The sequence below is a fragment of the uncultured Buchnera sp. genome, from assembly GCF_913776765.1.
Classification (GTDB): domain Bacteria; phylum Pseudomonadota; class Gammaproteobacteria; order Enterobacterales; family Enterobacteriaceae; genus Buchnera; species Buchnera aphidicola_AO.
The window spans coordinates 57,672-519,044 of record NZ_CAJYPO010000001.1; the positions used below are offsets into that span (position 1 = coordinate 57,672).

416 protein-coding genes, 23 tRNA genes, 3 rRNA genes, 2 other RNA genes and 11 pseudogenes (2 of these 455 running past the window's edge) are annotated in these 461,373 nt (G+C 25.2%); 230 read left to right on the forward strand and 225 right to left on the reverse strand.

Annotated features, from left to right (window positions below; all coding sequences use genetic code 11):
* The 5 genes in view from mnmE to rpmH are tightly spaced (at most 49 nt apart) and all read right to left on the reverse strand, a layout consistent with a single transcriptional unit that may run on beyond the window.
* Positions 1-929, reverse strand: the 5' portion of a protein-coding gene (gene mnmE / locus QZ401_RS00275) for a tRNA uridine-5-carboxymethylaminomethyl(34) synthesis GTPase MnmE (RefSeq protein ID WP_295163973.1). It extends 442 nt beyond the left edge of the window; only the first 929 of its 1,371 coding nucleotides appear in the window; the start codon lies at positions 927-929; its stop codon lies beyond the left edge, outside the window.
* Between the two features lie 49 nt (positions 930-978).
* The gene (gene yidC, locus QZ401_RS00280; RefSeq protein ID WP_295163975.1) at positions 979-2,574 is read right to left on the reverse strand and encodes a membrane protein insertase YidC; all 1,596 of its coding nucleotides are present in this window, start codon (positions 2,572-2,574) and stop codon (positions 979-981) included.
* Positions 2,575-2,576: 2 nt separating this feature from the next.
* Positions 2,577-2,834 (reverse strand): membrane protein insertion efficiency factor YidD, encoded by a 258-nt coding sequence (gene yidD / locus QZ401_RS00285; RefSeq protein WP_295163976.1) that lies wholly within the window; start codon positions 2,832-2,834, stop codon positions 2,577-2,579.
* Positions 2,813-3,157, reverse strand: coding sequence for a ribonuclease P protein component (rnpA, locus tag QZ401_RS00290; RefSeq protein ID WP_295163977.1), 345 nt, complete (start codon positions 3,155-3,157; stop codon positions 2,813-2,815). The genes yidD and rnpA overlap by 22 nt, the downstream gene beginning before the upstream one ends.
* A 13-nt stretch (positions 3,158-3,170) precedes the next feature.
* A complete protein-coding gene (rpmH, locus tag QZ401_RS00295; protein WP_295163978.1) occupies positions 3,171-3,314 on the reverse strand; it encodes a 50S ribosomal protein L34 in 144 nt (47 codons plus the stop codon).
* 435 nt (positions 3,315-3,749) lie between these two features.
* Between rpmH and dnaA the strand changes: the two genes are divergently transcribed.
* From dnaA to gyrB, 3 genes are all read left to right on the forward strand, one after another.
* On the forward strand, positions 3,750-5,114 hold the full coding sequence (gene dnaA / locus QZ401_RS00300; RefSeq protein ID WP_295163979.1) for a chromosomal replication initiator protein DnaA: 1,365 nt from the start codon (positions 3,750-3,752) through the stop codon (positions 5,112-5,114).
* Between the two features lie 4 nt (positions 5,115-5,118).
* Positions 5,119-6,219 (forward strand): DNA polymerase III subunit beta, encoded by a 1,101-nt coding sequence (gene dnaN, locus QZ401_RS00305; protein ID WP_295163980.1) that lies wholly within the window; start codon positions 5,119-5,121, stop codon positions 6,217-6,219.
* 118 nt (positions 6,220-6,337) lie between these two features.
* Positions 6,338-8,749, forward strand: a complete 2,412-nt coding sequence (gene gyrB, locus QZ401_RS00310; RefSeq protein WP_295163981.1) for a DNA topoisomerase (ATP-hydrolyzing) subunit B — start codon at positions 6,338-6,340, stop codon at positions 8,747-8,749.
* 107 nt (positions 8,750-8,856) lie between these two features.
* Here gyrB and QZ401_RS00315 read toward each other — a convergent pair whose 3' ends face one another.
* The 9 genes from QZ401_RS00315 to mnmG all read right to left on the reverse strand — a co-directional run bounded on the left by QZ401_RS00315 (position 8,857) and on the right by mnmG (position 17,635).
* Positions 8,857-9,279 (reverse strand): F0F1 ATP synthase subunit epsilon, encoded by a 423-nt coding sequence (locus tag QZ401_RS00315; RefSeq protein ID WP_295164841.1) that lies wholly within the window; start codon positions 9,277-9,279, stop codon positions 8,857-8,859.
* Positions 9,280-9,294: 15 nt separating this feature from the next.
* Positions 9,295-10,692: a F0F1 ATP synthase subunit beta gene (gene atpD / locus QZ401_RS00320; protein ID WP_295164842.1), complete on the reverse strand. Its 1,398-nt coding sequence runs from the start codon at positions 10,690-10,692 to the stop codon at positions 9,295-9,297.
* Positions 10,693-10,716: 24 nt separating this feature from the next.
* Positions 10,717-11,592, reverse strand: a complete 876-nt coding sequence (gene atpG, locus QZ401_RS00325; protein ID WP_295163982.1) for a F0F1 ATP synthase subunit gamma — start codon at positions 11,590-11,592, stop codon at positions 10,717-10,719.
* A 51-nt stretch (positions 11,593-11,643) separates the two neighbouring features.
* Positions 11,644-13,176: a F0F1 ATP synthase subunit alpha gene (gene atpA, locus QZ401_RS00330; RefSeq protein WP_295163985.1), complete on the reverse strand. Its 1,533-nt coding sequence runs from the start codon at positions 13,174-13,176 to the stop codon at positions 11,644-11,646.
* Positions 13,177-13,189: 13 nt separating this feature from the next.
* The gene (gene atpH / locus QZ401_RS00335) at positions 13,190-13,723 is read right to left on the reverse strand and encodes an ATP synthase F1 subunit delta (protein WP_295163988.1); all 534 of its coding nucleotides are present in this window, start codon (positions 13,721-13,723) and stop codon (positions 13,190-13,192) included.
* Positions 13,724-13,739: 16 nt separating this feature from the next.
* Positions 13,740-14,225, reverse strand: coding sequence for a F0F1 ATP synthase subunit B (locus tag QZ401_RS00340; RefSeq protein WP_295163990.1), 486 nt, complete (start codon positions 14,223-14,225; stop codon positions 13,740-13,742).
* A gap of 110 nt (positions 14,226-14,335) precedes the next feature.
* A complete protein-coding gene (gene atpE, locus QZ401_RS00345) occupies positions 14,336-14,575 on the reverse strand; it encodes a F0F1 ATP synthase subunit C (protein ID WP_158336799.1) in 240 nt (79 codons plus the stop codon).
* 42 nt (positions 14,576-14,617) lie between these two features.
* Positions 14,618-15,436 carry a F0F1 ATP synthase subunit A gene (gene atpB, locus QZ401_RS00350; RefSeq protein WP_295163993.1) on the reverse strand — a complete coding sequence of 273 codons (819 nt, stop codon included), beginning with the start codon at positions 15,434-15,436 and terminating at the stop codon, positions 14,618-14,620.
* A gap of 300 nt (positions 15,437-15,736) precedes the next feature.
* Positions 15,737-17,635, reverse strand: coding sequence for a tRNA uridine-5-carboxymethylaminomethyl(34) synthesis enzyme MnmG (gene mnmG, locus QZ401_RS00355; protein WP_295163994.1), 1,899 nt, complete (start codon positions 17,633-17,635; stop codon positions 15,737-15,739).
* A 465-nt stretch (positions 17,636-18,100) separates the two neighbouring features.
* On the opposite strand from mnmG, the gene QZ401_RS00360 reads away from it, so the two are divergent.
* A complete protein-coding gene (locus QZ401_RS00360; protein ID WP_295163995.1) occupies positions 18,101-18,694 on the forward strand; it encodes a tetratricopeptide repeat protein in 594 nt (197 codons plus the stop codon).
* A gap of 31 nt (positions 18,695-18,725) precedes the next feature.
* Positions 18,726-20,087 (forward strand): ribosome biogenesis GTPase Der, encoded by a 1,362-nt coding sequence (der, locus tag QZ401_RS00365; protein ID WP_295163997.1) that lies wholly within the window; start codon positions 18,726-18,728, stop codon positions 20,085-20,087.
* On the opposite strand, the gene fdx is transcribed toward der, so the two are convergent.
* From fdx to QZ401_RS00390, 5 genes are all read right to left on the reverse strand, one after another.
* A complete protein-coding gene (fdx, locus tag QZ401_RS00370) occupies positions 20,088-20,423 on the reverse strand; it encodes an ISC system 2Fe-2S type ferredoxin (RefSeq protein WP_295163998.1) in 336 nt (111 codons plus the stop codon).
* Positions 20,423-22,252 (reverse strand): Fe-S protein assembly chaperone HscA, encoded by a 1,830-nt coding sequence (gene hscA / locus QZ401_RS00375; RefSeq protein WP_295163999.1) that lies wholly within the window; start codon positions 22,250-22,252, stop codon positions 20,423-20,425. Before hscA ends, fdx begins: the two co-directional genes overlap by 1 nt.
* Before the next feature lie 39 nt (positions 22,253-22,291).
* Complete coding sequence (hscB, locus tag QZ401_RS00380; protein WP_295164000.1) at positions 22,292-22,786, reverse strand: Fe-S protein assembly co-chaperone HscB; 495 nt, start codon at positions 22,784-22,786, stop codon at positions 22,292-22,294.
* Between the two features lie 97 nt (positions 22,787-22,883).
* On the reverse strand, positions 22,884-23,270 hold the full coding sequence (gene iscU, locus QZ401_RS00385; protein WP_295164001.1) for a Fe-S cluster assembly scaffold IscU: 387 nt from the start codon (positions 23,268-23,270) through the stop codon (positions 22,884-22,886).
* Positions 23,271-23,308: 38 nt separating this feature from the next.
* Positions 23,309-24,523 (reverse strand): IscS subfamily cysteine desulfurase, encoded by a 1,215-nt coding sequence (locus tag QZ401_RS00390; RefSeq protein WP_295164003.1) that lies wholly within the window; start codon positions 24,521-24,523, stop codon positions 23,309-23,311.
* A gap of 177 nt (positions 24,524-24,700) precedes the next feature.
* Here QZ401_RS00390 and QZ401_RS00395 point away from each other — a divergent pair.
* The 9 genes from QZ401_RS00395 to QZ401_RS00435 all read left to right on the forward strand — a co-directional run bounded on the left by QZ401_RS00395 (position 24,701) and on the right by QZ401_RS00435 (position 32,783).
* Positions 24,701-24,777: transfer RNA gene (locus tag QZ401_RS00395), tRNA-Trp, on the forward strand.
* A 215-nt stretch (positions 24,778-24,992) separates the two neighbouring features.
* On the forward strand, positions 24,993-26,846 hold the full coding sequence (gene ilvD, locus QZ401_RS00400) for a dihydroxy-acid dehydratase (protein ID WP_295164004.1): 1,854 nt from the start codon (positions 24,993-24,995) through the stop codon (positions 26,844-26,846).
* 66 nt (positions 26,847-26,912) lie between these two features.
* Positions 26,913-28,388: a ketol-acid reductoisomerase gene (gene ilvC, locus QZ401_RS00405; RefSeq protein WP_295164007.1), complete on the forward strand. Its 1,476-nt coding sequence runs from the start codon at positions 26,913-26,915 to the stop codon at positions 28,386-28,388.
* Between the two features lie 78 nt (positions 28,389-28,466).
* Positions 28,467-30,497 (forward strand): DNA helicase Rep, encoded by a 2,031-nt coding sequence (rep, locus tag QZ401_RS00410; RefSeq protein ID WP_295164008.1) that lies wholly within the window; start codon positions 28,467-28,469, stop codon positions 30,495-30,497.
* Positions 30,498-30,606: 109 nt separating this feature from the next.
* Positions 30,607-30,933 carry a thioredoxin TrxA gene (trxA, locus tag QZ401_RS00415; protein ID WP_295164011.1) on the forward strand — a complete coding sequence of 109 codons (327 nt, stop codon included), beginning with the start codon at positions 30,607-30,609 and terminating at the stop codon, positions 30,931-30,933.
* A gap of 155 nt (positions 30,934-31,088) precedes the next feature.
* The gene (gene rho / locus QZ401_RS00420) at positions 31,089-32,348 is read left to right on the forward strand and encodes a transcription termination factor Rho (RefSeq protein ID WP_158337677.1); all 1,260 of its coding nucleotides are present in this window, start codon (positions 31,089-31,091) and stop codon (positions 32,346-32,348) included.
* Between the two features lie 115 nt (positions 32,349-32,463).
* A tRNA-Arg gene (locus QZ401_RS00425) sits at positions 32,464-32,538 on the forward strand.
* A gap of 64 nt (positions 32,539-32,602) precedes the next feature.
* Positions 32,603-32,678: transfer RNA gene (locus QZ401_RS00430), tRNA-His, on the forward strand.
* 28 nt (positions 32,679-32,706) lie between these two features.
* Positions 32,707-32,783, forward strand: a tRNA-Pro gene (locus QZ401_RS00435).
* Between the two features lie 5 nt (positions 32,784-32,788).
* Here QZ401_RS00435 and QZ401_RS03160 read toward each other — a convergent pair.
* The 3 genes and pseudogenes from QZ401_RS03160 to cyaY all read right to left on the reverse strand — a co-directional run bounded on the left by QZ401_RS03160 (position 32,789) and on the right by cyaY (position 34,935).
* A pseudogene (locus tag QZ401_RS03160) lies at positions 32,789-33,546 on the reverse strand (uroporphyrinogen-III synthase).
* On the reverse strand, positions 33,543-34,487 hold the full coding sequence (hemC, locus tag QZ401_RS00450; protein WP_295164016.1) for a hydroxymethylbilane synthase: 945 nt from the start codon (positions 34,485-34,487) through the stop codon (positions 33,543-33,545). Before hemC ends, QZ401_RS03160 begins: the two are co-directional and overlap by 4 nt.
* Positions 34,488-34,569: 82 nt before the next feature.
* Positions 34,570-34,935, reverse strand: a complete 366-nt coding sequence (cyaY, locus tag QZ401_RS00455) for an iron donor protein CyaY (protein ID WP_295164018.1) — start codon at positions 34,933-34,935, stop codon at positions 34,570-34,572.
* A 164-nt stretch (positions 34,936-35,099) separates the two neighbouring features.
* Here cyaY and dapF point away from each other — a divergent pair, with 164 nt between their 5' ends.
* From dapF to QZ401_RS00470, 3 genes are all read left to right on the forward strand, one after another.
* Complete coding sequence (gene dapF, locus QZ401_RS00460; RefSeq protein WP_295164843.1) at positions 35,100-35,924, forward strand: diaminopimelate epimerase; 825 nt, start codon at positions 35,100-35,102, stop codon at positions 35,922-35,924.
* Positions 35,925-35,975: 51 nt separating this feature from the next.
* Positions 35,976-37,148: an MFS transporter gene (locus QZ401_RS00465; RefSeq protein WP_295164019.1), complete on the forward strand. Its 1,173-nt coding sequence runs from the start codon at positions 35,976-35,978 to the stop codon at positions 37,146-37,148.
* A 98-nt stretch (positions 37,149-37,246) separates the two neighbouring features.
* Entirely contained in the window at positions 37,247-38,719 is a 1,473-nt protein-coding gene (locus tag QZ401_RS00470) for an inorganic phosphate transporter (RefSeq protein WP_295164021.1), read from the forward strand.
* Between the two features lie 62 nt (positions 38,720-38,781).
* On the opposite strand, the pseudogene QZ401_RS00475 reads toward QZ401_RS00470, so the two are convergent.
* Positions 38,782-39,530 (reverse strand): annotated as a pseudogene (locus QZ401_RS00475) (class I SAM-dependent methyltransferase).
* A 279-nt stretch (positions 39,531-39,809) separates the two neighbouring features.
* Between QZ401_RS00475 and QZ401_RS00480 the strand changes: the two are divergent.
* Both QZ401_RS00480 and QZ401_RS00485 read left to right on the forward strand, forming a co-directional pair.
* Complete coding sequence (locus QZ401_RS00480) at positions 39,810-40,154, forward strand: hypothetical protein (RefSeq protein WP_295164022.1); 345 nt, start codon at positions 39,810-39,812, stop codon at positions 40,152-40,154.
* A gap of 59 nt (positions 40,155-40,213) precedes the next feature.
* Positions 40,214-41,242 carry a hypothetical protein gene (locus tag QZ401_RS00485; protein ID WP_295164024.1) on the forward strand — a complete coding sequence of 343 codons (1,029 nt, stop codon included), beginning with the start codon at positions 40,214-40,216 and terminating at the stop codon, positions 41,240-41,242.
* Positions 41,243-41,311: 69 nt separating this feature from the next.
* Here the strand turns inward: QZ401_RS00485 and coaD are convergent, their stop codons facing one another.
* Entirely contained in the window at positions 41,312-41,815 is a 504-nt protein-coding gene (coaD, locus tag QZ401_RS00490) for a pantetheine-phosphate adenylyltransferase (protein WP_295164025.1), read from the reverse strand.
* A 107-nt stretch (positions 41,816-41,922) separates the two neighbouring features.
* Between coaD and epmA the strand changes: the two genes are divergently transcribed.
* Positions 41,923-42,897: an elongation factor P--(R)-beta-lysine ligase gene (epmA, locus tag QZ401_RS00495; RefSeq protein WP_295164028.1), complete on the forward strand. Its 975-nt coding sequence runs from the start codon at positions 41,923-41,925 to the stop codon at positions 42,895-42,897.
* Between the two features lie 4 nt (positions 42,898-42,901).
* On the opposite strand, the gene QZ401_RS00500 is transcribed toward epmA, so the two are convergent.
* The 4 genes from QZ401_RS00500 to hslV all read right to left on the reverse strand — a co-directional run bounded on the left by QZ401_RS00500 (position 42,902) and on the right by hslV (position 46,286).
* Positions 42,902-43,675, reverse strand: coding sequence for a ferredoxin--NADP(+) reductase (locus QZ401_RS00500; RefSeq protein ID WP_295164030.1), 774 nt, complete (start codon positions 43,673-43,675; stop codon positions 42,902-42,904).
* Positions 43,676-43,785: 110 nt separating this feature from the next.
* Positions 43,786-44,262, reverse strand: a complete 477-nt coding sequence (locus tag QZ401_RS00505) for an Hsp20 family protein (RefSeq protein ID WP_295164032.1) — start codon at positions 44,260-44,262, stop codon at positions 43,786-43,788.
* A 150-nt stretch (positions 44,263-44,412) separates the two neighbouring features.
* Complete coding sequence (hslU, locus tag QZ401_RS00510; RefSeq protein WP_295164034.1) at positions 44,413-45,744, reverse strand: HslU--HslV peptidase ATPase subunit; 1,332 nt, start codon at positions 45,742-45,744, stop codon at positions 44,413-44,415.
* Positions 45,745-45,755: 11 nt separating this feature from the next.
* Positions 45,756-46,286, reverse strand: coding sequence for an ATP-dependent protease subunit HslV (hslV, locus tag QZ401_RS00515; RefSeq protein ID WP_295164035.1), 531 nt, complete (start codon positions 46,284-46,286; stop codon positions 45,756-45,758).
* Between the two features lie 577 nt (positions 46,287-46,863).
* On the opposite strand from hslV, the gene rpmE reads away from it, so the two are divergent.
* The gene (rpmE, locus tag QZ401_RS00520) at positions 46,864-47,082 is read left to right on the forward strand and encodes a 50S ribosomal protein L31 (RefSeq protein WP_295164037.1); all 219 of its coding nucleotides are present in this window, start codon (positions 46,864-46,866) and stop codon (positions 47,080-47,082) included.
* A gap of 96 nt (positions 47,083-47,178) precedes the next feature.
* Here rpmE and QZ401_RS00525 read toward each other — a convergent pair whose 3' ends face one another.
* The 4 genes and pseudogenes from QZ401_RS00525 to orn all read right to left on the reverse strand — a co-directional run bounded on the left by QZ401_RS00525 (position 47,179) and on the right by orn (position 48,912).
* On the reverse strand, positions 47,179-47,913 hold the full coding sequence (locus QZ401_RS00525; RefSeq protein WP_295164844.1) for an N-acetylmuramoyl-L-alanine amidase: 735 nt from the start codon (positions 47,911-47,913) through the stop codon (positions 47,179-47,181).
* Between the two features lie 23 nt (positions 47,914-47,936).
* Positions 47,937-48,080: a hypothetical protein gene (locus QZ401_RS00530; RefSeq protein ID WP_295164038.1), complete on the reverse strand. Its 144-nt coding sequence runs from the start codon at positions 48,078-48,080 to the stop codon at positions 47,937-47,939.
* A gap of 56 nt (positions 48,081-48,136) precedes the next feature.
* A tRNA-Gly gene (locus QZ401_RS00535) sits at positions 48,137-48,212 on the reverse strand.
* Between the two features lie 155 nt (positions 48,213-48,367).
* Positions 48,368-48,912: pseudogene (gene orn / locus QZ401_RS00540) on the reverse strand (oligoribonuclease).
* A gap of 154 nt (positions 48,913-49,066) precedes the next feature.
* Here orn and pgi point away from each other — a divergent pair.
* From pgi to dut, 14 genes and pseudogenes are all read left to right on the forward strand, one after another.
* Positions 49,067-50,722, forward strand: a complete 1,656-nt coding sequence (pgi, locus tag QZ401_RS00545; RefSeq protein WP_295164040.1) for a glucose-6-phosphate isomerase — start codon at positions 49,067-49,069, stop codon at positions 50,720-50,722.
* Positions 50,723-50,914: 192 nt separating this feature from the next.
* Positions 50,915-52,864 carry a PTS mannitol transporter subunit IICBA gene (locus QZ401_RS00550; protein WP_295164043.1) on the forward strand — a complete coding sequence of 650 codons (1,950 nt, stop codon included), beginning with the start codon at positions 50,915-50,917 and terminating at the stop codon, positions 52,862-52,864.
* Between the two features lie 19 nt (positions 52,865-52,883).
* Positions 52,884-54,050, forward strand: coding sequence for a mannitol-1-phosphate 5-dehydrogenase (locus QZ401_RS00555; RefSeq protein WP_295164045.1), 1,167 nt, complete (start codon positions 52,884-52,886; stop codon positions 54,048-54,050).
* Positions 54,051-54,100: 50 nt separating this feature from the next.
* Positions 54,101-55,846 carry a DNA mismatch repair endonuclease MutL gene (gene mutL, locus QZ401_RS00560; protein WP_366664890.1) on the forward strand — a complete coding sequence of 582 codons (1,746 nt, stop codon included), beginning with the start codon at positions 54,101-54,103 and terminating at the stop codon, positions 55,844-55,846.
* Between the two features lie 38 nt (positions 55,847-55,884).
* A pseudogene (gene miaA, locus QZ401_RS00565) lies at positions 55,885-56,804 on the forward strand (tRNA (adenosine(37)-N6)-dimethylallyltransferase MiaA).
* Positions 56,805-57,010: 206 nt separating this feature from the next.
* Positions 57,011-58,246: an FtsH protease activity modulator HflK gene (gene hflK / locus QZ401_RS00570; RefSeq protein ID WP_295164049.1), complete on the forward strand. Its 1,236-nt coding sequence runs from the start codon at positions 57,011-57,013 to the stop codon at positions 58,244-58,246.
* Between the two features lie 4 nt (positions 58,247-58,250).
* Positions 58,251-59,174 carry a protease modulator HflC gene (hflC, locus tag QZ401_RS00575; protein WP_295164051.1) on the forward strand — a complete coding sequence of 308 codons (924 nt, stop codon included), beginning with the start codon at positions 58,251-58,253 and terminating at the stop codon, positions 59,172-59,174.
* 42 nt (positions 59,175-59,216) lie between these two features.
* Complete coding sequence (locus tag QZ401_RS00580; RefSeq protein ID WP_295164053.1) at positions 59,217-60,509, forward strand: adenylosuccinate synthase; 1,293 nt, start codon at positions 59,217-59,219, stop codon at positions 60,507-60,509.
* A 129-nt stretch (positions 60,510-60,638) separates the two neighbouring features.
* Positions 60,639-62,819, forward strand: a complete 2,181-nt coding sequence (gene rnr / locus QZ401_RS00585) for a ribonuclease R (protein WP_295164054.1) — start codon at positions 60,639-60,641, stop codon at positions 62,817-62,819.
* 174 nt (positions 62,820-62,993) lie between these two features.
* The gene (gene rpsF / locus QZ401_RS00590) at positions 62,994-63,335 is read left to right on the forward strand and encodes a 30S ribosomal protein S6 (RefSeq protein ID WP_295164056.1); all 342 of its coding nucleotides are present in this window, start codon (positions 62,994-62,996) and stop codon (positions 63,333-63,335) included.
* A gap of 101 nt (positions 63,336-63,436) precedes the next feature.
* A complete protein-coding gene (gene rpsR, locus QZ401_RS00595; RefSeq protein ID WP_158337628.1) occupies positions 63,437-63,664 on the forward strand; it encodes a 30S ribosomal protein S18 in 228 nt (75 codons plus the stop codon).
* A 56-nt stretch (positions 63,665-63,720) separates the two neighbouring features.
* On the forward strand, positions 63,721-64,173 hold the full coding sequence (gene rplI, locus QZ401_RS00600) for a 50S ribosomal protein L9 (RefSeq protein WP_295164059.1): 453 nt from the start codon (positions 63,721-63,723) through the stop codon (positions 64,171-64,173).
* 36 nt (positions 64,174-64,209) lie between these two features.
* The gene (cysQ, locus tag QZ401_RS00605) at positions 64,210-64,971 is read left to right on the forward strand and encodes a 3'(2'),5'-bisphosphate nucleotidase CysQ (protein ID WP_295164060.1); all 762 of its coding nucleotides are present in this window, start codon (positions 64,210-64,212) and stop codon (positions 64,969-64,971) included.
* Between the two features lie 57 nt (positions 64,972-65,028).
* On the forward strand, positions 65,029-65,490 hold the full coding sequence (gene dut / locus QZ401_RS00610) for a dUTP diphosphatase (protein WP_295164061.1): 462 nt from the start codon (positions 65,029-65,031) through the stop codon (positions 65,488-65,490).
* Positions 65,491-65,523: 33 nt separating this feature from the next.
* Here dut and pyrE read toward each other — a convergent pair.
* Together pyrE and QZ401_RS00620 are read right to left on the reverse strand one after the other, a co-directional pair.
* A pseudogene (pyrE, locus tag QZ401_RS00615) lies at positions 65,524-66,182 on the reverse strand (orotate phosphoribosyltransferase).
* Positions 66,183-66,242: 60 nt separating this feature from the next.
* A tRNA-Ile gene (locus QZ401_RS00620) sits at positions 66,243-66,315 on the reverse strand.
* A 129-nt stretch (positions 66,316-66,444) separates the two neighbouring features.
* Between QZ401_RS00620 and QZ401_RS00625 the strand changes: the two genes are divergently transcribed.
* A tRNA-Asn gene (locus QZ401_RS00625) sits at positions 66,445-66,517 on the forward strand.
* An 18-nt stretch (positions 66,518-66,535) separates the two neighbouring features.
* Here the strand turns inward: QZ401_RS00625 and QZ401_RS00630 are convergent.
* A complete protein-coding gene (locus QZ401_RS00630; RefSeq protein ID WP_295164845.1) occupies positions 66,536-66,844 on the reverse strand; it encodes a DUF496 family protein in 309 nt (102 codons plus the stop codon).
* Between the two features lie 96 nt (positions 66,845-66,940).
* On the opposite strand from QZ401_RS00630, the gene sbcB reads away from it, so the two are divergent.
* Entirely contained in the window at positions 66,941-68,392 is a 1,452-nt protein-coding gene (sbcB, locus tag QZ401_RS00635) for an exodeoxyribonuclease I (RefSeq protein WP_295164062.1), read from the forward strand.
* On the opposite strand, the gene murI is transcribed toward sbcB, so the two are convergent.
* From murI to mutY, 3 genes are read right to left on the reverse strand one after another with little or no spacing between them, the layout of a single operon-like run.
* On the reverse strand, positions 68,379-69,149 hold the full coding sequence (gene murI / locus QZ401_RS00640) for a glutamate racemase (RefSeq protein WP_295164063.1): 771 nt from the start codon (positions 69,147-69,149) through the stop codon (positions 68,379-68,381). The genes sbcB and murI overlap by 14 nt on opposite strands.
* Before the next feature lie 57 nt (positions 69,150-69,206).
* Positions 69,207-69,443 (reverse strand): oxidative damage protection protein, encoded by a 237-nt coding sequence (locus tag QZ401_RS00645; RefSeq protein WP_295164064.1) that lies wholly within the window; start codon positions 69,441-69,443, stop codon positions 69,207-69,209.
* Between the two features lie 26 nt (positions 69,444-69,469).
* Positions 69,470-70,513: an A/G-specific adenine glycosylase gene (gene mutY, locus QZ401_RS00650; protein ID WP_295164065.1), complete on the reverse strand. Its 1,044-nt coding sequence runs from the start codon at positions 70,511-70,513 to the stop codon at positions 69,470-69,472.
* 99 nt (positions 70,514-70,612) lie between these two features.
* Between mutY and trmB the strand changes: the two genes are divergently transcribed.
* On the forward strand, positions 70,613-71,332 hold the full coding sequence (gene trmB, locus QZ401_RS00655) for a tRNA (guanosine(46)-N7)-methyltransferase TrmB (protein ID WP_295164066.1): 720 nt from the start codon (positions 70,613-70,615) through the stop codon (positions 71,330-71,332).
* 9 nt (positions 71,333-71,341) lie between these two features.
* Here the strand turns inward: trmB and hemW are convergent, their stop codons facing one another.
* The 5 genes from hemW to dnaB all read right to left on the reverse strand — a co-directional run bounded on the left by hemW (position 71,342) and on the right by dnaB (position 76,183).
* Positions 71,342-72,472, reverse strand: a complete 1,131-nt coding sequence (gene hemW / locus QZ401_RS00660; protein WP_295164068.1) for a radical SAM family heme chaperone HemW — start codon at positions 72,470-72,472, stop codon at positions 71,342-71,344.
* A 37-nt stretch (positions 72,473-72,509) separates the two neighbouring features.
* Positions 72,510-73,199 (reverse strand): YggS family pyridoxal phosphate-dependent enzyme, encoded by a 690-nt coding sequence (locus QZ401_RS00665; RefSeq protein WP_295164070.1) that lies wholly within the window; start codon positions 73,197-73,199, stop codon positions 72,510-72,512.
* A gap of 29 nt (positions 73,200-73,228) precedes the next feature.
* Complete coding sequence (gene ruvX, locus QZ401_RS00670) at positions 73,229-73,642, reverse strand: Holliday junction resolvase RuvX (protein ID WP_295164071.1); 414 nt, start codon at positions 73,640-73,642, stop codon at positions 73,229-73,231.
* A 10-nt stretch (positions 73,643-73,652) separates the two neighbouring features.
* Positions 73,653-74,615 (reverse strand): glutathione synthase, encoded by a 963-nt coding sequence (gene gshB / locus QZ401_RS00675; protein ID WP_295164072.1) that lies wholly within the window; start codon positions 74,613-74,615, stop codon positions 73,653-73,655.
* A gap of 167 nt (positions 74,616-74,782) precedes the next feature.
* Positions 74,783-76,183, reverse strand: a complete 1,401-nt coding sequence (dnaB, locus tag QZ401_RS00680) for a replicative DNA helicase (protein WP_158337600.1) — start codon at positions 76,181-76,183, stop codon at positions 74,783-74,785.
* 841 nt (positions 76,184-77,024) lie between these two features.
* Here dnaB and QZ401_RS00685 point away from each other — a divergent pair.
* Positions 77,025-77,534: a single-stranded DNA-binding protein gene (locus QZ401_RS00685; RefSeq protein WP_295164074.1), complete on the forward strand. Its 510-nt coding sequence runs from the start codon at positions 77,025-77,027 to the stop codon at positions 77,532-77,534.
* A 410-nt stretch (positions 77,535-77,944) separates the two neighbouring features.
* Here the strand turns inward: QZ401_RS00685 and QZ401_RS00690 are convergent, their stop codons facing one another.
* Positions 77,945-78,355, reverse strand: a complete 411-nt coding sequence (locus tag QZ401_RS00690; protein ID WP_295164075.1) for an alpha/beta fold hydrolase — start codon at positions 78,353-78,355, stop codon at positions 77,945-77,947.
* A 128-nt stretch (positions 78,356-78,483) separates the two neighbouring features.
* Between QZ401_RS00690 and QZ401_RS00695 the strand changes: the two genes are divergently transcribed.
* A complete protein-coding gene (locus QZ401_RS00695) occupies positions 78,484-79,062 on the forward strand; it encodes an NfuA family Fe-S biogenesis protein (RefSeq protein WP_295164076.1) in 579 nt (192 codons plus the stop codon).
* Positions 79,063-79,132: 70 nt separating this feature from the next.
* Here QZ401_RS00695 and ansA read toward each other — a convergent pair whose 3' ends face one another.
* On the reverse strand, positions 79,133-80,146 hold the full coding sequence (ansA, locus tag QZ401_RS00700; protein ID WP_295164077.1) for an asparaginase: 1,014 nt from the start codon (positions 80,144-80,146) through the stop codon (positions 79,133-79,135).
* Positions 80,147-80,364: 218 nt separating this feature from the next.
* Here ansA and QZ401_RS00705 point away from each other — a divergent pair, with 218 nt between their 5' ends.
* From QZ401_RS00705 to deoD, 3 genes are read left to right on the forward strand one after another with little or no spacing between them, the layout of a single operon-like run.
* Complete coding sequence (locus tag QZ401_RS00705) at positions 80,365-81,963, forward strand: peptide chain release factor 3 (RefSeq protein ID WP_295164078.1); 1,599 nt, start codon at positions 80,365-80,367, stop codon at positions 81,961-81,963.
* Positions 81,964-81,992: 29 nt separating this feature from the next.
* Positions 81,993-83,222, forward strand: coding sequence for a phosphopentomutase (locus QZ401_RS00710; protein WP_295164080.1), 1,230 nt, complete (start codon positions 81,993-81,995; stop codon positions 83,220-83,222).
* Positions 83,223-83,254: 32 nt separating this feature from the next.
* Positions 83,255-83,965 carry a purine-nucleoside phosphorylase gene (gene deoD, locus QZ401_RS00715; protein ID WP_295164083.1) on the forward strand — a complete coding sequence of 237 codons (711 nt, stop codon included), beginning with the start codon at positions 83,255-83,257 and terminating at the stop codon, positions 83,963-83,965.
* A 93-nt stretch (positions 83,966-84,058) separates the two neighbouring features.
* Here the strand turns inward: deoD and QZ401_RS00720 are convergent.
* Positions 84,059-84,143: transfer RNA gene (locus QZ401_RS00720), tRNA-Ser, on the reverse strand.
* A gap of 519 nt (positions 84,144-84,662) precedes the next feature.
* On the opposite strand from QZ401_RS00720, the gene aroK reads away from it, so the two are divergent.
* The 4 genes from aroK to trpS all read left to right on the forward strand — a co-directional run bounded on the left by aroK (position 84,663) and on the right by trpS (position 88,660).
* Positions 84,663-85,184: a shikimate kinase AroK gene (aroK, locus tag QZ401_RS00725; RefSeq protein WP_295164084.1), complete on the forward strand. Its 522-nt coding sequence runs from the start codon at positions 84,663-84,665 to the stop codon at positions 85,182-85,184.
* Between the two features lie 41 nt (positions 85,185-85,225).
* Positions 85,226-86,308, forward strand: coding sequence for a 3-dehydroquinate synthase (gene aroB / locus QZ401_RS00730; RefSeq protein WP_295164086.1), 1,083 nt, complete (start codon positions 85,226-85,228; stop codon positions 86,306-86,308).
* Positions 86,309-86,933: 625 nt separating this feature from the next.
* Positions 86,934-87,620 (forward strand): ribulose-phosphate 3-epimerase, encoded by a 687-nt coding sequence (gene rpe / locus QZ401_RS00735; RefSeq protein ID WP_295164087.1) that lies wholly within the window; start codon positions 86,934-86,936, stop codon positions 87,618-87,620.
* Between the two features lie 29 nt (positions 87,621-87,649).
* Positions 87,650-88,660 (forward strand): tryptophan--tRNA ligase, encoded by a 1,011-nt coding sequence (gene trpS / locus QZ401_RS00740; RefSeq protein WP_295164088.1) that lies wholly within the window; start codon positions 87,650-87,652, stop codon positions 88,658-88,660.
* Positions 88,661-88,734: 74 nt separating this feature from the next.
* Here the strand turns inward: trpS and tsgA are convergent, their stop codons facing one another.
* Complete coding sequence (gene tsgA / locus QZ401_RS00745; RefSeq protein ID WP_295164090.1) at positions 88,735-89,898, reverse strand: MFS transporter TsgA; 1,164 nt, start codon at positions 89,896-89,898, stop codon at positions 88,735-88,737.
* Positions 89,899-90,163: 265 nt separating this feature from the next.
* On the opposite strand from tsgA, the gene QZ401_RS00750 reads away from it, so the two are divergent.
* The 37 genes from QZ401_RS00750 (at position 90,164) to rplQ (ending at position 112,101) form a co-directional block, all read left to right on the forward strand.
* Complete coding sequence (locus tag QZ401_RS00750) at positions 90,164-91,378, forward strand: aspartate aminotransferase family protein (protein WP_295164093.1); 1,215 nt, start codon at positions 90,164-90,166, stop codon at positions 91,376-91,378.
* Positions 91,379-91,774: 396 nt separating this feature from the next.
* A complete protein-coding gene (gene fkpA, locus QZ401_RS00755; RefSeq protein ID WP_295164095.1) occupies positions 91,775-92,533 on the forward strand; it encodes an FKBP-type peptidyl-prolyl cis-trans isomerase in 759 nt (252 codons plus the stop codon).
* 79 nt (positions 92,534-92,612) lie between these two features.
* A complete protein-coding gene (tusD, locus tag QZ401_RS00760; RefSeq protein WP_295164097.1) occupies positions 92,613-92,999 on the forward strand; it encodes a sulfurtransferase complex subunit TusD in 387 nt (128 codons plus the stop codon).
* An 18-nt stretch (positions 93,000-93,017) separates the two neighbouring features.
* Positions 93,018-93,377: a sulfurtransferase complex subunit TusC gene (tusC, locus tag QZ401_RS00765; protein ID WP_295164098.1), complete on the forward strand. Its 360-nt coding sequence runs from the start codon at positions 93,018-93,020 to the stop codon at positions 93,375-93,377.
* An 11-nt stretch (positions 93,378-93,388) separates the two neighbouring features.
* On the forward strand, positions 93,389-93,676 hold the full coding sequence (gene tusB / locus QZ401_RS00770; protein ID WP_295164100.1) for a sulfurtransferase complex subunit TusB: 288 nt from the start codon (positions 93,389-93,391) through the stop codon (positions 93,674-93,676).
* Positions 93,677-93,807: 131 nt separating this feature from the next.
* Positions 93,808-94,182, forward strand: coding sequence for a 30S ribosomal protein S12 (rpsL, locus tag QZ401_RS00775; RefSeq protein ID WP_295164846.1), 375 nt, complete (start codon positions 93,808-93,810; stop codon positions 94,180-94,182).
* A 57-nt stretch (positions 94,183-94,239) separates the two neighbouring features.
* Positions 94,240-94,710, forward strand: coding sequence for a 30S ribosomal protein S7 (gene rpsG / locus QZ401_RS00780; RefSeq protein WP_158337558.1), 471 nt, complete (start codon positions 94,240-94,242; stop codon positions 94,708-94,710).
* A gap of 101 nt (positions 94,711-94,811) precedes the next feature.
* Positions 94,812-96,920, forward strand: coding sequence for an elongation factor G (gene fusA / locus QZ401_RS00785; RefSeq protein WP_295164101.1), 2,109 nt, complete (start codon positions 94,812-94,814; stop codon positions 96,918-96,920).
* Positions 96,921-96,978: 58 nt separating this feature from the next.
* Positions 96,979-98,163 (forward strand): elongation factor Tu, encoded by a 1,185-nt coding sequence (gene tuf / locus QZ401_RS00790; RefSeq protein ID WP_295164102.1) that lies wholly within the window; start codon positions 96,979-96,981, stop codon positions 98,161-98,163.
* A gap of 282 nt (positions 98,164-98,445) precedes the next feature.
* Positions 98,446-98,757: a 30S ribosomal protein S10 gene (gene rpsJ / locus QZ401_RS00795; protein ID WP_011054015.1), complete on the forward strand. Its 312-nt coding sequence runs from the start codon at positions 98,446-98,448 to the stop codon at positions 98,755-98,757.
* Positions 98,758-98,794: 37 nt separating this feature from the next.
* Positions 98,795-99,424: a 50S ribosomal protein L3 gene (rplC, locus tag QZ401_RS00800; RefSeq protein WP_295164104.1), complete on the forward strand. Its 630-nt coding sequence runs from the start codon at positions 98,795-98,797 to the stop codon at positions 99,422-99,424.
* A gap of 17 nt (positions 99,425-99,441) precedes the next feature.
* Positions 99,442-100,047 carry a 50S ribosomal protein L4 gene (rplD, locus tag QZ401_RS00805; protein WP_295164105.1) on the forward strand — a complete coding sequence of 202 codons (606 nt, stop codon included), beginning with the start codon at positions 99,442-99,444 and terminating at the stop codon, positions 100,045-100,047.
* Complete coding sequence (gene rplW / locus QZ401_RS00810; protein ID WP_295164107.1) at positions 100,044-100,346, forward strand: 50S ribosomal protein L23; 303 nt, start codon at positions 100,044-100,046, stop codon at positions 100,344-100,346. Before rplD ends, rplW begins: the two co-directional genes overlap by 4 nt.
* A gap of 15 nt (positions 100,347-100,361) precedes the next feature.
* A complete protein-coding gene (gene rplB / locus QZ401_RS00815; RefSeq protein ID WP_295164108.1) occupies positions 100,362-101,183 on the forward strand; it encodes a 50S ribosomal protein L2 in 822 nt (273 codons plus the stop codon).
* Between the two features lie 16 nt (positions 101,184-101,199).
* Positions 101,200-101,478 carry a 30S ribosomal protein S19 gene (gene rpsS / locus QZ401_RS00820; RefSeq protein ID WP_011054010.1) on the forward strand — a complete coding sequence of 93 codons (279 nt, stop codon included), beginning with the start codon at positions 101,200-101,202 and terminating at the stop codon, positions 101,476-101,478.
* An 18-nt stretch (positions 101,479-101,496) separates the two neighbouring features.
* Positions 101,497-101,829: a 50S ribosomal protein L22 gene (gene rplV, locus QZ401_RS00825; protein ID WP_295164110.1), complete on the forward strand. Its 333-nt coding sequence runs from the start codon at positions 101,497-101,499 to the stop codon at positions 101,827-101,829.
* Positions 101,830-101,848: 19 nt separating this feature from the next.
* Positions 101,849-102,550 (forward strand): 30S ribosomal protein S3, encoded by a 702-nt coding sequence (gene rpsC / locus QZ401_RS00830; RefSeq protein ID WP_295164111.1) that lies wholly within the window; start codon positions 101,849-101,851, stop codon positions 102,548-102,550.
* Positions 102,551-102,562: 12 nt separating this feature from the next.
* Positions 102,563-102,973, forward strand: coding sequence for a 50S ribosomal protein L16 (gene rplP, locus QZ401_RS00835; protein WP_295164113.1), 411 nt, complete (start codon positions 102,563-102,565; stop codon positions 102,971-102,973).
* A complete protein-coding gene (gene rpmC, locus QZ401_RS00840) occupies positions 102,973-103,170 on the forward strand; it encodes a 50S ribosomal protein L29 (RefSeq protein WP_295164114.1) in 198 nt (65 codons plus the stop codon). The genes rplP and rpmC overlap by 1 nt, the downstream gene beginning before the upstream one ends.
* Positions 103,167-103,421, forward strand: coding sequence for a 30S ribosomal protein S17 (rpsQ, locus tag QZ401_RS00845; protein WP_295164115.1), 255 nt, complete (start codon positions 103,167-103,169; stop codon positions 103,419-103,421). Before rpmC ends, rpsQ begins: the two co-directional genes overlap by 4 nt.
* A 128-nt stretch (positions 103,422-103,549) precedes the next feature.
* Positions 103,550-103,918: a 50S ribosomal protein L14 gene (gene rplN / locus QZ401_RS00850; RefSeq protein ID WP_158337531.1), complete on the forward strand. Its 369-nt coding sequence runs from the start codon at positions 103,550-103,552 to the stop codon at positions 103,916-103,918.
* Positions 103,919-103,944: 26 nt separating this feature from the next.
* Positions 103,945-104,259: a 50S ribosomal protein L24 gene (gene rplX / locus QZ401_RS00855; RefSeq protein ID WP_295164118.1), complete on the forward strand. Its 315-nt coding sequence runs from the start codon at positions 103,945-103,947 to the stop codon at positions 104,257-104,259.
* A 15-nt stretch (positions 104,260-104,274) separates the two neighbouring features.
* Complete coding sequence (gene rplE, locus QZ401_RS00860) at positions 104,275-104,814, forward strand: 50S ribosomal protein L5 (RefSeq protein ID WP_295164120.1); 540 nt, start codon at positions 104,275-104,277, stop codon at positions 104,812-104,814.
* Between the two features lie 30 nt (positions 104,815-104,844).
* Positions 104,845-105,150: a 30S ribosomal protein S14 gene (gene rpsN / locus QZ401_RS00865; protein ID WP_295164121.1), complete on the forward strand. Its 306-nt coding sequence runs from the start codon at positions 104,845-104,847 to the stop codon at positions 105,148-105,150.
* Between the two features lie 30 nt (positions 105,151-105,180).
* Positions 105,181-105,573, forward strand: coding sequence for a 30S ribosomal protein S8 (gene rpsH / locus QZ401_RS00870; RefSeq protein WP_295164123.1), 393 nt, complete (start codon positions 105,181-105,183; stop codon positions 105,571-105,573).
* A gap of 10 nt (positions 105,574-105,583) precedes the next feature.
* Positions 105,584-106,120 (forward strand): 50S ribosomal protein L6, encoded by a 537-nt coding sequence (gene rplF / locus QZ401_RS00875; RefSeq protein ID WP_295164124.1) that lies wholly within the window; start codon positions 105,584-105,586, stop codon positions 106,118-106,120.
* 1 nt (position 106,121) lies between these two features.
* Entirely contained in the window at positions 106,122-106,487 is a 366-nt protein-coding gene (rplR, locus tag QZ401_RS00880; protein WP_295164125.1) for a 50S ribosomal protein L18, read from the forward strand.
* 15 nt (positions 106,488-106,502) lie between these two features.
* Positions 106,503-107,006, forward strand: coding sequence for a 30S ribosomal protein S5 (gene rpsE / locus QZ401_RS00885; protein WP_158337517.1), 504 nt, complete (start codon positions 106,503-106,505; stop codon positions 107,004-107,006).
* 8 nt (positions 107,007-107,014) lie between these two features.
* The gene (rpmD, locus tag QZ401_RS00890; RefSeq protein ID WP_158337515.1) at positions 107,015-107,194 is read left to right on the forward strand and encodes a 50S ribosomal protein L30; all 180 of its coding nucleotides are present in this window, start codon (positions 107,015-107,017) and stop codon (positions 107,192-107,194) included.
* Positions 107,195-107,198: 4 nt separating this feature from the next.
* Positions 107,199-107,633, forward strand: coding sequence for a 50S ribosomal protein L15 (gene rplO, locus QZ401_RS00895; RefSeq protein WP_295164128.1), 435 nt, complete (start codon positions 107,199-107,201; stop codon positions 107,631-107,633).
* Positions 107,634-107,643: 10 nt separating this feature from the next.
* A complete protein-coding gene (gene secY, locus QZ401_RS00900) occupies positions 107,644-108,963 on the forward strand; it encodes a preprotein translocase subunit SecY (protein ID WP_295164131.1) in 1,320 nt (439 codons plus the stop codon).
* Between the two features lie 33 nt (positions 108,964-108,996).
* Positions 108,997-109,113 (forward strand): 50S ribosomal protein L36, encoded by a 117-nt coding sequence (gene rpmJ, locus QZ401_RS00905; RefSeq protein ID WP_295164133.1) that lies wholly within the window; start codon positions 108,997-108,999, stop codon positions 109,111-109,113.
* Between the two features lie 85 nt (positions 109,114-109,198).
* Positions 109,199-109,555 carry a 30S ribosomal protein S13 gene (rpsM, locus tag QZ401_RS00910; protein WP_295164134.1) on the forward strand — a complete coding sequence of 119 codons (357 nt, stop codon included), beginning with the start codon at positions 109,199-109,201 and terminating at the stop codon, positions 109,553-109,555.
* Between the two features lie 17 nt (positions 109,556-109,572).
* Complete coding sequence (gene rpsK / locus QZ401_RS00915; RefSeq protein ID WP_295164135.1) at positions 109,573-109,965, forward strand: 30S ribosomal protein S11; 393 nt, start codon at positions 109,573-109,575, stop codon at positions 109,963-109,965.
* A 25-nt stretch (positions 109,966-109,990) separates the two neighbouring features.
* A complete protein-coding gene (gene rpsD / locus QZ401_RS00920; RefSeq protein ID WP_295164136.1) occupies positions 109,991-110,611 on the forward strand; it encodes a 30S ribosomal protein S4 in 621 nt (206 codons plus the stop codon).
* 28 nt (positions 110,612-110,639) lie between these two features.
* Positions 110,640-111,629, forward strand: coding sequence for a DNA-directed RNA polymerase subunit alpha (gene rpoA, locus QZ401_RS00925; protein ID WP_295164137.1), 990 nt, complete (start codon positions 110,640-110,642; stop codon positions 111,627-111,629).
* A 55-nt stretch (positions 111,630-111,684) separates the two neighbouring features.
* Complete coding sequence (gene rplQ, locus QZ401_RS00930; protein ID WP_295164139.1) at positions 111,685-112,101, forward strand: 50S ribosomal protein L17; 417 nt, start codon at positions 111,685-111,687, stop codon at positions 112,099-112,101.
* A 110-nt stretch (positions 112,102-112,211) separates the two neighbouring features.
* Here the strand turns inward: rplQ and fmt are convergent, their stop codons facing one another.
* Entirely contained in the window at positions 112,212-113,156 is a 945-nt protein-coding gene (gene fmt / locus QZ401_RS00935; RefSeq protein ID WP_295164140.1) for a methionyl-tRNA formyltransferase, read from the reverse strand.
* A gap of 32 nt (positions 113,157-113,188) precedes the next feature.
* Complete coding sequence (gene def, locus QZ401_RS00940) at positions 113,189-113,695, reverse strand: peptide deformylase (RefSeq protein ID WP_295164141.1); 507 nt, start codon at positions 113,693-113,695, stop codon at positions 113,189-113,191.
* Positions 113,696-113,930: 235 nt separating this feature from the next.
* On the opposite strand from def, the gene QZ401_RS00945 reads away from it, so the two are divergent.
* The 7 genes from QZ401_RS00945 (at position 113,931) to cspE (ending at position 119,854) form a co-directional block, all read left to right on the forward strand.
* A complete protein-coding gene (locus QZ401_RS00945) occupies positions 113,931-114,404 on the forward strand; it encodes a DUF494 family protein (RefSeq protein ID WP_295164142.1) in 474 nt (157 codons plus the stop codon).
* Positions 114,405-114,473: 69 nt separating this feature from the next.
* On the forward strand, positions 114,474-115,001 hold the full coding sequence (locus QZ401_RS00950) for a Sua5/YciO/YrdC/YwlC family protein (protein ID WP_295164849.1): 528 nt from the start codon (positions 114,474-114,476) through the stop codon (positions 114,999-115,001).
* A complete protein-coding gene (aroE, locus tag QZ401_RS00955) occupies positions 114,994-115,815 on the forward strand; it encodes a shikimate dehydrogenase (protein WP_295164145.1) in 822 nt (273 codons plus the stop codon). Before QZ401_RS00950 ends, aroE begins: the two co-directional genes overlap by 8 nt.
* 158 nt (positions 115,816-115,973) lie before the next feature.
* Positions 115,974-116,045: transfer RNA gene (locus QZ401_RS00960), tRNA-Glu, on the forward strand.
* Positions 116,046-116,212: 167 nt separating this feature from the next.
* A 23S ribosomal RNA gene (locus QZ401_RS00965) occupies positions 116,213-119,129 on the forward strand.
* 102 nt (positions 119,130-119,231) lie between these two features.
* Positions 119,232-119,347 (forward strand): 5S ribosomal RNA (gene rrf, locus QZ401_RS00970).
* A 297-nt stretch (positions 119,348-119,644) separates the two neighbouring features.
* Positions 119,645-119,854, forward strand: a complete 210-nt coding sequence (gene cspE, locus QZ401_RS00975) for a transcription antiterminator/RNA stability regulator CspE (protein ID WP_009874442.1) — start codon at positions 119,645-119,647, stop codon at positions 119,852-119,854.
* 88 nt (positions 119,855-119,942) lie between these two features.
* Here the strand turns inward: cspE and ybeD are convergent, their stop codons facing one another.
* Entirely contained in the window at positions 119,943-120,206 is a 264-nt protein-coding gene (gene ybeD / locus QZ401_RS00980; RefSeq protein ID WP_011053982.1) for a DUF493 family protein YbeD, read from the reverse strand.
* Positions 120,207-120,408: 202 nt separating this feature from the next.
* Between ybeD and cysS the strand changes: the two genes are divergently transcribed.
* The gene (gene cysS, locus QZ401_RS00985; RefSeq protein ID WP_295164154.1) at positions 120,409-121,800 is read left to right on the forward strand and encodes a cysteine--tRNA ligase; all 1,392 of its coding nucleotides are present in this window, start codon (positions 120,409-120,411) and stop codon (positions 121,798-121,800) included.
* Between the two features lie 13 nt (positions 121,801-121,813).
* Here cysS and folD read toward each other — a convergent pair whose 3' ends face one another.
* Positions 121,814-122,671 carry a bifunctional methylenetetrahydrofolate dehydrogenase/methenyltetrahydrofolate cyclohydrolase FolD gene (gene folD / locus QZ401_RS00990; RefSeq protein WP_295164155.1) on the reverse strand — a complete coding sequence of 286 codons (858 nt, stop codon included), beginning with the start codon at positions 122,669-122,671 and terminating at the stop codon, positions 121,814-121,816.
* A gap of 140 nt (positions 122,672-122,811) precedes the next feature.
* On the opposite strand from folD, the gene QZ401_RS00995 reads away from it, so the two are divergent.
* Positions 122,812-122,885, forward strand: a tRNA-Arg gene (locus QZ401_RS00995).
* An 11-nt stretch (positions 122,886-122,896) separates the two neighbouring features.
* Here QZ401_RS00995 and adk read toward each other — a convergent pair.
* The 4 genes from adk to dnaX form a co-directional block, all read right to left on the reverse strand.
* Positions 122,897-123,547 (reverse strand): adenylate kinase, encoded by a 651-nt coding sequence (adk, locus tag QZ401_RS01000; RefSeq protein ID WP_295164156.1) that lies wholly within the window; start codon positions 123,545-123,547, stop codon positions 122,897-122,899.
* A gap of 72 nt (positions 123,548-123,619) precedes the next feature.
* Positions 123,620-125,497, reverse strand: coding sequence for a molecular chaperone HtpG (gene htpG / locus QZ401_RS01005; protein ID WP_295164161.1), 1,878 nt, complete (start codon positions 125,495-125,497; stop codon positions 123,620-123,622).
* 213 nt (positions 125,498-125,710) lie between these two features.
* Positions 125,711-126,040 (reverse strand): YbaB/EbfC family nucleoid-associated protein, encoded by a 330-nt coding sequence (locus tag QZ401_RS01010; RefSeq protein ID WP_158337479.1) that lies wholly within the window; start codon positions 126,038-126,040, stop codon positions 125,711-125,713.
* Between the two features lie 66 nt (positions 126,041-126,106).
* Positions 126,107-127,198, reverse strand: coding sequence for a DNA polymerase III subunit gamma/tau (gene dnaX / locus QZ401_RS01015; protein ID WP_295164164.1), 1,092 nt, complete (start codon positions 127,196-127,198; stop codon positions 126,107-126,109).
* 200 nt (positions 127,199-127,398) lie between these two features.
* Here dnaX and ffs point away from each other — a divergent pair.
* An RNA gene (gene ffs / locus QZ401_RS01020) (signal recognition particle sRNA small type) lies at positions 127,399-127,493 on the forward strand.
* An 11-nt stretch (positions 127,494-127,504) separates the two neighbouring features.
* Here ffs and QZ401_RS01025 read toward each other — a convergent pair.
* Together QZ401_RS01025 and QZ401_RS01030 are read right to left on the reverse strand one after the other, a co-directional pair.
* Positions 127,505-129,250: a SmdB family multidrug efflux ABC transporter permease/ATP-binding protein gene (locus QZ401_RS01025; RefSeq protein WP_295164167.1), complete on the reverse strand. Its 1,746-nt coding sequence runs from the start codon at positions 129,248-129,250 to the stop codon at positions 127,505-127,507.
* 23 nt (positions 129,251-129,273) lie between these two features.
* On the reverse strand, positions 129,274-131,016 hold the full coding sequence (locus tag QZ401_RS01030; RefSeq protein ID WP_295164168.1) for a SmdA family multidrug ABC transporter permease/ATP-binding protein: 1,743 nt from the start codon (positions 131,014-131,016) through the stop codon (positions 129,274-129,276).
* 249 nt (positions 131,017-131,265) lie between these two features.
* Between QZ401_RS01030 and queC the strand changes: the two genes are divergently transcribed.
* Complete coding sequence (gene queC / locus QZ401_RS01035; protein ID WP_295164170.1) at positions 131,266-131,964, forward strand: 7-cyano-7-deazaguanine synthase QueC; 699 nt, start codon at positions 131,266-131,268, stop codon at positions 131,962-131,964.
* Between the two features lie 49 nt (positions 131,965-132,013).
* Here queC and ppiD read toward each other — a convergent pair whose 3' ends face one another.
* From ppiD to QZ401_RS01065, 6 genes are all read right to left on the reverse strand, one after another.
* Positions 132,014-133,879, reverse strand: coding sequence for a peptidylprolyl isomerase (ppiD, locus tag QZ401_RS01040; protein ID WP_295164171.1), 1,866 nt, complete (start codon positions 133,877-133,879; stop codon positions 132,014-132,016).
* Positions 133,880-133,983: 104 nt separating this feature from the next.
* On the reverse strand, positions 133,984-136,317 hold the full coding sequence (lon, locus tag QZ401_RS01045; protein ID WP_295164174.1) for an endopeptidase La: 2,334 nt from the start codon (positions 136,315-136,317) through the stop codon (positions 133,984-133,986).
* A 185-nt stretch (positions 136,318-136,502) separates the two neighbouring features.
* Positions 136,503-137,786: an ATP-dependent protease ATP-binding subunit ClpX gene (gene clpX / locus QZ401_RS01050; protein ID WP_295164177.1), complete on the reverse strand. Its 1,284-nt coding sequence runs from the start codon at positions 137,784-137,786 to the stop codon at positions 136,503-136,505.
* 83 nt (positions 137,787-137,869) lie between these two features.
* Positions 137,870-138,463, reverse strand: coding sequence for an ATP-dependent Clp endopeptidase proteolytic subunit ClpP (clpP, locus tag QZ401_RS01055; protein ID WP_295164179.1), 594 nt, complete (start codon positions 138,461-138,463; stop codon positions 137,870-137,872).
* 128 nt (positions 138,464-138,591) lie between these two features.
* Positions 138,592-139,917: a trigger factor gene (tig, locus tag QZ401_RS01060; protein ID WP_295164180.1), complete on the reverse strand. Its 1,326-nt coding sequence runs from the start codon at positions 139,915-139,917 to the stop codon at positions 138,592-138,594.
* Between the two features lie 266 nt (positions 139,918-140,183).
* On the reverse strand, positions 140,184-140,492 hold the full coding sequence (locus tag QZ401_RS01065; RefSeq protein ID WP_295164181.1) for a BolA/IbaG family iron-sulfur metabolism protein: 309 nt from the start codon (positions 140,490-140,492) through the stop codon (positions 140,184-140,186).
* A 328-nt stretch (positions 140,493-140,820) separates the two neighbouring features.
* Between QZ401_RS01065 and cyoA the strand changes: the two genes are divergently transcribed.
* From cyoA to cyoE, 5 genes are read left to right on the forward strand one after another with little or no spacing between them, the layout of a single operon-like run.
* A complete protein-coding gene (gene cyoA, locus QZ401_RS01070; RefSeq protein ID WP_295164182.1) occupies positions 140,821-141,693 on the forward strand; it encodes a ubiquinol oxidase subunit II in 873 nt (290 codons plus the stop codon).
* Positions 141,694-141,733: 40 nt separating this feature from the next.
* On the forward strand, positions 141,734-143,713 hold the full coding sequence (cyoB, locus tag QZ401_RS01075) for a cytochrome o ubiquinol oxidase subunit I (RefSeq protein WP_295164184.1): 1,980 nt from the start codon (positions 141,734-141,736) through the stop codon (positions 143,711-143,713).
* Positions 143,710-144,279 carry a cytochrome o ubiquinol oxidase subunit III gene (gene cyoC, locus QZ401_RS01080; protein WP_295164185.1) on the forward strand — a complete coding sequence of 190 codons (570 nt, stop codon included), beginning with the start codon at positions 143,710-143,712 and terminating at the stop codon, positions 144,277-144,279. Before cyoB ends, cyoC begins: the two co-directional genes overlap by 4 nt.
* Positions 144,279-144,605 carry a cytochrome o ubiquinol oxidase subunit IV gene (gene cyoD / locus QZ401_RS01085; RefSeq protein ID WP_295164187.1) on the forward strand — a complete coding sequence of 109 codons (327 nt, stop codon included), beginning with the start codon at positions 144,279-144,281 and terminating at the stop codon, positions 144,603-144,605. The genes cyoC and cyoD overlap by 1 nt, the downstream gene beginning before the upstream one ends.
* A 30-nt stretch (positions 144,606-144,635) precedes the next feature.
* Positions 144,636-145,490, forward strand: coding sequence for a heme o synthase (gene cyoE, locus QZ401_RS01090; RefSeq protein ID WP_295164188.1), 855 nt, complete (start codon positions 144,636-144,638; stop codon positions 145,488-145,490).
* A gap of 4 nt (positions 145,491-145,494) precedes the next feature.
* On the opposite strand, the gene QZ401_RS01095 is transcribed toward cyoE, so the two are convergent.
* Complete coding sequence (locus tag QZ401_RS01095; RefSeq protein WP_295164189.1) at positions 145,495-145,839, reverse strand: TusE/DsrC/DsvC family sulfur relay protein; 345 nt, start codon at positions 145,837-145,839, stop codon at positions 145,495-145,497.
* A 43-nt stretch (positions 145,840-145,882) separates the two neighbouring features.
* On the opposite strand from QZ401_RS01095, the gene QZ401_RS01100 reads away from it, so the two are divergent.
* The 3 genes from QZ401_RS01100 (at position 145,883) to dxs (ending at position 149,823) form a co-directional block, all read left to right on the forward strand.
* The gene (locus QZ401_RS01100) at positions 145,883-147,058 is read left to right on the forward strand and encodes an MFS transporter (protein WP_295164190.1); all 1,176 of its coding nucleotides are present in this window, start codon (positions 145,883-145,885) and stop codon (positions 147,056-147,058) included.
* Positions 147,059-147,161: 103 nt separating this feature from the next.
* A complete protein-coding gene (locus QZ401_RS01105) occupies positions 147,162-148,046 on the forward strand; it encodes a polyprenyl synthetase family protein (protein WP_295164192.1) in 885 nt (294 codons plus the stop codon).
* 19 nt (positions 148,047-148,065) lie between these two features.
* Positions 148,066-149,823 (forward strand): 1-deoxy-D-xylulose-5-phosphate synthase, encoded by a 1,758-nt coding sequence (gene dxs, locus QZ401_RS01110; RefSeq protein WP_295164194.1) that lies wholly within the window; start codon positions 148,066-148,068, stop codon positions 149,821-149,823.
* A 24-nt stretch (positions 149,824-149,847) separates the two neighbouring features.
* On the opposite strand, the gene nusB is transcribed toward dxs, so the two are convergent.
* From nusB to mltA, 5 genes and pseudogenes are all read right to left on the reverse strand, one after another.
* On the reverse strand, positions 149,848-150,258 hold the full coding sequence (nusB, locus tag QZ401_RS01115; RefSeq protein ID WP_295164851.1) for a transcription antitermination factor NusB: 411 nt from the start codon (positions 150,256-150,258) through the stop codon (positions 149,848-149,850).
* A 29-nt stretch (positions 150,259-150,287) separates the two neighbouring features.
* A pseudogene (ribD, locus tag QZ401_RS01120) lies at positions 150,288-151,403 on the reverse strand (bifunctional diaminohydroxyphosphoribosylaminopyrimidine deaminase/5-amino-6-(5-phosphoribosylamino)uracil reductase RibD).
* 28 nt (positions 151,404-151,431) lie between these two features.
* Positions 151,432-152,403: a thiamine-phosphate kinase gene (gene thiL, locus QZ401_RS01125; protein ID WP_295164196.1), complete on the reverse strand. Its 972-nt coding sequence runs from the start codon at positions 152,401-152,403 to the stop codon at positions 151,432-151,434.
* Between the two features lie 3 nt (positions 152,404-152,406).
* Positions 152,407-152,886: a 6,7-dimethyl-8-ribityllumazine synthase gene (gene ribE / locus QZ401_RS01130; RefSeq protein ID WP_295164198.1), complete on the reverse strand. Its 480-nt coding sequence runs from the start codon at positions 152,884-152,886 to the stop codon at positions 152,407-152,409.
* 30 nt (positions 152,887-152,916) lie between these two features.
* Complete coding sequence (gene mltA, locus QZ401_RS01135; RefSeq protein ID WP_295164200.1) at positions 152,917-154,020, reverse strand: murein transglycosylase A; 1,104 nt, start codon at positions 154,018-154,020, stop codon at positions 152,917-152,919.
* 123 nt (positions 154,021-154,143) lie between these two features.
* On the opposite strand from mltA, the gene QZ401_RS01140 reads away from it, so the two are divergent.
* Both QZ401_RS01140 and argA read left to right on the forward strand, forming a co-directional pair.
* Positions 154,144-154,220: transfer RNA gene (locus QZ401_RS01140), tRNA-Met, on the forward strand.
* Between the two features lie 192 nt (positions 154,221-154,412).
* Positions 154,413-155,741, forward strand: coding sequence for an amino-acid N-acetyltransferase (argA, locus tag QZ401_RS01145; RefSeq protein ID WP_295164202.1), 1,329 nt, complete (start codon positions 154,413-154,415; stop codon positions 155,739-155,741).
* Between the two features lie 6 nt (positions 155,742-155,747).
* On the opposite strand, the gene recD is transcribed toward argA, so the two are convergent.
* From recD to QZ401_RS01185, 8 genes are all read right to left on the reverse strand, one after another.
* On the reverse strand, positions 155,748-157,544 hold the full coding sequence (gene recD / locus QZ401_RS01150; protein WP_295164854.1) for an exodeoxyribonuclease V subunit alpha: 1,797 nt from the start codon (positions 157,542-157,544) through the stop codon (positions 155,748-155,750).
* Positions 157,545-157,564: 20 nt separating this feature from the next.
* The gene (recB, locus tag QZ401_RS01155) at positions 157,565-161,044 is read right to left on the reverse strand and encodes an exodeoxyribonuclease V subunit beta (RefSeq protein ID WP_295164204.1); all 3,480 of its coding nucleotides are present in this window, start codon (positions 161,042-161,044) and stop codon (positions 157,565-157,567) included.
* 21 nt (positions 161,045-161,065) lie between these two features.
* Entirely contained in the window at positions 161,066-162,217 is a 1,152-nt protein-coding gene (locus tag QZ401_RS01160) for a hypothetical protein (protein WP_366664885.1), read from the reverse strand.
* Positions 162,218-162,336: 119 nt separating this feature from the next.
* Positions 162,337-164,208 (reverse strand): exodeoxyribonuclease V subunit gamma, encoded by a 1,872-nt coding sequence (locus QZ401_RS01165; RefSeq protein WP_295164206.1) that lies wholly within the window; start codon positions 164,206-164,208, stop codon positions 162,337-162,339.
* 109 nt (positions 164,209-164,317) lie between these two features.
* The gene (gene mscS / locus QZ401_RS01170) at positions 164,318-165,169 is read right to left on the reverse strand and encodes a small-conductance mechanosensitive channel MscS (RefSeq protein ID WP_158337429.1); all 852 of its coding nucleotides are present in this window, start codon (positions 165,167-165,169) and stop codon (positions 164,318-164,320) included.
* A gap of 167 nt (positions 165,170-165,336) precedes the next feature.
* Positions 165,337-166,416, reverse strand: coding sequence for a class II fructose-bisphosphate aldolase (fbaA, locus tag QZ401_RS01175; protein WP_295164209.1), 1,080 nt, complete (start codon positions 166,414-166,416; stop codon positions 165,337-165,339).
* 48 nt (positions 166,417-166,464) lie between these two features.
* On the reverse strand, positions 166,465-167,631 hold the full coding sequence (locus QZ401_RS01180) for a phosphoglycerate kinase (RefSeq protein WP_295164211.1): 1,167 nt from the start codon (positions 167,629-167,631) through the stop codon (positions 166,465-166,467).
* A 24-nt stretch (positions 167,632-167,655) separates the two neighbouring features.
* Positions 167,656-168,246: a YhgN family NAAT transporter gene (locus tag QZ401_RS01185; RefSeq protein ID WP_295164213.1), complete on the reverse strand. Its 591-nt coding sequence runs from the start codon at positions 168,244-168,246 to the stop codon at positions 167,656-167,658.
* Positions 168,247-168,578: 332 nt separating this feature from the next.
* Between QZ401_RS01185 and asd the strand changes: the two genes are divergently transcribed.
* The gene (gene asd / locus QZ401_RS01190; RefSeq protein WP_295164859.1) at positions 168,579-169,691 is read left to right on the forward strand and encodes an aspartate-semialdehyde dehydrogenase; all 1,113 of its coding nucleotides are present in this window, start codon (positions 168,579-168,581) and stop codon (positions 169,689-169,691) included.
* A gap of 101 nt (positions 169,692-169,792) precedes the next feature.
* Here the strand turns inward: asd and tusA are convergent, their stop codons facing one another.
* From tusA to prfB, 12 genes and pseudogenes are all read right to left on the reverse strand, one after another.
* Positions 169,793-170,077 (reverse strand): sulfurtransferase TusA, encoded by a 285-nt coding sequence (tusA, locus tag QZ401_RS01195; RefSeq protein ID WP_295164861.1) that lies wholly within the window; start codon positions 170,075-170,077, stop codon positions 169,793-169,795.
* A gap of 5 nt (positions 170,078-170,082) precedes the next feature.
* Positions 170,083-170,724: a nicotinate-nucleotide adenylyltransferase gene (gene nadD, locus QZ401_RS01200; RefSeq protein WP_295164215.1), complete on the reverse strand. Its 642-nt coding sequence runs from the start codon at positions 170,722-170,724 to the stop codon at positions 170,083-170,085.
* A 13-nt stretch (positions 170,725-170,737) separates the two neighbouring features.
* Positions 170,738-171,754, reverse strand: a complete 1,017-nt coding sequence (holA, locus tag QZ401_RS01205) for a DNA polymerase III subunit delta (protein WP_295164217.1) — start codon at positions 171,752-171,754, stop codon at positions 170,738-170,740.
* A gap of 20 nt (positions 171,755-171,774) precedes the next feature.
* Positions 171,775-174,360, reverse strand: a complete 2,586-nt coding sequence (gene leuS / locus QZ401_RS01210) for a leucine--tRNA ligase (RefSeq protein ID WP_295164218.1) — start codon at positions 174,358-174,360, stop codon at positions 171,775-171,777.
* Positions 174,361-174,611: 251 nt separating this feature from the next.
* Positions 174,612-175,487, reverse strand: coding sequence for a CNNM family magnesium/cobalt transport protein CorC (gene corC, locus QZ401_RS01215; protein WP_295164221.1), 876 nt, complete (start codon positions 175,485-175,487; stop codon positions 174,612-174,614).
* A gap of 85 nt (positions 175,488-175,572) precedes the next feature.
* Entirely contained in the window at positions 175,573-175,929 is a 357-nt protein-coding gene (gene ybeY / locus QZ401_RS01220) for an rRNA maturation RNase YbeY (RefSeq protein WP_366664891.1), read from the reverse strand.
* A 119-nt stretch (positions 175,930-176,048) separates the two neighbouring features.
* Positions 176,049-177,374, reverse strand: coding sequence for a tRNA (N6-isopentenyl adenosine(37)-C2)-methylthiotransferase MiaB (gene miaB / locus QZ401_RS01225; RefSeq protein ID WP_295164223.1), 1,326 nt, complete (start codon positions 177,372-177,374; stop codon positions 176,049-176,051).
* A 62-nt stretch (positions 177,375-177,436) separates the two neighbouring features.
* Entirely contained in the window at positions 177,437-178,231 is a 795-nt protein-coding gene (gene thyA / locus QZ401_RS01230) for a thymidylate synthase (protein WP_295164224.1), read from the reverse strand.
* 18 nt (positions 178,232-178,249) lie between these two features.
* Positions 178,250-179,085 (reverse strand): annotated as a pseudogene (gene lgt, locus QZ401_RS01235) (prolipoprotein diacylglyceryl transferase).
* 71 nt (positions 179,086-179,156) lie between these two features.
* Positions 179,157-180,404, reverse strand: coding sequence for a diaminopimelate decarboxylase (gene lysA, locus QZ401_RS01240; RefSeq protein WP_295164227.1), 1,248 nt, complete (start codon positions 180,402-180,404; stop codon positions 179,157-179,159).
* 45 nt (positions 180,405-180,449) lie between these two features.
* Positions 180,450-181,961 carry a lysine--tRNA ligase gene (gene lysS, locus QZ401_RS01245; protein ID WP_295164229.1) on the reverse strand — a complete coding sequence of 504 codons (1,512 nt, stop codon included), beginning with the start codon at positions 181,959-181,961 and terminating at the stop codon, positions 180,450-180,452.
* Between the two features lie 8 nt (positions 181,962-181,969).
* Positions 181,970-183,068, reverse strand: a protein-coding gene (gene prfB / locus QZ401_RS01250) for a peptide chain release factor 2 (RefSeq protein ID WP_295164231.1) whose coding sequence is annotated in 2 segments (ribosomal slippage) — positions 181,970-182,992 and positions 182,994-183,068 — 1,098 coding nt in all. Because the reading frame shifts where the segments join, the coding sequence is not laid out codon by codon here.
* A 142-nt stretch (positions 183,069-183,210) separates the two neighbouring features.
* Between prfB and ygfZ the strand changes: the two genes are divergently transcribed.
* Positions 183,211-184,173 (forward strand): tRNA-modifying protein YgfZ, encoded by a 963-nt coding sequence (gene ygfZ, locus QZ401_RS01255; protein ID WP_295164233.1) that lies wholly within the window; start codon positions 183,211-183,213, stop codon positions 184,171-184,173.
* A gap of 78 nt (positions 184,174-184,251) precedes the next feature.
* Entirely contained in the window at positions 184,252-184,875 is a 624-nt protein-coding gene (gene gmk, locus QZ401_RS01260) for a guanylate kinase (RefSeq protein WP_295164236.1), read from the forward strand.
* 116 nt (positions 184,876-184,991) lie between these two features.
* Here gmk and typA read toward each other — a convergent pair whose 3' ends face one another.
* On the reverse strand, positions 184,992-186,821 hold the full coding sequence (typA, locus tag QZ401_RS01265) for a translational GTPase TypA (protein WP_295164239.1): 1,830 nt from the start codon (positions 186,819-186,821) through the stop codon (positions 184,992-184,994).
* A 215-nt stretch (positions 186,822-187,036) separates the two neighbouring features.
* Here typA and yihA point away from each other — a divergent pair, with 215 nt between their 5' ends.
* Complete coding sequence (yihA, locus tag QZ401_RS01270) at positions 187,037-187,648, forward strand: ribosome biogenesis GTP-binding protein YihA/YsxC (protein ID WP_295164241.1); 612 nt, start codon at positions 187,037-187,039, stop codon at positions 187,646-187,648.
* Positions 187,649-187,655: 7 nt separating this feature from the next.
* Here the strand turns inward: yihA and QZ401_RS01275 are convergent, their stop codons facing one another.
* Positions 187,656-188,519: a 5'-3' exonuclease gene (locus QZ401_RS01275; RefSeq protein WP_295164242.1), complete on the reverse strand. Its 864-nt coding sequence runs from the start codon at positions 188,517-188,519 to the stop codon at positions 187,656-187,658.
* A 295-nt stretch (positions 188,520-188,814) separates the two neighbouring features.
* A complete protein-coding gene (locus tag QZ401_RS01280) occupies positions 188,815-189,444 on the reverse strand; it encodes a DsbA family protein (RefSeq protein WP_295164243.1) in 630 nt (209 codons plus the stop codon).
* 166 nt (positions 189,445-189,610) lie between these two features.
* Here QZ401_RS01280 and mutS point away from each other — a divergent pair, with 166 nt between their 5' ends.
* The 12 genes from mutS to queD all read left to right on the forward strand — a co-directional run bounded on the left by mutS (position 189,611) and on the right by queD (position 203,985).
* Complete coding sequence (gene mutS, locus QZ401_RS01285; RefSeq protein ID WP_295164244.1) at positions 189,611-192,019, forward strand: DNA mismatch repair protein MutS; 2,409 nt, start codon at positions 189,611-189,613, stop codon at positions 192,017-192,019.
* Positions 192,020-192,148: 129 nt separating this feature from the next.
* Complete coding sequence (locus tag QZ401_RS01290; protein ID WP_295164245.1) at positions 192,149-193,960, forward strand: assimilatory sulfite reductase (NADPH) flavoprotein subunit; 1,812 nt, start codon at positions 192,149-192,151, stop codon at positions 193,958-193,960.
* Positions 193,960-195,663 carry an assimilatory sulfite reductase (NADPH) hemoprotein subunit gene (cysI, locus tag QZ401_RS01295; RefSeq protein ID WP_295164246.1) on the forward strand — a complete coding sequence of 568 codons (1,704 nt, stop codon included), beginning with the start codon at positions 193,960-193,962 and terminating at the stop codon, positions 195,661-195,663. The genes QZ401_RS01290 and cysI overlap by 1 nt, the downstream gene beginning before the upstream one ends.
* Before the next feature lie 11 nt (positions 195,664-195,674).
* Entirely contained in the window at positions 195,675-196,409 is a 735-nt protein-coding gene (locus QZ401_RS01300; protein WP_295164247.1) for a phosphoadenylyl-sulfate reductase, read from the forward strand.
* Positions 196,410-196,515: 106 nt separating this feature from the next.
* On the forward strand, positions 196,516-197,937 hold the full coding sequence (gene cysG, locus QZ401_RS01305) for a siroheme synthase CysG (RefSeq protein WP_295164248.1): 1,422 nt from the start codon (positions 196,516-196,518) through the stop codon (positions 197,935-197,937).
* Between the two features lie 9 nt (positions 197,938-197,946).
* The gene (gene cysD, locus QZ401_RS01310) at positions 197,947-198,855 is read left to right on the forward strand and encodes a sulfate adenylyltransferase subunit CysD (RefSeq protein ID WP_295164249.1); all 909 of its coding nucleotides are present in this window, start codon (positions 197,947-197,949) and stop codon (positions 198,853-198,855) included.
* An 18-nt stretch (positions 198,856-198,873) separates the two neighbouring features.
* A complete protein-coding gene (gene cysN, locus QZ401_RS01315) occupies positions 198,874-200,292 on the forward strand; it encodes a sulfate adenylyltransferase subunit CysN (RefSeq protein ID WP_295164251.1) in 1,419 nt (472 codons plus the stop codon).
* A 22-nt stretch (positions 200,293-200,314) separates the two neighbouring features.
* On the forward strand, positions 200,315-200,950 hold the full coding sequence (cysC, locus tag QZ401_RS01320; RefSeq protein WP_295164253.1) for an adenylyl-sulfate kinase: 636 nt from the start codon (positions 200,315-200,317) through the stop codon (positions 200,948-200,950).
* A 270-nt stretch (positions 200,951-201,220) separates the two neighbouring features.
* Positions 201,221-201,931, forward strand: a complete 711-nt coding sequence (ispD, locus tag QZ401_RS01325; protein WP_295164254.1) for a 2-C-methyl-D-erythritol 4-phosphate cytidylyltransferase — start codon at positions 201,221-201,223, stop codon at positions 201,929-201,931.
* 15 nt (positions 201,932-201,946) lie between these two features.
* The gene (ispF, locus tag QZ401_RS01330) at positions 201,947-202,441 is read left to right on the forward strand and encodes a 2-C-methyl-D-erythritol 2,4-cyclodiphosphate synthase (RefSeq protein ID WP_295164256.1); all 495 of its coding nucleotides are present in this window, start codon (positions 201,947-201,949) and stop codon (positions 202,439-202,441) included.
* Positions 202,442-203,091: 650 nt separating this feature from the next.
* Positions 203,092-203,574, forward strand: a complete 483-nt coding sequence (locus QZ401_RS01335; RefSeq protein WP_295164257.1) for a peptidoglycan DD-metalloendopeptidase family protein — start codon at positions 203,092-203,094, stop codon at positions 203,572-203,574.
* Between the two features lie 48 nt (positions 203,575-203,622).
* Entirely contained in the window at positions 203,623-203,985 is a 363-nt protein-coding gene (gene queD, locus QZ401_RS01340; RefSeq protein WP_295164259.1) for a 6-carboxytetrahydropterin synthase QueD, read from the forward strand.
* Positions 203,986-204,003: 18 nt separating this feature from the next.
* On the opposite strand, the gene queE is transcribed toward queD, so the two are convergent.
* From queE to glnS, 4 genes are all read right to left on the reverse strand, one after another.
* Positions 204,004-204,663 (reverse strand): 7-carboxy-7-deazaguanine synthase QueE, encoded by a 660-nt coding sequence (gene queE, locus QZ401_RS01345; RefSeq protein WP_295164262.1) that lies wholly within the window; start codon positions 204,661-204,663, stop codon positions 204,004-204,006.
* 103 nt (positions 204,664-204,766) lie between these two features.
* Complete coding sequence (gene eno / locus QZ401_RS01350; RefSeq protein WP_295164263.1) at positions 204,767-206,062, reverse strand: phosphopyruvate hydratase; 1,296 nt, start codon at positions 206,060-206,062, stop codon at positions 204,767-204,769.
* 9 nt (positions 206,063-206,071) lie between these two features.
* Positions 206,072-207,715 (reverse strand): CTP synthase, encoded by a 1,644-nt coding sequence (locus tag QZ401_RS01355; RefSeq protein WP_295164265.1) that lies wholly within the window; start codon positions 207,713-207,715, stop codon positions 206,072-206,074.
* A gap of 153 nt (positions 207,716-207,868) precedes the next feature.
* Positions 207,869-209,560: a glutamine--tRNA ligase gene (gene glnS, locus QZ401_RS01360; protein ID WP_295164267.1), complete on the reverse strand. Its 1,692-nt coding sequence runs from the start codon at positions 209,558-209,560 to the stop codon at positions 207,869-207,871.
* 148 nt (positions 209,561-209,708) lie between these two features.
* On the opposite strand from glnS, the gene QZ401_RS01365 reads away from it, so the two are divergent.
* From QZ401_RS01365 to QZ401_RS01385, 5 genes are all read left to right on the forward strand, one after another.
* A tRNA-Met gene (locus QZ401_RS01365) sits at positions 209,709-209,785 on the forward strand.
* A 6-nt stretch (positions 209,786-209,791) separates the two neighbouring features.
* Positions 209,792-209,873: transfer RNA gene (locus tag QZ401_RS01370), tRNA-Leu, on the forward strand.
* A gap of 38 nt (positions 209,874-209,911) precedes the next feature.
* Positions 209,912-209,986 (forward strand) — tRNA-Gln (locus QZ401_RS01375).
* Between the two features lie 175 nt (positions 209,987-210,161).
* On the forward strand, positions 210,162-210,821 hold the full coding sequence (gene rpiA, locus QZ401_RS01380; RefSeq protein WP_295164270.1) for a ribose-5-phosphate isomerase RpiA: 660 nt from the start codon (positions 210,162-210,164) through the stop codon (positions 210,819-210,821).
* Positions 210,822-210,864: 43 nt separating this feature from the next.
* Complete coding sequence (locus tag QZ401_RS01385; protein ID WP_295164272.1) at positions 210,865-211,458, forward strand: 5-formyltetrahydrofolate cyclo-ligase; 594 nt, start codon at positions 210,865-210,867, stop codon at positions 211,456-211,458.
* 2 nt (positions 211,459-211,460) lie between these two features.
* Here QZ401_RS01385 and QZ401_RS01390 read toward each other — a convergent pair whose 3' ends face one another.
* Together QZ401_RS01390 and QZ401_RS01395 are read right to left on the reverse strand one after the other, a co-directional pair.
* Positions 211,461-212,201, reverse strand: coding sequence for a 16S rRNA (uracil(1498)-N(3))-methyltransferase (locus QZ401_RS01390; protein ID WP_295164274.1), 741 nt, complete (start codon positions 212,199-212,201; stop codon positions 211,461-211,463).
* A 4-nt stretch (positions 212,202-212,205) separates the two neighbouring features.
* Positions 212,206-212,901 (reverse strand): endonuclease, encoded by a 696-nt coding sequence (locus QZ401_RS01395; RefSeq protein ID WP_295164866.1) that lies wholly within the window; start codon positions 212,899-212,901, stop codon positions 212,206-212,208.
* Positions 212,902-213,118: 217 nt separating this feature from the next.
* Between QZ401_RS01395 and metK the strand changes: the two genes are divergently transcribed.
* Positions 213,119-214,258, forward strand: coding sequence for a methionine adenosyltransferase (gene metK / locus QZ401_RS01400; protein WP_295164277.1), 1,140 nt, complete (start codon positions 213,119-213,121; stop codon positions 214,256-214,258).
* Between the two features lie 99 nt (positions 214,259-214,357).
* On the opposite strand, the gene gshA is transcribed toward metK, so the two are convergent.
* The 6 genes from gshA to QZ401_RS01430 form a co-directional block, all read right to left on the reverse strand.
* Entirely contained in the window at positions 214,358-215,920 is a 1,563-nt protein-coding gene (gene gshA, locus QZ401_RS01405) for a glutamate--cysteine ligase (RefSeq protein ID WP_295164279.1), read from the reverse strand.
* A 123-nt stretch (positions 215,921-216,043) separates the two neighbouring features.
* Positions 216,044-216,117: transfer RNA gene (locus QZ401_RS01410), tRNA-Arg, on the reverse strand.
* Positions 216,118-216,147: 30 nt separating this feature from the next.
* Positions 216,148-216,240, reverse strand: a tRNA-Ser gene (locus QZ401_RS01415).
* A 128-nt stretch (positions 216,241-216,368) separates the two neighbouring features.
* Positions 216,369-216,551, reverse strand: coding sequence for a carbon storage regulator CsrA (gene csrA, locus QZ401_RS01420; RefSeq protein ID WP_295164280.1), 183 nt, complete (start codon positions 216,549-216,551; stop codon positions 216,369-216,371).
* A gap of 201 nt (positions 216,552-216,752) precedes the next feature.
* Positions 216,753-219,404 carry an alanine--tRNA ligase gene (gene alaS, locus QZ401_RS01425; RefSeq protein ID WP_295164281.1) on the reverse strand — a complete coding sequence of 884 codons (2,652 nt, stop codon included), beginning with the start codon at positions 219,402-219,404 and terminating at the stop codon, positions 216,753-216,755.
* A gap of 50 nt (positions 219,405-219,454) precedes the next feature.
* A complete protein-coding gene (locus QZ401_RS01430; RefSeq protein WP_295164282.1) occupies positions 219,455-220,180 on the reverse strand; it encodes an outer membrane protein assembly factor BamD in 726 nt (241 codons plus the stop codon).
* Between the two features lie 202 nt (positions 220,181-220,382).
* Between QZ401_RS01430 and rluD the strand changes: the two genes are divergently transcribed.
* The gene (gene rluD / locus QZ401_RS01435) at positions 220,383-221,330 is read left to right on the forward strand and encodes a 23S rRNA pseudouridine(1911/1915/1917) synthase RluD (protein ID WP_295164283.1); all 948 of its coding nucleotides are present in this window, start codon (positions 220,383-220,385) and stop codon (positions 221,328-221,330) included.
* 145 nt (positions 221,331-221,475) lie between these two features.
* Positions 221,476-221,775, forward strand: coding sequence for a DNA-binding transcriptional regulator Fis (gene fis / locus QZ401_RS01440; protein ID WP_295164284.1), 300 nt, complete (start codon positions 221,476-221,478; stop codon positions 221,773-221,775).
* A 100-nt stretch (positions 221,776-221,875) separates the two neighbouring features.
* Here the strand turns inward: fis and aroQ are convergent, their stop codons facing one another.
* Positions 221,876-222,325: a type II 3-dehydroquinate dehydratase gene (gene aroQ / locus QZ401_RS01445; protein ID WP_295164286.1), complete on the reverse strand. Its 450-nt coding sequence runs from the start codon at positions 222,323-222,325 to the stop codon at positions 221,876-221,878.
* Between the two features lie 148 nt (positions 222,326-222,473).
* Between aroQ and tldD the strand changes: the two genes are divergently transcribed.
* On the forward strand, positions 222,474-223,925 hold the full coding sequence (gene tldD, locus QZ401_RS01450) for a metalloprotease TldD (protein ID WP_295164288.1): 1,452 nt from the start codon (positions 222,474-222,476) through the stop codon (positions 223,923-223,925).
* 97 nt (positions 223,926-224,022) lie between these two features.
* On the opposite strand, the gene rplS is transcribed toward tldD, so the two are convergent.
* From rplS to QZ401_RS01480, 6 genes are all read right to left on the reverse strand, one after another.
* On the reverse strand, positions 224,023-224,370 hold the full coding sequence (gene rplS, locus QZ401_RS01455; RefSeq protein WP_295164289.1) for a 50S ribosomal protein L19: 348 nt from the start codon (positions 224,368-224,370) through the stop codon (positions 224,023-224,025).
* Between the two features lie 23 nt (positions 224,371-224,393).
* The gene (trmD, locus tag QZ401_RS01460) at positions 224,394-225,200 is read right to left on the reverse strand and encodes a tRNA (guanosine(37)-N1)-methyltransferase TrmD (RefSeq protein ID WP_295164291.1); all 807 of its coding nucleotides are present in this window, start codon (positions 225,198-225,200) and stop codon (positions 224,394-224,396) included.
* Positions 225,191-225,724: a ribosome maturation factor RimM gene (rimM, locus tag QZ401_RS01465; protein WP_366664892.1), complete on the reverse strand. Its 534-nt coding sequence runs from the start codon at positions 225,722-225,724 to the stop codon at positions 225,191-225,193. The genes trmD and rimM overlap by 10 nt, the downstream gene beginning before the upstream one ends.
* Positions 225,718-225,975 (reverse strand): 30S ribosomal protein S16, encoded by a 258-nt coding sequence (rpsP, locus tag QZ401_RS01470; protein WP_295164295.1) that lies wholly within the window; start codon positions 225,973-225,975, stop codon positions 225,718-225,720. Before rpsP ends, rimM begins: the two co-directional genes overlap by 7 nt.
* 88 nt (positions 225,976-226,063) lie before the next feature.
* On the reverse strand, positions 226,064-227,416 hold the full coding sequence (gene ffh / locus QZ401_RS01475) for a signal recognition particle protein (protein ID WP_295164296.1): 1,353 nt from the start codon (positions 227,414-227,416) through the stop codon (positions 226,064-226,066).
* Between the two features lie 122 nt (positions 227,417-227,538).
* Positions 227,539-228,696 (reverse strand): chorismate mutase, encoded by a 1,158-nt coding sequence (locus tag QZ401_RS01480; RefSeq protein ID WP_295164298.1) that lies wholly within the window; start codon positions 228,694-228,696, stop codon positions 227,539-227,541.
* 363 nt (positions 228,697-229,059) lie between these two features.
* Here QZ401_RS01480 and rplM point away from each other — a divergent pair, with 363 nt between their 5' ends.
* Together rplM and rpsI are read left to right on the forward strand one after the other, a co-directional pair.
* Positions 229,060-229,488: a 50S ribosomal protein L13 gene (gene rplM / locus QZ401_RS01485; protein ID WP_295164300.1), complete on the forward strand. Its 429-nt coding sequence runs from the start codon at positions 229,060-229,062 to the stop codon at positions 229,486-229,488.
* A 17-nt stretch (positions 229,489-229,505) separates the two neighbouring features.
* Positions 229,506-229,898 carry a 30S ribosomal protein S9 gene (rpsI, locus tag QZ401_RS01490; protein WP_158337319.1) on the forward strand — a complete coding sequence of 131 codons (393 nt, stop codon included), beginning with the start codon at positions 229,506-229,508 and terminating at the stop codon, positions 229,896-229,898.
* A 132-nt stretch (positions 229,899-230,030) separates the two neighbouring features.
* On the opposite strand, the gene cgtA is transcribed toward rpsI, so the two are convergent.
* The 5 genes from cgtA to QZ401_RS01515 all read right to left on the reverse strand — a co-directional run bounded on the left by cgtA (position 230,031) and on the right by QZ401_RS01515 (position 233,405).
* The gene (gene cgtA / locus QZ401_RS01495) at positions 230,031-231,035 is read right to left on the reverse strand and encodes an Obg family GTPase CgtA (RefSeq protein WP_295164302.1); all 1,005 of its coding nucleotides are present in this window, start codon (positions 231,033-231,035) and stop codon (positions 230,031-230,033) included.
* A gap of 142 nt (positions 231,036-231,177) precedes the next feature.
* Positions 231,178-231,432 (reverse strand): 50S ribosomal protein L27, encoded by a 255-nt coding sequence (rpmA, locus tag QZ401_RS01500; RefSeq protein ID WP_295164304.1) that lies wholly within the window; start codon positions 231,430-231,432, stop codon positions 231,178-231,180.
* A gap of 6 nt (positions 231,433-231,438) precedes the next feature.
* On the reverse strand, positions 231,439-231,762 hold the full coding sequence (gene rplU / locus QZ401_RS01505) for a 50S ribosomal protein L21 (RefSeq protein ID WP_295164306.1): 324 nt from the start codon (positions 231,760-231,762) through the stop codon (positions 231,439-231,441).
* A gap of 109 nt (positions 231,763-231,871) precedes the next feature.
* The gene (gene murA / locus QZ401_RS01510) at positions 231,872-233,125 is read right to left on the reverse strand and encodes a UDP-N-acetylglucosamine 1-carboxyvinyltransferase (RefSeq protein ID WP_295164307.1); all 1,254 of its coding nucleotides are present in this window, start codon (positions 233,123-233,125) and stop codon (positions 231,872-231,874) included.
* Positions 233,126-233,144: 19 nt separating this feature from the next.
* The gene (locus QZ401_RS01515; RefSeq protein WP_295164308.1) at positions 233,145-233,405 is read right to left on the reverse strand and encodes a BolA/IbaG family iron-sulfur metabolism protein; all 261 of its coding nucleotides are present in this window, start codon (positions 233,403-233,405) and stop codon (positions 233,145-233,147) included.
* 390 nt (positions 233,406-233,795) lie between these two features.
* On the opposite strand from QZ401_RS01515, the gene greA reads away from it, so the two are divergent.
* From greA to QZ401_RS01580, 13 genes and pseudogenes are all read left to right on the forward strand, one after another.
* Positions 233,796-234,275, forward strand: coding sequence for a transcription elongation factor GreA (gene greA / locus QZ401_RS01520; protein ID WP_295164311.1), 480 nt, complete (start codon positions 233,796-233,798; stop codon positions 234,273-234,275).
* Positions 234,276-234,307: 32 nt separating this feature from the next.
* Positions 234,308-234,928 (forward strand): 23S rRNA (uridine(2552)-2'-O)-methyltransferase RlmE, encoded by a 621-nt coding sequence (gene rlmE / locus QZ401_RS01525; protein ID WP_295164313.1) that lies wholly within the window; start codon positions 234,308-234,310, stop codon positions 234,926-234,928.
* A gap of 65 nt (positions 234,929-234,993) precedes the next feature.
* Entirely contained in the window at positions 234,994-236,835 is a 1,842-nt protein-coding gene (gene ftsH / locus QZ401_RS01530) for an ATP-dependent zinc metalloprotease FtsH (protein WP_295164314.1), read from the forward strand.
* A gap of 255 nt (positions 236,836-237,090) precedes the next feature.
* Positions 237,091-238,429: pseudogene (glmM, locus tag QZ401_RS01535) on the forward strand (phosphoglucosamine mutase).
* 202 nt (positions 238,430-238,631) lie between these two features.
* A complete protein-coding gene (gene secG, locus QZ401_RS01540; protein ID WP_295164315.1) occupies positions 238,632-238,958 on the forward strand; it encodes a preprotein translocase subunit SecG in 327 nt (108 codons plus the stop codon).
* A 49-nt stretch (positions 238,959-239,007) separates the two neighbouring features.
* Positions 239,008-239,089: transfer RNA gene (locus QZ401_RS01545), tRNA-Leu, on the forward strand.
* Positions 239,090-239,240: 151 nt separating this feature from the next.
* Positions 239,241-240,728 (forward strand): transcription termination factor NusA, encoded by a 1,488-nt coding sequence (gene nusA, locus QZ401_RS01550; RefSeq protein WP_295164317.1) that lies wholly within the window; start codon positions 239,241-239,243, stop codon positions 240,726-240,728.
* Positions 240,729-240,745: 17 nt separating this feature from the next.
* Positions 240,746-243,358 carry a translation initiation factor IF-2 gene (infB, locus tag QZ401_RS01555; protein ID WP_295164319.1) on the forward strand — a complete coding sequence of 871 codons (2,613 nt, stop codon included), beginning with the start codon at positions 240,746-240,748 and terminating at the stop codon, positions 243,356-243,358.
* 59 nt (positions 243,359-243,417) lie between these two features.
* Positions 243,418-243,792: a 30S ribosome-binding factor RbfA gene (gene rbfA / locus QZ401_RS01560; RefSeq protein WP_295164320.1), complete on the forward strand. Its 375-nt coding sequence runs from the start codon at positions 243,418-243,420 to the stop codon at positions 243,790-243,792.
* A gap of 20 nt (positions 243,793-243,812) precedes the next feature.
* The gene (truB, locus tag QZ401_RS01565) at positions 243,813-244,751 is read left to right on the forward strand and encodes a tRNA pseudouridine(55) synthase TruB (RefSeq protein ID WP_295164321.1); all 939 of its coding nucleotides are present in this window, start codon (positions 243,813-243,815) and stop codon (positions 244,749-244,751) included.
* Between the two features lie 101 nt (positions 244,752-244,852).
* Entirely contained in the window at positions 244,853-245,122 is a 270-nt protein-coding gene (gene rpsO / locus QZ401_RS01570) for a 30S ribosomal protein S15 (RefSeq protein WP_295164322.1), read from the forward strand.
* Between the two features lie 292 nt (positions 245,123-245,414).
* Complete coding sequence (pnp, locus tag QZ401_RS01575; protein WP_295164324.1) at positions 245,415-247,493, forward strand: polyribonucleotide nucleotidyltransferase; 2,079 nt, start codon at positions 245,415-245,417, stop codon at positions 247,491-247,493.
* Between the two features lie 464 nt (positions 247,494-247,957).
* Positions 247,958-249,760, forward strand: a complete 1,803-nt coding sequence (locus QZ401_RS01580) for a DEAD/DEAH family ATP-dependent RNA helicase (RefSeq protein ID WP_295164327.1) — start codon at positions 247,958-247,960, stop codon at positions 249,758-249,760.
* 65 nt (positions 249,761-249,825) lie between these two features.
* On the opposite strand, the gene QZ401_RS01585 is transcribed toward QZ401_RS01580, so the two are convergent.
* From QZ401_RS01585 to argF, 4 genes are all read right to left on the reverse strand, one after another.
* A complete protein-coding gene (locus tag QZ401_RS01585) occupies positions 249,826-250,212 on the reverse strand; it encodes a Rid family detoxifying hydrolase (protein WP_295164328.1) in 387 nt (128 codons plus the stop codon).
* A 77-nt stretch (positions 250,213-250,289) separates the two neighbouring features.
* Complete coding sequence (gene pyrI / locus QZ401_RS01590) at positions 250,290-250,745, reverse strand: aspartate carbamoyltransferase regulatory subunit (protein WP_295164329.1); 456 nt, start codon at positions 250,743-250,745, stop codon at positions 250,290-250,292.
* A gap of 9 nt (positions 250,746-250,754) precedes the next feature.
* On the reverse strand, positions 250,755-251,687 hold the full coding sequence (gene pyrB, locus QZ401_RS01595) for an aspartate carbamoyltransferase (protein WP_295164331.1): 933 nt from the start codon (positions 251,685-251,687) through the stop codon (positions 250,755-250,757).
* A 138-nt stretch (positions 251,688-251,825) separates the two neighbouring features.
* Complete coding sequence (gene argF / locus QZ401_RS01600; RefSeq protein ID WP_295164333.1) at positions 251,826-252,842, reverse strand: ornithine carbamoyltransferase; 1,017 nt, start codon at positions 252,840-252,842, stop codon at positions 251,826-251,828.
* A gap of 176 nt (positions 252,843-253,018) precedes the next feature.
* Here argF and QZ401_RS01605 point away from each other — a divergent pair, with 176 nt between their 5' ends.
* From QZ401_RS01605 to QZ401_RS01615, 3 genes are all read left to right on the forward strand, one after another.
* Positions 253,019-254,521, forward strand: coding sequence for a leucyl aminopeptidase (locus QZ401_RS01605; protein ID WP_295164335.1), 1,503 nt, complete (start codon positions 253,019-253,021; stop codon positions 254,519-254,521).
* Positions 254,522-254,598: 77 nt separating this feature from the next.
* Complete coding sequence (locus tag QZ401_RS01610) at positions 254,599-257,469, forward strand: valine--tRNA ligase (RefSeq protein WP_295164337.1); 2,871 nt, start codon at positions 254,599-254,601, stop codon at positions 257,467-257,469.
* 26 nt (positions 257,470-257,495) lie between these two features.
* Positions 257,496-258,434 (forward strand): rhodanese-related sulfurtransferase, encoded by a 939-nt coding sequence (locus QZ401_RS01615; RefSeq protein WP_295164339.1) that lies wholly within the window; start codon positions 257,496-257,498, stop codon positions 258,432-258,434.
* Here the strand turns inward: QZ401_RS01615 and QZ401_RS01620 are convergent.
* The 3 genes from QZ401_RS01620 to pyrD form a co-directional block, all read right to left on the reverse strand.
* Positions 258,429-260,207 carry an ATP-binding cassette domain-containing protein gene (locus QZ401_RS01620; protein ID WP_295164341.1) on the reverse strand — a complete coding sequence of 593 codons (1,779 nt, stop codon included), beginning with the start codon at positions 260,205-260,207 and terminating at the stop codon, positions 258,429-258,431. The two genes, QZ401_RS01615 and QZ401_RS01620, sit on opposite strands and share 6 nt — an antisense overlap.
* Positions 260,208-260,230: 23 nt before the next feature.
* Positions 260,231-262,324 (reverse strand): bifunctional 23S rRNA (guanine(2069)-N(7))-methyltransferase RlmK/23S rRNA (guanine(2445)-N(2))-methyltransferase RlmL, encoded by a 2,094-nt coding sequence (gene rlmKL, locus QZ401_RS01625; protein WP_295164344.1) that lies wholly within the window; start codon positions 262,322-262,324, stop codon positions 260,231-260,233.
* Positions 262,325-262,458: 134 nt separating this feature from the next.
* Complete coding sequence (pyrD, locus tag QZ401_RS01630) at positions 262,459-263,469, reverse strand: quinone-dependent dihydroorotate dehydrogenase (RefSeq protein WP_295164346.1); 1,011 nt, start codon at positions 263,467-263,469, stop codon at positions 262,459-262,461.
* Between the two features lie 227 nt (positions 263,470-263,696).
* On the opposite strand from pyrD, the gene pncB reads away from it, so the two are divergent.
* The 3 genes from pncB (at position 263,697) to QZ401_RS01645 (ending at position 267,613) form a co-directional block, all read left to right on the forward strand.
* Entirely contained in the window at positions 263,697-264,893 is a 1,197-nt protein-coding gene (gene pncB / locus QZ401_RS01635) for a nicotinate phosphoribosyltransferase (RefSeq protein WP_295164349.1), read from the forward strand.
* Positions 264,894-264,966: 73 nt separating this feature from the next.
* Positions 264,967-266,367 carry an asparagine--tRNA ligase gene (gene asnS / locus QZ401_RS01640; protein WP_295164351.1) on the forward strand — a complete coding sequence of 467 codons (1,401 nt, stop codon included), beginning with the start codon at positions 264,967-264,969 and terminating at the stop codon, positions 266,365-266,367.
* A gap of 136 nt (positions 266,368-266,503) precedes the next feature.
* Positions 266,504-267,613, forward strand: a complete 1,110-nt coding sequence (locus tag QZ401_RS01645; protein ID WP_295164353.1) for a porin — start codon at positions 266,504-266,506, stop codon at positions 267,611-267,613.
* A gap of 186 nt (positions 267,614-267,799) precedes the next feature.
* Here the strand turns inward: QZ401_RS01645 and QZ401_RS01650 are convergent, their stop codons facing one another.
* The 11 genes and pseudogenes from QZ401_RS01650 to rluC form a co-directional block, all read right to left on the reverse strand.
* A complete protein-coding gene (locus QZ401_RS01650; protein WP_295164355.1) occupies positions 267,800-268,327 on the reverse strand; it encodes a hypothetical protein in 528 nt (175 codons plus the stop codon).
* A 38-nt stretch (positions 268,328-268,365) separates the two neighbouring features.
* Complete coding sequence (locus QZ401_RS01655) at positions 268,366-268,713, reverse strand: histidine triad nucleotide-binding protein (RefSeq protein WP_295164358.1); 348 nt, start codon at positions 268,711-268,713, stop codon at positions 268,366-268,368.
* A gap of 79 nt (positions 268,714-268,792) precedes the next feature.
* Complete coding sequence (gene ptsG / locus QZ401_RS01660) at positions 268,793-270,226, reverse strand: PTS glucose transporter subunit IIBC (protein WP_295164361.1); 1,434 nt, start codon at positions 270,224-270,226, stop codon at positions 268,793-268,795.
* 57 nt (positions 270,227-270,283) lie between these two features.
* Positions 270,284-271,063, reverse strand: coding sequence for a YchF/TatD family DNA exonuclease (locus QZ401_RS01665; protein WP_295164363.1), 780 nt, complete (start codon positions 271,061-271,063; stop codon positions 270,284-270,286).
* A 33-nt stretch (positions 271,064-271,096) separates the two neighbouring features.
* Positions 271,097-272,086 carry a DNA polymerase III subunit delta' C-terminal domain-containing protein gene (locus tag QZ401_RS01670; protein ID WP_295164366.1) on the reverse strand — a complete coding sequence of 330 codons (990 nt, stop codon included), beginning with the start codon at positions 272,084-272,086 and terminating at the stop codon, positions 271,097-271,099.
* Positions 272,083-272,721 carry a dTMP kinase gene (gene tmk / locus QZ401_RS01675; RefSeq protein ID WP_295164868.1) on the reverse strand — a complete coding sequence of 213 codons (639 nt, stop codon included), beginning with the start codon at positions 272,719-272,721 and terminating at the stop codon, positions 272,083-272,085. Before tmk ends, QZ401_RS01670 begins: the two co-directional genes overlap by 4 nt.
* Positions 272,722-272,797: 76 nt before the next feature.
* A complete protein-coding gene (gene acpP, locus QZ401_RS01680) occupies positions 272,798-273,037 on the reverse strand; it encodes an acyl carrier protein (protein ID WP_295164367.1) in 240 nt (79 codons plus the stop codon).
* Positions 273,038-273,108: 71 nt separating this feature from the next.
* Positions 273,109-273,828: pseudogene (fabG, locus tag QZ401_RS01685) on the reverse strand (3-oxoacyl-[acyl-carrier-protein] reductase); the annotation flags it as partial.
* 3 nt (positions 273,829-273,831) lie between these two features.
* Entirely contained in the window at positions 273,832-274,782 is a 951-nt protein-coding gene (fabD, locus tag QZ401_RS01690) for an ACP S-malonyltransferase (protein WP_295164368.1), read from the reverse strand.
* Between the two features lie 114 nt (positions 274,783-274,896).
* Entirely contained in the window at positions 274,897-275,061 is a 165-nt protein-coding gene (gene rpmF, locus QZ401_RS01695) for a 50S ribosomal protein L32 (RefSeq protein WP_295164370.1), read from the reverse strand.
* Positions 275,062-275,164: 103 nt separating this feature from the next.
* Positions 275,165-276,109, reverse strand: a complete 945-nt coding sequence (gene rluC / locus QZ401_RS01700; RefSeq protein WP_295164372.1) for a 23S rRNA pseudouridine(955/2504/2580) synthase RluC — start codon at positions 276,107-276,109, stop codon at positions 275,165-275,167.
* 309 nt (positions 276,110-276,418) lie between these two features.
* Between rluC and rne the strand changes: the two genes are divergently transcribed.
* A complete protein-coding gene (gene rne / locus QZ401_RS01705; RefSeq protein WP_295164375.1) occupies positions 276,419-279,328 on the forward strand; it encodes a ribonuclease E in 2,910 nt (969 codons plus the stop codon).
* Positions 279,329-279,480: 152 nt separating this feature from the next.
* Here the strand turns inward: rne and QZ401_RS01710 are convergent, their stop codons facing one another.
* The 10 genes from QZ401_RS01710 to flgB all read right to left on the reverse strand — a co-directional run bounded on the left by QZ401_RS01710 (position 279,481) and on the right by flgB (position 287,913).
* Entirely contained in the window at positions 279,481-281,115 is a 1,635-nt protein-coding gene (locus QZ401_RS01710; protein ID WP_295164376.1) for a flagellar hook protein, read from the reverse strand.
* Positions 281,116-281,143: 28 nt separating this feature from the next.
* Positions 281,144-281,458: a rod-binding protein gene (locus QZ401_RS01715; protein ID WP_295164377.1), complete on the reverse strand. Its 315-nt coding sequence runs from the start codon at positions 281,456-281,458 to the stop codon at positions 281,144-281,146.
* Complete coding sequence (locus QZ401_RS01720; RefSeq protein ID WP_295164380.1) at positions 281,458-282,570, reverse strand: flagellar basal body P-ring protein FlgI; 1,113 nt, start codon at positions 282,568-282,570, stop codon at positions 281,458-281,460. The genes QZ401_RS01715 and QZ401_RS01720 overlap by 1 nt, the downstream gene beginning before the upstream one ends.
* A 201-nt stretch (positions 282,571-282,771) precedes the next feature.
* Entirely contained in the window at positions 282,772-283,488 is a 717-nt protein-coding gene (locus QZ401_RS01725) for a flagellar basal body L-ring protein FlgH (protein WP_295164381.1), read from the reverse strand.
* Between the two features lie 76 nt (positions 283,489-283,564).
* On the reverse strand, positions 283,565-284,347 hold the full coding sequence (gene flgG / locus QZ401_RS01730) for a flagellar basal-body rod protein FlgG (RefSeq protein ID WP_295164383.1): 783 nt from the start codon (positions 284,345-284,347) through the stop codon (positions 283,565-283,567).
* Positions 284,348-284,364: 17 nt separating this feature from the next.
* Positions 284,365-285,114 (reverse strand): flagellar basal-body rod protein FlgF, encoded by a 750-nt coding sequence (gene flgF / locus QZ401_RS01735; RefSeq protein WP_295164385.1) that lies wholly within the window; start codon positions 285,112-285,114, stop codon positions 284,365-284,367.
* Positions 285,115-285,139: 25 nt separating this feature from the next.
* A complete protein-coding gene (locus tag QZ401_RS01740; protein ID WP_295164387.1) occupies positions 285,140-286,369 on the reverse strand; it encodes a flagellar hook protein FlgE in 1,230 nt (409 codons plus the stop codon).
* Between the two features lie 55 nt (positions 286,370-286,424).
* Positions 286,425-287,084 (reverse strand): flagellar hook assembly protein FlgD, encoded by a 660-nt coding sequence (locus QZ401_RS01745; protein ID WP_295164388.1) that lies wholly within the window; start codon positions 287,082-287,084, stop codon positions 286,425-286,427.
* A gap of 10 nt (positions 287,085-287,094) precedes the next feature.
* Complete coding sequence (gene flgC, locus QZ401_RS01750; protein ID WP_295164389.1) at positions 287,095-287,505, reverse strand: flagellar basal body rod protein FlgC; 411 nt, start codon at positions 287,503-287,505, stop codon at positions 287,095-287,097.
* Positions 287,506-287,511: 6 nt separating this feature from the next.
* Positions 287,512-287,913: a flagellar basal body rod protein FlgB gene (gene flgB / locus QZ401_RS01755; RefSeq protein WP_295164391.1), complete on the reverse strand. Its 402-nt coding sequence runs from the start codon at positions 287,911-287,913 to the stop codon at positions 287,512-287,514.
* A gap of 286 nt (positions 287,914-288,199) precedes the next feature.
* On the opposite strand from flgB, the gene flgA reads away from it, so the two are divergent.
* Both flgA and flgN read left to right on the forward strand, forming a co-directional pair.
* On the forward strand, positions 288,200-288,868 hold the full coding sequence (gene flgA / locus QZ401_RS01760; RefSeq protein WP_295164393.1) for a flagellar basal body P-ring formation chaperone FlgA: 669 nt from the start codon (positions 288,200-288,202) through the stop codon (positions 288,866-288,868).
* Between the two features lie 54 nt (positions 288,869-288,922).
* The gene (flgN, locus tag QZ401_RS01765; protein ID WP_295164394.1) at positions 288,923-289,339 is read left to right on the forward strand and encodes a flagellar export chaperone FlgN; all 417 of its coding nucleotides are present in this window, start codon (positions 288,923-288,925) and stop codon (positions 289,337-289,339) included.
* 10 nt (positions 289,340-289,349) lie between these two features.
* Here the strand turns inward: flgN and pyrC are convergent, their stop codons facing one another.
* A complete protein-coding gene (gene pyrC, locus QZ401_RS01770) occupies positions 289,350-290,399 on the reverse strand; it encodes a dihydroorotase (RefSeq protein ID WP_295164396.1) in 1,050 nt (349 codons plus the stop codon).
* A 145-nt stretch (positions 290,400-290,544) separates the two neighbouring features.
* Between pyrC and murJ the strand changes: the two genes are divergently transcribed.
* Both murJ and QZ401_RS01780 read left to right on the forward strand, forming a co-directional pair.
* The gene (gene murJ / locus QZ401_RS01775; protein ID WP_295164398.1) at positions 290,545-292,089 is read left to right on the forward strand and encodes a murein biosynthesis integral membrane protein MurJ; all 1,545 of its coding nucleotides are present in this window, start codon (positions 290,545-290,547) and stop codon (positions 292,087-292,089) included.
* A gap of 149 nt (positions 292,090-292,238) precedes the next feature.
* The gene (locus tag QZ401_RS01780) at positions 292,239-293,270 is read left to right on the forward strand and encodes an OmpA family protein (protein ID WP_295164400.1); all 1,032 of its coding nucleotides are present in this window, start codon (positions 292,239-292,241) and stop codon (positions 293,268-293,270) included.
* Between the two features lie 70 nt (positions 293,271-293,340).
* Here the strand turns inward: QZ401_RS01780 and QZ401_RS01785 are convergent.
* Positions 293,341-293,425: transfer RNA gene (locus tag QZ401_RS01785), tRNA-Ser, on the reverse strand.
* Positions 293,426-293,588: 163 nt separating this feature from the next.
* Between QZ401_RS01785 and QZ401_RS01790 the strand changes: the two genes are divergently transcribed.
* Both QZ401_RS01790 and QZ401_RS01795 read left to right on the forward strand, forming a co-directional pair.
* Positions 293,589-293,659, forward strand: a tRNA-Cys gene (locus QZ401_RS01790).
* A gap of 20 nt (positions 293,660-293,679) precedes the next feature.
* Positions 293,680-293,767 (forward strand) — tRNA-Leu (locus QZ401_RS01795).
* Between the two features lie 5 nt (positions 293,768-293,772).
* Here the strand turns inward: QZ401_RS01795 and rsmC are convergent.
* Positions 293,773-294,792 carry a 16S rRNA (guanine(1207)-N(2))-methyltransferase RsmC gene (rsmC, locus tag QZ401_RS01800; RefSeq protein WP_295164401.1) on the reverse strand — a complete coding sequence of 340 codons (1,020 nt, stop codon included), beginning with the start codon at positions 294,790-294,792 and terminating at the stop codon, positions 293,773-293,775.
* A gap of 266 nt (positions 294,793-295,058) precedes the next feature.
* Between rsmC and minC the strand changes: the two genes are divergently transcribed.
* The 3 genes from minC to minE are packed head-to-tail and all read left to right on the forward strand — an operon-like array spanning position 295,059 to position 296,879.
* Positions 295,059-295,787, forward strand: a complete 729-nt coding sequence (minC, locus tag QZ401_RS01805; RefSeq protein WP_295164402.1) for a septum site-determining protein MinC — start codon at positions 295,059-295,061, stop codon at positions 295,785-295,787.
* 25 nt (positions 295,788-295,812) lie between these two features.
* Positions 295,813-296,625, forward strand: coding sequence for a septum site-determining protein MinD (gene minD / locus QZ401_RS01810; RefSeq protein WP_295164404.1), 813 nt, complete (start codon positions 295,813-295,815; stop codon positions 296,623-296,625).
* A gap of 2 nt (positions 296,626-296,627) precedes the next feature.
* Positions 296,628-296,879: a cell division topological specificity factor MinE gene (minE, locus tag QZ401_RS01815; RefSeq protein ID WP_295164407.1), complete on the forward strand. Its 252-nt coding sequence runs from the start codon at positions 296,628-296,630 to the stop codon at positions 296,877-296,879.
* A 126-nt stretch (positions 296,880-297,005) separates the two neighbouring features.
* Here the strand turns inward: minE and tsaB are convergent, their stop codons facing one another.
* The 4 genes from tsaB to zwf form a co-directional block, all read right to left on the reverse strand.
* On the reverse strand, positions 297,006-297,671 hold the full coding sequence (gene tsaB, locus QZ401_RS01820; RefSeq protein ID WP_295164409.1) for a tRNA (adenosine(37)-N6)-threonylcarbamoyltransferase complex dimerization subunit type 1 TsaB: 666 nt from the start codon (positions 297,669-297,671) through the stop codon (positions 297,006-297,008).
* Between the two features lie 48 nt (positions 297,672-297,719).
* Positions 297,720-299,294 (reverse strand): TerC family protein, encoded by a 1,575-nt coding sequence (locus QZ401_RS01825; protein WP_295164413.1) that lies wholly within the window; start codon positions 299,292-299,294, stop codon positions 297,720-297,722.
* Between the two features lie 740 nt (positions 299,295-300,034).
* The gene (htpX, locus tag QZ401_RS01830; protein WP_295164415.1) at positions 300,035-300,913 is read right to left on the reverse strand and encodes a protease HtpX; all 879 of its coding nucleotides are present in this window, start codon (positions 300,911-300,913) and stop codon (positions 300,035-300,037) included.
* 197 nt (positions 300,914-301,110) lie between these two features.
* On the reverse strand, positions 301,111-302,580 hold the full coding sequence (gene zwf / locus QZ401_RS01835) for a glucose-6-phosphate dehydrogenase (protein ID WP_295164417.1): 1,470 nt from the start codon (positions 302,578-302,580) through the stop codon (positions 301,111-301,113).
* 294 nt (positions 302,581-302,874) lie between these two features.
* Between zwf and pyk the strand changes: the two genes are divergently transcribed.
* Positions 302,875-304,320, forward strand: coding sequence for a pyruvate kinase (pyk, locus tag QZ401_RS01840; RefSeq protein WP_295164419.1), 1,446 nt, complete (start codon positions 302,875-302,877; stop codon positions 304,318-304,320).
* A gap of 27 nt (positions 304,321-304,347) precedes the next feature.
* On the opposite strand, the gene mepM is transcribed toward pyk, so the two are convergent.
* Both mepM and znuA read right to left on the reverse strand, forming a co-directional pair.
* The gene (gene mepM, locus QZ401_RS01845) at positions 304,348-305,595 is read right to left on the reverse strand and encodes a murein DD-endopeptidase MepM (protein WP_295164420.1); all 1,248 of its coding nucleotides are present in this window, start codon (positions 305,593-305,595) and stop codon (positions 304,348-304,350) included.
* A 10-nt stretch (positions 305,596-305,605) separates the two neighbouring features.
* Positions 305,606-306,544, reverse strand: coding sequence for a zinc ABC transporter substrate-binding protein ZnuA (gene znuA, locus QZ401_RS01850; protein ID WP_295164421.1), 939 nt, complete (start codon positions 306,542-306,544; stop codon positions 305,606-305,608).
* Between the two features lie 77 nt (positions 306,545-306,621).
* Between znuA and znuC the strand changes: the two genes are divergently transcribed.
* Both znuC and znuB read left to right on the forward strand, forming a co-directional pair.
* Positions 306,622-307,338: a zinc ABC transporter ATP-binding protein ZnuC gene (gene znuC, locus QZ401_RS01855; protein WP_295164423.1), complete on the forward strand. Its 717-nt coding sequence runs from the start codon at positions 306,622-306,624 to the stop codon at positions 307,336-307,338.
* A 21-nt stretch (positions 307,339-307,359) separates the two neighbouring features.
* Positions 307,360-308,145: a zinc ABC transporter permease subunit ZnuB gene (znuB, locus tag QZ401_RS01860; RefSeq protein ID WP_295164424.1), complete on the forward strand. Its 786-nt coding sequence runs from the start codon at positions 307,360-307,362 to the stop codon at positions 308,143-308,145.
* A gap of 7 nt (positions 308,146-308,152) precedes the next feature.
* Here znuB and aspS read toward each other — a convergent pair whose 3' ends face one another.
* The 3 genes from aspS to trxB all read right to left on the reverse strand — a co-directional run bounded on the left by aspS (position 308,153) and on the right by trxB (position 311,449).
* Complete coding sequence (aspS, locus tag QZ401_RS01865) at positions 308,153-309,907, reverse strand: aspartate--tRNA ligase (RefSeq protein ID WP_295164426.1); 1,755 nt, start codon at positions 309,905-309,907, stop codon at positions 308,153-308,155.
* 230 nt (positions 309,908-310,137) lie between these two features.
* Positions 310,138-310,356, reverse strand: coding sequence for a translation initiation factor IF-1 (gene infA / locus QZ401_RS01870; protein ID WP_295164427.1), 219 nt, complete (start codon positions 310,354-310,356; stop codon positions 310,138-310,140).
* Positions 310,357-310,489: 133 nt separating this feature from the next.
* Positions 310,490-311,449 carry a thioredoxin-disulfide reductase gene (gene trxB, locus QZ401_RS01875; RefSeq protein WP_295164428.1) on the reverse strand — a complete coding sequence of 320 codons (960 nt, stop codon included), beginning with the start codon at positions 311,447-311,449 and terminating at the stop codon, positions 310,490-310,492.
* Between the two features lie 286 nt (positions 311,450-311,735).
* On the opposite strand from trxB, the gene serS reads away from it, so the two are divergent.
* The 6 genes from serS to tpiA all read left to right on the forward strand — a co-directional run bounded on the left by serS (position 311,736) and on the right by tpiA (position 318,988).
* Complete coding sequence (serS, locus tag QZ401_RS01880) at positions 311,736-313,019, forward strand: serine--tRNA ligase (RefSeq protein ID WP_295164429.1); 1,284 nt, start codon at positions 311,736-311,738, stop codon at positions 313,017-313,019.
* Between the two features lie 34 nt (positions 313,020-313,053).
* Positions 313,054-314,139, forward strand: coding sequence for a phosphoserine transaminase (gene serC / locus QZ401_RS01885; RefSeq protein ID WP_295164431.1), 1,086 nt, complete (start codon positions 313,054-313,056; stop codon positions 314,137-314,139).
* Between the two features lie 62 nt (positions 314,140-314,201).
* Positions 314,202-315,488: a 3-phosphoshikimate 1-carboxyvinyltransferase gene (aroA, locus tag QZ401_RS01890; protein ID WP_295164434.1), complete on the forward strand. Its 1,287-nt coding sequence runs from the start codon at positions 314,202-314,204 to the stop codon at positions 315,486-315,488.
* 592 nt (positions 315,489-316,080) lie between these two features.
* Positions 316,081-317,760: a 30S ribosomal protein S1 gene (gene rpsA / locus QZ401_RS01895; RefSeq protein ID WP_295164435.1), complete on the forward strand. Its 1,680-nt coding sequence runs from the start codon at positions 316,081-316,083 to the stop codon at positions 317,758-317,760.
* 80 nt (positions 317,761-317,840) lie between these two features.
* On the forward strand, positions 317,841-318,125 hold the full coding sequence (ihfB, locus tag QZ401_RS01900; RefSeq protein WP_295164437.1) for an integration host factor subunit beta: 285 nt from the start codon (positions 317,841-317,843) through the stop codon (positions 318,123-318,125).
* A gap of 98 nt (positions 318,126-318,223) precedes the next feature.
* A complete protein-coding gene (gene tpiA, locus QZ401_RS01905) occupies positions 318,224-318,988 on the forward strand; it encodes a triose-phosphate isomerase (protein ID WP_295164438.1) in 765 nt (254 codons plus the stop codon).
* Positions 318,989-318,995: 7 nt separating this feature from the next.
* On the opposite strand, the gene QZ401_RS01910 is transcribed toward tpiA, so the two are convergent.
* The 7 genes from QZ401_RS01910 to phrB form a co-directional block, all read right to left on the reverse strand.
* A complete protein-coding gene (locus QZ401_RS01910; RefSeq protein WP_366664893.1) occupies positions 318,996-319,775 on the reverse strand; it encodes an MIP/aquaporin family protein in 780 nt (259 codons plus the stop codon).
* An 89-nt stretch (positions 319,776-319,864) separates the two neighbouring features.
* Positions 319,865-320,827, reverse strand: a complete 963-nt coding sequence (pfkA, locus tag QZ401_RS01915) for a 6-phosphofructokinase (RefSeq protein ID WP_295164439.1) — start codon at positions 320,825-320,827, stop codon at positions 319,865-319,867.
* A 178-nt stretch (positions 320,828-321,005) separates the two neighbouring features.
* Positions 321,006-321,710 carry a 2,3-diphosphoglycerate-dependent phosphoglycerate mutase gene (gene gpmA / locus QZ401_RS01920; protein ID WP_295164441.1) on the reverse strand — a complete coding sequence of 235 codons (705 nt, stop codon included), beginning with the start codon at positions 321,708-321,710 and terminating at the stop codon, positions 321,006-321,008.
* A 172-nt stretch (positions 321,711-321,882) separates the two neighbouring features.
* Positions 321,883-323,061 (reverse strand): dihydrolipoyllysine-residue succinyltransferase, encoded by a 1,179-nt coding sequence (sucB, locus tag QZ401_RS01925; protein ID WP_295164443.1) that lies wholly within the window; start codon positions 323,059-323,061, stop codon positions 321,883-321,885.
* A gap of 16 nt (positions 323,062-323,077) precedes the next feature.
* Entirely contained in the window at positions 323,078-325,846 is a 2,769-nt protein-coding gene (locus QZ401_RS01930; protein WP_295164445.1) for a 2-oxoglutarate dehydrogenase E1 component, read from the reverse strand.
* A gap of 81 nt (positions 325,847-325,927) precedes the next feature.
* Positions 325,928-326,671 (reverse strand): Nif3-like dinuclear metal center hexameric protein, encoded by a 744-nt coding sequence (locus QZ401_RS01935; RefSeq protein ID WP_295164447.1) that lies wholly within the window; start codon positions 326,669-326,671, stop codon positions 325,928-325,930.
* A 4-nt stretch (positions 326,672-326,675) separates the two neighbouring features.
* Positions 326,676-328,118 (reverse strand): deoxyribodipyrimidine photo-lyase, encoded by a 1,443-nt coding sequence (gene phrB, locus QZ401_RS01940; RefSeq protein ID WP_295164449.1) that lies wholly within the window; start codon positions 328,116-328,118, stop codon positions 326,676-326,678.
* 353 nt (positions 328,119-328,471) lie between these two features.
* Here phrB and fldA point away from each other — a divergent pair, with 353 nt between their 5' ends.
* Positions 328,472-328,984, forward strand: a complete 513-nt coding sequence (fldA, locus tag QZ401_RS01945) for a flavodoxin FldA (protein ID WP_295164451.1) — start codon at positions 328,472-328,474, stop codon at positions 328,982-328,984.
* A gap of 89 nt (positions 328,985-329,073) precedes the next feature.
* Positions 329,074-329,862, forward strand: a complete 789-nt coding sequence (queF, locus tag QZ401_RS01950; protein ID WP_295164453.1) for an NADPH-dependent 7-cyano-7-deazaguanine reductase QueF — start codon at positions 329,074-329,076, stop codon at positions 329,860-329,862.
* 158 nt (positions 329,863-330,020) lie between these two features.
* Here the strand turns inward: queF and gap are convergent, their stop codons facing one another.
* The 4 genes from gap to QZ401_RS01970 all read right to left on the reverse strand — a co-directional run bounded on the left by gap (position 330,021) and on the right by QZ401_RS01970 (position 334,247).
* A complete protein-coding gene (gene gap / locus QZ401_RS01955; RefSeq protein WP_295164455.1) occupies positions 330,021-331,025 on the reverse strand; it encodes a type I glyceraldehyde-3-phosphate dehydrogenase in 1,005 nt (334 codons plus the stop codon).
* A gap of 80 nt (positions 331,026-331,105) precedes the next feature.
* On the reverse strand, positions 331,106-332,347 hold the full coding sequence (locus QZ401_RS01960; RefSeq protein ID WP_295164456.1) for an FtsX-like permease family protein: 1,242 nt from the start codon (positions 332,345-332,347) through the stop codon (positions 331,106-331,108).
* Between the two features lie 18 nt (positions 332,348-332,365).
* Complete coding sequence (lolD, locus tag QZ401_RS01965; RefSeq protein WP_295164457.1) at positions 332,366-333,055, reverse strand: lipoprotein-releasing ABC transporter ATP-binding protein LolD; 690 nt, start codon at positions 333,053-333,055, stop codon at positions 332,366-332,368.
* Positions 333,048-334,247: an ABC transporter permease gene (locus QZ401_RS01970; protein WP_295164459.1), complete on the reverse strand. Its 1,200-nt coding sequence runs from the start codon at positions 334,245-334,247 to the stop codon at positions 333,048-333,050. The genes lolD and QZ401_RS01970 overlap by 8 nt, the downstream gene beginning before the upstream one ends.
* 258 nt (positions 334,248-334,505) lie before the next feature.
* On the opposite strand from QZ401_RS01970, the gene mfd reads away from it, so the two are divergent.
* Both mfd and pgl read left to right on the forward strand, forming a co-directional pair.
* Positions 334,506-337,916, forward strand: coding sequence for a transcription-repair coupling factor (mfd, locus tag QZ401_RS01975; RefSeq protein ID WP_295164461.1), 3,411 nt, complete (start codon positions 334,506-334,508; stop codon positions 337,914-337,916).
* Positions 337,917-337,998: 82 nt separating this feature from the next.
* A complete protein-coding gene (gene pgl / locus QZ401_RS01980; RefSeq protein WP_295164463.1) occupies positions 337,999-339,000 on the forward strand; it encodes a 6-phosphogluconolactonase in 1,002 nt (333 codons plus the stop codon).
* A 32-nt stretch (positions 339,001-339,032) separates the two neighbouring features.
* Here the strand turns inward: pgl and bioA are convergent, their stop codons facing one another.
* Entirely contained in the window at positions 339,033-340,331 is a 1,299-nt protein-coding gene (gene bioA / locus QZ401_RS01985; protein WP_295164466.1) for an adenosylmethionine--8-amino-7-oxononanoate transaminase, read from the reverse strand.
* A 79-nt stretch (positions 340,332-340,410) separates the two neighbouring features.
* Between bioA and bioB the strand changes: the two genes are divergently transcribed.
* Both bioB and bioD read left to right on the forward strand, forming a co-directional pair.
* Positions 340,411-341,439, forward strand: a complete 1,029-nt coding sequence (bioB, locus tag QZ401_RS01990) for a biotin synthase BioB (RefSeq protein ID WP_295164469.1) — start codon at positions 340,411-340,413, stop codon at positions 341,437-341,439.
* Positions 341,440-341,667: 228 nt separating this feature from the next.
* Positions 341,668-342,372, forward strand: a complete 705-nt coding sequence (gene bioD / locus QZ401_RS01995; protein WP_295164471.1) for a dethiobiotin synthase — start codon at positions 341,668-341,670, stop codon at positions 342,370-342,372.
* Between the two features lie 88 nt (positions 342,373-342,460).
* Here bioD and glyA read toward each other — a convergent pair whose 3' ends face one another.
* The 4 genes from glyA to rlmN form a co-directional block, all read right to left on the reverse strand.
* Positions 342,461-343,714, reverse strand: a complete 1,254-nt coding sequence (glyA, locus tag QZ401_RS02000; protein ID WP_295164472.1) for a serine hydroxymethyltransferase — start codon at positions 343,712-343,714, stop codon at positions 342,461-342,463.
* Positions 343,715-343,790: 76 nt separating this feature from the next.
* Positions 343,791-345,071, reverse strand: coding sequence for a histidine--tRNA ligase (hisS, locus tag QZ401_RS02005; protein WP_295164474.1), 1,281 nt, complete (start codon positions 345,069-345,071; stop codon positions 343,791-343,793).
* 44 nt (positions 345,072-345,115) lie between these two features.
* The gene (ispG, locus tag QZ401_RS02010) at positions 345,116-346,222 is read right to left on the reverse strand and encodes a flavodoxin-dependent (E)-4-hydroxy-3-methylbut-2-enyl-diphosphate synthase (protein ID WP_295164476.1); all 1,107 of its coding nucleotides are present in this window, start codon (positions 346,220-346,222) and stop codon (positions 345,116-345,118) included.
* Positions 346,223-346,335: 113 nt separating this feature from the next.
* Complete coding sequence (gene rlmN, locus QZ401_RS02015; RefSeq protein ID WP_295164478.1) at positions 346,336-347,424, reverse strand: 23S rRNA (adenine(2503)-C(2))-methyltransferase RlmN; 1,089 nt, start codon at positions 347,422-347,424, stop codon at positions 346,336-346,338.
* Positions 347,425-347,571: 147 nt separating this feature from the next.
* Here rlmN and QZ401_RS02020 point away from each other — a divergent pair, with 147 nt between their 5' ends.
* Positions 347,572-348,366, forward strand: a complete 795-nt coding sequence (locus QZ401_RS02020; RefSeq protein ID WP_295164480.1) for an inositol monophosphatase family protein — start codon at positions 347,572-347,574, stop codon at positions 348,364-348,366.
* Between the two features lie 17 nt (positions 348,367-348,383).
* Here QZ401_RS02020 and topA read toward each other — a convergent pair whose 3' ends face one another.
* The 4 genes from topA to QZ401_RS02040 all read right to left on the reverse strand — a co-directional run bounded on the left by topA (position 348,384) and on the right by QZ401_RS02040 (position 353,846).
* Positions 348,384-350,951: a type I DNA topoisomerase gene (topA, locus tag QZ401_RS02025; protein WP_295164482.1), complete on the reverse strand. Its 2,568-nt coding sequence runs from the start codon at positions 350,949-350,951 to the stop codon at positions 348,384-348,386.
* A 173-nt stretch (positions 350,952-351,124) separates the two neighbouring features.
* Positions 351,125-352,141, reverse strand: coding sequence for a protease SohB (sohB, locus tag QZ401_RS02030; RefSeq protein WP_295164483.1), 1,017 nt, complete (start codon positions 352,139-352,141; stop codon positions 351,125-351,127).
* A 53-nt stretch (positions 352,142-352,194) separates the two neighbouring features.
* The gene (locus QZ401_RS02035; RefSeq protein WP_295164484.1) at positions 352,195-352,947 is read right to left on the reverse strand and encodes a pseudouridine synthase; all 753 of its coding nucleotides are present in this window, start codon (positions 352,945-352,947) and stop codon (positions 352,195-352,197) included.
* The gene (locus QZ401_RS02040; protein ID WP_295164487.1) at positions 352,944-353,846 is read right to left on the reverse strand and encodes a DMT family transporter; all 903 of its coding nucleotides are present in this window, start codon (positions 353,844-353,846) and stop codon (positions 352,944-352,946) included. Before QZ401_RS02040 ends, QZ401_RS02035 begins: the two co-directional genes overlap by 4 nt.
* A 225-nt stretch (positions 353,847-354,071) precedes the next feature.
* On the opposite strand from QZ401_RS02040, the gene trpD reads away from it, so the two are divergent.
* The 8 genes from trpD (at position 354,072) to cls (ending at position 362,176) form a co-directional block, all read left to right on the forward strand.
* Positions 354,072-355,079 carry an anthranilate phosphoribosyltransferase gene (gene trpD, locus QZ401_RS02045; protein ID WP_295164489.1) on the forward strand — a complete coding sequence of 336 codons (1,008 nt, stop codon included), beginning with the start codon at positions 354,072-354,074 and terminating at the stop codon, positions 355,077-355,079.
* A gap of 1 nt (position 355,080) precedes the next feature.
* Positions 355,081-356,436, forward strand: a complete 1,356-nt coding sequence (gene trpCF, locus QZ401_RS02050; RefSeq protein WP_295164492.1) for a bifunctional indole-3-glycerol-phosphate synthase TrpC/phosphoribosylanthranilate isomerase TrpF — start codon at positions 355,081-355,083, stop codon at positions 356,434-356,436.
* A 39-nt stretch (positions 356,437-356,475) separates the two neighbouring features.
* Entirely contained in the window at positions 356,476-357,657 is a 1,182-nt protein-coding gene (gene trpB, locus QZ401_RS02055; RefSeq protein WP_295164493.1) for a tryptophan synthase subunit beta, read from the forward strand.
* A gap of 4 nt (positions 357,658-357,661) precedes the next feature.
* Positions 357,662-358,477, forward strand: a complete 816-nt coding sequence (gene trpA / locus QZ401_RS02060) for a tryptophan synthase subunit alpha (RefSeq protein WP_295164495.1) — start codon at positions 357,662-357,664, stop codon at positions 358,475-358,477.
* Positions 358,478-358,596: 119 nt separating this feature from the next.
* On the forward strand, positions 358,597-359,340 hold the full coding sequence (locus tag QZ401_RS02065) for a YciC family protein (protein WP_295164497.1): 744 nt from the start codon (positions 358,597-358,599) through the stop codon (positions 359,338-359,340).
* Positions 359,341-359,368: 28 nt separating this feature from the next.
* A complete protein-coding gene (locus QZ401_RS02070) occupies positions 359,369-359,902 on the forward strand; it encodes a septation protein A (RefSeq protein WP_295164498.1) in 534 nt (177 codons plus the stop codon).
* Between the two features lie 41 nt (positions 359,903-359,943).
* Positions 359,944-360,351 carry an acyl-CoA thioester hydrolase YciA gene (gene yciA, locus QZ401_RS02075; protein ID WP_295164500.1) on the forward strand — a complete coding sequence of 136 codons (408 nt, stop codon included), beginning with the start codon at positions 359,944-359,946 and terminating at the stop codon, positions 360,349-360,351.
* A 364-nt stretch (positions 360,352-360,715) separates the two neighbouring features.
* A complete protein-coding gene (cls, locus tag QZ401_RS02080) occupies positions 360,716-362,176 on the forward strand; it encodes a cardiolipin synthase (protein WP_295164502.1) in 1,461 nt (486 codons plus the stop codon).
* Positions 362,177-362,368: 192 nt separating this feature from the next.
* Here the strand turns inward: cls and ribA are convergent, their stop codons facing one another.
* The 10 genes from ribA to mnmA all read right to left on the reverse strand — a co-directional run bounded on the left by ribA (position 362,369) and on the right by mnmA (position 372,819).
* The gene (gene ribA / locus QZ401_RS02085; RefSeq protein ID WP_295164503.1) at positions 362,369-362,959 is read right to left on the reverse strand and encodes a GTP cyclohydrolase II; all 591 of its coding nucleotides are present in this window, start codon (positions 362,957-362,959) and stop codon (positions 362,369-362,371) included.
* 131 nt (positions 362,960-363,090) lie between these two features.
* Positions 363,091-363,801: an orotidine-5'-phosphate decarboxylase gene (gene pyrF, locus QZ401_RS02090; protein WP_295164504.1), complete on the reverse strand. Its 711-nt coding sequence runs from the start codon at positions 363,799-363,801 to the stop codon at positions 363,091-363,093.
* 119 nt (positions 363,802-363,920) lie between these two features.
* Complete coding sequence (gene lipA / locus QZ401_RS02095) at positions 363,921-364,877, reverse strand: lipoyl synthase (RefSeq protein ID WP_295164506.1); 957 nt, start codon at positions 364,875-364,877, stop codon at positions 363,921-363,923.
* Between the two features lie 126 nt (positions 364,878-365,003).
* Positions 365,004-365,654, reverse strand: a complete 651-nt coding sequence (lipB, locus tag QZ401_RS02100) for a lipoyl(octanoyl) transferase LipB (protein ID WP_295164508.1) — start codon at positions 365,652-365,654, stop codon at positions 365,004-365,006.
* A gap of 70 nt (positions 365,655-365,724) precedes the next feature.
* Positions 365,725-366,360, reverse strand: coding sequence for a YchE family NAAT transporter (locus tag QZ401_RS02105; RefSeq protein WP_295164511.1), 636 nt, complete (start codon positions 366,358-366,360; stop codon positions 365,725-365,727).
* Positions 366,361-366,534: 174 nt separating this feature from the next.
* Positions 366,535-368,475, reverse strand: a complete 1,941-nt coding sequence (rnb, locus tag QZ401_RS02110) for an exoribonuclease II (RefSeq protein WP_295164513.1) — start codon at positions 368,473-368,475, stop codon at positions 366,535-366,537.
* A 188-nt stretch (positions 368,476-368,663) separates the two neighbouring features.
* A complete protein-coding gene (locus QZ401_RS02115) occupies positions 368,664-369,446 on the reverse strand; it encodes an enoyl-ACP reductase (protein ID WP_295164516.1) in 783 nt (260 codons plus the stop codon).
* Positions 369,447-369,517: 71 nt separating this feature from the next.
* Positions 369,518-370,144: a transglycosylase SLT domain-containing protein gene (locus QZ401_RS02120; RefSeq protein WP_295164520.1), complete on the reverse strand. Its 627-nt coding sequence runs from the start codon at positions 370,142-370,144 to the stop codon at positions 369,518-369,520.
* Positions 370,145-370,191: 47 nt separating this feature from the next.
* Complete coding sequence (gene purB / locus QZ401_RS02125; protein WP_295164522.1) at positions 370,192-371,562, reverse strand: adenylosuccinate lyase; 1,371 nt, start codon at positions 371,560-371,562, stop codon at positions 370,192-370,194.
* A 153-nt stretch (positions 371,563-371,715) separates the two neighbouring features.
* Positions 371,716-372,819, reverse strand: a complete 1,104-nt coding sequence (gene mnmA, locus QZ401_RS02130) for a tRNA 2-thiouridine(34) synthase MnmA (protein ID WP_295164524.1) — start codon at positions 372,817-372,819, stop codon at positions 371,716-371,718.
* Between the two features lie 264 nt (positions 372,820-373,083).
* Between mnmA and lepA the strand changes: the two genes are divergently transcribed.
* From lepA to acpS, 5 genes are all read left to right on the forward strand, one after another.
* Positions 373,084-374,877, forward strand: a complete 1,794-nt coding sequence (lepA, locus tag QZ401_RS02135) for a translation elongation factor 4 (RefSeq protein WP_295164526.1) — start codon at positions 373,084-373,086, stop codon at positions 374,875-374,877.
* Between the two features lie 16 nt (positions 374,878-374,893).
* Positions 374,894-375,832, forward strand: coding sequence for a signal peptidase I (gene lepB / locus QZ401_RS02140; protein WP_295164528.1), 939 nt, complete (start codon positions 374,894-374,896; stop codon positions 375,830-375,832).
* A gap of 137 nt (positions 375,833-375,969) precedes the next feature.
* Complete coding sequence (gene rnc, locus QZ401_RS02145) at positions 375,970-376,650, forward strand: ribonuclease III (RefSeq protein ID WP_295164530.1); 681 nt, start codon at positions 375,970-375,972, stop codon at positions 376,648-376,650.
* Positions 376,647-377,495 carry a GTPase Era gene (gene era / locus QZ401_RS02150; protein WP_295164532.1) on the forward strand — a complete coding sequence of 283 codons (849 nt, stop codon included), beginning with the start codon at positions 376,647-376,649 and terminating at the stop codon, positions 377,493-377,495. The genes rnc and era overlap by 4 nt, the downstream gene beginning before the upstream one ends.
* Before the next feature lie 95 nt (positions 377,496-377,590).
* Positions 377,591-377,971 (forward strand): holo-ACP synthase, encoded by a 381-nt coding sequence (gene acpS / locus QZ401_RS02155; RefSeq protein WP_295164534.1) that lies wholly within the window; start codon positions 377,591-377,593, stop codon positions 377,969-377,971.
* 28 nt (positions 377,972-377,999) lie between these two features.
* On the opposite strand, the gene tadA is transcribed toward acpS, so the two are convergent.
* Both tadA and smpB read right to left on the reverse strand, forming a co-directional pair.
* Positions 378,000-378,458 (reverse strand): tRNA adenosine(34) deaminase TadA, encoded by a 459-nt coding sequence (tadA, locus tag QZ401_RS02160; protein ID WP_295164536.1) that lies wholly within the window; start codon positions 378,456-378,458, stop codon positions 378,000-378,002.
* A gap of 10 nt (positions 378,459-378,468) precedes the next feature.
* A complete protein-coding gene (gene smpB, locus QZ401_RS02165; RefSeq protein ID WP_295164871.1) occupies positions 378,469-378,960 on the reverse strand; it encodes an SsrA-binding protein SmpB in 492 nt (163 codons plus the stop codon).
* 118 nt (positions 378,961-379,078) lie between these two features.
* Between smpB and QZ401_RS02170 the strand changes: the two genes are divergently transcribed.
* Positions 379,079-379,357, forward strand: coding sequence for an RnfH family protein (locus QZ401_RS02170; protein ID WP_295164539.1), 279 nt, complete (start codon positions 379,079-379,081; stop codon positions 379,355-379,357).
* Here the strand turns inward: QZ401_RS02170 and QZ401_RS02175 are convergent.
* The 5 genes from QZ401_RS02175 to dnaQ all read right to left on the reverse strand — a co-directional run bounded on the left by QZ401_RS02175 (position 379,354) and on the right by dnaQ (position 382,137).
* Complete coding sequence (locus QZ401_RS02175) at positions 379,354-379,938, reverse strand: nucleotide exchange factor GrpE (RefSeq protein WP_295164541.1); 585 nt, start codon at positions 379,936-379,938, stop codon at positions 379,354-379,356. The two genes, QZ401_RS02170 and QZ401_RS02175, sit on opposite strands and share 4 nt — an antisense overlap.
* Before the next feature lie 94 nt (positions 379,939-380,032).
* The gene (gene gpt / locus QZ401_RS02180) at positions 380,033-380,497 is read right to left on the reverse strand and encodes a xanthine phosphoribosyltransferase (protein WP_295164542.1); all 465 of its coding nucleotides are present in this window, start codon (positions 380,495-380,497) and stop codon (positions 380,033-380,035) included.
* 104 nt (positions 380,498-380,601) lie between these two features.
* The gene (gene lpcA, locus QZ401_RS02185; RefSeq protein WP_295164544.1) at positions 380,602-381,186 is read right to left on the reverse strand and encodes a D-sedoheptulose 7-phosphate isomerase; all 585 of its coding nucleotides are present in this window, start codon (positions 381,184-381,186) and stop codon (positions 380,602-380,604) included.
* An 87-nt stretch (positions 381,187-381,273) separates the two neighbouring features.
* A tRNA-Asp gene (locus QZ401_RS02190) sits at positions 381,274-381,347 on the reverse strand.
* Positions 381,348-381,420: 73 nt separating this feature from the next.
* Positions 381,421-382,137, reverse strand: coding sequence for a DNA polymerase III subunit epsilon (gene dnaQ / locus QZ401_RS02195; protein ID WP_295164547.1), 717 nt, complete (start codon positions 382,135-382,137; stop codon positions 381,421-381,423).
* A gap of 46 nt (positions 382,138-382,183) precedes the next feature.
* Here dnaQ and rnhA point away from each other — a divergent pair, with 46 nt between their 5' ends.
* On the forward strand, positions 382,184-382,666 hold the full coding sequence (rnhA, locus tag QZ401_RS02200) for a ribonuclease HI (RefSeq protein WP_295164549.1): 483 nt from the start codon (positions 382,184-382,186) through the stop codon (positions 382,664-382,666).
* A 32-nt stretch (positions 382,667-382,698) separates the two neighbouring features.
* On the forward strand, positions 382,699-383,460 hold the full coding sequence (gene gloB, locus QZ401_RS02205) for a hydroxyacylglutathione hydrolase (protein WP_295164551.1): 762 nt from the start codon (positions 382,699-382,701) through the stop codon (positions 383,458-383,460).
* Here the strand turns inward: gloB and QZ401_RS02210 are convergent.
* From QZ401_RS02210 to QZ401_RS02220, 3 genes are all read right to left on the reverse strand, one after another.
* Positions 383,452-383,524 (reverse strand) — tRNA-Ala (locus tag QZ401_RS02210). The genes gloB and QZ401_RS02210 overlap by 9 nt on opposite strands.
* Before the next feature lie 18 nt (positions 383,525-383,542).
* Positions 383,543-383,619, reverse strand: a tRNA-Ile gene (locus QZ401_RS02215).
* 61 nt (positions 383,620-383,680) lie between these two features.
* A 16S ribosomal RNA gene (locus QZ401_RS02220) occupies positions 383,681-385,227 on the reverse strand.
* 365 nt (positions 385,228-385,592) lie between these two features.
* Here QZ401_RS02220 and argS point away from each other — a divergent pair.
* A complete protein-coding gene (gene argS / locus QZ401_RS02225; protein WP_295164552.1) occupies positions 385,593-387,335 on the forward strand; it encodes an arginine--tRNA ligase in 1,743 nt (580 codons plus the stop codon).
* 100 nt (positions 387,336-387,435) lie between these two features.
* On the opposite strand, the gene flhA is transcribed toward argS, so the two are convergent.
* The gene (gene flhA, locus QZ401_RS02230; RefSeq protein WP_295164553.1) at positions 387,436-389,523 is read right to left on the reverse strand and encodes a flagellar biosynthesis protein FlhA; all 2,088 of its coding nucleotides are present in this window, start codon (positions 389,521-389,523) and stop codon (positions 387,436-387,438) included.
* Positions 389,516-390,667, reverse strand: coding sequence for a flagellar biosynthesis protein FlhB (gene flhB, locus QZ401_RS02235; RefSeq protein ID WP_295164554.1), 1,152 nt, complete (start codon positions 390,665-390,667; stop codon positions 389,516-389,518). Before flhB ends, flhA begins: the two co-directional genes overlap by 8 nt.
* 187 nt (positions 390,668-390,854) lie before the next feature.
* Here flhB and QZ401_RS02240 point away from each other — a divergent pair, with 187 nt between their 5' ends.
* Positions 390,855-392,570, forward strand: coding sequence for a proline--tRNA ligase (locus QZ401_RS02240; protein WP_295164555.1), 1,716 nt, complete (start codon positions 390,855-390,857; stop codon positions 392,568-392,570).
* A gap of 67 nt (positions 392,571-392,637) precedes the next feature.
* Here QZ401_RS02240 and dnaE read toward each other — a convergent pair whose 3' ends face one another.
* From dnaE to rpsB, 9 genes are all read right to left on the reverse strand, one after another.
* Positions 392,638-396,120, reverse strand: a complete 3,483-nt coding sequence (gene dnaE / locus QZ401_RS02245) for a DNA polymerase III subunit alpha (RefSeq protein WP_295164556.1) — start codon at positions 396,118-396,120, stop codon at positions 392,638-392,640.
* Positions 396,121-396,152: 32 nt separating this feature from the next.
* Positions 396,153-396,614, reverse strand: coding sequence for a 3-hydroxyacyl-ACP dehydratase FabZ (gene fabZ / locus QZ401_RS02250; protein ID WP_295164558.1), 462 nt, complete (start codon positions 396,612-396,614; stop codon positions 396,153-396,155).
* 74 nt (positions 396,615-396,688) lie between these two features.
* A complete protein-coding gene (gene bamA / locus QZ401_RS02255) occupies positions 396,689-399,088 on the reverse strand; it encodes an outer membrane protein assembly factor BamA (protein ID WP_295164559.1) in 2,400 nt (799 codons plus the stop codon).
* 183 nt (positions 399,089-399,271) lie between these two features.
* Positions 399,272-400,018, reverse strand: a complete 747-nt coding sequence (gene uppS / locus QZ401_RS02260; protein ID WP_295164561.1) for a polyprenyl diphosphate synthase — start codon at positions 400,016-400,018, stop codon at positions 399,272-399,274.
* Between the two features lie 55 nt (positions 400,019-400,073).
* Entirely contained in the window at positions 400,074-401,270 is a 1,197-nt protein-coding gene (ispC, locus tag QZ401_RS02265; protein ID WP_295164563.1) for a 1-deoxy-D-xylulose-5-phosphate reductoisomerase, read from the reverse strand.
* Positions 401,271-401,373: 103 nt separating this feature from the next.
* Positions 401,374-401,931: a ribosome recycling factor gene (gene frr, locus QZ401_RS02270; protein ID WP_295164566.1), complete on the reverse strand. Its 558-nt coding sequence runs from the start codon at positions 401,929-401,931 to the stop codon at positions 401,374-401,376.
* Positions 401,932-401,983: 52 nt separating this feature from the next.
* Positions 401,984-402,706, reverse strand: a complete 723-nt coding sequence (gene pyrH, locus QZ401_RS02275) for a UMP kinase (RefSeq protein ID WP_295164567.1) — start codon at positions 402,704-402,706, stop codon at positions 401,984-401,986.
* A gap of 94 nt (positions 402,707-402,800) precedes the next feature.
* Complete coding sequence (gene tsf, locus QZ401_RS02280; RefSeq protein WP_295164872.1) at positions 402,801-403,607, reverse strand: translation elongation factor Ts; 807 nt, start codon at positions 403,605-403,607, stop codon at positions 402,801-402,803.
* 39 nt (positions 403,608-403,646) lie between these two features.
* On the reverse strand, positions 403,647-404,384 hold the full coding sequence (gene rpsB, locus QZ401_RS02285) for a 30S ribosomal protein S2 (RefSeq protein ID WP_295164569.1): 738 nt from the start codon (positions 404,382-404,384) through the stop codon (positions 403,647-403,649).
* A 292-nt stretch (positions 404,385-404,676) separates the two neighbouring features.
* On the opposite strand from rpsB, the gene map reads away from it, so the two are divergent.
* Together map and dapD are read left to right on the forward strand one after the other, a co-directional pair.
* Entirely contained in the window at positions 404,677-405,462 is a 786-nt protein-coding gene (map, locus tag QZ401_RS02290; protein ID WP_295164571.1) for a type I methionyl aminopeptidase, read from the forward strand.
* A gap of 51 nt (positions 405,463-405,513) precedes the next feature.
* On the forward strand, positions 405,514-406,338 hold the full coding sequence (gene dapD / locus QZ401_RS02295) for a 2,3,4,5-tetrahydropyridine-2,6-dicarboxylate N-succinyltransferase (protein WP_295164573.1): 825 nt from the start codon (positions 405,514-405,516) through the stop codon (positions 406,336-406,338).
* Between the two features lie 47 nt (positions 406,339-406,385).
* On the opposite strand, the gene degP is transcribed toward dapD, so the two are convergent.
* The gene (degP, locus tag QZ401_RS02300) at positions 406,386-407,822 is read right to left on the reverse strand and encodes a serine endoprotease DegP (protein WP_295164574.1); all 1,437 of its coding nucleotides are present in this window, start codon (positions 407,820-407,822) and stop codon (positions 406,386-406,388) included.
* Positions 407,823-408,031: 209 nt separating this feature from the next.
* Here degP and QZ401_RS02305 point away from each other — a divergent pair, with 209 nt between their 5' ends.
* From QZ401_RS02305 to speD, 22 genes and pseudogenes are all read left to right on the forward strand, one after another.
* Positions 408,032-409,066, forward strand: coding sequence for an FAD:protein FMN transferase (locus QZ401_RS02305; protein WP_295164575.1), 1,035 nt, complete (start codon positions 408,032-408,034; stop codon positions 409,064-409,066).
* Between the two features lie 274 nt (positions 409,067-409,340).
* The gene (gene ilvI / locus QZ401_RS02310; RefSeq protein ID WP_295164577.1) at positions 409,341-411,056 is read left to right on the forward strand and encodes an acetolactate synthase 3 large subunit; all 1,716 of its coding nucleotides are present in this window, start codon (positions 409,341-409,343) and stop codon (positions 411,054-411,056) included.
* Between the two features lie 2 nt (positions 411,057-411,058).
* Positions 411,059-411,535, forward strand: coding sequence for an acetolactate synthase small subunit (gene ilvN / locus QZ401_RS02315; protein WP_295164579.1), 477 nt, complete (start codon positions 411,059-411,061; stop codon positions 411,533-411,535).
* A 178-nt stretch (positions 411,536-411,713) separates the two neighbouring features.
* A complete protein-coding gene (gene rsmH / locus QZ401_RS02320) occupies positions 411,714-412,652 on the forward strand; it encodes a 16S rRNA (cytosine(1402)-N(4))-methyltransferase RsmH (protein WP_295164581.1) in 939 nt (312 codons plus the stop codon).
* 2 nt (positions 412,653-412,654) lie between these two features.
* Positions 412,655-412,858 carry a cell division protein FtsL gene (locus QZ401_RS02325; protein WP_295164583.1) on the forward strand — a complete coding sequence of 68 codons (204 nt, stop codon included), beginning with the start codon at positions 412,655-412,657 and terminating at the stop codon, positions 412,856-412,858.
* A 98-nt stretch (positions 412,859-412,956) separates the two neighbouring features.
* On the forward strand, positions 412,957-414,675 hold the full coding sequence (gene ftsI, locus QZ401_RS02330) for a peptidoglycan glycosyltransferase FtsI (protein ID WP_295164585.1): 1,719 nt from the start codon (positions 412,957-412,959) through the stop codon (positions 414,673-414,675).
* A gap of 23 nt (positions 414,676-414,698) precedes the next feature.
* The gene (locus QZ401_RS02335; RefSeq protein WP_295164587.1) at positions 414,699-415,235 is read left to right on the forward strand and encodes a Mur ligase family protein; all 537 of its coding nucleotides are present in this window, start codon (positions 414,699-414,701) and stop codon (positions 415,233-415,235) included.
* Positions 415,236-415,264: 29 nt separating this feature from the next.
* Entirely contained in the window at positions 415,265-416,230 is a 966-nt protein-coding gene (locus tag QZ401_RS02340) for a UDP-N-acetylmuramoyl-L-alanyl-D-glutamate--2,6-diaminopimelate ligase (RefSeq protein WP_295164589.1), read from the forward strand.
* On the forward strand, positions 416,190-417,005 hold the full coding sequence (locus tag QZ401_RS02345) for a Mur ligase family protein (RefSeq protein WP_295164591.1): 816 nt from the start codon (positions 416,190-416,192) through the stop codon (positions 417,003-417,005). Before QZ401_RS02340 ends, QZ401_RS02345 begins: the two co-directional genes overlap by 41 nt.
* Positions 416,981-417,565: a cyanophycin synthetase gene (locus QZ401_RS02350; RefSeq protein ID WP_295164593.1), complete on the forward strand. Its 585-nt coding sequence runs from the start codon at positions 416,981-416,983 to the stop codon at positions 417,563-417,565. The genes QZ401_RS02345 and QZ401_RS02350 overlap by 25 nt, the downstream gene beginning before the upstream one ends.
* The gene (gene mraY / locus QZ401_RS02355; RefSeq protein WP_295164595.1) at positions 417,549-418,616 is read left to right on the forward strand and encodes a phospho-N-acetylmuramoyl-pentapeptide-transferase; all 1,068 of its coding nucleotides are present in this window, start codon (positions 417,549-417,551) and stop codon (positions 418,614-418,616) included. Before QZ401_RS02350 ends, mraY begins: the two co-directional genes overlap by 17 nt.
* Positions 418,616-419,938: a UDP-N-acetylmuramoyl-L-alanine--D-glutamate ligase gene (gene murD, locus QZ401_RS02360; protein ID WP_295164597.1), complete on the forward strand. Its 1,323-nt coding sequence runs from the start codon at positions 418,616-418,618 to the stop codon at positions 419,936-419,938. The genes mraY and murD overlap by 1 nt, the downstream gene beginning before the upstream one ends.
* Entirely contained in the window at positions 419,934-421,100 is a 1,167-nt protein-coding gene (gene ftsW / locus QZ401_RS02365; RefSeq protein ID WP_295164874.1) for a cell division protein FtsW, read from the forward strand. The genes murD and ftsW overlap by 5 nt, the downstream gene beginning before the upstream one ends.
* On the forward strand, positions 421,101-422,165 hold the full coding sequence (murG, locus tag QZ401_RS02370; protein ID WP_295164599.1) for an undecaprenyldiphospho-muramoylpentapeptide beta-N-acetylglucosaminyltransferase: 1,065 nt from the start codon (positions 421,101-421,103) through the stop codon (positions 422,163-422,165).
* A gap of 52 nt (positions 422,166-422,217) precedes the next feature.
* Positions 422,218-423,668: pseudogene (gene murC, locus QZ401_RS02375) on the forward strand (UDP-N-acetylmuramate--L-alanine ligase).
* Positions 423,665-424,582 carry a D-alanine--D-alanine ligase gene (locus tag QZ401_RS02380; protein WP_295164602.1) on the forward strand — a complete coding sequence of 306 codons (918 nt, stop codon included), beginning with the start codon at positions 423,665-423,667 and terminating at the stop codon, positions 424,580-424,582. Before murC ends, QZ401_RS02380 begins: the two are co-directional and overlap by 4 nt.
* 362 nt (positions 424,583-424,944) lie before the next feature.
* A complete protein-coding gene (gene ftsA / locus QZ401_RS02385) occupies positions 424,945-426,201 on the forward strand; it encodes a cell division protein FtsA (RefSeq protein WP_295164603.1) in 1,257 nt (418 codons plus the stop codon).
* A gap of 47 nt (positions 426,202-426,248) precedes the next feature.
* Complete coding sequence (gene ftsZ / locus QZ401_RS02390) at positions 426,249-427,403, forward strand: cell division protein FtsZ (RefSeq protein WP_295164604.1); 1,155 nt, start codon at positions 426,249-426,251, stop codon at positions 427,401-427,403.
* Positions 427,404-427,678: 275 nt separating this feature from the next.
* Positions 427,679-428,023: an iron-sulfur cluster insertion protein ErpA gene (erpA, locus tag QZ401_RS02395; protein ID WP_295164606.1), complete on the forward strand. Its 345-nt coding sequence runs from the start codon at positions 427,679-427,681 to the stop codon at positions 428,021-428,023.
* A gap of 78 nt (positions 428,024-428,101) precedes the next feature.
* Complete coding sequence (locus QZ401_RS02400; protein ID WP_295164608.1) at positions 428,102-428,809, forward strand: 5'-methylthioadenosine/adenosylhomocysteine nucleosidase; 708 nt, start codon at positions 428,102-428,104, stop codon at positions 428,807-428,809.
* Positions 428,810-429,034: 225 nt separating this feature from the next.
* Complete coding sequence (speE, locus tag QZ401_RS02405) at positions 429,035-429,895, forward strand: polyamine aminopropyltransferase (protein ID WP_295164610.1); 861 nt, start codon at positions 429,035-429,037, stop codon at positions 429,893-429,895.
* Positions 429,896-429,922: 27 nt separating this feature from the next.
* The gene (speD, locus tag QZ401_RS02410) at positions 429,923-430,729 is read left to right on the forward strand and encodes an adenosylmethionine decarboxylase (protein ID WP_295164611.1); all 807 of its coding nucleotides are present in this window, start codon (positions 429,923-429,925) and stop codon (positions 430,727-430,729) included.
* Between the two features lie 87 nt (positions 430,730-430,816).
* Here speD and lpdA read toward each other — a convergent pair whose 3' ends face one another.
* From lpdA to QZ401_RS02430, 4 genes are all read right to left on the reverse strand, one after another.
* The gene (gene lpdA, locus QZ401_RS02415; RefSeq protein WP_295164613.1) at positions 430,817-432,247 is read right to left on the reverse strand and encodes a dihydrolipoyl dehydrogenase; all 1,431 of its coding nucleotides are present in this window, start codon (positions 432,245-432,247) and stop codon (positions 430,817-430,819) included.
* 25 nt (positions 432,248-432,272) lie between these two features.
* Positions 432,273-433,499 carry a 2-oxo acid dehydrogenase subunit E2 gene (locus QZ401_RS02420; protein WP_295164615.1) on the reverse strand — a complete coding sequence of 409 codons (1,227 nt, stop codon included), beginning with the start codon at positions 433,497-433,499 and terminating at the stop codon, positions 432,273-432,275.
* 13 nt (positions 433,500-433,512) lie between these two features.
* Positions 433,513-436,179, reverse strand: a complete 2,667-nt coding sequence (gene aceE, locus QZ401_RS02425; protein WP_295164617.1) for a pyruvate dehydrogenase (acetyl-transferring), homodimeric type — start codon at positions 436,177-436,179, stop codon at positions 433,513-433,515.
* A 231-nt stretch (positions 436,180-436,410) separates the two neighbouring features.
* Positions 436,411-437,460 carry a GMP reductase gene (locus QZ401_RS02430; protein ID WP_295164621.1) on the reverse strand — a complete coding sequence of 350 codons (1,050 nt, stop codon included), beginning with the start codon at positions 437,458-437,460 and terminating at the stop codon, positions 436,411-436,413.
* Positions 437,461-437,593: 133 nt separating this feature from the next.
* On the opposite strand from QZ401_RS02430, the gene coaE reads away from it, so the two are divergent.
* On the forward strand, positions 437,594-438,241 hold the full coding sequence (gene coaE / locus QZ401_RS02435) for a dephospho-CoA kinase (RefSeq protein ID WP_295164624.1): 648 nt from the start codon (positions 437,594-437,596) through the stop codon (positions 438,239-438,241).
* An 18-nt stretch (positions 438,242-438,259) separates the two neighbouring features.
* Here coaE and QZ401_RS02440 read toward each other — a convergent pair whose 3' ends face one another.
* From QZ401_RS02440 to truA, 4 genes and pseudogenes are all read right to left on the reverse strand, one after another.
* On the reverse strand, positions 438,260-438,649 hold the full coding sequence (locus tag QZ401_RS02440; RefSeq protein ID WP_295164626.1) for an NUDIX domain-containing protein: 390 nt from the start codon (positions 438,647-438,649) through the stop codon (positions 438,260-438,262).
* Between the two features lie 35 nt (positions 438,650-438,684).
* Positions 438,685-441,309 (reverse strand): preprotein translocase subunit SecA, encoded by a 2,625-nt coding sequence (gene secA / locus QZ401_RS02445; RefSeq protein ID WP_295164629.1) that lies wholly within the window; start codon positions 441,307-441,309, stop codon positions 438,685-438,687.
* A 167-nt stretch (positions 441,310-441,476) separates the two neighbouring features.
* A pseudogene (mrcB, locus tag QZ401_RS02450) lies at positions 441,477-443,753 on the reverse strand (bifunctional glycosyl transferase/transpeptidase).
* Positions 443,754-443,884: 131 nt separating this feature from the next.
* Positions 443,885-444,676 (reverse strand): tRNA pseudouridine(38-40) synthase TruA, encoded by a 792-nt coding sequence (truA, locus tag QZ401_RS02455; protein WP_295164634.1) that lies wholly within the window; start codon positions 444,674-444,676, stop codon positions 443,885-443,887.
* A gap of 314 nt (positions 444,677-444,990) precedes the next feature.
* Here truA and dksA point away from each other — a divergent pair, with 314 nt between their 5' ends.
* From dksA to panC, 3 genes are all read left to right on the forward strand, one after another.
* Positions 444,991-445,446, forward strand: coding sequence for an RNA polymerase-binding protein DksA (dksA, locus tag QZ401_RS02460; protein WP_295164636.1), 456 nt, complete (start codon positions 444,991-444,993; stop codon positions 445,444-445,446).
* A gap of 120 nt (positions 445,447-445,566) precedes the next feature.
* The gene (gene panB / locus QZ401_RS02465; RefSeq protein ID WP_295164638.1) at positions 445,567-446,358 is read left to right on the forward strand and encodes a 3-methyl-2-oxobutanoate hydroxymethyltransferase; all 792 of its coding nucleotides are present in this window, start codon (positions 445,567-445,569) and stop codon (positions 446,356-446,358) included.
* Between the two features lie 15 nt (positions 446,359-446,373).
* Positions 446,374-447,231 carry a pantoate--beta-alanine ligase gene (panC, locus tag QZ401_RS02470; RefSeq protein ID WP_295164640.1) on the forward strand — a complete coding sequence of 286 codons (858 nt, stop codon included), beginning with the start codon at positions 446,374-446,376 and terminating at the stop codon, positions 447,229-447,231.
* Between the two features lie 8 nt (positions 447,232-447,239).
* On the opposite strand, the gene hpt is transcribed toward panC, so the two are convergent.
* The gene (gene hpt, locus QZ401_RS02475) at positions 447,240-447,773 is read right to left on the reverse strand and encodes a hypoxanthine phosphoribosyltransferase (RefSeq protein ID WP_295164642.1); all 534 of its coding nucleotides are present in this window, start codon (positions 447,771-447,773) and stop codon (positions 447,240-447,242) included.
* Positions 447,774-448,526: 753 nt separating this feature from the next.
* On the opposite strand from hpt, the gene thrA reads away from it, so the two are divergent.
* From thrA to thrC, 3 genes are read left to right on the forward strand one after another with little or no spacing between them, the layout of a single operon-like run.
* Entirely contained in the window at positions 448,527-450,974 is a 2,448-nt protein-coding gene (thrA, locus tag QZ401_RS02480; RefSeq protein ID WP_295164644.1) for a bifunctional aspartate kinase/homoserine dehydrogenase I, read from the forward strand.
* Positions 450,975-450,993: 19 nt separating this feature from the next.
* Complete coding sequence (thrB, locus tag QZ401_RS02485) at positions 450,994-451,923, forward strand: homoserine kinase (protein WP_295164646.1); 930 nt, start codon at positions 450,994-450,996, stop codon at positions 451,921-451,923.
* 3 nt (positions 451,924-451,926) lie between these two features.
* Entirely contained in the window at positions 451,927-453,216 is a 1,290-nt protein-coding gene (thrC, locus tag QZ401_RS02490; RefSeq protein WP_295164649.1) for a threonine synthase, read from the forward strand.
* Positions 453,217-453,283: 67 nt separating this feature from the next.
* Here the strand turns inward: thrC and ychF are convergent, their stop codons facing one another.
* From ychF to QZ401_RS02505, 3 genes are all read right to left on the reverse strand, one after another.
* Positions 453,284-454,372 carry a redox-regulated ATPase YchF gene (gene ychF / locus QZ401_RS02495; RefSeq protein WP_295164652.1) on the reverse strand — a complete coding sequence of 363 codons (1,089 nt, stop codon included), beginning with the start codon at positions 454,370-454,372 and terminating at the stop codon, positions 453,284-453,286.
* A gap of 65 nt (positions 454,373-454,437) precedes the next feature.
* Positions 454,438-454,968, reverse strand: a complete 531-nt coding sequence (gene pth / locus QZ401_RS02500) for an aminoacyl-tRNA hydrolase (RefSeq protein ID WP_295164876.1) — start codon at positions 454,966-454,968, stop codon at positions 454,438-454,440.
* A 160-nt stretch (positions 454,969-455,128) separates the two neighbouring features.
* Complete coding sequence (locus tag QZ401_RS02505; protein ID WP_295164653.1) at positions 455,129-455,740, reverse strand: Fe-Mn family superoxide dismutase; 612 nt, start codon at positions 455,738-455,740, stop codon at positions 455,129-455,131.
* Positions 455,741-456,092: 352 nt separating this feature from the next.
* Between QZ401_RS02505 and rnt the strand changes: the two genes are divergently transcribed.
* Positions 456,093-456,740, forward strand: a complete 648-nt coding sequence (gene rnt, locus QZ401_RS02510) for a ribonuclease T (protein ID WP_295164654.1) — start codon at positions 456,093-456,095, stop codon at positions 456,738-456,740.
* 117 nt (positions 456,741-456,857) lie between these two features.
* On the opposite strand, the gene grxD is transcribed toward rnt, so the two are convergent.
* Positions 456,858-457,184, reverse strand: a complete 327-nt coding sequence (grxD, locus tag QZ401_RS02515; protein ID WP_295164656.1) for a Grx4 family monothiol glutaredoxin — start codon at positions 457,182-457,184, stop codon at positions 456,858-456,860.
* 131 nt (positions 457,185-457,315) lie between these two features.
* Here grxD and ssrA point away from each other — a divergent pair.
* Positions 457,316-457,692, forward strand: a transfer-messenger RNA (tmRNA) gene (gene ssrA, locus QZ401_RS02520).
* Positions 457,693-457,716: 24 nt separating this feature from the next.
* On the opposite strand, the gene bamE is transcribed toward ssrA, so the two are convergent.
* Positions 457,717-458,031: an outer membrane protein assembly factor BamE gene (gene bamE, locus QZ401_RS02525; RefSeq protein WP_295164657.1), complete on the reverse strand. Its 315-nt coding sequence runs from the start codon at positions 458,029-458,031 to the stop codon at positions 457,717-457,719.
* A gap of 162 nt (positions 458,032-458,193) precedes the next feature.
* Positions 458,194-459,072 carry an NAD(+) kinase gene (gene nadK / locus QZ401_RS02530; protein ID WP_295164659.1) on the reverse strand — a complete coding sequence of 293 codons (879 nt, stop codon included), beginning with the start codon at positions 459,070-459,072 and terminating at the stop codon, positions 458,194-458,196.
* Positions 459,073-459,180: 108 nt separating this feature from the next.
* On the opposite strand from nadK, the gene grpE reads away from it, so the two are divergent.
* Positions 459,181-459,747: a nucleotide exchange factor GrpE gene (gene grpE / locus QZ401_RS02535; RefSeq protein WP_295164662.1), complete on the forward strand. Its 567-nt coding sequence runs from the start codon at positions 459,181-459,183 to the stop codon at positions 459,745-459,747.
* 103 nt (positions 459,748-459,850) lie between these two features.
* On the opposite strand, the gene ung is transcribed toward grpE, so the two are convergent.
* Entirely contained in the window at positions 459,851-460,516 is a 666-nt protein-coding gene (ung, locus tag QZ401_RS02540; RefSeq protein WP_295164664.1) for a uracil-DNA glycosylase, read from the reverse strand.
* Between the two features lie 117 nt (positions 460,517-460,633).
* Between ung and QZ401_RS02545 the strand changes: the two genes are divergently transcribed.
* A complete protein-coding gene (locus QZ401_RS02545) occupies positions 460,634-461,230 on the forward strand; it encodes a peroxiredoxin C (RefSeq protein ID WP_295164666.1) in 597 nt (198 codons plus the stop codon).
* A 102-nt stretch (positions 461,231-461,332) separates the two neighbouring features.
* Here QZ401_RS02545 and QZ401_RS02550 read toward each other — a convergent pair whose 3' ends face one another.
* Positions 461,333-461,373: the end of a DUF2076 domain-containing protein gene (locus tag QZ401_RS02550; protein ID WP_295164667.1), read on the reverse strand. 667 nt of this gene lie beyond the right edge of the window; the window shows 41 of its 708 coding nt (coding positions 668-708); the start codon falls outside the window, past its right edge; the stop codon is at positions 461,333-461,335.

Here is a 461,373-nt window from a genome sequence, read left to right on the forward strand (position 1 = left end):
CTGATTCTTTTATCCATTACGTAAAGAATATGATCAGAATTTTTAATAATCTGCCAAGAACGTTGAATTCCAATTTTTTCAATTTCATCTTGTGTATTACGTAAACCTGCAGTATCAATTATTTCGCATGAAACGCCATTAATATTTATATGTTCATAAAGAAAATCACGTGTTGTACCAGGAAAACTAGTAACTATCGCTCTATCATGACATGATAAAACATTTAATAAACTGGATTTCCCTGCGTTCGGTGGTCCAACAATTGCTATTTTTTTTGCTTCTCTTATCAAGCTACCTTCTGAAACTGTATTCTTTATTTTTAAAAATTTATTATTCAATTCTTTAAAATTTGATGTAACAAGATCATTAAAATCAAAATCAATATTTTCTTCTGAAAAATCTATACTTGTTTCTATATTAGTACGAAATTCAATTAGTTTTTTTATTAGTTCTTGAATGTGAAATGAAAAAGCTCCATGTAAAGAGTTTAAAGATGCTCGAACAACTGATTCTGTTTCAGAATTAATTAAATCGTCTATTGCTTCTGCTTGAATTAAATCTATTTTCCCATTTAAAAATGCACGTTGACAAAATTCACCTGGTTGAGCTATTCTTATTTTAATATTTTTTATACATAAAATTCTTTTCATTAATAAGTCCATAATAAATGGACTACCATGACATTGTAATTCTAGTACATTTTCACCTGTGAAAGAAAAAGGTGCCGGAAACCATAAAGATATACCTTCATCTAATACTTTTTTATTTTTATCAAAAAATTTTGAATAAGTAGCAAATCTTGGCTTAGGAACTTTACCTAATACTTTCATAGCAACCTGATCTGCATAAATTCCTGAAACTCTCAATATTCCAACAGAACTTTTTCCAGGACAAGTAACTTGAGCAATAATAGTTTCATTTTGAATCATAAAATATTTTCTTAATCTTTAAATAAAAAAAACAGGTAATTTTTATCTTTTATTTCTTTTTGAAATTAGATAAAACAAATTTTTGTTGTATAATAGTAACTAAATTACTTATTATATAATATAGAACTAATCCTGATGGGAACCATAAAAAAAACACTGTAAAAACAACAGGCATAAAGCTCATTACTTTTTGTTGAAATGGATCTGAAATACTATTAGATGATGTTTTTTGGATAAAAAACATGGTTAAACCCATAACTATGGGTAAAACATAATATGGATCCTGATCAGATAAATCTTTTATCCAAAATACAAAAGGAGCATGACGTAACTCAACAGAACCAATTAACATATAATAAAGAGATAAAAAAATAGGCATTTGAATAAAAATTGGCAAACAACCACCTAATGGATTTATTTTTTCCTTTTTATATAAAGCCATCATTTCTCTACTCATTCTTTGTTTATCATGTCCGAAATTTTTCTTTAACTCATTAATTTTTGGCTGCAATTCACGCATTTTTGCCATAGAAGTATATTGAGCTTTTGTTAAAGGATAGGTAATACCTTTCATCATAAAAGTAATTAAAACAATAGAAAAACCCCAATTTCCTATAAAATTATGTATAATACTTAACAGTTTAAACAAAGGCTGAGATAAAAACCAAAGCCAACCATAATCTACTGTTAAATCTAAATTTGGTGCTACTAACGCCATCTCTTGCTGTTTTTCAGGTCCTATCCATAATTTAGATTTTATGATATATCTAGAATTAGACGGAATGTTAATTGGAGAAGATTTATATCCAATTACAGCAATACTGTTGTCTAGATAAGATGTATACATTATATTAGAACTAATACTAGTTTCAGGTATCCAAGAAACAACAAAATACTGTTGTAGCATGGCAATCCAACCGTCGTAAGTCATAATATGTAAATGTTTATTATTAGCAATATTATCAAATTTATATTTTTCATATTTCGTATCTGAACTTGAATAAGCAGCACCACGAAAAGTCTGAAGAGCAAAATTGCCGCTATAAATATCACGGTTTTTAGGTAATTTAATAGTTTGTTTAAGTTGTCCAAAAATACTTAGTTCTAAGTTTTTCTTACTGGAATTATGAATATTATATTCTACCTGTACGTCATACCTTCCTGATTTAAGAATAAAGCTTTTTATATAAGTTACCCCATTTTTTCCAATAAAAGTTATCGGAACACGTAACTCTTGTTTATTGTTACGTAATTCAAAAAAATTTTTTTTTGCAGAATACAGTGGTCTAATACCATTTATTGAATTATCTGGACCATCTCTTCCAATGAGTCCGCTTTGTGCCTGATAGATAAAATCAGATGTTGTTTCTAATAATTTTAAACAATTAGGAGAATTTAATTTATCTTTATAATTAAGTAAACTTGCTTCTTCTACATCACCTCCATACATATTTATAACTAAACGTATTACGTCATTTTGAATAATTATTTGATTATTATCTTCTTTTTTATAATTTGAATTAAAAAGAGAATTAGTCGTTTCATTTGTTTTATTTTTTGTTAATGATTGACTCTGCCATGCTTGCCATAACAAAAAAGAAGCAAACAAAAAGGCAAAAATAAAAAAATTACGCTGTAATTCCATCATTAATATTCACTTTTATCTTTGATTTTCAAAGGCAATAAATCATCCCCGCCTGCATGAAATGGATGACATTTACATAAACGTAAAATTGTTAAAATAATGCCTTTAATAACTCCAAATTCACGTAAAGATAAAATCATATATGTTGAACAAGTAGGATAAAAACGACAATGTGGCTGCATAAAAAAACTAATAAAATTTTGATAAATTAAAACAAAAAAAGTTAGAAAAAATACAACTATCGTTGATAATTTGACCATATATTCTCCAATATGTTTGTTATTTTTTTATTATTTAAATGAATAATATTTTTCTTTGCTATAACAATAAAATCCATTGAAATTAATTTATGTTGTAATAAACGAAAAGTTTCTCGAATTAATCGTTTAATTTTATTACGCTTATGTGCATATTTGATATTTTTACGAGATATACTAAGACCTAATCTAGGATGTCCTAATAAATTAGAACGTCCTAATATGTTTATTTGAAAAGTGCTTTTAATACAAGGATTGCTAAAAACATGTTGAAAATTTGAAGATCTTAACAACCTTGATTTTTTTTTAAAAAAATAATTTAACACTATATTTAACCTATTATTTACTGGAAATAGTTAAACGTGTTCTCAACTTTGCACGTCTACGTGATAAAATATAACGACCATTTTTAGTGGCCATTCGAATTCTGAATCCATGTGAACGATTACGTTTTAATATCGATGGTTGAAAAGTTCGTTTCATTTTAGTATTTACCTGAATATACTTTATTAAATATAATTAATAAGATTCTCTAAAAAAAGAAGAGAAGAAAATTTTTTTTAAATGATAAAACTAAATTTAGTTTAGATATTGAATTAATATTTCATTATTCTTTGTAAAAAACAAAATCAAAAATAAAATTATTTAAAAAAATACTTTTTTAATATTTTATTTTGACATGACAAATGTGTTTTTATCTATAAAAATAAAATTACATCTCAACATCACTTCTTTAGATAAAAAAATATCTAAAAAATATATTACATCCTTTTCGTTATACTCACTAATCTTAAATTGTATAACTTTTAATGTAAAAAAATATATTTTTTTTTATATGAAATATATGTGTCAAAATAGAAAAAGAAAAAATAGTAACTTTTTCGAATTTTATTTAATTTTGTTCGCTTGGAGTCTACTGTGTCACTTTGTCTTTGGAAACAGTGTCTTGACCGGTTGCAGAACGAGTTACCATCTACAGAATTTAGTATGTGGATACGCTCTCTGAAAGCCAAACTAAACAATAATATTTTAGAAATATATACTCCAAATCAATTCATTTTAGATTGGATAAAAGACAAATATTTAATTCATTTTAAAAAAATATTACGAGATTTTTGTGGTTCTGATTCACCTTTAATTAAATTTAAAGTATACCAAACTTCTAAAGAAAAAAAATTTAAAAAAAATATTTTACAAAAAATACAAAATAAAGATGAAAAAATAATTTGGAATAAAATACCAATTTTTGAAAAGTCATCTTGTCGTTCTAATATTAACAAAAAACATAGTTTTGAAAATTTTATAGAAGGAAAATCAAATCAATTGGCACGAGCAGCTGCATCGCAAGTAGCTAATAACCCTGGGAATTCCTATAATCCACTTTTTTTGTATGGAGGTACAGGATTAGGAAAAACGCATTTATTACACGCTATAGGCAATAAAATATCAGCGTATAAATACAATGTTAAAATTATCTATATGCATTCTGAACGTTTTGTACAAGATATGGTGAAAGCTTTACAAAATAATGCTATTGAAAAATTTAAATTATACTATCGTTCTGTTGATGCATTATTAATTGATGATATTCAGTTTTTTGCACATAAAGAACGTTCTCAAGAAGAATTCTTTCACACATTTAACGCTCTCTTAGAAGGAAATCAACAAATTATTTTAACTTCCGATCGTTATCCTAAGGAAATTAATGGTGTTGAAGATCGTTTAAAATCAAGGTTTGGTTGGGGTCTTACCGTTGCCATTGATCCACCAGAATTAGAAACTAGAGTTGCTATATTAATAAAAAAAGCAGATGAAAACAATATTATATTACCTGACGAAGTAGCATTTTTTATAGCTAAACATTTACATTCTAATGTTCGTGAATTAGAAGGAGCTTTAAACAGAGTAATTGTTAACGCTAATTTTACTCATCGTTCGATTACTGTAGAATTTGTTCGTGAAGCACTTCAAGATATATTAGCTTTACAAGAAAAACTTGTTACTATTGATAATATTCAAAAAACAGTTGCAGAATATTACAAAATAAAAGTATCTGATTTATTATCTAGACGACGTTCTCGTTCAGTAGCTCGTCCGAGACAAATGGCAATGGCTATGGCAAAAGAATTAACTAATCATAGTTTACCTGAAATTGGAGATGCTTTCAGCGGAAGAGATCATACCACAGTATTACATGCTTGTCGAAAAATTGAACAATTACGTGAAGAAAGTAGCGATATTAAAGAAGATTTTTCAAATTTAATCAGAACTCTATCAGTGTGATATTATGAAATTTACTATTCAGAATGATATTTTAATTAAAAATTTAAAAAAAATAACTCGATTGCTAATCAAAAATGTTTCATTTCCTATTTTAGAAAATATATTAATTCAAATTGAAAATGGGATTTTATCTTTAACAACAACGAATTTAGAAATAGAACTCGTTTCAAAAATTAAAATTACAACAAAATATATCCCAGGGAAAATAACTATTTCAGGTAGAAAAATTCTAAATATTTGTCGAAATTTATCAGAAAATTCACAAATAAAAATGCAATTAAAAGAAAAAAAAATGCATATTTCTTGTGAAAATAGTAATTATATATTAAGTACTTTATCAGCTGATGATTTTCCAAACCATCAAAATTTTAATCATATTTCTAATTTTTATATATCTTCAAATATCTTAAAAGAAATGATAGAACAGACTGAATTTTCAATGGGCAAACAAGATGTAAGGTATTACTTAAATGGTATGTTATTAGAAAAAAAAGATAACTTTCTGCGTAGTGTTGCAACAGATGGATATAGATTGGCAATATCATATTCTAAATTGGAAAAAGACATCAATTTTTTTTCAATTATTATTCCAAGTAAAGCAATAATGGAATTATCAAGATTATTAAATACTCAAGTACAATTATTAAATATTTTAATTGGTACTAATAGTATAAGAATATATATAGAAGATTTAATTTTTACTACTCAATTAATTGAAGGTGAATATCCTGATTATGAAAGTGTTTTATTTAAAGAAAAAAAGAATCCTATTATTGCTAACTGTACTTTATTAAAAAAATCACTATTGCGCGCAGCTATTTTAGCTCATGAAAAATTCTGCGGAATTGAAATAAAAATTGAAAATAATAAATTTAAAGTACTATCTGATAATCAAGAAGAAGAAATTGCCGAAGATATGTTCGATATTAATTATCTTGGAGATAAAATAGAAATATCAATAAATGTTTATTATTTATTAGATGTAATCAATAATATAAAAAGTGAAAATATTATATTATTTTTAAATAAATCTAAATCTTCTATACAAATTGAGTCAGAAAATAATTCTTTAAATGCATATATTATAATGCTTTTAAAAAGATAAAACTAATTAATTTAAAGATGTTAAAAAAGTTTTTAGAACATAAATTTTTAAAAATTTAAAACATAAAATCATTAATTATAAAAACCATATCATTAATAAAAAAATAATAAGGGAAAACATGATAGACACGTATAATTCCTCTAAAATTAAAATATTAAGAGGATTAGATGCTGTTCGTAAAAGACCAGGAATGTATATTGGAGATACTGACGATGGAAGTGGACTACATCACATGGTTTTCGAAATTGTAGATAATTCTATTGATGAAGCACTAGCAGGATTTTGTAAAGAAATTAAAGTAGTCATTCATTCTGATAATTCAGTATCAATAAGAGATGATGGAAGAGGAATTCCAACTGACATACATCCTGAAGAAAAAATTTCAGCTGCAGAAGTTATTATGACAGTATTGCACTCAGGTGGAAAATTTGACAATACTTCTTATAAAATATCAGGTGGATTACATGGTGTAGGAATATCAGTTGTAAATGCTTTATCAGAAAAATTAGAGCTAATAATTTATAAAAATAAGAAAAAATATCAACAAATATATAAAAATGGAAATCCAGAGTCTCCTTTATGTATTGTAGGTACAACTAATACAACAGGTACATATATAAGATTTTGGCCTAGTTATAAAATTTTTACTAATAAAACAAAATTTAAATATGAAACTTTATCTAAACGTTTACGCGAATTATCTTTTCTTAATTCCAATATATCTATTTACTTAAAAGATAATCGAATAAATTTAGAAGATAAATATCATTATAAAGGAGGTATTAAAGCATTTATTAAATTTTTAAATAAAAATAAAATTCCAATTAATCCACATATATTTCATTTTCGATGTATTAAAAATCAAATAGAATTAGAAATTGCAATACAATGGAACAGTTCTCATCAAGAGAATATACTTTGTTTCACTAATAATATACCTCAAAAAGATGGTGGAACACATTTAGCTGGTTTTCGAGCAGGAATAACACGTACTTTAAATTTACATATAGAACGTGAAGGATATAACAAAAAAAATAAAACAATTATTACAGGAGAAGATACAAGAGAAGGATTGACAGCAATTATATCTATAAAAATACCTGATCCCAAATTTTCTTCTCAAACAAAAGATAAACTAGTTTCTTCTGAAGTAAAATCGGTTATAGAATCATTGATTAACGAAAATCTTATTGAATATCTTTTAGAAAATCCTATTGATGCAAAATCTATAATTCAAAAAATTATAAATTCAGCTAAAATAAGAGAAGCCGCGAGACGAGCTAGAGAAATAAATAAAAAGAAAGGAACGTTAGATTTAGGTACATTACCTGGAAAACTATCTGATTGTCAAGAAAATGATCCTAAATTATCAGAAATTTATTTAGTTGAAGGCGATTCTGCCGGTGGATCGGCCAAACAAGGTAGAAACCGAAAAAATCAAGCAATTCTTCCCTTAAAAGGAAAAATATTAAATGTACAAAAAACAAAATTTGATAAAATGATCTTATCTCAAGAAGTTGCATCACTTATAACAGCATTAGGATGCAGTATTTCCAACAATGAATATAGTTTAGATAAGTTAAGATATAATCATATTATTATAATGACTGATGCGGATGTAGATGGAGCACATATTCGCACACTATTATTAACATTTTTTTACCGTCAATTACCGGAACTAATTGAAAAAGGATATGTTTACATCGCTCAACCGCCTTTATATAAAGTCAAAAAAGGAAAAAAAGAGAAATATATTAAAAACGACGAAGAAATGAACAAATATCAAATTAAAATAGCTTTAAAAGAAGTGGTTGTAAAAAATAAAAAAAATAAAGATTTTGATTTAATTACCAAAGAATTTCAAAAAATAGTATCTGATTTTAATCAAATTCAAATTAAAATAAAAAATAATAAAAATTACTTTCCTGAACTAATATTAAATGAATTAATCTATCATCCTCGTTTACATAGTTTGAAAAATGAAAATATAGTTCAAAATTGGATAGAAAAATTAGTAAAAAAATTAAATACAAAAGATAAAAATAATACAGTGTACCAATCAATAATAAAAAGAAATAAAAACAAAAATATATTTGAACCTAGTATACAATCATTAAGATATGCAAATCACATGCAATATGATTTTAAACAAGATTTTTTAGAAAGTGAAGAATATCTATTAATTTCTAATTTAGGTGAAAAATTTAAAAAATTTCAAAAAAATGAAAATTTTGTAGAAAAAGGAGGCAAAAATTATAAAATAACTGATATAAAAAATACATTAGAATGGTTGATAAAAGAATCAAAACGCGGTTTGATGATACAACGTTATAAAGGACTAGGAGAAATGAATCCGGATCAATTATGGAATACTACAATGAATCCTGAAACACGGAATATGTTACAAGTAACTATCAAAGATGCTATTTCTGCTGATAATTTATTTAATACACTTATGGGAGATTTAGTTGAACCTAGAAGGAAATTTATACAAAAAAACGCCTTAAAGGCAGAAAACATAGATATTTAAAAAAACATAATTAAAAAAAAATATGAAATATATTTATATTTTTTTTATAATTCTAAAAACTGTTTAACTAATAATTGCGGCAGGAAAAAACCAGCCGCGAACAATCTTTACTTTTTAAATTTATCCATAATCTCAAGAACACGTAATTTTGCAATGGCTTTAGAAATTTCAAGTAAAACGTCATCTTTTTTTACAGTTATCGTTTCTTTTTTAAAATGCTCTTCAGCTTGTTGCTTTGCTTTTAAAACACGTTTTCGATCTAAATCAACACCGCGAATAGCAACATCTGCTAAAATAGAAACAAAAGAAGGTTGTATTTCTAAAATACCTCCAGATATATAAAGACATTCTTCTGTTTTATTTTTGTGAAATATGTATATTATACCTGGTTTAATTATACTCAACAATTGAGTATGTCCTGGATAAATTCCCATGTCCCCTTCACTTCCCGATACTTGTACTTTATCTACTAATCCAGAAAATATACGTTTTTTAACACTAACAATATCTAAATAAAAATCCATGGATATATCCGAAATATTTAATTATAATAGTTTTGCTTTTTCTATTACTTCTTCAATAGTACCTACCATATAAAAAGCTTGTTCTGGTAAGTCATCAAATTCACCTCCAACAATTCCTTTAAAAGCGCGAATATTGTCTTTTAAGGACACATATTTTCCTGGAAAACCAGTAAATACTTCTGCTACAAAAAATGGTTGAGATAAAAATCTCTGTATCTTACGAGCTCTAGAGACTAAGATTTTATCTTCTTGAGATAATTCGTCCATGCCTAAAATTGCGATGATATCTTTTAATTCTTGATATCTTTGTAAGATTGACTGTACCCCTCGTGCTGTTTCATAATGTTCGTCTCCTACAATATAAGGATCTAATTGACGACTAGTTGAATTTAAAGGATCAATAGCTGGATAAATACCTAATGCCGCTATTTGACGACTTAATGTTACTGTAGAATCCAAATGTGCAAATGTAGTAGCTGGAGAAGGATCAGTTAAATCATCTGCTGGAACATATACTGCTTGAACAGATGTAATCGAACCTTCTTTAGTCGAAGTAATCCTCTCTTGAAGCAAACCCATTTCTTCAGCTAAAGTTGGTTGATAACCGACAGCAGAAGGCATTCGACCAAGAAGCGCAGAAACTTCTGTTCCAGCTAAAGTATAACGATATATATTATCAATAAACAACAAAACATCTCTGCCTTCATCACGAAATTTTTCAGCAATAGTTAACCCTGTAAAAGCCACGCGTAATCGATTGCCAGGAGGTTCATTCATTTGACCATAAACAAGAGCAACTTTATCTAATACTTTAGAATCTTTCATTTCATGATAGAAATCGTTACCTTCACGAGTTCTTTCACCAACTCCAGTAAATACTGAATAACCAGAATGTTCTATAGCAATATTTCTAATTAATTCCATCATATTAACTGTTTTACCTACACCTGCTCCACCAAACAAACCAACTTTTCCACCTTTTGAAAAAGGACAAACTAAATCAATAACTTTTATACCTGTTTCTAGTATTTCTTGAGAAGCTGCTTGCTCTTGATAACTTGGAGGAGAACGATGAATTTCCCAATATTCTAACTTAGAATCATCTAAATTTTTTAATGGTCCTTTGTTATCTATTGTTTTACCTAATACATTAATTATTCGACCTAAAGTAGCTTGTCCTACCGGAACTTTAATATAGTGTCCAAGATCAATAACAGCTAATCCTCTTCTCAAACCATTAGTTGAACCCATAGCTATTGTTCGTACGATACCAGCACCTAATTGTTGTTGTACTTCTAAAATAAGTTGTATTTGTTTGTTTTTTACTTCTAGAGCGTTATATATATTTGGCACTGAATTTTGATTAAATTCTACATCTACTACGGCACCAATAATTTGGATAATTTTTCCAGTAGCCATCATCTTAAAACCTCTAACTAATTTTTAATCCACTGATACTGCTGATGCTCCTGCAACAATTTCAGTCAATTCTTGAGTAATGTTAGCTTGACGAACTTTGTTATAAATCAACTGTAATTCTTTGATACGATTACCACTATTATCTGTGGCAGTTTTCATGGCAACCATACGAGCTGCTTGTTCACTTGCAATATTTTCTAAAATACTTTGGTAAATCTGAGATTCAACATATCGATCAAACAATGTATCTAAAATTAATTTAGATTCTGGTTCATACAAATAATCCCATTTTACTTTCTTGTTATATAGAATATTATTTTCATTATAAAGTGGTAAAAGCTGACTAATTTTTGGATATTGTGACAGTTTGTTATGAAATTTATTATAAGCAATAAAAAGTGTATCAATTTGATTATTTTGATATTTTTCTAAAATAATTTTAATTGATCCAATTAGTTTTGACAAATCAGGATTTTCACCTAAATTAGTTACACTTGAAAGAACAGAACTACCGCATAATTTAAAAACAGATAAACTTTTTAAACCAAATAATATTAAATCACAAGGAATATTAATTTTAGCAAAATCTTGGATTTTAAATAGTACTTGTTTAAAAAGATTAGTATTTAAACTTCCACATAATCCACGATCAGTAGAAACTATGATTATGCCAACTCTTTTATTATTTCTTTTTTCCAAATAACTATGTTTATACTCTAAACTACCTTGTAAAACATGATCAATTACTTTTTTAATTATTTCAGAATACGGTCGACCTAAACGCATCCTCTCTTCTGTTTTTCTCATTTTAGAAACAGCAACCATTTCCATAGCTTTAGTAATTTTTTTAGTGTTTGTAACACTTATTATTTGATCTTTTATTTCTTTTTTACTTGCCACTATCTTCTCTCAATGAATTTTTTTATGCTATTAAAAATAAAATTTTAAAAATTAAACATTCTTAAAATTATTAATTAATTCTATAAATTTTTTCTTTATTATATCATTGAAATTTCCATCTTTGTTTATTTCTTGCATTAAATCTAAATGATAACTATAAGCATACATCAAGATTTCTTTTTCAAATTGAACAATATTTTCTACAGGAATATCATCAAGAAAATTATTTTCAGCAATAAAAAACATTAATCCTTGTTCTGCTATGGACATAGGACTATATTGTTTTTGTTTTAATAACTCAGTAATTTTTTGACCATGCATTAATTGTTTTCGAGTTGTTTGATCTAAATCAGACGCAAATTGAGAAAATGCAGCAAGTTCATGATATTGAGCCAATGCGGTACGAATTCCAGAAGATAATTTTTTAATGATTTTAGTTTGAGCTGCACTACCAACTCTAGATACAGATATACCTGCGTTAACAGCAGGTCGAATACCTGAATTAAACAAATTAGATTCTAAAAATATTTGTCCATCAGTAATAGAAATTACATTCGTAGGAACAAATGCAGAAACATCACCAGATTGTGTTTCAATAATAGGTAAGGCTGTAAGAGATCCAGTTTTATCGAGTATTTTACCTTTAGTAACATTCTTTACATGTTCTTTAGAAACACGAGCTGCTCTTTCTAACAAGCGTGAATGAAGATAAAAAACATCTCCCGGAAATGCTTCTCTTCCAGGAGGTCTACGTAATAGTAAAGAAATTTGACGATACGCCACTGCATGCTTTGAAAGATCATCATAAACAATTAAAGCATCTTCTCCTCGATCACGAAAATATTCCCCCATCGCACAACCTGAATAAGGTGCTAAATATTGTAAAGAAGCAGCTTCTGCAGCTGAAGCGACAACAACAATAGTATTTAATAAAGCATCGTGTTCATCTAATTTTTTTACAACATTAATAATAGTCGAAAGCTTTTGTCCTATAGCGACATAAATACATGGAATATTAAATGCTTTTTGATTAATAATAGTATCGATTGCAAGTGCTGTTTTTCCTGTTTGTCTATCTCCAATAATTAATTCACGTTGTCCACGACCAATAGGAACCATGGCATCAATTGCTTTATAACCAGTTTGTATTGGCTGATTAATTGATTGACGTTCAATAACACCAGGTGCATCTGCTTCTACTGGTAAGTAGATGTCATGTTTTATAGAACCTTTTCCATCAATAGGAAAACCCAATGCATTAACTATCCTACCTAAAAGTGCAATACCTGCTGGAACTTCTAAAATTTTTCCTGTACATCGAACCTTAGTACCTTCAGTAATATGAATATAAGGTCCCATAACTACAGCGCCAATTGTATCTCTTTCTATATTTAACGCAATTGCATATTCATTTTCAGGTAATAAAATCATTTCTCCTAACATAACATTAGAAAGACCATAAATTTTTATGATACCATCATTAACAGAAATAATAGTACCTTCATTATAAGATTGGTCAAACACTTCAAATTGAGCAATTCTTTCTTTAATCAATTGACTAATTTCTGTAGAATTTAATTGCATATATAATGCTCTCTTAAAAATTTAAAACTTCAGATAATTGTTTAAGACGACTGCGAATAGAAAAATCAAAAACTGTGTCATTTGTTTTTATAATGATACCATCAAGTATTTGATGATCAATTTTATATATAAATTTGATTTTATATAAAAATATTTTCTGTAATATATAACGTATATCAATAATTTCGTTTTCTTTCAAGGAATATGCTGAGGTCAATTCAACAATCATATTACCGCGATAAGATGTTTCTAATTTTAAAAACTTTTGTAATATATTATTGAATATTTTAAAACGTTGATTTTTAGCTAATAATTTTATTAAATTTCTTGCTTTTTCATCAATTTTATCACCAGCAACAAAAATAAAAAATGATGATAAATAACAAGGCGATAAAGATCCAGACAAAAATTTTTCAATTTTTTTTGAAGAAACAATTTCATCAATAAAAATTAACATTTTTTTCCATTTTTCTATTGATTTATTTTCTATAGCTAATGCGAAAATCGCTTTAGCATATGGTCTGGCAATAGTATCAAACACTGACATTAATATTTCACCTATATTAATTTTTTATCTGTGATAAAGAAACAATTAATTTTTTTATTAAGTCTTTATTTTGATCTTTTTGAATATTTGCTTTAATGATTTTTTCAGCCATAGAGATTGATAAATCTACAATTTCTTTATGTAAATTTTTACGTGCTTGCATAATTTTTATATCAATTTCTAATTGATTTTTTAAAAAAATCTTTTTACTTTCCTCGACAGCAATATTCTTCGCATTCTCTAAAATCATTGATTTTTGTTTATTTGCTTCATTCACAATGAATGATGCTTTTTCTTTAGAATCTTGAATTGTCTGATTCATTTTTTTTTGAATAATTAAAAATTCTTCTTCAGCTTTTTTTAAAGAAATTAAAGATTTTTCAATTGTTTTTTGTCTTTTCTCAATGGCAAAAATAATAGGAGGCCATATATATTTCATACAAAGCCAAACAAATAAAATAAACGAAACTGCTTGTCCAAGAATTGTTGCATTAAGATTCACGATAATGGACCTTATGTATTAAAATAAACATTAATCTTTACGCTATTTAAAAACGTAAAGATTTTACTGATAATTTAAAACAATAATTTTTTTTATAAAAAAATAAAAACTTAAGAAACAGCAAAAAGCATATACAAACCTAAACCAACAGCAATCATTGGAATTGCATCTACTAATCCCATTACAACAAAAAACTGTGTTCTTAATAAAGGAACTAAATCAGGTTGCCTTGCTGCCCCTTCTAAAAATTTACTACCTAAAATACCAATACCAATTGCCGCCCCAATTGCTGCTAATCCAATCATAATAGATACTGCTATATACAACATGTCAACATTTAAATTTTCCATTACAAACTCCAGTTTTCAATACAATTATGGTCAATTTTCATCTTAATGAGATTGAGAAGCCATTGACAAATAAACAATCGTCAATACCATAAAAATAAAAGCCTGTAGAGAAATTATTAAAATATGAAAAATAGCCCATGGAACATTTAAAAAAAATTGCGACCACCATGGGAGTAAACCGGCAATTAAAATAAAAATCATTTCACCAGAATACATATTTCCAAAAAGCCTTAATCCCAAAGAAATTGGTTTAGATAATAAAGAAACCAATTCTAATAAAAAATTAAAAATAAAAAATACAGGATGATTAAAAGGTTGTAAAGTAAGTTCTTTACAAAAACCGATTAATCCTTTCACCTTTATACTATAAAACAGAATCAAAACAAAAACACCTAACGACATCGATAATGTAATATTAATATCAGCAGATGGTACAACACGCATTGCTGGAAAATGAAAAAATTTTTCAGCAATAAATGGAAGAAAATCAATTGGAATCAAATCCATAAGATTCATTAAAAAAACCCAAATAAAAATTGTCAAAGATAAAGGTGCAATAAGAGGATTTCGACCTTGATACATACTCTTTACATTAGAACTAATAAAATCAAAAATTAATTCAATACAAGCTTGCAATTTATTTGGAATACCAGTCGTAATTTTTTTCGCCACTGTATAAAAGATACTTAAAAAAAAACATCCTAATACAAGAGAAAATATTATTGAATCAATATTTAAAACCCAAAAATGAGAAGTAATATTTCCTGGTTCAACAATTTTAAAATTACATAAATCTATTTGCAAATGATTTAAATGATGACTGATATATCTTTGAGGATTAGATATTTTCTCTAAAAACATACATTTTTCTCATTTATTTTATATAATTTAAATAAAAAACAGAATAAAGTAACTAATTTTAAAAATATTAAATAAAATCAAAAAAAATATTTTTAATAATTAACTATTTTTTAAACTTTATTTTTAATAATTAACTATTTTTTAAACTTGTTGAAAAAAATTATTTACTCTTTTTTATATAAAAAATTGTTATTTTTATTCAAAAATTAATCACTTAAAAATTAATTTTAATTTTTAATAAAAAAACAGTTTTAAAAAAAATTATTACATATTTTGAAATAAAAAAGTGAAAAAAATTCATTATGATACAGCATGATTTTTATAATATTCTTTTTTCAAATGTATTAACAAAATAGATATAGTAGCTGGTGTTATACCAGAAATACGCGATGCTTGACCAACAGAAACTGGTTTGTAATCATTTAACTTAGCCGCTGCTTCATGAGACAAACCTTTAATTTTATTATAATCATAAGTAGGTAACAAAGGAGTGTTCTCATTTTTTAAATGTCTATTAATTTCTTCTAATTGTCTTTTAATATAACCCTCATATTTGATTTCATTTTCTATTTGATCTGCTGCTTCTAAATCAGAAATACCTGTTTCAAATATTTTTAAAAACTTTAAATTTTTATATGTAATTTCAGGACGTTTTAATAAATTTAAAATATTTGTTTCTTTAGTCAAAACAATATTAAAAAACTGACTTAAAATATTAGAATCAGAAGATTTAGGATGTATATTTATTTTTTTTAAACGATTTATTTCATTACTAATATTTAATATTTTTTCATTATAACGAATCCATCGTGGATTATCTACTAATCCCAATTTATAAGCAATTTCAGTTAAACGTAAATCAGCATTATCTTCTCTTAAAGTTAATCGATATTCAGCTCTTGAAGTAAACATTCGATAAGGTTCATTTGCACCTTGAGTAGTTAAATCATCAATAAGAACACCTAAATAAGCTTGATCACGTCTAGGAAACCATTGTTCACAATCTTTTGCACTTAACGCTGCATTCAAACCTGCTAAGAGTCCTTGAGAAGCAGCTTCTTCATAACCAGTGGTACCGTTAATTTGACCAGCTAAAAAAAGACTTTTAATCCATTTACTTTCTAAAGTAAGATTTAAATCCTTAGGATCAAAAAAATCATATTCTACAGCATAACCAGGAGTAATGATTCTAGATTTTTCTAATCCTTTTATAGATCTTACTATTTCCTTTTGAACATCTAACGGTAAACTAGTTGAAATACCATTCGGATATATTTCAATACTGGTTAATCCTTCCGGTTCTAAAAAAATTTGATGTGATTTCCTATCAGGAAAACGAATAATTTTATCTTCAATAGAAGGACAATATCGAGGTCCTAAACCTTTAATTATACCTGTATATAAAGGACTCTTATCTAAATTATTGCGTATTATTTCATGCGTTTTTTCATTAGTATGTGTAAGAAAACATGGTATTTGAAGAGGATGATTAGAAATCTTTCCCATAAAGGAAAAAACAGGAGTAGGAACATCACCATGCTGGACAAATAAATTTTTAAAATTAATCGTACTAATATCAATCCGAGGTGGTGTTCCAGTTTTTAATCTATTCACACGAAGAGGTAATTCTCTTAAACGCATAGCTAAATCTATAGATGCTTTTTCTCCCTTTCTTCCAGAAGAATAACTTTTCAAACCTATATGTATTTTCCCACCTAAAAAAGTACCTGTAGATAATACAACTGATTTAGAATGATAACTTACATTACTTTGTGTTAAAACACCTACAACCTGATAATTTTTAACAATTAAATCTTTTACTTCTTCTTCTAGAATTAATAAATTAACTTCCTTGTTCAATAAATTTTTTATATTTTGACAATAAAGTATTCTATCAGCTTGAGCTCTAGTGGATCGTACAGCAGGACCTTTTTTCGAATTCAAAATTCTAAACTGAATTCCCGAATAATCAATCGCTCTGGCCATTAAACCACCTAAGGCATCTATTTCTTTTACCAAATGACTTTTTCCTATCCCTCCAATTGCTGGATTGCAAGATAATACACCTATATCAGCAATTTTTTGAGTTAATAATAATGTCTTACAACCTACTCTTGCAGAGGCTGCTGCAGCTTCAGTACCAGCATGCCCTCCACCAATCACAATAACATCAAAATTTTTTAAATACGACTTCGACATACAAAAGACCCTTTAAAATATTCAAATTATTTTATACAGTATTAATATTTTAATCAAGATAACACATAATAAATATTCAAAATAAAATAATTAAAAACAAAAATAATAAAAACAAAAATAATAAAAACAAAAATAATTAAAGATTATTTTTCTGTTTTTAAAAATAAAAAAAAAAAAATAATAATACTTATTATTAGTAAACACAAAATCTGTGGATAAGTAACGTGTAACATTGATAATAAAAGAAATTCTTGAACTAACTAACTGTGCACAATTAATGATTTTCATACGAATAACTTTTTTTATGTGTTATTATTTTAATCAAAATTAAATAAAAAAAGAATCTAAAAAAAATCAATATTGCATTCATCATAATTTTTTTTATAAATTAAAAAAATAGCCCATATAATTAAAGAATATTTTAAAAAATATATCGAAAAAAATTAACAATGAGGAATAGCAGAAATGCATTTAAATTCAACAAAAAAAAAATCTATATTAAATAAAAAAACATATTTAATAGTATTCATTCTGGTTTTTTCTATTCTATTTATATTTTGGTTTTCAAAAGGACAAGAAAAAAAATCAAAATTAAAAGAACTAAAATATGAAGAAATCATAAAAAAGATAAATGCAAATAAAAAACAAGATTTAAGCAGTGTTGAAAAATTTATTGTAGAAAACAAAAATATTTATGGAACTTTGTCTTCTCTTTTTTTAGCAAAAAAATATATTTTAGATAATAATTTAGATAAAGCTTTTATCCAATTAAACAATAGCCTAAAATATACAAAAGAAGAAAATTTAAAAAATATTCTAAAATTAAGAATTGCAAAAATAAAAATTCAACAAAACAAAAATCAAGATGCAATGAAAATTTTAGAAGATATCAAAGATAGTACTTGGACAAGTATAAAAGAAAACATGAAAGGTGATATTTTTATGAAAAACAAAGATATTAAAAAAGCAATATTAGCATGGGAAAAAAGTAAATATTTCGAACAATCTAATGCATCTAAAGAAATTATTAATATGAAAATTAATCAAATAAAAAAATAAATGCAAAATTCAAAAAAACTGGATATTTAAAATGTTACCTATTATTGTATTAATTGGACGTACCAATGTAGGAAAATCTACTTTATTTAATGTATTAAGCAAAACTAGAAACGCATTAGTTGCTAATCATCCAGGACTTACTAGAGACAGAAATTACGGATATTGTAGTTTAAAAGAAAATAAAAAAATAATTATAGTAGATACAGCAGGACTTAATTTTAAATCGAAAAAGATAGAAAAAAAAAGCCATGAACAAACTTTACACGCTATAAAAGAATGTGATGGAATTTTATTTTTAGTAGATGCTCGTGATGGAATCATGCCACAGGAATATGAAATTACTGAAAAGATAAGAAAATATCAAAAAAAAACAATCTTAGTAATTAATAAAATAGATGGAATTAAAGAAAATTCTAAAATTAACGAATTTTATTCTTTAGGTTTTAAAGAAAACATAAAAATTTCTGCAAGTCATAACCAAGGAATTAACAATCTTATTTCAAAATATTTAACTCCTTGGATTAATTTAAAATTTAAAGAAAGAAATCTAGAAAAAATAAGTCAAGAACATTCTAATAGAGAAAATATTTCAGTGAAAGTTGCATGTATAGGAAAACCAAACGTCGGAAAATCAACATTAATTAATTCACTAATAATGAAAAAAAGAATGATTACTTCTAAAACACCTGGCACAACATTAGATAGCATATCAGTACCTATTAAGTACAATTATAAAAATTATATTTTTATAGATACTGCAGGAAAATCCAAAAAAAAATCTAAAAAAAATAAAATAGAAAAATTTTCTACAATTAAAACTTTACAAACCATCGAAAATTCAAATTTAAATTTACTAATAATAGACGCAAAAAACCAAATATCTAATCAAGATTTATTATTAGCTAATTTTATTGAAGAATGTGGAAAACCATTAATTATTGTAATTAACAAATGTGATTTACTAAGTCTTTCAGAAAAAAAAAATCTACAAAATTTAATTAAATATCAATTAAAATGTTGTTTTTTCTCAAAAATACATTTTATATCTGCACTTCGTAATGAAGGAACATCTGAACTTTTTAAATCTATTGACACCTCATATAATTCTTCTAAAAGAAAAATACAAACTTCAGACCTTATTAAAATCATGAAAAGAGCTATAAAGAAACACCAACCTCCAATTATCAATGGACGACGAATAAAATTAAAATATGCTCATTTAGGAAGCTCTAATCCAGTTAAGATTATTATACATGGTAATCAAATAAAACATTTGTCTTTATCTTACAAAAGATATTTAAAAAATTTTTTTTACGAAACACTAAAAATGAATGGAACACCAATAAAAATAAAATTTAAAGAAACTCTTAATCCATATATTACAAAAAAATAATTAATTTTCTATTGCATGATTGGTATTATATAAAGGAATTTGTACTTCTATGTCAATGTTGCCAATAACAGCTTGACAACTCAATCGACTTGTAGGCTCTAAACCCCAAGCTTTATCTAATACATCTTCTTCTTTTTCAGACCAGCCTGAAAGAGAAAGAAAACCCTTTTTTATAATACAATGACATGTACTACAAGCACATGATTTTTCACAAGCATGTTCTAATCTAATATTGTTTTTTAGTGCAACATTTAAAATAGTTTCCCCTTCTTCACATTGAAAACACCCACCCTTAGGTAATAAAAATTTATGAGGTAAAAAAAATATTTTAGGCATTATGTAGTCTCATCTAATAAATGTTTAATTGGAGAAAAATTAATATTTTTTTTCAACCGTAGTGAAAAAAAATTTTTACTAGCTTCTTCTAATTTTTTTAAATTTAATTTCATAGAAAAGAAATCATCTTCATCTATAGATTTCTGCAATTTAATTTGTTTTAATCTTATTTTTTTTAATTCCTCTGAGGTAATTAAATTTTTATCCTCTTGTAAAGCATTATTTAAAACATCTAAAATATATTTAGATTCAATTTTTTTTTCTTTCTTAACTCTAAGATAATAATCTTCTTTAGCATATATAATCGATTCTTCAATTAAGTTATCAATTTTTTTATTTTTTAAAAAATTAGTATTTTCAATTTTAATTTTCTTTTGTTTATGACTAGATTTTTCTAAAGCTTTTACACTGATTAAACCATCAGTATCTATTTCAAAAGTAACTGAAATACGAACCATACCTGCTTTTTTAGAAGGAATATCTTTTAATACAAACCGTGAAAGAGAGATACAATCTTTTACTAATTCTCTTTCTCCTTGTAACACGTGGATAAGAATCACACTTTGATTGTCTTTAGCAGTTGTAAATTCTTTTGTCTTAGAAATAGGTATAGGAGTATTACGAAGAATAATTTTTTCCACAAATCCTCCCATTACTTCAATACCCAAAGAAAGAGGTATTACGTCTAGTAAAATTGTTCTTTTTTGAAAAGAATTTTGAACAAGCATACCTGATTGCACTGCAGCACCTATTGCAACAACCTGATCAGGATTTATGGAAATTAAAGGTGATCTTCGAAAAAATTTTTTTACTTCTTCATATACTAATGGAACTCTCGTTGATCCACCAACCATGATAATATCTTTAATATTTTCTACTTTCAGATCAATTTCTTTAAGAAGATTAGAACAAATTAATAAAGTTTTTTTAATTAAATCTTTAATAATTAAATTAAATTCATCACGATAAATAACACCGTTCCAATTAAAAAAATTGATTTTTACTTTTTTATATTGAGTAAGTTTTATCTTTATTTCTTTTGCTTTTTTAAGTAATAAAGATTGAAAAAAATTATTGCATTTATGTGATAAATTCGATTTTTTATAAATATAATTAGCCAAAAGAATATCAAAATCATCACCACCTAAATTGGAATCACCAGCCGTTGCTAAAACTTCAAATATTCCTTTATTTAACTTTAATACAGAAATATCAAAAGTACCACCTCCTAAATCATAAACAACAACAACACCTTCTTTATTGAATTGTAAACCATAAGCAACAGCAGCAGATGTTGGTTCATTTAACAACCTAATTAAATTAATTTTTGCTGATATAGCAGCTTTTTTTATAGATTCTCTTTGAATATTATTAAAATATGCAGGAACAGTAATTACAGTTGCGTCTAATTTTTGATTAAAAAATTTATAAGCTTTTTCTTTTAAAAATTTTAATATTTCACTAGCGACATCAACTGGAGTAACAAGTCCAAAATCTGTATGAAATAAAATACCTCCATCTTTATTTTCTTCAATAATATATGGTAAAATAGGAAATTCTTTTTTAATAAAATTAATAGAACGACCAATTAAACGTTTAACTGAAGTAATTGTGTTAATTGAATCTTCAACTATTTTTTTCTCTGCTTCCCAACCAATAAGAAGTTTGCTTTTATTGTAATTTACAATTGATGGTAATAAATAACGTTTTTTAGCATCTGTTAATAAAACAGTACGTTCATTTTGTATACTAGCTAAAAGAGAATAAGTGGTTCCAAAATCAATGCCTAAAATTAATTTTTTTTCAATTTTATTTTTCAAAAAAACCATGTAGAAAATCCTAATTTATCTAACTTAGATAAGTTGTTATTATTTTTTTAAACGCATTTGTATTTTTTTAAAAAATAGAAGTTCAGTTATTAACTTAATAACATCATCCCATTTTTTTTCATTGAATTTTATTTCAATTATTTGTTCATAATTTGCTATTTTCTTTTCTATTTTTTTAAAAAAAATATTAATTTGAACTTCATCACAATTATTTTCTGTTAAAAAATCTAACTCTTCATATAAAAAAAAATATTTTTTTAAAAAATTTTTATCTTCCGATAAGAATTTTTCCTTACTGACTTTCAAACCATTTAAAGAAAGTAAATACATACCTCTAGTTAATGAATCTTGTAAAATCTTATATCCTTTATTAATTTCAATTGATTTTTGTAAAACTGTTTTTTTTTCAAATTCAGAATGATTTATAAATAAATCCGGATGAAATTTTAATTGTAATTTATAAAAATTTTTAGAAAGTAAAGATTTATTAATTCTATATTTTTTTGGTAAATCAAATAATGTAAAATAATCCATAAATTACCCAAATAAAACTATAAAGATATTATGATTTATAATCAAATGTTGAAAGAAAAATATTCTTTCAACATTTCTAGTTAAAAAAAATTAAATTTTAGTTTTCATTTTTTTTACTTTTGTAATCTGCAATAGCAGCTTTAATAGCATCTTCTGCTAAAATAGAACAATGTATTTTTACTGGTGGTAGTTCTAATTCTTCAACTATACTCGTATTTTTAATTGCTTCTGCCTCTTTTATAGATTTACCCTTAATCCATTCTGTTACTAGAGAACTAGAAGCTATTGCAGAACCACAACCATATGTTTTAAAACAAGCATCTTCAATAATACCTTTTTCATTAACTTTAATCTGTAATTTCATTACATCACCACAAGCAGGAGCACCTACTAATCCACTTCCTACACTAGAATCAGAAGTAGAAAATGATCCAACATTACGTGGATTTTCATAATGATCCATAACTTTTTTGCTATAAGCCATTTTTAACTACCTTCTTATATATATTTAATTCTATTACTTTAACTATGATCCCATTCTATACTATTTAAATCAACTCCTGATTTAAACATTTCCCACAAAGGTGATAACGCTCTCAATCTATGAATAGATTTATGTACTGATTTTATTGTATATTGAATTTCTTCTTTTGTTGTAAATCTTCCAATTGAAAAACGAATAGAACTATGCGCCAATTCATCTTTAATTCCTAAAGCTCTTAAAACATAAGAAGGCTCTAAACTTGAAGAAGTACATGCAGAACCAGAAGAAATTGCTAAATCTTTAAGCGCCATAATAAGTGATTCACCTTCAATATAGTTAAAACTAACGTTTAAAATGTGAGGTGCACCTTGTTTTAAATCACTGTTCAAATAAACTTCTTCAATGTTTTTGATACCATTCCAAAGATCATTTCTTAAATTAGTTAAATGAATAAAATCATCATTTATTTTTTTCCTAGCTAACTTAAAAGATTCACCCATTCCAACAATTTGATGAACAGGCAAAGTTCCTGCACGCATACCTCTTTCATGTCCTCCTCCGTGTAATAACGCTAATAAACGCACACGTGGTTTTCGACGTACATATAAACCTCCAATACCCTTAGGTCCATATATCTTATGAGCTGAAAAAGACATCAGATCTACAAATAAATTTTTTAAATTAATATCTATTTTACCTACACTTTGAGTGGCATCGACATGAAAAAAAACATCATGAGATCTACACATTTTAGATATATTACTAATATCTTGTATAATTCCAGTTTCATTATTTACATGCATTATTGAAACTAATATAGTATTTTTATTTATACTTTTTTTTAAATCATTTAAATCAATAATACCATTATTTTTAGGTGTAAGATAAGTTACAGAAAAACCCACACTTTCTAAATATCTACACGCATCTAATACAGATTTATGCTCTGTTTTGCTCGTAATAATATGATTGCCTTTTTTTCTATGAAATAAAGCAATACCCTTTATAGCTAAATTATTTGCTTCAGTAGCACCAGAAGTAAATACAATTTCTCGAGAATCTGCATTAATTAACTCTGCTATCTCGTTACGAGCGATATCAATTACTTCTTCAGCTTTCCATCCAAATTTATGAGAACGAGAAGCAGGATTGCCAAATATTCCATCTATTGTCAAATAATTCATCATTTTTTTTGCAACTTTAAATTCTACTGGTGTAGTAGCTGCATAATCTAAATAAATTGGAGTTTTCACTAGGTTATTTACCTTATATTGTGACTATAAAAAACTAAAATAGAATTAATATGCTATCATTTTAACAAATATTTCGATCTAAAAGTAAATACAAATTAAAACTAAAAATATATAGTGTACAAACTAGACTTTTATCTTAATTAGGCATATAATTATTTTTAAAATTTAAATTTCACTAGGGGTGTAGTTCAATTTGGTAGAGCATCGGTCTCCAAAACCGAAAGTTGTAGGTTCAAGTCCTTCCACCCCTGCCAAATTTCACTCATTGTTTTTTCTGAATCTATTCTATGATTAAATCAATCTATGACTAAATCAAAAAAAATAATATCAACCAATTATCATATTTTACAATATATAATTCCTGCTATTAAAAAATAAAATAAAAAGTCTTTTAAAGTTAAAAAACATATACTTTATTTTTAAAAAATTTTAAAAATTATAAAAAATATTTCTTGGAGTAATTTCTAAAATGCCTAAATATCGTTCATTTACAACTACACATGGCAGAAATATGTCTGGAGCAAGATCCTTATGGCGTGCTACAGGTATGAAAGATGAAGACTTCAAAAAACCTATTATTGCAATAGTAAATTCATTTTCTCAATTTGTACCAGGACATATTCATTTACAAGAGGTTGGGAAAATAATTTCGAAAGAAATTAAAAAATGTGGTGGAGTTCCAAAAGAATTTAATACGATTGCAATAGATGATGGAATAGCAATGGGACATTCAGGAATGTTATATTCCCTACCATCTCGTGAATTAATTGCAGATTCTATAGAATACGTAATTAATGCTCACTGTGTTGATGCAATGATATGTGTTTCAAATTGCGATAAAATAACTCCAGCCATGTTTATGGCTTCGTTACGTTTAAATATACCATCAGTCTTTGTTTCAGGAGGACCGATGGAAGCAGGTAAAATAAGAACAGAGGATGAGATAAAAAAAATTGATTTAGTTGACGCTATAATACACGGGGGAGATCCCAATAAATCCGATGATTTTGTAAGAAAAATTGAACTTTCAGCTTGTCCTACTTGTGGTTCTTGTTCAGGTATGTTTACAGCAAACTCAATGAATTGTTTAATGGAAGCTATAGGTTTAGCTTTACCTGGAAATGGAACGCTATTAGCAACTCATATTGATCGTAAAAAATTATTTAAAAAATCAGCACAAACTATTGTTAAAATTACGCAAGATTATTACCTTAATAGTAATAAAAACGTTTTACCAAGAAATATAGCAAATAAAGAATCTTTTGAAAATGCTATGGCTGTAGATATTGCAATGGGAGGATCTACTAATACCATTCTACACTTATTAGCTGCAGCATATGAAGGAAATGTTGATTTTAAAATGTCAGATATTAATAATCTTTCAAAAAAAATTCCTCATATTTGTAAAGTTGCTCCGAGTACTACATTATATCATGTAGAAGATGTACATCGAGCAGGTGGTATAATGAGAATTTTAGGAGAATTAAATCGTTCTAATTTAATAAATAAAAAAACAAAAAACATATTAGGATTAAATTTAGAAAAAACATTAAAAAAATATGATATTTTATCTACAAAAAACAAAAACGTAATTAAAATTTTTCATGCAGGTCCAGGTGGTATTCGTACAGTTAAACCATTTTCTCAAAACTACAGATGGAAAGAACTAGACAATAATCGTGTGAATGGCTGTATTCGTTCATATGAAAATGCTTACAGTAAAAATGGTGGATTATCTGTTTTATATGGAAATTTAGCAAAAAATGGATGTATAATAAAAACAGCCAGTATAAATAAAGAAAATTATATTTTTTCTGGATTTGCTAAAGTATATGAAAGTCAAGAAGAAGCTGTTACTGCTATTTTATCAGGTCAAATTATTGCTGGTGATGTTGTAGTTATTCGTTATGAAGGTCCTAAAGGTGGGCCAGGAATGCAAGAAATGCTGTATCCAACAACATATTTAAAATCCATGAATTTAGATAAAGAATGTGCATTGATCACTGATGGGCGTTTTTCTGGTGGAACATCTGGTTTATCTATAGGTCATATCTCACCTGAAGCGGCAAATAAAGGTACTATAGCCTTAGTAGAAAATGGCGATAATATTCAAATTAATATTGAGAAAAAAACAATTCATTTAAATATTACAGAAAAAGAACTAAATCTTCGCATTATTAAAGAAAATTCAAAAGGTTCTAAAGCATACAAACCTCTAAATCGAAAAAGAAATATTTCTCTTGCACTTCGTGCCTATGCACATTTTGCTTCTAGTGCCGATAAAGGCGCAATAAGAAATAAAAAGAAACTATTCAATTTTTAAAAATAAGAATTTATTATTGATGATAATAAATATTATATAAATTTTAAAAAAGTAGGAATTACTTAAATGAATTATTTTAATAAATTATGTTTTCGTAAAAAAATTAACGAAATTAAGAAATGTCGTTTTATGAAAAGAAGCGAATTTAAAAATGAAAATACAATTTTAAAAAATAAAAAAATAGTTATTGTAGGTTGTGGATCACAAGGTTTGAACCAGGGTTTAAATATGAGAGATTCTGGATTAAATATTACCTTTGCACTTAAAAAAAGTAGTATTTTAAGAAAAAACAACTCTTGGTTAAATGCTACTAAAAACAATTTCGAAGTTAATGACTATGAATCATTAATACCAAATGCTGATTTAGTTATCAATTTAACACCTGATAAACAACATGGAAGTGTTGTAAAAGAATTACAAAAACTAATGAAAAAAGGTTCATGTTTAGGTTATTCACATGGTTTTAATATTGTAGAATGCGGTGAAATTATAAGAAAAGATATAACAGTAGTTATGGTAGCACCAAAATGTCCTGGAACAGAAGTAAGAGAAGAGTATAAAAGAGGATTTGGAGTACCTACATTAATTGCTGTACACAATGAAAATGATCCTAAAAAAATAGGATTAGAAATTGCAAAAGCATGGGCTTTTTCAACAGGTGGGCACCGTGCTGGAGTATTAGAATCTTCATTTATAGCTGAAGTAAAATCAGATTTGATGGGAGAACAAACAATTTTATGTGGCATGTTACAAACAGCTTCATTAATATGTTATGAAAAGTTAATCAAAGATAAAAACGATCCTTCTTACGCAGCAAAATTAATACAATATGGTTGGGAAACGATCACAGAATCTCTAAAACATGGTGGTATTACACTAATGATGGATAGACTTTCTAATCCATCAAAAATAAAAGCATTTCAACTATCTAATGAAATAAAAAAAATATTATCACCTTTATTTAAAAAACATATGGACAATATTATTTCAGGTGATTTTTCTAAAGAAATGATGATAGATTGGAATAACAGTGACAAAAAACTGTTAAATTGGCGCGAAAATACAAAAAAAACATCTTTTGAAAAAAATACTATTCCTTGTTCGAAAAAAATATCAGAACAAGATTATTATGATCATGGAACATTAATGGTTGCTATACTGAAATCAGGTATTGAATTAGCTTTTGAAACAATGATCAATACGGGTATCATAAGTGAATCAGCTTATTATGAATCTTTACACGAATTACCATTAATTGCGAATACAATTGCAAGAAAAAAATTATATGAAATGAATATAGTAATTTCAGATACAGCGGAATATGGAAGTTACCTTTTTTCAGAATCAGCATATCCTATTTTAAAAGATTTTATTATGAATCTTAAAGAAAGTAACTTAGGATATTCATTACCTAATATAAAAATAGATAATGTTGAATTATATAAAATTAATGAAGAAATTCGTAACCATCCAATTGAAATTATCGGAAAAAAATTAAGAAAATACATGAAAGAAATGAAATCAATTTGTGTCGCAAAATAAAAAAACTTGCTAGATATAGTCTTCATTTTTTAAAAAATTTAAAAATTAATTATTTAATCAATCTGAAATTATTATTTTATGCCTCTTAATTTTAATCAAAAAAATGCTATAGAACTTATTCATGGTCCCTGCTTGATATTAGCAGGGGCTGGTTCAGGGAAAACAAAAGTTATTATTAATAAAATTATTTATTTAATAAATTATTGTCAATATAAACCAGGAAATATTATCGCTGTTACTTTTACAAACAAAGCTGCGCATGAAATAAAAGTTCGTCTTTCAAAACATTTAAGTCTTTTACAGATAAGAAAAATAATTATTTCAACTTTTCATTCACTTGGATTAGAAATTATTAAAAAAGAAATTAATACATTAGAATTTAATGCTAATTTTTCGCTATTTGATGAAAAAGATCAAATGATGTTATTAAAAAAAATATGTAATAAAGATATAAAAAATGATACAAAATTGTTAAAAAAATTAATTTTTATGATTTCTTTTTGGAAGAATAAATTTCTTACCCCTTTACAGGTTCAATTATCAGCAAAATCAAATTTAGAAAAAGATTTTGCATCTTTTTACAAGCAATATAGTCTTTATTTACGTGAATATAACATATTAGATTTTGATGATTTAATCTGTATACCAACAATTTTATTAAAAGATAATCAAATTATACAAAATCGTTGGCAAAAAAAAATTTCTTATCTGTTAGTAGATGAATATCAAGATACAAATAACAGTCAATATGAACTAATAAAAATGCTTACTAATATCAATTCAAATTTCACTTTAGTAGGAGATGATGATCAATCGATATATTCATGGAGAGGAGCAAAACCTCAAAATATCTTTTTATTAAAAGAAGATTTTCCTAACTTAAAAGTCATAAAAATGGAACAAAATTATCGTTCTTATGGAAGAATAATTAAAGCTGCAAATAAATTAATCTCAAATAACTTACATCATTTTAAAAAGAATTTATTTTCTACTCTAGAATACGGTAATAAAATAAAAGTTATAATTGGAAAAAATGAAGAAAATGAAGCAGAAAAAATAGTAGATAAAATAATTAATCAATGCTCTGAAGATATAATACAATATAAAGATTACGCTATATTATATCGCGGCAATTATCAATCTCAAATTCTTGAAAAAACTTTATTAAAAAAAAATATTCCTTATAGTATTTCTACTAGTTCATCATTTTTTTCTCGTCCTGAAATAAAAGATTTATTAAGTTATCTTCGTTTAATTATTAATCCAGATGATAATTATGCATTTATGAGAATTCTAAATGTTCCTCATCGTAAAATAGGATTAATTACGTTAAATAAGTTAGAAGAATTGGCTATTAAAAAAAATAAAAGTCTTTTCCAAATAAGTAATGATATAGAAATAAAAAAAATTTTAAAAGAAAAAACTGTAGAAAAAATAAAAAATTTTATTTCTTGGATAAAAAAAACAATTGAATTATCAAATCTTAAACCACATAAAATATTAGACAATATTATTAATGATATTAAATATGAACTATGGTTAACTAAAATTTTAAAAGAACCCAAGAAAATTAAAAAAAGTATAAATAACATTTATACACTATCTAATTGGTTAAAAGATATGTTACAAGGAAATGAATTTGAAAAACCAATGAACTTATTACAAATTATTAAAAAAATGACATTACGAGATGTCTTAGAAAAAAAAACAAAAATAAATCAAATGCAAAAAAACCAAGTACAATTGATGACATTACATTCATCTAAAGGACTAGAGTTTTCTTCAGTATTTATAATTGGTATGAATGAAGGTATACTACCTAATATAAAAAGTATTAATAATGATAATATAGAAGAAGAAAGAAGATTAACTTATGTAGGTATGACAAGAGCAAAAAAACAATTATTTTTTACATATTGTCAAAGTAGAATTCAATATGGACAAAAATTACATACAGCTCCTAGTAGATTTTTATTTGAGCTTCCTCAAGAAGATTTACAATGGGATAAAGACACTTATTTACATAAATCTTGTAAAGAAGAAAAAAATATAAAAATAAAAAATTTAAAAAAGATATTAAAAAATAAAAAAATATCTAATTTGAGATAATTAAAATTATTTAATTTTAGTTTAAATCAATTCTTAAAAATGATATTATAATAGCGTTAATTAAATAAATTTAAATTTTTTTATTATAAAATATAGAGTAAAATAAAAAATGAAGAAAATAATCGAACTGACTGACCAAAATTTTGAAAAAGAAGTATTGCAATCAAAAAATTTTGTATTAGTTGATTTCTGGGCAGAATGGTGTAATCCATGTAAAATATTAGCTCCTATTTTAGAAGAAGTAGCACAAGAATACTTTCATAAAATCAAATTTGGTAAATTAAACATTGAAAAAAATCCAAATACTGCTCCTATTTATTCTATTCGAGGAATTCCAGCGTTACTGTTATTTCATGAAAGGGAAGTTCTTGCCACTAAAGTTGGAGCAATTTCTAAAATACAACTCAAAGAGTTTTTAGATGAAAATATTCAATAAATATTTATATATTTATAAATATAATTAATTAATTTTTAATTAAAAAATTGAATTTAATTTTATGAAAAATTTATTAATGAAAACAAAAAAATTTATAATTTATATTACAGTTATCATTTCGAGATTTACCCCGATTTTACTAAGAACCCACCATTATGAATCTTACCGCACTTAAAAATATGCCAGTTTCTGAATTAATTACTCTTGGTGAAAAAATGGGGTTGGAAAATTTAGCGCGTATGCGTAAACAAGATATTATTTTTGCCATCCTTAAACAACATGCAAAAAGTGGAGAAGATATATTTGGAGACGGTGTTTTAGAAATATTACAAGATGGATTTGGTTTTTTGCGTTCCGCTGATAGTTCTTATTTAGCTGGTCCTGACGATATATATGTTTCACCAAGTCAAATTCGTAGATTTAATTTACGTACTGGTGATACTATTTCTGGAAAAATAAGACCTCCAAAAGAAGGTGAAAGATATTTCGCTCTACTTAAAGTTAACGAAGTAAATTATGACAAACCTGAGAATGCTAGAAGCAAAATTTTATTTGAAAATTTAACACCTTTACATGCTAATTCTAGATTAAGAATGGAAAGAGGAAACGGTTCAACTGAAGATTTAACAGCAAGAGTTCTCGATTTAGCTTCACCTATTGGACGAGGTCAAAGAGGTTTAATCGTAGCACCACCAAAAGCAGGGAAAACAATACTTTTACAAAATATTGCACAAAGTATAGCTTATAATCATCCAGATTGTGTATTAATGGTTTTACTAATTGACGAAAGACCAGAAGAAGTTACTGAAATGCAAAGATTAGTAAAAGGAGAAGTAGTAGCATCTACCTTTGATGAACCTGCATCAAGACATGTTCAAGTTGCTGAAATGGTTATTGAAAAAGCAAAAAGATTAGTAGAACATAAAAAAGATGTTATTATATTACTTGATTCTATTACTCGTTTAGCTCGTGCTTATAATACAGTTGTTCCAGCATCAGGCAAAGTTTTAACAGGAGGAGTAGACGCCAATGCCTTACATAGGCCTAAAAGATTTTTTGGTGCTGCTCGCAATGTAGAAGAAGGAGGAAGCTTAACAATCATTGCAACAGCTTTAGTTGATACAGGATCAAAAATGGATGAAGTTATTTACGAAGAGTTTAAAGGAACAGGAAACATGGAACTTCCATTATCAAGGAAAATAGCAGAAAAACGTGTTTTTCCGGCTATTGATTACAATCGATCTGGAACTAGAAAAGAAGAACTATTAACTTTACCAGATGAATTACAAAAAATGTGGATTTTAAGAAAAATTATTCATCCTATGAGTGAAATAGATGCAATGGAATTTTTATTAAATAAATTATCTATGACAAAAACAAACGATGAATTTTTTGATATGATGAAACGTTCATAAACATTTAAAATATTTTTTTATTTTATATTGTTTTTGTTTTTTAAAATTTTAAAAAAAAAACTGGACAATAAAGATTATTAATCTTAAACTAATCTAGTTTAATTTTATTTTGAATGCGCTCGTAGCTCATTTTGGATAGAGCGCTATCTTCCGAAGGTAGAGGTATCAGGTTCAAATCCTGTCGAGCGCACTTTTTATAAAATAACAACAAATAACGATATTTAAAAAAATATTTAAAAAATAATGAAATTTTGGTGGCTATAGCTCAGTTGGTAGAGTTCTGGATTGTGATTCCAGTGGTCATGGGTTCAAATCCCATTAGCCACCCCAAAAAAAAGTAAACAAATAAATTATTTTACGGCGAATAGCGCAGCTTGGTAGCGCAACTGGTTTGGGACCAGTAGGTCAGAGGTTCAAATCCTCTTTCGCCGACCAAAAAATTAGTTCTTGTTATTTATTTTAGTAATTAATGTAAGTAAACTGTTGTTATTTGCATTATCAGAAACAACTATGTCATTCCAACCAATTTTTTTTGCTATTTTTGCTAATCTATTTCCAATAACGAATATTTTACATTCAAATAACCATTCATTTTTATCAAAAACCGAAATTTTTTTATTCAATTGATTTAATATTTCACTGCTTGTTACTACGAGTGTATTTATTTTCCAATAACGCCATTTTTTTACTTCTTCAAGAATATCTATAGCTTTAAAAATTCTTTTATAACATTCAACAACAGATATATTAAAACCGTTTTTTATTAAATATTTTTTTATTAATTTCCTTCCATTTTTTCCTTGCAATAAAACAATTTTTTTTTTAAAAGATCATTTTGACATAAAATACTTAATAAATTTTCACTATTTTCTTTATTTTTAGGAATTAGAATCTTTTTTTTAACATATTTTTGCAAAATAAGAGCAGTACTTTTACCAATAGCATAATATTTTGGATATATAGGCCATATTAAATTATTTTTTTTAAAATACATATTTATATAATAAATAGATTTTTTAGAAAAAATCAAAATTATATCTGATATATATAATTCATAAATTTTTTTCGATATACTATTTTTACCCTTACTTGGGTAAAAATCAAATAAAGAAAAATGCAAAGAAAATATTCCTATATTATTTAAATTATGCACTAATTCCTCTCCTTCTGGAGAAGGTCTCGTAACTAATATTTTCATATGTAATGTGATTTTTTTATATAAAAACTATCCAAAATTTTTTTTGCGCCATTATTAATTAACTCTTTTGCTAAAGAATAACCCATTTCTTCTGCAGTGTTATACCAACCAAATCTTTCACCTTTTAATATTATTTCACCATCTGGTGAACCTACTAATCCCCTGAGCCAAATTTTTTTCTTTTTTAAAATCGCATAAATTCCAATTGGAATTTGACATCCAGCTTCTAATTTCTTGCAAAATGCTCTTTCTGCATTTATTTCAATAAAAGTATTAAAATGATTTAAACGTGATAAAAAAAATAATATTTTTTTATCATGTAATCTAGATTGTATTCCAATAGCACCCTGTCCGCAAGGAGGAAGCGATAATTCAGCAGGTATAATTTGAGTAATTCTATGTTTTAAATTTAACCTATTTAAACCTTCAGTGGCTAAAATAATTGCATCATATTTACCTTCATCTAATTTAGCTATTCTTGTTTCTACATTACCTCTTAATGGAGATACAATTAAATCTGGTCGATAAGTAATTAATTGACATTGTCTTCTTAAACTAGATGTACCAACTACTGCACCTTTCGGTAAATGACTAATAGATTGATAATGATTGGAAATTAATGAATCTAATGCATTCCCTCTCTTACATATACTAATTAAACATAATTCTTTCGTAATATGAACAGGAAGATCTTTCATTGAATGTATAGCAATATCTGCTTTATTTTCAAGAAGAGCAAATTCTAATTCTTTTATAAATAAACCTTTTCCTCCAATTTTAGATAGAGATTTATTTAAAATGTTATCTCCATGAGTAACAATAGGTATTATTTTTGTATTTAAATCTGGATATAAGGATAATAATTTTTTTTGTACGTATTTAGTTTGTTCTAAGGCTAAGGGGCTTTTTCTGGTGGCAATTCTTAATATTTTTTTTCGCATATTACAATTCATATTAGTATAGAAATATTATTTAGTATTTTGAATACTTAAAAAGATCTATCAAAAATAAAAATTAAATTTTTTATTTTTGAATTCTTTTAACATAAGAAAAAACCAAATTTTTATTTGATTGCATAGAACATGACTCTTCAAATATTTCCCAAAAATTTTTATTACTGCGGTTACAAATCCATTTATCCATTTTGTAATTAAAATGATACGCATTTATTTTTGTAGCTAACCATATTTGTTGCAATGATTCTTGTTTATTAATTACGATTGTACTTTTATTTAAAAAAGTAATAGTCATAACATAATCTTGTATTTCATAGTCAATATCGATTGTATTATCATAAAAATTTAAATTATCTTCTATCTTTGAAAATAAATCATCTACTAATTTATAAAAATTATTATTTATTTCAGTAAAAATTATATTTTTTTTCATTTTTTATATCCTTGAATAATAAATTTTATTATATTAAGTTAAAAGATAATTTTTAATAAATTATATTTTCTTTATTTTATCTTTTTTTTAAAGAATTTATCTATAAGAAAAATATACAACTATTAGGAAAAAAAATGTTTTTAAATAATAAAAACAAGAAAAAAATTAGTTTTTCTAAGATGCATGGTTTAGGTAACGATTTTATGGTCATTGAATCAATTAAACAAGATTTTATTCTGAATAAATCAGTTATCAAAAAATTATCTGATCGAAATATTGGAATCGGTTTTGATCAATTATTATTAATTGAAAAATCAAATAATTCCAAATTTGATTTTCATTATCGTATTTTTAACTCTAATGGAAATGAAGTCGAACAATGTGGAAATGGTGCTCGATGTGTAGGTTTATTTCTTTTTCTAAAGGGCTTAATTAACAAAAAAAAGATTAGATTAAGTACTAATAAAAAATATATTTTTATTGAGTTTACATCTGATAATAACATTAAAGTAAACATGAATGAACCTAATTTTAAATCAGAAGAAATACCCATTGCAAAAAAAATTATATTAAAAAATTTTTCTACAAAAATTCTGAATAAAAATTTAACATGTAGTTTAGTGTCTATGGGAAATCCTCATTGTATCATTCAAGTAGAATCTATAAATAATGCCCCTGTAGAAAAAATTGGTAAACTTTTAGAAAAAGATTCAATATTTCCTAAAGGAGTAAATGTAGGTTTTATGAAAATTATAAACAAAAACCATATTCAATTAAGAGTTTATGAACGTGATGTAGGTGAAACTCAATCTTGTGGTAGTGGTGCATGTGCAGCAGTTGCAATTGGTATTGCTAAAAATCTTCTTTACGATACTGTTAAAGTAGATTTATTAGGTGGAAATTTAACAATCAAATGGAAAGGTTTTAACTATCCTCTCTATATGATAGGGCCAGCACATCATGTTTATGATGGATATATATACATATAAAAAATATTTTTTTATTTAAAAAATGTTTTTTATACTTTTGGAAAATAAAAAATGCTTTTAAAAAAAAAAAATACAAAAAAATTCAATCAAATTGTTTTATCTCTTTTTTTAGGCGGTTTTTCTAGTTTTTCTATTTTATACTGCGTACAATCAATTTTACCAGTATTTTCTAAACAATTTTCTTTAACTGCAACAGAAAGTAGTTTATCTTTGTCGGCAGCAACGGCAACAATGGCTATTGGAACATTATTTATTGGACCCTTATCAGATAGAATTGGTCGAAAATCAATTATGTCTTCTTCTTTGTTAATTGCAGCAATACTTACTATAATATGTTCTACTACAAACAATTGGATGATTATTGTTTTACTTCGTTCTTTAACTGGATTAGCATTAAGTGGAGTTGTTGCCGTTGCTATGACTTACATTATTGAAGAAATACATCCAGATTCTGTATCATTTTGTATGGGACTATATATTAGTGGAAATACTATAGGTGGATGTTCCGGAAGACTTTTAAGTAGTTTTTTGGCAGAGTATTTTTCTTGGAATATTGCACTTATAACAATTGGTTTTTTTTCTTTAATATCATCTTGTCTTTTTTTATATTTTTTACCATCATCAAAAAACTTTTATCCTATTTCTATAGATCTTCATAAATTTTTAAAAAATTTTTACTTGCATTTAAAAAATCCAACGTTATTTATTCTGTTTGCAATAGGATTTATTTTAATGGGTAGTTTTATTACAATTTTTAATTATATTAGCTATCGATTAATGTTATCACCGTTTTTTTTATCTTCTTCAACTACAGGATTTCTATCTATTATTTATTTAACTGGAGTCTATAGTTCTCCTAAAGCTGGTATTTTAATAAATCAATATCATCGAAGCAGTGTATTAAGAATAGCATTATTTCTAATGATTTTAGGTTTATTAATTACACAATATAATCAGATTTTCATGATTGTTTTAGGATTAGTAGTATTTTCAGGTGGATTTTTTGCATCTCATTCTATTGCAAGCACTTGGATTAGTTCCCACGCAAAAATTGCCAAAGTTCAAGCAACTTCTTTATATCTATTTTTCTATTATTTAGGATCAAGTATATTTGGTACGTTCGGGGGATTTTTTTGGTTTTATTCAAAATGGACAGGTATTTCATTTTTTATTATAATTATTTTAATTTTTGGAATCTTCTTGTCTTTAAAATTAGAAAAATAATTTAATTTTTTTAAATAAAATTTATATTTTACTTTCCTATAACATGGTTTCTCACAGATAATAAACTTAGTTCAATTCATCAAAATGGCTTAAAGATTATGCTATATTTATTTTCTTATTCTGATTTGAATCATAGTTTATTTGTTTTACTAGCTTTATTTTTTGTATTGTGTTACGAAGCTATTAACGGGTTTCACGATACAGCAAATGCTGTTTCAACATTAATTTATACACGTGCAACCTCAGCTCATTTTGCAGTTATGATGTCTGGTTTGTTTAATTTTCTTGGTGTTTTGCTTGGAGGTTTGACAGTTGCATATGCAATTGTTCATTTGTTACCTAATGATTTATTATTAAATACTAATTCAAAAAATGCTCTCGCCATGGTTTTTTCCATGCTATTGGCAGCTATATTATGGAATTTATCTACTTGGTATTTTTGTTTACCAGCCTCAAGTTCACATTCACTTATTGGAGCAATAATTGGAATTGGTTTGACTAATGCAATTACTACTGGTTCATCTTTAATAGATGCATTAAATATTCCTAAAATGACAAATGTTTTTTTATCTCTTGTTTTTTCTCCTATTGTAGGATTAATAATTTCTGGTGTTTTAATATTTTTGTTACGTTTTTTTTTAAAAAAGAAAAAAAATTTTTATCGTATTCATATGACTCCGTTAGAACGAGAAAAAAAAGATGGGAAAAAAAAACCACCATTTTTAATTAAAATTGCTTTGATTTTATCATCTATTGGAGTAAGTTATGCACATGGCGCAAATGACGGTCAAAAGGGAATTGGTTTATTAATGCTTGTTCTTATCGGAATCGCACCATATGGTTTCCTAGTAAATTTAAATGCATCTAAAAAAGAAATTATTTATACAAAGAATACAATTAATAATTTATATGAATATTTTTCAAAAAACAAAATTAAAATAATTAAAAATACTAATCATCAAAAAAAAATTAGTAATATAACAAAAAATTATAATTATTTTCACATTATAAAAGAAATAAAAAAAAGCAAATCTTTGTTAAAAGATATATATAATTATAATGAATTAAATATGCAAAAAAGATTTAAATTACGTCATTTTTTGCTTTCTCTTTCTGAGAATATTGATCAAACAATACATTTTTTAAATATTTCTAAAGAAGAAAAAAATTTTTTAAAAAAAAGTAAAGAAGATATACTTAAAACAATTGAATATGCACCAATGTGGATAATATTAATTATTGCACTTTCTTTATCTGTAGGTACAATGATTGGTTGGAAACGTATAGTAGTAACTATTGGTGAAAAAATAGGAAAAAAAAGAATGACATATGCACAAGCTATGTCAGCACAAATAACAGCTTCTTTATCAATTGGTATAGCAAGTTATACAGGAATACCAGTATCTACAACACATATTTTATCTTCATCTGTAGCTGGGGCAATGTTAAGTGATGGAGATGGAATTCAAATTAGTACAATAAAAAACATTGCCCTTGCTTGGATATTAACTCTACCTGTTTCGATTTTATTATCTAGTTTTTTTTATTGGATCGCTCTTCTGTTAATATAAAAAAAATTTAAAATATCGATATTATTCTAATATAGGAGTACATGTTACTATAAATAGTACTCCTATTTTTTTTGATAAGGGAGATATATATCAAAACGATGATGTTTATTACTGATAATAAAGTCTACCTTATCGTTGGATATAGGATGAGCATAAGATGGTCGTTTTACAACAATTCTCTTTTTTGCAAATTTTCTAGCGACGTGTAACAAATTTTTTGATTCATCATTTTTTTTTATTAATTTTCTTAAAAATTGCATATTTTTTTTAGGAAGAGATTTTTTTTTATTAATTGGATACATTGGATCTAAATAAATAACATCAGGTTGTAAAATTGACATATTCAGCATATTTAAACTATTGTTAAAAATTAAATGTAATCTTTTTTTTAACCAAAATCCAATTTTTTCATCTTTATAGCCCCTTTCTAAACCATCTTTTAATAAAGCAGCGATTACAGGATGATTTTCTATCATAACAACGTAACATCCTAAAAAAGAAAGAAAAAAAGCATCTTGTCCTAATCCTGCCGTTGCATCTATAACAAAAGGAAAATAATTTTTTTTTATTCCTATAGCTTTAGAAATAATTTCATTTTTTTTTTAAATTTTAAACATCTATAGTTGTTTTTCTTTGAGGTAAAATCAATTTTTATAGATTTTTTTTGAGGTGTTGAACGGTCATATAATTCTAAAGAATTTGAATTCATTATTAAAGCCATAGAACAGTCTTCATCGTGATTTAAAGAATATTCATTAATTAAATTTTGTATTCTCTTATTTTTATGATTGATTATTAAATATATATTCATAATATTTTTATTTTTTAGTATTAATTAATTGACTTTTTAAAAATGCAATTTATAATATAAATTAAATGTTTTTTATTTTTGCTTTTTTTATTAAAATGTTCACTTTAAAAAATTTAGTTTTAAAATTATAAAAATTAATTTTTTTCGTATATTTTTAAAAAATTTAAAATTGTAAAAAATTAATAATCCAGTTCTTTGTTTTTAAAAATTTAATTTACATTTTTGAAAAAAAATTCCCGCTAAAACTAAGATAGTAAATTAAAAAAAGGAAAAAAAATTATGTCATCTAATATTACTCTAGTTGATAAATTAAATCCAACACGTTTTGATCAAAATAAAAAATTAAAAGTTAAAATTGATGAATTATGCAATAAATCATTAAAAAATGTTGAAAATACTTCAAAAGGTTTAATAGAAGAAAAAAAATATCCTATTAGCAGTACTAAAGTTTCAATTAATCATATTGAAAATGAAAATAAAAGAAATTCAATTGATTTCGACGAATTTTATGAAGAATACTTATTAAAATTCAATGACTTTATAAATATGAAAAAAAAACTTCTTCTGAATCCACTTCTGAATCCCTTTCTGAAAGTACTTCCTATAATCCACTCGATATACTAAAAAAAATTCAAGAAAAAATTCAAGAAACTATTAAAGATATCAATTTAAAAAAACAAATCATGGAATCTCTGAATGCAGTAAAAAACACTGTACTTAGTGCCTATGAGACAATTAAAAATGAAACTATAAATCTTTTTAATGGTACAACTTTTTTAAAAATTTTTGATGCAGGATGTGCGTTATTCTCAGAACCAACAGAATCAACTAAAGAAACAAGTAAAAAAATTGACCACTTAATGGAACAAGTTGAAGAATTAAATAAAACAATTGAATCTTCAAAATTTTTTATACATACTATAATTGAAAAAGTTAAAGAACAAGGAAGATTAAAAATAGTTAATAAATTAAATAATAATCCTAATCATCCTGAATATGAAAGTTTTTTTCCAGATCTTCATGTTATGGTTCCTAAAAAAGAAAATTTAAATACATGGTATCCGTTTAATTTAGATGAAAGTTTTGATATAGAGGTCAGAGAAGGTACTTTAAAAGTCAATCAAAAATTTAAAGATAGAATGAATAGAACGATTGAAAAATCTCATTATAAATATTTTACAGATCATAATGTTTGGACAGTTTCAGATAAATTAGATTTATCACCTGAAAATGTTTTTTCTACTATGACACATTTTCAAAAAATATATGAAAAATTAAAATCTTCTTCTCAAGAATTAAATGAAGACTTCATGACAGATTTTCATTCATCTCTTTTTGTTATCGATGGAAATTTAATTCATTCTACGAATAAAGAAGATATGATAGAAAAATTTAAAAAAATAGTTCCAAATATTATGGATCAAAAATTGATTTCTGCATATGCACATCCGAAAATTTTAAAACAGTCTTATCTTCAATTACTTTCTGAACATCCAGAAATAAATCAATATCAAATTATAAATTCAAGAAATATTTATACAATTACACATATAGATAATAATCAAATAAAATTAGTAGCAACTAATTTGTCTAATTTACGTTCAAAAGATAAAAATTCTACTCAGCCATACTATTCTTTTGGAATACGCACAAGTATAATTCTTCCTTCTAAAAATTCACCAACAATAAAGTTTTCACATTTTATGCATTAATTTTTTAACATAAATATGCTTCGAAAAAATAAAATAGGGTATATAAAATATACCCTATTTTTTAAAAAATTAAATTTCTATACTAGAAATATCTTTAATTTTTTTTAATAAAGCACAGTGTATCTCTTTAGGAATATATGGTTTAACATTACCTTTATATTTTGCGATTTCTTTTACAAAAGATGAAGATATAAAAGAAACTTCTTTAGAAGAAAGAAAAAAAATACTATCCAAATCAGGATAAATTTGTTTATTTATAGCTGCTAATTTTATTTCGTAATCAAAATCGAATATTGTTCTTACTCCTCTAATTAAAATATTAGTTTTTTCTTTTTTTGCTAAATTAGCGAGTAAACCATCAAATCCAATTACTTTTTTTATATTTTTAAGATGCAATGTAGCTAATTTAGTTAATTTTATTCGTTCTTTCAAATTAAAAATAGTTTTTTTATTCAGATTATTTGAAATAGCAATAGTTATATTGTCAAAAATTTTTGTTGCACGTGTTATAACATCTAAATGTCCATATGTAATGGGATCAAATGTACCTGGGTATATTGCAATTTTTTTCATTTTTTATTTATTTTTTTTTATATACAAATTAATTATGTTTAAGTCATTTGTTAAATATATAATATTTTCTAATAATTAAGATTATTATTTTTTATAAAGGAAAACATATGAAAAAAAAATGGAAGCCTAGTGCTTCTATTAAAGATTTAATAAAAAGATCAAAAATTATTGCTAATATCCGTTCGTTCTTTTTAAAAAAAAACGTTATGGAAGTAGAAACTCCAACTTTATCTCAATCAGCAGTCACAGATATAAATTTGACGTCATTTGAAACTAATTACCTTTCTTGCAAAAATGATGTCAAAAAAATTAAATTATGGTTAATTACTAGTCCAGAATATCATATGAAACGTTTATTATCAGCAGGAAGTGGATCTATATATCAAATTTGTCATAGTTTTAGAAATCAAGAATTTGGTCAATATCATAATCCAGAATTTACTATGCTTGAATGGTATCAAGTTTCTTTTTCTATGGAAAAAATGATTGAAGAAATAGATTCTTTTTTTCAAAAAATATTAAATTTTGATAAATCAGATAAAATTTCTTATCAAAAAATATTTATAAAGTTTTTACAAATAGATCCTTTGTCTACTAATTTATCTGAATTGTTTAAATGTTACAAAAAATTTAAATTAGAACATTTAACTTATCTTGAAAATGATTTGAATAAATTAATAGAAATGTTATTTACATTGCAAATACAACCTTTTCTTGGAAAAGAAAAACCATTATTTGTTTATCATTTTCCTTTAGAACAAGCTTCTCTTTCTGCTGTAAACAAAGAAGATAATCGCGTTTCAGAAAGATTTGAAATTTTTTTTAAAGGAATTGAATTAGGAAATGGTTTTTACGAATTAACAGATTATTTTGAACAAAAAAATCGTTTTATAAAAGATAATAAAAAACGTTGTAATATGAATTTTCCTGAACAAAAAATAGATGAACACTTTTTAAATGCGATGAAAAATGGGTTACCTCCGTGTTCAGGAGTAGCTATAGGATTAGATCGTTTAATTATGATAGCACTAAATAAAAAAAGTATTGATCAAGTTATGTCTTTTTCATTTGATCGCTCTTGAAAAACTACCAATAGTTTTCCATCGTAATATGACCTTGTTTACGTCTTAAATGTTTTTGCATAAATCGATCTTCTTTTAAAAACAAATATGTATCTTTTACCATAGATGGATTTCCACATAACATAACATGAGAATCATTACAATTAATTTTTAGACCAATTTTTTTTTCTAAAATGTGATTTTTCAATAAAAAAGGGATTCTCCCATTTAAAGAATCATTCGTTTTTTCTCTACTCACTATTGTTTCAATTTTTAGTTTTCCATTATAATTTTTATACAATTTATTCATTAAAGGAAGATAAGTTAATTCATTTTTATATCGTACAGCATGTATTAATACGATATTTTTAAATCTATTAATATTTTTTCCTTCTTGTAATATGGAACAATAAGGACCTATTGCAGTACCAGTAGCAAACATCCATAGTGTTTTACAAGTAGGTATTTCATCTAAGGTAAAAAAACCAAATGAGTTTTTTTTAATAAATAAATTATCTCCGGATTTTAAATTATATAAAAGATTGCTTAATTTTCCATTAAGTATTCGAACAATATAAATTTCTAAATTTTTACTACTAGGAGGATTGACAAATGAATATGCTCTTTGAATTTTTTTCTGTTTAATGTTGTTTTGAAAACTTGTATTTTCTTCATTTAAAGCTAATTTTGTAAATTGTCCGGCTTGAAAAGGAGAAATTGATGCATTTAAAATAAGACTAAATAAATTTTTAGTCCATTTATGCACTTTTAAAACATTAGCGTTAATCCATGGATTCATTAATTTATTTCCCCTTCTGTTATTTTTATCTTTAAATCATTGTACTTATTTTAAAATAAGTACAATGATTGATTTAAAAAAATTTTCATTTTTTTTAAAAATTTTATGTTTTATTTTTTCTCAATTTCTGTAACTTGACTAGGAATATTTATAAATATTTTTTTAGGTTTTTCTTCATCTGGTACTTTACATTCAAAATCGATTTTTAATAGTCCTAAAGATAGTTCTGCTTTTTTTACTTGAATTTTATGATCAAAATTAAAATTTAAAGAAAAATCGTTCAATATAATACTTTTATGCAAATATTTTTTTGTTTTATTATTATTTTTTTCGTTTTGTTTTTTCCCTTGTACTATCAATTGACTGTTGTGTACAGAAATATCTAGTTCTTTTTCCTCATATCCAGGAATACTTAATGTTAATTCATACTTGTGTTCGTCAATTTGAAATAAATCATACATTGGTATATCTGATAAAGGTTTTTCTCCTGTTAATGTGCTGAAAATTTTATCAATTTTATTAAATCTATTTGAAAAAACACTATTTTGATTAATGTTTGGCAAAAAAGAAAAAGAACGATAAGACATAAAACCCCCTTCTATAATTATATATATTTATTTTAGTTTTATATTCTAATAATTAATGTTTAAACTAAAAAGAGTGTCTTAATTCATATAAGGTTTTATTTTTTTTTTTCAATGATTATTTATCATAAACAATGAAAATATTTCAAAAAATTACAAAATAAATCGGCTCAAATCTTCATTAGATATTAGTTGATTTAAATGTTTTCCAACATATTCTGCGTTAATTTCAATAGTTTTACCATTGTTATCACTAGCATTAAAAGAAATATCTTCCATAAGTTTTTCTAAAATTGTATGTAAACGACGAGCTCCTATATTTTCCATAGATTCATTAACTTTCCAAGCCGCTTCTGCAATGTTTCGAATTCCTTCTTTTGTGAAATTTATGCATACACCTTCTGTTTGCATAAGGGCTTTATATTGTGCAGTAATGGATGCAGTTGGTTCAGTTAAAATTTTTTCAAAGTCATTGATTGTCAATGCTTGTAATTCTACTTTAATTGGAAGACGTCCTTGTAATTCTGGAATTAAATCAGAAGGTGTTGACGTTTGAAATGCACCTGATGCAATAAATAAGATATGGTCTGTCTTAACCATTCCATATTTAGTCGATACAGTGCAACCTTCAATTAATGGGAGTAAATCTCTTTGTACGCCTTCTCGAGAAATATCTGGACCAGAAGAGTCACCTCTTTTACATATTTTATCAATTTCATCAACAAATACTATACCATTCTGTTCTACTGCATTAATTGCTTCTTTTTTAATTTCTTCTTGATTTATTAATTTAGCAGCTTCTTCTTCTTTTAATAATAAAATTGCATCTTTTATTTTTAGTCGTCTTGTATTTTTTTTATGACCCCCTAAATTCTGAAAAAGAGATTGTAATTGACTTGTTAATTCTTCCATACCAGGAGGTGCCATTATTTCTACACCCATAGTAGTGGCTAAAACATTAATTTCAATTTCTTTTTCATCAAGAACACCTTCTCTTAACTTTTTTCGAAACACTTGTAATGTGTTTAATAAACTTTCATTTTTTTCGTTCTCTGTCCAGTTGTTTTTCGGCCTTGGAACAAGAACGTCTAATATTCTTTCTTCAACTATTTCTTCAACTCGAAGTTTATTTTTTTCAATATTTTTTACTCGAATCATTTTAATAGCAGCGTCGGTTAAATCTCGAATAATAGAATCTACTTCTTTTCCAACATATCCAACTTCAGTAAATTTAGTCGCTTCTACTTTTATAAAAGGTGAATCAGCTAATTTAGCCAACCTTCTAGCAATTTCTGTTTTTCCTACTCCGGTAGGACCAATCATTAAGATGTTTTTGGGAGTAATTTCATGACGTAGTTCATTATTTAGTTGCATTCTACGCCAACGATTTCTTAGTGCAATAGAAACGGCTTTTTTTGCTTTTTCTTGACCGATAATAAATTTGTCAAGTTCATATACAATTTGAGGAGGGGTCATTTCAGACATATAAATAATCCTTATTTTTCTGAAAATAGTTCTTTTATAGTAAAACTATGATTAGTATAGATACAAATATTTGCTGCAATATTCAATGATTTTTCTACGATTTCATTAGCACTAAGTTTAGTGTTTTCAATTAATGCACGTGCTGCTGATTGCGCATAAGAACCACCAGAACCTATTGCGATTAAATCATCTTCAGGTTGTATTACGTCACCGTTTCCAGTAATAATTAATGAAGTATCTTTATCAGCTACTGCTAACAAGGCTTCTAATTTACGTAGCATTCTATCAGATCTCCAATCTTTTGCTAATTCAATAGCAGCACGTTGCAATTGACCTTGATACATAGCTAATTTTTTTTCAAACATTTCAAATAGAGTGAAAGCATCTGCAGTTCCGCCTGCAAAACCAGCAATTACCTTTTCATGATAAAGTGTTCTAATTTTTTTTACATTACTTTTCATAATAGTATTGCCCAAAGTTGCTTGTCCATCACCTCCGATTACTACTTTATTTTTTAATCTTACACTCAGTATTGTGGTCACAAGAAAAAACCTCTTAAAAATAATGTGTTAAATAATATGTTAGTATTTTTTTTAATTATATAAAAAATAAAGTTTATATTTAAAAAAAAATAATTTTAACTTTAATTTATACAAATTATTCAAGTAAAATTATTAATAAAATCAAATATTTTCATGTATAAATAAATTTAAGTTTAGTAAATTTTCAAAAAAAATTTTAAAAACTACAGATTTTCCAATTTGTGAATATATTTCCATTTTTCTTTAGGCTTAGGAGGTAATAAATCATCACTTATTTTTTTATCTATACAAATTTTTTTTTCTATATTTTTTGATTTTTTTAAGAAAATATTTAAAAAAGAAAAAAAAAGAACTATTGTTATGATAACAATGAGAATATGATATTTATTTAAATTTATTTTCTTTTTTTTCTTTTTTTTATTTTTTCTTTTTTTTTAAAATACGTCGAATTAATTTTGTTTTTATCGTTGTACATATGTTTTTATATTTTATATTTAAAGTGAAAAATATTAATTATTAATACATTAATAATCGTATAATAGAATAAATATCGTTAATATATTTTAGGAAAAATTTTATGAAAAAAAAAATACATCCAGCTTATTCTCAAATAACAGCTACTTGTTCGTGTGGAAATGTAATTGAAATTTTTTCAACCGTTAATCTAAATCTAAATTTAGATATATGTGCAAAATGTCATCCATTTTATACAGGAAAACAAAGAATTATTGATACCGGAGGACGAGTTGAAAGATTTAAAAAACGTTTTAAACTGATTAAGAAAGATACGATATAAATTGTATTTTAATTTATAACCTTTTAAATTTAAGCATCTTAAATAATATTTTAGATGCTTAAGATAATTTTTAAAATTTTTGTTTTAAAGTTTTATTTACGTATCTCTCAAATTAGAGAGAAATGCATCTTGAAAATAATTTTTTAAAGCAATGTAAATCGCGTTTGCAATTTTATTTTGATATTCGTTGGTTCTTAATTTTTTTTCTTCTGAAAAATTTGTGATAAATCCTGTTTCTATTAACATAGATGGTGTATTTATAGCGCTTAATATTCCTAAACTAGCATAATTTGGATATGTTTTGTCTATTTTTATAATTTTTTTAAATTGTTGAAATATGTACTTAGACAAGTTAATTTCCATTTTTTGAAAATTATTAAATTGTAAATCGAGAATAGTTTTTTTTAAAAAAAAATCATATTTTTTCTTTTGAATTATATTTTGAATGTTTTTCGGAAAATATATGTTTTCTTTTTTATTTTTTATAAAATCATTGATTTCACGATGCATTCTATCATTATTAGTAATCCAGATTGATGCACCTGATACATATTTTTTTTTAGAAGAATCTACATGGATAGATATTAAAAAACTTACATGATTTTTTTTTACAAAATCTTTTCTTTTTTTCAACGAAACGTACGAATCATCATTTCGTGTTAAAACTGGATAAAATAGATTACTATTTTTTAATAAATTCTTAAGTTTTATTGCAATTTTTAAAGTTATTTTTTTTTCTTGTAATCCTAGACTATTTATTGCCCCTGGATCTTGTCCTCCGTGTCCTGGATCAATGACTATAATAAATTTCTTCAATAGTTTTTTAAAAATTTTTTTATTTTTTTGGATTTTTTTTACATTTTTAAAAAAAAATAATTATTTTTATGTGAATTGTCTTTTTTATAATTAATTTTATTTAATTTATCTGCAGATTGTACTTGAAAGGTAATTAATAAAATAGAAAACATTATCCATTTATAAAAAGAACAAAAAATCATAAATTTTCCTTATCTATAATATTAATTTTTAGATTGATAATATGCAAAAATATAAATGGAGCGGGAAACGAGATTCGAACTCGCGACCCCAACCTTGGCAAGGTTGTGCTCTACCGACTGAGCTATTCCCGCAAAATTTTATAATTATAATTTTATGTTCATTGTATTTATTTATATTATATACATAAGGTATATTTATCAAGCTTTCTTTTAAAAAAATATTTTTTTATTTAACATTTTATTAAATAATTTTTTAATTAGAACAATTAAATATTATTTATTATTTTTTAAATATCAAAAAATTTTTTTTTATAAAAACTTAATTCTATTATAGATTCATAAATATCTTCTAATGCTGTATGATTTTTTTTTTTTTTATTTTTTTAGATATAAAAGGATGCCAACGATTTACTAATTCTTTAATAGTACTAACATCTATACATCGATAATGAAAATAATTTTCTAAATTTGGCATATATCGAGCTAAAAATTTTCTATCTTGATAAACACTATTACCACAGATCGGCGATGATTTAATAGGAACCCATTTTTTTAAAAAAAATATGGTTTCATATTCAGCTTGTGATTCATTATACATACTTTTCTGAACTCGTTTTATTAATCCATTCTTTTTGTGTATTTTAGTATTCCATTCATCCATTAGGACTATATGTTTTTCTTTTTGATTAATAGCAATAACTGGACCTTCTGAAATTATATTTAATTTCGTATCTGTAACTACAGTAGCAATTTCAATAATTCGATGTATTTCAGAGTTTAATCCAGTCATTTCTAAATCGATCCAAATAAGATTTTTACTATTAATTGTCATAATTTTTATAAATACATCTTCTTTAGTTTACTATAAAAAACAAAAATTTTTAATTGCATTTTTTTAGTCAAAATTTAATGAATATAGTATAATAGAAAATTAATAAAAAATATATATTTTGATATATACAAAAATTAAAGACAGGCAAAATGAGATGAAAAATATTAATCTTATTGACACTAAATCTTGGAAAGATTTAAAGAGTCATTTTGAAGAAATAAAAAATATTCATTTAAAAGATCTTTTCTTATCTGATTTGAATAGATTTAAAAAATTTTCAATTTTATTCAAAAATGAAATATTAATTGATTTTTCAAAAAATAGAATTACTGACAAAACTTTAACACTTTTATTGAATTTAGCGAAAGAGATGAATGTTAAGTCTGCTATTAAGTTAATGTTTTCTGGATCTAAAATCAATCAAACAGAAAATCGACCCGTATTACATATTGCTTTACGAAATAGAAGTAATTTTCCGATTTTATTAAATGGTTCTAATATTATGTTAGAAGTTAATAACGTACTTAAAAAAATGAAAAATTTTTCAGAATTAGTTATTAATGGAACTTGGAAAGGTTACACTGGAAAATCTATTTCCGATATTGTTAATATAGGTATTGGTGGATCAGATTTAGGACCTTATATGGTTACAGAAGCATTGCGTCCATATAAAAATCATTTAAATATACATTATGTTTCTAACATAGATGGTACTCATCTTTCTGAAGTTTTAAAAAAAATAAATCCTGAAACAACACTTTTTTTAATAGCTTCAAAAACATTTACTACAGATGAAACGATAACTAATGCTAATAGTGCAAAATCTTGGTTTTTGAAACATTCAAAAACGAAGGATACTCTAGATAAACATTTTTTTGCATTATCAGCTAATATAAAAAATGTTTTAAATTTTGGAATTAATGCTAAAAATATTTTTCTATTTTGGGATTGGGTAGGTGGTCGTTTTTCATTATGGTCTTCTGTTGGACTATCTATTATTTTATCTATTGGATTTGATAATTTTGAAAAATTTTTACAAGGAGCCCATGTTATGGATAATCATTTTTATAACACTGAATACAATAAAAATATTCCTATATTACTAGCTCTTATTAGTATCTGGTATACTAACTTTTTTAATGCTGAAACAGAAGCTATATTTCCATATGATCAATATATGCATCGTTTTTCTGCATATTTTCAACAATCTAATATGGAATCTAATGGTAAATCGATTGATAAAAATGGAAATAAAGTATGTTATCAAACTGGACCTATTATCTGGGGTGAACCAGGTACCAATGGTCAACATGCATTTTTTCAGCTTATTCATCAAGGTACTAAATTAATTCCAAGTGATTTTATCATACCTGTTATCTCTCATAATGATTTAGATAATCACCATCTTAAATTAATATCTAATTTTTTAGCTCAAACTCAAGTACTTGCTTTTGGAAAATCTAGAAGTTCTTTTTTAAAAGAATCTGTTTTTTGCAAAACAGACAAAGATAAGTTGAACAAGATTTTATCCTTTAAGATATGTGAAGGAAATAAACCAACTAATTCTATTTTACTAAGAAAAATAACACCTTATAATTTAGGAATATTGATTGCATTATATGAACATAAAATTTTTGTTCAAGGTCATATATTAAATATTTTTAGTTTTGATCAATGGGGTGTTGAAATAGGAAAAAAAGCAGCTAAAAGTATTTATAAAAATATTAATGAAAAAACAAAAAATAGTAAATCTTATGATTCATCAACACAAGGACTTATTGATTTTTATAATTTTTTTACAAATAAATAAAATTATTTTTCTTAGTTTTGAAATTGTCTTTAGTTAAAAATTAAAAATAATTTTTCCTGATTTTTTTTAAATACAAACTTTTAATCTTCTAGAATTAGAATATTATTTTTTGCTAACTTAGATAAGTTTTGTTCAGTTATAGAATTAAAAAAAATCTTTTTGATTCTATTTTTTAAATTTGAGTAAATATTTATGCTTAGATTAATAAGATTACAAATACAAAATTTTGGTCAATTTTTAAGTAATATGATTATGCCTAATATAAGTATATTTATTACATGGGGGATTATGAATGCTTTATTTGTTCCCTTAGGTTGGCAGCCTAATAAAATACTAGCTCAACTAATACCACCTATAATTTTTTATCTTTTACCTATTCTTATTGGATATACTGGAGGCCGATTAATTGCTGGTGAAAGAGGAGGTTTAGTAGGAAGTATTTCTACTATAGGAATGATAACAAGTACAGATATACCTATGTTCCTCGGTGGAATGATTTGTGGTCCATTAGGAGCATGGATAATAAAAGTTTTTGATCAGATAGTTAAAAATCGAATAAAAAGTGGTTTTGAAATGTTAGTTAATAACTTTTCGATTGCAATTATTGGAATGTTTTTAACAATTATTTCGTTTTTTTTAATTGGTCCTTTGATTGAATGGACATCTAATTCTTTAGGATCTATTCTAAAAATAATAATAAATTTTAATTTATTACCTCTTATTGCATTTATAATTGAACCAGCTAAAGTGTTTTTTTTAAACAATGCTATCAACCATGGTATATTTTCTCCCTTGGGAATTCAAGAAATATCAGAAAACAAAAGTTCTTTATTTTTTTTAATAGAATCAAATCCTGGACCGGGACTAGGTGTACTAATAGCTTGCTTTTTTTTTGGAAAAGAAAAATTATATAAATCTTCAGGAGGAGCGGCAATTATTCAATTTCTAGGAGGAATTCATGAAATTTATTTTCCTTATGTATTAATGAAACCAATATTAATGATTTCTTTAATTTTAGGTAGTATGACAAGTATTTTTATGCTTGTTTTTTTTAAAGGAGGATTAATTTCCGCTGTATCACCAGGTTCTATTTTATCTATTTTAGCAATGACAAAAAAAGGTTTATATTTCGCAAACTGTATTTCTGTATTCTCTTCTTTTCTCATTTCTTTTCTTAGTGCAGCTCTATTTTTTAAAATTAATTTAGGTAGAAAAAAAGAACATAATAAAATATCTACAGAATCATTTAAAAAAAATTTATATCCTATGAAGAAAAAAGGTGATCAAAAATACGATTTTATAAAAAAAATTAAAAATATTCAAAAAATTAAAAATATTATAATTGCTTGTGATGCTGGTATGGGATCTAGTGCGATGGGTGCAAGTATTCTTCGTAAAAAAATAGAAAATAAAAATTTAACACATATTTCTATATCAAATATTGCTCTGAATTTATTACCTAAAAACGCAGATTTAGTTATTACACATGAAAAATTAACTTGCCGTGCTAAAAAATATGCTCCTAATTCTCAGCATATATCATTAAAAAATTTTCTCGATAATGATTTTTATACTACTTTAGTAACACAATTAGATGAAAAAAAAGATTTTTATAAAAAAAATAATATTCAAGATAAAAAAGATAATTTTTTCGAAAAAAATATTAATTCTAATAAAGAAATTCAATCAAAAAATTTTTTTCAAATAAGTAAAAAAAATATTTTTCTTAATCAACATGCTAAAAATAAACAAGAAGCCATCAAAATTGTTGGTAAATATTTAGTAGAACAAGGATATGTTAAAACAGATTATATTGACGCAATGCTTGATCGAGAAAAAATTGCCTCAACTTGGTTAGGCCAATCTGTAGCGTTACCACATGGTACTATAGAAGCTAAAGATTCTATTTTAAAAACTGGAGTAATTTTTTGTCAATTCCCTGAAGGTGTTCATTTTGGAGAAAATATTGATGATATTGCATATCTTGTTATCGGTATTGCTGCAAAAAATAATGAACATATTATAGTAGTCAGTAATATTACTAATGCATTAGATGATCAAGATATTATCACTAGACTATCAAAAACGAAAAGTGTAAACGAAGTTTTGTCATATTTAAACTCAAACGTTAAAAAAAATTAATTTTAATTGGAATAATTTCATGCAAGCTTTACATTTTGGAGCAGGAAATATTGGACGAGGTTTTGTTGCAAGGGCATTGTCAAAGTCTGGTTTTAATTTAATATTTTCGGATGTAAATCAGAATATAATCGATTCTATTAATAACTATAAAAAATATAAAATTAAATTAGTAAGTAATAGTGTTGAAAAAATTGTAGATATAAATAACATTAGTGCTATAAATTTTTATGATCCAAATATTTTAAATATTATTTCTAATACTGATCTTATTACAACAGCAGTTGGAGTTAACGCACTTCATAAAATTGCTTCTATTCTTATAAAAGGAATTGTTTTAAGAATTAATTCAAAGTGTAATAAACCATTAAATATAATTGCTTGTGAAAATAAAATTAAAGCAACTTCTTTTTTAAGAGATATTATTTTTGATAAAATTCCTATTAAATATTATGATTATTTTAATGAATATATTGGTTTTGTAGATTGTAGTATTGATACAATTATACCAACATTTTCTTTTTCTAAACAAGAAAATCCTTTATTTTTAATTGCTGAAAATTTTAAAGAATGGATTGTTGACGTAAATCAATTTAAAGGCATAATACCTAAAATTGTTGATATGACATTAAGTGATAATTTGATATCTTTTATAGATAGAAAAATTTTAACTCTTAATACAGGTCATGCTATAGCTGCATACTTAGGTTTAATGAAGAATTATAGAACTATATCTGAAGCAATCTCAGATTGTAATATAGAAAAAATTGTAAAAAATGCTATGAACGAAAGTGGATCAGTATTAATTAAGCGTTATAACTTTAATAAAAAAGATCATCTGTCTTACATTGATAAAATTTTTATTCGTTTTAAAAATCCTTTTTTATTGGATAAACTGGAACGTATTGCACGAAATCCACTACAAAAATTAAGTAAAAATGAACGATTAATACGTCCTTTTTTAGGAGCGATAAAATATCAGTTGCCATATTCTAATTTAGTTCAAGGTATTGTGGCAGCATTACATTATCGAAATATAAATGATTTAGAATCAATTAAATTATCTTCTTTTATCAAAGAATACGGACTTGAAGAAACTTTAGTTAAAGTATGTAACTTGGATATAAAAAGAAAGGAAATTAGTATAATTATTTCAGCATATTATTCTATATTAAAAAACTTTTTGTAAATTTATGCTAAAAATTATTTTTTTATAATTTTAGAGAATCAGGTCAAATGTTGCCTATTCGTATATTACCAACTAATTTATCTAGTCAAATTTCAGCTGGAGAAGTAATTGAAAGACCATCATCTGTCATTAAAGAACTTTTAGAAAACAGTATTGATGCTAAAGCAAAAAATATTGATATTAGTATCAAAAAGAGTGGTCTTCAATCTATAATAGTGAAAGATGATGGTTTTGGTATTGAAAAAGACCAATTATTACTTGCAATTTCACGTCATGCTACTAGTAAAATCAATACTCTTTTGGATTTAGATCATATTAACACGTTTGGTTTTAGAGGAGAAGCTTTAGCTAGTATTCGCGCAGTTTCAAGGCTTAAATTAATTTCATGTTCTAAAAATAGTAACATAGCATGGAGTATATATTCAGAAGGATTTTCTAATCACACTTTATTACAGCCAATTGCTCATCCATTTGGAACTAGTGTAGTAGTAGAGAATTTATTCTATAATATTCCTGTTCGTCTTAAATTTATAAAAAATGAAAGATTGGAATTTCTAAAAATTTGTGAAACAATAAAAAAAATAGCTTTATCTCATTTTGATATCAATATTTGTTTTAAAAAAAATAGAAAGCTGTATTTATCGTATAACGCAGTAAAAAAAAGTGATGATAAAATTTTTCGATTAAAAACAATATTTAATCAAATTGACATAAATTATGTTTTAGAAATTAAAGAAAAAATACATCATATTACATTGTTTGGATGGTTAATTTTTCCTCCATTACTTTCAAGTTCTTTTAAAAAAATACAATATTGCTATGTTAATAATCGATTTGTTTGTAATGATCTTGTAAACAATGCTATTTTTAATGCTTTGTATGAAACGATAGGAAATAAAAAAAGTGTATCATTTGTTTTATACATTACTTTACCTTCTCATGAAATAGACGTTAACATTCATCCTACTAAAAATGAAATTAAATTTCATAAAGCTAATATTATTTATCTTTTTTTATATAAATCTGTTTTATCTAATTTAAAAAAATCAAAAATTAAATATTTTTCAAGTAACTTTTTTCCAAAAATTAATTTTGAAAAATGCAAAAAGAATAATTCTTGTTCATTAATTATTAATTCAGTATCTAAAAATAGTCTTGAATACGAAAAAAAAATTTTATACAAAAATATAATGTCAAATTATTTTTTTAACATCAATGCTAAAAGATTTTTAAAAGAACATTGTTTTTCTTTTGGAAAATTATTAATCGTTTTTAAAAAATATTATGGATTAATATATTTTTTTGATACTTTCTCATTAATTTCTTTTCCTTTAGCAAAAAAAATAGTTGAACAATATAAATTACGTAATGCTATTAAAAATAATGTTATACCTGAAAATTTTTTATATAATTTTTCCTTTTTTACTACTCTTGAACAGAGTAAAATATTAGCTAACAATTCAAAATTGTTGTTAAAATTTGGATTTAATTTTGTTTTTCAAGAAACACATTTTTTTTTAAAAACTATTCCTAACTTTTTAAAAAATCAAAATCTTGATATATTTTTATCTGATTTTTTTACATTTATTTTTTTTAAAAAAAAACTGTGTGTTAAAGATGTAATTAAATGGCTTGATATTAATATATTAGTAGAAAAAAATCCTTGGAATTATGAGGATGGAATTTCAATTTTGTTAGAGATAGAATATTTTTATCCCTCTATATTTAAAAAACCTCCATTTAAACTATTACAAAAAATAAATATTAATGAAGCATTATGCATATTAAAAGTATAAATTCTAATAAAGAACAAAAACCTATTGTTTTTTTTTTAATGGGTCCTACTGGATGCGGCAAAAGTAAATTTACTATTTATCTTAGAAAATATTTACCAATAGAAATAATTAGTGTAGATTCTGCGTTAATTTATCGATATATGGATATTGGTACAGATAAGCCACATCCTATAGATTTAAAAAATCATCCTCATCGCTTGTTAAATATTAAAGATCCTAGTGAAATTTATTCTGCTGCAGAATTTAGAACAGATGTTTTAAAAGAAATTTCCAATATTTTAAACATAGGTAAAATACCCTTTCTTGTTGGAGGTACAATGTTTTATTATAAAACATTGTTATATGGAATATCTAATTTACCAGCATCTAATATTAAAATTCGTCAATATTTATTAAGTAAAAAAAAAACAACAGAAATTTTTTATACGAAAAATTAAATTTGATAGATCCTATATCTGCCAATCGCATTCATAAAAATGATTTTCAAAGATTATTAAGAGCGTTAGAAGTTTTTTATATATCTGGAAAAACTTTGACCTCTTTAAAAGAAAAAAAAATTTCTCATTTACTGCCGTATAATATTATTCAATTTTCTATAATGCCGAAAAATCAAAAATGGTTACATGAAAAAATTGAATCACGTGTACATAAGATGTTGAAATTAGGTTTTCAAAAAGAAGTAGAAAGCTTGTTTTTTAGAAAAGATATACATAAAAATTTACCATCTATGAGATGTATAGGATATCGTCAAATGTGGGAATATCTTGAATATCAAATTAGCTATGAAGAAATGTTTAATAAAATTGTTTTTGCAACAAGAAAATTAGCTAAAAATCAAATAACATGGTTAAAAAAATGGAAAAACGTGTATTATTTACATACTAATGATCCAAATTCACTTTTTATTCAGATGTTAGATATTCTTGAAAAAAATTTAAATTTAATATTTCATTGTTAAATTTTGATAAAAAATTATATTTTTAAAAAATTTTCTCAATATTTTTGAAAAAAATTTTTTATTTTTTAATTAATTTTGTTCAATTATTTTTTTAAAAATTTATAAAAAAAATACAGTTTTCATACTGTAAAATATAGGATATATTATTTCTATTTGTGTTTTTTTAAAAATTGATAAGTATTAAAACTAATAATATGAGGCACAAAATGGCCTGGAATAAACCTAATGATAATGAGCCAGAGCTTGATCCGTGGGGGAAAAAGAATAGTCAAGAAAAAAATGGTTCAAAAAATCAAGATGAACGAAAAAATCATAATAAAAAAACTATATTAGATTTTAAGAAATTTTTATATAATATTAATAATATAGTTAATAAAACAGCTAATTCTTCAAATTCACCAAAAAATAAAATTAATCCATTTTTAATAATAGTTTTTGTATCTTTTTTTATTTGGTGTTTTAGTGGATTTTATACAATTAAAGAAGCTGAGCGTGGAGTTGTTACTACTTTTGGTAAATTTAATCATTTAGTTGAGCCAGGATTAAATTGGAGACCGGTTTTTATTAATGAAGTCAAAGCGGTAAATGTTGAAACTGTTCGTGAATTAGCAACATCAGGTGTTATGTTAACTGCAGACGAAAATGTAGTACGTGTAGAAATGAATGTACAGTATAAAATTACTAATCCTGCTAATTATCTTTTTTCTGTTGCTTATCCAGATGATAGCTTACGTCAAGCTACTGATAGTGCACTGCGTGGAGTTATTGGACATTCGACTATGGATCGAGTTTTAACCGAAGGACGTACTCTGGTCCGAAGTGATACTCAGAAAGAAATTGAAGAAACAATTAAACCTTATAAGTTAGGAATAACCATATTAGATGTAAATTTTCAAACAGCCAGACCTCCAGAAGAAGTTAAAGCTGCTTTTGATGATGCTATTGCAGCTCGAGAAAATCGTGAACAATATGTACGTGAAGCTGAGGCCTATGCAAATGAAGTTCAACCAAAAGCTCATGGAAAAGCACAGAGAATTTTAGAAGAAGCGAAAGCATATTCTTCACGAATTATATTAGAAGCTCAAGGAGAGGTGGTTCGTTTTTTAAAAATTCTTCCCGAATATAGAAAGAATAAAGAAATGACATTAAAACGTTTTTATATAGAATCAATGGAAAGATTATTAAGTAAAACTAAGAAAATTTATATAGATGAAAAAAATCATTCAAAATTATTTTTATCTTTAAATAATTTTTTTAATCAACAAGAATTCAACAAAAAAGATTTTTTTAATAATCAAATTAATTTAAGTAAAAACCATCCCTATTCTTTTCAAAAAGATAAAGAAATTAATAATCTTCCTTCATCGTCTCCTAATAGTTTTTTTAAAAAACGTCGTATAGAGTCTATACGCAGTAATATCAAAAATATAGAAAGAGAATGAAAATATGAATAAAATAGTTATTTGTATATTAAGTTTTTTTCTTCTTATTTTTTCATCTTCTTTTTTTATTATTAAAGAAGGAGAACGTGGAATTATACTTCAGTTCGGAAAAGTTTTAAGAAATAATCAACAAAAAACTTTAGTTTATACACCTGGACTGCATTTTAAGATCCCTTTTTTAGAAAAGGTTAAAATATTAGATTCGCGTATTCATACTATGGACAATCAAGCAGATCGTTTCGTGACGAAAGAAAAAAAAGATCTTATTGTTGATTCCTATATTAAATGGCGTATTAGTGATTTTAATCGTTATTATTTGGCTACTGGAGGAGGAGATGTTTTTCAAGCTGAAGTTTTATTAAAAAGAAAATTTAGCGATCGATTACGTTCTGAAATAGGATGTCTTAACGTCAAAGAAATCGTAACTGATTCAAGAGGTAGATTAACGACAGATGTTCTTTATGCCTTAAATAAAGGAACAACAAATTTAGATAATACGTCACTGATTAATGTAAATAGTATGAAAGCTTTAGGTATTGAAGTCGTTGATGTTCGTATTAAACAAATTAATTTACCTATAGAAGTATCTGATGCTATATATAATAGGATGAGAGCAGAAAGAGAAGCGGTAGCTAGAAGTCAACGTTCTCAAGGACAAGAAAAAGCAGAAAAATTACGTGCAACAGCAGATTATAAAGTTTCTATGATATTAGCAGAAGCACAAAAAAAAGCTTTAATAATAAAAGGTCAAGGAGAAGCTGAAGTGACAAAATTATTTTCAGAAAATTTTGGTCAAGAATCTTCTTTTTATTTTTTTATTCGTAGTTTACATGCTTATGAGAATAGTTTTAAAAATAGTGATAATATAATGTTAATTAATTCAGACAACGAATTTTTTAAATATATGAATAAAATAATAAAATATTAAAAGTGTATTTTAAAAAACTAATAAAATAGGTGTTTTAAAAATATGAATAAAAACATTGTAATATTAGGTACTCAATGGGGCGATGAAGGTAAAGGAAAAATAGTTGATTTTTTATCTTCAAATAGTTCTTATGTAGTAAGATATCATGGAGGACACAATGCAGGTCATACCTTGGTAGTAAATGGAAAAAAAATTATTCTTCATTTAATTCCATCAGGATTGTTATATCCTAATGTGATTGGAATTATTTCAAACGGAGTAGTGATTTCTCCATTTGAATTAGTTAAAGAAATAGAAATGTTAGAAAAAAATAACTATTCTATCAAAGAACGTCTTTTTATTTCTGAATCAGCTCCTTTAATATTACCCTATCATATTGCAATGGACTTAGCCCGTGAGAAAAAATTAGGAATTAATGCAATTGGTACAACAGGACGTGGCATTGGTCCTGCATATGAAGATAAAATAGCACGTCGCGCTTTACGAATAGGAGATTTAAAAAATATAAAAAAATTATCTGTGAAATTAGAAGTAATAGTTGATTATTATAATAATCAATTAGTATCATTTTATAAACAAAAATCAATTTCTTATAAAGAAATTTTAAAGGATTTATTAAAAGTAAAAGATCTAATCTTTAATATGATTAAAGACACTTCTACTATTTTACATAAAGCAATTAAAAATAAAAAAAGAATTATTTTTGAAGGTGCTCAAGGTACTCTTTTAGATATTGATCATGGTACATATCCATATGTTACTTCTTCTAATAGTACCACAGGTGGTGTAATTACTGGTACAGGAATTGGACCTAAAAATTTAGGTTATATATTAGGAATTACTAAAGCATATACAACAAGAGTTGGAAAAGGACCATTTCCCACTGAATTATTTGATGATATAGATGATTATCTTTCTAAAAAAGGAAAAGAGTTCGGATCTACAACTGGTCGTAAAAGACGTACTGGATGGCTTGATGGTGTTGCTTTACGCTACGCTGTTAAAATTAATTCTTTATCTGCGTTATGTGTAACAAAATTAGATGTTTTAGACGATTTAGAAGAAATAAAAATTTGTATATCTTACAAAAACATTAATACTTCAAAAATTTATAAGGATTTTTCTATTTTTAATTTAGAAAACATAACTCCGGTATATGAAACACATCCAGGATGGAAAGAAAAAACATCAGGTATAAAAAGAATAGAAGATCTGCCTGAAGCAGCTCGTAATTATATAAAACGCATTGAAGAAATAGCACAAATTCCTGTTGATATAATTTCTACAGGACCAGATCGTTCTGATACTATTTTAGTAAAAACTTTGTTCTTTTAAAAGACAATTTTAATAATCATTTTCATATTTTTTTATAAAAAAATGTTAAAAAATTAATGGTTATTAATTAATAACAAATTAATTTAATAAAAACATATATTATAAAATAATATAACTGGAGAAGTAAATATGGTAGTAGATTCCTACCAAAAAAAAGAAACTAAGAAATATAAAAATTTTATCCCGAGTCGAGAACAAATTTTATTTTTATTAAAAAAAGCTAAAGATTTAATAAGTCAAAAAAATTTGGAAAAAAAATTTAGTGTTAATAATCAAGAAGAAAAAAAAGCGTTGCGTCGAAGATTAAGAGCAATGGAACGAGACGGTCAAATTATATACACTCGCAATCGTTGTTACATTACTCCAGAAAATTTAAAAATAGTTACAGGTAAAGTTATAGGTCATAGAGATGGTTACGGTTTTCTTAGAACAGAAACATTTAAAGATGATCTATGGCTCTCAATAGAACAAATGAAATTGTGTATTCATGGTGATATTATTCTAGCACATATTGTAAAATCTGATAGAAAAGGAAGAAATTCAGCGAAAGTATTAAAAATATTACAACCAAATAATGTATTAATTGTAGGTAGATATTGCATTGATAATAAAAAAAAATTTGTCATTCCAAATGATAGTCGATTTAATTTTAAAATATTTATTTTTGATTCACTTGTTTCTAATGAAAATATTTCTATAGGAACAATTGTAGTAGTTAAATTAAAAGAAAATTCTACAAAAAAAAGTAAAATAAAAGGAACTATAGTAGAAATTCTTGGAAAAGAAATGGGAACAGATTTAGCTATAAATATAGCATTACGAACACATTGTATTCCTCATTTATGGTCAAAAGAAGTTGAACGTCAATTACGTGAAATAAACGATAAGATCAATCAAAAAGATTTTAAAAATCGTGTAGATTTAAGACACATTCCATTTTTTACAATTGATGAAGAAGATGCTCGTGATTTTGACGATGCTGTTTTTTGTAAAAAAAAAACTAATGGAACAAAAGGGTGGAAATTGTGGGTAGCTATTTCTGATGTTAGTTACTATGTTAAACCTGATACGGCTTTAGATAAAGCTGCCTCAAAAAGAGGTACTTCCGTTTATTTTCCTTCCTTAGTTATACCTATGCTACCAGAAAAAATATCTGTAGATGTCTGCTCTTTAAATCCTCATGTAGAACGTTTATCTTTAATATGTGAAATGAATTTATCTAATAAGGGAGAATTAATTGAATATAAACATTATGAAGCTGTCATATGTTCTCACGGACGTTTTACATATAATGAAATATTTAAAATTTGGAATGGCGATATTGAACTTCGTTTTAAATATAAAAAATTATTAAAATATATTCAGAATTTATCATCCTTACAAAAAATTTTAAAAAAATATAATATTTCTAAAAGAGGTATCTATTTTGAAAATATAGAAGCTAAATTTACATTAGATTTTAATTTTAGAATCAAAAATATTTATCAAAATATTCGAAATGATGCACATAAATTTATTGAATCATGTATGATTTTAGCAAATATAGCTTCAGCTGAATTTGTTAAAAAATATAAACATCCAGTTTTATTTCGAAATCATGATCGTCCTACTAAAGATAGTATTGTTAATTTTCGATCAGTTTTAAAAAAATTAGGATTATCTTTGTTAGGAGGAGAAATACCAGAATCTATGCATTATTCAGATTTATTAAAAAATATTTCAAACCGTCCTGATTACGAAATGATTCAAACTATATTGTTACGTTCTATGAAACAAGCTGTATATTCGCCTGATAATCGTGGTCACTTTGGTTTATCTTTATCTAGCTATGTCCATTTTACTTCTCCTATTAGGCGATATCCTGATCTTTTAGTTCATAGAGTTATTAAACACTTATTACTAAAAGAAAAAAATTTATCTGAATATGATTTATATAATCTTAATGAAGTAAAAAAAATAGGTCTTCATTGTTCGATGACAGAAAGACGTGCAGATGAAGCTACTAGAGATGTTGTAGACTGGTTAAAATGTGATTTTATGCAAAAAAAAATTGGATATACACTTACAGGAGTTATTTCTAATGTCACTTCATTTGGTTTCTTTGTACGTTTAAATCAATTTTTTATTGATGGATTAGTTCATATAGCAACTTTAATTGATGATTATTATTATTTTGATTCTATTGGATTAAAACTTATCGGTAAGTCAAGTAAAAACACCTATTGTCTTGGCGACACTCTGAAAGTAAAAGTTATTGCTGTTAATTTAAATGAACGTAAGATAGAATTATCTTTATGCATGTCTTGTTAGTTTTTATTTAAAAAGAATAATTGTTTAAAAAACGAAATTTTATTGATTTTTTTTTAAAATTAAAATACCATATATATAAAATTAGCTATAATTTTTTTATAAAAGTTCCTTGCTTCCTTGGAAAATAGCTATAAACAATAAGGAAGCTAAAAAATCCACAAGGAGCATTTTTAAATGCGTCATTATGAAATAATTTTTATGATTCATCCAGACTACAGTGAAAAAGTTTCTACAATAATTGAAAAATATAAAAAAATTATCCATGATAACTTTGGAGTTATACATCGTTTAGAAGATTGGGGTAGACGACAATTATCTTATCCCATTAACAAATTACATAAAGCACATTATATTCTGCTAAACATAGAAACCTCTCCTAATACTATTAGTTTATTAGAGACAGACTTTCGTTTTAATAATGCAGTTATTAGAAATATTATTATATCTGTAAAAAAAGCAATAAATGAAGTATCACCAGTCATGAAGTTAAAAGAAGAAAAAAAAGATAAAAAATAATAGTGATTTAGTCATAATTTTTATTTAATTTTTTATAAAAAGGTTTTAGTAAATTTTAATAAAGAGTAAAATATTTTTTTATTTTAGAGGATATCTAAATAATGGCACGTTACTTTCGTCGTCGAAAATTTTGTCGTTTTACTGCAGAAGGAATTCAAGAAATAGATTACAAAGATATTGCAATGTTAAAAAATTATATTACAGAAAATGGTAAGATTGTTCCTAGTCGTATTACTGGTACTAGAGCTAAATATCAGCGTCAATTATCCAGAGCTATTAAAAAAGCACGCTATCTTGCTCTACTTCCATATACTGATCAACATCATTAAAAGATAAATTTTATCAAATTATCAAAGAGAGAAAACATAAGAGAGAAAAATAAATAATGGAAGTAATTCTTTTATTAAAAATGAAAAAACTAGGTGATTCTGGTGCAGTTGTCCATGTAAAATCCGGCTATGCTAGAAATTTTTTAATTCCTAAAGGAAAAGCAATTTTAGCTAATAAAAAAAATATTGAATCTTTTGAAGCTCAGCGTATTGCATTAGAAAAAGAAAATATTAGTAAATTACTTATTGCTCAATCTCGTGCTGAAAAAATAAAGCAAATAAAATCTATAGTAATTTCATCTAAAGTCGGAAAAGAAGGTAAGATATTTGGTTCTATAGGAATTAGAAATATTATAAAAGAAATGACTTTGTTAGGTATCAAAGTTAACAAAAAAGAAATTAAATTACCAAATGGAGTATTGCGCCAAGTAGGAGAACATAAAATTATTTTTCAACCACACAATGAAGTACATGAATATTTTATAGTGAATATTGTTGCAAAAAAATAATTTTTTTTTAAATATAATATGTAGATGCGGTGTTAAATGCTAGAAAAAATTTGTGAACTAGCACAAATTGCTGGTTCTGCTATAATGCATTGTTATCTTTCTAAGAAATCAGTAGATATTTTTTATAAATCAGATAACACTCCTATAACCAATGCTGATCATGAAGCAAACAATCTTATTAAGAAAGGACTTCTTTCTATCTTTCCAAAATTTCCCATTTTATCTGAAGAAGGATCTTATGATTTTAAAGATCATAAAAATTGGGATACCTATTGGTTAGTTGATCCATTAGATGGAACTAAAGAATTTTTAAAAAAAAATGGGGAATTTACAGTAAATATTAGTTTGATTAAAAAAGGTATACCTGTTTTAGGTGTAATATATGCTCCTTTTTTTAAAATTTTGTATTCTTCTTTTAACAAAGAAGCTTGGAAAGAAGATAAAAAAAAAGGGTATAAAAAAAAAATATTTGTTGCACAGTCAAAAAAACCATTATTAGTAACGAGTCGTTCACATCCTGATAAAGAATTAGATAATTTTTTAAATCAAATGAATAGCAATTATAAGGTAAAAAAGTTAGGTTCTTCATTAAAATTCTGTTATATTGCAGAAGGAAAAGCTCAAATTTATCCAAGATTTGGCAATACGTTTATTTGGGACACGGCCGCCGGTCATGCTATTATTACTGCAGCAGGTGGAAAAATTAAAACATGGAATGGAGAAGAATTGAATTATTCTTTATCTTCTTCTCATAATCGTTCGTGTTTAATAAATCCAGGTTTTTTAGCTTCATCATAAAATTTTTATAATAAGAAAAAATACAATGACATTAATAATTTTTACGAAAAAAAGTTTATGAACAATATTAAAATTAGAATTTTAGATTCTAATATAAAAAAAAATAATTATTCATTATTACCTCGATATGCAACACCTGGATCTTCTGCTTTAGATCTTAGAGCAAGTATAAAGGAAAAAATAATTTTACCTTCTAAAGAAGTAACTTTAATTTCAACTGGAATAGCAATATATATTGATAATCCTTACGTTACAGCTTTAATTTTACCTCGTTCTGGATTAGGTCACAAAAATGGAATTGTCTTGGGTAATTTGACTGGTTTAATTGATTCAGATTATCAAGGTGAGCTCATGATATCTATTTGGAACCGCAGTAAAAATAATTTTTTTATTAATCCCTATGATAGGATTGCTCAAATAATATTTGTTCCAATTATTAGACCTACATTTTCTATTGTTGATAATTTTGAAAAAACTTCGCGTTGTGAGAAAGGATTTGGTCATTCAGGTCTTTATTAACGGGTTTTTTTGTTTAGAGAAATATTGTATTTTTTATTTGTATTCCTGTAAAGAAGAGGTGTATTCCTTACGATATTTAATTAATTGATGTGCGTATTTTTTTAATTTTTTTTGCTCTGAAAGATAAAATATAAAATCATCAATCGTAATTATTGAATTAATTTTATAAATTTTTTTGTTTTGAGAGTTATTTGTTGTACATAAGTTATTATCTCTTTTTTCTTTTCGATCTAACAAAACAAAAATTGAAGATATTTCAGCTTTTTCTTTTTCAACTATTTTAATTGCGTGATTAATTGACATTCCGGATGTAATAACATCATCTAAAATAATAATTTTTCTATTTTTTATATTTACTCCTACAAAACATCCTTTTTCTCCATATTTTTTTTCTTCTTTTCTATTAAAAGAATATGGGATGTCTAAATTATATTGATTTTTTAATGCTATAGAAGTGGCAACTACAATTGGAATACCTTTATAAGCAGTACCGAATAGTACATCAAACTTAAGATTTAAATTAATTATAGCTTGTGCATAAAAAAAACCAATTTTAGCAATGTCTTCTCCTCTAGACAATAAGCCTGAATTAAAGAAATAAGGACTCTTTCGTCCAGACTTTAATATAAATTTTCCAAAATTTAAGACTTTTTTTTTAAAAGAAATTCAATGAATTCTTTTTTCCATTCCATAAATTTTAATCCTTATTATTAATGAAAAATTTTAATTAAGATTAAAGGTTTTTATTTTAATGGCCCTTGCTGGATTTGAACCAGCGACCAAGCGATTATGAGTCGCCTGCTCTGACCACTGAGCTAAAGGGCCATAATATTTATTATACTATAAAACAATTTCTTCTAATAATCTATAGTTCTTTTCATTTTTTTAAAGTTATTTTTTTATTTTATATCTATTTGACATATGTATTATTTTTTGGTATATATATATTTGTATTCCTCTGTAGTTCAGTTGGTAGAACGGCGGACTGTTAATCCGTATGTCACTGGTTCGAGTCCAGTCAGGGGAGAAAAAAGACTTGAATTTTTTAATCAACAATTAATTTTAATTCTTTTGATAAACTCCTTTTTTCTTTTGAAAGTTCAGCATTCTTTACAACGTAGTCATCTATTCTATCTTCATAATCATTTTTCATCATAAAAATTATTTTTTTAATTTCTTCATAGTTCATATCTGGTGTAATATATTGATTTAGATTATCAAGTAATAATATTCTTTTTTGATTATCTCTAATTTTTTTTTCAATATCAGATATTTCTCTTTTTATTTTGTTTTTTCTTCTAAATTTATGTACAAATTCTAATACACTTTTAAATGTTTTTTTTGTATTCATTATTTTTAAAAACCTTTTATAGTTATACTTAATGTTTTTAGCCTCATTTTTAGAAATTTAACAGTTTTTTATTTATTAAAATTAAAAATGAAAAAAAATATGAAAAATTTTTTAAAAAGAAATAAAATTAATTTTTTATTTTATGATTATGAAACTTTTGGAATACACCCATCTTTAGATAAACCAGCTCAATTTTCTTCAATTAGAACAGATGAAAATTTAAATATTATTGAAAAACCGAAATGTTTTTATTGTTTTTCATCAGATGATTATTTTCCTAATCCTCTTTCAATTTTAATCACAGGAATCACCCCTGAATATACAGAGAAAAATGGTGTTAATGAATACGAATTTGCTAAAAAAATACATAATATTTTTCTTAAACCTAATACTTGTATAATAGGTTATAATAATATTTTTTTTGATGATGAAATTACAAGAAACATATTTTATCGTAATTTTTTAGATCCTTATGAGTGGAGTTGGAAAGATAATAATTCTCGCTGGGATTTGCTAAATGTTGTTAGAGCATGTTATTCTTTGAGGCCAAATGGTATAAAATGGCCTAAAAATGAACTTGGCTTACCTGTTTTCAAACTTTCAGATTTAACAAAAGCAAATAATATATCCCATTCTAATGCTCATGATGCTACGTCAGATGTATATGCTACTATTGAATTAGCAAAATTAATAAAAAGAAAACAACCAAAATTATTTGATTTTTTTTTCAAATACAGAAAAAAAAGTGAATTATATAAGCTAATTGATTTAAAAAATTTTACTCCAATTATATATGTTTCTAGTTGTTTTGGATCTTTACGTAATAATATAAGTTGTATATTACCTTTATCATGGGATTTAAATAATAAAAATATATTAATTTCAATTGATTTATTTAAAGATATTGAAAAACTAATTTTTTTTTGTAAAACAGTGTCTTTTTATAATATTTCAATTAAAAATTTGTTTGATTTAGGAGTAACATTGGTGTATTTTAATCGTTGTCCTATTTTAGCACCTATGAATTCAATTAGAGAAGAAGATACGAATCGATTAAATTTTAAAGAAAGCTGTTTTTATAATAAAAAAATAGATCTAATAAAAAAAAATTATTTTATAATAAATGTAATTAAGAATTTTTTATTAAAAAAAAATGAAAATAAAAGTTCTTTAAATGTAGATTTACAAATTTATAATTCTTTTTTTAATTTTCATGATAAAAATTTAATAAAAAAAATAAGTCTAACTGAACCAAATTATTTAAAAAATATTAAATTAAATTTTAAAGATAAGCGTTTAAAAGAATTATTTTTTCGATATAAGGCACGAAATTTTTTCAATGTATTAAATAAAAAAGAAAAAAAAGAATGGCTTAATTATTGTTTAAAAACTTTAAATTCACTTTTCTTAACAGGATATATAGAAAATATTGAATCTCTTTTAAAGATTTATTCTCATGATATGAAAAAAGTCAATTTATTATCTGATTTATTAAAATATATTTTTAAAAAATATAAAAAGTTATTTTATAAAAATATTAATTTAAATTAATTTCTTGAATTTTTTTAAATTTATACTTTTTCAAAAAAAATAATAGTTGTTTCATTTTTTCATTATATTTAGAACATAGAAAAATATTTTTTTTTATATTTTCTTGATAAAAATATTTTTTTATCTTCTTTGCAATTGTATCCCCTGAATCTATAAAATTAATGGGTTTATAAAAAATTTCCTGAATTTCTTGTTTTAGAAAAGCAAAATGAGTGCATCCAAGTATGATGGTATCAGGTTGAATTGAAAGAGCAATCCACGATTGAAAAATTTTTTTTAGTTTTGTATTTGAAATAGATAATTTTCTAACTTTTCTTTCAGCTATTGTTGCTAATTCGTTTGTAGCTATTATGTTTATAGTGTTTTGAAGCGAATATTTATATATTATTTTTTTTATATACGTACTATTAATTGTAGCTTGAGTTGCTATTAAACCAACAATTTTATTTTTTTTTATTTTAATCGCTGATTTTAGTATAGGCAATACTCCAATAATAGGAATATTGAAATTTTTTCTTAAAATAGGCAAAGATATTGTGCTTACTGTATTACAAGCTATTATTACTTTCTTAATTGAATGAATTTTTTTTATTGTATTAATTATTTTTATACTTCTTTCTACAATGAATTTTTCTTTTTTTTCCCCATAAGGAAAAGCCTCATTATCCAGCATATAAACATAATTTATATTAGGAAAATTTTTTTTTATATTATCTAATATAGATAGTCCACCTATACCAGAATCAATTATAAGCATTTTTTTATACGCTAATAAAAAAAATATAAGAGTTTGAATTTATGCAAAAAAATATATTTATTCATTTTTAAATAAAAATAACTTCATATAATCTTCTATTTTTTTTCTATCATTTCGATTAAACATATTTAGTTTTTCTTCGTTAATTAATTTAGTTTGTTGTAATTTCCATTCTTTCCAAGCTACTTTAGATATTTGATTATATATTTTTTTTCCCAATTCTCCTGGATAAGGAGGATAATCCTGACCTTCAGATTTTTTCTGTAAAAAAGTACAAAAAATTATGCGACTCATTTTATTTATAACCTTTTTTTTTAAAGCTATTTAAACATTTTTAAAATTTTTTGAACTGGTTTAGGAATACCTATATTATAAGGGTTTTTTAAATCATACCAAACTCCTATTTTTTCAGTATCATCGAAATTTTTATAAAACGATAATTTTACTAAAATTGGAATAATATGCAATGTAAAATGACTAAATTTGTGATAAAAAGATTTGATCTTTTTATTTTTTTGATCTGTATTAATTTTATTTTTTTTTAACCATTCTATAGTTTTAATTTCAGTATCAAAATTTGGAAAACAAAACAAGTTATTCCAAATTTTTTTTTTGGTATTTTTTTCTATCCAGAATTTATTTTTATATTTAATAACGATAAACCAAGATTTTTTTTCTAATTTTATTTTTTTATTTTTTTTTAAAGGATATTTAATCCAATTTTTTTCTTTGTAAGCTATACATTTTTTTTGTAATGGACATAAATTGCATTTTGGATTTTTAGGAGTACAAAGTAATGCACCTATATCCATTATACCTTGATTAAAATTACCAGTATTATGAATTGGAGTAATTAATTCAATTAAATTCCATAACTTTTTTTCTATTTTTTTTTCTGTTAAATATCCTATGATACCATAGTATCTCATTAAAATTCTTTTTACATTTCCTTCTAAAATAGGAAAAAAATAATTTAATGACAAAGATAAAATAGCTCCTGCTGTAGATTTTCCAATACCTGGTAGCTTAAGTAATTCTAAAAATTGTGTTGGAAATTTTTCTTGATATTCTTGTTTAATAATTTTTGCTGTTTTATAAATGTTTTCTGCTCTTTTATAATATCCTAATCCACTCCATAGGCATAAGATATCATCTAATGTACTATTGTTTAAAGATTGTATATTTGGAAATCTTAATATAAATTTTTTAAAATATGGAATTACTGTTTTTACAGTTGTTTGTTGTAACATTATTTCTGATATCCAAATTTTATATAAATTTTTATCTTTTTTCCACGGAAGATTTTTTCTTCCATTTATATGATACCAATTAAGAATTAATTGCGAAAAAACATATATTGTCATTTTATAAAATTTTTTTAATTTTTAAAAATTAATTTTCATGTACTTAAAAAAAATAAGATATAATTATTTTAATATTTTTTAAAAAAAGTATAATTAAATATGAAAAGTAATATTATCACACCTCAATATAATTGCAATGGTACTTTTTTGCGTCAAAACCGTAGTTTTGTTTGTCGAAAAGGTCGAATTACTAAGTCGCAATCAGAGGCAATTAAAAAATATTGGTCATCAATTGGTATTGATTTTAGATTAAAACCATTAAATTTTACATCTATTTTTAAAAATAGTGCGCCCATTATTTTAGAAATTGGTTTTGGATCAGGTCACTCTTTAGTTGAAACAGCTATTAATTTTCCAGATAAAAATTTTTTAGGAATAGAAGTGTATAAACCAGGAATAGGTTCTTGTCTACGTTTAGCTCATTTTTCTGGAATCAGTAATATAAAAATTATCTATCATGATGCAATTGAAGTAATTGATAAAATGATTTTAGACTATACTTTATTAAAAGTACAAATTTTTTTTCCAGATCCATGGAATAAAAAACGACATCATAAAAGAAGAATTATACAAGATTTTTTTCTAAGAAAAGTTTTAAAAAAATTAACTGTTGGGGGTATCTTACATATTGTTACTGATTCAAAAGAATACAGTTTTTTTATATTAAATTTAATAAAAAATATTGATAACTATATAAATGTGTCAAAAACAAGAATGTTTATTGAACGATCTAAATTTCGTTTAATAACAAAATTTGAAAAAAAAGCAAAATTTTTAGGAAATGAAGTATTTGATTTAATGTTTCAATCTAAAAAGTAGATATTTTTTTTAATCTAAAAAAATTTTTAATAATGAATTAAGGAATATTTTTCCTTTTTTGGTGGTATTCCAAGAGTCAATCTTATCTTTTATGTATCCTTTTTTTATTGCTTTTTCTATTTTTTCTTTTATATAAATTGGATCAATATTAGTTCTTTCTTGGAATTGTTTTTTTAAAACAGGTTTGTACAGTCTAAAAGTATTCATAAAATATTCAAAAGGTTTTTCTTTTTTTAAAATGATGTTTTTGCATTTCAAATATTTTCCATTTATGAAATCATTTAGATTTTTATTCTTTATAGTTCTAATAATATCTCCATTTTTTTGAGTTATTTTACCATGAGCACTACAACCTATTCCGATATAATCCCCAAAATTCCAATAATTAAGATTATGTTGACATTCATAGTTTATTTTTGCATACGAAGATATTTCATATTTTTTATATCCTGATTTTTTTAAGAACTTATCTCCTTGTATTAGCATTTTAAAAATCATGTTTTCATTAGGTAAATTTAATTTTTTCATATAAAAGGGAGTATTAGGTTCTATAGTTAATTGATACCATGATATATGTTTTGGATTATGTTTAACGGCATATTTTAAATCTGATAATACATCGTTTAAAGATTGATTTGGTAATCCATACATAATATCTAGATTAAAATTTTTATTTATTTTATTTATTTCTTCTATTGCTAAGATTGCCTCTTCTTTATTATACGTACGTTCTATTTTTTTTAATAAATCTGAGTTAAATGTTTGAATTCCTATGGAAAAACGATTGATACCTGATTTTTTATAATTTAAAAAACGTTTGTATTCTAGTGTTGTTGGATTTGATTCTATAGTAATTTCTGTTGTATTAGAAATATTTATTCTTTTTTTTATTTCTTTTATTAAATTTTCTATTGAACTGCTTTTTAGTAAACTAGGTGTTCCACCACCAATAAAAATACTATTTATTTTTCTTCCATTGATTAAATTTAGATCTTTTTCTAAATCTTTTAATAAATGCTCAATATATTTTTTTTCTGGAATCGTACTTTTACTAACATACGAATAAAAGTCACAATATCCACATTTTTTTAAACACCAAGGAATGTGGATATATAAACTAATAGATGGAAGTTTAAACATAGTAGTGTTTTTAATATTTCAATAAATTTTTAATGTATTAGCTAATTTTGTTTGTAAAGATAAAACGCCCAATTCTTATCATATTACTTTGAAAAAATAAAGCTTTTTCTATATCAAAACTTGTTCCTAATGATAAAGTATCAATTGATTGATATTTTTTTTTTAATTCATCAAAAATAACACTTCCGTTTCTATAACTATCATTTTTTTTTATGATTTCTTCTTTTATTGAAGGCATAATCATAATTCCTCGAAAGTTCAAATTAGGCATTAAAGAAATAATTTTTGCTAATTTTTTATAATTTTTTATGCATATACCATTTTTGTTTATTTCATCAGAAATATTTATTTGCATTAAAACGTTCATTGGAAATAAATTTTTTGCTCTGTGCTTATTGAGTAAAATTGCTATCTTTTCACGGTCTACAGTTTGACACCAATCGAAATTTTCTGCAATAATTTTTGTTTTATTTGATTGTACCTTTCCAATAAAATGCCAAATAATGTTTTTATATTTTTTTAATTTTTGAATTTTTTTGATTCCTTCTTGAACATAATTTTCTCCGAATTCATATATTCCAGATGATATTACTAGTTTTATTTTATCAATGTCTTGATTTTTGCTTACTGCTATTATTTTTACTTTTTTTAAAGGATTGTTGTTTTTCTTTAAAAAAGTGCTAATTTTTTTTTTAATAATTTCAATGTTAATATTAATTTTTTTCATATTTTTTTTATTTTTCATGCATTAAAGAATTAATACAAATTTTGATTAAACCAACTTTCTAATATAATTACAGCAGCAACAGAATGTATTTTTTCTTTTTTTAATCCCTTAAATCCATTTTTTTTAAATATTAATGACCTAGCTTCTTTAGTACTTAAACGTTCATCGTGTAAATCAACAAAAACATTAAATTTATATCTTAATGAATAAGCAAATTTTTCTGCTTTTTTCGTCATATCTTGTCTGGTACCATCTATATTTAATGGTAGTCCTACAACTAAAAATTTAGGTTGCCAGGTTTGTAATAAATTTTTTACACTATTCCAATTTGGAGATCCATTTTGTGCAGATAATTTGCTTAAAGCTCTTCCTTTTTTAAGAACATTTTCTCCAACTGCTACTCCAATATTTTTTAAACCGAAATCAAAAGCTATTACTATCATTTTACAATCTCTATTTGAATACTTTGTATTCAATATAATCAATTAAAATACTTGTAATAGAAATATTTTTCTTTTCTTCAATTTCACAAATACATGTTGGGCTTGTAACATTAATTTCTGTCAAGTTATTACCTATGACATCTAATCCAACAAGAATCAATCCTCTTTTTTTTAAAATTGGAGCTAAATAGTTAGCTATTTTCCAATCCTTATCACTAAGTTTTTGTACTTTTCCTTCTCCTCCAACGGCTAAGTTTGCTCTTGTTTCTCCATATTTTGGGATACGTGTTAAAGACCAAGGTATAATCTTCCCGTTTACAATTAAAATTCTTTTATCACCAAATTTTACTTCTGGTAAATACGTTTGAATCATACAATATTTTTTTTCGTAATTTGTAAGTGTTTCTACAATAACTGAAAAATTAGGATCATTTTTTTTAACACGAAAAATATTTTTTCCACCCATTGAATCTAAAGGTTTTAATATTATATCGTTTTTTTCTTTCCAAAAATCATATATTTTAGACAATTTTCTTGTGACTAACGTATCTGTAGTAAATTTAGAAAACCATGATATAAAGATTTTTTCGTTACAGTCTCGTAAACTATTTGGTTTATTGATTACTAATACCCCTTGTTCTTCTGCACGTTCAAGAATATATGTTGCATAAATAAATTCAGTATTAAATGGAGGATCTTTTCGCATTAGAATAGCGTCTAATTCATTTAATGCAATGTCTTTTTTTTGAATAAACTTAAAATGATTTTCTTTATTTTTTTGCACTTCCATTAATTTTGTTGTTGCATATGATTTACCTTTTCTTAAATAAAGATCATTCATTTCCATATAATAAATTTCATGTTTTCTTTTTTGAGCTTCCAGTAATATAGCAAAACTTGAGTCTTTTTTAATGTTAATTGATTTAATTGGATCCATTACTATTCCAATTTTTAAATTCTTTTTTTTCTGCATATTTTAAAACTCATTGTTTAACAAAAAAATATTTATAAATATAATACGAATTTATTTTTTTGAAAATTAAATTTTTTCTTAAATAAAATTAATTATTAAACATCTAAACTTAAAAATTTATTTATATAAATAAGTTTTATATGTTTAATCTAAAATCATTATGTGGTCTAATCATATTTAGGGCCGCAATAATTATCAAATCTAGACCAATGTCCGTTGAATGTTAAGCATATTGTTCCAATTGGTCCATTTCTCTGTTTTCCTATTATAATTTCAGCAATACCTTTAAAATCACTGTTTTCGTGATATATTTCGTCACGATATATAAACATTATTAAATCTGCATCTTGTTCTAAAGAACCAGACTCGCGTAAATCTGAATTTACTGGTCTTTTATCTGATCTTTGTTCTAGAGAACGGTTTAATTGTGACAATGCTATAACTGGTACTTGTAGTTCCTTTGCCAATGCTTTTAAAGTTCTAGAAATTTCAGCAATTTCAAGAGTTCGATTATCAGAAAGAGATGGAACTCTCATCAATTGTAAATAATCAACCATTATTAAAGTTAATCCGTTATTTTCACGATAAATACGACGTGCTCTAGAACGAACTTCACTGGGGGTAAGAGCCGAAGAATCGTCTATGTAAATATTCTTTTTTTTGAGCAAAACATTAATTGTACCAGACATACGAGACCAATCTTCATCATTTAATTGTCCAGTTCGAATACGTGCCTGATTCACTCTAGATAAAGATGCTAGCATACGCATCATGATTTGCTCTCCAGGCATTTCTAAACTAAAAATCAATACTGGCTTGTCATATAACATAGCAGCATTTTCACATAAGTTCATCGCAAAAGTTGTTTTACCCATTGAAGGTCTTGCTGCAATGATAATAAGTTCTGAAGGTTGTAACCCTGATGTTTTTTTATTTAAATCTTGATATCCTGTATTTATTCCTGTTACGCCGTCATTAGGAGATAAAAATAATTTCTCAATACTAGTAACAGTTTCATCAAGAATTTGTTCAATATTTTTCGGACCCGAATCTTTTTTAAAACGTTTTTCAGCAATTTTAAAAACACTAGATTCTGCATAATCTAATAATTCTTCGCTTTTACGTCCTTGAGTATCATATCCAGCGTTTGCTATTTTGTTAGCTACTAGTATCATTTCTCTTACTATTGCTCTTTCTCGTATTATATCAGCGTATGCAGTAATATTCGCTGTACTAGGAGTATTTTTTGATAATTCAGCTAAATAAGAGAATCTGCCTACACTTTCTAATTTTCCTTTTTGTTCTAAAGATTCTGATAATGTAATCAAATCAATAGGATGTCCTAAATTTAACAATTGTTGCATTTCTTGAAATATTAAGCGATGGGGTTTGCTAAAAAAATCGTCAGCTACTACATGTTCTGAAACAGAATCCCACTGTTCGTTATCTAACATTAATCCACCTAGTACTGATTGTTCTGCTTCTAATGAATGTGGTGGAATTTTTAATCTATTAATTTGTTGATGTAAATATGATTTATTTTTTGCCATATATATTGGAAGTACCATTATTTAGTAAATCATTGTAAAATTATATTATAGTATTCTAAATAATAGATTATTTATTCACTAATTTAATCCAATTTTTTTTTGTCTTATTTTTAATAAATTGATTATTTAAAAAAAATTTTATATTTTTATCTTTAAGTGTTTAATTAATTTTTTAAAAAAAACATATAAGATATTTTTTTAATTTTTTTTAAAAATTATATAATAATTTTATTAGGGGAATATATTTTTGGAGGAATATTTTTTTTGATATACTGAATAATGTTAAAATTAATTTGTTTTAGTGTATTTTTTTCACTTTCACACAAGAATATATTATCATAATTTTATATATTTTTATTTTTTAGATTATTTATAAAAAACTACAAAAAATAAAATTTAATTTTTTATTATTTTTTTTTAATCATAAATTCATTATAGAAGTTTTTTATTTCAGACAGAATTTATATTTTTAAAATTTATTTAAAAAGAAAATTATTTTAGTACTTAAAAAATTTAATTATAACTTTATAAAAATTTATATTTTTTTAAAATAAAATATTATTTATTTCTTTTAAAGAAATATAAATTATAGTTTATAATTTTGTTTTTTAATAGTTATAGTGTAATTTAAATATATAAACTTTTATTTTTTTACTGTTTTAAATACAATTTTTTAAAAAAAACAATTATTGCAAGATTTTTATTATTTCTAATATCTTAATTACTATTAATATATCGTTTTTTATAAGTTTAATTATATTAAATTACGTATTTATGATGTATTTTTATTACAAGTAATTAAAAATTCTATTTAAAAATGTATTCAATTTTTTTAAATTTAGAAAATGGAGTTTTTATTATGGCAAGTAGAGGTGTAAATAAAGTAATATTAATTGGTCATTTGGGCCAAGATCCTGAAGTTCGTTATATGCCAAATGGTAATGCAGTAGTAAATATGACACTAGCAACTTCAGAGAATTGGAAAGATAAAAATACTGGTGAAAATAAAGAGAAAACAGAATGGCATAGAATAGTATTGTTTGGAAAATTAGCTGAAATTGCTGGAGAATATTTGAGAAAAGGTTCTCAAGTATATATTGAGGGATCTCTTCAAACTAGAAAATGGCAAGACCAAAATGGTCTAGAACGTTATACAACAGAAGTTATAGTTAACATTGGCGGTACAATGCAAATGTTAGGAAATCGTAATTCAAATTCTCATAACGTTACATTAAACGAAAATAATAATATTTTAAAAACAAAAAAACTAGAAATAAATCATACATCAAAAAATATAGAAAAAAATAAATCAAATAAAGAACAAATTGATTCTTCAGAAATAGATTTCGATGATGAAATTCCTTTTTAGAAATATAAAAATTTATAGCCCTCATTTTTTTTAGGGGCTATATGTTTTTTGATTAAAGATTTTTTATAAATTTCAATAAAATAGAACAAAATTGTTTTTTATGTGAAATAAATGGAGTATGCGCAGCTTTTTCTATAATAGTAGAAATACTTTCAGGCCATTTTTCATCAAGTATTTTTGATATTTCTTTTGGGACTAAACGATCTAATGAACCGTATATGCGTAATAAAGGAATTTTAAGAATATTTTTTTCTAATCGTAAATCAGTTGAAAGAAGTATTTCCAGTCCATTTTTTAAAATTTTTTTATTTGGTTTATCTTTATAAGATATTATCTTTTTTAACTTTTTTAAATCTTGTAAATTTTCTTTTGATCCTATGATTTGTAAAGATAAAAAATTATTTATTGTTTCATGATAATTTTTTTTTAAATTGCTGTAAAAACAGTATATTTTTTTTTCTTCTATTCCAGGCCATTTTTTTTTTTATAAAACAAGGAGAAGAAGCTACATTTATTATTCCTAAAATATTTTTTGGATATAATGATGCAAATCGATTAGTAATTAATCCACCTATAGACCATCCTAACCAAATAGAATTTTTAGGCATATAATAGTATAAAATTTCAGTTATTTCATCAATTTTAAGAGGAAGTAAATGTTTATTTATTCCAATTCCTGGTAAGTCAATTAGATGAAATTTAAATATACTATTAAGTTTATTTACAATAAAAAACCATATTTTTAAATCAAATCCCCACCCATTTAATATAATGAGATTAATATTGCCATTACCTATAGTTTTCCAGTAAAAATTTTTCATTTTTTTTTTCCTTAAATAAAATTTTTTTATTATCTCAAATAAAGTTTTTTTAAAATAGAATATTCTTGTATTTGTTTTAATAAATTAGTAGAATTAATTATAATTAAAATTTTACTAAATTAACATTTATGATTAATATTTCTAATAAAGCACAAAATCATTTTATATCACTTTTATCAAAAGAACCTGTCGGTACTCAAATACGTGTATTTATTATAAATCCAGGTACACAAAATGCAGAATGTGGAGTAGCGTACTGTGCTAAAGATGAAGTAGAAAAAAATGATATTAAATTAAATTATAATAATTTTTTTGTTTATGTTGATCGATCTATTGTTTCTTTTTTAAAAAATTCTGAAATTGATCTTATAGTTGACAATTTAGGTTCACAATTAACTTTTAAAACACCATATGCTAAAAAAAATATTTCAAAAAAAACTGTATCTTCTTTACAAGAAAGGATAGAAGAATTTTTAAACACAAATGTAAATCCCCAATTATCAATGCATGGAGGAAAAGTTAATTTAATTAAAATTTCCGAAAATAAAATAGCTTTTATACAATTTAGTGGAGGATGTAATGGATGTTCAATGATTGGCACTACTTTAAAAGAAACAGTTGAGAAAAAAATACTATCTTTTTTTCCTGAAATAAAACAGGTAATTGATCAGACTAATCATCTTCATGGTAATCATTCTTTTTATTAAAATTTTAAATAAATTTTTTCAGATAAAAATTTTTAAAAAAATAAATTCTTTAAAAATATATCAAAATTACTCAATCTAGAGTTAATTCGCCGCGTAAGTTATTCTGCATTTGAATACGAATTTTTTCAGTTGAAAAATTTTGACTTAATAGAAAATGTAATTTAGTTAAAGCTGCTTCTACAGTTAAATCATACCCGCTAATAACACCAACTTTTATAAGTGAATTACCGGTTGCATAACCATTCATATTAACGCGTCCGGATGTACATTGTGTTAAATTTATTACGATAATATTTTTTTTTTGGGCAAGGTCTAATTCTTTTAAAAATTCTCTATTCTGAGGAGCGTTTCCTATTCCATAAGTACATAAAATTAATGCTTTTACCGGATTTAATAAAAAATTTCGTATTACTTCTTTAGATATTCCTGGATATATTGTAAGTATACTGATAGGTTGTGGTGTTATTTTATATACTTTTAGTTTTTTTGTTTTTTTTTTAAATTTTTTTTTATAAAAAGATCGAATATTGATTCCTACTTCTAACAAAGGTCCTAAATTAGGTGAAGAAAAAGCATCAAAGCCATCAGCATGTGATTTAGTTGTTCTGTTTCCTCTATATAATCTATGATTAAAAAAAAGAGTAACTTCATTAATGGGATAATTTGCAGCCATTAATAGTGAATTTAATAAATTTTGTCGTCCATCTGATCGGATTTCTGAAAGAGGAATTTGAGATCCTGTTATTATTACTGGTTTTTCTAAATTTTCTAATATAAATGACAAAGCTGACGCAGTATAAGCCATGGTATCTGTTCCATGAAGAATAATAAATCCATCATATTGATGATAATTGTTTTTAATATCATCTGCAATTTTTTGCCATTCTATTGGAGTCATGTTAGATGAATCAATTAATGGATTATATTCTTTAATAGTAAAATTTGGAATTTCTGTACTATGAAATTCTGGCATGTTGACTAATTGTTTTTGAAGATGTCCAGAAATAGGAATATATCCATATTTTGATTTTTGCATCCCAATAGTACCACCTGTGTATGCAATATATATAAATTTTTTTTTCATTGCAGAAACTCTTTTTCATTTATAATGCAATTATAAATATTTTTATTACTGCATACAGTTCAGTTCGTTTTTAATATATCCAGTATAATATTACTATTTTTTTTAAATAAATCAAGACAACTAATATAGAGTTTTAAAAAAATAGAATGTTTATATTTTAATAAATAATTTTTATATCTAAAATTTTCCATAATAAAAAATAATTTAAATGAGTATATATGTTTGATATGAATCATCAATTGGAATTAAGTAAAAGACGTACTTTTGCTATTATTTCTCATCCTGATGCAGGTAAAACAACTGTTACAGAAAAAATGTTATTACTTGGAAAAGTAATTCGTACTTCTGGCACTATTAAAGCTAGAGGAAATGGAAAATATGCTAAATCAGACTGGATGAATATTGAAAAACAGCGCGGAATTTCTGTTACTACATCAGTTATGCAGTTTACATATAAAAATATTTTAATGAATTTGCTAGATACCCCTGGTCATGAAGATTTTTCAGAAGATACATATCGAATTCTTACTGCAGTTGACTGTTGTTTATTGGTTATTGATGCTGCAAAAGGAATAGAAGATCGAACAAAAAAATTAATGAACATCAGTCGTTTGCATAATACTCCTGTTATTACTTTTATTAACAAATTAGATCGTGATAGTCGTGAAGCAATAGAAATCCTAGATGAAATAGAAAAAGAGTTAAATTTAAGCTGCATTCCAGTAACTTGGCCTATCAGTTGTGGTAAAAATTTTAAAGGTGTTTATCATATTTATGATAAAATATTTTGTTTATATAAAAAAAATATTATTAAAAAAGTTAATTTTTTTGCTTCTAACTCTTTTACTGATTTTCTTAATGAATCTTCTTTAAAAGAACATATTGGTACAGATTTATATATACAATGGCATGAAGAATTAAAATTAATTACTCATATATATCCAGAACTTAATAAAAAAAAATTTTTAGAAGGTAGTGTAACTCCTATTTTTTTTGGTAGTGCATTAAATAATTTTGGTATTAATCATATACTAGAAAGTTTAATAAAATGGGCTCCTTCTCCTGTTTATCGTTCTACTAATATACGAAAAGTTGAACCTGAAGAAAAAAAATTTACAGGTTTTATATTTAAAATCCAAGCAAATATGGATCTAAAACATCGTGATCGAATTGCTTTTATGAGAATTGTTTCTGGACAGTATAGAAAAGGTATAAAATTAAGACATATACGAATAAAAAAAGATATTATTATTTCTGATGCATTTTCTTTTTTAGCTGGAGATAGATTTTCTATAGAAAAAGCGTATCCTGGCGATGTAATAGGAATACATAATCACGGTACAATAAAAATTGGAGATACTTTTACAGAAGGAGAAGAAATTAAATTTCTTGGGATTCCAAGTTTTGCTCCAGAAGTATTTCGTCGTATTTTTTTAAAAAATCCATTACAACAAAAGAAGTTGAAAAAAGGTTTATTTCAATTATCAGAAGAAGGTGCAATACAAGTTTTTTGTCCTATAACAAATAATAGTCTCATTTTAGGTGCTATTGGAATATTACAATTTGATGTTGTAATCGAACGTTTAAAGGTTGAATATCAAATAGATGCAATTTATGAAACAGTAAATATTGTTCTTGCACGTTGGATTAGATCAAAAAAAGAAAAATCTATTTCTGATTTTATAAACAAAAACAAATCTTATTTAGCGTTAGATGGTTCTAATCAACTAATATATCTGGCACCAAATAAAGCTAATTTAGATATAATAAAAAATATTTATAAGAATATTTTTTTTGACAAAACAAGAGAACAGTAAACATATTTTATTAATTTTAGGTATTTATAATGAAACGCGTTTTTTTGATGATTTTAGATTCTTTTGGAATAGGTTCAAGTTTTGATGCTTATAAATTTAATGATGTTGGCGCAGATACTTTTGGACATATAGCAGAAAAATGTTTTTTGAATGAAGCCAATATAGGAAGAAAAGGTTCTTTACATATTCCTAATTTGACTAAGTTGGGAATACTTAAATCATATCAATCTTCTACAGGAAAATATCCATTAGGATTTCATCAGAAAGAAGATGTTAACATTATTGCTAGTTATGGTTATGCTAGCGAAGTTTCTTCTGGAAAAGATACTACTTCTGGACACTGGGAAATTGCTGGAGCTCCTTTTTTAAAAGATTGGCATTACTTTATAGAAAAAAATAATTCTTTTCCCTTATCATTAATTAACGAAATAATAAAAAAATTAAAATTACCTGGTATTCTTGGTAACTGTCATGCATCAGGTACAGAAATAATAAAAAATTTAGGTGAAGAACACATTAAAACAGGAAAACCTATTTTTTACACTTCATCAGATTCTGTCTTTCAAATAGCATGTCATGAAATTAAATTTGGTTTATCAAATCTTTATAAAATATGTGAAACTGTTCGTACGATACTTGATGAAAATAAATATAAAATAGCACGTGTTATAGCTAGACCTTTTATTGGAACTAATAAATTAAACTTTAATAGGACTGGAAATAGACGAGATCTTTCAATGCAACCTCCTTCTATTACTTTTATGGAAAAATTAATACAAGAGAAAAAAGGTACAGTCATTGCGATAGGGAAAATTTCAGACATTTATGCAGGAATCGGAATAAGTAAAAATATTAAATCTACTGGTTTATATGAATTATGTAATAATACTATTGATCAGATGAAATTAGCGAAGAATAATACTGTTATATTCACTAATTTTGTAGACTTTGATTCTGTTTGGGGCCATCGTCGTGATGTTTCAGGATACGCTAAAGGGTTAGAATTTTTTGATACTAAATTATCTGAAATGATTAATTTAGTTAAAGAGAAGGATTTGTTTATTTTAACTGCAGATCATGGATGTGATCCTACGTGGAAAGGAACAGATCATACAAGAGAAAATATTCCTATATTAATATATTCTCCAGGTAAAAAAATAAATTTTTTAGGTTATCGAGATACATTTTCTGATATAGGACAAACTATTGCAAAACATTTTTCATTATCTGATATGAAATATGGTAAAAGCATGTTTTAAAAAAATTATTTATTAAAATAAGGAAAAAAATAGTGCCTACACTGCATATTAAAAGTGAAAAAAATGCTTTTTCAGACATAGTTTTGATGCCTGGTGATCCAATAAGAGCTAAATATATTGCTAAAAATTATTTAAAAGATGCAATTCAAATTAATGATACTAGATTAATGCTGGCGTATACAGGATACTATAAAAATAAAAAAATTTCTATTATGAGTCACGGTATGGGAATACCGTCTGCATCTCTCTACGTAAGAGAGTTGATATCAGAATATAACGTAAAAAAAATTATTCGTGTAGGAACTTGTGGTACTCTTCAGAATAATATAAAATTGCGTGATATCGTTATTAGTATGGGTGCTTCTACAGATTCAAAAGTTAACAGAATACGTTTTAATAATCATGATTATGCTGCAATTGCAGATTTCGAAATGATTTTTCATGCTTTTTCAATAGCTAAAAAAATGAATTTCAAAGTTCATATTGGTAATTTCTTTACGACAGATTCATTTTATAATGAAAATGAAGATATGTTAAAAATTTTAAAAAAATATAACATTATTGGAATAGATATGGAGACTGCTGGCATATATGCGGTTGCCTCTGAATTAAAAGCTCAAGCATTATCAATTTGTACTGTTTCTGATCATATCACTAAAAAAGAAGCAGTATCATCAAAAGATAGAGAATCTAGTTTTCATAATATGATTACTCTTTCTTTAGAAACTACCTTGCTTCTTTAAAAAATAAAAACACAGATTTGATTATATAAAAGAATATATAGTTTTTAAAATTGAAGTTTTTATTTATAATTATATATTTTTTTATATTTTTTTTGGTGAGAAAGGGATTCGAACCCTTGATACGTTTCCATATACACGCTTTCCAGGCGTGTTCCTTAAGCCTCTCGGACATCTCACCCTTTAAAATTGAAAGAATTTTTAAAAATTTTTTTATATGAAAATCCATTTAAACTTAAAAAATAAATTACGTCAAGTTTTTTAATTTATAAAGTTATTTTTCAATTAAAGTGTTAAGTTTATTGAAAATTTTCAAAAATAATATTTGTATTAAAATAATAAATAAATTATGGAAAAAATAAGGTTTACTCTGATAGAATGATGTTGCTACTTTAAAAAAATTTTATCATACAAAAATTTTAAAAATAAGTTTTGAAATATATATTTCAATTTTTCTGATAAAAGTATTATAAGAAATTATTTAAAACAATAGAAAATTTTTTAAACAATTCTTTTTGCATACAAGGATCATATTTTTTAATGAAAAACCAATAAGATTCCTAATTTTTAAATATTTAATTGTCGTTAATTTAGAATATTTATATAAAATTTAGTTTATTCTATTTTTAGCGTTTTATCTCTTGCTAGCAAAATTTGCTAAGCATTACTGTTATTAACGAATTATCTTAGTAATAAAAATATGGCAGAAAAACGAAATATTTTTTTAATCGGACCTATGGGAGCTGGTAAAAGTACTATTGGTCGTCAGTTATCTCAACAACTTAATATGGAGTTTTTTGATTCTGATCAAGAAATTGAGAAGCGTACTGGAGCTAATATAAGTTGGGTCTTCGACGTTGAAGGCGAAAATGGTTTTCGTCAAAGAGAAGTAAAAATTATTGATGAACTTACAAAAAAACAAGGTATTGTTCTTGCTACCGGTGGAGGTTCAGTAAAATTCAAAGAAAATCGTAATATTTTATCTGCTCGTGGAATTGTTATATATTTAGAAACTACTATTGAAAAACAGTTATCGCGTACAAAAAGAGATAAAAAAAGACCATTATTACAATCTAATATTTCAAATCGTGTTGTATTGGAAAATTTAGCTCATGAAAGAAATCCATTATATGAAGAAATAGCAGATTTTAAAATTCAAACTGATAATCAAAGTGCCAAATCTGTTGCATATAGTATTATTCATTTATTAGAAAAAATATAGTGAGATTATTTAAATAAAATATTTATAGAGTATAAAAAATTATGGAACAATTAAAAGTTGTTTTAGGAAAACGTAGCTATCCGATTAATATCGGATCTGGTATTATTCAAGAAGATAATATCTTTTGGCCTTTAAAGCCTGGAAATCAAGCTATGTTAATCACAAATAAAACATTAGCTAATCTTTTTAAAGATAAAGTATTTTTTCATTTAAGAAAATCCGGCATAAAAATAGATCAAGTTATTCTTTCGGATGGAGAACAATTTAAGACATTAAATGAAATGGAAGTAATAATTTCTGCTCTGTTAGAAAAAAAACATTCTCGTGATACGACTTTAATTGCATTAGGTGGAGGAGTAATAGGTGACCTAACTGGATTTTCGGCATCTATTTACCAGAGAGGTGTACGATTTATTCAAATTCCGACCACTCTTTTGTCTCAAGTAGATGCTTCTGTTGGCGGAAAAACTGGAGTCAATCATTTGCTTGGAAAAAACATGATAGGCTCATTTTGGCAGCCTTCTTCTGTTATTATTGACATCGATTTTTTAAAAACTCTTCCGTACAATGAATTGGTTTCTGGTATGGCAGAAGTTATTAAATACGCTGTTATTTTTGATGCAAATTTTTTTAATTGGTTAGAAGAAAATATTGAAAATTTATTATTATTGAATCATGAATTAATGTCTTATTGCATTAAAAAGTGTTGTGAATTAAAAGCAAAAATAATTTCTCTTGACGAAAGAGAAAATAATTTTAGAGCATTATTAAATTTTGGACATACATATGGTCATGCTATTGAAGCTCACGCAGGTTATGGTAATTGGTTACATGGTGAAGCAATTTCAGTAGGAATGGTCATGGCTTCTCGTACATCAGAATTAATAGGATGTTTAAAAAAAATAGATTATAAAAGAATATTATCTTTATTAAAAAAAACAGGATTACCTATTAAAGGACCTAAAAATATGTCTGCTGCTTCATATTTACCATATATGATAAGAGATAAAAAAGTTATGTCTGGAGAAATGAGATTAGTTCTTCCGGTTTCTATTGGAAAAGCTGAAATTTATTCTGGAATAGATAAAAATATTATTTTGAGTGCAATTAAAGATTCTCAATAACATTTTTAATATTTAAGATAAAAATTATTCATTATAATTATGATTTTATAATTTTTTTTATTAAAATCAACATTTAAGTTTTTCATTTTATATAGTTTTGAAGTTCAATTAAATATTAAAATTTTTCTTCTAAACTATATTTTTTTTAAAAATATCTTATTTCGTATAGATTAAATTTAATTTTTTAGTTTTTTATTAATATTTAAAAAAAATTAAGTATTGATAGATGAAAATATTTTTTTTAAAAGTTTTTTTGCTTGATTAAGTTTGATATACATTTTTTTAAAAGTTTTTTTGATAACAATCAGAGTATCATTTTTTATATTAAACTGACTTTTAATATTAAAAAGAATTTTACAAAATATTATATTAATAACTTTACTTCTTACTAAATGTAAAAATTTAGTATGTCTTAAAAATATATTCCCTGTTTAATATTTAATTAAAATATTATCAATCAATGCGTTTTTCATGTAAAAAAAATGTCGATAATATTATTAGATTTTTTTGATTTTTATTGTAAAGAAACAAAGAAATATTAAAATTAATTAATAGTATTTTTTATTTGAAGTTTGTTTTATTTGTTTTTTTTAAAATTATTGTAATTAAATGTAGGATGATTAATATGAAAAAGTTTTTTTTAGCACCTTCGATTTTATCTGCTGATTTTGCTCGTTTAGGAGAAGATGCAAAAAAAGTTATAGATGCAGGTAGTGATTGGATACATTTTGATGTAATGGATAATCATTACGTTCCAAATTTAACAATGGGTCCCATGATTTTAAGAGCGTTACGAAATTATAATATTACTGTACCTATCGATGTGCACTTGATGGTAAAACCAGTAGATAATTTAATCCCTCAATTTGCTGAAGCTGGAGCAGATTTTATTACTTTTCATCCAGAAGCAACAGATCATATTGATCGTACTTTAAATTTAATTAAGGAGTGCGGATGCAAAGCAGGTTTAGCTTTCAATCCAGCGACTTCTCTTAATTTTCTTGATTATGTAATGGAAAAATTAGATTTAATTTTATTAATGTCAGTAAATCCTGGTTTTGGTAATCAATCATTTTTACCATCTTCATTCAAAAAATTACGTGAAGTTCGCAAAAAAATTGAGTTAAATGCATCTAATATTCTTTTAGAAGTTGATGGAGGAGTTAAATTAGAAAATATTTCTGAAATAGCTTTTTCAGGAGCTAATGTTTTCGTGATTGGTTCAGGACTTTTTGGATATACTAATTATGATGTTATCATAAAAAAGATACGTGAAGAATTAAAACATGTTTATTCAACTTCTATTCATTGATATTTTTATATATTTTAGGATTATTTAATATGATTAACTCTAAACCAATATTATTTAGTGCTGTACAGCCTTCAGGTAATTTAAGCATTGGAAACTACATAGGAACAATGCGTAATTGGTCTTCATTTCAAGATAATTATGAATGTTTATACTGTATTGCTGACTTACATTCTTTAACTACATTAAATAAAAATTTTTCTTTAAAAAAATCGGTATTAGATACATTGGCATTATATTTAGCCTGTGGAGTTAATCCGAAAAAAAGTATTATTTTTATTCAGTCACATGTTTATCAACATAGTCAATTACATTGGATTCTAAGTTGTTTTAGCCAATTTGGCGAATTATCTAGAATGACACAATTTAAAAATAAAAGAAAAATAGAAGAAAATTGTGTTGAAAATATAAATATTGGATTGTTTAATTATCCTCTATTAATGTCATCAGATATTTTATTATATCAAACGAATTTAGTACCGGTAGGAAAAGATCAGAAACAGCATTTAGAATTAACTCGTAATATTGCTAATCGTTTTAATCTTTTGTATGGAGACATATTTACTGTACCTGATTTATTAATTACTAAAAATGGATCTAAAATTATGTCTTTATTAGATCCTACAAAAAAAATGTCTAAATCAGATACTAATAAAAATAATGTAATTTTTTTATTAGAAGACATCTCATCAGTTTTTTTAAAAATAAAAAATTCTGTTACAGATTCAGAAATACCACCTAAAATATACTATGATATAAAAAAAAAATCAGGTATTTCAAATTTATTAGAAATTCTTGCTGCTATTACAAAAAAAGAGATTTCTATTTTAGAAAAAGAATTAGACGGTATGATGTACAGTGAATTTAAAAACATTGTTTTTGATAACGTATCTAGATTTTTATATAATTTGCAAAAATCTTACTTAGTTTATCGAAACGATGAATCTTATTTAAAAAAAATAGCTAAAGAAGGAGCAATTAAAGCGAGATTAAAATCTGAAAAATTTTTAAAACGTGTATCTTCTGTTATAGGTCTAGATTAGTTATTTAAATAAACCAGAAGTCATTGTTTATTCTAGTTTATTTAAAAAATATAACTATTTAATGATAATAGTTTTTAAAAATAATATTTGTTTTTACTATTGCTCAAAATTACGAAAGATAGCAAAAAAACTATTCCATATAATATATTTGAAAAAATTAAAGTTGCATATAATCCCTTTTTTGCAACGATCGGACTAGTTATAACAAATGTTAATAATGTTCCAACAGTTCCAAAAAATAAAATTAAATTAATTAATTTTGAAGATGGTTTTTTAGTTTCTAATGATGCTAATGTTATAATAATAGTATAAATTGCACTAGAAAAAAATCCTAAACTAATAATGGTATATTTTAGTGCTGAGTAACTTTTGCTATAAATAAAAAAATACATAAGTATTGAAGAAATACCTGTTAAAAAAATAAACATGCGTTGTAAATTAAAAAATCTAATTATAAAACTAAAGCACCACATTCCAATCATATACGCCATCCAAAAATTACTTACCAAAGTACCAGTTTTTTTGATATTGATATTTATGATTTCAGTAACATATTGTGGAACCCAAGAAATGAAACTTAATTGTCCTAAAATATATAATAAAGCTGAAATAGATAATAAAACTATATTTATATTAAATTGTTTGATGTTATCGTGATTTTTTGTTTTTTCTTCTAATGTTGGAAATTGTGATTTTATTGTTAAAATAAAAATAAGGAAATAAATAATTCCTATAAATACATAAATCCAATACCATAAAAAATTTTTTTCTAATAGATATGCAGAAATAATTGGAAATATCATTCCGGACATGCTGAAAAAAGAATCAGTAATTAACAATTGCGATCCTCTTTTTTCACCTGAATATAAATAAGTAATAATAAAAGTGCCAAGTGACATAGTTATTCCACTAACCAAACCAAGTATAAATATGTTTATCGAAAACACAAGTATATTACTTGAGTATACTATACCTAATATGGCTAGTATTGAAAGTAAAAAACCAAATATTAATTGTTTTTTTATTGATATAATATCCATTAGCCAAGAATTTAAAAAAATTGATATTAAAATACCTGCATTTAAAAAAGTGAAAATATTACTCATCTGTGATACAGATAAACTAAAATAATTGGCAATATCCCCCATTATCATTCCAGTAACAACAATTAACGCACCTGTGAAAGCGTATGAAAAAAAACTAATCCATGTAAGTTTTATTTGGTTGATATTTTTCATTTTTTTACCTTTTTCATTATAAAAATTAAAATTTTAAGATATTTTTATTAAAATATCTTATTGGTAATTATTAAAATTATTATATCAAGATGTTAAAATGTAAAATAGCTTTTTACTTTAATAAAATTTGTTTAGATGTTTTTAAGTTTGTTAATAAAATAAGTTTAAATTTAATAAAATATAATGTATATTTTAATTTTATCAGTTTATCTATTTTAGCTGTAAAACATTTTATTATTTTAGCAAATATATTTTAGGAAAATTAATGATAGAAAAAATAAAATTAATTACGCGAGATAGTTTTAACAAATTAATTTTACCTGTTTACAATCCAGCATTTTTTATTCCAGTTAAAGGAAAAGGTAGTCGTGTTTGGGATCAAAAAGGAAAGGAATATATTGATTTTTCAGGTGGAATTGCGGTGACATCATTGGGTCATTGTCATCCCGTATTAAACAAAGTTTTAAATCAACAAAGTAAAAAATTATGGCATACTAGTAATATTTTTACAAATGAACCAGCTTTACGTTTAGCCGATAAATTAATTTCATCAAGTTTTGCGTCTCGTGTTTTTTTTGCGAATTCAGGTGCTGAAGCAAATGAAGCGGCGTTTAAATTAGCTCGTTATTATTCATCTAAAATATATAATTTAAAAAAAAATAAAATTATATCTTTTTATAATTCATTTCATGGACGAACTTTTTTTACTGTTTCTGTAGGTGGACAAGCAAAATATTCTGATTTTTTTGGACCAAAACCTTCAGCGATTATGCATGCTAAATTTAATGAAATTGATACTGTTAAAGATATAATTGATGAAAATACTTCAGCTGTAGTTATGGAACTTATTCAGGGAGAAGGGGGAATTATACCAGCAGATATTTCTTTTGTTAAAGAAGTTAGAGATCTTTGTTATAAATATAATGCACTCTTAATTTTTGATGAAATCCAAACTGGAATAGGTAGAACCGGTAAGTTATATTCATATGAACATTATGAAGTGCAACCTGATATTTTAACTATTGCAAAATCTTTAGGTGGTGGTTTTCCAATAAGTGCAATGTTAACAACAAATAAAATTGCATCTGTAATGAAACCTGGTATTCATGGTACTACATATGGAGGAAACCCCCTTGCTTGTTCTGTTGCAGAATCTGTTATTAACATTGTTAATACGAAAAAAATTTTATTAGGTGTAGAAAAAAAATTAAAAAAAATTATTTCTGAATTAAATTTGATTAATAAACGTTTTAAATTCTTTACAGAAATACGAGGAAAAGGGTTGCTTATTGGTATTGTGTTGAGACCAGAGTTTGCTGAAAAAATATATGATATTTTAAATTCTTTATTTTTAGAAGGTGTCATTGTTTTAACTGCAGGTAAAAATGTTATTCGATTAGCTCCTTCATTAATTATTAGTAAACGTGATATTGTTGAAGGTATGAAGCGTTTTTATCGCGCTTTAGAAAAATGTTTATAGAAAATACAGTTTTATAAAACTATATTTTTTAAAATTCATGAAATAGTGGAAAAATGTTTATATTTAATAATGTAGTAGTTAAGTTTTAGATAAACAATTAATATATAGTGTTATATAATGTAATTTCCTTGATAGTTCTTGTATTTTTTTTGAATATTTATTATTTCCATTTGATATAACAATATAGCTTCTTTAATTTCATTAATATCTTTTTTTTGAGTATCTAAAATTTTTTGTAAAATATGTTTTTTTATTCATTGTTAAAATTTTTTTAATTTTTAATATGTAAAAATATAATAATTAAATAATTTTATATTAAAAAGTATGAATTTAATATAAAATTTTTTAAATATAAAATAAATTTATTATTTTTTGCATTTTTTTTTGGAGTAATAAATGATTTTTTTTCTATTAAAAAGAATTTTATTTTTATACTTAATTTTTTTTATTCCAAAATCATTTTCAGAAAACCTACCTTTTTTTAAAATTCAATCTTATTCAGAGAAGAAAGAATTTTTTAAAAATGATAATGAGAAAATAGGATACTCTTTAGGAGTTTCTTTAGGTAATTATGTAAATGAATCTTTTGAAAAACAAAAGAAAATGGGAATAAAATTAGACAAGTATAGTATTTTATTGGGAGTTCAAGATGCTATTTCAGGAAATTTAAAACTATCACATGAAGAAATTTCTATTATTCTTCAAAAATTACAAGAACATTTGAAAAATCTAGTAAAAACTCAACTTGAAAAAAATGAAAAAGAAAATTTAATGCAAGGAAAATTATATATGAAAAATTTTTCTGAAATAAAAGGAGTAAACAAAACACCAAGTGGTCTTTTATATGTTGTTGAAAAATTAGGTGAAGGTGAAGAAATAAAAACAAAAAATACAGAAATTACGGTTCATTATAAAGGATCGTTGATTAATGGTATGGAATTTGATAGTTCTTATAAACGAGGAAAGCCCATAACACTAATGTTAAAAGATGTTATATTAGGTTGGCAAGAAGGTTTAAAGTATATTAAAAAAAGTGGTAAAATTAAATTAATCATACCTCCAGATTTAGGATATGGAAGTAATACAATTAACGGAATTCCAGCAAATTCTATTTTAGTTTTTGAGATAGAATTATTAGATATAAAAAACATCTAATTTTATTTTTTCTTTACCATCTAATAGATGTTGAATTTAATATACGAATAATATTTATTTTGAAACAAGATATTTTAACATGAATTATACAGTTTTAGTTACAGGTTCTGCTTATGGAACACAGAATGCCAGTACAGCCTTCCTATTTTGCCAATCATTAATAAAGATGTCTCATACATTAAATAGTGTTTTTTTTTACTGTGATGGAGTTCTTAATGCTAATAGTTTGAACAAACCAGCTAGCGATGAATTTAATTTACTTTCAGCATGGCAAGAATTGAGTCAAAAAAACAAGGTAAAATTATATGTTTGTGTTAGTGCTGCTTTAAGACGAGGAATAATAGAAGATCAAAAAACATCGAATATAAAAATTAAAAAAGGTAATTTTTCTTCTTTTTTTGAGTCGAGCGGATTATTAGAATTAGCACATTCTATAAAAATTTCTGATCGTATAATACAATTTTAATATAATATGTTTATTTCAATGAAAAAGATTGCTTTTGTTTTTTCTCATGCACCACATGGGACTAGTTTTGGTAGAGAAGGATTAGATGCTGTTTTAGGTGTTTCTTTAATTATAGAAAAAATTAGTTTGTTTTTTATTGGAGATGGAGTTTTACAGATTTTAAAAAGTTATAAATCAGAAAATATTTTAGCACGTAATTATACATCTGCTTTTCGTGTATTACCTATATATGGTATTAAAAACTTTTATTGTTGCAAATCTTCATTAATTGATAGAGGATTGAATTTTTCTAATAAATTTATATTAAAAGTAAATATATTGAATTCATATTTCTTTCGTCTAAAATTAGATGATCATGATGCAATTATTAATTTTTAAGGTACATAAATATGCTGCATACTTTAATGAAATCTCCTTTTGAAACTAATGTTTCTCTTTTTTCAAGTATGTTAAAAAAAACAGATGATTTTTTAGCTTTACAAGATGGAGTTTTAATTGCATTAATTGATAATATTTTTTTAAAAAATATCATTTTTTCTTCAGCAAATTTATATGCTATAAAAGAAGATGTTTACGCTAGAGGAATTCATAAAAATATTTCTAGTGATTTCATATTAATTAGTTATGTACACTTTGTCACTTTAACACTTAAAAACAAAAAACAAATGAGTTGGTAAAATATACTTGTTTATTCTTTTGTTTATATATCCAATCCTAAAATTCTACATGATATAATATGACCTCAACTTTTTTATATTATCTTAATATTGCTCGTAGTATTAATTATCAACAAGGAGTTTTTTTATATATGGCCACGGTAAATCAATTGGTCCGTAAACCTCGTTTACGAAAAATAGTTAAAACCAACGTTCCTGCTTTAGAAAGTAGTCCTCAAAAAAGAGGTGTTTGCACTCGAGTTTATACGACTACTCCTAAAAAACCTAATTCAGCATTACGAAAAGTTTGTCGTGTAAGACTAACAAATGGTTTTGAAGTTACTGCTTATATTGGTGGAGAAGGACATAATCTACAAGAACATTCTGTAATTTTAATACGTGGTGGTCGAGTAAAAGATTTGCCTGGAGTTCGATATCATATCGTTAGAGGTTCTCTAGATTGTGCTGGTGTTAAAGAACGAAAAAAGGGACGTTCTAAATATGGTGTAAAAAAAGCAAAAGTTTAATTATATTTAATTTAGAGAATAAATAAATTTTGTATTTAATTTAATGGAGTATTTTTTATGCCTCGTCGTCGTATTATTAGCACTCGTAAAATTTTACCGGATCCAAAGTTTTCCTCAGAATTATTAGCTAAATTTATTAATATTTTAATGGTAGACGGTAAAAAATCTATTGCAGAAGTAATTGTTTATACTGCATTAAAAAATTTATCTAAACGAACAGATAAAAAAGAATTGGAAGCATTTGAAATTGCTTTAGAAAATGTACGTCCAACAGTAGAAGTAAAATCTCGTCGTGTTGGTGGTTCAACATATCAAGTACCTGTCGAAGTTCGACCAGTTCGTCGTAATGCATTAGCAATGAGATGGATTGTAGATTCTGCTCGGAAAAGAGGGGATAAATCTATGGCGTTACGTTTGTCTAATGAACTTTATGATGCCGTTGAAAATAAAGGGACATCTGTTAAAAAAAGAGAAGAAGTACATCGTATGGCTGAAGCAAATAAAGCTTTTGCTCATTATCGTTGGTAATTATTTTTAGAACATTCTCTAATTCATATAACATTGGGGCAATTGTTTTATTTTGCTCATACGGTGATAACTTTTAAAAACCTAAATATGAGAAAACAATTATGTCTCGTACAACACCTATTTCTCAATATCGTAATATTGGTATCAGTGCTCATATAGATGCAGGGAAAACTACTACCACTGAAAGAATTTTATTTTATACTGGCATTAATCACAAAATTGGTGAAGTTCATGATGGTGCTGCCACTATGGACTGGATGGAGCAAGAACAAGAAAGAGGAATTACTATAACATCTGCTGCTACTACTGCTTTTTGGAGTGGTATGGCTAAACAATTTAAATCTCACAGAATTAATATTATTGATACACCTGGACACGTTGATTTTACTATAGAAGTTGAACGTTCAATGCGTGTGTTAGACGGTGCTGTAATGGTTTATTGTGCAGTAGGAGGTGTACAACCTCAATCAGAAACTGTATGGCGACAAGCAAATAAATACAATGTTCCTCGTATAGCTTTCATAAATAAAATGGATCGTATGGGGGCCAATTTTTTAAGAACAGTAAAACAAATTAAAACACGATTAGGAGGTAATCCTGTACCACTTCAATTGGCTATTGGATCAGAAGAAAATTTTACAGGAGTTATAGATTTAATAAAAATGAAAGCCATTAAATGGAAAGATATCGATCAAGGAATAACTTTTACTTATGATGAAATTCCATCTGATATGGTTGAATTATCTGAAAAGTGGCATCAAAATTTAATTGAGTCAGCTGTTGAATCTAACGAAGACTTAATGGAAAAATATTTGAACGGGATCACATTATCTGAACAAGAAATAAAATCAGAATTACGAAAACGATCTTTAAATAATGAAATTACATTGATTACTTGTGGTTCTGCTTTCAAAAACAAGGGAGTACAAGCCTTATTAGATGCGATAATTGAATATTTGCCTGCTCCTAACGACATTCAAGATATTAAGGGTATTTTAAACGATCAAGTCAATACTGTTGCTGTAAGATCATCAAATGATGAAGCTCCATTTTCAGCGTTAGCATTTAAAATTGCTAGTGATCCGTTTGTAGGAAACTTAACGTTTTTTCGTGTATATTCAGGAATAGTAAAATCTGGAGATACTGTTTTTAATTCTGTCAAATCTCAACGTGAAAGGTTCGGTAGGATTGTGCAAATGCATGCAAATAAAAGAGAAGAAATAAAAGAAGTGTATGCAGGAGACATAGCAGCAGCTATTGGTTTAAAAGATGTAACTACTGGTGATACATTATGTGATTTAAACGAACCTATTATTTTAGAACGAATGGAATTTCCAGAACCTGTGATATCTATTTCTGTAGAACCTAAAACAAAAGCTGATCAAGAAAAAATGGGTTTATCATTAGCTAGATTGGCAAAAGAAGATCCTTCTTTTAGAGTTCGAACAGATCAAGAATCTAATCAAACAATCATTTCTGGAATGGGAGAATTACATTTAGAAATAATTGTTGATCGAATGAAACGAGAATTTAGTGTTGATGCTAATGTTGGAAAGCCACAAGTTGCATATCGTGAAACTATTCTTAATAAAGTCACAGATATTGAGGGAAAACATATCAAACAATCTGGTGGACGAGGTCAGTATGGTCATGTTGTTATAGAATTATTTCCATTAGAACCAGGAGGTAAGGGATATTTATTTGTTAATGACATAAAAGGAGGTGTAATACCCAGTGAATATATTTCAGCAATTGATAAAGGGATTCAAGAACAATTAAAATACGGACCTTTAGCTGGATATCCTGTTGTAGATATAGGAGTACGACTTTATTTTGGTTCATATCATGATGTTGATTCTTCAGAATTGGCCTTTAAATTAGCAGCTTCTTTGGCATTTAAAAATGGATTTAAACAAGCAAAACCAATTTTATTAGAACCTATTATGAAAGTAGAAGTAGAAACACCAGATGATTATATGGGAGATGTAATTGGTGATTTAAATCGTCGAAGAGGAATTATTGAAGGAATGAAAGATTTAGAAATAGGTAAAATTATTAATGCATGTGTTCCTTTGTCTGAAATGTTTGGGTATGCTACTGATTTACGTTCTCAAACTCAAGGTAGAGCTTCTTATTCCATGGAATTTTTAAAATATGTAGAAGCACCATCTGTTATTTCTGAATTAATAATTAAAAAAAGAGAAAGATAGAAAAATTTTTTTATAAAATAGTTTTTGATAAAAACTTTAAATTTAAAAGGGTATAATAATGTCAAAAGAAAAATTTCAACGTTTAAAACCTCATATAAACGTAGGAACTATAGGTCACGTTGATCATGGAAAAACAACGTTAACTGCAGCAATTACTACTGTTTTATCAAAAAAATATGGAGGTTCTGCTCGTGCTTTTGATCAAATAGACAATGCTCCGGAAGAAAAAGCAAGAGGTATTACTATTAATACTTCTCATGTAGAATATGACACCGAATTTAGGCATTATGCACATGTAGATTGTCCTGGTCATGCTGATTATATAAAAAACATGATTACTGGTGCAGCTCAAATGGATGGTGCTATTTTGGTTGTAGCAGCTACTGATGGACCAATGCCTCAAACTCGAGAACATATTTTACTTGGTAGACAAGTTGGAGTTCCTTATATTATTGTTTTTTTAAATAAATGTGATATGGTAGACGATGAAGAATTATTAGAATTAGTAGAAATGGAAGTTCGCGATTTGTTAACACAGTATGATTTTCCTGGAGATGATACTCCTATTATTCGTGGTTCTGCTCTTAAAGCTTTAGAAGGTGATTCAAAATGGGAATCAAAAATACTTGATTTATCTAAATTTTTAGATACTTATATTCCAGAACCAAAAAGAGCAATTGATCAACCATTTCTATTGCCTATAGAAGATGTTTTTTCTATATCAGGAAGAGGAACTGTTGTTACTGGAAGAGTTGAAAAAGGTATTATTAAAGTTGGAGAAGAAGTAGAAATCGTAGGCATTAAAAAAACAACTAAAACGACTTGTACAGGCGTTGAAATGTTTAGAAAATTATTAGATGAAGGTCGTGCTGGAGAAAATGTAGGTGTTCTGCTTCGTGGTACAAAACGAGATGAAATTGAAAGAGGTCAAGTTTTAGCAAAACCAGGTAGTATTCATCCACATACAACATTTGAGTCTGAAGTCTATGTTTTATCCAAAGAAGAAGGTGGGCGTCATACTCCATTTTTTAAGGGATATCGTCCTCAGTTTTATTTTCGAACTACTGATGTAACAGGTTCTATTGAGTTACCTGAAGGAGTAGAGATGGTCATGCCAGGAGATAATATTAAAATGACTGTTACCTTAATTCATCCAATCGCTATGACAGATGGGTTACGATTCGCTATACGAGAAGGTGGTCGTACTGTTGGAGCCGGTGTTGTTTCTAAAGTTTTAGTTTAATTTTTTATACTGTACTTAGTTGAATTTGTTAAGAAAAGAGTATAAAATGCTCTTTTCTTGATTAATTATAGTTAAATATATCATAAATTTTTTGGATGGATAATTGTGAAATAAAATGTTTTTAAAAAAATAAATTTTTTGTATATTTATATTCTAAAAACCCTACAATACTCCTAACATAGGAGTTATATAAGAGCAACTAATTTCATCTAATCTCTAAAAAATACATATAGAGATAGGATAAAATTTTTATTTTTAAAATAAAATTGGAGTTCTGGTCTAATGCAGAACCAAAGAATTCGTATTCGTTTAAAAGCTTTTGATCATAGATTGATTGATCAATCAACTGCGGAAATTGTTGAAACAGCTAAAAGAACTGGTGCGCAAGTTCGCGGACCAATTCCCTTACCAACTCGTAAAGAACGCTTTACTATTTTAATTTCTCCACATGTAAATAAGGATGCACGTGATCAATATGAAATTCGTACACACAAGCGATTAATCGATATAGTAGAACCTACTGAAAAAACTGTTGATGCACTTATGCGTCTGGATCTTGCTGCTGGTGTAGATGTTCAAATCAGTCTGGGTTAATCAAATATATATATATGATTAAAAAGGGTTTTGAAAAATGATTGGTTTAATTGGTAAAAAACTTGGTATGACTCGTATTTTTACTAAGGAAGGAAGTTCAATTCCCGTTACAGTAATTGAAATACAAGAGAATCGAATAACACAAGTAAAGAATATCAAAACTGACAAATACTGTGCGATTCAAGTGACAACTGGTCTAAAAAAATTAAATAGGCTTAAAAAGCCAGAGTCAGGTCACTTTTTAAAATCAGGTGTAATTCCTGGTCGTGGTTTATGGGAATTCAGAACTAATAGTAACGAAAATTTTCAAATAGGTCAAAGTATAAAAATTAATATTTTTAATAATATCAAGAAAGTAGATATTACAGGTATTTCTAAAGGAAAAGGCTTTTCTGGTACTGTAAAACGTTGGAATTTTCGGACTCAAGATGCAAGTCATGGAAATTCTTTATCTCATAGAGTACCAGGTTCTATCGGTCAAAATCAAACTCCAGGTAGAGTATTTAAAGGAAAAAAAATGGCAGGGCACTTAGGTAATAATCGTGTTACAGTGCAAAATTTAAACATAGTAAATATTGACCAAAATCGTAACTTACTTTTAGTAAAAGGTGCTGTTCCAGGACCTACCGGTAGTGATCTTATCGTTAAACCAGCTGTTAAGATTTGAGGAATAAGGAGTTAAGCATGGAATTAGTGATTAAAGACGTGCCAAGACTTCTTAGTGTTTCTGAAATTATTTTTGGTCGAGATTTTAATGAAGCTCTAATTCATCAAGTAGTTGTTGCCTATTCAGCTTCTACTCGTCAAGGTACACGAGCTCAAAAAAGTCGTGCTGATGTTTCTGGATCAGGTAGAAAACCATGGCGTCAAAAGGGGACTGGTCGTGCACGTGCAGGTTCTTTTAGAAGTCCTATCTGGCGGTCAGGAGGAGTAACATTTGCTTCAAAACCACAAGAACATTCTCAGAAAATTAATAAAAAAATGTATCGTGGTGCGCTAAAAAGTATTTTTTCTGAATTAATACGTCAAAAAAGATTAATTATATTTGAAAAATTTTCATTAAATTTACCTAAAACAAATCTTTTAGTAAAAAAATTGAAAGAAATAAATTTGAACAACGTTCTTATTTTAACTAAAGAGATAGAAAATAATTTATTTCTTGCATCGAGAAATTTATATTCAGTTGATGTAAAAGATGTATGTTCTATGGATCCAGTCAGTTTAATTGCTTTTGATCATATTATAATCACTGTTGAAGCATTAAAGAAGGTAGAGGAAATACTTTCATGATTTCTGAAGAACGTTTACTTAAGATATTACTTTCTCCACATATATCTGAAAAATCATCTATATCTATGGAAAAATTTAATACTGTTGTTTTAAAAGTTTCTAGAAATGCAACTAAAAATGAAATTAAATCTGCAGTACAAAATTTATTTAATATAGAAGTTGATAGTGTAAAAACAATATGTGTTAAAGGCAAAAAAAAACGTCAATCTAATCGTGTTGTTTATCGAAGTGATTGGAAAAAAGCGTACATTAAAGTCAAAAAAGGTCAAAACTTAGATTTTATGGGTCACATAGAGTAGTCGGAGGAGAAAACAATGGCAATTGTTAAATGCAAACCGACATCTCCCGGTCGTCGTCACGTTATTAAAGTTGTAAATAAAGAACTGTATAAAGGAAAACCATATTCCTCTCTTTTATCAAAAAAAAGTAAAACTGGAGGACGAAATAATAACGGTAGAATTACAACTCGTCATATTGGTGGAGGACACAAGAGAGCATATCGAATAATAGATTTTAAAAGAAATAAAGATAATATAGAAGCGTCTGTAGAACGATTTGAATATGATCCCAATCGTTCATCTAATATTGCATTAATATTATATAAAGATGGAAAAAGAGATTATATTTTGGCACCTAAAAATTTAAAAGTAGGTGATACTATTCTATCTGGTATAAATGTTCCTATTAAAATAGGAAATGCTTTACCCATAAAAAATATTCCAGTTGGTTCATTTATTCATAATGTAGAAATGAAACCAGGAAAGGGAGGTCAAATAGCTCGCTCTGCTGGAAGTTATGTACAATTAGTTGCATGTGATAAAGATTATGCTACCTTAAGATTAAGATCAGGTGAAATGAGAAAAACAGAATCTAATTGCAGAGCTACAATCGGCGAAGTTGGAAATTCTGAACATATGTTAAAAGTTTTAGGAAAAGCAGGTGCTTCACGTTGGATGGGAATTCGACCAACTGTTCGAGGTACAGCTATGAATCCAGTTGATCACCCTCATGGAGGTGGTGAAGGAAGAAATTTTGGAAAACATCCAGTAACACCATGGGGACTTCAAACTAAAGGTAAGAAAACCCGAAAAAATAAGCGTACTGAAAAATTTATTTTGCGTCATCGTCATAAATAACTTTAGAGGATCATTTATGCCACGTTCTCTTAAAAAAGGTCCTTTCATTGATGTTAGTTTGTTAAAAAAAGTAGAAAAAGCAGTCAAGATAAATGACAAGAAACCTTTAAAAACTTGGTCTAGACGTTCAACAGTTTTTCCGAATATGGTAGGTCTAACAATATCCGTTCATAATGGACGTCATCATATTCCAATTTTTATTACTGAAGAAATGGTTGGTCATAAATTAGGTGAATTTTCTTTAACCCGAACTTATAGAGGACACACTGCCGATAAAAAAGTAAAAAAACGTTAGATAAAAAATGAGGAACAAATGGAAACTTTAGCTCAACATCGTCAAGCCCGTTGTTCTGCTCAAAAAGTTCGTTTAATAGCAGATTTGATTCGTGGTAAAAAAGTCCCAAAAGCATTAAATATTTTGAATTTTAATAACAAAAAAGCTGCTGTTTTAGTAAAAAAAGTTTTGGAATCGGCTATAGCAAATGCTGAGCATAATAACGGTTTAGATGTAGATCAATTACGAATAAAAAATATATTTGTTGACGAAGGTTCAACTATGAAAAGAATGATGCCACGTGCTAAAGGACGTGCAGATCGTATTTTAAAACGCACTAGTCATATTACTATAATTGTGTCTAATCGTTAACATTGTGGAGAAGAGGTAAATGGGTCAAAAAGTACATCCTAATGGTATGCGACTAGGTATAATAAAAAAATGGAATTCTGTATGGTTTGCGAATACTAAAGATTTTGCTGATCATTTAGACAGTGATTATAAAGTTCGTCAATTTTTAATGAAAAAATTAATAAAAGCATCAGTTTCTCGAATTATTATTGAAAGACCAGCTAAAAGTATTCGTGTTACTATTTATACAGCTAGACCAGGTATTGTAATAGGAAAAAAAGGGGAAGATGTAGAAAAACTCAGGATTAAAATCGCAAAAATTACCGGTGTTCCAGCGCAGATAAATATTTCAGAAGTTCGTAAACCAGAGTTAGACGCTAAACTTGTTTCCGAGAGTATTACCTCTCAATTAGAAAGACGAGTCATGTTTCGACGTGCTATGAAAAGATCTGTTCAAAATGCTATGAGACAAGGTGCAAAAGGAATTAAAGTTGAGGTTAGTGGTCGATTAGGAGGTGCTGAAATCGCTCGTAGAGAATGGTATAGAGAAGGACGAGTACCATTACATACTCTTCGTGCAGACATTGATTACAGCATTTCAGAAGCACATACAACATATGGTGTGATAGGTGTCAAAGTATGGATTTTTAAAGGAGAAATATTGGGCGGAATGTCAACTGTTGAAAAATTAGAAAAACCTTCTGTTCAAATAAAAAAGCAACATCGCAAAAATCGTAAGTAGGAGAACATATTAATGTTGCAACCAAAACGTACTAAATTTCGTAAAATGCATAAAGGTCGAAATCGTGGACTTGCTATTGGTTCTGATGTTAGTTTTGGTATGTTTGGATTAAAAGCAATTGATCGAGGACGTTTAACAGCTCGACAAATTGAATCTGCACGTAGAGCTATAACTCGCTGTATCAAAAGGCAAGGTAAAATTTGGATACGTGTTTTTCCTGATAAACCTATAACTCAAAAACCCTTAGAAGTAAGAATGGGTAAAGGAAAAGGTAATGTTGAATATTGGGTTGCTTTAATTCAACCGGGTAAAATTCTTTATGAAATGGATGGAGTTTCTGAAGAAGAATCACGTGAAGCATTCAAATTAGCGGCAGCAAAATTACCTATTAAAACTACTTTTGTAACTAAAATGGTGATGTAATGAAGGAAATACTAAAATTGCGCAAAAAAAATCACCAAGATCTTAATGTAGAACTCTTACAATTATTAAGAGAACAATTTAATCTTCGCATGCAATCTGCATCTGGAAAATTAAAGCAACCACATTTATTGCGTAAAGTTAGAAGAAACATTGCACAGGTAAAGATGTTATTAACAGAAAAGGAACGTGCAAAATGAAGGAAAAAATTCGTACTTTACAAGGTCGCGTTACCAGCAACAAGATGAATAAATCTGCTGTTGTTGCAATTGAACGTTTTGTAAAACATCCAATTTACGGAAAATTTGTTAAAAGAACAACAAAATTACATATCCACGATGAAAAAAATGAATGTTCTCTTGGTGATTTAATAGAAATTCGTGAATCTAGACCCATTTCTAAAACTAAGTCTTGGATTTTAGTTAGAATTATTGAAAAAAATATTTTTTAAAAATTATTTTTAAAAACATGAACAAACTTAGGTCTGCTCATGTTTTCTATTCATTCAAGATAACTAATGTTATAATATTTTAAATTTTTTTTAATCAAATTACTATAATTATTCGGAATTTTACAAAAATGATTCAAGAACAAACTATTTTAAACGTAGCCGACAATTCTGGTGCTCGTTCGGCCATGTGCATTAAAGTACTCGGTGGTTCCCGTCGTCGATATGCTCGTGTTGGTGATATAATTAAAATTACAATTAAAGAAGCAATACCTCGTGGAAAAGTGAAAAAAGGAGAAGTCTTAAAAGCTGTGGTTGTCAGAACAAAAAAAGGAGTAAGACGACCTGACGGTTCAATTATTCGTTTTGACAATAATGCTTGTGTTGTTTTAAACAATAATGAACAACCTGTTGGTACTCGTATTTTTGGACCAGTTACTCGTGAACTTAGAACCGAAAAATTTATGAAAATTATTTCGTTAGCTCCTGAAGTTTTATAACATAAAAATTTTTTAAGGAACAAAAAATGGCATTAAAATTACGTCGCAATGATGAAATTATTGTTTTAACAGGAAAAGATAAAGGAAAAAAAGGTACTATTAAAAATATTTTATCTTCGAATAAAGCTATTATTAATGGTATAAATTTAATTAAAAAACATCAAAAACCACTTCCTTCTCAAAATAAAAATGGTGGTATTCTTGAAAAAGAAGCACCTATTCACATATCAAATATTGCTATTTTCAATCCCGAATTAAGCAAAGCTGATCGAATTGGTTTTAGATTTGAAGAAGGAAAAAAAGTTCGTTTTTTTAAATCTAATAGAAAAACGATTAAATAGTTTTGGAGTAATTTAATGGCTACATTTTATGATTATTATAAATCAAAAATAGTTAAAAAACTTATGATGGAATTAAACTATAGTTCTGTTATGCAAGTTCCTAAAATTGACAAAATTACTTTAAATATGGGAGTAGGTGGTGCTTCTTCTGATAAAAAAGTACTAGATAATGCTGTTTTAGATTTGACTGCAATTTCTGGACAGAAACCTCTTATCACTAAAGCTCGAAAATCTGTAGCTGGTTTTAAAATTCGTCAGGGTTATCCTATTGGATGTAAGGTAACTTTACGTAAAAAAAGAAAATGGGATTTTTTTGAGCGTTTAATTGTTATTGCCATTCCGCGCATTCGAGATTTTAGAGGTTTATCGACAAATGCTTTTGATGGAAATGGAAATTATAGTTTAGGGATACGAGAACAAATTATTTTTCCTGAAATTGATTACGATAAAATTGATCGTGTTCGTGGTTTAGATATAACTATCACGACTACTGCAAAATCTAATCATGAAGCTCGTTTGTTATTATCTTCTTTTAACTTCCCTTTTCGTAAGTAAATTAATTAAGTAAATTAATAGGGTTATTCAATGGCTAAACAATCAATGAAAGCACGTGAAATTAAACGTGTAAAATTAGCTAATAAATTTTACGCACAGCGTGTTGCATTAAAAAATATCATTACTAATGTTAAATTGTCAGAAGAAGAGCGTTGGGATGCAGTTCTTAAATTACAAATGTTTCCACGAGATTCAAGTCCATCTCGTCAAAGAAATAGATGTCGTCAAACTGGTCGTCCACATGCTTTTCTTCGAAAATTTGGACTTAGTCGTATTAAAGTTAGAGAAGCAGCTATGAAAGGTGAAATTCCTGGTTTAAAAAAAGCTAGTTGGTAATTTTTTTATAAAATTTGGAGTAGTTTAAAAATGAGTATGCAAGATCCAGTCGCAGATATGCTCACTCGAATTCGAAATGGTCAATCAGCGAATAAGTATTCTGTTAAAATGCCTTGTTCCAAATTAAAAAGTTCTATCGTTGAACTATTAAAACAAGAAGGTTATATTAAAAATTTTAACATTCAAGGTAATAATAAATTAGAGATAGAAGTTGTTTTAAAGTATTTTAAAGGAAAGTCTGTAATAGAGACAATTCAGCGTGTAAGTAGACCTAGTTTAAGAATATATAAAAAAAAGAATAATTTGCCTAAAGTAATGGCAGGTTTAGGAATAGCAATAATTTCTACTTCTAAGGGAATTATGACAGATCGTACAGCACGTCGACTTGGTCTTGGTGGCGAAATTATATGTTATGTGGCTTAATGGAGGGAAAATGTCTCGTGTTGCTAAACGTCCAATCTTAATTCCTGAAGATATAAAAATTGAATTAAATTTACAATCAATCTCTATTAAAGGAAAATATGGTTGTCTATTACGTACTATTCATGATTCAGTTAAGGTGGAATACCTAAATGATAAAATAACTTTTTCAGTACGTTCAGGTTTTTCTGATGCTTGGGCACAAGCAGGAACTTCAAGAGCTCTGGTAAACTCAATGATTATAGGAGTTTCAAAGAAATTTAGCAAAAAATTGCAATTTTCTGGAGTAGGATATCGTGTTTCAATAACAAAAGGCAATATTATTAATATGTCATTAGGTTATTCTCATCCTATTGTTTATTCTTTGCCTCCTTATATTGAAGCAGAAAACCCATCTCCAACAGAGATTATCATCAAAGGAGTAGATAAGCAATTAGTTGGTCAAATAGCTGCTAATTTAAGATCTTATCGTAGACCTGAACCTTATAAAGGAAAAGGAATTAAATATTCAAATGAAATTGTTCGTATAAAAGAGGCGAAGAAAAAATAAAATGATATTTCATAGGAATAAAAAAATCATTTCTCGTATACGTCGATCTGTTAAAGCACGTTGTAAAATGAAATCATTAGGTGCGATGCGTTTAGTTGTACATCGAACTTCTCGTCATATGTATGCTCAAATAATTTCTTCTAAATCAGAAGTTTTAGCTTTTGCTTCGACTTTAGAAAAAAACATTAAATTAGATTTAAAATATACTGGGAATAAAAAAGCTGCAGAAATTATTGGTAAAATTATTGCTGAAAGAGCTTTATCAAAAGGGATATCAAACGTTTCTTTTGATCGATCTGGATTTAAATATCACGGACGCGTAAAAAAATTAGCAGATTCTGCACGCAATTTTGGATTAAAGTTTTAAGGTGAAAAATATAGAATGGCTAATATCGAAAAAAAAAATAATAGTGAATTACAAGAAAAGTTAATTACTGTAAATCGTGTTTCAAAAACAGTCAAAGGCGGTCGTATATTTTCATTTACTGCTTTAACAGTTGTTGGAAACGGAGAAGGGCGCGTTGGTTTTGGTTATGGAAAAGCCCGTGAAGTTCCAGCTGCAATTCAAAAAGCTATGGAAAAAGCTAGACGAAATATGATTACTATACCATTAGTGAATAAAACTTTACAGCATTCATTAAAGGGTTCACATACTGGATCTAATGTTTTCATGAAACCAGCTTCAGATGGAACGGGAATAATTGCAGGTGGAGCTATGCGTGCAGTATTAGAAGTAGCTGGCGTACATAATGTATTAGCTAAAACTTACGGTTCAACGAATCCTATTAATGTAGTTCGTGCTACTATGAATGGTTTAACTAATATGAAATCTCCAGAAATGATAGCTGCTAAAAGAAATAAATCTATTGAAGATATAATAGGATAAATTTTTTAATGAAAACAATTAAAATAACTCAAACTAAAAGTTCAATAGGACGAATACCTAAGCATAAAAAAACATTATTGGGACTTGGTTTGCGTCATATTGGGCATAGTGTAATACGTCAAGATACTCCTGCTATTAGAGGTATGATAAAAAAAATATCTTATATTTTAAAAATAAAAGAGGAATAATAAGATGCGTTTGAATACTCTTTCTCCGGCTTTAGGAGCTCGAAAAAACCACAAAAGATTAGGTCGTGGTATTGGTTGTGGTTTTGGAAAAACTGCAGGTCGAGGTCATAAAGGTCAAAAATCTAGATCTGGAGGTCATGTAAATCGTGGTTTTGAAGGAGGTCAAATGCCCCTTTATAGAAGACTTCCTAAATTTGGATTCAATTCTCGTAAAAAGAATATTACAACAGAAGTTCGTTTGTCAGATATATCTAACTTATCTACTAATATCATTGATTTAAAAGTTTTAAAAAAAGAAAATATTATTAATAAAAATATCAAATATGTAAAAATCATTCTTTCAGGAAAGTTAGAAGTTCCTTTGACCTTACACGGTTTACGTGTAACTCGAGGTGCTCGTCTTGCAATTGAAAACTATGGCGGTAAAATTGAAGGATAAGCGGTAAATAATGATCAAAAAATTAGGATTAAATTTTAAAAATACTCAGAAAGGCACAAATGAACTTAAGCAAAGAATTATTTCTGTAATTATTGCATTAATTATTTTTCGTATTGGTTCTTTTATTCCTATTCCTGGAATTGACACTACAATTTTATCTAGAATATTAAATGATCAGAAAGGCACTATTATTGAAATGTTTAATATGTTTTCTGGTGGTGCTTTAAGTCGTGCTTCTATATTTGCATTAGGAATTATGCCGTATATATCATCTTCTATTATTATTCAGTTGTTAACATTAGTTATTCCTTCTTTATCTGAAATTAAAAAAGAAGGAGAAGTTGGACGCAACAAAATCAACCAATATACAAGGTGTACTACTTTAGCATTAGCATTATTTCAATCAATTGGTATTGTTACAAGTCTACCTAAAATATCAGGTATGCATCAAATTGTAATTCATCCTGATTTTTATTTTTATTTTACTGCTATTATTATTTTAGTTACTGGTACAATGTTTTTAATGTGGTTAGGAGAATTAATTACAGAATGTGGTATTGGTAACGGAATTTCTATTATAATTTTTATAGGTATAATAGCAGGTTTACCATCAGCTATTGTTCATACAATCGAACAAACTAGACAAGGAAATTTACATATATTATTATTTTTATGTATTTTGATATTGATTTTTTGTGTTGTTTTCTTCGTCGTTTTTATTGAACGTAGTCAAAGAAAAATTATTATTCATTATGCTCAACGTCAAAAAGGTCGTCGTATTTATTCCACTCAAAGTACTCATTTACCTTTAAAAATAAATATGGCAGGTGTTATACCAGCTATTTTTGCTTCTAGTGTTGTCTTATTTCCTGTAACAATTATATCTTGGTTTGGAATAGATCGAAAATGGCCTTTACTAAAAACTATTTCTTTTTATTTTCAACCTAATCAACCTTTATATTTAGTATTATATATTTTTTCTATAATATTTTTTTGTTTTTTTTATACTGGATTAGCTTTTAATCCTCGTGAAACTGCAGATAATTTAAAGAAGTCAGGTGGTTTTATTTCAGGAATTCGACCAGGTGAACAAACGGCTAAATATATTAATAAGATTATGATTCGATTAACACTTTTTGGTTCTTTATATATGACGTTTATCTGTTTAATACCTGAATTTATGAGAAGTGCTATGAGTGTTCCATTTTATTTTGGTGGAACATCGTTATTGATTGTTGTTGTTGTGATTATGGATTTTATTTCTCAAATTCAAACTTTAGTTATGTCTAGTCAGTATGAATCTGTATTAAAAAAAGCTAATTTAAATTAAATAATTTCTCGTTAAAAACGAAAGGAAAATAGAGTGAAAGTTAAAGCATCTGTAAAAGTTCTTTGTCGAAATTGTAAAATAGTACGAAGAAACAATGTTATTCGAGTTATTTGTAGTAATGATCCTAAGCACAAGCAGCGTCAGGGTTAAAGTTATCTTTTTCAATAAAATATTTTAATAAGATACTTTATTAAAATTTATTAATAATTTCCATCAATTTAAAAGGTTTTATAAAATGGCTCGTATTGCAGGTATTAATATTCCTGAACATAAGCATACTTTAATTGCATTGACCTCAATATATGGAATCGGAAAAAAACGTTCTAAAATAATTTGTTTTAATTCAAATATTCCTGAAAACTCTAAAATTTCTGATTTGAAAGAAGAAGAAATTGAATTATTAAGAGAAAACGTTGCTAAATATGTTGTTGAGGGTGATTTAAGAAGAGAAAAAACTTTAAATATTAAACGTTTAATTGATTTAAATTGTTATCGTGGCTTACGTCATCGAAGAGGTTTGCCAGTCCGTGGACAAAGAACAAAAACTAATGCTCGAACTTGTAAAGGTCCTCGAAAAGCAATAAAAAAATAATTTAGGTGATGTTAATTATGGTAAAAAATTCAACTGTTCGAACACGAAAACGTGTAAAAAAACAAATTACAGATGGTATAGCTCATATTCATGCTTCATTTAACAATACTATTGTTACAATTACTGATAGACAAGGTAATGCTTTAGGTTGGGCGACTTCTGGAGGATCAGGTTTCAGAGGTTCTCGGAAATCAACTCCTTTTGCAGCACAGATTGCTGCTGAACGATGTGCTGAAATAGTCAAAGATTATGGCATAAAAAATTTAGAAGTTATGGTTAAGGGACCTGGACCAGGTAGAGAATCTACTATTCGAGCTTTGAATGCCGCTGGTTTTCGTATTACAAATATTACTGACGTAACACCTATTCCTCATAATGGCTGTCGTCCTCCTAAAAAACGTCGTGTTTAAATTTTAGGAAATATTGGAGAATAAAATGGCAAAATATTTAGGTCCTAAATTAAAGTTAAGTCGACGTGAAGGTACTGATTTATTTTTAAAATCAGGATTTCGTTCAATAGATTCTAAATGTAAATTAGAACATCCACCTGGACAGCATGGAATTAGAAAACCAAGATTATCAGATTATGCTATTCAATTACGTGAAAAGCAAAAGGTTCGTCGTCTTTATGGTGTTTTAGAACGTCAATTTAAAACATATTATAAAAAAGCATCTCGTTTAAAAGGCAATACTGGAGAAAATTTATTACAATTGTTAGAAAGAAGACTTGACAATGTAGTTTATAGAATGGGATTTGGTTGTACTCGTTCTGAATCCAGACAATTAATCAATCATAAATCAATTAAAGTGAATAATAATATTGTCAATATTGCTTCGTATCAAATATCTCCTAATGATCGTATTTCTGTACGCGATAAATCTAAAAATCAATCTAGAATAAAAGCCGCTTTAGAACTTACTGAACAAAGAGAAAAATCAATATGGATTGAAGTTAATGCAACTAAAATGGAAGGAATATTTAAGCGATTTCCTGAACGTTCTGATTTATCTGCAGAAATTAATGAACATTTAATTGTTGAACTTTATTCTAAATAAAAAGTTCACTCTTAATAGAGAGGATATCATGCAGAATTCTATCATTGGTTTTTTAAAACCACGTTTAGTCGAAATTGAACAAATTACTGCAACTCATACTAAAGTTACTTTAGAACCATTAGAAAGAGGTTTTGGTCATACACTTGGTAACGCACTTCGTAGAATTCTTCTTTCTTCTATGCCAGGATATGCTGTAACTGAAGTTGAAATCGATGGAGTATTACATGAATATAGTACTAAAGAAGGTGTACAAGAAGATATTCTAGAAATTTTATTAAATTTAAAAGGATTAGCAGTAAGAGTACACGGAAAAGATGAAGTTTTTATTTCTTTAAAGAAATCTGGCATTGGTTCTGTAACTGCAGCTGACATAATTCATGATGGTGACGTAGAAATTATTAAACCAGATCATTTAATTTGTCATTTGACTGATGAAAATGCTTCTATTCAAATGAGAATTAAGGTACAACGTGGAAGAGGATATATTCCTGCTTCTTCTAGAATTCATATGGAAGATGACTTAAGACCAATAGGTTGTTTATTAGTAGATGCATGTTATAGTCCAATAAATCGTATTTCTTATAATGTAGAAGCTGCACGTGTAGAACAAAGAACAGATTTAGATAAATTAATTATCGAAATGAAGACTAACGGTACAATAGATCCTGAAGAAGCAATTCGACGTGCGGCTACTATTTTGTCAGAACAATTAGAAGCATTTGTTGATTTAAGAGATGTGAGAGAACCTGAAATAAAAGAAGAAAAACCTGAATTTGAACCTATTTTATTACGTCCTGTAGACGATTTAGAATTAACTGTTCGTTCTGCAAACTGTCTTAAAGCTGAATCAATACATTATATTGGTGACTTGGTTCAAAGAACAGAGGTCGAACTTTTAAAAACTCCTAATTTAGGTAAGAAATCGTTAACTGAAATTAAGGATATATTAGCAGCTCGAAATTTATCTCTTGGAATGAAATTAGAAAAATGGCCTCCATTAAGTATTTTAGAAGAATAATATTAAATATTAATTTAAAATTATTTCTCTTCTTTTTTTTTAAAAGGATAAATTCATGCGACATCGAAAAATTGGTCGTAAATTAAACTGTAAGAGTAATCATCGCAATGCGATATTCAAAAATATGGCTTGTTCGTTAATTCTTAATGAAATTATTAAAACTACATTAGCAAAAGCAAAGGAATTACGTAGAATTGTTGAACCTATGATTACTTTATCTAAAATAGATACTGTAGCGCATAGAAGATTGCTGTTTTCTCGTATTCGTAATAATGAAGTAGTCGCAAAACTATTTAAAAAAATAGGTCCTGTTTTTTATAATAGATCAGGTGGTTATACTCGTATTTTAAAGTGTGGATTCCGATCTGGAGATAAGGCACCTATGGCTTATATTGAGTTAGTTGATCGTGTTAGAAATAGTGAAGAAAAAAAGAAATTGTTAAGTAATAAAACTCCTATAAAAAACAATTAAAATTTTTAAGAAAAGTATATTGACAGTTTTGATAATTAAAAGCAAACGGAAGCTTACCGTTTGCTCATCTTTTAATAAATATTAAGATAGTATATATTTTTATATATAGTTTAGATAATTTTTCCCACATGAAACCAATCTTTCTTAGAAAGAACTATTTTTTCTATATTTATAATTTTTTTTCCAGGAAATTGTATTTTTTGAAGGTTTAATATTTGATGAGCTGTATTTATTTGAATTCCATATTTGTCAAAAGAAATAATTTCTCCTATATTAGCATTTTTTTTAATATTTTGTATGACGTTTGCTTTCCATACTCTTATTCGTGTTTGATTTATTATAAAGTAACAGATTGGCCAAGGATTGAAAGCACGTATTAATCTTTCTAAAAGATACGCTTTAGTATTCCAATTTAGTAAAGCATCTTTTTTACATATTTTTTTTGAAAATGTTGCATTTTTTTCATTTTGTTCTTTTTCAAAAATAATATTTATATTTATAAAATATAAAGTTTCTAATAATGCTTGAATTCCAATTTCAATTAATTTCAATGTTAATGTTTCAGTTGTATCTTCAGATGAAATGTTACATTTAACTGAATTTATTATGGTTCCACTATCTATTTTTTCATTCATTTTGATAATACTTATACCTGTTTCTTTATCTCCAAATAAAATTGCTGATTGAATGGGAGTTGCACCTCTCCATCTAGGCAATAATGAAGTATGAACATTAATGCAACCTTTTGGAAACATATTTAGTATTTTTTTTGGTATTAGTTTTGCGTAAGAAACGACTATCATAATATCTGCATTAAGATTCAATATTTCACTTTGTATTTTTTCATTATTTAATTCTAATGGTTGAAAAAAAGGAATATTTTTTTTTATAGATAATGTTTTTACAGGAGAAAAAGTTATTTTTTGACCTCTTCCTGAAGGACGATCAGGTTGAGTAATTACAGCTATTACTTCGTGTTGAGATTCTATTAATTCATTTAAAAATTTCATAGAAAAATATGATGTTCCGGCAAAAATAATTTTTAGTTTTTTCAAGTTTATTTTCTCTTTTTTACTTTTTTTAAAAATTATTGCTTTATTCTTTTTTTAATTTTGTTAATTCTTTTTAAAATTCTTTCTTTTTTAAGTTCAGAAAGATAGTCTATAAATAGTTTTCCATTTAAATGATCTATTTCATGTTGTATACAAATTGAAAGAATTGAATCTGCTTCTATTTCTTTTTTATCTCCATTTAAATTTAAAGCTTGGATTTTTATATAATTAAAACGTGGTACGAAAGCACGATATTCTGGAATTGATAAACATCCTTCTTCAATACTTACAGTACCTTTTCTTTCAATGATTTTTGGATTTATAAGAATTAAATGATCTTCTTTTTGATTTATTTTATTAATTACAATTATTTGTAGTTGAATATTTACTTGTGTTGCTGCCAAACCAATTCCTTCTTCTTGATACATGGTATCTATCATATTATTTGCAATTTTATGTATTTCTTTAGTTATTTTTTTAATAGGTTTGGCAATTAGTCTTAATCTTTGATCAGGATATTGTAGTATTTTTAAAACAGACATATTTTTAGATATAAAATAATTTAATTTTATATTAGTATAAACTTTTTTATTATAATTAAAAGTTAACTTTTAATTCTTTTTAAAATTTTTAGAAAAAAATATAATTATTTTTAATAAAAATTTATATCTATTAAACATTACATGTTATGTATGTAACAATATTGATGAAAAAGTAATATAATATATAAAATATTTTATAAAAATTTAAATTTTTTAATATGTAATTGAGGATGTAATGTTTGAAATATTAATATATTTATTTGAAACTTATGTTCATAGTGAATCAGAAATTTCTATTGATTATGAAAGTTTAACTAATGATTTGTCAGATGTAGGTTTTCAATCAAAAGATATTTATAAAGCCTTACATTGGTTGAAAAATTTATCCTGCTGTAAAAAAAATATAATTTCATCAATTAACTTATCTTCAAATCATACTACAACTCGAATTTATACTAAAGAAGAAGAATTTAAATTAAATTCTGATTGTCGTGGTTTTCTGCTTTTTTTAGAACAATTGGAAATATTAACATTAGATACACGTGAGATAATTATTGAAAGAATTATGGCTTTAGATATTGGTTACTTAAATCTTGAAGATTTAAAATGGATTGTTTTAATTATATTGTTTAACATTCCAGGATGTGAAATTGTTTATAGAAAACTTGAAAATTTATTATTTAATTTTAAAACAGAAATTGTTCATTAAATTTTTATTACGAGAAATTTTTTAATGAGTAAAGACTATACTTTAAGTTCGTTAATTAAATGTGTACGTATGTTATATGATAAAAAAGTTATTGCATATCCTACGGAAGCAATGTTTGGATTAGGATGTGATCCTACTAGCGAAAAAGCTGTTAAAAGATTATTAGATTTAAAAAAGAGAAGCATAAAAAAAGGATTAATATTAGTTGCTTCAAATTATAATCAGATCAAAATGTATATTAATGAAAACAAATTATCGGTACAACAAAAAAAAATGATGTTTTTTCATTGGCCTGGACCTTATACATTTTTAGTTCCTGCAAATTCTTTAGTTCCTCATTGGTTGACCGGTCAATTTAACACAATAGCTGTTCGTATAAGTGCTCATTTGAGCATAATTAAGTTATGTAATGTTTTTGGAAAAGCATTAATATCTACAAGTGCTAATTTTTCAAACATGTCTCCATGTCTTACTCAAGAGGATGTTTTTAAGAATTTTGGAAAAGATTTTCCAGTATTGCATGGTCATATTGGAAATGAAAATCATCCTTCTAAAATAATTAATGTTATTAATGGAAAATTAATTCGTTATGTGTAAACTTGAAAAATTTAATTATGCTTTATTTGGAAATCCTATTGATCATAGTCAATCTCCTAAAATTCACAATTTTTTTTCTGTACAGACAGGTATTTTACATACTTATAAAGCGATTAATATTCCATTAGATCAGTTTTCTTTAGTCGTTTCTGACTTTTTTAAAAAAAATCTCAAGGGTGCTAATGTTACAGCGCCTTTTAAAAAAGAAGCATATTTTTTTTCTAATAAGTTAACTAAAAGAGCAAAGATTGCTCAATCTGTAAATACCTTAAAGAAAATCAATGATAAATGTATTTTAGGAGATAATACTGATGGTATAGGATTGTTGTCTGATTTAGTTAGATTAAAGTTTATAAAAAAAAATTTTTCTATATTAATACTTGGTGCAGGAGGTGCTGTTAAAGGAGTTCTTTTACCACTTTTATCGCTAGGATGTTCAATTTATATTTTGAATCGAACTGTTTTAAATGCTAATAATTTAGTTCAACAATTTTATAAGTATGGAAAAATTTTTGTTTTTGAAGAAAAAGTTTTTAAAAAACAAAATTTTGATTTAGTTATTAATGCTATGTCAAGAAATACTAAGAAAAAAAATTTTGCACCGTTATCTTTAATTTCTTCTAAAACTTTTTTTTATGATATGAATTATAGTACAGAAAATACACCTTTTATTGATTGGTGTTCTAAAATAGGAGCAGATTTTGTTTCTAATGGAATAGGAATGTTGGTTTTTCAAGCAGCTCATTCTTTTTTAGAATGGCATAACATATTTCCAGAAACAAATTATATTATCAACGCTTTAAACATAAATTAATTTTTTGTATTTATTTTCTAAGGACTATTTAAAATTTATTTTTTATATATTCTCTTATATATTAAAGAAAATACTTGACTCTTTTTTTTCGATCTGTATTATTTAAAGTAATACTTTTTAAAATAAAAAATTAAAAATTTGTTTTATATTTAAAAAAAGTCCCCTTCGTCTAGAGGTTAGGACATCGCCCTTTCACGGCGGCAACAGGGGTTCAAATCCCCTAGGGGACGAAAAATAAAAATATTTTAAAAAATATTGTATACTATTTTAAATTGTTGTGTTATGATTAAAAAAATATTGAAAGATATTTTAATTTTTTCAAAAAGCTCTTTAAAAATTCGGAAAACAAGCATATAAATTTTATATTTTATTGCAAAAAAACACCTGTGGGTTGTAAGGTTAAGCAAATAAGCGTACATGGTGAATGCCTTGGCAGTCAGAGGCGAAGAAGGACGTGCTAATCTGCGAAAAGCGACGGCAAGCTGATATGAAGCGCTATAACCGTCGATTTCCGAATGGGGAAACCCGATGCATTTTTATGCATCATTATTAGTTGAATTAAATAGGCTAATAAAGCAAACCAAGGGAACTGAAACATCTAAGTACCTTGAGGAAAAGAAATCAACCGAGATTCCCTTAGTAGTGGCGAGCGAAAAGGGAAAAGCCCAGAACTATAATCAATTCTATATTATAGCAGAATGATTTGGAAAATTCAGCGATACAAGGTGATAGCCCCGTATGCGAAATAATTTTTATTGTGAGTTCGAAAAGTAGAGCGGGACACGAGAAATCCTGTTTGAATATGGGGGGACCATCCTCTAAGGCTAAATACTCCTGACTGACCGATAGTGAACTAGTACCGTAAGGGAAAGGCGAAAAGAACCCCGGCGAGGGGAGTGAAATAGAACCTGAAACCGTGTACGTACAAGCAGTGGAAGCATTAAGAATTTTAGAAATGTGACTGCGTACCTTTTGTATAATGGGTCAGCGACTTGTACTCTGTAGCAAGGTTAACCGAATAGGGGAGCCGAAGGGAAACCGAGTCCTAAATAGGCGTTAAGTTTCAGGGTACAGACCCGAAACCCGGTGATCTAGCCATGGGCAGGTTGAAGGTTGGGTAAAACCAACTGGAGGACCGAACCGACTGATGTTGAAAAATCAGCGGATGACCTGTGGCTAGGGGTGAAAGGCCAATCAAACCGGGAGATAGCTGGTTCTCCCCGAAAGCTATTTAGGTAGCGCCTCGTGAATTCATCTGCGGGGGTAGAGCACTGTTTCGGTTAGGGGGCCATCCCGGCTTACCAATCCGATACAAACTCCGAATACCGTAGAATGTTATCACGGGAGACACACAGCGGGTGCTAACGTTCGTTGTGGAAAGGGAAACAACCCAGACCGCCAGCTAAGGTCCCAAAGTCATAATTAAGTGGGAAACGATGTGGGAAGGCATAAACAGCCAGGATGTTGGCTTAGAAGCAGCCATCATTTAAAGAAAGCGTAATAGCTCACTGGTCAAGTCGGCCTGCGCGGAAGATGTAACGGGGCTCAAATTATGCACCGAAGCTGCGGCAGTAAAAAATTATTTTTATTGGGTAGGGGAGCGTTCTGTAAGCCGATGAAGATATATTGTAAAATATGTTGGAGGTATCAGAAGTGCGAATGCTGACATGAGTAACGATAAAGCAGGTGAAAAACCTGCTCGCCGAAAAACTAAGGTTTCCTGTCCAACGTTAATCGGGGCAGGGTAAGCCGACCCCTAAGGCGAGGCTGTAAAGCGTAGTCGATGGAAAACAGGTTAATATTCCTGTGCTTGATTTTACTGCGAAGGGGGGACGAAGAAGGTTAGGTTATCCAGGTGACGGTAATCCTGGTTTAAATGTGTAGGTATGATAATTAGGCAAATCCGATTATCTTTAATCTGAGGCATGATGACGAGTCATTAAGGTGATGAAGTAACTGATACCACGCTTCCAAGAAAATTCTCTAAGCATCAGGTAAAATTAAATCGTACCCTAAACCGACACAGGTAGTTAGGTAGAGAATACTAAGGCGCTTGAGAGAACCCAGGTGAAGGAACTAGGCAAAATAGTGCCGTAACTTCGGGAGAAGGCACGCTAGTTTTAAGTGAAAGGATTTTACTCCTAGAGCTGAAGCTAGTCGAAGATACCAGCTGGCTGCAACTGTTTATTAAAAACACAGCACTGTGCAAACACGAAAGTGGAAGTATACGGTGTGACGCCTGCCCGGTGCCGGAAGGTTAATCGAAGGGGTTAAAGGAAACTTGAAGCTCCAGACTGAAGCCCCGGTAAACGGCGGCCGTAACTATAACGGTCCTAAGGTAGCGAAATTCCTTGTCGGGTAAGTTCCGACCTGCACGAATGGCGTAATGATGGCCAGGCTGTCTCCACCTGGGACTCAGTGAAATTGAAATTGCTGTGAAGATGCAGTATATCCGCGGCAAGACGGAAAGACCCCGTGAACCTTTACTATAGCTTGACACTGAATTCTGAATTTTAATGTGTAGGATAGGTGGGAGGCTAAGAAGTTGAAACGCCAGTTTTAATGGAGCCAAACTTGAAATACCACCCTTTACAATTCGGTGTTCTAACCTAGCGCCGTAATCCGGTGCAGAGACAGTGTCTGGTGGGTAGTTTGACTGGGGCGGTCTCCTCCCAAAGAGTAACGGAGGAGTACGAAGATTGGCTAATCACGGTCGGACATCGTGAGGTTAGTGCAAAGGCATAAGCCAGTTTGACTGTGAGCGTGATGACGCGAGCAGGTGCGAAAGCAGGTCTTAGTGATCCGGTGGTTCTGTATGGAAGGGCCATCGCTCAACGGATAAAAGGTACTCCGGGGATAACAGGCTGATACCGCCCAAGAGTTCATATCGACGGCGGTGTTTGGCACCTCGATGTCGGCTCATCACATCCTGGGGCTGAAGCAGGTCCCAAGGGTATGGCTGTTCGCCATTTAAAGTGGTACGCGAGCTGGGTTTAGAACGTCGTGAGACAGTTCGGTCCCTATCTGCCGTGGGCGTTGGAAGATTGAGGGGGGCTGCTTCTAGTACGAGAGGACCGAAGTGGACGCATCACTGGTGTTCGGGTTGTCATGCCAATGGCATTGCCCGGTAGCTACATGCGGAAAAGATAAGTGCTGAACGCATATAAGCACGAAACTTGCCCCAAGATTAATCTTCCCTGAAACAGAAATGTTTACTGTAGGGACGTTGAAGACTACAACGTTAATAGGCTAGATGTGTAAGCATAGTAATATGTTGAGCTAACTAGTACTAATGACCCAAGAGGCTTAACCTTACAACACCAGAGGTGTTTTTTATAAAAAATGTAAAAAAAGCTTGTTTTACTGAATTTATTGTTGTATTAATATATATATATTATAATAGCATTAAAAAAATGCCTGGTAAAAATAGTGTAGTGGTACCACCTGAATCCATTCCGAACTCAGAAGTGAAACGCTATAACGCCAATGGTAGTACGGGGTCTCCCCGTGTGAGAGTAGGTATTAGCCAGGCAAATACAAAAAAACCCGAAAATTTTCGGGTTTTTTTGTATTTGAAACAAAATCATATTAAATATTTATTTAAATAAATAATGTTAATATGTAAAAAAAACAATATAATATTTTTTGAATGAATGTAAATATTTTTTTTAAAATAAATTACTTTCTAGCTAACAATAGATTTACATGTTAATCTATTAAAAAATTTCTATTATTTTTGATTTTTATTTTTTTTATAAAAAAATCATTTATAATTGTTTTAATGCGTTTTTTCAATTTAGTATATTTTTTTCATGTGAAGGTAATATAGATGTCCAAGATTAAAGGTAATGTTAAGTGGTTTAATGAATCTAAAGGGTTTGGTTTTATTACTCCGGAAGATGGAAGTAAAGATGTATTTGTTCACTTCTCAGCTATACAAAGTAATGGATTTAAAACTCTAGCAGAAGGTCAAAGTGTTGAATTTGAAATTACTGAGGGAGCAAAGGGGCCATCTGCTGCTAATGTTATTAGTTTATAGATTTTATTTTATTTTTTTTACTAAAAAATAAAAATCTTTTTTAGTACGGCTCTTTATCGAGCTGTACTATGTAAGATCTTATATATCTTTATAAAACCATTCTAACCATATTTATTTTACTAATATCATGATATAACGTTTCAATTTGTTCAAAATTTTTTGCACATATTGTAATGGAAACAGAAAGATAATTACCTCTATTACTTGATTTTACTTGAGGTGTGTAATCTCCAGGAATCTGAATTTGAATGACTTTTATTATTTGATCAACAAGTTCGGGTTGTGCCAAACCAATGATCTTATAAGTAAAAAAACAAGGGAATTTTAACATTTCTCGTAATTTTGTCTTCATTAATTAATCCTGGTTTTATTTTTAATGAATTTTTTTAATTTTAAAAAAATTAATTAATCTGTTATATTTTTATATAAACATATCATTTTAAAAATTTTTATAAAAAAATCGATATTAATATATATAATTATTTTAGCATATTGATTATGTAGAAAATAACATATTTTATATTATTTTTTTTTAAATATTTCATGAGAAATTTATGTTAAAAATTTTTAATACAGCAACGTCTAAAAAAGAAATTTTTAAACCTATTAAAAACAAAAAAATCAATTTATATGTTTGTGGAGTTACTGTATATGATTTTTGTCATATCGGTCACGCACGTACTTTTGTTGTTTTTGATATGATAGTAAGTTATTTGCGCTTAATAGGATTTCAAGTAAAATACGTTCGTAATATTACAGATATTGATGATAAAATTATTTCAAAATCATTAAAAGAAAAAATAGATATTAATGCTTTTACAAATACTATGATAAGGGAAATGCATAAAGATTTTTCTTTATTAGGTATTTCTCCTCCTGATATAGAACCTCGTGTTACCAATCATATTGATGATATAATCACGGTTATTAAAAAACTAATTAAAAGTAAAAACGCGTATATTAGTGATCAGGGTGATGTAGTTTTCTCAATAAGTAGTGATGAGTTGTATGGGACGTTGTCTGGTCAATTCTTAGATAAATTAATATCCGGAACACGTATTGCCACAAACAAAACAAAAAAAAATTCGTTAGATTTTATACTTTGGAAAAAATATAAAAAAGAAGAAAAATTTTTCTGGGATTCGCCTTGGGGTAAAGGACGTCCTGGTTGGCATATTGAATGTACAGCTATCACTAATGTTCTTTTTAAAGATTATATAGATATTCATGGAGGAGGTTCAGATCTTCTTTTTCCCCATCATGAAAATGAAATATCTCAGTCAAGATGTTTTAATAAAAAATTTCAAGTCAAACTCTGGATGCATTCAGGATTGGTAATAATTAAAAATCAAAAAATGTCTAAATCTTTAGGTAATTCATTTTTTTTAAAAGATGTTTTAATAAAATATGAAGCTGAAGTTTTGCGTTTTTTCTTTTTATCTACTCATTATCGACATCCTATTTATTATACCGAAGAAAATTTAAAAAAATCTCAAATATCATTAGAATATTTATACATGACATTATATGGTACAAAACCTATATTTGATCCTGTAGAAGGTTTAAATTTTGAAATAGATTTTTATAAAGCTTTGAATGATGATTTTAATACTCCTCAAGCTTTTTCTATTTTATTTAAATTGGCTCGAAAAATTAATTATTTAAAAAAAATAGATTTCTCTAAATCAAATTTTTTTGCTTTTAGATTACAAAAATTAGCTGGTTGTTTAGGTTTTTTATCAAATGAATCACGATTTTTCTTAAAAAAAGTATCGTTTCTTGATAAGACCACTATAGAAAAAATCGAATTTTTAATTGAAAAAAGAAATTTTGCCAGAAAATCAAAGTTATGGAAAGAAGCTGATAAATTACGTGATGAATTAAAAAAATTAAATATTTTTTTAGAAGACCTTCCTGAAAAAACCTTATGGCGTTTTAAAAAATAATATATTTTTGAAATTAAAAATCATGATATTTTTCACAAGCTTCTAAAGTATTTTCAAGTAATGAAATAACTGTCATAGGACCAACTCCGCCTGGAACTGGAGTAATATAAGAAGCTTTCAGACATGCTGATTTAAAATCTACATCACCTACTATAGATCCATTTTCTAATCTATTAATACCTACATCGATCACTATAGCACCTTCTTTTATCCAATCTCCATGTAAAAAATTTGGTTTTCCAATTGCTACAACTAATAAATCAGCGTTTTCGATGTGATTTTTTAAATTTTTAGTAAATCTATGTGTAACTGTAGTTGTACACCCAGCTAATAATAGTTCCATACTCATAGGTCTTCCTACTATATTAGAAGCTCCAATTACGACTGCATTTAATCCGTGAGTTTTAATTTTTTTATAGTTTAACATTGTAATTATTCCCTTAGGTGTGCAAGCTCTTAAAGTAGGATTTCTTTGACATAAAGAGCCTGTATTGTAGGGATGAAAACCATCTACATCTTTGTCAGCCCTTATACTACTGAATATTTTATAATAATTTATTTTTTTAGGTATAGGTAATTGTACTAAAATACCATCTATGCTGACATCGTTATTTAATTTTTCAATAAGATTCAATATTTCTTTTTCACTAATACTTATAGGAAAACTCCAATATTTAGAAATAAATCCAATATTTTTACATGCTGATATTTTTCTTTTTACATAAATCTCGGAAGCAGGATTTTTTCCTATTAAAATTACTGCTAATCCTGGTATTCTTTTTTTATTTTTTTTTCTTTTTTCTATTTTTTTTAAAATATCTATTTCTATTTTTTTTGCAATTTTATTGCCATTTATGATTATTGCAGACATTGTCTCGTAGCTCAGTTAATTTTTTATTTTAATCAAAAATTGTTTAAATTTTTTTATATTAATATGTTACATATTAATGTTAATTTAGTTGCATATATATTATTTTAATGTTAAATTTTACTTTAATCAATTTTTTATGTGCGTTCTTAGCTCAGCTGGATAGAGCAACGGCCTTCTAAGCCGTAGGTCACAGGTTCGAATCCTGTAGAACGCAAAAATAAACATTTATCTTTTTTTTAAAATCATTTCTATTTTTTTTTGAATATCCCAAATGTTTTCTTTTCCATCAATTTTAAAATAGTTTAATTTTTTTAATTCTTTTTGTTTTAAATAATATTGATTCAATAAATAAGCATTTTCTTCGTAATTTTTTAATCTTTTTTTAACGATTTCAATCTTATCGTCTTCTCTTATAGTTAATTTTTCCTGAGTTAAATCATCTTTTTCTTCTTCTTTGGGAGGATTAAAATTTATATTATAAATTCTTCCAGATGCAGTATGGACTCTTCTTCCGCATATTCTTTTTAATATTAATTCATATGGAACTATTAATTCTAAAACGTAATCAATCTTTATTTTAAGATTTGATATATATTCAGCTTGTTCCTGTGTTCTTGGAAAACCATCTAATAAAAAACCATTAATGCAATCTTTTTTTTGAATTTTTTCTCCTATTAAAGTACATACAATTTTATTGGGAACTAATTCTCCATTTTTTAAAAGATCATGTATTTTTTTACCGATTATATTTTTTTTTTGAATATTTTCTCTTAAAATATCTCCTGTTGATATTTTAGGGATATTATAATTTTCTGCAATCAATTTTGCTTGCGTTCCTTTTCCTGTACCAGGAGCACCTAATAAAATAATACGCATAGTTATCTTGTCATATTTAAAAAGTTATTTTGAGAGTAAGATTACTACTATAAAAAAGTAGTAATCATATTTTTATTGTTCTAAAATCAATTTGTTCATTCTAGCAATAAATTTATGTGGATTTTCTAAACTTCCTTTTTCAGCAAATAGTGCTTGATCTAACAATAATTTAATCCATTCATCAAATTTATCATTTTCTTTTATTTTGCATATTTTTTTTATTAATTTATGTTCTGCATTAATTTCAAATATATACTTTAATTCTGGAACAGTTTGTCCTGCTGCACTAAAAAGTTTTGCCATTTGAGTACTCATTGCATTTGAGTCACTTAATACAATGCACGGAGTTTCTGTTAACCGATATGTTAATCGTACTGATTTAACTTTATCACCTAAAGTTTTTTTTACTTTTTTTAAAAATTCTATCATTTCTGTTGATGTTTCTTTTTTGTTTTCATTATCTTTTGTTAATTTATTTAATGATAAATCTTCTTTGCTGATTGATTGAAATTTTTTTCCTTCAAATTCAGTAAGATAATTCATCATCCATTCATCGATTCTATCTGATAGTAATAAAACATCAATATTTTCTTTATTAAACAATTCTAAATGAGGACTATTTTTTGCCGACATATAGCTATCTGCAGTAATATAATATATTTTTTCTTGTTTCTCATGCATATTAGATATATAATTTTCTAGCGAAATAGTTTGTTCAGAACTGTTGTTTTTAATAGATGTAAAACGTAAAAGACTAGCAATTAAATTTAAATTTTTGCTATCTTCTGCAGGTCCTTCTTTTAAAACTAATCCGAATTGATTCCAAAATGTTTGATATTTTTTATTATCTTTTTTTGATAACGTTTGAAGCATTTTTAATGATCTTTTTATTAATGCTTTTTTTAGATTCCTTGTAATAGAGTTATCTTGTAATATTTCTCGTGAAACATTTAAAGGTAAATTGTTTGAATCTATTAATCCTCTAATGAATCTTAAGTAGTTTGGAAGAAACTCTTGGGAGTTATCCATAATGTAAACACGTTTTACATACAATTTTAAACCAGATTTATTATCTCTATTCCAAATATCCCAGGCTGCCTTTTCAGGAACAAATAATAAACTAATATATTCATTAGTTCCTTCTACATGATTATGAGTCCAAAAAAGTGGATTATTTTGATCATTTGTAAGATGTTTATAAAAATCTTGATATTCCTTTTCACTTATAGAGGATTTATTTTGTGTCCATAATGCTTTAGCTTTATTAATTTTTTCCCAAAAATATATTTTATTTTTTTCGTCGTATTTTTGTATTTGTACTGGTACAGTAATATGATCAGAATATTTACTAACTATATTTTGAATTCTCCATAATTCTAAAAATTCTTCTTCTTCTTTTTTTAAAAATAAAGTAATTTCAGTACCTCTTGTTTTTTTCTTTACGTTAGTAACGTTATATTCTCCTTCTCCAGATGATTCCCATAATATACCTAGATCAGATTTGTTTCCTGCGAATCTAGTTCTTACTGATACTTTTTTTGATACTATAAAAGATGAATAAAAACCAACTCCAAATTCTCCAATTAGTTCGTTTTTTACATTTTTTTCTTTTTTTTCTAAAGATTTTATAAACGACTTAGTTCCTGATTTAGCAATTGTTCCTAAATTTTCAATTACGTCCTGACGTGTCATTCCAATACCATTGTCACTAATAATTAAAGTTTTTTGCGATTTGTTAATAGAAATTTGAATTTTAACGTCACTATCATTTTCATATAAATCTGGATTTGATATAGATTGAAATCTTAATTTATCTATTGCATCTGATGCATTAGATATTAGTTCTCTTAAAAATATTTCTTTATTTGAATATAAAGAATGAATCATTAAATGTAATAGTTGTTTTACTTCCGATTGAAAACTATATACTTCTTTTTTTTGTACATTCATATAAAATATCTCTTTTTAAAAAATAAAATGTATAATTCTTTTTAAAAATTTTTTTATCAAAAATTCAAAGGAACTTTTAACAGATTCAAATCTTTTAAGTTTATTAAACAGAAAAATATGAAGTATAATATTAATTATAAATTTTAAAAAAATTACGTATTAAAAAATTATAATCTAATTAATAATATTTTTTTATTTTCTTGTATAATATATTTATATTGGCAAGTTAAATCCTGTAGGTAATTGCATTCCTGTAGATATAGCAGACATTTTTTTCTTTTGAACTTCAGATATTCTTCTAGTTGCATCATTAAAAGCAGCTGCAGCTAAATCTTCTAGCATATCTTTATCATCTTTTAGTAAACTGGGATCTACTTCTACACGTCTGCAATTATGTGCTCCATTAATAGTTACTTTTACTAATCCTGCACCTGCTTCTCCTGTAACTTCCATTTTAGCTATTTCTTCTTGTATCTTAGCCATTTTTTCTTGCATTTGTTGAGCTTGTTTCATAAGATTTCCTAATCCACCTTTAGTAAACATATTTATTCTCTCTTTTTAAAATGTGATAATAATCAGTATTATAGACAACTTTTATAGAATATATTTTTATTTTTCTATTTCTGTAATAGCTCGGAGTAAAGTCATTTCTACTCCTATTTTATGATTAGGTGAAAAAAATAATTCTTTTCTGCCATTTAATAGAATTTTATAGCATAATTGAATATTATATTTGCTATTATTTTCTGCAATTTTTTTAATTTCATTTTCGTTGTTTTTTATAAAAATTTGATTCCATGTCTTTGGACAAAATTTCACCATAGCAATATGGTGTAAAAAACGTAACATTTCTGTTAAAACATTTTGCCATTCTAAACCTATCTTACTTATTTTATTTAATAAACACATCATTTTTTTTGAATCTTTTTCTAATAGAAATTTTGTTAACAAAAAAGCATTTTTTTTGTTTGGTATACCTAGCATTTCAGTTGTATTTTTTAAATTAATATTATTTTTACTTAAATGTATCGCATGTTCTAACAAGTTTAGTGCATCTCTCATACTTCCATTAGCGTAATAAGCTATTATTTTTAATGCTTCTTCGTCAAAATTACAATTTTCTTTTTCTAAAACATATTTTATAAAATTAAAAATATCTTCTTCAGACAAGATATTTAATTTAAAATATAAGCAACGAGATCTAATGGTTTTAGGTATTTTTTCTACATCTGTTGTAGCTAAAATAAATTTTATGTGTTCAGGGGGTTCTTCAAGAGTTTTAAGAAGTGCATTAAAACTATGTCTAGATAGCATGTGAACTTCGTCAATTAAATATATTTTGAAACGACTTTTAGAAGGAGAATAATAAATATTATCCAAAATTTCTCGCATTTCTTCTACTTTTGTACGTGAAGCAGCATCTATTTCAATAAAATCTAGACAAATACCTTTTTCTATTTCTTGACAAATAGTACATTTTCTACATGGAAAAGGTGTGATGCCTATTTCACAATTTAAGCTTTTAGCAATTAGACGAGCAATTGTAGTTTTTCCTACACCTCTTGTTCCAGACAATAACCATGCATGATGAATTTTTCTAAGAGAAAATCCATTGGATATGGCTTTAATAATATATTTTTGACCTATTATTTCTTTAAAAGATTGAGGACGCCATTTTCTTGCTAATATTTGATAAATCATATGTTATTTCTTTTTATAGAAATACTATTATGCTATCAATATTTTTTAGAATATGAAAGTATTCTCTTTTTTTTATAAAAATTTTATTTAATTTTTATAATATTAAAAATATTAGTTGTCAAATATATATTTGGTCTATAAAATATAGAGTTATATTCTATTTTATAGAACTTAAAAATTAATTACAAACTGGAGTTTTCTGTTAGTCCTAAACACTGTTAAATTGAAAAATTGGTCAGATCTGGAAAGAAGCAGCCACATCAATCGATACAGGTGTTTTGTACAACTAACAGAATCTCCTGTATTTTAGCACTTCTTAGATAATTGAAAGTTGTACATTTTCCAATAAAAACCCTTTTTTTCTAATAGTTGATTATGTGTTCCAAATTCAATAATTTTTCCTTTATTCATAACTACAATAGTATCTGCTTCAATAATTGTTGAAAGTCTATGAGCTATAACGATTAACGTGGTTTTTTTTCGTATAGAAGATAAAGTTTTTTGAATTAATTGTTCAGTTCCTGAATCAATGTTGGCAGTTGCTTCGTCTAATATGAGTATTTTAGGATTTCGTACTAGTATTCTCGCAAGAGCTAATAATTGCTTTTGTCCAAGAGATAAATTATTTCCTTCTTCTCCTAATATAGAGTAAATACCTTGTGGCATTGATTTTACTAAAGAAGAAAGATGAACAGTTTTTAATACATTCCATATTTTTTTTTCAGATATTTCTTTTCCTAGTGAAATATTAGAAAAAAAAGTATCTGCTAGAACTATTGGATCTTGTTGTACCATTAATATATTTTTTCGTAAAATGTCATGAGATATGCAATCAATAGATATATTATCTAAATATATTTTACCATTTTTTATAGGATAATATCCCATTAATAAATTAGCTAAAGTGCTTTTTCCACTTCCAGTTTGACCTACAAATGCGACAAAACTTTTAGACGGAATATATATATTAATATCATTAAGTATATTTTTTTCATTTTTTTTGTATTTAAAGTTGAGATTTTTAATATTTATTTTACCACTTTTTAGTTCTTCTTTATTATTTCCATATTTTTGTTTTGGTGAATCTATAAGAGAAAATATTCTCTCTCCTGCTACTATAGCCTGTTGTAATATAGATTGTTGAATAGTAATTGAAATCAAAGGTTCATTGAGACGACCAAGATATGTAATAAAAGCGTATAGCACACCTACTTCAAAAACTCCAATAGAAAAGTAACTAAATAAAAACATAAAACTACAAAGTACTAAAGCTGATAATAAACTTAATAACGGTCTTAATAAAAAACCATCTAATTTTAATATTTTCATTCTAGCTAAATAATGCAATTCGCTGCTTTCTTTTATATTTTTTTCAAATCTCATTTGTTGTCTAAATTGTTGAATAACGTTCATTCCATTGATAGTTTCATTAAATTTATTATTAATATTAGCTACATAATAACGTACATTTCTTAATAATGGAGTACTATAATGTTGATATAGTGACATTAACATAATTACCAAAGGGATAATTAATATAGCTATTATTGCCATGTGCCATTCAAGAGTAAACATTGCAAATAATATAATTATAATTAAAGTGATACTTCGAAAGAAAGTAGGACCAACAGTATCATATAATTCTTTAATGACTTCAGTGTCATTAGTAACTTTTGAAATCATTTGTCCAATAGGTTGAGAATCAAATTGTTTTATAGGTTGATTTAGCGCTGCATTCATGACATCATTGCGGAGTTTATTAATAATTCCTACAGCTATTTTATTAAAAAAAATACTTTGAAAATAATTAAAAAAAACCGCTAATATTTGTAATGCAATAAATACTATTATAATAATAAGTATTAACTTTAAATTTAATTCATGTTTAGATAAAATATTATTAATAAAATAACTTATTAAAATTGGTCCTAAAACTTCAGAAGTTGCACCACTGAAAAGTAAAAAAAATGCTAATATTATTTTTTTTTTCCAAGGTATTGCATAAATTATTAAACGTTTTAAAATTGGCCAAAATTGTATTAAATGATCCATATTATAAATTTCTCACCTACTTTTTAAATATCCTCAATTTCTGTTTCTAACTTTTGATAGTGATACATAGACTTATACCAATTTTCTTCTTTTATTAGTTTTTCATGATTTCCTCTTTGAACAATAGTACCTTTTTTTATTACTATAATTTCATCTGAATTAATTAATGCAGATAATCGATGTGCTACAATTATTAAAGAATATCCGTTATCTTTCCATTTTTTCAAATTTTTTAAAATATTATTTTCTGTTTTACCGTCTACAGCAGATAAAGCATCATCTAAGATTAATATTTCTGTATTTAATAATAGTGCACGTGCTATAGCAATTCGTTGTTTTTGACCACCAGATAGCATTACACCACGTTCTCCTACTTGAGTGTTATATCCTTGAGGTAAAGAGATAATATCTTTATGTATATCAGCTAATTTAGCTGCTTTTTCAATTTCTTTTTTTGAAGCATTAGGCTTACCTAAAGAAATATTGTTTGATACACTATCTGAAAATAAAAATGAAGTTTGATTTACAACTGCTATCTTACTTCTCCAAGAATCAATTTTTAATTCTAATAATGATAAAGAATTATAAAATATTTCTCCTTTGTTAATTTTAAATTGTCGTTGTATTAGTTTTAATAAAGTACTTTTTCCAGATCCTGTAGGACCACAAATTCCTAAAGTTTTTCCTGGATTAAGATTTAAATAAATATTTTTTAAAGATGGTATTTTGCTTTTAGGATAAAAAAATATATCAATATTAATACTTAATTTTCCATTTATTGTTAATGTTTTTTTTCCATCTTCTATATACAAATTTTTATTAATAATAGAATGAATTCTATCCCATGCTGCACTACCTCTTTCAACAATATTAAACATCCATGCTAAAGCTAACATCGGCCAAATCATTAGACCTAAATACATAATGAAACTAGTTAATTGTCCGATCGTAATAGTATTATTCCAAACTAACCATCCTCCTGCCGTAATCGCTAATAAATTAGAAAATGCAACTGATAAGTAAATTACTGGATCAAAACGAGCATCTATTTCTGCAACTTGCATGTTTTTTTTTCCAGTTTCATTTACAATTTTATTAAATTTTTTTAATTGATTTTTTTCTAATCCAAATGCTCTAATCATTCGAATACTAGTTAATATTTCTTGTGTTTGATTGTTTAACAGAGAAAATGCACTTTGAGCATTTCGAAAAGTATTATGTAGTTCCCTCCCATATTTTTTTATTAAAATTGCCATAATTGGCATCGGTATTAATGAAATTATCGTTAATAACCAACTGATTTGAGTCACCATGACTATTAATACTGAAAAACCCATTACAGATGAATCTACTAATGTTAAAACTCCTTCTCCTGCTGCAAATACAACGCGATCAACATCATTAGTAGCTCTAGCTATTAGATCTCCAGTACGATTTTTTAAAAAAAATATTTCACTTTGTTTACTAAGGTAAGAATAAAATTTTACTCGCAATTCTGTGGCTAATTGGTATGAGGCACCAAACAAAAGAATTCTCCATAGATAACGCAGAATATAAACTACAAGGGCAATTAAAAGAATAATTGAAATCCAAGGTAGTATTTTAAAACCGCTCATTTTTTCTTTTATAATTAAATCTATTAAAATTCCAATTATCTTAGGTGGTAACAATTGTAAAAAAGCTATTATTATCAATAATAAAATTGATCCTAAATAGCGTTTCCATTCTTTTATAAAATACCATTTTAGTTGATTGAATAATTTCACAAAAAAATCCTAAAATTTAAACATTTAAAATATATATTTTTAATATTACATGTTTTTTTTCTTTATTTTTAATTTTTTGTAAATTAAAGAAAAATTATATTTGAATTACTTTTATAAAATTAGAAATTTAAATTTTTGTTAAAAAATGAATTCATATTTAAATATATTTTTATAAATGAATCATATACAATATTAATTTCCAAATCATTTTAATAAATTTTCTATAAATAGTTTAATGACTAAAAAATCATGAAAAAAGTACTAATTATTTTTAGCGGTGGACAAGATTCAACTACTTGTTTAATACATTACACTAACATATATAAAGAAGTTCACTGTATTACATTTAATTATAATCAATTACATAAATCTGAAATCGATTCTGCTCGTTTTATATCAAATTATTTTAATGTTAAAAAACATATATTCGTAGATATTAAGTGTTTAAAAAATCTTTCAATAAGTAGTTTAACAGATGAAAAAATTTCTATTCTTGATAACCATCCGTTAAATTGTTTATTACCAAGTACTTTTGTTCCAGGTCGTAATATTTTATTTTTAACTTTATCTTCTATATATGCTTTCAATAATCAAATTGATTCAGTTGTTTTAGGGGTAAATGAAATTGATTTTTCTGGTTATCCAGATTGTAGAAACGAATTTTTAAAAAAAATGAATGATGTTGTTCAAATTGGTATGAATTGTAAGATTAACTTTCAATCTCCTTTAATTAATTTAAGTAAAGCAGAAATATGGGCTTTATCAGATTACTGGAATTCTACTCAATTTATTCTTGATAACACAGTAACTTGTTATAAAGGTATTCAAGGAAAAGGATGTGGTCAATGTCAATCATGTATTCTTCGGAACGATGGATTTAATAAGTGGAAATCTAATCCTTCTTACTATATGAAAAAATTAAAAGAAAAATTTAATTTCTATAATTAATTTAAAAAAAATATATATTTAATGATTAAAAATTATACTTAACAAGTTTTTAAAAATTGTCTATTTTATTATATAAAATTGTTGATTTTCTATGTAAATTTTGGAGAATACACTGAAATATTGTATCTATATTATTTTTTTCTAAATATTTTATGATAATTTTTTCTTCTTCTTTTGAAAATTTTTCGTTATAAACTCTATCTAATAATGCGATAACAAAGTTTTTATTTTTATTTTGATAAACAGTATAAATTTTTTTTCCTTTTACTGGATATGGCATTGAAAAAATTACAGATAAATTTGGATTCGTATCATATCGAGATATAGTTTCATATTCTTTAAAAATAATATTTTCTTTTTTTAAAATATTTTCATTTCCATTTTTTAACTGAAATAAAATTTGTTTTGATTTATTTTTTATTTTTTCTATAGCTTTCATATATTTGAGTTTACTTATAATATTTCTTTTAACATCTTTCAGTTCTTTATTTTTTTTCTTTTGAAAATTTTTTATACTTAATAAAAAAGATTGACGATTATTTAATATAATTAGACCGGAATGTGATTTTAGTTTTTTTTGTCGATCTAATAGACCTTTTTTAAAAATAAATCTTTTTAATATAGGATTTTGCAATTCTTTAGGAACAGTATTTTTATCAAACCAATTAGTTTCTGAAGGAATGATATTAGTTTCTTTAAGAATTAAATCAAATCTGTTAATATTTTTTTTTGCAATGAGAAAAATTTTATTTTGTAATTTTTTATATATATTTAAAGATTTTTCATATTTTATCTCATTTTCAATGAGATCTGATACTTCAGATATTTTCTTATATTTTTTTGGTAATATTTTATTTAATTTAATTATTAAAAAATTGTTATTAAATTTAATAATATTAGAAATCTGATCTATTTTTTCTAAGTGAGAAATTTTTATTTCATTTGGTATCGAGTTTTTTTCTATCCATCCAATATTCCCTCCTTTTTTAGAAGAAATAGGATCTATTGATTTTTCTTTAGCTATTTTTGAAAAATCTGCTCCTTTTTTTAATTTTGATAAAATTGATAATGCTTCGTTCTGATTACTAATTTGAATAATACTGTATTGTCTTTTTTCTTGATTTGCATATTTATTTATGTTTTTTTTATACCAATTTTTTATTTCTTTATTATTGCATTTTATTTTAAATTGATTAGGTGTAAGTTGAATGTAACTAATTTTAAATTTTTCTGGAATATAAAATTTATTTTTATGTTGATTGAAATAATCATGTACTTCTGATTCACTTACTTTTTGACTATTCACAATAGGATTAATGTTCAGAATTGCTTTTTTTATAACTCTTTTTTCAGACAATAATTCTATTATTTTTCTTTTTTCATTATCTAATATAAAATTTGTATTAGAAATAGCATTTATTAAATATGTAGTGTTAAGTTTCTTTCTAATTAAATTGATATATTCATAATGTGTTAAATTTTTTGATGAAAGATAATTTAAATATTTCTTTTTATTAAATTCATTATTTTCTTGAAACGTCGACATATTTAATATTATTTTTTTTATTTCATCATCTTTTATGTTAAAATGAATTTTTTCTGTATATTGTTCTAAAAGAATATTATTTATTAGTTGAGATAATATATAGTTATATGTTTCTTCTTTAAATTTTTTATTTTTTTTAATTTTAAAAAAATTTTTTCCTAGTATTTTTTCTTGTTTTTCTCTTTCATCAACATACATATTTTGTAATGTTGTAAAACTAATTTCTTCTCCATTTACCTTGGCAATATATTTTTCTGTATCTCTATTAAAATAATTATTTATAGTACCAAAAACTAATGATAAAATAATTATTCCCAAAATACATTTGATTATAACAACATTGAATCGGGATTTTAAATATTTAAACATAATATAACTATCCTAGATAGTTTCAATTTTATATTGAAATCGTTAATTTTTTTTATTTAAATTATAAAGGCTGACGGTTTTTTGTCAGCCAGATTTAGATTTTTTTATACGTAAGGTGTATTTTCTAACGATATTGTTAAAACTTCTTCAATATTTTTTACCGGATGAATTATTAGTCCTTCAATAATATTTTTTGGGATTTCTTCTAAATTACGTTTATTTTCATATGGTATTAATACAGTTTTGACACCTCCACGATGTGCTGCAAGCAATTTTTCTTTTAGTCCTCCAATTGTTAATACCTTTCCTCGTAATGTAATTTCTCCTGTCATGGCAATATTAGACTTGACGGGGTTTTTTGTTAAAGAAGATACTATAGCTGTACACATTGCAATACCTGCACTCGGTCCGTCTTTTGGTGTAGCACCTTCAGGAACGTGGACATGAATGTCATGTTTTTCATGAAAATCTTTTTTAATTCCTAATTTTTTAGCTTGAGAACGAACTACAGTTAATGCGGCTTGAATTGATTCTTGCATTACTTCACCTAAAGAACCTGTATAAGTAAGTTTACCTTTTCCTGAAACACATGCCGTTTCAATTGTTAACAATTCTCCGCCTACTTCTGTCCATGCTAATCCAACTACTTGTCCAATTTGATTAGAACTATTTGTTTTTCCATAATCAAATCGTTTTATTCCTAAAAATTTTTTTAAATTTTTACTATTTATTTCTATATTTTTTAAAGATTTATTTAAAATTAATAGTTTTACTACTTTTCTACATATTTTAGAAATTTCACGTTCTAAACTTCTAACACCTGCTTCACGAGTATAATATTGAATTATACTAATTATAGCGCAATCGGTAATTGTAATTTCATTCTTCTTTAATGCGTTTCTTTCTATTTGTTTTGGATATAAATAGCACTTTGCTATATTTAATTTTTCGTTTTCTGTATAACCTGAAAGACGAATTATTTCCATTCGATCAAGTAATGGTGCAGGTATATTCATAGAATTAGAAGTTGCTACAAACATAACATCTGAAAGATCATAGTCTACTTCCAAATAATGATCGTTAAAATTTACGTTTTGTTCAGGATCTAGTACTTCTAATAATGCAGATGCTGGATCAACTCTTATATCGCAAGACATTTTATCAATTTCATCAAGTAAAAATAAAGGATTTTTTACCTTTGCTTTTACCATTTTTTGGATTAATTTTCCAGGCATTGATCCAATATATGTACGACGATGACCTCTAATTTCAGCTTCGTCTCGTATCCCACCTAAAGCCATTCTTACATATTTTCTACCTGTTGACCTTGCAATAGATTTTCCTAACGATGTTTTACCAACACCAGGAGGACCTATTAAACATAAAATAGGACCTTTAACTTTACTTGTTCTACTTTGTACAGCTAAGTATTCTAATATTCGCTCCTTTACCTTTTCTAAACCGAAATGATCTATGTCAAGAATTTTTTTAGCTTCTTCAATATCTTTCTTTATTTTTGTTTTTACACTCCAAGGAACTTGGATCATCCAATCAATATAACTTCGTACTACTGTTGCCTCTGCTGACATTGGTGACATCATTTTTAATTTTTGTAATTCTGACTCTGTTTTTTCTTTTGCTTCTTTTGGCATTTTTGAGTTTTTAATTTTACGTTTTAAAACTTTGTTTTCATCTGGAGTTTCGTCCATATCGCCAAGTTCTTTTTGAATGGCTTTTATTTGTTCATTTAAATAGTATTCTCTTTGACTCTTTTCCATTTGTTTCTTAACACGATTTCTGATTCTTTTTTCAACTTTTAATAAATCTATTTCTGTTTCCATTATAGCCATTAAGAATTCTAATCTTTCATTTACGTTGTATATTTCTAGTACTGATTGTTTATCAGCTAACTTCAATGGCATATGAGCAGCAATTGTATCTGCGAGTTTTTCTGCATTTTTTGTATTGCTAAGGGTATTAAGTATTTCTGATGGAATTTTTTTGTTCAGTTTAATATAAGATTCAAATTGATTAATCGTTGTTCGAATTAATACTTCTTGTTCTTTATCTATAATAGCAGGAGAAACAATTAGTTCTACTTCTGCAAAGAAATATTCACCATTATTTTCTATATCTTTAATACAAGCACGTTGCAAACCTTCTACAAGTACTTTCATTGTGCCATCAGGCAGTTTTAACATTTGTAAAATAGAGCTAATGGTTCCTATATTAAATAAATCGTTTGTGCTAGGTTCATCTTTTGATGCTTCTTTTTGCGCAATTAACATGATTTTTTTATCATTATTCATAGATGTTTCAATACACTGGATTGATTTTTTACGACCTACAAATAATGGAATAACCATATGAGGATACACAACTACATCTCTTAATGGTAAAACGGGAATTTTAATGCGTTCAGAACGCTCAGAATTCATAGAGCTCTCTCTTAGTTGAATTTCCGCTATTTATATTTATTAAAAACTGCAATATATTGAAATATGCAGCTATATTTATAATTAAGCCAAGTATATTGGAATGGTCGCTTGACATTTTAATTTGAAGCGTTTGGCAAAATAAAGGGAGAATGCCCTTTTTTGAGATTATCTGATGTCTTTATTTTTTATTCACCGGATGCTTTTTTGGATTTGTTTTTTTCTTCATATATTATTTTCGGTAACGAATGGGAATTTACAACTAATTCATTGATTAATACTTTTTCTACGTTTTTCATAGACGGCAACTCATACATAATATCTAATAAGATGTTTTCAATAATAGATCTTAATCCTCTAGCTCCTGTTTTTTTAGACAATGCTTTTTTTGCAATTGATATAACAGCTTCTTTTGTAAATTCTAATTTTACTTTCTCTAGATTAAACAATGTTTGGTATTGTTTAATTAAAGCATTTTTAGGTTTACATAATATCTTAACAAGAGCATCTTCATTTAATTCGTTTAAAATAGTAACTATAGGTAAACGACCAATAAATTCAGGAATTAATCCAAATTTTATTAAGTCTTTTGATTCCACTTGTTGTAACAAATATTGCTCTGATTCTTTCTTTTTTATCTTTTTAAAACTAGTATTAAAACCAATTGTATTACCAGTATCAATTCTTTTAGAAATAATTTTAGAAAGTTCTGAAAATGCTCCTGCACATATAAATAGAATATTTGAAGTATTAACTTGTAAAAATTCTTGTTGTGGATGTTTTCTTCCACCTTGTGGTGGAATTGATGCTAAGGTACCTTCAATTAATTTTAATAAAGCTTGTTGTACTCCTTCTCCAGAAACATCTCTAGTAATAGAAGGATTATCAGATTTTCTTGAAATTTTATCTATTTCATCTATATAAACAATCCCTAACTCTGCTTTTTTGACATTGTATTTGCATTTTTGTAACAGTTTTTGTATGACATTTTCTACGTCTTCTCCGACGTATCCTGCTTCAGTTAAAGTAGTTGCGTCAGCAATGCTAAACGGTACATTTAATAATTTTGCCAGTGTTTCTGCTAATAAAGTTTTTCCACTACCAGTTGGTCCGATTAATAAAATATTACTTTTACCCAGTTCAACATTATCTGAATTTTTAGAAATGTTACGGATACGTTGATAATGATTGTAAACAGCTACAGATAAAACTTTTTTTGTATGATTTTGACCTACTACATAATTGTCAAGATGTTCTTTAATTTCACGTGGTGTAGGTAAGTAACTTAATTCATCATCTTCTACTTCTTTTGTAGTTTTTGTTTCTTTAACAATATTATTACATAGTCTTATGCATTCATCGCATATATATACTGCTGGACCAGCTATTAATTTTTCTACTTCTTTTTGACTTTTTCCACAAAAAGAGCATTGAAGTAGTTTTTTAGAATTGTCTTTACTCTTATCTGTCATATTTTTTTAACCTTTTTATTAATATATTTATTGATTTTTTGAGTAAATAGATTCTATTTTATTCTCTTTAATAAAAATTTTTGTTAACGTTGAGTTAAAATTAAATCAATTAATCCATATTTTATAGACTCTTTTGCTGATAAAAAACAATCTCGTTCTGTATCTTTATTTATTTTTTTAATAGATTGACCGGTATGAAAAGACATTAATTGATTTAATTTCTTTTTCATTTTTATAATTTCTTGTGCATGAATTTCAATATCTGATGCTTGTCCTTGATATCCACCTAATGGTTGATGAATCATAATTCTTGAATTTGGTAAACAAGATCGTTTACCCTTAGTTCCAGATGAAAGTAAAAAAGCTGCCATTGAACATGCTTGTCCTATACAAATAGTATTAACATCAGGTTTTATAAATTGCATAGTATCGTAAATAGACATTCCTGATGTAATAATTCCACCTGGTGAATTTATATATAGAAATATGTCTTTTTCTGAATCTTCTGCTTCTAGAAATAGCATTTGTGCTACAATCGTGCTTGCCATGTTATCTTCAATGGTACTTGTTATAAAAATTATCCGTTCTTTTAATAATCTAGAATATATATCATATGAACGTTCCCCTCTTGAATGGTGTTCAACTACCATAGGAATTAATACTGAGTTAGATATCATTTAATTTTCTCTATAAAATATTTTAGTATATATTTCGATTAAAATTATTTAAAATTTAATTTTTTTAATACAAAATATATTTTTTAAAAATTATTTTCTTAATATATTAAAATTTAAAAAAAATAATATTAGGTAAAAATTTCTTCATTATGTCTCCAGTTATAATTCATAATTTCATCTAGAGTCCACTGTTTTTTAATAATTTTAACGTTTTTTGTTAAGAATTCCATAACTTGCATTTCTAATTCTATATCTTTTATTGTTTGTTTTAATCTTGCGTTGTTTTTATATATATTAATAATTTCTAATGGTTTTTTATAATTTAAAGATATTTTTTTTATTAATAGTTCTACTCTTTTTTCATTTACTGACATTTGATTATTATTGATAATTTTTTCTATAATTAATTTTATTTGTAATCTTTTTTTAGCTTTTAATTCAAGATCAGTATGATATTTTTTTTCTAAAATATTATCTTTTTTTTCTTTATATTCTTTTATAGATTGATTATATAAAAAATTTATTTCTTCTTTTAATAAAATTGAAGGTATATTTATAGGATTTTCTATTGTTAATTTTTTTATGATTTGATTTTGTAAATAAATTTGAGTTAAATTTTTTATTTGATCAATAATATTTTTTTTTATAGTCTGATAGTTTAATTTAGTCAGTTTATTTTTTTTAATTTTTTTTATATTTTTTTGTATTTCAATATTTTCTTGTTTTTCTTCAATATTTAATATTTTAATTTTAAATGTAATGTCTTTATTATGTAATTCTTCTTCTGGATGAAATTTACAAAAATTTATTTTTAAAAAAATAACATCATTGATAAAATGATTTATTATTTTATTATTTAATTCAGGTATAAAACTATTTTGAGAAACGATAAATTTAAGTTCTTCTGTATCGAATTTTTCTCTTCTTTTGTTATTTTCATAAATACAATAATTAATTGTTACTAGATCGTTAATTTTAACTGCTCTATTAACTTTATTCCACTTGTCTTCTTTGTATTTTTGTTGATCTATGTTTTTTTTTATGTCTTCATCTGTAATATTTACTATTATTTTTTCTGCTTTAATAAGTTTTATATCTTTTATTTCAAATTCTGGATAAACTTCATAGTTTACAGAATATTTAAAATATTCTTTTTCATCTTCATTTTCGTGCATAAAATATTTTGGAAAACCAACAATTTTTATTTTTTCTTTTTCTATAAATTCATAAAAAAATTTTTGCATTAGTTTATTAAATACATCATAATAAACTTTATTACCATATTTTTCTTGTATAATTTTAATAGGAGTTTTTCCTTTTCTAAAACCATTTATTTTTGTTGTTTTGTTAATTTGAACAAATTCTTGTATAAGATTGTTATTAACTATCTTTTTTGGAATCTTAATTGTGACATGATCACCACTTTTTTTGTTGTTTTCCATAAAAAATTTCATTTTTTGCCTCAAATTGTTTTAGATATTCTATAATTTTAAAAAATATTCTACATTTTTAATATTTCATATTAAGATTTTTTTAAACAAAAAATCAATTTTTTTCAAATCTATAAAAATTTCTAGTATATTTTTAATTTAATTAATTATTTTTAGATATTTTTTTAAAAATAATTTAAAGTTTATCTTGCTAGATAATTTTTTTAAACATTTGTTTTCACGATTTGAAAAATATATTAAATAGTTGGCTTCTCAAAACAAAATTTTTTTTATTTTTTAACACATTTTATAGAATTAAATTCTTTATATTTTTTATCTTTCCATTCGTTTAGAGTATAAGTATATAATGTAATTGAATATATACTTTCCTTTTCTATTTCTTTTAAAGATTTAAAAATTATACGGTGTCTAAAAACTAAATTTTTATTAACAAAATCATCACTAACGATAACAATTTTTATATGACTAATTATGTTTGTATTCGTAGAATAGTTATGCAGTTTGCTGTCATCGTAAATACTAATAGAACTTACATTAATTTTAGATTCTAAGTGTTTTTTTATTTTTTTTAGATACATGGAATTATTGTTATATCCTAATTGATTTTAGATAAAAGATGGAAATTGTGATAAAAAATATTTTATATTTATTTATCATATTTTTTTAAAAAAATTTTTTTTGAACAAAAATTCAATGAAGAATTGATTTTATTGATAAAAATATATTTTTTTTATTTTAAATGTTATCAATTTTTAAAAAATAATTCAATTATTTCACAAATTATTGATTTTATAAGAATAATAGTATTCTTTAATTTAATTTTTATTAAATAAAAAATTTAGTTAAAAATAATATTTTGCAAGATAAAAATTTTTAATAATAAATATTATATTTTGAGGTTTTTTGATGATATCTATAAATTTTAATAATTTTTTTAAGACATTATTATTAATTTCTATTATTTTTATATTACACGGTTGCAATAGTGTTTTATTAAATCCTCATGGAACAATCGCTATTCAAGAATGTTCAATATTATTGATATCATTTTTAATGATGCTATTTGTAATAATTCCTGTAATTTTTATGACTATATATTTTTCAGTTAAATATCATGCGTCTAATATAAATGAAAAATATAAACCAAATTGGTCTGATTCTAAAAAAATAGAAGTAGTAGTATGGACAGTTCCAATTGTAATAATTTCTTTTTTAGCTTTTTTAACATGGAATTATAGTCGTATATTAGATCCTCAAAAATCTATATTTTCTAAATATAAACCTATAAAAATAGATGTTATATCATTAGATTGGAGATGGTTATTTATCTATCCTGAATATCGCATAGCAACTATCAACGAAATTATGTTTCCTGTAAATAGACCTATAATTTTTCATATTACTTCTAGTTCTGTTATGAATTCTTTTTTTATTCCATCTCTTGGTGGTCAGATATATGCTATGCCTGGAATGATGACTAAATTGAATTTAATTTCCAATTCTCCCGGAAAATATAAAGGAATATCATCTAATTACAGTGGTAGAGGTTTTTCTAATATGAAATTTACTGCAATATCTGTATCAGATATTAAAAGTTTTGAAAATTGGATTAAAAAAGCACAAAAATCTCCTAAAAAATTAAATCAAATTAATATTTTTAATACAATTTCTTTACCTAACGAAAATCATTTCATAGAATATTTTTCTGATGTTAAGAAAAATTTATTTAATGAGATAGTTAATCAAAATTATTTAAAGAACAAAGTATTCAAACATTAGAAAACTTTAATATAAAATATTGATTGTAGAGGAAATAAAAATGTTTGGAAAATTGACATTAAATGCTATACCTTTTGATGAACCAATTATAATGGTTACATATATTTCCATTATTTTAATTGCATTATGTGTTTCTTTGAGTATTACTTATTTTAAAAAATGGAAATATTTATGGTTTGAATGGTTTACTACGGTAGATCATAAAAAAATATCTATTATGTATGGAATACTTGCATTTATTATGTTGTTTCGTGGTTTTGTTGATGCGATATTAATGCGAACTCAACAGGTAATTGCATCTTCAGGGAGTACAGGTTTTTTGCCACCTCATCATTATGATCAAATATTTACAGCTCATGGTGTTATAATGATTTTTTTCGTAGCCATGCCTCTTGTAATTGGATTAATGAATTTAGTAATTCCATTACAAATTGGAGCTCGTGATGTAGCGTTCCCCTTTCTTAATAATTTAAGTTTTTGGTTGAATGTAAGTGGTGCTGTTTTGCTTACTCTTTCTTTAGGAATAGGTGAATTTGCACAAACAGGATGGTTAGCATATCCTCCATTGTCTGAAGTTAAATATAGCCCAGGAGTAGGAGTAGATTATTGGATTTGGAGTCTTCAAATTTCCGGGATTGGAACTACTTTGACAGGTATTAATTTTTTAGTAACAATTTTAAAAATGAGAGCACCAGGAATGTGTTTTTTTAAAATGCCAGTTTTTACTTGGGCTTCTTTATGTACTAATATTCTCATTGTAATTTCTTTCCCAGTGTTAACTATAACTCTTTTCTTATTAACTTTAGATCGTTGTTTTTCTTTTCATTTTTTTACTAATGATTTTGGTGGAAATGCAATGATGTATGTTAATTTAATATGGATTTGGGGTCATCCAGAAGTTTACATTTTAGTTCTTCCAGTATTTGGTGTTTTTTCAGAAGTAGTTGCTACTTTTTCAAAAAAACGTTTATTTGGATACGTATCTTTAGTTTGGGCCACTTTAGCTATTACTATTTTATCTTTTATTGTTTGGCTTCATCATTTTTTCACTATGGGTGCTGGTTCAAACGTTAATGCTTTTTTTGGAATTACTACTATGATTATAGCAATTCCTACTGGAGTAAAAATTTTTAATTGGTTGTTTACAATGTATCAAGGTCGAGTTTATATGCATTCTTCCATGTTATGGACTATTGGATTTTTGATTACTTTTTCTATTGGTGGAATGACAGGTGTATTGTTATCTATTCCTCCTGTTGATTTCATGTTACATAATAGCTTGTTTTTAGTTGCTCATTTTCATAATGTTATAATTGGTGGTGTTGTTTTTGGTTGTTTTGCTGGAATCAACTATTGGTTTCCTAAATTATTTGGTTTTATTTTAAATGAAGTTTGGGGTAAACGTGCCTTTTGGTTTTGGATAATAGGTTTTTTTACTGCTTTTATGCCATTGTATTTTTTAGGTTTTATGGGAATGACTCGTCGTTTAAGTCAAAATATTGATATTGAATTTCATTTTTTATTATCTATTGCAGCTATTGGTGCTGTTATTATTGGTATAGGTATACTATGTCAAATAATTCAATTTTGGGTTTCAGTACGAAATCGTCATCTTAATTTAGATATTACCGGTGATCCATGGGATGGAAGAACTTTAGAATGGTCTACTTCTTCTCCTGCTCCATTATATAATTTTGCTATTATTCCAAATATTAAAAACAAAGATGATTTTTGGGAAAGAAAACAGAAAAAGAATCAATTTCAAGAAAATCAATATAACGAAATTCATATGCCTAAAAATACAGGACTAGGTGTATTTATTAGCTTTTTTTCTTTACTTTTTGGTTTTTCTGCAGTATGGAATATCATCTGGTTGTGTTGTTTATCTTTGTTTATTGTTATTATAAGTTTAATTTTTAAAAGTTTAGATGAAAATGTTGAGTATACTATATCAGTAAAAGAAATCAGAAATATTGAAAATCGACACTTAGAAAATATTCAAAAAGCAGGTTTAAAATGATACAAGAAAAAATAAAAAATAATAAGTTATTTGGATTATGGATATATTTGATGAGCGATTGTATAATGTTTGCTGTTTTATTTGCTGTATATGCAATTATTTCTTCAAATTTTTCTACAAATTTTATTAATCATAAAATTTTTAATTTATCTTATGTTTTTCTAGAAACATTTATTTTATTATTAAGTTCGTTGTCATGTGGCATGCTGACTATACAAAAAAATAAAAAAAATATTAAAATGATATATTTTTATCTATTTTTAACATTTTTTTTAGGTTTATCTTTTTTATTAATGGAAATAAATGAATTTCATCAACTTGTTCTAGAAAACTGTAGTCCTAGTCGACATGCTTTTTTTTCTATTTTTTTCACTATTATTGGTATTCATGGTATTCACATTTTTTTTGGTTTAATTTTTATATTATCTATTTTTTATCAACTATTTAATTTAGGAATAACTGACACTATTCGTATTCGAATATTGTGTTTTAGTTTATTTTGGCATTTTTTAGATATTATATGGATCTGTGTTTTTACTTTTGTTTATTTAAATGGAGTTATTTAATGAATAAATATGAAAAAATAAAAAATAATTTTAATAAAGAAATAAAGTCTTATATAGTAGGTTTTTTATTTTCTTTATTTTTAACTATTATTCCATTTTTTTGTACTTTAAATCATTTATTTTCTAGAAAAGTGAATTTTTTTATAATTTTACTATGTGCTTTTAGTCAAATTATAGTTCATTTTATGTTTTTTTTACATTTAAGTTTTTCTAAAAAAAATTCATGGAATATTATATCTTTATTATTTGTATTGATTATTATTTTTATTATTGTGTTTGGTTCTTTATGGATTATGTATAATTTAAATCATCATCTTATGTTTTAACTACTACTTACTTGAAAGTATTTTATCTATATGTTAAAAGATTATTTAGAAATAACAAAACCTCGCATTATTATTGGAAATGTTTTTTTAATAATAGGTAGTTTTTTGTTTTCATCTTTTCCTGATTTTAATTTTTTTTTATTTTTCTTTACTGTTTTTGGAACTTCTCTAGTTATTGCTTCAAGCTGTATTTTTAATAATATAATTGATATCGATATAGATAATAAAATGAATAGGACTAAAAACAGAGTTTTAGTAAGAAACTTAATAAGCCCCACATCAGCATTAATTTTTGCTTGTTTTATTGGAATTGTGGGGTTTTTAATATTAGGTTTTTTAGTAAATATTTTATCAATGTTTTTATCTTTTATAGGATTTGTTATCTATGTTTTTTTCTATACATTCTTATTTAAGAGAAAAACAATATACTCAACTTTTATTGGAAGTTTTTCAGGTTCTATTCCTTCTGTTATTGGACACACTGCTGTTAGCAATGATATCAATTTGTTTTGTTTTTTGTTATTTATTACTTTTGTATTTTGGCAAATGTCTCATTTTTACGCTATTTCTATTCTTCATATCAATGATTATAAAAAGGCAGGTTTACCTTTTTTTCCTCTAGTAAAGGGTATTTTAAAAACTAAAAAACATATCTTTTACTATATAATATGTTTTATGATTTCTACTTCGATGTTAACTTTTTTAGGTTATTTAAGTTATATTTTTCTTTTATTTTTTTCTTTTTTTTGTTTTTATTGGTTATATATATCTTATATAAGTATACGAGCAAGAGATGATAAGAAATTTTCTAGTAAATTGTTTTATTTTTCTATCGTAATAGTTACATTGTTTAATTTTTTAATGTCTATAGATTTTATTTTTTAAATTTTTATAAACATTGTGAAGGTTTAGGTACACCAGCTATCTTACTTGCTTGTTTAGCTGGTCCTTCAGGGAAAAGTTTAAATAAATAAATACTATTGCTTTTTTCTCGACCTATTTCTTTTTCTATGCTTGTAATCAACATTCTCATAGATGGTGTTATATTAAATTCGAAATAGAATCTTCTTATAAAATGTATTACTTTCCAATGATCATCCTTCAAAATAATTTTTTCTTTTTTTGCAATTTCTTTTGCTAAATTTATATTCCAATCTGTAGATTTTTTTAAAAATCCTTCGCTATCTTTTTCAATTTTTTCATATATATTTTTTTTATGATTTTTTTTTAACATAACATAAATAAGATGTAAAATTTTAATAATAATTGAGTTGAATATGAAAAATTATAAAATGAATTTTTTAGAATTACAAGTTACATTAAGTTTTTGTGTTGTTTTTTTTCTACGAATGTTAGGTGTATTTGCAGTTTTACCTATTTTAAGCAAATATGGATTACGTTTAAATGATGGAAATAAATTTTTAATTGGATTATCTATTGGTATTTATGGAGTGACTCAAATAATATTTCAAATTCCTTTTGGAATACTGTCTGATAGATTTGGTCGGAAGGAACTAATTATATTTGGTCTTTTTATTTTTTTTATTGGCAGTCTTGTTGCTATTAGTACTAGTTCAATTTGGACTGTAATAATTGGTAGAGCTATACAAGGTTCTGGTGCTATTTCTGGTGTTTCTATGGCATTATTATCTGATTTAATTCGTAAAGAAAATCGTATAAAATCAATTTCTATTATAGGTGCAAGCTTTGCTATTTCTTTTTTAATTTCTATTGTTTCTGGACCAATTATTGCTGAAAATTTTGGTTTTTTTTCTATTTTTTGGATTTCGGCTATATTATCTATTTTTTCTATTCTAACTATTATTTTTTTTATTCCTTCTTCTGATAAGAAAATTTTAAAAAATCAAAAAAAATATATTTTTAAGCAGAAAATACAATATATTTTTAATAAAATATTTATTAGATTTTATCTAGGTGTGTTTTCTCTTCATTTTTTATTAACTATGAATTTTTTAATTTTACCTTATGAGTTTGAACATTCTGGTCTTTTATTACATTATCATTGGATAGTTTATTTAACTACTATAATAATTTCTTTTTTTATTTTATTTTTTATTGTTTTTTATTTTAAATTTCATTTCTTTTTAAAAAATATTATTGAAATATGTGTTTTTTTTATTTTTTTATCATTTTTGTTTTTTTTGTTATCAAATCATAATTTGATATGTTTAATATTTTCTTTACAAATTTTTTTTATTGCTTTTAATATATTAGAAATTTTTTTTCCTTCATATTTAAGTCAAGAGATATCTATAAATCATTACAAAGGAAGTATAATGAGTGTTTATTCTACAAGTCAATTCTTAGGGATAGCTTGCGGAGGTATTTTAAACGGATGGTTATATACCTTTTTTAGTACTAAAGATATTTTTTTATTTGAACTTTTTATTGCTTTTATATGGTTTATATTTAGTTTTTTTTGTAAGAAATAATTTTTTTATAGTATAATTTATATAAATATTACAAAAATTTATATATTTTAAGTTATTTTTTTTTATTGATCTAATAATTGTTCTTTTTTTTAGGTGTTTGAATATGAATTTTTCTCATTTATATGAGATATATTGTAATCGTATAAACAAAAAGTTATTTGAAATAATGCAGGAATTGCCTTTTCAAAATTCTGTTCTTTTAAAAGCAATGAAATACAGTACCCTATCAGGAGGAAAGAGATTACGTTCATGTTTAATATATGTTACTGGAGAAATGTTTCAAGTACATATTACTACACTTGACGTTATATCTGCAGCTGTCGAATTAGTTCATTCTTATTCTTTAATTCATGATGATTTGCCATGTATTGATAATGATCATTTTAGAAGAGGAAAGAGTTCTTGTCATATAAAATATGGTGAAAATTTTGCTTTATTGGCAGGTGATGCATTACAAGGATTAGCATTTAATATTTTATCAAGTAATCATATGCCAGGGGTTCATGATTCCATGCGTTTAAAAATGATTTCTGAATTTTCCAATTCAATTGGTTGTTCCGGGATGTGTATTGGTCAAATGTTAGACTTAGAAAAAGAAACAAAAAATATAAATATATCTGAATTAGAAGAGATTAATTTATATAAAACTGCATTTTTAATTCGGTGTTCTATACGTTTAGCTTATTTTTCTTCAAATCATTTTTCTAAAGAAATTTTATTTATTTTAGATAAGTTTTCAGTTTCTATTGGTTTAGCTTTTCAAATTCAGGATGATATTTTTGATTTAGAAAATGATACTAAAAAATTAAAAGATAAAAAAAATAAAATAAAAAATACATATCCATTATTAATAGGATTAAAAAAATCTAAAATTAAAATAAAAAAACTATATAAAGAAGCTTTTTTTGCATTAGAAAATTTAAAAAAAAAATTTGATGTTAATAAATTAGAATTACTAACACAATTTATCATTAAACGTTTTAAATAAGTTTAATAATGAGTTTCCAATGAACTTTGATATTACAAGATATCCAATTTTATCTTTTGCTAGTTCAGTAAAACATTTGCGGCTTTTATCGATTAAACAATTGCCCCAATTATGTATAGAATTACGAAAATATTTATTAGACGTTATTTCTATGACTCAAGGACATTTTGCTTCTGGATTAGGTGTAATTGAAATTACAGTTGCTTTGCATTATGTTTATAATACTCCGTTTGACAATTTGTTATGGGACGTAGGACACCAATCTTATCCACATAAAATATTAACAGGAAGAGCTAAAAAAATAGCTAGTATTAGAAAAAAAAATGGATTACATTCTTTTCCTTTTAGAGAGGAAAGCAAATATGACACTTTAAGTGTTGGACATTCTTCTACTTCAATCAGTGCAGGTTTAGGACTTTCAATTGCAGCTGGAAAAGAAGGAAAAAATAGAAAAACTATTTGCGTTGTTGGTGATGGAGCCATGACTGCAGGTATGGCCTTTGAGGCGATGAATCATGCGGGTATGATACAATCTGATCTTTTAGTTGTATTAAATGATAATCAAATGTCTATTTCAAAAAACATAGGCGCTTTAAACAAACATTTAAAATTTTTAAGAAAAATAAAAAAAACTAACGAAATTTTCAATTCTTCAATATTTGAAAATTTAAATTTTAAGTACCTAGGTCCATTTGATGGGCATGATATTTTCAAATTAATTAAAGTTTTTAAAGAAATAAAAGATAAAAAAAAGAGTTGTCTACTGCATTTAATTACTAAAAAGGGAAAAGGTTACCCCCCTGCAGAATTAGATCCAATTAAATGGCATACAGTACCTCAATCTATTTCTTCATCTTCTAAAATTCTTACTTATTCAGATGTTTTTGGTTCTTGGTTATGTGAAGTGGCTTCATTGGATAAAAAAATAATAGCTATTACACCTGCTATGTGTGAGGGTTCGGGAATGTTAAAATTTTCTCGTCTTTTTCCCAATCAATATTTTGATGTCGCTATTGCTGAACAACATGCAGTCACTTTTGCAGCTGGTCTCGCTATTGCAGGATATAAACCTGTTGTGTCAATTTATTCTACTTTTTTACAACGTGCTTATGATCAAATTATACATGATGTAGCGTTACAAAAATTGTCAGTTTTATTTGCTATTGATAGAGGAGGAATAGTAGGACATGATGGCCCGACACATCAAGGAATTTTTGATTTATCTTATTTAAGATGCATTCCTGGAATTGTTATCATGACTCCGAGTGATGAAAATGAATGTAGACAAATGTTGTATACAGGTTATATGCATAAAGAAGGTCCTAGTGTCGTTAGATATCCTAAAGGTCAGGGTATTGGAATATCATTATCACCAATGAACCTAATTCCGTTAGGTAAATCTCTTATTAAAAGAATTGGAGAAAAAATAGCTATTTTAAATTTTGGTACTTTGTTACAAAATGCTTATTTGGCAGCAGAAAGTTTAAATGCCACACTTATTGATATGAGATTTGTTAAACCATTAGATACAAATATGATTTTAAGATTATCGTTAAAATATAAATTTTTTGTTACAATTGAAGAAGGCGTTATTGCTGGTGGCGCAGGTAGTGCAGTAAACGAGTTCATTATGATGAAAAAGATTTTACTTCCAGTTTTAAATATTGGATTGCCAGATACATTCATTTCTCAAGGTAGTCAGGAAGAAATTAAACATGATTATCAACTAGATCCAGAAGGAATTCAAAAAAGAATACTTTTGTGGTTATCAGATTAAAATAATGAAATTTTTTTTAATTATTTATTTTTTTATTTTCAATGCCGCTTTATCTAAAACACCATTGATAAACTTATGACTATCTTCAGATCCAAATAATTTTGCTAATTCAATACCTTCATTAATAGATACTTTATAAGGTATATCGTTTCTTTTATATAGTTCATAAAATGAAATTCTAAGAATAGCCTTTTCAATTTGTCCTAATTCTTTTAATGAACGAGATAAATATGGCTTCATTAAATCATCTATACTTTTACAATCATAGGTTATTCCTATGATTAATTCATAAAAATATATAATATCAATATTTTTTTTATTTTTTTCCTTTAGAAATTCTATTGCACTATCTTTTATATTGTTTTGAGAGATTTCCCAAGAATATAACATTTGTAGAGCACAAGCACGAGCTTTTCGTCGAAAATTTGGTTTTATTACCATATTTTTTCCAATTCTATTTTTTTTTAAAATTTTTTGTTTTTAGGTTCTAATTTCAATCGGATATCAGGTCCTATTCGACGAATATCCTTAAAATTAAATTTAAGACAGTTAAATAATTTTAATTTATTATCAAAAATAAATAATGGTTTTGCTTTATGTCCTAATATTTTAGGTGCCATATATATAATGATTTCATCAATTAGTTCTAGTTTTAAAAAAGCACCAGATAAAGTACTACCTGCTTCTATCCATAAATTATTAATTTCTGAATTTCCTAAAAATTTTAAAACAGATAATAAATCAATATTTTCTTTATACGATTTCATTATAATTTGTTTTATGTTTTCTGGCCATATTTCTTTATCTAATTTTAATCGCATTAATAAAATTTTTTCTTTTGTTTGTGTTATTTTATGCGATTTTTTAACACGGTTTTTACTATCTATAATAACTCTTATAGGATGTTGAAATATTTTTTTAGGAAAAACAGATAATGTTTCTTTATTAAAGTCTTTTTGACGTACAGTTAGTAAAGGATCATCGTTTAATATAGTAGTACTACTAGTAAGAATAGCTGAACTTTTTGCACGAAATTTTTGCACATCTTCACGTGAATTTTTTGAAGTAATCCATTGACTTTCTCCATTTTGCATTGCTATTCTTCCATCTATTGACATTGCTAATTTTAGTTGTATTCATGGCAATCCTGTTCTCATTCTTTTAAAAAATCCTTTATTGTACTTTTTAGATTCTTTTGACATTAAACCTGTTTTTACGAAAATACCTTTTTTTCTAAGATACAGAACTCCTTTTCCAGAGACTTTAGGATTAGGATCTAGACTAGCTATTATTACATTTTTTATTCCAGATTGTATAATTGCATCGCAACATGGAGGAGTTTTTCCAAAATAATTACATGGTTCCAGTGTTATATAAGCAGTTGAACCTTGTGCTTTTTTTCCTGCCATTCTTAAAGCATTAATTTCAGCATGATTTTTCCCATATTGTTCATGCCAACCTTCTCCTACAATTTGATTGTTTTTTACTATTACACATCCTACGTTAGGATTTGGAGAAGTCGTAAATTCTCCTAATTTACTAATTTTTATTGCTCGTGTCATATAAAATATATCTTTCATATTTCACCAATATTTTTTTATTTACTTTTTAAATAAAGTGATTGAATCCTGTTTTTTTAAAAATTATTTTTTTTTGATTTTTTATTAAATTAAATCCATTTTCTATCGATGTAATATAACCTATACACGTACATTTGATTACTTTTTTTTTAATGGCTAAATTTAATTTTTTAACATTTTTTTTTGAAATAGTAAAACATAATTCATAATCTTCTCCCGAATTCAAAGCCCAGTTTAAATATTGATTAATCTTAAAGTTATCAGTTAAAACTTTAGAAATAGGTATTTGATTTAAATTAATATCAGCTCCACATTTACTGCTTTTTAGTATATGGCCTAAATCAGAAATTAAACCATCTGATATATCGATAGCGGCATTGGCAATATTTCTTAATACTATTCCTTCAGAAATTCTAGGAATAGGTTTTAGATGTTTTTTGATTAAATAATTGCATATTTTCACATTTTTTAAAAAAGTTTTTTTTTGAAGTAAAGATAAACCTGCAGCACTTTCTCCGAGATTTCCAGTTATATATATTAAATCCCCGTTTTTAGCATTTCCTCGTAGTAATGCATTTTTCCCCTTTATTAATCCATAAATACTCAATGTTATACTTAAAGGGCCAGAATTTGTATCTCCTCCAATTAAATTTAATCCATATTTATTTAAAACGTTAAAGAAGCTTGTACTAAATGAATTAAGCCATGTACTATCAGATTTTGGCATTGTAATAGACAATGTGATCCATTTTGGTTTAGCTCCCATAGCAGCTAAATCACTAAGATTAACTGCTACAGCTTTGTACGCTAAATCTTTCGGAGTTATGTTTTTTAAAAAGTGTTTTTCTTCAACTAAAGTATCAGTGCTAATTGCAAGAAAGTTGTTTTTTGGTATTTTTATTAAAGCACTGTCGTCTCCAATTCCCTTGATTTGATTTTTATCTTTTCTTTGATGATTTTTAAAAAATTTAGATATAATTTCAAATTCGTTATATTCCATAATTTAATTATTTATTTTTTTTAATTTTTTCATAACATTAATCATTTCTAATGCAGCTAAAGCAGCCTCAGATCCTTTATTTCCCATTTTTGTACCTGATCTTTCAATAGATTGTTGAATATTTTCTGTAGTTAATATTCCCATTGTGATTGGTATAAAATACTTTGTGCTTATTTTTGAAAGATTACCATACGTGTCATTTGCAATATGTTTAAAGTGATCAGTACTTCCTTTGATAATTGTACCAATTGCAATTATAGCATCATATTTATTAGTATTTGCAAGATAACTTGCTACTATAGGTATTTCATAAGTTCCAGGAACATATATTTGTAGAATTTTTTCTTTCTCTATTTTGCCTATTCTTGTTAATGTATCTATTGTTCCAGATAATAAATTTTTATTAATAAATTCATTAAATCTGGCTATTATTACAGCAATAGAAGTATTTTTAACGGTAATTCCTGATTGAATTATGTTCATAATTTTTCTTTTTTAGTTATTTTTTTTGAATCAAACTTTAAGTATCCAAGCGTATCCATAATGATTATAGAAACCTGCTAATAAACCAGCTTTTTCTCCGATTCCTTGGTAAATATCAAAGTGTTGTCCTTTAATAACACCTCCTACATCTAATGCAATTAATAAATACATTTCATATTTGTGAGTAAAAACTCCGTTTTTATCAAGCAAAGGTGTTTGTACTAATACTATACTTCCACTTTTTATTATAGATTTATCTACTGCCATCGCTGCTTTTTCAACTAATGGAATTGCACTAGCACCATATGCTTCTTTTCTTCCCGTTTCTTTAAAAAAAACAAAAGATTTATTTTTTTCAAGTAAATTTTGTATTTCCTTTTGATTATGACGTTTGCACCAGTTTTTAATAGTTTGCATCGACATATTTTTTTTTTTTATATCTCCGTTTTTTATTAAAATTTGTCCAATACTTGTATATGGCCAATTATTTTTTTTTGAATAACTAAAAAAAGATAATGGTTTTTTATTACCATAATCTATAAAACCACTACCTTGAATTTCCATAATAAAATTATCTATTAAAGAATTGCTATAAGCTAAAATATATTTTTTTTTCAGAACACCATTGTATATATCTTTTCTCTGTGGTAATTTTTCATTTTTTTTAAAATTAGAAGGCATTCTGTATATTGGATATATAAAATTTTTTCTTTTTATCTTACTTGCTTTTACTATTGGTGTGTAATATCCAGTTATTTTAACGTTTCCATAGTTATCTACACCTTTCATTTGAAACAAATTAATTCCAAATTTACTTAGTTCATTTATATCTGCTTTTTTTTTTAACCATTTTAATACGATGTTGTAAGTAGATATATTTTTTGCATATAAACTTGGAGAAAAAAATTTAATCTTTTCAAGTTGTAGAAGAAATTCTTTTCGATTAACTAATTTAGTTTTTGTGTTTATTTTATTTACATTCGTAAAATTTTTAATTAACTTATTTTTATACTGTTGACCTTGATTTGTATTTTTAGTCGAAAAGGCTGCTGAAAAAATAAAAATTAAAGTCAAGATTATTTTTTTTATATTTTCTTTCTTTTTAATTTTATTAAGTATGTAAAGGTTAAGCATAGCAGTTTTATTAAATATTTTTAAGGTTTTTTAGTAAACAATATATTTGAATTTAAAAAAAAATCATTAAAAAAAAAGGTTGCTTTTTTTTTATCAAAGATGTATTCTTTATTACTAATAAGGCGCGGGGTGGAGCAGTCTGGTAGCTCGTCGGGCTCATAACCCGAAGGTCGTTGGTTCAAATCCAGCCCCCGCAACCAATTTTTCAGATTCTAAAAAAATAATCCCATCTTAAAAAAATATTCCAAATTTTACTTTTTTAAAAATTCATATTACAACTATGACAAAATTTTTTTATTTTTAATTTTTTAAGATAAAATATGTGTTTAAAAAAAAAGTGAATTATATAAAAAATAATATATAGATTTAAATAAAAATGCAAGAGGATTGTTATGAGAGAGCGTACTACTGAATTAGTTCAGGGTTTTCGCCATAGTGTACCCTATATTAATGCTCATCGCGGTAAAAAATTCGTAATAATGTTAAGTGGTGAAGCAATTAAATATGGAAATTTTTCCGGTATTATTAATGATATAGGATTATTGCATAGTTTAGGTATTCGTTTGATTGTAGTATACGGATCTTGCCCTCAAATTAACACTAATTTAAAAGAAAAAAATATTAAAATAACTTATCATAAGTATATACGTATTACTGATTTGTTATCTTTAGAACAAGTAAAACAAGCGGCAGGAAGATTACAACTTGACATAACAGCACGTCTTTCAATGAGTTTAAGTAATACTCCTTTGCAAGGAGCTAATATTAATGTTGTTAGCGGTAATTTTATCATTGCTCAACCTTTAGGTGTGGATGATGGTGTAGACTATTGTCATAGTGGTCGTATTAGAAGAATTGATAAGAAAGCTATTAATTGTCAATTAGAAAATGGAGCAATAGTTTTAATTGGACCAGTAGCTGTTTCTGTGACAGGAGAAAGTTTTAATCTAACTTCTGAAGAAATTGCAACTCAAGTTAGTATTAAGTTAAAAGCTGAAAAAATGATAGGTTTTTGTAGTAAGCAAGGTGTAATTGATAGTCAAGGAAAAACTATTTCTGAATTATTGCCTAATGATATACAAAATAAAATTAAAAAATTAGAGCAACAAGGTGATTATATCTCTTCAACAGTACGGTTTTTAAAAGGAGCAATCCAAGCTTGTAAAAGCGGAGTCAATCGTAGTCATTTAATTAGCTATCATAAAAATGGAGCACTGCTACAAGAATTATTTTCACGTGATGGAATTGGAACACAGATGGTTATGGAATCTGCAGAAAAAATACGACAAGCAAATATTAACGATATTGGAGGTATTCTAGAATTAATTCGTCCTTTAGAAAAAAAAGGAATTTTAGTACGCAGATCAAGAGAACAATTAGAAATAGAAGTAGATAAGTTTACTATTATTGAACGTGATAATTTAACTATTGCTTGTGCTGCGTTGTATCCTTTTTTTAAAGAAAAAATAGGTGAAATGGCATGCGTAGCTGTTCATCCTGATTATCGAAATTCTTCAAGAGGAGATTTGTTGTTAAAAAAAATGAAGTTAAATGCTAAGAGAATGAATTTAAAAAAACTTTTTGTTCTTACCACTCAAAGTATTCATTGGTTTCAAGAAAGAGGTTTTATTTTAGTAGATGTTGAAATGCTCCCAGAAAGTAAAAAGAAAATGTATAATTATCAACGTTGTTCTAAAATTTTAATGATTGATTTATTTTAGATTTTTTTAATTTTTTAGAATTTTTTTAAATATTTCTTTTGTTGAAAAAATATTTAATTTTTTTCGAGTTCTTGTGATACCAGTATATAAAATGTCTTTTTTTAAAATTTTTAAGTTTTTATTTGGCAGTATTAATGTTACGTTATCAAATTCAGAACCTTGAGCTTTATGTACAGTAATTGACCAAGCAGTTTCATAATTTTTCAATATTTCTACGGGAATATTTTTAAGGACATTGTCTTTTTTTAAAAAAGAAACTTGTAAAATATTTTTTTTACTAAGATTAGTGATACCTATTTCACCGTTAGATATTCCTAAATATTTATTATTTTCTGTAATTATAATAGGTTTTCCTACATACCAAAATTTATTGTTTATATAAAAGCGTTTATCAATAATATTTTTTTTATACATTTCTTCTTCTAAAATTTTATTTATAAAATTTACACCAAAAAAACCGTTTCGCACAATGCATAATATTTGATGATTTTTAAAAATCTTTATTATTTCTTTTATGTTTTCTTTTTCGTATATTTTTCTCCAAAAAATTTTATTATTATTAATAATAATACTAACCATGTTTTTGTATTGTTTTTCAGAATTAACTTCATAGAAAAAAATATTTTTTATTGAGTTTTTAAATAATTTTTGAAAAACTTTTTCTTTATTATTATAAATTGCATTTGATAATATATATATTCCTGTTTTTTTTCCAAATCTATAGCTTTTTTTGAGAATACATATTTTATCGCTTATACAAGCAGTATTTTTTTCATTTATTTTATTGTTTTTTATTGTATTTTGTGTAATTTTTTTTAAAATAGATTGAGTTTTTAAACTATATCCATCCTCAGCATAATTACAAACATATTTTAAAATAGAACTTGATTTTACTGGTTTTAATTGATTATGATCTCCAATAAAAATTATTTTAGTTTCTTTAGAAAGTGCTGATAATATATTACTCATCATTAAAATATCTATCATAGATGCTTCATCAATAATTAAAACGTCCATGATTAGACGGTTTTTTTTATTAAAAAAAACTTTTTCAGAAGTTTTTGAAATTCCTAGCAATTGATGTATAGTAATAGGATTTAAAAAAATTGTTTTTTTTTCTTCTTTATTGAAATAACAATCTAAAAATTTATCATTTAATGTTTCTATTAAATGTTCTGTAGCTTTTCCTGTTGGCGCGGATAATTGAATTTTTATTGTTTTTTTCGAGTTTTTTATTAACGCAATGATTATTTTCAATATTGTAGTAGTTTTACCGGTTCCGGGTCCTCCAGTTATAAAAACAATATTATTTATTAAAGTTAATGCTACAGCTATCTTTTGAAGATTGTCTTTTTTTTCAGGAAATAAATTATTTAATATATTAAAGCATTTTTTTATGTCAGTTTCATTAAACGGATCATTTTTATATAAACGTTTTAAGATTTTTTTTTCAGCTTTCCATGTTTTATAAAAATATACTTTTTCTTCAAAAAATACCAAAGGAGTTATAACAGAACCGTCGCTAAATGACGTATGTTTTGATAATTCTAATGACCAATTTATTTTTTTTTTGTTTAAACATTCTAAAATTTTTTTGATAAATTTTTTATTTGATATAGAAAAAAAATAATTTTTTTCGAAATATTTAATCGGTAAAAAAATATGACCATTTTTACTTTCAAAGCTTATACAGGCAGATACTAACATAACAATAGAGTTTTTTTTTGAAATGAATTGTGAAAAATAAAAATCAATTAAACTAATTATATTTTTCTTTGCTAAATTTTTTAATAAATTAGACATATTCATTTTAATTAAATTACTTATTTTTTTTGTAGAAATAAATTAGTTAATTTTTTAATTAACAAATAATCTGGAATAGTATAAAAAATGCTATCTTTTTTCTTTATACCTCGTACAAACATATAAAATATTCCACCGAAATGAGTTTCATAATGATATTTTTTTATTTTTTTCTTTAAATATTGATGTAATGCTAATGTATATAGCTGATATTGTAAATCATATCGATTTTTAATAATTTCTTTTTTTATGTTCTTAAAAGAATAACAATTATCATTGTTACCTAAATAATTAGACTTATAATCAAGTATATAATATTTTTTATTAAAAATAAAAACTAAGTCGATGAAACCTTTTAAAATTCCTGTAACAGGATTAAAGAATATTTTTGGAGAAACAGAAGAAATTAAATCGAGAGATTGAACAGTTTGATTAAGATCGTGGCTATATAATATATTTTTTATAGGTAAAAAAAATTCTAATTCTTTTATATATTTTGTTTTTTTTAATGACGATAATGTAATATTTAAATTATTTATTTTTAAATTTAAAATATCATTTATCCAAGATATTAATGTTGGAGCCCATTTTTCTGAAAATTCATATTTTTTTAGAATTGCATAAAACCAATCAATATTTAATGGGTTATTAAATTTTATTTTTTTTAATATGTAATGAATAAGAATACCTGTTTTATTACCAGGTGGAAAATTATGAATTGTTAGTTTTTTATCTTTTTTTTTTAAAAAACATGATTCAATGTTTTCATATTGAATATTATTTAAATATTTATTTTCTTTTGTTAATTTTGTAAAACTAGTTATCTGAGAATATAATTCTATTTCTTTAAGTAAGAATTTGGGTTGCGATAATATATAAAAATTATCTTTCATCGTTGGAATTTTTAAGTTTATAGCTTCATATTTTACTTCAATGTACGATTTTTTATTTAGTATTTTCAATTCATCCAGCAATTCTTTATAATTCATATATTTTCCATCTTGTATAAGATATCCCAAAGAACTTTTATGAATATCAGTGTTATTTTTATCTTTTTTTCTTTCTTTTGTTAAACAGGCTATTCCTATACTGCAATGATGAATTGATCTAGTTAAAGCCACATATAAAAAACGTAAATCTTCTGCTAATCTTTCTTCATCCGATTTTTTTAAAGTTTTATAATTTTTGTTGTTATCAAAAAATATTTTTAGAGTTTTTTTTTCATGATAAAAATATGATTTTGATTTATTAAAATCTATAATAAAGGGTATCCAAACAATAGGATATTGTAATCCTTTTGATTTATGTATAGTAATAATTCTTATAATGTTCGATTCTTTAAAATTTTTAATACATTCATTTTCTAATAGAGTTCTTTTTTCTAGTATTTTTTTTTCAAACCAGCGAATCAAAGAATTTTCTTTATAGAAATCTTCAGATTTTTCTTGCAATAATTCAGCTATATGTAAAAAATTTATATTTTTTTCTTGATTTTTATAAATCTCAAAATTATTAGCATATTTTTGATATTCTAGTATCATGGCTTTAACAGTATTAAATATTCCTATATTTTTCCATTTTTCATTATATTCATATAATTTTTTTATTAAGAAATATGATATCTCTTTTTTAGGATTTTCTTTTATTTTTCGAACAGCTATTTTATTTAAAATATGTGTTAAAATAGATTGCTTTAATAAATTTATATCATTTGGATCTAAAATAGATTTAAGTATTGACAATAATTCATAAGCATCAAAAGTTTTAAATACACTTTTGTAGGGAGATGAATATTTTGACATAATATTAACTTTTTCTAATGATTCTTTAATAATTTTTGCTTCTTTTCTATTTCTAACTAATATAACAATATCTTCTTCTTTTAAAACTCTCTCTTTATTTTGATATGAAATTATCGCTTCACCTTTTTTTGCACAATTCAACCAATAACCGATTTCGTTTGCACATTGTTTTGCAATCCAATATCGATAATCTTCAATAGGTACTTTTTCTTTTTTTTGAAAGAAAAAAGAAATAGCAGCTTGATTTTTTTCTTTTATTTTAAATTTTATGTTCGAGTTTTTAGAAGATGATAAAATAGGTTCAAATGGAATATTTTTAAAATAAAATGGATTTTTATTTCGTGAAAATAAATAGTTAACAGCTTTGCATATATCTTTTGAAGAACGCCAATTTGTATCAAGATAATAATAATTTTTTATTTTATACTTAGCATGCAAATATGAAAAGATATTCGCTCCTCTAAAACTATATATTGATTGTTTTGGATCTCCAACTAAAAATAGTCCTGTTTTTTTGTTTTTATATAAAGTATTAAAAATTTGATATTGCTGTATGTTAGTATCTTGAAATTCGTCAATTAATGCTACTGGATATTTTTTAACTATTATTTTTCTTAAAATTTTTTCTTTTTTTATACTTTTTAAAAGAATTTCCAATAAATCATTAAATCCTAATAATGATTTTTTTTCTTTTTCTTTTTTTATAATTTTAGGAATGTTTTTTATAGCATAAAATAAAATGATATTTTTTAAAGAAAAATTTTCTTTTAGTATTTTGTTAATCTCTTTAAAAAAAATATGTTTTTGAAAATTATGATTTTTTGCATTTTTTTCTATATTTTTTTCTGAAAAATATTTTAAACAAATTGGAATTTTATAATTTTTTGTTTCAGATTCAGCCCATTCTGTGATTTTTTTTTGCCATTTAAAGATATTAAAGCTATTGTATATTCTTTTATTAATTTGTAATTTATTAATTATTTTTAATATAATTGAATTATAATTCAACCATTTTTTTTTAAAAATATTTATTTTATTTATTATTTTTTCATGAAGATCTATTAAATTTTCTTTTTTATCAAATTTTTCTTTGAAATTTATTAGTGAATTAGTTTGTAATATCGGTTTTATGTCTCTTAAGAGAGCATCTGGACTATTATATTCTTCATAAATTATTTGAATAATTTTTTTTGGTAAATTATAGAAAAAAAATCTCCAAAAATCTTGTGTCGCTTGTAAATATAAAAAGGATTCGTTTTCAATTATTTCTCCACTGAAACTAAAAGTATTGTTTTGTAAAATATCTTGACAGAATCCATGTATTGTATAAATAGAAGCATTATTTATGTTTATTTTAGCATTTTCTAATATAGAAATTGCTTCTTCAAAATTTTTTATTTTTTTTAAAAAAGATTGAAAAATAGGATCTTCGCTTTTTTTATTTATGCATGATGAATATAATTTTTCAATATTTTTTTTTATTCGTACATATAGTTCTTCTTTTGCCGCATTAGTAAAAGTTACCACTAGTATTTCTTCTATTGGTAATTTTTTCACATTTTTTTTATCTTCTGACACTCCTAATAATAAACGTAGATATAAAAATGCGATCGTACTTGTTTTTCCTGTTCCTGCAGAAGCTTCAATTAAATTGATCCCGTTTAGAGGTATTTGAAATATATTTAATTTTTTTCTCATTATATTAATTTTATATATTTTTTATTTTTTTTGATTTTTTAGTATTGGAGTCAACCATTTTTTAGAAATTTTACAAATTTTTTTTACATTTAATTTAGAAATAATTTGTTGTATATACAAATCTTCTTTTTCTCCTGATATATATTCATTTCCTATCCATGTCTGATGTAGTATTTTATATGCTTTTCTTTTTATATTTTTGTCTTTGTGGATACAATTATTTTTTTTATCATAAACTTTGTCAAACCAATTTGATCCTGATTTGATCAGTAACAAAGGACTTTTTATTCCTTTTTTGTATCCTTCAATATAGTTTAAAAGATAATTATATGCTATGTTAGATGATAGAGAACAAAAAGAAAAAATTTGTTTTTTATACCCTATAATTTTACTTTCTCCAGTACCTCCTAAGACACAGTAAATTAAGTGTTCTAACCATAGTGATATTCGATCTCTATAATTAATCATACCTAATTTCCATCGAAGTAAACCTGTACTTTGTATTTCATCTAAACATCCGTTGATGTTGTATTTCTCTATTTTTATATCAAAAATTTCTTTTTTAGGTAATATTCGATATTTAGAAATTTGTTTTATTAATATTTCTATTTCTTTCTTTTTTTCTTTCAACAACAATGATCCAAAATACCCGTAGGGTAAAATACCAGATAAAATAATTTTTTTAAATGTGTCTATTGTATTTTCATTTTTCAACATTTTTTTAAAAATTATATGACTGATTTTAAAATCATCTAATTTATTGATTGAAAACGGTTCTGTTATGATATTTTTTTCCAGTTTTCTAAGCTTGATATTTAATGTATAATTAAAGAAATAACGTATTGGATTTTTCCAAAAAGATATTATGTTTTTTAAATTAATTTTAATAGAATCAAGATTTGTTGAATCTTGTACAGAAAAAATTTTATTGTATATTTCTTTATTTATTTTTTTTGTTTTTTGAATTTTATTAAAATTAATTTTTTCTATCTGTTTTTTTTCATAAAAATCTTCTTTTTTGTGTTTTTTACAAATGCTTTCAGAAATCTTTTCTTTATTATTTTTTAAATTGTAACATTTTGTAAAATAAAAATTTGATGTGATATAATTTAATAATTGATTAATTAATATTGACGGATCAATTTTATTATTATTTTTTAAAGAATATCCCACATAACTAATATAGAAAATTTCTTGAGTAGAAATGAAGTTTTGAAGAAATACATGATAACTTTCATTGCAAGAATTAAAATTGTTAGTAAATTGATATGTATCCAGTAAATTAAAAGAATTTAAAATTTTTTTTTAGGAATTTCTTGATGATCTGCCCCAATAATACATTTTATTTTAAATGGTATATAACATATTAAAGATGGATGACAAAAATTTATTACACCTGGTAAAAATTTTTTTCTACTGAAGTAATTCATAACATATGAAAATTTTTTTTTCAAAATACTTATAGGAATTTTTTTTTCATAGTTAGATATCAACGCATCATCAATCATTTTTATCCAATTTTTATTGATTGTGTTAATACCATCTCTTATTTTTTTATTTTTATAAAAAAAATCATTTGCGAAACAAATAAATAATGAACGCCAAGATTTAATTTTTTTTGAAAATAATAATTTTTTTCTCCATTTATCAAGTATTTCAATTAAATTCATCAGTTTTCCTATTAATTCTGTTCTTGAAGTGTTAATAGAAGTAACAGATAAAATATTGTTCCAAATTTTTTCTTCTTCATTTATCGCATAACTAACTAGTAATTTTTTAATACCGTAAAACCAAGTATTTTGATTATTTTTTGGGGAAATTAAATTCTTTTTTTGTTTTTTGTCAAGACCCCATCGTATATTTGCTTTTTTAATCCATTCATGTAAAATATTTATTTCTTCTTCTGAAATATTAAAATTATCTCTTATATCCTGGATTTCAATTAAATCTAATATTTCTTCATTGTTAAAACGGATATTTGATAAATCTAGTATTTTATTAAAAATAAATAGTACTTTTTCTATTGTATCAGAATGTTTTTTAGATATATAAAAAGGGATTATTTCTTTTTTATTTTTAGATTTAAATATCGAATTAATATAAGTTATGTAAGTATTTAATGAAAATGAAGTAACAACAATATCACCAGCTTTTATTTTTGGATTATTTTTGAAAAAAGTTAATAACTTTTGATATAAAACTTCAATTTCATGTTTTTTATTGTAGCAAATATTTATTGATATCGAGTCATCTTTTGGTACAAAACGTTTTTTGTCTAGTATATTTTTGTTTTTTTTCAAATTTAACATGTCATTTTTAATGATGTTAAGTAAATTTTTTTTATTATTTTTTTGAAAAAAATAATTGAATTTTATTTTTTTAAATGTTTTAAAAAATAAAAAATAAAACTTTTCATATTTTTCCCATAAATTTATTAATGAATTATTTTTTTGAAAAACACAGTTTTTTTTCTCTTCAATAAAATTATCATAAAAAATTTCTTTTTTACAAGCATTAACAGATAAAAAATATATATCCGTATATATACTTATTCTTTTAAAAACTTCCATATATGTTGGATTTAAATGTGAAGAAGAAATAATAAAAATTCGTTTTGGAAATTTTATTTTTGTTGTTTTTATTAATATTTTAAATTTTTTGAACAAATTTGAGAAATGCCATCTTGATTGTTGAAGTTGTTCTGTATAATGGATAATTTTAATCCATAATTTTACTTGCCATTCATCATCTTTGTTAATTTTTAATATTTTTTTTTGATTTTTTTCCCATGTATTAATCCAATTTGGTTGATATAGAATATATTGTTCATATAAATGAGCCATTAAAAATGAAAAATTAAATTTTTTTGTTATTTTATCTTTTTTTTGAATTAATTCAATAAAATCGTTTTCTTCTATAATTTTCATAATTTTCCAAGTTATAATTGATCTTGAAAATATATTATTAAATCTAATATTAGGTAGAATTTTTTTAAATAATTTCCATATAAAAACGTTAGGGTGAATTAATTTAAAATCTGCAGAAACTCCTGTATTGTTCGCAACAAATATATTTAAATATTGAAACAATGTTTCATTGTCATTAATAATAATTTCTCTTTCAAAAATATTAATAAATGGTTTTTCTTTTATTATTTCGCACATTTTGGTTAACAAAATATTAATTTGATTTGATTTATAAACAAAAAACATAAATACCTTATTTTTAATAAAATAAAAATTTAGAAAACAGTATAATATAAGTTATAAAAAATTAATTTTTATTTTTTTTATAAAGATGAACATCTATTTGAGGATAAGGAATATTAATATTATTTTTATCTAGTTCTTTCTTAAATTTAGCCATTAAATCCCAATATACTGCGTTTAATTCGTCGGTACTGCTCCAACAGCGAATAATAAAATTTAAAGAAGATGGAGCTAACTCACTTAAACCAATAACAATATCTCGATCTTTCATGACTCTATCTTCATTTTCTATTACTTTTCTGAGTACTTTTATCACTAAATCAATATCAGTGTTATATGAAACACTAATAGAAAATTCGTTACGACGAGCAGGTTCTCTAGAATAATTAATAATGTTTCCAGAAATAATTTTATTATTTGGAACTACTACAATTTTACCGTCTAACGTTCGTAATGTAGTATAAAAGATATGAATATTTAAAACTGTTCCGGCTACGTTTCCTAGATTAACATATTCTCCTGTTTTTAAAGGTCTTAAAGTAACTAATAGTACTCCTGCTGCAAAATTAGATAAAGAGCCTTGTAGTGCCAATCCAATTGCCATACCAGCAGCTCCCAATATAGCAATTACTGATGTTGTTTGTACTCCAATTCTTCCTAGTGAAGCAATAAGCGTAAAAGTTATGATAATATATCGCATTAATGCAGAAAGAAAACCAGCAATAGTAGCGTCAATATGACGTGTTATTAATATTTGATTTACTCCATTAGATACTATTTTAGCTATAAACATTCCAGAAATTAGAATAATAATAGCTGAAGTTAAATTAATTAAATATCCAAACAATAATTCTTGATTTCGTATTAACCAATTTCCTGCATGATTAATATCATTTACTACGTTTAATTCATCCATTTTTATCTCTATTTTGTTAATGTAAATAATTTTTATTAATATTTTTTTAAAAAATTAAATAAATATAAAATGTATTAATATATTACATAGAATAAATTTTTAAAAAAATTTCGGAGAATATTTTTATTTATTCCCCGGACTTAAATATAAAATTTTTTTATTTATTTTTATAAAATGTTAAAAGCATTAAGATCCTTGAATGTTTTTTCTAATCTTTTAGACATTGATTCTTGAGATTCTCTGATCCATGATCTAGGGTCGTAATATTTTTTATTAGGTATGTTTTTACCATTTTTGTTGCCTAATTGTTTTTGTAAAAAGTCTTTATTTTTTTTATAAAAATTTAAGACCCCTTTCCAAGTTGCCCATTGCATATCAGTATCAATATTCATTTTTACTATACCGTACTCGATAGATTCATGTATTTCTTTTAAATCTGAACCTGAACCACCATGAAATACGAAATTTAATGGAAATTTTTTTAAATTATGCTTAATTCTTACATATTCTTGTGATGCTTTTAGAATACTTGGTTTTAGATTAACGTTCCCAGGTTGATATACACCATGTACATTTCCAAATGAAGCTGCAATAGTAAAATTTGTGCTGATTTTACTTAATTTTTCATATGCATAATTAACATCCTTAGGCTGTGTATAAAGTAATTTTTTATCTATTTTGCTGTTGTCTATACCGTCTTCTTCTCCTCCTGTGCATCCTAACTCAATTTCTAACATCATGTTTATTTTTTTTATTTTTTTTAAATAATTGCTGCAAGTGGAAATGTTTTCTTTCAAACTTTCTTTTGATAAGTCAATCATATGAGAAGTAAAAAGAGGTTTTCCAAAATTTTGATAGTGTTTCTTACCTTCTTTTAGTAATCCATTAATCCATGGCAACATTTCTTTTGAACAATGGTCCGTATGCAATATTACTGGAATTTGATAGTATTTTGACATTAAATGTACGTGTTGAGCTCCTGATATAGATCCTTGAATAGCTTGATCTTCGTGATTTTTTGAAGATATTTTTTTATAACCTGCAATAAAAGAAGATCCCCCATAAGAAAATTGTATAATCACTGGAGATTTTACTCTGGAGGCAGTTTCTAAGACTGTATTTATTGAATCAGTACCTATGCAATTGACAGCTGGTATCGCAAATTTCTTTTTTTTAGCTAATTCGAATATTATCTGACATTCATTACCTGTTAGAACTCCAGGTTGAATAGAATTTAAAATTTTCAATTTCTTTCCTATTATTTGAATTTTTTATTAAAATAGATTATTTAAAACTTATTTGTTAAAATTTTCTTCTAGCATTTTTATTGCTGGTAATTTTTTTCCTTCTATAAATTCTAAAAATGCTCCTCCTCCTGTGGAAATATAAGAAATTTTGTCTTTTATTTGAAACATATCAATGACAGATAATGTATCTCCACCACCTGCTATTGAAAATCCATTATTTTCTGAAATTGTTTTTGCAATCATTTCAGTTCCTTTTCGAAAATTAGGAAATTCAAACACCCCAACAGGTCCATTCCAAAGAATTGTTTTTGCTTTTTTAAGGATTTTAATAATTTTCTTTATTGTTTCATCACCAAAATCCATAATTTCTTCGTTATTTTTGATTTTAGAAGATAATTTTATTGTGCATTTTTCATTAGGAGAAAAATTTTTTCCAACACGAGAATCAATCGGTATAATAATATTACTGTGTTCATCACGTAATTTTTTAGCTTTTAGTATGAATTCTGGTTCATATAATGATTTTCCAACATTATTATCAATGGCTAAAAATGTATTAGCTATACCTCCTCCGACAATTATTGTATCTGATATTTTAGCTAATTTATTCAGTACATTAAATTTAGTTGATACTTTTGCACCTCCTACTATAGCCACCATAGGACGAATTGGATTTTTTAATGCTTTTTTTAAACTATTAATTTCAGATATTAAAAGAGGTCCAGCACATGCAATTTTAACAAATTTTCCAATGCCATATGTTGAAGATTGTATTCTATGTGAACTACCAAAAGCATCCATAACAAAAATATCACATAAATTAGCATATTCTTTAGATAAATTTTCATCATTTTTTAGTTCTCCTACGTTAAAACGAACATTTTCTAAAATCAATATTTCTCCTGAATTTATTTCAACTTTTTTTAAATGATTATGAGAAAAATAAATTTTTGTTTCTTTTAATTTTTTCTTTAGATATTCAAAAATAGGGAATAAAGAATATTTTTGTGTATAGTGTCCTTCTTTTGGACGTCCTAAATGAGACATAATAATTATTTTAGCTTTTTTTTGAACTGCCATTTTAATGGTAGGAAGAGCAGCAAGTATTCTTGCATCAGATTGAATTATTCCATCTTTCATCGGAACATTTAAATCTGTTCTTATTAAAATTTTTTTTCCTGTTATATTCAATTCAGTCATTTTTCTCAAATTCATAAAATCACCTTTATTTAACAAATTTTAATTTTTAAACCATGCTCTTATTCCGTCAAGAAACATTTGGGTAGAGAGCATTATTAGTATAAGACCCATTAATCGTTCTAATGCATTTACACCTTTATCACCAAATAATTTTAAAAATAAACCAGATAATAATAATATTATAATTGTAAAAAACCATGCAATTAGTAATGATCCCACCAAATAAGACATATGATGAAGATACTGATGAGACAATAACATCAAAGTAGCTAATAAAGATGGTCCTGCAACTAACGGAATAGCTAATGGAACCAAAAACGGTTCCTCGTCTGAAGAAGTTCCACTATTGTTGTCATCTGAAGGAAAAATCATTTTTATAGCAATAAGAAATAAAATAATTCCTCCAGATATAGAGACTGTTTCAGTTTTTAAATTAAGAACAGTAAGTATTTTTTCTCCGACAAATAAAAATATTAACATAACAACTAGAGCTATAATCATTTCACGTATAACTACTATTCTTCTCCTTTTTGCATCTAAATTTTTTAATATTGTCATAAAAATTGGAAGATTGCCTAAAGGATCCATGATTAATATTAGCAATATAGTTGTAGAAATTATTTCATTCATTTTAATTTATTATGTCCTTTTAGAAATGTAAAGTTTTTAACGATGTGCAATTTGAACAAAATATTGAAAATTTTATTTAACAATATAAATATATTAATATTATTTTTTTTTATATATATATAAATCTTAATTTTAAGATAAATTTATAATTTTATAGTATATTAAAAATTTAAATAAAATTTTATATTTTCTGCAAATAACTATTTTTTTCATAAAAAGTATACAGTATTTATATTTACTTTCGGAGGACGGAAAGATTTTACTTTAACTAAATTAGTTATCAATTTTGATGAAAATTGTTGTTAATTTAAAAATCCGTATATTAATTAATGATTAAGTCTGTTGGAATAATTGGTTGGCGTGGAATGGTAGGATCAGTTTTATTAAAAAGGATGCAGGAAGAAAATGATTTTTCAAAAATTGTTCCTCACTTTTTTTCCACTTCTCAATCTGGTCAAGATGGTCCTATTATAAATAATATATTATTTAAAAACTTAAAGGATGCTTATAATATTAATTTATTACAAGAAATGAATATTATTATTACATGTCAAGGAAGTTCTTATACTGAAAAAGTTTATCCACAATTGCGCAATAAAAATTGGAAAGGTTATTGGATAGATGCTGCTTCTACTTTAAGAATGGAAAATGATTCTATAATCGTATTAGATCCTGTAAACTTAAACATCATAAATAATGGATTAGATAAAGGAATTAAAACTTTTGTAGGTGGTAATTGTACTGTTAGTTTAATGTTAATGGCTTTAGGGGGATTATTTTCAAATAATTTAATAGATTGGATTTCTGTATCTACTTATCAAGCAGCATCTGGTGCTGGTTCTCGTCATGTAATTGAATTATTAAAACAAATGGGTTCTTTATATAATGTTGTTTCTGAACAATTATTAGATAAATCTTATTCTGTTTTAGATATTGAGAAAAAAGTCACTCGAGAAAGTCGTAATAAAAACTTTCCGTTAGAAAACTTTTCTGTACCGTTAGCTGCTAGTTTAATACCTTGGATAGATGTAGAAATGGAAAGTGGTCAAAGTCGAGAAGAATGGAAAGGACAAGCTGAAACAAATAAAATTTTAAATTTGAAAAAAAAGATCTTAATTGACGGGACATGTGTTCGAATTAGTTCAATTCGATGTCATAGTCAGTCATTTTTAATTAAATTAAAAAAGGATATTTCTTTAGAGAATATCAAAGAAATTATTGTTAATCACAACCAATGGGTTAATGTTGTGCCTAACAACATGAAAGAAACGTTATATAATTTAACTCCATCTTCGGTGACTGGTACATTAAAGATACCAGTAGGTAGATTAAGAAAATTAAATATGGGTAATAAATATCTTTCTGCTTTTACTGTGGGAGATCAATTATTATGGGGTGCCGCTGAGCCTTTAAGAAGAATGTTAAATTTATTAGTTGACATTTGATTTTTTAAGAAAAAAAAATTTTACTCATAAAGTATATATTAATATACACACCTAGTGTGTATATTAATTTTTTGACTATTTTTTTACAAAAATTGTATGAATTAGTCTATTTTCGTAGAAGAAAGTCCTTTTTTTAATAAGTAGCGATATGGTTTTACATGAATAAAACGATCTATAAGTTCATGATCCATAAAATGACAAAAATACGGAATATCTCTTTTAGTTGATGGATCATCTGCTAATACTAGTATTTTTTCATTTTTTTTCATTTTTCTTAGTGTTTTTCTTATCAACATAATAGGTTCAGGGCATCGAAGTCCAATTAAATTTAATATAATATTTTTTTTTTCATATTTTTTATTTTTTTTAAAGAAATAGAAATAAATTTTGATTATAAATTTTTATACAGATTTTTTGATAAAATATATTTGTCTATTTTTGAAGGTAATAATCCGTAAGAACTTTTACCTTCATAATAATTTTTCCTTATTTCAGTTGAAGAGATATTAATCATAGATATTTTTGAAAAAAAAATAAATCCAAACGGTTTTTTATATAAAAAATTAACATTATTAACAGTGTGAGATACAATCCATTTTTTTAATTTAGAATTGTTTTTTTTTACATGTATTCTAGGACAAATTAATAAATGAGATAATGATAATATTTTTTCCCAATCTTTCCAAATATTTAGATTATTTAGATTATCTTCTCCTATTATAAAACATAATGGTTGCAGATAACCAATTTTTTTTCTTATTTTTATTAATGTTTCTATCGTGTAAAAAGTTGTGTTTTTTTTAGTTTCTAAATAACTTATTTTAAATAGTTGATTGTTTTTAATAGCGAACTTAATCATTTTCAATCTATCTATTATAGATGTTTTTGTTTTAGATCGATGAGGAGGTCCATGATTTGGCAGTAATATTATTTTTTTTATTGATAGTTCTTCTGCTAATTTTTCAGCAGAAGTAATATGACCATAATGAATGGGATCAAAATTCCCTCCAAATATTGCATACATTTCTTTCATTTTTTTACTATTTTTATGATATGTATTTAATTGGTGAAGATAACAACAATGTTAACGTTTTTAACTGTATCCATACAGAATTGTTGTATTCTTTTTTTATTTTAATTTCTATTTGTAATAAGATTCTTATTATTTTTAAAAAGTTATTAAAATCAATAGAACGCAGTGCATTAATAAAAAATTTAGATCTATTAAACCAAACGTTGTTTTTTTTTAAGACGATATTTATATCTAATTTTTTTTCTCTTTTCATATTTAGTAAAATTAATAGATCTTTTTGAAGTGACCGTATTAAAACAAGAGGATTGTATTTTTGTTTAAAAAAACTATCTAATATGTAAATAGCTTTTTCTTCATCATTATTAAATATTGCATTTATCCAATTTGAAGGAGAAAAAATTGAAAATTGATTAATAATTTTTTTTATTTTTTCTATTTTTATATTTTCATTAGGCCATGTAATTAAAAGAATATCTAATATTTGATATGCACATAACGCGTTTCCTTCATAATATTTATGTAATAATGAAAAAGATTCTCGTGTTATTTTTAAATTTCTTTTTTTTATTTCATATTTTAACCAGTTTTTAAATGCCCATTCATATGGAGTTGAGCAATATATAATATCGCTTTCTGACATTAGAACTTTTAGTGTTGTGTTTTTTTTTATAAAACCGGATAATTCATTAAATTTTAATATTATTAATATATCTTTATTTTTAAAAAAAGGTATTTTTTTTATATTTTTAATTAAAGATGAATTTAATTTTTTTATAATAAAATTAATTATTAAAATAGTTTTTTTGAAAAATAAATTTTTTAATTTATAAAAATTAATTACTTTATTCCAGTCTATGGTTTTTTCTATATTAATAACGTTTTTTTCTAAAAATTTTTTATTCTTTGCAATATCGAATATTAATTTTTCAGTTTTGTTTAAAAAAAATGAATCTTCTCCTAACAATACATAGCAATAATTTAATTTTTTAATTAATTTTTTTTTCAGTTCTTCTTGGTATATAATTTTCATTTGGACAAAAACATCATTATCTAAACTACAAAGTTGATTATTTTTTTAGGAATATAAATTATTTTAATTATTTCTGAATTTTTTAATTTTTTTTGAACGATTGAGTTGTTTTTTATATAAGATAGAACTTCTTCTTTATTTAAATTATTTTCAACTTCTACAGTACATCTTTTTTTACCATTTATTTGTACAATCAGTGTGTTTTTATCTTTAGATAAAAGATTTTTTTCAAAAGTTGGCCAGGTTTCATAATCAATAGAACAGTTTTTATTTAAATTTTTCCATAATATGAAACAAAAATGTGGTGTGAATGGATAAAGCATTTTAATAATAGCAATTAAAGATTCTTTCATAATACATTTATCTTCTTCATTTTCTAGTTTAAAACTTATTAGTTCATTAACCAGTTTCATAATAGCAGAAATCGCAGTATTAAATGTTTTTCGACGACTTAGATCATCAGAAACTTTAAAAATAGTTTTATGCAGAAAACAATAAATTTCTTTTTGCTTTTCGTTTAATACATCAAAATTTATTTTTTTATTTATTGTTTTTATTTCAATATAATTAAATACTAATTTCCAAACTTTTTTTAAAAAACGATAAATTCCTTTTACACCAGATTCTCTCCATTCTAAAGATGATTCTATCGGAGCAGCAAACATTATAAACAAACGAACAGTATCAGCACCATAACGATTTATCATTAATTCTGGTTCAATTCCATTATTTTTAGATTTAGACATTTTAATCATACCTGCATATATAACTTCTTTCTTGTTTTTATCATAAAATTTAATAGTTTCTCCTTTTAAATTTTTTTTTATTTGCACACAAGATGGATGAATCCAATTACGTTGATTATTTTTATCAAACTGATAAAATGCTTCAGCAAGTACCATACCTTGACACAGTAAATTTTTTACTGGTTCATTAAATTCAACTAATTTAAAATCATATAGTAATTTATGATAAAACCTAAAATACATTAAATGCATAATTGCATGCTCTATGCCTCCAATATATTGGTCTACAGGTAACCAATATTTTGACGCTATAGGGTCAATCATTCCTTTATTATAATTCGGACAAGTATATCTTACATAATACCAAGATGATTCCATAAACGTATCAAAAGTATCGGTTTCGCGGATAACGTCTTGATTTTCAATTTTAATTTTAGCCCATTCAGAAGTACTATTCATAGGTGTTTGTAATAAATTAGAACTATGTTTTATTTCTGGTAATACTACCGGTAGGTTATTTTCTGGTATTGCTATAATGTCTCCATTTTTTGTTGTTGCCATAGGAATAGGTGCACCCCAATAACGCTGTCTTGATACACACCAATCTTGTAATTTGTAATTTATTTTTTCTGTTATAATTTTTTTTTGTGATAGTGTTTTTTTTATTTGCTTAGTAGCATCTTGATAATTAAGATTATTAAATGTTCCAGAATTGAATAGTATTCCTTTTTCAGTCGTAAATAAATTATATAATTCTACGTTTTTAAACTTTTGATTTTTAATGACATATTTTATTTTTAAATTATTCTTTATGGCAAAATTCCAATCGTTTTGATTATGTCCTGGAACTGATATAACTGCACCAGTACCATATTCTTTTAGAACAAAATTTGCTATCCAAATAGGTATTTTTTTATTGGTAATTGGATGAAAAACAAACATATTACTATTTATACCTTCAAATTTTATTTTTTCTATATCTTCTTGAGAAACATTATCGTTAATTTGTTTTTGAATAAAATTTTTTATTTCTTTTTTTTCTTTAGAAATCTGAAGTGAAAATTTATGAAAAGGTGATATGGAAATATATGTTGCCCCCATTATTGTGTCTAATCTAGTAGTAAATACTTTAATTTTTTCAGTACTATTTAAAATATTTAAAACAATTTCAAATCCTTTTGATCGACCAATCCAATTTCTTTGCATGTTTTTTACTTTTTCAGGCCAGTTTTCTAAACGATTGAGATCGTTATATAAAGATTCTGCATAATCTCTGATTTTTATAAACCATTGTGGTATTTTTTTGATTGTGATTTTATTCTGACATCTCCAGCAACAACCTTTTATAACTTGTTCATTAGCCAAAACAGTTTTGTCGTAAGGACACCAATTTACGAAACTATTTTTTTTATAAACTAATTTTTTTTTATATAACTGAATAAAAAACCATTGTTCCCAACGATAATAGTCTGGTTTACATGTAGTTATTTCTCGGTCCCAATCATAACTAAAGCCTAGCGATTGAAGTTGTTTTTTCATGTATTCAATATTTTTATGTGTCCAATCAGATGGTTTAGTTTTATTTTTAATAGCTGCTTCTTCAGCAGGTAATCCAAAAGCATCCCAACCAATTGGTTGTAAAACATTTTTTCCTAACATTCTTTGATATCTTGAAATAACATCACTAATTGTATAGTTTCTTACATGACCCATATGTAATTTTCCAGAAGGATATGGGAGCATTGGAAGACAGTAATATTTTTCTTTTTTGTCATCTTCATAAACATGAAAAATTTTATTATCTTTCCAATATTTCTGCACGTATGATTCAATATTTTTCGGACAGTATTCTTTTTCCATAATTTCACTCGTATAAAATATATGATAGTTTAAAAAAAATTAGCTTTGATAAAAATATAAACAAAATGTTTTTAATTTGATTTTTTATGGATGAACAATTTATCTTAAAAAAATAAGAGGATTTTTAATTTTATTATTTAAATTAATTTTTATTAATTTTTTATTAAATTAAAAGTATAAAAATATACTGAATAGTATAATTTTCATTTTTAATAAAATAATTTTTCAGATAAAAGATATTAATATAATTCTTATTTTTCTAATTTTTTGGGGATTTTGTTTTCTGGAATAGTTACATGTATTTGTATAACTTTTCGACTGTCAGCTATAGAAACTTTAAAATTATATCCATTAATATTAATATTATCTCCTCTACTTGGTAAATGTCCAAAAACTTTCATGACTAATCCACCAATTGTATCTACTTCTTCGTCGCTGAAATTAGTTTCAAAAGTATCATTAAATTCTTTTATTTCTGTAAGTGCTTTGACGGAAAATATACATTTTTTTAATTTTCTAATATTTACTTTTTCTTCATCATCATATTCATCTTGAATTTCTCCTACAATTAATTCAAGAATATCTTCTATTGTAACTAATCCTGAAACTGCTCCAAATTCATCTATTACTATGGCCATATGACTTCTTTTTAAACGAAATTCTTTTAGCATTCTATCTACAGATTTACTTTCAGGAACTACAACAGCAGATCTTAATATATTTTTTATACAGAATGTATCTCTTGAATTTTGCATAAATGGTAATAGATCTTTTGCAATTAAAAATCCTTCTACATAATTTTGATCTCGACTCATTACTGGAAAACGTGAATGTGCAGATTCAATTATAATATCAAGACATTTATTAAGATTATAATTTAGTTTTAATGTTATCATTTGTGTTCTTGGTATCATAATATCTTTGATTCTTTTTTTTGCAATATGCATAACGCCTTCTAACATATCACAAGTATCTTGATCTATTAACTCATTTTGTTCTGAATCACGAATCAATACCAGTAGTTCTTCTCTGTTTTTTGGTTCATCGTGAAAAATTTGATTTAGTAAAATAGAAAAAAAACCTTTTCGATTGATTTTTTCAGTACTTTGTGTATCTTCGTTGCTCATAGTATTATGATTATCTATTTTTAAAATATCTTTTTACTATTCTATAGGTAGAAAGAGATAGGTTGAAATATTTTTTATAAAAAAATTAAGAATTTTTCATAAAATATGGTTGTTCATAATTTAAAGATAACATTATTTTATTTTCTTTTTTTTCCATAACATTTTTTTCTTTTTCATTTTTATGATCATATCCTAAAAGATGTAGTGTTCCGTGTATTGTCATATGTGCCCAACGTGATTCTAATGTTTTTTTGTATTTTAAGGATTCTTGTTCAATTATTTTTTTACATAAAACAAGATCTCCTAATAATTTTTTATTTTTATTTATAAAAGAATTAAATGGAAAAGATAAAATATTTGTTGATTTATTTTTTCTTCTATACTGTAAATTTAGATTTTTTATTTCTATTTCATCGACAATTCTAATTGTAATTAAATTAATATTTTTTTTTTATATAAGGTTCTTTTTATCCATCTTTCAAAAAAATGTTTTTTTGGTATATTTTTGGTATTTTTACAATTTATTTGAATTGTTAAGATAATATTATTTGTTTTTTTCATCTAATTTTGAATTAATTCAGCTTTTAATGAATGAGTATGTATTTCTTTTATTTTTAGTTTAATAAACTTACCAATCATATGATGAGATCCTTTGAAAGTAACGATTCTATTGTTTTCTGTCCTTCCATATAATTCCATAATATTTTTTTTTGATATACCTTCTACTAAAACAGATTGTATACTTTCTAACATTTTTCTACTCCAAGACATAGTTTGTTTGTTTATACAATTTTGTAATGTATATAAGCGTTTTTTCTTCTCTTTTAAATCAATATTATCTTCCATTTCTGAAGCCGGTGTACCTGGTCGACTAGAATATATAAAACTAAAACTCATATCAAAATTTATTTTTTTTATAAAATTCATAGTTTTTTGAAAATCTTCTTCAGATTCACTAGGAAACCCCACAATAAAATCGGAACTAATTTGAATATTTGGACGAGCTGATATAAGTTTTTCTATAATTATTTCATATTCTTCTGTTGTATACGATCTTTTCATTAGCTGGAGAATTCTGTTTGATCCACTTTGAACGGGAAGATGAAGAAAGCTAACTAATTTTGGTGTATCTTGATAAACTTCAATAATGTCATCACTAAATTCAAGTGGATTACTTGTTGTAAAACGAATTCTCTCGATACCGTCTATTTCAGAAACTAATCGTAATAATTCTGAGAAAAAACAAATTTTTCCATTAAAAGTTCGACCTCGATATGCATTGACATTTTGTCCTAATAAATTAATTTCTTTAATACCATTTTCAGCTAATATTGATATTTCTAATAAAATATCGTCAGATGGACGACTAATTTCATGTCCTCTAGTGTATGGTACAACGCAAAATGAACAGTATTTATTACATCCTTCCATTATAGAAACAGAAGCTGTATATCCTGTAGTTTTAGTTTTTAAAGAATAATTAAATTTTTCTAATTGAGGAAAACTAATATCAATTATAAATTGACGATTTTTTTCGATTTCATCTATCATTTTAGGTAATTTATGTAAAGTTTGTGTACCAAATACAATATCTACATAATTTGCTCTTTTAAAAATTTCTTTACCTTCTTGTGTTGCTACACAACCTCCTACTGCAATGATGATATCAGGTTTTTTATTTTTTAATTTTTTCCATCTTCCTAATTGATGAAAAACTTTTTCTTGAGCTTTTTCTCTTATAGAACAAGTATTTAAAATTAATACGTCAGCTTTTTCGGCTTCTTTAGTAATTAAATACTTTTTTGTCTTTTCTAAGAATGTCATGATCATAGATGAATCATATTCATTCATTTGACATCCCCAAGTTTTTATATATATATATTTCATTCTGATAAAATTTATCCTAGTTATTATATGAAGATACTGTATCAATATAAAAATACGGTGTTTTATACAGATATTTCTCCCTTAATTAAAGGATAGGGTTTATATCCAACAATTTTAAAATCTTCAAAAGAATAATGAAACAATGATTGAGGTTTTTTTAAAATTATTAATTCTGGTAATTTCCGAGGTATTCGAAGTATTTGTTTTTTTGCTAATTCAATATGATTTGTATATAAATGAACATCTCCTCCTGTCCATAAAAATTCCCCAACTTGTAATTCGCATTGTTGAGCTATCATATGTAGAAGTATTGCATAGCTAGCTATATTAAAGGGTAAACCAAGAAATACATCGCAAGAGCGTTGGTAAAGTTGACAACTTAATTTTTCTTTTAATACATAAAATTGAAATAATATATGACATGGAGCTAAAGACATTTTATCAATTTCTCCAACATTCCAGGAAGATACTAATATTCTACGAGAATCAGGATTTTCTTTTAGTTGTTTTAGTACGTTTTTTATTTGATCAATTTTTTTTCCGTTAGATGCATCCCAACTTCTCCATTGTTTTCCATAAATTGGACCTAAATTACCAAATTTATCTGCCCAATTGTTCCAAATTGATATTTTATTTTTATTAAGGTATTCAATATTTGTATCTCCTTTAAGAAACCATAAAAGTTCATGAATAATTGATGGTATATGACATTTTTTTGTTGTAATCAGAGGAAATCCTTTTTTCAAGTTAAATCTCATATTATGTCCAAAAATAGATAAAGTTCCTGTACCAGTCCGATCTTTTTTTAAATTTCCATTTTTAATTATTTTTTTTATTAAATTTAAATATTGTTTCATAATACCTCAAGAAAAGAACTATTTTTTATGAATAAGTTTAAACATTATAATACATCCAATAATAATCATTGGAATAGATAATATTTGACCCATAGATATTATATTTTTGAATAATCCAATTTGAGGATCTGGCTCTCGAAAAAATTCACTTATTATTCTTAATATTCCATAACTTATTAAAAATAAAGCACTTATACTACCTGTATTCCTTTTTTTTCTGGAAAAAAAATAGATTATAAAGAATAAAAAAATACCTTCTAAAATAAATTCATATATTTGTGAGGGATGACGGGGTAATACTCCATATTTATCTAATATAGGTTGTAATTCAGGATTTCTAGAAACTGCTTTTAAATCTTCTTTGTATGTTGTGGGAAAAAGAACAGCATATGAAAAATTTGGTGCTATACGACCGCATAATTCGCCATTGATAAAATTACCTAACCTTCCTGCTCCCAATCCGAAAGGTACTAGTGGAACTATAAAATCAGACATTTTTAATATTTTTATATTCTTTTTTAAAGAAAAGTAATATATAGCAATTATTGCCCCTATTAATCCTCCATGAAAAGACATACCACCTTCCCAAATGTGTAAGAAGCATAATATATTTTGAGAAAAATATGAAAAGTTATAAAAAATTATATATCCTATTCTACCTCCGATACATGAACTTATAAAAATAATATATATTAATTTTTCTATCTTTTCTTTATCTGATTTTTTTTTAATTTTTTTTTTCCATACCACATAGCAAATACAAAACTTATAAGATACATAAAACCATACCAGTAAGCTTTTATAGGACCAACTGAAAAAATAATAGGATCTATATTTGGAAAATTAATATACATATATTGTATTGCATCCTTTTAAATTGAAATTAGATTTAATCTTAAAAAACAAAAATTTTTTTTGAAAAACATTATGTTTCTAAACTTAATAGTTCTTTAATTGTTTGTCTTCTTCGGATAGTTCTGAATTTATTTTTTTCTAACATTATCTCTTGAATTAATGGTCTTGTATTATAATTAGATGACATTGAAGCACCGTAAGCACCAGTGTCATGAAAAATTAAATAATCTCCTATTTTCAAAATTGGCAGTTTTCTTGTTTCTATTTTTCCTCCTTCTTTCTGTGTAAATATATCGCCTGATTCACATAAAGGACCGCCTATAACTGTATCTATTGTTTCTTTTTCATTTATTTTGCGATTATCTTTAGATACAACAGATATATGATGATAACTTCCATACATAGTTGGACGCATAAGATCGTTAAAACCAGCATCAATTAAAACAAAATTTTTATCTCCCATTTTTTTAATTGCTCTTACTTGTGAAATTAAAATTCCTGATTCTGCTACTAAAAATCTACCTGGTTCAATTTCTAATTGGATTGGTGTATTTAAAAAACGAGATATTTTTTTTCTTGCTTCATCCCAAATCATAAAATATTTTTTCGTATCAATAGGTTTTTCATCAAATTTATAGGGAATTGGCAGTCCACCTCCAGCAGAAATAAACAATATTTTTTCATTTATTTTAATTGCATGTTCTATCATAGCTTGACACACTTTTTTTAAATGTTCATAGTTAACTCCTGAACCAATATGCATATGTAAACCTATTAGTTTTAATTTATATTTTTTTATAACAGGTATGGCTAAATTGGGATTCCAAATACCATGTTTACTATTTTCTCCTCCAGTGTTAGTTTTTTTACTATGTCCATATCCAAATCCTGGATTAATTCTTAACCAAACATGATGACCTGGAGAAAGTCTACCTAACTGTTTTAACATATCTATTGATCCAGCGTTGACTGGAATCTTAAAATCAATTACTTTAGATAAAGTTTCTTGGTCAAAAAGATCTGCAGTAAAAATTATTTCGTTTGAATTAGGTTTAAATCCAGCAGCTAAAGCTCGTTCTATTTCTCCTAAAGAAACTGCATCTATTTTTAAATTATTTTTTTTCATTAAGCGCAATATATGAATATTTGAACATGCTTTTTGAGCAAATCGAATAATATCAAATTCTTTTAATAATTTTATTTTTTTATAGATAACACTCGAGTCATATACCCAAAATGGAGAGGGAAATTTTTTTATTAGTATTTGAATATTTTCAAAATTGAGATTTGTTGTGCTTGTACTTAATAATTTTGGCATTTTTTTTCCTATTTAATTATTTTAACATTGTATTTTTTAAAAAATTTATTTTTTAAATAAGCGTAACGTTGGAAATAAAATAACATCGCGAATGCTTACTTGATTTGTTAATATCATAATTAAACGATCAATTCCAATTCCCAAACCTGCAGTAGGAGGCAAACCGTATTTCAATGCTTCTATATAATTCTCATCATAAAATATATCTTTATTTTTTTCTTTTTCTGTTATTTGCATCTGATTTAAAAATCTATTTTTTTGATCTTCTGCATCGTTTAGTTCGGAAAATCCATTTCCTATTTCATATCCAGCAATAAATAGCTCAAATCTATCTGTTACGTTAGAATCAGAATCATTACGTCTAGCTAGAGGAGAAACTTCTACTGGGTATTCAGTAATAAAAGTAGGTTGAATAAGCTTTTTTTCTACTGTTTTTTCAAAAATTTCGTTTTCTATATAACCTAAATTCCAGTTATCTTCTATTTCTATACCAATATTATTCGCAATTTTTTTAATTTTTTTTAAGTTTTTTAAGTCTGATAAACAAATATTTGAATTAAATTTTAAAATAGACTCTTTCATTGTTAAGACTTCAAATGGAACATTGAAATTTAAACAGTATTTGTCATACTGTATTTTACTTTTTTCAAAAAGTAGTTTTATTAGATTTTTTATTAAATTTTCAGTAAAATTCATCATATCTTTATAATTAGAATAAACCATGTATGCTTCCATCATAGTGAATTCTGGATTATGTCGAGCAGAAACTCCTTCATTACGAAAATTTCTGTTTAGTTCAAAAATACGTTCAAAACCACCTATAATAAGTTGTTTTAAATACAATTCAGGTGCTATTCTTAAGTACATTTCTTTGTGCATTTCATTATGATAAGTAATAAAAGGTTTAGCAGTAGCTCCTCCAGGAATGTTATGTAACATAGGGGTTTCTACTTCTAGAAAATCATTTTCTATCATAAAATTTCGAATTAATCTGATTATTTTAGAACGACTGTTAAAAACATTAAATAATTTACTATTACTAATCAAATCTAAATATCTTTTTCGATAACGTTTTTCTTGATTAGACAATCCGTGAAATTTATCAGGTAAGGGTCTTAAACATTTAGTTAATATTGTTAATATTTTAGCAAAAATAGATAATTCGCCTGTTTTTGTTTTAAACAATATTCCTTCTATGCCTAAAATATCTCCAATATCCCATTTTTTGAAATGATTGTTGTAAAATTCAGATGTAATTGCTTTTTCTCTGGTATAAATTTGTATTTTTCCTTCCATATCTTGTAATGTAAAAAAAGATGCTTTCCCCATAATTCTTCGTTGTATCATACGACCTGCAATAGAAACTTCAATATTTAGAGTTTTAAGTTCGTTAATTGTTTTGTTTTTATATAATTGATGTATTTTTATAGAATTAGTGTTTCTTTTAAAAATGTTTGGAAAAGAAAATCCATTTTTTTTCATATTAATAAGTTTTTCTTTTCTTATTTTTTTTTCATCGTTAAAAATATTATTATTTGAATTTATTTTTTTAATCATTGTATTTCTTATAACCCCATTATTAAGCTTTGTTCAATAAAATCATCTAAATCACCGTCTAATACAGATTGTACATTATATTTTTCGATTCCAGTTCTAAGATCTTTTATTTTTGAATTATCTAACACGTAAGAACGAATCTGATTACCCCAGCTGATATCTAATTTATTGTTTTCTATTTTTTTTTGTTTTTCTTTTTTTTCTTTTATTTTCATTTCATATAATTTAGATTTCATCTGTTTAATTGCTTGCTCTTTATTTTTGTGCTGTGATCGATTACTTTGGCATTGAGTGACAATGTTTGTAGGTAAATGAGTAATTCGAACAGCTGATTCTGTTCTGTTTACATGTTGTCCTCCTGCTCCAGAAGCTCTGTATACATCTACTCTAAGATCAGATGGATGAATTTCAATATTAATTTTATCTTCTATATCAGGATATATAAAAACTGAACTAAATGAAGTATGACGTCGTTTTCCTGAATCAAATGGACTTTTCCTAATTAAACGATGTATGCCTGTTTCTGTTCTTAACCATCCGAAAGCATATTCTCCAGAAACTTTGATAGTAGACGATTTAATACCAACTATTTCTCCTACAGATTCTTCAATGATCTCTGTTTTAAATCCTTTTTTATCAGACCATTTTAAATACATTCTTAATAATATTTTTGACCAATCTTGAGCTTCTGTTCCTCCAGAACCAGATTGTATGTCAACATAACAGTTGCAGTTGTCATGTTTATTTGAAAACATACGATAAAATTCAAGTTCTTTTATCTTTTCTTCTATTTTTTTAATTTCTTTAAGAATATCTTGTAGTAAAATACTATCTTCTGTTTCTATTGCTAGATCTAAGAAAATAATTATTTCTTTTATATTTTTTTCAATATTATTGATTTTATTTACTATTATATTTAATAAATTTTTTTCCTTGTTCAGATTATATATAGATTTTTTTCTTTTCCATATTTCAGGTGATGATAATTCTAAATCAATTTCTAAAATACGTGCATTTTTTATTGTATAGTCAAAGATACCTCTTTAAATCTTTTTTGCGTTGTGTCAAGTTTTTTATTTGACTTGTTATTATATTGATATCTATCATATTTTTTTCCAAAAATTTGTTTAAAAAAATAATTTTAAGATAATTTTATAAAAATTATTAAAAAATAAAAAATTTATTTTTTTATTATATATTTAATCTGATAAGTTTATTTTTTTTAATTAATATATTTTTTTTAGGAGAAATGACGTTGTTATCTAAATTTTTAGAAAATTCCGTTCATCCTTCAATAAATTTACCTTTAACATTAAGTTTACTTGAAGAGTGGTGCTTAGTTTATATAGATGGTCTTGATAGTAAAAAACATCTTCAAAATCAATTTACTATTGATGTAGATTTTTTAAAAAAAGAAGAATACAAACTTTGTGCTCATTGTAATTTTAATGGGAAAGTATGGGCAACTATGTTTTTATTTCATTATAAAAAAGGTTATGCTTATATTATTCGTAAAAGTGTTGCTAAGATACAAATTAAAGAATTAGAAAAATATGCTGTTTTTTCTAAAGTACAAATTCGAAAATTAGATAATATTTATTTATTTGGATTGTCTGGTTTTAATGCTAAGTTTTTTTTATCAAAAAATTTTTTTAGCATACCAAATAAAAAATCTCCGTTAATTTCTAATGAAGATAGAACTATACTTTGGTTTTCGGAACCTTTTGAAAGATTTTTATTGGTTTTATCTTTAAATGATGTATTGTTTCTACAGAAAAAAGAAAATGAAATAACATTACTCAATGATAGTAAACAATGGCTTTTATTAGACATGGAATCAGGATTTCCTATTATCGATGAAAAAAATACTCAGAAATTTTTGCCACAATCTATTAATTTAACAATGCTACAAGCTGTAAGCTTTAACAAAGGATGCTATTATGGACAAGAAACAATATCACGAATGTTTCATAAAAATTTGAATAAACATGAATTATATCTTTTATTAAGTACAGGAAATATTAATCCTGAAATTGGTTCTATTATTGAAATGAAAAAAGAAGAAAAATGGTATAGAGTTGGTTTCTTATTAGCAATAGTTCATATTAAAGTTAATGAAATTTGCATACAAGCAGTATTAAATAAATCTATAAATATTAAAAATATGTTTAGAATTTATGAATTCGAAAATGTTTTTTTCATTAAAAATTAGTATTCTTTATCTTTTATTTAACAATTTTTTTAAAAAATCTTTTTTTAAAAAAAATTAGATAATACTTTTTAAAACATCATGTCTCAAGGTATTCTTTTTATTATTTCAGCTCCAAGTGGAACAGGAAAATCCAGTTTAATTGAAGGATTATTAAAAACACAATCTTTGTATAATATTCAAGTTTCTATCTCTCATACTACTAGAGTTATGAGACCCGGTGAATCTCATGGAAAGCACTATTATTTCATATCAAAAAAAGAATTCAGAATAATGATTAAACAAGAATCTTTTTTAGAATATGCTAAAGTGTTTAATAATTATTATGGAACTTCGCGCCAATCTATTGAAAAAATGTTGTTTTCAGGGATTGATGTTTTTCTTGACATTGATTGGCAAGGGGCCAATCAGATTAGATATAAAATGCCAAATTCAAAAAGTATTTTTTTGCTTCCTCCATCTAAGGATGAATTATATAAAAGATTACGAGAACGAGGACAAGATAGTGATACAGTTATTTCAAAAAGAATGGAAAAAGCCGTGGATGAAATGAATCATTATTCAGAATATGATTATTTAATTATCAATGATGATTTTCAAAAAGCTATAAATGATTTAAAAACTATTATTGTTGCTGAACATTTGTGTTTATTTCATCAAAAAAATAAACATAATTTATTAATTTCTCAATTGTTAAAAAGTTGAATTTATAAAAATTTTTTTATTCTATGTGAAATACTTTTTCTTAAAATTATTTATATAATTCTATTGAGCAAATAGAATTATATAATTAATAAAAGTTAATCTTTGATAAAACTCTCTTAATTAACTGTAGTATTTTTATTCCTATTTGCTTTTTTTCGCTCGTTTTCTTTTAAACAACGTTTTCGTAAACGTATTGAATTTGGTGTAATTTCTACTAATTCATCATCGTTAATAAAAGATAAAGCTTCTTCTAATGTAAATTTTGTAAATGTTGTTAAAATTATCGCTTCGTCTGTTCCTGAAGCTCTCATATTAGTTAGTTTTTTCCCTGTAAGACAATTGACTGTTAAATCGTTAGAACGATTATGAAGTCCTATTATTTGCCCTTCATAGACTTGACTGCCGTGTCCTAAAAACAACTTTCCTCTTTCTTGTAAATTAAATAAAGCGAAAGCGACTGCCATACCAGTGCTATTTGATATTAAAACTCCATTTTTCCTTTGTCCTATATTATTTTTTTGATATTCTTGATAATGACTAAAAGACGAATAACAAAGTCCAGTTCCAGAAGTTATACTCATAAATTCTGTACGAAATCCAATTAGAGCTCTACTAGATAAAATATATTCAAGACGTATTCTTTTATTAGGATCAACAATAATGTTTTTTAACTCACCTTTTCTTTCTCCTATAAATTTCATGATGTTGCCTTGATGTTTTTCTTCAATATCCAAAATCAAATTTTCGAATGGTTCTTGTTTTGTATTATTAATTTTACGAAAAATTATTTTGGGGCGAGATACCTCTAGTTCAAATCCTTCACGACGCATATTTTCTATTAATATCGATAAATGTAATTCGCCACGTCCGGAAACAGAAAAAATATTTGCATCTTTTGTTTCTTCTACTTGTAAAGCTACATTGTGTATAGTTTCTTTTTTTAATCTTTCTAAAATTTGACGTGATGTGACATATTTACCTTCTTTTCCTGAAAAAGGTGAAGTGTTAACTGAGAAAAACATGTTTACTGTAGGTTGATCTATAATTAACGGTGGAAGGGGGTTTAAATTATCTGGATGACAAATTGTATCAGAAATATTTAATTTATTTAGACCTGTAATAGCAATGATGTCACCCGCTTCTCCTTTTTCTATCTCTAATCTTTTTAGTCCAAAATAATTTAATACCTTATTAATTTTACCATTTCTATTGTTTCCCAAACTATCAATAATAATTACGGAATCATTTGGTTTTACATAACCTTGTTTAATACGACCAACACCTATTACTCCTAAATAATTATTGTAGTCTAGTTGCGAAATTTGCATTTGAAATTTTTGATTAGGATCAACATTAGGAGCTGGGGCATATTTAATAATTGATTCGTATAATGGAATCATGTTTTCTTTCATGTTAAGATGATCTATTCCTGAAGTTCCACGAATTGCAGAAGTGTATACAACTGGAAAATCAAGTTGTTTGTCATTAGCATCAAGATTGACAAAAAGATCAAAAATTTCATTTACAACCCAATCAGGACGAGAGTTTTTTCTATCAATTTTGTTGATAACTACAATAGGATTTAGACCATATTTAAAAGCTGTTTTAGTAACAAAACGAGTTTGTGGCATAGGTCCATCTAATGCATCTACTACTAGCAAAACCGAGTCTACCATAGACATCACTCGTTCTACTTCACCACCAAAATCAGCATGACCTGGTGTATCAACAATATTGATTTTATATTCTTTCCACTTAATAGAAGTATTTTTAGATAATATTGTGATTCCTCTTTCTTTTTCTAAATCATCAGTATCCATAATACGTTCTTTCTTTTCTTCATGTTTTTGAAAAGTTCCAGATTGTTGCAATAGCTGATCTAGCAATGTAGTTTTACCATGATCAACATGTGCTATGATAGCAATATTTCTTATATTCTTATGCATTTTTTTTCCTTTAAAAAGTGATCTATTTTAAATGATAGATATATTATAGAGACTGTTTTTAGATAAAATATGAGAAAAGATTAAATTTTGCGGATTATATTTTTTATATTAAAAATATCAAATTTATTTGAGAAAGATTTTTTAAAAAAATAGTAATTTTAAATAAAAAATATTTTTAAAAAAATTTTTTGATTCCAAACATTTGAGGTTATATTTTGAATATTTTGAATTATAATAAAACATTTTTTTTAAAGAGTATTGCTAAAATTTCTGATATAAAAATTGAACATGGCATTGAAATTGCTTTTATTGGTTATTCTAATTCAGGAAAGTCTAGTGCTATTAATTCATTGACTAATCAAAAAAAACTAGCTCGTTTTAGCAAGACCCCTGGTCGTACTCAATTAATTAATTTTTTTCAAGTAACTTCTAATTTTAGAATTGTTGATCTTCCCGGTTATGGTTATGCTAAAGCCCCTTTATCAATTAAAATGAATTGGCAAAACATGATATACAGTTATTTGAAAACTAATAGATCTTTAAAAGGATTAGTTTTGTTAATGGATATCAGATATCCTTTAAAAAACTTAGATCAAGATATTATTAACATTGCTTTAATTTATAAAATTCCTATTTTATTACTACTAACGAAATGTGACAAGTTTACAATAAATAATCAAAATATTCAATTTCGAAAAGTACATAAAAAATTAGAAAAATTTTCCAATCAATTGGACATTCAATTATTTTCATCTTTAAAAAAAATAGGAATTGAAAAGCTTAAATCTAAATTAAACTATTGGTATGAAAAATATTATTTAATATAAATGTTTTTTATTCGTTAAATGAATATAATTTGATTAAATTCGATAATTTTTTAAAACATGTTTTTTTTAAAGTAATTTCTTCGGAAGTAATATTGATAGGAATATCTAATTTTATTTTTGCTAACTGATATGAAAGAAAAGCAGTTTTTTTATAATTTTTTAATTGAATGGCAGCGTTTTTAGCGTTTCGAAAAGATAAAAATTGTACCTTTTCAATGTTATTATAAACATTTTTAATATTTGAAAATTTTTTTAATAGAAATAATGCAGTTTTTATACCAATTTTGGGGATTCCTGGAATATTGTCAGAAGCATCTCCCATAAGAGCTAAAAGATCAACAAATTCTTGAGGATAAATGCCATATTGTTCTTTTATTTTATCTGGAGTAAGAACAATATTTTTACTTAAATGCAATATATTAATGTTATCAGTTACAAGTTGTATCATGTCTTTATCATGACTAACAATTAATACTTGTTCTCCTTCTCGTTCTAGTTTACATGACAAACTTCCAATAATATCGTCGGCTTCTATTCCTAAAATACTTAAAGTCTTAATTCCAATTTCTTCAAGAATTTCAAGAAGAGGTTGGATTTGTATATAAAGTTTATTTGGCATTGTAGATCTATTACTTTTATATTCTTTAAATATTGTATTTCTAAAGGTTTTTTTAGATGAATCAAAAATAATAATGATTTTTTGTGAACGATAATTTTTTTTTAAAATGTTTTGTATCGTTTTTAACATTCCATATATAGCTCCAGATGGATTTTCTTCATTATGATTAAAGTTTTGAAATGTAAAGTAAGAACGATATAAATATAAACTACCATCTACTATAATAATAGGTTTTTTTTTTATGTATAACATACATTTTTTATCTTTTAATTAGTTAAAAAGGAATGCATTGAAACAAAAGAAAATAATATCATTAAATAATTTTTTTCATAAAAATTATTTACAGGATAACTTTATATTTAAAATGTAGGACATTAAAACAATATTTTTTTTATTTTCTAGTAAAATAAAAAATTTAAGTCAATTAAATTTTAATAAAAAAATAATATAAAAAAAATATATAAATTAAATATTAAAAATATTTTACTACTTATTAAATAAGAGTTTACTATAAAAAATACATATCTTCATATTATATCGTATTAATTTATTTTTTAAAAAGTAAAAAATTTACTAGTTCTATATATTTTTTAGAGAAATTTTTTTTAAAAATCATCTCTAGTTTATAATAGTCAATAATATATTTACCATTTATTATCATACTAGGAACATGATCTAATTGAATTTTTTTTATTTCATTATCATTTTTTTGTACTAATATTTTAATTGTAAAACTATTCCAAAATTTGTTGTATTCGTCGTTACTAATACCTGTTTCTTTTAAAAATACATCTTTAATATTAGAAGCATTGCTTATAGTATTATTTTCTTGAATTTCTTTGAAAATGGGCATCATAATTTTTTCTTCAACTTTCATTTGTTGAGATATGATCCAAATTTTTGTTAATATTTTACTTAACTCTCCTCCTAAAAAATTAACGTGATAATTTTGTATTTCTATTTTTTTATCTATTTTATTTTTAATTAAAAATTGAATATTATGTATTTTTTCTAACTCATAACAGTATGGACAAAAAAAAGAAAAAAAATTCATTACTTTAGGAACATCAGAAATATTTCTTTTTTTTATTTCATATTCTTTTTTATTAGTAAATTCATAAGATAAAGCACTATAAGATAAAAATATGCTGTATAAAACAATTAATATTTTTTTCATTTTTCTATCCATGTTTTATGTTTTTTTTAAAAATTAAGAATTTAAAACTAATTTATAAAATAAAATCATACATTTATCTAGTATATAATGTTAAATTTTTAATTTATAAATTTTAAAGTATTTATTTTTAATAATTTCAATAATTTTATCAATATTTGAGTTCCAGATGACTGAAAATAATTTTTCTAATAAAAAAAATAATCATACTCCAATGATAAAACAATATTTATCTTTAAAATCAAAATATCCTGATATGTTACTTTTTTATCAAATGGGTGATTTTTATGAATTATTTTATGAAGATGCTAAACTTGTTTCTAGATTGTTAAAAATTACTTTAACAAAAAAAGGTCATTCAAATAAAAATATTATACCTATGGCTGGAGTACCATGTCATACTGCAGAATATTATCTTGCTAAGCTTGTAAAAATGGGAGAATCGGTTGCAGTATGTGATCAAATAAAAGATGTTTATTCTGAAAAAAAATTGATAAATCGTCAAGTAGTGCGGGTTATCACTCCTGGAACTATTACAGATGAAGCGTTTCTTGAGGAAAATAAAGATAATTTTATAGCAGCTGTTTGGAAAGAAAATAATAAATTTGCATATGCTATTTTAGATATTTCTTTAGGATTTTTTGGTGTTTCTGAGCATTTTGATAAAAATTCTTTATTATCAGAAATTGAACGTACAAATCCTACAGAATTGTTATACCCTGAAAATTTTGAAGATGTTTCATTAATATCTCATAGAAAATGTATACAAAAACGTTTATTATCAGATTTCGATTTAGAAATTTCATATAAATTACTTAATTTACAATTTAAAACTTCTAGTTTAAATGGATTTGGTATTAAAAAAAATAATTTTGTTATTCGCCCAGCTGGTTGTTTAATTAATTATGTTAAATTAATGCATATATCGTGTTTACCTCATATTCGTAAAATAAAATTTGATTATATGGAAAATCATATTTTTATGAATACCAGTACGCGTAAAAGTCTTGAAATTACTGAAAGTATTTTAGACGATAACAAAAATACTTTATCTTCAGTATTAAACAAAACAGTAACATCTATGGGTGGAAGATTATTAAATCGCTGGTTAAATGCTCCATTAAAAGATTTAAATTTGATTAGAAATCGTCATAAAATAGTTAAATGTCTGCAGCCTTTTTATAAAGAAATACAATATATTCTTGGTCAAGTTAGTGATCTAGAAAGAATATGTTCTCGTTTAGCTTTACGTACTGCCTTACCTCGTGATTTTGTGCGCATGCGTTCTACGTTAAATGTTTTACCTGATTTAGATGGCATATTAAAAAAAATAAAATCAAATAATATTAATAGGATTCGCCTTTCTATTGGAAAGTTTGAAAAAATATTATTTTTATTAAAAAAATCAATAAATGTAACAGTTCCTTCATCTATTCGAGATGGAGGAGTAATTGCATTTAATTATAATAAAAAGCTTGATGAATTACGATCTTTAAAAAATGATTCTCAAAAATATTTAAGCGATTTTGAAGTAAAAGAAAAAAAGAGATTAAATATCGATTCATTCAAGATTGGATACAATAATATTGTTGGTTATTATATTCAAGTAAATAAACGTCATACTCATTTAATTCCGCAATCTTATATTAAAATACAAACTTTAAAAAACATAGAGCGTTATAGTATCCCTATATTAAAAAATTATGAAAAAAAAGTTATTGCTGCTAAATTTCAAGCTTTACTTTTAGAAAAAACACTGTATATAGAATTGTTTGACATAATCGAACCATTTTTAGAGAAATTAAAAAAAAGTGCATTGGCATTATCAGAATTAGATGTTTTGGTAAATTTATCCGAACGTTCTATATCTTTAAAATATGTCTGTCCTAAAATCACTAAAAAATATGGTATTTCTTTGCTAGAAAGTCGTCATCCAGTTGTTGAATGTTTTTTAGAAACCCCTTTTATTAGCAATTCTATTTCTTTGTCAAAAACAAATAGAATGCTTATTATTACAGGCCCTAACATGGGTGGTAAAAGTACTTATATGCGTCAAATTGCTTTGATTGTTATAATGGCTTGTATAGGTAGTTTTGTACCTGCAAAATATGCTTCAATTGGTCCAATTGACAAAATTTTCACACGTATTGGTTCTGCAGATGATGTAAGCAATGGCTATTCAACATTTATGATGGAAATGACAGAAATATCTAATATTCTTCACAATGCTACTTGTAATAGTTTAATTTTAATAGATGAATTAGGACGAGGAACATCAAATAAAGATGGATTGGCATTAGCTTGGTCATGTTCTAAATATTTAATTATTAAAAATAAATCTATGATTTTGTTGTCTACTCATTTTATCGAATTAACAAAATTAGAAAATTTTTTTAAAAAAATTCAAAATTTTCATTTTTCTGCTGTTGAACATGATTCAAATATAGCTTTTCTATATAAAATCAAAAGGGGTATTTCAAAAAAAAGTTATGGTATATCAGTAGCCGCTTTATCTGGAATTCCAGATATTGTAATAAATGATGCAAAAGCCAAATTAGTTGAATTAGAAAAAAAATAATCTTTTTAAAATAGTTCTACATAAAATTTTGATTTTTTATTAGTAGCTAAAAATTAATATTTTCTGTAAATTATATTAAATTAACAATATTAGGTTTTTTAATATAATGAGATTTAGGCATTTAGCATAATGAAAAACAAAAATCCCTTTAATACCTTTTTTCCTTTTGATTTAGATAAAATAGAAAATTTAGAAGAAATAAAAAAAAATTGTTCTAATATTCAATATGCCTGGCTTTCAGGATATTTTTGGAATCTAGCAAATCAAACTTCTTCAGAATTAATGTCTGAAAAAAGCAAATTTTTTCAAAAAGAAAATATAGAGAAAACAATTACTATTGTATCTGCTTCTCAAACGGGTAATGCTAGACTACTTGCTAATCGTTTTAATGAATATTTAAATAATGAAAATAAAAAAACTAATTTAGTTAATGCTTCTGATTACAATTTTAAAAAAATTAAAAATGAAAATTTTTTAATTTTGATTATTTCGACTCAAGGTGAAGGTGAACCTCCAGAAGAAGCATTATCTTTTTATAAATTTATTATGTCAAAAAAAGCTCCTAGATTAGATGATTTACACTATAGTATATTTGCATTGGGAGATACCTCCTATGATTTATTTTGTCAATCAGGTAAAGATTTTGATAAAAAATTTAGCGAATTAGGAGGCAAACGTTTACTTAATAGAGTAGACGCAGATATTGAATATGAAGAAACTTATATTGAATGGTCTAAAGAATTATTACTTGCTTTAAATAAAATAGATATTTCTTCTATTTCTTGTTTAAAAAAAAATAATAAAAAAAATTTTATTAATGAATTAAACACGTATACAAAATATAAACCTGCTGTAGCTACTGTATTAGTAAATCAAAAAATTACTGGTCGGCATTCAACTAAAGATATTCATCATATTGAATTAGATATAAGTAATTTAAATATTATTTATACACCTGGTGATGCATTAGGTATATGGTATCAAAATAGTACTCAATTAATTAAAAAAATATTAAAACTACTTTCTATAGATATATTTGATAAAGTTAAAGTAAAAGATAAATTAATTACTGTTTTTGACGCTTTAAAAAATGATTTTGAATTAACTATAAATACTAAACGTATTGTTCAAAAATATGCTGATATTACACAAAACAAATTTTTAAAGAAAATTATATCTAACGATAAAGATTTAAATGATTATGTAAAAAAAACTCCCTTATTAAATATGATATATGACTACCCTAAAAAATTATCTTCTCAGCAATTAATTAGTATTTTACGTCCTTTAACTCCAAGATTATATTCTATTTCTTCCTCTCAATCTGAAACAAATGACGAAGTTCATATTACAGTAGGAGTGGTAAAAAAAATGATTTCTGGAACTTTACATTTAGGAGGTGCTTCTGGTTATTTATCACAATTTTTAAAAGTTGACGATTCTATAAAAATTTTTGTTGAAAAAAATAATAATTTTCGCTTGCCCGAAAACAAAGACTTACCTGTTATCATGATTGGATCAGGAACTGGTATTGCTCCATTCCGTTCTTTTATACAGCAACGAGATAACGATGGATCTAAAGGGAAAAATTGGATATTTTTTGGTAATCCTAATTTTACTGAAGATTTTTTATATCAATTAGAATGGCAAAAATATTTAAAAAAAGGACTTCTTACAAAGATGAGTTTAGCTTGGTCAAGAGATCAAAAACAAAAAATATATATACAAGATAAAATAAGAGAAAATGGAAAAGAATTATGGAAATGGGTAGAACAAGGCGCACAAATCTATGTTTGTGGCAATGCCTCTAAAATGGCAAAAGATGTTGAAAAAGCACTATTAGATGTTTTTAGTGAAAATAGTTCAATGGATATTGAAGAATCTAGTGAATTTTTAAATGATTTAAGAATAAAACGACGTTATCAAAGAGATGTATATTAATGAAAAAAAATCACAAAAAAATATTTTTAAAAATGACTCAAGAAGAACACATCAAAGAAAATAGTAATTATCTTCGAGGTACTATTGTTGACGATTTAAAAGATGAAATTACTAATGGTTTTAGCGGAGATAATTTTTCTCTAATCCGATTCCATGGTATGTATCAACAAGATGATCGAGATTTACGTTTAGAACGTAATGAACAAAAATTGGAACCCCGTTATGCAATGATGTTACGTTGTCGTTTACCTGGAGGTATTATTGAAGCTAAAAAATGGTTAAAAATTGATCATTTTGCAAGTGAAAACACATTGTATGGAACAATTCGATTAACTAATCGTCAAACTTTTCAACTTCATGGAATTTTGAAGAAAAAATTAAAAGATGCGCATAAAATGCTACATGAAGTAGGTTTAGACTCTTTAGGTACAGCTAATGATGTTAATAGAAATGTTCTCTGTACATCTAATCCTATGGAATCTTTAGTACATCAAGAATGTTATACATGGGCTCAAAAAATTTCAAATGTTTTATTACCTCAAACTAAAGCGTACGCAGAAATTTGGTTAGATCAAAAAAAAATAGCTACTACAGATCAAGAGCCAATTTTAGGAAAAACTTATTTACCAAGAAAATTTAAAACTACAGTAGTAGTTCCACCATATAATGATGTAGATTTATATGCTAATGATATGAATTTTATAGCAATTATAAAAAATAATAAAGTAATAGGATTTAATGTATTAATAGGTGGTGGTTTATCTATAACTCATGGAAACAAAAATACATGGCCATTTCTTGCTGTTGAATTAGGTTATATTACTCTTGAACACACTTTATCTGTGGCTAAATCTATAGTAACAACACAACGAGATTGGGGAAATCGTACTGACCGAAAAAATGCAAAAACTAGATATACTATAGAAAAAGTTGGTTTAAGTGTTTTTAAAAAAGAAGTTGAAAAAAGAGCTAATATAACTTTTGAACCTATTCGTCCTTATTATTTTACTGGTCGAGGAGATAGATTTGGATGGACGAAAAATATTAATAATAATTGGAGTTTAACAATTTTTGTTCAAAATGGAAGAATATATGACACTGACAAACAGTTAGTAAAATCAGGTTTATTAAAAATAGCTAATTTACATAAAGGTAACTTTAGATTAACAGCAAATCAAAATATAGTCATCTCTGAAATATCTAATGAAAACAAGAAAAAAATAAATGAAATTGCCATATCACATGGATTAATAAAAAAAGTAAGTCCATTACGTGAAAATTCCATGGCTTGCGTTTCTTTTCCTACTTGTCCATTAGCAATGGCGGAAGCTGAACGTATGTTATCGTTTTTTATTACGCAAGTAGAAAATATCATGTTAAAATATGGTGTTGAAAAAGAAATAATAATTTTACGTATTTCTGGATGTCCTAATGGTTGCGGAAGATCTTTATTAGCTGAAATTGGTTTGATTGGAAAAGCTATTGGTCGATATAATTTATATATTGGTGGAAATCGAATAGGTAGTCGAATTCCAAAGATATATAAAGAAAATATTACAGAAAAAGAAATATTAACTCATTTAGAATTCTTAATAAAAATTTGGTCTATTAAACGTAAAAAAACAGAACATTTTGGAGATTTTGTTATTAGAAAAAATATTGTAAAAGAAATTGTTAATCCTATTCATGATTTTTGGAATTAATGGTGATAAAAATGTCTCAATCTAAGTATGAAAATATAAATTCGTTAAATTCTGAAAAAAAAAAAGAAGTTTTGTCTGAAATTAATATGCTAATGTCTGGATATTCTGCTGAAAAACGTATATCTTGGTCATTAAAAAATTTACCATTTACACATGTTATGTCATCTAGTTTTGGTATTCAATCGATTGTATTATTACATCTTATAGTATCACAAAAACCCGATATTCCTATTGTATTAATCGATACTGGATATTTATTTCCTCAAACGTATAATTTTATTGATATGTTAGTAAAAAAATGGAGTTTAAACTTAAAAGTTTTTCGATCAACTATATCTTCAGCTTGGCAAGAAGCGCGATATGGAAAACTATGGACACAAGGTATTGAAGGAATTAATTTATATAATACTATTAATAAAGTAGAGCCAATGAATTTAGCTTTTAAAAAATTATCAGTAAAAACGTGGTTTTCAGGATTGCGCCGTGAACAATCTAAAAGTAGAAGTGCATTACCTTATCTTTCTATTCAAAAAGGAATTTTTAAAGTATTACCAATTTTAGATTGGTCTAATAACGAAATATATAAATATTTAAAAAAAAATAACTTAGAAAATCATCCTCTATTAAAAGAGGGCTATATATCTGTAGGAGATATTCACACTACTAAAAAATTTAAAGTAGGTATGTTAGAAGAAGAAACTCGTTTTTTTGGATTAAAACGTGAATGTGGTTTGCATGAAGATTAATTTTAATATTTTTAAAAATTCTATATATTTAAATTCAGATATAAAAATATATAAATATTTTTCAAAAATTTATATAAACTTTTTATTTTTTTTAAACAGGGTAAACGTGAATTATTTTCCTATTTTTTTAGATTTAAAGTATAAAAATGTATTGGTAGTTGGTGCTGGAGAAGTTGCTTTTAATAAAATTAAATTATTACTTCGTTCAAGAGCTATAATTAGCATTATTAGTAAAGATATATCTTTAGAAGTTAAAAAACTTCTAGATCAAAAAAAAGTACATTGGATTTCTAAAAAATTTCATTTATCTTATTTAAATAAAATTTTTTTGGTTATTGCTGCTACTAATAATGTTAAGTTAAATCAAAAGATATTTGAAACATGTGACAATCTTAAAATATTAGTTAATGTCGTGGATGATCAATCAAAATGTTCTTTTATTTTTCCCTCTATTATTGATCGATCTCCTATAGTTGTAGCTATTTCTTCAGGAGGAACAGCGCCTGTTTTGTTACGTTTATTACGTGAAAAAATTGAAGCCATTCTTCCTGCAAGATTAGGTAATGTTGCTAAAATTGCAGGCAATTGGAGATCTACAATTAAACAAAAATTTACTACCTTATTAGAAAGACGTCGTTTTTGGGAAAAGTTATTTAACAGTATTTTTGTTCAATATATCATTAATGGAGAGGTAAAAAAAGCAGTTAAAACTTTAATAAAAATGATTGATCAACCTAATTTATTAATTGGCGAAATTATTTTAGTTGGAGCAGGCCCTGGAAATAGCGGGCTTTTGACTTTAAGAGCACTACAAGTATTACAGGAAGCAGATGTAGTATTATACGATCGTTTAGTTTCTTCAGAAATTTTAGAATTTATTCGTCGAGATGCAAAATGTATTTACGTTGGCAAATCCGCTGGTGTAAAAACTATTACCCAAGATGAAATTATTAAATTATTAATATCTTTAGCAAAAAAAGGAAAAAAAGTAGTTCGTTTGAAAGGAGGAGATCCGTTTATTTTTGGCCGTGGTGGTGAAGAATTAGAAGCAGCAAAAAAAGAAGGTATTAATGTTCAAGTTGTTCCAGGTATTACATCTGCGATTGGTATATCTGCTTATACCGGTATACCATTAACACATCGAGATTATGCAAAAGGCGTAATATTTATTACAGGTCAAAAATGTGCGAATGACATATCAAATAATTGGTCTATTTTATCTGATTCTTCTTATACCTTAGTTATATATATGGGAACTTTACAAGCTTCATATATTTCTCAAAATCTCATTTTATATGGTCGTTCAAAATCAACACCAATAGCTGTCATTGGAAAAGGTACTACTATAAAACAAAAAGTTATTATAGGACGTTTAGATGAACTTGATAAAATAGTTAAATTTACTATAAATCCATCTTTATTGATTATTGGAAAAGTTGTTTTATTACATAAAAAATTAGAATGGTTTAATACTTCTAGTGCATTTAATAATACAAAAAATCTATCTTCTATAGTAAATTTAATTTAAGGAAAGAAAATGTTTAAAAAAAATACCACTCATTTACGTCAATTAGAATCAGAAAGTATTTATATAATGCGAGAGGTAATAGCTGAATTTGAAAATCCGGTAATGCTTTATTCTATTGGAAAAGATTCTTCAGTTATGCTGCATCTTGCGAGAAAAGCTTTTTATCCTGGACGTTTACCCTTTCCATTATTGCATATAGATACTGGGTGGAAATTTAAAGAAATGTATTCTTTTAGAGACTACATTGCTCAATCGTTAAATATAGAGTTAATAGTTCATTCTAATCTAAAAGGAAAATTATTAGGTGTAGATCCATTTCAAGATAGTGGTACAAAATATACTGATATAATGAAAACAGAAGGATTAAAAGAAGCAATAGATAAATATAAATTTGATGCTGCTTTCGGTGGAGCTAGACGTGATGAAGAAAAATCACGTTCTAAAGAACGAATTTATTCTTTTCGCGATTCTTTTCATCAATGGGATCCCAAAAAACAACGTCCAGAATTGTGGTGGAACTATAATGGACAAATTAACAAAGGAGAAAGTATTCGTGTTTTTCCTCTTTCTAATTGGACTGAATTAGACATTTGGCAATATATTTTTTTAGAAAAAATAGAGATTGTACCACTTTATTTTGCTGCTATGCGTCCAGTTTTAGAAAGAGATGGAACTTTATTAGTTATTAATGATAAACGTATTAATATTAAACCAAATGAAAAGATAGTTCAAAAAATGGTTCGATTTCGAACTTTAGGTTGTTGGCCTTTAACGAGTGCCATTGAATCAAAAGCTGTTACTCTATCCGATGTTATTGAAGAAACGTTGATAGTGAAGACAAGTGAACGTACAGGTCGATCTATTGATCATGATCAAAGAAGTTCAATGGAATTTAAAAAGAGACAAGGTTACTTTTAAAAACAGGTTAAGATTAAAATGAATAAAAATATTAATATTAAAAAACTTAATATAAAAAATAGTTTTCAAAATTGGTTGTATTTAAATGAGCAAAAAACTCTTTTAAAATTTTTAACATGTGGAAGTGTAGATGATGGAAAAAGTACCTTAATTGGTCGTTTATTACATGATACCAAGCAAATTTATGAAGACCAGTTATCTTCTTTAAAGAATGATAGTAAACGTCATGGAACACAAGGAAAAAAAATAGATCTTGCACTTGTAGTTGATGGACTACAATCAGAACGTGAACAAGGCATTACAATTGATGTTGCATATCGTTATTTTTCGACTAGTAAAAGAAAGTTTATTATTGCTGATACACCAGGTCATGAGCAATATACTCGAAATATGGTTACAGGCGCATCTACATGTGATTTATCTATTCTATTAGTAGATGCTAGAAAAGGATTATCAGAACAAACCTATAGACATAGTTTTATTTCTACATTACTTGGAATTAAATATTTAGTTGTTGCAATAAATAAAATGGACTTAGTAAAATATAAAGAAGAAATTTTTTTAAATATAAAAAAGAAGTTTCTTCTTTTTTCTCAAAATTTTTCTAAAGATTTGAAAATTTTTTTTGTTCCTATATCCGCATTAATTGGTGAAAATGTTGTATTTAAAAACCAATATATGCCTTGGTATAAAGGATTTACATTATTACATCTTTTAGAAACTATAAAAATTCAAGACACTGTTGATTCTAAAGAAATTAGATTTCCAATACAGTATGTCAATCGTCCTGATTCAAATTTTCGTGGATACTCTGGTACGTTAGTTTCTGGTAAGATTTATGTTGGACAAAAAATCAAAATATTACCTACTAATATTAATTCATCTATTTCTCGTATTTTAAAATTTGATCAAGATTTAGAAACAGCAGAAGTAGGTGAAGCTATTACAATAGTTTTAAAAGACGAAATAGATGTTAATCGCGGAGATTTTTTTGTAAATTTTAATTCTCTTTTAAAACCTTCTCGAGAAGCAATTATAGATGTTGTGTGGATGACAGATACTGTATTAAAAATAAATAATTCGTATGCTATTAAATTAGCTGGAAAAAAAACACGTGTTTATATTAAAGAAATTTTGTTTAAAATAGATGTAAATACTCTAATTAAGAAAAAAACTAATGTACTAAAATTAAACAGTGTTGGACGAGTAAAAGTTCTATTCAGTGAAGAAATGATATTCGATGATTATAAAGAAAACAAAATAACAGGTAGTTTAATTTTTATTGATCTTTTAAGCAATATCACAGTAGGAGCAGGAATGATTCAAAAAAGTATACAAAAAGAAGAAAAAAATATTTCTGATAATACAAAAAATTTTGAATCAGATTTATATAATTTAATTTTAAAACATTTTCCACATTGGAATATAAAAAAATAGAATATAAGGTTTTTTTATTAAAATGAATAATAATTTAAAAGAAAATATTATTTGGCAAAAACATTCAATAACACGTATAAAACGTGAGAAAAAAAATGGTCATAAATCTATAGTAATATGGTTTACAGGACTATCAGGTTCAGGAAAATCTAGTATTGCTAATTCTTTAGAAAAAACATTATTTAAAAATAATTTGAATACTTATTTATTAGATGGGGATAATATCAGATCTAATTTATGTTCGGATTTGGGTTTTAGTGTTCTAGATAGAAATGAAAATATTAGACGTATTGGAGAAGTAGCAAAACTAATGATGGATGCAGGCATTATAGTATTAGTTTCCGTTATTTCTCCTTATAAAAATCAAAGAAAAAAAATTTCTATTATGTTAGGAAAAAAAAATTTTTTGGAAGTTTTTGTTGATACTCCAATAAATATATGTGAAGAACGTGATCCCAAAAAATTATATAAAAAATCTCGCCTTGGTGAAATATCTGACTTTACTGGTATTCAATCTATATATGAAATTCCAGAAAAACCAGATCTATGTTTAGATGGAACAATATCTTTAAAAAATAATACAAAAAAATTAATTAAAATATTATATGATAGAAATATTATATCTTTTTCAAATATTGATAAAACATTTTTATTTTAAATAAAATTATTTAGAGTGACATATGAAAATGTTAAAAATATTTTTACTATTTTTATTTTTTTGGTTGCAATGTTCTCTTTGGATCGGAAAAAATGGTATTTTAGACTATATTAAAATGTATAAAAAAATTATAGTCCAAAAAAAAAAACGAAGATTTTGAAATAAGGAATAATCAATTAATATTAGAAATTGAACGTTTAAATAATGTAATTAAAAAATGATATTTATTTTTAAATATATTAAATAAAAATTAATTTTTTTGGATATTAAATGAAATTAATTAATTCACCTAAACTAAAAATTATCGCTGTAGTACCAGCTGCAGGAATAGGTAGAAGAATGGAACTAGATTTTCCTAAACAATATATAAAAATTAAAAATCGTACTATTCTTGAATATACTTTAAAAACATTATTATCACATCCTAACATAGTTCGTATTGTTGTAAGTTTGCATCAAGAAGATAATTATTTTCAAAAATTATCTATATCATCTGATTTACGTGTTTTCTCTGTATTAGGTGGTAATGAAAGAATACATTCAGTTTTATCTGGTTTAATCATAGAAACAGATGCTAAATGGGTAATAATTCATGATGCAGTTCGTCCTTGTTTGAGTTATCAAGATTTAGAAAATTTAATAGCTATCACTAAAAATAGCAAAGTAGGTGGCATTTTAGCTCGACCTGTATGTGATACTATTAAATATAGTAATTACAAAAACAAAAAAATATTACATACTCTCCCTAGAAATCATTTATGGCATGCTTTAACTCCTCAATTATTTCCAATAAATTTATTACGATTTTGTTTAAAAAAGATCATTGAAGATAAAATAAATATAACAGATGAAGCGTCGGCATTAGAATATTGTGGATATCATCCATTAATCGTTTTAGGAAGTTATAAAAATATTAAAATAACTTATCCTGAAGATCTTTTTTTTGCAGAATTTTATCTGAAAGAATTATTAAAGAATTAAGAGGATATATTTATAATGAGAATTGGATATGGTTTTGATATTCATGCATTTGGTGGTATAAAACCATTAATTATTGGAGGTGTTCAAATACCTCATAATCAAGGTTTAATTGCTCATTCTAATGGTGATTTATTAATACATTCTTTAATAGACGCATTACTAGGAGCTACTGCTATGGGGGATATTGGAACTCTTTTCCCAAGTGAAAACGAAAAATATAAGAATATTAATAGTAGAATTTTATTAAAACATGTTTGGAAAATAATTTATTCAAAACATTATCGTATATGTAACATTGATATTACTATTATTACTGAAACTCCTAAGATATTATCTTATGTTTTTCTTATGAGGTCCAATATAGCATCAGATCTTAATATTAAGATAGAAAAAGTCAGCGTAAAATCTACAAGTTCTAAAATGATAGGATGCATCGGAAGAAAAGAAGGAATAGCCTGTCAATCAATTGTAATGATTGTAAAATCTAAAAATAGTCATTTACAAAATTAACACAATTTAATATATATTAAAAGTGTTTTTTAGTATAATACACTACTTTTTTTAATAAATTTGTTACTTAATTTTGTTATTTATGTAATTAAACGGTATAATTTAATGCAATTAAAACTTTTAATGTACAAATTATTTTTTTTAATCTTTATGTTTTTTCTCTGCAAAAATTTTGCTTTTGGAAATTCAATTAATAAAAAAAATGCCTTTTTTAATAATTCTAAAATTTTACAGGATAAATTTTATAAAAAATATTTAGAAGATCTTATTTTTTTAAAAAAAAAGAATGTTTTTCTTTATTAAGAAATAACAAGAAATATTTTTTTGAAAAAAATAAGATTTTTATCAGTAATCATGAGTATATTATTTCTTTTAAAAAAAATATTTTCCATGTTTTTTACATTATTAAAAAAAAAGATACATTATATTCTATATCTAAACGTTTTGGTTACAATTATAACCAACTATCAAGATTTAATAAAATTAAAAAACCTTATAAAATATTTGTAGGTCAAAAAATATGGATAGCAAATATTAAAATTAATAATATTAATCATTTAAATTTTTCTTTTTTTAATTATACTAATAAAGTAAAAAAAGAATATAATTCTTGTAAATCTTTTTTTGAAAAATTATCAAATATTGAAATTTTGATTAAAAAAAATCAATTTTTTACTAAAATATGTTCTTTCTATAAAAAAAAAATAGATGAAAAAAAATATATTCAATTTCAAAAAAACATAATTATTGTTTCCAACAATTGGTCTTGGCCTATAAAAAACCCAAATATAAAAAGTTTTTCTCGTTTTCAAATTAATAATCGACACGGAATTGAAATTTCTGGTTTTGCAGGGCAACCTGTTTTTGCAGCTGATTCTGGAGAAGTAGTATATGTTGATAATAATTTTGAAAGTTATGGTAAATTAATTATTATTAAACATAAAAACGATTACTTGAGTATATATGGATTTAACGAATCTATTTTTGTTAAACAAAAAGATAAAGTATATAAAAATAAAAAAATTGCCGTTATGGGTTCATCAAATAATAATTCAGGTAAATTATATTTTGAAATACGTCATAAAGGTGAACCTGTTAATCCATTAAATTTATTGCCTAGTTTAAAAAAATAAACATAATTAAAAATTTTATTAATTTTTTAATACTATATTGAGAAGTATATGAAAACTATTATATTTAAAGATTTTCAATTCGAAGCAGCACATTATTTGCCGTATGTTCCCACAACACATAAATGCAGACGATTACATGGTCATTCTTTTTTTGTTCGTTTAGAACTAAAAGACAAAATTAATAAAAAAAAAGGTTGGATAATGGATTATTCTGAAATTAAACTAGTATTTCAACCTATTTATGATCAGTTGGATCATCATTTTTTAAATGATATTCCAGGTTTAGAAAATCCAACAAGTGAAATTTTAGCTAAGTGGATTTGGGATCGTTTAAAACCTAAATTATCTATTTTAAATACTATTATAATTAAAGAAACATGTACAACAGGATGTATTTATCAGGGTTGTTAAAATTTCAAACATAGAGTTTTATTGAATTTTGAGATACTTATGTATTTGTATTGATAATCGCCAATTTTTTATTATACATGTTTTAATACAAACGTTTAATGCTTCTTCATTTTGACTAATTGGTTGTAAAAAAATTAAATTATTTTTTTTATTTTTTATTTTTTTTAAAATATTTTCTAAATAAAATAAATCTTCTTCTTTTAAAACAGGGTATTTAATTTCATTAGCACGTAATATTGATGTATCTAGTGTTTTTTGATTTATTTTAGGAGAAAGTGTAATCCAAGTATTTAAAGAACATCTGATTAATTCAGTTCCACTGGTTTCTATTTGACATTTATAACCTTTTTTTTCTAGTTCTTTTGTAATCTCTAAAAGATTGTATAAACATGGTTCACCACCAGTAATGACAACATGTTTAGCAGTCCATTTTTTTTTTTTTATTATTAAAATAATTTCTTTAGAATTAATATAACTCCATTTTCTATTTGACTTTTTTTTCATTATTATTTTTTCATAAGAAATCTGATCTTGATTATTGCATTCCCATGTATATTTAGTATCACACCATCTACAATGTACTGGACATCCTTGCAATCTAATAAAGATTGATGGTGTTCCAACATAGTAGCCTTCACCTTGTATTGTTTGAAACATTTCATTAATTGGATAATGCATAGTTAGACTCATAAAAGTTTTTAATGTTTTATATTAATGAGAAACAGGCATATTTTTTAAAATACCTGATTCTCTCTAAGAATTTTTTTTATCTTAAAAAAGATTAGTTAATTATTTTTAGTCCATGGAAAGGAGCGTTTTTTTCACCTAATTTTTCTTCTATTCTGATTAATTGATTATATTTAGCCGTTCTATCAGAACGACTCATAGATCCTGTTTTGATTTGTCCTGATGCTGTTCCTACTGATAAATCTGCTATTGATGTATCTTCTGTTTCACCTGAACGATGAGAAATAATAACACCATAATTAAATTTTTTTGCCATTTTAATAGTTTCAATTGTTTCAGTTAATGTTCCAATTTGGTTTAATTTTATTAAAATTGCATTTGCAATACCTTTTTTAATTCCTTTTTTCAAAATCTTTTTATTAGTAACAAATAAATCATCTCCTACTAATTGAATTTTATTACCTAATTTTTTTGTTTGATATAAAAAACCTTCCCAATCTGATTCATCTTGTCCATCTTCTATAGAAACAATAGGATATTTATTTGATAAATTTTCTAAATAATGAGTTAGTTCTTGTGAACTAAATTGAATTCCTTCTCCTATAAATTGATATTTTTTTCTAGTTTTATTATATAATTCAGAAGCTGCACAATCTATGGCTATTGTGATATCTTCTCCTAATTTGTATTTAGTTTTATATATTGCATCTTGAATTGTGTTTAACGCTTCTTCGTTGGATTTAAAATTTGGAGCATATCCTCCTTCGTCTCCTACTGTAGTACTCATTCCTTTATCTTTTAGTAAGTTTCCTAATGAATAAAAGATTTCTGCTCCGATACGTATAGCTTCTTTTATCGATTTAGCTGAAATAGGTTGTATCATAAATTCTTGAAGATCAATATTATTATTAGCGTGTTTTCCACCATTAATTATATTAATCATTGGTAAGGGCATTGAAAAAACACCTGGTGTATCATTAATTTCTGCAATATGTTGATATAAAGGCATTCCTTTAGAAGCAGCAGCTGCTTTCGCAATTGCTAAAGATACTGATAAAATTGAATTAGCACCTAAATTAGATTTATTTTCTGTACCATCTAAATTTATCATAGTTTGATCGATGTCAAATTGATCTTTTGCATTTTTGTTTTTTAAAGCGTGAAAAATTTTATTGTTTATTATTTCGACTGCTTTTTGAACACCTTTACCCATAAATCGATTTTTATTTTGATCTCTTAATTCCCATGCTTCAAAAGAACCTGTTGAAGCTCCAGAAGGTACTGAAGCTAAACCAATAAAACCTCCTTCAAGAAAAACTTCACATTCTACAGTGGGATTACCTCTAGAATCAATTATTTCACGACCAATTATTTTTGTTATTTTAGACATTTTTTACCTTTATTTTAAAATTATTTTTTTATTTTTTTTTGCTGATTTAATAAAATCTATGAACAACGGATGCCCATCGCGTGGTGTGGAAGTAAATTCAGGATGAAATTGGCAACCAATAAACCATGGATGATTAAAAATTTCTATAATTTCAACTACATTATTTTTTTTAGAACGTCCTGCGATTCTTAATCCGTTTTTTTCTATTCTTTTTAATAAAATATTATTTACTTCGTAGCGATGTCTATGCCGTTCTATAATAATATCTTTTTTATATAACTTTCTAGATAAACTATTAATAATTAATTTACAGGGTTGACTTCCTAATCGCATAGTACCTCCCAAATTAGAATTATTATTATTTTTTCCATTAGTTATATCTTTTGTGTTATTTTTTTTAGTTTTAATCAAATCAATAACAGGAAATGTACATTTTGGATCAAATTCTGTAGAGTTAGCGTCTTTAATTCCTATAACATTTTGTGCAAATTCTATAATTGCTATTTGCATTCCCAAGCATATTCCAAAATATGGAACGTTGTTTTCACGTGCGTATTGAACAGATAATAATTTTCCTGTCACACCACGATCTCCAAAACCACCTGGTATTAAAATACCATTAAGATTTTTTAATAACTTAAAATTTTTATTTTCTATTTCTTGAGAATTGATTAATTCTATTTTTACTTTAATTTTATTTTTTAATCCTGCGTGTTTAAGTGCTTCTATTACGGATTTATACGCATCAGGTAATTTAACATACTTTCCAATTATACCAATAATAATTTCATTGTTAGCATTTTTTTCTTCATAAATAACTTTTTCCCATTCTTTTAAATTAGCTTCAGGAACATCTAATTTAAAATATTCGCAAATATAATTATCTAATTTTTGATCTTTTAACAATTTTGGTATTGTATATATTGAATCTACGTCTTTTAAAGAGATTACAGCATTCACTGGAACATTGCAAAATAATGCAATTTTTTTTCTTTCGTTTTTTGGAACTGTTTGTTGAGAACGACAGATTAAAATATCTGGTTGTATTCCAATCGATAGCAATTCCTTTACTGAATGTTGAGTGGGTTTAGTTTTAATTTCTCCAGCTGTTTTTATATATGGTACGAGTGTTAAATGTATATATATTACATTTTTACGTCCAATATCTACTGCTAATTGACGAATAGCTTCTAGAAACGGTAAAGATTCAATATCTCCAACTGTTCCACCTATTTCGACAAGAATAATGTCGCTATTTTGAGAACACAAAATAATTCTGTCTTTAATAGCGTTAGTAATATGAGGTATGACTTGAATAGTGGAACCTAAATAATCACCTCTTCTTTCTTTTTTTAAAACTTCAGAATAAATACTTCCAGTAGTAAAATTATTTAAACATGTCATTTTTGTTCGAATAAAACGTTCATAATGACCTAGATCCAAGTCAGTTTCAGCACCATCTTCAGTAACAAACACTTCTCCATGTTGAATAGGACTCATTGTTCCTGGATCAACGTTAATATATGGATCTAACTTCATAATAGTTATTTTTAAATTTCGTGCTTCTAATATAGCTCCTAATGAAGCAGCCGCAATACCTTTTCCTAAAGATGACACTACGCCACCAGTTATAAAAATATAATTTTTAGTCATGCTAAATGTAAAAACATTAGTTAAAATGAATAGGTAGTTTAAAATTTTTAATATTTAATTAAATTTTTTAATAAAAATTAACTTAAAAAGTTTTTAAAAATATAAAATTTTTTTATTTAAAAAACATTGGCTATAATATACATTTTTAATTTTTCATTTTTTTTTCAAATTCCATGAATCTCGTAAATTAACGGTGCGATTAAAAACTAATTTGTTTTCTTTTGAATCAAGTTTATCTAAACAAAAATAACCAATTCTTTCGAATTGAAAAAATAAATGTATAAAATTTTTATTTATTTTTTTTATTATTTTTTGAGCTAATTTTTTTTCGATAAAACCATTTTTGACTATTAATGAATTAGAATTTAAAAAAGATAAGAAATTTTCTTCTTGTTCAGGATTTTTTATTTTAAATAATTGATTATATAATTTAAATTGAGCTGGAAATGAATTTTTTATTGAAATCCAGTGAATTACCGCAGGATTTTTTTTATTGACTGGCTTTTTTCCTAAACTATTAACATCACAGAAACATATTATATTAATAATATTACCATTTTTGTCTTTTTCTATTTTTTCTGCTTTTATTATGTACGAATATCTTAAACGAATTTCCTCTCCAATTTTTAATCTTTTATATTTTTTATCGTATTTTTCTTTAAAATCTTCTCGTTCAATGTATATAGTATTTGTAAATATAATTTCGTGAGTTCCTAAATTTGGATTGTTTGGATGATTTGGAACTATTAATTTTTCTTCATGATTATCATCTATATTATATAAAAATATTTTAATTGGTTCTAATACAGCCATAGTGCGTACTGCTTTTTGATTTAGTTCATTTCTAATACAGTATTCTAGCATAGAAAACTCCACTAAATTATTTTGCTTAGTAACACCAATTCTATGACAAAATTCACGAATAGAAGATGCTGTATATCCTTTCCTTCTTAGTCCTGAAATAGTTAATATTCGTGGATCATCCCATCCATTAACTATTTTTTTTTCAATTAAAACTGCAATTTTTCTTTTAGATAAAATTGAATATTCTAAATTTAATCTAGAGAACTCATACTGTTTTGAATAATGTGTAACACTAGTTTTTTTTAAAATCCAGTTATATAGATTTCTATTATCTTGAAATTCTAATGTACAAAAAGAATGTGTTATACCTTCAATGGAGTCAGAAAGACAATGAGCAAAATCGTATGTAGGATATATACACCATTTATTTTTAGTTTGATGATGTGTGGAAAAAATAATTCGATACAATACTGGATCACGCATAACAATAAATGAAGAACTCATATTAATTTTAGCACGTAAACATGCTTCTCCTTCATTAAATTTTCCTTGTCTCATTTTTTCGAATAATTTCAAGTTTTCTTTAACACTTCTATCTCTATAAGGACTTTTTTTTCCTATAGTATTTAAAGTTCCTCTGTACTCACGTATTTCTTGTTTTGTTAATTCATCTACATATGCTAAACCTTTTTGAATTAATTCTTTTGCATATTCATACAATTTTGAAAAATGTTCAGAAGAATAACGAATTTTTTCATGCCATTTATAACCTAACCATTTAATATCGTTTTGAATCGAATTAACATACTTGATATTTTCCTTAATAGGATTTGTGTCATCAAAACGAAGATTGCAATATCCATTGTATAAATTTGCAAGTTCAAAATTTAAACATATTGATTTAGCATGTCCAATATGAAGATATCCATTAGGTTCAGGAGGAAAACGGGTATGTAATAATAAATTTTTATTTTTTTTTAAATCTTCATTGATAATTTTATAAATAAAATTATTACTATTTTTTGCTATTTTAGTATTCATTTTTTTAAAGCTCATTTTTTTATTAAAACATATAAAAAATTACTTGTTTTACGTAAATAATTATATTGATTATTCACTTTTTATATTATAAAATAATAACAGTGATATCTTTATAAAACCTTAAAAAAATATTTTATATTTTTAATAAGGCTACGTAGCTCAGTTGGTTAGAGCACAGCACTCATAACGCTGGGGTCATGGGTTCAATTCCCGTCGTAGCCACCATTAGTAGCGGGAGTGGCGAAATAGGTAGACGCACCAGATTTAGGTTCTGGCGCCGTAAGGTGTGCGAGTTCAAATCTCGCCTCCCGTATATTAAATATTCTTCTTTTAAAAAATCTGTAATGATAATGGGGTATAGCCAAGTGGTTAAGGCACCGGTTTTTGATACCGGCATCCCTGGTTCGAATCCAGGTACCCCAGCCATTCTAGAAATATCTTTTTCTTATCTATATAAAAAAAGTATTTTTTAAATATATAAAATTATTTTTTATATTATCGAAATTATAGATAATTAAATTATCAATTTAATAATGTTAAAAATCTATTATTCTTTTCTATTTTAGAATATTTATTTAAAATAAAATAGGTTTTTTATGCTATGAATTTAAATGAATTAAAAAAAAAAGCAGCATGGGCTGCATTAGATTATATTTGTCCTGGAACTGTTATAGGAATAGGAACAGGTAGCACTGTTTTCTATTTTATTCAAGCCTTAAGCACAGTAAAAAATTTAATATCTGGAGCTGTTTCTAGTTCTAATTCTTCTACTTTTTTATTGAAAAAAAATGGAATAAAAGTATTAGATTTAAACACCTTTGATTCATTAGAAATCTATGTAGATAGTGCGGATGAAATTAACAATGCAATGCAAATGATTAAAGGTGGTGGAGCAGCTTTAACAAGAGAAAAAATTATTGCTGCTATGTCAAAAAAATTTATTTGTATTATTGATGAATCAAAAAAAGTAAAGATTTTAGGCACTTTTCCATTACCTATCGAAATAATTCCTATGGCATTATCCTATATTTCAAAAGAAATGTTAAAAATAGGCGGACAACCAAAATTGAGAGAAAATATTATAACAGACAATGGAAACATAATTATAGATGTATATAATTTATATATACATGATCCAATCTCAATAGAAAAAAAAATAAATGCATTACCTGGAGTAGTAAGTGTGGGTTTATTCGCTTCACGAGTTGCAGACATTGTTTTAATTGGTACTAAAAAAGGAGTTAAGATTATTAACAATTAAATTTAATTGTTAAAAATCACTAATTTTATAATTTATATACATCATGTCAACTAAATTTTTAAAAAATAGAAAAGAAATTCGATCTTATGTTCGAATAGTACGTAATTCAGTGACGTTAACAAAACAATATGATGCATCAAACAAAATTTTAAGAACTGCATTGAATTGTAATCTTATTTGTAATGCTAAAAATATTGCTTGTTTTTTATCATTTGATGGAGAAATAAATACATATCCCTTAATTTTAAAATTGTGGTTAAAGAAAAAAAATATATTTCTCCCTATAGTAAGTTCTATTTATTCAAGAAAAATGTTTTTTGTTCCGTTTACTTCTCGATCTATTTTATATTATAACAAATATAATATATTAGAACCGTTCTATGACGTTAAAGATATTATTTTAGAGTCAGATTTAGATTTGATAATAGTACCTCTAGTTGCTTTTGATAGAAAAGGTGTTAGGCTTGGTATGGGTGGAGGTTTTTATGATTATTTTTTAATGAATTGGAAAATAAAAAATTTTATTCCAATAGGAATAGCTTATGACTTTCAGTTCGTAAATTACATACCTAGACAGCCTTGGGATATTTCTTTACCTGTTGTTTTAACTCCTAATAAAATACATTTTTTTCATTAAAATTAACTTAAATCACCAAATTTTATTTGTAAAGCAGTAATTGCTGCAATTACAGCTGTCTCTGTTCTTAAAATTCTAGGTCCTAATCTAATAGGAATAAATCCATATTTAATGATTTTTTTAATTTCTAAGAATGAAAACCCACCTTCACAACCAATCAAAAATCGAATAAAATTAATTTTTTTAGGTATTTCATTAATTGTTAAAACAGCATTTGGATCAAATACTATTTTAGTCTCATTATTATATACTTTTTTACACCATGTAAGTATGTATTCTGGACTTCTAATTTCAGGAATATTATTACGATTACATTGTTGACAAGCGGAAATTGCTATATTTTTCCAACGTGTATGTTTTTTTGAAAAACATATTAAATTTTCTTGAATATTACAATATTCTGAAAATAGTGGTGTAATCGTATTGACTCCTAACTCAACAGATTTTTGAATAGAAAAATTCATTTTTTCATTTTTTGACATTACTTGTCCTAAATGAATTGATAATGGTGATTCAAGATTTTTTATTTGTTTTTTTAAAATAATTATTTTTATTTTTTGACTATTAATTTCTATTATTTCGGAAAAGAAAATGCAATTAGTATTGTTAAATATTTCTAATTTATCTTTTTCTCCCATCCGTAATACTCTTTTTATGTAGTGTGTATAAGATTTTGGTAATGATATCACTTGATTAATATTTAAATAATCTTCAATATAAATTCTTGGAATACGTTTTTTCATTTTTTTAATTTTTTATTTTTGAATAAGAAGTTTTACATTTTTTATAAACATAATTATTATGATTTCCTTGTACTTGAAATATTAATTTTTCTCTTTCACATTCCCATTTAGTAACAGGAAAACTAATATCCCATATTTTTAATAATTTTTTTTCTATTTTAGATAGTTTAATTTTATATGTTTCACTCATATAAAAATAAGTTCGAGCTATTTTTCCCCTAGCTCTTTTAGGTGGTTCAGCTACTTGTTTTTTAAAATCTATTTTCATATTGCATTTACCATATTGTTCGATATGACTGTTTAATTGTCCATATTGAAAATTAGATCGATCTCCATTTATTTCTCCAATAGCAGGTTGTAAGTTATGAAGATCAAATTCAATTTTTTTATATAATTTGTTTTTTATGCATTTTTTTCGTCCTCCATTTTTCCAACATTTTTTTTCATGTCCAAATTTCCATGCTGGTACTACATGTTCCCATTCTATTCTCATTGCTCGGTTTTTATTTTTTCTAATTTTATATCCACATGATGATAAATCAGGTACTCCTTTTTTTCCATTCCAAATAATTTTACATCCGCAATAAAACGATCCAGGTGCATTTTTATGGATTTTGATTGCAATATTTTTAGCTTGTTGAAAATTTTGTATATAATTTTTTTTAAAGTTATTTCTTTTAGTTGAAGATAAAAAAAAAATATACTAATTATAACAAAAATTATTTTTTTTATCATGTTGATTTATCTTTTTAAAAGTTAATTTGTATTAAATAAGTAATTCTTTATTTTTTATTTTAAATAAATATGTTAATCAAGTATTATTTTTAATAACATTTTAAATTAGATAGAAATATTAGCATATCTTTCATTCAAATATTTTTTAATTTTTCAGAATTTTAAAAAAAGGTAAACAAAAAATGACTGAATATCTTTTTACATCAGAATCAGTTTCAGAAGGACATCCTGATAAAATTGCAGATCAAATTTCTGATGCTTTATTAGATGAAATTATTAAACAAGATTTAAAAGCAAGAGTAGCATGTGAAACTTATGTTAAAACAGGTATGGTTTTAATTGGAGGTGAAATTACAACTACAGCTTGGGTTGATGTTGAAGAAATTACTAGAAACACTATTAATAATATTGGTTATATTAATTCTGAAACAGGTTTCGATGCTAATTCTTGTGCCGTACTTAGTACTATAGGAAAACAATCACCTGACATTACTCAAGGAGTAGATCGTATCGATCCTTTAGAACAAGGGGCAGGAGATCAAGGAATTATTTTTGGTTATGCTACCAATGAAACAGAAGTGTTAATGCCTGCACCTATTACTTATGCACATTTATTGGTAAAAAAACAATCTGAATTAAGAAAAAAAAACATTTTACATTGGCTTAGACCAGATGCTAAAAGCCAAGTAACGTTTAAATACAAAAATGGACGCATACTTGGAATAGATACAGTAGTTTTTTCTACTCAACATAAAGAAAATATTAGGCAGCATATTTTAAAAGAAGCTGTTATGGAAGAAATTATAAAACCAATTTTACCTAGAAAATGGTTAACTAAAAATACAAAATTTTTTATAAATCCTACAGGTAGATTTGTTATTGGAGGTCCTATGGGAGACTGTGGTTTAACAGGTCGTAAAATTATTGTAGATACTTATGGAGGAATGTCAAGACATGGAGGAGGTGCTTTTTCTGGTAAAGATCCTTCAAAAGTAGATCGTTCTGCTGCTTATGCAGCAAGATATGTAGCTAAAAATATTGTTGCAGCAGGATTAGCTGATCGTTGTGAAATTCAATTATCTTATGCTATTGGAATTGCTGAACCTACTTCAATTATGATAGAAACTTTTAGAACAGGAAGAATAAGTAATAAATCTTTAATTGATTTAGTGCGTAATATTTTCGATTTACGTCCTTATGGATTAATTAAAATGCTTGATCTTCTTCGTCCAATTTATCTTAATACAGCAGTATACGGACATTTTGGAAGAGAGGAATTTCCTTGGGAAAAATTAGATAAAGTAGAAGAATTATTGCAATAAAAATCATCTAATATTATTTTTTATTTTTTACTAGAGATAAAATAATTAAACAAATTATATATATTAAATTAAACTTAATATGGAAAATTATGTTGATTTTTAATTATTTCCCATGTTAGCTTTTAGCATGGGAGAAATTATTTTTTTAGATGAAATTTCATTGTTTTCTATTTTCTTTTGTTTCTGATGCGAACGTATAGTTTCACGTTCTAAAATGTTTTTGTCTGAATTATCAGGAAATTTATTAATAAATTGTTTATGATATTTATTTGCCAAATCTAATCCAGTTTTTTTTATTCCATTTTTTATTAGAAGTTTTAAAAATTTTGCTGAATAAGTTAATTCTGGATTTTTAAAAAAGAGTATTGTTTCTTGACATGCTTGTTGATATTCAAAATTTTTAGATTGATCATCAAGTATTTTGGCAATTTTTTTTAAATCTTGAAAAATTGTTTCACCAATTTCAATTAATGTTTTTGTTTCATATTTGCTGTTAACATAAATTTTTTGATTTGGTTTTCTTCCTTCTAAAATAATTTTATCCCAATTTTTATTATTTACTAAAAAATTTTCTTTATTCATTTTAGGTGCATTAATTAGTGCACACCAGATTAGAAATAAATCTAATATAAGTATTTGTTTTTTATTTATTCCTATTGAAGAGAATGGATTTATATCTAAAGAACGTATTTCTACATATTCAATTCCTCTTTTTCCAAGAGCTTCTAAAAGTGATTCACCAGGATTAGTTTTTCTTTTTGGCCTTATTGGAGTATATAGTTCACTTTCCATTTGCAATATATTCGTATTTAATTGTAAAAATTTACCTTTTTTATCTTTTATTCCTATGTCAGAAAACTTTTTTGAAGGTGTATTTATTGCCTTGTGTAAAGATTTAATGTATGATTTTAAATCATTGAACATAATATTTAATTCTGTAGTCGGTGTTTTAGTATATCCAATGTCACTTAACCTTAATGAGGTTGACCACGGTAAGTATAGTATATTCTCTATATTTTTTTTAAATTCATATTTTTTATTTTTTAAAAAATATTTTGATATTGCAGGTGACGCGCCAAATAAATAAGTAATAATCCATCCAAATCGATAATAATTACGAATTAAGTTTAAGTAACCACATGAAATATAATCTGAACTTTTTTCAGATTTTTTCCGATTTTTCCAAAATATTTTCGGTAAAGAAAAGTTATAATGTATACCTGAAATAGTGTTTACTAGATCACCATATCGATTTTTTAAACCCTCTCTATAAAGACTTTTTATTTTTCCAAGATCAGAATTTCCATATTGAGCTATTTTAATATTTGTTGATTTATTATAAAGATACGGAATACTGAATGGCCACATTCGTTCATTTTGTATTTTATATGCTACAAAAGAATGTAAGTTTTTTAAAAATTTTAATAAATAATTTATACTATTACTAGTAGGTGTGATAAATTCTAACAAATTTTCTGAAAAATCAGTTGTAATCCATTTATGTGTTAAGGATGAGCCAAGTAAATATGGATGTTTAGTATTAGAAAAGTTTCCATTTTTTTCAATTCTTAAAGTTTCACGTTCAATACCTCGAAAAATATCTTTTAATATTACAGGTTGATTTTCTAGCCAGGCGATTTTTTTTGAGATATCTTCTATCAATTTTTTCTCCTATATTTTTTTAAAAAAGATAATTATTTTTTAAATAAATCAATTTTTTTTTATATAAGGATTTATTTTTAATTATTGTACTTGATTGATTAAGATTTTTTTGAATTTTTATTTTGCATCCGGAAGGATTCGAACCTCCGACCGCTCGGTTCGTAGCCGAGTACTCTATCCAACTGAGCTACGGATGCAAATTTAAAAAAAAAGTAACATAATAAATATGGCGGTGAGAGAGGGATTCGAACCCTCGATGCAGATTTTTTCTGCATACTCCCTTAGCAGGGGAGCGCCTTAATCCTCTCGGCCATCTCACCTGACTAAAAAATTTTTACTATTTTAATTTTACTTTTTTTTTAATATAAGTCAATTTCTTTTTAAGAATATTTTTTATAAAAAATAAAAAGGCATCTTACTTAAAACAAGTAAGATGCAGTGTTTATTATCAACTTTTTTTTTGCTTTTTTTCAGCCTGAATACGTTGATATATTTCTTCACGATGTACCGAAACTTCTTTAGGGGCATTTACACCAACACGAACTTGGTTACCTTTAACTCCTAGTACTGTTACAGTTATCTCATCGCCAATTATTAACGTTTCGCCAACTCGACGAGTTAGAATAAGCATTCTTCTTTTTTCCTTGAAATAAAAAAAATTTCAGCCCATCTGGTTCCTGGTGTTATAAATAACATGGGGTTAAACGTAGACTATAAAATATCTTAATAATATATCATTACATAAAATTCTTTTAATTATAAGTAATTTTTTAGAAAAATAATTATAAAACAAGTCTTTTTTTATTCAAATTAAGAACAATTTAGTTAAATATTAATTATTAAAACTTTCTATTTTTATATTTTCTAATTTTTTTTTGATCCATAATTTTACGTTAGTTAAAATCATAGGTAATGTTTTTATATTCATACTGCCTCCTTCGGCAATTTCTTTCTTTCCCCCTCCCTTTCCGTTAGTTTTTTGAATAAAAACGTTGATAATTTTTAATGCGGTTATATGATTAGTTAGGTTTTTTGTCACTCCAATAATAACTGTAAAATCTTCTTTCTTTTTATTTATCAGTACAATAATTGCAATCTTTAGTTCTTTTTTTAATTGATCAACTATCATTCTCATTGATTTTTGATCGTAATTTTGAAATATGTTAATTAATAAATTTATTCCTTTAATGTTATCAATATTTTTAATTAATTTTTTAATTTGATATATATTTTCTTTTTTTTGTAATTGGTCTGTTTTTTTTTCTAAAGTTTTCACTTGTATTATTAATTTTTCTATTTTTTCCTTTATATTAGAATGTTTACATTTTAAAAGAAAAGATATATTTTGCATATTATTGTCTTTAACATGTAAATAATCTATTGCTTTTTGTCCAGTTACAGCTTCAATTCTTTTAATTCCTGATGATATGTTTGATTGTTCTATTATTTTAAATAATCCAATGTTTCCAGTTCTTTTTGTGTGAGTACCACCACAAAGTTCTATAGAAAAGTCTTTTATAAATACGACTCGCACAAAATCTTTATATTTGTGATCGAATAATGCTATAGCTTTTTTCTTTTTAGCTTCGTCTAAACTTAAATTTTTAATTTTAATTAAATCGTTACTGCGAATTTTTTTATTAATAACGTTTTCAATTTTTTGTATTTGAGATAAATTTATATTATTAGAATAAGAGAAATCAAATCTTAAATGTGTGTCACTTACTAAAGAACCCTTTTGAACAACATTTTTTCCTAAAACTTTTTGTAATGCAGCATGAAGTAGATGTGTTGCTGAATGATTTAACTGAATAGAATTTCTATAAGTTTGATTAATCTTACTATATAATAATTCATTAACAATAATTTTACCTGAAATCAATTTTCCGAAATGTCCGATTGAATCGCCATATTTTTTTGTATTTTCTACTATAAAACAAGATTTTTTGTAATATAATTCACCTACGTCACCTATTTGACCACCAGATTCTGGATAAAAAGAAGTTTTATCAAGAAAAATTGTGGCGATTTGGCCTTTTGAGATTAGAGAAACCGATTTATTTTTTATAAAAATATATTTTACGAACGATTTCGTTTTATGTTTTGTATAACCTTCAAATATACATGAATCATTGATAATGATATCTTGATTATAATCTTTATAAAACTTATTTTTTATATTAGATCTTTTTTTTTGTTCTTCTTTAGCTATATTATAACTTTTAAAATCAATTTTTATGTTTTTTTCACGACAAACATCAGATGTCAAATCAATAGGAAATCCGAATGTATCATACAAATAGAATGCAGTTTTTCCAGAAATTTTTTTATTAATACTTTTTTTTATTTCTGCATTTAGTATTTTTAAACCTTTATCTAATGTTTGAGAGAATTGCATTTCTTCTATTTTCAGCGTACTTTTTATTTTTTTTTCTTTTTTTTTCAATATTTCAGCAGAATCACCCATAATTTCTATTAAACTAGGAACTAGTTTGTAAAAAAAATTTTTTTTTATTCCAATTTTATGACCATGTCTAAGTGCTCTTCTGATAATTCTTCTTAAAACATATCCTCGATGTTCATTCGAAGGTAAAATATCTTCAGCAATAAGAAATGCACAAGATCTAATATGATCTGCTATTATTTTTAAAGAAATATTATTTAAATCTTTTAACTTAGTAAATTTAGATATTTTTTTTATCAATTTTTGAAAAATATCAATATTATAATTTGAATGAACATTTTGTAAAACAGCTGTTATTCTTTCTAAACCCATACCTGTATCTATTGATTTGTTTACTAAAGGTACTATTTTTGTTTTAGAAATACGATTAAATTCTATGAAAACAATATTCCAAATTTCTATAAAACCTTCATCTTTATTTTTTAAAAAATCATTACGTTCATCTGAATTATTATAATTATAAAATATTTCTGTACATGGACCACATGGTCCAGTTTCACCCATTTGCCAAAAATTTTCAGAATCATATTGAGAATTATTTTTATTACCTATCTTGATAATATGATTTGAAGGAACTTGGATAATATTACGCCATATTTCATATGTTTCTTCATCCTCTTCGTATACTGAAATCCATAACTTATTTTTGTCTATATTAAACCATTTTTTCGATGTAAGTAATTCCCATGCATACATAATGGCTTCTTTTTTAAAGTAATCGTTAAAACTAAAATTACCAAGCATTTCAAAAAATGTATGATGTCTCTTTGTATATCCTACATTTTCTAAATCGTTGTGTTTACCTCCAGTTCGTAAACAGTGTTGTACAGTTGTAACACGCGGATAAAATTTTTGTTTTTGACCCAAAAAATATTCTTTAAATTGATTCATTCCTGCATTAGTAAATAGTAATGTAGAATCATTTTCTGGAATTAAAGAGCTACTTGGAATAATCACATGCCCTTTTTCTTTAAAAAAATTTAAGAAACTTTGTCTTATTTCACTTGTTGTTTTTTTCATTTTTTTTACTTAAATATTAAAAATAAAAATTAATTTATTTACAAAAAAAATTAAACTGTGTTTAATAAAATAATTTTAGATATTTTTTCAGCTGTATCAAAAATTTTTAATGCAAGAAAAGATTTTTTCATGTATTTAAGTGTATCTATTGCAGCTAATGTTTCTGGATACTTTTGAAGTATTTCTTCTCCGCGATTAATAACTGCTATGTATTTTTTGTGAAAAAAATAATATTTTAATATTTTTAGATCATATTCTGATAAACGTTTTTTTAAATAAAATAAATCTTTTTTTGCATTTATAACATATACGCTATTAGGATAGTTATAAATAAAGTTTTTAAGTTGGAAAAATGCTTTAGTTGCATAAATAGGATTGCTTTTATAAGTTTGGATAGGAAAAAAATTATGAAATATTTTTTTATCTAGAGATATATCAATCAAACTTTTTATATAAAAGATATAATCTATATTTGGATGTTTTGGATACAATTTAATAAATTCTTCTATATTTTTTTCAGCTATTTTGAAGTCTGAAACTTTATAATAAGCATAAATTAAATTCATTTTAATTTTATCATTATTAAAATTATTTTTTTTCATTGTTTCTAAATCAAATATTGCTTTATAAAAATTTTTTTCTTTTAATTCTATTCTGCATTTTTGGTAAAAATAATTATTTGATATAAAAATATGATTTTTTAAATTTTGAGAATATACTGCAAAACTTAAAAATAATATCATAAAAATAAACACAAAATTTTTGTTTTTTTTCATTAGTATTGTTTTCTTTAAAATTAATAAAAAATTTTTTAGATCATATTTATATTTAATAATATATAAATTACATAATATATAAATTACTATGAATCTTAGTAAGATATAGAATATTAATAATATTATAGAATATCATATTCTGTAAAAATTAAAGGTTTAGATTTATATAAATATATTTTATTGCAAAACAAGGATTATTCCATTGGAAAAAAAAGAATTGAATGTTTTTGTACCTTTTATTGGTTTTTTTGGAAAAAGACTAGATCAAATTTTATCTCAATTTTTCATACAATATTCTCGTTCTTGTTTAAAAAAATGGATTGTTATGAATTATGTTTATGTTAACGGAAAAATTGAAAATCAACCCGATAAAAAAATGTTAGGAGGAGAAAAAATTACTGTGTATCCTCCTATTGAAAAAGTGCACTGTAATTTACCTGAAAATATTTCATTAAATATTATTTACGAAGATAACGATATATTAGTTATTAATAAACCTTCTAGTTTAGTTGTTCATCCAGGAGCGGGTAATCAAAATGGAACAATTTTAAATGCATTATTGCACCGTTATACTGATATTAGTAATATACCCCGTTGTGGAATTGTTCATCGTTTAGATAAAAATACAAGTGGATTAATGGTTATTGCCAAAACAATTTTTTCATATAATAAATTAGTAAAAATGCTAAAAAAAAGAAAAATTATCCGAAAATATCAGGGTGTTGTTAAAGGAAATATGATTTCAGGTGGTATTGTGAATTATCCTATAATGCGTCATCCTATTAAAAGAATATGTATGATGGCTCATTCTTTAGGAAAAAAATCTATTACACATTATAAAATAATTGATCATTTTAAATTTCATACATATGTTTCATTTAGATTGGAAACAGGTCGTACGCATCAAATTCGTGTGCATATGTTGCATATTGGATACCCCTTACTCGGAGATCCTTTATATGGTGGTATTAACTATAGTTTTAATTATTTTAAAAAAAAGAGAAATATTTATCAAAAATTTGATTTTTTTCGTCAAGCATTACATGCTAATTATATCGAATTTATTCATCCTATCACTAAAAAATCAATGAGTTGGACAGCTCCCTTACCAGAAGATATGAAAGAGCTTCTTTCATATTTAAATAAATAAATATATAATATTTTTAATAAAATTAAAAGTAATTAGATTTTTTTAAAAAAACATATTACTTTTTCGAAATATGATTTATTGTTTTAATAAAAAATTTAATTAATAATATATATACATCAAAAAAGATTAAAGAGTCGATAATTCTATGTCAGAAGAGTCAATGGATACAGAGTTTTTAGTCGTTAATACTAAAGATAAAAAAGATAAAGTTGTAAAAAAACCTTTGCGTATATTAATAAAGAAATCTTTAGAAAATTATTTTTTACATTTAGATAATAGCAAATGTATAACTAACTTATATCAATTAATGTTATCCGAACTAGAACGCCCGTTGTTAGATATAATTATGCAGCATACACGTGGGAATCAAACACGAGCTGCTCTAATTATGGGTATTAATCGAAGTACTTTGCGAAAAAAATTAAAAAGGTATGGTATGAATTAATTTTAAAATCTTATTGCACTTTCTAAAATTTTGTCTTAGAGCAGAAGGTGCAAATCAGATGTTTTTTATTTATTAAAATAAATCTTTATTTATACTTCTTTTATAAACAGCATCTTTTTGATATTGTTTCTAATGCCCAGCGATAACCATCAAAACCTAGACCTGTAATAACACCTTTAGAAATGTCAGATAACCATGAATGTGAACGAAAATTTTCTCTTGCATAAATATTAGAAATATGGACTTCAATAAATGGAATATCAACAGCAATTAATGCATCTCTTATTGCTATACTTGTATGTGTAAACGCTGCAGGATTAATAATAATATAATCAATTTTATCTTTTTTAGAAGAATGTATTTTTTCAATTAATACATGTTCGGCATTAGATTGAATATGACTTAATGATATATTAAGTTTTTCTGATCTTTTTTTTAAGTCATTTACTAAATGAGATAAAGTTTCATCTCCATAAATTTCAGTCTCTCTTGTTCCTAAAAGATTTAAGTTAGGTCCATTTATTAATAATACGTTTATAATTTTTTTCATTATTATCTCGAATAAATATTTTATTTAAAGTTTTTTATTAAAATTTTCGAAGATATTATATAACAATATCTATAAAAAATATTTTTTATTTTTTTAAATAATATTTTATAATAAAAATATAATATTTTAACGTAAAAAGTGAATTCAAATGACATTAAAATTAGTTAGCGAGTCTTTATTAATTGCAAATAAAATAAATCAACAAGATGTTCTTTCTTGTTTAGAAGATTTTTGTACTCATAATATAGATTATGGGGATTTTTATTTTCAATCTCGTGTTTATGAATCTTGGTCGCTAGAAAATAGAATTATAAAAGAAGGTAATTATCATTTAGATCAAGGAGTTGGCGTAAGAGCTGTTTCTGGGGAAGCAACAGGATTTTCATATTCTGATCAAATATCGATAGATGCAGTGAGAAAAAGTGCTCATATGGCAAAAAGCATTTTTGATAAAAAAGAAAAAATAAAAATTAAACCTTTATTAAACCAAGAAAAAAAATTTTTTTATGATCCTATTAATCCATTAAAAACATTTACTTCTAGTGAAAAAACTAATTTACTCTATAGAGTAGATCATATAGCACGTAAGATTGATGATCGTGTTGTACAGGTAAATGCGAGTTTGAGTGGATCATACGAACAAATTTTAGTTGTTTCTACTGAAGGTAATTTAGCCACAGACATAAGACCATTAGTTGAATTTTCTGTTAGTGTGTTAGTAGAAGAACGAGGTAGAAGAGAGAGAGGTAGAAGTGGAGGAGGTAGTCGCACTAATTATAACTTTTTTATAACCCAAGATGATTTTTTGGGAGAAAACAGAGTTGATTATTGGACAAAAGAAGCTGTTCGTATAGCTTTATTAAATTTATCTTCAAAAGAAGCACCTTCTGGTACTTTTCCAGTTGTTTTAGGATCTGGATGGCCTGGTGTTTTATTACATGAAGCAGTAGGACACGGTTTAGAAGGTGATTTTAATAGAAAAGGAACTTCAATTTTTACTAATATGATTGAAAAAAAAGTTGCCTCGGAATTATGTACTGTAATCGATGATGGAACAATAAAAAACCAACGTGGTTCATTAAACATCGATGATGAAGGAGTTCCAGGACAATACAACGTACTTATTCAAAATGGTATTTTAAAGAAATATATGCAAGATAAACTTAACGCTCGTTTAATGGGAACAAAATCTACTGGTAACGGACGTCGTGAATCTTATTCCCATTTACCTATGCCTCGCATGACAAATACTTATATGACATCTGGTGAATCTAAGTTAGAAGATATTATTAAGAGTATTGATTATGGAATATATGCTATTAATTTTTCTGGAGGACAAGTTGATATTACTTCTGGACAATTTGTATTTTCCACTTCAGAAGCCTACTTAGTAAAAAAAGGAAAAATTTTTTCACCAATTAAAAATATTACTCTTATTGGATCTGGATTAGAAGTTATGCAACAAATATCAATGGTTGGAAACGATTTGAAAATGGATCAAGGTATGGGTATGTGTGGGAAAGAAGGTCAAAATATTCCGGTAGGGATAGGTCAGCCGTCTATAAAAATAGAAAAGTTGACTGTAGGTGGGACTGCTTAATTTTTTAAAATAAAATTTTTTAATTTTTACAAACAATCGTGCAGTCAAGAATAACGTCATGACTGCATATTTAAGTGTTTATTTTAAATAAAATAATTTATTCCATTCTTTCTTTAATTCTTGCAGATTTTCCAGTTCGTGTTCTTAAATAATATAACTTTGCTTTCCTAACGTGTCCTTTTCTTTTTACAAATATAGTATCAATACTGTGAGAATGAGTTTGAAAAACGCGTTCAATTCCTTCTCCATTAGAAACTTTTCGCACAGTAAATGATGAATTTAAAGAACGGTTTTTTATTGAAATAACTATTCCTTCAAAAGATTGTAGACGTTTTTTTGAACCTTCAATCACCCATACTTTTACTTCAACTGTATCACCAGGACGAAAATTAGGTATATTTTTTTTTAATTGTTCTTTTTCAATTTCTTGAATAACATTAGTCATTTTTCTTCCTTTTTATAAAAAAATTAATAATTATTTTGTTTTTTTTTATTAATTTTATTTTTAAATTCATTTAAAATTACTTCCTCTTCTTTTTTTAAAATTTTATTTTTTAACAAATCTGGGCGTTTTGTCCAGGTTTTTTCTAAAGATTTTTTTAAACGCCACAGACGAATTTTATTATGATTTCCTGAAAGTAATTCTTCGGGGACTTTCATGTTTTTTATTACTTGAGGTCTCGTATAGTGTGGATAATCGAGTAAATTATTAAAAAATGAATCCTCCTGTACTGATTGTTTTTTTTTAATAACACCTGGTATAAATCTAGAAATAGAATCTATTGCAACCATGGCTGCAAGTTCGCCTCCAGTAAGTATATAATCTCCTATAGACCATTCTTCATCTACTTGATTGTCAATAATTCTTTGATCTATTCCTTCATATCGACCACATATAAAAATAATTTTTTTCTTTTTTACTATTTCTAGAATTTTTTTTTGATTTAATCTTCTTCCCTGAGGTGATAAATAAATAACTATTGCAGTTTTTGATAAATCTTTTGCATGTTGAATAGCTGAATATAACGGTTTGACACTCATCAACATTCCTGGTCCTCCTCCATAAGGACGATCATCTACAGATTTATATTTATTATCAGTAAAATCTCTTGGATTAAAAAATTGAATATTTATAATTTTTTTATGAATCGCTTTTCCAGTTACTCCGTAATTTGTGATTGCATAAAACATTTCCGGAAAAATGGTGATAATATAAAACCATATTAAAGTGTTATCATATTTTTTTTTAGTTTGAGAACAATTATTTAATTCCATATGACTGTTATAACTTTATGTGTAATATTAATATATTGAACTATTTTTTTATGAATAAAGGGAATCATTATTTTTTTTAAATCATTTTTTTCTAGATTATTTTGTATGATAAGAATATCGCTGCTTTGATTTCTTATCAAATTAATTACCTTTCCCAAATATTCTTTCCTTGTATTAAATACTTTACAATCAATAATATCGTTCCAGTAATATTCATCTTTTTTTAGTATAGGAAGTATGCTTTTTTCTATAAAAATTTCTAAATTAGTAAATTCACTGATTGTTGAACGATCAATAATATTTTTTATACGAATAATAAAATTATTATTATGTTTTTTCCATTTATCAATCTGAATTATTTCCCATTTTTGTTGTTTAAAAATAAACCATGGAAAATAACTAAATATTTTTTTTTTATTTTCACTAAAAGAGAAAATGTTTATCCAACCTAGTATTCCATAAGCTTTTCCTATTTTCCCTATTACAATAGGATTTAACGGTTTTTTCAAAATAATATTTATAATATATCCTCTTTTTTACTTAATAATTTTATTAGTTTTTTAGATCTTTTTGAAATTTGAGCTCCTTTTTTTTGCCAGTATACAATACGATCTAAATTTAATTTGAGAGCTGAATTTTTACATTTAGAAACTGGATTAAAATAACCTAATCTTTCAATAAATCGTCCGTCTCTAGAAAATCGACTATCTGCTACTACCATTTTGTAAAACGGACGCTTTTTACTGCCATATAAGGCTAATCGAATTCTTACCATCTATGTTTTCTCTCTTAATATGTAAGGATGTTAATTTATTATGTTTATTTTTTTTATATAAAACTAAAAATTGTTGGTTTATTCTTTTTTAAAAGTTTTTAGGTAGTATATTTTTTATATTTCGAATGATTTTGCTAATTCCTCCTTTTTTAATTTTTTTCATTATTCTTTGTATATCGTCAAAATTTTTTAATAATTTATTTACATCTTGAATTGTTGTTCCAGAACCTAAAGCAATTCTACGTTTCCGAGAACCTTTAATTATTATCGGATGCATTCTTTCTTTATGAGTCATAGAATATATAATTGCTTCTATTCTATTTAAAGTATTTTTATCCCCATCTAATAATGGATTCTTAGATAGAATTTTATTTTTTGAAAATTTTTCTATAAAATAGTTTAAACCTCCCATTTTTTTCATTTCTTTTAGTTGTATTAAAAAATCATTTAAGTCAAAATCATCACCTTTTTTAAATTTTTTAGTTAAATTCTCTATTTGAGATTGATTTACTCGTTCTTCTATATCTTTGATAAGAGATATAACTTGATTCATTCCTAAAATTCTATCAGCTATCCTTTCAGGATTGAATATTTCTAATTGATTTAATTTTTCCCCAGTTCCTATAAATTTAATTGGTTTTCCAGTAATATAACGAATTGATAAAGCAACACCACTTCTAGAATCACTGTCAGTTTTAGTTATTACTATACCTGATATAGACAAATATTCGCTGAATTTTTTTGCTACATTTATTGCATCTTGACCCATCATCGAATCTATTATTAATAATGTTTCAATAGGTTTTGAAATTTTTTGTATTTGATTTATTTCATTCATCATTGTTTCGTCAATATGTAAACGTCCTGCTGTATCGATTAACAAAACGTCATATAATTTTAGTTTTGCATATTCGATCGCTTCTTTTGTTATATTTATTGGTTTTTGATTTATATTAGATGAATAAAAATCTATTTTAACTTGATTAGATAAGATTTGTAATTGTTTAATTGCAGCAGCTCGATAAATATCAGTTGATGTTGTTAATATTTTTTTCTTATATTTATTTTTAATCCATGTTGCTACTTTTACTAAAGTAGTTGTTTTTCCAACTCCTTGTAGTCCTACAACTAACATTATTGCTGGTGGTTGAGTGGAAAGATTCAAATCATTATGTTTTTCACCCATTACTAAAATTAATTCATTTTTTACAATTCTTATGAATTCTTGACCCGGTGTTAAACTTTTATTTATTTCATGACCAATTGATTTTTTTGAAACATTTTTTATAAATGTTTTTATTACTGACAGCGTTACATCAGCTTCTAAAAGTGCTTTTCTCACTTCTCGTATGGTATCTTTAATGTTTTCTTCTGTTAGTCTTCCTTTATTAATAATTTTACGTAAACTTTGTGAAAGACGTTCAGTTAAGTTATTAAACATTTTTCCTTACTCATTTTTTGAATTTTTATTAAATCATTATTTTTAACAATTTTTTTTCATAGATTACTATCATTTTTAATATTAAAATAATATCTAAAAACCTTCTGTTTAATTAGATAATTCTATGGAATTATTGGTACTATATTTTCACTTGGATAACAACCTAGAATTTTTATAAATTTAGTAATTTTTCGAATTTGTTCAAGAGTTTCTTGCATTGAAGAAGATGATAAATTTCCTTGAATATCAATATAAAACATTTCTTCCCATGGATTTTTATAAATATTTTGAGAAGTTAATTTTTTCATAATTAATTTTTTTTTCTTTAAGATTAGCAAGACTTCGGCAAGGGCTCCTGATTCTTGACCTGTATTAAACATTAATGTTGTTTTTGTAGGTATTTTTGAAGAAGAAACAACAGGTTTTCTTGACAATAGGATAAATCTTGTAACATTTTTCTTTTTGTTTGCTAAATTTTTAGATAATACTTTTAATCCATAAATTTTACTTCCTAGTTCACTTCCTAAAGCAGCATTGGTTTCTATATTATGTTTGGCAATTTTTTTCATTGCATCTGCTGTACTATTAGTGTATTGAATTTTCCAATTTGGAAATTGTTTTATAAAATAACTACATTGTTGAAATGGTTGAGGATGACTATATATGACTTTAATTTTATTCAATTCTATTTTTTTCATTGCAAGTAAACAGTGATTTATTAAAATATTGATTTCTCCAACAATAAACAAATTTGTTTTTTTTAGAATATCAAATATTTCATTAATAAAACCAGAACAGCTGTTTTCTATTGGTAAAACAGCATAATCTGCTTGATTATTTTCAACTGAGTGTACAACTTCATTAAAATTTAAACATGCTTTTTCAATGCATGTTTTGAAATTTCGTTCTGCATATTGAGACGCGGCAATATGTGAATAAGAACCTTTAGGGCCAAGAAAAGAAAAACTAGAAAGATTAAGATTATTATCATTACAAAACTTATTTAATAATTTTTTTTGTGTTAATACAGATTCTTCGATTATTAGTTGAAATAAACGTGTTATATAATTAGTATCTAAATTGTTTTCTTTTCCTAAATTAGTTAGTTTTTCTAACAAATTTTTTTCTCTTTCTATATCTCGTATAGGTTGATTATTCTTTATTTTTGATTCTGCTATATTTAATACTAACTTTTTTCTTTTTGCTAATAATTGAACAATATTTTTATCGATCTCGTTGATTTCATGTCGAAAATTTAATAAATCATTTTTAGATAGCATAATTTATTTTACCTGTGAAATATTTAGTCTTTTTTATATTGAAATAAAATATATTTTTAATATACATTTTTTTTATTTTAAAATAAAAATAATAGTAATTTACATAAATCAGAATTTATTCTGCTGTTTTTTACTTTTTTTATAGTTTTATATAAAAAATTTATATTTTATATGTTTAAAATATAGGTAAATATTAATTTTAAATTAAAATGATGTAATTTATTAAAAGATGTGTATTTTTGATTAATTATTTATAAAAACATTTAAGAAAGTATTATTATCAATAATATATTTACTATATCTTATTAATTATAATCATAGTATTATTTTCTCTGTGAATAACTATTTTAAGTGAATTAGGAAATGAAAACTTTTTCAGCTAAATTAAATGATATAAAACGAAATTGGTTTTATGTTGATGCAACTAATAAAATATTAGGTAGATTCGCAAGTGCGTTATCTATTCGTCTTAGAGGTAAACATAAGATTGAGTATACTCCTCATCTTGACACTGGAGACTATATTATAGTTCTAAATGCTTCAAAAATATTAGTTACTGGACAAAAAAGAACTAATAAAATTTATTATCATCATACTGGCTACATTGGCGGTATAAAGCAATCAAGATTTGAAGAAATGATATTAAAAAACCCTGCTAAAATAATAGAAATAGCTGTAAAAGGCATGCTACCAAAAGGTCCTTTAGGCCGTTCAATGTTTAAAAAATTAAAAGTTTTTTCTGATGAAAATCATGATCATATAGCACAATGTCCTCAGTTTTTAAATATTTAAAAAAGGTATAAAAATAAATGGTTAAAATTCAAAATTATGGAACTGGACGTCGTAAAAGTTCTTCTGCTAGAGTTTTTCTTAGATCTGGTAACGGAGAAATAACTGTAAATAAACGTTCTTTAAAAGATTATTTTGGTCGTGAAACTTCTTGTATGATTGTACGTCAACCATTAGAATTAGTTGATATGATGAATAATTTTAATATTTATATCACAGTAAAAGGAGGAGGAGTTTCTGGCCAAGCTGGTGCGATTCGACAAGGAATTACACGTGCTTTAATTAAATATAATCATTTACTACGTTCTGAATTAAGAAAATCCGGTTTTGTTACACGTGATTCGAGACAAGTCGAACGAAAAAAAGTAGGTTTTCGTAAATCTAGAAAACGTACACAATTTTCTAAACGTTAACTAATTTTTTTTAAAGAACTTGGTTTTTATAACTTGATTTTTATAATAAACCGAGTTCTTTTTTTTATTTTCACAATGTTAAAAATTTTTGTTTTAAATTAAAATTTTAAAAAAGAAATTTTTATAAAAAAACTACTGTTTTTGTAAGTAAAATATTATATCAGAACATAATTTTTTAATGCCTGTTTTCTTAATTGCAGAAATTAGATAGAATTTTTCTTTTATTCTTAAAAAAGTTTTAATTTTACTAATTATTTTTTCCATGTCTGCAGGTTTTATTAAATCAATTTTATTAAGAACTAACCATCTTGGTTTTTTATATAAACTTTTATTGTATTTTTTTAACTCGTTTAAAACAATTTTTATATTTTCAATAGGATTGGAATAATCTATAGGACATAAATCAACGATATGAAGTAATATTTTACATCTTTCTAAATGTTTTAAAAAATGAATACCTAAACCAGAACCTTGAGATGCATTTTTAATTATTCCAGGAATATCGGCTATAATAAATTTTTTATCTTGCATGCATACACTTCCTAAAACAGGATTTAGTGTGGTAAAGGGATAGTTTGCAATTTTTGTTTTGGCACCAGATATATTTTTTACTAAAGTAGATTTTCCGGCGTTTGGCATACCGAGTGTTCCTACGTCAGCTATTAAAACTAATTCTAATTGAATATCCCGTTTTTCTCCTATTGATCCTAGTGTTCTTTGTCGTGGAGTTCTGTTAATTGAAGATTTGAATCTAGTGTTGCCTAATCCATGCCAACCGCCTTTGGCTATTAGTATTTTTTGTTTATGTTTAATTAAATCACCTATTATTTCACGTGTTTGATAATTAATAATTTTTGTACCAATAGGAACATATATTTTGATATCATTACCCTTTTTTCCAGAACAATTTCTTCCAGATCCATTTTCTCCGTGTGGAGCTTGAAATGTTTTTTTAAATCTCAGATCAATAAGAGTATTTAAATTATTATTAGATTCTAACCAAATATTTCCACCATCTCCACCATCTCCACCATCTGGTCCACCTTTGGGAATGTATTTTTCTCTCCTAAAATTAACACATCCATTTCCTCCATTTCCGGCAATAACTTGAATAATTGTGTGATCAATAAATTTCATTTTTTTTTCATTCTTTATTTTTATAAAAATTATTTGTTGTATATTTTTATATATTCAATTTTCTAATTTTTTAAAAGAGAATACCCCTCTTTAATTTAAAAAAGGGGTTTTCTATAATTAATGTTTTATAGAATATTTTATATTAATTAATTATGTTAATATAAGTTCTTTTTTTAATTCCCTTTTTTTTAAATTCTACTTTTCCTCGTGTAATAGCAAAAATAGTATGATCTTTTCCACACCCTACATTTTTTCCAGGATGAAATTTAGTTCCTCGTTGTCTTACAATAATACTACCTGCTGAAATAAGTTCGCCACCAAAACATTTAACACCTAATCTTTGAGCATTAGAATCTCTGCCGTTTCTTGTAGATCCACCAGCTTTTTTATGTGCCATTGTTATTTATTTCCCATTAAAATTATTAATATCTAAAATTTTTACGTTAGTAAAATGTTGACGATGACCTTGTTGTTTTTTATAGTGTTTACGACGATTGAATTTTATTACTTTAATTTTTTTTAATCTACCATGATTTTCAACATAGGCTTTAATTTTACTTCCGTGTAAAAAAGGTTTTCCTATTTTTATTTCATTTTCATCAGCAATCATTAAAATTTTATCAAATTCAATTATCGAACCCGGTGGATTGTTTAATTTTTCTAATTTAATAATTTGATTTTTTTTTACTCGATATTGTTTTCCACCACTAATAAAAACTGCATACATAAAAATACTCCTGTTTTTTCAGTTATTTTATTAACATAATGTTGTTAATCAAAACTTAATTTTTAATTTAAATAAATAAAAATAACATCATTAAAATATAAAAAACATTTTATATATATTTAATATTCGCGCCTAATTTGTTTAGTTTTTCAGAAAATAATTCATATCCTCTTTTAAAATGATAAATATTATTAACTATTGTAATTCCTCTAGCAATGCAACCTGCTAGAACTAATGTTGCTGATCCTCTTAAATCGTTAGAAAACACATTTTGAGAATGCAAATTAGAAACGCCTTTACAAATAATAGAGTTGTTTTTTATTTTTATTTTTGCTCCCATTTTAATTAGTTCTGAAACATAAATAAAACGATTCTCAAATATGTTTTCAGTGATAATACCTTTACTTTGAGAAATACTGTTAAGTAAAGTAAATTGTGGTTGCATATCTGTTGGAAATCCTGGATATGGAGAAGTTGAAACGTTTATAGATTTTGGTTTTTTCCCTCTCATGTCTAATTGAATCCAATCCTTCCCTGTTTTAATTTTAGCTCCTGATTCTGATAATTTTATTAATACATTTTTTAAATTTTTAGGTTCGGTATGACAGCAAGTAATATATCCTTGAGATACTGCTGCTGCAATTAAAAAAGTCCCTGTTTCAATTCTATCAGGTATAATTTGATGTTTGCCTCCAGTTAGTTTTATAACACCTTTGATAAAAATCTTATTACTACCTGCTCCGACAATGTTTGCACCTAAAGTATTTAAAAACTTAGCAATATCAATAATTTCTGGTTCTTGGGCTGCATTTTCAATAATAGTTGTACCTTGAGCCAATGCAGCTGCACTCATAATAGTAATAGTTGCTCCTACACTTATTTTTTCGAGATAAATATGTTTTCCTATTAAGGGTCTTCTAATAGAAGCAGAAATATAATTTTCTTCTAAAACAATTTTTGCTCCTAATTGAATTAAACCTTTAATATGAAGATCAATAGGTCTGGATCCTATTTTACAGCCTCCTGGTAGAGATATTTTAGCTTGACCAAAACGAATTAAAAGAGGTGCTAGCATCCAGATAGATGCTCTTATTTTTTTTGTTAAATCATATGGTGGAGAATAAATTTTTATTGAACTTGTATCAATATACAAGAGTTTTTTTCGATGTTTTATTTTTGCTCCTAAACTTTTTAGCAATTTAATTGCTATAGTTATATCTGTTAGTTGCGGTATATTACTTATCTTAACTTTTTCTTCTGTTAATATAGTCATAAACAAAATAGGCAGAGCTGCATTTTTAGAACCAGAAATTCTAACATTTCCATTTAATTGTTTATTGCCTTCTATATATAATTTATTCATTTACTATTAAATCTCTAAACTATTTTTTAATATACGTTATTCGTGATTTTTTATCCCATTCTTCTAACGTGTAAGATTTTATAGATATAGCATGAATTTTATTTTCTGTGATCATATCTACTAAAGGATGATAAATTGTTTGTTGTCTTTTAACTTGAGTTAGTCCTTTAAATATATTTCCTATAGCTGTTATTTTGTAATGATTATTATCTTCTGTAACATAAATGTCTTTTAAATTTAATTTTTCTTTTAGAATTGATATTATTTTTTGTTTATTCATTTTTAAATATACTTTTGAACGATTGTTATAAAATATTAAATTTTTAAAATTTTGATAAATTTTATTTTTTACATTAAAATAGATATCTAAAATAGATACATAAATTGTTAACTAATGGTTATAAACATATGTACCATTAGGTTATATAATTTAAAAAAAATATTAAATTTAATAATTTTTTTAATTTAAAATTTATTAAATTTTATCAATGATATAGTAATATTACTATATTTTTATTTGAATCATTACTTATATAAAATAAAAATTTTTTAATATTTAAAAAATTTTATAGAAATATAAAAATAATGATATTTTATAAATATTTTTTTATGCTTAAAAAAAAGATTAGTTTTATATTTTTTTAAGAAGTAACATAATGAGGTATTTTATATGATTAATTTAATTCCAATGACTGTTAGAGGTGCTGAAAAACTTCGCGAAGAACTTGAACAACTAAAAAACGTAAAACGTCCTCGTATTACTATCGAAATAGCAGAAGCCAGAAAGCATGGTGATCTAAAAGAAAATGCTGAATATCATTCAGCTCGAGAAGCACAAAGCTTTTGTGAAGGACGAATACAAGAAATTGAATCTAAATTATCTAATTCTCAAATTATAGATATAACAAAGATATCAAATGATGGAAGAGTGGTTTTTGGTTCTACAGTTACCATTTTAAACATAAAAAGTAATGAAGTTTTTACTTATCAGATTGTGGGTGATGATGAATCAGATTTCAAAAAAAATTTAATTTCTATTAATTCTCCAATGTCAAGAGGTTTAATTGGTAAAACTATTAATACCATTGCCATTATATGTACACCATCAGGTAACGTTGAATATAAAATTTTAAAAATAGATTATATTTAAATTTATGTTTTTTTTGTAAAGATACTAAAAATATGATTTCTAAAAAAAGATCAAATAGTTCTAATCGTTGGTTAGAAGAACACTTTAAAGATCAATATGTTAAGGAGGCTAAAAATAAAAAAATACGTTCTCGATCTTGGTTTAAATTAGAAGAAATTGATAAAAGTAATAGATTATTTAAACCCGGAATGAATGTTCTTGATTTAGGATCTTCTCCTGGAGGATGGTCTCAATATGCAATTAGTAAAATCGGGAAAAAAGGATATATTTTAGCTTGTGATATATTGCCAATGAAGAAAATAATAGGTGTTGATTTTTTTCAAGGAGATTTTCGTAATAAAAAAACATTAAATTTTATATTAAGTAATTTATCTAATATTAATTTTAATTTAATTATGTCTGACATGGCGCCTAATATTACAGGTTGTTCGTCTATTGATATGCCACGGATTATCGAAATATGTAAGATAGTTTTTAAAGTATCCGATTATTTATTATCTCGAAATGGTATTTTATTAGTAAAATCATTTCAAGGAGAAGGTTTTAATGAATTCTTTGCACATATTAAAAATTTATTTTCAAAAATTAAAATTTGTAAGCCTAAAACTTCTCGATCAAGATCTCGAGAAATATTCATTCTAGCAACCAGATAAAAAAATGATAATCTGTGTTGTTTTTTAAAAATAGATGTTAATGAGAGGTTGTTCCCTTGAGTGACATGGTTAAAAACCTGATCTTCTGGTTAGTTATTACAGTTGTTTTAATGTCTGTTTTTCAGAATTTTAATTCTAGCGATACCAGTAATCATAGAGTTGATTATTCCACTTTTTTATCAGAAGTTAATCAAGATCAGGTCCGTGAAGCATATATTAACGGACGGATAATTAGTGTTACTAAAAAAGACAGTAGTAAATATACTACATATATTCCTATTAATGATCCTAAGTTATTAGATAATCTTTTAACAAAAAATGTTAAAATTATTGGTGAAATGCCTGAAGAACCAAGTCTTCTTATATCTATTTTTATTTCTTGGTTTCCAATGCTATTGCTGATAGGTGTCTGGATTTTTTTTATGCGTCAAATGCAAATGGGTGGTGGGAAAGGAGCAATGTCTTTTGGTAAGAGTAAAGCACGTATGTTATCAGAAGATCAAATTCAAACCACCTTTTCTGATGTTGCAGGATGTGATGAAGCAAAAGAAGAAGTTAGTGAATTAGTGGAGTATTTAAAAGAACCTAGTCGTTTTCAAAAATTAGGAGGAAAAATTCCTAAAGGTATATTAATGGTAGGTCCTCCCGGAACTGGTAAAACATTACTTGCAAAAGCAATAGCAGGTGAAGCAAAAGTTCCATTTTTTACAATTTCTGGTTCTGATTTTGTTGAAATGTTTGTTGGAGTAGGGGCATCTAGAGTAAGAGATATGTTCGAACACGCCAGAAAATCTGCACCATGCATTATATTTATTGATGAAATTGATGCAGTTGGTCGTCAAAGAGGTGCTGGATTAGGTGGTGGCCATGATGAAAGAGAACAAACATTAAATCAAATGCTTGTAGAAATGGACGGATTTGATGGTAATGAAGGTGTTATTTTAATAGCTGCTACTAATAGGCCAGATGTTTTAGATCCTGCCTTACTTCGTCCTGGTCGTTTTGATCGTCAAGTAATTGTCGCATTACCAGACGTGCGTGGAAGAGAACAAATTCTAAAAGTACATATGCGTAAAGTTCCTTTATCTAAAGATGTAGATCCAATGATAATTGCTCGTGGTACACCAGGGTTTTCAGGTGCAGATTTAGCTAATTTAGTTAATGAAGCTGCACTTTTTGCAGCTCGGTTTAATAATCGAGTAGTATCTATGATACATTTTGAAAAAGCAAAAGATAAAATTATGATGGGTTCTGAACGTAGATCCATGGTAATGAGTGATTTCCAAAAAGAATCTACTGCATATCATGAAGCGGGTCATGTCATCATTGGCAGATTAGTACCCGATCACGATCCTGCACATAAAGTTACAATTATTCCTAGAGGTCAAGCATTGGGAATAACCTTTTTTTTACCGGAATCAGATACACTCAGTATTAGTCGTCAAAAACTAGAAAGTCAGATATCTACACTTTATGGTGGTCGTTTGGCAGAAGAAATTATTTACGGTTCTAAAAACGTTTCAACTGGTGCTTTCAACGATATTAAAGTTGCTACAAATTTAGCACGAAATATGGTAACTCAATGGGGATTTTCAGATAAACTTGGTCCTTTGTTATACGCTGAAGAAGAAGGAGAAGTTTTTTTAGGTCGTTCAGTTGCTAAAGCAAAGCATATGTCCGATGAAACAGCTAGAATTATCGACGAAGAAGTGAAATTGTTAATTGAAGTTAATTATAACCGCGCTAGAAAAATTTTAAATGAAAATCTTGATATTTTACATGCTATGAAAGATGCTCTAATAAAATATGAAACTATTGATTCATTGCAAATTGATGATTTAATGGAAAGACGAGAAGTGCGACAACCAAAAGGATGGCCTGAAATTAATCAGAAAAAAGATGTTTAAATAAATATATTTTTAAAATAAGTTGTTATTTTTTTTATTTAGTTTTTAAAAAAATATTTTTTGTTAATGAAATAAAATTTTGATGTAAATCACATTCTTTTTTTAAAAAAGAATTAGAATAAGATGAAGTCATAAAATTATTATAGCTTCATCTTGTTTTCTAAAAATTAAGATTATATTTCATTTTTTTTAAAAAAATATTTACTATATTTAAACATTAAAAATAATTTAAAAAAATATAAGGATAAAATTTTTATGACATATTTAAAGTATTTTAGCACTGACGGTATACGTGGACCGGTAGGGAAAAAGCCTATGACTCCAGATTTTTTATTAAAGCTAGGACAAGTTATTAGTACAGTATTAGGTGAAAATAAAAAAAAAAATTGTTATAGGAAGAGATACGCGTATTTCAGGATGCATGTTACAGTATTCTTTAGAGTTTGGAATTTTATCAAAAGGGTTTTCAACTATTTTAGTTGGTTGCATACCTACTCCTGCAATTGCATATTTAACTCAGTCTTTAAATGCTTCTGTTGGAATTGTTATTTCAGGTTCTCATAATCCTTTTTATGATAATGGAATAAAAATTTTTTTTAAAAATGGAACAAAAATAACTGAAGAAAAAGAATTTATTATTGAAAAAAAATTAGATGATTCTCTATATGATTCTTCTTATTCAAGAAATTTTGGTTTTTCTAATAAAATTAGAAATGCTGTAAAAAGATATGTTAATTTTTGTAAAAGCACTTTTCCTCATAATATAAACTTATCTAAATTTACTATTGTACTAGACTGTGCCAATGGTTCAACTTATAACGTAGCGCCTAAAGTTTTTCAAGATCTTGGTGCAAAAGTCATAACTTCTTCTATTTATCCAAATGGAATCAATATCAATAAAAATTCTGGATCTACTAATATTTGTGAGTTAAAAAAAATAGTTGTGTCAGTAAAAGCAGATATTGGTTTAGCATTTGATGGCGATGGAGATCGTGTTATTATGGTAGATCATTTAGGAAATGAAGTAAATGGAGATCAAATTATTTACATAATTGCACAAGAATATTTAAAAAATAATCAATTAAAGGGTGGAGTAGTAGGAAATTTAATGACTAATATGGGTGTTGTTTCTGGATTAAAAGCACTTGGTATTCCTTTTTGTGCAGCAAAAAAAATAGGAGACCGTTACATATACAAAAAAATTAAAGAAAAAAAATGGATGATTGGCGCAGAACAGTCAGGACATGTTGTTTTATTAGATAAACACTCTACTGGTGATGGAATAATAGCTAGTTTACAAGTATTATTAAGTATGATTAGAAATAATACATCTTTATATTTTTTGTCTAATCAAGTAAAATTATTACCCCAAATATTGTTGAATGTTTTTTTCAATAAAGACAAAGATTTTGAAAAAGATGCAAAATTTCAATCTATTGTTTATAAATCTAGAAATATTTTAGGCCAATCAGGTCGTTTGTTTATACGGAAATCTGGTACAGAACCGTATATTCGAATTATGGTAGAAGGTGAAAATTATCTTCAAATAAAAAAATTAGCTTATAATATTTCAGATATAATTAAATCAATGTAGTTTCTTATAAATAAGAAATTTTATTTTAAATTGAAAATATATTATATTAATTTTTATTTAAAAAATAAAAAAAGAATTTTTTTAAAAAAAACATATATAATCTAAAAATGTATATACTTTATAAGTATAAAATATTTTTTAAATAAAATATGAATTGATGTATATTTAAAAAATAATTTATAAAAAAGGAAAATAATATTTTATGTATTTATTTTTTTTAATTTTTTTAATTTTAATTTCTTTTTCTTTGATTTTCTTGATTTTATTACAACCAGGGAAAGGATTTAATAACACTATACATTTAAATACATCTAACAATCTTAATTTTTTTAATAATATTGGAAATAGTAGCTTTATAAAAAATGTTATCGGTGTTTTTGCTGGTTTTTTTTTAGTTCTTAGTATTATTTTATGCAATATTAATGATAAAAAAGTTAATTCAGATGTTTTTTTAGAAAATAATATACAAAAAAAGATTATAAATGAAAGAAAAGAGCTAAAAATGTTAAATAATGAATTACCGCATTAAATTTAAAATCTTTTAGCATAGAAATCTTTTATACTTATATATATTTTATACCGAGGTGGTGAAATTGGTAGACACGCTATCTTGAGGGGGTAGTGCCTTTAGGCATATGGGTTCAAGTCCCATCCTCGGTATTGTTTTTTAATGAAAAAAGTTATAGAAAAATATTTTATAAATCATATTTAGTAATTTTATAAATAGGGTGATCTTACCTAAAACCCCGAATTTTCGGGGTTTTTTATTATAATATTTATTTGAAAAATTTTTAGTTTGAGGTTGTCTAAGATGAATAAAGAAATCTTAGCTGTTGTAGAAGCTGTATCTAATGAAAAATCACTTCCACGTGAAAAAATTTTTGAAGCTTTAGAAATTGCATTAGCAACAGCAACTAAGAAAAAACATGAACAAGAAATTGATGTAAGAGTCAGTATAAATCGTAAAACTGGAAATTTTAGCACCTTTAGACGATGGATGGTAGTAGATATAGTGACTCATCCAACAAAAGAAATTACTTTAGCAGCCGCTTGTTTTGAAGGTGAAAAAGTTAAAATTAATGATTATATAGAAGATAAAATTGAATCTGTAAACTTTGATCGAATAACAACTCAAACTGCCAAACAAGTAATTGTTCAAAAAGTACGCGAAGCGGAACGAGCAATGTTAGTTGATCAATTTCGAAAACATATTGGTCAAATAATTACTGGTGTAGTTAAAAAAATCAATCGAGATAATTTAACTTTAGATTTAGGTAATAATGCTGAAGCATTAATTTTACGTGAAGGGATGCTACCTCGAGAAAATTTTCGGCCTGGAGATCGTATTCGTGGTATTTTATATGGAGTATGTCCAGAAGCCCGTGGTGCACAATTATTTCTTAGTCGTTCAAAAACTGAAATGCTCATTGAGCTTTTTCGTATAGAAGTGCCTGAAATTGGAGAAGAAGTGATTGAAATTAAAGCAGCTGCGCGTGACCCTGGTTCTCGTGCTAAAATTGCAGTAAAAACTAATGACAAAAGAATTGATCCAGTGGGAGCTTGTGTAGGGATGAGAGGTGCACGAGTACAAGCTGTATCTAGTGAATTATGTGGAGAACGAATTGATATTATTTTATGGGATGATAATCCTGCCCAATTTGTTATTAATGCTATGGCTCCTGCTGATGTCGTTTCTATTATAGTAGACGAAGATCACCATACTATGGATATTGCTGTGGACTCAAGTAATTTAGCACAAGCTATTGGACGAAATGGTCAAAATGTTCGCTTAGCTTCTCAAATTAGTGGTTGGGAACTGAACGTTATGACTACAGAAGATCTTAGATCTAAACATAAAGAAGAAGCTTATGCTGCTTTTAATACTTTTAAAAAAAATTTAAATGTTAGTGAAAAAATTATTAAAACTTTAGTTAAAGAAGGTTTTTCTTCTCTTGAGGAATTAGCTTATATACCATTTAATGAATTATTAGAAATTGATAATTTAACAGAAAAAGAAGTACAATTAGTTCGCGAAGGCGCTAAAAATGGATTACTTCTTCTTGAGTTAGATCAAAAAAATAAAATTAAAAATAAAAAAATTGAAAAAGATTTGTTAAACATAAATGGTATGAATGAACTATTAGCTTTAAAATTAGCGGAAAAAAATATATTTACTGTGGAAGAATTAGCTGATCAAGGAATAGATGATTTAATTGATATTGAAAATTTAAATTCTGAGCAAGCTGGTTTATTAATTATGGCTGCTCGTAATATATGTTGGTTTGGTAATAAAGTCTGATAATAGGAAAAAATAGTATGGTTGATATAAATTTAAAAATTTTGTCAAATGAAATTAAAATATCTGTTAAAGAATTAATAAAAAAATTATCTGAAATTGGTATTTCAAAAAATGAAAATGATTGCATCAATATAGCAGAAAAGAAAAATTTATTAAAATATTTAGAAAATAAAAAAAAATCTTTTTTAAGTACTTTTATTTTACAAAGAAAAACAAGAAGCACCTTAAATGTATCAACTCCTGGAGGTAAAAACAAATCTGTTCAAATAGAAGTAAGAAAAAAAAGAACATATCTTAAAAACAATAAATCTGAATTAGAACCTTTATTAAAAAATAAGATTTTATCGCAAAAAAAAGAAAAAAATCACTTAAAATCATTCAAAAAAACTCTTTTAAAAGAAAAAAAATCTCAAAAAAATACTGAAGTTTTAGAAGAAAGTAAAGCTAATATCAATTTTACGTATCCAGGTAAATTAAATCAATTAAAAAAATCTAATATTTCAAACAAAAATGAAAAAAATAAATCTTTAAAAAAAAACATAGATTTAAATAATCGTTTACTTAATACGAAAAAAATAATAAAAGATAACACTGAAAATCGAAAATTATATAAGGAAGAAAAAAAAGACTATCGTTTAACAACATTTCTTCATACTCAAAATACAGAAGATGATAATAATCATGAAATCGAAAAAAACAAAAAAAATTACAATCGAAACGTAAAAAATTATCGTCAAAAGAAAAACAATAAACAAAATAATCAAATAAAAAATAAAAAAGATGAAGTTCGTATTTCTAAAAGTAAAAAAAATATTAAAAAAAAGAATAAATCTACTTTATTACAACAAGTTTTTAAAAAACCAGAATCTATTATCAATCGAGATGTAGTTATCAATGGTACTATTACTGTATCCGATTTAGCCAATAAAATGGCAATAAAAAGTTCTGAAGTAATAAAAAATATGATGAATATAGGGATAATAGGCACAATTAATCATGTTCTTGATCAAGATACAGCGCAATTGATTGCAGAAGAAATGGGACATAAGGTTATTTTACATCGCGAAAATGAATTAGAAGAACTAATAATGAAAGACCGTGATACAGGGAATAACATTTCTATGGTACGTGCACCCGTAGTTACTATTATGGGACATGTTGATCACGGTAAAACATCACTTTTAGATTATATTCGCTCTACAAAAGTAGCTTCTCATGAAGCAGGTGGGATTACACAAAATATTGGTGCTTATCATGTTACTACTGATTTAGGTTCTATTACCTTTTTAGATACACCAGGACATTCTGCTTTTACAGGTATGCGATCTCGTGGGGTAAAAATTACTGACATTGTTGTATTAGTTATTGCAGCTGATGATGGAGTAAAACCACAAACTATTGAGGCAATTCAACATGCAAAAGAAGGCAATGTTCCAATTATAGTTGCTATTAACAAAATAGATAAATTAGATTCTAATATAGATCAAATTAAAAATGATTTGACAAAATATAATATTCTTTCAGAAGAATGGGGCGGTGAAAACATATTTGTTCTTATTTCTGCAAAAACAGGTAAAGGTATAGATGATCTGTTAAATGCAATTGTATTACAATCAGAAATATTAGAACTTAAAGCTATATCTACAGGTATGGCTGAAGGTGTTGTAATAGAATCCTTTTTAGATAAAGGAAGAGGACCAATAGCGACTGTTTTAGTTCAAAAAGGAAATTTAAAAAAAGGAGATATAATACTATGTGGTTTTGAATATGGTCGTATTAAAATGTTACGCAACGAAACTGGGAAAATACTTAAGCATGCAGGACCATCTATTCCAGTAGAGGTTTTAGGTTTATCTAAAGTACCATTTGCTGGTGAAAAAGTAACTGTAGTACGTGATGAAAAAAAAGCGAAAGAAGTTGCTTCCTATAGAAAAGATAAATCTCGTGAAATTAAATTATCTAATCAGAATAGATCAAGTTTAGAAAATATGTTTGAAAATATTAAAAGAAATGATTTTTCTGAATTAAAGATTATTATTAAATCTGATGTACAAGGTTCTTTAGAAGCTATTTCTGGTGCTTTACTTAAGTTATCTACTAATGAAGTAAAAGTAAATATTATAGCTTCAGGTATTGGAGGAATTACAGAAACAGATGCTTCTTTAGCACTTGCTTCTAATGCTATTATTTTAGGTTTTAATGTTCGAGCAGATGCTTCTGCTAAGAAAATAATTGATTTAGAACATTTAGATCTTCGTTATTATTCAGTTATTTATGATTTAATTGATGAAGTCAAAACAGCTATGACGGGTCTTTTGTCACCCGAATATAAACAAAATATTATTGGTCTAGCTGAGGTAAGAAATACATTTAAATCTCCTAAATTTGGATTAATTGCAGGATGTATGGTTACTGAAGGTATTATTAAAAGAAAGAATCCCATTCGTATACTAAGAAATAATATAGTTATATATGAAGGTGAATTAGAATCATTACGTCGTTTTAAGGAAGATGTAAATGAGATACGGAATGGCATAGAATGTGGGATTGGTATAAAAAACTATAATGATCTACGAATTGGGGATGTCATAGAGGTATTTGAAGTTAAAGAAGTAAAAAGAATATTATAAATTCAAATTTATAGAAGATTATATATTTTTTAGAATATCTTAAATTTGGTAATAAAATCATGGAAAAATCGTTTAGTCGATCTTTTAGAATTGCTCAAGAATTACAAAAAAAAATTGCTTTTATTATACAGTATTCTCTTAAAGATCCACGTATTAAAACTATAATAACAGTTTCTGAAGTTCGATTGTCAAAAGATTTATCTTATGCTCAAGTTTTTGTTAGTTTTTTAGAAACTAAAAACTGTTTAACTGTAAAAAAAATATTGATTTTATTGAATAACGCTTCTGGCTATGTTCGAAAATTGTTATGCAAGAAAATAAATTTAAGAATTATTCCAACTATTGTTTTTTGTCATGATGATTCTTTTTTTAAAGGCAATAAAATTTCTATATTATTAAATAAATTAACAAAAAAGAATAACATTATATTATGAATAAAATAAAGGATAAATAAATGTTTTTTCATAAAAAACGTAATGTTAATGGATTTTTATTATTAGATAAACCTCAAGGAATGTCTTCTAATAATGTTTTACAGAAAGTAAAAGTTATTTTTAATGCTAGAAAAGCAGGTTATGTTGGAACTTTAGATCCCTTGGCTACTGGTATGTTACCTATTTGTTTTGGTGAAGCTACAAAATTTTCTCGTTATTTGAGTGAATCTGATAAACATTATAATGTAGTTGCTAAGTTGGGCGAAAAAACATCTACTTCTGATTCTGAAGGAGTAATTTTAAGAAAACGACCTATTATTTTCACTTCTCTTGAACTTAGTTTGGCTTTAAAAGAATTGACAGGTTTAATTAATCAAATACCTTCAATGTACTCGGCTATTAAATATAAAGGTCTTCCTTTGTATAAATATGCACGAAAAGGAATAAATATTAAACGTAATATCAGACATGTTTTTATATATAAGATTACTCTTATTGAGCAAAAAGATGATTGGATTGAATTAAATGTGCATTGTTCAAAAGGTACTTATATTCGAACACTTATTGAAGATTTAGGAGAAAAACTATTTTGTGGAGCTCATGTAGTTGCATTACGTCGTTTAAAGATAGGATTACTTTCTTATTCTAAATTAGTTAAGTTATCTTTTTTAGAAAAATTATTGAATGAAAAAAATACTAAACAAATAAATTTTTTAAAAAAAGTAGACAATTTTCTGATGCCAGTTGACACTCCAATTCATTTTTTACCTAAGATATATATTTCTATTAAAAAAATATCTTTTTTCAAATTAGGACAAAAAGTTAATTTTTCCTCTACTATTCAAAATAGTTTAGTACGTGTTTTTGAAAAAGACAATAATACATTTATCGGATTAGGAAAGATTAGTTCTGAACAAACATTAATTCCATATCGATTAGTTTCTATGTTGACTAATTAAGTTAATCTATATTAAATTTAACAATAGCATGATATTATTTTTTAAATAATTTTATTAAATTATAATTAGTTTCATATAGTTTAAAACATATGGAGTTCCAAATGTCTCTCGGTATAATAAGTATTAAAGAAACAATTTTAAAATATGGCCAAAATGAAAAAAATACTGGAAAAACAGAAGTTCAAATTGCATTGTTAACGAATCAAATTAATCACCTTCAATTACATTTTTCTCAACATAAAAAAGATCATTGTAGTCGTAGAGGTCTTTTAAATATGGTTTCAAAACGTCGTAAGTTATTAAATTATTTAAAGAAAAAAAATATATCTTGTTATGTTAAATTAATTGAAAGTTTAAATTTAAGACGATAAATAGTTTTTTTCAACCATTATAAAATTAAAAAATATTTAAAAACTTTAAATTAATAGATAAAAAATTTTTTATTAAGGGCTTTTTAGCCCTTTTTTTACAATTTTGTTTAAATATTTATTAAAAATGCACCAATTAAAAAGTTTATTTAAAAAAAATAAATAAAATTCATATGTATAATAAATGTTGTATTTATAATTTGTAGATCAAATACTATATTTATTTATAATGTTAACTTTTAAAGTTAAAAGTTTTTAATGAATATAAAATTAGTTTTATATTAAGGATATTATTTTGCTAAATCCCATTGTACGTAAATTTCAATACGGCCAACATACAATTACCTTAGAAACAGGTATAATGGCTCGTCAAGCAACAGCAGCTGTTATGGCTAGCATGGATGATACTGCTGTTTTTGTAACTGTTGTTGGAGAAAAAACAACTCATTCTAGTCAAAAATTTTTTCCTCTTACAGTAAATTATCAGGAAAGAACATATGCTGTTGGTCGAATACCCGGAGGTTTTTTTAGAAGAGAGGGACGTCCGAGTGAAAATGAAATATTAACTGCTCGACTAATTGATAGACCAATTCGACCTTTATTTCCAAAAGGTTTTTTTAATGAAATTCAAATAATTGCTACTGTAGTATCAGTTAATCCGCAAATAAATCCTGACATAATTTCTATTATAGGTGCTTCAGCAGCATTAAGTTTGTCAGGAATACCATTTTATGGACCGATTGGTGCTGCTAGAGTTGGTTTTATTAATAATCAATATGTTTTAAATCCTACAACTGACGATATGAAATCTAGTTTTTTAGACTTAGTTGTTTCAGGTACTCAAAACGCTATTTTAATGGTAGAAGCAGAATCAAAAGTATTAAGTGAAGATAAAATACTTGGTGCTATTACGTTTGGTCATCAACAACAACAAGTAGTTATTAATAATATTCGTTCTTTATCAAACGAAGCAAGTAAATTACCTTGGATAGTATCTTATCCTGAAATAAATACAGAATTAGAATTAAAACTTACTAAGTTAGTTGAGAAAGATATAAGTAGCGCTTATTTAATATTTAATAAACAAGAAAGATATGAGAAGTTAAATTTTCTCAAGGAAGAAATAACAAAATTATTTTTGAGTGAAAATCCAAATGTAGATATATCAGAAATTGAAGATATTTTTAAAAATATTGAAAAAAAAGTTGTAAGAAAACGTATATTAAATAATGAAAATCGTATCGATGGACGAGAAAAAGATATGATTCGCGCATTAGATGTGAGAACAGGTGTTTTACCTCGTACTCATGGTTCTTCTTTATTTACTAGAGGTGAAACACAATCTTTAGTTTCTGTGACTTTAGGAACTTCTCGAGATGCTCAAAATTTAGATGAACTATTAGGAGATAAAACTGACAATTTTTTATTTCATTATAATTTTCCTCCGTATTCTGTTGGAGAAATTGGAATGGTAGGTTCACCTAAAAGACGAGAAATCGGACACGGCCGTTTGGCTAAAAGAAGTCTTTTAGCAGTTATGCCCAAGTTAGATGATTTTCCTTATACTATAAGAATAGTATCTGAAATTACTGAATCTAATGGTTCTTCTTCTATGGCTTCAGTTTGTGGTGCGTCTTTAGCTTTAATGGATGCTGGAGTGCCTATAAAATCTGCTGTTGCCGGGATATCTATGGGTCTAGTCAAGGAAGGAGATAAATATGTCTTACTTTCAGATATTTTAGGTGATGAAGATCATTTGGGAGATATGGATTTTAAAGTTTCTGGAACAGAAGAAGGAATTACAGCTTTACAAATGGATATGAAAATAGAAGGAATTACTAACGACATCATGCGTATTGCGTTAAACAAAGCAAAATCTGCTCGATTGCATATTTTAAATGTCATGAAACAAGCATTAAGTAAACCTAGAAATGAAATTTCTGAATTTGCACCTCGTATTCATACAATTAAAATTAACCCTGAAAAAATTAAAGATGTAATAGGTAAGGGGGGATCTGTAATTCGTATGTTAACTGAAGAAACGGGGACTATAATTGAAATAGAAGATGACGGTACAGTGAAAATATCTGCAACAATTGGGGAAAAAGCAAAAAATGCTATTCGTAGAATTGAAGAAATTACAGCAGAAATTGAAGTAGGACGTATTTATCCTGGAAAAGTAACTCGTATTGTTGATTTTGGCGCTTTTATTTCAATAGGTATTGGAAAAGAAGGTTTAGTGCATATTTCACAAATTTCTGATAAAAGAGTAGAAAAGGTTTCTGATCATTTATCAGTTGATCAAATGATTTCAGTAAAAGTATTAGAAATAGATCGTCAAGGACGTTTAAGATTAAGTATTAAAGAAGTATAAAACTCTATTATTTCCAATAAATCTATAAATAATATTTATATCTGATATAATTAAATTTAAATTAATAAAAAATTTGATTTTCTTTATGTAATGCATTTATTTTTTTTGAATTTAAAGATCGAAAAATTTTTATTTTCAATAAAATATAGATTTATATCTTATCAAATAGTACCATATGAATAACGTATAAATAAAATCTAATCTTTTAGATTATTGTTTACAGTTTTTTTACTAATAGTAGAAATAAAGTTTTTAAAAATAATTCTCACTATTTGCTGATTTTATGTTTTATTTATTTAAAAAATTATTAGCAATAACTAATAAATATTATTTATTTTTAATATATTTATTAGATCATTTAATTTGAGCCGGTTCACAACTTTCAATGAGAATAATAAATAATATATATTTTCATAATGAGCTATGTAGACTGGCCACTGTAACTTAAAAGGCATATCTATTGCATGACTCATACTGAAAGCACGTTTTCTTTTCTTGGTTTAAATCCTTTTATTATTAAATCTTTAGCTAAAATGGGATATGTTAAACCTTCTCCTATTCAAGCGGCTTGTATTCCATTGCTTTTAGAAGGACGAGACGTATTAGGAATGGCACAAACAGGAAGTGGAAAAACAGCAGCATTTTCATTACCCTTATTACACAATCTTGATGTTAACTTAAAAGCACCTCAAATTTTAGTATTAGCTCCAACAAGAGAGTTAGCTGTTCAAGTAGCTGAGGCTTTTTCAGATTTTTCTAAATATATAATAGGAATACATGTATTACCTTTATATGGTGGTCAACGATATGAAGTACAACTACGAGCACTACGACAAGGACCTCAAATTGTTGTAGGTACTCCAGGACGTTTATTAGATCATTTAAAAAGAGGAACTCTTAATCTTTCAAATTTACACGCGTTAGTTTTAGATGAAGCAGATGAGATGTTACGTATGGGTTTTATAGAAGATGTAGAAACAATTATGTCTCAAATACCTAAAGAGCATCAAACAGCTTTGTTTTCAGCAACAATGCCAGAAGCTATACGTCGTATTTCTAAAAGATTTATGAAAAATCCTCAAGAAATAAAAATACAGTCGAATATAACTACGCGTCCAGATATTAAACAAAGTTATTGGATGGTTTATGGTAGAAAAACTGACGCATTAATTCGTTTTTTAGAAGTAGAAGATTTTTCTGCAACAATTATTTTTGTGAAAACAAAAAATGCAACTTTAGAAGTATCTGAAGCTTTAGAACGTAATGGATACAATAGTGCTGCATTAAATGGAGATATGAATCAAGCATTACGAGAGCAAACTTTAGAACGACTGAAAAATGGCCGATTGGACATTTTAATTGCTACAGATGTAGCTGCTCGTGGTTTAGATGTTGATCGGATTAGTTTTGTTATTAACTACGATATCCCTATGGATTCAGAATCTTATGTTCATCGTATAGGTAGAACAGGTAGAGCTGGTAGAGCTGGTAGAGCTTTATTATTTGTCGAAAATCGTGAGCGTCGATTGTTGCGCAATATTGAACGAACAATAAATCAAACTATTCCAGAAGTTCAATTACCGAAAATTGAATTATTATGTAAAAGACGTCTTGAACAATTTGCTAAAAAAGTACAAGAGCAATTAGAAAGTAGAGATTTAGATGAATACAGTGCATTATTAGATAAATTATATTCTCCTGACGATTTAGATATAAAGACTCTTGCTGCTGCTTTATTAAAAATGGCTCAAGGAGGACGACCTTTGATTATTAAGAAAGATTTATTAAAACGTCCATCTAGAGAATTTTCTTTTAAAGATGATCGCCGACGTGAAGAGAACAGTCGTAATAATCGAAATCGTCGTGAACGTCGAGATATAAAAGATATAGACTTATATCGAATTGAAGTAGGTCGTAATGATGGAGTTGAAGTACGTCATATAGTTGGTGCTATTGCTAACGAAGGGAATATTAATAGCCGTAATATTGGAAATATTAAACTATTTTCTTCTTATTCAATCTTAGAATTACCTAAAGGATTGTCTAAAGATTTATTGCAACATCTCATGAAAACAAAAATTTTAAATAAACAAATAAATATAAAATTATTACGTGATATTAAAAATTATGAAACTAGAACACATAATCGTTCTATTTTTAATAAAGATAAAAATAATAAGCGTCGTTTTTCTGAAAATCGTTTAAATAAATCTAATAGTATTAAAAATGAAACAAAATTATCTTTTTTTCGTCGTAAAAGTATTTGATTTTATGCCGCTTTGCGGCATATTGAAGATATTATAGTAAAAAATTGTTTAAAATTTTGTGAAATTTATTTTTTAAATGCCATTGCTTCCATTTCAATTTTTACATTTTTTGGTAACTTTTGAACTTCCACACAAGATCTTGCAGGAAATAATGATTTGTTATCTATAAAAAATTTTTCATAGATTTCATTAATTATATGAATTTTTTTCAAATTAGTAGTAAAAATTGTTATTTTTATAATGTCTTGTATTTTATATTCTGATGCAATAACAATTGATTTTATATTTTTTAATACAATATATGTTTGTTCAGAGATATTATCTGGTATATATCCTGATTTAACATCAATAGGTATTTGACCAGACGTAATTAAAAAATGTTTATTTTTTATAGCTTGTGAGTATGGTCCGATAGGTTTCGGAGCGTTTTCTGTATTAACTATAACATTCATAAAGCACCATTTTTTTATGTTATTAAATAGAGAAATAGAATCGTTTCTAAAAAAATACAATGTTTAGATTCTTTTTATTATAAAACTATGTTTTTAGCGAATTCTTTTTCACAATATTGACATTTTAAGTTTATTTCATTATTTATATCTTTTGTGAAAATAAAACTAGAAGTGATAAAATGATTGTGACTAGCACAATTACTATTTGGACAAATTAAAATACGATCTATTTTTTTAGGTAAAGATGGAAAAGTTTTTCCTACTAAACTGTATTTCTCAATGTAATTAACTGTAGCACATGGTGCATAAACAGCTAATTGATTAATTTGATCATCGCTTAAAAAAGTATTTTCAATCTTTATAATATCTTTTTTACCTAATTTTTGAGAAGGTAAATTTAATCCAATAGTGATCCTTTTTTCTGTTTCGGTAAATCTGAATAAAGAAAGCAGTTTAAAACCAATATGTGCTGGAATGTGATCAATTACACTACCAGATCTAATAGCTTCTACTTGAAGTTTATTTATTTGCATATATTTTTATTAAAAGTGTTTTTCTATTAATACCAATGATAAAATTGCTTGACGTGCATAAATTCCGTTTGCTGCTTGTTTAAAATACCAAGCATAAGGTGTATAGTCAACATCATGATCTATTTCATCTATACGAGGTAGTGGATGCAATATTTTTAAATTATTACGTGCATTTTTTAAAGTTGAAGTTTGTAAAACAAATTTTGATTTAGCATTTGCATATTCAGTTGAATCAAGTCTTTCTTTTTGAACACGAGTCATATAAAGAATATCAATTTCAGAAATTATTTCTTCTATATTTTTATATCTTTTCCAATGAATTTCTTTTTTGTAAAGCATATCGTTGATATAATTGGGCATAGTTAATGCATCAGGTGAAATAAAAAAAAATTGATTATTTTTATACTTGGCTAATGCTTGTGTTAATGAATGAACTGTTCTTCCATATTTTAAATCTCCTACCATAGCAATGTTTAAATTACTAAGCTTAGTTTGTGTTTCTTTAATGGTAAATAAATCTAAAAGTGTTTGTGTTGGATGTTGGTTTGCTCCATCTCCTGCATTAAATATTGGTATTCCATGAGAAAAATTTGCCGCTAAACGTGCCGACCCTTCTTGGGGGTGTCGAATAACAATTGCGTCTACATATGAGCTTATAACTGAAATAGTATCTGCTAATGTTTCTCCTTTTTTTCCTAAAGAAATATTTTCACCATCAGAAAACCCTATAATTGATGCTCCTAAACGATGAAGAGCCGTTTCAAAAGACAAACGAGTACGCGTTGACGCTTCAAAAAAACAACTGGCAACAATTTTATTTTTTAGTAAATTAGGTTGTGCTTTTTCTTTTAATAATGCAGATTTTTTTAATACTAATTCTAATTCATTTCGATCAAGATCATTGATTGAAATTATATTTTTTTTATACAGAGAATTTCTCAATTTTTAGTTTCCTTAATTATAGTGAAAAAGATAGTTTTGGATATCTTATCAATATACAAAGAGATAAGAAAAAAAATTATTGAGTGATTTTTTACATATTAAAAACTTTATATTTTTTTATATAAAACATTTTTTTTATTAAAAATTAATTTCTTTTACAAGACTAGATATAAGAAGCGCTTTTATAGTATGTAATCTATTTTCTGCTTGTTCAAAAATAGTTTTTTGATGTTTTTGAAAAAGATTATCTGTAATTTCCATTCCATCTTTTAATCCATATTCTTTCAGTATAGACTTTCCTGTGCTTGTTTTTTGGTCATGTAAAGCAGGAAGACAATGTAGTATTTTTACTTTGGGATTTTTTGTCATTTCTATCATAGAATCATTTAATTGATAATTTTTTAATAATTCAATTCTTTCTTTCCATTTTGTTTTATCTTCCCCCATCGAAACCCAAACATCAGTATAAATAAAGTCTGTATTTTTAACACCTTCCTTAATATCTTCAGTGCATATTATATTACCTTGATTTTTTTTTGCTAATTTTTTACATTCAACAAAAAGATTTTTATCAGGCCAACATTTTTTTGGAGACACTAAACGCAGGTCTAATCCTACGATCGAAGCAGCTTCTAAAAGACTATTTCCTATGTTATTACGTGAGTCACCAACATAAGTACATTTTATATCAGAAAAACTTTTATTTGAAAAAATTTCTTTCATGGTTAATAAATCAGCTATTAATTGTGTAGGATGAAACTTTTCAGTTAATCCATTCCAAACTGGTACAGTAGAATGCTGAGCTAAAATCTCTATCGTTCTATGATTATGACCTCGATACTGAATACCATGATACAAACGACTTAGTACTCTTGCTGTATCTTCAATTGATTCTTTTGTTCCAAGATGTGTGCTACCTGGTCCAAGATAAGTAACATGTGCACCTTGATCAAAAGCTGCTACTTCAAATGAACATCTTGTACGAGTTGATTCTTTTTCAAAAATTAAAGCAATATTTTTTTGTTTAAGTAACTTAATTTCTTGATGGTTTTTTTTTGTTTTTTTTAATTTTTCTGATAACGTAATAATGTTTTTTAATTCTTCAGTGGTAAAATCTAGTAATCTTAAACAGTCACGTTGATAAAGATGGTTCATAACTTAAATTCTCCATAATCAGATAAAAATATATTTTTAATGAAGTAAAATTAGAAGTTAAAAATACCATTATATAGTATATAATATTTTTCTGTATTTTATTTCTTTATTTAATATTTAAAAAATAAAACATACAATCAATTGATAATATTTATTATACTTTTCGAGAAAAAATTATGAAATTTTTTATAAAAAATTCTCTTCTAGAAGAAGAAAAAACTGATTGCATAATAATTGGTATTTTTGAATTTTGTGAATTTACATGTGAAAACAACTATTTTAATGAATCTGTTTGTAATTATATTAATAATTTTATTAAGAGGGGTGATATACAAGGAAAAATAGGTCAAACACTTTTATTATATAACATTCCTCACATTCTTTCTAAAAGAATATTACTAGTTGGCTGTGGGAAAAAAGATAATTTAAATAGATATAATCTTAGTAAGATTGTAAAAGAAAGTATGAAAATTTTAAATAAATTTTCTATTAAAAACATTCTTTTTTCTTTAATTGGATTAAACATTAAAAATTGTGATACATATTGGTCTATTAGAACCATGGTTAATGCTATTAATAAATATTTATATAAAAATTTTAAGATAAATACGTCTTTAGAAAAAGATATTTATTTATATTCAATTTCATTTCATATAATGGAAAAAAAATACTTGCATATAGCAAATAACTCTTTAAAGCATGCTTTAGCAATTAATTCTGGAATTACAGCTGCAAAAAAGTTAGGTAATTTACCACCTAATATTTGCAATCCATTATACTTATTTTTACAAGCTAAAAAATTATCTGAAAAATATAAAGATAAAATTAATGTAACATCTATTGATATCAAAGAAATGAATAGTTTAGGTATGAATGCTTATATTGCAGTTGGAAGTGGATCTAAAAACAAGCCATATATGTCTGTAATTAAATATTCTGGAAAAAATACAATTAAACAGGAAAAAGTTATTGTATTAATAGGAAAAGGATTGACATTTGATTCTGGAGGTATATCTATAAAACCATCTAAAAATATGAATGAAATGAAATATGATATGTGTGGTGCCGCAGCAGTATATGGAACTTTAATTGCTGTAGCTAAATTAAGTTTACCCCTGACTGTTATAGGTATTCTAGCAGGTTGTGAAAATATGCCAGGAGGTAACGCTTTTAGACCTGGCGATATTTTAACTACTATGTCAGGTAAAACAGTAGAAATATTAAATACTGATGCTGAAGGTCGTTTAGTATTATGTGATGTTTTAACATTTGTAAAACGTTTTTCTCCAGATGTAGTTATTGATATTGCTACTTTAACTGGCGCATGTGCTGTAGCATTAGGAAGTCACTTTAGCGGTCTTTTTTCAAACGATGAAAAACTTGCTTGTGATTTAGAAAAATCTTCACGACAAACTAACGATAAAATATGGCGTTTACCATTATCTTCAGAATATGAAAAAGAATTAAATTCTAGCTTTGCAGATTTTTCAAATGTTGGAAAAGGTAAAGCAGGTGCGATAACTGCTGCTTGTTTTCTTTCTCAATTTTCAAAAGAATACACTTGGGCACATTTAGATATTGCTGGAACTGCTTGGAAATCTGGTAGAAATCAAGGTGCAACAGGTCGTCCTGTTGAACTATTAAGTCAATTTTTATTAAATGAATCTAATTTTTTTTAAGTTTAAAAAATATAAAAGAATTTATTTTTTAATACGGCAATGTTGCCATTTTTGAATTAAAAACATAGTTGAATACAATGGAAAAAAATTATAACCCTAAAGATATTGAAGAATCTTTATACGATTTTTGGGAAAAAAATGGATTTTTTAAACCTAATAACGATTTAAATAAACCAGCTTTTTGTATTATGATGCCACCTCCTAATATTACAGGTAATTTACATATGGGGCATGCTTTTCAACAAACAATTATGGATATATTAATTCGCTATAATAGAATGCAAGGAAAAAATACGTTATGGCAAGTTGGAACAGATCATGCTGGAATAGCAACACAAATTTTAATTGAGCGTCAAATATATTCAGAAGAAAAAAAAACGAAAAAAGATTACAGTAGAAACGATTTTGTTAAAAAAATATGGAAATGGAAAAAGAAATCTAATGTTTCTGTTACAAAACAAATGAGACGATTAGGAAATTCTGTTGATTGGGATCGAGAGAAATTTACTTTAGATCCTGATATTTCTAATGCTGTTAAGGAAGCTTTTATTATTTTATACAAAAATAATTTTATTTATCAGAAAAAGAGATTAGTACATTGGGATTCAAAACTGGAAACAGTAATATCAGATTTAGAAGTAGAACATCGTTTAGTAAAAGGTAAAAAATGGTTTATTCGATATCCAATTGTTAAAAATACAAAAAATATAAATATTAAATATTTGTTAGTAGCTACTACTAGACCTGAAACTTTATTAGGTGACACAGCTTTAGCTGTAAATCCAAAAGATCATAAATATAATCATTTAATTGGTCACTCTGTTATATGCCCTATTGTTAACAGAATAATACCGATTATTGGAGATAATTATGCAGATTTAAACAAGGATACAGGTTGCGTAAAAATAACTCCTGCACATGATTTTAATGATTATAAAGTAGGACAACGTCATAAATTACCTATGATTAATATTTTTACTCGTAATGGAAAAATTAAATCTAATTTTTCAATTTATAATTACCAAGGTATAAAATCTAATGTTTATAATTCATCCATTCCGATTGAATTTCAGAACTTAGACATTTTATCTGCAAGAAAAAAAATTATTTATGAGATTGAAAAATTAGGATTTTTAGAAAACATTGAAGAATGTGAAATTCTTGTTCCTTATAGTGATCGAAGCAATGTTGTTATTCAACCAATATTAACTAATCAATGGTATTTAAAAACATTACAGTTATCTAAATTAGCTATTAATATTGTTAAGGAAAAGAAAATTAAATTTATACCTGATCAATATGAAAGTATGTATTTATCTTGGATGAATAACATTGAAGATTGGTGTATTTCACGTCAGTTATGGTGGGGTCACCGCATTCCGGTGTGGTATGATGATAATAAAAACATATATGTTGGTTACAGCGAAAAAAAAATACGTGAAGAATATGATATAGCTGACAACACAATATTAAATCAAGATAATGATGTATTAGATACCTGGTTTTCTTCTGCTTTATGGACTTTTTCTACATTAGGTTGGCCTGAAAAAACAAAATTTTTAAAAATTTTTCATTCAACTAATGTTTTAGTTAGTGGTTTTGATATTATCTTTTTTTGGATTGCTAGAATGATTATGTTAACAATGTATTTTATTAAAGATTGTCATGGAAATCCTCAAGTACCATTTAAAGATGTTTACATAACAGGTTTGATACGTGATGAAGAAGGCAAAAAAATGTCAAAATCAAAAGGAAACGTTATTGATCCAATAGATATGATAGATGGAATTTCGTTAAATAAATTAATTGAAAAAAGAACAAGTAATTTATTACAACCTAATTTATCTGAAAAAATTCGTTATCGTACTATAAAACAATTTCCTAATGGAATAGAGGCAACAGGTACAGATGCATTACGTTTTACTTTTTCTGCTTTAGCATCTAATACACGTGATATAAAATGGGATATGAATAGATTAAAAGGATATCGTAATTTTTGTAATAAATTATGGAATGCTAGTCGTTTTGTTTTAATAAATACAAAAGATCATAATTATTTTAATTTTTCAGTTCATGATAACATGTTATTAATAAATAAATGGATATTAATAAAATTTAACAATGTTGTTAAATTATATAGAAGTTCATTAGATACTTATCGATTTGATATTGCGGCAAATGTTTTATATGATTTTATTTGGAATGTTTTTTGTGATTGGTATTTAGAATTCGTAAAGTCTATTATAAAATTAGGTTCTCCTGAAGATATACGTTTTACTAAAAATATTTTAATTCATATATTAGAATTATTGTTAAGATTATCTCATCCTATAATTCCTTTTATTACAGAATCGATTTGGCAGCGGATAAAAAAAATAAAATATATTAAAGATAAAACAATTATGCTTCAATCCTTTCCTGAATATAATAATCAATTACTTGATAAAAATATATTATCTAATATCAGTTGGATGAAAAAAATCATTATTTTTTTGCGAAATACTAGAGTTAAAATGAATATTAGTTCTACTAAATTATTACCGTTATTTTTAAAAAACATCAATTCCGAAAAAGAGAAAATAATTAAAGAAAATAAATTTTTATTAAAAAATATAGCGTTTTTAGAAAAAATTAAAATTTTATCTAAAAAAGATAATGAACCTTTTTTGTCTATAAAAAAAATAATCGATGGAGTTGAAATTTTAGTTCCAATACTTAAAATGATTGATAAAGAAACTGAACTAAAACGATTAAACAAAGAAATAAAAAAAATAAAATCACAAATATTAATTTCTGAAGAAAAAACATCTAATCAAAATTTTTTATCTTATGCTCCTAAAAACATAATAAAGCAAGAAATAAAAAAATTAAGAAACTTAAACGAAATATATTTAAAACTATCTAAACAATTAGAATCTCTTAATAACTTATGTTGTGAAAAAAAATAAACATTTTTAATTATAGGTTTTTTATTATGTCAAATTTATATAATCGTATTTCCAAAAAAGAATTGAAAAAAAAGATGTTGATTAATCAAGAATCTCGTTTTGTGGTCTCTTTTTATAAATATTTTTTGATAAAAAATACAAAAGAATATAGAGATCAAATTTATAAAAATTTTTATAAATATAATGTTTTAGGAAGAGTCTATGTATCTGATGAAGGGATTAATGCACAAATTAGCATTCCTGTAAAATGGTATTTTTTTGTAAAAAATTTTTTATATAGTCTTGATCCAGAACTAAATAATTTATTTATTAATAAATCATTAAATAATGACGAAAAAGCATTTTGGGTCCTTTCTGTTAAAATTAAGAAAAATATTGTTAATGATGGTATTAAAAATCCATTATTTAATCCTAAAAACGTAGGTATCTATATAACAGCAAAACAAGTTAATATGATGTTAAGTGATCCAAAAACAATATTTATTGATATGAGAAATTCCTATGAATATCAAATTGGACATTTTCCTAATGCTATAGAAATTAAAAGTTTAACTTTTCGAGAGCAGTTACAGAAAGTTATTAAAGTTATGGATTATGCTAAAAATAAAAAAATTGTAATGTATTGTACAGGTGGTATTCGTTGTGAAAAAGCCAGCGCTTGGATGCATTTTAATGGTTTTAAATATGTATATCATTTGAAGGGTGGAATTCTTGGTTATGTATACGATGCTAAAAAAAACGGATTACCAATTCTTTTTCAAGGAAGTAATTTTGTTTTTGATAATCGTATGAGTGAAAGAATTTCAGATAAGATTATATCTTTTTGTAAACAATGTCATAAACCTTCAGATAGATATGTCAATTGTAGTTTTGATTTATGCCATCTTCTTTTTATTCAGTGTGAAAAATGTATGATTGATTTTAAAAATTGTTGTTCTAAAAACTGTATGAAACATTTTTTATAATTTTTTTTCTAAATTTTCCCAAAATATTAATGTTTTTTCTAATTTTTTTTCTTCTATACTAAATTCTTTTAAAATTGGTAATTGATTGATAATATTTTGTTTAAAAAAGTTTGGTTCATTCATTTTATTTTGTAATTTTTTAATGTTATTTTCTATTTTTTCTATTTTATTTAATACTTCTTTTAGTTCTTTTTTTACTTGATTATGTTTTATTTTTAAAAAATTAGCATTAGATTCAGTTTGATTTGATATATATTTTTTTTGTATTTTTTTATTTTTTTCTTTTATTAAATTATCATATGAATTAAAATGTGTATTTATTAATCCGTCTCCTTTAAATATCCAGTATTTATTTACTGTGTTTTTAATAAAATTTCTATCATGACTTACTATTAAAACAGTTCCTAAATATTTGATAATAATTTTTTCTAATAATTCAAGTGTGTCTAAATCTAAGTCGTTTGTAGGTTCATCAAAAATTAGAACATTGCTTGGTTTTAAAAATAATTTTGCTAAAAGTAATCTATTACATTCACCTCCAGATAAAGTTTTTACTAAACAGTGTATTTGATTTGGTTTAAACAGAAATTTTTTTAGATATCCTATCAAATGTTGTTCTGTTCCATTTAATACAATCTTTTCTCTTCCATTATTAATATTTTCTAAGATAGATTTATTAGAATCTAAAATTGATCGATCCTGATCAAAATATGCTATTTTTAATTCCTTTCCAAAATGAATTGAACCTGTTTGAATTTTTTTCTCTCCCATAAGTATTTTAATCATAGTACTTTTTCCAGATCCATTATTTCCTATTAATCCTATTTTGTCACCATATTGTATTATTGAAGAAAAATTTTGAATAATACTTTTTTTTTCAATAAAGAAATTTATATTTTTTAATTTAAAAATTATTTTACCTGGATAGCTTTTAACTTCATTAATTTTAATGTTATTAAATGTTTCTATTTTTTTATAATTTTCATGCTCTTTTCGTAATATTTTTAAATTTTTTACTCTTCCTTCATTACGTGTAGTGCGAGCTTTGATTCCTTTTCTAATCCAGATTTCTTCTTTTTTCAAATTTTGATCAAATAATTTTTTGTTTATTTTTTCAATCCGATTATGTTCTTTTTTCAATTTTATAAATTCTTTATAATTTCCTGGAAAAGAAGTTAATCTTCCTCTATCAAGATCAACAATTCTTGTACATACATTTTGAATGAAAGATCTATCATGTGATATGAATAATACTGTTCCTGAAAATTTTTTTAAAAACCCTTCTAACCATGTAATGGTATTAATATCTAAGTGATTTGTTGGTTCGTCAAGTAACAAGACATCTGGTTTTCCTAATAATACTGAACTCAATACAACTCTTCTTAAAAATCCTCCAGATAGTTCTGCAAGCAAAGAATTTTTGTCAATCTCAAAAGTTTGAATCATTTTTTTTATTTCTATAATTTCATTAACATTTATTTCTTTTTTGTTCTCTTTTTTAAATTTATTTTTAATAAAATCATATATAGAAATATTTAAATTTTTTGGATTATCTTGTTTTAAATAAGATATTTTTATATTCTTTTGATAAATAATAGAACCATGATCTAAATCTTGACTTTTATTAATTACTTTTAATAAAGTTGATTTTCCAGCACCATTTTTACCAATTAAACTAATACGTTCATTTTTTTTGATATAAAGTACAGCGTTTTTTAATATTTCTAAATCACTGAATGATAAAGAGGCATCTTGGATACTAATTAGAGGCATATATTTCTCGTTTTTTGAGTTTATTAAATATGTTTTATTAACCAAGAATGATAGTTCTTTTTTAAAAAATCTTTCGTTTGTGCTAAATGAGTAATTTTTCTTGCATATAGATTTATTTTTTTAATATCGTCGAAATTAATTTCAAAATTATGTGTTGAGCTTGAAAAAATAATATCACCATTTTTACGTAAGATTCTTTTTAGATTTATCATCAATTTAATATAATCTCTTTTTAATTCAAAAGTTTTTTTCATTTTCTTAGAATTTGAAAAAGTAGGTGGATTTATGAAAATTAAATCAAATTTTTTATTAGTTAAAACAATCCATTTTAAACAATCTTCTTGAATAAAAATATTTTTACTATTTATTAAATTGTTAATAGACATATTACGCATGGACCATCGAATATATGTGTTCGATATATCTATAGTTGTAGTACTTTTAGCTTTCCCTAATCCTGCATAAACAGTAGCAGCACCAGTATATGAAAATAAATTTAAAAAATCTTTTCCTATAGACATTTTACCTAATAATTTTCTTACAAGTCGATGTTCTGAAAATAAACCAGTATCTAAATAATCAATCAAATTTACTATTAATTTTACGTGATATTCTTTAATTATAAAAAAACTATTTCTATTAAATAATTTTTGGTATTGTGCTTTGTTTTTTTGTTTTTTTCTAAATTTTATTACTATATTATTTGTAGGAATAGATAATATTTCTTTGCTATGGTAAATGGCACTACATAATCTTATGTGTGCTTCTTTGTAATTTATTGATTTTGGTGCTTGGTATTCTTGAATGACTAACCATTTTTTATAAATATCTACTATTATTTTATAATTTGGAAGATCTGAATCATATACACGAAAACATTCTATTTCTTTTAAATCTTTCCATTTTTTTAATTGTTTAAAATTTTTTCGCAGTCTATTTTGATATTCTTCACTTTTATCATTAAGTTCATTTGGAAATATTTCACAGTTTTTTAAAAGGCAATCTAACAGACCATTTTTAAAAAATAATTCTTCATACGATTCTATTTGTAAAAACGTTAATAAAAACCTAGAAGAACTGAATACTGATAATTTCCAATTTTTAAAATGTTTTTTTAATACAATTCCTAGTTCAATATATAAAGCAATCAAATTATTTTCAGTTTTATATCTTTCTCTATAAGAGAGATTACTTATTAATATTCCAATTTCTTTGCTTTGATAAGGATTTTTAAGAGAATTTAAATCACATTGAACAAAATTAACAATATTTTCTAAATTTGCATTTATTGCGTTTTTTTTAGCTTTTTTTATAACATTAGGATTAAAATCATATCCTATAAAATAATTTTTAACACATGTTTTTATACCTATTTCAAATCTTTCTTTTGCTTTTTTTAAAATTTTATTCCAAATATTTTCGTTGTGTCTTTTCCAAGATTGAAATCCCCATTTTTTTCTTGTAAGTCCAGGAGCTCTATCAGAGGATATCATTGCTGCTTCAATTAAGAGTGTTCCTGATCCGCACATAGGATCTATTAAAGGAGTATTTTTTTTCCATCCTGAACTTAATATAATTGCTGAACTTAAATTCTCTTTAATCGGAGCAATATCAAAAAATTTACGATATCCTCTTTTATTTAAAGATTCTCCACTTAAATCTAACATAATATGCACTGAATTATGAAATAAATATGCCGTAATACGAACATCTGGAGTAAGAAGATTTACATTAGGACGAGCAGAATATTTTTGGTAAAATTTATCAACAATCGCATTTTTAATTTTTAATGAACCAAATAAACTATTTTGAATAATATTATTTGTTCCCTTAAATTTAACTAAAAAAGTTTTCTCTAAAAATAATATTTTAGTCCAATTAATATTATAAGTATTTTTATATAAATCATCGCTATTCTTTATAACAAATTTGCTTATGCATAAAAAAATTCTTGAAGAAATTCTGCTCCACATTAAAGTATTATATAATATTGAATCCTCTCCTTCATAATAAATACCACCTTTTATAATTTTTAAATTTTCACCTCCTAGCGATAGGAGTTCTTTTTCTAAAAGTTTTTCACATCCAAAATTTGTACTAGCAAATAAACAATTCATTTTTTTACTTTCATTTTTTTAAAAAAATGTTTCAAGTTTTTTAAAAAATTGATATCTAAAAAGATATTTTAATAAAAAACATTAATAAACATTTTTAAGAAATAAATTTTTAATTTATGTAAAATATTTTTACTTTATAGATTTCTAATTATTTTTCTAATAAAATTCGGACCATGATATATTAATCCAGAATATACTTGTATTAAATTAGCTCCACACACAATTTTTTCTCTAGCAGAATTTATAGAATTAATACCTCCAACTCCGATAATAGGAATTTTTCTTTTTAGATTTTTATATAATATAGATATCACATTATTGCTTTTTTTTTGCAAAGGTAAACCACTTAATCCTCCTTCTTGTCTACTATTTTTAATTTTAGGTATTGATGAACGATCTAATGTTGTATTAGTTGCAATTACTCCATCTATTTCATAGTTAATTAACTGATTAGAAATATAAATTAGTTCTTTTTTTGATAGATCTGGAGAAATTTTAATTACTATAGGTACATATTTAGAATATTTAGAATGCATTTCTCTTTGTTTTTTTTTTATATCTCGCAATAAATTTTCAAACAATATACCATATTGTAGTTGTCTTAAATTAATAGTATTTGGAGAAGAAATATTAATAGCAATATAACTGGCATAAAAATACACTTTTTCTATACAAATTAAATAATCTTTTATTGCATTTTCAATTGTCGTTTCTTTATTTTTTCCTATGTTTACACCAATTATTCCATTAAATTTAGACTTTTTTATGTTAGAAACTAAATAATCTATTCCTAAATTGTTAAACCCCATTCTATTAATAATGCCTTCTATTGAAGATATTCTAAAGATTCTAGGTTTTGGATTTCCATATTGGGGTAAGGGAGTAACTGTTCCTACTTCGATAAAACCAAATCCTATTTTAGATAAAGAATCTATATAATCTCCATTTTTATCCATTCCTGCGGCTAGACCAATTTTGTTATTAAAGGTTAATCCCATACATTTTATTTTTTTTAGTGGAATTGGTTTAATAAAAAGATTTCTTAGAATTTGAACCTTTTTAGAATCAAAATATTTTAATGTTAGTATATGTGCTTTCTCAGGATCAATTAAAAATAAAAGTTTACGAATTAAATAGTAAAACATTATAATTCCTTCTAAGAACAGTTAAGAATTTATTAAAAATTTTTATATATATTTTTTTAATAAAAAAACACTATTTTTTTAAAATTGATAACCTTTTTATTTATGTTATATTTTTATATATATTGGGATAATTGTTATAATTTTTTTAATATTTTATATATTTTAAATATAAAATTATATCATAATTATCATACTATAAAAAAGAATACCATGAAAAAATATATATTATGAAACGATATAATTACCCAATAGTAAAAACATTACTTGATACTGATGCGTATAAACTTCATATGCAACAAGCTGTTTTTTATCATTATAAAAATGTAAATGTAGTTGCAGAATTCATTTGTAGAGGCCCTAATATTTTAGGTTGTTATTCTCACATTTTATTAGATCAAATCAATATGATGTCTTCTTTATCTCTTAGTCATGAAGAATATCTATATATGACTACTTTCCCATTTTTTAAAAGAGAATATTTATATTGGTTAAAAAAATTTCGTTATAATATTACACAAGTTAAAGTAAGTAATTATCATGGTCAATTACATATTCGTATAAGTGGCTTATGGAAAGAAGTGATTTTATGGGAAGTTCCTATTTTATCATTAATTAGTGAAATTTTTCATAAACATTGCTATCCAGAAATTACTTCAAATATTGCAGTACAGCATTTAGATAAAAAATTAACAGAATTTTTTCAAAAAAATAAGCATTTAGATTTATCTCGTTTAAAAATAGTGGATTTTGGAACAAGAAGGCGATTTTCTTATGATGTACAGTATTCAATTGTAAAACGATTAAAAGATAAATTCCCTTTTTTAATTGGTTCAAGTAATTACCATATATCACGTATTTTAAAATTACTACCAGTAGGAACTCAAGCTCACGAATGGTTTCAAGCACATCAACAAATTAGTTCTAGTCTAAGAAATAGTCAAATATTGGCATTGAAAACATGGTTGTGTCAATATGATCAACATTTAAGTATTGCTCTTACAGATTGTATTACAATGGATTCATTTTTACGTGATTTTAATTTATTTTTTTCAAAATCTTATCAGGGTATCAGACATGATTCAGGGGATCCAGTAAAATGGGGTGAAAAAGCTCTTAAACATTATGAACGTTTAGGAATTGATCCTACTACTAAAACATTGTTGTTTTCAGATAATTTAAATTTTAGCAAGATTATATCTCTTTATAAAAAGTTTAATAATAGAATAAATGTTATATTTGGTATTGGAACACAACTAACTTGTGACATTCCAAACGTTAAGCCATTAAACATAGTAATTAAACTTGTTAAATGTAATGGTAAACCAGTTGCTAAATTATCTGATAGCCCTGGTAAAACCTTTTGTTTAGATAGAGAGTTTATTAAATCTTTATGTAAAGCTTTTGATTTATCGTTAACATTTTGATTTAAAACCGGTTATAGTGACTCACTATCTTTTTCGATAGACTATTTAAAAAAAAAGATACAAGGAAAAAATTATGAGTACAATATCAATATCAGAAATTTATAAAGATGATATTATAGTAAATACTTCTATTACTGTATCTGGATGGGTTCGAAGTCGTAGAAGTTCGAAATCTGGTGTATCTTTTATTACAATTTACGATGGTTCATGTTTTGATTGTATACAAGTTGTTGCCAATAATACTTTGTCCAATTATCATAAAGATATATTGCATTTAACTATTGGTTGTTCTATAACGATAACTGGAATTCTTATTTTATCTATAGGGAAAAAACAAAAATATGAAATACAAGCAAAAAAGGTTCAGGTATTAGGATGGATTCAAAATCCAGATACTTATCCAATGTCTGCAAAAAAACATAGTCTAGAACACTTAAGAGAAGTGGCTCATTTACGTTCTAGAACAAATTTAATTGGAGTAATAGTAAGGATAAGAAATCATATATTTCAATCATTACATAAATTTTTATATCAAAAAGGTTATTACTGGATTCCTACACCTATTATTACTGGACTTAATACAGAAGGTGCAGGAGAAATGTTTCGTGTTTCAACAATGGATATGAAAAACATTCCTAAAAAAACAAATGGTTCCGTTGATTTTAAAAAAGATTTTTTCGGAAAAGAATCTTTTTTAACTGTTTCGGGACAGCTTAATTTAGAAACATATGCTTGTTCTTTGTCAAAAGTATATACCTTTGGTCCTACATTTAGAGCTGAAAACTCTAATACCAGTCGTCATTTAGCAGAATTTTGGATGTTAGAAATTGAATCATCATTTTGTAATTTATATGAAATATCATTATTTGCTGAAGATATGTTGAAATATGTTTGTAAATCTATTTTAAAATATTGCATGAATGATATTAAATTTCTTAAAAATTATATTGATAATGATATAATTAATCGTCTGGAAAGTTTTCTATTAGTAGATTTTATACATATAAATTATAAAGATGCTATAGATATTTTATTAAATTCTCAAAATAAATTTGAGAATTCTGTTTCTTTAGGAATTGATCTTAATACTGAACACGAGAGATTTCTTGTAGAAAAACATTTTAAAGCACCTATAGTAATCATTAATTATCCTAAAGAATTAAAAGCATTTTATATGAGATTAAACGACGATAAAAAAACTGTTGCTGCAATGGATTTGCTGGTTCCAGGTATTGGAGAATTAATAGGTGGTTCTCAACGTGAAGAACGTATTGAAGTTTTAGATTTACGTTTATCAGAGTTGGGTTTAAAACAAGAAGATTATTGGTGGTATCGAGATCTTCGTCGTTATGGTACTGTTCATCATTCAGGTTTTGGGATGGGTTTTGAACGATTAATTTCTTATATTACTGGAATATCGAATATAAGAGATGTAATTCCATTTCCTCGTACTGTTAAAAACGCTAATTTTTAAGTATTTTTTTATATATAAAATTATTTATTATTTTAACAATGTTTTATCAATCAAAACTTTATGAGAATATAATCATTATTTAATTTACATCTGTTTTAATTTAAACTATATTTACTAAAAAGGTAGTATAAAAATTATGAAAAATCATAAATCTTTGGCAATTTTAATACCAATGCTATTCGCTGGTAACAGCTCAGTAAATGCTGTAGAAATTTTTAACAAAAATGGTAATAAATTAGAACTATATGGTAGCATTAATCCAAATCACAATTTTTCTAACAAATTCTTATCTACTAAAGTTACTTCTAAAGAAGATAACACAAATGCCATTTTAGGATTATCAGGAAAAATAAATATTACTGATAAACTATCAAGTTACGCTAAAATTGAATATAAGACAGATCTTTTTATGCCAGAAGAACTAATGGATAAACAACAACCTAACACTGTACGTTTAGGATATGCTGGTTTAAAATATGGTAATTTAGGATCGATAGATTATGGTCGTAATTATGGTGTTATTCATGATGCTCAATCATTAACAAATCACATTCCATATATTAATAATAAAAGCGTATTTGCATATAACGATAATTATATGGTAGGTAGAAATAATAGTTTACTTACTTATAGAAACAACAACATTTTTGGTTTAGTAGACGGTGTCAGTTTTGCATTACAATATCAAGATGAAATCAAAAACAGAATTTCAGATCAGCAAAACAGTGCTGGTTGGGGGGCATCATTAAAGTATGAGAGTGATTCTGGACTAACTGCTATTGGTTCTTGTTTTACATCTGAAAGACTAACATCTGATAAAAACAAAAAAGATTTAAAAAATGCATCTGTAGATTCATATGGATTAGGTTTTAAATATGATGCTAATAATGTATATATTGCAGCTTTTTATGGTGCTGCTCGTAATTTAACACCGTATCATATTCCTAGTAATCGTTTTATTAACGAAACGCAAAATATTGAAGCCATTGCAGAATATAGTTTTGAATCTGGATTTCATCCTTCTTTAAGTTATTTAGATTCCAAAGGACAAAATTCAAATACTCCGAATAAAAGTGAACTAGATTTAGCAAAACAAATTAATATTTCTACTCGTTATGAATTTAATAAAAATGTTTCAACATATATGAATTATAAAATTAACTTATTAAAAGAAAATGAATTTAATACAGAAAACAAAATTTCTACAGATAATATTATTGGTGCTGGAGTAATTTATCAATTCTAATTTTATTGAATATAATTTTTTGTATTTTATAGAAATTTTTAGAATTTAATTATTAAAAATAAAAACTTTCTACTGATTTATAAAAAATAAAGGAAATTGATTTTAATATCAGCAAAATTTTATTTTTTATTTTTTAGTAGAAAGTAATTTTTTCCATAAAATAAAAGTAATTTTATTTCTAGTTTATCAATAAAATTTTTGTATTTTACAAAATATAATTTCACCTGTCTTTACAAGTATCAATTGAACTTTTAATAAAAAAGGCTTATTATTACCCATAATACAAGTATCAAGATAGTATGTTGCATTGTTATTACGAGAAATTAGAATTGCTTCGTTTATACTCAATGTATTATTATTTTTAGATAACCCTAATTTTTTTTTAGTTTTATTAATAGACTCTATGTCAATAATATGTATTTTTTTTATGTTTTTAGAAATAGTTTTTTTAAAAATATCAATTAATTTTTTATTTTCTAAAAAAATATTGCTTTTGTTTTTTAGTGTACTAATATATAGCGATATTTTTTTAGAAAAAAATATATTCTTATTTTTTAATATTTCTAAAATAACATTTTCAATAGCATTTTCAAAACTTAAAATAATAAACTGTTCTTTTTCTAAAAAAAAATTAGTTTTCTTTATATTCTTTAGTAAAGAACAACTACTTATAAAAAATAAAAAAAAAGTTAAAAGCAATAAAATTTTATTCAATTTTAAACCTTGTAAATTTTAAAGAAGTTAAATATTTTTTAATATAGCGCTTTTAATTTCTCACCTCCTAGTAAATGCATATGAAGATAGTTTATTTCTTGTCCACCATTTTTATTACAATTAATAATTATTTTATAACCATCTTCACTAATTTTTTTATCTTTAGCTATTTTAACAGCAATATAAAACATGTGTGCAAAAATATTTTTATTTTTTTTATTGATATCATTTGATGTTTTTATAAAAGTATTGGGTATAATTAATATATGTATCGGAGCTTTTGGAAAAATATCTTCAAAAGCAGTTACTATTTCATCTTGATAAACAATTTTTGTTGATGTTTCTTTTTTTATTATTTTTTTAAAAATTAAATGTTTATTTTTCATAGAATATTTTTTTTATAATTTAATTTTATACAAATTTTTGTTAATACTAGGGCGAGTTAAATTTTACTCACCCTTTTTATTATATATTATTTATATGCTCATCTATTGCGGTTTTTATGTTTTCTGATCTAGTTCCAAAAACAGCTTGCACTCCAGATCCTGAAATAACTACACCAGCTGCCCCAAGATTTTTCAAGCTATCTTGATTGACTTTGGATATTTCTAAGACTGTAACACGTAATCTAGTAATACATGCATCTAAATTTTTAATATTATTTTTTCCACCTAATGCTTCAATAATATACGGTGCTATTTCTATATTGTTTTTAAAGAATATCGTTTTTTTGTTTTCTTCACGTCCAGGTGTTTTTAAATTGAATGTAGTTATCAAAAAATAAAATATTATGTAATATAAAAGACCATAGCAAATTCCAATAATTGGAAAAAGAAATATTTGATTACTATGTCCACTTAATACTATAAAATCTATAAATCCGTGAGAAAAACTAGTTCCAGCACGCATATTTAAAAAAATACATAATGGAAAAGATAATCCTGCCAAAATAGCATGGACAACATATAGTATTGGAGCAACTAATATGAAAGAAAATTCAATTGGTTCAGTAATTCCTGTTAAAAAAGCTGTTAAAGCTGCAGAAATCATAATACTACCTATTTTAGCTCTATTTTCTCTTTTAGCTGTATGCCAAATTGCTAAAGCAGCTCCTGGAAGTCCGTACATTTTAAAAATGAATCCACCTGATAAATTTCCAGCTGTTGTATCACCTGCCATATATCTTGCAATATCTCCATGAAAAATTTGTCCTACTGAATTTTTATATTCTCCAATTTGCATTTGAAATGGAACGTTCCATATATGATGCAGACCAAATGGTACTAATGCTCTTTCTACTAAACCGTATAGAGAAAAAGCGATAATAGGGTTTTGATAAGCAGCCCATTCAGAAAAAAGTTGAATTTTATTACCTATACTAGGCCAAATGAAAGATAATATTAATCCTACAAATATTGCAAATAGTCCTGAAATAATAGGAACAAATCTTTTTCCAGCAAAAAAACCCAAATATTCAGGTAGTTGAATTCTATAAAATTTGTTAAACATATATGCTGAAATTGCTCCTGCTATAATTCCTCCTAATATGCCAATATCAGAAAAATTTTTGTTTTTTATTATATCAATATCTGTATTTAATATAGTTGATTCAACTGCAGATAGTGTTTGTATCAATATACTGTAAGCAACAACAGCAGCTAATGCTGCAACACCATCATTATTACTGAATCCAAGAGCTACACCAATTGCAAAAATTAATGGCATATTAGAAAAAACAGAACCTCCTGTTTGCGCCATAATTTGAGAAACAGTTTCTGGTATTAAGCTGAAATGAGCTGATCCTATCCCAAGAAGTATTCCTGCAATAGGCAATACTGAAACAGGTAACATCAGTGATTTACCAACCTTTTGAAGGCTTGCAAATACATTTTTAAACATATTAAAAAACTCCTGACTATATCTAAAAAATCAAATTAATTAAATAATGTATTTTTATTAAAAATTTAAGTTAAATAATGTAAAAAAATTATTTGTAGTAATTTGTGCCAATTCTTCTAAACTGATTTCTTTTATAAGAGCAACTTTTTTTGCTATTTCAAGTAGATATGCCGGTTGATTTCTTTTTCCTCTGTATGGTATAGGTGCTAAATATGGTGAATCTGTTTCTATCAATAATTTTTCTAGTGGAATTTTTTTTAATGTATTACGTAATTCAATTGAATTTTTAAAAGTAACTATTCCAGAAAAGGAAATATAAAATCCGATATCTAACAATCTAAATGCTGATTTTTCGCTTTCAGTAAATGAATGTAAAATTCCGCCACATTTTTCTGCATTTTCTTCCTTTAATATTTTTATTGTATCTTTTATAGAATTTCGACTATGTACTATGATTGGTTTGTTTAGTTTTATTGCAATTCTAATATGTTCTCGGAAAAATTTTTGTTGTAGATTTTTCGTTTCAGATGAGTAATAATAATCTAAACCTGTCTCTCCTAATGCTATAACATGTTTAGAATCAGATAATTTTTTTAATTCATTCAGATTTTTTGTTTCTTTTTGACAATGTAATGGATGAATACCACAAGAATAAAAAATAGAATCATATTTATCTAATAATTTTTTTGTTTTATAAAAATTATCTATAGAAGTTGATACTGTTAAAAATTTTTTTACATGATTTTTATATGATTTTTTTAATATTTTTTCGATGTTTTCATGTAATGAATTATGATTTAGTTGGTCAATATGGCAGTGGGAATCAATTAAAAACAAAATTTTATCTCTTTAATTTAAATGACGTAAAACTTAAGGTGCAACAATAAAACATAAAATTTTTTCCCATACAAGTAATTTTTCTAATAATAGTAATTCATTGTTAATACTAGATGTATTTAACAAAATAAATCGACATTTTATCCAATTTTGAATACTTTTATTTAAAATAACATTATTGTATTTTTCAGAAAAAAAATTAATTAGTTTTATTTGATCGCAGTTAGTTAATTTTTTTCTTTCATTGAAATTTATTTTTATAGCATCAAATAATAGTAAACATATCCAATCTATTTTAATTATAGTGTTTTTTTTACATAATATGGGCAATATTTTTAATAGGTTTTTATCTTTAATAGAATTTGATAAAGATTTATATAAATTCTTTCTTTCTTCCCATAGTTCTCCTTCAATAAAGTTTTGAGCACATATAGGGGAACCTTGATTAATACGTAATGACGTTATATTTGATCTGTTATTTTTTTTATTTTGATTTTTTAACCAATTTAAACTTTCTTTTTCTATAGGAGGAGACAATCTATATAAAAAACAACGACTTTTTAATGTAGAATGTAATTTTAAACAGCTATAATCTATCAGAAAAAACCAATTTTTTTCTGGTGGTTCTTCTAAGGTTTTTAATAATGCGTTTACTGCTGATTCTGTTAATTTATGAACATCTGGTAAAAAGATGATTTTGTTATTTCCTTGTTGTGCTCGTTTAAATACTTTTTCATTAATTATTCGAATTGATTGAACATCAAAGATATCATTTTTTTCATTAATTATATTGTGCCAATCTGGATGGTTTTTTGCAGACATTAACTTGCATCCATGGCAATTATTACAAAATTTTATCCCTGTTGGTTTTAGACATAACAACCATTTACTAATAAGCCAAATCAGTGTAGAAACTCCCATGCCTTTTTGGGTTCTTATTAAGATTGCATGATGTGCTTTTTTTTTTATATGTAGTCCAATAATTTCTTTATATGGTTTTGCTAACCAAGGATACCATTTCATACGATTTTTTTTTCAAGCCATTTTAAAATTTGGCTTTTAATGTTTTGAGTAACAATGTGAATGTCTAAATTGGCATTTATTTTTATTGTTTTTTTATCTAATTTTATATTTTTTAAATAGCTTTCTCTTGTTTTTTTAAAAAAATTTAAAGATCGATGTTCTATTCGATCTAATTTACTTCGTTTTAACGCTCTTTTTAAACCAATTTCAGGACAAACATCCAAATAAATAGTTAGATCAGGAATAAAGTCTTTTAAAAATAAATGTTTTAGCTGATTAATTAGTTTCTTTTTTATACCTAAACCACCACCTTGATAAGCTAAAGAAGATAAATCATGACGATCTGAAATGACCCAAATTCCCTTTTTTAATGCTGGTTGTATTATTTTTTTAACTAGTTGTATTCTTGCAGCATACATTAGTAATAATTCTGTTTCTTTTACGAAGTCTTCAATATAAAAGTTATTTTTTATTAGTTGTCTTATTTTTTCTGCAATTGGTGTACTTCCAGGTTGACGTACCAATATAACATTCTTTATATTACATTCTTTTAAAGTTTGTTGAATGCAAATGCTAGCATTTGTTTTTCCAGCACCTTCTAGTCCTTCAATCACAATAAATTTACTTTTTTTTATCATTGTTTTTTTAATTTATTTACGTGCGGTTTTAATTGTATGCTTTGGGGAAAAATATTAAATATACAATAAAAATTTATTTTTTATTTTGATTGTTAATATAATCAATAGATTTTTGTACTGTATTCATTTTTTCTGCATCTTCATCTGATATTTCAATATTAAATTCTTCTTCTAAAGCCATAATTAATTCTACTGTATCTAACGAATCAGCACCAAGATCGTCTAAAAAAGATGAATTATTAAGTATTTTTTCTACTTTAACATCTAGTATTTTTGAAATTATTTTTTTTATTCTTTTTTCGATGTCGTTCATTTTAAATATCTCATTTTTTTAAATTGTTGTCATTTTATCACAAAAAAACAGATTTTTTAGATATAAAAAAATTATGTCATGTACATACCACCGTTAACATGAAGTGTGTGTCCGGTTATATATGATGCTTTTTCAGAAGAGAGAAATATTACTGCATCAGCTATTTCTTCTACTGTTCCTATTCTTTTCATAGGAATTTTAGACAAATGTTTTTTATATTGAAAAACATTTAAACTTTTTGTAAGATTAGTTTTAATAAATCCCGGAGCAACAATATTAACGGTAATACCTTTTGATGCCACTTCTAGTGCCAGCGATTTATGAAATCCAATAAGTCCTGATTTTGAAGCACTATAATTTACCTGACCTTCATTTCCAACGTAACCAATTACAGAGCCAATTGTAATAATGCGTCCATATTTATTTTTAATCATTGAACGAATAACAGATTTTGACATATAAAATATTGATGTTAAATTAATTTTTATTACATTTTCCCATTCTTTATTATTCATATAAACTAATAAATTATCTAATTTAATTCCAGCATTGTTAATCAGTATATCAATAGAATATTTTTTTTTGTAAATTTCTTTCATTTTTTCTAAAATTGAGTCAGTGTCTTTTAAGTCTAAAACAAAACCGAATCCATTTTTTTTTAAATATCTATCAATTACTTTAACTCCACTTAGAGTTGTGGATGTTCCAATCACTTGTATTCCCTTTTGTGATAGTTTTATAGCAATTTCTTTCCCAATACCTTGGTTTGCACCTGTTACTAATGCAGTTTTTTTTTAATTTTCATGATTTTTTTTATGAATTTTTTTAAATGCGATTAAAAAATTTTTTAAATTGTTTGTATTGAACATGGTTACATTTTCATTTTTTTTTATTAAATTACTTAAAATTTTATTTGGTCCTATTTCTAACATTGTAAAAATTTTTTTTGATTTTATTAAATCGATTATTTCTTTCCATCTTACAGTACTGTAAAATTGTCTTACTAATGCTTTTTTAATCTTTTTTTCATTGTTTTCACATATTACGTCTACATTGTTAATAACTGGTATTGTTGGAGATTTTATTTTAATAGATTGCAAGACGTATTGAATTTTTTCTGAAACGGGTTTCATTAAACTACTGTGTATAGGTGTGTTAATATTTAATTTTACTACATATTTAGCTCCTTTTTGTTTACAATTTAAACCGACTTTATGTACTGTCGATTTATGGCCTGAAATAATAATTTGATTATCAGAATTTATACTTGCTATAGAAACAACTTTTGGCGAATATTGTAAACATATATTTTCAATAATTGTTTTATCTAAACCAATAATTGCTTGAACTAGAGATGGTTGATTAATAATAGTTTTTTGCATCAATTTACTTCTTAATTTAACTATTTTTAATGCATCAGAAAATTTTATTGCATTAGCACAGACTAATGCTGAATATTCCCCTAAACTGTGTCCTGACATAAATGCTGGATATCGACCATTTTTTTCTTTCCAAAATTGATAAATAGCAATTGATGAAGTTAATATTGCTGACTGTATATATTTATAATTATCGCTTTTTTTTGTTTCTTTATTTTGTATTAACTTTAATAAGTTATAATTAATATATTCTGATGCTTCATCAAATATTTTTTTAAAAATGTTGTTTTTTTTTTGAAAAAAAGAAGACAACATATTTATATATTGAGAGCCTTGACCTGGAAATAGCATGGCAAATGAGTTCATTAAACTTATCCTTTTTACTGAAGAAAATATTTTTAAGGATATAAATTTTTTTTTGCAATAAATATATTTGATGAAATGGTACTTTTTTTTAAAAAAGTACCGTATTTTTATTTTTTAAATTACTTTTTTTCCTCTATAGTATCCTTTGGCAGTAATATGATGTCGAACATGCGTTTCCCCAGAAAATTTATCTTTAGATAATGTCATTTCTTTCAAAGAGTCATGAGAACGTCTCATTCCTCTTTTAGATCGAGTTGGTTTGCTTTTTTGAACAGCCATGTTTTTTTCTCTATATAATTTTATATAAAATGAGTATTTTTTGTATAAAATTTTAGTAAAAATAAATTTTATTGTATAATATTATCTTAAAGTCTTACAGTTGCTATACAAGAGTGTTTAAATAATTTTTAAAATGTACATCTAATGGTGCCATAATATGCATTTTTTTTCCACTTTCAGGGTGTAAAAAATTAATTGAAGTAGCATGTAGTAAAAGTCTATTAATTTTTGTTTTGTTTTTTATATTAGAATCTAAATTGCGTTTTCCATAACGTTTGTCAAATAATATTGGATGACCTGCATGTAATGTATGTACTCGAATTTGATGAGTTCGACCTGTTTTAGGTGTAATAGAAACTAAAGTTGTGAATAAATATTGTTTTTTTATTCTAAAATATGTTTCTGAAGGTTTTCCTTTTTTGTTAATCGAAACTTTTTTTTGTTTGTTTTTTAAGTGAGTTGTTAACAAAGGTTCAGATATCTTTCTTAAAGAAATAGGCCATAGACCATGTACTAATGCTATATATTTTTTCTGTATTTTTTTTTCTCTCATTTGTTTATGTAGTGATACAAGAGATTTTCTTTTTTTTGCTAGCATTAGAATACCAGATGTATCTCGATCAATACGATGTACGAGTTCAAGAGATTTCTCTAATGGTCGAAGTTTTCGAAAACATTCTATAACTCCCAAGTTTATACCGCTTCCACCATGTACTGCAATACCAGAAGGTTTATTTATTATTAATAAATGATTATCTTCGTATAGAATATTATTCAATAAACTTTTTTCATATTTAGTTGCAAAAATGCTATTTTTTTCTTTGTATATTATTTTTATTGGTGGAATTCTTAGCTTATCTCCAATTTTTAATTTGTAATGTGGTTTGATTCTTTTCTTATTAATTCGGATCTTTCCTGTTCTTATAATACGATAAATCATGCTTTTTGGTACTTTTTTAAATTTTTTTTGCAAAAAATTATCTATACGTTGATTTATCATATCTTCATTAATATATATAATAGATACAGCTGTCGTTTTATATGTCATTAAAAAAATCTCTATAAATTAAGTAATTTTTTTAATTTTTATTGATTATAATATAATTAAATATATAAATATATTAGTATAAATAATTAAATATTTATAATAATAAATTTATAGAAAAAAATAACTTTTTTGATTTTTTAAAGATTTTTTTTATTTTTAAATTATTTCAATACTATTTTAAAACAACTTATTTTTATATATATTTTAAATAAATATCAGAATTAAATATTAAAAAATTAATTTTTTAAAAGTATATATTTCCTGTTGATGTATTTACTTATTTATAAAAATAAGAGAGAAAACGTTATAATGAAAAGAATGTTAATTAATGCAACTCAGCAGGAAGAGTTACGTGTAGCTCTTGTTGATGGTCAGCGTTTATATGATCTTGATATAGAAAGTTCTGGATCAGAACAAAAAAAATCAAATATATATAAGGGGAAAATTACTCGAATTGAACCTAGCTTAGAAGCTGTTTTTATAGATTATGGCGTGGAAAAACATGGTTTTTTACCATTAAAAGAAATTTCTAAAAATTATTTTCCAGAAAACTATAATTATGATATGCGCGTCAATATCAAAGATATTTTACGAGAAGGTCAAGAACTTATTGTTCAAATAGATAAAGAAGAAAGAGGAACGAAAGGTGCTGCATTAACTACTTTTATTACCTTAGCAGGAAGTTATTTAGTTTTAATGCCTAATAATCCTAAAATTGCTGGAATATCAAGACGGGTTGAGGGAAGTGATAGAATAGAATTGAAAGAATTACTATCATCTTTAAAAATACCTGAAAAAATGGGTTTAATAATAAGAACAGCTGGTGTGGGAAAATCTATAAAGTCGTTACAATGGGATTTATCTCTTAGATTAAAACATTGGGATGCTATTAAAAAAGCTTCAAAAAGAAAATCTGCACCATTCTTAATCCATCAAGAAAGTAATGTCATTGTTCGTGCTTTTAGAGATTATTTACGTCAAGATATTGGTGAAATTTTGATCGATAATCCAGAGACATTAGATATTGCTCGTGAACATATTACAGCTTTAGGACGTCCAGACTTTATTAATAAAATCAAATTATATACTGGAGAAATACCACTTTTTAGTTACTATCAAATTGAATCTCAAATAGATTCTGCTTTTCAAAGAAAAGTAAGACTACCTTCTGGTGGATCAATTATGTTTGATACTACAGAAGCGTTAACAGCTATTGATATTAATTCTGCTCGTTCTACTCGTGGAGCAGATATTGAAACAACAGCATTTAACACCAATTTAGAAGCAGTAGAAGAGATTTCTCGTCAATTAAGACTACGTGATTTAGGTGGTTTAATAGTTATTGATTTTATAGATATGACAGCTATAAGTCATCAAAAAACTATTGAAAATAAATTACGTCAAATTGTTCGTGAAGATAGAGCACGTGTTCAAATTGGCAATATTTCTAGATTTGGTCTTTTAGAGATGTCTAGACAAAGGTTAAGTTCATCTTTAGGTGAATCTAGCCATCATATTTGTCCTAGATGTACAGGTACAGGTACAATAAGAGATAACGAATCTTTATCTTTATCTATTTTGCGTTTAATTGAAGAAGAAGCTCTTAAAGAAAATACATATGAAGTGCATGCAATTGTACCAATAGAAATTGCTTGCTATTTATTAAATGAAAAAAGAGAAGCTGTCTATGCAATTGAAAAGCGTCAAGCGGGTGGTAAAACTATTATTGTTCCTAATAAAAATATGAAAACCCCGCATTATCTCGTATCTAGAATAAGGAAAGGTGAACAAATACGCTCTATGAGTTATTCTCTTTCTCATATCAGAAAGAATAAAATATTAAATAATATTAAAAAAGAAATTGTAGAGAAAAAAATTAAATCAAATCCAATTTTAACAGATATTTCTTTATCTAATTGTTCATTTGATAAAAAAAATATAGAAAAAGAAAGGATTTCAAGAAAAAAAAATAATAATAATTTTATTATTAATGCATTATTAAATAATAAAAACCCTTTTTTTAAATTTATGACTTGGATAAAAAATTCTTTTCTAAAAAAACATGTTTTTATTAAAAATGAGATTTTTAAACGAAATGTTTTTCAAAATAAAAAAAACATTCTTTTTAACAAAAAAGAAAATTTTAATACCATAAAAAAAATTAGTAAAAAAGATAAAACCGCATCTTCTATTGATAATGATAAAAAAAAGAAACTACTTGATGAAATTAAAAAAAATAATTACAATCAAAATTGTAATTTTTTTAATAAAAAAACTAAATCTACATCTTTAAAAAATACTAATTATAAAAATAATAGTATTCATTTTGAATTAAAAAATTTAAATATTTTAGAAAAAAATTATTTTTATATTTTTAATAAATATAATCTTTTGTATACAAACAGTTATATTAGAAATAAATTTAAAGATTCTTTACTTTTTCAAAGTAAAAAAAATATAGATTGCTATAAAATTTTTCAAAAAAGTTTAGAAAATGATGTATTTTTTAAAAAAAAATTATTAAATAATAGTATTATTTTTAATAGTTATTATCCTAATAATGTTACAGTTAATATTAGTTCTATAATTTCAAAAAAATATAATAATTCTCAATTTTACAATTTTTTTCCTGTTGAAAATTTAGTTTTAACAAATCCTCATACTATTTTTTTATTAGAATTAGTGTTAGGAACATCGTTAAAAAAACATTCTTTTTTTAAGGAAAATCAGGTAAAAAAATGTCAAAAAATCAATAATTATAAAAAATCAAATTTATCTTCCATTTATAAAACAAATAATTTTATTAAAAATTTAATTTTATGGCCAAAACCATTTAAAAATAAAGAAATTAAAATCAATCAGTTTTGTAAAAAAAATAAAATAACTACAAAGTCATATTTTATTAAAACATGTTTTAAATATAAAACTTTTACTCAAAATACTACAAAATTAAAAGTAAAATTGATATCTAAAAAAAACAATTTTTTAGTTTCAAATGAAAAAAAAGTTTTTTTAAATCAAAATTTAAAAAAAGAAAATACAAAAAATAATTCAAGTGCACCAATAACAAAAATTTTTAGTGATGTATCTTTAAGTAAAAATCAAAAAATTATGAAATCTTCAAATTTTTCAAAAAAATTAAATAAAAAATTAAAAAAACCAGCTGGAGCACATTCTGCTACAAATTTTTCTACTTCTCCTGTTAAAAAATTCGAATAAAATTATTTATCAAACATAAAATTTTTTTTAAATAAAAAAATATTAAAAAAAATGAAATCTATTATTTATTAATGATATAATTTTTATGAAAAATAAAAACTTACTTAAAAAGTAAGTTTTTATTTTTTATAAAACATTATTTAATTGTGCAATTAACTATAACAATCAACAATTTCATTAAAAATTGTTTCAGCCATTTTTAAAATTTTAACGTTTGCAAGATAACATTTTTGTTCATAACTTAATTTTTGATAATTTTCATGAATATCATCAGATTCTGATATTTTTTTGTTTTTTAATATTTCAATCATGTTTCGTTTAAAAGGAACTTTTTCTTCAAGATCATTACATTTATAGGATATAGATTTTAAAAATTTCCGATAAGAATCGTATAACGTTTCGTTTTTATTAACTATTTTTTCTTGGTTTAAATGATGTATTTTAATTGCATTGTTTTTATTTTTTTGACTTAAATCATTTGATGAAGATATTGAAAATAAATCATTTTTAACAATTAATAATTCTAGCTGATTTAAAGTTTTAGAATATGGTTTAATCATATAAATATTACCTTCAGCATTATCTCCTTCAATTTTGAATTCAATTCCATCAAAAGTAATATATGTGTTATTATCTAGTTGATATATATCTGCTTCAACCGTTGAACGATCTCGTAATCTTGTAACTGTCCAATGATTGTTTTTTAAAAAGACTACATAGTTAGTATCTTGTGCATCACTAGTAGAAACCCATTTTATAGATGTAGGAAGATACGATTGATTTGTCGAACTAGATATAATTTCTGGATCGCTGATGCTAAAAACTTGTTTTCCAAGATTTCCAAGAATATCGTATCCCAATGTATGACATTCATTGATACTATCAGCGAAATTTATAGTTAATTGTCCAATTTTATTTCTTGCATTTTGTAAATCTTCTCTACGAAACATGAGAAGAGCCCCTAAAGAAGAACTTGGAATCATATGTTCCATTTTTTTTAATGTTTTTTCATTTTCGTCCCAATATCCTACGCTTATATACTTATCATCAGTACTAGAAGTTAATGCGATTAAATTTTGTTTGTTATGATCATCTATAATGCACATACCATTATTTAGGCATACTTTAAAAGTATTGTTTTCTTTAACTACTTTTACTCCTATTATATCATTTAATTCATCTATTAATTGATCGCGTCTATCTATAAAACTATCTACTCTATTAGGTAACTGAACAGTAGGAAAAAATTTAATATCAATGTTAGTATCATAGATTTTATTAATTAAAATATTTGCTTTTTTTATTTTTTCTGTTATTGATTCTTTAACATCTTTTTCTAAAAAACTTAATTTTTCATCGAAATTTTTTAATTCACTAATAATTTTTTTTAAATTATTTTCTATGTTTTCATTAAATCTATTACCATTGTTATTAACAACATCATTTTCTATAGAAGAATACAATTGATTTATCAAAAGAGTAAAAATATTTGATTTTTCGCCAAATAAGTCTTCTAATTTTAAATATTCTTCTATTTTTGTTTGTTCGTCTTGTACTCTTTCACTAATTTTTCGTTTTTCTTCTTTAATAAAATCGTTGTAGTCATCATATACTTTTTTTATTCGCACTCCTGCGTTAAAATTAGATTCATCTGCAGTGTTTTCTACAAAAATATTTTGTTGTATTTCGTCTTTGTGTTTTGGATTGATAATTTTATTAGCAGTATTGTTAATTAATATCTTTATTGCATTTATTCCAGTAACAGTAGAAGTTAATATAGAACTCATTTGGCTTCCCTTTTTATGAAAAATATCATTATTTATGTGATTTTTTTTGTTGAATTTGTTGTAAAATAATTTTTGTCAATCCTATACCCTTACTAGTCATTTCTTTTGAAATTTGTTGATCATAAACTTCTGTATAAAGACGACTTTGATTACTATCTAATAAATTATCTTGTGTTAAAGAATTTCTCATACTTTTTAATAGTATCTGAATAAAAAGACTTTCTACCTCTCTTGCTATCTCTAATTGATATTTTTTAGGATTATTTTTTACTTGATATTTTAAATCATTAACAAATTTTGCTCTATAATTTGTTATATTGAATAAAGATAAATCACTTTTCATTAAACAATTTCCAATTTAGCATGAAGACACCCAGCATTTTTCATTAATTGTAGAATAGATATTAATTCGTCAGGTTTAGTTCCTAAAGAATTTAAAACTCGAACAATATTATTCAAACTTTTATTTTTAAAAGAATTATTATTAATGTAATTGCTATTAGTTATATTTTCTAAAAAACTTTCTTTTTTGTTTTTTATTAAGGTATTCAAAAAATTTGAATTAATGTTTTGCTCTTCTTTTTTTTCTATTAATATAGATAAATCACCATGAGAAACAATGCATGTTCCTAATTTTACTTCTTGATTAATAACAATGGATCCAGTACGAGGATTAACTATAACTTTAGCTTCTTGAGATGGCATAGAAATATCTATATTCTGAATATTAGAAAGCATATGAACTTGTATCGTATTATTAGCATACGTATTTAATTGTACTGTTTTAGAATTTAAAGCTGTTGCTGTATCTGGATATTTTATATTAATCATATCACTTATTTTTTGTGCTATGCTAAAATCTTCTTCATTTAATTGTAGATTAATTATTTTATTTTTTCCAAAATCAGTATTTATTTCTCTTTCAATTGTTGCACCATGATTAATTCTTCCTGAATTTACTTGTTTTGAAAAAATAGAATTATTTTTTTTTTGAGAATTATTTTTTTCAGATACTAATATATTTCCTTGAGCAATAGCATAAATTTGATTATCGGTACCTTTTAGAGGAGTCATTAACAATGTCCCTCCCTTAAGGCTTTTTGCATCACCCATTGATGATACTACTACGTCTATTTGTTCTCCTGTATGGCTAAATGGAGGTAAGTTTGCTGTAACTATAACTGCAGCTACATTTTTTAAATGCATTTTGGTATCAGGAGGTATAGTTACACCTAATTGAGATAGCATATTATGTAATGATTGATTGGTAAATGGAGCTTGTGTTGATTGATCACCTGTTCCATCTAAACCTACTATTAAACCGTAACCAATTAATTGATTATCTCTTATACCTTCAACACTTGTTAGATCACGTATTTTTTCAGCATATGTAAAAGAACATAAACTTATTAAAATACAAATAATAAATTTTAATAACGATATTGTCTTAGACATAAAATACCTTATATGCATTTACTTTATTAATTCTATTTTTACATCTATTATATATAAACATCTATTATATATAAAATATATCTTCTACAATAAATGTTTTTATTAATAAATTTTATTTTTTTAGTTTTTTTACTCATAAAGGATTAAGATAATCCCTTATGAGTTTTATTTAAAAAAGTTTATTTTTAAACGTTTTTGTAATTAAACAGGTGAAATTTTTAACAAAAATCGCTGCAACCACCCCATTTTCTGAATATCGTTAATACGATTATTACTTACATATTCAATACGTGTATCAGCAACTTGCGTAGAAGCGACTAAATTATTTTTATTTATATCATTAGGATTAATTACACCTGAAAAACGAATAAATTCTCTACCCTGATTAATAGCAACTTGTTTTTCACCAATTACTTTTAAATTTCCGTTCGGAAGAACGTTCTGAACAGTAACAGTAATAAGACCAGTAAACGTATTTTTAGCTGAATTACTCCCCTTTCCTGAAAAATCATTTTTTCCTATACTATCTATTCCTGTTTTGTTATCATTAATATTAAATCCTAATACAGGATTTAATTTTCCTGGTGTTACTGTTACACCTACATTTGCTGTTCCATCACGAGTTAAATTTGAAGAAGAACTATTGCTAGCACTTATATTTTCCTGTAATACAACAGTTATTATATCTCCTACATTATGAGATCTATGATCTTCAAAAAGTGGTTGATATCCATAATTTATAGGTATTTTTTCTTGAAACAAAGAACCATTTTTAATTTTAGGTATTACATTAGGTGCTACAGCAGTTGTAATACCACCAACTAAAGGATTATTTTCAACAGAAGCACAACTTTGAATCATTATTATAAAAAAAGCAGTTAAATAATATTTAATTTTATAACTAAATAATTTTACCACGGAAAAACAATCCTTAATTAAAACAGGTTAAAATATATATTTTAAAATTCATTGTATTGATAATAAAGATCGATTTTTATAGTTGAGATAATTTTTGTAACATTTGATCTGAAGTATTTATAGATTTACTATTAATTTCATATGCACGTTGCGTTTGAATCATATTTACTAGTTCTTCAGCAACGTTAACATTAGAAGTTTCAACATATCCTTGATATAACAAACCTGTACCATTTAAACCAGGTGTGGTATCGATAGGACTTCCAGATGCTTGTGTTTCTTGATATAAATTTTCCCCTAAGCTTTCTAATCCAGAATGATTGACAAAATTAACTAAGTTTAATTGACCAATAGAAATTGGTTGCGTTTGCCCTTGTATAGTTACACTAACAATACCATCTCTTGCTATATTAATATTTATTGAATTAGGTGGAATGTTAATTTCAGGAATGATAGGAAAACCACTATTAGTTACTAATTGACCATTTTGATCTAATTGAAAGGATCCATCTCTAGTATACGCCATATTACCATCTGGTAGTTGTACTTGAAAAAATCCAGGTCCATTAATAGCCACGTCTTTTGAAGAGTCGGTTTTAGAAAGATTTCCTTGACTATAAATTTTTTCGGTTGCTACTGGTCTGACTCCTGTACCTAATTGTAATCCGGACGGTAAAGTAGTATCAATTGATGAATTTGTTCCTGCTTGTCGCATTGTTTGATACATCAAATCTTCAAATACTGCTCTAGAACGTTTAAATCCGTTTGTACTTACATTTGCTAAATTATTAGAAATAACATTCATATTTATTTGTTGAGCATCAAGACCTGTTTTAGAAATCCATAAAGAAGGAATCATTTTTTTATCCTTTGAACTTAATTGTTAATATTAAATAATTGATTTGCATATTCTGTATTTTGATCACACACGGATATAATTTTCATATTCATCTCAAATTGTCTAGCATTTGAAATCATATCAATCATATTTTTTGTTGGATTCACATTACTTGCTTCCAACATTTCTGGTTGTATGCGTACACTGCCATCATGAAGAACATTTTTATATTGATTTAAATTATCTTTTTTAAGATAAAACAAACCATTTTCTTTTTGTACAAGATTATTATTTGGTAGTCGTACTAATTTTAATGAACCTATTGTTGATTCGATAATACTATCTTTAGTTTTCTTGACCTTTTTAATTATACCATTAGATGAAATTTTTAAATTTATATCATTTGGTATTTTTATGTTTCCATTATTTCCTATCACTTCATAATTTTGAACAGTGAGTTTTCCTTCTTGATTTATTTTCATATGACCATTTTTTGTATATGCTTCTTGACCATTTATATCTTTTATCGCTAGCCAACCATTATCTTTAACAACTAAATCTAACTTTCTTTGAGTATGAATTAAAGTTCCGGGATATAAATTATAATATTCTTTTACATTTTGATTATATGTTTTATATAAATTTTGAACGTTTTTATCTTTTATAAAAAGATTAAATGATTCTTTAAAACCTACTGTAGATATATTTGCTAAATTATTTGCAATAACTGCTTGTTTATCTAATAATTTAATAGCAGCATTCATAGATTCATATATTGCTTTTTCCATTAGATTATCCAATTTGATTGTAAAATTATTTTAAATTAACTAATGTATTGATTATTTTGTCTTCTGTTTTAAAAGCTTGAGCACTAGATTGATAATTACGTTGTGCAACAATCATATTAATCAGTTCTTTATTTAAATCAACGTTTGATGCTTCTAAAGATTTTGTGTATAACACACCAAAACCCTGGTCTCCAGCTGCTCCGATTTTTTCCTTTCCCGCTTCATTTGTTGCTGACCAAATGCTACCACTTTCAGGTTTTAATTTTTCTGGATTGATAAATTTTGATAAAAATATTTGCCCTATTTTTTGCTCTTGTTCGTTTGTATATTGTCCAATAATTTCACCATTATTTAAAATTTCAAAATGTTTTAAAGAACCTTCTGAATATCCATTTTGAGATAATTCTATTGAAGCAGTATCGGTTTCTGATTTTTTAAGAGCGCATTCTATATTTAACGTGATTTCATCTAAAACAAGATTTTTAGAATTTTTTGATTTAATCCGCAAAGAAGAGTCAGATATCAATTTACCTTCAGAATCAAATTTTAAAATAAAATTATTATTGATGATTTCATCAACTGGAATTTTTTTATCACTTAATTTTATATTTAGGTTCCATTGACTATCATCAATTTTATTAAAAGAGATATTTAATTCTTGAGGATTTTTATTTTTATCATAAATAGTAATATTATGTATTTCTGTATTAGAAATATCATCATTAGTTCCAGTTATACTATTTGTAGAACCAATATCTTTTATTAAATTAGCTTTTAATTTAATTTGATTTGTTGCTTTTGCTCTTAATAAATCAGATTTTCTTAAATTAATAGGTTCGAGATTAGATACATTATTTAAATCATTTTTTAAATCAAATTGATTTTGTCCAGTTAAGTACATCCCCTGTGCATTAACAATATTTTTATTTTTATCAAGTAAAAAATGACCATTTCTTGTATAATGTACATAACCTTTAGAATCTAAAACTCGAAAAAAACCATCTCTTACAATACCTAAATCTAAATCTCTATCTGTTTGAACCAATACTCCATCACTGAAATTTTGAACTAAATTCGAAATTCCAGCACCAGATTTAGTTATTTGATTAGAATAAAATGAATGAGAAACTATATCAAAAAATGAAGGAGTACTAGATTTAAATCCAATAGTAGAAGCATTTGCTATATTATTCGAGACAATATCTATATAATCATTATTAATCATTAATCCATTGATAGCTTCTATAATTGACATATAATTTGTTCCTTAATAATTTTATATATAAAATTTTTGTCAAATTGAATTATCTTTATTTAAGAATTTTACGAATCTTTGATAATGTTGTAGTGCCCATTGCTCCTAAATCAATAATTGGATCGATTGAGGAAGTAATAATACTATTTACTAAAGCTTCGCTTAAAACTTGTACAGGAACTTCTTTGTTCTTGTTTTTAGCTACAACAGTGACATTATATTTTGCAGTTTTCATTTCTTCTCTGTCTAAATTTTTACCGTCCCATATAAAACCATATATACCAGATTTTAAGTTTTCCATTTCTTTAACGTATATAATTTGTCCTTTATCATCTGTTATTTTTATGTTCACCTTTGTTGTGTCATTAATCAATTCCATTCCAAACTTTGTTTCGATACCTTCGGTATGTACAATTTGAGAACTAGGTATCATTACATGATGTCCAATTAATGCAGAGACTTGTATATTTTGGCTTTGATTAATTTTATTAGAAAATTTTCCAACAGTATTATTTAATTTTTCAATTCCAGTTGCTGTGTTAATTTGAGCTAATTGTGATGTTAATTCAGTGTTTTTGATAGGATCTGTAGGATCTTGATTTTTAATTTGTGCCATTAATAAACTTAAAAAGTTTTTTTGTAAATCTAGTGCATTAGAATTATTATTTTCAATAATATTGTTATTGATGGAAGAATTAATATTTACAGTATTCATTTCTTCTTCCTTATTCTCCAATTGATAATGTTTTCATTATCATAGATTTTGCAGTTTTTACTACTTCTATATTAGCTTGATAACTTCTCGAAGCTGAAATATGATTTATTGTTTCTGTAACTGGATTTACATTAGTTTGTAAAACATATCCTTTTTTATTAGATAGGGGATTATTTGGATCATATATTAATTTTATTGGATTAGGATCATTTACTATAGAAAAAACTTTTACTCCACCAATTAAAGAATTTTTTAATGGATCTAATTTAAAAATAACTTTTTTTGCAATATATGGATAAAATTTTCCATCTTTGCATACTATACTTTCTGCATTAGCTAAATTACTAGCAATAACATTTATTTTTTTTGACTGAGCAGTCATGGCTGAACCAGCGATATTAAGTATATTTAATAAAGACATAATTTTTTATCCTTTTAATACATTCATTATATTTTTAATTTCATTTTTTATAAAAACTAAATTTTCTTCATATTTCAAAGTATTTTTTATAAATTCGATTCTTTCTCGATTCATGTCTACTGTATTGCCGTTTGATGAGATTTCTTTATTTAATATAGGTTTAATTTCAAATGTAAAAAAATTATTTTTTTTTGGATTTAAATGATGTGATGAGGTTTTTTTTAATGTAATACCAGAATTATTTTTTTTAATTATTTTTTTAATTTCATCTTTGAAACTGATATCTATTGATTTATAGTTTGGTGTATCTGCATTTGCTATGTTTGATGATAAAATTTCTTCTCTTTTAGCATAAAAATTTAATAAATTTTGATTAAAATCAAGTATTTTATTTATTTTATTAAACATTTTCTATTCCTAATATTTTTATGAAAGATATAATGTTATTTGTTTTTGATAAAGAAAAAAATATTTCCCAAATGTTAAATTATGTAGTATTAAATAAAATTTTTTATACAATTATAATATAATTATATTATATATTTTAAAAATGTTACCCTATTGAATAAATTTATATTATACATTTATTAGATATTTTGTATCAAGAAAAGAACCTTAAAAAATATAATATACTTATTAAACAGTCTTGGTAAGTTTAATATTAATTTATATTACTCGATAATTAAGGAAATAAATGAAACTAATAAAAATATTTTTTTGTTTATTCATATTTTTTTTATCTTTTAAGTCTTTTAAAGCTAATGCGTATAATTTAAGTGATCAATTAAACGATTTTTTTAAAAAAGAATATACTCTTAAAACAAAAAATATAAAAACAATAATACATACTCCACTAAAAAAAAAAATATTGTGTAAAAAACCTATTTTTTCATTGGTAAATAATAATCACAATTTTGGAATAGTTGATATTATTCTAATTTGTGGGGCTCAACATCAATATTTACAAGTTGAATTACAAGTAGAAGGAGAATATATTATAGCCAAGAAAAAAATACCTAGAGGCACAAGAATAAGAGATGGAGATTTAAAAAAAATGGTAGGACGTTTAGATACGTTACCTCGTAGTACATATCTTAATAAAAAAGATGTTATTAATAGAGTTAATTTACGTGATATTTTTCCTTTTCAACCTATTACTTCTTTTATGACTCGCCCCTATTGGTTAGTTAAAATCAATCAACAAGTTACTGTAAAAATGAAAGGGATTGATTTCGAAGTGGTTTTTTTAGGAAAAGCTTTAAGCAATGGGGTGAAAAAACAGAAGATACGCGTACAAATAAAAAATGGTAAAGTTTTAACCGGTATGATTGATAAAAATGGTGAAGTCATAGTTTTTTTATAAAAATCAAATAAAAAAATTATATATATAAATTTAAAGATAAGTATTGTAAAAAAAATGAAAGAATTAATTAATTTAGTTAAAGAGATGCAAGAAAATCTTGTTTCCCTAGAAAATTTAATGAACCAAGAACATGATCTTTTATCAAAATCTAAAACTAATATAGAAAAAATAGAGTTAATTATAGAAAAAAAAGAGTTTTTTTTAATGAAAATAGCATCTTTAAAAGAAAAAAAATTATTTCTTGAAAAGAAATATAGTATTTTCCCACCCTATTTTCAATTTAATGAATTAAATCAATGTTGGAGTGAAATTATTTCCAAATGTTGTTTGCTGAGGAAAAAAAATATAAAAAATAAAATGATTTTAAATCAAAAATTTTATTTAAATCAACATTTTTTAAATATTTTTCAAACATATAAATCAAATAAAAATAATACTATATATGATATTGATGGTAATTTAGAAAATTAAAAATTTATTTTTATTTTTCAATAGACCAATCTAATTTTTCTCCAGCTAAAAAAGGAATAATAAAGTTATTTCCAATATTAATTTTTTTTAAAATTTTATGAGGTTTTTTAACAAGTGTGATAGTTTCTTTATTAATTGGCATATTATAAAAATTAGGTCCATTTTCGGAACAAAAAGACTGTAAATGTTTTAACGAATTCATTTCTTCAAAAACGCTAACGTAACATAATAAGGAAGATGGAGCATTAAATATACCTGCACAACCAAAAATATTAATTTTATTTTTATGAAAGTGTGGGGCTGTATCACTTCCTAAAAAAAAATGTTTACTACCACTTGATATAGCAGTTCTCAAAGCTATTTGGTGTTTTTTTCTTTTTAAAATAGGTAAACAATAAAGATATGGTTGAATTCCATTAATAAACATATTATTTCTATTTAGCATTAAATGATGTGGTGTAATAGTACCAGCTAAATATATAGAATCAGATTCTTCAATGTAAGATACAGCTTCTTCTGTGGTAACATGTTCTAGTATTATTTTTAATTCTGGAAATTTCTTACGTAAGGGTTTTAATGTATTTTTAATAAATTTTGCTTCTCTATCATATATATCAATATTTGGATCTATTTCTTCTCCATGAATAAGCAATGGCATTTTTATTTTTTCCATAATCCTTAAAAGATGATAAATATCGTGAATATTTTTTACACCGTATTTTGAATTAGTTGTAGAATAGTTTGGATATAATTTTGCTCCTACAAATATTTTTTCAGAAAAACCTTTTTTTAATTCTTGAGGAGAAGTTTTTTCTGTTAAATAACAGACCATTAATGGTTGAAATTGAGTATTTGATTTCATAGAATTTAAAATTCTACGACGATAGGAAATTGATCTAAAACAATTTGTAATAGGTTGATCAAGATTAGGCATAATTATTGCACGTTGATAAAATTTTCCAGTATATTGAGAAACTTTTTTTAAAATTTCATTATCTCTTAAGTGAACATGCCAATCATCAGGTTTTATAATTGTGATTTTTTTTAAAAATTTAGACATTTTGTATTTAATTAATATAAAAAATAATTTAATATTAACATTTTTTTTATTAAAAATACCTTACAAGTAAAGATATTTATTTTTTAAAAATTAATTTTAAATCATAATTACAATATTTTAACCTCATAGGTTAGGTTAATTTCAAATGAATATTCTAAAATCTTTAATATCAGTAAGTGTAATGACATTAATATCACGTGCATTAGGTTTTTTTCGTGATCTTTTAATTGCTCATATGTTTGGAGCTTCTATGTTTACTGATGCTTTTTTTATAGCTTTTAAAATTCCTAATCTATTACGTCGAATTTTTGCTGAAGGTGCATTTGCTCAATCTTTTGTTCCTACTTTAATAAATTATAAATTAAAAAAAGATAAAGAGTATATACAAGAATTTATTAGGTCTATATGCGGTTTAATTATATTAATTTTAACTATTATTGTAATTTTAGGAATAATTTTTTCTGATTATCTTATTATCATTAGTGCTCCAGGATTTTCCGAATCACCTGAAAAATTAAAATTGTCTTGTACATTGTTAAGGATTATGTTTCCTTATATTTTATTTATTTCTTTGTCATCATTATGTTCATCTATTTTGAATAGCTATAATTATTTTTTTATTCCCTCTTTTTCTCCTAGTCTTTTAAATATTAGTATTATATTATTTCCATTTTTTTTTAATGCTTATTGTGAACCTTCTATCATTTCTTTGGCATGGTCTGTTATTATAGGTGGAATTTTTCAGCTATTTTATCAATTCCCATATTTGTATAAAATAAATATGTTAGTTTTTCCTAATATTAGTTTTAAAAATATTGGTATCTTAAAAGTTTTAAGAAAAATGGGACCTTCTATTTTAGGTTCTTGTGCTAATCAAATTTCTTTAATCTTGAATACTGTTTTTAGCTCTTTATTAAATTCTGGTTCAATATCTTGGATGTATTATGCTGATCGACTCATTGAGTTTCCAATAGGTATTATAGGGGTATCGTTGAGTACAATTTTATTTACATCTTTTTCTAGCAGTTATTCAAATAGCAATAAATCAGAATATAAAAAATTGCTTAATTGGGGAATTCGTTTTGGTTTAATTTTATCTTTACCTATTTCTGTTATATTATTTGTATTTTCAAAACCATTAGTTATTATTTTATTTCAATACGGAAAATTTACAGATTTTGATGTTTTAATGACGCAGAAAGCACTAGAATTATATTCTTTTGGATTGGTGTCTTTTATCTTGGTTAAGATTTTAGTTTCATCTTTTTATGCTCATCAAGAAGTAAATGTTCCAATGCGAATTTCAATTTTAACATTGTTTTTAACGCAATTAATGAATCCATGTTTAATTTTTTACTTTCAACATTCAGGTCTTGCTTTATCTTGTAGTATAGCTAGTTGGATAAACTTTTTTTTACTTTATCGAAAATTATATCAAAAAAAAATAGTTGATTTTAAATTTAATGATTTTATTTTTATTTGTCGTTTATTAATTGCAATATTAGTTATGACATTTTTTTTAATTTTTATGCTATATTTTATTCCTTCTTGGAAGGTTGGTTCATTTTTTGATAAAATAATGCGTTTATTTACTATTTTATTAATTTCTGGAATAGTATATTTAATTACTTTATACTTTTTAGGAATACGTTTGTTACATTATTCCCATAAGATATTTCAAAAAAATTAATTTTATACTAATAAAATTAATTTAAATATGTTATTTATAATAATGTATTATTTATAATATAATTCGATTTTATAAATCTTTTTCTATCAAATACGTAAAAAATTATATATATTTTTTATTATTTTCTAATTAAAAAAACGGAGTTTCAAATGAAAAAACAAGCTCTTACTATTATTTTTTTATTAGTAAGCTTAGTTACTGGTGTTGAAGCAAAAGAAAACGATGGTTGGTATTTAGGTACCAAAATGGGATGGTCTAATTTTAATATTCTTGAATATAAAAGTAAAGAAGTTACAAAGAATGATATAAAAGATAAGTCAGGTGCACCTGTTTTTGGATTGTTTTTAGGTTATAAATTTAATCCATATTTTTCTTTTGAAATAGAAAATGATACAACAGGATTTTCTCCTCACTTAATTCTTCAAAAAAATGCAAAAAATACACAACCTAACAGTATTCAACTTGCTACAAAATTCTCATATCCCATAACAGATGATTTTAATGTTTATACTCAATTAGGTGGAATGATGTTTTGGGACAATTTATCTTCTAAAGAAGATTTAAAAAATATCTTTACTAAAAAAAGTACATTGCTTCCTAATGTATCTTTAGGAGCTGAATATATTTTTAATGAAAAATTTATTACTAGATTAGATTATACTTGGAAAAGTAATGTTGAAAAAATAATGAATTTATCTATGAAACCTATCTTAGGAGACTTTGTTCTTTCTTTTGGATGGAAATTTGGAAAATCTCATATAAATGACATATTTTATTCGTATATTCCTGAATCATCAAATAAGCAATATGTTGCACTTAATGAAAATATTAATTTTCCCTTTAATAGTACAGAACTAAAACCTATATCTAATGACAAATTACAGCAATTAAACAATAAAATAAAAAATATTAAATCAAAAAATGTTTTTATTATGTTATCTGGCCATGCTGATAGAATAGGAAACAAAGAATATAATCAAAAATTATCTGAAGACCGTGCATATAGTATTAAAAATTATTTTACTTCACATGGTATTTCTCAAGATAAAATAACTATTCAAGGGATGGGAAATGAATTTCCTTTAACTAATCAGATATGTAAAGATATATCTAGTAGACCTTTATTAATTAGTTGTTTAGCACCTGATCGTCGTGTAGAAATTGAAGTTTTGTCTGATTAGTAAAATATTTAAATATAAAAATATTTTTTAGGGAGATGTTGTTTAATTTTAGTCTGTATTTTTATTTTTTCGGAGAGAGAGAGATTCGAACTCTCGGATGATTTCTCATCGGCGGTTTTCAAGACCGCTGCCTTAAACCACTCGGCCACCTCTCCAAATAAAAAATGAATTAAAAAAAATATATAAAATACTTTCTAATAGTAGAACATTATATGACTTAATGTAAAGATATTTTTTTATTTTTACAATTTAAATATTTTATTAATAAAATTTTGTTTGTAATTTTGTTTTTTTTTTTCTATAATGTATTTAAATAAAGGCGTGTTGACAGATTGGCTATGTAGCGGATTGCAAATCCGTATAACCCGGTTCGATTCCGGGATACGCCTATAAACAATTTCAAAAAAAAGCCCGGATGGTGAAATTGGTAGACACAAGGGACTTAAAATCCCTCGGCTTTTAAAGCTTTGCGGGTTCAAGTCCCGCTCCGGGTACCAAAAAATTAAAATCTTTTTTTTAAAAAAGCTTGATATACTTTATATTTATTATTTTTTTTCATTATAAAAAAATCGGAAAAAACTTCTTTTAAGTAAAAATCATAACTAAAACATTGATTTGTAACAAATCTTAATTCTCCATTTTTTTTTAAGTATTTTATAGAATCAAATATTATTTTTTTTGTTATATTAAAATTCGTTTTTAGATCATTATGAAAAGGTGGATTAGAAATAATCATGTCAAATTTATTAAAAACATTTGAATAAATATCACTTGATAAAATTTCTCCCTTAAAAAAATTTGCATCAAGAGTAGCTTGACTTGATATTAATGCAGATATCTTTCTATCTATCATTGTTAAAAGACAATTAGGTGATTTTCTTAATAAAGATACTGATAAAAACCCCGATCCACATCCAACATCTAATATTTTTCCATTAATTTTTTTAGAAAAAGTAGATGCAAGAAGTTTGCTACCTTCGTCTATTTTTTTATGACCAAAAACGCCCGGTAGGGATTTTATAATTAAATTTTTCCAAATATGTGTGTTAAAAAATTTTTCTAATACAAATTTTTTTTTGTTAATCAGAATACCCGACATTAAAATAGAATGATTTGCATTATCTACTTTATTTAATTTAATCCATTCTTCTAATATTAACTTTGCACTTTTTACTCCACTTGAATTTCCTCCTACAATAAAAATTTCACTTTTAATAGGAAAATAGGATAGTATATTAAATAATTGAAATTTTGCTTCAGATTTGTTTTTAGGCCAAAAATAAATTAATGTATTATAGTCTTTAACGGTAGCTTGCGAAACTAATAATTGACGATAAAAAGTAATATTTTTGTTATCATCTGTTTTTTTTAAAATTTGATTCTTTTGAAGATGTATTTTAGTTTTTATAGTTAATAAATGTATAGGTAATTGATCTTCTATATTACCTGAAAAAAAAACTTTTTTATTTTTAAAAATTTTTTGATGACGTAGTATAAGTTTGCTATTTTTAGAAAATATCAATATTTGTTCTCTTTAAATTGTAAAGTTTTAATAAATTCAAAATAAATAAATTTAAACTATAGCGTTCTTTTATAAAATTATAAATTGATTTAATTTTATTTTAGTCAAGGTATTTTTCACTTTTAACAATTTTAAAAAAAATAGAAATTGTTATCATATAACATTTATATTATAATTTAATCAAACTTATTATTTTTTAATTTTTTAATATAAAAATATAATTTATATTTCATGTGCATATAATTAAATATTATTGAGCAATATATATGCAAAAAATGCCTATTGAACTGAAAGGTAGCAATTTTACATTATTAGTACTATATTTAAACACTAATAATATAGATTTAATCAATAAATCGCTATATAAAAAAATTCAAGAATATCCTCAATTCTTTAAAAATGCCCCTATTATTGTTAATGTATCAAATTTGCTAAGTCAAGTAAATTGGAAAAAAATACAGGAAGTTATTATTGCACATGGTTTTTATATTGTAGGCGTAAGTGGATGTAAAGATAATTATTTTAAAAAAATTATTATTGAATCAGGATTGCCTGTTTTATTAGAAGCTAAAAAAACTAATATGAATCAAGATTTAAATTCTTTTTATAATACTTGTAATTTAAAGAAAATAAAAAACGAACAGCGAGAACGAGTTAAAAAAATAGAAAAAACTCACGTTATAAATACACCTGTTCGTTCAGGACAAAAAATCTATGCTAAATATTCTGATTTAGTAGTAATAAATAATGTAAGTGCTGGAGCAGAATTAGTTGCTGATGGTAATATTCATATTTACGGTTCAGTTCGAGGAAGAGTACTTGCTGGTGCTAACGGAGATATAACAAGTAAAATATTTTGTACCACATTATTTGCTGAATTGATATCAGTATCAGGTCAATATTGGTTATCAGATCAAATACCATCACATTTTGTTGGAAAATCAGCCCAAATTTACTTAAAAAATAAATTTTTAACTATTAATTCTCTCAGTTAAGTCTGTTTTTTTAGGAAATTTTTATATGACACGGATTATTGTAGTTACTTCAGGGAAAGGAGGTGTAGGTAAAACCACTTCAAGTGCTGCTATTGCAACTGGTTTAGCACAAAAAGGGAAAAAAACAGTTGTTATAGATTTTGATATAGGATTAAGAAATTTAGATTTAATAATGGGATGTGAACGTAGAGTAGTATATGATTTTATTAATGTTATTCAAGGTGATGCTAAAATTCAGCAAGCTTTGATTAAAGATAAAAAAACAAATAATTTATTTATTTTACCAGCATCACAAACTAGAGATAAGGAATCATTAACGTATTCAGGAGTAGAAAAAGTTTTAAATCAACTGATAAAAATGGAATTTGATTTTATCATTTGTGATTCACCTGCAGGAATTGAAACTGGTGCTATTTTGGCGATATATTTTTCAGATGAAGCTATTGTGACTACTAATCCAGAGGTGTCTTCAGTTCGAGATTCTGATAGAATCTTAGGCATTATATCATCTAAATCAAGAAGATCTGAACAAAATATAACTCCTATAAAGGAATATCTTTTATTAACACGTTATAATCCGACACGTGTTAAAAAAGGAGAAATGTTAAGCATGAAAGATGTTTTAGAAATATTGCGTATACCAATTATTGGTGTAATTCCAGAAGATGCTTCTGTTTTACGAGCATCTAATCAAGGTGAATCTATTATTTTAGATCAAAATTCTAATGCAGGAAATGCTTATTTTGATACAGTTAATCGATTATTAGGAGAAAAACATAAGTTCCGTTTTATTGAAGAAGAAAAAAAAAGTTTTTTACGACGTTTATTCGGGAGATAGGTATGGCTTTATTAGATTTTTTTTTATCCCGGAACAAAAACACAGCTCATGTTGCAAAAGAAAGATTACAAATAATTGTTGCAGAACAAAGAAAATTTAAAAATGAACCAGATTACTTACCACAGTTAAAACGCGAAATACTTTCTGTAATTTGTAAATATGTAAATATAGATCCTCATATGGTTACAATACAGTTAGAACAAAAAAATGAAGATATTTCTGTATTAGAATTAAATATTATTTTACCTGATTAAGTTTTTAAAATAATTAATAAAAGATATTATTAAATTTATATAAAACATTTTATCAAATTAAATATATGATCAATACTGAATTATATTTAATACTTCAGTATTGATTTTTTTGATTTTCAAATAATTTTAAAATAAATTATCTAAATAATTGTTATTTATTTTAGTAAAATGTAAAAACTCTTGGTTTTTAATTTTCAATAAACAAAACGGAATAATATCTTTTGCATTAGGATATAAAACTTCTTTTTTTTCTAATTTTAAAGAATTTTTCCATTTAATTTTTTCCCATCCATCACCAACTAATATCCAATTTTTTTGAAATTTTTTTATTTTATCTTCTATTTCATTTGTTTTAATTAAAGATTCTGTTTCTTCTCCTGTCCATAATAAAGCACTATTTCTAATATATACGCCCCAATATAATTGGTTTATTTTTGCATTCATTGCTACTAATATTTTCTTTTTTTTGTATTTTCTCCATGCTTTTTCAGCCAAAATGGATAAAGTTGAAACACCAAATATAGGTATTTTTAAACTTAAAGATAAACTTTGTGCAACTCCTATTGAAATACGTATTCCAGTAAATTTTCCTGGTCCTTTTGAAAAAGCTACATAATTTAAATCTTTTAGTGTAATCTTTGCATTTATTAATACCTTTTTAATCATTGGTAATATTTTTATAGTGTGTTCTTTTTTACAGTTTTCTGATAATGAATAAATCATTTTTTTTTTGTATATAGCAACTGAACAACAATCAATAGAAGTATCAATGGCTAAAATTATATCAGACATATTTTGCTCAAAATAAATTTAATAACAAATTTTGTTTTAAATAAAAAATTACCGAGAAAACTCTTTTTTTATATCTTGATTCCTAGTTATTCTAACTAAATCAATACGATATTCTGTAGCTTTAACAATATGAAAAGAAAAAGAATTAATATAAATTGTTTCTCCTGGAAGCGGTAATTGACCTTTTTGAGAAATTAATAACCCCCCTAAAGAAGCACAGTCGTCTTCTTTAATTAGTTCTTTAATATTGAGTAATTGTTGTAAAGAATGCAAATCTGTTTCTCCTTTAACTAACCAACTATTTTGTTCTTTTATAATATCTGGAGTTTCATCTGCATCTGGAAATTCGCCTGCTATAGCCTCTAAAACATCTAAAGGTGTAATTAATCCTTGAACGACACCGAATTCGTTACTTACAATTACAAAACTACCTTGAGCTCGACGCAGTACTCCAAGTAAATTTATAGGATCAAGAGTATCTGGTATTATAATAGGTGGTATTTGAGAAGCAAATTTGTAAACATCTATATTTTTTTCAATGGCAACTAATAGTTCTTTAGCTCGCACAATACCTATAATTTCATCTAGTTCACCTTTGCAAACAGGAAATAAGCTATGAGGTGTGTCTAATAATTGTAATCGAATTTCATCGATTGTTTTTTCCGTATTTACCCAAGATATATTACTTCGTGGAGTCATAATACTTTTAATAGATCGACCAGCTAAAGTGAGAACTCCATTAATCATATATTTTTCTTCATCTTTAAAAGATTCTGTTTCTAAGGAAGATGAAAGTACTATTTCTTCTTTATTATCAATTTTTATTCTTTTTTTATTTTTGTTTTTTTCTCTTATCATTAAGCGTAAAATTGCTTCAGCTGCTCTTTGTCTCATAGGTTTTCTAGATTGATTTTTCATAAAATTATGACGAGCAATTTGATTAAAAATCTCGATCAAAATAGAAAAACCTATTGCTGCATATAAATAGCCCTTTGGAATATAAAATTTTAGCGCTTCTGCAACCAAACTAAAACCAATCATTAATAAAAAACTAAGACATAGTACCACTACAGTTTGGTGAATATTAATAAAGTTTGTCAATGCTTTTGACGCTAATAACATTAATATTGTAGCTAGTATAACTGCTATCATCATAATTAATAATTGATTTACCATTCCAACTGCTGTAATTATCGCATCTAAGGAAAAAACAGCATCTAATACAACTATTTGAATTACTACAGCCCAAAAACTAGCATAATTTTTGTTTTCTGCATTTTCGTGTTCTTCATTTTCTAGTCTTTCATGTAATTCAATTGTGGCTTTAAATAAAAGAAACAAGCCGCCAATAAGTAATATCAAATCGCGTATTGACAAAGAAAAAAAATTATTACTAATAATAGGAGAATTAAGTGTTACTACCCAAGATATCAATGATAATAATGCTAATCGCATAATCAAAGCTAGTCCTAAACCAATTAAACGTGCTTTATCTCTTTGATTAGGAGGTAATTTTTCTGATAAAATTGCTACAAATATTAAATTATCAATCCCTAATACTACTTCTAAAATAACTAACGTTAACAAGCCAGCCCAGATTGACGGGTCTAAAAAAAACTCCATCAGAAAAACTCCGTAAAAAAAATAGGACAGCCCAATATTTAATATATCTAAACATCTAAGATATAATATAATTTAAGATTATATAATATTTTATTATATCAAGAAAATTAAAAAATAGTTGAGATAAAATATGGACCATATCTGATTAAATAGATTATGCGAGACTTAATTTATATGAAGTTAGAAGTTATTGTGTTTAGTTAAGTTGTAGAGAAGTAAAGATTTTATTTTAAATTTGATAAATATTTATTAATAACTTTTTTTGTTTCAAAAAAAATATTTTTTTTAAATAGAAATAAATTTTTAGTAAAAAATATTTTTTTATGCACAAATTATGTTATTTATTAGTAATTTTTTTTATTTAATTATTAATTTTTTTTTGATTTTCTTTTAAAATTTTTTCTCAAACTTAAACATTATACGAAGAAATTTATTTTTAACTGCTATTTTTTCTGATTTTTATAAATTTTAAAATTTAGTTTGATTTGTTTTCTTAATAAAATTCATTAATTTTAAAATTATCTATTGTATAAAATAGGAAAATAAATGTTAATGATTTTTATAAGATATGAATTTAAGAATTTTAAGAAAAGTTTTATTAATATTTTATTGTAAACATTTTTGTATTAAAAAACAAGTTTAAATAATTATTTGAAACTATAGCTTTTAGAAATTTTATCTCTTAATAGAAAAATGTTCTACTAAGAGAGATGATATTTTTAAATTTTTGATATGTACTACTACATATATTTTTTATTATTTAAAGCCTGTATTCTTTTTTCTAAAGAAGGATGAGAGGCAAATAATTCTATAAATGAATTAGATTTTCCATTAATGCAAAACGCAATTATACTATTTGATTCTTGAGGTTCATGACTTGATTTTAAACGATTTAAAGCAGAAATCATTTTTTCTCGACCAACTAATTTTGCTGAACTTGCATCAGCATAAAATTCTCGATGTCTCGAAAACCACATAGTAATAATACTTGCAAGCACACCAAAAATTATTTCTAAAAACGTAGAAATTAAAAAAAATAAAAATGAATCTTTTCCATCTTCATTATCTTCATTGCGATTACTTGATAATAAACTGCTTAATGCTTGAGAAAGAATACGAGATATAAAAATGACAAAGGTATTGACAACACCTTGTACTAAAGTCATCGTAATCATATCACCATTTGAAATATGACTAATTTCATGAGCAATTACTGCTTCTGCCTCATTACGTGTCATATTTTCTAATAGTCCTGTTGAAATGGCAATTAACGCTGAATTACGACGAGCACCTGTAGCAAATGCATTAATATCAGCAGCTTCATATATCGCTATTTGTGGCATAATAATATTTTTTTTTATAGATTGTTGACGAATTGTATCGATTAACCAACGTTCTGTTTCATTACTGGGATGATTAATAACTTTACCGTTTACAGAACGTAGTGCAATCCATTTAGACATTATAAGTGATAAAATAGATCCGCTAAAACCAAATAGACTGGACATAATCAACAAACCATAAATACTTTCGGACTGAATTCCTGTTAAAGCAAGAATTAGACTGAATGTTGACATAACTGCTAAATTAGTTAATAAGAAAAGAATAATACGTATCATAAGATATTATCTTCCTCAATTTAGATAAAATAGTTTTAATTAAAAAATAATTTAATTAAAGAAAATGTAAAAATATTTTTTTAAAAATTTAAATTAACAATGTTGATTTTTAAAAAAAAGGTATTAAAAAATATTTTTTTTAAGCTAACATAATTTTCTTAATTAAGTCAAGATAGATAAATTATTTAGAGTTGATTTTAATTAAACGTTTCCCAAAATCGACCATCTCGCATAATAAGTGAGTCTGAATTTTTTGGCCCCCATGTACCAGATTTGTATAACTGTACAGTACTTGTCGTTGTTTTTTTCCAAGCATTTATTATTGGATCAATCCATTTCCATGCTTCTTCTACTTCATCTCGACATACAAATAATGATTGTATTCCTCTCATACTTTCAAATAATAGTCTTTCATATGCGTCAACAAAATTTTTAGTATTATTTGGATATTTACATTCCATTTTATCACTTTTTAATTCATATTCTTTATTAAGTCCTGGTACTTTATTTAAAAATTCTATTTTAATACCTTCATTAGGTTCTAGACGTATAATTAATTTGTTAGGTGATAAATTTTCATTAAATTTTTGAAATAAGTTTTTAGACATTTTTTTAAAGACAATAACTATTTCAGAATATTTAGATGCTAAACGTTTACCTGTTCTTAAATAAAATGGAACTCCAAACCATCGATCATTATCGATATCAACTCTAATTGAAATAAATGTTTCTGTTTTACTATCTTTGTTTGCTCCATTCTCTTCTGTATAAGCAGGTACTGTCTTACCATTTATAATACCAGATGTATATTGACCTCGTGCAGTTTTAACATTTATTTCATTTAAATCAATTTTTTTAAGAGAACGAAGTATTTTTAATTTTTCTTGTCTTATATCTTCAGGTGTAATGTTTTTTGGTTGATCCATAGAAACAATTGTAAGAATTTGTAGAAGATGATTTTGTACCATATCTCGTGTTTGTCCCATTTGATCAAAATAATTCCATCTATTTTCAATACCAACTTCTTCAGATACAGTGATTTGAATATGATCAATAATTTTATTGTTCCAACTATGAAAAAAAAATGAATTCGAGAAACGTAATGCGAGAAGATTTAATATCGATTCTTTGCCAAGATAATGATCAATTCGAAAGATTTGTGATTCTAAAAAATATTTAGAAATTTGTTTATTAATTTTTTTCGATGTTTCTAAAGATACTCCTAATGGTTTTTCTATTATTATTCTTGATGGTAAAGAATTTAAATTTACTTTTCCTAATCCTTTAAAAATAGCATTAAATGTATTTGGAGGAACTGCACAGTAATATATAAAAATATTTTTTTTTGCATTTAATATTTTTTTTAATTCTAAAAAATAAAGATCTTTAAATACATCAATGTTAAAAAAATTTAAACGTGCACTTAATTTTTTCCAAATATTTTGATCAACTTTTTCATTTAAAAAATTTTTTATTGCTTTTTTTACTACCTTTATGTAGTCTTCTGTATTCCAATCAGCACGACCTGCACCAATTATACGTGTATCTGGATGTATTTTTTGAGATTTTTCTAATTTGTATAAAGCTGGTAATAATTTTCTTCTTGCTAAATCTCCTTTTGTTCCAAAAATAACTAGATCGCAAGCTTGATTGGTTTCTGTAATCATAATTTTCTCTTCAAATTTTAATTTTGAAAATATTTATATGTTAAAATATATATTATTTAAAATAACATTTTTAATGTTAAAATATTTTTTAACAAAACTATTTTTATTAATTTTACTAAATAAACAAAAAAATATAAATGAATATTTCACATACTTATTTGGGTTTTTTTAATTTTATTAAAAATGTATTATTAAATTTCTCATTCTTTTATATTTTCATTAATTTTTTAAAATTTAAAACTGTATAATAAAATTTAAAACTATATATTTTAATAAAAATTAAGAGGTTTTTTTATGTTAAATCGTGTTAGAAGAACTAAAATCGTAGCAACTTTAGGACCGTCTACAGATAAAGAAAATAATCTCGAAAAGATTATTCTATCTGGAGCAAATGTTCTTCGTTTAAACTTTTCTCATGGCTCATCTGATGAACATAAACAAAGAGCACAAAAAGCAAGAGAAATAATGTTCAAATTAAATTGTCATATTGCTTTATTAGGTGATTTACAAGGACCGAAGATTAGAATTTCTAAATTTAAAAAAAATAATATTTTTTTAAAAGTTAATGATACTTTTATATTAGATGCAAATTTAAATGAACAAAATGGAAATAATGAAAGAGTGGGAGTTGATTATAAAAAACTACCAGATGATTTAAATGTAAACGATATTTTGCTGTTGGATGACGGAAAAATACAATTAAAAGTAACAAAAATCAATAAATTTGAAATATTTACAAAAGTTGTTATAGGTGGTGTTCTTTCAAACAACAAGGGTATTAATAAATTAGGTGGTGGTTTATCAGCAGATGCATTAACAGAAAAAGATAAAAAAGATATAATTCTTGCTGCTGAAATTGATATAGATTATTTAGCTGTATCTTTTCCTCGGTGTGCCAATGATTTAATAAAAGCTAAAGAGTTATTAAAAAAATCTGGTAGTGATGCCAAAATTATAGCTAAAATAGAAAGAGCTGAAGCAGTATTTGATCAAAATTCTATAGAAAGTATAATATTGTCTTCAGATGCAATTATGATTGCTAGAGGCGATTTAGGTGTTGAAATTGGTGATGCTGAATTAGTAGGTATGCAAAAAAAACTCATTAGAACTGCTAGAAAATTAAATAAAGTGGCAATTACAGCAACGCAAATGATGGAATCAATGATTTTAAATCCATCACCTACTCGAGCAGAAGTTATGGACGTGGCAAATGCTGTGTTAGATGGTAGCGATGCAGTCATGCTTTCTGCAGAAACTGCATCTGGTAAATATCCATCTGAAACTGTTATAAGTATGGCTAAGGTATGTGAAGGTGCAGAAAAAGTTCCTAGTATTAATGTTTCTAGACACCGTCTTGATGTAGAATTTCAAAACGTTGAAGAAGCAATCGCTATGTCGTCAATGTATGCAGCTAATCATTTAAAGGGAATTACAGCAATTATTACTATGACTGAATCTGGAAAAACGGCATTAATGACTTCTAGAATTACTTCCGGACTACCTATTTTTGCTTTATCAAAACATAAAAAAACTTTAAATCTAACTGCTCTTTATAGAGGCGTTATTCCTGTTTATTTTGATAGTGAAAACGATGGTGTTAAAGCTGCTAATGAAGCTATAATTCTTTTATGTAAAAAAAAATTTTTATTTAATAACGATTTAGTTATTGTCACTCAAGGTGATATAATGGGGAAAATAGGTAAAACTAATACTAGTAGAATTTTAAGAGTTATATATTAAAAATATTTTTTTTTGCATAAAAATAAATTATTTTAATTTTAATAATATTTTTTTAGATTCTTTTAAATACTTCATTCTCTCGCTGTTTGTCAAGGGTTCTGAAAAAATACATTTTGCTTTTATAGGATTTATCGCACGATTTTTAATCCAAATTTCATAATGTAAATGTGGACCGGTAGTACGACCAGTATTACCCGATAAGGCTATTTTTTGACCTTTTTTAACTCTTTGACCTACTTTAACTAGAATTTTTTTAAGATGCATATATCTAGTTGTATAATAATTTTTATTTTTTAAAGAAATGTAAAAACCTGCAACTTTGTTAAATTGTGCTTTTATAATTTTACCATTACTAGTAGCAATTACAGGAGTTCCTTGAGGCATAGCTAAATCTATCCCTAAATGACGACTAATGCGGTGTGTAACTGGATTAAGACGATGTAAATTGAATGGAGAAGATATGCGATATTTTTTTAAAAATGAAAAATTTATAAGTTTTTTTGATTCGTTAAAACCGTTAATATCATAGAATTTTCCATTAAATGCTTTTATTGCAAAATATTCTTTATCTAAGTTATTTAACTTTACACCTAATAATACTTTTTTATTTTTTGTTTTTTTATTCAAAAAAATTAAATCAAATTTACTACCAGTATTTAATTTATGAAAATTAATTTGCCATTCTATTGCTTTAATAACATTATTTATTTCAAATTGATTTAATCCTGATTGATAAGCACTTTTAAAAAAATTAGAGTTTTTTTTAATATAAATACTTTTTTTTTCTAAAATAGAATCAGATATATATTTGATATATTTAAATTCATTTTTATATTTTTTGTATATTTTTTTCTTAAAATTAGAAATATACCATTTTAATTTTATTAAATTACCTAATTTGTCTACTTTCCAATAAATTTTTTGTCCAATTTTTATATTATTTAAATTTTTATCTATTTTTATTAATTTTAGTATATCATTTATTTTTACTCCTGATTTTTTTAATAAAAAACTAATATTATCTCCATGAGAGATAATATTTTTGTATGTCGTATAATTTTTTAAACATTCTTTATTTTTTTTTAATTTTCTAAATTCTTTTTTTTGCTCCAAATTTTTTTGATTTAAAAAAGATGTTTTTTTATTTATTAAAAGACTACAACTTGATAGGGATGTGAAAATTATTATAACGATAATATTTATTAAAATTTTAATAATTTTATAAAAAAAATCTTCATGAAAAGATAGAAAAATTATTTTATAGATTTGCTGCACTTTTTTTTCCTTAAACATGTTTTAAGCAGCTAATGTATTGATTAGACAATTTCACAAGAAAATTTACATAGCTATTTTGTACTAATGGAATAGCTATACCAAAAAGATCAAGATTCTTTTTTTTAATATTTATTCCCCGTGTTATAACATCAACAACATTTGAATTAAGATGTGGTTCTGTAAAAATACATCTTGCTTTTTTTTTTAATAGTTGATTTTTAATTTCATATAAATATTTAGCTCCTGTTTGTATTCCAGGATATCTTGTAAATCTTCCCAATGGATATAGTCCATAAAATTTTTCAAAATATTTACAAGCATTATGAAAAGTAAAATATTTTCTTTCTTTAATAGATGATATATTTTTTTTTATATCTTTATTGGTTTTTGATAAACATGATTTAAAATGTTTTAAATTTTTATCTATAATATTTTTTTTTTGAGGAATTAACTTTAATAACATATCATGTATAACTGTTGCTGATTCTAATGCAATTTGAGGTGATAACCATATATGCATGTCATATGATATAGTATTAATTTCTTTTTTATTTTGTAAAGTATTTTTTTGTTTTTTTTTATTTTTTTCAAAATCTGAATTATGTGTTAAAAGAAACTTGATTCTTTTTACTTCGCTTAATACAATAGTTTTTTTTTTAAAGTAATTTATCGCTTTTTTTAAAAAAAAAGGTTCTATCTGATCTCCTATTAAAATTATAAAATCAGAATGTTTTATTTTAACTAGATCTAATGGACGCAAATAGTAATTTTGTACTGTTGCTCCATCTGGTAAAATCACTTCTACCTTGGTCACGTTGTGTGCAATTGCTGCTGCAATAAAACCTAATGGTTTAAATATAGTTAATATAGAAGCATAAGAATTACTTGGTATTAATATAAATAATATTCCTAATATAGAAAAAAAATTTTTCTTTTTATTTTTTAACATAATATTTATGTTCATCTTAAAAAAAATATTTTATAATAATTAATCTGCCACATATTCTAAAATAGAATTTATTTAATATGTTAGAATTAATTGTTTTAAAAAATATTTATGTGAGTTTCTCCAATCGTTCTATTCTTTCTAATATATCATTTTCTTTAATTCCTAATCGTATTGTCACTTTAATAGGACCTAATGGAGCTGGAAAATCTACTTTAATACGTGTTATGTTAGGATTAATACAACCTGATTTAGGAAATATTATTCGATCTCCTAACATATCTATTGGATATGTACCTCAGAAATTACATCTTAATAACTTATTACCTATTACAGTAGAAAGATTTATGAGATTATCAAAAAGGAAAAAAAACGTAAATATATTAAAAATACTAAAACGTGTAAAAGCAGAATCACTTCAGTATTCTCCATTACAAAAATTATCTGGCGGAGAAATGCAACGTATTCTTTTAGCTAGAGCATTATTAAATAATCCGAATTTACTTGTTTTAGATGAGCCTATACAGGGAGTTGATATAATGGGGCAACTCGATTTGTATGAATTAATTAATCAAATTCGATCTGAAATTCAATGCTCAATTTTAATAGTTTCTCATGATTTAAACTTTGTTATGGCCAAAACAGATTATGTAATTTGTTTAAATAAACATATTTGCTGTTCTGGTACTCCGAAAAAAGTTTCTAAAAATTTAGAATTTATTTCTATATTTGGTTTAAAACGTATAAAAGAATTAGCAATTTATCAACATAATCATGATCATGTACATCAATATTAAAATTATAGAGTATTTTTTATTATGTTTGAATTAATTTATCCAGGATTATTGGCTGGTATTTTATTATCTTTTTCAACAGGACCTCTAGGATCATTTATTATTTGGCGTCGTATATCATCTTTTGGTGATACACTTTCTCATTCTTCTATACTTGGCTTAGCTATATCTATACTATTTGAAATTGATTCTTTCTATACAGTATTATTTTTTATGATTTTTCTTGCCATTGTATTAGCATGGATTGAAAAATTATTATCAGTTTCATTAGAAACAATATTGAGTATAATATCTCATAGTTCATTATCCTTAGGAATGATTTTTATAAGTTTGATGTCTACTTCTCGTCATATAGATCTCGGTAACTACTTATTTGGTGATTTATTAATTGTAACAGTATTTGACTTATTTATTATTGCTTTAGGAAGTTTGATTGTTTTAACTATTTTGTTTTTCCGTTGGAATTCTATTTTGTTATTAACAATTAATGAAGAATTAGCTCAAATAGATGGTGTTAATATTTTTTATGCACGTTTAACTTTAATGTTAACTACTGCTTTATCTATTTCTATTGCTATTAAATTTGTCGGAGTACTGTTAACAACTTCATTATTGATTATTCCTCCTGCAACTGCACAACTTTTTTCTGACTCTCCAGAAAAAATGATTTTTTTCTCAATATTAATAAGTATTATTTCAGTTACAGGTGGGATGTTTTTATCTTTTTTTTATAATACTCCAACTAGTCCATCTATCGTTTTTTTTTCTTCTTGTATTTATTTTTTAAGTAATATAAAAAAAATTATGTAAAATTTTTTTATTTTTCAATAATATCTATACCTAATTCATTTAAAGTAGATTTTTTTGATTCACTAGGAGAATTAGTCATTAAACAACTGGCTGAAGTTGTTTTTGGGAAAGCGATTACATCTTTAATGTTATTAGTCTTTGTTAAAAGCATGACTATTCTATCTAATCCTAAAGCTATTCCTGCATGAGGAGGCGCCCCATATTTTAATGCTTCTATCAAGAATCCAAATTTTTCTTTTTGAGTTTTTTTTTCTATTCCAATGATGTCAAATATTTTTTTTTGTATTTTAGTATCATGGATACGTACTGAACCACCACCGATTTCATAACCATTAATTACTAAATCATAACTATCAGAAATAGCAAGATGCGGATTTTTTTCAAGTTTCTTTTGATTATTTTTTTTTAAGGCCGTAAATGGATGATGATTAGAAGAGATTTTTCCATCAGAACCTTGTTTAAACATAGGAAAATCTACGACCCAAACGGGTTTCCAAACATTTTTTTTAAAAAATATAAAATCATTTCCTAATTTTATACGTAGCATTCCAAGAGATCTATTTACTATTCTTTCTTCATCAGCAATTAAAAACAAAATATCTCCATTTTTTGCATTTGTTTTTTTTAAAATGTTTTTTAGTGTAGTTTCATCTAAAATATTTTTTATTGAACTTTGAATGTCTTGAAATCCATTTTCAATTTTATTTATTTTTATATAAAACAATTTTTTTGAACCAAATTTTTTTACATAATTAGAATATTCATCAATTTTTTTTCGACTTATTTTGTTACCTTGACAAAAACACAATAACGCTATTCTATTTTTTTTTTCTAAATTAATTTTAAAAAATGATAAAAATTTTTCTTTAATAAAAAGGTCGGAAACATCAATGATTTCCATTGGATTTCTTAAATCAGGTTTATCTGATCCATAACGTTGCATGGCATCGAAAAAAGAAATTTTAGGAAATTTATTTAAATGATAGTTAACAATTTTAAGCCAAATTTTTTTTATTAATTTTTCCACGAAGTTTCTAATTTTAGTAGAACTTACGAAAGAAGCTTCAATATCAATTTGTGTAAATTCTGGTTGTCGATCTGAACGTAAATCTTCATCACGAAAACACTTAACTATTTGATAGTATTTATCAATACCAGAAATCATCAACAATTGTTTAAACAATTGTGGTGATTGAGGTAATGCATAAAATTTTCCTGGATAATTTCTACTGGGTACTAAATAATCCCGAGCACCTTCTGGTGTAGATTTTGTCAGAAAAGGTGTCTCAATATCTAAAAAGTTTTTCTTTGTCATAAAAATTCTTATTAAATAAGTGATTTTATTTCTTATTTTAAGATTTTCTAATAACTGAGAACGACGGAGATCTAAATAACGATATTTTAATCGTATATCGTCATTACTATTCTTTGAATAATCTAATGGCAGTGTTTTTGAAATATTAAAAATTTTTATTTTATTTACTAATATTTCTATTTCTCCAGTATCTAAATTTTTATTTTTAGTATTTCTTTTTTGAACAATTCCTATAATTTTAATACAAGATTCGTTCTTTAAATTTACAGCTTGTTTAAAAACTGTATTATTTTTTCGTTCAAAAACAAGTTGAACAATACCTGTCCAATCTCTCATATCAATAAAAATAAATTGACTAAAATTTCTTATTTTATGTACCCAACCACATAGAATTATTGATTTATGTAAATCAATTATTCTAATATTTCCACAATATTTAGTACGCATAAATTCTCTTCAAGATTTTCTTAATTTTCAAAAATTTCTGTTTTATCTATAAGTAGAGTTTTTTTATTTTAAAATATAATTAAAGATTTTTAAAATAAAAAAATTGTCTTGAAATATTTTTTTTGGGAGTTATTTAAGAAATAAAGTAGATTGTTAAATTTTATTTAAGTGATTTTTTTATATTAATTAATATTTAATTTTCAATTGAATTTAAAAAAGAAACAAAATATTTAACGGCTTCTAAAAATAATCCTTCCCTTTGTTAAATCATAGGGTGTTAGCTCAACAGTAACTTTATCTCCTGTTAATATTCTAATGTAATTTTTTCTCATTTTTCCTGAAATATGTGCTGTAATGACATGTTTATTTTCTAATTCAACACGAAACATTGTATTTGGTAATGTATCAATAACAATTCCTTGCATTTCAATGTTATCTTCTTTAGTCATTTTTTTCTCTATATTATGTTTAATATGTTTACTTTTAAAAAAGTACTAATATATTTAGTATTTTTTCATTATATCTGATACTAGTCATTTTGACTAGTATGTTTTTGTTATTCTCTGGAGTAAAAATAAGAGATTAAGATAATGAATTAAGATAACGTTCGCTATCTAATGCAGCCATACATCCACTAGAAGATGATGTGATAGCTTGTCTATATACGTGATCAATTACATCACCTGCTGCAAATATACCGGGTATACTTGTTTGTGTATAGTTTCCATGTATTCCTTTGTTTACTTTAATGTATCCATTTTCCATTTCTAATTGATCAGTAAATAAATCTGTATTTGGTGTATACCCAATTGCAACAAACAATCCAGAAATTATAATTTTTATTTCTTTATTTTCTTTTAAATCTTTATGTTGAATTAGTAAGTGAGTAACACCTTGACTATTGCCTAAAATTTCTTTTATATTTGAGTTTAAATACAAGATGACTTTTTTATTTTTTACCATTTTTAATAATCGATTAATTAGAATTTTTTCAGCTTTAAAATTATTTCTACGATGAATTAAATGAACTTTTTTTACAAAATTTGATAAATATAATGTTTCTTCTATAGCTGTGTTTCCACCTCCTACTACTGCAACTTCTTGATTTTTATAAAAAAATCCATCACATACGGCACAAGTAGAAACACCTTTTCCTTTAAATTCATTTTCTGAATTTAATCCTAAGTAACGTGGGTTTGCGCCTGTAGCGATAATAACCGTATCACATGTATATTTATTATGTTCTCCTAGTAAAAAAAATGGTTTTTTTTTAAATTCTACTGAAACAATATTGTCATATATAATTTCTGTATTAAATTTTACTGCATGTTTATGCATTCGATCCATTAGTTCAGGACCAGTAATTTTTTTGAAATCGCCTGGCCAATTTTCGATTTCATTAGTATTCATTAATTGACCACCTTTATTAATTCCAGTAATTAATAGAGGATTTAAATTAGCTCTAGAGCTATATATAGCAGCAGTGTATCCTGCTGGTCCTGAACCTAAAATTATTATTTTTTTGTGATTGATTAATTCCATATTGTATTTCCCTTAAATATTTTTAAAATAAAATGTATTAAAACATCACTTAAGATATAAATTTATTAAAAATATTTTTTTATAAAAAAATATATTAATATAATCTATTAGGATTAAAAGATTTTAACAATAATTATTATTTATCTTATAATTCATAATCTGGTTATATTATATATATAAACTTTATTTTTGCATTTTTAATACATTAAATATCTTTTGTATTCTTTAAAAGATAAGTAGAATTTTTTTTTAACTTTAATTTTCAATTAAAAAGACTTAAAAAACTATGTTAAATCCTTATTTATTACGAAATCAAATACATGTTATAGCAAAAAAATTATTAAAAAAAAATTTTGAATTAGATATATCACTCATATCTTCTCTGGAAGAAAAACGAAAAAAATTACAGATTAAAACAGAAAATTTACAATGCCAGCACAATATCTTATCAGGGTTATTTAAAAAAGAAAAAAATTTTCAAGAAGTAGACAAAAATTTAAAAAAACAACTTGTAGAATCAAGTAAAAATTTATCTATATTAAAAATTAAGCTCAATCTATTACAAGAAAAAATTCATAATTTTTCTATATCTATACCTAATATTCCTTCTGATGATGTTCCAAAAGGAAATTCATCAAAAAATAATAAAATAGTAAAATATTGGGGCAAAAAAAAAGAATACAATTTTATAGTTCGAGATCATGTAGAAATAGGAAATAAACTAAATCAATTAGATTGGAAATCTTCTGCAAAAATATCAGGTTCACGATTTGTTGTGATGAAGGGAAAAATTGCTCTTTTACATCGTGCATTAAGTCAATTTATGTTAGATTTACATACTATAAAACATGGTTATATAGAAACTTATGTCCCTTATTTAGTTAATCATGATTCACTATATGGCACGGGACAATTACCAAAATTTAGTGATGATTTATTTCATATAAATTCTATTAATAATAAAAAATATATATTAATTCCCACAGCTGAAGTGCCGTTAACTAATTTATTTTGTAACCAAATATTAGATGAAAAAAAATTACCTATTATGTTAACTGCTCATACCCCCTGTTTTAGATCTGAAGCTTCTTCTTACGGACGTGATAGTAAGGGATTAATTCGATTACATCAATTCGATAAAGTAGAATTGGTTCAAATTGTACAACCGGAATCATCTATGAATGCCTTGGAGTTATTAACCAATCATGCAGAAAAAGTTTTACAGCTTTTAGAATTACCATATAGAAAAGTTCTTTTATGTGGGGGAGAAATGGGTTTTTCTGCAGCTAAAACATATGATTTAGAAGTATGGTTTCCTTCTCAGAAAAAATACAGAGAAATTTCTTCTTGTTCTAATATGAGTGATTTTCAAGCTCGTCGTATGAAAACACGTTATAGAAAAAATACCGAAAAAAACAATAATTTTGTTCATACATTAAATGGTTCAGGTTTGGCAGTTGGTAGAACATTGGCTGCTATATTAGAAAATTATCAACATGGCGACGGTCGAGTAGAAATTCCAAGAATTTTACAAAAAAAATATATGAAGGGTATAGAATATATAAATTAATTAGATACATCAAAAAATGATTATTGGTGAAAAAATGAATTTGATCTATAATTTTAGTGCTGGACCGGCTATGATTCCAAAAGATGTTCTTTATCAAGCAAAAACAGAATTACAAAATTGGAATCACATGGGCTGTTCTGTTATGGAAATCAGCCATCGCAGTAAGGAGTTTATTCAAGTAGCTTTAGAAGCAGAAAAAGATTTAAGAGATTTGTTAAATATTTCTGATTCTTATAAAATATTATTTTGTCAAGGTGGTGCAAGAGGTCAGTTTGCTGCTGTTCCAATGAATTTATTAGGTAATTTTAAAGAAACAGATTACATTAATAGTGGATATTGGTCGAATTGTGCATTAGTAGAAGCTAAGAAATATTGTATTCCTAAAAATATATCAATTAAAAAAACAGAAAATGGTAAAAATTTTCTTTTAAAACCCTCTGAATGGAATATCAGTAACAATTCGGCGTATATTCATTATTGTCCTAATGAAACCATAGATGGAATGTCAATTTATGAAGAACCAAATTTTAAAAACAAAATAATAGTTGGAGATTTTTCATCATTTATTTTATCTCGCAAAATTAATGTTGAAAATTATGGTTTGATTTATGCAGGTGCTCAAAAAAATATTGGACCTTCGGGTATTACAATTATTCTTATTAGAAAAGATTTAATAGGATATGCTTCTAAAATATCTCCTTCTATTTTTAATTATCACACGATATCAAAATATAATTCTATGTTTAATACACCGCCTACATTTTCTTGGTATTTGTCAGGATTAGTGTTTAAATGGTTAAAAAAACAAGGTGGAATAAAAAAAATTGAAGCATTAAATCAAAAAAAATCAAATTTATTGTATCAAATAATAGATAATAGCGATTTTTATATCAATAATATAGATAAGAGAAATAGATCTCAAATGAATGTCGTGTTTCATTTATACGATTCTAAATTAAATGATTTCTTTTTAAAAGAAGCACATAACGTAGGGTTAAATGCTTTAAAAGGACATTATATAGTTGGAGGTATGCGTGCATCTATCTATAACGCTATGCCATTAGAAGGTGTTCAATCTTTAGCGGAATTTATGTTATATTTTGAAAAAAAGTATGGATAAAAGATTTTAATTTTCTTAAGGAATAAATTAAAAATTTTGTTTTCATTAGAGTGTGTTTTATTATGCAAAAAATTTTAAAGTTAAAACCAGTTTCTTACGTCAATGGAACTATTTATTTACCTGGCTCAAAAAGTATATCAAATAGAGTTTTATTATTATCTTCTATGGCTAATGGTATTACTTGTTTAACAAATTTACTAGATAGTCAAGATACTCAATATATGTTAGCTGCTTTAAAAAAAATTGGAGTTAAATTTTTCTTATCAAATAATAATACAACTTGTCATGTTCATGGTATCGGAAAAGCGTTTTGTTTATCTCATCCTATTTCATTGTTTTTAGGAAATGCAGGAACAGCTATGCGACCGCTTCTTGCTGCTCTATCTTTAAATCAAAATAATGTTATCTTAAGTGGAGATGATAGAATGCATGAAAGACCAATTGAACATCTTGTTGACGCTTTAAAACAAGGTGGGGCAATTCTTGAATACAAAAAAAACATAGGATATCCTCCTATTTTGACTAAAGGTGGTTTTATAGGCGGCTCTATTGTATTAAACGGAAGTATTTCTAGTCAATTTTTAACATCATTATTAATGATAGCTCCATTAGCATTAAAAGATACTAGTATATTTATTCATGGAAATTTAGTTTCTAAACCTTATGTTGATATTACATTAAATCTAATGAAATCTTTTGGAATTAATATTACAAATAATTCTTATAAATCTTTTCATATAAGGGGAAAACAACAATATCAATCACCAGGAAATTATCTGATTGAAGGAGATGCATCTTCAGCATCATATTTTTTAGCATCTGCTGCAATTAAAGGTGGTTCAGTAAAAGTTGTTGGTGTTGGTAAAAAAAGTATTCAAGGTGATATAAAATTTGCTGATGTACTTAAAAAAATGGGAGCTATTATTGATTGGGGTGATTCCTTTATTGTTTGTACACGTAATAAATTAGAAAAAATTAACTTAGATATGAATCATATCCCTGATGCAGCAATGACTATTGCAATAGTATCTCTTTTTGCTCAAGGAACTTCAATTATTAAAAATATATACAACTGGCGTGTTAAAGAAACTGATCGATTATTTGCAATGAGCACAGAATTAAAAAAAATTGGTGCAGTAGTCAGAGAAGGAAAAGATTTTTTATCTATTACTCCTCCTGTTTTATTTAAATTTGCAGAAATTGATACATATAATGATCATCGTATGGCGATGTGTTTTTCTCTTATATGTTTATCTGGAATGAGTGTTAGTATACGTAATCCGAATTGTATTTCTAAAACTTTTCCATCTTACTTTAAAGATTTTTTAAAAATTAGCAAATTTAGTTAATTTTTAACATTACAGATAATTTTATCTATTTTAATTTAAATTTTTCTTCTTTTAGAAAAAACAATTTTTTTAAAAATTTAGTGAAATTTTGTCTAAATGAGCAACTTTTTTTAAAATTAGAAAAACTTTACTTCATTAATAAAGTTGTTTTCTTTGTTTTCCCGGATTAATAGAAGAAAAATGGGATATGAATAGAATTTTTTTCCTAATGCTATAATAAAATTTTTTTGGATACAATATTTAATATTGTATTTATAGAAAAATATATAGAAAAATATTATAACTAAAAAAAATTAACATCATATTAATTTCAAAAATTTTTAAAACAAATAAAAATTCATGATGAACTTGATTAAAATCAATCAATTTCTCCTTTATACCTATCAGAAAATGCTATAATATTAAATTTAATAAATTGAGTTTTGAAGAACAATTAAAACTTTTACAAAGTATTTTATTAAAATAAATATAAATCTTTATTCGCAAAAAATTGCACTCTTTGATATGGATTATTAAAAGATATATAAAACAAGCTTATTTTAACATGAAGTTAAAATAAACATTTAATAAAAGTTTTTTAAATATTATTAATATGAATGAATCTTTTGCTCAACTATTTGAAGAATCACTAAAAGAGATTAAAACTCGTCCAGGATCAATTATTCGAGGAGTTATTGTTTCTATAGAAAAAGAAACAGTACTCGTTGATGCCGGTCTTAAATCTGAATCAGCAATTCCAGCTGAACAATTTAAAAATGCTCAAGGATTTTTAGATGTAAAAGTTGGAGATGAGATTGATGTTGCTTTAGATGCTATTGAAGACGGATTTGGAGAAACACTTTTATCTCGAGAAAAAGCAAAACGACATGAAGCATGGTTAATATTAGAACAAGCTCATGAGAAATCAGAAACTGTTATTGGCATTATTAATGGAAAGGTTAAAGGTGGATTTACTGTAGAATTAAATGACATACGTGCTTTTTTACCAGGTTCTTTAGTTGATATTCGTCCTGTTAGAGATACTATTCATCTTGAAGGTAAAGAACTAGAATTTAAAGTAATAAAACTAGATCAAAAACGTAATAATGTTGTTGTTTCGAGACGTGCTGTAATTGAATCTGAAAATAGTGCTGAAAGAGATCAATTATTAGAAAGTTTACAAGAAGGCATAGAAATTAAAGGGATCGTTAAAAATTTAACAGATTATGGAGCTTTTGTAGATTTGGGTGGTGTAGACGGATTGTTACATATTACTGACATGGCATGGAAAAGGGTTAAACATCCCAGTGAGATAGTTAATGTCGGCGATGAAATAAATGTTAAAATTTTAAAATTTGATAGAGAAAGAACACGTGTTTCTCTAGGATTAAAACAATTGGGTGAAGATCCATGGATAGCCATTTCTCATCGTTATCCAGAAGGAATTAAATTAAGTGGTCGCGTAACAAATTTAACAGATTACGGTTGTTTTGTAGAAATTGAAGAAGGTGTAGAAGGTCTTGTTCATGTATCTGAAATGGATTGGACTAATAAAAATATTCATCCTTCTAAAGTAGTTGCTGTGAATAATATAGTAGATGTTATAGTTTTAGATATTGATGAAGAACGTCGTCGTATTTCCCTTGGTTTAAAACAATGCAAGGTAAATCCTTGGCAAGAATTTTCTGAAACTCATAAAAAAGGAGTTCATGTTGCCGGAAAAATAAAATCTATTACAGATTTTGGTATTTTCATTGGTTTAAAAGGTGGTATTGATGGATTAGTACATTTATCGGATATTTCTTGGAAAATATCAGGTGAAGAGGCTGTTAAAAACTATAAAAAAGGTGATGAAATATCTGCTGTGGTTTTACAAGTAGATGCTGAACGAGAACGTATTTCATTAGGAATTAAACAATTAGAAGAAGATCCTTTTAATGCATATGTTTCAAATTATAAAAAAGGAGCTTTAATTACTGGAACAGTAAAATCCTTTGATAAAAAAACTGCTATAGTAAAATTAGCAGAAGGTGTAGAAGGCAACATAAAATTTTCTGACTCTTCTCGTGTTAATAGTGAAGAAATAATAAAAAAAATAAAAATTAATGATACTATTTTAGTAAAATTATCTAATTTTGATCGAAAAAATAGAATTATTAATCTTGCTTTTCATATTATAGATGAAAAGGATAATAAAAAAGATTTAAAAAATAAAATAAATATAAAATCAAATGATGAATCTTTTTCTAATGTAATGACGGAAGCTTTTAAAGCAGCTCAAAATACTGAATAATTATTTGAAAAACAAAAATATATTTTTTGTAAGTTTTTAAAAAAACATTTTTATAAAAATATATTAATTATAGAGGATTTATGACAAAGTCAGAATTATTCGAAAGAATTGCTGAACGAAAATCTCATATTTCAAATAAAATAATAGAATATGCCGTAAAAGAAATGCTTAAATATATGTCAATTTCGCTGTCTAAGGGAAAACGAATTGAAATTCGAGGATTTGGTAGTTTTTCCTTGCATTATAGATCTTCTCGTATAGGTCGAAATCCTAAAACTGGCAAAAAAATTAAATTAAACGAAAAATATGTACCTTATTTTAAACCAGGAAAAAAACTGCGAGATCGAGTTAATTTATATAAATAGTATATCTTAATACTTCTGTAATAGAAACTAAGTTCATATATAATTTTTTTATAAAAAGCTTAGTTTCTATAATATTAAAAAAATTTGAGTGTATTAATATGAAAAAAAATATTATTGTAGCTAATTGGAAATTAAACGGTGACATAAAAAGTATTTCTTGTTTTTTAACTTATTTAAAGTTAAAATTTTTATCTTTTTCAAAAAAAAACATTATTGTAATTGCACCTCCTACTGTTTTTTTAGAAAGAGTATATAAAGATATAAATAATACAGATATTTGTCTTGGTGCACAAAATATAGATATAAATTTAAAAGGTGCTTTTACTGGTGAAAATTCTGCTTTAATGATGAAAGATATTGGTGTTAAATATATTATCCTTGGTCATTCTGAAAGACGCTTGTTTCATAATGAAAATAACGAAATAATTTCAAAAAAATTTGGTTTAGTAAAAAAATTAGACTTAATTCCTATTTTATGTATAGGCGAAACTGAAATAGAAAAAAAATCTAATAAGACTGAAAAGAGTTTAAAAATACAATTAAAGTCTATATTAAATGTTTTTGGAGAACAAGCGTTTAGAAATTCAGTAATTGCATACGAACCTGTTTGGGCTATTGGTACAGGTGTTTCAGCAGATCCTAAAAATGTGCAATTAATACATCAATTTATAAAAAATTATATAAAACAATATGATGCTATTAGTGCAGAAAACTTGATTGTACAATATGGTGGTTCTGTTAATTCATTAAATGCAGAAAATTTCCTTAAGCAACCTGATGTTGATGGATTGTTAATTGGTAGTGCATCTTTAAAACATGAAGAATTTTTAAAAATTATAGAGATATCAGATAATATTTTATAAAAAATAATTATTTTTTTATATAAATTGTGTATATCCATCCTCCTAGATTTATACCTAGAATAGGCGTAATGGTAGGTATTAAAAAATATGGAAAAATCATATTATCACTACCTGTAAATGCTAATTTACCCCATCCAATTAAGCTTAAAAATATTCTAGGACCTAAATCTCGAGCTGGATTCAAAGTAATATTATATGAACTTAACAATAGGTTAATTATTGCAATTAACATTCCTATTAAAAAAGGATTTATAAAACTACAAGATGGAAATAAATTATTTTTTTCATTGATTTTCATAAGTATAATTATAAAAATTGTTCCAATAAATATTTCTAATATAAAATCATGAATTAAATTGTGATCTTCTTTTGGAAAAGCACAGAAAACTGAAGCTAATTCAAGACTTTTTTTTGTCCCCCGAATGATGTTATATTGAGACTCAAATGAATTAAATAAATTATAACAAATAAGATACATTAAAACAGTAAAGAAGAATGCTCCAGCTATTTGAGATATAATATAAGGTATTACTTTTTTTTGACTAAATTGAGAGGACAACCAAAGAAAAATAGTAATAGCTGGATTTAAATGTGCTCCAGATATTGAAACACTAAAATAAACTGATATAAATACTCCTAATCCCCAAAAAAAACTAATTTCATAGCTATTAAAATGAAAATTTGTTAATTTTGATATGGCAAAAGAAGTGATTCCTAAAAATATAATTAAACCTGTTCCTAAAAATTCAATAAAACATTGTTTTAATATTTTTTTTTTTAAAAAGATTCATTGTTTTAATACCTTTAAAATTTTATTTTATTAAAAATAAAATTAAAAATTTTAGAGCGCCGGAAAAACCGGCACTAATTTTTGTATTAGTATAGCTTTTTAGCTGTAATTAACCAATCTTTTTTAAAAACACGTTTCATATTTTTTAGTGCATTTGTTATATCGTTAAATACCATTTTTTCATTTTGTACTCCAACACATTTTCCTTTGTAACCTTTTATCAATAATTCTACTGCATATGCCCCCATTCTTGAAGCAAGTATTCGATCATATACTACTGGAGCCCCTCCTCTTTGGATGTGCCCTAAAATTGTAGCTCTTGTTTCTCTATTTGTTTTTTTCTGAATATATCCAGCTAATTTTTCTACATCACAAATGTATTCTGTTATCGCTACTATTGCATGTTTTTTACCTTTTTCGATGCCTGCTTGAATTTCAGAAACTAATTCTTCTTTTGTATACTTGATTTCTGGCAAAACAATGAATTCGCAGCCACCAGCAATTGCAGCAGCTAACGTTAAGTCACCACAGTATCTTCCCATAACTTCTACAATAGAGATTCTTTGATGAGAAGAAGAAGTATCCCTTAATCTATCAATTGCTTCTACAACTGTTTCTAAAGCTGTAAAATAACCTATTGTATAATCAGTACCTGCTACATCGTTATCTATAGTTCCTGGAATACTAATACATGGAACACCCATTTTTGTTAATTTTTGAGCTCCTATATAAGATCCGTCTCCTCCAATTACAACAAGGGCATCTATGTTTCTTTTATTTAAATTATTTATCGCAATAGTACGTATTTCATTTTTATAAAAATCCGGAAATCTAGCAGATCCTAAAAATGTTCCACCTCTATTAATCATATCAGAAACACTATATCTATCTAGTTGTGTCATACGATTTTCATATAAACCTAAATATCCATCATAGATACCAAATACTTCTAATTTTTCACTTAATGCTGTTCTTACTACACCCCTAATTGCAGCATTCATTCCAGGAGCATCTCCACCGCTAGTTAACACTCCAATTTTTTTGATCATAAAAATCCCGTTTTTTTCACTACTATAAAATTTTATTTTTTTTCCTATTATTAATTTTTAACAAATTTTTCTTTAAAAAATTGATTTTAATTGTTTTATTAAAATAAGATTTAATCTCCAACTAAAATTGGAGATAATTTTTTTACATAGCAATTTTTAGATGGAAAAATATATTATATTAAATAATTGATTTTAAATAATACCATTTAATAGGAATACATTCTTCATTGAATTCTAAAACAATGGGAATGGCAGTTGGAATGTTTAATTCCAAAATTTTTTTATTATCTATTTTATTTAAAAATTGAATTAATGCACGTAAAGAATTTCCGTGTGCTACAATAAGAACTTTTTTTCTTTTTTGTATTTGTGGTAAAATAAATTCATTCCAGTAAGGAATCACTCTTTTTGCAGTCAATTGTAAACTTTCACCTAATGGAAGTTTATCAGTTTCTATATTTGCATAACGTACGTCATTTCCTGGAAATCTTTTATCTTTTAATTTAATTTGAGGAGGAATAATATCAAAACTTCTTCTCCATAAATTTACTTGTTCTTCACCATATTTTTTAGTCATTTCATCTTTGTTCAATCCTTCCAGTGCACCATAATGTCTTTCATTTAAACGCCAAGATTTTTGAACGGGCAACCAAGATTGATTTAATGTATCTAAAATATATCTTAAGGTATGTATCGCTCTTTTTAACATAGAGGTATGTGCATAATCGAAAAAAAAATTTTCTTTCTTTAATAATAAACCTGCTTTTTGAGCTTCATTTTTTCCATTTTGACTTAATTCTATATCGTGCCATCCAGTAAATTTATTTAAGTTGTTCCATTTGCTTTGACCATGTCTAATTAATACTAATTTATTTGTTTTCATATTTTATCTTCTATTTTTTTAAATATATATATAATTATTTTGTTAAAAAATTGATTTTAATAAAATAAAAATAATTAATTGTTATAAAAATAAAAGTACAGTTCATAACTAAGAATTACTGTACTTTTGAAGTATATTAAAAAATAAATTTTTTTAATATATAAAAACAAATTTATATATTAATTAAAATGCGATTTAAATCTTCTAATATATTTTTTATAGTTATTAAAAAATTAACAGACTCTTTTCCATCTATTAAACGATGATCATAAGACAACGCTAAATACATCATAGGAAGAATTTTTACTATTCCATTTATAGCCATAGGACGTTCTTTGATAACATGCATTCCTAATATAGCAGTTTGAGGAGGATTAATAATAGGTGTAGACATTAAGGAACCAAAAACACCACCATTAGTTATGGTAAAATTTCCTCCGATTAATTCTTCTAATTTTATTTTGTTTTCGCTACTTTTAATGGACAATTCTTTTATTTTTTTTTCTATGTCAGCGATGCTCATATTATCTGCATTTCTTAAAACTGGTGTTATCACTCCTCTAGGAGTAGAAACAGCAATACTGATATCAAAGTTTTTATAATAAACAATATCAGTTTTATCAATAGATGCATTTATTTCTGGAAATTTTCTCAAAGCTTCTACCACTGCTTTTACAAAAAAAGACATAAATCCAATACGGACACCGTGTTTTTTTTCAAAAGATTCGCCATATTTTTTACGTAATGATATTATTGGTTGCATGTTTACTTCATTAAAAGTAGTAAGCATCGCTGTATTATTTTTAGTTTCTAATAATCTTTCAGCAATTTTTTGACGTAGTCGCGTCATTTTTATTCTATTTTCAAAATTTTTATTTTCTTTTGTATTAAAAAAAGAATGTTTTTTTAATTTTTTTTCAGTACTTTTTTGATTTTTTATATAACTTAATTCATTAAATGTTTCGTTATTTTTATTAATTCTTACTAAACGTCTTATAGAAGGTGTGAAATTATATATTTTTTCTTTAAAAGGAATATTAAAATTTTTGTTTTTTATAAATTTTTTTTTATTTTCTACTGATTGCAGTCCTGTTTTATTTTCAATATTTTTAGATTCAATAATATTTCCTAATATTTGATTTGATTTAACAATCGCTCCTTCTTTTTCTAAAATAACATCTAATACTCCATTACATGGAGATGAAACTTCTAGCATTACTTTATCTGTTTCAATATCAACTATATTATCTTCAGAAGAAATTTTTTCTCCAATTTTTTTATGCCATTTTACGACTACTGCATCATTAACAGATTCAGGTAGATCTGGAACAAGAATATTTATTTTATTCATTTTGTATCCTTTTGTACTATTTTAAGAAATTAAATGCATTATATATTATTTTTTCTTGTTCTTTCCTATGCATTAAAATATGACCAGCTGCAGGTGAAGCAGCAGATGGACGACCAATATAATTTAAATGAGTATTATGCGGTAAAAGAGTACATAAAGAATTTTTAATATAGAACCATGCACCCTGATTATGTGGTTCTTCTTGACACCAAATAAAATCTTGTACATAAGAATAAAGTTTTAATATTTTCAATATTTCATCTTTTGGAAATGGATATAATTGCTCAATTCGAATTAATTCAATATTATTAATATTATATTTATTACGATATTCTAAAAGATCATAATATATCTTACCAGAACAAAAAATTAGACGTTTTACTTCTTTTTGATTTTTATTTGTTTCATGTATTACATTTTTAAAGTTTTCATCTATTAAAACTTCTAAAGAAGATCCTGCCATAGCGTTTCTTAAAAGTGATTTAGGAGTTAAAATAATTAATGGTTTATAAATATTACTAAATATTTGACGTCTTAATAAATGAAATATTTGTGAAGATAGAGTAGGTATACATACCTGTATGTTATTTTCTGCACACAGTTGAAGAAATCTTTCAAGTCTAGCAGAAGAATGTTCAGGTCCTTGTCCTTCATATCCATGAGGTAAAAAAAGAACTAAATTAGATTTAATATTCCATTTTTGTTCACTTGAACTAATAAATTGATCTATAACTACTTGAGCACCATTAGCAAAATCACCAAATTGTGCTTCCCAAATTGTTAAATTATTTGATGGAAATAATGAATATCCATATTCAAAAGCTAAAACTGCTTCTTCTGATAGAACAGAATCCCAAATTTCAAATTTTCCTTGATTTTTTTCTATATTTTGTAAAGGGATGTAAATAGAATCATTTTTTTGATCATGAATAGCAGCATGACGGTGAAAAAAAGTTCCTCTACTTATATCTTCTCCTGAAAGACGACATGAAATTCCTTCCTTTAGTATTGTTGCGTAAGCTAATAATTCAGCCGCACCCCAATCAAATAATTTTCGTCCTTCAGACATCTCTATTCTTTCTTGATAAATTTTTTTAACTCGATCATGTACTTTAATTGAATTAGGAATAGTATTAATAGAATGTAATAAATCTTTAACATTAAAAAAATCCAATTTTTTATTTTCTTTTTGTTTTTTTATAAAAAAATTTTCATTTTCATATTGAAATTTTATATTGTCTTTTTTTGAGAAAATGTTTTTTCCTTGTACTAGTTTAGTAGTATATTTTTCTACTATTTTCTCAACATCATGAGATGTAATTAATTTTTCAAAAATTAGTAAGTTAGAATATATTTTACTTATAGTAGGATGATTGCGAATTTTTTTATACATAAGAGGTTGTGTTACAGAAGGATCATCTACTTCATTATGTCCATGTCGTCTATAGCATACTAAATCTACAAAAACATCTTTTTTAAATTTCTTTTTGAATTTTAAAGCCAATTGAATTGCAAAAATAGAGGCTTCTATATCGTCAGCATTGACATGAAATACAGGTGATTGAATTATTTTAGCAACATCAGTACAATACTTACTAGAGCGAAGATGTTTAGGATTAGATGTAGTAAATCCAATTTGATTATTAATTACTATATGAACAGTACCACCTACTTTATAAGCTTCTGTTTGAGACATATTTAATGTTTCTTGAATTACACCTTGTCCAATAATAGAAGCATCACCATGTATATTAATAGATAAAATTTTATTTTCAGAAATTTTTAATTGATCTATAGATGCTCGTGCTATACCTAAAACAACTGGATTGATTATTTCTAAATGAGATGGATTATATGCTAATTTTAAATGTATTTTTTCTTTTTCATTTTTTATTTGTGCAATTCCACCTATATGATATTTTACATCGCCACTATATTCCTTTGGTATGTTAATACCAGAAAATTCATCAAATAAGATCTTTGGATTTTTGTTTAATACATTTACTAATACATTTAATCTACCTCTATGTGCCATACCTAAGACAATGTCAGATATATTATTGTTTTTTGAATATCGAATTATTTCGTGCAGAATAGTAATTAATGCCTCTGCTCCTTCTAAAGAGAATCGTTTTGTACCAGAAAATTTTTTTCCCAAGTATTTTTCAAAAGTTTCTCCATAAATAATTTCTTTTAAAAAACTTATTTTTTCTTTTTGTGAAAACAAATTTTCTTTAAAAAATAGTTCTATATTTTTTGTAATCCATTTTTTTTCAAATGAATTTTCGATGTACATATATTCAAATCCAATAGAACCGCAGTATTTATTATTTAATTCTTTATATAAATCTATAATTTTTATTGTATATTGAGAAGAATTTTTAAAATCGACTTTAACAGTTGTTTCTAATTCATCTTCGCTAAAATCATAAAAAGAAGGTTCTAAATATTTATATTTTTTTTGTTCATTTAATTGGATAGGATCGATTAAAGCTTTTTTATAGCCTTTTTTTCGAAAAGTGTTAATAATATAATTAATTTTTTTTTCTAGGATATTTTGTTTATCAACTTTAATTTCTTTAAAATTATTATTTTTATAAAAATCTTTTTCCTCCCTTAAAATATTTTTTTCTTTTTTAGATAAATTTGAAAATTTATTCTGCCATGTAACATCAACAGATTTTGGATTTATTAAATAACTTTCGTATATTTTTTCAATATAACTCTGATTACTACTAGATAACCAGGAAGAATTAAACCATTTTTCTAGTGTATTTTTTTTCATATTTTTTATTTAAATTTTTTATTAAATTATTTAGATAGAAAATCTAAAAATAGGTAAAATTTTTATAATTTAATTTTTAAATTATGCGGGATTATAAATATCAACAAACGTTACATCTAAATCATACTTATTATTTAACCATTTACCTAAAGATTTAATTCCATCTTTTTCTGTAGCATGATGTCCTATAGAAAAAAAATGAATACCTAGTTCTTTAGCAATGTGCGTTGTTTCTTCTGAAATTTCACCTGTCAAAAAAGCATCTATTCCAAAATTATACGCTTTTTTTATAAAATTTTGCCCTCTTCCACTACACCAAGCTATACGAGAAATATACAATGGAGCATTTTCATATATATGTATAGGCTTTTTTTCATATTTTTTTTCAATTTTTTTAGCAAAATCAAAAGCATTTATATTGTCTTTTAAAATTCCCCATAATAAATAAGGTAAAATATGACCTTTAATACAAATGTTTAATTTTTTAGCTATTTGCGCATTATTTCCTAGTGTAGGATGAATATCTAAAGGTAGGTGCCAGCTGTACAAATTAATATTATTAGAAAGTATAGTTTTTAATCTTTTTCTCTTCATGTTATGAATATATTGAGATTCTCTTTTCCAAAAATAACCATGATGAACAATTATAGTATTGCAATGGTAAGATAATGCTTTGTCTAATAAGTCTTGGCAAGCAGTAACACCTGTAATAATTTTTTTAACTGTTTTTTCGCCTTCTATTTGTAATCCATTAGGTACAACATCATTATATTCATCACTTGATAATTCTTTATTAATGATTTTTTCTAATAAAAAATTTTCCATTTTATCAAACCTTTTCTTTTTTGCAATCTAATTGAGCTTTATTGTATACTAATAATACTTTTTTTTTACTGTTTTTATAGTCTATAATTGGTTCTGGATAGTTTATTTTACAGTTATTTCTTATTGACCACTCGTATGGGTTATGGATATAATTATCTGGTACATAATTTAATTCTGGAATATATTTTCGTATAAAAAGTCCGGATCTATCAAATTTCTTTGATTGATTTAAAGGATTAAAAACACGTATATACGGAACAGAATCACTCCCTGTTGAAGCTGACCATTGCCATCCACCATTATTTAACGCAAAATCTCCGTCAATTAAATTAGACATAAAATATTTTTCACCCTTTCTCCAATTAATTAAAAGATTTTTTACTAGAAAACTAGACGTAATCATTCTTAGTCTATTATGCATCCAACCTGTTTGATTCAATTGTCTCATTCCTGCATCTACTATAGGAAAGCCTGTATTTCCATTTTTCCAAGCATTAAAATAATTTATATTATTTGTCCAATTAATTTTTTCTTCCCATATAACTAATGCTTTAGATTTGCTGAGTATTGGAAAACCAACTAACAAATGATAATAAAATTCACGCCATATTATTTCATTTAACCAATCTGAATTTAAAATAATATTTAATGGTATTTTTTTATATTTTTTTAAAATTATATTTAAACAATATCGTGGCGATATTATTCCTAAGGACAAATAGGGAGACAACATACTAGTACCGTTTAAAAATGGAAAATTTTTTTTTAAAGAATATTCCTCTATCTTATCGATACAAAAATTTTTTAGTCTGTTAATAGCTTGTCTTTCTCCAATGGGAAAGACTTTTTGATCAAAATTAACAACTAAATTTGCTGGAAATAATTTTAGTAATGAAAAATTAGGATAAAATCTTCTTTTTATTGGAATAGGAAAACATTCGGGGATTTTTTTCGATAAATTATATATTACTTTTTTTTTAAAAAAAGAAAAAATTTTATATGCTTTATTGTTTTTGTTTTTTATTCTATCAATAGAAATCAAGAGACTATCGTGAAATCCTTTTACAACAACACCTTTTTGAGATAGTTTTTTTTTTATTATATAATCACGATTTCGTTCATTTATTTCATATTGATAATTATAAAATAAACTATTTATTTTATTTTTTTCACAGAAATGAATTAAATAATCTATTGAACTTAAAAAATTAGGACATTCATGATGATGTAGAATAATATTTAATTTAAATAATTCTTTTTGTAAGCTGATTAAACTTTGGTAGATAAACGATATTTTTTTAGAAGAAAAAAAATGATCTTTCCATTGTTGTGGGGTAGAAATAAATAAACCAATAACTTCATCCATATCACACATACAAGCGTTATGTAATGCAGTATTATCATACAGACGAAGATCGTTTCGAAACCAAATTAAATTTTTTTTCATTATTTTTTTTAATATATTTGTATTTTTTTAAAAAATATATGTTACAATTTTTTTTGTTTTTTTTTAAATTAAATTCTTTTTTAAAAATTAAATTTAAAAAAAAATATTTTTATTTTTATAGTTTTAGTAAAAAAACTTTTAAAAAATTTTTTTATGAATTAATCTATTAATAAATATAACTTATAAATTAGCTATTAGAATACATTTATTCTACTAAGATAACAAAAATAATTATAAATTTTTTAGTTTTATATTTTTTATGTATTTTTTTAAAAAAATTTTTAAATAAAAAAATCTTCAAATATTTTCTTACTTATAAAAAAGAAATATATTTCGATGAATAGGCATAAAATATGAAAAAAATAGGTATTTTTTTTGGAAGTGATACTGGAAATACAGAAAAATCAGCAAAATTAATTCATAAAGAAATTGGTAGTAATATTTCTATATTACATGATATTAGCAATGCTTCTAAAAAAGATATTGAAATTTTTGATTATCTAATATTAGGAGTTCCTACTTGGTATTATGGTGAAATACAATGTGATTGGGATGATTTTTTACCTACTTTAAAAAAAATGAATTTTTTGCATAAAACCATAGCATTATTTGGGTGTGGTGATCAGGAAGATTATGCAGAATATTTTTGTGATGCATTGGGTTTAATACATAAAGTTTTAAAAAAAAATAATGCTAAAATAGTTGGAAAATGGCCTACAATTGAATATAATTTTGAATCTTCTAAAGCTCTTTTAAATAAAGATTATTTTGTAGGATTAGCTTTAGACGAAGATCGACAACCAGAAAAAACAGAAGAAAGAATAAAAAAATGGATAAAAAATATTCTTCCTAATTTTTACTTATAAAAAATATGATTTTATCATAAATGAATAAAATTAAAAAATAAATTTTATATAAAATATGATTATATATAACTTTAAATTAAAGAAAAAATATGAGTTTTAAAACAAATAATTTTAATTTTCTAAAAGCTATACCTAGAAAACAACATCGAAAAAAAATTAAATTAAATTATATTGATCTCCCCTTTGTCGGAAAAGACATTTGGACTTTATACGAACTATCTTGGTTAAATAAAAATGGTTTACCAAAAATTGCCATCGCTAAAATAGAAATTGATATAAACAGCACTAACATTATCGAATCTAAAAGTTTTAAAATTTATATAAATAGTTTTAATCAAATAAAATTTAATAGTGACGCTGATTTTATTAAAATTTTAATTGATGATATCACTAGATGTGTATGTGGAAAAATTTCTGTTAAACTGTTTACTTTAGATGAAATTAAAAATCAAAAAATCGCAGATTTTCATGGTATTTGTATAGATAATCAAAATATTAAAATAGAATCATATAAATATGAACCATCGTTACTTATGATTAATTCTGAAAGAAAAATAATCAAGGAAGATTTATATACTCATTTATTTAAATCTAATTGTCCTGCTACCCAACAACCCGATTGGGCATCAATATATATTAAATATACTGGATTACCAATCAATCATGATTCGCTATTGCGTTATTTAATTTCTTTTCGTTCTCATAATGAATTTCATGAAGAATGTATTGAAAGAATTTTTAATGATATTAATAACATTTGTAAACCTAAAAAATTAAGCTTATATGCAAGATATACTCGAAGAGGTGGAATTGATATCAATCCATGGCGCAGCAATAATATTTTTTCACCTTCTCTTATTAGATTAGCTAGACAATAAAAAGTTGAAACAAAAAATTTTAAAAAAAGCAGTATTAAGATTATACTTAATACTGCTATTTTAAAAAAAATAAGATACATCTTATATATAAGATCATCTTATTTATTTAAATACTTTATATATAAAAAAAATATGCTTTTTATAGAAATAATTATATTTTATATTTCTTTTGAAGCAACTAATGTAACTAAATCTAATACCTTACTAGAATAACCTGTTTCATTATCATACCAGGAAATTAATTTAGAAAAATTTTTATTTAGAGATAAACCAGCTTTAGCATCAAAAATAGAAGTTAATTCGTTACCATTAAAATCTGTTGATACAACTTCATCTTCAGTATATCCTAAAATTCCCTTCATTTTATTTTCAGAAGCGTTTTTAATAACTTCACAAATTTCATTGTATGTCGCTGATTTTTTATAACGTACTGTTAAATCCACTACAGATACATTTGAAGTAGGAACTCGAAAAGCTATTCCTGTTAATTTACCATTTAAATGTGGTAAAACTTTTCCTACAGCAATAGCTGCACCTGTAGAAGAAGGAATAATATTTTGTAAAGCTCCCCGACCTCCTCTCCAATCTTTATTAGAAGCTCCATCAACGATTTTTTGAGTGGCTGTACTAGCATGTACAGTAGTCATTAGTCCTTCAACAATACCAAAATGATCATCTATTATTTTTGATAAGGGAGCTAAACAATTAGTTGTACAAGAGGCATTAGATACAATTTTTTCTCCTTTATATTTATCAAAATTAGCACCTCTAACAAACATTGGAACATCATCTTTTGATGGTCCAGTGATGACAACTTTTTTTGCACCAGATAAGATATGTTTATGAGCTGTGTTTTTTGTTAAAAAGAGACCAGTAGATTCAATTACTACATCAATTGATAATTTATCCCACATTAATTTTTCAGGATCTTTTATGGAGGTAATTCTAATTTTTTTTCCGTTAACAATAAGATTTTTATTTTTAACTTCAATATTTTTTTTAAAAACTCCATGAGTTGAATCATATTTTAACATATAGGCTACATATTCAGGATCAAGTAAATCATTTATCGCTACAACTTCAATATTTTTACGTTCCTGAGCTAGACGAAATAAAACGCGTCCAATACGACCAAATCCATTAATACCTACTTTAATAGTCATTGTTTCACCATTTTTTTTGTAAATTATTTATAATCAATATCTTTTTTTTATAAAAAAATATTTCTTTAAAAGAAACAATTTTAATATTCTTTTAATATTTTATTAGGATTAATTTTTGATGCATAATATACTGGATACCAGTTTGCAATCATTCCTATTATTAGAGTACTTATAAAAATAATGAGTAAATCAAAAAAATTTAATTTTAATAATAAAAAACTTTTATAATAAATATTTTTTAATAACCAGCTTTCTTGAAAATTTTTTTCTAAAAAAAACATAATTTTTTTATAGTTTAATACTGTTATAATTCCTGTTAATAAACCTATTAAATTTCCTATAATAATAAAACGCATTCCATAGTAAAAAAAAATTAGCTGAATAAGAACATTATTGGCGCCTATACTTCGTAAAATAGCAATTTCTTTTGTTTTTTTAGATATAGACGTTAAAGAAATAGATACTACACTAAAACATGAAATTATTATTATTAAAAATAACGTAAAATATATTATTGTTTTAATTGTTTGAATATCATGATAGATATATTTATAACTATACATCCAGCTATAAAAAAAAAGAGGTGTTTTTATTTTTCTAGCTATTTTAAGAACAATTTTATCTGCTTGAAATGGATCAGACATATATAATTCAATTTTATTAATATTATTTTCTATCTTTAAAAATTTTTGAAAAAAAATAAAAGGTATTAATCCAATGTTTGAATTAGAGATTCCATTAGAATGAAATATAGATTTAATTTTAAAAGAAAAATTTTGTATTTTAGTTTTATCAAAATTTATATATTTATTTAAAATAATTAAATTAATTGAATCTCCTTCTTTAAGAGAAAAATATTTTGCCAAATCAGAAGAAAGAATGATTTCATTATTATAGATTTTTTTTAATTTAGAAAAATTATATATTTTTTTTTGAAAAGAAAAATATTTTTTTATATATTTTATATTTTTAAAACTTTTAATGTTAATAAATTTCATTTGGTCATTTTTTAGTAAAACGCTATTCATTAAAATATATGGTTCAGAATATATGACTTCTGGTAGTGACGTTAATTTTTTTGTAATATCTTTCCAAGTAAGTAATGATTTATCTGTTAGTTCAATAATTCCATGCGGTAGAGCTGATAAAATGTTTTTTTTCATTAATATTTGAAAACCGTTTAAAGCACTAAAACTTAAAATTAATGTGAATATACTAATAGAAATTCCTATTTTAGATAAAATAGAAATTAATAATATTGCATGATTTTTATTATTTCGATGATACAATCGTTTTGCAATTAAAAAAGGTAAAACATTCATTTAATATATCTTTTCATGTTAATTTTTATTATTAAATAATTGACCATTTTTCATTTCAAATAAAATAAATTCTTTTTTTATGAAACGAAAATCATGACTTACAATGACAAAAGAAGTATTTAAACTTTTATTTAATTTAAATATTAAATCAAAAATAATTGTTGCATTGTTTTCATCTAAATTACTTGTTGGTTCATCTGCTATTATTAAAGAAGGTTGATTTATTAAAGCTCTAGCGATAGCTACACGTTGTCTTTCACCACCAGATAATTCAGAAGGATATTTATTTATTTTTTTTTCTAAATTAACTTTTTTTAATATTTCATATGATTTTTCTTTCGATTCTTTGACACTTTTTCTACCGATTAATGATGGCATCGCAACATTTTCAAGAACATTAAAATCTAAAAGTAAATGATGAAATTGGAAAATAAATCCTAATTTTAAATTTCTTAACTGGGCTATTTCATTAGATGACATAGAATTTAATAAAATACCTTCGAATAATATACTTCCAGAAGTAGGTGTATCTAATCCACTTAATAAGTGTAAAAGAGTACTTTTTCCAGAACCAGATTTTCCAGTTATAAATATTATATCGCCTTTGTAGATTTTTAATGATATTTTATTTAAAATTTTTATTTCTTCTTTTTTTTTATAAAATGATTTTGTTAAATTAATACATTGTAAAATTATATTTTTATTCATCAGATAAAGTTCTAGATGGTATGGATTTAATAGCATACCAAATTGGATATAACATTGATAAAATTGTAAGAAATATAGATGTAATATTTATTACAAAAATTTGAATAGGGATAATCTTTATAGGAATTTTAATATCGATAAAAAAAATCTTAATTAAAAAATTTAAAAAATCTTTTTGAAAAATTAACACAATACTCGTTATAGTACCAAACAAGTTTCCGATTATAGAAATACTTGATCCTAATACAATGAATATTAGCATTATTTTATAACGAGGTAACCCTTGAGATTGAAAAATTGAAATATTATTTTTTTTATCTAATACATGAATAGTTAATGATATAACTATGTTAAAACCAGCTACTAATAAAATTAAAATAAAAAAAAATAACATGATATAATTTTCAATTTGCATTGCCTTAAATAATTCACCTTTTTTCATTTTCCAATCTAATACAATGAAATTTTTGTTTAATTTTTTTATTTTTTGAATATCCAGAGTAAATGGATCTTTCAACCATATTCTCCAACCAGTAATACTACTTTTATCATAATTTAAAAAATTTAAAGCATTTTTTTTATTAATCAATATTTGATATTCATCAATTTCATTATTAGTTGAGAATACACCGGTTATTTTAAATAACTGTATATTAGGGTTATTTTTTAAAAATTTTTTTTTACTAGTAGGTAAAATAATTAATTTAATTTTATCATTGATATTAACATGTAGTTTTTTAGCTAATTCTTTTCCTATAATTGCATTATATTCTTTTGAATTCAGCGTATACAAAACGTTTTTTATATTATAATTCTCTAAATTTTTTTTATTTTTTGTTTCAACGCCAATTATTTCTCCTATATTTATTTCTTTTTTATCTTCAATGATTACTTTTTTACTAATAAAATTAGTAATTTTCTCAATATTTTTTAATTTTAAAATTTCTTTAGGAAAATCTAATTTATTAACATTACAATTTTTATTAGTAATAATTATGTGAGGAATAAAAGATAAAATTTCATTTTTAAATTTATTTTGAAATCCATTGATTATAGATATGGTAATAATAGTTGAAGATATACCAATACTTATTCCTAAAATTGATAAAATAGTAATAATTTTTTTAAAATTTGGTAAATGAGGATTCCATAGATAACGTAAACCAATAAATATATATATAGGCTTATACATTTATAATATCTTTAATAGTTAAGGATTTTTTTAAAAAATTAAGTTAAAAAAACAATTTTTTTTACGTTAATTTCATAAATTATTGTTTTTAATTATATACTAACATATTTAATAAAAAATTTTAAAAAATATATATAAACATATTTATAAATAAATTATTATTTATTTCTATTTTATTAAAGAAAAGATATTTTTTTTGATAATATGTTTAATCTATTTTTAAAAATTTTATAAAATATTTAATTAGATAAATAATATATGATAAAAAAAAATAAAAAAATATATATATCAGATAAATTGATTTCATCAATAATACCATTTGAATGTGCTTCTATTATTGAAAATCATCCAGACTTAGTTGTATTAATTACATCTAATATAAAAGATACCTTACAATTGCAAAAATTAACAAAACAATTTACAGATAGACAAGTAATAGTTTTTCCAGATTGGCAAACATTGCCATATGATCACATTTCTCCTGATAAAAAAATTATTTCTTCTCGTATTTCTATTCTATATTATTTGTCCAAAATAAAAAAAGGTTTATTAATTGTTGCAATTCAAACTCTTTTACAAAAAATATGTCCTTATGAATATATTTATAAAGAATCTTTCTTAATTAAAAAAGACGATTTTTTTAAATTTAAAAATTTAATTTCTAAGTTAGAAAACATTGGATATCATAAAACAAATGAAGTGAAGGAGATTGGTGATTTTAGCATAAAAAAATCGTTAGTTGATATTTATCCTGTTGGTACAATGTCACCATATAGAATTTATTTTACAGAAAATAAAATTTTTAATTTAAAACTTTTTGACATAAATAATCAGCTGACTTTTAAAGAAAAAAAATCAATTATCATTATGCCAAAAAATGAATTTCCAATACATCAAGATGGAATTAATATTTTTAGAAAAAATTATAACCAAGTTTTTTCTAAAATTATGGAATTTAATAATTTTTATAAAAATATTTTTGATAAAAAAAATTTTTTTAGTATTGAGTATTTACAACCATTGTTTTTTGAAAATTCATTATCAACATTATTTGATTATTTATCTAAAAACACCTTAATGATTTATCAAGATCAATATCAAAAAAACTCTAATGAATTTTGGAAAAAAATCGTGGAAAGATACAATATTTTAAAAAAACAATGCTTCGATTTGATAATCAAACCAGAAAAAATGTGGATCACCACTGAAGAATTGTCATTTTTTTTAAAAAAATATTCTTCTATTAAAATTTTACTTAGTAAAAATAGAGATACTAAAGGTTTTGTGAAAAATAATTATAAAAAATTACCTGAATTCTTTCTAAATAATAACACTGATGAAATATTTTCTTTTTTAAAAAATTTTTCAGGAAAAATAATTTTTTCTTTAACACAAGAGGAATGTATCAAAAAATTTTTAAAAATTTTAGAATCTAAAAACATTTATCCAAAATATATAAAAAATATTACTGATTTTAATCAAAAATTTAATTATTTTTATATAATAGGAAATTTATACAATGGATTTATAAATGTAGAAAATAATTCTTTGTTTATTCCTATTAAAAAAATATTTCCAGAATTTAATAAAAAAAAATCTCTAGTATCAGTTAAAAACAATGTTTTTCAAAAAAAAAAGAGTTATTTAGATCAATTAAAATTAAATGATCCGATCATACATATTGAACATGGTATTGGGCGATATCAAGGATTAACTAAGATAAAAACAGCTAGTATTGAATCTGAATATTTAATTATTTTATATGCAGAAGAAGATAAATTGTATGTTCCTATTTCTCATTTACATCTCGTTTCTCCCTATATTGGAATTCCAGAAGAAAATGTACCACTTCATAAATTAGGTGGTGATAGTTGGAATAAAGAAAAAAAGAAGATCAATCAAAATCTTTACGATCATGCAGCGTTTTTATTAGATATCTATGCACAGAGATCATCTCAAAATGGATTTTCATTTCAAATAAATACAAAAAAATACGAACTTTTTTGCAAAGAATTTCCATTTAAAACTACATTAGATCAAGATAAAGCCATAAAATGTGTATTAAATGATATGCAAAATTCTATTCCAATGGATAGATTAATTTGTGGAGACGTAGGATTTGGTAAGACTGAAATAGCAATAAGAGCTTCTTTTATATCTGTATTAAATGATAAACAGGTTGTTGTTTTGGTACCAACTACTTTGTTAGCACAACAACATTTTGATAATTTTAAAAAACGTTTTTATAATTGGTCTGTTAAAGTTGATATTTTAACTCGATTTAGAAATGAAAAAGAACAAGAAAATATTTTAAAAAAAATCAAAAATGGAGATATTAAAATATTAGTAGGAACACATAAAATTTTATTAAAAAATATAAATTGGTATAATCTTGGTTTACTTATTATTGATGAAGAACATCGATTTGGTGTACATCATAAAGAAGTTATAAAAAAAAAATATTCTAATATTGATATATTAACTTTAACAGCTACACCTATACCTCGTACCTTAAATATGGCTATGACAGGTATAAAAGATTTATCTATTATATCACAACCACCTAAAGAAAGATTAGAAATAAAAACTTTCATAGAAGAATATAATCCTATTTTAGTAAAAGAAGCAATTTTACGTGAAATATCGCGAGGTGGACAAGTATATTATATTTATAATAAGGTCAAAAACATCAATAATATAGCTAGGAAATTATCCAATTTAATTCCTGAAGCAAATATTAAAATAGGTCATGGTAAAATGAAAAATACTGAATTAAAAAACACAATGAACGAATTTTATCATCATCGTTTTAATGTTTTGGTTTGTACAACTATTATTGAAAGTGGTATTGATGTACCAAAAGCCAATACAATTATTATAGAAAATTCAGATTATTTTGGATTATCTCAACTTCATCAACTTAGGGGGAGAATTGGAAGATCAAATGATCAAGCATATGCTTTTTTTCTTGTTAATAATTTAAAAAACATTACATCAGAGGCAAAAAAAAGGTTAGATGCTATTTCATCAGTAAATAATTTTGGAGGCGGATTTACTTTATCAAATGAAGATTTAGAAATCAGAGGAATAGGTGAATTATTGGGTAAGGAACAAAGTGGTCATATACAGAATATTGGTTTTTCTTTATATCTAAAATTGTTAAAAAAGGCAATAAAGATTTTGAAAAATGGTGGAGAAAAATTTTTATTAGAAGAATTAGTGAAAAAATCAGATATTGAACTTTATGCACCTTCTTTATTACCTTCAAATTATATTTTTGATGTGAATAAACGATTGTTTTTTTATAAAAAAATTGCAAATGCTAAAAATAAAAATGATATAGAAAAAATTAAATTTGAGCTAGTAGATCAATTTGGAAAATTACCTATTCCTACAAAAAATTTAATTTTAAGTGCTAAAATTAGATTCTTAACAGAAGAAATTGGCATTTTACGAATTAAATCTAATAACAAAATAGGAATGATAGAATTTGATAAACACAATTTTATTAATACACAATATTTATTAAAATTATTTAAACAAGAACCTCATCTTTGGAAAATGGAAAATTCAACAAAATTAAACTTTTTTCATGATTTTAAAGATAATTATGAACGTCTTAAATGGATTAAAAATTTTTTAAAAAATTTAAATAAAAAAATTATTTAAAAATTATAAAATTCAAATAGATTAAAATTGTTCTTAAAAACTTTTTTATACATTACTGTATAAAAAATATTGAGGAAAATATATGAAACAAATTATTTATATTGCTAATGCAACAAGTGAAAATATAGAAGTATGGAATTTATATAATAATGGAGATATGGAATTAATACAAAAAGTTCAAACTAATGGTCAAGTACAACCGATTTCAATTATAAAAAATAAAAATTTGTTATATGCTGGGATTCGTCCTAACAATCGTATTGTTACTTATTGTATAGATAAAAATGGTTTACTTGCAAAAAAAGGAGAAAGCATTATTCCTGGTACTCCTAACTATATTTCTTTTGATAGCAGTAAAAAATTTTTATTTTGCAGCTCATATCATGCTAATTGTATAAGCGTAAGTCCATTAGATGAAAATGGAATTCCTAAAAATCCAATACAAATCATTCATAATATTGAAGGTTGTCATGCTTCTAAGTTTAATAGTAAATATAATGTTTTGTTTGTCACTTCATTAAAAAACGACTGTATTTATTTATATTATTTAACAGATTTTGGTATACTAAAAAGCACAGAGCAAAAATTAGTCTATTCTCAAATAAAATCAGGACCACGTCATATTATATTTCATCCAAACCAAAATTTTTCTTATACTATTAATGAATTAAATGGTACTGTTGACGTATGGAAAATATACGAAGAAAACAATTTATTAAAGGTGAAAAATATACAAAACACAAAACTATCAAATAATTTAATAGAAAAAAAATACTGGTCTTCTGATATTCACATAACTATGTGTGGCAATTTTTTATACGTATCTGATAGATATCTTAATAGTATTTCATTATTTCATATTAATAAAAGTGATAATACGATTGTTTTTTTTAAAAAATACGATACAGAAGAACAACCTCGTTCATTTTGTATTGATGGCAATAATAGTTATTTAATAGTTGTTGGTCAAAAATCTAATAAGTTAAGTTTATATAAAATTTATCAAAAGACAGGTGAATTAGAAAAAGTAAATCAATATAAAACAAGTGAAGGTCCTTTATGGATAACTTCGCTTGTAATTTAAATTGCTAAATAAAATATATTTTAAATATATAATTAAACATTTTTTGTATAAAATAAAGTATCATCATCTAAAGATTTTTTAATAACATTAACAAGTTTTCTTAAACAATCCATACTAATGATATAGGGTGGTACAATATAAATTGTTTTTTTAAAAGGTCGAATCCAAACACCATTTTTTACAAAAAATTTTTGTATAAGAGCTATGTTAACAAAATGTAAACATTCAACTACTCCAATGGCGCCTAATACGCGAGCATCTATCACTCTTGGATGATGAATTAATGGTAATAAAGTTTGACAAAGTTGTTTTTCAATATTAATAACTTGTTTTTCCCATGTATTCTCTTCTAATATTTTTATATTAGCATTAGCTGCAGCACATGCTAATGGATTGCCCATATAAGTAGGACCATGCATAAAACAACTTACCTTGCCTGTACTAATTGTATCTGCAATGTTTCGTGAAGTTAAAGTAGCAGCTAATGTTATTGTGCCACCTGTCATAGCTTTACCTAAACATAGTATATCTGGTATAACATTGGCATGTTGAAAAGCAAAAAATTTTCCAGTACGGCCAAAACCCGTTGCAATTTCATCAAAAACTAATGGAATAGAATAATTTTTACATATTTTTTTTATTTCCTTTAGATATGTAGGATGATAAAAATTCATTCCTCCTACACCTTGTACAATAGGTTCTAATAGCACACCAGCTATTTTTTTTGATTTTTTTTCTACTATTTTTTTAAAAGATTCAATATCAATAGAATTCCATTCTTTATGGAAAGAAGAAGTAGGCTTTTCTGCAAATAAATTTTTTGGTAAAAATTTATTATATATTCTATGCATAGAATTATCGGGATCAGAAATAGACATGGCTGCAAAAGTATCGCCATGATATCCATTTCTAATCGTTAAAATTTGTGTTCTTTCTTGACCTAAAGCTTCCCAATATTGTATTAACATTTTTATCGCTACTTCAATGGCTATTGATCCAGAATCAGAAAGGAAAACACAATCTAATTTTTTTGGAGTTAATTTAATTAGTTTTCTACAAAGTAGAATTGCAGAAGGATGAGTAATACCTCCGAACATTACATGAGACATTTTTTTAATTTGTTTTTTTAAAGATCTATTTAATATAGGATGATTATAACCGTGTATGGTCGACCACCATGAAGACATACCATCAATTATATTTTTTCCATTTTTTAATTTTAAATAAACACCTTTTGCCGATATTACAGAATAACATGGAAGAGGGTTTACTATAGAAGAATATGGATGCCAAATATGTTTATGATCAAAAAATATATCAGATTGACTCATTATGATTTATATATAAAAATGTTAAATAAGTTATTATAAACCTTTACTTAAACAAAATCATATTTTTTTTGGAGATTATATGAATCGAAAATGGAACCTAAAAGATACGAAAAAACTTTTTGAAAAACCTTTTTTTGATCTTATATTCGAAGCTCAAAAAAAACACCGTGAATATTTTGATCCTAATAAAATACAAATTAGTACATTATTATCAATTAAAACTGGTGCATGTCCAGAAGATTGTAAGTATTGTCCACAAAGTTCAAGATATAAAACTGGTTTAAAAAAAGAACCATTGTTAGAAATAGAACAAGTTTTAAAAGCTGCAAAAAAAGCTAAATCTTCAGGTTCAACTCGATTTTGTATGGGTGCTGCATGGAAAAATCCTAAAGAAAAAGATATGCCATATTTAGAAAAAATTATCAAGGAAGTAAAAAAAATGGGAATGGAAACCTGTATGACTTTAGGAACACTAAACAATTCTCAAGCAAAAAAATTAGCTAGTGCAGGTTTAGATTTCTATAATCACAATTTAGATACATCTTCGAACTTTTATAGCAGTATTATAACAACTCGTACATATGAAGAACGTTTAAATACTTTAAAAACAGTTCGAAATTCAGGTATGAAAATTTGTTCTGGAGGGATAATCGGTCTCGGAGAAAAAAAACAAGATCGTATGGAACTTCTAATGGAATTATCTAATTTATCCATCCCACCAGAAAGTGTACCAATAAATATGTTAGTAAAAATACCAGGAACACCTATGGAAAAAAACGAAAATGTAGATCCATTTGAGTTCATTAGAGTAGTTGCCGCTACAAGGATTATGATGCCAAAATCCTATATTCGATTGTCTGCGGGTCGTGAAAATATGAATGATCAGACTCAAGCTATGTGTTTTATGGCAGGAGCAAATTCTATTTTTTATGGATGTAAATTATTAACTTCAAGAAATCCAAAAGAAGAAAAAGATCAAAAACTTTTTCAAAAATTAAACCTTTTTCCTGATTATAAAACAAAAAGTATTACTGAAGAAAATAAAAATCATGAAAATTTAAAAATATCTAATTTAAGTAAAGAAAAATACTACAATGCAGCAATATAATAAACTAAATATAAAAATGTTTTTTAAGAAATATTTATATTTATTTTAAAAAAATTGTTTTTTTAATTTGAGTAACCAACCATTATATTCTTTTGTATTAATAAATCAATTAAATACATAGAATAAACTGTGTTGAGTTACCCAACTTAAAATTTTATAAATTAAAAAATTTTTTTTTATAAATAATAAAAATTATATATAGTTCTTAACTACGAAAGAAAATAAATTATGATAAAAAAAATATTTATCACTGGTACCGATACAGGTATAGGAAAAACAACTGTAAGCAGTATTTTATTAAAAAAAGCAAATGAATTAGGATATAAAACTGCAGGATATAAACCAATATCTTCTGGAATAAAAAAACGTAAGATTATATCTTCTACAACAAAAAGAAATAAATATAAATTTATAAATCGAGATACTATAATTTTAAAAGAAAATAGTTCTGTTCTATTAGATTACAAAGAAGTAAATCCAATTTCATTTTCTGGAAATACGCCGCCTCATATACTTAGTTTAATTCAAAAAAAAGTTATAAGAAAAAAAGTTTTATCTTTAGGTTTGCAGCATATTTCTCAAAAATCTAATTGGATTTTAATAGAGGGGGCTGGTGGTTGGTATACACCTTTATCTGAGAAATATACTTTTTCAGATTGGGTTAAGGAGGAAAAATTAGAAATTATTTTTGTTGTAGGAATAAAATTAGGATGTATTAATCATGCTATTTTAACTGAAAAAGCAATTCTTTCAGAGAACTTAACATGTTTAGGATGGATTGCCAATAATATAGTTCCAAAAAATAAATATACTTCGTATTATATCCAAACTTTGTTAAGTTATATTAAATCACCATTACTAGGAACAATTCCTTATTTAAAAAACAAACATAAAATTGATATAAAAAAAATAAAAATTCTAGTTCCTGAATAAAATATAAAAATAAATCTTTTCAAAAATTTATTATTATCATAATTAATATTATCTTTAACAAAGATGGATACACTAAGTATATTTTAATTTAAATATAAACAGGATACTTTGAACAAAGTTCTAGTACTTCATTTTTTATATTAATAAGGCTATTTTTGTTTTTAATATTATTTATAATATGAATTATCCAATCTGATACTTGTAACATTTCGTTTTCTTTAAAACCTCTTTTTGTTACAGCAGGTGTTCCAATACGAATTCCAGAAGTAATAAAAGGACTTCTTAAATCATTCGGAACAGTGTTTTTATTAACAGTGATATTACATTTTCCTAAAGCAATATCAGCTTCTTGTCCTGTTATTTGTTTATTTGTTAGATCTAGTAAAAATAAGTGATTAGATGTATTTCCAGATACAATCTGATAATCTTTTTTTAAAAAATATTGAGCCATAATTTTAGCATTTTTAATGACTTGTTTTTGATATATTTTAAAACTGGGTTCTAAAGCTTCTTTAAAAGCAACAGCTTTCGCAGCAATAACATGCATAAGTGGGCCACCTTGTGCACCTGGAAAAACAGATAAATTTATTTTTTTATAGAATGTATCAGTTCCATTTTTAGCTAGAATTAAGCCACCTCGAGGACCTGCTAATGTTTTATGTGTTGTACTTGTTACCACGTGTGCATAATCTATAGGATTAGGATAAAGATTTGCAGCTATTAAGCCAGCAACATGAGCAATATCAACAACAAAGTAAGCGTTAATTTCATCAGCAATATTGCGCATTTTTGACCAATTACAAATTCCAGAATATGCTGAAAAACCACCAATGATCATCTTAGGCTTATATTTTTTTGCTAATTTCAACATTTCTTGATAGTCGATTTCTCCGTTTTTATCTACTCCGTATCCAATTACATTATATATTTTTCCTGAAAAATTTACAGAAGAACCATGTGTTAAGTGACCTCCATGAGATAATTTCATTCCTAATATTGTATCGCCAGGATTTAGTAATGCGGTATAAACAGCAAAATTAGCTTGAGATCCTGAATGCGGTTGAACATTGGCATAATCAGCATTGAAAAGCTTTTTTGCTCGATTAATTGCTAATTTTTCTACAATATCTACGTATTCACAACCACCATAGTAACGTTTTTCAGGATAACCTTCTGCATATTTATTAGTTAATTGTGAACCTTGTGCATACATGACATAATTACTAGTATAGTTTTCTGATGCAATTAATTCTATATGATTTTCTTGTCTTTTTTTTTCTTGATTAATAGCTTTCCATAATTCTGGATCATATTTTGAAAATTCTATTTTTTTATTAAACATTTTTTTCCTATGAATTTAAAAGATGAAAATTAAACATATATAATTAAATTTTATATAGATAATTTTTTTAAATATTTTATTTATTAAAAAATTTTTTAATTTTTAGTATTAATTCACTTTTTGAAAAAAAATATTCTTTTCCTTTTTTTAAATCTTTCAATAAAAAACAATTTTCCTTTATTTCATTTGTACCTATTAAGATTGCAACGCGAGCTAAAGAAGCTACAGCGTTTTTTATTTTTTTTGAAAGACTACAAGTTAAAAAATCTACAAATATTTTTAATTTAGGATATATGTTTCTAATTTCTTCTGACAATCTTACTGCATAAACTTTATTTAATTCTCCTATAAATATGATATAAATATTAATTTCTTCTTCTTTACAAGAAAAAATATTTAAAGATCGTATCAACAAAACTAAACGTTCGATACCTATAGCAAATCCTATTGCAGATGTTTTATTTCCACCCAATTCTTGCACTAAAGAATCATATCTTCCTCCGGCACAAATAGTATTTTGCGATCCTATTTGATCTGTTTTCCATTCAAATACAGTACTGTTATAATAATCTAATCCTCGTACTAAATTATAGTTATGTATATATTTTATTCCATATGAATCCATCATATTACACAAAGTGTTAAAGTGATTAATTGAAGAAGAATTAATATAATTTTTTAATAATGGAGCTTTTTTTAAAATTTTCTGCAAAACAGTATTTTTAGAATCTAAAATTCTGAACGGATTTGTATATAAGCGTTTTTTAGAATCTTCATCTAAAAGATTTTTATGTTTTTCAAGAAAAAAAACTAATTCTTTTTGATATTTAACACGATCTACTTTCGAACCAATGGAATTAATTTCTAATTTTACGTAAGGATCAACACCTAAACATTTCCACAAACGACTTATTAATAAAATAATTTCTAAGTCAATATCGGCTGTATTCAATCCAAAAACTTCAACTCCTAATTGATAAAATTGACGATATCGACCTTTTTGTGGTCTTTCATATCTAAACATAGGACCTAAATACCAAAATCTTTGTTTCTTTTTATTAAACAATAAATTATTTTCTATAATAGCACGCACGCAACCTACTGTTCCTTCAGGACGTAAAGTTAAACTATTTCCTCTTCTATCTTTAAAAGAATACATTTCTTTTTCAACTACATCAGTTACATTGCCAATAGCTCTTTGAAAAATTTTAGTTTTTTCTAATATAGGTAATCTAATTTCTTCATAACAATAACTAGTTAATATTTGTTTTATAGTATTTTCTATCTTTTTCCAAATTTTTAATTCTTCAGGAAGATAATCATGCATTCCTCTTACTGAATTAATTTTTTTATTCACTATTTTCTCTTATTATGTTTCTTAAGTATATTTTTTGATAATAGTTAAATATTATTTTTTTTTAATTTATCTAAAAATTTTGCTTTTTTACGAATTTGAATCTCAAGTTTTTTAACGATTTCTTCGTTTTTTAATTTATTTTTTTGACGTATACCATCTTCATATAACGCACTTTTTTTAGAACCTCCAACAATTCCTAATGTAGATACTTTAGCTTCTCCGATTCCATTAACAATACAACCAATAATAGAAACATCCATAGGAGTGGAAAGATCTTCTAAATTTTTTTCTAATTGATTAACTACATTAATCACATCAAATTCTTGTCTAGAACAAGTCGGACATGCAATAAAATTAACACCTCTAAATCTAATTCCTAAAGTTTTGAGAATATCATATCCTACTTTGACTTCTTCTACTGGATCTGCAGCAAGTGAAATTCTTAAAGTATCACCAATACCAGCTAACAATAGAAAAGTAATCCCAATAGAAGATTTAACTATTCCATTTCGCAAAGCTCCTGATTCTGTTATCCCAATATGTATTGGTTGTGTGATTTTTTTTGCTAAAATTTCGTTCGCTTTTACTCCTGAAAAAACATCAGATGTTTTTATACTAACTTTAAATTGATCAAAGTTTAAACTATCTAAATATTCAACATGCCTGACGGCTGATTCTACTAAAGCTTCAGGAATAGGTGATTTATATTTTTTTAATATATCATTTTCTAATGAGCCTGCATTAACACCAATTCTAATAGGTATATTTTTATCTTTTGCACAATTAACTATCTCTGATATTCTTCTTTTATTACCGATATTGCCTGGATTGATTCTTAAACAATCAGCTCCATATTTTATTGATTTAATAGCTAATCTATAATCAAAATGTATGTCTGCAATTAACGGAACTTCTACATTTGATTTAATTATTTTAAATGATTCAGCGGCTTCTAAGGTAGGAATAGAAATTCGAACAATATCAACTCCTACTTTTTTTAATTTTATAATTTGTTTTATTGTTTCTTCTATATTTGTAGTTTGAGTGTTAGTCATTGATTGTACAGAAATAGGTGCTTCATTTCCAATAGGCACGTCACCAACGTAAATACGATCAGATTTTCTTCTTTTAATATTTTTATATTTATTCATATTTTTTTTATATATATTTAATATAATTTTTATAAATTAAGAGAGTATTTCTAGTATATTTCAGATAAAATATTAAAAATGTTTAAATATTAATACTCTTGAAAAATTTATAATTAATTTTTAATACGATTAATTATCTCTCCAGTTAATTGACCACACGCAGCGTTAATATCTTGACCTCTGTTTTTTCTAATCGTTGTGTTAAAACCTTTTTTTCTTAAAATATTTGCAAAAATATTAATTCTATTATTACTGCTGCACACAAAATTTGCATTTTTAAAAAAATTCCAAGGAATAAGGTTTATTTTACTAGGTATTTTTTTTAAAATATTTGCTAATTCTTCGGCATTTTTATTTGAATCATTAATACCACTCAGCATAACATATTCTACAGTAACACCACCTCTGTTCGCATGAGAACCTTTTAAATATTGAGAAACAGAATTTAAAAAAGATTGTATATTATATTTTTTGTTTATTGGCATAATTGAATTTCTAATAAAATCATTTGGTGCATGTAAAGATATGGCTAAACTGACATCAATCTTTTTACTTAATTTATCTAAAGCAGGAACAATTCCTGAAGTAGAAAGAGTAATACGACGTTTTGATAATCCAAATCCATTTTTATCTAAAATAATTTTTATTGCAGAAATAACATTGTTTAAATTTAATAAAGGTTCCCCCATACCCATAAAAACTATATTAGTAATTATATTATTGTTTTTTTCTTTTAATTTTTTATTTGCTTGCCAAATTTGAGAAATAATTTCAGAAACTTTTAAATTTCTATTAAAACCTTGTTGTCCAGTAGCACAAAACGTGCATTTTAAAGAACAACCAATTTGTGAAGAAACACAAAGAGTAGCACGCTTTTTTTCAGGGATATAAATTGTTTCTATTTTTTGTTTATCAATAGATGTAATCCATTTTATCGTACCGTCATAAGAAACTTTTTCTTCTGTAAAATCTGATGCAAATACATAAGATTTTTCACTTATTTTTTTTCTCATATCTTTTTTAAGATTTGACATTAAATCGAAATTACTGCAGTTATAATTATAAATCCATTTCATGAGTTGTTCTGTAACAAATTTTTTTGCTCCAAGAGAGGCAAGAAAAAGTTCTATTTCTTTACGGTTTAAATCCAGTAAATTAATCTTATAATCAGAAATATTTTGTATATTAATACCCTTATGCATTTAATAGCCTTAAGTAATTGGTTCATAAATATTTTATATATAATTAATTTAATTAAAAATATTAAAAATAAATAAATTATGATAATATAAAAAACAATATATTTTTTTTGATAACACTTTATCTTTTTTAAAATTTAGGAGAATATAATGCATCCAATGTTAAATATTGCCATTCGTGCAATTCGAAGAGGAGGAAACATTATTGTTCAAAATTATGATACCCAAAAATTTATTAAAGAAGATATAGATAAAAAGAAAATATTTATTAAAAACATAATGTACAAAACATACAGAATAATTAATGAAGTAATTTACAAATCTTATCCAAATCATGTTGTTTTAGATAAAAATACTAATTTTATAAAAAATGATAACAATACCTTATGGGTTATTAATGAATTAGACGGAAAAAATAATTTTATTAAAAATTTTCCACATTTTTGTATATCTATTGCTGTTGTTATAAAAAACAATACAGAAATATCAGTGATATACGATCCTATAAGAAATGACTTATTTACAGCCGTCAAGGGACAAGGTTCACAATTAAATGGTTACCGTATTCGATGTGCTAATATTAATAGCCTAAACTATACTACAGTAGCCGTCAATTTACCTCTTAAAAACCATGAACAATCTTTAGTTTATTTAGAAATATACAAAAAATTACTTTCATGTGGAATCTCTCTTAGATGTACTGGTTCTACCGTATTAGATTTAGCTTATGTAGCTTCTGGTAGAATAGATTGCTTATTTGATTTTAATCCCAAACCTATTGATCTTATAGCAGGAAAATTACAAGCAAGAGAAGCAGGTTGCTTAACTAGTAATTTTACTGAAAATAATAGTGATGATCGTAATTATCATACTGCAAATTTAACTAGTAGTCCGAAATTTGTTAGATTGATTACTGAAAAAATACGTCAATATTTACCTCTTTAAAAATTAATTAAATTATTTTATTTATTAAAAATACACCATTTTTTATCAATAAAAAAAGCCGACCAACCTGTAAATTTTCCTTCTTTTTTAGAAGCAATATACTGCTTTTTATTTAATTTATTAAAACAAACTATAGTTTTATTTCCTTTATCATCTTTTTGAGGTCCACTGGCTAAATAGTGTAATTTTTCTGGTAGTAAATGTTTGAATTTGGCAAGTTCTTCAACAAAAGGTGATCTTGTTTCGCGTGATTTAGGAAAATTATTTGCAGCAAAAAAAATACCAGAGATTCCCTCTCGTAAAACAAAACATGTATTAGATTTTTTGCATAAAACATCAGGAAATGGAATAGGTTCTAATTTTGGTTCTGATATTTTACCATTAGGTAAAACTTTCCTTGTATTTTTGCATTCATTGTTAACACACATAAAAAACTTTCCGAATCTACCAGTTTTAAATAACATATCACTTTCACATTTATTACATTTTATTTTTTTGAATGAGTAATTTAAGTTTTTTTTAAATTCACCTTGCTTAAGATTGTAACCACTACAACTAGGGTTATTTATACAAATGTAAATTTTAAAATTTTCATTAATTAAATAAGCATCCATTACCATATTGCATATTTTACATCTTTTTTTTGAATTTAAAATTTTTTCTTTTTTTTCTTCTTTTGTCTTATTTAAATCATTTAATGAAATTAAATTTATTGTGTTTTTACAGCGTTTTTCATGAGGTTCAGAATTATATCCTAAACAACTTAAAAAAACACCAGTGATAGCTGTTTTAATTCCCATCTTTTTATTACATATAGAACAAGTAATTTCAGTTGGAATAGTAATATTTGGTTCCATACCACCTTCTTCAGGATCTTTTTTCGCTCTTTCTAATTGTTGGGAAAAATTATCGAAAAAAGAATTTAATAAGTTTTTCCAATCAATTAGTTTTTCAGAAATTCGGTCAAGATTTTTTTCCATACGAGCTGTAAAATGATAATCAACTAAATCTGAAAAATTTTTTTTCAATCTGGTTATAAGAATTTCCCCTATTTTTGTAGCATAAAATTTATTTTTTTTAACTTTTAAATATCCCTTTTCTTTTATTTTTGTTATTATAGCAGCATAAGTAGAAGGTCTTCCAATGCCTTTTTTTTCTAATTCACGTACTAAAGATGACTCACTAAACCTTGGTGGGGGCTTAGTAAAGATTTGATTAGGTAAAACTTTATCTAAAAGTAAAACACTTCCTATATCTAAAATAGGAAATTCAAAATTAATATTTTTTGATTTTTTTAAAGCCTTGGTCCAACCTGAAAAAAGTATTATTTTTGTATTTGATTGCAATTTAAATGCATCAGCCATGACAGTTGTTTTAATAGATTTATATTTTTCAGATTTCATCTGAGAAGCAACAAAATAATTCCAAATTAATTTATATAATTTTATAGCATCTGCATCACAAATATTGATATTAGTAAGTTGTACATCTGATGGTCGAATAGCTTCATGAGCTTCTTGAGAATATTTCTGATTTGAATATATATTTGGATTTTTAGGTAAATAATCACTTCCATATGTATTTTCTATATATATTCTAACTTTTTTAATGGCATAATCACTTAAAAAACAAGAGTCAGTTCTTATATAAGTTATATATCCCTGCTCATATAACTTTTGTGCTAAAAACATTGTTTTTTTTACACTAAATCCTAATTCGAGATTAGAAGCCTGTTGTAAAGTAGAGGTGATCAATGGAGCCGGTGGTTTTTTTTTTAAAATTTTATCTTTTCGATCAGTAACAAAAAAAGATAAATTTTTAATTTTTTCGATTATGGAATTTACTTCTTTTTTATTTTTTAATAAAAATATTTTATTTTTATAATGTGTTACGTCCATAATTATTTTTTTATTTTCTCTAGACAAAAGAGAAAGATTTATCTTCCAGTATTCATGTTCTATAAAATTTTTAATTTCATATTCTCGTTCTGTTATCAGCCTAACAGCTACAGATTGAACACGACCTGCAGATAATCCTCTTGATATTTTTTTCCATAATAAAGGTGAAATCATATATCCTACAATTCTGTCCATGAATCGACGAGCCTGTTGTGCATGTACTCGATTCATATTAATTTTACCAATATTTTTAAAAGCTTTTTCAATTGATTTTTTAGTTATTTCATTAAAAACGACACGTCGAAATTTAGAAGAATTTCCTCCAATTACTTCTTTTAAATGCCATGCTATCGCTTCACCTTCTCTATCTAAATCCGTAGCAAGATATATATAGTGAACTGTATTTGCAATGTCTTTTAATTCAGAAATAATTTTTTCCTTACCAGGTAAAATATGATATTCTGCTTTCCAATTTTTATATGGATTAATTCCCATTTGTTGTACTAAAGCTTCTTTTTCATTACATCTTAAATTGGATTTTTTAAGATTTTTTTTCTTTTTAGATTTATTACCTATTAAATCTCGTACATGCCCTACACTAGATTTTACTATATATCTATTATCTAAATATCTACTTATAGTTTTTGCTTTAACTGGCGATTCAACAATAACTAAAGATTTACACATAATTTTCATCCGATGGCATTAAAAATTTCTTTTTTAAGACAATACTGCGATAAAAATTTAAAATAGATTAAAAAATTTACATGTATTTTTAATTTTTATAGTACATATTTTAATTTAAAGAAGATGTTTTTTAACAAATTAGTTAATCAAAGTTTAAAGATAGTTTTCATTTTTTAATAAAAAAATATTTTACTCATAAAATTTTTAATATTTTCAATAATAAGAGATGTAAAATTTTCTAACTTTTTGTTATTATAAATATATTGAATATTTAATAAAATATATTCTTCTTTCATTTTAGACATTAAAATACTATCACTTGTGTTAATTTCATCAACTAAATTTTTTTTAAAAGCTATTGTTCCAAACCAATGTTCTCCGTTAGATACACTTTCAATATCTAAAGATGGTCTCATTTTTTTTATAAATTTTTTAAAAATTCCATGTGTTATATTTAATTCTTCACAAAATTTTTTACGTGTTAATTCTGTATTTTTACCAAACATTGTTAATGTACGTTTGTAATCCCCAGCAGTATGCAATTCAATATCAATGTTACACTTTTTTAATAATTTATTAAAATTAGGTAATTGACCCACCACACCAATTGAACCTATTATAGCAAATGGTGCTGAAATAATATAATTTGCAACACAAGCCATCATGTAACCACCACTAGCAGCAATCTTATCGATACATATGATTAAACGTATTTTGTTTTGACGCAATCTTTCTAATTGAGCTGCTGCTAAACCGTATCCATGAATGACACCACCTGAACTTTCTAATCGTAATAGAACTTCATCATCTTGATTCGCAACTAAAAGTATTGCAGATATTTCTTCTCTTAATCCAATAACTTCATTTGCATGAATTCCGCCTTTAAAATCTAATATAAAAAGTGTTTTTTTTCTTGTATTTAAAATTTTATTTTTATTTTTTTTTTCGGATTCTTTATCTTTTTTTTTCTTTTCTTTAATCCAAGTTTTTTTTTCGAATTTATTCATCTTAGATAATAAAATATTTTTTTTTATACTTTTATATTTTTCTTCTAATAAAATAATTTTAAACCTTTTTTTATTTTTTCTTTTTCTTTTTATTATATTGTAAGTTAATGGTATTAAAACAATAATAAATAAAAAAGTAATTGTTTTTGCTAAAAACAATTCATAACTTAACAGTAAATTCACAAAATTAACCTTTTTAAAAAATAAATTTAAATACTTTTCTAACGTGCAAAATTTTATTTTTCTTTAACATTAATGAGATTATATAAATTGTTCAATAGCATTGAATTTAATATCATCCATTGACCTTCTTTTAAATTTTTTGGTAAAATAATATTACCATATCGCACTCTAATTAATTGATTGACTTCACATTTAATTGATTTAAACATTAATCTAATTTCACGATTTTTACCTTCACATAATATCCCCTTAAACCATTGGTTTTTTCCTTCTTTTTTATTATATAAAGGTACTATTTCTTTGAAAGAAACGTTACCATGTGTAATTTTAACTCCTTTTTTTAAAATATTTATTTTATTTTCATTAATTTTTCCAAAAATCCGAATTTTATATTCTCGTTCAATTTGATTACGGGGATGCATAAGTTTATTCGCTAAAATGCCATCGTTGGTGAATAATAACAACCCTTTAGTATTAATATCTAATCTTCCTACACTTACCCATCGATTTAAATTCAACTTAGGAAGTTTATCAAATACAGTTAATCTTTTTTGAATATCAATTCTAGTGCAAATTTCTCCGATAGGTTTGTTATAAATTAAAACTTTAGATTTATTGTTTTTTCTTTTTACAACTATTTTTTTTCTATTAATTAAAATTTCACCAGGATTTTTTTCATTTAAATATTCACCAATTATAGCTTTTTTCCCGTTAATAGTTATATTACCGCATTTAATCATATGTTCAATAAAACGACGTGAACCATATCCTAAATTAGACAATATTTTTTGTATTTTTTCAGTCATTTTGAAAACCTTATGACATTTTTAAAAAAGTTCACAGGAATTAAAGTTAATAATATTCCCAATCCTGATGGAAAAACAAACCATAATTTATATAATAAAATTGTTTTTTTATAAATATACATTTCTAAAAAACCTGCAATTAATGGAAAAATTAAAAAAACAATAGAAGCATAGAATGAACTCACTCTTTTTTGCAAATAAAAATAAGATAAAATGCCACAAATTCCACAAAAATTACCAAGATAAAAAATAGCTAAAATAGATCTAGTAGAAAAGAAATTAATATGAGGAGTTTCGATAAACCAAGATATTGTAGATAACAATATTCCAGATATTAAAGATGGTAATGCATTAAATGTAATAACAGATACATCACAAGATTTTTTTTGGCATTCAACATAAATTATGGCATGACTGAGTAATGCTAAAAGTAAAGCTAAAATTCCTTTCCACTGAAAAAAATATTCTGATTTAAGATCTATTAGTAATATAAAAAATAATGTAATTAAAGAGGTTATAATACCGATTTTTTGAATAAAATTTATTTTTTTTTTTAAATAAACGTGTGAAATTAGTAATACTAAAACAGGCATATTAGCAAAGATAATAGAAGAAATAGAAGAATTTACACAACTACTACCATACAACATTAATGTAAAAGGTATTGAAAAATAAAAAATAGAAATAAAAATCTGAAAACGTCTTTGACCGTATGGAAATAAGAGAGGTGTTTTTGTTAAATAAGAAAGTATAATTAATAAAGGAGAAGCGGCTAAAAATCGTATTCCAGTTGCGAAAAAGGGTGGAATTGTTTCTACCGCAATTTTCATTGCTATCCAAGTGGTTCCCCAAGTAATTGATACTAAACAGAACAATGTTATTACTATAATTTTATTCATTTCAAAATTCCAAGATAATAAAAATATTTACTATATAACATATTAAACTAATAACAGTTATGCTTTATTTTTTAAAATTTTCATTTCTAAATAATAACAAAATATTCAAGAATAAAGTTTTTTAAAATTTAATTTGAATTATTTTAGTCAATAGATTATTGTGAAAAATTATCTAAGATAATAAAAAAATATTAATTTTTTAATTAAAGTTTTAAAAGGTAATCAATGCAAAATATATTTAATAAGATTTATGAATCAAAATCTTTAAATCAAGAAGAAAGCTATCAACTTTTTAAATCAATTGCTTTAGGTAAGATCAACGAAATACAATTATCATCTATTTTAACAGCAATGCAAATGAATGGTGAGTCAGAAGAAGAAATATTAGGTGCAATATATGCATTTTTAGAAAGAATGAAATTCTTTCCTAGACCCAATTATCTTTTTTCTGATATAGTTGGAACAGGTGGAGATACTAAAAATACTATCAATGTTTCAACTGCAAGTGCTTTTGTTGCTGCATCATGTGGATTTAAAATTATTAAGCATTGTAATAAAGGGGTTTCAAGTAAATCGGGTTCTTCTGATATTTTAAATAAATTTAAAATTAACTTAAATGGATCTCTAGAAAATTCTAAAAAAATTTTGAATAAATTAAATATTTGTTTTCTTTTCGCCCCTAGATATCATAATAGCTTTAAATATGCCTCTAACACTCGTAGTATTCTAAAAATTAAAACTATTTTTAATTTATTGGGACCTTTTCTTAATCCTTCCAGTCCTCCGTTGACTGTAATTGGTGTTTATAAAAAAGATTTAATAAATCCTATGTCTAAAATTTTAAAAAAACTAAAATACCAACGTGGTATAGTTTTACATGGTAATGATACAGATGAAGTTACATTGCATGGTACGACATACGTTGCTGAATTATTAAATAATAAAATTTATTCGTATGAATTAGAACCAGAAGATTTTGGTATAAAAAGCCATTCTAAATCCATATCTGTAGAATGTTCATCAGAAGAAAATTATCATATTTTTAAAAAAACAATGAAAGGTAAGGGTGAAAAGTTACATGAAGAATTAATTGCGGTTAATGTTGCAATGTTGTTAAAAAACTTTGGATACGAAAATTTAAAAGAAAATACAAAAGTAGCACTAAAGAAAATTCGCAGCGGAGACGTTTATAAACATATAATTCAGGTTTCTAATATGTCGAAAGAAGATTAATATGCCAGAGACAATACTAAATAAAATTATAAAAGATAAAGTAGATTGGATTAAATATAGAAAAAAAAAACAACCATTAACTACGTTTAAAGACAAAATCAATAAAGAAACACGTAATTTTTACGAGATTTTAAAAGAAAAACGACCTTTTTTTATATTAGAATGCAAAAAAAGTTCTCCTTCTTTAGGAATAATAAGAAAAAATTTTAATTTAATTGAAATTGCAAACATTTATAAAAAGTACGCTTCAGCCATTTCAGTTCTTACAGACGAAAAATATTTTAATGGAAATATAGAATATATAAACATAGTACGAAAGTGTGTATATCAACCAATTTTGTGTAAGGATTTTTTTATTGATCCATATCAAGTTTATTTGGCTAGATATTACAATGCTGATGCTATTTTATTAATGTTATCCGTGTTAAATGATGTTCAATATGTTGAACTATCTAGCATTGCTAAAGAATTAAACATGGGAATATTAACAGAAATTAATAACATTGAAGAGTTAAAGCGAGCTATTAAATTAAATGCTTCTATTATTGGAATCAACAACCGTAATTTACATGATTTATCAATAGATTTAAATAGAACACGAAGTTTATCACCTTTAATTAAAAATAGAATTATTATCAGTGAATCTGGCATAAAAACACATTATCAAATAAAAGAATTAAGTAAAATTGTTAATGGTTTTTTAATAGGTTCAAGTTTAATGCGTAAAAAAAACTTAGAAACAAATATAAAATCTTTAATAATAGGCGATAATAAGATATGTGGACTAACTCGTACTATTGACGCAAAAATTGTAGAAAATTGTGGAGCAGTTTACGGAGGATTAATTTTTGCAAAAAATTCATTACGTAAAATTAATAAAAAAACTGCAAAAAAAATTATCTTAGATAATAGTTTAAGATTTGTAGGTGTTTTTCAAAATCAAGATATAGAAATAATTATCGACACAGCTGAAGAACTTTCTTTATATGCTGTTCAATTACATGGTTCTGAAGATCAAAACTATATTAATATACTAAGAAAAAAACTATGTAAAAACATAAAAATTTGGAAGGCTTTTTCCATTCAATCAACTTTACCATTGTTAAATTTAAATAATATCAATAAATATATTTTTGATTCTGGTTCAGGAGGAACTAATAGACCCTTTAATTGGTCTATTTTAAAAGAATCTGTTTTAGACAATGTGATTTTAGCAGGAGGTATTAACACAGATAATTTTCTTATTGCATCTCAATTTAACTGTTCAGGATTAGATTTTAATTCAGGAGTAGAAAAATCTCCTGGAATTAAAGATCACAAAAAAATTAATTTAATTTTTAAAACACTAATATTTTAATAAATTATTTTTTTAAAAAAAACTGGAAATCAATTAAAAATGACTTTACTTAATCCTTATTTTGGCAAATTTGGAGGTATGTATGTTCCTCAAATATTAATGCCAGCTTTATATCAATTAGAAAAAAATTTTGTTGATGCAAAAAAAGATCCAAATTTTCAAAAAAAATTTTTTGATTTTTTAAAAAACTATGCAGGAAGACCAACTCCATTAACTTTATGTAATAATCTAACTAAAGGTACAAAAACACGTATTTATCTTAAAAGAGAAGATTTATTACATGGAGGAGCACATAAAACCAATCAAGTGTTAGGACAAGCAATGCTAGCAGTAAAAATGAAGAAAAAAGAAATAATTGCTGAAACTGGTGCTGGTCAACATGGTGTTGCTGCTGCTATTGCTTGTGCATTATTTAACTTAAAATGTAAAATTTATATGGGTTGCAAAGATATAAAAAGACAAAGTCCTAATGTTTTTCGAATGAAATTAATGGGTGCAGAAGTTATATCAGTAGAAAGTGGTTCAGGAACATTAAAAGATGCATGTAATGAAGCTTTGCGCGATTGGTCTAGAAATTACCAAAAATCCCATTATATGATTGGTACAGCTGCAGGTCCGCATCCTTACCCAACAATCGTAAAAGAATTTCAAAAAATGATTGGAGAAGAAGCAAAAAAACAAATTTTAGAACAAGAAGATAGGTTGCCGGATGCAATTATTGCTTGTGTAGGAGGAGGGTCTAATGCAATTGGTATTTTTTCTGATTTTATAGACGAAAGGGTAAATTTAATTGGTGTAGAACCAGCTGGTAAAGGTATAGAAACAGGTAAACATGGAGCACCGTTAACTCATGGTAGAACAGGTATTTATTTTGGAATGAAATCACATTTGATGCAAAGTCAAGAAGGTCAAATAGAAAAATCCTGGTCTATTTCTGCTGGTTTAGATTTTCCATCCGTTGGTCCTGAACATTCTTGGTTAAATAGTACTAATCGTGCTAAATATGTTTCTATTACTGATATAGAAGCTTTAGAAGCATTTCAGATTCTATCTAAAAAAGAAGGTATTATTCCTGCATTAGAATCTTCTCACGCATTAGCTTATGCATTGAAACTAATGTGTCTTTATCCTAAAAAAGAACAAATATTTATCGTTAATCTTTCTGGACGTGGAGATAAAGATATATTTACGGTTCGTGATATTTTAAATAAACAGGAATAAAAAAATGAGTCGTTATAAAAAAATATTTCAAAATTTATCTTTGTTGAAAGAAGGATGTTTTGTACCATTTGTAGTTATAGGAGATCCTTCTTTAGAAACGTCATTAAAAATTATTGAGACACTAATTGAAAGTGGAGCAGATGCATTAGAATTAGGAATGCCTTTTTCAGATCCACTAGCCGATGGTCCCACTATTCAGAATGCAAGTCTACGTTCGTTATCTAAAAAAAACACTTTTTTAAAATGTTTTGCAGTAATTAAAAATATACGTAATAAATATCCAAATTTACCTATAGGTATCTTATTATATGCTAATTTAATATACAATTACGGTATTGAAAACTTTTATTATGAATGTTTTCGATTTGGTATAGATTCTGTATTAATAGCAGATGTTCCTATAGAAGAATATAGCTCTTTTTACAAAATGGCAAATCAATACGATATTGATTCTATTTTCATATGCCCACCAGATGCAGATAATACATTTTTATCTAAACTTTCTTTATATGCAAAAGGGTATATTTATTTATTATCTCGTTCAGGAGTAACAGGGATAGAAAAAGAAACAGCATCATTGTCTAATGTATTTATAAAAAGAGTAAAAAAATATAATTCTCTTCCACTTTTACAAGGATTTGGAATTGGAAATTCTATACAAATTCAAAGATCACTTTTATCTGGTACTAATGGTATAATATGTGGTTCAGCAATTATAAATATAATTGAAAAAAATTTAAATAAAGAACAAAAAATGATAGATGAAATAAAAAATTTTACTGGTAAATTAAAAAAAGCCACTAAATTTATTCAGTCTTAGTGTATAAAAATTTAAATTTTATTTATCTTCATGAATAAATTGTTTTTTAAAAAAAAAACCATCTAAAATAGATGTGTATAATCTTTAAATTTTATACAATGTTTATAAGGAATATACATATGTCTGTTACAATACGCGAATTATGCAATGATACATATCATTTCGTTTCTAAAGAAATAAAAATTATTATTTTTATCTCTACATTAGCTGCTTTTATAAGTATTTTAACAAATATGCTTATTAAACCTAATATGCATATCATTGCTATGATAGAAAACAAAAAATTTATAAGTTCTCATTCAATTTTTGACTTAATAAATAATATGAGTACACAAGAAAAAAAAGAATTATTAAAATATTCAATATTTAAAATATTTGAATTTTTAATAAGTAAAACTTTTTTATTAGGTAGTATAATTACTTTAATTACATATTTATCTAATAATCGAAGAGAATCAATTAAGTGTTCAGTGTACTCTTTATTTAAATTTTTACCAAATTTATTTATATTAAATTTTATTACAACTTTTATTATTCAAATAGGTTTTATGTTTTTTATTTTTCCAGGTATATTTTTATCAGTTTTACTTGCTTTATCACCTATTATATTATCATTTAAAAAAAATAATTTAATAGACTGTATACGTCTTAGTTTTTCTATTTCCTGTAAACATTTAAATATTATTGGAACAAGTGTTCTGTTTTGGATGTGTTTTAAATTTATTTTAACGACAATATTTTCTAATACTTATATGATAAGTAAAAATTTTATTTTTTTAATATTGAATATTAATATGAACATATTTTTTTCAATTTTAATTGTATATTTATTTCGCTTTTATATGCTTTTTTTACGTTCTTAAAAAATTAAATATTTTTTAGGTTGTTAATATGAAAAAAATACTAAATTTGTTACCTATACTAACTTTCTTCATATTTTATAGATTTTATGACATTTTTACGGCATCAAAATCTTTAATTTTTACATCAGGTTTGACTTGTTTTCTTTATTGGATTATTTACAAAGAAATAGATAAAATTAATTTATTTAGTTTTATTACAATTTCTATTTTTGGTTCTCTAACAATATTTTTTCATAATAGTCAATTTATTAAATGGAAAATAACAATAATTTATATGATTTTTTCTATAATATTATTCATTAGTCAATTTTGGACAAAAAAACCTATAATCCAAAGATTTTTAGAAAAAGATATAAAAATTTCCAATTTTTATTGGAAAAAAATTAATTTTTTTTGGGCATTGTTTTTTTTATTTTGCAGTATTTTAAATATTTATATAGCATTTTGGTTACCAGAAAAAACTTGGGTAAATTTTAAAGTATTTGGACTTTCGTTTTTAATGTTTATTTCAATTTTAATTACAAGTATTTATATAAATTTTAAAATATTAAAAGAAAAATAAATGGTATATTTTTTCAATATAATAGAGTGAAAATTTTAATAATGCCAAAAAAAAACAAATTACCACAAGGAACAATAGTGTTAAAAACACTTACTATGCCTTCAGATACCAATGCTAATGGTGATATATTTGGTGGATGGATTATGTCTCAAATGGATATGGGTGGTGCTATATTAGCCAAAGAAATAGCAGGTGGAAGAGTAGTAACAGTACAAGTAGACGGGATCACTTTTCTTAAACCTGTTTCAGTAGGAGATGTTGTAAGTTGTTACGCACATTGTATTAAAACTGGAAATAGTTCTATTACTATTAATCTAGAAGTGTGGGTTAAAAAAATTTATTCTAAACCGTTAGGTCAATTTTATTGTGCTGCAGAAGCTATATTTATTTATGTAGCAATTGATAAAAGAGGAAGACCTCGAGAACTATTACCTATGAGTATTATTTAAAATAAAAATTTTAAAAAATTAAAAATATTTTTTTAATTTTCATTAATATATAAATAAATTTTAAACATAATTTAATAAAAAATTTTAAACAATAAGACTCAACACTTTAAAAACCAAATAACATGCATAATCTTATGTAATAAGATATTTACTTTTTATTTAAAGTGTTGAATTCATTAATTTTAAAATATATTTTTTTATTTTAAATACTAAATTATTACTTTTTTATTTCAAAAAATTTTTATAAAACATTAATATTTATTAAATAAATGATTAATTTTTATTTCATATTTAAAAAATATAAAAATATTTAATAAAATATAAAACACTTTTATAAAAAAGTATGAATAGGACCTTCAAATGAATGGATATTTTCTATGATTTAATAAAATGGCTGGTTGTATTAATATACTGGTTACTAATTGCTAATATTACTTATCGTATTCTAATTAAACGCCGTAGTATACCTTCCTCCATGTCTTGGCTTTTAACTATTTATATTCTTCCATTCATAGGAATAGCCATTTGGTTTTTCTTTGGCGAGTTATATTTAGGAAAAAGACAAAAGAAAATAGCAAAAAAAATTTGGTCTATATCTAATACATATCTTAATGAACTTAAATCTTATAAATATATCTTTCAAATAAAAAATAGCGAAGTAGCTACTTCTTTATTTCAATTGTGTAAACATCGACAGGGAATTTCTGGAATTAAAAATAATAATATAACTCTTTTAACTAATACTAAAAAAACCATAGAAGTTTTAATACGTGATATTTATTCAGCACGTAAAAATATTGAAATGGTATTTTATATTTGGAAACCAGGTGGGATTGCTGATGATGTAGCTGTTGCTTTGATAGATTCTGCTAAACGTGGAGTACATTGTAGACTTATGTTGGATTCAGCAGGAAGTGTAGAGTTTTTTAGAAGTCCCTGGTTTAATATTATGAAAAAATCTGGAATTGAAATTGTAGAAGCATTGAAGGTTAGTTTAATGAGAATTTTTTTACGACGTTTAGATGTAAGACAACATAGAAAAATTATACTAATTGATAATTATATTTCTTATTCGGGTAGTATGAATCTCGTCGATCCATATTTATTTAAGCAGTCTTCAGGGATAGGTCAATGGATTGATTTAATGACAAGAATAGAAGGTCCTATAGCTACAACAATAGGAATTATTTATTCGTGTGATTGGGAAATTGAAACGGGTTTTAAAATTCTACCTAAATTACCAAGTAAAGAAATGTTAAAAAAAAAATGTAATCAAAACTCTAGTGTTCAAGTAATTGCATCAGGTCCAGGATTTCCTAAGAATGTAATTCATCAAGCATTGTTAACTGCCATTTATTCAGCAAGAAATGAATTAATTATGACTACTCCATATCTTGTACCTAGTGATGATTTATTACATGCTATTTGTACTGCCGCTCAAAGAGGTGTAAAGGTCAGTATTATTATACCTTTATACCATGATTCTATTCTAGTCAAATGGGCAAGTAGAGTGTTTTTTAGTGAATTATTAGAAGCAGGAGTAAAAATATATCAATTTAAAAAAGGATTATTACATAGTAAAAGTATATTGATTGATCAACAACTTAGTTTAATTGGAACTGTTAATTTAGATATGAGAAGCTTATGGTTAAATTTTGAAATTACCTTAGTTATTGATGATAGTAAATTTAGTCATAATTTATGTTCTATACAAAAAGAATATATTGCTAATTCTCGATTATTAGATAAAAACATTTGGTCTATGCGTGCATATTGGACTCGTGTTTTAGAAAAGATTTTCTATTTTTTAAGTCCATTATTATAATTTTAAAAAACATTTTTTATAAGTAAATATACATTCAAAAATTTTTAGGGGTTCATTAAAAAAAACCCCTGATATTTAAAATAAGAAAAAAATATTTAAAATTTTTTAAAAATATATATGTAATTTAATTTTTTAATTTATGAAGTATTATTACATAATATGTAATTGTTACGTATATATTTTTTAAAAATTTTACTTAAATAATAAATGACCCATTTTTTCAGCTTTAGTTTTTAAATAATTAGCATTTTTATCATTCTTTTCTACAATAATAGGAATTCTTTCTACAATTTCTATTCCAGATGCCACAAGCATTTCAACTTTAAATGGATTATTTGTTAACAAACGAATTTTTTTTATATTCAAAATATTGAAAATATCAGCGCATAATGAAAAATCTCTTTCGTCTGCAGAAAAACCAAGTTTTTGATTGGCTTCAACAGTATCTAAACCTTTATCCTGTAAAGAATATGCTTTAATTTTGTTAAGAAGACCAATATTTCTCCCCTCTTGACGGTGATATATTAATATACCATTCCCTTCTGAAGCAATTTTACTCATTGCCATTTCTAATTGAATACCACAATCGCATCTCAAACTGAAAAATGCATCTCCTGTTAAACATTCAGAGTGCACTCTAGCAAGAGTAGGAACGTTTTTTTGTATATTTCCATATACAAGAGCAATATGATTTTTTCCATTCTTTTTTTCTTCAAAACCAAATATTAAAAAATCTCCCCAAGGAGTTGGTAAAATAGCTTTTTCTATTTGAACTAATTGCATAAATTCTCCAATTTTATTGTACTTAATGATTTAAAGAAAAAAATAGTTGATAGTTTACATATAGAAATATTTTTTTTAAAAAATACTCTTAATAATTTGTTTTATACAAACATTTATTAATCTAGAAAACATTATTGCATAGATTCTATTATAAAATTTAATTTTTTAATCGGATTCTTGGAATTTGTAATAGAACGTCCTATAACTATATAGTCTATTTGACATTCTTTGGCTTCTTTTGGAGTAATAATATGCTTTTGATCAAATGAAGAATCAGTTGAAAACCTAATACCTGGAGTAACAATTTTATATTTATCTCCATATAATAATTTCATTTTTTTTGCTTCCCTTCCTGGACAAACAATTCCATCTAAACCACAATCATTAGATAATTTCGACAATATTAAAATATAATCTTTTAATGATATTTTAATTCCAATTTCTTTTAAATCTTTTTCTGTTAAACTAGTTAATACAGTTACAGCAATTAATAAAGGGGCTTTTTGAAAAGATTTCAAAGCTTTCTTTGCTGAAAGAAGCATATTTTTACCACCAGATGCATGAACACTCAACATCCATATTCCTAAATCTGCAGCGGCTTTTGTTGCATTAAATACAGTATTGGGGATATCATGAAATTTTAAGTCAAGAAATATATTAAACCCTAATTTATGTAATTCTTTTACAAATTTACATCCTAAAATTGTAAACATTTCTTTACCAACTTTTAGATAAAAAATAGAAGGATCAAGACGATCTACTAATTTCATAGCTTCTTTCTTGGTACAAAAATCTAAAGCAATGATAATTTTGGGAATATTATAATGATTGGGATGTAACACTATTTGACCTCTATTAAAAATAATTTTTATATATTTTTTCCAATGTATCAAGATGCTAATTAAATAATATTCAAAATATTTATTTAAAATAAATAATAATGAAATTTTTAATAAATTAATTATTTTTTAATAAATAAATTTGTTTGAAAACTAGCATGGTATGATGAACGGACAAAAGGTCCGCAAAATGCATTAGTAAAACCAATAGATAATGCTTCTTTTTTTATATTTTCAAATTCTGCAAGCGGTACATAACGTTGTACTGGAATATGATTGGTACTAGGTTGAAGATATTGTCCTATTGTCAATAATGTAACACCACTTGAATAAAGATCTTTCATTACTTGAATAATTTCTATATCTTTTTCACCTAATCCTAGCATTAAACCTGATTTTGTAGGAATTTCAAAATATTTTTTTTTGAAAGATTCTAATAAAAATAACGATTTTTTATAATCAGCTCCAGGACGTATCTTTTTATAAAGACGAGGAACATTTTCTATATTATGATTAAAAACGTCAGGTAATCCTGAATTAAAGATTTTTAAGATTAATTTTACTCTTCCTCTGAAGTCAGGAACTAATATTTCAATTTTAACTTGATTTTTTTTTCTAATTGATTTAATACAATTAACAAAATGTTGAGCGCCTCCATCATATAAATCATCTCTTACAACTGAAGTAATTACTACATAATCAATACCCATATCAAATACAGTTTTTGCTAAATCATTTGGTTCCTCTACATTTAAAGAATTAGGTTTACCATGAGAAACCGCACAAAATGGACAATTACGAGTGCATTTTGATCCAAGAATCATAAACGTTGCAGTTCCATGATTAAAGCATTCTGGTAAATTTGGACAATTAGCTTCTTCACAAACAGAATGCAAATTATTTTTGCGTAAAGCATCTTTTATTTTACGAATACGAGATGTATCAATAGGTATTTTAACTTTTATCCAATTAGGTTTGTTGAGTTTTGTTGTTTTTTTAGAAAAATTTTTAGTAGGAATAATATTTAATATTTTATTTTCTTTTTTAATTTTAAATAAAGAATGTTTTTTTTTATTCATAAAATCAATTGTCTCGATTAGAAATATTAATTTCTATTATAGTTATTAACTTAAAAATAATTATTTAACAAAAATTTTAGATTTTTCATTAAAAAATATAATTCTTTCTGAGAATTATTATTAATATTAAAATTTTTTTTCAATAATTGAAACATTTAATAATTGAGATAGTTTTTTAATTAAAATTAAACGAATATCTTTTAATGTTAAAAAAGTATTAAATTCTTTAATTTGCGTCATTTTCATATTAACATCACCACAAGGATGAATGTAATTGAATGGTGTTAAATCCATATGAACATTTAATGATAGACCATGCAATGTAAATCCTTTTTTTACTCTTAATCCTAATGAACATATTTTTTTATTATTTATATAAACTCCAGGAGAATTTTTTTTAATATTTGATTTAATAGAAAAATAATCTAGAGTTTCTATGATTAGATTATGCATTATATTTATAAGATCACGAATAGTGATTTTTCGACGTTTTAAATCAATTAAAAAATATAATATTTGTTGTCCAGGACCATGATATGTAATTTGACCACCTCTGTCCGTAGTTACTACTGGAATATTGTAAAGAACATTATCATTAGATGTACTTATATTTTTTTTGTTTAACAAACCTTGAGTAAAAATTGGATAATGTTCTAAAAACCAAATTTCGTCAAATGTATAAATATCACGTGTTTTCGTAAAGAAATGCATTTTATTAAACATTTCAATCCAATGTTTTAAACCAAAATTGCGAAAAAAAATAATTCTATTATTCAATGAATAAATCCAATTTTTTTTAATTTAAAATATACTAAATAAAATAAAAAATATTAATTTTAATACATTACTAATGTAGTAGTTCAGAAAAAATAGACTTTATTCCAATACTAAGAAATTCTATTCCTAAAGACATCAGCAATAAACCCATAATACGTGTAATAATATTAATACCTGTTTTTCCTAATATTTCAACTACACATGGAGCAGCTCGAAAACATAACCAGCAAACAAATGAAAATAAAAAAATAGCTATACTACACCCTAAAAAGTTAATCCAAGTAGAATAATAAGTACTCCAAACAATAGTTGAGCTAATTGCTCCAGGTCCTGCAATTAATGGCATAGCTAAAGGTACAACACTTATGTTTTCTTGATTTTCTTCTTTACTTGTTTTTTTATTTTTTGTAAATTTTCCACTAATCATAGAAAAAGCAATACCAATAATCAGTATTCCACCTGCTATACGAAACGAATTAATAGATATACCAAAAGCATTTAAAATGCTATTACCTAAAAATAAAGATATTAACAAGATTAGAAAAGCGGAAAAATTAGCAATTAAATTAGTTTTCTTTCGTTCTAGATCAGATTGATGATTAGTCATAGTTGTAAATATGGGAATCATTCCAATTGGATTAACTAAAGCACATAAACTTACAAAAAATTTTATATATATAGAAAAATCAAACATTGAAATATGCATATTATACTCTTAATTTATATTGAATTTCTTATAATTATATTAAAATTATAACAATATTTAATATAATGAAATTATTAAAAAAATATCAGTTTAAAGAACTGAGATAATATAAAAAATATATTTTTATATATAAATTTAATTAAAAAATTATTTAAATATTATTAATGTTAGTATTTAATTATCAAGTCGTGCAATAATACTGCGTGTTTGTAATCGAATTTCTGAAAGAACAACTCGTATTAAATCAGATATTTTATAGTGTAAAATACCTTTAATAAAGACTTTTCCTGTTTCTTGACTAAAAATTAATTCTTCTCTAACAGGGTGTAAAAATAAAGCAGGGATAAATACGTTTGCACCGTTTTCTAATAATTTAGCTCTTATTCCACTTCTAGAAACATCTGTAATTTCAGCATTAAATTTTTTATTTTTATATTCTTTTTTTTGTAGAAGTAAGGTATAAAGCCAATCTGAAACATCTCTTTCTGCGATTCTATTACGACGTTTCTGCTCACTAATTTTTAATTTTATATCTTCACTAGGCTTAGTAATATTTTTATCTTTATTAATAATAGATTTTAATAAACGATGATTAATCATATCACTATATTTTCGAATAGGGGATGTCCAAGTGGCATACTCTAAAAGACCTAATGCAAAATGAGGTCCTGGAGTAATACTAAAATCTCCAAAAGATTGATAACGACGAATGCGGCTATTAACGTAATTATTAGATAATATGTTTAAAACACGTCTAAGATTACAAAATCCTTTTAATGTAATTATTTCTTTTGCAGTAAATTTTAAGTTATAATTTTCTAAAAAAGAAACAACATTTTCAGCATTAATAAAATCAAAACCAGTATGTGTATTATATATTCCAAATCCAAGATTTTTTGATAAAAAATTAGCAGCAGATATATTTGCTATTATCATTGATTCTTCGATAATTTTATGTGCAATACGTCTTTTTTCTACAACAACATCTTCTACAATTCCAGTGTCCGAAAATTGAAATCTATATTCTAAACTATCTTTAAATAACACGGAATTTAATGCCCGCCATTTTATACGTAATAAACATAAACGATGTAAAAGTAATATTTGATTTTCAATTAATTTTGTTTCTGGCTTCCAAGAACCTATTTTTTCAATCCAATCTGATACATTTTCATAAGATAATTTTGATTTAGATTTAATCCATGCTAAAAAAAAATTAATTTTTTTACAAATATTTCCGTCTTTTAAAATATTAATACGACATGCTAATACTGGACGGCGTTCGTTGGGATTTAAGGAACACATATCTTCTGATAAATTACGAGGTAACATGGGAATATTGAAACCTGGTAAATAATTTGTAAATCCTCGTTTTGCAGCAATAATATCTAATTTACTACCACTCTTTATATAAGAAGTTGGATCTGCAATGGCTACAGTTAAACAAAAACTACCGTCATTATTTTCTTGAATAAAAAGAGCGTCATCAATATCTTTTGTATTAAAGTTATCTATTGTAATAAAATTGCAATGAGTTAAGTCCTTTCTATCAGAATCATCTTTCAAAATAAGATCATCTTTTTCTATTTTAGGTGCTTTTCTCTCAAGATTATGACGTGATAAAGTTACCCACCATGGTATAAGTGGATTATTTGCCTTAACTATTTCTTCAACTAATTCAGCATAAAATATATGATTTCCGTTAAGTTTATGTTTAATTAATTTTGCTACAGCCCAATCCCCTGTCTCAAAAACATCAATACAATTTTTTTTAGTTCGGCATAATATACAGTCTTTTAAAAACGGATAGTCTGGTAAAATAAACAATTTGTTGTCTTTTTTTTCAATCTTCCCCACAAATCGATTTAAAAAAGGTTCAATTAACTTTTCAGGTTCAGCTATTTCACGATCTTTTTCCACTTTTAACAAAGCTAATATTTTATCTCCATGCATAACATTTTTCATATTTTTAGGAGGTATAAAATAACTTTTTTGTGCATCAACTTCTAAAAACCCAAATCCTCTTTCAGTACTTTTTACTATTCCTTCAACCCGTGGTGTTTTAGCATGTAGATTTTTTTTTAATTGCGCAAGTAATGGATTGTTTTGGAACATAATAATACTACCTAATTACCATAGTAGAAAATAAATAATTAATAATTTTAATATATAACTTATTTGAAAAATATCATAGATAAATTTTATTAAAAATTTCAATGAAGATTAGTATTATATTTGTCAAATTACTTTAAAGTTAAATTTTAAATTAATAAAATGAAAAAATATATACGAAAATTTTTTATTTAAATAATACAATCTATTCCATTTAAATGAAAACCATGGTCAACATTAATAATAGAACCAGTAATTCCAATAGATAAATCAGAGCATAAAAAAGACGCAACATTTCCTATTTCTTCACTAGTAACATGATTTTTTGTTAAAGATAAAAGTTTATGTATTTTTTTTATTTTTTCAAAATTTTTAATTTGATAAGAAGATACAGTTTTAATGGGTCCAGAAGAAATAGCATTAACTCTGATATTTTTTTTACCTAATGAATGAGCCATATAGCGAACATTTGCTTCTAGAGAAGATTTTGCTAAACCCATCATATTATAATTAGAAACTATTTTTTGTGAACCTAGATAAGATAATGTTACTAAGGAGGAAAATTTTTTTAACATGTTTTTACATTCTCTTACCATGCTTAAGAAGCTATATGAACTAATTTCGTGACATATATTAAAGGATTCTCTATTACTACCTTCAATAAAATCTTCATGCATTTTTTTTTTAGGACAGTAAGCAATAGAATGAACTAATCCATCAAAATTTCCCCAAACTTTTTTTATATTAAAAAATAATTCTTTAATATTTTCATCGTGAGATACATCACAAAAAAAAATGGGATTATGATTAATTGATTGAATTAAATGTTTGATTTTATTAATTATTTTTTTATTTTGACAAACAAAAATTAATTCTGCTTGTTGCTTATACATTGACTTTGCAATACCAAATGCGATTGATTTTTCATTTAATATACCAGTTATTAAAATTTTTTTACCTTTTAAAATGCCCATTTTAAAATTCCAAAATATATATTATATACGTGAAAATGTTCTATTTTTTATATTTAAAAATGGTAAAATATTTAAATTAAATTATAAATTCTTATCACTTTTTCTAAATATTGTGAAGCCTGTACTGATGGATGTTTTTTTACATACTTAAAAAATGTTTTTACTGTCATAGAATTTATTATTTTTATTGCTTTATTTCTATTTTTAGAAAAAATTTTTAATAATGCACTCGTTCCATTAACATATGCAACAATGGTTGCATATCTCATTATTTCCTTATTTTTTATGCCAAATAAATTTTTTTTTTGTAATAAATTTATATAAGAAGTACCAATATTAATATTTATTTTAGGATTATATAATTCTTTAACAGAAGGCTGACCTTTTTTTCCATTTAAACGATATATTTCTAGACCTGCTGCAGACGGTTTTATTTGCATTAAACCAATTGCATTTGATTCGCTTTTAGCATAAGGATTACCAGAAGATTCAGCATAAATAATAGATTTGATTAATTTTTCTTCAACATTATATTTATTTGATGCTTTCTTAATAAGAAAATTCCAGTTATAAATAGTCTTTTCTATATTTTTTTTATTTAAAAAAGAATAATTATTTGCTGTAATTTTTTTTACATTTAAATAATTATTGCATCCCATTATTAATATAATAGAAAGAATTAGTATTTGTAATGTCACCAAAAAAAATTCCTTAAAATTAAAATATAAATATGTAAATAATATATTTACTTTATTTCATCAATAATTTGACTAGCTGCTCCAATATAGTTAGATGGAGAGATTTTTTTTAAACGTTCTTTTTCTATCTTTGGAATATTTAGTTTTTCAATAAATTTATGTATGTCAATTTTTTTTATTTCTTTTCCTCTAGTTAATTTTTTTAATTTTTCGTATGCATTTTCAATTTTATAACGACGCATAACAGTTTGAATTGCTTCAGATAAAACTGACCAGTTTTCATTTAAATTTTTTAGCAATTGTGAAGTATTAATTTTTAATTTATTTGTCCCAGATAAAACTGAATGATATGCAATAATAGAATATGAAAATGCTACTCCTATATTTCTTAAAACAGTAGAGTCACTTAAATCACGTTGCCATCTAGAAATTGGTAATTTATTTATCATATGGTTCATTAAAGCATTTGATAATCCTAAATTACCTTCAGAATTTTCGAAATCAATAGGATTGATTTTATGAGGCATAACAGAAGAACCTATTTCTTGATCTATTGACTTTTGTTTGAAATAATTAAGCGAAATATATCCCCAAATATCACGATTGAAATCAATTAATATATTATTAAAAAGAGATATACATCCAAAAAATTCTGCAATATAGTCATGTGGTTCTATTTGTGTCGTATATGGATTCCAAGAAATGCCAAGTGATGTTATAAATTCTTTGCTTACTGCATGCCAATTAATTTCTGGATAAGCTACCAAATGCGCATTGTAGTTTCCAGTAGCACCATTTATTTTACCTAATATTTCTATTTTTTTTAATTTATGATATTGACGTTGCATGCGATAATAAAAATTAACCATCTCTTTTCCCATAGTAGATGGAGTAGCTGGTTGTCCATGGGTTAGGGATAACAATGGAATATCTTTATATTGAAAAGCGGCTTTTTTTAAAAATTTAATTATCTTTTTCCACAACGGTAAAATAATTTCATCACGAGCATTTTTTATCATTAGAGCATATGCTATATTATTTATGTCTTCTGAAGTACATAAAAAATGTACAAATTCTAAAAATGGTGATAATTTTTTTGATTGCGAAATTTTATTTCTTAAAAAATATTCTAATGCTTTAATATCGTGATTAGTTTTTTTTTCTATATTTTTAATACATATAGCATCTTTTTCATTAAATTTTTCAAAAATACTATCAAGAAATAATAAATCTGACTTTTCTATATTTTCAATCTCTGGTATTTGACGGATATTAATTATTTTTTTTAACCATTGAATCTCTACATTAAGACGATACTTTAAAAAACTAAATTCACTAAAAATATTTCGTAATAACTTAGTAGAATTAGAATATCGACCATCAATTGGAGAAATAGCTGTTAATGAATTCAATTCCATGTTTTACGTTCCTAATTTTTAAAAATTATAAAAAAATTCATAAATTAATTTTTTTAAATTTTTTGTTAAAAACATCTAAATATATGATTAAAAAAATTATTAAAAATAAATTATATTGAAAATAATTATTTTTATTTCTTAAAAGTCAATAAATTATAAAAATGGTAATCTTGATTTTATAACCCCCCCACCTATACATATTTCTGATGAATAAAAAACTATTGATTGTCCAGGTGTAACCGCAATAACAGGAGAATCAAACAAAACTTTAATAAAAAAATTACTTATATATTCTATAGTACAAAAAACATCAGTTTGACGATATCTTATTTTTGCTTGACAAAAAAAAGGGAAATTAATTTCATCGTTATTTATCCAATTAACTTTTTCAGCTACTAAACCTATAGACATCAATTTTTTATTAAATGAACCTTGAGCAATAATTAACGCATTATTTTTCATTTTTTTTTCTACTACATACCATGGTATGTTATATTTTCCCTTAATCCCCCCAATTCCCAAACCTTTACGTTGTCCTAATGTATAATAAAATAAACCGTTATGTTTTCCAACAATTTCACCATCAGTTGTGATGATATCGCCCTTTTTTTCTGTAATATAACGATTTAGAAAATTATTTATTTTTTTAGGCCCAATGAAACAAATTCCAGTAGAATCTTTTTTTTCAGCAACGTTTAAACCAATTTTTTTTGCAATTTTTCTAACTTTATTTTTTTGTAAACTTCCAATAGGAAATAAAATATTTTTTAGTTGTACACTTTTTAAGGTATATAAAAAATAGGTTTGATCTTTGTTTAGATCTATTCCTTTTAAAAGATAATATTTTCCATTTTTTTTCTTAATCTGTGCATAGTGACCGGTAGCAATATAATCTGCTTGAAGCTCTTTAATTGAATAATCAAAAAATATTTTAAATTTAATTTCTTTATTACATAATACGTCAGGATTTGGAGTTTTTCCTTTTTTATGTTCAATCAAAAAATTTTCAAATACCTTTTCCCAATATTCTTTAGAAAAATTTATTTTATGCAAATGAATATTTAATTTTTTACATACATCTTCAGCATCAGATAAATCCTGAGCAGCACTACAAAATTTTTTTTTATCATCCTCCTCCCAATTCTTCATAAATAAACCTTCTACTTGGTAGTTGTTTCTTTTTAAAAACCACGCAGAAACTGATGAATCTACACCTCCAGACATAGCGATAATTACTTTTTTCTTTTTTTCTTTCATAAATAATTAGATCTTAATTTTTTAAAAAAATATTAAATTTAATATTTTTTTGAAATAAAAAAATTATTTTTTAATATTACAAAAAATTTTTAAATATTTTTTATATCTATAGAAATTTTACTAATTGAATTTATATTATATTCAAATGAATATAAGAAATATATTAAATATTTATACTTTTAAAAAATATTAATATAAAATAAATTTTCAATATATTTTTAAGTAAAAATTTTAACTAAATTAATTTTTAAAATGGTCAAAAAAATGAAAAATATAAGAAACTTTTCTATTATCGCTCATATTGATCATGGAAAATCAACTTTGTCTGATCGTTTAATTCAAAAGTGTGGTGGACTTTCTGAAAGAGAAATGTCTGACCAGGTTTTAGATTCTATGGATTTGGAAAAAGAAAGAGGTATTACAATTAAAGCACAAAGCGTAATGATTGATTATATAAATAAAAATGGTAAGATTTTTCATTTGAATTTTATTGATACACCTGGTCATGTAAATTTTTCCTACGAAGTTTCTAGATCTTTAGCAGCATGTGAAGGTGCATTATTAGTTGTTGATGCAAGTCAAGGTGTAGAAGCTCAAACATTAGCAAATTGTTCTACTGCTTTAGAGATGAACCTATCAATAGTTCCAGTATTAAATAAAATAGATTTACCTAATTCAAATCCGGAAAAAGTAGCTAAAGAAATTGAAGATATTATTGGAATTTCAGCATTAGATGCAATTAGATGTTCGGCTAAAACTGGTCAGGGAATAGAAGAATTAATAGAACATATTATTAATAAAATTCCAGCACCTGATGGTGATGAAAGTCAACCATTGCAAGCGCTTATTATCGATTCATGGTTTGATAATTATCTCGGTGTAGTATCTTTAATAAGAATTAAAAACGGAATAGTTTCAAAAAAAGATAAAATTAAAGTGATGAGTACAGGAAAAACATATTTTGTCGATCATTTAGGTATATTTACACCAAAAAAAGTAAATAAAAATTATTTAAAATGTGGAGAAGTAGGTTGGATTATTTGTGGCATCAAAAATATTTCTGCAGCTCCAGTTGGAGATACATTAACAAATGCTAAAAATCCAGCAATCAATATGTTGATAGGTTTTAAAAAAATAAAACCTCAAATTTATGCTGGTTTATTTCCTACTACATCAGATCAATATGAAATATTTAGAGATGCTTTAGGGAAACTTAGTTTAAATGATTCTTCTTTGTTTTATGAACCAGAAAACTCAACTGCTCTTGGTTTTGGATTTCGGTGTGGTTTTTTAGGATTACTACATATGGAAATTGTTCAAGCTCGTTTAGAACGAGAATATTCTCTTGATCTGATTTCAACAGCTCCAAATGTAATTTATCAAATAGAATTAACGAACGGGAAAAAAGTTTATTTAGATACTCCTTCAAATTTTCCTATTAACAGCGAAATAAAAAAAATAAAAGAACCTATTGTTGAATGCAATATTCTATTACCACCTAAATTTCTTGGTCCAGTTATGAAATTATGTATAAAAAAAAGAGGAACTGAAATTAACATGATTTATCATGAACAACAAGTGTCTTTAAAATATCATATTCCAATGAACGAAGTTGTTTTAAATTTTTTCGATGAATTGAAATCAGTTTCAAGTGGATATGCTTCACTAGAATATGATTTTAAGCATTTTAAAACTGTTAAAATGGTTAGAATAGATATTCTAATCAATTCAGAGAGAGTAGATGCATTAACAATAATTTCTTATTATAAAAATGCGCAACATCGTGCTCGCGAAATAGTTGATAAAATGAAAGAATTAATCCCTCGTCATCAGTTTGATATTAATATTCAAGCAACTATTAATAATTCTATTGTTGCTAGATCAACAATTAAACAATTAAGAAAAAATGTATTAGCAAAGTGTTATGGAGGTGATGTTAGTAGAAAAAAGAAACTATTAAAAAAACAAAAAGATGGTAAAAAAAGAATGAAAAAAATAGGAAATGTTAATATGCCAAAAAAAGCGTTTCTTGCAATTTTAAATATTAATAACAATTAGAATATAAGGAAAAAAGATGCGTAATATATTAACTGTTTTTTTATTAGTTAGCACTTTCTTCACAGGTATATTATGGATAATTTATCGAATTCCTTTAATTAAGAATTATTTTTACGATAAAAAAAAAACAAAGAATAATAATATATTTTTAATAAATAAAATAACTATTGAAAATAAAAAATGTTTTTTTCGGTCTTTATCATCCCTTTTCCCAACATTTTTTATTGTTCTAATAATACGTTCTTTTATTTATGAACCATTTCAAATACCTTCAGGTTCAATGATGCCAACTCTTTTAATAGGAGATTTTATTTTAGTAGAAAAATTTTCATATGGTATTAAAGAACCAATTACAAATAAAACTCTAATTCGAATAAATTCACCCCAACGTGGCGATATTGTAGTTTTTAAACATCCTAAAAATAATATTGATTATATTAAACGAATAATAGGACTACCTGGAGATAAAATCCAATATGATATAAATAAAAAAAAATTAAAAGTTTGTATTAATTATATTAATCAAAAAAATTGTAAAAATAAATTATTTATTAAATATTCTAAAACTGAATTAAGCAATTTTTTTCAAAAAATATATCTTTTCAACGAAAACAAACCAGAAGAAGAGAGAATATATAATTCTATTTACTTTAAGAAAGTTGAAGAACAAATTAATGATTTAAAACACAATATACTAATATTAGATGGAATTAAAAGCAAAAAAAATGATTATTATCATCAACCAGATATGCCTAAATTGATATGGATAGTACCTAAAAATAAATATTTTATGATGGGGGATAATCGCGACAATAGTTTAGATAGTCGTTATTGGGGTTTTGTACCTGAAGAAAATTTATTAGGAAAAGCTATAAAAATATGGATGAGCTTTGAGAAAAAAGAAAATGAATGGCCAACAGGTATACGTATTAATAGAATTGGAAACATATATTAAAAATAATAATTAATATAGCAGAATATAATCAGTATTATATATTAATATTTGAAATATATCTTCAATGTTATCAAAATTTTACTGTTTTTCCTGTTATATGTAAAAATCAATTAAAATATTATTGAAATTGGTATAACATGAACCATATCGTAGCAAATAAAATACAGCAAGTATTAGGATATACCTTTACTCATCAAGACCTGTTAAAACAGGCGTTAACACATCGTAGTGCAAGTAGTAAACATAATGAAAGACTCGAATTCTTAGGAGATTCTATTCTGAGTTTTGTAATTGCTAACGCTTTATATAAGCATTTTCCTTATATTAATGAAGGCGATATGAGCCGTATGAGAGCCACTTTAGTAAGAGGTAACACGTTGGCAGAAATAGCATATGAATTTGATTTAGGAGAATATTTGCAATTAGGTCAAGGTGAATTAAAAAGCGGGGGATTTCGCCGTGAATCCATTTTAGCTAATACTGTAGAAGCGTTAATCGGTGGTATTTATTTAGATAGTAATATTAAAACAGTAGAAGAATTAATACTCAAATGGTATGAAAAACGTCTAGAAAAAATAAGCCCTGGAGACACACAAAAAGATCCTAAAACACGACTACAAGAATATTTACAATCTAAACACTTATCTTTGCCTTCGTATTTGATTGTTGAAGTTTATGGTGAAGCACATAATCAATTGTTTACTATTCAGTGCGAAGTTAGTACAATTCCAAAAAGTTTAATTGGTAAAGGTACAAGTAGAAGAAAAGCAGAACAAGATGCAGCAAAAAAAGCATTAATTAAATTGGGTGTAGAGTGAAAACGAAAAAAGAATATTGTGGGTATATAGCTATTGTTGGTAGGCCGAACGTTGGTAAATCAACTTTAATCAATGAAATAGTTGGAAATGAAATCTCTATTACATCAAAAAAGAAAAATACAACACAAAAAAACATTATAGGTATAAAAACAAAAAAAGATCATCAATTTATTTATATAGATACACCAGGCATACATATTACTAAAAAAAAAGATATAAAAGAAAAACAAGATAACAATTTAAAAATTATAAAAAATTCAATATTAATTATATTTATTATAGATCGTACTATTTGGAAAATAGATGATGAAATTGTTTTTAATAAAATTAAAAAGAACAAAATTCCAATTATTTGTGTTATTAATAAGATTGATAAAATTCAAAATAAAAGACTTATTTTACCATATATTAATTTTCTTTCAAAAAAAATTAACCCAATAGAAATTATACCTATTTCAGCAAAAAAAAGAGAAAACATAAATCTTTTAGAAAAAAAAATACATCCTTATTTACCAAAAAACAATCATGTTTTTTCTAGAAAGTGTATTACAACAAATTCTTTATCTTTTTCAATATCTGAAGTTATTCGTCAACAATTAATGTTTTTTTTAAGAGATGAATTACCTTCAACAACAACAGTAAAAATTGAATCACTTAAAGAAAAGACAAAAAAAAATTTATATATTAAGGCTGTAATTTATGTAACAAAAGAAAGACAAAAAAAAATTGTTATTGGACAAAAAGCCGAAATAATTAAAAAAATTAGCATGTCGTCTAGATTTAATATCGAAAAAAAAATAAATAAGAAAGTACATCTTCTAATATGGGTGAAAGAAAAAAATTAAAAAAATAATTTTTAAAATTAGTTAAAATATTTTAATTATTTTAACTAATTTTAAAAATAAAAATTTTTTTAAATTAAAGGAATATAACTAATAATATGTCTATTATAGGTATAGGAACAGATATCATAGAAATTTTACGTATTAAAAATATTGTTTATCGTTTTAAAGATAAACTAGCCAAAAGAATTCTATCAATAGAAGAATGGGAAAAATATGTAGTAAACAAAAATCCTATTCACTTTCTTGCTAAAAAATTTGCAGCTAAAGAAGCAGCTTCTAAAGCTTTAGGAACAGGAATAAACTGCGGAATAAAATTTAATCAACTGGAATTATATAATGACACTCTAGGAAAACCAAAACTACGTTTTTTAAAATGCGCTTTACAGAAATCTAAAGAAATAAAATGTAAATCTATATTTGTTAGTATATCTGACGAAAGATTATATGCATATGCATTAGTTATTTTAGAAGATTAGTTCTTTTTTGAAAATATTACATAAGAAATTAATATCTTTTCTTTTGAAAAAAATCATTTAATATCTGAGAACATTTATTTTTCATAATATTCTTTTGTATTATCAATTTACTTTTTTTTTCTAAATTTAAAAAAATTTTTTTTAAAAAAGGGTTTTTTTCTGAATCTTTATAATCAGCGCCAAATACTAATCTTGTAACACGACTATTTATAATAGCACCACAACACATCATACAAGGTTGTAATGTTACATATAGCGTAGTGTTAACTAATCTATAATTTTTCATTTTTCTACCTGCTTGACGTAAAGCCATAATTTCTGCGTGAGCAGTAGAATCATTCTGAGAAATTACACTATTCCAGCCAGTTCCTAAAATCTTTTCTTGAAAAACAAGTATTGCACCTATAGGTACTTCTCCATTTTCTTCTGCATAAGATGCATATCTTAAAGCAATTTTCATCCAATAATTATCGCGATTGTTTTTCATAAAATTTTTTTTAATTATGAAATCTGGTTTTTTTTAGAATTTTTAATTTTTCTTTTTTCCATTCGTTTTGTTTTTCATCTGCTCTTTTATCTATTTTAGTTTTTCCTTTAGCTAATCCAAAATTTAATTTACACCAAGATTTTTCCCAAAATAAAGATATTGCAACCAATGTAGAACCTATTTTATTTTTTTTATTAGATAAATATTGAATTTCATTCTTGTGCAATAGTAATTTTCTTTTTCTAGATGAATCACAAAATAAATGATTAGAAGATGTATTCAAAGGTTGAATTATAGAATTATAAAGATACATTTCATTTAAACTATCATTATTAATATAACTCTCAGTAATATTTATTTTTCCTAATCTAATAGATTTTACTTCCCAGCCCATTAATACAAGACCTGATTGAAACACTTCTTCTATAAAATAATTATAATGCGCTTTTTTATTTATACAAATAGTAGATGATTTTAAATGATATTTTTTATGAGACATAATTAGATATAATCCAAGAAAACTTATATTTAAATATTTTTTTAAAAAAAATTACTTATATATATTGATTTGTTTTAAAAATTTTGTTAAAAAGAATTTATTTCAAAAAAATAAAAAAACTATGAAAACTATTAAAGTAACAGTTATTTATGCCTTACCTAATATTCAATATATTAATAAAGTTAATATTAATTCAAATTCAACTGTAAAAGATGCTATATTAGCTTCAAATTTATTAAATTTAGTAAAAAATATTCAATTTTATAGAAATAATGTAGGAATTTATAATAAATTAGTATGTTTAAATTCAAATTTAAAAAATGGAGATCGAATTGAAATTTATAGAAATTTAATAATTGATCCTAAAGAAAGAAGAAGAAAAAGATTAAATAAAAATTAATTATTTTTAAATTTTGAAACAACAACCATTGCAGGACGTAATAAACGAGATTTATGAAGAACATAACCAGATTGCATAACATCTAGTATATGATTATCTTTTTCTACTTCATCATTGTAATTCACAGACATAGCTTGATGAATATCTGGATTAAATAATACATTCTTTTCATTAATCTTTAAAACATTAAATTCATTTAAAATTTCGTCTGATAGAGATAAAATAAAATTTATTTTTTTGACAATTTCTAAATAAAAATTTTCTTTTTTTTCTTTAATTACACTTGAAGCGCGTTCTATATTATCTATAATTAGAAGAAATTCAATAATTATTTTTTCTAAAGAAAATTTTCTAGATTTTTCTATTTCATTATTTAATCGATTGTTTAACTTTGTTATTTCCTCATGATTTTCTAATTGCAACTCTATAAGTTGTTCTTGAGATTTTTTTAACTTTATTTCCAATGAATTTATCAAATCATTTTCTTTATTTTCTTCTATATTTTCTTTATTTTCTTCTATATTTTCTTTATTTTCAAAGAAATTAACTGTTTTTCCATTTTTTTCTTTTTTATCTTTCATAAACTTACCTTTTTTATAATTTAATACATATTTTTTAATCTAAATCTGTATAGTATATTTTTATAAAAAACGATTTTATTTTAAATTGATTTAATTACTTTTTAACAAGAGGTGGAACATACGATATTGACATATCCCATGGTTGTTCTATCCATATGTTTTGATCAATATCAATAATGTAATCATCTACTAATAATCTACCTAGTGGTTTTGCAAAAATAGTTACAAAATATGCTTTTGGATATAAATTACGAATAATTTTTGCTGTCCCCCCTGTATCAACAAGATCGTCTACAACAATAACTTTTTCTCCGTTTCCCTTCGCTTTTTTAATTATTTTTCTATTTTTTTGCAAACAATCATAATTATAACTTGCAATACATACGGTGTCTACGCATCGAATGCCTAATTCTCTTGCTAACATAGCAGAAGGAACAAGACCTCCTCGACTTACAGCAATGATACCATTCCAAGAATTTTGTATTTTTAGTAATCGTTTCGCTAGTCTTCTAGTATGAATTTGAAGCATATCCCAAGTAACAATGTATTTCTCACTCATGAAAAAAAAATCCAAAACTATAAAAATAGTATTTATTAAAAAAGTGGAAATAATTTGTAATTATTGTAGGATTTATGATTATTAAAATCAAATTAAATGATTCATTAGTTTATTTTTTTCATTTCTTTTTCAATAATTAATATTAATATATGAATAACCTTAATATGCATTTCTTGTATTCGGTCTGAATAACCATGATATGGAATACAAATTTCTATATCAGATAAATTTTTAACTTCACCTCCATTGTTCCCTGTTAAAACAATGACTTTCATATTTTTTTTACGTGCTGCTCGTATTGCATTAATAATATTAATAGAATTACCAGACGTGGTAATTGCTAGAAGTATATCGTTAGAGCAACCAATGCTTTCTATATAACGTGAAAATATTTGATCATATCCAAAATCATTTCCTATTGCTGAAATATGACCAACATCAGAAATGGGTATTGCAGCATATCCAGCTCTTTTTTCTCGATAAAGACCAGTTAATTCTTCGGAAAAATGAACGGCATCGCAATGAGAACCACCATTTCCACATGAAATTACTTTGTTTTTATTTTTAAAGGATTGTGCTATTAAAATAGCTGCTTTTTCGATATTTTTTATTTGTTCTTCTTTTTTTAAGAAATTTTTTAATATTTTTAATGCAGTATTTAATTCAGAAGAAATAATTTTTTTATACATTTTTTAATATTCTTAAAATTTAAAAAAGATAGAAAAAATTTTTCTATTTTTATTAGAAAAAATTATTAAAGAAAATTATTTTTTTTTCGGTGCGGACGGGACTCGAACCCGCGACCCCCGGCGTGACAGGCCGGTATTCTAACCGACTGAACTACCGCACCTTTTTACTACTTCTATATTGTACATATTTTAAAAAAATGAGTCAATCATCTTTTTATAGTTATTCATAATTTACTATAAAATATATTCTTTTTTCTTTTTTAAATATCTTAAATATTCTTTATGAAGTTTTAATTCCTCTTTGTTTGCTTTGAGTATTTTTAAAGAACGATTTTCTTTTATTGTTAATTTCTGGAAGTCTCCAAAATATTTTTTATTTTCAACATTCTTATCAAACGATATTGACTCTTGACCACTGGTCATTAAAAGATATAATTTACCTAAGAGAAAAGCATCTAAAATAGCACCATGTAAAATTCGATGAGAATTTTTTATTTTATAACGCACACATAATGCATCTAATGTATTTTTTTTACCAGGAAATAATTTTCTAGCTATTTTTAATGTATCAATAATAGAACAAAAATTTGATATATCTTGTATTTTCCCACTTAACATTGAAAATTCTTGGTTTATAAAACCTACATCAAAAGATGCATTATGAATTATTAATTCTGAATTTTTAATATAATTAAAAAAATCTTTAGCTATATCTTTAAAAGATGGTTTATCTAATAAAAAATCATCAGTAATACCATGGATTTTTGAAGCACTTGATTCTATCAATCTATTAGGTTTAATATAAGAATGAAATTTTTTTCCTGTAAAACGACGATTAATAATTTCAATAGCACCGATTTCAATAACTCGATGATTTAAATAAGGTGGACCTACACTATTCATCCCTGTTGTTTCAGTATCTAATACAATCATTCTTTTTTTATTATTCATAATGAATTTTTTATTTAAATTATTTAATGTTGGAACAATTATTAAAATGTTAAAATTAGTTGAAATATTTTCCGATGGTTCTTGTTTAGGAAATCCTGGTTCAGGTGGATATGGTACGATATTACGTTACAAATTACACGAAAAGATATTAACTTCAGGTTTTTTTTTAACTACAAATAATAGAATGGAATTAATGGGTGTAATATCTGGTTTAGAATCTCTTAAACAATCTTGTATAGTTAAAATTACAATTGATAGTCAATACGTCAAACAAGGTATTACGAATTGGATTTCTAAATGGGAAGAACAAAAATGGAAAACAACTAAAAAAAAATCAGTAAAAAATTTAGATTTATGGTTACGTATTAATTCTGCTATAAAAAACCATCATATCACATGGTTTTGGGTTAAAGCCCATATGGGACATTTAGAAAACGAAAGATGTGATAAAATTGCTCGTAAATCTGCTCAAAATCCTTCAGTTAAAGATCTTTTTTATGAAAATAACTTTTATCAAAACAAAAATTGATAAAAAAATTTTTATTTTTAATGGAATGTAAAATGATTTTAACAAGTATCTCTATATTAAATGATAACTATGTTTGGATCTTATATAATACCAATAATTTTTGTATCATTATTGATCCTGGTGTTTCTGAAAATATAATAAAAAAAATAGAAGAAAAAAAATGGAAACCAATAGCAATTTTGTTAACACATAATCATATTGACCATACAGGAGGAGTAAGGGAAATTGTAAAAAGATACCCAAATATAATTGTTTTTGGTCCTGAAGAAACTAAAAAAAATGGTGTAAATCAAGTTGTACAAAAAGGAGATACAATAAAATTATTAGAAAGTGAGATTGACGTTTTTTTTACACCAGGTCATACATTAGGTCATGTTTCATATTATTTAAAACCATATATTTTTTGCGGTGATACTTTATTTTCAGGTGGTTGTGGGCGTGTTTTTGAAAACAGATTTTTTGATATGTATCAATCTATTAATTTTATCAAATCATTACCAAAGAAAACAATATTGTGTTGTTCACATGAATATACCTTATCTAATTTAATTTTTTCTATGTCTATTATCCCATTTGATAAAAAAATAAAAAAATACTATAAAAAAATAAAAAAAATTATTTCTAAAAATAATAAAACTCTCCCAGTTACTCTTGAAACTGAAAAAAAAATAAACATATTTTTAAGAACAAGGGAAGATATTGTTAAAGAATCAATGGGATTGAAAAGTAATACAAGTAGTTTTGAGGTTTTTATTTTACTGAGGAAAAAAAAGGATATTTTTAATTGGAGCTAAGCGGGATTGAACCGCTGACCTCCTGCGTGCAAGGCAGGCGCTCTCCCAGCTGAGCTATAGCCCCCCCAGACAGTATTTATTATGGTAGGCCTGAGTGGAATTGAACCACCGACCTCACCCTTATCAGGGGTGCGCTCTTACCATCTGAGCTACAAGCCTTTACAAAACAAAATTTTATTAGATAATTTGTGTGGGCACTTTCAAAAAAAGTATATATTTTTAAGGAGGTGATCCAACCGCAGGTTCCCCTACGGTTACCTTGTTACGACTTCACCCCAGTCATGAATCACAAAGTGGTAGACGCCCTCCTTTTTCAAGGTTGGGAAATCTGCTTCTTTTGCAACCCACTCCCATGGTGTGACGGGCGGTGTGTACAAGGCCCGGGAACGTATTCACCGTGGCATTCTGATCCACGATTACTAGCGATTCCGACTTCGTGGAGTCGAGTTGCAGACTCCAGTCCGGACTACGATTTACTTTATGAGGTTTGCTTGTCTTTGCAGATTTGCTTCTCTTTGTATAAACCATTGTAGCACGTGTGTAGCCCTGGTCGTAAGGGCCATGATGACTTGACGTCGTCCCCACCTTCCTCCGGTTTATAACCGGCAGTCTCCTCTGAGTTCCCGGCCGAACCGCTGGCAACAGGGGATAAGGGTTGCGCTCGTTGCGGGACTTAACCCAACATTTCACAACACGAGCTGACGACAGCCATGCAGCACCTGTCTCACAGTTCCCGAAGGCACTTTTTTATTTCTAAAAAATTCTGTGGATGTCAAGACCAGGTAAGGTTTTTCGCGTTGCATCGAATTAAACCACATGCTCCACCGCTTGTGCGGGCCCCCGTCAATTCATTTGAGTTTTAGCCTTGCGGCCGTACTCCCCAGGCGGTCGACTTAATGCGTTAGCTTCGGAAGTCACTTCTCTTGGAAACAACCTCCAAGTCGACATCGTTTACGGCATGGACTACCAGGGTATCTAATCCTGTTTGCTCCCCACGCTTTCGCACCTCAGTGTCAGTATTCGTTTAGGAGGCCGCTTTCGCCACGGGTATTCCTCCAGATATCTACGCATTTCACCGCTACACCTAGAATTCTACCTCCCTCTACGATACTCTAGTATTTCAGTTTCAAATGCAGTTCCTAGGTTAAGCCCAGGGATTTCACATCTGACTTAAAAAACCACCTACGTGCTCTTTACGCCCAGTAATTCTGATTAACGCTCGCACCCTCCGTATTACCGCGGCTGCTGGCACGGAGTTAGCCGGTGCTTCTTCTGCGGGTAACGTCACAAAATAAAATTATTAGTTTTACTTCTTTCCTCCCCGCTGAAAGTACTTTACAACCCTAAGGCCTTCTTCATACACGCGGCATAGCTGCATCAGGCTTTCGCCCATTGTGCAATATTCCCCACTGCTGCCTCCCGTAGGAGTCTGGACCGTGTCTCAGTTCCAGTGTGGCTGGCTATCCTCTCAGACCAGCTAGAGATCGTAGCCTTGGTAAGCTTTTACCTTACCAACAAGCTAATCTCGTCTGGGTTCATCCAAAAGCATGAGGCCTAAAAGGTCCCCCACTTTGGTTTTTCAACTTTATGCGGTATTAGCTACCATTTCTAGTAGTTATCCCCCTCTTTTGGGTAGATCCCCAGATATTACTCACCCGTTTGCCGCTCGCCGACAAGAAAGCAAGCTTTCTTTCGCTGCCGCTCGACTTGCATGTGTTAGGCTTGCCGCCAGCGTTCAATCTGAGCCATGATCAAACTCTTCAGTTTTAAAATCTTTGTTCTTAAAGAAGAAAACCTTTAAGATTTTTTAAAAAATTAAATTTGTACTTAATTTTCTGTGCCCACACAGATTATCTAATTATTTTGTTAAAGAGCGTTGTTTTGAAACTTTATATGAGATTACATTTTTTTTATCCTGTTGTCAACCTTTTTTAATAAAATTAATTTTTATTTTTAATTTTATAAAAAAATTTATTAAGTAAGTTATATTACATTGAATAAATAAAAAAATATACATATAAATCTACTAATAATATTTATAATAAAAGTCAATTAAATATTAAAAATATTATAGTATATTAAAAAATTATTTATAAAAATTGATTTTATTTAAATTTGTAAAAAGGTTGCTTATGAATGTAAAATACATAATAAAAAAAGACATTGAACAAGCTCTGTTCAAAATCAATGGTGATTACAATTATAAAGTATTAATTATATCAAGTAAAAAAATAGAATTTGGTCACTATCAAGTAGACAACTTAATGAAGATATCTTCTATATTAAAAATAGAACCATATAAATTGTTTCAAAAAGTAATAAAACGCATAGAAAAAAAAAATATCTATAAAAAAATAATTTTTTCAAATCCAGGATTTATTAATATCTTTATTAAAGATAAATGGTTGTCTGAAAAATTAGAAATACCATTTATTTCATCTCGTCTTGGCATAAAGTATATTTATCCGAAAAAAAATATTGTAGTAGATTATTCCTCTCCAAATATTGCAAAAGAAATGCATGTTGGACATTTAAGATCAACTATAATAGGAGATGTTACAGTAAGAATACTAGAGTTTTTAGGACAAAAAGTAATCAGAGCAAATCATATTGGAGATTGGGGAACACAATTCGGTATGTTAATTGCATATTTAGAAGACAGCAAACTACTAAAAAAACTAAAAAAAAATCTTCTTTCACTTAAAGATTTAGAAAAAATTTATTGTCAATCAAAAAAAAAATATGATTCAAATGAGTTATTTTCAAAAAAATCTAGAGAATTTGTAGTAAAACTACAGAGTGGAGATGAATACTGTTGTTCTATTTGGAAAAAATTAGTATCAATTACTATGTTAGAAAATTATAAAATATATAAAAAACTTAATGTAACGTTAGAAAAAAAACATACTATGGGTGAAAGTTTGTATAACCCAATGCTTCCAAAAATCGTAGAAGATCTTAAAAAACAAAAAATAGCTATTGAAAAAAACGGAGCTACTATTGTTTTTCTCGAAGAATTTAAAAACAGGATTGGAGACTCTATGGGAGTCATAATTCAAAAGAAAGACAAAGGTTTTTTATATTCAACTACTGATATCGCTTGCTTTAAATATAGATATCAAAATTTACATGCTGATCGAATCATATATTATACTGATGCTCGTCAATATCAACATCTTTTACAATCATGGACTATCGCAAAAAAAGCTAATTACATATCTAAACGTTTATTATTAGAACATCATACGTTTGGAATGATGTTGTCTAAAAATAAACGTCCTTTTAAAACTCGTGATGGAGACACTATTAAACTTTCTGATCTTCTTAATGAATCTATAAATAGAGCTACTAATTTAATTAAGAAAAAAAAACCTAATCTATGCAATAAAAAATTAATTAAATTAGGGAAAATAATTGGAATAAGTGCTGTAAAATATTCTGATTTATCTAAAAATAGAAATACTAATTATATATTTGATTGGAATAAGATGCTTAGTTTTGAAGGTAATACAGCTCCTTATATACAATACGCTTATACAAGAATTGTATCTATTTTAAAAAAATCTACTATTCCATTACATAAAATAAAAACGAAAATAATTCTCAATGAGGTAAGTGAAATTAACTTAGCTATTAAAATATTAGAATTTGAAGAAATTGTTTTATTAATAGCTAAAAATGGAACACCTCATGTTATGTGCAAATATCTTTATCAACTTTCTACACATTTTTCTAATTTTTATGAAAACTGTTCAATTTTATTTTCCGAAAAAATAAAAATACGAAAAAGTAGACTTAAACTATCTTTTTTAACAGCAAAAACAATAAAAAAAGGATTAAATCTTTTAGGAATAAAAACAGTAAAAAAAATGTAAAAAAATAATTTAAATTATTAAAAATCCAGCAAGGTGAGGAAATAATGCAGTACTAAAAGCGTACTACTTAAAACCACACCAATCTGTATTTAAAAAATAATTAACTTCCAATTATACTAGTCATTTTTATTTTTTTTATATCTGTTATTTCAAGTTGAGATAAAACTGTCAATTCTGGAAAGTTTTTTCGCAAAATTTTTGATAAAAAAAATCGAAGAGGATGAATTACTAATAATACAATAGGAGCATTTATTAATTTTTGTTTTTCAACAGCTTCTTGCGTTTTAATTATCAGTAATTCAGACAAACCGGGTTCTATGTTATTAGTTTGTCCTTTTAAATTATCTAATAGTAATTGTTCTAAATTCGTTTCTAAACCTATTATTTCAATAATATCTTTTTTATAAAATAATTTCTGTGTAATAATTTTACCTAACGCAATGCGAACAAAACTAGTTAATTCATTTGGATCTTTTTGATCAATAGAAAATTCTGACAATGTTTCTAAAATAGTTCTCATATCTCGTATTGGCACTTTTTCTAAAAGAAGATTTTTTAAAATTTTATGTAAAGTTGTTAAGGTGAGTGTATTTGGTATTAAATCTTCAGTTAATTTTGGCATTTCTAAATTAACATGATCTAATAGCTGTTGAGCTTCTTGACGACCGAATAATTCATCAATATGCTTAGAAATTAAAAAATTTAAATGGGTTGCAATAATAGCACTAGCTTCTACTATAGAATAACCTTTTTTTTCCGCTTCACTTTTATAGTGTAAATCGATCCAATAACCAGACAAACCAAAAGTAGGTTCATAAACTTCTTTGAATGGTAAAGATTCTGTTTCTCTTCCTGAACGGATAGCCATATATTTTCCATAAAAACAATCACCTTGACCTACTTCTACTCCTTTGATAAGGATATGATAACGAGTTCGTTTTAAATTTATATTATTCTTGATATGGACTAATGGGGGGAGAAATCCAATTTCTTGAGCAAATTTTTTTCGAATCATACGAATTTTATCTAATAAATCACCTTTTTTTTGAACATCAACCATAGGTATTAAATTATGTCCGATTTCTATTCTTATAGGATCTTCTAATTCTACATCAGTCCAAGAAGCTTCAGAAATTGAATTATCTATTGACTTATATTTGTTTTCAGCAACTAAAAGATTTTTTTTAACATTAGTTTTTTTTCTATTTAACCACCAAGAAAGAGATAATAACGAAACAGTAAATACTAAGAATATAATATTTGGCATTCCCGGAACTAAACCAAGAATACCTAAAACTATTGCACTTAGTAAAATTACTTGAGAATTATAAAATAATTGACTTATCATTTGTTCGCCAACATTTTGATTCGTACTAACACGTGTAACAATTACTCCAGCTGCTGTAGAAATAACTAAAGCAGGGATTTGAGCAACTAAACCATCTCCTATAGTTAATAAGGTATACACTTCTGCAGCTTTACTTAACAACATATTATGTTGAAATAAACCAATGATTAGTCCTCCAAAAATATTGAGAACCATAATCAAAATACCAGCAATTGCGTCTCCTCGAACAAATTTACTTGCACCATCCATTGATCCATAAAAATCAGCTTCTTTTGTTATTTTTAAACGACGCTTTTTAGCTTCTGTTTCTCCAATTAAACCTGCATTTAAGTCAGCATCAATAGCCATTTGTTTTCCTGGCATTGCATCCAATATAAATCTTGCTCCAACTTCAGCTATTCTTCCTGATCCTTTAGTAATCACCATAAAATTGATAATAACTAAAATAATAAAAACAACGATACCAATAGCAAAATTTCCACCTACTAAAAAATGACCAAATGATTCTATTACCCGACCTGCTGCATGAGTCCCAGTATGACCATTTAAAAATATTACACGCGTAGATGCAACATTTAACGCTAAACGCAGCAATGTAGAAAAAAGTAAAATTGTTGGAAAAGCAGCAAAATCTAAAGTATGTCGAGTAAACATGGAAACAAGTAAAATAATTATTGATAAAGCAATATTAAAAGTAAAAAAAACATCTAAAACAAATGGTGCCAATGGCAGAACCATCATTGATAAAATAATTAAGATTAACACTGGACCTGCTAGTATTTGCCATTGTGTTTTTTTTAAATTTTGTACAATTCGAAAAAAAGAAGAAAAATTAATCATTACTTTTACTTTCTCCTGCAACATTTAATTCTGATGGAACTGATATATTTTTAGGTTTTTCAGGAAAAACACCACCATCTCTTTTCCATTTTCTTACTTTCCAAACCCATGCTAAAATTTCAGCTACAGCTTTATAAAGAGGACCCGGAATATATTGACCTATTTCTGAATAACGATATAATGAACGAGCTAAAGATGGAGCAGAAATAATAGAAATGCTGTTTTTAATAGCAATTTCTTTTATTTTTATAGCTGTTTCACCAATACCTTTAGCTATTACCTTAGGAGCATTCATTTTATTAATATCATACTTAAGTGCAATTGCATAATAAATAGGATTAGTTATAATAACATCTGCTTTAGGTACATCTGAAATCATTCTTCTTCGCAAATTTATTTTCATTTGCTGTCGAATACGTGTTTTTATTTGTGGGCTTCCTTCTCTTTCTTTAAACTCATCTTTTATCTCTTGATGAGTCATTTTTAATTTTTTATAATATTTCCACTGTTGCCAAAAAACATCTAAAATAACAATTGGTATTAATCCCAAAATTACTAAAATACAACAATAAGCAATTAAATTAAATCCATAGGATAATGAAGATAAAATACCTTTAGTATTTAAAAACAATATTTTAAAAAAATACATCCATAAATACAAAATAGATATACCACTTATGATAAATAACTTTAGTATTGTTTTAAATGATTCAATAAATATTTGAAAAGAAAAAATTTTTTTTAAACCATCTAATGGGTTTAATCTTCTAAAATTTAGTTTTAACGACTTGAAACTAAATTTTATGCCGCTAAATAAGATAGGAGGAACAATAATTATAAATATTAAAAATGAAAAAAATGGAAAAAAAACAATCAATATTTTTTTTATAAAAACAAAAAAATTTAATGAAATATTTTGTTTATTTGTAAGAATATTTTCATTAAAATAAAAACTATTAAATATAGTATTTTTTAATTCAAAAACAATTGAATATCTGAACCACCATAAATTTGACAGACCAACTATTAAGATTAATAAAGAATTTAATTCACGAGAATATTTTGTTTGTCCTTTTTTTCTAAATTTTTCAATATGATGTTCTGTCGGCTGTTCTGTTTTTTCTTCTTTTATATCATGATTCATTTTAAATGCTTTTAACCATTAAAGTTTTTTAGTCAACAAATAAATTTTAATTAAATAAAAATATTTTATATATAATTTTCTTATATAATAAGGTTATTAATAATAATTTAAAATAAACATTTTAAATATTTTTGAAATAAATATTTTTTTTAAAAAATAATTTTTATTCTTATCGAGACTTTTTTATATGCGTGCAAGTCAATATTTATTTTCAACTTTAAAAGAAATACCACATAATGCAAAAATTGTTAGTCATCAACTTATGCTTAAAAGTGGAATGATTAGAAAACTATCTTCAGGTATATATATATGGCTGCCAACAGGTATTAAGGTATTACAGAAAATCAAAGATATCATTAGAAATGAAATGAAAAAAATAAATGCCTTAGAAATATTAATGCCAGTTATACAACCTGAAATAATATGGAAAGATAGTGGACGATTAAGTATATATGGAGAAGAATTATTACAATTTTTTGATCGACGAAATCAAAAATTTATATTAGGACCAACTAACGAAGAAGTTGTCAGCAATTTTATTCGAAATGAAATCCATTCATATAAAGAACTTCCATTAACTGTATATCAAATACAAACAAAATTTCGAGATGAAATAAGGCCTAGATTTGGTGTTATTAGATCGCGTGAATTTATTATGAAAGACGCTTATTCTTTTCATATTAATAAATATTGTTTAGAAAAAACTTATAATAACTTTTATCAAAGTTATATAAATATATTTAATAAAATAAAAATTCAATTTCGTGCAGTAAATGCAGATTCAGGATCGATGGGAGGCAATGTTTCCCATGAATTTCAAGCTTTATCTGAAAATGGTGAAGATAAAATTGTTTTTTCAAAAAAAACATCATATGCTTCAAATATTAATACAGCAAAATCTATGGAAACTATTAATTTTTTTAAAGAAAAAAATGAAATTATTCAAAATAAAATAAAAAGTAAAAAATCTATAAAAAATTTTAATGAATTGAAAAAACCTCTTAAAAATTTTATAAAAACTATTTTAGTTCGTACTAAAATTAATAATAATTCTTCATTAGCAGCTCTCTTAATCCGTGAAGAACACGAACTAAACTTATTTAAAATAGAAGAAATTGACATCATTGACAAACCATTGTCGTTTGTTAATGAACAAGAAACTATCGCATTGATGGGAGTAAAATCAAAATTTTTAGGTCCTTTAGGGTTAAAAATTCCTATTTTTGCTGATGTTTCTGTTTATTATATGAAAAATTTCACTATTGGATCAAACATCAATGAAAAATTGTTTATAAATGTAAATTGGAATGTAGATCTTCCTATGCCAATTGTTAAAGATATTAGAAATATAACAAAAAAAGATTTGAGTTCAGATGGATCAGGAGCTTTAGAAATTAAAAAAAGCATTGAAATTGGACATATTTTCCAATTAGGAAAAGAATACTCTAAAAAGATGAATGTATTAGTTCAAGGAAAAAACAACAATCAGAAATATATACATATGGGATGCTATGGTATTGGAATAACACGCATAATTGCAGCTATAATTGAACAAAATCATGATAATAATGGAATTATTTGGCCTGATTCTATCGCTCCTTTCCAGATTGTTATCTTGCCTTTGAATATAAAAAAATGTATTAAAATTAAAGAAATTACAGAAAACTTATATGAAAATTTAAAAAAAGAAAAAATAGATGTAATTTTAGATGATCGCAATGAAAGACCAGGAATTATGTTTAACGAAATGGATTTAATTGGTATTCCACATCAAATTATAATTAGTCCACGTCATATTAATGAAAACAAAGTTGAATACAGAGAAAGAAAAAGTAAAAAAAGTATTTTAATTAAATTAAATGAAATTATTTATTTCTTTAAAAGAAAATTTCATTTAATATAAAAAATAAACAAAAATTTTTAATAATCTTTTCTTATATTTTTAAAATTATGTTTTTTGAAGAACATTTTTAAAAATACTTTACACATATTTTATTTTCATTGATTAAGACATCTAATTCAATTAAAAATTCATTGCTAATTTTAATGAACCATTTTTTTATTAATTTAAATTCAGAACTAAGATCTTTTTTTTCAAAAAAAATATAAACAGGAATTTTACCTATCGGTTGTCTTTTAAAAAATTGATCAATTTTTTTTAAAAAATATTTATCTTCTTGTTCTTTTTTTAAGAAGATCTTTAATTGATTAAGATTTTTTTCTCTTACTAAATTTAAATTCATAATATTATATGCTGTCATTTTTAAGTTTTTATTAATAAAGTTAGTATTTAAAATACCAGAAACAATTAAAATTTTATTTAATTTAATTAAATCTTCAGATGAATTTAATAAATTTTCGAAAACTACTACTTCTAAAAGACCAGTACTATCATCTAATACTAAAATAGCTATACGATTTTTATTTTTTGTTGTTTTTATTTTAATAGAAACAACTATTCCTGCAACCATTATTTTTTTTTTAGTATTATTAAAAAATTTTAATTTTGAAAATGTAAAATTATTAACATAATGTTTTAATTCTTCTAAATATCCATCGATAGGATGTCCTGTGAGATAAAAACCTAAAACTTTATGTTCATTTTCTAGCTTATTTTCTTCATAAGAAAGAGAATTTAATAAATTATTATTTTTTATAATATTTAATTCTTTTTTAAATGAACCAAATAAACTTTCTTGTTGAAACTTTTTTATTTTAAAATGTTCTTTTGATGCTTTGATTGCATCTTCAATTAAAGAAAGTAAATAGTTCCTGTTTTTATTAAAACAATCACAGCTTCCAGACATAATTAGTTTTTCTAATACTTTCCGAGTTATTTTATTAGGATCAGTGCGCACACAAAGATCAAATAAATCAGAAAAAAATCCATTTTTTTCTCTCTCTTTAACAAGATGGAACATTGAGCTTATACCTATACCTTTAATAGCTCCAAGACCATAAACTATATTTTTTTTATTATTGACATAAAATTCATATTTACTTAAATTAATATTTGGAGGTATTATTTTTATTCCCATTTGAATAGATTCATTAATTAAAGTTACGATTTTATCTGTATTATCTATATCAGACGTCATAGTAGAAGCCATAAATTCAGAAGGATAATGTGCTTTTAACCATAAAGTTTGATAAGACACTAATGCATAAGCTACAGAATGAGATTTATTAAATCCATATCCAGCAAATTTTTCTAGTAAATCAAAAATTTTTACAGATAGCTTTCTATTAATTCCTTTTTTTTGAGCACCGTCTATAAAAAAAGCACGTTGTTCAGCCATATCTTTTAAATTTTTTTTACTCATAGCTCGTCTTAAAATATCAGCTTTTCCTAAAGTATAACCTGCTAAAATTTGAGCAATTTGCATTACTTGTTCTTGATATAAAATAATACCGTATGTTGATTCTAATACTGGTTTTAATAATCGATGTTGCCATTTATGATCAGGATATGCAATATCTTCATTTCCGTGCTTACGATTAATAAAATTATCTACCATTCCAGATTGTAAAGGACCAGGTCTAAAAAGTGCAATTAATGCAACTATATCTTCAAAACAATCTGGTTGTAGTCTTTTTATTAAATCTTTCATTCCGTACGATTCTAATTGAAAAATCGCTGTAGTTTCACATTTTTTTAATAAACTAAAACATTTACTCTCATTAAGAGAAATAGAATTAATATTAATTGTTTTTTTATTATTTAATAATAAATTTTTATTAATCATATTTACTGCACAATTAATAATTGTTAGTGTGCGTAAACCAAGAAAATCGAATTTTAATAATCCGACATACTCTATATCATTTTTATCAAATTGTGTTACAGGATTATTACCTTTTTCATCACAATATAAAGGACAAAAATCAGTAATTTTAGTAGGAGAAATGACTACGCCTCCCGCATGTTTCCCAACATTACGTTTTACTCCTTCTAATTTTTTTGATATATCAATTAAGTTTTTAACGTCTTCGTCATTTTTGTAAAGACTATATAATTCTGAATCTTTAGCAAAAGCATCTTTTAATGTAATTCCTGGATCTAAAGGAACTAATTTAGATAAATTATTAATAAATCCATAAGGATATCCTAAAACCCTTCCAACATCTCTAATAACAGCTTTTGCTGTCATTGTACCAAAAGTAATAATTTGAGCTACTGATTCTCTACCATACATATTTGCAACATGTTCAATGACTTGATCACGTTTTTCCATACAAAAATCAATATCAAAATCAGGTAATGAAATACGTTCTGGATTTAAAAATCGTTCAAACAACAAATCAAAAAAAAGTGGATCGACCTCTGTTATGTTCAATGCGTATGCTACTAAGGAACCAGCTCCTGATCCTCTTCCAGGACCTACTGGTATATTATTATCTTTTGCCCATTGTATAAACTCCATAACGATTAGAAAATAACCAGGAAATCCCATTTTATTAATGATACTTAGTTCTATATCTAAACGATTTTTATATTTAAAATAGATTTTTTTATCTATTTTTTTAAAATTTGAGTCTAAACGTTTTTTTAATCCTTTTTCAGACTGTATAATTAAATAATTCTCAATACTTGTTTTTCCTGTAGAAAATTGAGGTAAAAAATATTTACCAGATTTTATAAAAACATTACAACGTTTTGAAATTTCTACACTATTGATAATTGCTTCTGGAATATCAGAAAAAAGAGAATACATCTCTTTTTCAGTTTTTAAAAACTGATGTTCACTATAATTATTTTGAATCTTAGATTCTTTTAATCTTACACCTTCATTAATTGCAATTCTGATTTTATGAATTTTAAAATCTTCTTTATTTAAAAAACATACATCATTGGTTGCAACCACTGGAATTTTTTTAGAGTAAGATAAATTTACTGCTAAATGTAAATACTTTTCTTCATTTTCTCTATCAGTACGAATTAATTCTAAATAGTAAAATCCAGAAAAATATTTTTCATAAAAATACAAACAATTAGATATTAATGAAGGTTGACCACGTAATAAAACTTTTCCAATTTCACCTTGACAACCTCCTGAAAGTAATATTAATCCATTGTTTAATTCTGATAACCACTTTTTTTCTATTGTTACATGTTTTTCGTAAAAGCATCCTTTTTTATAAGCACGAGAAATTAATAAAATTAAGTTTTTGTATCCTTCTTGAGTCGCCGCTAATATAGTTAATTCTGTTAATTCATTTTTTATTAATTCGGAAAAGAATTTAACTGTAACACCAATAATAGGTTTTAAACCCCATTTATGCGCTGCATTATAAAATTTTATTACACCATATAAATTATTAAAATCTGTTATAGCAATAGATTTCATTCCTAAATAAACTGTTTTTTTTACTAAATTTTCTGGTTTTGATAATCCATCAATAATTGAATAATCGCTATGTACATGAAGATGCACAAATTTTTCTAAATTCATTTATTTTCCTAACATTTATATCAAAAATATATTTAATTAAACATATTTTTTTTACAAAAAATTACTGTAGCTTTACAAACATTTTTTTTGTTTACTATGGCAAAAATTCTAAATTTTATAAAATTTTTTTTAGATTCTAAGAAAATTACTTTAATAAACATTTGATCACCAGGAACTACAATTTTTTTAAATCTAGCGTTTTCAATACCTACAAAATAATATAACTTGTTAATATTTAATGTACCTATACTTTTAAAAATTAAAATAGCCGCCGCTTGAGTCATAGCTTCAATAATTAAAACACCAGGAAAAATAGGTTCTTTCGTAAAATGACCTTGGAAAAAAGGTTCATTTATAGTGCAATTTTTAAGTGCTATTAAACATTGAAATATTTTAAAATCTAAAATTCGATCAATAAGTAAAAAAGGATAGCGATGCGGTAAAATTTTTAAAATTTCTTTAATATTTAAAATATATTTATTATTATTATTCAAAATTCTTTCCCATTGAAAAAAATAATGTTTTTATTTTTTATAAAATTAATATTAAAAATTAAATTTTATTTCAATCACCAATTTTTTCCAAAGTTAAATTGAAATGCTTCTAATTGAGTATTTTCATCTTTATGAATAGGATATGCATAGGAAAAAACTAATGGACCAATAGGAGAAAACCATTGTAAAGATATACCTATTGATGCGTAAATATTATTTAAATTACTATAATCTGGAAATTGTGAAAAATTAATATTTTGTTTTTTTTCCCACATAGTATCCCAAATATTTCCAGCGTCTAAAAAGAACGAAGATCTAAGAAATTTACTATATTCATTGTTAATTAATGGAATTGGTGTAATTAATTCTAAATTAGAAATCAGCATGGCATTTCCACCAATAGAATCTATAGACTCACAAAAATCATTTTCTTGATTATATCCCAAGCATTTTTCTAAATTAGAATTAACATAAATTTTTTTAGGACCAATAGTATTTGCTCGAAATCCACGAATATTATTTGAATTAATGGCATGAAAATTTTCATAAAAAGGCAATTTTTCTTTATCTAAACTATTACCGAAACCAGCACGAACATGAGTTAAAAATATAATTTTTTTTTCTTTATCTAACGGAATGTATTGTTCACTATCAAATAGAAATTTATAAAAATTATTATCTGAACCAGGAATTGTATTTTTTCCACTAATGTAAGTTTGATTCCCTGAAATAGGAAAATAAAAATATTTTAAAGTGTCATGCATCAAAGAATAATTTAAAGTAAAATCGTCTACTAAACTATTTTTTAAAAATTTATCATTAGACGTATTTGTAACTTTTAAAATAACTTTTTCTTCTTTATTTATTAAACCATTATGGGTATATCCAAAACCAAGATTAATTCTATTAAATGCATTGATCAAAAAACTTAAGTCACTTTCGAATCCAGAAGTGCTTTTTATAATATTAGAAAAATTGTTTATATTATATTTAAAATCATTATAAAAAAATCTAGTATTCAAATTTGTACCATCGTCAGTAAAATATGGATATATAATTGATATATCAGCATATTTTTGATTGTCGTTTTTAATAATACTAGCTTTTAGTGAATTTCCAGAACCAAATAAATTATCTTGAGAAATAGATGTATTAAAACTTAATCCACTATCTCTTCCATATCCCAAACCAAAATTCAAAGTACCAGTAGGTTGTTCTTTTAGTGTATAGGTAACATCAACTCCATTATCTCTATTAGATAAAATCCTTTTTTGTATAGTAACATCACGTAAAAATTTTATTTTTTCTAACGATCTTTTACCTAATTCTATTAATTTTAAGTTAAACCATTCACCTTCTATTTGTTTTATTTCACGTCTTAAAACTATATCTTGAGTTAATTCGTTACCTCTAAAATTTATTCTATTTACAAAATAACGTTTTTGAATATCTATGTTAAAATTTAAAATAATTTTTTTTTCTTTAGAATCAACTTGTGGATAAACAATGATTTTAGGATCAATATATCCCTTTTCAGATAAAAATCTTTGTATTTTTTTGACTATCAAAGTAATTTTTTCTTTATTATACAATTCATTCTTATTAATCTTAATGAGATTTTTAATCAATTGATAATATTGTAATAAGTTACCATTAATAAAAAAACTAGAAACTTTGTATTTCTTACCTTCAGAAATATAAACTGTAATATTTACTTTATTTTTATTTTTTAAATAATGCACTATTTTTTTATTTATATTAAAATAGTAGTATCCTTTATTTAAATAAAAATTAGTTAAATTTTTTAAATCTTCTTCTAACTGTTCAGAATAGTAAAAACGTTTTTTAAAAAAATTCCACCAAGACTTATTATCTTTTAATTTAAACAATGAAAGTATTTTTTCTTGAGAAAAATAATTATTTCCAATAATTTTAACATGATTTATTTCTACTAAATTACTTTCATAAATAAGTATTTTTAAATTTACTTTATTATTTAAAGTAATTTTTTTTAATATCTTGATGTTAGAATTATATCTTCCAATATTACTATAAAATTCTTTTAAATTTTTTACAAAAATAGAATTTAAAAAAGGATTAAAAGAATTACCTTCTTTAATACCTAATTCATTAAGATACTTCTTAAGAATGGAGTCCTTAATTACTTTATTTCCTAAAAAAGTAATATTTGAAATAATAGGTTGTTCTTTTATTTTAAAAATAATAGTTTTACCTGAATAAACTATTTTAATGGTTTTAAACTTTCCAGTTTGAAATAGAGATTTTATACTATTTTTAATATCATTTTCAGATACGTGACTTCCAACATTAAAACAGATATTTTTTAACACCTCATCTTTAGAGAAATATTTTAATCCTTTAAATTGAATTTTTTCTATAGTCCATAAATTTTTTGAAAAAACATTAGTATTAAAAAACATTAAAAAAATTATGAAAAAACTTTTAATTAACATTATTATTGCAATTTTTCCTACAGTATATCTCTTATTTTGTATAAAAATTAATTTTATTTAAATAAAAGATACTACGAAATAAAAAAGAAGATTTGAATAAAAGCTAGTTTTAATAAAAAATCTGTTTTTCAAAAAAAAGTATTTTTTTTATATTAAAAACATTTTTTTAAAAAATATTTTTAATTATTTTTGAATTCCTCCAAAACGACGTTCGCGAGTAAAAAAACAATTAATTGCATGCTGAAAATCACGCTGATTAAAATCAGGCCATAAAACATCAGTAAAGTATAATTCAGAGTACGCTATCTGCCACAAAAAAAAATTACTGATTCTTTTTTCTCCTCCTGTTCTAACGACTAAATCTACTGGTAATAATTCACTCGTAGATAAATATTGAGAAAAATTTTGTTCTTGAATTTGATCAATATTTAAAAACCCTTTTTGAACAGCTTTAATGACTTTCTTCATACCCTGTATGATATCCCATTTACCACTATAATTCGCAGCAATATTTAAAATTAAACCAGTATTGTTCAAAGTTTTTTTTTCTACTTTATAAATGTAATTTTGTAATTTTTCATTAAAAAAACTTATATCTCCAATTATTTTTAAACGAATATTATACTTATTTAAATTTTTTGTTTCACTTTTTAATGCAAAAAAAAATAATTTCATTAAAGCTGTAACTTCTAATTTCGGACGTTTCCAATTTTCTTTACTAAAAACGTATAATGTTAATATTTCTATATTATTTTCAACAGCAAACTTTACTATTTTTCTTGCTGTTTTAAAACCTTCTTTATGACCTAAAGTGCGTATTTTACCTCTTTTTTCAGCCCATCTTCCATTTCCATCCATAATAATTGCTACATGACGAAGATTTTCTTCTTTAATTTTTTTCCTATTTTTTAATGAAGATTTATATAACATAGTTGGTTTAGATTTCTTTTAAGAAAACATTTTTTAAATTATACATGAAATAATATTAATATATTAAAGACGATATTTTTTTTTGAGATATTATTCTTGTTTTTTTATCAATTTCTAAAACTTCTTCAATAGAAACAGGTTCTGAAAAAGAAGAAGACATTAAAATATCAGTATTAATCTCAGAAATTTTATTAAAACTGATTTTTGAATTTAAAAAAGCTGAAACAGTAACTTCATTAACAGCATTCAAAACTATCATTGCGGATTGACCTTGAGAGAAAGCATCAATAGCTAATTTTAAACATGGAAATTGAATAAAATCTGGTTTAAAAAAAGTTAAATTACTTAATTTATTGAAATTTAAAAAATTAGCTCCAGAAGATATACGATTAGGCCAAGACATTGCATATGAAATTGCAATTTTCATATCAGGAACTGCAAGTTGTGCTAATACTGATCCATCGATATACTCAACCATAGAATGAATAATTGACTGAGGATGAATTACAATATCAATTTCTGAAGATGAAGCATTAAAAAGCCATCTTGCCTCAGCGTATTCAAAACCTTTATTTATCATTGTTGCTGAATCTATTGATATTTTTTTTCCCATTGACCAATTTGGATGAGAACATGCTTCTAATGGCGTAATAAAAGATAAATCTTCTTTTTTAAAGTTAAAAAAAGGACCTCCAGAGGCGGTCAAAATAATAGATTTAATACCATTTTTTTTTAAATTAACTGTACCTAAATTTTTCTGAACAAACTTAGGCAAAACTTGAAAGATAGCATTATGTTCACTATCAATAGGAAAAATTTTAGCTTTATTAGAAGCTAAAGCTTTCATAAAAATAATACCACATGTAATTAAAGATTCTTTATTAGCTAATAAAATTGTTTTTCCAGCATTTATTGCAGATAAAGTAGGTAATAAACCTGCCATTCCTACGATGGCAGATATAACTAGATCAACTTCTTTTAAAGAAGCTAATTCACAAATAGCTTTATTACCAGATAAAACTTGCGTTTTTATTTTTTTATCTTTTAGTCTTTTTCTTAAAATATCAGCTGATTTTTTATTTTTCATTACAACCCAATCAGGAGAAAAAAACTCACATTGTTGTAACATAATAGAAAAGTTTTTATTAGCTACTAAAACAATTACTTTAAATAAAGAAGGATTTTTTTTAACAATAGACAAAGTACTAATACCAATAGAACCAGTAGATCCTAGAATAGTTATTTTTTTCATAAAAATTTTTAATATTAATAATATTCAATTATTAAAAATTACTATAATAAGCATGTATAATAAAATTATAGAAAATAATTTTTAAAAAAATATTTTATAAAATTTAAAATTTCATAAGTTCTTTTTCTTTTTGTGATAAGATTAAATCTATTTTTTTAATATAATCATCTGTCATTATTTGAATTTTATTTTGTGCAGTATGCTCGTTATCTTCACTAATAATTTTACTTTTTAGATAATTCTTTATCTTATCATTTGCATCCCTACGAATATTTCTTATATAAATTCGAGCATTTTCTGCGTTATTACGTATTATTTTAATTAATTTTTTTCTTCTTTCTTCTGTCAAACCGGGTATTGGTATAATAATATCTTTACCATATAAAACTGGATTCAAGTCAAGATTAGAATTTAAAATTGCTTTTTTAATTACAGATGTACTAGAATCATCAAAAACATTAATTTTAAGAGTATGATAATCTTCAACTACTACATTAGATATTTGACGTAAAGGAACTTTAGAACCAAAATATTCAACATAAATATTGTTTAATAATTCTGGAGATGCTCGTCCAGTTCGAATGTTATTAACTTGATTTTGAAAGTTGTTAATACATACTTTCATTTTTTCATTACTTTTAATATGAATATCATTAATCACATGAGTACCTATAAAATCTATTCTTTAAATGGATAATATTCTTTTTATTAATTTACTTAATAAGAGTACCTTCATCGTAACCTTTAATAATACGGTACAAAGATCTAGGTTTATTAATGTTAAACACTCGAATTGGTAAATTATGGTCTCTAGCTAAAGAAAAAGCCGATAAATCCATAACCTTTAGTTCTTTTTGAATAACATCTTTATATGTTAAGTTTTTATAAAAAATAGCTCGAGAATGTTTTTTTGGATCTTTGGAATAAACTCCATCAACTTTTGTACCCTTTAAAATTATATCTGATTTTGTTTCAATCCCGCGTAAACACGCAGCAGAATCCGTTGTAAATAAAGGATTGCCTGTACCAGCTGCAAAAATAACAACAATATTATTAGACAACAAATCTATTGCTCTTTCATAATGATATATTTCGCATATGCCATTCACTGATATAGAAGACATGACGTAAGTAGGAATTGAATGAGAATTCATAATATCTCTCATAGCCAAACTATTAATTATCGTTGATAAAATACCTATATGATCTGCTGCTATTCTATTTACCCCTAATTGAGACAAAGTTGCACCACGAAATAAATTTCCACTACCGATTACCAAACCTACTTGAACACCAAATTTTAATACTAATTTAATTTCTTTTACTATTCTTTTTAAAGAATTTATATCAATACCAAATTTATTCACTCCTTGCAAGACTTCACCGCTTATTTTAAGCAAAATACGACGGTATATAAATTTTGTATTGGTAGACATATTTTTTTAACCTAAATAGATTTTTTATTAAAAATATTTTTTATTTTTTTTAATTAACTGGTATATATTTTATTTTTTAAAATAGTTTTTTAAATCAATTAAATTTTTTTTCTCCAACTTCAAATCTAATAAAAGATATAATACGAGCATTATGTTCATTTAGTAATGAACCTACTGTTTTTGTAGTATCCATAATGAAGTCTTGACCAGTTAATGAAATATTATTAATAAATTTATTCATTCGACCTTGAACTATTTTTTTTAATATTTCAGAAGATTTATTTTGTTTTTTTGCTAATTCTAATTGAATTTCATATTCACGTTGAAAAACAGAATTAGATATTTCATTTGGAGATAAATATTCAGGTTTACTTGCAGCAATATGCATAGCAATATTTTTTAGTATTTCTTTATTGAGATTACTGGCGCTAACTAATACACCAATTCGACCACCATGTATATAAGAAAATATATTATCACCTTCAATAAAACTAAATCGATTAATTTTAATATTTTCACCTACTTTTGAAATTAATTCTGTTTTTTTCATTTCAAAAATATTTTTGATATCATCAATATTTCTTATTTTTTGTGACAACGCTGTTAAAATTATTTCTTTTCCTAATAAGGAAAATAAATTATCTTTTGCAACAAAATCAGTTTGACAATTTAATTCAAGCATAGCACCAATTTTGTTTTTAATTTTTGCAAATATCATTCCTTGATTTGTAATATTATGTGTTTTTTTCTCAGCTCTTGCTTGTCCTGATTTTCTTAAATTATCAATTGATAACTCAATATCTCCCTTCTCTTCTATCAATGCACGTTTACATTCCATAAATCCTGCTCCTGTACGTAATCTTAACTCTTTAATTAAGCAAGCAGTAATATTACTCATAATTATTTCCTCTTCTACATTTAAAATAAAAACACGTGATTGTTATTCTATACTTATATTTTTATTATCTGTATCTAATAACATTTCACTAAATGAATTACAATTTTGATTTTTGGAAATACTAATTGATACAGCTTGTAAATATAATGTCACTGATCTGATGGCATCATCGTTGCCAGGGATTACATAATCTACACCATCAGGATTAGAATTAGTATCAACTATAGCAAACACGGGAATTCCTAAGTTATTTGCTTCTTTAATTGCAATATTTTCATGAGCAGCGTCAATTACAAATAAACAATCAGGTAAACCTCCCATATTTTTAATGCCGCCCAAACTGTTTTCTAACTTAGATAGTTCTCGTGTTCTTATCAAAGCTTCTTTCTTAGTAAGTTTTAAAAAAGTACCATCTTGTGATTCTATTTCTAAATCTTTTAAACGTTTTATAGATTGTCGAACAGTTTTCCAGTTAGTCAGCATTCCTCCTAACCAACGATGATTAACATAAAATTGATTGCAATTTAAAGCTGTTTCTTTTATTTTTTTACTGGCAGCTCTTTTAGTACCTACAAATAATATTTTTCCTTTTTTAAAAGAAATCTTCTTTAATTCAGATAAAGCAAAATTAAACATTGGAAGAGTTTTTTCCAAATTAATAATGTGTACTTTATTTCGAGAACCAAAAATAAAAGGTTTCATCTTTGGATTCCAATAACGTGTTTGATGACCAAAATGAACTCCTGCTTTTAACATGTCTCGCATTGATACTATTTCCATAACTATTCCTTAAAAAAAAGTTTAATAAAAATATCAGAAAAATAAATTTTTAAATAATTAATTCCAAATAAAAACTTTATAAATAAAAAAAATCATATTTCATTTATAAAAACGAATTTAATATAAATATATCATAATCAATATTAAGAATAATAATAATTATTAACGTCTTTTACTTTTTATTTCAATATATTAATTAAATAATAAAACAAAAAATTATTTTCAAGTAGGATTTTAAACGTATAATTTAAACATTCTAAATTTTATTAAATCTAAAAATCGGCTAAATATTATGAATTGCATAATAAAAACAGAATCAGAAATTGAAAGAATGAAAACATCTGGAAAAATAGCTGCAGAAGTATTAGAAATGATTGAAGAATATGTTAAACCTAATATCAGTACAGAAGAAATTAACAATATTTGCCACGATTTTATTATTAAAAAAAAAGCTGTTTCAGCATGTTTAGGCTATCATGGTTTTCCAAAATCTATTTGTGTTTCTATTAATGACGTAGTATGTCATGGAATTCCAAATAAAAATCAAATTTTAAAATCAGGAGACATAGTTAATATCGATATTACAATTATAAAAAACAATTATCATGCAGATACTTCAAAAATGTTTCTTGTAGGAAAAACAAGCACTTTATCTAAACGTTTGTGCAAAATTGCTCAAGAAAGTTTATATAAATCTTTAAATATATTAAAACCGGGAATACCGCTATACAAAATTGGTGAAGTAATTCAGAATTACGTCGAAAATAATAACTTTTCAGTTGTAAAAGAATATTGTGGGCATGGTATTGGACGTTCATTTCATGAAGAACCATATGTACTTCATTATAAAAATAAAAGTAACATTATTCTAGAAAAAGGAATGATTTTTACTATTGAACCTATGATTAATGCAGGCAGTCATGAAGTAAAATGTATGAAAGATGGTTGGACTGTTAAAACAAAAGATCATTCTCTATCTGCACAATATGAACATACCGTACTAATAATAGAAAACGGATGTGATATTTTAACATGGCAGAAAAACGAAACAATACCATCTAAGCTTATTAATAAATAATTATATCTAGTAAAAAATTTAATAACATATTTAATCAGGTTAATTGAAAAAATGAAAAAATGTAAAGAAATCATTGAAAATGCTTATATAAAAAAAAATGAAATTAATGTTAAAAATATTGATGTTGAAACGCATCAAACAATTCATCATATTATTAAATTATTAAATAGTGGAAAAATTAGAATTTCAGAAAAAAAAGAAAATGTGTGGATTACACATCAATGGTTAAAAAAAGCAATTTTATTGTATATGTATTTAAATACAAATAATATATTCCAAGGTAGTATTAGTAACTACTACGATAAAATTCCTCTTAAATACGAAAATTACAATGAAAAAAAATTTGAAGAAGAAAAAATTCGAGTAGTTCCACCAGCTACAATTCGGTATGGATCATTTATTAATTCTAATACTATTGTAATGCCATCATATATAAATATTGGTGCATATATAGATCAAGGAACTATGATAGATACTTGGGCCACTGTAGGTTCTTGTGCTCAAATTGGAAAAAATGTGCATTTATCTGGTGGTGTAGGTATAGGAGGTGTTTTAGAACCTCTTCAAAACAACCCTACAATTATTGAGGATAATTGTTTTATTGGAGCACGTTCCGAAATAGTAGAAGGGGTAATTGTAGAAGAAGGTTCAGTAATCTCTATGGGAGTTTTTATAGGACAAAGTACTAAAATTTATAATAGAGAAACAGGAGAAATTTTATATGGAAGAGTACCTGCTAACTCTGTAGTAGTTTCTGGAAGCTTACCATCACAGAATGGAAAATATAATTTATATGCTGCAATTATTGTTAAAAAAGTAGATTCTAAAACACTCAACAAAGTAGAAATTAATCAACTTTTACGCGGTACAAAATAAAACAATGAAAACCGCCCGGTTATGTATCGGGCGGAACGCTAAAATAGTTATTCACTTACTAAGTAAATACTATTACTTCCTCTTTTCACACTAAAAACTAATATATTTGGTTTTAAATCTAAAACATTTTTTAAATCATTTAAATTATTTATTAATTTTTGATTTACTTCTACAATGATATCATCTTTCTTAAAACCAATTTTTGAAGCTTGAGTATTCAATTTTACATTTTCTATCTTTACACCTTTTTGTCCATTTGAGGAATAATCACTTAAATCAGCACCTTCAACTCCCGTATAAATATCTCCTAAACTAATACTCGTTTTTAAAGATGGTTTCAATTCAACAATGACATTTTTAGTTATTCCATTTCGAAATATTCCTAATTCCATTTTAGTAGATACTGGTAAAGATCCTACTTCAGCACGTAATGCTGCAAAACTCGAAATTGATTTTTTATTTAAGGAAACAATAATATCTCCAGCTTTAATGCCTGCATGAAAAGCAGAAGAATTAGGTAAAACTTGACTTACAAATGCACCTTTTTGAGCGTTTATTTTCATCACATTAGCTAAATCTGAATTTAATTCCATACCTATTATGCCAAGTTCTCCACGTTTTACTTGTCCAAATTTTACCATTTGTTCTGTAAGGTTTTTAACCATATTTCCAGGAATAGCAAATCCAATGCCAATATTACCCCCATCTGGTGCTAATATTGCAGTATTAATACCTATTAATTCACCGTTTAAATTAACTAATGCTCCACCAGAATTACCTCTGTTAATAGCTGCGTCAGTTTGAATAAAATTTTCATAATGCTCAATATTTAATCCACTTCGTCCTAAAGCGGACACAATACCGGAAGTCACAGTTTCACCAAGACCGTACGGATTACCAATTGCTACAGTGTAGTCACCTACTCGAAGTGTATCAGAATCAGCAATTTTTATTGCACTTAAATTTTTTGCATTTTTTAATTGTATTAAAGCAATATCGGAACGAGCGTCTTTACCAATTATGCATGCTTCATAACGACGTCCGTCACTTAATTGTACTTGAATTTTATTTGCATTTTCTACAACATGATTATTTGTTACAGCATATGCTTTATCAGCATTAATAATTACACCAGAACCCAATGCATGAAATTTTTCATGCATACTATTAGAATCTGGATTAGAATGACAAAAAGGAGAATTGCGAAATGGTGAATTACCCTGACAAAATGGAGAATTATGACCAAAAAATGGTTGAAATTGATGAGGTAAGCGAGAAGTATGAACTACAGTACTTCCTTCAATATTAATACTAATAACTGAAGGCATAACTTTTTCTAGCATCGGAGCTAAACTAGGAGTTGGTTGTACAGAAGGAATATTTTGAGAATAAGTAAAAGTTTTATTTCCCCAAGACATTCCAAAACTTAGTAATAGCGTTAAAACAAGCATTATCCCGCTTAATACTATATTTATTCTTTTCATCGTTTATTTCTCGTAAATTACAATCTGATCTTATAAATAAAACCACTAAAAAATATTACTATTAAATGACAATAAATTTTTAGTATACACTCCATCTTTAATTAACTCCATCGATGCTTAGGAGAAAATAAAAAAATAAATTTATCAAATTAAAATGTAAAAATTATTTATAATAAATTTTTTTATTTTAAACGGATAATTTGATATAGATGATTTTAAATATTATGTTCAGTACTTTTTTTTTATTTTTAATGCTTTTTACTATATTAGATAAAAATGAAGAAAAAAAATTTACAAAATTAAAAGGTAAAACTATGGGTACATATTGGCAAGTGAGCACTCCTTATATACCAAACAAATTATATATAAAAAATTTAATACAAAAAAATTTAAATGAAGATGAAGCACTGCTATCTTCTTGGAAAAAAAACTCTTTAGTATCTAAATTTAACAAACTAAAAAAAAATAAACTGTTAGTTATCAATGAAAATTTTTTTAAAATTATTTCAACAGCGTTAAAAATTAATAAAAAAACTCATGGAAAACTAGATATTACAATTGGTAATTTAATTAATATATGGGGATTTGGTGAGCAAAAAAAACCGTATCGCTATCCCTCTATTAATAAAATAAAAAAAAATATTGCTCTTACAGGAATTCAACATTTAAAACTAATTAGTAATTCTACTGGAAATTATATCAAAAAGAATTTAGATGGTATTAAAATTAATCTTTCTACATTAGGAGAAGGATTTGCAGCAGATCACCTTTCCTCTATTCTTAAAAAAGAAGGAATAGAAAATTATACTATTTCAGTAGGAGGTACAGTTTTAGTTAAAACAGAAAGAAAAGAAAATCCTAAAATTATTGCAATTCAAAAACCTACTGATAAAATAAAATCAATTCATTTATTAGTTCGTTTAAAAAACAAATCAATTAGTACAGCTGGCACTTATCGCAATTATTATTATTTAAAAGGTAAAAAAATATCACATCTGATTGATCCTAAAACAGGAATGCCTGTAACACATAACTTAATATCAGTAAGCGTAATTTCATCAACTGCTTTAGAAGCTGATGGTTGGGATAGTGCACTACTTATTTTGGGTTTCAAAAAAGCCAAGATGTTGGCATTAAGAGAAAATTTAGCAACCTGTTTTATAACTAAAAAAAACAATACGTTTTCAACATGGATGTCACCCCATTTTAAAAAATTTTTAATTAGTAGTAAAAATGTGAATTAGTATTAAATTTTTAAATCAAGCATTTTTAATAAAACAAATTTATTTCAATTTATTGATAAAATTTAATATATTTGTAATAATGAAACAATTCAACTAATTAACCTAAAAAATCAAGTTTTCTAAAAATTTTAAATTAAGTCATTGTAATAAAAATATTTTAAAATTTTTTTAATATATTAAATTATTCTTTTTTTATCTAGATAAACTATCAGGATAAACTACAAATAGAAAACTAGGAAATAAAACCTAATAAATTAGCATCCTGGAGGAAAAATTGGAAATATTGTCAGGAGCCGAAATGGTCATCAGATCATTAATTAATCAGGGAATACAGCATATATTTGGTTATCCTGGTGGTGCTGTCCTAGATATTTATGATGCTCTCAAAACTGTTGGCGGAGTTGAACACATTTTAGTAAGACACGAACAAGCAGCAACTCATATGGCTGATGGATATGCAAGATCTACTGGAAAAATAGGTGTTGTATTAGTTACTTCAGGGCCAGGTGCCACCAATGCCATTACCGGTATTGCCACAGCTTATATGGATTCTGTTCCGATGGTAGTGATTTCTGGTCAAGTGGCTTCATCATTAATTGGATACGATGCATTTCAAGAATGTGATATGATTGGTATTTCTCGTCCGATAGTCAAACACAGCTTTTTAGTAAAAAAAACTGAAGATATACCTATCATTTTTAAAAAAGCTTTTTGGTTAGCATCTACTGGACGTCCAGGACCAGTAGTTATTGATTTACCAAAAGATATTTTAAAAAAAACAAATAAATACAATTTTATATGGCCAGAAAACATACATATACGTTCTTATAATCCAACAACTAAAGGTCATCAGGGGCAAATTAAAAAAGCACTTCGTACAATATTAAAAGCAAAGAAACCTGTTATTTACGCAGGTGGAGGAATTATCAGTTCTAATAGCAATGAAGAATTACGTACGTTTGCAGAAAAAATTAATTGTCCTGTAACAACATCTTTAATGGGATTAGGTGCATTTCCAGGTACTCATATTCAAAGTATTTCTATGTTAGGTATGCATGGTACTTACGAAGCTAATATGGCCATGCATTATTCTGATGTAATTTTTGCAATTGGTGTACGATTTGATGATCGCACAACAAATAATTTAAAAAAATATTGTCCAAATGCCACTATTGTACATGTTGATATTGATCCTACTTCAATTTCTAAAACTGTTTCAGCAGACATTCCTATTGTTGGAGATGCTAAACAAGTTTTACAAGAAATGATTGAATTAATAAAAAAAGAAAAAAAAGTTCATTCTTTAAAAGAATGGTGGTCTTCTATAGAAGAATGGAAAAAAGTTAAAAGTTTAGAATATAATAAAAAAAGTACTAAAATAAAACCACAAACAATCATTAAAACTCTTTTTAAATTAACGAAAGGCACATCCTATATTACTTCAGATGTAGGACAACATCAGATGTTTACTGCATTATATTATCAATTTAACAAACCTAGACGTTGGATTAATTCAGGTGGATTAGGTACTATGGGATTTGGATTACCTGCTGCTTTAGGCGTTAAATTAGCATTACCAAAAGCTACAGTAATTTGTATTACTGGAGATGGTAGTATTCAAATGAATATTCAAGAATTATCTACAGCACGACAATATAATCTTGCAATTTTAATATTAAATCTTAATAATTCTTCTTTAGGTATGGTTAAACAATGGCAAGATATGATTTATTCTGGAAGACATTCACATTCCTACATGGATTCACTTCCAGATTTTGTAAAATTAGTTGAATCATATGGACACATTGGTTTAAGAGTAAAAAAAACTGAAGAATTAGAAGAAAAATTAATATTAGCATTAAAAAAACTATCTGAGGGTAATTTAGTTTTTTTAGATATTCAAATAGATGATTCTGAGCATGTTTATCCTATGCAAATTCAAGGTGGCGGTATGAATGAAATGTGGTTAAGGAAAAAAGAGGTCTCCTAAATATGCGAAGAATTTTATCTGTTCTCTTAGAAAATGAATCAGGTGCATTATCACGAGTGATAGGATTGTTTTCACAAAGAGGTTACAATATAGAAACAGTTACAGTTGCGCCAACAGAAGATCCTTCTCTATCAAAAATGACCATACAAACAATCGGAAATGAAAAATCTATTGAACAAATTGAAAAACAACTACATAAACTGATTGATGTATTAAGAGTGATAAAAATTGGACAAAATTCTCATATAGAACGTGAAATAATGTTATTAAAGGTACAAACAAATAACTGTAAAAAAGATGATATTAAACATATTACTGAAGTATTTCGAGGACAAATTGTAGATATAACACCTACAACATATGTATTACAGCTTGCTGGTACTACAAAAAAACTAGATTCTTTTCTTAAAATAATTAGAAATATATCAGAAATTGTTGAAATGACGCGTTCTGGAATAGTCGGCATTTCTCGGGGTTGATTTTATTACAAAATAAAAAATTAATTTCTATTTAAAAAAAAATCTTTTAAAAAAATATTTTTATTTATACACATAAAATATTTCAAAATAATTTATCAAAAAAAACTATATTAAACATGGTTATTTTCATTCGAAAATAACCGTGTACCTTCTTCATTTATATCATGTATATTCCACTATGAATCAAACAATCAAACATATTTCTGTAATGAAAAAAGAATTAATAGAATCATTAAAAATAAAAAAAAACGGTATTTATATTGATAGCACATTTGGAATGGGTGGCCATTCTATTGCAATTTTAAAAAAATTAGGAAAAGAAGGGAAACTCTATTCTCTTGATAGAGATCCAAATTCTGTATTTATAGGAAATCAAATTAAAGATAAACGTTTTCATATTATTCATGAAAACTTTTCAAAAATTTTAAATTATGCAAAATATAAAAATATTATTGGAAAAGTCAATGGAATCTTATTTGATCTTGGAACATCATCACTGCAAATAGAAGATGAAAAAAGAGGTTTTTCGTTTAAAAAAAATGGCCCCTTAGACATGAGAATGAATCCAAATTGCGGTATTTCTGCTTCAGATTGGCTTTTCAAAAGTGATATGAAAGAAATTTATTTTGTTTTAAAACACTTTGGAGAAGAGCGATTTTCAAAAAGAATTGCGTATGCGATTAAAAACTATTGCAAAATAAAGAAAATAAAAAGTACCCTTGAACTAGTAGAAATTATAAAAAAAGCAACACCTATAAAAAATAGATTCAAACATCCTGCTAGAAGAACTTTTCAAGCAATTAGAATTTATATTAATCAAGAATTAGAAGAAATTAAACAAGGATTAGAAAATACATTACAAATATTAAAGCCAGGAGGTCGCCTTTCCGTTATTACTTTTCACTCTTTAGAAGACAGAATAGTAAAAAATTTTATGGTTAAGAATAGCAAAAAAGCCACTGTTCCATACGGTTTACCTATTACAGAAAATCAACTAAACAAACTAAAAATATGTAAATTAAAAGTTATTAATCGAATTTTACCAACCCCGAAAGAAATTAAAAAAAATTCTAGATCTCGTAGCTCCGTGCTTCGAATAGCTGAATTAAAAGAATAAATATGAAAATAAAACGTTATGATTTACCAAAAATAATTAAAAAAGATTTTTTTTTATATGGAAAAATTCATCTAATTTTACTATTAGCAATAATTTTATCTGCTAATTCTGTTGTTATCGTAGTTTACAATACTCGCTTGTTGATTGCTGAAGAAGAAATTTTAAGTTTAAAACAAAAAAAAAAGACGATGAATGGAGAAATTTAATTATCGAAAAAAATGCTATTTCTATAGCTTCTATTAATTAGAAATTAATATTTTCAATTAAATAAAAAACATGTCTAAAATATAATAGATATCTGAAAATGTATACGAAAAAAAAAACAAACTTTCTTAAAGAAAAAAGAAAAAAAAAAATAATTTATACAAATTGGCGTTTTATCACATTGTGCAGTATTGTTTTTTTATTTTTAGTAATTTTAACATTACGCATAGTATTTCTTCAAATAATTAATTCTAAAAAACTATCATATGAAGGAGATCGCAGAACACTAAGAATACAATCAGTAATAAGTAGAAGAGGAATAATTAATGATCGATCAGGATATCCATTAGCTGTGGCTGTTCCAGTAAATGCAGTATTTATAGATCCAACAGTTATTGTTAATATAAATGATATTAAAAATAATATACGTTGGAAAGCATTATCAGAGATATTATCAATTCCATTAAAAAAAATAATATTTCGTATTAACTCGGATAAAAATGTTAAGTTTATTTATTTAGCTCGTCAAATTAATCCAGAAATTGGAGATTATATTAAAGCATTAAAATTACCAGGAGTTTTTTTAATAGAAGAATCAAAAAGATATTATCCTTCAGGAGAAATTGCAGCTCAATTAATTGGGATAAACAATATAGATGGAGAAGGAATCGAAGGTATAGAAAAAAGTTTTAATTCATATCTAACAGGAAAGCCAGGAAAAAGAAAAGTAAGAAGAGACAATCAAGGACAAATAATTGAAAATGAATCTTTAATAAATAAATCTAATTCTAATAATTTAATACTAAGTATCGATAAAAAATTACAAACAATTGTATATCAAAAATTAAACAATGCAGTCAATGAAAATAAAGCAGATTTTGGAATTGCGATTTTAGTTAATATTAAAACTGGAGAAATATTAGCTATGGCTAATAGTCCTTCATACAATCCAAATGACATACAATACATGATAAAGAAAAATCTTCGGAACAGAGCTATTACAGATGCTTTTGAACCAGGATCAACAGTTAAACCAATCGTTATCATGGAAGCACTAAAAAGAGGAATAATTAAAAAAAAATCAATAATTAATACCAAACCTTACTTTATAAAAAAACACAAAATACAAGACGTTTCATACCACGAGAAACTAGATATAACAGGAATATTAAAAAAATCTAGTAATGTTGGAGTATCAAAAATTGCATTATCTATGAATACTAAAGAATTAATCAACAGCTATATTAAATTCGGATTAGGACAACCAACTAACTTAGGATTAATTGGAGAACAAAAAGGTTTTCTTCCTAAAAAGAAAAAATTATCAGATTTAGAAAAAGCCACTTTTTCTTTTGGATACGGATTGATGATAACGCCTCTTCAATTAGCTCGTCTATATACAATTATTGGTAGCCATGGAATTTATCGTCCACTTTCTATTATTAGAATTGATCATCCATTATATGAAAAAAGAATTTTTCCTAAAAAATATGTACAAAACATCATCGATATGATGGAAACGGTTTCCCAACCTGGCGAAGGTGGTTCTCAAGCAGCAATTAAAGGATATCGTGTTGCAATTAAAACAGGAACTGCAAAAAAAGTAGGTGTTCACGGATATTATATCAAAAAATATATAGCTTACACTGCAGGAATAGCACCAGTTAGCAATCCAAAATTTTCTTTAATAATTATAGTTGATAATCCTAAGGGAAAAAAATACTATGGAGGTGCAGTTTCTGCCCCAATATTTGGTAAAATAATGAAATTAGTACTAAAAGAAATGAAAATAAAACCAGATAATTTAAAAAATAAATAATCGTGATATTTTAAAGAAAATCAATGAAAAAAAACAACTTAAAAAACATTTTATCTCCATGGATTAAAAATGCTCCTGAAAAAAAGTTTTTAAACCTATGTTTAGACAGTAGAAAATTAACTTCTCAAGACGTTTTTATAGCCATACAAGGTACAAAGGAAAATGGAAATAATTTTATTTCTGAAGCAATTAAAAAAAAAGCAGTAGCAATACTCTCAGAAACTAAAGAAAAAAACAAACATGGAGAAATAAGTTATATTAATAAAACTCCTATATTATCTTTTTTCAAATTATCTGAACATATTTCAAATTTAGCAGGAAGAATATACAAAAAACCAGCTGATAAGTTAAAAATTATTGGCGTAACTGGAACCAATGGAAAAACTACTGTAACACAACTAATTAATCAATGGAGTGAATTATTGGGGGAAAAAACTGCCACAATGGGTACTTTAGGAAATGGTTTTTATAACGTTTTAAAACCTACAAAAAATACAACTTCCTCAGCTATTGATATTCAATCATTTTTATACATCGCCTTAAAAAAAAAATTAATTTAGTTACCATAGAAGTTTCATCACACGGTTTAATGCAAAATCGTGTTAAAAACATTCCATTTTATATTGGAATATTCACAAACTTAACACAAGATCATTTAGATTATCATAAAAACATGAAACAATATGAATTATCAAAATGGTCTTTTTTTGATAAACATAAAGTAAAAAAAATAATATTAAATGCTAATGATAAATATGCGAAAAAATGGTTAAAAAAATTATCAGATAAATATACAATTGCAGTTACTATAAAAGATACAAAACAAAAAAAATATTCTAAAAAATGGATAAATGCAATTAATATTCAATCTAATAGTAATTTTACTAAAATAGAATTTGAATCAAGTTGGGGTAAGGGAGTATTATCAACTTGCTTGATTGGTTATTTTAACGTACAAAATCTATTATTATCATTAGCTTCTATGCTTGAAATGAATTATAAATTATCAGATCTTATTAATACATCTATTAAACTTCAACCAATACTTGGCCGAATGCAAAAATTTAATGTTTTTGGAAAACCAACTATTATTATAGACTATGCTCATACTCCTGATGCACTGGAAAAAGCATTAAATGCTATTAAATCACATTTTTTTAAAAAAAAAATATGGTGTATATTTGGATGTGGAGGAGAAAGAGATCAAAAAAAACGTCCATTAATGGGAACTATTTCAGAAAAAATAGCAGATAGAGTAATTATTACGAATGATAATCCTAGAAACGAAAATCAAAATAAAATTATTAAAGAAATTATACAAGGATGCATCAATAAAGAAAAAATAATAATTATTCCTAACAGAAAAAAAGCAATATCCTATGTTTTTTTCAAAGCAAATATTAATGATATAATTTTTATCTCTGGAAAAGGACATGAAAATCAACAAATAATAGGTAATAAAATAATCAATTATTCAGATCAAAAGACAATATTAAAATTATTGGAAAAAAAATATGATTCCTCTATCGTTAAAAAAAATTTCCATCATCACTAACGGTCAATTATACGGGAAAAATTTAATAATACATGACATTGTTATAGATACAAAAAAGATTACATTAGGTTGTCTTTTTATTGCTTTAAAAGGTAAAAAATTTGACGCACATATCTTTATAAGAGAAGCAATTAATAAAGGTTGTTCTGCAGTTATCAGTCAAAAAAAAATAAATTGTAATATTTCCTATATCGTAGTAGAAGATACATCTATTGCTTTAGGAAAAATTGCAACTTGGATTCGTCAAAAAATAAATCCAAAAATATTAGCAATTACCGGATCGTGCGGTAAAACATCAGTAAAAGAAATGACTACATCTATACTAAAAAAGAATGAAAAAACAATATCTACAACAAATAATTTAAACAATCACATAGGAGTTCCTATAACCTTAATGAAGTTAACAAAACAACATAAATATGGAGTAATTGAGTTAGGTGCCAACAATCCTGGTGAAATTCACTATACTTCTAATCTTGTACAACCAAATATAGTTTTAATAAATAATATTCATTATTCACATTTAGAAGGTTTTAAATCATTATTAGGAGTATCAAAAGCAAAATCAGAAATATTATCTGGTCTAAAATCTCAAGGTACAGTGATTATTAATTTAGATAGTCATCATCTTTCTCAATGGAAAAAAAAGATAAAAAATAAAAATATTTTTTATTTTTCTATTGAAAAAAAAAAGAAAGTAATTTTTTTTCTACTAATATTAAAATCTATACAGATAAAACATATTTTACCATGTGCACACCATCTGGTAAAATAGATATTTCATTACCTTTTCTAGGATATCAAAACATATCTAACGCTTTAGCAGCTAGCGCTCTCGCATTTTCTCTTAATATACCTTTAAAAAAAATCCAAGATGGTTTGTTATCTACACCTCTATTACCAGGTCGATTAGAATCAATTAAATTAAGCACGAATAAAACTTTAATTAACGATACATATAATTCTAATGTTGCATCAATGACAACAGCAATCAAAGTATTAGAAAATATGCCAGGTTATAAAATACTAGTAGTGGGTGACATGGCTGAGTTAGGAGAAAACAGTCCTCTATATCATAGAATTATAGGAAATATTGCTAGTTTATCTAAAATCGATAATATCTTAAGTATTGGTAAAAATAGTTATGAAATCAGTAAAATATGTAAAAATAGTATACATTTCTTAAAAAAAGAAAAGTTAAAAAAAATTTTAAAAAAAATGATCTTAAAAAAAGATCAAGTTACAATTTTAATTAAAGGTTCTCGTAATGCAAAAATGGAAACAATAGTAGAGTACCTAATCAGGGAGTTCAAAAAAAATGCTGATTTGGCTTAATCAATATTTACACTTAAAAGTATTTTCTTATATTTCATTTCGTATGATATTTAGTTTATTAACATCTTTTTTTATTAATTTGTATTTTGCTCCACACATCATATCTTACTTTAAAAAATCACAAAATTATCAAATAATACGTAAAGATGGACCGATAAGACATCGTTTAAAAAAAAATACACCTACCATGGGGGGATTATTTGTACTTATCTCAATATTGATTTCTATTTTTCTTTATTGTGATTTATTTAATCTATACATTTGGTATGTTATAGGTATATTAGTAGGATATGGATTTATTGGATTTTTAGATGATTATAAAAAAATAAAATATAAAAATTCTAAGGGATTAAAAATTTTTTTGAAATTCTTTTGGTTATCAATAATTGCTGTTGTTATTATTTATTTAATTCATTTTCATTCAAGTGACACACTTAGTATTGAATTAGTAGTTCCATTTTATACTAAAGTACTTTTCAAAGTAAATTATTTATATATGTTTTTATGTTACTTTGTTATCGTTGGAACAAGTAATGCAGTAAATCTAACAGACGGATTAGATGGATTGGCAATTATGCCAGTAATTTTATTATCTTTTGGTTTAGGATTAGTTTCTTTTTGCAGTTCAAATGTTTTTATTTCTAATTATATGAATATTCCTTATTTAGCAAAAGCAAATGAGTTAAGTATTTTATGCACAGCAATAATTGGATCAGGATTAGGGTTTTTATGGTTTAATACCTATCCAGCTAAAATATTTATGGGTGATGTTGGATCGTTATCATTAGGTGGTTCATTAGGAATGATATCTATATTATTACATCAAGAGTTTTTATTATTAATTTTAGGTGGTGTTTTTGTATTTGAAACTATATCAGTGATATTACAAATTATATATTTTAAAATAAGAAATAAAAGAATTTTCAAAATGGCACCAATTCATCATCACTATGAAATAACAGGATTATCTGAATCTTTAATTGTTGTAAGATTTTGGATAATTTCTCTGTTACTTTTATTTGTAGGAATGCTATCTTTAAAGGTAAATTAATGTCATATAATTATTTTGGAAAAAAAATATTAATTTTAGGATTAGGATTAACTGGAATATCATGTATTAACTTTTTTCTAAAAAAAGGAATAAAACCTAGAGCAATAGATGAATATAAAAAACCTAATTTTTTAGAAAAAATACCTAAAAATATTGAATACAAGTTAGGAACATTAGAAAAAAATTGGATTTTAGAATCTGATATAATTGTTATCAGTCCAGGTATTTCTTCTTTTAAACCTATTTTAACAAAAGCTCGTTCATTAGGAATTCATATTATTAGCGATATTGAATTATTTTCTAGAGAAGCAAAATGTCCAATTATTTCGATCACTGGTACTAATGGAAAAAGTACTGTAGCAACTATGGTAAAAAAAATTGCAGAGAAATCAGGATATAAAGTTTTTTTAGGAGGAAATATTGGATTTCCAGTACTGTCAATGCTAAACCAAAAAGCTAATTTATATATACTTGAATTGTCTAGTTTTCAATTAGAAACTACATTTAGTTTAAAATCAAAAATAGCTGTAGTTCTAAATGTTACTGAAGATCATCTTGACAGGTATCCAGAAGGCTTTACACAATATAAAAAAATTAAGTTATCTATTTATAATCAAGCTGAAATTTGTTTAATTAAATTAAAAAAAGGAGAAAAAAAACCATTTGATACAAAATTTAAAAAATATATTAGTTTTGGTATATGTCAAAATAATAACTATTATATTAATAATGAAAAAGAAAAAACAATTTTGTACTGTAAAAACAAAAAAGTTCTTGATACTAGTAATATGTTTTTAAATGGATTTCATAACTATGAAAATGCACTTGTATCATTGGCAATTTCCGATGCAATGAAATTCGATCGAGAAATTGCAATAAATACACTTAAAAAATTTTCAGGATTGCCACATCGATTCCAAAAAGTACATGTTAATAATAATGTATCCTGGATAAATGATTCTAAATCCACTAATGTTGATAGCACCAAAGTTGCTCTTCAGAATTTAAATATAGAAGGAACAATATGGTTATTGTTAGGAGGAGATAGTAAATCTTCAAATTTTAGTATTCTAAAAGAATATTTCGAAAAATTGAAAATAAAAATATATTGTTTTGGAAAAGACGGTCTTATTTTATCAAAACTATGTGAAAAAAAATCTGTTTATATTAAGACTTTAAATCAAGCAATAGTTTTAATTTCAAAAAAAGTTCAACCAGGTGACGTTGTTCTGTTATCTCCTGGATGCAGTAGTAAAGATCAGTTTTCTAACTTTGAAGAAAGAGGTAATCTTTTTATAGCATTATCGAAGGAAATGAATTAATGTTTTTTTTAAAAAAAAAAATAATATAAAAAATAATAATATTGTATTATATGATCGTTTCTTGGTATGGTTGACTTTAGGTTTATGTGTAACAGGATTAGTTATGGTGACATCTTCATCTATTCCTATAGGCCAAATTTTATATCATGATCCCTTTTTTTTTGTAAAAAGAGAAATATTTTATTTTTTTTTAATATTTTTATTATCTTTTATTTTTTTACGTATACCTATTTCATTTTGGAAAAAAAATAGTAATTTAATATTAATTATTTCAATTTTTTTACTTATAATTGTACTATTAATAGGAAAATCAGTACATGGATCACATCGATGGATAAATATAGGTATGTTACATGTACAACCTGCTGAAATATGTAAAATATCTTCATTTTTTTATATATCTAATTATTTATCACGAAAAATAAATGAAGTACGTAATAATTTTTGGGGGTTTTTAAAACCTATGACAATTATTACAATACAATCAATTCTTTTGTTAGCAGAACCTGATCTAGGTACAGTTATTGTTTTATTTGTTACTACTTTATCAATTTTATTTCTCTCTGGGGTAAAAATAAAACAGTTTTTTGCAATTATTTTTTTAGTGGTTGTGATTATCACTGCTTTAGTTTTTTTTGAACCATATCGTATTAAAAGAATATTATCATTTTGGAATCCTTGGAAAGACCCATTCGGCAATGGATATCAATTAACACAATCTTTAATAGCTTTAGGACGTGGTCATTTTTTCGGACAAGGTTTGGGCAACTCAATACAGAAATTAAATTATTTACCAGAAGCTCATAGTGATTTTATATTTTCTATAATAGGTGAAGAATTAGGCTATATAGGCTGTTTTTTAATATTATTGACAATTTTCTTCATTTCTTTTCGAGCTATGTATATAGGACAAAAATCTTTTGAAAAAAAACAAATTTTTTCAGGATTTTTAGCTTGTTCAATTGGTTTATGGTTTAGTTTTCAAACACTAATAAATATTGGGGCTGTAACTGGTATATTACCTACTAAGGGTTTAACTTTACCATTAATTAGCTATGGTGGTTCAAGTCTAATTGTTAATTTAATGGCTATTTGTATATTGCTAAGAATTGATTTTGAAATACGATTAAGTGAACACCAAGCTTTTCCTAAAGGCATTTAAATGAATTCTAAAAAAATAATAATTATAGCAGGCGGTAGTGGCGGACATGTTTTTCCAGGTCTTACTATTGCAAAAGACCTGATTAAAAAGGGATGGGATGTAAATTGGATAGGTACAAAAAACAAAATAGAATCTGAAATTGTTCCAAAACACAATATTAAAATACATTTTATAAAAATTCAGGGATTGCGTAATACTAGCTTAAAAAATTTAATTTTTTCTCCAATAAATATATTAAATTCATATTTTCAAGTTAAAAAAATAATAAAAAATTGGACACCAAATGTTATATTAGGAATGGGAGGATACGTATCAGGTCCTGGTGGATTAGCAGCATGGAGTTGTAAAATTCCTTTTATTTTACATGAACAAAATAAAATTGCAGGAATAACAAATAAACTACTTTCTAGACTTTCTACGAAAAACATGCAAGCATTTTCTGGAACTTTGTTAAATGCAGAAGTAGTTGGAAATCCTATTCGTGAAAACATTATCAATATACCACCACCGGCTGAACGTTTTAAAAATAGAAAAGGTCCTTTGAGAATTTTAATTATTGGAGGAAGTCAAGGTGCTTCTATTTTTAATAAAGTTCTTCCAAAGATATCATTTTTTTTAAAAGAAAAAGTTATTATTTGGCACCAATCAGGTAATAATGATCTTGAAATAACTAAAAAAAAATATCAGAAATACAGTTCATATAAACATATAATAACTTCATTTATCGAAAATATATCAGAAGCATATGCGTGGGCAGATATAATTATATCTCGATCCGGTGCTTTAACAGTAAGTGAAATTACCGTAGTAGGATTAGGTGCAATATTTATACCTTATCCACATAAAGACAAACAGCAATATTTAAATGCAGAAGATTTAAAAAAAAATGGTGCTGCAAAAATTATTGAACAATCAATACTTAGTACAAAATTAATTATAAAAACATTGAATTCTTTAAATAGAGATAAACTTTATATAATGGCTAAAAAAGCTTATTCTCTAGGAATTAGAAATTCTACATCAAAAATATCTAAAATTATTCATGATATTAGTAGTAAAATATAAAATATTACTGATAACATAAACATTAAAAATTTTTTACTAAATAAATTAAAAAATGAATATTAATAAGATAAAAAAAAACAATTTCTTTAAAGAAAAAAAATTTAAAAAAATTCATTTAATAGGAATTTCTGGATCAGGAATGAGTGGAATTGCCTTAATTTTATTTAAATTAGGATATAAAATTAGTGGTTCAGATTTATCAAAAAACTTTATGACGCAAAAACTAAAAAAAATGGGAGTAAATATCTATTTTCAACATTCTGAAGAAAATATTAAACGTGCCGATTTCATTGTTATATCTAGTGCTATTCCTTCTAATAATCCAGAAATTATAGCAGCTAAAAAAAAAATATTCCTATATTGTTAAGAGCTGAAATGCTTCAAATATTAATGCAATTTAAATTTGGAATAGCAGTGTCAGGAACACATGGAAAAACCACAACTACTTCAATGATTTTTGATATATTAAACAAAAATAAATTAGATCCTACAGTTATCAATGGAGGTTTAATAAAATCAATTAATTCTCATGCAAAACTTGGATTTTCTAATTATTTTATTGCAGAAGCAGACGAAAGTGATGCTTCTTTTCTTTACTTACATCCTACAACAGCTATTGTAACTAATATAGAATCTGATCATATAGATAATTATTATGGTAAATTTGAAATATTAAAAGAAACATTTTTAAAATTTTTAAATAAAATTCCATCATATGGCATTGCCATACTATGCATAGATAACCAGGCTATTATTGATATTTTACCAAAAATAAAATGTAAGGTAATTACATATGGGTTTAACAAAAATGCAGAATTTTGCATTTCATCTTATGAACAATGCGATTTTATAAGCAATTTCACATTAATTAGAAAAAAAAAATTAAATAACCTAAAAATTACCTTAAATTTACCCGGTGAACATAATGCATTAAATGCCACTGCTGCTATTGCTTTTGCAACATATCAAAAAATACCTGATCAAAAAATTTACCAATCATTAAAAAACTTTCAAGGCACTTCGAGACGATTTGAATACATTGGAAAATTATTTATAAAAAAAAAATCTATTCAAAATGAAAACATTATGTTAATAGATGATTACGGACATCATCCTACTGAATTATCTGAAACTATTAAAACAATACGAAAAAGCTGGCCTAAAAAAAATTTAATAATGATATTTCAACCTCATAGATATACAAGAACTCGCAATTTATATTGCGATTTTATTAAAATTTTATCTCAAGTAGACTCTCTATTAATACTAAATGTATATTCTGCAAACGAATTATTTATTCCAGGAGCAGATAGTTTTTCACTATATAATGACGTAAAAAAGATAAAAAAAACAAATGTAAATTTAGTAACCAACCATAATTTAATATCAACTGCTCTTATTCCTTATTTAAATGGAGATGATATTATTTTAATACAAGGTGCTGGAGACATAGATACTATAATAAAAAAATTTTATCTTAAAAATAAAAAAGTGATAATATGAAAAAAATAGCAGTGTTGTTAGGAGGTAATTCTTCTGAAAGACAAATTTCAATTAAGTCAGGATACGCCGTTCTTAAAAGTTTATTGAGATCTGGATTTAACGCACATCCGATTGACACTCGTGATTTTCCTATCATGCAATTAAAAAAACAAGGTTTTGACAGTGCCTATATTGCACTTCATGGAAAAGGAGGTGAAGATGGTAGTATTCAAGGAGTTCTTGAATATTTAAACATTCCATATACAGGTAGTGGAATTATGTCCTCCGCAATTTCTTTAGACAAATGGAGAACTAAATTGTTGTGGAAATCTTCTTCTCTTCCAGTGTTACCAGATGTGTATCTGAAAAAAAAAGATATTTCAAAATATACATATCCTTCAATTTTAAAAAAAATTTTACAACTAAAATTTCCTATTGTAATAAAACCAAATAATTCAGGTTCTAGCATAGGAATAATAATAGTTCATTTTCAAGACTTATTAATTGACTCTATTAATACCGCATTTAATTATAGTAGTGATATAATTATTGAAAAATTTTTAGAGGGAACGGAATATACAGTATCAATTCTTAACAAAAAAATATTACCTTCTATAAAAATTATTACAAAAAACCATTTCTATGATTATAGTGCTAAATATATAGAATCTTCAACTAAATATTTATGTCCAAGTGGATTGCATCATAAAAAAGAAAAAGAATTAAAAAACATTGTAGAAATAGCTTGGAATACTTTAGGGTGTAAAGGATGTGGAAGAATTGATGTAATACTAGATAATAAAAATAAATTTTGGTTATTAGAAATAAATACTATTCCTGGAATGACTCATAGAAGTTTGGTTCCAATCGCCGCTGAAAGTATAGGAATATCATTTGATGAACTAGTATTAAAAATATTAAAAATTAATAAATAAAAAAATTATTCTTTTTAATTATTACCATTTTTTAATTAATAAAATTGTTTAAAATTAAAAATTTCTTCAACAAAGATTAGAACAGAATATACTATATTAGTGAAAATATTAAAACAATTGTAAATTGTAATTTAATAAAATAGCTATATCCTATAATATTATTTTTTTAAAATAAAATAATCTTGTATAAATAAAAAAAAATAAATTAATTTATAAAGATTAATCATTTCTATAAAATAAAAATCGTAAAAAGCAAATATTATTTATGTTAAATAATTACGTTATGAAATAAATATAAAAAATTAGAAATTCCGTTTTATTGCAAAAGTAATATTTAAAAATATAGTATAGGCTAAAGAATAATGATTATATCAAAAAATAGAAAATTAGTAGTCGGATTAGAAATCGGTACTACTAAAGTAGTAACTTTGGTAGGAGAAGTTTTAACAGATGGTAAAATAAAAATAATTGGAATTGGAATATGTGCATCTAGAGGAATAGATAAAGGAAGAATAAATAATTTAGATTCAGTAATTTCGTGCATACAAGAATCTATTCATCAAGCTGAAATTATGGCTAATTGTCAAATAACATCTGTATATTTGTCTTTGTCCAATAAATATATCAACTGTCAAAATGAAATAGGTATAGTTCCTATTTCTGAAGATGAAGTTACAAAAGAAGATATAGAAAATGTAATACACACTGCAAAGTCTGTCAAAATTCTTAATGAACATCATATATTACATGTAATTCCACAAGAATACTCCATTGATCAACAATCTGGAATAAAAAATCCTATAGGTTTAGCTGGTACAAGAATGCAAGTAAGAGTACATTTAATTACATGCCATCAAAATATGGCTAAAAATATTATTAAAGCAGTAGAAAAATGTGATATTAAAGTTGATCAAGTTATTTTTTCTGGCCTTGCTTCTAGTAAAGCTGTTTTAACTGAAGATGAATGTAAACTGGGAGTCTGTATGATTGATATAGGAGGAGGAACAATAGATCTTATTACTTATATTGATGGATCTATACAAGATACCCAAGTTATTCCATATGCAGGTAATATTGTAACTAAAGATATTTCATATGCTTTCAGTACATCTTACACTGATTCAGAAAATATAAAAATTACATATGGTTCTGCAGTAAAGCTATCTCCTGGAATATCAAAAAATATTGATTTATCTAATAAATATGGAAATTTTCAAAAAAACTTACAACAAGATACAGTAATCGAAGTTATTGAATCAAGATATAATGAATTATTGCATTTAATTAATAATAGAATTCTTCATGTACAAAAAAAACTTTATAAAGAGGGGAAAAAATATCAATTAACAAGTGGTATAGTGTTGACTGGAGGAGCTTCAACAATTTCTTTTTTAACAGAATGCGCAGAAAAAATTTTTCAAAAAAAAATTCGCATTGCTAAACCTCTAAATATTTCAGGACTAACAGAAAATATAACTGAACCACATTATTCAACAGTAGTCGGCTTACTACACTACGGAAAAGAATTTTACTTCAATTATGAAAACGAAAAAAAAGAAAATTCTTTTATTGAAAAATGGTTTAAAAAAATTAACAATTGGTTTAAAAAAGAATTTTAAAAATTAATAAACCTTCTAAAATTAAAGATAGATAATGGAATGAAATTATGTTTGAACCTGTAGAATTAAGTAACAATGCAGTAATTAAGGTAGTTGGTGTTGGTGGTGGTGGTGGAAACGCAGTAGAACATATGGTACGAGAACGAATTGAAGGTGTTGAATTTTTTGCCATTAACACTGACGCACAAGCTTTAAGAAAAGTAGAAGTAGGACAAACCATACAAATAGGAAATAACATTACTAAAGGGTTGGGAGCTGGTGCTAATCCAGAAATTGGACGTACTTCAGCAGAAGAAGATAAAGAATTATTAAAATCTGCACTAGATGGTTCTGATATGGTTTTTATAGCTGCAGGAATGGGTGGAGGAACTGGAACTGGAGCAGCACCTGTAGTAGCAGAAATAGCAAAAGAACTGGGAATTTTAACAGTTGCTGTAGTAACAAAACCTTTTAATTTTGAAGGTAAAAAAAGAATGATTGTTGCTGATCAAGGAGTTGTAGAATTATCAAAACATGTAGATTCTTTAATTACAATACCTAATGATAAACTGCTCAAGGTATTAAGTCGGGGTATTTCTTTACTAGACGCCTTTGGTGCTGCTAACAATGTTTTAAAAGGAGCTGTACAAGGAATTGCTGAATTAATTACTCGACCTGGTTTGATGAATGTAGATTTTGCTGACGTAAGAACAGTTATGGTTGAAATGGGATATGCCATGATGGGGACTGGAATATCTTCTGGAGAAAATAGAGCTGAAGAGGCAGCAGAAATTGCTATATCTAGCCCTTTATTAGAAGATATAGATTTATCAGGAGCACGAGGTGTTTTAGTTAATATTACTGCTGGTTTTGATTTAAAACTAGATGAATTTGAAACTGTAGGTAACACAATCAGATCTTTCGCGTCAGATAACGCAACAGTAGTTATAGGTACTTCTTTAGATCCTGATATGAATGATACACTTCGAGTAACAGTAGTTGCAACAGGCATTGGAATGGAAAAATATTCAGATGTTAATCAGACAAAAAGTAAATCTTCTAAAGAAATGCTAATAGATTATCGATATCAATATTTAAATATTTCACCTACAACAATAGATAAAAAAAATGTAAAAAATGAAATAAAAGAAACAGAAAATCAAAAAAGAAAAGAACCAGAATATTTAGATATTCCCGCTTTTCTTCGTAAACGATCTGATTAACTTTTTTAAAATTAAAAATTGTAAAAAGTTAATATATTAAGAAATATTATTTTTAATATTTTTACGATACTAAATAAAAATAGTATTATTTTTCCATAACCTGCGCCAATAATGAATATACGATCTATCGGCGCAAGGACTTATTTGTTATAGTATATTAAATTAATCTAATATTTTTTATACTAAAAATATGTTTAAAATTTTTTTTATGATAAAATTAAATAAAATATTTTATTTTCTAAAATTTCTTTAAATATTTTGAGAATATATTAAAAATGGAAAACAATCCTATAAAATATATTGAATTCACAAATTCAGCTGCCAAAAAAATAAAAAATATTATTGAAGAAAAAAAAAACAAAAATTTAAAACTAAGAATATATATTATTGGTGGTGGATGCAGTGGATTTCAATATCAATTTATTTTTGATGAAAAAACCAATAAAGATGACATCTTAATTAAAAAATTAAATATTTCTCTTGTGATTGATCCTATCAGTTTACAATATTTATATGGTGGTACAATAGATTATTTAGAAAACCTAGAAGGATCAAAATTTATAGTATCTAATCCAAATGCTAAAAACACCTGCGGATGTGGTTTATCTTTCAGCATTTAAAATAAGAAACTAACTTTAAACAATCAAAATTCTAGTAATGTTTAATACTCTAAAAAAAATAAATTTTATTTATAAAAAATGAAAATTGGAATAATCGGTGCTATAGAACAAGAAATTAAAAAAATAAAAGAAATCATAAACAATTTGACAATAAAAAAAATAGGCAACATTAAAATTTACATAGGAAAATTTAAAAAAATAGAAATTTTTCTAATCCAATCAGGTATTGGGAAAGTTTCTGCTAGTATGTCTACCATGATTCTTATTAATTTATTTCAACCTGATTTTATTATTAACAGTGGTTCTGCAGGAAGTTTAAATACTTCTTTAAAAATAGGCGATATTATCATTCCAAAAAAAATATGTTACCACGATGTAAATTTGACAAACTTTGGGTATTCTAGAGGACAAATACCTCAATATCCTAAAATATTTAAAACAAATAAAAATTTACATGAAATTGTAAAAGAAATTGCTATTAAATTTAAATTCAAGTTTTTAACAGGACTACTTATTACTGGAGATTCTTTTATCAGAGGAAATAATCTTATAAAAAAAATAAAATGTCAATTTTCTTCAGCAGTAGGAGTGGAAATGGAATCAACTGCAATAGGTCAGGTATGTCATCAATTTAAAATTCCTTTTATTGTAATAAAGTCAATATCTGATTTATCTGATAACAATGCTACTTCAAATTTTGAAAAAAATATTTCGATTGCATCATCAGAATCTTCAAAATTAGTGAAACTGTTATTAAAAAAAATAAGTTCTCAAAATTCTATTTAATAAAAAATGGTATTTTTATTGTATTTTTGATAACCTTGTACTATTTTTTATAGTTTATATTGAAAATGTATTATTTATTATAATCAGTCGACTTTAAAAATGTTTTACTATAAAAATAATTATCCTTCTTTTAAAAAAAGTCTAAAAATAAATTCTATTATTTCATTATACTCAGAATAAACTGTTTGTCCTCAAATAATTTATATTTTATAGGATAAAAAAACCATGATTGGCAAAAACATATGGCATGAAAAACTTCATCGTCATGTTGGTCAATATTTTTCAATTGATAAAATATTATATCAAAAAAAAAATAAATACCACGATATTATCATTTTTCAAAACTCGATTATGGGACGAATCATGGCAATAGATGGTGTCGTTCAAACAACAGAAAAAGATGAATTTATATATCATGAAATGTTAACTCATGTTCCTATATTTTATCACGGGTTAATAAAAAATGTACTGATAATAGGTGGAGGTGATGGAGGTATACTACGAGAAATATGTCGACACAATAGCATTGAAAATATCACTATGGTTGAAATTGATTTAAATATTATTGATTTGTGTAAAGAGTTTTTTCCTAAACATAGTAATAATACATATAAAGATCCACGTCTAAAAATAATCATAGATAACGGATTGAACTTTATAAAGACAACAAAAGAAAAATTTGATCTTATTATATCAGATTCTACTGATCCCATTGGTTGCGGAAAAGATTTATTTTTGTCAGAATTTTATTTTTATTGTAAAAATCATCTTCTTAAAAACGGTATATTTGTAGGTCAAAATGGTATTTTTTTTCTCCAGAAAAACAACGTTAATCAAACTTATAAAAATTTAAAAAAAAATTTTAATGACGCAAGTTTTTATCAAGCAACTATTCCCAGTTATTATGGCGGAATAATGATGTTTTCTTGGGGTACCGATAACATGGATTTACGTAAAATAAACATTAAAAATTTACAAAAACGTATAAAACATACAAAATTAGCTTTTAATTACTATAATTCCAAAATTCATATAAGTAGTTTTTATTTACCTGAATATATAATTAATACGTTAGATAAAAGTTAAAAATCCTTATATAGGAGAGTAATTAAATTGCAAAAACTAAAATTATATGGCTTTAATAATTTAACTAAAAGCCTAAGTTTTTGTATTTACGATATTTGTTATGCGAATACTAATGATTCACGAAATAGTTATATTTCTTATATTGATGAACAATATAATGCTGTTCGATTAACAAAAATCTTAAAAAAAACTTGTTCAATTATTGGGGCCAATGTTCTTAATGTTTTTCATCAAGATTATGAACCTCAAGGTGCTAGTGTAACTATTTTAGTATGCGAAGATCCAATAAATTTAGAAACAGTAAATATTGTAAATAAAAAAAATAATATTACATCATCTTCTGTATTAGCTCATTTAGATAAAAGTCATATTTGTGTTCATACATATCCAGAAAGTCATCCTCAAAGTGGCATTTGTACTTTTCGTGCAGATATAGAAGTTTCAACATGTGGAATAATCTCTCCTCTTAATGCATTAAATTATCTTATTCATCAATTAGAATCAGATATTGTAACAATCGAATATCGTGTTAGGGGATTTACACGAGATATTCACGGTATAAAACATTTTATTGATCATAAGATTAATTCTATTCAAAATTTTATGTCTAATGATATAAAATCAATGTATGAAATGCTTGATGTCAATATATATCAAGAAAATATTTTTCATACTCGTATGTTACTAAAAGAATTTAACTTAAAAAATTATTTATTTAATATTAACGTAGAAGATTTATCAAAAGAAGAATGTTCTTATATTATAGATTTATTATGGAAAGAAATGAGAGAAATATATCATGGTAAAAATATCTCTATGATTAAAAAAATATAACTTTTGAATTTATATTTTTTTAAAATTATTCAAAAGTTTAAAAATTGATACACTTCTTTTACAACGAGAAAAGAAGTGTATCAATTGTTAATTCAACAATGATTTTTTTAAATTTAAAAGATCTGTTACTGTTCCTTGAAAAACTTCGGAAGCTGAACAAATTGATTCACTTAAAGTTGGATGCGGATGGATAGTAAGTGAAATATCTTCAGCATCACATCCCATCTCAATTGCAAGTCCAATTTCACTAATCAGTTCGCTAGCATTTGTACCTACTATAGATCCACCAATAATCTTATTAGTATTTTTATCAAAAATTAATTTTGTCATACCTACATTGCAATTTGATGCATTTGCTCTCCCTGATGCACTCCAAGGAAACAAAGAACTCTCATAATCTATATTATTATTTTCAGCTTCTTTCTCACTTAAACCAACCCAAGCAATTTCAGGCTCAGTATAAGCTACTGATGGAATTACTTTAGGTTCAAAATAATGTTTTTTACCAGAAATTACCTCAGATGCAATATGCGCTTGCTGTATCGCTTTGTGAGCTAACATAGGGAAACCCGTGACATCACCAATAGCATAAATATGAGATAAATTTGTTTTTAATTGTTTATCTACCTGGATAAAGCCAAATTCGTTTAATTTTAATCCAATTTTTTCCAACTTTAAAAAATCAATATTTGGACTTCTTCCAATTGCAACAAGTATATTATCATAACAAAAAACATTTTCATTTTTATTTTCTTTAGATATTGTAACAATAAGATTATTATCTTTTGATCTGTCAATATTTTTTACATGAGTATGTAATAACAAATTAAATCTTTTTTCAACTGTTTTTCTATATATATCAGTCATATCTTTATCTACTGAGGGAAGAAAAACATTAAATCGATCAACGACATCTACTTTTGAACCCAATGCACTGTATATTGTTGCCATTTCTAAACCAATAATACCTCCTCCTATAATTAAAAAACGATTAGGTATATTTTTTAGTGATAAAGCATCTGTTGAATTCCAAATTCTATTATCGTCATTAGGAAAGGAAGGTATTTTTATAGGTTTAGATCCAGTAGCAATAATCGCATATTTAAAAAAAATCGTAAAATCATTTTTTTTATTTTGCACAAAAATACTATGATCAGTATCGAAAGATGCTTTTCCTCGAATAATTTTTACTTTTCTTTTTTCCCCCATATTAGATAATCCAATAGTAAGTTTTTTAATAATTTTTTCTTTCCAATTATTAATCTTTTCAATATCAATAATTGGTTTATTAAAAAAAACTCCTGTTTCAGATAGTTCATTTGCATCTTTTATTACCTTAGCTATATGCAATAATGCTTTTGAAGGAATACATCCTGCATTTAAACAAACACCACCCAATTGTTCATAACGTTCTATTAAAACAGTATTTAAACCTAAATCTGCACATCGGAAAGCTGCAGAATAACCAGCAGGTCCTGAACCTATAACTACAACCTCAGATTGAATTTCTTGATGCATTTGAAAAACCTCTTTAGAAAAAAAATCACATAATTAAAAAACGTATATCAGATAATAACTTTCCAATAAAAGTTAAAAAACGAGCAGCATCTGCTCCATTAATTATGCGATGATCATATGATAGAGATAATGGCAACATTAAAGAAGGAATAAATTCTTTTCCATTCCATAGTGGTTTTATTATAGCCTTTGAAACTCCAAGAATTGCAACTTCAGGGGCATTAATAATTGGAGAAAACCAACTCCCTCCAATTCCACCTAAATTAGAAATTGTAAAACAACCATCTTTCATATCTGATTCATTTAATTTGTTTTCGCGTGCTTTATTTAAAAGAAAAATTAACTCAGAAGATAAACTTTCTATATTTTTTTTATCAACATTTTTTAAAACAGGAACAAACAAACCGTGTTCAACATCAACAGCAACACCAACGTTAACATATTTTTTTAAAAAAATTGATTTTTTATTTGAAGATAAAGAACTATTAAAAATAGGAAATTTTAATAATGCATGCGCTACAGTTTTTATAATGAAAGGTAATATAGTAATATTAGAAAAAACATTATTTTTCTGTTTTTTTTGACTATTATAGTTCTGACGAAATTCTTCTAATAAAGTTATGTTAACTTCATCAAATTGCGTTACGTGAGGTATGTTTATCCAATTTTGATGTAGGTTTTTGCCAACAGTTTTTTGAATATTCGTAATAGATATTTCTTTGAATGGATTTTTATGAAAACTTTTAATATTATTTTCATCTGTATTAAAAGCATTTTTGTTCAAATCATTATTTTTTTTTATATATAGTTCAACATCTTCTTTTAAGATACGATTTTTAGGACCAGAGGGTATGACATTCTTTAAATCAATATTTAAATGACGAGCTAAACGTCTTATAACTGGTGTTGCATGAATTAAAATATTTTTCTTAATATCTTTTTCTTCTAAAAAATTGTCACTTAATTTTTTTTCTGTTTTTATATAATTAAAATCTTTTTTATTTTTTATAAAGTTAAGATCATTAGATTTAAAAATCATAATTACCGAAGAAGTCGTCACCTTGTCACCAATTTTTATAATAATATCCTTTACAATTCCGGATATTGGTGCCGGTATTTCCATAGAAGCTTTATCTCCTTCTACAGTAATTAATCCTTGATCCAATTCTATTTTTTCACCAACTTTTACTAATACTTCTGTTACCTCAACCTCGTCTAAACCAATATCAGGCATTTTAACTTCAATATGCACTTTTCTTTACCTCTTAAGCTAAACGCGGATTAATTTTATCTGCATTAATATTAAATTTAATAATTGCCTCTTCTACTACTTTTTTATTAATATTATTTAATTTAGCTAACAAGTTTAAAGCCGCTACTACAATATAATGAGCACTAACTTCAAAATGATCACGTAATTTATCACGACTATCTGAACGTCCAAAACCATCTGTACCCAATACGTAATATTCATTTGATGGAATATAATGACGAATTTGTTCAGCAAATAACTTCATATAATCAGTTGCTGCTACCGCCGGAGAAGAATTCATTACAGTTTTGATATAAGCAATTCTTTTTTTTTCACATGGATGCAACATATTCCATCTTTCACAATCTTCACCATTTCTAGCTAACTCTGTAAAAGAGGTTACACTATAAATATCTGTAGTTATAGAATAATCATTAGATAAAATTTCACCTGCTTTACACACACAACGTAAAATAGCTCCAGATCCCATCAATTGCACTTTTAATTCAGTGGCCTGTAAAGTTTTTAACTTATAAATTCCTTTACAAATACCTTTTTCTACACCTTTTGGCATAGCTGGCATGTAATAATTTTCATTAATTGTAGTAATATAATAGTATATATTTTCTTGAAGAGGCCCATACATTCTTCTTAACCCATCTTGTATAATAACAGCAACCTCATAAGCAAATGCAGGATCATAAGAAATACAATTAGGAATTGTTAATGACTGTATATGACTATGACCGTCTTCATGTTGCAAACCTTCTCCATTTAAAGTAGTCCTTCCAGATGTTCCTCCAATAAGAAAACCTCTTGCTTGCTGATCACCAGCTGCCCAAAAAAGATCACCTATTCTCTGAAAACCAAATATTGAATAATAAATATAAAAAGGAATCATGGGGAAATTATTGGTACTATAGGAAGTAGCAGCAGCTAACCAAGATGAAGCAGCACCTAGTTCATTTATTCCTTCTTGCAATATTTGCCCCTTTTTTTCTTCTTTATAATAAGCTAATTGTTCTCGATCTTGAGGGGTATATTTCTGTCCAATAGAACTATAAATTCCAATCATTCTAAATAAACCTTCCATACCGAATGTACGAGCTTCATCAGCAATAATTGGAACTATTAAATTTTTAATGGAATGATTTTTTAAAATTAAATTTAAAACACGAACAAAAGCAATAGTAGTCGAAATTTTTTTATTTTGTTTTTCTAATAAAGATTTAAAATCTATTAAATCTGGGATATTTAATACATTAGTAAATTTAGATAATCGAAATGGGATATAACCGCCTAACTTTTTTCTTTGTTTATGCATGTAACAGTATTCTTCAGAATTTTTTTCAAAAACAACGTATGGTAATTCTTTAATATCTTTATTTGAAAGAGGAATGTTAAAACGATCTCGAATGTAAATAATTCCATTAATATTAATTTTCTTTATTTGATGTGCTATATTTTTTCCTTCAGCAATAACACCCATACCATATCCTTTAACTGTATGCGCTAAAATAACAGTCGGTTTATCTTTAATTTCCTTCGCTTTTTTTAGTGCATTAAACATTTTTTTAGGATCATGTCCTCCTCTATTTAAATTCCATATTTCTTCATCTGTCATATCTTTTACTAATTCTAGTGTTTCTTTATATTTACCAAAAAAATATTTTCGAACATATGCTCCATCTTTTGACTTTAATGTTTGATAGTCACCATCTATTGTTTCATTCATTAGTTGAATCAATTTTCCAGTTTTATCTTTTTTTAACAAACAATCCCATCTCCCTCCCCATATGACTTTTATAACTTTCCATCCAGCTCCATAAAAAAAACTTTCTAATTCATTTACAATTTTACCGTTACCTACTACTGGACCGTCTAATCTTTGTAAATTACAGTTTATTATGAAGATTAAATTATCTAATTTTTCACGAACAGCGATAGAAATTGCTCCTTTAGATTCTGGCTCATCCATTTCACCATCTCCTAAAAAAGCATAAACTGTCTGTTTAGAAGTGTTTTTTAATTCACGGTTTTGTAAATATTTTAAAAACTTTGCTTGATAAATAGCACAAAGTGGTCCTAATCCCATTGAAACAGTTGGAAATTGCCAAAAATTTGGCATTAATTTAGGATGAGGATAAGAAGACAATCCCTTTCCGTCAACTTCTTGCCTGAAATTATCAATTTGTTCTTTTGATAAACGACCTTCTAAAAAAGATCTAGCATAAATACCTGGAGCAATATGACCTTGAAAATAAACTAAATCACCTCCGTCTTCATTGTTTCTAGAACGAAAAAAATGATTAAAACATACTTCATATATTGTAGCAGAAGATTGAAAAGATGATAAATGACCCCCTAATTCTAAATCTTTTTTTGACGCGCGTAAAACCATCATTATTGCATTCCAGCGAATAGCTGAACGAATACGCTTTTCTAAAATTAAATCTCCTGGATATTCAATTTCTTCTTCGCTACTGATTGTATTAATGTAATCGCTGGTAAAAAAACACTTAAAAAAATTTTCTCTGGTTATTTTAGACTTCTTTAAAATCTTTTCAATTAAAAATTTAGCTCTTTCTAGACCTTCTTCACGAATAACAGATTCAATTGATTGCACCCAATCATTAGTTTCGACTGGATCCACGTCATCATTATATAAATTTTCTGACATGGTTTAAATTCCTTATATATTATATTTAACAATAAAATTAATATTTAACTTAAAATATTATCATTTTTTTATATTAAAAATTAATTTTATGTAATTAAGTAATTTTAATTTTTTAAAAATTAGATTTTTTTTATTAAAAAAAGCTATCAATTTCTAAAAAAAATCAACAAAACTAACTATGAGTATAATTAATTTTATTGATTTTATTTTTTAACTTTTAAAAAATATATTTTAGTTTTTAAAATTATTAAAAATACAATTTTCTTGTTCACTAACTCGTATAAAGGTAGTTCTTTTAGTTAACTCTTTTAATTTTTGTGCTCCTACATAAGTACAAGAAGAACGTAATCCTCCTAAAATATCACGTACAGTTATATCTACGTCTCCACGAAAGGGTATTTTAACTATTTTACCTTCAGATGCACGGTATCCTGGAATTTTACCTGTATATCGTTTCATTGCAGAAGTAGAACTCATACCATAAAATAACATAAATTTTTTAGATTTTTCTTTGATTATTTCGCCTAAACATTCAGTATGTCCTGCAAAAATACCGCCTAACATAACAAAATCTGCACCCCCTCCAAAAGCTTTTGCAATATCGCCTGAAACAGTACAACCACCATCACTGATAATTTGACCATTTAATCCATGTGCGGCATCTGCACATTCTATAATAGCTGATAGTTGAGGATAACCTATTCCTGTTTTTATTCGTGTAGTACATACAGAACCAGATCCTATACCTACTTTTACTATATCTGCTCCAGATAATATTAGTTCTTCAACCATTTCACCAGTAACAACATTACCTGCACAAATAATTTTATCTGGAAAAAAATCTCTTATTTTTTTTAAAAAAGAAACAAAATATTCAGAATAGCCATTAGCTACATCAATACAAATATATTTTAATTCAGAAGATAATGAAAAAATGTTTTTTATTTTTAAAAAATCTAGATTAGATGTTCCAATTGAAACAATTACATGTTTCAATGTTTCTTTAGAAGAAATACTCACAAAATCTCTCCATTCATCTAAAGAATAATATTTATGTACTGCTGTTAATATATTAAATTTTGATAAGGATTCAGCCATACGAAAAGTTCCTATAGTATCCATATTAGCTGCAATAAGTGGAATTCCAAACCATTTTATGGTAGAATATTTAAAAGAAAAACAACGCATAAGATTAACTTCAGAACGACTTTTTAAAGTAGATCTTTTTGGTCTTATTAATACGTCTTTAAAACCTAGTTTTATGTCTTCTTCAATACGCATAAAATAAAAGTCCTATAACAATATGATATAAAAAAATTTTATAATATAAAAATATATTAAAATAGTTTTTTTTGAATAAAAATTAAATATTTTTAGTACTATCAAATCTTTAAATTTAAAAAAATAAAAAATTATGACTTATATTGTAGCACTTACTGGAGGAATTTGTAGCGGAAAAACTACTGTTTCTGATAGCTTTAAAAAAATAGGTATCAATATTATTGATACTGATGTCATTGGACGAAAAACAATAGAAAAAAATAAAGAAGTATCAAGATCTATCAAAAAAAAATTTGGTAAAAAAATATTAAATCAAGATAATTCAATAAACCGTTTTTTACTTCGCAAACATATTTTTAATGATAAAAAAAGTAGACTATGGTTAGAAAATATACTTCACCCTATAATTTTGAAAGAAAGTAAAAAAAAGATAGAGTTAATAAAATCAATATGGTGTTTGTGGGTTGTTCCACTACTTTTTGAAAAAAAAATAGAAAAAAAAGCAAATCGAATACTTTTAATCGATACACCAGTAAGAACACAAATTAAACGTATAATAAAGAGAGATAAAATAAATATTTATGAAGCTAAAAAAATTATTTCTTCTCAAGTTTGCAGAAAAAAAAGAATTTCTTTGTCGGATGATATTATTTTTAATAAAAATCAAAACGTTGAAAAATTAAATTTATACACTTATTATCTTAATAATTTTTATGTATATTTATCAAAAAAAAATAATCAAAAAGATATAAAAAAAAATAATTTGACTAAATTTTACTAAAAAAGTATATATTTCTATCTAAAAAAAATCTCGTTTTTCTAAAGTATTAATAATATTATGATTGAAAATAGGAAAATTAAAATATTTTAGATCATCAAAGAATATCCATTGATATAAATATCCTTCTCTACTGTATATTCTACCTTTCCATTTAGTAATGAAAAAAAAATATAATTTTATTTTTTTATAAAAATGCTGAATACATCGAAAAAAACGAAACTTTAGTATTTCAAGACCTACTTCTTCTAATAATTCTCGTTTTAATGAATGTATTAAACTTTCACTTTTTTCTACCTTTCCTCCTGGAAATTCCCATAAATCCGATACGTATTTTTTTTTTCTTGCTTTAGTAATATAAATTTTATTTTTTTTTATAATTATTCCAATCACTATCTTTTGATACTTCATAAAACAAAATCCGAATTAAAAATTTTTAAAAAAAGTTATAAACTTCCATGACAATACTTATATTTTTTTCCAGATCCACAAAAACAAGGCGTATTTCTTCCTATTTTAACGTCATTGTTTAAAACAAAAGAATTATTATTAATATTTAAATTGAAATGTTTTTTTATATAAGATAAATCTAGTTTACTAAGAAAAGATATAACTTCATATTTTAATAATTCTAACATGTTAGAAAACATATTAAAAGATTCACGTTTATATTCTTGTTTAGGATCTTTTTGGGCATAACCACGCAAATGAATACCTTGTCTTAAATAATCCATTGCAGATAAATGCTCTTTCCAAAGAGAATCTAATATTTGCAACATAATAGACTTTTCTATCATTCTAATGTTACTAATACCTATTTCAATTTCTTTATTGAGATAATTTTTTTTTGCAATACTAATAATTTTTTTTATAATACTTTCTTTTTTTATATTAGGATCTTTTTTTAACCAATCTTGAATTGATATATTTAAATTAAATTCAGTATTTAATTTTTTTTCTAAATCTAAAATATTCCATCTATTTTTTGGAAAATTAAAATTTATATGTGTTTTAATTGTATTACATAATACATCTTTTAAAATATCGTAAATAGTTTGTTGAATGTTTTCTGAATCAATTAATTTATTACGTTGTGCATAGATTACACGACGCTGTTCATTACAGACATCATCGTATTCTAATAATTGTTTTCTAATGTCAAAATTACGATTTTCTACTTTTTTTTGAGCATTTTCTATAGCTTTTGTAACCCAAGGATGTTCAATGGCTTCATTAAAAGACAGTCCTAATTTTCTCATCATACTAATAATTTTATCAGATGCAAAAATCCTCATTAATGAATCTTCCATAGAGAGGTAAAAACGCGAAGAACCACTGTCTCCTTGTCGACCAGAACGTCCTCTTAATTGATTATCAATACGACGTGATTCATGACGTTCAGTACCAATAATATGTAATCCTCCAGACAAAACAACTAAATCATGTTGTTTTTTCCAACTATTTTTAATTTTTTTAATTTTGTCTAAACATATATTTTTTTCTAACTGTGATTCTAAGCTACCTCCTAAGACAATATCTGTACCTCTACCAGCCATATTAGTGGCAATTGTTACTGATTTTGGTTTTCCTGCTTGAGCTATGATTTCAGCCTCTCTTGCATGAAATTTAGCATTTAAAACATTGTGTTTAATATTTAATTTTTTTAGTTTTTTTGAAATCATTTCTGATTTTTCAATTGAAATTGTACCAACTAATACAGGTTGGTTTTTTTTTATGCAATTTTGAATATCTTTTAATATCGCATTTATTTTTTCTTCTTCAGTCATGTAAACTAAATCAGGCATATCTTTTCTGATCATTGGCTTATTTGTAGGAATTATAACAGTATCTAGATTATAAATTGAACTAAATTCAAAAGATTCAGTTGCAGCAGTACCTGTCATACCTGCTATTTTTTTATATAAACGAAAATAATTTTGAAATGTAATAGATGCCAAAGTTTGATTTTCATTTTTTACAGCAACATTTTCTTTAGCTTCTATTGCTTGGTGTAGTCCATCAGACCATCTTCTACCAGGCATAGTTCGACCTGTATGTTCATCAACAATAACAACGTTGTCATCTTTTACAAGATAATCTATATTTTTCGTAAATAAATTGTGAGCACGTAAAGCAGATATAACATGGTGCATTAAGATAATATTATTTGAAGAATATAACGACTCTCCTTTTTTCATTAATTTTTGATCAAGTAATATCCTTTCAATTTCTACCAAGCCTCTTTCAGTTAAGTATATTTGTTTTGACTTTTCATCAATAGAGAAATGACCATTTCCATGAAAATTATCTGAATCTTCTTTTTTTTGACAAATTAAAGATGGTACTAATTTGTTGATTTCTTTATATAAAAAAGAACTATCTTCTGAAGGTCCAGAAATAATTAAAGGTGTTCTAGCTTCATCTATTAAAATTGAATCGACTTCATCTACTAAAGCATAATTTAATTCACGTTGGACTCTTTCCTCAGAAGAAAAAACCATATTATCTCGTAGATAGTCAAACCCATATTCATTATTAGTACCATAAGTAATATCACATAAATAAGCTTTTTTTTTATCAAAAAAAGACATTTCAGACAAATTTAACCCAACTTTTAAACCAAGAAATTCAAATAAAGGTGTATTCTTTTTAGCATCTCGCTCTGCTAAATAATCATTCATAGTAACGATATGAACACCTCGACCTGTCAATGCATTTAAATAAGAAGGTAAGGTAGAAGTTAATGTTTTTCCTTCTCCTGTACGCATTTCTGCAATACATTGTTTATTTAAAACGATTCCACCAAGAATTTGAACATCAAAATGACGCATATTGAAAACACGACGACTTGCTTCTCTGACTGTTGCAAAAGATTCTGGTAATAAATCATCTAAGTTTTCACCATTTTTTAATCTTATACGAAACAATTTTGTATTTTCTTGCAGTTTCTTATCTGATAGTTTCTTAAATTTTTCTTCTAATTGATTAATTGAAGATACTATATTTTTGAATTTTTTTAAAATACGATCATTGCGATTACTAAATATTTTGGCTAAAAATTTAACAAACATATTAGAACTCTCAAGTTATACTTTTTTTATTAATTAACATTTAAGAATATTTTATATTTTTTTAGCAACTAAAATTAAAAAATAAGTGATATTGATTAAAATAATTAAAAACTTGTTGGATGAAAAAACAGTATTTTTTATTAATTTATTATAAAAAAACTTTTTATTCAAAACAGAAAAAAATTTTCTTTTTTTTGAACTTTCTTAAAGTTTTTTAAAACTATTTATTTACCACATATATTTTCGTCATTCAATAACCATATTGGTAACGGTTTTTTATGCTCATTACTTTTTTCACAAAACAATCTTCCTAATTTATTCATATAAAAAATATTAATGTTTTTAGGAGGATTTAATATTAATGGAGTTGGACGTTGATATTCAAGATATCTTCGATAAATTTGCATAGCACCAGAAGAACCATACAATTTAGTTGACTTATTATTATCTCTTCCTATCCAAGTAATTACAATTTGTCTTCCATCAATACCTACAAACCAATTATCTACTAAGTTATTTGTTGTACCAGTTTTTCCTGCTAAAGAAAATTTTTTAAAAATTGAACCCAATGATTTTGCTGTTCCACAACTAACCACTTTTTGCATACCATATAGTGTCAAATAAGTTGCTTCAATAGATTCTACATTTTTAGATTGAGGTAAACTTTGGTATAATACCTTACCATCATCAGAAGTTATTGATCGAACTGAAGATAGCAAGGTTTTGTAACCACCGCTTGCAATAACTTGAAACACTTGAGCTATTTCAATAGGTGTTAAATTAATAGCTCCTAAAGATATAGAAGGAAACGGAGTAATTAACTTTTTAGAAATACCTAGATGAAACCAACTTTTCACTAAATTTTCTAAACCCATATCTATACTTAGATTAACGGTAGGAATATTTATCGAATTAGTTAATGCATCTATTAACATTACCTGACCACTAAAATGATAATTATTATTTTTTGGAATCCAAAACTTACCATTTTTTAATTTAATTGCAATTGGATGATCAGCAATCCACGTGTTTAAACGATATTTTCTAGGATTAGATAATGCCGTTAAATAAGTTATTGGTTTAGATAGAGAGCCAATAGAACGACGAGCTTGCAAAGCACGATTATAACCATAAAATTTTGGATTAGAACCACCAACAAGAGCTTGAATTTCTCCAGTGAAACGATCTACTACAATCATAGCAATTTCTAAATCTTTTAATTTTTTTTTCTTTTTTAAAATTGGCATTCCTATCTTAACAGCTTTTTCAATAGCATTTTGCGAAAAAATATCCAAAGTTGTAAAAACTTTAATACCTGATAGATTTTTAATCTTATTTTTTAATTTTTCTTTTATCTCCATTTGAATAAGCTGTGTAAAATTAGGATAAGAAGAAATAACACATCCCCTGGGTTTAATATTTAAAGGTCTTGCGGACAATTCAGTATAAATTTTTTCTTGAATATATCCCTGATTGTATAATGAAAGTAAAACTAAATTTCTTCTATTTAAAGCAAAATCAGGATTACTCCAAGGATTATATAAAGAAGCCCCTTTAACCATTCCTACTAATAAAGCATACTGATCTAAATTTAACTCATCAATAGGTCTACCAAAATAATATAAGCTAGCAAGAGGAAAACCTCGAATTTGTTCCTTACCATCTTGTCCTAAATAAACTTCATTTAAATATAACTCTAAAATACGATCTTTTTTATAAAACCAATCTAAAATTAAAGCCATATACATTTCATTAATTTTCCTCCATATTGAACGAGTATTTGTTAAAAAAAGATTCTTAACTAATTGTTGAGTAAGAGTACTACCACCCTGTACTGTTCGACCTGCCATTATATTTACTAAAAACGCTCTTCCAATAGATGAAAGGTTAATACCATCATGTTCGTAAAAATATCTATCTTCAATCGCTAACAATGTTTTAATTAAAAGTTCTGGATATTTAGATCTAGGAATAAATACACGTTTTTTTCTTTCTGGAGATTCTAACATAGCAATTAACTTGGGTTCTAAACGGAAAAAACTAAAATTACGATTATTTTCAAGATTTTGAATTTTCAATAAATAATTATCATCAAAAAACAACTTTACATGAAATTCATTTTCTCTAAGATCTGGAAAATCAAAAGAACGACGTATAAATTCTATATTGTTATTCTTGATACTATACTCTCCTGGTAACATGACAGTATCTACTTCTCTATACATAGTACCCTGCAAAAATTTTGATACTTCTTTTTGAGAGTACAAGTTACCAGGTTCTAAATTTATTATACGTCCATATATTGATGTAGGAAAATGCCATACTTTACCATCGATTAATCGACCTATTTTCATATATAAAAAACATCCATAAAAAAATACTAGAACTAATATTAAGAAAAAAATATTTCCTAATAATTTTATTTTTCTTCTATTTAAATACATCAAAAACCCTTTTAATTAAAAAAATAAATTTTTATTTGAAAAAAATATACGTGATTTATAAAATAAAATGAATTAAATAAATTTAAAAAGGAAACTGTTCTAAAAAAAAATTTAACGATTGATTTCTTTCTTTAAATAATAAAATCATTTTTTAATGTAGGTAAATTAAAAAACATGGGATATTTTACAAAAAATAAATATAAACCTTGAGCTGGAGCAGTAGGACCTGCATAGTTTCTATTTTTTTTATTTAATAATTTTTTGATGTAATTTTTTTCTGTATGATTATTGATTGTAATTAACGAACCAACGATGTTTCGAACCATATGATACAAGAAAGAATTAGCAGTAATATCAATAATAACCCAATGGTTTAAGCGCCAAATATTTAACTTGGTTATTTTTCTTCTAGGAGAGCTTGATTGACAACCTAAAGCGCGAAAAGATGAAAAGTCATGTTCTCCTAATAAGGACTGTGCTTCACAAAACATCTTATCAACATTTAATTCTCTATAAACATGATTTGATGTATTACGAAAAATAGCAGAACGACATTTATTATTATATATCATATAACGATAAGAACGAGAAATGGCACTATAACGAGCACTAAAATGTTCTGGAACTTCTTTAATCCATTTTATAGAAATATTTTTAGATAAATGAGTATTTACTCCAACTGTCCAAGAAAAGTCGCTTCTAATAGAAGAACTTGTAAAATGTATTACTTGTCCTATACTATGAACACCAGAATCGGTGCGACCTGAACATACAACGTTTATTTGATGATTTGCAATTTTAGATAAAGCATTCTCTATTTCTTCTTGAACAGTAGAAAATCCTTTTTGACGTTGCCAACCATGATAACAACTTCCATTATATTCTACTCCCAAAGCAAATTTTTTAATTTTTTTTTCTTTCATTTTCTGAATTCCATATGAATAAATAATGAACAAATAAAAAGTATAATTTTTTTTAAATCAATATACTTGTATAAAAATATATTTAACTAAAGTTTATGTTAATATTATTTATAATAATTTTTATTTTTTAAAAACATGAAAATTAATTTTTTTAATTATAAAAATTGATTTTATTAAAAAATAATGTCTAAATTACTTTTCTACTCTTACTAAGATAAATCTTTTTTAAACAACATGAATTATCAATAATTAATATTATATTCAAAATATATTTTTTATTTTAAATACATGTAAATATTTTATTGGAAAAAAATATGGAAAAAGAAAAAAATAAAAAAAAATCATCTCTAAATGTTCTTTCTATCGCTGGTTTAAAACCTTATCAAAAAAAAACAGATGAAGAGTATATGAATGAAAAACAAATGTTACATTTTAAAAAAATTCTTGAAACATGGAAAAATCAATTAAAAATTGAAATTAATCATACGTTACTTTATATACAAGACAAATCAACTAATTTTCCAGATCCTATTGATCGAGCAGCTCAAGAAGAAGAATTTAGTTTAGAATTAAGAAATCGAGATAGAAGTCGTAAATTAATAAAAAAAATACAAGAAACTTTAAAAAAAATAAAAGAAAAAGATTTTGGTTACTGTGATTCTTGCGGTATTGAAATTGGAATTCGTCGTTTAGAAGCTAGACCAACTGCAAATCTTTGTATTGACTGTAAAACATTAGCAGAAATTCGAGAAAAACAAATGGCTGGTTAATAAAAACAAATAGCTGGTTAATATATATATAGATGAGGATATTCGATTGATATATTAAATTATCTCGAGTATCCTTTCTTAAGGTTAATTGATTATTTTACTTAATAAAAGTAGGAAAATATGGAATCTATTACTATCTCAAAAATACAAAACTGGAAAAAGAATAAAAGAAAATTTGCTGCTATTACAGTTTATGATTTTAGTTTTTCTAGACTCTTTTCAAATGAAGGAATTCCTATAATGCTTGTAGGCGATTCTCTAGGTATGACTATTCAAGGTCATGATTCTACATTATCTGTACAAGTTAAAGATATTGAATATCATACAAAAGCAGTAAGAAAAGGTGCACCAAATGCGTTCTTATTGTCTGATTTACCATTTATGTCTTATTGTGGAGTGAAACAAACTTTAAAAAATACAGCTAAACTTATACAGTCTGGTGCTAATATGATAAAAATAGAAGGTGGAAAATGCTTGGTTAAAACTGTTAAAGAACTATCAGAAAGATCAATATTAGTTTGTGGACATATAGGATTAACTCCACAATCTATAGATTATTTAAGTGGTTATAAAGTACAAGGAAAAGAAAAAAATGATGCACAACGAATAATAGACGAAGCGTTTCTACTAGAAGAAGCAGGAATTAAAATGTTAGTTGTAGAATGTATCCCTTCAATTTTAGCTAAAAAAATAACTGAAAACTTATCTATTCCAGTAATTGGAATAGGATCAGGTAATTATACTGATGGACAAATACTTGTCATGCAAGATTTATTAGGAATAACTGACGGAAAAAAACTAAAATTTGTAAAAAATTTCCTTTCTCATAGTGGAAGCATTCAAAATGCTATTAAAAAATATATTAATGAAGTTAAAAATGGTAGTTTTCCTAACGAAAAATACAGTTTTTAAAATTATGGAGTTATAATGAATATTATAAAAAATATACATCTTTTAGAAAAAGAAATAAAAGAATTAAAAAAAAATAACAAAGTAATTGGATTGGTACCAACAATGGGAAATTTACATAATGGTCATATAAAACTTATTTTGTTAGCAAAAAAATACGCAGATGTTGTAATAGTAAGTATTTTTATTAATCCTATGCAATTTAACAGTTTATTAGATTTTAAAAAATATCCTAAAACTTTTGAACAAGACTGTTATATTTTAAGAAAAGAAAAAGTAGAAATTCTTTTTTGTCCTGAAATAAATGAAATATATCCTAATGGATTAAAAAATAATACATATGTCGATGTACCTAAATTATCTAATATTATAGAAGGTAGAGCTCGTCCTGGTCATTTTATAGGAGTAACAACAATAGTTTGTAAATTATTTAATTTAATACAACCAAATTTTTCTTTCTTTGGAGAAAAAGATTATCAGCAATTATTAATTATAAAAAAATTAGTTAAAGAATTAAATTATCGCATAAAAATTATTAGTTTACCTACAATAAGATTACCAAATGGATTGGCTTTTAGCTCAAGAAATAAGAACTTGAATTCTTTAGAGCAAAAAAAAGCACCTTATCTATATAAAACTATAGAACAAGCATGCAATATTATTGTACAAAACAAAGGAAAAAAAATTCAAAAAACGATTGATATGTCACGACAATATCTTATAAAAAAAGGGTTTTATATTGATATATTTAGTGTATATAATTCTAAAACACTTGGTCCTATATCTAAAAAAAGTAAAAGTATTATTATACTAGCATCAGTTTGGTTAGGAAATACTCGATTAATTGATAATAAAAAAATTACATTAAAAAATTAAGAAAAATTTTATTTTTTAAAAATCACTTTTCCTATATACGGTAAATATCGATAGGATTGAGCGTAATCTATTCCATAACCAACTATAAATTCATCAGGTATAGAAAAACCAATAAAATCAATATTAATATTAACTTCACGACATTCTGGCTTATCTAGAAGAGTACAAATTGATAATGATTTTGGATTTCTTAATTTTAAAATACCTAATACTTTACTTAAAGTTTTTCCAGAATCAATGACATCTTCAACAATTAAAACATTTTTGTTATAAATATCTTCGTCTAAATCTTTTATAATTTTTACATCTCCAGTAGATATCATTCCACGTCCATAACTAGAAGTAGTCATAAAATCAATTTCATGTTCGATTTTAATTCTACGACACAAATCTGCTATAAATACAAATGAACCACGTAGTAAGGCAATTAATATTATTTTATTTTTACTTTTTTTATATTTTTTAGTAATTTCATTACCTAGTTCACGAACGCGAATATCTAATTCTTTTTCCGAAATAATCACTTTAATAGTATGCTTCATAATATTAACTAAGTTTTTAATGTATATTTTAAATTTATTATACTAAAAATCATTTATTGATATTTATTAAAAATATAAAATATATTCAATAATAAAAATTTTAATACAAAATTTAAAAACAAAATATTTATTTTTTAACTATTGCACTAATAATAATCATTATGTTATAAAAATCAAACTACTATATAGAAAAAATAGTATAAATTAAATAGAAATATAATTATAAATTAATCTAATTCTTTTTTATTTTTTTAAGCAATATCTACTCTAGATTAGAATTTTTAATGTTTTTTAAATTAATGAAAAAGCATGTTGTTTGTTATATGTAAACAACGATTATAATTGTAAGAATATCATGTAAAAAATAGAAGAATTTTTATACTAAAAAACATATCTTTTTTTTCCTAATACTTTTTTTACAATATTAAAAAACTAAATCTATGATAAAATTAATAATATTTAAAATATACGTTATACTTATAAAAATATTCTCAATTACAGCTCTAAATCTGATTAAATAACACTATTTAATAAATTAATTCACTTATTTTAATATTTTATTAATTTATGTCTAAGGGATGCTACGTAAAACGTATTAATATCTACTGCTTATCGTTTCTTCGTTATAGAATAACTGTTTTTATTTATTATAACTAATCATAATTAATATGAGATAATGTATATATTTAATAAAAACCCGCTCACAAATAATGCGGGTTTTTTATGATATGAATTTAAGGATGTAAAAAAAATATGAAACTATTGAAATTTGGCGGAACTTCGTTAGCTAATGCACAAAAGTTTTTATGTGTCGCTGATATTATAGAAAAAAAAAATAAAAAAGAACAAATTGCAGTCGTTCTTTCTGCTCCAGCGAAAATAACTAACTATTTAGTTACAATAATTGAAAAAAATATTGATAATGATAAAATTCTAAAAAATATTAATCTTGCAGAAAAAATTTTTATTGAATTAATAAAAGATATTAAAAAAATACAATCACTTTTTCCATATGAAAATACAAAGGAAAAAATCGAAAAAGAATTTAATAAATTAAAAAAAATAATAAATGGTATTTTTTTAATAAAACAATGTCCAGAAAGTATTCAACCTATAATAATATCTCGCGGAGAAATACTTTCAGTTGTTATTATGAAAAATATATTAAAATCTAGAAATTATGAAGTTACTATTTTAAATCCAGTTAAAAATCTTTTATCAATAGGAAATTATTTGGATTCCACTGTTGATATAAAAGAGTCTAAAAAACGAATTAAAAAAATAAATATAGATCAAAAAAACATTATTTTAATGGCTGGATTCATTGCAGGAAACAAAAAAGGAGAATTAGTAGTACTGGGACGTAATGGTTCTGATTATTCAGCTGCAGTTTTAGCTTCTTGTTTAAATGCAAGATGTTGTGAAATTTGGACTGATGTTGATGGTGTATTTACATCAGATCCCAGAATAGTCTCTAATACTTACCTATTAGAGTCAATATCATATCAAGAAGCAATGGAATTATCTTATTTTGGTGCTAAGGTACTGCATCCTCGAACCATTGAACCCATTTCCCAATTTCAAATACCGTGTGTTATAAAAAATACTAATAATATTCATGCTAAGGGGACTTTGATTTGCCAAAAAAATGATTCAGATAAAAATTTTTTAAAAGGTGTTACATATCTTGATAAGATAGTTATGTTCAACGTTTCTGGATCTTGTTTAAAAGATTCAGGAAATACAATTTCACGGATATTTACCGCTCTTTCAAGAGAAAACATTAAAATTATTTTAATTACACAATCATCTTCAGAAAATAAAATCAACTTTTGTACTTTAGAAAAAGACGTTGATTACATTTTACTAATATTAAAAAAAGAATTCAAATTAGAAATAAAAGAAGGATTGTTAAATAATTTAAATATAATAAAAAATTTAGCTATTTTATCAGTTATTGGTTCTAATATTTCTGAAAAAAACAATATTGCATCAAAAATTTTTTCTTCTTTAGGTTCATCAAAAATCAATGTACTTGCAATTGCACATGGGTCTTCAAAACATTCTATATCAGTAGTAATTAAAAAAGAAGATGTTTTAAAGGGTATACAAAATGTTCATAATGCATTGTTTTTTAATAAAAAAATTATAAATGTTTTTTTAATTGGAATAGGTGGAGTTGGCAAAGAACTATTAAAACAAATCTTAAGACAAGAAAAGTTTTTAAATCAAAAAAATATAAAAATAAGACTTCGCATGATTGCCAATTCTAAAAAATTACTTTTTTTAAACGACTTAATTGATTTAAATAATTGGGAAGAAAACTTTAAAAAATCAAATAAAGAATTTAATTTGCAGATATTAAGTGAATTATTAAAAAATACTTGCGACTCCAATTCAGTCATAATTGATTGCACATCTGATGAACTTTTATCAAAGCAATATGTTCATTTTATTAAAAACGGTTTTCACATAATTACTTCAAATAAAAAAGCCAATACAAATTCCTTACAATATTACAATGATATTAGAACTACTGCATTAAAAGAAAATAAAAAGTTTTTATATGAAACTAATGTTGGAGCCGGATTGCCAGTTATAAATACACTTCAAAATTTATTTAATACAGGTGATTATCTTATATCTTTTAAAGGTATATTATCTGGTTCATTATCTTTTATATTTGGAAAGTTAGAAGAAGGTATTCCATTATCCGAAGCAACTAAGGAAGCAAAAAAATTAGGTTTTACTGAACCAAATCCATTCGATGATTTATCTGGAATCGACGTTGCTAGAAAACTATTAGTTTTAGCTCGAGAGGTAGGCTATTCCATAGAACTAAAAGATATAAGCATCGAACCTATATTACCAGAAGAATTTAAAAAATATAAAAATTCTGAAGAATTTTTATTTAAACTAAAAGAGCTAGATTTAGTCTTTTCAGAACGAGTTAATAAAGCACGTAATTTGGGAAATGTACTGCGTTTTGTAGGAAGCATAGAAAAAAGTGGAAAATGTTCAGTAAAAATTGAGGAAATAAACAGTAATAATCCATTATATAAAGTAAAAAATGGTGAAAACGCACTGACATTTTATACAAACTATTATCAACCCATTCCTCTTGTATTAAGAGGATATGGTGCGGGTAATGATGTTACTGCCTCTGGGGTGTTTTCCGACTTACTACGTACAATATTATAGGCATCAGCGGAGTACAGTAATGATTAAAATTTATGCACCAGCTTCTATTGCGAATGTTGGAGTTGGGTTTGATATTTTAGGTGCAGCCATTATACCAATAAATGGTACTTTGTTAGGTGATTGTGTAACAGTAAAGTTATCAAAAAAATTTGAATTAATTAATAAAGGAATTTTTTCTAATAAATTACCTATAAATAAAGAACAAAATATTGTTTGGAAATGTTGGTTTAAATTTTGTAAAATAATAAAAAAAAATATTCCTGTTTCTATAATTCTCGAAAAAAATATGCCAATCGGATCAGGACTAGGATCTAGTGCTTGTTCGGTAGTTGCTACTTTAGTAGCAATTAATCAAATTTGTAATAATCCTTTGAATTCAAAAGAATTACTACTACTTATGGGGGAAATAGAAGGTGAAATATCAGGAAGCGTGCATTATGATAACGTAGCTCCATCTTATTTAGGAGGTCTTCAATTAATATTAGAAGATTCTCATGTTGTAAGTCAAATACTTCCAAATTTCAAAAATTGGTTTTGGATCATTGCTTGGCCAGGAGTTAAAGTTTCTACTGCAGAGGCAAGAAAAATTTTACCTAAGGAATACAAAAAAGACATTTGTATTAAAAATAGTCGTTATTTAGCGGGTTTTATCCATGCATCATATACTAAACAATCTGATTTAGCAGCTAGATGTATGCAAGATTTTATAGCAGAACCATATCGTAGTAAATTACTTCCTAATTTTCTAAACGCCAAAGAAAAAATTAAAAAAATTGGAGCTATAGGTTGTGGAATATCTGGTTCAGGTCCTACTATTTTTGCAATTTCTGATAATATGAAAACTGCTGAAAAGATATCTTTATGGCTAAAAGATAATTACTTACAAAATAAAACAGGATTTGTTCATATTTGTTGTGTGGATTTAAAAGGTGTACGCGAAATAGGATAAAAAATGAAACTTTATAATTTAAAAAATCATAACGAACAAGTAAATTTTGAAACTGCTGTAAAACTTGGATTAGGGCAGAAACAAGGTTTATTTTTTCCCGTAGAATTACCAATTATTACACCTTTAGAATTGTTAAGAATATTAAAAATGGATTTTATTACACGAAGTACTGAAATACTTTCTAAATTTATCAGCAGTGAAATATCTAAAGAAGTATTATACGAACATGTTAAAAAAGCATTTTCATTTTCAAAACCATTAAAAGTTTGTATTAATAAAAATATAAGTTGTTTTGAATTATTTCATGGCCCAACATTAGCATTTAAAGATTTTGGCGCACGTTTCATGGCTCAAATGATACTATCTCTTAATAAAAAAAATGAATCGTTTACTATTTTAACTGCAACATCAGGAGATACTGGTGCTGCAGTTGCTCATGCATTCTATGGAATGAAAAATATTCGAGTCATTATTTTATATCCAAAAGGCAAAATTAGTGTATTACAAGAACAATTATTTTGTACCTTAGGTAAAAATATAAAAACCATATCTATTAACGGTAGTTTCGACGATTGTCAAAAGTTAGTAAAAAAAGCTTTTGATGATAAAAAATTAAAAGAATCGATAGGATTAAATTCTGCTAATTCTATTAATATAAGCCGTTTATTAGCCCAAATATGTTATTATTTTGAAGCTTTTTCATTACTTTCTGAAGAACAAAGAAAAAATTTAGTAATAGCTGTTCCATGTGGTAATTTTGGTAATTTAACAGCTGGTTTATTAGCTAAATCTCTTGGTTTATCGATTAAATCATTTATTGCATGTACTAATGATAATGATACAGTTCCGAGATTCCTTAGTAGTGGAAGATGGGATCCTCAAAAAACTGTATCAACAATTTCTAATGCTATGGATATTAGTCGTCCTAACAATTGGCCTCGAATTGAAGAGTTATTCCGTAGAAAAAAATGGGATTTAAAAGAATTAAGATTCGGAAGTGTATCAGATGAAATTACTAAAGAAACTCTTAAAGAATTATTTCAACTAGGTTATGTATCTGAACCTCATGCGGCAATTGCTTATAGACTATTGCGTGATCAATTAAAAAAAGATGAATTTGGTTTGTTTTTAGGAACAGCACATCCATCTAAATTTAAAAATACTGTGGAAAAAATATTAGAAAATAATATTCTTTTACCAAAAGAATTAAAAAATAGAACTAATTTACCATTGTTATCTTATAATATAAATCCTGATTTCAATAAGTTAAAAGAATTTTTACTAGAAAAATAAAAAAAATTAGAGAGGATAAATTAAGTTTTCCTCTCTAATAAAATTTTTTTTATAAAAAATGTTTTTTTTAAATATTAAATAAAAAATTAATAATATCACCATCTTGAATTTTATAAAATTTTCCTTCGCTGCGATATTTACCTACTTCTTTAACTTTAGCCTCACTTTTATATTTTATAAAATCTAAATAATTCATAATTTGTGCACGAATAAAACCCCTACTAAAATCACTATGTATTTTATCAGCAGCTTGAAGACTCGTACTGCCATTAGGTATAGCCCAAGCACGAATTTCTTTTATTCCTGCAGTAAAAAATGTTATTAAATTAAGTATTTTATAACCAGATTCAATGATATTATTTAATCCTAAATTCGTTATATTAAAAGATTTCATAAAATATTTTTGTTCATTTTTATTCATTTTTACTAAATCTAATTCCAAATTTGAATTAATTGGAATAACTAAAGAACCTTCTTTTTTAGCTAATTTATTTAATTCATTTAAAAAAAAATGCGACTCTTTTCCTTCATTAATATTGGCAATATACATTGTTGGTTTTAAAGTTAAAAAACGTAAATAACTAATAATTTTCTTTTCATTTTCGTCTAAAGAAAGTGTTTTTAACATTAAAAAATTTTTTAAATGATAAAGACATTTGTTTAATACAACTAGTTTTTCTTCTATCTCTTTTTTATTAAATTTTATTTTTTTTTCTAATTTTAATATAGATTTTTCACAAGTTTCAAAATCTGCTAATATAAGTTCAGAATTAATTATATCAACATCTATTGTAGGTTGAACTTGATTATAAACGTGACTAATATTATCATCCTTAAAACAGCGAACAACATGAGCAATAGCATTAGTATCTCGTATATTACTTAAAAATTGATTACCTAAACCTTCTCCTTTAGAGGCACCTTTAACTAAACCAGCAATATCTACAAATTCTATAAATGCATTAACTATTTTTTCCGGTGAAATAATTTTGGCAAGATTACTAATACGACTGTCAGGAACTGAAACAATTCCTATATTTGGTTTAATAGTACAAAACGGAAAATTAGCAACTGCTGAATTACCTTTAGTTAAAGCATTAAACAAAGTAGATTTACCAACATTAGGTAACCCTATAATTCCACATTTAAAACCCATGTTTTATACGCCTTAAAAATAAAAAATAACAAAAAAATAATTAAAAAAAATTTTATATCTAACTATTAGATAAAATTTAATAATGTAAAATTTTCTTTTATTGCATCTGAAATAGATTTTTTAATTAAGTTAATTTCTCTAAAATTAGGTATAGAAAGCACAAAAGATGATATTTCTTTTTTATTGTTTGGACGACCAATTCCGATTCTTAATCGATAAAAATTTACTTTAGTTTTAAATTCTTTAATAATATTTCTTAGTCCATTATGACCACTATGCCCATAACTATATTTATATTTTATAATTCCCGGTTCTAAATCTAAATCATCGTGTATTATTAATATTTGATCTAAACTAATGTTGTAAAATGAAGCCATTTTATATACCGAATAACCATTTATATTCATAAAAATATTAGGTATAAGCAAACGGATAGAATTTGATTCTATATTTAAACAGGAAGTAAAACCAAAAAATCTTTTTTCTTCTTTTAAAATACTAAAATAATGTTTTGCTAAGGAATAAATATACCAAGATCCAACATTATGACGTGTTTTATGATATTGTTTTTTAGGATTAGATAATCCTACTATCATCTTTATTCTATTCAAAAAGAATCCTTTTAATATTTTTAAATTTGTATAAAAAATGAAAAACATATAATATACGCTATTATATGTTTTTGTTTTATAATATTAAAAATATTGATTAATTAAAGATTTATATTTAAAAAATAAAATTTTTATAAATTAAAATTTATTTTAACAAACGATTAGATGCCTCATCCCAATTCACTATATTCCAAAAAGACTTAATATAATCTAATCGTCTATTTTGATATTTTAAATAGTAAGCATGTTCCCAAAGATCTAATCCAATAATAGGATAACCAGAAGTACCTGATATTAATTTTCCCATTAATGGATTATCTTGATTTGTTGTAGATACTATAGATAGTACACCGTTTTGATTTACTAACCAAGCCCAACCTGAACCAAAATGTTTTAAGGCAGTATCTTCAAACTTACTTTTAAAACATTCAATACTTCCAAATTGCTTCTCAATTTCTGATTTTAAATCACCTTGTAACACTGTTCCAATTTTTAAACCTTTCCAAAATAAACTATGATTTATATGTCCTCCTGCATTATTGCGTAATGCAGTTTTATTTTCTAAACTTATTTCATTAAAAATAGACATTAACTCTTCAATTGAAAGTGAACTAAAATGTGTTTTTTCTAAAATAGAATTAGTATTATTAATATAGTTTTGATGGTGTTTTGTATGATGAATTTTCATTGTTTCTTCATCAAAAAAGGGTTCTAAAGCATTGTATGCATAAGATAGATTAGGTAAAGAATAACTCATTTTTTTTTCCTAAAATAAAAAAATAAAACAATAAATTTAAAATTAAATTAATAATTTAATCTTAAACATTTTATTAAATTATAGTACAATTATTCAGTTATAAACAAGAATCATAATTAATATTTAATTAATACCTAAATTAAAAAATATAAAAAATGTTATTTTATTAAAAAATTAATTTTATTTCATTTAAAATTTTTTATAAAAAATATTTTCCACCATTCGTTTTTTGATTCATTTTTAATATTTTATCTATCAATAAAATCAAAAAAATATAACCTAAAAAGATTGATAAAAATAAATCAAAAGTTAACTATATTAAACACCAAGTGTTTTAAATAATGAGATTTTGATGTCTACAACTCAAGAATTCAATTTATTAAGTAATCGCTTTCGAACTTTTTATCCTGTTGTTATCGATATAGAAACAGCAGGATTTAATCCAAAAACTGATGCAGTATTAGAAATTGCGTTAATAACGTTAAAAATGGACAAATTAGGATGGCTACATAAAGAAGATATACTTCATTTTCATGTAAAACCATTTAAGGGATCTATCATCAATTCTGATGCTATTGCTTTTAATAAAATTGATCCATTTAATCCTTTGCGTGGAGCAATTAGTGAAAAATTAGCTATTGAATCAATATTAGAAAAAGTACGAAATGGTATAAAAATACAAGGATGTACTCGAGGAATAGTGGTTGCGCATAATGCAAATTTTGATCATAATTTTTTAATGGCAGCAATTCAACGAGTTGAAATTAAAAATAATCCTTTTCATCCCTTTGTTACATTTGATACAGCAGCATTAAGCGGATTAGCTGTAGGTCAAACTGTACTAGCAAAAGCATGCAAAGCAATTGGTTTATCATTTGATAATAATCAAGCACATTCAGCATTATATGATACTCTGCAAACAGCTAATCTTTTTTGCAAAATAGTAAATCGTTGGAAAGGTTTAGGTGGATGGCCTATAAATATTAAAAAAGAAAAATAAAATTTATGTTAAGTATATAATAAAAAAAATATTTTAAAATCTTTATAAAATAAGACATGACATTAACAATAAAAATCCTATTTTTTTTGCATAATGTCATATCTTATTTTTTTAAATTTATTTTTTAGAGTTCAATACTGCATTAGATATTATTTTTTTTAGTTCTCCATTTTCTAACATTTCAAGTATAATACTACATCCACCAATTAATTCTCCGTTTATCCATAACTGAGGAAAAGTTGGCCAATTAGCATACCTTGGTAATTCTTTTCTAATATCTAAATTTTCTAAAACATCAACATATGCAAATTTTTCTCCACAAACAGATAAAGCTTGTACTGCTTGAGCTGAAAATCCACAACTAGGAGATTGAGGTGTACCTTTCATGTAGATTAAAATAACATTATCTTTAATTTGACGTTCTATTTTTTCAATTGTATTCATATATTTCCCAAAATGAAGTTAAAAAAACCAAATAAACAAAAATTTTTATTAAAAAATGCTTTTAAAAATATTTTATAGACAATTTTATTTTTTTTTGCAATACTAAATAATAAAATTTAATTTTAAATTATGGGGCTGTTTTTGGATTCGACAAAATTATCAAAAAAATAAAGTGCATGCCGAGGAACGGTTTGCCTCGATAAAAAACCGTAAAAAAATAGCTGCAAATAATAAACAAAACTACGCTTTAGCAGCTTAAAAAACTGTATAAAGCCCTTTCATCTCCGACTTTATCTCTTGAGAACGAGAAATCTTTAAGAAAGGTCAAAATTTAAAGAGAAAAACGTGAGTACCAAGCTTGACGGTAACACGGGATTGATCTTCAAGCTATGCGCTTAAAATGAGTTTTTCCAAATTAAGCGATGAATTAAAATAAAGAAAAAACTAAGCATGTAGTATCTTTATTTATAGAAATTTTGGACGCGGGTTCAAATCCCGCCAGCTCCAAAAAAAATAACTTATTTTTTACAATTCATTGAATATCTAATTTTGACACTTTATTTTTTTTAAAAAATATATTCAGTGTCTTTTGATGACATTGAAATTTATTTTCTTTTTCAAAAATAATATAATGAAAAACATCGTTAAAAGAATCAGAAATAATTGGATTTCCAAAAATATAAATTATTTGTTCTTTTGTCATTCCTTTATAGTTTTTTTTAAATTTATTTAAGTCAAAACAAAACTCGTTTAAATTATTTAAAATATAGTGTTTATTCTCTGAGACTGAACAACTAGAGAATAAAAATATTATTAATAATATTTTTAAAAAAATCTGATTACTCATTAATAAATCACTGCCTATAGTATTTTATATGAAATGTCATTAATAACAATCTTTAACTATAAAAAGAAATTTGAAATGTTAACGCTTTTATAATTAAAAATTATTTTAACAAAATGTTTTAACATTAATTTAAAAATAAATGTTATTAAAATTTCAAATGATCTAAAAAAGTTTTTTAGACCAATTTAATTTCGAAGTTAAAGTTTTAAAATAATTATAACTTTTAGGATGTATAAGATTTAAATAATAATTACTACGACGAATAAAAACATATTCGTTTTTATTAACAGGTAATACTATTTGACTGTCACAACTAATTTTTAAATCAGTTTCTATATCAGAAAATCTTAAACAAATTACGCTATCACTACGAATTACTAAGGGACGTGCAGATAAAGTATGAGGAAACATGGGTACTAATAAGATAGCTTCTAAAGAAGTTTCTATAATAGGCCCTCCAGCTGAAAGTGAATAACCTGTTGAGCCTGTTGGAGTCGAAATAATTAATCCATCTGAACGTTGAGAAAAAGCAAAATTTTCATTAATATAAACTTCAAATTCTATCATGTGAGCTACATGTTTTGGATGTAAAACAACTTCATTAATTGCAATACTAGATTTAGAAATTTTTTCTTTTCTATAAATTGTTACATCTAATAAAAAACGATTTTCTATTAAATATTTTCCAGACAAAACTTCGGAAAGTTTTTTAAATCTATTATCTGGATTCAAATCTGTAAGAAAACCTAAATTACCACGATTAATACCAATGATTTTAATATTAAAATATGATAAAATACGAGCTGTAAACAATAAATTTCCATCTCCACCTATTACAACAGCTAAATCACATAGCCGACCAATTTCTATTAATGTTGCAGTTTTAGGATTTTTTAAATTTAGTTTTTTAGAAATAGTATGTTCAATAAAAACTTGATAACCTTTTTTAGTTAACCATTTGTAAAGTATTTCATGTGTTATTAATGCACTTGAATGACGCGGACGCCCAACAATACCAATACAATTAAAATATTGTTTCATTGCATCAAATTTCCCAATAAAAAAAATATACTTTTAATAAAAAAAATTACCTTGAAAGACATATTAAAGACTCTGTATTTAATTAATAACATTCAAAATGGTGATATTATGGATAATCAAGAGAAAAAAATAAACTATAAAAACACTGAAAAAAAAAATGATTTAGAAAAAAACGAAGAAACAAAAGATAGTAAATTACTATTTCAAAGTAAAAAAATTAATGAATTACAAGAAAAAATATTAGAAAATGAAAAAAATATACTTAATCTCAAATTAAGACATTTAGCAAATATAGAAAATATTAAAAAAAATACAGAAACAAAAATAAAAAATATAAAAAATACAGAAACAGAAATTTTTTTTAAAAAAACAATTCCTGTTATAAATACTCTTGAAGACATATTAATAATTTCTAAAAAATTAAATTTAAGTGATGAACCATCAATACAAGGAATTAAACTAACATTAAAATCTTTATTAACTATATTAACTAAATTTGGAGTAAAAACAGAAGGCAAAAAAAATGAAATTTTTAATCCAAAAATTCATGATGCTATTTTAATCAAATCTTCAAAAGAAATAGAACCAAACTATATTATTTCTGTAAAGAGAAAAGGTTTTATTTTTAGAAAAAAACTACTTCGTAAAGCAACTGTTGTAGTGTCTGCAACTTAAAAATATTTTTTATTAGTATAAATATATACTTTTTAAAATTTTTAGTTTCTTAAATTTTTTAAATTATATAAAAATAGAAAAAATTTTGAAATTTTTTCTATTTTTAAATTTTAAACCAATCAATTTCATCTCTTTTATGTTTAAGCAAAATTTTATTAGTTTTAGAGAAATGTTTACATCCTAAAAATCCACGGTGTGCTGATAAGGGAGAAGGATGAGATGCTTTTAAAACATAATGTTTATTCATATCAATTAAATTGCACTTTTTTTTTGCATCATTACCCCAAATTAAAAAAACAATGAATTCTTTATAATAACTAATAAGAGAAATTACTTTATCTGTAAAAATATTCCATCCTATATTATAGTGAGATTTTGGTTTTCCTGATTCAACAGTTAAAATTGTATTTAATAAAAAAACTCCCTGAACTGCCCAATTTTCCAGACAACCATGATAAAATACGTGATTTTTGTTAAAATCACTATTTAATTCTTTATATATATTTTTTAAAGAAGGTGGTATAGTATGATTTTTAGGAACTGAAAAAGCTAATCCGTGAGCTTGGTTTTTAGAAAAATAAGGATCTTGTCCAATAATAACGACTTTAATTTCACTAAAAGAAGTTAACAAAAAAGCATTAAATACATCTTTTGAAGAAGGATATATTGTTTTTTTTAGACGCTCTTTTTTAAGATAGTTGATAATTTTAAAAAAATATTTTTTTTTTTCTTGAGATAAAAGATTTTTCCAAGTTAAAATATTATTCATAGCACCTCTAATTTTAATAAAAATTGATTTCAAAAATAATTTTTTATTAATAAAAAAAATTTTTCTTTTATAAAGAACGTATATCTTATTGTATTTTTTTAAATTAAAGGAAAAAAAATGACTTTAGTAACACAAAAAGCACCTAATTTTGTAGCTCCAGCAATTTTAAAAAATAGCGAAATTATTAACAATTTTGACTTAAAAAAATATTCGAACGGTCAAATAACAGTATTATTTTTTTGGCCTATGGATTTCACTTTTGTTTGTCCTTCTGAAATTCTAGAATTCAATAAAACTTATGAAAATTTTGAGAAAAGACAGGTAAAAATTGTTGGTGTTTCTATTGATAGTGTTTTTGTTCATCAAGCATGGCAAAATACTCTTCCTAAAAATGGAGGTATTGGAAAAATTAAATTTCCCATGGTTTCTGATGTCAAACATGAAATTCAAAAATCTTATGGTGTTGAACATCCCGAATTAAATATAGCATTAAGAGCCTCATTTTTAATCGATGAAAATTGGATTATACGTCATCAAGTTGTTAACGATCTTCCATTTGGACGGAATATTGATGAAATGATACGGATGATAGACGCTTTAAATTTTTATAATAAACATGGAGAAGTATGTCCTGTAAATTGGAAGCATGGAAAAGAAGGAATGAAAGCTTCTCAAGAGGGGGTTTCTTCATATTTAAAAAAACATTTTTCATAAATATTATTAAATAATTTGTAAAGTCAGCAAAAAAAATATGCTGGCTTTATTTTTAATTCAAATATAAATTATTAATAGCTTTAATTTGATTATTAAAAATTATTAAATAAAGTTATCATCATTTATCACACTATCGTCAACGT

What these genes read in the sequence shown, in the direction of transcription:
- tusD (WP_295164097.1), top strand. Translation starts at nt 92,613, where the DNA reads ATGAATTATACAGTTTTAGTTACAGGTTCTGCTTATGGAACACAGAAT.
- rplX (WP_295164118.1), top strand. Translation starts at nt 103,945, where the DNA reads ATGGCATTAAAATTACGTCGCAATGATGAAATTATTGTTTTAACAGGA.
- tig (WP_295164180.1), bottom strand. Translation starts at nt 139,917, where the DNA reads ATGAAATTTTTTATGGAAAACAACAAAAAAAGTGGTGATCATGTCACA.
- QZ401_RS00690 (WP_295164075.1), bottom strand. Translation starts at nt 78,355, where the DNA reads ATGAAAAATTTTTACTGGAAAACTATAGGTAATGGCAATATTAATCTC.
- rpiA (WP_295164270.1), top strand. Translation starts at nt 210,162, where the DNA reads ATGAATTTAAATGAATTAAAAAAAAAAGCAGCATGGGCTGCATTAGAT.
- asnS (WP_295164351.1), top strand. Translation starts at nt 264,967, where the DNA reads ATGAGTACAATATCAATATCAGAAATTTATAAAGATGATATTATAGTA.
- lpdA (WP_295164613.1), bottom strand. Translation starts at nt 432,247, where the DNA reads ATGCATCAAGAAATTCAATCTGAGGTTGTAGTTATAGGTTCAGGACCT.
- acpS (WP_295164534.1), top strand. Translation starts at nt 377,591, where the DNA reads ATGTCTATTATAGGTATAGGAACAGATATCATAGAAATTTTACGTATT.
- ychF (WP_295164652.1), bottom strand. Translation starts at nt 454,372, where the DNA reads ATGGGTTTTAAATGTGGAATTATAGGGTTACCTAATGTTGGTAAATCT.
- yidC (WP_295163975.1), bottom strand. Translation starts at nt 2,574, where the DNA reads ATGGAATTACAGCGTAATTTTTTTATTTTTGCCTTTTTGTTTGCTTCT.
- holA (WP_295164217.1), bottom strand. Translation starts at nt 171,754, where the DNA reads ATGAAAATTATATACCAAGAAGAACTGAAAAAAAAATTAATTAAAAAA.
- QZ401_RS00555 (WP_295164045.1), top strand. Translation starts at nt 52,884, where the DNA reads ATGCAAGCTTTACATTTTGGAGCAGGAAATATTGGACGAGGTTTTGTT.
- fldA (WP_295164451.1), top strand. Translation starts at nt 328,472, where the DNA reads ATGAAAAAAATAGGTATTTTTTTTGGAAGTGATACTGGAAATACAGAA.
- ftsH (WP_295164314.1), top strand. Translation starts at nt 234,994, where the DNA reads ATGGTTAAAAACCTGATCTTCTGGTTAGTTATTACAGTTGTTTTAATG.
- miaB (WP_295164223.1), bottom strand. Translation starts at nt 177,374, where the DNA reads ATGAAATATATATATATAAAAACTTGGGGATGTCAAATGAATGAATAT.
- lipA (WP_295164506.1), bottom strand. Translation starts at nt 364,877, where the DNA reads ATGAATAAAAAAAAACATTCTTTATTTAAAATTAAAAAAGAAAATAAA.
- rpsI (WP_158337319.1), top strand. Translation starts at nt 229,506, where the DNA reads ATGGTTAAAATTCAAAATTATGGAACTGGACGTCGTAAAAGTTCTTCT.
- secG (WP_295164315.1), top strand. Translation starts at nt 238,632, where the DNA reads ATGTATTTATTTTTTTTAATTTTTTTAATTTTAATTTCTTTTTCTTTG.
- ribA (WP_295164503.1), bottom strand. Translation starts at nt 362,959, where the DNA reads ATGCAATTAGTTCAAATAGAAAAAGCTATTTTACCAACTCCTTGGGGA.
- pyrI (WP_295164329.1), bottom strand. Translation starts at nt 250,745, where the DNA reads ATGCAAATAAATAAACTTCAAGTAGAAGCTATTAGATCTGGTAGTGTA.
- QZ401_RS00950 (WP_295164849.1), top strand. Translation starts at nt 114,474, where the DNA reads ATGTTATATGATAAAAAAGTTATTGCATATCCTACGGAAGCAATGTTT.
- trxA (WP_295164011.1), top strand. Translation starts at nt 30,607, where the DNA reads ATGAAGAAAATAATCGAACTGACTGACCAAAATTTTGAAAAAGAAGTA.
- QZ401_RS02175 (WP_295164541.1), bottom strand. Translation starts at nt 379,938, where the DNA reads ATGAAAGATAAAAAAGAAAAAAATGGAAAAACAGTTAATTTCTTTGAA.
- QZ401_RS02065 (WP_295164497.1), top strand. Translation starts at nt 358,597, where the DNA reads ATGTCTGTTACAATACGCGAATTATGCAATGATACATATCATTTCGTT.
- ftsI (WP_295164585.1), top strand. Translation starts at nt 412,957, where the DNA reads ATGTATACGAAAAAAAAAACAAACTTTCTTAAAGAAAAAAGAAAAAAA.
- gyrB (WP_295163981.1), top strand. Translation starts at nt 6,338, where the DNA reads ATGATAGACACGTATAATTCCTCTAAAATTAAAATATTAAGAGGATTA.
- QZ401_RS02340 (WP_295164589.1), top strand. Translation starts at nt 415,265, where the DNA reads ATGCAAAATCGTGTTAAAAACATTCCATTTTATATTGGAATATTCACA.
- pgi (WP_295164040.1), top strand. Translation starts at nt 49,067, where the DNA reads ATGAAAAATATTAATCTTATTGACACTAAATCTTGGAAAGATTTAAAG.
- ung (WP_295164664.1), bottom strand. Translation starts at nt 460,516, where the DNA reads ATGAATAATATTTTAACTTGGAAAAATCTTTTATCTCAAGAAAAAAAA.
- QZ401_RS02335 (WP_295164587.1), top strand. Translation starts at nt 414,699, where the DNA reads ATGAAAAAAAACAACTTAAAAAACATTTTATCTCCATGGATTAAAAAT.
- QZ401_RS00580 (WP_295164053.1), top strand. Translation starts at nt 59,217, where the DNA reads ATGAATAAAAACATTGTAATATTAGGTACTCAATGGGGCGATGAAGGT.
- QZ401_RS01710 (WP_295164376.1), bottom strand. Translation starts at nt 281,115, where the DNA reads ATGAGTTCTATATTAACTTCTACTGTTACTGGAATAAATGCAATAAAG.
- znuC (WP_295164423.1), top strand. Translation starts at nt 306,622, where the DNA reads ATGTTAGAATTAATTGTTTTAAAAAATATTTATGTGAGTTTCTCCAAT.
- nusA (WP_295164317.1), top strand. Translation starts at nt 239,241, where the DNA reads ATGAATAAAGAAATCTTAGCTGTTGTAGAAGCTGTATCTAATGAAAAA.
- argA (WP_295164202.1), top strand. Translation starts at nt 154,413, where the DNA reads ATGAGAGAGCGTACTACTGAATTAGTTCAGGGTTTTCGCCATAGTGTA.
- rnc (WP_295164530.1), top strand. Translation starts at nt 375,970, where the DNA reads ATGAACCATATCGTAGCAAATAAAATACAGCAAGTATTAGGATATACC.
- pth (WP_295164876.1), bottom strand. Translation starts at nt 454,968, where the DNA reads ATGATAGTAGGATTATCTAATCCTAAAAAACAATATCATAAAACACGT.
- tpiA (WP_295164438.1), top strand. Translation starts at nt 318,224, where the DNA reads ATGAAAAAAAATATTATTGTAGCTAATTGGAAATTAAACGGTGACATA.
- QZ401_RS00480 (WP_295164022.1), top strand. Translation starts at nt 39,810, where the DNA reads ATGTCATCTAATATTACTCTAGTTGATAAATTAAATCCAACACGTTTT.
- ribE (WP_295164198.1), bottom strand. Translation starts at nt 152,886, where the DNA reads ATGAACATAATTCAATCAGGAATTACCGTTAAAAATACTTCTATTGCT.
- murG (WP_295164599.1), top strand. Translation starts at nt 421,101, where the DNA reads ATGAATTCTAAAAAAATAATAATTATAGCAGGCGGTAGTGGCGGACAT.
- QZ401_RS01300 (WP_295164247.1), top strand. Translation starts at nt 195,675, where the DNA reads ATGTCTCAATCTAAGTATGAAAATATAAATTCGTTAAATTCTGAAAAA.
- rplB (WP_295164108.1), top strand. Translation starts at nt 100,362, where the DNA reads ATGGCAATTGTTAAATGCAAACCGACATCTCCCGGTCGTCGTCACGTT.
- QZ401_RS02115 (WP_295164516.1), bottom strand. Translation starts at nt 369,446, where the DNA reads ATGGGCATTTTAAAAGGTAAAAAAATTTTAATAACTGGTATATTAAAT.
- degP (WP_295164574.1), bottom strand. Translation starts at nt 407,822, where the DNA reads ATGAAAAGAATAAATATAGTATTAAGCGGGATAATGCTTGTTTTAACG.
- QZ401_RS02505 (WP_295164653.1), bottom strand. Translation starts at nt 455,740, where the DNA reads ATGAGTTATTCTTTACCTAATCTATCTTATGCATACAATGCTTTAGAA.
- mnmA (WP_295164524.1), bottom strand. Translation starts at nt 372,819, where the DNA reads ATGAAAGAAAAAAAGAAAAAAGTAATTATCGCTATGTCTGGAGGTGTA.
- eno (WP_295164263.1), bottom strand. Translation starts at nt 206,062, where the DNA reads ATGTCTAAAATAACAAAAATAATTGGTCGTGAAATAATTGATTCTAGA.
- aroK (WP_295164084.1), top strand. Translation starts at nt 84,663, where the DNA reads ATGGCAGAAAAACGAAATATTTTTTTAATCGGACCTATGGGAGCTGGT.
- QZ401_RS01515 (WP_295164308.1), bottom strand. Translation starts at nt 233,405, where the DNA reads ATGAATAAACAAAAAATAATATCAATTCTAAAAGAAAAATTAAATTTA.
- QZ401_RS02105 (WP_295164511.1), bottom strand. Translation starts at nt 366,360, where the DNA reads ATGCATATTTCAATGTTTGATTTTTCTATATATATAAAATTTTTTGTA.
- queE (WP_295164262.1), bottom strand. Translation starts at nt 204,663, where the DNA reads ATGCATTATCCAATTAATGAAATGTTTCAAACAATACAAGGTGAAGGC.
- QZ401_RS01615 (WP_295164339.1), top strand. Translation starts at nt 257,496, where the DNA reads ATGTCAAATTTATATAATCGTATTTCCAAAAAAGAATTGAAAAAAAAG.
- cysI (WP_295164246.1), top strand. Translation starts at nt 193,960, where the DNA reads ATGAAAAAAAATCACAAAAAAATATTTTTAAAAATGACTCAAGAAGAA.
- nadK (WP_295164659.1), bottom strand. Translation starts at nt 459,072, where the DNA reads ATGAAACAATATTTTAATTGTATTGGTATTGTTGGGCGTCCGCGTCAT.
- clpX (WP_295164177.1), bottom strand. Translation starts at nt 137,786, where the DNA reads ATGACAGATAAGAGTAAAGACAATTCTAAAAAACTACTTCAATGCTCT.
- rpmH (WP_295163978.1), bottom strand. Translation starts at nt 3,314, where the DNA reads ATGAAACGAACTTTTCAACCATCGATATTAAAACGTAATCGTTCACAT.
- rpsR (WP_158337628.1), top strand. Translation starts at nt 63,437, where the DNA reads ATGGCACGTTACTTTCGTCGTCGAAAATTTTGTCGTTTTACTGCAGAA.
- rplF (WP_295164124.1), top strand. Translation starts at nt 105,584, where the DNA reads ATGTCTCGTGTTGCTAAACGTCCAATCTTAATTCCTGAAGATATAAAA.
- rplD (WP_295164105.1), top strand. Translation starts at nt 99,442, where the DNA reads ATGGAATTAGTGATTAAAGACGTGCCAAGACTTCTTAGTGTTTCTGAA.
- lepA (WP_295164526.1), top strand. Translation starts at nt 373,084, where the DNA reads ATGAAAAATATAAGAAACTTTTCTATTATCGCTCATATTGATCATGGA.
- QZ401_RS00705 (WP_295164078.1), top strand. Translation starts at nt 80,365, where the DNA reads ATGTTTGATATGAATCATCAATTGGAATTAAGTAAAAGACGTACTTTT.
- htpX (WP_295164415.1), bottom strand. Translation starts at nt 300,913, where the DNA reads ATGATACGTATTATTCTTTTCTTATTAACTAATTTAGCAGTTATGTCA.
- atpA (WP_295163985.1), bottom strand. Translation starts at nt 13,176, where the DNA reads ATGCAATTAAATTCTACAGAAATTAGTCAATTGATTAAAGAAAGAATT.
- atpB (WP_295163993.1), bottom strand. Translation starts at nt 15,436, where the DNA reads ATGTTTTTAGAGAAAATATCTAATCCTCAAAGATATATCAGTCATCAT.
- QZ401_RS01970 (WP_295164459.1), bottom strand. Translation starts at nt 334,247, where the DNA reads ATGTATAAGCCTATATATATATTTATTGGTTTACGTTATCTATGGAAT.
- flhA (WP_295164553.1), bottom strand. Translation starts at nt 389,523, where the DNA reads ATGATTAATTTTTCTTCTTTTTTTCGAATTGTACAAAATTTAAAAAAA.
- mnmG (WP_295163994.1), bottom strand. Translation starts at nt 17,635, where the DNA reads ATGTCGAAGTCGTATTTAAAAAATTTTGATGTTATTGTGATTGGTGGA.
- ilvD (WP_295164004.1), top strand. Translation starts at nt 24,993, where the DNA reads ATGCCTAAATATCGTTCATTTACAACTACACATGGCAGAAATATGTCT.
- phrB (WP_295164449.1), bottom strand. Translation starts at nt 328,118, where the DNA reads ATGAAAAAAAATTTAATTTGGTTTCGAAACGATCTTCGTCTGTATGAT.
- queD (WP_295164259.1), top strand. Translation starts at nt 203,623, where the DNA reads ATGAAAACTATTATATTTAAAGATTTTCAATTCGAAGCAGCACATTAT.
- rplU (WP_295164306.1), bottom strand. Translation starts at nt 231,762, where the DNA reads ATGTATGCAGTTTTTATTAGTGGTGGAAAACAATATCGAGTAAAAAAA.
- rplC (WP_295164104.1), top strand. Translation starts at nt 98,795, where the DNA reads ATGATTGGTTTAATTGGTAAAAAACTTGGTATGACTCGTATTTTTACT.
- QZ401_RS01645 (WP_295164353.1), top strand. Translation starts at nt 266,504, where the DNA reads ATGAAAAATCATAAATCTTTGGCAATTTTAATACCAATGCTATTCGCT.
- rplS (WP_295164289.1), bottom strand. Translation starts at nt 224,370, where the DNA reads ATGACTAATGTTATTCAAGAAATTGAAAAAGAACAATTAAAAAAAAAT.
- QZ401_RS00945 (WP_295164142.1), top strand. Translation starts at nt 113,931, where the DNA reads ATGTTTGAAATATTAATATATTTATTTGAAACTTATGTTCATAGTGAA.
- minE (WP_295164407.1), top strand. Translation starts at nt 296,628, where the DNA reads ATGGCTTTATTAGATTTTTTTTTATCCCGGAACAAAAACACAGCTCAT.
- QZ401_RS01165 (WP_295164206.1), bottom strand. Translation starts at nt 164,208, where the DNA reads ATGTGCGAAATAATAAAAGAAAAACCATTTATTAATATTTTTGAAAGA.
- mutY (WP_295164065.1), bottom strand. Translation starts at nt 70,513, where the DNA reads ATGACAATATATGTTTTTTCGCAATTAATTCTTAATTGGTATCATATA.
- ftsZ (WP_295164604.1), top strand. Translation starts at nt 426,249, where the DNA reads ATGTTTGAACCTGTAGAATTAAGTAACAATGCAGTAATTAAGGTAGTT.
- aroA (WP_295164434.1), top strand. Translation starts at nt 314,202, where the DNA reads ATGCAAAAAATTTTAAAGTTAAAACCAGTTTCTTACGTCAATGGAACT.
- tusB (WP_295164100.1), top strand. Translation starts at nt 93,389, where the DNA reads ATGCTGCATACTTTAATGAAATCTCCTTTTGAAACTAATGTTTCTCTT.
- tsgA (WP_295164090.1), bottom strand. Translation starts at nt 89,898, where the DNA reads ATGAAAAATATCAACCAAATAAAACTTACATGGATTAGTTTTTTTTCA.
- pgl (WP_295164463.1), top strand. Translation starts at nt 337,999, where the DNA reads ATGAAACAAATTATTTATATTGCTAATGCAACAAGTGAAAATATAGAA.
- thrB (WP_295164646.1), top strand. Translation starts at nt 450,994, where the DNA reads ATGATTAAAATTTATGCACCAGCTTCTATTGCGAATGTTGGAGTTGGG.
- corC (WP_295164221.1), bottom strand. Translation starts at nt 175,487, where the DNA reads ATGAGCAACGAAGATACACAAAGTACTGAAAAAATCAATCGAAAAGGT.
- truB (WP_295164321.1), top strand. Translation starts at nt 243,813, where the DNA reads ATGTTTTTTCATAAAAAACGTAATGTTAATGGATTTTTATTATTAGAT.
- QZ401_RS00470 (WP_295164021.1), top strand. Translation starts at nt 37,247, where the DNA reads ATGCTATATTTATTTTCTTATTCTGATTTGAATCATAGTTTATTTGTT.
- znuA (WP_295164421.1), bottom strand. Translation starts at nt 306,544, where the DNA reads ATGTTAAAAAATAAAAAGAAAAATTTTTTTTCTATATTAGGAATATTA.
- murD (WP_295164597.1), top strand. Translation starts at nt 418,616, where the DNA reads ATGTCATATAATTATTTTGGAAAAAAAATATTAATTTTAGGATTAGGA.
- queC (WP_295164170.1), top strand. Translation starts at nt 131,266, where the DNA reads ATGAAAAAAGTACTAATTATTTTTAGCGGTGGACAAGATTCAACTACT.
- ilvN (WP_295164579.1), top strand. Translation starts at nt 411,059, where the DNA reads ATGCGAAGAATTTTATCTGTTCTCTTAGAAAATGAATCAGGTGCATTA.
- QZ401_RS00465 (WP_295164019.1), top strand. Translation starts at nt 35,976, where the DNA reads ATGCTTTTAAAAAAAAAAAATACAAAAAAATTCAATCAAATTGTTTTA.
- trmB (WP_295164066.1), top strand. Translation starts at nt 70,613, where the DNA reads ATGAAAAGTAATATTATCACACCTCAATATAATTGCAATGGTACTTTT.
- gpmA (WP_295164441.1), bottom strand. Translation starts at nt 321,710, where the DNA reads ATGAAAACAAATAAATTAGTATTAATTAGACATGGTCAAAGCAAATGG.
- pyrD (WP_295164346.1), bottom strand. Translation starts at nt 263,469, where the DNA reads ATGTTTTACTATTTAATTCGTAAACTTTTATTTTTAATTGATCCTGAG.
- rplQ (WP_295164139.1), top strand. Translation starts at nt 111,685, where the DNA reads ATGCGACATCGAAAAATTGGTCGTAAATTAAACTGTAAGAGTAATCAT.
- rplN (WP_158337531.1), top strand. Translation starts at nt 103,550, where the DNA reads ATGATTCAAGAACAAACTATTTTAAACGTAGCCGACAATTCTGGTGCT.
- glyA (WP_295164472.1), bottom strand. Translation starts at nt 343,714, where the DNA reads ATGTTTAATAAAAAAATAGAATTTTCAAAATATGATCCAGAATTATGG.
- QZ401_RS01610 (WP_295164337.1), top strand. Translation starts at nt 254,599, where the DNA reads ATGGAAAAAAATTATAACCCTAAAGATATTGAAGAATCTTTATACGAT.
- speE (WP_295164610.1), top strand. Translation starts at nt 429,035, where the DNA reads ATGATTGGCAAAAACATATGGCATGAAAAACTTCATCGTCATGTTGGT.
- pfkA (WP_295164439.1), bottom strand. Translation starts at nt 320,827, where the DNA reads ATGATCAAAAAAATTGGAGTGTTAACTAGCGGTGGAGATGCTCCTGGA.
- QZ401_RS01740 (WP_295164387.1), bottom strand. Translation starts at nt 286,369, where the DNA reads ATGTCAATTATAGAAGCTATCAATGGATTAATGATTAATAATGATTAT.
- QZ401_RS00665 (WP_295164070.1), bottom strand. Translation starts at nt 73,199, where the DNA reads ATGAAAAAAATTAATATTAACATTGAAATTATTAAAAAAAAAATTAGC.
- cyoE (WP_295164188.1), top strand. Translation starts at nt 144,636, where the DNA reads ATGTTAAAAGATTATTTAGAAATAACAAAACCTCGCATTATTATTGGA.
- QZ401_RS00550 (WP_295164043.1), top strand. Translation starts at nt 50,915, where the DNA reads ATGCTTAGATTAATAAGATTACAAATACAAAATTTTGGTCAATTTTTA.
- QZ401_RS02040 (WP_295164487.1), bottom strand. Translation starts at nt 353,846, where the DNA reads ATGAATAAAATTATAGTAATAACATTGTTCTGTTTAGTATCAATTACT.
- rpsD (WP_295164136.1), top strand. Translation starts at nt 109,991, where the DNA reads ATGGCAAAATATTTAGGTCCTAAATTAAAGTTAAGTCGACGTGAAGGT.
- cyoC (WP_295164185.1), top strand. Translation starts at nt 143,710, where the DNA reads ATGATACAAGAAAAAATAAAAAATAATAAGTTATTTGGATTATGGATA.
- trpCF (WP_295164492.1), top strand. Translation starts at nt 355,081, where the DNA reads ATGCCAGAGACAATACTAAATAAAATTATAAAAGATAAAGTAGATTGG.
- QZ401_RS01480 (WP_295164298.1), bottom strand. Translation starts at nt 228,696, where the DNA reads ATGCTATCTAAAAATGATTTATTAAATTTTCGACATGAAATCAACGAG.
- greA (WP_295164311.1), top strand. Translation starts at nt 233,796, where the DNA reads ATGATTAATTTAATTCCAATGACTGTTAGAGGTGCTGAAAAACTTCGC.
- dnaQ (WP_295164547.1), bottom strand. Translation starts at nt 382,137, where the DNA reads ATGAATAATAAAAAAAGAATGATTGTATTAGATACTGAAACAACAGGG.
- QZ401_RS01605 (WP_295164335.1), top strand. Translation starts at nt 253,019, where the DNA reads ATGAAATTTTTTATAAAAAATTCTCTTCTAGAAGAAGAAAAAACTGAT.
- QZ401_RS01275 (WP_295164242.1), bottom strand. Translation starts at nt 188,519, where the DNA reads ATGTTATACATAAAAAAAAAACCTATTATTATAGTAGATGGTAGTTTA.
- minD (WP_295164404.1), top strand. Translation starts at nt 295,813, where the DNA reads ATGACACGGATTATTGTAGTTACTTCAGGGAAAGGAGGTGTAGGTAAA.
- bioD (WP_295164471.1), top strand. Translation starts at nt 341,668, where the DNA reads ATGATAAAAAAAATATTTATCACTGGTACCGATACAGGTATAGGAAAA.
- znuB (WP_295164424.1), top strand. Translation starts at nt 307,360, where the DNA reads ATGTTTGAATTAATTTATCCAGGATTATTGGCTGGTATTTTATTATCT.
- ppiD (WP_295164171.1), bottom strand. Translation starts at nt 133,879, where the DNA reads ATGTTTAAATATTTAAAATCCCGATTCAATGTTGTTATAATCAAATGT.
- atpH (WP_295163988.1), bottom strand. Translation starts at nt 13,723, where the DNA reads ATGTCAGTGTTTGATACTATTGCCAGACCATATGCTAAAGCGATTTTC.
- ybeD (WP_011053982.1), bottom strand. Translation starts at nt 120,206, where the DNA reads ATGAAGACAAAATTACGAGAAATGTTAAAATTCCCTTGTTTTTTTACT.
- QZ401_RS02400 (WP_295164608.1), top strand. Translation starts at nt 428,102, where the DNA reads ATGAAAATTGGAATAATCGGTGCTATAGAACAAGAAATTAAAAAAATA.
- queF (WP_295164453.1), top strand. Translation starts at nt 329,074, where the DNA reads ATGAGTTTTAAAACAAATAATTTTAATTTTCTAAAAGCTATACCTAGA.
- QZ401_RS00695 (WP_295164076.1), top strand. Translation starts at nt 78,484, where the DNA reads ATGATTAATATTTCTAATAAAGCACAAAATCATTTTATATCACTTTTA.
- ihfB (WP_295164437.1), top strand. Translation starts at nt 317,841, where the DNA reads ATGACAAAGTCAGAATTATTCGAAAGAATTGCTGAACGAAAATCTCAT.
- recB (WP_295164204.1), bottom strand. Translation starts at nt 161,044, where the DNA reads ATGAGAAAAAAATTAAATATATTTCAAATACCTCTAAACGGGATCAAT.
- rpoA (WP_295164137.1), top strand. Translation starts at nt 110,640, where the DNA reads ATGCAGAATTCTATCATTGGTTTTTTAAAACCACGTTTAGTCGAAATT.
- bioA (WP_295164466.1), bottom strand. Translation starts at nt 340,331, where the DNA reads ATGAGTCAATCTGATATATTTTTTGATCATAAACATATTTGGCATCCA.
- QZ401_RS02325 (WP_295164583.1), top strand. Translation starts at nt 412,655, where the DNA reads ATGAAAATAAAACGTTATGATTTACCAAAAATAATTAAAAAAGATTTT.
- rsmH (WP_295164581.1), top strand. Translation starts at nt 411,714, where the DNA reads ATGAATCAAACAATCAAACATATTTCTGTAATGAAAAAAGAATTAATA.
- rpsH (WP_295164123.1), top strand. Translation starts at nt 105,181, where the DNA reads ATGAGTATGCAAGATCCAGTCGCAGATATGCTCACTCGAATTCGAAAT.
- rplR (WP_295164125.1), top strand. Translation starts at nt 106,122, where the DNA reads ATGATATTTCATAGGAATAAAAAAATCATTTCTCGTATACGTCGATCT.
- pyk (WP_295164419.1), top strand. Translation starts at nt 302,875, where the DNA reads ATGTTAAATCGTGTTAGAAGAACTAAAATCGTAGCAACTTTAGGACCG.
- fusA (WP_295164101.1), top strand. Translation starts at nt 94,812, where the DNA reads ATGTCTCGTACAACACCTATTTCTCAATATCGTAATATTGGTATCAGT.
- sbcB (WP_295164062.1), top strand. Translation starts at nt 66,941, where the DNA reads ATGAAAAATTTTTTAAAAAGAAATAAAATTAATTTTTTATTTTATGAT.
- thiL (WP_295164196.1), bottom strand. Translation starts at nt 152,403, where the DNA reads ATGGAATATAACGAATTTGAAATTATATCTAAATTTTTTAAAAATCAT.
- fabD (WP_295164368.1), bottom strand. Translation starts at nt 274,782, where the DNA reads ATGAACTCATTTGCCATGCTATTTCCAGGTCAAGGCTCTCAATATATA.
- dxs (WP_295164194.1), top strand. Translation starts at nt 148,066, where the DNA reads ATGAACTTTGATATTACAAGATATCCAATTTTATCTTTTGCTAGTTCA.
- erpA (WP_295164606.1), top strand. Translation starts at nt 427,679, where the DNA reads ATGGAAAACAATCCTATAAAATATATTGAATTCACAAATTCAGCTGCC.
- murJ (WP_295164398.1), top strand. Translation starts at nt 290,545, where the DNA reads ATGAATATTCTAAAATCTTTAATATCAGTAAGTGTAATGACATTAATA.
- QZ401_RS02345 (WP_295164591.1), top strand. Translation starts at nt 416,190, where the DNA reads ATGATTCCTCTATCGTTAAAAAAAATTTCCATCATCACTAACGGTCAA.
- QZ401_RS00500 (WP_295164030.1), bottom strand. Translation starts at nt 43,675, where the DNA reads ATGAATCCATGGATTAACGCTAATGTTTTAAAAGTGCATAAATGGACT.
- hscB (WP_295164000.1), bottom strand. Translation starts at nt 22,786, where the DNA reads ATGGATTATTTTACATTATTTGATTTACCAAAAAAATATAGAATTAAT.
- rpmC (WP_295164114.1), top strand. Translation starts at nt 102,973, where the DNA reads ATGAAGGAAATACTAAAATTGCGCAAAAAAAATCACCAAGATCTTAAT.
- coaE (WP_295164624.1), top strand. Translation starts at nt 437,594, where the DNA reads ATGACTTATATTGTAGCACTTACTGGAGGAATTTGTAGCGGAAAAACT.
- hemC (WP_295164016.1), bottom strand. Translation starts at nt 34,487, where the DNA reads ATGCGAAAAAAAATATTAAGAATTGCCACCAGAAAAAGCCCCTTAGCC.
- aroQ (WP_295164286.1), bottom strand. Translation starts at nt 222,325, where the DNA reads ATGAAAAAAATTATAAACGTATTATTAATAAATGGACCTAACTTAAAT.
- QZ401_RS01585 (WP_295164328.1), bottom strand. Translation starts at nt 250,212, where the DNA reads ATGAATGTTATAGTTAATACAGAAAACGCTCCGAAACCTATCGGACCA.
- hflC (WP_295164051.1), top strand. Translation starts at nt 58,251, where the DNA reads ATGAATAAAATAGTTATTTGTATATTAAGTTTTTTTCTTCTTATTTTT.
- cysD (WP_295164249.1), top strand. Translation starts at nt 197,947, where the DNA reads ATGTTTAAAAAAAATACCACTCATTTACGTCAATTAGAATCAGAAAGT.
- dut (WP_295164061.1), top strand. Translation starts at nt 65,029, where the DNA reads ATGAACAATATTAAAATTAGAATTTTAGATTCTAATATAAAAAAAAAT.
- fkpA (WP_295164095.1), top strand. Translation starts at nt 91,775, where the DNA reads ATGATTTTTTTTCTATTAAAAAGAATTTTATTTTTATACTTAATTTTT.
- yciA (WP_295164500.1), top strand. Translation starts at nt 359,944, where the DNA reads ATGCCAAAAAAAAACAAATTACCACAAGGAACAATAGTGTTAAAAACA.
- uppS (WP_295164561.1), bottom strand. Translation starts at nt 400,018, where the DNA reads ATGTTATATAAATCTTCATTAAAAAATAGGAAAAAAATTAAAGAAGAA.
- aceE (WP_295164617.1), bottom strand. Translation starts at nt 436,179, where the DNA reads ATGTCAGAAAATTTATATAATGATGACGTGGATCCAGTCGAAACTAAT.
- QZ401_RS01930 (WP_295164445.1), bottom strand. Translation starts at nt 325,846, where the DNA reads ATGAAAAAAAATACACTAGAAAAATGGTTTAATTCTTCCTGGTTATCT.
- gshB (WP_295164072.1), bottom strand. Translation starts at nt 74,615, where the DNA reads ATGCAGAAAAAAAAGAATTTAAAAATTGGAATAGTAATGGATCCAATT.
- hscA (WP_295163999.1), bottom strand. Translation starts at nt 22,252, where the DNA reads ATGGTTTTTTTGAAAAATAAAATTGAAAAAAAATTAATTTTAGGCATT.
- fis (WP_295164284.1), top strand. Translation starts at nt 221,476, where the DNA reads ATGTCAGAAGAGTCAATGGATACAGAGTTTTTAGTCGTTAATACTAAA.
- bamE (WP_295164657.1), bottom strand. Translation starts at nt 458,031, where the DNA reads ATGAGTAATCAGATTTTTTTAAAAATATTATTAATAATATTTTTATTC.
- rpsF (WP_295164056.1), top strand. Translation starts at nt 62,994, where the DNA reads ATGCGTCATTATGAAATAATTTTTATGATTCATCCAGACTACAGTGAA.
- QZ401_RS01390 (WP_295164274.1), bottom strand. Translation starts at nt 212,201, where the DNA reads ATGAAAAAACGTATTCCAAGAATTTATATTGAAGATTATTTAAATATT.
- QZ401_RS00710 (WP_295164080.1), top strand. Translation starts at nt 81,993, where the DNA reads ATGAAACGCGTTTTTTTGATGATTTTAGATTCTTTTGGAATAGGTTCA.
- dnaN (WP_295163980.1), top strand. Translation starts at nt 5,119, where the DNA reads ATGAAATTTACTATTCAGAATGATATTTTAATTAAAAATTTAAAAAAA.
- ftsA (WP_295164603.1), top strand. Translation starts at nt 424,945, where the DNA reads ATGATTATATCAAAAAATAGAAAATTAGTAGTCGGATTAGAAATCGGT.
- alaS (WP_295164281.1), bottom strand. Translation starts at nt 219,404, where the DNA reads ATGAAAAAAACAACAAGTGAAATAAGACAAAGTTTCTTAAATTTTTTT.
- rplM (WP_295164300.1), top strand. Translation starts at nt 229,060, where the DNA reads ATGAAAACTTTTTCAGCTAAATTAAATGATATAAAACGAAATTGGTTT.
- tuf (WP_295164102.1), top strand. Translation starts at nt 96,979, where the DNA reads ATGTCAAAAGAAAAATTTCAACGTTTAAAACCTCATATAAACGTAGGA.
- grpE (WP_295164662.1), top strand. Translation starts at nt 459,181, where the DNA reads ATGGATAATCAAGAGAAAAAAATAAACTATAAAAACACTGAAAAAAAA.
- fdx (WP_295163998.1), bottom strand. Translation starts at nt 20,423, where the DNA reads ATGCCTAAAATATTTTTTTTACCTCATAAATTTTTATTACCTAAGGGT.
- flgB (WP_295164391.1), bottom strand. Translation starts at nt 287,913, where the DNA reads ATGTTTAATAAAATAAATAAAATACTTGATTTTAATCAAAATTTATTA.
- lepB (WP_295164528.1), top strand. Translation starts at nt 374,894, where the DNA reads ATGCGTAATATATTAACTGTTTTTTTATTAGTTAGCACTTTCTTCACA.
- QZ401_RS01960 (WP_295164456.1), bottom strand. Translation starts at nt 332,347, where the DNA reads ATGAATGTTTTACCTTTTTTAATTGCAAAACGATTGTATCATCGAAAT.
- csrA (WP_295164280.1), bottom strand. Translation starts at nt 216,551, where the DNA reads ATGCTTATTCTAACTCGTCGAGTTGGCGAAACGTTAATAATTGGCGAT.
- rplW (WP_295164107.1), top strand. Translation starts at nt 100,044, where the DNA reads ATGATTTCTGAAGAACGTTTACTTAAGATATTACTTTCTCCACATATA.
- QZ401_RS00645 (WP_295164064.1), bottom strand. Translation starts at nt 69,443, where the DNA reads ATGAGTCGCATAATTTTTTGTACTTTTTTACAGAAAAAATCTGAAGGT.
- trmD (WP_295164291.1), bottom strand. Translation starts at nt 225,200, where the DNA reads ATGGAATTAAATAATTGTTCTCAAACTAAAAAAAAATATGATAACACT.
- pyrH (WP_295164567.1), bottom strand. Translation starts at nt 402,706, where the DNA reads ATGTCTACCAATACAAAATTTATATACCGTCGTATTTTGCTTAAAATA.
- map (WP_295164571.1), top strand. Translation starts at nt 404,677, where the DNA reads ATGAATTGCATAATAAAAACAGAATCAGAAATTGAAAGAATGAAAACA.
- rpsQ (WP_295164115.1), top strand. Translation starts at nt 103,167, where the DNA reads ATGAAGGAAAAAATTCGTACTTTACAAGGTCGCGTTACCAGCAACAAG.
- iscU (WP_295164001.1), bottom strand. Translation starts at nt 23,270, where the DNA reads ATGGCTTATAGCAAAAAAGTTATGGATCATTATGAAAATCCACGTAAT.
- hslU (WP_295164034.1), bottom strand. Translation starts at nt 45,744, where the DNA reads ATGTCTGAAATGACCCCTCCTCAAATTGTATATGAACTTGACAAATTT.
- cysC (WP_295164253.1), top strand. Translation starts at nt 200,315, where the DNA reads ATGAATAATAATTTAAAAGAAAATATTATTTGGCAAAAACATTCAATA.
- murI (WP_295164063.1), bottom strand. Translation starts at nt 69,149, where the DNA reads ATGCTTATAATTGATTCTGGTATAGGTGGACTATCTATATTAGATAAT.
- lolD (WP_295164457.1), bottom strand. Translation starts at nt 333,055, where the DNA reads ATGAATAAAAATATAATTTTACAATGTATTAATTTAACAAAATCATTT.
- bamA (WP_295164559.1), bottom strand. Translation starts at nt 399,088, where the DNA reads ATGTTAATTAAAAGTTTTTTCATAATTTTTTTAATGTTTTTTAATACT.
- ilvC (WP_295164007.1), top strand. Translation starts at nt 26,913, where the DNA reads ATGAATTATTTTAATAAATTATGTTTTCGTAAAAAAATTAACGAAATT.
- rplV (WP_295164110.1), top strand. Translation starts at nt 101,497, where the DNA reads ATGGAAACTTTAGCTCAACATCGTCAAGCCCGTTGTTCTGCTCAAAAA.
- leuS (WP_295164218.1), bottom strand. Translation starts at nt 174,360, where the DNA reads ATGGAAAAAGAATACTGTCCGAAAAATATTGAATCATACGTGCAGAAA.
- infA (WP_295164427.1), bottom strand. Translation starts at nt 310,356, where the DNA reads ATGACTAAAGAAGATAACATTGAAATGCAAGGAATTGTTATTGATACA.
- mltA (WP_295164200.1), bottom strand. Translation starts at nt 154,020, where the DNA reads ATGCTTAACCTTTACATACTTAATAAAATTAAAAAGAAAGAAAATATA.
- rplE (WP_295164120.1), top strand. Translation starts at nt 104,275, where the DNA reads ATGGCTACATTTTATGATTATTATAAATCAAAAATAGTTAAAAAACTT.
- QZ401_RS00530 (WP_295164038.1), bottom strand. Translation starts at nt 48,080, where the DNA reads ATGATTTTTTGTTCTTTTTATAAATGGATAATGTTTTCTATTTTATTA.
- rpsM (WP_295164134.1), top strand. Translation starts at nt 109,199, where the DNA reads ATGGCTCGTATTGCAGGTATTAATATTCCTGAACATAAGCATACTTTA.
- QZ401_RS01095 (WP_295164189.1), bottom strand. Translation starts at nt 145,839, where the DNA reads ATGTTAAAAAAAAATCATAAAAAAAATATATATGAAAAAATTGAAAAA.
- rho (WP_158337677.1), top strand. Translation starts at nt 31,089, where the DNA reads ATGAATCTTACCGCACTTAAAAATATGCCAGTTTCTGAATTAATTACT.
- ygfZ (WP_295164233.1), top strand. Translation starts at nt 183,211, where the DNA reads ATGACGTTGTTATCTAAATTTTTAGAAAATTCCGTTCATCCTTCAATA.
- clpP (WP_295164179.1), bottom strand. Translation starts at nt 138,463, where the DNA reads ATGATATCTAACTCAGTATTAATTCCTATGGTAGTTGAACACCATTCA.
- rplI (WP_295164059.1), top strand. Translation starts at nt 63,721, where the DNA reads ATGGAAGTAATTCTTTTATTAAAAATGAAAAAACTAGGTGATTCTGGT.
- lysA (WP_295164227.1), bottom strand. Translation starts at nt 180,404, where the DNA reads ATGCCAAAATTATTAAGTACAAGCACAACAAATCTCAATTTTGAAAAT.
- panC (WP_295164640.1), top strand. Translation starts at nt 446,374, where the DNA reads ATGAATATTATAAAAAATATACATCTTTTAGAAAAAGAAATAAAAGAA.
- ptsG (WP_295164361.1), bottom strand. Translation starts at nt 270,226, where the DNA reads ATGTTTAAAAATGTATTTGCAAGCCTTCAAAAGGTTGGTAAATCACTG.
- ruvX (WP_295164071.1), bottom strand. Translation starts at nt 73,642, where the DNA reads ATGATAGTAATAGCTTTTGATTTCGGTTTAAAAAATATTGGAGTAGCA.
- trpD (WP_295164489.1), top strand. Translation starts at nt 354,072, where the DNA reads ATGCAAAATATATTTAATAAGATTTATGAATCAAAATCTTTAAATCAA.
- QZ401_RS01185 (WP_295164213.1), bottom strand. Translation starts at nt 168,246, where the DNA reads ATGAATGAAATAATTTCTACAACTATATTGCTAATATTAATCATGGAT.
- sucB (WP_295164443.1), bottom strand. Translation starts at nt 323,061, where the DNA reads ATGAATAAAATAAATATTCTTGTTCCAGATCTACCTGAATCTGTTAAT.
- QZ401_RS00360 (WP_295163995.1), top strand. Translation starts at nt 18,101, where the DNA reads ATGCATTTAAATTCAACAAAAAAAAAATCTATATTAAATAAAAAAACA.
- aroE (WP_295164145.1), top strand. Translation starts at nt 114,994, where the DNA reads ATGTGTAAACTTGAAAAATTTAATTATGCTTTATTTGGAAATCCTATT.
- QZ401_RS01105 (WP_295164192.1), top strand. Translation starts at nt 147,162, where the DNA reads ATGAATTTTTCTCATTTATATGAGATATATTGTAATCGTATAAACAAA.
- ffh (WP_295164296.1), bottom strand. Translation starts at nt 227,416, where the DNA reads ATGTTTAATAACTTAACTGAACGTCTTTCACAAAGTTTACGTAAAATT.
- rpsA (WP_295164435.1), top strand. Translation starts at nt 316,081, where the DNA reads ATGAATGAATCTTTTGCTCAACTATTTGAAGAATCACTAAAAGAGATT.
- flgA (WP_295164393.1), top strand. Translation starts at nt 288,200, where the DNA reads ATGAAACTAATAAAAATATTTTTTTGTTTATTCATATTTTTTTTATCT.
- hemW (WP_295164068.1), bottom strand. Translation starts at nt 72,472, where the DNA reads ATGTTTAAACTTCCATCTATTAGTTTATATATCCACATTCCTTGGTGT.
- lpcA (WP_295164544.1), bottom strand. Translation starts at nt 381,186, where the DNA reads ATGTATAAAAAAATTATTTCTTCTGAATTAAATACTGCATTAAAAATA.
- QZ401_RS02240 (WP_295164555.1), top strand. Translation starts at nt 390,855, where the DNA reads ATGCGTGCAAGTCAATATTTATTTTCAACTTTAAAAGAAATACCACAT.
- QZ401_RS01715 (WP_295164377.1), bottom strand. Translation starts at nt 281,458, where the DNA reads ATGAAAAGTGATTTATCTTTATTCAATATAACAAATTATAGAGCAAAA.
- rpmD (WP_158337515.1), top strand. Translation starts at nt 107,015, where the DNA reads ATGAAAACAATTAAAATAACTCAAACTAAAAGTTCAATAGGACGAATA.
- atpE (WP_158336799.1), bottom strand. Translation starts at nt 14,575, where the DNA reads ATGGAAAATTTAAATGTTGACATGTTGTATATAGCAGTATCTATTATG.
- hpt (WP_295164642.1), bottom strand. Translation starts at nt 447,773, where the DNA reads ATGAAGCATACTATTAAAGTGATTATTTCGGAAAAAGAATTAGATATT.
- dksA (WP_295164636.1), top strand. Translation starts at nt 444,991, where the DNA reads ATGGAAAAAGAAAAAAATAAAAAAAAATCATCTCTAAATGTTCTTTCT.
- rpsB (WP_295164569.1), bottom strand. Translation starts at nt 404,384, where the DNA reads ATGGAAATAGTATCAATGCGAGACATGTTAAAAGCAGGAGTTCATTTT.
- rluC (WP_295164372.1), bottom strand. Translation starts at nt 276,109, where the DNA reads ATGACATATAAAACGACAGCTGTATCTATTATATATATTAATGAAGAT.
- QZ401_RS02440 (WP_295164626.1), bottom strand. Translation starts at nt 438,649, where the DNA reads ATGAAGTATCAAAAGATAGTGATTGGAATAATTATAAAAAAAAATAAA.
- QZ401_RS01620 (WP_295164341.1), bottom strand. Translation starts at nt 260,207, where the DNA reads ATGCCTCTAATTAGTATCCAAGATGCCTCTTTATCATTCAGTGATTTA.
- minC (WP_295164402.1), top strand. Translation starts at nt 295,059, where the DNA reads ATGCAAAAAATGCCTATTGAACTGAAAGGTAGCAATTTTACATTATTA.
- epmA (WP_295164028.1), top strand. Translation starts at nt 41,923, where the DNA reads ATGAAAAAAAAATGGAAGCCTAGTGCTTCTATTAAAGATTTAATAAAA.
- QZ401_RS01655 (WP_295164358.1), bottom strand. Translation starts at nt 268,713, where the DNA reads ATGAAAAATAAACATTTAATTTTTAAAAAAATAATAAAAAAAGAAACA.
- thyA (WP_295164224.1), bottom strand. Translation starts at nt 178,231, where the DNA reads ATGAAACAATATTTAAATTTAATAAAAAAAATAATTAAAAATGGAAAT.
- cls (WP_295164502.1), top strand. Translation starts at nt 360,716, where the DNA reads ATGGATATTTTCTATGATTTAATAAAATGGCTGGTTGTATTAATATAC.
- cyaY (WP_295164018.1), bottom strand. Translation starts at nt 34,935, where the DNA reads ATGAAAAAAAATATAATTTTTACTGAAATAAATAATAATTTTTATAAA.
- cysQ (WP_295164060.1), top strand. Translation starts at nt 64,210, where the DNA reads ATGCTAGAAAAAATTTGTGAACTAGCACAAATTGCTGGTTCTGCTATA.
- rep (WP_295164008.1), top strand. Translation starts at nt 28,467, where the DNA reads ATGCCTCTTAATTTTAATCAAAAAAATGCTATAGAACTTATTCATGGT.
- rlmN (WP_295164478.1), bottom strand. Translation starts at nt 347,424, where the DNA reads ATGCATAAGGGTATTAATATACAAAATATTTCTGATTATAAGATTAAT.
- htpG (WP_295164161.1), bottom strand. Translation starts at nt 125,497, where the DNA reads ATGAATGTACAAAAAAAAGAAGTATATAGTTTTCAATCGGAAGTAAAA.
- QZ401_RS01065 (WP_295164181.1), bottom strand. Translation starts at nt 140,492, where the DNA reads ATGTATCTAAAAAAAATAAAAAAACACTTAGAATCTAAAATTAATGTA.
- recD (WP_295164854.1), bottom strand. Translation starts at nt 157,544, where the DNA reads ATGTCTAATTTATTAAAAAATTTAGCAAAGAAAAATATAATTAGTTTA.
- gap (WP_295164455.1), bottom strand. Translation starts at nt 331,025, where the DNA reads ATGACTATTAAAGTAGGTATTAATGGATTTGGTCGTATTGGACGCGTT.
- adk (WP_295164156.1), bottom strand. Translation starts at nt 123,547, where the DNA reads ATGCGTATTATTTTATTAGGTGCTCCTGGTACAGGAAAAGGAACGCAA.
- QZ401_RS01280 (WP_295164243.1), bottom strand. Translation starts at nt 189,444, where the DNA reads ATGAAAAAAATATTAATTGTTTTATACAGCATATTTTTATCTTATAGT.
- ansA (WP_295164077.1), bottom strand. Translation starts at nt 80,146, where the DNA reads ATGAAAAAAAAATTTATATATATTGCATACACAGGTGGTACTATTGGG.
- argF (WP_295164333.1), bottom strand. Translation starts at nt 252,842, where the DNA reads ATGAACCATCTTTATCAACGTGACTGTTTAAGATTACTAGATTTTACC.
- rpsK (WP_295164135.1), top strand. Translation starts at nt 109,573, where the DNA reads ATGGTAAAAAATTCAACTGTTCGAACACGAAAACGTGTAAAAAAACAA.
- QZ401_RS02350 (WP_295164593.1), top strand. Translation starts at nt 416,981, where the DNA reads ATGTGCACACCATCTGGTAAAATAGATATTTCATTACCTTTTCTAGGA.
- tldD (WP_295164288.1), top strand. Translation starts at nt 222,474, where the DNA reads ATGACATTAAAATTAGTTAGCGAGTCTTTATTAATTGCAAATAAAATA.
- cysN (WP_295164251.1), top strand. Translation starts at nt 198,874, where the DNA reads ATGAATAAAAATATTAATATTAAAAAACTTAATATAAAAAATAGTTTT.
- rlmE (WP_295164313.1), top strand. Translation starts at nt 234,308, where the DNA reads ATGATTTCTAAAAAAAGATCAAATAGTTCTAATCGTTGGTTAGAAGAA.
- zwf (WP_295164417.1), bottom strand. Translation starts at nt 302,580, where the DNA reads ATGATTACAGAAACCAATCAAGCTTGCGATCTAGTTATTTTTGGAACA.
- serC (WP_295164431.1), top strand. Translation starts at nt 313,054, where the DNA reads ATGAATTTGATCTATAATTTTAGTGCTGGACCGGCTATGATTCCAAAA.
- rpsE (WP_158337517.1), top strand. Translation starts at nt 106,503, where the DNA reads ATGGCTAATATCGAAAAAAAAAATAATAGTGAATTACAAGAAAAGTTA.
- cgtA (WP_295164302.1), bottom strand. Translation starts at nt 231,035, where the DNA reads ATGAAATTTATTGATCACACAATTATTCAAGTTATTGCCGGAAATGGA.
- serS (WP_295164429.1), top strand. Translation starts at nt 311,736, where the DNA reads ATGTTAAATCCTTATTTATTACGAAATCAAATACATGTTATAGCAAAA.
- gloB (WP_295164551.1), top strand. Translation starts at nt 382,699, where the DNA reads ATGATTTTAACAAGTATCTCTATATTAAATGATAACTATGTTTGGATC.
- rpsJ (WP_011054015.1), top strand. Translation starts at nt 98,446, where the DNA reads ATGCAGAACCAAAGAATTCGTATTCGTTTAAAAGCTTTTGATCATAGA.
- gmk (WP_295164236.1), top strand. Translation starts at nt 184,252, where the DNA reads ATGTCTCAAGGTATTCTTTTTATTATTTCAGCTCCAAGTGGAACAGGA.
- cyoD (WP_295164187.1), top strand. Translation starts at nt 144,279, where the DNA reads ATGAATAAATATGAAAAAATAAAAAATAATTTTAATAAAGAAATAAAG.
- lysS (WP_295164229.1), bottom strand. Translation starts at nt 181,961, where the DNA reads ATGATTAAAAAAATAAATTCAAATAATAATATTTTTAACGATGAAAAA.
- QZ401_RS00685 (WP_295164074.1), top strand. Translation starts at nt 77,025, where the DNA reads ATGGCAAGTAGAGGTGTAAATAAAGTAATATTAATTGGTCATTTGGGC.
- rnr (WP_295164054.1), top strand. Translation starts at nt 60,639, where the DNA reads ATGGTAGTAGATTCCTACCAAAAAAAAGAAACTAAGAAATATAAAAAT.
- rne (WP_295164375.1), top strand. Translation starts at nt 276,419, where the DNA reads ATGAAAAGAATGTTAATTAATGCAACTCAGCAGGAAGAGTTACGTGTA.
- acpP (WP_295164367.1), bottom strand. Translation starts at nt 273,037, where the DNA reads ATGAACGACATCGAAAAAAGAATAAAAAAAATAATTTCAAAAATACTA.
- truA (WP_295164634.1), bottom strand. Translation starts at nt 444,676, where the DNA reads ATGAAAGAAAAAAAAATTAAAAAATTTGCTTTGGGAGTAGAATATAAT.
- folD (WP_295164155.1), bottom strand. Translation starts at nt 122,671, where the DNA reads ATGTCTGCAATAATCATAAATGGCAATAAAATTGCAAAAAAAATAGAA.
- thrC (WP_295164649.1), top strand. Translation starts at nt 451,927, where the DNA reads ATGAAACTTTATAATTTAAAAAATCATAACGAACAAGTAAATTTTGAA.
- rpsL (WP_295164846.1), top strand. Translation starts at nt 93,808, where the DNA reads ATGGCCACGGTAAATCAATTGGTCCGTAAACCTCGTTTACGAAAAATA.
- QZ401_RS01670 (WP_295164366.1), bottom strand. Translation starts at nt 272,086, where the DNA reads ATGAAATGGTATCCTTGGTTAGCAAAACCATATAAAGAAATTATTGGA.
- rpsP (WP_295164295.1), bottom strand. Translation starts at nt 225,975, where the DNA reads ATGGTAAGAATTCGATTAGCCTTATATGGCAGTAAAAAGCGTCCGTTT.
- glnS (WP_295164267.1), bottom strand. Translation starts at nt 209,560, where the DNA reads ATGAATACTAAAATAGCAAAAAATAGTAATAATTTTATTTATAAAATT.
- mraY (WP_295164595.1), top strand. Translation starts at nt 417,549, where the DNA reads ATGCTGATTTGGCTTAATCAATATTTACACTTAAAAGTATTTTCTTAT.
- typA (WP_295164239.1), bottom strand. Translation starts at nt 186,821, where the DNA reads ATGCATAAGAATATAAGAAATATTGCTATCATAGCACATGTTGATCAT.
- flhB (WP_295164554.1), bottom strand. Translation starts at nt 390,667, where the DNA reads ATGAATCATGATATAAAAGAAGAAAAAACAGAACAGCCGACAGAACAT.
- flgF (WP_295164385.1), bottom strand. Translation starts at nt 285,114, where the DNA reads ATGGAAAAAGCAATATATGAATCTATGAATGCTGCTATTAAATTATTA.
- QZ401_RS01780 (WP_295164400.1), top strand. Translation starts at nt 292,239, where the DNA reads ATGAAAAAACAAGCTCTTACTATTATTTTTTTATTAGTAAGCTTAGTT.
- cspE (WP_009874442.1), top strand. Translation starts at nt 119,645, where the DNA reads ATGTCCAAGATTAAAGGTAATGTTAAGTGGTTTAATGAATCTAAAGGG.
- coaD (WP_295164025.1), bottom strand. Translation starts at nt 41,815, where the DNA reads ATGAAAAAAATTGCAATATACCCAGGTACATTTGATCCCATTACATAT.
- thrA (WP_295164644.1), top strand. Translation starts at nt 448,527, where the DNA reads ATGAAACTATTGAAATTTGGCGGAACTTCGTTAGCTAATGCACAAAAG.
- rpsN (WP_295164121.1), top strand. Translation starts at nt 104,845, where the DNA reads ATGGCTAAACAATCAATGAAAGCACGTGAAATTAAACGTGTAAAATTA.
- trpS (WP_295164088.1), top strand. Translation starts at nt 87,650, where the DNA reads ATGATTAACTCTAAACCAATATTATTTAGTGCTGTACAGCCTTCAGGT.
- gpt (WP_295164542.1), bottom strand. Translation starts at nt 380,497, where the DNA reads ATGAGTGAGAAATACATTGTTACTTGGGATATGCTTCAAATTCATACT.
- grxD (WP_295164656.1), bottom strand. Translation starts at nt 457,184, where the DNA reads ATGAATACAATTGAAAAAATAGAACGTCAAATTAAAGATAATGTTATT.
- rpsS (WP_011054010.1), top strand. Translation starts at nt 101,200, where the DNA reads ATGCCACGTTCTCTTAAAAAAGGTCCTTTCATTGATGTTAGTTTGTTA.
- dnaB (WP_158337600.1), bottom strand. Translation starts at nt 76,183, where the DNA reads ATGGTACTTCCAATATATATGGCAAAAAATAAATCATATTTACATCAA.
- tusC (WP_295164098.1), top strand. Translation starts at nt 93,018, where the DNA reads ATGAAAAAGATTGCTTTTGTTTTTTCTCATGCACCACATGGGACTAGT.
- rpmF (WP_295164370.1), bottom strand. Translation starts at nt 275,061, where the DNA reads ATGGCTGTTCAAAAAAGCAAACCAACTCGATCTAAAAGAGGAATGAGA.
- rpsC (WP_295164111.1), top strand. Translation starts at nt 101,849, where the DNA reads ATGGGTCAAAAAGTACATCCTAATGGTATGCGACTAGGTATAATAAAA.
- QZ401_RS01180 (WP_295164211.1), bottom strand. Translation starts at nt 167,631, where the DNA reads ATGAATTTGAGAAAAATGACTGAATTGAATATAACAGGAAAAAAAATT.
- QZ401_RS01825 (WP_295164413.1), bottom strand. Translation starts at nt 299,294, where the DNA reads ATGGAGTTTTTTTTAGACCCGTCAATCTGGGCTGGCTTGTTAACGTTA.
- rpmA (WP_295164304.1), bottom strand. Translation starts at nt 231,432, where the DNA reads ATGGCACATAAAAAAGCTGGTGGATCTACAAGAAACGGCAGAGATTCT.
- rpe (WP_295164087.1), top strand. Translation starts at nt 86,934, where the DNA reads ATGAAAAAGTTTTTTTTAGCACCTTCGATTTTATCTGCTGATTTTGCT.
- QZ401_RS02305 (WP_295164575.1), top strand. Translation starts at nt 408,032, where the DNA reads ATGATTTTAAATATTATGTTCAGTACTTTTTTTTTATTTTTAATGCTT.
- flgC (WP_295164389.1), bottom strand. Translation starts at nt 287,505, where the DNA reads ATGTCTTTATTAAATATACTTAATATCGCTGGTTCAGCCATGACTGCT.
- QZ401_RS00505 (WP_295164032.1), bottom strand. Translation starts at nt 44,262, where the DNA reads ATGTCTTATCGTTCTTTTTCTTTTTTGCCAAACATTAATCAAAATAGT.
- rpsO (WP_295164322.1), top strand. Translation starts at nt 244,853, where the DNA reads ATGTCTCTCGGTATAATAAGTATTAAAGAAACAATTTTAAAATATGGC.
- aroB (WP_295164086.1), top strand. Translation starts at nt 85,226, where the DNA reads ATGGAACAATTAAAAGTTGTTTTAGGAAAACGTAGCTATCCGATTAAT.
- hflK (WP_295164049.1), top strand. Translation starts at nt 57,011, where the DNA reads ATGGCCTGGAATAAACCTAATGATAATGAGCCAGAGCTTGATCCGTGG.
- rnt (WP_295164654.1), top strand. Translation starts at nt 456,093, where the DNA reads ATGTCTACAACTCAAGAATTCAATTTATTAAGTAATCGCTTTCGAACT.
- panB (WP_295164638.1), top strand. Translation starts at nt 445,567, where the DNA reads ATGGAATCTATTACTATCTCAAAAATACAAAACTGGAAAAAGAATAAA.
- QZ401_RS01430 (WP_295164282.1), bottom strand. Translation starts at nt 220,180, where the DNA reads ATGAAAAAAAACAAAAATTTTGTGTTTATTTTTATGATATTATTTTTA.
- murA (WP_295164307.1), bottom strand. Translation starts at nt 233,125, where the DNA reads ATGAATAAATTATATATAGAAGGCAATAAACAATTAAATGGAAATGTT.
- QZ401_RS01720 (WP_295164380.1), bottom strand. Translation starts at nt 282,570, where the DNA reads ATGTCTAAGACAATATCGTTATTAAAATTTATTATTTGTATTTTAATA.
- lon (WP_295164174.1), bottom strand. Translation starts at nt 136,317, where the DNA reads ATGAATTCTGAGCGTTCTGAACGCATTAAAATTCCCGTTTTACCATTA.
- der (WP_295163997.1), top strand. Translation starts at nt 18,726, where the DNA reads ATGTTACCTATTATTGTATTAATTGGACGTACCAATGTAGGAAAATCT.
- topA (WP_295164482.1), bottom strand. Translation starts at nt 350,951, where the DNA reads ATGTGTAAATCTTTAGTTATTGTTGAATCGCCAGTTAAAGCAAAAACT.
- argS (WP_295164552.1), top strand. Translation starts at nt 385,593, where the DNA reads ATGAATGTAAAATACATAATAAAAAAAGACATTGAACAAGCTCTGTTC.
- cyoB (WP_295164184.1), top strand. Translation starts at nt 141,734, where the DNA reads ATGTTTGGAAAATTGACATTAAATGCTATACCTTTTGATGAACCAATT.
- flgN (WP_295164394.1), top strand. Translation starts at nt 288,923, where the DNA reads ATGAAAGAATTAATTAATTTAGTTAAAGAGATGCAAGAAAATCTTGTT.
- rnb (WP_295164513.1), bottom strand. Translation starts at nt 368,475, where the DNA reads ATGTTCCAAAACAATCCATTACTTGCGCAATTAAAAAAAAATCTACAT.
- dapD (WP_295164573.1), top strand. Translation starts at nt 405,514, where the DNA reads ATGAAAAAATGTAAAGAAATCATTGAAAATGCTTATATAAAAAAAAAT.
- tsaB (WP_295164409.1), bottom strand. Translation starts at nt 297,671, where the DNA reads ATGTCTGATATAATTTTAGCCATTGATACTTCTATTGATTGTTGTTCA.
- ispG (WP_295164476.1), bottom strand. Translation starts at nt 346,222, where the DNA reads ATGAATAAATATAAAAATATTAAAAGAAGAAAATCTGATCGTATTTAC.
- ispD (WP_295164254.1), top strand. Translation starts at nt 201,221, where the DNA reads ATGAAATTAATTAATTCACCTAAACTAAAAATTATCGCTGTAGTACCA.
- QZ401_RS01745 (WP_295164388.1), bottom strand. Translation starts at nt 287,084, where the DNA reads ATGAATACTGTAAATATTAATTCTTCCATCAATAACAATATTATTGAA.
- tadA (WP_295164536.1), bottom strand. Translation starts at nt 378,458, where the DNA reads ATGAAAAACAATCGCGATAATTATTGGATGAAAATTGCTTTAAGATAT.
- QZ401_RS01290 (WP_295164245.1), top strand. Translation starts at nt 192,149, where the DNA reads ATGAAAAACAAAAATCCCTTTAATACCTTTTTTCCTTTTGATTTAGAT.
- mscS (WP_158337429.1), bottom strand. Translation starts at nt 165,169, where the DNA reads ATGGATGAATTAAACGTAGTAAATGATATTAATCATGCAGGAAATTGG.
- dnaE (WP_295164556.1), bottom strand. Translation starts at nt 396,120, where the DNA reads ATGAATTTAGAAAAATTTGTGCATCTTCATGTACATAGCGATTATTCA.
- QZ401_RS02430 (WP_295164621.1), bottom strand. Translation starts at nt 437,460, where the DNA reads ATGCGTATTGAAGAAGACATAAAACTAGGTTTTAAAGACGTATTAATA.
- QZ401_RS02020 (WP_295164480.1), top strand. Translation starts at nt 347,572, where the DNA reads ATGCATCCAATGTTAAATATTGCCATTCGTGCAATTCGAAGAGGAGGA.
- rplO (WP_295164128.1), top strand. Translation starts at nt 107,199, where the DNA reads ATGCGTTTGAATACTCTTTCTCCGGCTTTAGGAGCTCGAAAAAACCAC.
- def (WP_295164141.1), bottom strand. Translation starts at nt 113,695, where the DNA reads ATGTCTGTTTTAAAAATACTACAATATCCTGATCAAAGATTAAGACTA.
- trpA (WP_295164495.1), top strand. Translation starts at nt 357,662, where the DNA reads ATGAGTCGTTATAAAAAAATATTTCAAAATTTATCTTTGTTGAAAGAA.
- trpB (WP_295164493.1), top strand. Translation starts at nt 356,476, where the DNA reads ATGACTTTACTTAATCCTTATTTTGGCAAATTTGGAGGTATGTATGTT.
- QZ401_RS01100 (WP_295164190.1), top strand. Translation starts at nt 145,883, where the DNA reads ATGAAAAATTATAAAATGAATTTTTTAGAATTACAAGTTACATTAAGT.
- ispC (WP_295164563.1), bottom strand. Translation starts at nt 401,270, where the DNA reads ATGAAAAAAATAACTATTCTAGGATCTACTGGTTCTATTGGTATTAGT.
- flgG (WP_295164383.1), bottom strand. Translation starts at nt 284,347, where the DNA reads ATGATTCCTTCTTTATGGATTTCTAAAACAGGTCTTGATGCTCAACAA.
- QZ401_RS01580 (WP_295164327.1), top strand. Translation starts at nt 247,958, where the DNA reads ATGACTCATACTGAAAGCACGTTTTCTTTTCTTGGTTTAAATCCTTTT.
- yidD (WP_295163976.1), bottom strand. Translation starts at nt 2,834, where the DNA reads ATGGTCAAATTATCAACGATAGTTGTATTTTTTCTAACTTTTTTTGTT.
- QZ401_RS00485 (WP_295164024.1), top strand. Translation starts at nt 40,214, where the DNA reads ATGGAATCTCTGAATGCAGTAAAAAACACTGTACTTAGTGCCTATGAG.
- secY (WP_295164131.1), top strand. Translation starts at nt 107,644, where the DNA reads ATGATCAAAAAATTAGGATTAAATTTTAAAAATACTCAGAAAGGCACA.
- QZ401_RS02070 (WP_295164498.1), top strand. Translation starts at nt 359,369, where the DNA reads ATGAAAAAAATACTAAATTTGTTACCTATACTAACTTTCTTCATATTT.
- QZ401_RS01025 (WP_295164167.1), bottom strand. Translation starts at nt 129,250, where the DNA reads ATGGATCATTTAATACAATTTTGGCCAATTTTAAAACGTTTAATAATT.
- QZ401_RS01385 (WP_295164272.1), top strand. Translation starts at nt 210,865, where the DNA reads ATGTCAACTAAATTTTTAAAAAATAGAAAAGAAATTCGATCTTATGTT.
- pyrC (WP_295164396.1), bottom strand. Translation starts at nt 290,399, where the DNA reads ATGTCTAAATTTTTAAAAAAAATCACAATTATAAAACCTGATGATTGG.
- mutS (WP_295164244.1), top strand. Translation starts at nt 189,611, where the DNA reads ATGACTGAAAATAATTTTTCTAATAAAAAAAATAATCATACTCCAATG.
- QZ401_RS01355 (WP_295164265.1), bottom strand. Translation starts at nt 207,715, where the DNA reads ATGACTAAAAATTATATTTTTATAACTGGTGGCGTAGTGTCATCTTTA.
- rbfA (WP_295164320.1), top strand. Translation starts at nt 243,418, where the DNA reads ATGGAAAAATCGTTTAGTCGATCTTTTAGAATTGCTCAAGAATTACAA.
- purB (WP_295164522.1), bottom strand. Translation starts at nt 371,562, where the DNA reads ATGGAATTGAATTCATTAACAGCTATTTCTCCAATTGATGGTCGATAT.
- QZ401_RS02545 (WP_295164666.1), top strand. Translation starts at nt 460,634, where the DNA reads ATGACTTTAGTAACACAAAAAGCACCTAATTTTGTAGCTCCAGCAATT.
- QZ401_RS01010 (WP_158337479.1), bottom strand. Translation starts at nt 126,040, where the DNA reads ATGTTTACTAAAGGTGGATTAGGAAATCTTATGAAACAAGCTCAACAA.
- bioB (WP_295164469.1), top strand. Translation starts at nt 340,411, where the DNA reads ATGAATCGAAAATGGAACCTAAAAGATACGAAAAAACTTTTTGAAAAA.
- cysS (WP_295164154.1), top strand. Translation starts at nt 120,409, where the DNA reads ATGTTAAAAATTTTTAATACAGCAACGTCTAAAAAAGAAATTTTTAAA.
- rlmKL (WP_295164344.1), bottom strand. Translation starts at nt 262,324, where the DNA reads ATGAATTGTTTATTTGCTAGTACAAATTTTGGATGTGAAAAACTTTTA.
- trxB (WP_295164428.1), bottom strand. Translation starts at nt 311,449, where the DNA reads ATGGAATTAATCAATCACAAAAAAATAATAATTTTAGGTTCAGGACCA.
- dnaX (WP_295164164.1), bottom strand. Translation starts at nt 127,198, where the DNA reads ATGATTTATCAAATATTAGCAAGAAAATGGCGTCCTCAATCTTTTAAA.
- QZ401_RS00750 (WP_295164093.1), top strand. Translation starts at nt 90,164, where the DNA reads ATGATAGAAAAAATAAAATTAATTACGCGAGATAGTTTTAACAAATTA.
- pncB (WP_295164349.1), top strand. Translation starts at nt 263,697, where the DNA reads ATGAAACGATATAATTACCCAATAGTAAAAACATTACTTGATACTGAT.
- QZ401_RS01935 (WP_295164447.1), bottom strand. Translation starts at nt 326,671, where the DNA reads ATGGAAAATTTTTTATTAGAAAAAATCATTAATAAAGAATTATCAAGT.
- secA (WP_295164629.1), bottom strand. Translation starts at nt 441,309, where the DNA reads ATGTTTGTTAAATTTTTAGCCAAAATATTTAGTAATCGCAATGATCGT.
- ispF (WP_295164256.1), top strand. Translation starts at nt 201,947, where the DNA reads ATGAGAATTGGATATGGTTTTGATATTCATGCATTTGGTGGTATAAAA.
- rpmE (WP_295164037.1), top strand. Translation starts at nt 46,864, where the DNA reads ATGAAAAAAAAAATACATCCAGCTTATTCTCAAATAACAGCTACTTGT.
- rpsG (WP_158337558.1), top strand. Translation starts at nt 94,240, where the DNA reads ATGCCTCGTCGTCGTATTATTAGCACTCGTAAAATTTTACCGGATCCA.
- nadD (WP_295164215.1), bottom strand. Translation starts at nt 170,724, where the DNA reads ATGAAAGAAATGTATGCAATATTTGGAGGGAATTTTGATCCCATTCAT.
- metK (WP_295164277.1), top strand. Translation starts at nt 213,119, where the DNA reads ATGACTGAATATCTTTTTACATCAGAATCAGTTTCAGAAGGACATCCT.
- cyoA (WP_295164182.1), top strand. Translation starts at nt 140,821, where the DNA reads ATGATATCTATAAATTTTAATAATTTTTTTAAGACATTATTATTAATT.
- aspS (WP_295164426.1), bottom strand. Translation starts at nt 309,907, where the DNA reads ATGCGTACTAAATATTGTGGAAATATTAGAATAATTGATTTACATAAA.
- mfd (WP_295164461.1), top strand. Translation starts at nt 334,506, where the DNA reads ATGATAAAAAAAAATAAAAAAATATATATATCAGATAAATTGATTTCA.
- QZ401_RS02380 (WP_295164602.1), top strand. Translation starts at nt 423,665, where the DNA reads ATGAAAAAAATAGCAGTGTTGTTAGGAGGTAATTCTTCTGAAAGACAA.
- QZ401_RS02035 (WP_295164484.1), bottom strand. Translation starts at nt 352,947, where the DNA reads ATGACTGAAAAAATACAAAAAATATTGTCTAATTTAGGATATGGTTCA.
- infB (WP_295164319.1), top strand. Translation starts at nt 240,746, where the DNA reads ATGGTTGATATAAATTTAAAAATTTTGTCAAATGAAATTAAAATATCT.
- atpD (WP_295164842.1), bottom strand. Translation starts at nt 10,692, where the DNA reads ATGGCTACTGGAAAAATTATCCAAATTATTGGTGCCGTAGTAGATGTA.
- QZ401_RS02170 (WP_295164539.1), top strand. Translation starts at nt 379,079, where the DNA reads ATGAAAACTATTAAAGTAACAGTTATTTATGCCTTACCTAATATTCAA.
- rplP (WP_295164113.1), top strand. Translation starts at nt 102,563, where the DNA reads ATGTTGCAACCAAAACGTACTAAATTTCGTAAAATGCATAAAGGTCGA.
- rnhA (WP_295164549.1), top strand. Translation starts at nt 382,184, where the DNA reads ATGTTAAAATTAGTTGAAATATTTTCCGATGGTTCTTGTTTAGGAAAT.